This is a genomic window from Acidovorax sp. Root402 (assembly GCF_001425125.1).
Lineage (GTDB): Bacteria > Pseudomonadota > Gammaproteobacteria > Burkholderiales > Burkholderiaceae_C > Acidovorax > Acidovorax delafieldii.
The window spans coordinates 507710-845000 of sequence record NZ_LMDQ01000013.1 but is presented as its reverse complement, the minus strand read 5'-3'; the positions used below and the strand labels follow the sequence as shown (position 1 = coordinate 845000).

The following is a 337291-nucleotide window of genomic DNA, read 5'->3' as shown; positions in this document are numbered from 1 at the left end:
GGCGCGCACTTTCGGGCAGTTTGTCGTAATCGGTCACCCCGACGGTGGAATCACTCCAGCCAGGTAGCGTTTCATAAATTGGCGTGCACCGAGCGATGTCCTCTGCGCCCATGGGAAGCAAATCAATACGCTGACCGTCGAGCTCGTAGCCCGTGCACAGCAACAACTCGTTCAACCCGTCCAGCACATCCAGCTTGGTGATGCAAAGGCCAGTAAGACCATTGACTTGGGCGCTGCGCTTCAACAAAGCTGCATCAAACCAGCCACAGCGACGGCTACGCCCCGTTGTCACTCCCTTTTCAGCGCCCACCGTGCTCATGTGATAACCGGGCGTACCAGGCACTTCCCAATCCAACTCTGTAGGGAAAGGCCCGCCACCCACGCGGGTGCAATACGCCTTGGTGATACCGAGGATGTAATGAAGCATGCCCGGCCCCACGCCAGATCCTGCAGCAGCATTCCCCGCCACGCAGTTACTGGAGGTGACATACGGGTATGTGCCATGGTCTACATCCAGCAGGGTCCCTTGAGCGCCCTCAAACAGAAGGTTCGCACCCGCGCGATTCGCCTCATTCAGCTCACGCGACACATCAGCCATCATGGGCTTCAGCAACTCTGCATGGCGCATGGCTTCGGCGTACACGACATCAAACTGCACCTTACCATCCTGGATGTATGGCTTCAGCGCATCGCCAAAAACGAACTTTGCAGAGCCCAGGTACGTGGTCAATACATGGTTATGCAAATCCAGCAATTCGCGCAGCTTGGAAGCAAATCGCTCGGGGTACTTCAAGTCCTGTACGCGCAAGGCACGGCGGGCAATCTTGTCCTCGTAAGCTGGACCAATGCCACGGCCGGTGGTACCAATCTTCTCAGCCCCCCCCTGCTCTCGGGCCGCCTCACGCGCAACGTCAATTGCCGCGTGGAAAGGCAGGATCAGCGGGCAAGCCTCACTGATACGCAGGCGCGAACGAACCTCGACACCGGCTTTCTCAAGCCCCTCAATTTCCTCAAACAACTTCGCTGCAGAAAGTACCACGCCATTGCCGATGTAGCACTTGACCCCAGGGCGCATGATGCCGCTCGGGATCAAATGCAGCGCCGTCTTCACACCATTGATCACCAGTGTGTGGCCAGCGTTGTGCCCCCCCTGGAAACGCACAACCCCTTGAGCGCTCTCCGTCAGCCAATCGACCAACTTGCCTTTGCCTTCGTCGCCCCACTGGGTACCGACCACCACTACGTTGCGACCTTTGGTTGCTTTCATCTCAAACCCAATTCAAATGACAATTGCTCAAACAGCCTGCACGACCCAACGGCCCGCAACCTGAACCAGTTCACGATCACAGTGGAACTCATCCACCTCACTCTCGTGCCCTGGCAAAACACACACCACTGTTTCCCCGGCGGACCGAAGCTCTCCAATCGCAGCATTCACATCCGCGGCCTCGCCCCAAGGAGCACGAATGGCGGCTTTCAGCGCACGGGGTGGCACCACGCCAACCACCTGCTTGATGTCCAAACTGAATCCCGCCGCAGGACGATTTCGGCCAAACACTGCCCCCACCTCGTCGTACCGGCCGCCGCGCACCAGGGCATCGCTGGCACCGGGCGCATAGATCGCGAAGCGCGCACCGCTGTAGTAGGCATATCCACGCAAATCAGCCAAGTCGAAAGTGACAGAGGCTCCGTCAAGACGCGACGCCAACCACTTCAAATTTGATAGCACTTGAGACACACCAGAAATGCGCTTCAGCGCATTTTCAGCCTCAGCCAGAACAGCAGCGTCTCCATATAACTGGACAAGAGCGAGAAGGCCTTGCCGAGAATCCTCAGGAAAGCCACGCGTCAAGACTCTCAACTCTCCCGCATCCTTGGCCGCCAAAGCAGAATGAATTCCGCTGAGCAGTTGCGGACTCACGCTCACACCAGTCAACAGGCTTCGGACGATGCGCACGTCCGCAAGATCAATGGTTGTATCGCGTACATCGGCAACTCGCAAACACTCCCGAGATAACTGCAAAGCCTCAAGATCGGCCTCCAGCCCGGTATGCCCATAGATTTCGGCACCAAACTGAAGAGGCTCGCGGGTGGCATGCGGGCGGTCAGGACGCGTGTGCAACACAGGACCACAGTAGCAAAGACGTGTCACACCTTTGCGATTGAGCAAATGCGCATCGATGCGAGCAACCTGCGGAGTCGTATCAGCTCGCAGCCCCATGGAACGACCAGATAGCTGGTCCACCAGTTTGAAGGTTTGCAGATCCAGCGCTTCGCCAGTGCCCGTAAGGAGAGATTCCAGATGCTCCAACAGCGGGGGCATCACCAACTCATAACCATAACAACGGGCTGTATCAAGCAGCCCGCGACGCAATTCTTCGATGTGCCGCGCTTCAGACGGCAAGACATCGGCAATGTGATCCGGAAGGACCCAAGCAGACATGGAGAAAAGGGGAGGCTGTTAAAACCGTGATTCTACCGGGACCGGGCGAGACTCCCCAAGGAATCTCCTAGTCGAGAGGTGTGACAGCGTTCAGAAACAAAGCATCAGAAGACCCGCAGCAAGGGCCAACAATGCGAAAAAGCGTATTTGGCCATCCTGCAATTGAGCGATCTGTGCAACTGTACGCTTCCAGACCTGGGGGGACAAAAAAGGCAAAAAACCCTCAATTACCAGGACCAAGGCAAATGCCGTCCAAAGACTGTCCCACATCATTCACCTCTCATAACCAGCGCCACTTGTTTACTTGCGTGGAGCAACAGGCGCCGATGCAGACGCTGAGCCGCGAAAGACCTTGAAGAAGTCAGAGGACGATGGGTCCAGCACCATCACATCGCTTTTCTTATTGAAACTGCCCTTGTACGCCTCGAGACTGCGATAAAACTGGGCAAATTGAGGATCTTTGCCAAACGCTTCGGCGTAGATGCGGGCCGCTTCCGCGTCGCCCTCACCCTTCAGCTTTTGAGCATCCCGATAGGCATTGGCGATTGTGATCTCGCGCTGACGATCTGCGTCTGCACGAATCTTTTCGCCTTCTGCAGCACCTGTAGACCGCAACTCGTTGGCCACGCGCTTTCGCTCCGCTTCCATGCGCCGGTACACAGATTCAGTGATGGCTTCCACGTAATCAACACGGGTAATACGCACATCCACCACATCAACCCCCCAGGGCTTGGAACCACGAACTGTCTCCAAGACTTCGCGCTTGACATCAGCCATCAGCGCTTCGCGTTTGAGTGAGAGTAGCTCTTTCACCGTGCGCTTGTTGATCTCCTCCTGGAAAGCATTGCGAACCACCCGATTGAGCTGCATGGCGCCCGCCGTCTCATCCAGCCCAACGTTGCGAATGTACTCAGTGGGCTCGGAAATGCGCCAGCGCACATACCAGTCGATAACGACACGCTGCTTTTCAGCAGTCAACATGGGCTCGGTGTCCGTGCTGTCCAAGGTCAGCAAACGCTTGTCTATGTAGGTGACGTTCTGAAATGGAGGAGGCAGCTTGAAATTGAGGCCAGGCTCCGTGATCACTTCTTTGATCTGACCCAGTGCATACAACACTCCAAACTGCCGCTGGTCCACAACAAAAAGCATGGAGCTCATGAGAGCAAGCACCACCAGAAGGGTAGATGCAATAAAACCGACTCTGTTCACGAACTACTCCTAGCGGGATTCACGTTCACGGGTGCGGCTGGTGTCGCGCGCGCGAGCGTCATTCGAAAAGGTTGGTGCGGGTGTTGCCGGTGACACCGCTGGAGGCACGCTGGTGGCCGCAGGGGCATCCAGCGCTCCGGACCCGCTTGCTACGCCTTGCATAATTTTGTCGAGCGGAAGGTACAGCAAATTGGAGCCTTGACGCGACTCCACCAGCACCTTGGTCACGTTGCCATAAATCTGCTGCATCGTGTCCAGATACATACGATCACGGGTTACCTGCGGAGCCTTCTGGTATTCCGCCAAGATAGAAGCAAACCGTTGCGAGTCACCTTGAGCCTGTGCAACGATCCTCGCCTTGTACGCAGCAGCCTCCTCGTTCAGACGAGAGGCAGAGCCCACAGCGCGTGGAATCACATCATTCGCGTAAGCCTGTGCCTCGTTTTTGGCACGCTCTCGCTCCTGTCCAGCTTTGAGGACATCATCAAAGGAGGACTGCACCTGCTCAGGCGGCCGCACACCGCCCTGCTGCAAATTGATGCCAACAACTTCTACGCCAACTTTGTAACGGTCCAATATGGTCTGCATGAGCGCGCGAACGCGAGGCGCAATCTGATCTCGCTCTTCAGCCAATGCCGTGTCCATGCGCATCTTGCCCACCACCTCGCGAACGGCGGTCTCAGCTGCTTGAACCACGGCATCTGAGGGATTCTTGCTTTCGAAAAGCCATGCCCTGGCATCGCTCAGACGATACTGAACAGCAAACTTGATCTCCACGATGTTTTCGTCTTCGGTCAGCATCGCGGACTCTCTCAAGCCCGTGCTTTTGATGACCGTGTCCCTCCCCACATCAGCGGAGCGAATTTGTGTCACAAAAACCAGCTCATGACGCTCAATTGGGTAAGGCAAGCGCCAGTTAAAACCTGCACCCACTGTGCTTTTGTACTTACCGAATTGCGTAATGACGGCTTGCTGGCCTTCTTGCACTATGAAGAAACCTGTGCCCATCCAGATCACGAACGCAATGCCAGCAATCAAGCCCACACCCACACCGGCGCTTTTCATATCAGGTTGAAAGCCACCGCCAGCCCCTCCTCCCGGGCCACGACCAGAACCATTCTTTCCCCCGAACAGACTGCCAAGCTTGCGATTAAGGTCACGCCAGAGCTCGTCGAGATCAGGCGGCTGCTGGCCATTGCTTGGCCGCTGATCCCCACCCCTCTGACCTGCGGGTGGCGCTGCAGGTCGATCCTCAGGGCGCACGTTACCGTCCTCCGACTTATCATCCCCGCGACCCCAGCGTGGATCGTTCAGATTGAACATGCCCCGAATACGGTCCGGCAATGGAGCCCAGCGTAGGGTGCGAGTATGAAAATTCATGCGCAAAATCTCTGGTTCTCTGATGGCGTCATTCGATCATGCATTGTGCCCAATCAGGGCAACACATCCGGCAATTCAAGGGCGTCTGCTGGGGTCATATCCTCACGCGTAGCCAGCAACCTATCGGCCAAAGCGCGGCGCAGATCATCAAGACCTTCTCCAGATCGAGCACTTACGAACAGACGGGAAAGCGACTGCCCCCCCACTTCGTATTGGTCTACCAGCAGGGAGGGGCGTCGCTCTTCGGGCAATGCGTCAAGCTTGTTGAACACCAGTATCTGCGGGATATCCGAGGCACCAATTTCCAGCAACACCCGCTCCACCTGCGCCATCTGCTCCGGGAAATCCGGGTTGGAAGCATCCACCACATGAAGCAGCAGATCTGCATCGACAGCCTCTTGCAGCGTAGCCTGAAAGGCATCCACCAATCCGTGCGGGAGATCCCGGATAAAGCCCACCGTATCGGACAGAGAAACAGATCGCGCCGCATCTGCCAGATACAACTGGCGTGTTGTAGTGTCTAGCGTGGCAAAAAGTTGATCCGCTGCATACGCTCGCGCTTTCACCAAAGCATTAAAAAGCGTGGACTTACCCGCGTTGGTGTACCCAACAAGCGAAATATTGAAGGTATCGCGCCTCTCGCGCTGGCGCCGCTGCGTGGAGCGCTGACGCTTGACCTTGATCAAGCGCTCTCTGGTGCGCTTGATCGCGTCACCAATCATCCGTCGATCCAGCTCGATCTGCTTTTCACCCGGACCGCCCCGGGCACCGATACCGCCAGTCTGGCGCTCCAGGTGAGACCAGCGCCGCACCAGCCGTGTACTCACATACTGCAGCTTGGCGAGCTCAACCTGAAGCTTGCCTTCGTGGCTTCGCGCACGTTGCGCAAAGATCTCCAGAATCAACAACGTGCGGTCATTAACGGGAAGCTCGATATGACGTTCCAGATTACGCTGCTGCGCGGGGCTGAGTGATTGGTCAAACAGCACCTCCAATGCCCCATGCATCTGGGCCAAGGTGCGAATTTCATCCGCTTTGCCAGAGCCAATAAAGAGTGCCGCGTCCGGCGCTTTCCGCTTGCACGTAATGCGAGCAACAGGCCGTAAACCCGCCGTCTGGGCGAGCAGTCCCAACTCTTCCAACTCAGCATCGAAGTGGGGGAGACCAAAATCAACGCCCACCAGCAACACCGGCGTCATAGCGGACGAGGATGCGGAAGCCGAACTCAAAGCCAACCACCCTCTCCCTGCTCTACCTCGCTGAGAAAGCGAGCCCCGCTACCAGACAACAACTCAAGAGTTGCTGCTGTCAGCATCAGGGGTTTCTGAGGTAGAGAAATTGACCGCCCGACCTGGAACGATCGTAGAAATCGCGTGTTTGTAAACCATCTGCGTCACAGTATTGCGCAGCAACACCACATACTGGTCGAAAGACTCGATTTGCCCCTGCAGCTTGATCCCGTTGACCAAATAGATGGACACTGGAACATGCTCCCGACGCAATGCGTTAAGGAAGGGGTCTTGCAAAAGCTGGCCTTTATTGCTCACGATATTCTCCGTGTTCAAGTGTTGTTGTAAACCAGCACCTTACCACAGCCAGACGCACGCTCTGGCTTTAACACACATGGCCCCTCGACTGAGGAGCCTTTGTCGTCAAGCCTCGTCTTTGTCCGCAAAAGGATTGTGCGAGGTTTTCATCTCAATGCGCAAAGGGGTCCCCACAAGATCAAACTCCTTGCGGAAGCGCCCTTCCAAGAATCGCTTGTAAGCATCAGTCACGTGCTCCAGCGAGTTACCATGGATCACGATCACGGGCGGATTCATGCCGCCTTGGTGCGCATACCGCATTTTGGGGCGGAACATCCCCGCCCTCTTGGGGCTTTGGAACTGAACTGCCTCCAGCAACAGTCGGGTGAGCACTGGCGTGGACATCTTGCAGGTGGCCGCCCGGTGGGCCTGGGCAATAGATGTCCATAGAGGGCCAAGCCCCTGACGCTTCTTCGCAGAAATGAAGTGCAACGAAGCAAACTTCAAAAACGCTAGCCGCGTCTCAATGGAGCGCTCCAAGAGCTGCCGTTGGTAGTCATCCACGGCATCCCATTTGTTCACCGCCAGAACCACAGCGCGGCCACTCTCCAGAATATAGCCCGCGATATGGGCATCCTGGTCCGTTACCCCCTGGGTGGCATCGAGCAATAACAGCACCACATTTGCGGACTCGATGGCTTGGAGCGTTTTCACTACCGAGAATTTTTCGATAGCCTCAAACACCTTCCCCTTGCGGCGCAGTCCTGCAGTATCCACCAGCTCAAAGCGCTGACCATTGCGCTCAAAAGGCACAGTGATGGCATCGCGGGTCGTACCGGGCATATCAAATGCCACCAGTCGCTCTTCGCCAAGCCACGTGTTGATCAGGGTGGACTTACCCACGTTGGGGCGCCCCGCCACGGCAAGCTTGATTACGCCCTTGTCCAACGCCGTATCCGAATCGTCAGGCTCAGGCAGATTGAGCGGCTCCAGCGCAATGTCAACCAAACTGCGTATGCCCTGCCCGTGCGCCGCAGACACAGGATAAACCTCGCCCAGCCCCAGCTCATAGAACTCCGCTAGTTGGACGCCCTGGAGCATGCCCTCCGCTTTGTTGGCGACGAGCACGCAAGGCTTGCCCAAGCGACGCAAGTAATTGGCAATGTCGTGGTCTTGCGCGGAGACACCTGCACGGGCATCCACCACAAAAATCACCACGTCCGCCTCGGCGACCGCCTGCTGAGTTTGTTTGGCCATCTCGCGGTAGATGCCGCTGGAAGCGTCGGGTTCGAAGCCACCGGTATCAATGACGATGTACTCGTGTTTTCCTTGCTTGCCGTTACCGTAGTGCCGGTCACGCGTGAGCCCTGCAAAGTCAGCGACGATAGCGTCGCGCGACTTGGTCAGACGGTTGAAGAGCGTGGACTTGCCGACATTCGGACGCCCCACGAGGGCGATAACTGGCTTCATTGAATAAGACCGATCAATCTGGACGGAATCCGTAAATGCCGCCATTGCGGGTAACAACCACCAGGGTATCTGCAGCCACGACTGGGGCAGCAGCGATGGCAGACCCATCTGTCGCCAGCCTGTTCAGGGGTGACCCATCTGTACGGGACAGCAAATGCACCAAACCCGAGTCGTCACCGACGACTACCGAACGCCCTAGAAGCAGCGGCGCCGTGAGTTTGCGGTACTTAAGTCGATCGATACCCCACAAGCGTGAACCATCCGCGCGGCGCCACGCAACAAGAGTGCCATTGCTCTCAGAACCAAAAATGGCCTCTGCATCGCCGTGAACGCCTTCTGCTCCGCTAGCAGGCTGCGTCCAGATGGTCGTTCCCCTTGCCGTGTTCACACAACCCACAGCAGCTTGAAAGGATCGAGCGCACACTGTTTCTCCCACACGGCTGGTGCGCCCCACCAACTCGACAAGGCGCTCCACATCATTGGTGCCCCGTGCGCTGGCAATGGGGGTCTCCCATCGCACACTGCCATTATCAGGATTCAATCCGACCAAACGGCCTGACAACCCCACCACCAGCGTGTCACCCACAGCGGTCAAGACACCAGCCTGGCGCAATATCAAAGGCTCCCCGGGGCGCTGCTGGGACCAGAGACGACGACCTGTCGACAGATCAAAGGCAGACACGGATCGATCTGCCGACAACACGAAAACACGACCGCCTGCAACCAGAGGTGGTGTGAATACCTGAGCTGCGAGCGTCTCACGCCAGCGCTCACGCCCCCCATCAATAACGATCAGTGCATTGTTACGCGATACCACCGCCGCGAACTTGCCATCGCTACCCACAGCTGCTGACAGAGGCTCAGCCAGCGCTGCTCGCCAGATATCCCCCCCCGTACGCGCATCCAGGGCTGCCACCGCACCATCAGCTGACGCGACGGTCACCACATTGCCAGCAACATGGACCTCCAATGGCAATCCAGCCACATTGCCAACGCGCGCAGTCCATGCTTGCCGCACGCCCAGAACGGCCACATTGGCTCCGAGGTCGGCAGGCACAGGCTTAGACTTGTCGGCGCTCCACAAAGAACAACCGGCTAACGTGGCAGCCACTAGTGCTACCACCAGACCGCGCACAAACAATTGGTGCCCTGACCTTGCGTTGATAGGCGACGACATGGTTATTTGGACTCCGCAGGTGTTGCGGTTGAAGAGACAGCAGAAGCCACATTCACACCTTGCAGCGAGACACCCAGCGCGTTCAGCTTGATTTCCACCAGACGGCGGTACTCGACACTGTCTTCGAACCCCTTATATGCCTTGCTGTACTCAGCAATCGCGTCCTGACGCTTGTCCTGGAGCATCAGGACGTCACCCTTGCGGTCCGCCACAACAGAGGAGAATTCCGGCGCGACACTGCTGGATAGTTGCTTGAGTGCTTCGTCATAGTTCTTTTGATCCATGAGCACACCAGCCAATCGCAACTTGGCCAAGGCCTTGAGGCCCTCGTCAGACGATTGTTCTGCAACCCACATAAGCGCCTCTTTGGCGCCTTCGACATTACCAGTGCCCTGCATGGCCTTGGCGAGGGTCAAGCCTGCCTGCCCAGCTTGGACAGTCCCTGCATATTTAGACTTCAGATCGGCAAAAGCTTGTTCCATGCGGACGTTATCGGCAGACCGCGCAGCCACATCCACAGCATCAAACAACGCAGCCGCCTGCGTGGCCTGCCGGGTTTGCCAGTACTGGTAACCGTTCCAAGCAGCCGCTGCACCTGCAACGACAATGACCACGGAGCTGATCAACGTGCCCCAGGTGTTCCAAAAATGCTTGAGCTGGTCTAGCTGCTCTTGTTCTTCAAGGTCGAGATGATTTGCCATGGAAAGTGATTGGGTTAGCGGGTGGATTGTAGGGTGGCCGACCATTGCGCGACCAAGTCCAGCGGGCGCTCGGTTTGCTCACCTGCGCCATCACGCAAGGCTTTGACAGTCACCATGCCACGAGACAGCTCATCATCGCCAAACACCAGCGCGTGCATTGCACCACTGGCATCAGCCTTCTTGAATTGCGATTTCATACTGCCCATGCCCTCCAGCGAAGGGGCCGCGTGCATCTGGACACGAACACCATGTTGGCGCAATTGCTCGACAGTAGCCACAGCCCGAGGTAACGCGGCCGCCGAAGGGACAATGGCATAGACGTCCGGAACCAGCAAAGGGGTGGCACTTTGCTGCTCCTTGAGCAACTCCAGTACCCTTTCGACCCCCAACGCCCAACCCACCGCCGGTGCGGCCTTGCCACCGATTTGCTCGATCAAGTAGTCGTAGCGCCCCCCACCGCAGATCGTGCCCTGCGAGCCCAACTGATCCGTCACAAACTCGAACACAGTGAGGTTGTAGTAGTCCATGCCACGCACCAGGCGAGGATTGACAGTCCAAGCTATCCCATTGGCATCAAGAATGGCCTTGACGGCATTGAAATGCGCCAAAGACTCCTGACCCAGAAAGTCAATCAAACGAGGCGCCGCTTCCACCAGCGACTGCATCGCGGGATTCTTGGTGTCGAGGATGCGCAGAGGGTTGCTGTGCAGCCGCCGACGCGCCTCCTCGTCAAGAGCATCGACGTGCTGTTCCAGATACGCGATCAATGCAGCCCGGTGAGCCTTGCGCTCGTCCGGCTGACCCAAACTGTTGAGTTCGAGACGCACGTTCTGCAGGCCAAGGTCGCGCCACAGGGCACTTGCCAGAAGAATCAACTCGGCATCGACCTCGGCCCCCGGAAACCCCAGTGCCTCGGCGCCGATCTGGTGAAACTGGCGGTAGCGTCCGCGTTGGGGACGCTCATGACGAAACATGGGGCCCATGTAGTACAGGCGCTTACCGCCGTCGTACAACATGGAGTGCTCTGCAACCGCACGCACCACACCAGCTGTCGCTTCGGGGCGAAGCGTCAGCTGCTCCCCATTGAGACGGTCCTCAAACGAGTACATCTCTTTCTCGACAATGTCGGTGACCTCGCCCAATCCACGTACAAACAACGGTGTGGGTTCGACAATGGGTGTGCGGATATTGCGATAGGCGTAGCGCGCCATCAGGTCGCGCACCTTGGCCTCCAGCCACTCCCAACGGGCAGATTCCGGAGGCAGGATGTCGTTCATGCCCTTCACCGCAACCAGCTTCTCTGGTTTGGACGAGGGACTGCTTTTTTCGTTACTCACAGCGCTTCTTTTCTAGGTCTAGCGGAAATTTACATAAGCTGGACAGACCACCTCCCGAGGCTTTACGGTGCGGGTGGCTGCAGCACTACCGGTCAAGCAGCAGACACCCCGGCGCCAAAACGCTTTTCGATGTACTGCTCGACGATGCGATGGAATTCATTGGCGATATCGTCACCGCGCAGGGTCATTGCCTTCTCGCCATCAATGAAGACAGGGGCGGCAGGCGCCTCACCCGTCCCCGGCAGACTGATTCCAATGTCTGCGTGCTTGCTTTCACCCGGCCCATTGACGATGCAGCCCATAACTGCAACCCGTAGCGATTCCACACCCGGATAACGCACGCGCCACACAGGCATTTGCGCACGCAGGAAATCGTCGATTTGCTTGGCCAGGTCCTGAAAGGTGGTGCTGGTGGTACGGCCACATCCCGGGCAAGCGGTAACGCTGGGCACAAAAACCCGCATGCCCAAGGCCTGCAAGATTTCGGATGCCACAACCACCTCTTGGGTACGCGCCTCGCCGGGCTGGGGTGTCAACGACACACGAATCGTATCGCCAATACCCTCTTGCAGCAGCACAGACAATGCGGCCGCCGAAGCAACCGTTCCCTTGGTACCCATACCGGCTTCGGTGAGACCCAGGTGCAAAGCGTAGTCGCAACGGCGTGCCAACTCGCGGTACACCGAAATCAGATCCTGCACTCCGCTGACTTTGCACGACAAGATGATCTGGTTGCCGTCCATCCCCATGGCCTCTGCACGACGCGCAGATTCAATGGCCGATGTGATGAGGGCCTCGTACATGACCTGACGAGCCTCCCATGGATTGCTGCGGCGGCTGTTCGTATCCATCAGCTCAGCCAGCAACTCCTGATCGAGACTGCCCCAGTTGACACCGATGCGCACAGCCTTGTTCCAGCGCATGGCAGCCTCGATCATTTGACCAAATTGCTTATCGCGCTTGTCACCTTTGCCCACATTGCCAGGGTTGATTCGGTACTTGGACAAAGCCTGGGCGCAGTCCGGAAACTCGGTGAGCAGGCGGTGTCCGTTGTAGTGAAAATCGCCCACCAAGGGAACGTTCTCACCCATGCGATCCAGTTGCTCTCGGATGTACGGTACCGCTGCAGCAGCTTCTGGCGTATTAACGGTGATGCGGACAAACTCCGACCCCGCCTGAGCGAGCTCCTTGACCTGAATCGCGGTCCCAATGGCATCGACGGTGTCGGTGTTGGTCATGGACTGCACGCGCACGGGAGCATCCCCCCCCACGGTCACCACACGCGAACCCCAGACAACTTTCGCTTGGCGCGAACGTCTAGGTAAGGGCGAAGCAATCGCCACCGGCCCAAAATCAATCGGGGAGTTTTCCACTATTTCACCTCGAAACGCGCCACGTTTTCACGGGCGACTGCCGTCAGATCAAACGGCTTTCCTCGAACAACCACTTCCGTCGCGTCAGCGCGACCGACAATCACTGCCAGGGGCGTGGGTGCCGACACCGATACCGACTCTCCCGCCGCCAGATTGCGTTGCAACGCCAGTGCACCATTGGCATCGCGAACTTGCACCCATGACGCACCGCGCGCGCGCAGCACCAGGGGACCGGAGGGAGCATCTGCCGCGCCATCAGCGGCCGAAACAGCGCTCGCAGACACGCCACTGCCAGCGGCAGCAGGCGCTGGAGGTGCAGCGGTAGGTGGCGCAGCAGACACAGGCACCGAAGCCGCCGAAGCAGCGGCGGGCGATGCAGAAATAGATGCATCGGCGGGGCGCTCCACCGTTGGTGGCACCACTGCAGGTGCAGGCTCGGAGGCATTGGCCGGCAAAGCATCTGGCACCGCAACGGGCACTGGATCGGAAGAATCCCCTGGCGTGGAATGCCGAGGGACAAAGAACAAAACCACTGCTCCCACCAACAGTGCAAGAACGACCAACACCACCGAACGCGAGCCGGAACCTGAACCCGCGAATGACGCCGAAGAGGACGACGAAGATTTGCCGGCACTACCCTTCACAGGTGCATTGATACCCGCGCTGTCCACAGACAGACGAGGACTTTGACTTTGGGGAAGCAAAGACAAAATGGGCGCTGGGTCAATTTTGAGGGTACGGCAAACACTCGAAGCCAGCGCGCGCACAAATACGGTGTCAGGCAGCACTGTGTAGTTATCTGCCTCCAGGGCTTCCAACTTGCTGACGGGTACTTTCAACGCAACCGCCAGGGCTGCGATGTGCATGCCTGCCGCCTGCCGGGCCTCCTTGAGCAAGCCGCCCGCCGTCACTCCGCTCTCCACCACCTCACTCATTGAAAGCCCCACGTTCGTATGCACCCAGCTCCCTGGAATCCGGGAAGCGCTTGCGCAACTGAGCAGCCAGTTGCCTCATTGCCACGGTGTCGCCCAAAGCCCGCTCCACCTTGATGCCCAGCCACAACGATTCAGAGTTGGCGAAATCGCTGTTGTTGAGCCGTCGAATGTAAAACTGCGCACGCGACAACTCGTTGCGCCGCAGCAAGAGCGCTGCGAGGTGATAACCGACCACCGGATTCGCAGCATCGAATTCATAGGCCTTCAAGAAAGACTGTTCCGCTTCGGGAAACTGCCCCGCCCCTGACTGGCACAGGCCACGGGCCATCCACGTTTTGCCACGCGCTGTATAGGCGGGGTTGGCAATGGCTCGGACAAAATATTGGTCGGCCTCCACGTACTTTTGCTGCTGGCACATTAGCCAGCCATAGTTGTGCAGTACGTTGGAGTCATTTGCCCTTAGCGACAAGGCACGGCGGAAACTGTCTTCGGCCTGTGCATAGTCACTCAGGCGCATGTAAATCAGGCCACGAAGATTGAAAGCATCGGCATAAGAAGGATCTGCAGCCAGCGACTGCTTGACTTCATCCAGTGCGACCGCCGTTTGCCCCAATTCAAAATAGTTGGAGGCCAACTCCAGCCGGATGCGAGCGCGGCGCCGCGACTCAGGCTCATCGGACGGAGTCACCAAGCCCGCATCGGCGTCACTGACTGCAGACGATGCGTTTGTTGCACACCCCTGGAGCGCCCATATGCAAACCACCGCACTGCATGCCGTGAGTGTCCAGCGGCCAATATGCTGCCAGCGTCCAACCATTCCCGCCATGTAGAGCCTCCTTGAAGTTTGCCAACTGCCTGATCAAGTCACCGGTTTGAGCACGATTGTGCGCTGTTTTGCCATGCGTTCTGCGGCCCGGGTACGATCTTTGACATCCCCAGCCAATTGACCGCACGCCGCGTCAATGTCATCACCGCGCGTCTTGCGCACCGTGGTGATAATGCCCGCGTCACTGAGTATCTTGGCAAAGGCCTGCACCTGATTTTGCGGGGACCGCAACAGCCCTGATGCGGGAAACGGATTAAAAGGAATCAGATTGAACTTGCAGCGAATACCACTGCGCTTGACCAACTCGATCAGTTGGCGCGCATGCTCCGCCTGATCATTGACACCATCAAGCATGCAGTACTCGAACGTGATGAAGTCACGGGGGGCATGCGCCAAATAGCGGTTGCAAGCCTCCAGCAACTCCTCGATCGGATACTTGCGATTGAGCGGCACCAGGTTGTCGCGCAGGGGATCATTGGGTGCATGCAGCGATACCGCCAGTGCCACGGGACAGTCTTGCGCAAGGCGGTCTATCATGGGCACGACGCCCGATGTAGACACCGTCACGCGGCGGCGCGACAGGCCATACCCGTGATCGTCCAGCATCACTTTGAGCGAAGGGACCAATGCCGAATAGTTTTGCAGCGGCTCCCCCATGCCCATCATGACCACATTCGAGATCACACGGTCTTCAGTCTGCAAGCGCTTACGCAGGGAGTGCTCTGCAAACCACAGCTGGGCGATGATCTCACCCGTCGTCAGATTACGACTGAAACCCTGATGGCCTGTAGAACAGAAGCGGCAACCGACAGCGCAGCCCGCCTGCGATGACACACAGAGGGTTCCACGATCATCCTCCGGGATGAACACGGCTTCCACCGCGTTGCCATCACCCACATCAAACAGCCACTTCACAGTGCCGTCCGAGGACACATGCTCTGAAATAACGGGCAGTGACTCGACCTGCGCGCAGCCCTTGAGCTTGTCACGCAAGGCCTTGGCCAAGTCGCTCATGGCGTCGAAATCGCTGGCACCGCGCTGATGAATCCAACGAAACAGCTGGGTGGCGCGGAAGCGCTTTTCCCCCAGCCGCTCGCAAAACGCCGCCAGACCGTCGAGGTCGAATTCCAGCAGATTCGTGCTCATGGTGCCAAACCCACTGGAGACCAAGCATAGCTACCCCCATGACACGGGACTCCCACCAGGGTGGGTACGGGCATGGGGAGCATCACCATCTCAGCGCGAGTAGATATTCAGGCCGGGGAAGAAGAATGCCACTTCGGCCTGTGCAGTTTCAGCGGCGTCGGAGCCGTGCACAGCGTTAGCGTCGATGCTGTCAGCGAAGTCGGCGCGGATGGTGCCAGCTTCTGCCTTCTTGGGGTCGGTTGCGCCCATGAGTTCGCGGTTCTTGAGGATGGCGTTCTCGCCTTCCAGGGCCTGGATCATCACAGGGCCGGAGATCATGAAGTCCACCAGGTCCTTGAAGAAAGGACGCTCTTTGTGCACTGCATAGAACTGCTCGGCTTCCAGGCGCGACAGGTGGGCCATACGGGCTGCCACGACCTTAAGGCCGGCAGCTTCAAAGCGAGCGTAGATCTGACCGATGACGTTCTTGGCCACTGCGTCGGGCTTGATGATGGAGAGAGTGCGTTCGATTGCCATGTTGATTTCCTGAATGGTTGTTGCTGTGATTCGTTTGTCCACCGGACAAAGCCCTCGATTCTAACCGGGGAGCGTGAAGGCAGGAGCACTCAGCGCCCACCACCTCCGCGCCGGGGACCGCCGCCACCGGGCCGTCGTTTGTCCTGGCGGTGGCGCGAGAGGCTGTCCATGCCGATGTAGCCCACCGACGTTTTCATCGGATCGGGCTGTGCCGAGCCCCCACGCTGGCGATCGCCCCCTGCAGCGTTGTTGCCACGGGCAGGGCCCTGGCCGCCATCGCGGCGCGGCTTCTGGCCACGGGGGCCACCAGGGACGGCTGGCTGCGACATGTCCCGACGCGAGCCATCACCGCGTGGCCCACCACGGCCACGGTTGCGCGGCTTGCCATTGCGCCCGCCAGCACCAGCCCCTTCAGGACGGCCCTCAACAGGCTCGGGGCGCCCAGCACCTGCGGCCTGAACCAGTGCGCGGATATCACTCTCGTCCAGTTCCAGCCAGGCTCCGCGCTTGAGGCCGCGCGGCAGCACCATGGCACCGTAGCGGATGCGGATCAGGCGGCTGACCGCATGACCCACCGATTCGAGCATGCGGCGTACTTCACGGTTGCGGCCTTCGGAGATGGTGACCCGGTACCAGCAGTTGGAACCCTCTCCACCACCGTCCTCGATGGAACCAAACGATGCCATACCGTCATCCAGGCGCACGCCGTCCAGCAGTTTTTGTTTTTCCTCGTTGCTCAGAGCACCCAGCACCCGAACGGCGTACTCGCGCTCCAACCCAAAGCGTGGATGCATCAGTTTGTTCGCCAGCTCGCCCGAGCTGGTGAACAGCAAGAGACCCTCCGTGTTCAGGTCCAGGCGTCCTACCGACTGCCACTTGCCCTGCATGAGCCGGGGCAGCTTGCGAAAGACGGTGGGTCGATTCTGGGGATCGTCATGGGTCACGACCTCGCCCACAGGTTTGTGATATGCGATTACGCGCGCCGGAGGGGGGTCGATGCGATAGCGGATCGGCTTGCCGTTGACCTTGACCTGATCGCCAAACTGAATGCGCTGTCCGATGTGAGCAGGTTCGTTGTTGACCGAGATCCGCCCCTCCAGGATCAATTGCTCCATCTCCAGCCGCGATCCCAGCCCTGCCTGGGCCAGCACCTTGTGCAGTTTAGGTGTCTCGACCTGCGGCAGCAGCACCCGCTTCTGCGGCACCGCGTCTGCGGAGGCATCTTCCTCGTCGAAACGACCGGACACTACATCCTCAAACTGATAGCCCTCAACGACAGGGGCAGCTCTGCGCTTGTCGCGCCCTGCCCCATCAGGACGCTGAGGCCGTTCACGAGATTCGCCACGAGGAGGCCTCCCTGCCTGCCGAGTATTGCCCTCGCCGTCGGCCGCCGATACGACCGCCTCAGGAGATATCGAGTCCATGACAACCGCCTGCACCTGGGCCACAGGCACCTCTGGCGCTGCAGCTTCCGACACAGGCACCGAAGTACCGACCTGCATCGCCACCACGGCTTCAGGCACCGCTTCCTCTGCAAGGACAGCTTCCGCCTTTTTGCGAGGAGCCCGCTTGGCAGCCGGCTTTTTGGCAGCAGGTACCGTATCAGCGGCATTCAACCCAGGCACTTCGGCCGGATTTTCGGAGGTCGAGTCGTTCATCAAGTAGTTCCCTGGATACCACCCGGGGTATCAACATGGTCGTCGCGGAGATCAGTCTCCACATTCTGAAAAAAATCATCCACGAGCCGCTTACCACCCGTATCAGTCACAGCCTCGACAGACTCCACTGGCTCTTGCCCACCGACTTCGTGCGGCAAAACCGCCAGCAGATCAGGCTCACCCCCGATGGCTCCCTGGGCGGCGGCTGCCATGGCTTCCAACACATTCGCATTGCCTGTCGGGTCATCGAGCACCGGCAGTTGGTCCAGAGACTGCAGGCCCATATCGTCCAGAAACTGGCGGGTCGTGGCGAACAACGCCGGGCGCCCCACCGTTTCGCGGTGGCCAATGACCTCCACCCAACCCCGGTCTTCCAACTGTTTGATGATCAGGCTGTTGACCGTCACACCCCGAATGTCCTCGATATCCCCGCGCGTGACCGGTTGCCGGTAGGCAATGATGGCCAGGGTTTCCATGGTGGCCCGGGTGTAGCGGGGCGGTTTTTCGGGATGCAGACGGTCTAGGTATTCACGCATTTCAGGACGGCTCTGGAAGCGCCATCCCGTTGCCACATGTACCAGCTCCACCCCACGCTGCGCCCAATCAAGCTGCAGTTCCTGCAACAGCACCTTGAGGGTGTCGGACCCCAGCGCGTCATTGAACAATACCCGCAGCTCGCGCACGGGCACGGGCTGCTGCGCGCAGATCAACGCAGTTTCGAGGACCCTTTTGGCATCCACCGTGTTCATGGTTCAGCGATTCCTGGAAAAGTGCCACGCGTTGCAACGGGTGTCACATCAACAGCAGGGGCAATCATTGGTGCACCGCGCAATGGCGCTGGTGCTTTGGTAGAGCCCGGCGGGATTCCGGCTGCGGGCTAGGGCCGTCACGGCCGTTCAGGGCGCATTGTAGCCCAGACCCCATTCTGACAGCGCCAGGCGCATATCGTCGGGTACAGGGGCACGAAACTCCAGAGGATCCCCCGTCACCGGATGCGCAAAAGCCAACCGGTAGGCGTGCAGGGCCTGGCGTTGCAAGGCGCCGACCGGCGTGCCACCGTACAAGGCATCACCCACCAAAGGATGGCGCAGAGACGCCATGTGCACGCGAATCTGGTGCGTGCGCCCGGTGTGCAAGGTGCACTGCACCCAGCAACCACGCTCGCATCCCTCCAGACACAGGAAATCCGTGCGGGCGGTTTTGCCAGGGTGGACCGCCAAGTCCACCACCGCCATGCGCAGGCGATTGCGAGGGTCCCGCCCGATGGGGGCATCCACCGAGCGGGTCGCCCCCCCCGTCCAGGCACCATGCGCCATGGCCACGTACTGGCGCTTGACCTTGCGCTCAGCAATCAGCGCCACCAGGGCGTCCATGGTCGCACGGTCCCGGGCGACCACCATGAGACCGCTGGTGTCCTTGTCCAGACGGTGAACGATACCAGCCCGTGGCACCCGCAGTGCCTTGTCGTCGCGGGCCAGCAGGCCGTTGAGCAGGGTGCCGCTCCAGTTGCCTGGCGCAGGGTGCACAACCAAGCCTGCGGGCTTGTTCACCACCAGCAAGTGCTCGTCTTCGTACACCACATCAATCGCCATGGGCTCAGGCCGGAAGGCCTGGCTTTGGAGGGTGGGCCGCATCTCCAGCACCACCAGGTCACCAGCCTTGACCCGCGCGGCTGCCTTGAAAGCAGGCTTCCCATTGAGACTGACCAGCCCCTGGGCCAGCAATTGCTGAAGATAGCTGCGGGAGAACTCGGGAACCAGCTCCACCAGCGCACGGTCCAGCCGCTCGGCGTGCTGGCCTGGGCCCATCTGCAGCGAGCGCAGCTCGCTGTCCGCGTCAGCCAGGGCTTCCGATTCATCGGCCAGCAGGATGGAATCGCCCTCCTGCGCTGTCGTCACCTCAGACGCTTCGGGACCACCGCCCGGCGAGTGATCCGCCATCGGACTCAACGGGATGGCAGATAGCGTGTGGGATCGACAGGCTTGCCCTGCCGGCGGATTTCAAAGTGCAGCTTGACGCGGTCTGCGTCGGTGTTGCCCATCTCGGCGATCTTCTGGCCCTTGCGCACCGCCTGGTCTTCCTTGACCAACAGGGTCTGGTTGTGTGCGTAAGCGGTGAGGAACGTGTTGTTGTGCTTCAGGATGACCAGGTTGCCATAGCCGCGCAGACCGGCACCGGCATAGACCACACGGCCATCCGCCGCCGCCAGTACCGGGTCACCCGCCTTGCCGGCAATGTCGAAGCCCTTGTTGCGTGCCTCGTCAAACCCGGCAATCAGCGAACCCGATGCAGGCCAGATGAACGCCAGCTCATCCTCGCCCGCTGGCGCTGCCACAGGTGCCGGCGTGGCTGGCGCCACCGCCACCACCGTGCCCGACGCAGCAGAGGCAGCAGGCTTGACGCCGCTGGCTGCCGATGCAGGAGCCGCAGCGGGCGTGCTGGCTGGAGCGACGGAGGATGATGTGACCGGGCGTGTCACCACCCCGCTCTCAGAGGCCACCGCCGCCGGGGCAGCGGACGGAGGAAGCACGCGCAGCACCTGACCGACTTCGATCAGGTTGGCGTTTTCCAGATTGTTCCAGCGGGCAATGTCTTTCCAGCTTTGCCCAGACTCCAGGCCGATGCGAATCAGGGTATCCCCAGGCTTGACCGTGTAGTAACCCGGTTTGCCGGCGTTTTCTGCACCAGGCAAAGGCTTGACGGGGGTACCCACCACCACGCCCGGCTGTGCTGCGGGCGCTGGGGCGGAAGACGACGAAGAGGTGCCCCGATCTTCCACAGGAGCCTTGTTCATGCGGGTGCCACAGCCGGAGAGCACCAGCCCCGCCATTGCCACGGTAAAACCCACCACAAGACCACGCGATACGAACATAAGCAATTCCCTTTACGCAATCCCCGATTTTAGGGGGACAAAATGCACGGGTTCGAGCACGTTTTGTTTCAATCCGTGCGGGGTTTTGTCGATCACCAGCAACATTTGCTGCCCGCCCGTCAGTGCCATGGGTGCCACCAGGCGCCCCCCCACGGCCAATTGATCACACCAGGCCAGGGGCACGGCATCGCCCCCGGCTGCGGCAATGATGGCCGCGTACGGAGCACCTTTGGCATAGCCGAGCATGCCGTCGCCAAACAGCAGGTGCACGTTGGCCAGGCGGAACGGCCGCAAGTTGTCGCGTGCCTTGTCGTGCAGGCCACGCAGGCGCTCCAGCGTGTAAACCTCGCGGGCCAGCAGGCTCAGCACCGCAGCCTGGTAGCCGCAGCCCGTCCCAATTTCCAGCACACGGCCCAGCCCGCCATGGCGGGCGCTCTCTGCGCCCAGCAGCAGCTCACACATGCGAGCCACCACGCTGGGCTTGGAGATGGTCTGGCCCAAGCCTATCGGCAGGCTGGTGTCTTCGTAGGCCTGGTTGACCAGGGCACTGTCCACAAACCGGTGGCGCTCCACAGCACCCATGGCCTGCAGCACGGGGGCCAACGTGATGCCGCCCGCCGCCAGTTTTTGCACCATCCGCGCCCGGACGGCCGACGAATCCAGCCCCACTCCGGCAGGTGCCGCGGCCACCACCGGCTTCCGCTGTGCGGGGGAAGACGGCGCTACCGCCGGCTTGCCCATAGCGGCGTTACCGGACACCGGCAGCCTGGCCGGAAAACCCGGGCGGCGCTGCATCACGCCCCGGGGGCGGCAGCCGCCCCCGCCGCCAAACGGGCGGCGGTCTGCGCCCAGTAACCGAGGTTGTCGTGATCGGTCAGATCCACCTTGAGGGGCGTGATGGACACATGGCCCTGGGCCGTGGCATGAAAGTCCGTGCCTTCTGCATCGTCCTTGGCAGCACCAGCACCGCCGATCCAGTACATGGCTTCGCCCCGGGGGCTTTCCTGCACGATGACCCGTTCCGCCGCATGGCGGCGCCCCAGGCGGCACAGCTTGACCGGGCGCAAGGCCTCCAGCGGCATGTTGGGGATGTTCACATTGAGCAGCCAGGGGGTTTCGTTGACCAGTTGCTGCGCACGCATCTGCGCCACCAGTTCACGCGCCTTGGCCGCGGCGGCCTCCAGCTCGGCCCAGCCCTTGTCCACCTGCGAAAAAGCGATGGCCGGAACGCCAAAGAGATATCCCTCCATGGCCGCACCCACCGTGCCGGAATAGATGGTGTCGTCGCCCATGTTGGCGCCATTGTTGATGCCCGATACCACCAGGTCGGGCCGGTAGCCGAGCAAGCCAGTCAGCGCGATGTGCACGCAGTCTGCCGGGGTGCCGTTCACATAGCGAAAGCCATTCGCCGCCTTGTGCACATACAGCGGCGAATGCAGTGTCAGCGCGTTGGACTTGGCACTGTTGTTATGTTCTGGCGCAACGACCTCCACCTCGACCCCGTCGAGGGTCTTGAGCGCATCATGCAGCGCGACGATGCCGGGGGCCTGGAAGCCGTCGTCATTGGAAATCAGGATCTTCATGGTCTGGGTAGGGGTTGCAACGGATTGTAGGTGGGCAGGCCATTGCTGCGCCCGAGGGCGCCAGAGAAGCCGTCGCCGCAGCCCGTCGCTCGTGGGACATCCGGCACGCCAGCGCCCCACCTATCATGCGGGCCATCATTGACAAGACCGACCGACAGGAGACTTCCCCATGCATGCCTGGCTTTGCACCAACCCTACCGGCGTCGAGGCACTTGCCTGGACGGAGCTGCCCACCCCCACCCCCAAGGCGGGCGAGGTGCTCATCGAGATCAAGGCCGCCAGCCTGAACTTCCCCGACCTGCTCATCGTGCAGAACAAGTACCAGATGAAGCCGCCGCTGCCCTTTGTGCCTGGCTCGGAATACGCGGGCGTGATCGCCGCCGTAGGCGAAGGCGTCACGCACCTCAAGGTCGGCCAGAACGTGGCCTGCCTGTCGGGCACCGGCGGCTTTGGCACCCACACCATTGCACCCGCAGCCCTGTGCATGCCGTTGCCAGACGGCTTTTCGCATGTCGATGCAGCCGCTTTCATCATGATCTACGCCACGTCGCACCATGCGCTGGTGGACCGCGCACAGCTCAAGGCGGGCGAGACCGTGCTGGTGCTGGGCGCTGCCGGGGGCGTGGGCACGGCCGCCATTCAGATCGCCAAGGCCATGGGCGCACGTGTGATCGCTGCCGCATCCAGCGACGAAAAGTGCGCGCTGTGCACTTCCATCGGAGCCGACGCGACCATCAACTACAGCAAGGACAACCTGCGCGAGGCCATCAAGACCCTCACGGACGGCAAAGGCCCCGACGTGATCTATGACCCCGTGGGTGGCGACTTCGCCGAGCCCGCGTTCCGCTCCATCGCCTGGCGCGGCCGCTATCTGGTGGTCGGGTTTGCGTCCGGCCCCATCCCGGCCCTGCCGTTCAATCTGGCGCTGCTCAAGGGCGCGTCCATCGTGGGCGTGTTCTGGGGCGACTTTGCCAAGCGTGAACCCAAGGCCAACGCCGCCATGATGGGCGAGCTGGCACAGTGGTATGCCCAGGGCAAAATCAAGCCCGTGATCGACCGCACCATGCCCATGGCCGAGCTGCCCGCCGCCTATGCCCACATGGGCTCGCGCGGGGTGATGGGCAAGCTGGTCATGGTGAACTGACGGCCAGCCGCCCCCTTTGGAACGTGTGGGCAGATCTCGCAAGGGGTCCTCCCCATGTTACTGGCTGGCATACCCGTGCGGCCCGGTGTGCCAGCACGCACAGCGCCTTGCCTGTGTCACACTTGTGCATTCCAGCCTCCTGACACTGGTGCCCGCCCATGGCCGACCGACCACCTTCCGAGATCGCGCGCGAGACGCTCAAACAACTGGCCGCTCGCCGACTGGCCCCCACGCCAGACAACTACCTCGCGATCTACGATGAAATAGCGGGCATCCGCAGCCCGCAGCCTTTCCCCGAGGGACCGCTGAGCAGCATCCAGCGTGTGCTGCCCGGCCAGACACCTGCGCAAAAACGCCTGCTGGGCCAGTTCGAACGCGCCATCATCACCAAGGACTGGACATCACTGCAAAGCGTGATGGTGGGTTACGCCAACCTGGGTTTGCACCCGGCCACTGCCTCCAAACCCATCGAGGTGGCCGATGCGCCCACCGCACTGGGCGAACTGCCCGCCGAGTTTGCCGAAGCCCTGGCCCGCCTCATCGACAACACCCTGCCCGCCCTGGGTGACGACGATCCCCGCGTCATCGACATGGCGCAGCAGCTCATCACCTTTCTGCGCGAACCCACGCCCCTGGTGACCACCGCGCAACTCATGCTGGGCAACTTCAGCTACCGCCTGTCGTTCGCCACCGAAGAACAAGCCTCCATCCGCGCGAGCCTGCTCGAGCTGCTGCACATGATCTTCGAGAACATCGCCGTGCTCAGCGTGGACGACCGCTGGCTGCAGGGCCAGGCCGAGGCGCTGATGAGTGCCTCGACCCCGCCCCTGACGCTTCGGCGGCTGGACGATGTGCAGCGCCGGCTCAAGGACGTGATCTTCAAGCAGACCGAAGCCAAGGCGCGGTCGCTGGAGGCGCAAGAGCAGATGAAGGAGATGCTGGCCACCTTCATCGAGCGGCTGGCGCGCATCACCGCATCCAGCACCAGCTACCAGGGCACCATGGAGCGTTGCGCGGACCTGATCGGCAAGGCCAGCACGCTGCAGGAGATCGCCCCGGTGCTGCAGGAGGTGATGAGCGCCACCCGCGCCATGGCGCTCGACAGCCGCGTGACCCACGATGAGCTGCAGGACCTGCGCGAGCGAACCGAGGCCAAGCGCGCCGAGGTCGCCAAGCTGCAGGAAGAACTGGACCGCGCCAGCGCCCAGGCCCGCCACGACCCGCTGACGGGCAGCCTCAACCGCAAGGGCCTGGACGAGGCCGTGGAACGCGAGATCGCCCGCGCCCGCCGCCTGGGCTCGTCCCTGTGCCTGGCACTGCTGGACGTGGACAACTTCAAGACCATCAATGACCGGCTGGGCCACGCGGGGGGCGACGCTGCCCTGGTGCACCTGGCGCAGGTCACGCGCGAGGTCATGCGGCCGCAGGACTTGCTGGCACGGTACGGCGGCGAAGAGTTCGTCATCGTGCTGCCCGACACCACCGTCGAAGCCGGCGTGGCGGCCATGACCCGCTTGCAGCGCGAACTGACCACGCGCTTCTTCCTGCAAGGCACCGAGAAGGTGCTCATCACCTTCAGCGCGGGCGTGGCCCAGTTGGTCGAAAGCGAGAGCGCCACCGACGCCATCGTGCGGGCCGACCAGGCGATGTATCTGGCCAAGCGCTCGGGCAAGAACCGGGTGATGGCGGCGTGACCACCTCCCCCCTGTGTCGCCTTCGGCGCCTTCCCCCCAGAGGGGGGACGCCGCCAACGCGGCGGGGCGGCCCTTGCGCGGTGACGCTGGCTTGGGCCGTGCCAGTTCTGAGCGCCGCGCAGCGACCCCGCGCCCCGCGATGACTCCGCAATTGAGGCGCAAGTTTCTGCGACATGCAGCCCTGGCTGCCTCCGTCGCCACCCTCCCCCGCTGGGCCTGGAGCAATCCGCCCGCGCTGCAAAACAACCCCTTTGCCCTCGGCGTCGCCAGTGGTGACCCGGCGCCTGATGGCGTGGTGCTCTGGACGCGGCTTTTGCTGGTCGATCCAGCGCACATGCTGAGCACCCACACCGTGCGGTGGGAGGTGGCGCATGACGCTGGGTTTGCCCAGATCGTGCAAAAGGGCGAGGCCACTGCGCTGCCCGCGCTGGGCCACAGCGTGCATGTGGAGCTGCAAGGCCTGCAACCCGCACGCTGGTACCACTACCGCTTCATGCTGGGCGACGCGGTGAGCGCCACGGGCCGCACGCGCACCGCGCCTGCGGCGGGCGACATGCCCGGGGCGCTGCGGGTGGCGTTTGCCTCGTGCCAGCGCTGGGAGCATGGGCACTACGCGGCCTGGCGCCATCTGGCCGCTGACCAGCCAGACCTGGTGCTGTTCCTGGGCGACTACATCTACGAATACGCCACACCCAAAACCACCACCGATCTGGCGCGCACCCACAGCCTGCGCCATGCCACCACGCTGGCCGACTACCGCGACCGCTACGCACTGCACAAAAGCGACCCCGCCCTGCAGCTGGCCCATGCCACCTGCCCGTGGGCCGTGACCTGGGACGACCACGAGGTGCAAAACGACTATGCCGCCGAGGCGGGCCGTGGCGAGAGCCCGGGCAGCGCCGCCTTTCTGGCCCAGCGCAGCGCGGCCTGGCAGGCGTTTTACGAGAACATGCCGCTGCGCACGACCAGCCTCCGGGGACCCGCGTCCGCCACCGGCTGGGACACGCTGCAGATCTACCGCCGCCTGCGCTGGGGCCGGCTGGCGCACGTGCACCTGCTCGACAGCCGCCAATACCGCAGCTGGCAGGCCTGCCGCACGCCCGAGGCCAGCAGCGCACCCGCCGTGCGGCCCGCCGACTGCGCCGAGCTGGCCCAGCCACAGCGCAGCCTGCTGGGCAGCACGCAAGAGCGCTGGCTGGACGCGGGCCTGGCCGCCGACACAGCCAGCGCACAGGCCACACGCTGGAGCGTGATCGCACAGCAGACACTGTTCTCGCCGCGCCACTACCCCTCTGGCACGGTGCCCACCGACGCCTGGGACGGCTACCCCGCTGCACGCCAGCGCCTGCTGCAATCCGTGGCCCGGCACACGCCGCGCAACACGGTGCTGCTGGGCGGAGACATCCACCAGAACTACGTCTGCCGCGTGCATGGCGATGCCGCTCGCGCAGACTCGGCCGTGGTGGCCAGCGAGTTCTGTGGCACGTCCATCAGTTCGCGGTCGGGCACCACGCAGGCCAAGGTGGACGCTATCGCCCGCCACAACCCGCATGTGCTGCTGGCACGCTGCGACCAGCGCGGCTACGGCCTGGCCGACATCACCCCCACGCGCTGGTCCACCACGCTGCGTGTGGTGGACGACCCGCTGCGCGCTGACAGCGGCGCCTCCACGCTCGCCCGGTTTGTGGTGGAAGACGGCCGCGCGGGACCCCAGGCAGCCTGAGGCGACCTGGGAAGGCGTGAGCCGACCCGCCGGGCAGGCAAGCTCCTGGTCGTTGCGCCCTGCCAGGGCCCCGGGATGGCCTGTGAACCGCCGCTGACGGTCGGTAACAACTATCTTTTTGATAGCTGCTCAGGCATATTGCACTAGCGCTACCGCCGCAAAACACCTTCAATCGGTGCACAAACCCCAGGGGCAGCCTCCTGCACGCCCTCGCAGGCTGCAGCAAGGCCCCTTACCATGGCCGCTTCGCTGCTTGCACCCACAGGAGACCCGCATGTCACCCACTGCCCTGCCTGCCACGTCGCACCTGCGCCGCCCGTTCACTCGCAACCTGCTGGCCCCTGCGGCCATCGCCACCCTGATGGCCCTGGCAGGTTGCGCCGGTGCGCCATCCCAGTTCGCCTACACCGTGCCCGCGCAGCCTGAAGGCTCGTCCGGCTACACCGAAAAACCGGGCTGGGCCACGGAGAAGTTTGCCGTGGCTGCTGCCAACCCGCTGGCCACCGATGCGGGTTACCAGATCCTCAAGGCCGGCGGCTCGGCCGTCGATGCGGCCATTGCCGTGCAGATGGTGCTGACGCTGGTGGAGCCCCAGTCCAGCGGCATCGGCGGCGGCGCCTTCCTGCTGCACAGTAACGGCAAGCTGGTGGAGGCCTACGATGGCCGCGAAACCGCGCCCGCTGCCGCCGATGAAAAACTCTTCCTGGGTGCCGACGGCAAGCCCGTGCCGTTCTACGACGGTGTGGTGGGCGGCCGCTCGGTGGGTGTGCCCGGCACCGTTCGCATGCTGGAGCTGGCGCACAAGCAGCACGGCAAGCTGCCCTGGGCCACGCTGTTCCAGCCCGCCATCACGCTGGCCGAAGGCGGCTTCAAGGTCAGCGCTCGGCTCAACACGCTGGTCAAGGCCGACGCCCACCTCAAGAAGGACCCCGTGGCCGCCGCCTACTTCTACAAGGCCGATGGCGACGCGCGCGATGTGGGTGTGAACTTGCGCAACCCCGAGCTGGCCGCCGTGCTTCGCAAGATTGCCGCTGAAGGCAGCAAGGCCCTGCACGAAGGCGAGGTCGCCCAGGCCATCGTGGACAAGGTGCAAAAGCACCCCACCAACCCCGGCAAGCTCAGCCTGGCCGACCTGGCGGGCTACCAGCCCAAGAAGCGCGAGGCGCTGTGCCACGACTACCAGGTGGCCAGCAAGGACTACCGCGTGTGCGGCTTTCCACCACCCAGCTCCGGGGCCATCGCCATCGGGCAGATCCTGGGCATCCTGAAAAACACCGACGCCGCCGCCAAGCCCCTGCAGGACGGCATCCCATCGGCCGACTGGCTGCACCTGTACACCGAAGCCGCTCGCCTGGCCTTTGCCGACCGCGCGCTGTATGTGGCCGACCCCGACTTTGTGCAGCCGCCCGGCGACAGCTGGGACCGCATGCTGGCCCCCGCCTACCTGGCCGAACGCGCCAAGCTCATCGGCACGCAGAGCATGAAGATCGCAGCGCCCGGAAACCCGGCCGTCATCCGCATCAACCACGGAGCCATGCCCGACCAGCCTGAATACGGCACCAGCCACATCAGCATCGTCGATGCGTTTGGCAACGCGGTCGCCATGACGACCACCATCGAAGACCAGTTCGGTGCGCGGCAGATGGTGAAAGGCTTCCTGCTCAACAACGAACTCACCGACTTCAGCTTTGCCCCCACCGACGCCCAAGGCCAGCCCATTGCCAACCGCGTGCAGCCCGGCAAGCGCCCGCGCTCGTCCATGGCACCCACGCTGGTGTTCGACAAGGCCACGGGCGAGCTGCTGATGAGCGGCGGCAGCCCCGGCGGCGCGGCCATCATCCACTACACGGCCAAGACGCTGTATGGCGTCTTCAACTGGGGCCTGATGCCGCAGCAGGCCATCAACCTGCCCAACTTCGGCTCCATGAACGGCCCCACGCTGCTGGAAGAAAAGCGCTTCCCGCCCGCCACGGTCGAAGCCCTGCGCGCCCGGGGCGCAGAAGTGCGCGAGATGAACATGACCAGCGGCCTGCAAGCCATCACACGCGGCCAGGCACATGGCAAGAAGCTATGGATGGGCGGGGCCGATCCACGCCGCGAGGGCGTGGTGATGGGCGACTGAAAGCCAGCCTTGCGCGGCCCACCACGGGGCTGCGCGCCGAGTGCGCGGCCGCCTGGGCGGGCATGGCGCGCGCCAAGGACGGACCCCGCTACAGTCTTGCCCCATGGATCTCCGAAGCCTGCGCTACTTCATCGCCGTGGTCGAGGCCGGCAGCCTCTCGCGCGCGGCGGGCAGCCTCTACATTGCGCAGCCCGCCCTCACTGCCCAGATCAAGAAGCTGGAGTCCGAGCTGGGCGCGCAGCTGCTGGAACGCTCGCACGCGGGCGTCACGCCCACACAGGCTGGCGTGCAGCTCTACCAGGACGCCCGGCGGCTTCTGAGCGACGCCTCGGCCATGCGGGAGCGCATCCAGCGCCTGCCGCAAGGGCCGGAGGGATCGGTCACGATTGCCGTGCCGTTTCTGCTGTCATCGCTGCTCATGGGCCCGTTGCTGGCGCACCTGAAGGACACGCACCCGCGCATTCGGGTGTTCGTGCTCGACGACCTCAGCCTCATGGTCAGGAAAGCCATGCTGGACCGGCGTGCGGACATCGGCGTTCTGGTCGACGCCGCGCAGGTGGAGGGGCTGCACTGCCGGCCCCTGGTGCGCGAGGCCATGTACTTTTGCGGGCACGATCCCGGCGGCACGGTGCGTGCGCTGCTGCGGCCAGCGCCTGACGCAGCGGCCACGGCCCAAGCGCCTGCTGCGCGCCGGGCTGGCGCGCGTGCCACGGCCGCGCGCGCCGCCAGCCCCACCATGCGCCCCACCATCGACTTTGCCGATGCGGCCGCACAGCCCCTGGTGCTGCAGTCGCGCCGCTACACCATCCGCCAGCGGGTCGAAGAAGCCGCCGCCGCACGCGGTGTGGCACTGAACATCGCCCACGAACACGACTCCGCGCGGGTGATCCGCTCGCTGTATGCGTGCGGGGGCGGCTTCACCTTCACCCCTGCCTGCGCGCTGGGGGATGCCCCTGCCTCCGGCACCGACTGGATGGTGGCCCGCGTGGTCAACCCGGAGATGACGCGCAGCTACACCCTGGCCACCGCTGCGGACCGCGAGGTGGACGGGGTGATGCAGGTGGTGATGGACGCGCTGGAGGCCGTGATGCGGGAGCTGGTGGCATCGGGCAGGTGGGAGGCCGCTGTGTGACCCGGGTGACCGCAGTGACCTTGCTCGAATCCGCGCAGTACCAGGACGACGCCGCAGCCACGTTTGCCGCGGTGGCCGCCCAGGTGGCTGCAATCGTGCCGCAGGCGCGCATCGAACACATCGGCGCCTCGTCCATTCCCGGTGCAGTCTCCAAGGGTGACCTCGATATCTGCGTGCTGGTGCCGCCGCAAGACCATGCACCGGGCGTGGCAGCGCTCGAAGCCGCAGGCTGCAGCGCCAAGGCCGACACACTGCGCGCGCCTGATCTGTGCATGCTGCTGTGGCCCGGCGCCACGATGGACGTTGCACTGCAGGTGGTGGCCTGCGGCTCGCCGTTCGAATGCTTTCTGCACTTTCGCGATGACTTGCGCGCCGACTCCGCCCTGGTGGCAGAGTACAACCGGCTCAAGCAGCGATTCGCATCCGAGGGGATGGACCGCTACCGCGAGGAGAAGGCCCGCTTCATCACGCAGGTGCTGCGGGCGGCGGGCAAGCCCCTGGCTGCCGAGTGATCACATTCCCATAAAGGCTCTAACGATTCCGCTTCAGGAGACACCGCCATGGCATCCACAACCACTGCATCGCCCCAACCCGCCTCCACCCTCATCGATCAGCGCATCGCAGACCTGGCCGACTGGCGCGGCCCGGTGCTGGCACGCATGCGTGCGCTCATTCATGAGGCCGCCCCCGGCGTGGTGGAAGAGTGGAAGTGGATGGGAACGCCCGTATGGTCGCTGGGCGGCATCCTCTGCACCGGCGAGAGCTACAAGGCCGCAGTGAAGCTCACCTTTTTGAAGGGCGCCTCGCTGCCGGACCCGGCGCGGCTGTTCAACGCCAGCCTGGATGGCAATGCGCGGCGCGCCATCGACATCCACGAGGGCGATGTGGTGGATGCAGAGGCGTTCAAGTCGCTCATCCGCGCGGCAGTGGCACTCAACGCTGCCAAGCCCGCCAGATCCGCCGCCAAAAAGCCCGCCACCCGGGCGAAGGCGGTGTAGCACTGTCGCAGCCGCGCACGCAGTGCGTGCGGAAGAACGCTACGGCAAGGGCATCAATTTCAGTGATGCCTTCCCATCAGCAATCGGTATTTCCCTGATACCCCGTCTTCTGGAACAGTGACCCCATGCCCCGCGCTCGACGGGGCCGGTGTTTCAGGAGACAGCCATTACCACCTCGCCCCCCATTCCCCCGCGCGTGGTCGCCAACGTCGGCGCCCTCGTGGCGCGCAGCGCCCGTGCCCATGCCCGCCGCATGGCGGTCAAGAGCCCCGCACGCAGCATCACTTATGCCGATCTGGAGCAGCGCACCAACCGCCTGGCCAACGCCTTGCTCGGCCTGGGCCTGCAGCGCGGTGACCGCGTGGGCATCTACCTGCCCAACTGTGTCGAGGTCGTCGAGATCGAGATCGCCTGCTACAAGGCCGGGCTGATCAAGGCGCCATTCAACGCCCGGCTCTCGCCCACCGAGGTCGGCGCCATTGCCGCCAACAGCGGTGCGGCGCTGATCGTGACCACCGACGAGCGCGCCGAGACCATCCGCCCGCATGTGGCGCAATGCATGCCCGGCGCCATGCCCCGGCTGCTGCTGACCGACGATGCGGGCCCCGCAGGGTATGAAGCGGCACTGGCCCAGGCCAGCGACACGTTCACCCCGGTGGTCGTGTGCGAGGACGAAGTCGCCGTGCTGCACTACACCTCGGGCTCGTCCGGCGTGCTCAAGGCGGCCATGCAGACCTTCGGCAACCGCCTTGCGCAGCTGCGCAAGTTCCTCACGCGTTCGGACGGGCAGCAGCCCGGCCACATCCTGGGGCTGGTGGGCCCGATCACCCACGCATCGGGCATGCAGATGGTGCCGGCGCTGTGCCAGGGGGTCACCATCCGCCTGTTCAACGGCTTCGAGCCCCCGCGCTTCATCGCCGACATGCGGGCCGACCGCGTGACCCACACCTTCATGGTGCCCACCATGATCAACATGCTGCTGACCGAACTGGAGGGCCAGTACCGCCCCCTGCCCGACCTGCAGCGCCTGGGCTACGGCGCCGCCCCGATGGCGCCCGCGCGCATCCTGCAGGCCATGGACGTGTTCGGGCCCATCCTGCAGCAAGGCTACGGCGCGGGCGAGACGACCTCGGGCGTGTGTGGCCTGTCGGTGGAGGACCATCTGTTTGCCCGCGCTGCGCGGCCTGAGCGCCTGGCATCGTGCGGACGCCCGTTTCTGGAATGCGATGTGCAGATCCTGGGCGACGACGGCCTGCCCGTGGCCACTGGCGAGATCGGCGAGATCGTGGTGCGGGGCGATGACATCTTTGCGGGCTACTGGCGCGCCCCCGAGCTGACGGCCGAGGTGCTCAAGGACGGTGCGTACCACACGGGCGACCTGGCCCGCATGGATGACGAGGGCTATGTCTACATCGTGGACCGCAAGAAAGACATGGTGATCAGCGGCGGCTTCAACGTGTACCCGTCGGAGGTCGAGGCCGTGCTGTACCAGCACGACGCCATTGCCGATGCCTGCGTGTTCGCCGTACCCGATGACAAATGGGGCGAGGCCGTGGCCGCGCACGTGGTGCTCAAGCCCGGCCGTGCGGCCGGTGCCGACACCACCGCTGCGATCGACGCGTTCTGCGCCCAGCACCTGGGCGGGTTCAAGCGGCCCCGGCGCATCGAGTTCGTCACCACCCTGCCCAAGAACCCCAATGGCAAGGTGATGCGCCGTGCCGTACAGGCCCCGTACTGGGAGGGGCGTGGGCGGATGGTGAATTAGAGGGCATCCCCCTGAGCGGCTTTGCCCCCTCCCTCTTCTCTCTTGGCGCTGCGCGCTGCGAGAAGGGGGACGACGCCATCGCTGCGGGGCGACCCTTGCTCGGCGTCTCTCGCCTGGGCCTGCGCCAGTTTCCAGAGCCCGCTGTCACAGCCAACGACAAGGAATCCTGACATGAACAACGACATCACATCCCCCCTCCCCGCGCCGCTGTTTCCCGGCATGCCTTTTGAGGGCTCGCCACAGGCGGCCGAACTGATTGCGCGCATCAACGAGTTTCTGTACGGCGAGCTGGCCGCGCTGGCGCGCGAGCATGGCATCGACCACGAGCACGCGCCCGACAAGGCCTTGCTGCAGCAGGTGTGGAAGCGCTCGCACGCGCTGGGCTTTTACGGCATGACGCTGCCGCAGAAGATGGGCGGCCTGGGCCTGTCCACGCTGGACCATGTGCTGGTCAAAGAGGCCATCTACGCCAGCGGCTCGCCGTTCGCCCCCCATGTATTTGGCGAGCTGAGTGGCCCGCCACGCGTGGGCGCGCTGGCGCGCATGGCCACGCCGCACCAGATGCAGCAGTTCATCCTGCCGGTGGCCCGGGCCGAAATGGCCATCTGCTTCGCACTGACCGAGGCCGAGGCCGGATCGGACGCTGGCAACGTGCAGACACGCGCCGTGCGCGATGGCGACGACTACGTCATCACGGGCGCCAAGCGCTTCATCTCGGGCTCGCCGTTTGCCGACTACGCGGTGCTGATGGCATCCACCGCCACACACGACGACCCCGACCCGAAAAAGCGCGAGGTCACGGCCTTCTTTGTGGACCTGCATGCGCCCGGCGTGCGCGTGGAGTCGGGCTACAAGACCATGGCGGGGCAGACGAGCACGGGCAACATCGTGCTGGAGGGCACGCGCGTACCCGCCGCCAACCTGATCGGTGAGGCCGGGCGCGGCCTGGCGCTGGCGCTGGGCCGCATCAGCGTGAACCGGCTGCTGCACTGCCCCGCCATGCTGGGCCTGGCGCAGGTGGCCCTGCGCGATGCGCGCGACTACGCACAGCAGCGCCACCAGTTCGGCCGCGCCATCGGGCAGTTCCAGGCCATCCAGCACATGCTGGCCGACATGGCGACCGACTGGGCTGCCGCGCGCGGGCTGATGCTGGCCACGGCCCGCGCAATTGATGCGGGCGCCGAGCCGCGCGCCGAGTCGTCCATGGCCAAGCTGTTCTGCTCGGAGGCAGCCTTTCGCATCGCCGACCGCGCGGTGCAGATCCACGGCGGCGAGGGCATCGTGCAAGGCCGGCGCGTGGAGTTCCTGTTCCGCATGTTGCGCATGTACCGCGTGCTCACCGGCACCAGCGAAATCCAGCGCAACACCATCGCGAAAGAACTCATGGCATCCCCCTGAGCGGCTGCGCCGCCCACAGCGCGCCACAACAACCCTCACAGAAAATGACACGGAGACAAGACATGACGAATCAACCCATCCCCCACCTGCGCCGCCGCGTACTGCTCGCTGCAAGCCTGCTGCCACTGCTGGCCAGTACATCCGCCATGGCCGCCGAGCCGTGGCCCGCGCGCCCCATCAAGTGGGTGGTGCCCTACCTCGCCGGCACGGGCCCGGACACCACGGCCCGCATCGTGGCCGAAGCGGTGTCGAAGGAGCTGGGCCAGCCCGTGGTCATCGAAAACAAGGGCGGCGCAGGCGGCAACCTGGGTGCGCGCCAGGCGGCCAAGGCCGCGCCCGACGGCTACACCTGGGTGTACTCCGCCTCACCCATGGCGGCCAGCATGCGCATGTACAAGCAGCCCGGCTACGACGCACTCAAGGACTTTCGCCATGTGATCGGCCTGACGAGTTCGGACACGGTGGTCATCGTCAACGCGCAAAGCGATATCCGCAGCCTTGCCGACCTGCTCACGCGCATGCGTGCGCAGCCCGGCAAGCTGGACTACGCCTCGGGCGGTGTCGGTACGCCCTCGCACCTGGGGGTGGAGATGGTGCTCAGCGTCAGCCAGGCGCAGGCCACGCATGTGCCGTACAAGGGCGCGTCGGAAATCGTCAATGCGGTACTGGGCCAGCAGGTGGCCTTTGGCGCGCCCATCACCGCCGTGGCGTACTCGAACATCGTGGCTGGCAAGCTGCGCGCACTGGCCGTGACCGGGCCCGCGCGCAATCCCAAGCTGCCCAGTGTGCCCACGCTGGCCGAGGCGGGCCTGCCCGGGGTGGAGCTGACCTCCTGGGGCGGAGTCTCCGTGCCCACCGGCACGCCCGATGCCATCGTGTCCCGCGTGCGCGCCGCGTTCGAAGCCGCCTTGCGCCAGCCCGCCGTGGTGACCGCGCTCGAAGAACAAGGCGGCATGGTCAACCCGCAAGACGGCGAGACCTTCACACGCGCCTTCGGCAAGGAAATCGGCTTCACCGAGGCGATGATGAAACGCATCAGGCTGGAGCCGATGTGATGGCGCGAAGGGGTGATCGCACCCACGTGCGCGGGCCCTACCTGTCCAAAACAGGCAACGCATTACTTCAATTTTGATAGCTGCCAGCGCATATAAATTGTGCGCTTGAGGCCTTTTTCATCTCAAAGAGGTTCCAAACCCCCATGCGAAACCTCCCAACGCTCGCGGCACTCGCCTTGCCGCTTCTGCTGGGCCTGGCACCTGCAACCCTGGCCCAGGTGGCCGATGTCCGGCAGGACGCAACCGCCGCCACGCGTGCGCGCCAGACCGCGTCCCTGGGCACACTGGACGTGAACGCGCCCGCCAGCTTCGAGGACGCGCGCCGGGGCCTCATCGCCAGCCCCAGCGGCCAGGTGCGCAACGCGCAGGGCCAGGTGGTGTGGGACTTTGATGCGCTGCAGTTTGCACAGGGCGAGGCCCCCGCCACCGTGCACCCCAGCCTGTGGCGCCATGCGCGCCTGAACCAGACGCCCGGCCTGTACCAGGTGCGTGAGGGCATCTGGCAGCTGCGCGGGTTCGACCTGGCCAACCTCACGCTCATCCAGGGCCGCACGGGCTGGATCGTGGTGGACCCGCTCACCACGCAGGAGACGGCGGCGGCCGCCCTCGCCTTCGCGCGCCAGCACCTGGGCACGCAGCCGGTGTCGGGCCTGGTGTTCACGCACAGCCATGTGGACCACTTCGGCGGCGCATTGGGCGTGCTGACCGCGCAGGACGCCAAGGCACGCAGCGTGCCCATCGTGGCGCCGGTGGGCTTCATGGAGGAGGCGACCAGCGAGAACCTGCTGCTCGGCCCCGCCATGTCGCGCCGCGCGGGCTTCATGTATGGCAGCCAGTTGCCACGCGATGCGCGCGGCGTGGTGGACAACGGCCTGGGCATGGCCGTGGCGGTCGGGCGCATCGGCATCCTGCCGCCCACCGTGCTCATCGACCAGCCCACGCAGGCGCTCGACATTGATGGCGTGCGCTTCGTGTTCCACAACGTGCCAGGCTCCGAAGCCCCGGCCGAGATGGTGTTCGAGCTGCCCGACCTGCGCGCGTTCGGTGCGGCAGAACTGGTCTCGCAGACACTGCACAACCTCTACACCCTGCGCGGCGCCAAGGTGCGCGACGCGCTGGCGTGGTCGCGCTACATCGACGGCGCCATTGCGCACGCACGCCGTGCAGATGTGGTCTTCCTGCAGCACGGCTGGCCCGTGTGGGGCCGCGAGCGCATCGACACCTTCTTGACCACGCAGCGCGACACCTACCGCTACCTGCACGACCAGACGGTGCGCCTGCTCAACGCCGGGCTGACACCCGGCGAGATCGCCGAGGCCGCGCAACTGCCCTCCACGCTGGCGGCGCAGTGGGCATCGCGCGGGTACTACGGCACCGTCAAACACAACGTGCGCGCGGTGGCGCAGTTCTACCTGGGCTGGTTCGACGCGCACCCCGCCACGCTCGACCCGCTGCCGCCTGTGGAGGCCGCGCGCCGCTACGTGGCCCTGGCAGGCGGCGCGGGCGCTGCAGTGGCCGCCGCGCGCCAGGCCTTTGACGCGGGCGACTACCGCTGGGCGGCTGAATTACTGCGTCATGTGCTGCTGGCGGACAGCAACAACGCAGAGGCCAAAGACCTGATGGCGCGCAGCTTTGAGCAGATGGGCTACGCCGCTGAATCGGCGCCCTGGCGCAACTTCTACCTGACAGGCGCGCAGGAACTGCGGCATGGCACTGCACAGCGCAACGCTTCAGGCCCGCGCGCTGCAGTGGCCGACATGCTCATGCAGACCCCCATCCCGCAGTTCCTCGATGCAATGGCCGCCTCGCTCAACGGCCCGCGCGCGGACGGCGTGCGCCTGGCCGTGGCACTGCGCTTTACCGACGCCGAAGAAAACCATGGTCTGTGGATTGAGAACGCGGTGCTGCACCACCGCCCGGGCACACCACCCTGGCCCGCCGACGCCACGCTGCTGCTCACCAAACCCGCCTTCCTGCGCCTGATGAACGGCCAGGCCACACCGCAGGAGCTGGCCGCCTCTGGCGCGCTGCGCATGGAAGGCGATGCGCAGGCTCTGCGGCAGCTGATGGGCATGCTGGACCAGCCGGTGCGTGACTTTCCGATCATGACGCGGTGATTTGAATGAAACAGGCCGCTAGCGCCTATACATAATGCGCTCAATGCTCCCAAATGAGGAGCGCAACACCAGAGCCATCCCTCGATGGCTGGCTCCTCGTCAGCCCGGTGGACCTGCAACACCGTCATCGGCCAGCGGGCTCAGTGCGGTGTCGATGTTGAAGCGGTTCTTGCCTGCCTGCTTGGCCGCATACATCGCAGCATCGGCCTGGGCGAGCAGCGCATCGGCATCGGTGCCATGGCGCGGGTAGAGCGCCGCGCCCACGCTGGCCGAGATGTGGGCAACAGCGCCCTCCAGCACAAAAGGCTGCTCCATCGCAGACAGCACCTTGCCCGCCACGACCTCGCAGTGGTCTGCCCGCTCGATGGTGGCCAGCACGATGCCGAACTCGTCGCCGCCCAGGCGCGCCACGGTGTCTTCGGCGCGCACGCAGTCTTCCAGCCGCCGAGCCACCTGCTGCAGCAGCAGGTCGCCCGCTGCATGGCCCCACTGGTCGTTGACGGACTTGAACCCGTCCAGGTCCACATAGAGCACTGCGGCGTGCCGCCCGTGGCGCCGGGCCGTTTCTAGCACACGCGCCAGGCGGTCGTGGAACATCACGCGGTTGGACAGGCCTGTGAGCGCGTCGTGCAGCACATCGTGCGACAGGCGCATCTCCAGCTCCTTGCGTGCGCTGATGTCCTGCGTCACCACCACCAGAAAGTCCGGGTGACCCTGGGCGTCCTTGACGAGGCCCAGCGCTTCGTACACCCACAACAGGCCGCCGTCCTTGCGCCGGTAGGCCTTTTCCATCTCGGGGGAGAACACGGGTGAGTGCGCCACCAGGCGCCGCGCCAGAAAGCGGCGCAGGGCTTCACGCTCGCCCTCGTCGCTCAGCGCAAACAGGTCGCGCTGGCGCAGCTCCTCCAGCGAATAGCCCAGCATGCGGCAGAACTTGTCGTTGGCACGCAGGATGCGGCCTTCGGGCGTGATGTGGGCGATGCCGGTGGCCGCCTGGTGAAAGGTGGCGCGGAACAGGCCTTCGCTGGACGCCAGTGCATCGGCCACGGCCCGCTGGCGTGCCAGCACCACAATGAGAAGCGCGCCAAAACACAGCAGCGCCACACTGGCCCCCGCGGCCAGGGCGAGGTAGTCAACGCGCCGCTGCATCACCGGTGCCAGCACCTCGTCGGAGGTCGACCCCACCGTCACCATCAACGGGTAGCCCGCCATGCTGCGGTAGCTGAGGATGCGCGGCACACCGTCCACCGCGCCGTTCTCATCGATCAGTTCGCCTTCAGGGTCTTGCGCGCGGAGCTGAAACCAGGGCAGGCCTCGCGCATCGCCGCCAAAGCTGATCTTGCCCCCTGCCTTGCGGCCGCGCACCACGCCGTCCAGCCCTGTCAGCTCCAGCAGCCCCTGTGCGCCCAGGTCGGCCTGGCGGTAGAAGTCGGTGAAGTTCGTCGGGTCCACCGACATCACCACCACACCACCAAAGCGGCCTCCCTCGCTCACGATGCGCAGCGCCATCGGAATGCGCCACTGCCCTGACACACGGCCCAGCACAGGCTCGCTCACAAACAGGTCATCGCGATCGCTGGCACGCAGCGCCTTGAAAAAGGCGCGGTCGCTGTAGTTGACGGCCCCGGTCTCCTGGCTGCTGCTGACGATGTCGCCTTGGTCGTTGACCACGCTGATGATGGTGAACATGGGCTCGCGGATCACCCCCCGCTCCACCCAGTCGCGCAGGTCGATGTCGGTGCCCTGCTGCAGGTACTGCTCGCGCACAAAGGCGGCCACCTGCTCGGCCGCCTTGAGGGTGCGGAACACCTGCTGCTCGAAGGCGATGGCCAGGTTGGCATTGGACTGCATGGCAGAGGCTACGGCCTGCTCGCGCTCGAACGCCACACGCTGCAGCGTGACCAGCCACAAGCCCGCCACGGCAACGATGCAGCCCAGCGCAATCGCCAGGCTCAGCGGCGTGACAAGGCGATAGCGGCGACGCGGGGCCCCGGCCTCAAGACGGTCGTCCGCGTCCGGTGGCCGCGTGGTGTCATCTTTTTGGTGCATGCCCCTCCCAATGTAACGGGGCATGTGCGGCAAGTCGACAACAGGATGGCCACCGGGCGCGGCCCACGCAAATGGAACCCTACGCGAGCCGCGCCAGCACCTTGGGCAGGCTGGCCACCAGCATCGCCACGCCCGACAAGGTCAACATGCCCAGCACGATCTGCCGGAACCGCGCATCGCTGATACCGTGGTACAGCCGCGCTCCCAGCAGCACGGGCACCAGCATGGCGGGCACCACAATGGCCAGCAGCGGCAGCGCCTCGCGGGTGACCAGGCCGGTGGCCAGGTAGGTGATGAAGGTCACCAGCAGCATAGCCAGGTTGAAGTTCTGGATGATGGCGCGCTGCACGTCCTTGTCCAGACCGCGCAAGGTGCACCACAGGGTGGGCAGCACGCCGGTGAAGCCGCCCAGGCCGCCCATCACACCGCCCGCCATGCCCACCAGCGCGTCGGCCACGCGCCCGCCGCGCGTGATGCGGGGCAACTGCTTGGCCATCAGCATCGCCGGGCACCACAGCACCAGCAGCGTGCCCAGGATGACCTTGAACGCTTCCATGTCCAGCCGGGGCAATACGGCCACGCCAATGGGGATGCCCACCAGGCCACCCAGCACAAAGGGCAGCAGGCGCACCCGGTCAAACCCCCGGCGCACCGTGGCCGCCGCCACCAGCTGGCCGGTGAGCGCGCCGCACACCGCCAGCAGCGCGGCCAAGCGGGGCTCCAGCGTCCAGGCCCAGAACGACATGGCGACCATGCCAAAGCCGAAGCCCGACAGCCCCTGCACAAACCCCGCGGCCACTGCGCCCAGGGCCACGATCAACAGCACGGAATCCATGTCTCCCCCTCACTTGGTATGAACGTGCGCGTGAGTGGGCTTCACGCCCCACGGAGCTCCACGCTCCTCACGCATCTGCGCGTTCGGCCCGTGAGTCCATGAAGCGCAAGCCCTGCGCATCCAGCCGCCATTGTGTGCGCTGGCAGCAGGGGCAACGCTGTGGCGACGGATCGCGGTGCCGGTTCAATACAGGGTGGCCTGCTGGCGCGCTGGCAGTTCGCGGTCGTAGGCGGCGCCGTCAAACTCGCCTTGAGTGATGGACGCCAGGATGGCGCCGGGGGTTGGCACTGGGCGTGGTGTGCCGGGCGGCACGGCATCCCACAGGCGCGAGCGCTGGATGGCGCGCGCGCACTGAAAGTACACCGCCTGCACATCGACCACGATCACACACTTTGGGGACTGGCCGTTGACCACGAAACGCGCCAGCAGGTCGGGCGCGACGCTGATGCGCGCGTGGCCGTTGACGCGCAGCGTCTCGCCCACGCCGGGGATGAGGAACAGCAGCGCCACGCGCGGGTCGGCCACGATGTTGCGCAGGCTGTCGGCGCGGTTGTTGCCACGGCGCTCGGGCAGCAGCAAGGTTTTGCCGTCCAGCAGTTGCACAAAGCCGGCGGGGTCGCCACGCGGCGAGGCGTCCAGCCCGCCGGGGCCGGTGGTGGCCAGCACGGCAAAGGGCGACGCCGCGATCATGGCGCGGTAGGCGGGGTGCACATACGGCAGCTCTTTGTGGACGGAGGCATCGCTCAGCGTGCCCAGCAGGGCCTCCAGGCGTGGCAGGGTGTCGATGGCGTGCTCGTCGCGGGCGGGTGTCATGGGGGCGGCTTCCTTCGGGTGGGTGGGCAAGGGAGTGGCCATGGTGCAGCAGGCCTGCCGCGCTGACAAACGACTTTGCAGCCAGTCATGCGTGCAAAAAATGCACGCATGGGTTTGGCGAAGGAATGCCTGCGATGGCTTCGCCACAGGACCGCGACAGCAGCAAAAAGAAGCGGCGCGCACCCAGCCCATCGGCCAGACGCGCGCCGCCCCATCGTTCAGCGCGCCGGGCGCAGCTTGACGCCGGGGAAGTCCACCGGCACGGCCAGCGCCACGTTCACGTAGTTGGTGAACAGGTTGAGCGCCACATGGGCCACGATCTCGACGATCTGCTCGTCGTTCACGCCCTGGTCGCGCAGGGCCTGCACATCGGCCGCGTCGACCTGGCCGCGTTCGTTGACCAGTTGCAGCACAAAGCGCAGCACGGCGGCCGTGCGCGGGTCGGCCGATTCGCCCGCCTGCGCGGCGGCCAGGGCCTCGCCACTCACGCCCGCCTTGCGGCCCAGTGCGGTGTGGGCGGCCAGGCAATAGTCGCAGGCATTGCGGTTGGCCACGGCCACGGCGATCTGCTCGCCCAAAGCTGCGCCGATCACGCCGCCGCCCAAGGCGCCAAACGCACCCCACATGCTCTGCAGCGCAGCGGGCGAGTTGGCAACGGCGCGGAACATGTTGGGCGTGGCGCCAAAGGCTCCGTGGACCTGGTCGAGCACGGCGCGCACAGTGCCGGTGGCGGCGGTGCGGTCGACGAGAGGGACGCGGGCGACAGAAGGAGAAGTAGCGGACATGGTGTGTTCCTTGAAGGTCATGAAGGGTTGGTGAGAACTTGTGCCTGTTCTCGGCACCCCTGCAGTGTCCGGCGTAAGCGTGTACCATTGGGCACATAAAATCCATTATTCATACCAAATCATACAAAACCATGCCACCAAGCGTTCCTACACCCGCGCAGGCCTCCACCCCGCTCGACCGGTTGTCGCCGCTGCTGGAGCGGTTTCGGGTGCGGGCGCACCTGTTCCACAACGGGCCGCTGTGCGGCGTGACGCACTTTGCGGCGGCGCCGGGCCGGGGCTTTTTGCATGTGCTGCGCCGGGGCGAGATGGTGGTCACGCACCAGCCCCAAGCGGGCCCGCCCGAGCGGCTTCAGGTGTGCGAGCCCAGCCTGCTGTTCTATGCCCGACCGCTGGAGCACTTCTTTCACAACGCGCCCACCGAGGGCTCGGACTTCACCTGCGCCGCGCTGGACTTTGACGGCGGCGCAAGCCACCCGCTGGCCCGCGCCCTGCCGCCGCTGGTGGTGCTGCCGCTGGGCGCGGTGGACGGGCTGCAGCAGTCGCTGGACCTGCTGTTTGCCGAAACCGACCGCCTGCGCTGCGGCCACCGCGTGCTGGCCGACCGCCTGTTTGAAGTAGTGCTGCTGCAGTTGCTGCGCTGGCTGCTGGACCACCCGCAGCAAGCACAGATGCCCCCCGGCCTGCTGACGGGCCTGGCCGACCCGCAACTGTCGCGCACGCTCACGGCCCTGCACGAGGCACCCGGCGAGCCGTGGAGCCTGGCGCAGATGGCCCAGCAGGCGGGCATGTCGCGCAGCGCGTTTGCCGCCCGCTTCAAGGCCGTGGTGGGGGACACGCCAGCCGACTACCTGGCGCACTGGCGGCTCACGCTGGCGCAGGCGCATTTGCGTGCAGGCCGGTCGCTCAAGTCCATCGCCCATGAACTGGGCTACGCCAACCCCTCGGCGCTGTCGCGCGTGTTTGCGCAAAAGCTGGGGATGTCAGCGCGGGACTGGCGGGAGGCGGTGGACGAAGGGCGTTGACACCCAGCCCGGGCAGCGCCGCAGGGGCACCCAGGAGCCCCTGGCCCCGGTTTTCAAGCCAAAAGCGGCGGATGCGCTAGTGGAATATGCACCAGCAGCTATTAATTACATAGCAAATAGCCACCCACCGCGCGCGCCCCCTCCACGAGGCGCGTCACGCCTTCTCAGACGTTGATGGCCGCTGCCGACCCGGCCTGCTTGCGCAGCTCGAACTTCTGGATCTTGCCGGTGCTGGTCTTGGGCAGCTCGCCAAACACCACGGCGCGTGGCACCTTGAAGCCCGCCAGGTGCTTCTTGCAGTGCGCCACGATGTCTTCGGGCGTGGTCTGGGCACCGGCCTTCAGCTCGACAAACGCGCAGGGCGTCTCGCCCCACTTGGGGTCGGGCTTGGCCACCACGGCAGCGGCCAGCACGTCGGGGTGGCGGTAGAGCACGTCTTCGACCTCGATGGAGGAGATGTTCTCGCCACCCGAGATGATGATGTCCTTGCTGCGGTCCTTGATCTTGATGTAGCCGTCGGGGTACTGCACGGCCAGATCGCCGCTGTGGAACCAGCCGCCCGCAAAGGCCTCGTCGGTGGCCTTGGGGTTCTTGAGGTAGCCCTTCATGGCGATGTTGCCCTTGAACATGATCTCGCCCATGGTTTCGCCGTCCTGCGGCACCGGCAGCATGGTCTCGGGGTCGAGCACGCGCACGTCGCGCTCCAGGTGGTAGCGCACGCCCTGGCGGGCGTTGAGGCGGGCGCGCTCACCAATGTCCAGGGCATCCCAGGCCTCGTGTTTGGCGCACACGGTGGCCGGGCCGTACACCTCGGTCAGCCCGTACACATGGGTCAGATCAAATCCCATTTTTTCCATGCCTTCGATCATCGACGCTGGTGGCGCTGCGCCCGCCACCATGGCCTTGACGCCGGATGGCACACCCGCCTTCATCGCCTCGGGCGCGTTGACCAGCAGCCCGTGCACGATGGGCGCACCGCAGTAATGCGTGACGCCGTGCGTGCGAATGGCGTCGAAGATGGCCTGCGCGTCCACCCGGCGCAGGCACACGTTGACACCCGCACGCGCCGCAACGGTCCAGGGAAAGCACCAGCCGTTGCAGTGGAACATGGGCAGCGTCCACAGGTACACCGCGTGTTTGGGCATGTCCCACTCCAACACGTTGCTGATGGCGTTGGTGGCGGCGCCCCGGTGGTGGTAGACCACGCCCTTGGGGTTGCCGGTGGTGCCGCTGGTGTAGTTGAGCGCAATCGCATCCCACTCGTCGGCAGGCAGGCTCCAGGCAAAGGCCGCATCGCCGCTGGCCACAAAGGCTTCGTAGTCGGTGCCGCCCAGGCTTTGAACGGCGGGGCCGTAGAGCGCGTCCTGCACCTCGATCACGCGGATGGGCGTGGTGCCCGTGCGCAGGGCCAGTGCCTTGGCCATGGTGCCGGTGAACTCCGGGTCCACGATCACGGCCTTGGCCTCGCCGTGGTCGAGCATGAAGGCGATGGCCTCCGGGTCGAGCCGGGTGTTGAGGGTGTTGAGCACCGCGCCCGCCATGGGCACGCCAAAGTGCGCCTCCACCATCGGCGGCGTGTTGGGCAGCATCACGGCCACGGTGTCGTTCTTGCCGATGCCGGCCTGGGTCAGCGCGCTGGCCAGCTGGCGGCAGCGCGCGTAGGTCTGGGCCCAGGTCTGGCGCACCGCGCCGTGCACGATGGCCAGGCGGTCGGGGTAGACCTCGGCCGTGCGTTCGATGAACGACAGGGGCGACAAGGCGGCAAAGTTGGCTTCGTTGCGGGGCAGGTGCTGGTCAAAGATGGAGGTCATGGGTCGGTGCAAGAAGGTGAACTACACACAGCCTAGCGCCGCAGGCTGACACGAAAGCAACACGGGCCGGCGCAAGCGCGGTGTGGACTGCAGTGCGCAGCCTCACAACCTTCGCTTGTGGCTCTGCTTGATGCGGTACATGGCCGCGTCGGCGCTGGCCATGAGTGTGCGCGCATCCTGCGCGTCGCGGGGGAACAGGCTCAGGCCGATGCTGGCGCGCACGGCCAGGGGCTCGCCGTCGATGTCCAGCGGCGGCTCGAACGCGTGCTGCAGCTTGGTCACGATCTGCAGCGCGGCCTCTTCGGAATCTACGTTTTCGCACAGCACCGTGAACTCGTCCCCGGCGAGCCGGGCCACGGTGTCCACCTGCCGCACGGCGCCGACGATGGTGCGAGCCACCGCCTGCAGCACCAGGTCGCCCACGGCATGCCCGCGCGTGTCGTTGATGGCTTTGAACTCATCCAGGTCCACAAACAGCAGGGCACAGCTGCGGCCGCTGCGGCGCGACAGCTCCAGCACCTGGGCCAGGCGCTGCTCGAACATGCGGCGGTTGGGCAGGCCGGTGAGTGCGTCGTGGTGCGCCAGGTGGGCCATGGCGTCACGGCTCAGGTTCAGCTCGGCCAGCTGGCGGCTGATCTGCTGCTCCATGTCCTGGAAGCTGCGGGCCAGCTCGCCCACCTCGTCGCCCCGGTGCACCGGCAGCGCACCGTGGGCCTCCCCGCGTGAAAACGCCTGCGCCGCCTTCACCATGGCCTGCAGCGGCTGGGTCACCAGGCGCGACACTCCGGCCGCCAGGGCCACACCCACCACGCTGAGCACCAGCAGGATCTTGAGGATGCTGCGGCCCAGGTCCAGCACCTCGCCCTGCACCACGGCCAGCGGCTGCGAGAGCCCCACGACCATGAAGCGCCCTTCGTCCGCATTGCCAAAGGGCATGCGCACAAAGGCAAAGACACGCGCCTCCTCGTCGTCGGTGCCGGACTGGCTGAGTACCGCCTCTTCGGCACGGCCATCGACCAGCGCGGCCACCTGCGGGAACGACTCCTGGATCAGGATGCGCTGGCCCCGGTCAAAGCCAAAGGTCTGCGCGGCGTCCGGGTGCACCAGAAAGTCACCCCAGCGGTTGCTCAGATAAAAACCGTAAGGGGTCGGCAGCGCTGCGTTGAAGTTGTGCAGGAACGGCGCGGCCGCCACCCGCACCACCACCACGCCCCGCAGCTGCCCCCCCTGCACCACGGGCGACGCCATGTTGAACACGGGCACGGCCGCCTCCTGCGCGGCGTCTTCATGGTTGATGCCGAACTCGGACACATACACCTCCCCATCGGGCAGGCTGAGGGCCTCGAACACAAACGGAAAGTGCGACTTCTCCTGAAGCTGGTCATCGGGCACGCGCACCAGCTTGTCGCCCTGGCGGTCGATGCGCACCAGCTCCAGCCCGTAGTCGCTGGCGCTGATGAAGCGGATCTGCAAATAGGCGGGATGGGCCTGCAGGTTGGCCTTGAACAGGTCGGCCAGCCGTCCCTGGTCTTGTTCGACGGCAGCGGCGTCGGCCAGAAAGGCCGTGTCGCGCGCCACCGTGCCAAAGCCCGCCTGCATGTGGCGCGCCAGCACCTGCGTGGTGGCCAGCAGCGAGCGCTCGGCCCGCCCCTGCAGGCGTTCGCGGCTCGAGTCAAAGGTGTAGTAGCCCGCCAGAATGGCCGCGAACACGCTGAACGAGGCCAGCAGGGCCCCCAGCCTCAGCGCGATGCTCCATTTCACGCGTGCCATCGGTCAGAACCGGTTGGGTCGGTCGCCCGACACGATGCGTTGCCACAGGCGTGCGCGCAGGGCTTCGTCTTCCACCGGCTCCAGCCACACAATGGGGCCCATGGTCCCCCCGGGCACATCGCCCGCCAGCGCTGGTGGCTCGTCCAGGGTGTTGGCCAAACCCTGGCGCCGCGTGAACTCGCGGCTCACGGCCGGGTCGAGCATGTAGTTGATCCACTCGGCAGCCAGCGCCACCTGGGTGGAGCGGCGGGTGATGGCCCAGCAATCCAGCCAGGCGAGCGCGCCCTCCTTGGGCACCACGTAGCCCACATCCAGCCCCGCATCGCGCAGCTGCTTGAGCTGCTGCTGGCCGTAGTTGGCGTGCATTACCGCCACCTTGTGCTTGCGAAACAGCTCCACCGACTCCTCTGGCAGGCTGTAGAACGACCGCACATTGCGCCGCAGGGCCACCAGGTCCTTGGCCAGCGGGCTAAAACGGGCGGGGTCGATGCGAAACGGCGGCAGGCCCCGGCGCATGGCGGCCAGCGAAAACCCGTGGCTGCTGCCGTCAAACGCCAGCACCTTGCCCTGCCAGCGTGGGTCCCACAGCACGGCGATCGACTGCGGTGGCGTGCTGAACTGCTGGCGGTCGTACACCAGCCCCATCTCGGAATAGGTGAAGGGCATGGCATAGACCTCGCCCCGCCAGCCAATGCCCGAGATGGTGTGCAGCTGGCGAAACCGGGGCAACTGCCCAGCAGTGTTGCGGATGTTGCCGAGCGGCAACGGCGCGAGCTTGTCATGGAGGATCAGCCGCGCAATTTCCGCCGTGTTGGCAGCCACCAGGTCAAAACCCGGCCCGTCGGTGCTGTCCATCTTGGCGCGCAAGACGTCGTCCGATGCCACGATGGTGATCTCCACCTTGACCCCATGGCGCTTCTCGAACACCGCGACAAAGTCCGGGTCGGCATAACCCGGCCAGGCCAGCACCCTGAGGACCGTCGCGGCCTGCGAGGCCCCCGGCAGCCATGCGAGCCCCGCCAGCGCGAACAGCAGCACGGGCAGGCTGGCGCGCCACCCGTGCAGCGCCCTACCCGCCAACGCCCGCCCACATGCCGCGAACCCCATGCCAAAAGCCTTTCCAGCAATAACTGGTTACAAAGAGTTTACGCGGACAATAGGGCGCGTGACGATCCCTCAGTCTTTCATTCAGGAACTGCTCACCCGTGTGGACGTGGTGGACATCGTGGGGCGCTACGTCCAGCTGAAAAAAGGTGGCGCCAATTTCATGGGGCTGTGCCCCTTTCACGGAGAGAAGTCGCCCTCTTTCAGCGTCAGCCCCGCCAAGCAGTTCTATCACTGCTTTGGCTGCGGCAAGAACGGCAATGCCATCAGCTTTCTGATGGACCACGCGGGCATGGGGTTTGTCGAGGCCGTCCAGGACCTGGCCCAGAGCGTGGGCCTGCAGGTGCCCGATGACGACATCTCCCCGCAGGAAAAGGAACGCGCCGCCGCCGCGCGACAGAAACAAGCCACGCTGAACGAGGTGCTGGAGAAAGCCGCCGACGCCTACCGCCGCCACCTGCGCGAGTCGCAGCGCGCCATTGGCTACTTCAAGGGCCGGGGTGTCTCGGGCGCGGTGGCCAAGCGCTACGGCCTGGGCTACGCGCCCGAAGGCTGGCGCAGCCTGGCCAGCGTGTTCCCAAGCTATGACGACCCGCTGCTGGAGGAAAGCGGCCTGGTCATCGTCAACGACGAAGACGGTGGCAAGCGCTATGACCGGTTCCGCGACCGGGTGATGTTCCCCATCCGCAACGTCAAGGGCGAGTACATCGGCTTTGGTGGCCGGGTGCTGGGGGACGACAAGCCCAAGTACCTCAACTCCCCCGAAACCCCGGTGTTCCATAAGGGGCGCGAGCTGTACGGCCTGTTCGAGGCCCGCACGCCCATCCGAGAGGCGGGCTACGCGCTGGTCACCGAGGGCTACATGGACGTGGTGGCCCTGGCGCAGCTGGGTTTTCCGAACGCGGTGGCCACACTGGGCACGGCGTGCACGCCAGAGCATGTGCAAAAGCTGCTGCGGTTTACCGACGCGGTGGTGTTCAGCTTTGACGGCGACAACGCCGGGCGGCGCGCCGCGCGCAAGGCCCTGGACGGCGCCCTGCCCCACGCTACCGATACACGCAGCATCAAGTTTCTGTTCCTGCCCGCAGAGCACGACCCGGACAGCTTCATCCGCGACCATGGCACCGACGCCTTTGCGCGCCACGTGAGCGACGCCATGCCGCTGAGCCGCTTCCTGGTCGAATCGGCCAGCGAGGGCTGCGACCTGGCCACCGCCGAAGGACGTGCCCACATGGCCAGCAATGCACGCCCGCTGTGGACGGCGCTGCCCGACGGCGTGCTCAAGCGCCAGCTGCTGGGCGAGCTGGCCGAGCTGACCCAGCTCAATGCCCGCGACCTGTCCGACCTGTGGGGCCAGACCGCCGCCCGCGACGGCCTGCGCGCTGCACACCATGCCCCCCCGCAGCGCCACCCGCCCCGTACCGCCCCCGATGACGCCCCCAGTTGGGATGCCCCGCCCGACACCGATGGCTGGCAACCCCACAGCGAGTCGACAGGCACGGCCTACGACCCCGGCTACGGCAGTTACGGCAACCAGGGAGGCTACGGAGGCCAAAATGGCTATGGCAGCGGCGGCAAGCCCCCGTTCCGCAAGGGAGGCGACTGGAAAAGCGGCGGAGGCTGGAAAAAGCGCGACAAGGACGCTCCCTGGCCGCCCCAGCCCCGCTTGCCCCGCACGCCGGCCATGGGCCGGGCGGACCACGCGGCACGGCTGCTGCTGTCGCACATGGCGTTTCTGGAAGAGCTGACGCACGACGACCACACCACACTGGCGGCCCAGCCTGCGCCCCATGGGCCACTGTTTGCGTGGCTGGAGGCGCAGTTCCACGAACATGGCCCCCTGGCCTGGGCCGTGCTGCGCGAAAGCCTGCGCGATCACGAGTGCGAAGAGCTGGCCGTCAAGGTGATGACCGGCTCGCATGCGCAGACCGAGGGCGAACTGCACGAATTGCGGCTGGAGCTGCGCGACCTGCTCACCCGCATGCAGATCGAAGACATCAAGGAGCAGCAAAAAGTGCTGGTGCTGCAGGTGGCACAAGACCCCTCGGCCCTGGAGCGTTACCGGGCGCTGGCCGAAAAGCGCAAGGAACTGGAGCAAATAGCGCCAAAAACCACTTGAATAGGGTCTGGGCGGTATAATATAAGGTTAGTTATTGGCAAGAGCGACAGCAGCACCTCCGAGCCGGGCCACCGTGACAAACGCGCACCTATGCGCTGATGGGCCCACTTATCGCAAGGACTGCACACCAAATGATCGCCCAGACATCTTGCCGCTGAGGGTGTCCCCTCCAGGCGCAAAGCCCTCGTTGCTTTGCGTTGCCACCCGCGCCGGGATCTGAGGCGCTTGCGTTTTCTTTGTGTCCGTTTTTGATTCTGAGGTTGCTCCATGCCCGCTCAAAAGTCCGCGAAGTCGCCCAAGTCTGCCTCAGGCACCGCCGCAAAGGCTGTCTCCAAAACCGCGGCCAAAGCGCCGGCCAAGGCGGCCCCCAAAAAGGCCGCTGCCGCTGCGCCCGCCCCGGTCGCCAAGAAAGTGAAAACTGTGCCCGTGAAAAGTACCGCCGAGCTGATCAAAGCTGCCGATGAGTTGCTGAAGAAGAAACCTGCCCGCGCCAAGGCCGTCGCCGCAGCCGCCGACGACGAAGAAGCGCCCAAGAAAAAGCCTGGCCGCCCCGCCAAGGCTGCTGGTGCTGCCGAAGCCAAGGCCCCCGCCAAGCGCGGCCGCAAGCCCAAGGCAGCCGCCGGTGGCGATGAGAGCGTGGACGATACCGACCTGTCGGACATCGAGGCCGATCTCGAAGGCGAGATCGAAGAGACCCCCGAGGCAGCCGCCACGGTCGAGAAGGTCAAGCCCCTGCGCATGAAGATCAGCAAGGCCAAGGAACGCGCCTTGATGAAGGAATTCGGCCTGGACGAAACCGTCCTGTCCGAAGAGGACATGCAAAAGCGCCGCCAGCGCCTGAAGGCCCTGATCAAGCTGGGCAAGACCCGCGGCTACCTCACGCACGTTGAAATCAACGACCACTTGCCCGACAAGCTGGTCGATGCCGAAACCCTCGAAGCCGTCATCACCACCCTGAACGACCTGGGCGTGGCGGTGTACGAGCAGACGCCCGATGCCGAAGCGCTGATCATCACGGACAACGCTCCCGCTGGCGCCACCGAGGAAGAAGCCGAAGAAGCCGCCGAAGCCGCGCTGTCCACCGTGGACTCGGAATTCGGCCGTACCACCGACCCCGTGCGCATGTACATGCGCGAAATGGGCACCGTGGAGCTGCTGACCCGCGAAGGCGAAATCGAAATTGCCAAGCGCATCGAAGGCGGCCTGATGGCCATGATGGAGGCGATCAGCGCATCGCCCGCCACCATCGCCGAGATCCTCAACATGGGCGAGGAAATCCGCGAAGGCAAGGTCGTCATCTCGACCATCGTGGACGGCTTCTCCAACCCCAACGAGGCCGACGACTATGTGGCCGAAGAAGACTTCGACGAATTCGACGAGGCCGATGACGACGACGGCAAGGGCGGTTCCAAGGCACTGACCAAGAAGCTGGAAGAACTCAAGAAGCAGGCACTGGAGCGCTTCGACAAGCTGCGCGAGCTGTTCGAAAAAGTGCACAAGGTCTACGACAAGGAAGGCTACGGCACGCCCGCCTATGTCAAGGCGCAAGCCGCTTTGTCGGCCGAGCTGATGACCATCCGCTTCACCGCCAAGACCATCGAGAAGCTGTGCGACATGGTGCGCGGCCAGGTGGACGACGTGCGCAAGAAGGAACGTGAGCTGCGCCGCATCATCGTGGACAAGTGCGGCATGCCCCAGGAGACCTTCATCAAGGACTTCCCGCCCAATCTGCTGAACCTGCAGTGGGTCGAGAAGCAGGCCACCGCCGGCAAGCCCTGGTCGGCCGTGATCGCGCGCAACATCCCGCCCATCCAGGACCTGCAGCAAAAGCTGATCGACCTGCAGTCGCGCGTGGTCGTGCCGTTGGCCGAGCTCAAAGGCATCAACAAGCGAATGAACGAAGGTGAAGCCACCTCGCGCGATGCCAAGAAGGAAATGATTGAGGCCAACCTGCGCCTCGTGATCTCGATCGCCAAGAAGTACACCAACCGTGGCCTCCAATTCCTCGATTTGATCCAGGAAGGCAACATCGGCCTGATGAAGGCGGTGGACAAGTTCGAATACCGCCGGGGCTACAAGTTCTCGACGTACGCCACCTGGTGGATTCGCCAGGCCATCACCCGCTCGATCGCCGACCAGGCGCGCACCATCCGTATCCCGGTGCACATGATCGAGACGATCAACAAGATGAACCGCATCAGCCGCCAGCACTTGCAAGAGTTTGGTTTTGAGCCCGATGCGTCCATCCTGGCGGCCAAGATGGAGATCCCCGAGGACAAGATCCGCAAGATCATGAAGATCGCCAAAGAGCCGATCTCCATGGAAACGCCGATCGGCGACGACGACGACAGCCACCTGGGCGACTTCATCGAGGACGGTGCCAACACCGCGCCTATCGAAGCCGCCATGCAGGCCGGCCTGCGCGACGTGGTCAAGGACATCCTGGACGGCCTCACGCCGCGCGAAGCCAAGGTGCTGCGCATGCGCTTCGGTATCGAGATGACCAGCGACCACACGCTGGAAGAAGTGGGCAAGCAGTTCGACGTGACCCGCGAGCGCATTCGCCAAATAGAAGCCAAGGCGCTGCGCAAGCTCAAGCACCCCAGCCGCTCTGACAAGCTGCGCAGCTTCATCGACTCGCTGTAAGCCTCGCGACCCAGCCTTTACTGGCTCCAACGCCCAGCCCCGCACCTGCGGCGCAGGGCGTTTTTCATGGTGCGCTGATCGGCGCACCGCTCTGCACGGGGCCATAAACCCCGCGTTTACCCTGATGCCAGCGACAGCAGACTGACAGCTTGGCTGGCGACCATTGCGCGCAGCCCAGGTGGTGCGCAGGTCCCTTCCCTGTGCATGCCGCCACAGGCTGACTGCGTTGCTTCGGCGTGGCAACGCGCAAGCAACCCAGTCAGAGCGCTCCCGCAGCGGCCTGAGATCTGGTTCCCGACGCCCTTCCTGCCTTCCCTCTTGTCAAAGGACTTTCCATGTCTGCAGCCATCGACCGCCGCCGTGCCCTTGCCCAATCCGTTGCGACCGCCCTGGCCTGGACTGCGCTCGGCCCCTCTGTCTGGGCGCAGAGCGCTGCGACAGCAGCCCGTCCTGCCCCTGCAGCCGCCAAGCCTGCCAAGCTGGCGGGCACCGTGCGCATCGTGATCCCTGCCAATGCCGGTGGCGGCTGGGACCAGACAGGCCGAGCCCTCGGAGCAGCCATGGTCGCAGCCGGCGCTGCGGACCAGGTGGAATACGAAAACATCGGTGGCAAGGGCGGCACCATCGGCCTGGCCAAATACGCCGAAAAGTACAGCAACGACCCCAACACGCTGCTGATGGGTGGCATGGTGATGGTGGGCGCAGTTGCGCTGCAAAAGCCTGCAGTGGACATGACACAGATCCAGCCCCTGGCGCGGCTCACCAGCGACTATCTGGTGGCGGCCGTGGCGGCCAACTCGCCCATCAAGACCACCAAGGACCTCGCCGATGCGCTGCGTGCCGACCTCAAGGCCGTGCCGATTGCCGGCGGTTCGGCCGGTGGTGTGGACCACATCTACGCAGGCGTGCTGGCCCGCGCCGCCAAGGCCAACCCGGAGGGGCTGGTCTACAAACCCTTCCCTGGCGGTGCCGAGGTGGTCGAGGCCGTGCTGTCGGGCAACGCAGCCCTGGGTTTGTCGGGCTACAGCGAGTTCAACGATGCCATTGCCAGCGGCAAGCTGCGCGCCGTGGGCGTGTCGTCGCGCCGCAGCGTCTTTGGCCTGCCGTCGTTCCGCGAACAAGGGCTGGATGCCGTGATGGCGAACTGGCGTGGCGTGTTCACCGGCAAGGGCGTGTCCGCCGCACGCACGGCAGAGATGCTGGCCGCCGTCGAGGCCGCCACCCGCCATGAATCCTGGCTGCGCACGCTCAAGCAGAACCGGTGGGAACCCTCTTGGCTCACCGGCAAGGATTTGGCAGAGTTCATGGAACTGGACCTCACCACCGCCCGCGTGATGGTCTATTTGCTCAAGCTGAAGGCCTGATCTCACCACCAGGCCCTCCTGGCCCGCTGCAGAACCTTTGGAGCCTCTGATGAAAATGTCCAACTACTCCATCGGCGCACGCATGGCCACGGCCCTGGGCCTGGTGCTGGCCCTGCTGCTGGGGGCCGCGCTGTTCGGCATCGCCGCTCTGTACCGAACGCTGGGCACCTACGACACCACGGTGCAACAGCGCGTGGCGCAGGAGCGTGCCGTGAGCCGCATGGAAAGCGAGTTCAAGACCCAAGTGCTGGAGTGGAAGAACACCCTGCTGCGAGGCGAGGACTCGCGCAAGCGCGAGCTGCACTGGAATGCCTTCCAGGCCAGTGAAAAACGGGTGGCCGATGCGGCCAAGGCGCTGGAGCCCCAGCTGACCGACGCGCAGGAAAAGGCGGCGCTGCAAAAGTTCACCCAGGCCCACGCCCAGATGGCGCAGGGCTACCGCAAGGGCTTTGAGGTGTTCCAGTCGCTGGGCTTTGTGCCCTCGGCGGGTGATGCGGACGTGGCCGACATCGACCAGGGCCCTGCCAAGCTGCTCACCGAGCTGAGCCAGCAGGTGGCCGCCAGCAGTGCAGCCATCGCCCAGGAGGCTGCGCAGGACGCCCGGCGCGCACTGTTCAGCAGCCTGGTGGCACTCGCGCTGGTCACGGCGCTGGGCGCCTGCGCGGGCTGGCTGCTCACCCGCTCGGTGGTGCGCCCCCTGGGGGTGGCGGTGTCGGTGGCGCACAAGGTGGCGGCGGGCGATCTCACCACCCGCATCGAGGTGGAGGGCACGGATGAACCCGCGCGCCTGCTGGAGGCGTTGCGCGCCATGCAGGACAACCTGGAAAACGTGGTCTCTGGCGTGCGCAGCAATGCCGAGGGCGTAGCCAGCGCCAGTGCTGAAATCGCGCAGGGCAATGCCGACCTGAGCATGCGCACCGAAGAGCAGGCATCGTCGCTGGACGAAACCACCTCGTCGATGCAGCAGCTGCAATCCACGGTGCAGCAGAACGCCTCCAACGCCCAGCGCGCGAACGAACTGGCGCGCAACGGCGCCACCGTGGCGCAGAGGGGGGGTGACGTGGTCACGCAGATGGTGGAGGTGGTCCAGGGCATCCAGGACAGCTCGCGCCGCATTGCCGACATCATTGGCGTCATCGACGGCATCGCATTCCAGACCAACATCCTCGCGCTCAATGCCGCCGTCGAGGCCGCGCGCGCCGGTGAACAGGGCCGGGGCTTTGCCGTGGTGGCCAGCGAGGTGCGCAACCTCGCCACCCGCAGCGCCAGCGCCGCACGCGAGATCAAGCAGCTCATCCAGACCAGCGTGGAGCGCGTGCAGGCCGGCTCGGACCTGGCGCGCAATGCAGGCACCACCATGGCCGAGGTGGTGTCGTCCATCCGGGGTGTGAGCGCGCTGATGGAAGAGATCAGCCAGGCCAGCGCCGCGCAGACCAGCGACATGCTGCGCGTGACGCAGGCCATCGTGCGCATGGACGAGGCGACACAGCAGAACGCCGCCCTGGTCGAAGAAAGCGCCGCTGCCGCAGGCAGCCTGAGCGGGCAAGCGCAGCAACTGGTGGAGGCCGTGGAGGTGTTCCGCCTGCGCCACGCCCATCCCGCGCTCCCCGCGCCGCGCGCCTGATATCGGGTGCCGCAAGGCAGTTGCACATCACACCGCACCCGCGGTGGCACTGCAGCCCTGCGGGCGCAGGGCCACGGCGGCCATGCAAATGCTATCAATATAATAGCTACTAAGGCATATTGCACTAGCGCAAGCGCCCGAAAACCCTCAAAACCTGCCTGATGCTGCGCGAAAACACGCTGCAGGCAGCCCCCTGCGCTGCGTCAGTCGATCTTCACGTTCGCGTTCTTCACCACCTGCGCCATGCGCGCTGCTTCGCTGCGGAAGAAGGCGGCGGCCGGCTCGGGCGGCGTGAGCTTGATCTCGTAGCCCTGCGCAATCAGCGCGTCACGCGCCTCGGGGATCTCCATGGCGGCCTTGAAGCCGTTGTACAGCCGCGCCAGCTCAGCCTTGGGCAGGCCCGCAGGCGCCACGGGGGCGATCCACCCGTCCAGCTCATAGCCTGGCAGGCCTTGTTCGGCAATGGTGGGCACGCCCGGCAGTGCCGCCACGCGGGTGGCCGTGGTCACCCCCAGGGCCCGCAAGGCGCCTGCCTTGATGTGCGCAGCCGCCGGTGCCACTGCCACCACCCCCAGCTGCACCTGCCCGCCCAGGATGTCGTTCATCAGCGGGCCCATGCCCCGGTAGGGGATGTGCTTGATGTCGAGCTTGGCCTGGTCCACGAACATGGCCGCACCCAGGTGCAGGATGGTGCCGTTGCCCGACGAGCCGTAGTTGAGCACGCCGGGTTTGGACTTGGCCAGCGCGATCAGCTCCTGCACCGTCTTGGCGGGCACCGCAGGGTGCGCGACCAGCACAAACGGCGTGGCGCCCAGGATGGTGATGGGGGTGATGTCGGCCAGCGAGTCGAACGGAATGTTCTTGTACACGCTGGGGTTGACCACGTGGTTGTTGGACACCACGCCGATCACCGAGCCGTCCTTGGGCGCACGCACGATCTGCGTGGTGCCGGTGATGCCGCCCGCGCCCGGAAGGTTCTCGATGACGATGGGCTGGCCCAGCGCCTTGGCCAGGCTGGTGCTGATGGCGCGGATGGCGCCGTCTGCCCCCGAGCCCGCCGACAGCGGCAGGATCACGCGCAGCGGCTTGCCGTCGCCCTGGGCACGCGCCATGCGGGGCAGGCCCCAGGCGGCGGCGCCCAGCGCGGCCGCGCCGGTGGCCAGGGCCTGGCGGCGCGTGAGCACGCCATGGCGGGCGGGCGCGATGCGGTGCATGTCAAAAGCAGGGGTGGGCTGGGGCACGGTTGTCTCCGGTAGTGGGGTTGGAATCCGGGGCCTGCGGTCTGCGCCGCGTGGGTTGCCCCGGTCGTCAAGGAAAAATCAGGCAATGGCCCCGGTGGCTTGCAGCGCGGCCACTTCATCGGCCGTGTAGCCCAGGCCCTGCAGCAGCTGCGCCGTGTGCTGGCCCAGGCGCGGCGGGTCGCAGCGCACATCGAGCCGCTGGCCGTCCATGCGCAGCGGCATCAGCGTGATCTGCGCGGTCTGCCCGGCACGTTCGCCATCGGGCAGCGTGATGTCGGCAAGGCCCCCCGTGGCTTGCAGGTGCGGGTCGTCAAACAGTTCTTCGGGCCGGCGGATGGGTGCAAACGGCAGGCCGTGGCGCTCGAAGATCGCGGCCAGCTCGTCCGCCGTGCGCTGCGCCAGCCGCTCGCGCAGCACCGGCATCAGCGTGGGGCGGGCGCGCACACGGTCGTTGTTGGTGGCCAGGCCGGTGTCGGCCTTCAGGTCGCCATAGCCCATGGCGTCGCAGAAGGTCTGCCACTGCGCATCGCTCACGGCGGCCAAAAAGATCTGCCCGCCGTCCTTCACGCTGAACACGTCGTACACGGCCCAGGACGAGATGCGGTCGGGCATGGGCGCCGCCGGTTTGCCGGTGACGGCGTACTGCATCATGTGCTGGCCGACCAGGAACACGTTGTTCTCGAACAGGGCCGAGTCCACCTCCTGCCCGCGCCCGGTGATGCCGCGCTGCATCAGCGCCGCCATGGCACCGATGGCACCGAACATGCCGCCCATGATGTCGTTCACGCTGCTGCCTGCGCGCAGCGGGTCGCCGGGGCGGCCGGTCATGTAGGCCAGGCCGCCCATCATCTGCACCACCTCGTCCAGCGCCGTGCGGTGCTCGTAGGGGCCGGGCAAGAAGCCGGTGTGGTTGACGTAGATGAGGCGCGGGTTGACCTGGCTCAGCGCGGCATAGTCCAGGCCGTATTTCGTCATCACGCCGGGCTTGAAGTTCTGCGCCACCACGTCGGCCGATGCGGCCAGCTTGCGCGCCACCGCCAGGCCCTCGGGGCTGCGCAGGTCGATCGCAATGCTCTTCTTGTTGCGGTTGAACATGGGGAAGAAGCCCGCGCCCGCGCCCAGCAGGTGGCGCGTGCGGTCGCCGTCCACGGGCTCGACCTTGATGACCTCGGCCCCCAGGTCGGCCAGCACCATGCCGCAGGTGGGGCCCATGACCATGTGGGTGAACTCCACCACGCGCAGGCCTTCCAGCGGCAGGCGGGGGGACGAGAGAGAGGCGGATGTGTCGTGCATGTTCAGAGCGTTCAGAAAGGGGTTCAGGCCGTTGATGCTTCGCGCAGCACGGCGGGTGCGGCATTCTGCGGCAGCCCGGCCTGCCAGAGGGTGCCATGCAGGGTCTCGCCCGCCAACCATCCGGCCACGCGCTGGCGCAGCGCGAGCAGCGCAGTCACATCGATGCCGGTGGCAATGCCCATGCGCTCCAGCATGAACACGAGGTCTTCGGTGGTGACATTGCCGCTGGCGCCCGGCGCGTGCGGGCAGCCGCCGATGCCCGCCAGGCAGGCATCAAAGCGGGTGATGCCTGCCTGCCAGGCGGCATACACATTGGCCAGGCCCATGCCGCGCGTGTCGTGGAAGTGCGCGCAGGCCAGGCGGTCGCCCACAAGCGCACTTGCATTGCCAAACAGGCGGGCGACCGCAGCCGGGTCAGCATAGCCCACGGTGTCGGCCAGGCTCACGCGGTCAGCGCCCGCATCCAGCAGCGCCTGCATCAGGCGCAGCACTTCGCTCTCAGCCACCTCGCCCTGCAGGGTGCAGCCAAAGGCCGTGCCCACGCCGCCCTCGATCAGGGTGCGGCTGCCGCTCGCGTCGCGCAGTGATCGGATACGCGCGACCTCGGCCACCACCTCGTCGGGGGTCTTGCGCAGGTTGGCCAGGCTGTGGGCGTGGCTTGCGGACAGAGGCACGATCATCAGGTCGGCGCCCTGCTCCAGCGCGCGCTCGGCGCCTTTGATGTTGGGCACCAGCACCGAGGCCACCAGGCCGGGCAACGTTTTGGCGTGGGCCAGCACCTCGGCCGTGTCGGCCAGCTGGGGCAGCAGCCGGGCGGGCACAAAGGAGCCCACCTCGATCTCGCGCTGGCCGGCGGCGTAGGCAGCGTTGATCCATTCGATCTTGTGCGCGGTGGACACCACCGTGGCGATGCTTTGCAGGCCGTCGCGCAGGCCGACTTCGCGGACGATGGCACGGGCCACCGGGGGCTGCTGGTCGGATGGGATCGGTGAGGTGTGCACGGGATGTCTCTTTCGGGTGGGTCTGGGCAAGATTCTAAAAATTCCCGAATGAATCAGAAAATACATCTCGGAAGCCGCAACATTCCCAAAAGGAACATCACAACCATGGAGGTTTGCCATGCGCGACCTGGACTTGCAGACCCTGCGCCTCTTTGCCGCCGTGTGCGAGCAGCGCAGCATCGCGCGTGTGGCAGAGCAGGAGTCCATCGTGGGCTCGGCGATCAGCAAGCGGCTGGCGCAGCTGGAAGACACGGTGGGCACACCGCTGCTGCTGCGCAAGCGCCGGGGCGTGGTGCCAACGCCTGCCGGCGAGACGCTGCTGGAGCATGCCCGCACCATGCTGGCCAGCGTGGGGCAGATCGAGCGCGACATGGCCGCCTACGCCACCGGCACGCGGGGCCATGTGCGCATGCTGGTCACAGCCTCGGTCATGGCCGAGTCGCTGGCCGACGATGTGGCGGCCTTTCTGCAAGACCCGGCACACCGCAACATCCAGATCAGCCTGGAGGAACGCGTGAGCCCGGACGTGGTGCAAGGCGTGCGCGACGGCAGCGCGTCCATCGGCATCTGCTGGGACGCAGCCGACCTGTCGGGCCTGGAAACCAGCGCCTACCGCAGCGACCACCTGGCTGTGGTAGCACACGAGTCGCACCCCGTGGCCCAGCTGCAGAGCGTGCGGTTTGCCGACGTGCTGGAGCACGAATTCGTCAGCATGCCCGCGCTCAGTGCAGTGCAGGTGCTGCTGGCGCGCGCCGCTGCGGTGGAGGGAAAAATGCTGGCCCACCGCGTGCTGGTGTCCAACTTTGACGCCGCGCTGTGCGTGGTGCGCGCCAACCTCGCCATCAGCGTGGTGCCGCGCGAAGTGGCCCAGCCGTTTGCCCAGCTGGCACCGGTGCGCATCGTCCCGCTGAGCGACCCCTGGGCCCAGCGGCGCTTTGCCATCTGCTATCGCAGCGCCCAGTGGCTGCCCCCCGCCGCCCAGTTGCTGGTCGCGCATCTGGCGGGGCTGGGGCGCAGCTGACAGGGGCCGAAAACCGTGGCCCTGTCGCAACAGTTTGATACGCAACATTGTATTTTTCGCCACTAGCGCATGTGTGCTGTGCGTTCTGAGCTACTAAACTTGTAGCAAAATGGGTTCCGCGCTATAGTCTCAGCGCATCAGCGGGCCCGGTTGACGGCCACCTGCACTGAATCCAGATCCAACACTTGCGCGAGGAGAAGCGTCCATGAGCTCCAAAGAAAATGCTTCCATCAACCAGCTTTTCGAGAAACTTGAATGCCGCTATGCGCTGCGCGTGCTGTGGGCCCTGAAGGACGGCCACCCCCAGACGTTCCGCCTGCTGCAGGACAGCGTGGGTGGCATCACCCCCAACACGCTCAACACCCGCATCAAAGAGCTGCGCGAAGCCGGTTTTGTGGACCATGGCAGCGACGGCTACACCGTCACCCCCTCGGGCGCTGACCTGCTCAAGCGCCTGTCGGACGTGCAGGCCTTTGCCACCCGCTGGGTCGCAGGCCGCGCCAAGAAGGCCTGAGCCCTCTTCCCTCCCCCTGCTCGCCCTGCCCCGCAGGGAAAAGCCCCGCCGGACCTCCGCGCGGGGCTTTCGTTAAAATAGGGGTCAAAATAGCTTCAAGCGCACTCAAAACATGCGCTTGAAGCTATATTTTTAATAGCAAACAAGGAACTCCCATGGCACTGACCACCACTGCATCCGGCCTGCAATACGAAGACACCACCGTGGGCGAAGGCGCCGAAGCCACCAAGGGCCAGAACGTGTCGGTGCACTACACCGGCTGGCTGTACAACAACGGTGAGCAAGGTGCCAAGTTCGACTCCAGCCGCGACCGCAACGACCCTTTTGAATTTGCACTGGGCGCCGGCATGGTCATCAAGGGCTGGGACGAAGGCGTACAGGGCATGAAGATCGGCGGCCAGCGCACGCTGATCATCCCCGCCGCCCTGGGCTACGGTGCGCGCGGTGCGGGCGGCGTGATCCCCCCGAACGCCACGCTCAAGTTCGACGTGGAACTGCTCAAGGTGGGCCGCTGATCTCAGCCCCCTTCCGGTCTACATCGGCAAAACAAAAGCGGCCCTCGGGCCGCTTTTTTCATGCCCGCGCATCTTGCAAACGGGCTGTGGCTGTGGAGCCCTCTGGCTCCTATCCGTCGAGACCAGTCCGGAACCCCGGGGCCTCAATCAAACAGCGCCTTGTCCAGCCGCTCGAACTTGGCATCACCCACCGCCTCCCGGATTTTGGGGGCCAGTGCTGCCAGGTCTTCAAAACTGCCTGCGCCCTCCACCGCGAGGTTCAAGCGAAACCCGCGCAAGCCCAGCGCCGCCGTCAGCTCCGTGGCGATGGGATACGCCGCCTGGTAGCGCTCCATGGGCGAACGCCCCGAGCCTTCGACGGGCGACGCCACCGTGCCCAGATCGGTGGCGGGAGCCTCTGCCAGCGTGGCGGAGGCAAGGGGTGCACCGGCAGCAACGGAGCCTACGACTGCGGCAGTCATCTGCCCACCCACCGGCGCCAACAGCCCCTGGGCGATCATGGCCTGCACATCGTCCTGCGTGATGCCCATGGCCGCCGTGGCCGCCAAAATCTCCCCCGTGGTGCGCTTGCCGTCAAAAAGAATGAAGGCCGAGCGCTGGCGCGAGCTCAGGCTGCCGTGACGGTCCTTGAGTGCTTCCTGGCCTGCGGGGGTTTTGACGAGAACCATGAGTCTCCTAGTAGTGAGCAGTCGCGGGGGACGCCGCAAGGCTATCACCTGCGAACCAGAATCCCATGTTTTGGCACCTCTGCAAATCGGGGTTTACACATAACCCCCGCGCGGCGCCAACCCCTCACATCTCCGAGCGAATGCGTGGCAGCGGAGGTGCAGGCCGGGTGATCCAGCTGACCACCAAGGTAACGAGCAGGCCACAGGGCACACCAAACACCCCGGCCGAAATGGGCTGGATGCCGAACCACAACCCATCGGCCAGCAGCCAGCGCGGCAGCGCCTGCATGGCGGGCACATGCGACAGCATGTAGTACACCGTGATGGCCAGCCCGCCCAGCATGCCCGCCACCGCGCCTTGCCGCGTGGTGCCCCGCCAGAAGATTCCCAGCACCATCACCGGCACAAACGCCGACGCCGCCAGCGAGAAGGACGCCGACACCATGGGCAGGATTTCGGATGGCTTGAGCGCCGCCACAAACGCAGCCGACAAGGCCACGGCCAGCAGCGTGAACTTGGTCAGGATCACCCGCTGCTCGGGCGACGCCTGGCGGCGCGTGTCCTGGAAATACAGGTCGCGCACGAGCGCATTGCTGATGGTGAGCAGCAAGCCGTCGGCCGTGGACAGCGCCGCTGCCAGGCCCCCTGCCGCCACCAGGCCCGACACCACGTACGGCAGCCCACCCAGTTCGGGCGTGGCCAGCATGATGAGGTCAGCCCCCAGCCGGATCTCGCCAAACTGGATCAGGCCATCGCCGTTCACGTCTTCCACCGACAGCAGCGAGCTGTCCACCCGCGCCCACTGCGCCATCCAGGTAGGCAGGGCCTCAAAACTGCTGCCCACCAGGTTCTGCATGACCTCGAACTTCACCAGCACCGCCAGCGCGGGCGCACTGAGGTACAGCAGCGCAATGAAAAACAGCGACCAGCCCACCGACGCACGGGCCGCAGACACCGTGGGCGATGTGTAGTAGCGGGTCAGCAGGTGGGGCAGCCCGGCGGTGCCCACCATCAGGCAGAACATCAGCGCCAGAAAATTACGGCGCGTGAGCTCGTAGTCGCGTTGCTCCTCGGGGGTGCCGTGGGGGTCGCCGGCATAGGCCTGGCTGTGGGGCGGCAGCCCGCCCAAAGGACGCGCGCGCTCGTAGTTCTCGCGCATTTCGCGGGTCCAGCGCTCGCGGGCAGCTGCCGCATCGCGGGGCAGCGCCGCCAGCTCGCGGCTGGCGGAGACGATCAGGCCCACATCAGCATTCTGCGCACGCAGGGCCCGGATGCGCTCACGACCCTTTTCGCGTTCCCGCTCCAGGGCCGCATCCACATCCTGCAGGCGCGCTTCGAAGTCCTTGGCGCGCTGCAGGTAAGCCTGCACCACCTGGTGTTCGGCCGGGGAGTCGAGCAGCTGTGCCTCCAGGTCGGCAATCTTGCTGATCTGCGCGCCATATACCAATGGCGCCAGCGGGTTGCCCAGCTGCTTGTACGCCAGCCACGACACCGGGATCATGAACGCAAGCAGCAGCACGACATACTGCGCCACCTGCGTCCAGGTGATGGCCCGCATGCCGCCCAGGAATGAGCACAACAACACCCCGCCCAGGCCCAGCATGATGCCGATCTCGAACTGCACGCCGGTGAGGCGCGACGCAATCAGCCCCACGCCGTAGATCTGCGCCACCACGTAAGTGAACGAGCACAACACGGCCGCCAGTGCGGCAATGACACGCGGCCAGCGCCCGCCAAAACGCACGTGAAAAAAGTCGGGCACGGTGTACAGGCCCATGGCGCGCAGGTGTGGGGCGATGAGCATGGCCACCAGGCAAAAGCCCCCCGTCCACCCCAGCAGATAAGCCAGGCCACCGGCCTGCCCCGGCGTGCCCGAAAAGCCCTGCAGGTACAGCGCGCCCGACAGACTGATGAACGAGGCCGCACTCATCCAGTCGGCCGCCGTCGCCATGCCGTTGTACATGGGCGGAATGCGCCGCCCTGCCACGTAGTAGTCCTCAGGGTCCGTCGTGCGGCCGTACACGCCGATGCCGGCATACACCATGACGGTGAGGAACAGAAAAATCGGGCCGATCCAGTGGCGCGACAGCCCCTGGTGTTCAGCCCAGGTCATCATTGCCAGAAAGCCCAGCACCCCCGCCACGTACAGCGCCAGAATACGGTGCAGCCGCCACAAATAGGCGCGGTCCGCCTCGGCGCTGCCTGGCTTGCGCTCAGCCATGGGCGCGGTCTTCTGCGGGAGGGGCGGAAAGCTCCAACGCCTCGCGTTGCTGCTGGTCCTGCCGCTCAAAGTGGTTCATGGCCCAGCCGTAGGCGACCACGATGGCGATGAACACCAGCACAGCGCCCTGCGCCGCAATCCAGTAGCCCAGAGGCCAGCCCCCCACCACCAGTACCTGCAGGTCCCGGGCGAAGTAGGTGGCCCCAAAAGACACCAGGGCCCACAGCAGGAGCAAACCTGCTTTGAGCCACAGGTGGCGCACGTCGTGCAAGTCGGGGGGAAACGGCCCCGCCATCTCGGCGTCGGCGGGGCGGGTAGCGGGCTGCTGCAACGGCATCACTGGCGCGGCATCACGGACGCGATGGCGGGTGGTGCAGTTGGCACATGGCAGCCCGGTCGGTGCGTCAGCCTGCCAGTTGCTGCCAGGTGGCAATCACGCTGTCGGGGTTGAGCGAAATCGACGAAATGCCTTCCTTGGCCAGCCACTGCGCAAAGTCAGGGTGGTCGCTGGGGCCCTGGCCGCAGATGCCGATGTACTTGCCCTGGGCCAGGCAGGCCTTGATGGCCTGATGGATCAGTGCCTCGACAGCCGGGTCGCGTTCGTCAAAGTCCTGCGCCAGCAGCTCCAGGCCCGAGTCACGGTCCAGGCCCAGCGTGAGCTGGGTCAGGTCGTTGGAGCCGATGGAGAAGCCGTCGAAGAACTCCAGGAAACGCTCGGCCAGGATGGCATTGCTGGGCACCTCGCACATCATGATGACCTTGAGGTCGTCCTTGCCACGCTGCAGGCCATGGCTGGCCAGCAGCTTGGTCACCCGTTCGGCCTGGCCCAGCGTACGCACAAAGGGCACCATCACCTGCACGTTGGTCAGGCCCATGTCGTTGCGCACGCGCTTCAAGGCTTCACATTCCATCGCAAAGGCTTCGCCGAAGTCTTCGCTGATGTAGCGGGCGGCGCCACGGAAGCCGAGCATCGGGTTTTCTTCCTCGGGCTCGTAGCGGCTGCCGCCGATCAGCTTGCGGTACTCGTTGGACTTGAAGTCAGACAAGCGCACGATGACGGGCTTGGGCCAGAAGGCAGCAGCGATGGTGGCCACGCCTTCAGCGACCTTGTCCACGTAGAACGCGCGGGGCGATGCATGGCCACGGGCCACGGATTCCACGGCCTTCTTCAGGTCGGCATCGATCTGGGGGTAGTCCAGGATCGCCTTGGGGTGCACACCAATGTTGTTGTTGATGATGAACTCGAGCCGCGCCAGGCCAACGCCTTCGTTGGGCAGCTGGGCAAAATCAAACGCCAGCTGGGGGTTGCCCACGTTCATCATGATCTTGGTCTTGATGGGGGGCATCGCGCCGCGCTGCACTTCGGTGACTTCGGTTTCGAGCAGGCCGTCATAGATCTTGCCCGTGTCGCCCTCGGAGCAGCTCACCGTGACCAGCGTGCCATCCTTCAGACGCTCGGTCGCGTCGCCACAGCCCACGACGGCGGGAATGCCCAGCTCGCGCGCAATGATGGCGGCATGGCACGTGCGGCCACCCCGGTTGGTGACGATGGCGCTGGCACGCTTCATCACGGGCTCCCAGTTGGGGTCCGTCATGTCGGTGACCAGCACATCGCCCGGCTGAACCTTGTCCATCTCGGAAATGTTGTGCACCAGGCGCACCGGGCCGGTGCCAATCTTCTGGCCGATGGCGCGGCCCTCGGCCAGCACGGTGCCCTGGCCCTTGAGCTTGTAGCGCAGCTCGGCCTGGCCCTTGGCCTGGCTCTTCACGGTTTCAGGCCGTGCCTGCAGGATGTAGAGCTGGCCGTCGGTGCCGTCCTTGCCCCACTCGATGTCCATGGGGCGGCCGTAGTGCTGCTCGATCACCAGCGCGTAGCGGGCCAGTTGCTCCACGTCGGCGTCGGTCAGCGAGTAGCGGTTGCGCTGCTCGGTGGGCACATCAATGGTCTTGACCAGCTTGCCGCTGGCGGCCTTTTCTTCAGGCGTGGAGAACACCATCTGGATCAGCTTGCTGCCCAGGTTGCGGCGGATCAGCGCCTTCTTGCCTGCCTGGAGCATGGGCTTGTGCACGTAGAACTCGTCGGGGTTCACGGCGCCCTGCACCACCGTCTCGCCCAGGCCGTAGCTGCTGGTGATGAAGACAACGTCCTCAAAGCCGGATTCGGTGTCGATGGTGAACATCACGCCGGCGGCGCCCAGGTCGGAGCGCACCATGCGCTGCACACCGGCCGACAGGGCCACCACATCGTGCTCGAAGCCCTTGTGCACACGGTAGGAAATGGCGCGGTCGTTGTACAGCGACGCAAACACTTCCTTCATCTTGTGCATGACTTCGTCGATGCCCACCACGTTCAGGAAGGTTTCCTGCTGGCCGGCAAACGATGCGTCGGGCAAGTCCTCGGCCGTGGCGGACGAGCGCACGGCAAATGAGGCGGCGGGGTTGCCAGCACTCAGCTTGGCAAATTCGTCGGCGATGGCCTTTTGCAGGTCGGCCGGGAAGGGCTGGGCCTCAACCATGGCGCGAATCTCGGCACCGACCTGTGCGAGGGCGCGCACGTCCTCGGTATCCAGGCTTTTGAGCTTGGCGCTGATGCGGTCGGCCAGGCCGTCGTAGGCCAGGAACTCGCGGAACGCGTGGGCGGTGGTGGCAAAGCCCGTGGGCACGCGCACACCCTGCGGCAGCTGGGAGATCATCTCGCCGAGGCTGGCGTTTTTACCGCCAACTGCCTCGACATCGGTCATTCTCAGGTTTTCAAACGGTACGACCAGGGCGGTCGGGCTGAAAAGTGCAGACATGGGAAAGCTCCAGAAGTTGAAACCGGGTCTGCGCGCCTGCCCCCTGAGAGCGATGGGCGAGCGGCCATGCACAGGCTGCAGCTTTGTCGTTGTGGTTGTAGGCCGACGGTGTGCATGGTGAGAATTGGATAATTGTGACAATTGTAGGCCCGCGCATCTGGCATCGGGCTGACGCTTTCACGCGACTGACGCAAAACGGGGAATTGCCACTTCTTTGTGGTGTCCACCCGGCTGGCGCAAGCCGCATCCAAAAAAAGGGGCTCCATGCACTCGCGCACCGTATTTTTTGTCTCTGACGGCACCGGCATCACCGCCGAAACCTTCGGCAACGCCATCCTGGCCCAGTTCGAGATGAAGCCGCGCCATGTGCGCCTGCCATTCATCGACACCGTGGACAAGGCGCACCAGGCGGTGCGGCAGATCAACCACACCGCAGAGGTCGAGGGCAAGAAGCCCATCGTTTTCACCACGCTGGTCAACATGGATGTTCTCAAGGTCATCCAGGAGGGCTGCAAGGGCATGCTGCTGGACATGTTCGGCACCTTTGTGCACCCGCTGGAGGAAGAGCTGGGCATCAAGTCGCACCACCGCGTGGGGCGCTTCAGCGACGTGAGCCGCAGCAAGGAGTACACGGACCGCATTGAAGCCATCAACTTCAGCCTGGCCCATGACGACGGCCAGAGCAACCGCGACCTGGCGGGGGCCGATGTGATCCTGGTGGGCGTGAGCCGCAGCGGCAAAACCCCTACCAGCCTGTACCTGGCCATGCAATGTGGCCTGAAAGCCGCCAACTACCCCCTGATCCCCGAGGATTTCGAGCGCCGCCAGCTGCCCCCGGCCCTGGTGCCGTTTCGCAGCAAGATCTTTGGCCTGACCATCAGCCCCGACCGCCTGGCCGAGATCCGCGCCGAGCGTCGCCCCAACTCCAAATACGCCAGCATCGAAAACTGCCGCGCCGAAGTGGCCGAGGCCGAAGCCATGATGCGCCGCGCGGGCATCCGGTGGCTGTCCACCACCACCAAATCGATTGAAGAGATTGCGACGACCATCCTGCAGGAGGTGCGGCCGGAGCGGCTGGTGTATTGAACAGCGTAGGGTGACAACGCTGCCACCAACCGACAACCACCAACCCCTCGGTGGGGCGATCAGAATGTTGAATAAAAACCCGGCCTACCGCTTCACTTACAAGAAAAGCAAGCTACAGATAACATAGCAATTTCTAAGTGAGCCAACGGCGCAACCTGGCGTGCGCCGCTGGCTCGCCCCACAGATCACGGTAACCCACCGCCAACGGTACCGTCGCCCCCAAACAGCTCAAACACCATCCCGCGCAGCCACTGATTGACGGGTTCGCGGTGCACCTTGGCGTGCCAAAACACGCTGATGGGAGCGTCAGGCAGTTTGACGGGGTGCGTGCGCAGCACCAGGCCAAAGGGCTCGACCAGCTTGAGCGCCAGCCGCTCGGGCACCGTCGCCACCAGCGCCGTGCTTTGGAGGATGTGGCCCACGCTCACAAAGTGCGGCACGCTCAGCCGCACCAGGCGGTCGATGCCGGCTTTCTGGATCAGCTCGTCAACCTTGCCGTGCCCCGTGCCCGCCGACACGATCACCAAGTGCTCTGCCGCCTTGTAGTCCGACAACAGCAGCTTGGGCCGGTCCAGCGCGTGGCCCTTGCGAAACAGACACACATAGCGCTGGCGGAACAAGCGCCGCTGGAAGAACCCGGCTTTCAGCTGCGGCAGCAGGCCGATGGCCAGGTCCACCTTGCCAGCCTCCATGTCTTCGCGCAGATGGGCAGCGTTGTTGCGCACGGTGTTCAGCGTGACGCCCGGCGCCTCCCGCCCCAGGCGCTCCAGCAGCGCGGGCAAAAAGACGATCTCGCCAATGTCCGTCATGCCAATGGTGATGGTGCGCTTGAGCGTAGCGGGCGTGAACTGTGTGCGCTGGTTCAGCCCGCTGTGGATCATGCCCAACGCATAGCCCACGGATTCGCCCAATTGCTCTGCAAAAGGCGTGGGCACCATGCCGCCCGAGGTGCGCAAGAACAGCTCGTCGCCAAAAATGCGCCGCAGCTTGGCCAGCGCATTGCTGACAGCAGGCTGCGTCAGACCCAGGTTGTCGGCCACTTTCGACACGCGCCGCTCGACCATGAGTTGCTGAAACAGCACCAGCAGGTTCAGGTCGATATCCGATAGCTCCATCGCCACTCCATCAGCTTGCGTGATATGAAGTGGCGATGGTATTGCAGCCAGTGATTCGCTGGCGCTTTCGTGGGCACAATGGGCTGGATGAAATCGACCGCAGCCCGCCATGGACATCCTCGTTCAGCCGCTTAACCGCGTGATCCGCGCCGAGCCCGGCGTGAACCTGCTCGACGCCCTGCGCGCGGCGCAGGTTCCGATGTCGTATTCGTGCCTTTCTGGGCGCTGCGGCATCTGCCGCTGCCGGGTGCTGTCTGGTGAGGTGCTCGATGGCGGGCGCGAGCAGCAGCGCCCGCTGGACGGCGTGGACGGCGCCGTGCTGGCTTGCCAGACCTATGTGACCGAGCCCTGCACCATCGAAGTGCCCGCCCCCGGCGAAGCCGTGGTGCACCGTGCGCGCGTGGCCAAGGCCACCGTGGTGGCCATCGAACCGCTGGCGGCAGACATCCGGCGCCTGCTGCTCAAGGTGGCAAAGCCCATTGCGTACTCGCCGGGCCAGTACATGCAACTGGGGTTCACGCCGACGCATGTGCGCCCCTACTCCATGGCAAACCTGCCCGGCGAGCCGCTGCTGGAGTTCCATATACAGCTCATGCCCCAGGGCCGGGTCAGCGGCTACATCGCCGGGCAGCTGAAGGTGGGGGACAAGGTCAAGGTCAGCGGGCCGCTGGGTGCGGCCTATTTGCGCCAGCAGCACACGGGGCCCATGCTGTGCGTGGCCGGGGGCACCGGGCTGGCGTCAGTGCTGTCGGTGGTGCGCGGCGCCATGGCCGCCGGGATGCGCAACCCCATTCACCTGTACTTCGGCCTGCGCTCCCCGCGCGAGCTGTATGGCCTGACGTGGCTGGACCATTTGCGCAGCGTGCACCCTGCCCTGCAGGTGCATGTGGTGGTGGCCTCGGGTGCCGACTCTGCCACGCAGCGGCGCGGGCTGGTGACCCAGGCCATCGAGCAGGACCACGCGAGCCTGCAAGGCTGGCAGGCGTATCTGTGCGGATCGCCGCCGATGGTGGAGACCACCACACTGCTGGCGCTGGGCAAAGGCCTGGAGGCGGCGCACCTCCATGCCGAGGCTTTTTACATGCAGGGCGACTGATTCCGTCTCCAAATCATCCGTGTCGTTGTTGCTTCGCCTTGCCGTGCTACAGCACTGTCTGCGGCTTCGCGCCTAGACACGAATGATTTGGAAACGGAATGAGGTTCTTGGAGTCGTCTGAATCCACTTGAACCGCTCACTCAACGCGGTCGAAGCGCCGCGAGGGGCTTCGACAAGCTCAGCCCGCATCCGGCTGCGCGCTGGGCGCCGCCTTACGAAACGCTTCCAGTTGCGCGCAGGCCGCGTCCACCGCCTGCACCAGCGGCCAGCGCGCCAGGTCCACCTTGAAGCGGCGCGCGCTCTCCACCTGCGGCACCAGGTACACATCGGCCAGCGTGGGGGTGCTGCCAAAGCAGAAGTCACCGCGCTGCGGGTCCTTCGACAACAGCGCCTCGATGGCATCAAAGCCCGCGCTGATCCAGGTGCCGCACCAGTCGTTCACGGCAGCCTCGTCGGCACCAAAGCGGTGGCGCAGCGCCTCCAGAATGCGGCGGTTGTTGATGGGGTGGATGTCGCAGCCCACGATGGCCGCCAGGGCGCGCACCTGGGCGCGATCGCCTGCATCGCCGGGCAGCAGCGGTGGGGTGGGATAGCGCTCTTCGAGCCACTCGATGATGGCGGGCGACTGGATCATCAGGCGCTCGTCGGCCTCCAGCACGGGCACGAACTGCTGCGGGTTGATGGCCTTGAAGGCATCGCCCAGATGCTCCTCACGCCGCAAATCGACCGCGACCTGCTCGTAGGCCAGCCCCTTGAGGTTGAGCGCAATGCGCAAGCGGTGGGAGGTTCCGCTGCGGAAGAAGGAGTAGAGCTTCATGGTCAGTCTCCGTCTCAGTCCAGGGCAATCTTGGCGCGCTTGACGACTTCACCAAACGTGCGCGAATCGCGTTCGATGGCCTTGGTGAGTTCGGCGGGCGGGCCGATGTAGGGCTCAAACCCGAAGGTCGCCAGGCGCTCCTTGACCTCCGAGGTGGCCAGCACCTTTCCCACGTCGGCATTGATCTTCTCGATGGCGGCCTTCGGCGTGCCAGCAGGCGCGAACAGGCCTACCCAGGTCTTCACTTCAAACCCGGCCGGGCCGCCCGCTTCGCCCATGGTCGGAATGTCGGTGAAGCCCGCCAGACGCTGGGGCGCAGCCAGGGCCAGAAACTTCACCTTCTTGGCCTGGTACATGGGCCCGGCCGTCGCCGCCGTGCCAAACGCCCACTTGATGTCGCCCGTGGCCACAGAGGTGTAGACGCTGCCCATGTCCTTGTACGGCACATGCATCATCTTCGTGCCCGTTGCTGCCTCCAGACTCGCCGCGCCCACATGGGCCACGCTGCCGATGCCCCAGGAGCCGTAGGTGATGTCGCCTGGCGCAGCCTTGGCCGCCTTGATCAAATCGCCCACGTCCTTCCAGGGCGAGTTGGCCGCCACCACCACAAAGAAGTTCGTGAAATACACCGGAGCGACGGGCTCAAAGTCTTTGGCCGGGTCATAGGGCAGTTGCTTGAACACATGCGGCTGCAAGGCCATGTGCGTGTTGTCCACCTGCAGCAGGGTGTAGCCGTCTGGCGCTGCGCGCTTGGCATCACCGATAGCGATGAAACCGTTGGCCCCTGGTTTGTTGTCGATGACAAGTTGCTGCCCCCAGTTGCGCGACAGGCGCTCGCTGAGGATGCGCATCACAGCATCGGGGCCGCTGCCTGGCGAATAGGGTGCAACGGAGCGAACGGGTTTGGCGGGGAAGGTCTGCGCCACGGCATGGGGCAAGCTCGCGGCGGCCACAAGGGCCAGCGCGCAGAGCGCCAGGGCAGGTCTCAAAATCTGTGAACGAATGGCGGTCAACATGGGGGGTGTCTCCTTGGTTTTATGAAAGCCGAATTCGGCTTGGTGAGTGAAGGATCAAACAGTGACTTGCACACGGTGGCTGTGCAGCACCTCAAAAATCGGCGCGTCGCTGAAGCGAAACAGATCCAGCGCGCCAGCAGCAGATGCCTGGGCCGAGAACGGTTGCCACGACGGCACCACAAACAAGTCGCCCCGCGCCACCTGCCAGGTGCGCTCACCCACCGTGACGGTGCCGCTGCCTTCAAACACCTGGAACACCGAAGAACCCACCTCGCGGTGTACCCGCGTCGCGCCGCCCGCGCGCACGCGGTGCATTTCGGTCCGCATCGTGGGCAACACATCGGCGCCGGTGGTGGGGTTGGTAAAGCGCACCGCCGCGTGCCCAGGGCTCAGCGTGCCCGGCTGGCCTTCGTCTTCCAGCGCCAGCTGATCGGCCAGTGCACGGTCGGTATCCACCCAGCGGTAAGCCAGCAGGGGCGTGGCGGGCTGGGCCTGCACCATCGATACCGGGCGTAGGCCAGGGTGGCCCCACAGCCTTTCGGAATAAGAACGCTCGGCGGTGGTGCGTTCGGCGGGTGGGAGCTTCTCGCGCCCCACTTCGAAGAACTGGCTCTCGGTGTAGTACGAGAACGGAATGTCCAGGCCGTCGATCCAGGCCATGGGCTCGGTGGCAGCGTTGTGGTGGGCATGCCAGTTCCAGCCGGCCTGCGGCAGAAAGTCGCCCCGCGACATGCGCACGGCATCGCCATTGACCACGGTCCACACGCCCTCGCCTTCCACCACAAAACGAAACGCGTGCTGCGTGTGCCGGTGCTCGGGGGCGTCTTCGCCGGGCATCAGGTACTGGATGGCGGCCCACAGCGTGGGCGTGGCAAAGGGGCGCCCGCCCAGCGCCGGGTTGGCCAGCGCAATCGCACGGCGCTCCCCGCCACGGCCCACGGGCACGATGGCACCCGCCTGAGCGGCCAGGGCTTTCAAGCGGTCCCAGCGCCACAAGTGCGGCACCGCCTTGGATTGCGGCTGGCGGGGCATCAGGTCGCCAATCTGCGTCCAGAGCGGTACCAGCAGCTCTTGCTCAAAGCCCCGGTACAGCTGCTCCAGCTCGGGCGTCGGATCGGGCTGGCCCTTGCCCGCAACGGCGTGCAGCCGCACGGGGGACGGCGTGAGGTCGGTGGTCATGGTGGGGTTGCCTCCTGGATGTGGTTTTTTCTTATTCCGCCGGGCCAACGTGGAGCACGATGCTGCCCACGCCTTCAATGCGGCCTTCAATGCGGTCGCCTGCCAGCACGGGGCCTACGCCCTCGGGCGTGCCGGTAAAGATCAGGTCCCCCGGCTGCAGGTGGTAGAACTTGGACAGGTCGGCAATCAGCTCGGGGATGTTCCAGATCAGCTTGGACAGATCGGACTTCTGGCGCACGGTGCCATTGACCGACAGCTCCAGCTCGCCCTGGCCCAGCACCACCTGCGGCATGGGCACGATCTCGGAGACCACGGAAGACTGCTCCACATCCTTGCCCAGGTCCCACGGCCGGCCCTTGTCGCGCGCCACCAGTTGCAGGTCGCGGCGCGTCATGTCCAGGCCGCAGGCATAGCCATAGACAAGGCGGGGCGCATCCGCCTCGCTCACACGAAAACCGGGCGCACCAATGGCCAGCACCAGTTCCATTTCGTGGTGGTAGTTCTGGGTGCCGGGTGGGTAGGCCACGGTCGCGCCAGACTCGACCAGCGTGGACGGTGCCTTGGTGAAATAGAACGGCACTTCCACAGACTTGTCCACCGGGCGCCCCATCTCAACCGCATGCGCGTGGTAGTTGCGGCCCACAAAGAACAGCCGGTGGATGGGCAGGCGCTCGCTGCGGCCACGCACAGGCAGCGAATAGACGGGGGGCGGGGTCCAGAGGTAAGTGGTTGACGTGGTTGCGGTCATCGGTGGTTTCCTTAGCGGGTTGTCGTGTTCGGTTCTGGTGGGCTTGGGTGCGGGTGCGGGCTTCTGTGCTGCTCGGCATCCATGTGGGTTCACAGCTTTGCCATCGGCGTGTTCAGGTCGGCCAGCCGCTCGGCATCCACCGGCTTGCGCTGCTCGATCAGCCTGCGGGCAAAGCGCAGGTCGCGCGCTGCGTTGGCCCCTACGGCGGCCTGCACCACATCGCCCGCCAGGTAAAACAACACAAAGCTGCCGCTGGCCGGGTCGCCGCGCTGCACCACGCGGTGCGCAGGCGTGGGCATGCCGTAGATCTGCAGGTTCATGCCGTACTGGTCAGACCAGAACCATGGCAGCGGCTGGTAGTCCACTGCCTGGCCCAGGGCGGATCGCGCAGCAGCCATACCCTGCTCCTGCGCGTTCTGCCACGACTCCAGCCGCAGGCTGCGGCCCGCCCAGGGGTTGGGTGCCACGGCCACATCGCCTGCGGCCAGGATGTGGGGGTCGGACGTGCGGCATTGGGCATCGACCAGCACGCCACCTTCGCAAGCCAGACCCGCCGCGCGCGCCAGTTCATCGTTGGGCACCAGGCCAACGCCCAGCACAATGGTGTCGCACGCCAGCGCGCTGCCATCGGCCAGCAAGACTTCCAAGCGGCCATCTGAGCCATCCGCACCCTCTGCAGCGCGGGCAAAGCCCCGCACCCCCGCGCCCAGCAGCACACGCACGCCCTGCGCATGGTGCAGTGCCAGCAAATAGGCCGACACCTCCGCAGGCACGGTGCGTTCACACAAGCGGCTTTGCGTCTCCACCACCACCACTTCCGCGCCCTGCTGGCGTGCGGTGGCCGCCACCTCCAGGCCGATCCAGCCACCGCCCACCACCACCACGCTGCGGCCAGGCCGAAGGGCCGGGGCCAGCGCCTGCGCATCTTCAATGGTGCGCAGCGTGTGCAGCGGCACCTGGTCTGCCCCCGGCACGGCAAGCCTCCGGGCGCGCCCGCCGGTGCACAGGATGAGCTTGTCGTAGGGCTGCGCTGTGCCATCCGACAACAGCACCTGCTTGGCAGCGCGGTCAATGCGGTGCACCTGCACGCCGGGCCGCCATTGCACCGCCAGGGCGTCAAAGGCCTCGGGCTTCATGAGGCGCGTGCTCTCCGGCGCGGCTGCGCCCGATAGCACCGCCTTTGACAGCGGTGGCCGTTCGTGCGGCGGGTGGGCTTCGTCACCGATCAGCACCACACGGTCCGCAAAGCCTTCGCTGCGCAGCGTTTGCGCCGCCCAGCCGCCCGCCTGGCCCGCACCGACGATCACGATGGTGTGGGCCGGGTGGGCGTTTACGCCTTCATGCGGCAATGCGGCGGCCTCGACCTCAGGTCGTTCGGCAGTCATGAGGGTCTCCTTGAGAGGTTCAGTCCAGGGCCAGCCACACGCGGCCGCCCTCGATCTTCACGGGGTAGCTGCGCAGCGGCTCGGTCACTGGCGCACAGGTGGGCTGGCCTGATCGCACATCAAACTTGCCTTGGTGCAAAGGGCATTCAATCTCGTGCCCTTCCAGAAACCCATCGCACAGTCGCGCATGGCCGTGGGTGCAGATGTTGTCGGTGGCAAACACATCGCCGCCCACGCCATACAGCGCAATGTCGCGCCCTGCCACAGCCAGGCCGATCACGTCATCCTGCGGCACATCGTCCTGCGCGGCGGCGTCAATCCAGTTCGTCGTCATGGCGGCTCCTCAGATGGGGTAGATCAGCGAGTTGGGGATCATCTCGCTGTCGTAAACGACGAGGCGCGATGCGAACTTCAGGCCCTCGGGCGTGGGCACCACCTCATCAATCGTGCGCCCCACGTTGAACACCGTCGATTCCTTCGACAGACGCGTGCGCAGCACCGCGTAGTTGGCCTCGCAGTGGATGCGGCCATCTGCATCCACCTTGTGCACCAGCGGCGCACCCACCACGTGGCGCTGGTAGTAGGGGTCGTGAAACAGCGTCTCACGGATGCCGTAGACGCGGTCTTTCAGCATGCCCTTGCTGTCAAACGCCAGTGTGGCCAGCGGAAACCCGCGCTCGTGGTTCTCGCGCGGCTGCAGCTTGTACACGCAGTTCTCGATGAAAAACTCTGGCCACGCCTCCCAGTCCGCCGCGTCGAGCGCGCGGGCGTAGCGGGCGTAGAGCTGGTTCAGTTCGAAGTAGGTCTGGAAGTCCATGGTCAAGCCTCCGCCTCCATTACCTTGCGCCAGTATTCGTACATGCCCCGGATCAGCGTCTCGGTCACCATGTGGTCCGTGTCGCCCACCTCGCGCCCCCCTAGCTCGGCCAGCGTGCGGTGCGCGGGCTTGGTCTCAAAACCTTCTTGCGACCACTCGATCACCTCCCCATCGTCGGCGGACACAAAGCCCGCCGGGCCGAACAGATTGGCCTGGCGCAGGCGGCGCTGCGTCATCTCCTCACTGTCGTCCTCAAAGCCAAAGTGCGTCCACACAAAATCAAACGCCCCCTTGCCATCGGGCTGGATGTGGCGTGTGGACACGCTGTTGACCTGCTGCTGAAAGATCACGCTGGGGAACACGGTCAACATCACCGCCGTGGGCACCGATGCCGGTGCGTTCGGCACCGCAGCGCCCTCCCCGCTGGCCGCCGGGGCCGGGCCCGCCCACCAGTCCTCCTGCGCAATGTCCAGAAAGCGCGGGTCGTTCAGCTCCATGCCCGCCTTGAAGCTGGACACCTGCGTCACATCCGCCGCCTTGCCCGCCGCGCCACGGGTCGAGACCATGGCCGCATGGCGGTGCTGCGCGTCCATCAGCAGTTGCGACTTGTTGTCCGCACGCCAGAGCCCAAAGGTAACGAACCAGGTGTGCAGCAAGCCGGGGTGGTACGGGTCTTTGATGTTCTCTTGCATCAGCTTCCAGTTGCCCGGAATGCGCTGGCGGTTGTAGCCCAGGATGGTGAGCTTGCGGCCATTAAACAGCCGGTCAAAGTAACCCAGGATGGTGGGGCCCAAAAACTCCTCCAGCGGCTCCACGCTGTGGTCAAACGACGCAAACACCACGCCGCCACGGGTGGCCACCTTGAGCTTGGTCAGCCCATGCTCTGCCGGGTTGAAATCCGCAGGCATGCCGCCATTGACCTTGCCATCCTGCTTCACGCCACGCCGAAAAGGCACGCCCTGCAAGTCGCCCGACAGGGTGTAGTTCCACTGGTGGTAAGGGCAGGTCAGGCTCTCGCGGTTGCCATGCCGCTCACGGCAAAACGCCATGCCCCGGTGAGCGCAGACGTTTTCCACCACATGGATCGAAGCATCCTTGTCTCGCAGCAGCAGCACCGAACGCTCGCCAATCACCGTGCGCTTGAAATCCCCCGCGTTGGGAATCTCAGCCTCCAGGCCAACGTAGCACCAGTGCCCGTTGTAGAACAAACGGTCCAGCTCCTTGCGGTACAGCGCCTCATCGGTATAGGCCTGAAAAGGAATGCGGTTGGTGCCTTCCGTCTCCCAGCGGATTTGCTGCGGGAATACGGTCACGGGGCATTCATGCATGGGCGTCTCCTTTGTTTTTTGTCATCGCCAATCAATCAGTCGATCCATCAATCCATCTGTCTTTCGGGGCCGGTGCAGATGCATTCAGCGCCTGGGGACCGATCATTCGCGCTGCAGGAATATCAGTCAATGGAACGCTGGTGATGTTTCACATCACTGGTGTGAATATGACTCTGACGGCGGTGCGGGAGATTGCAGGGCCATGTGGCGGGGCAAGGCGCACAAGGCCACGCTGCATGCGGGCGGCATGAGCGAGTCAAATGGGAGTGGGTACTGGGGGCAGTCGGCCGAAGACTTCTACTGACGGGTCTGGGCCGGGCGGACAGCCTGCGTGGCAGGGAGGTCGTTGGGGACAATGCTCAGCCGATGGGTGGCTTGGCCATGCAAGGGCATTTCAAATCAGCTCAGCAGGGGCTGCATTGCAGCGGTTGCTGTCATCAACGCTGCGTCGTTGAACGCGTACTATCGGCCATAACCGGCCGTTCGCCAGTCCGTCAGAATCCTCCGTGAGCCCTCATTCAAGAAGCTATGAACCGCTGGACTCCAATTTCTCGTGACGAGCTGGAGGGACTATTGGCCGATCAGCTCGCCAAGTGTTTGCAAGAACACGCCGAACAGTTTGCCCGCTTGCGCGTCCCATTTCGCACCGCATCGGTCATGCGTGGAGGTGTGAACGAATCGGTATTTATCGTGGCACAGCTTGGGCAAGTAGCCATCTACTACGAAGACGTTGAAGAAGGGTTCAACGTTTCAGAGGTCGCATCCGACGGCTCCCTCATCACCCCCGGGTTCGAGCAGTGGACTATCACCGATGCAATTCAACACCTTCTCGCCCTCCCTCACGATCGCGTTCGGAGTGAGCCTGCTACTGCCCGTCGTTGAAAGGCAAAGCTCGGCCACAAGCAGCCAGTGGTGTTTCCGAAATCTGATGTGTAACCTGCGCTTTGAAGGGGCTAGCCCTCACTGAGCACCTCAAGTATTTCAGCGTTGGCCACAAGGTTTTTACCTTCTTGGACACGCCACTGGCGCCCGACCTGCAGCAGTTCAGCAAGACCAGGTCCGTTAAGAAACCAAACCTCCAAATTTCGGGTCTCTCCAGGGTGAACGACTTCGCCCTCTGGGACCTGAACTTGCCCGATGTAGAACTGCCGGTCATCTGGGCCACCGAAGTTGTGATTCGGTCTGTACACCCCCCAACAAGGCCCACTGCGACCACCTTCTTCGGCCGAAAGAAAAGACAGTCGCGCCAGCACTCTGGGCGACGGCCCATCCTCCAGCAGATCTAAAAACGCAAATAGTTCCATGCGAAGCTGACGGTTAAATTCATGTAGTAGGCCCCATCAGATTACCGCTTTGCGTGCATGAGCTGAAGGACAGCTCAGGGCCCGAAGCGAAACTTAAGTCGTTTCCGAAGCGGCCACCGACTCCTCAGGCCTCTTGGGAAGCCCCCGCAGTTCACGGAAGCGCTGCGAGGTACTGGGTGGCCCTTTGCTCAGAAAAGTGGTCGATGACGACCTGTGCGACCACCAGCAGAAGCAATCCAGTCACGACGCCGTGCACCCAGCCTCGGCTTGTAAGCAGCAGGCCCAACACACTCAAGGCCGCTAGCACTGCCGCGCTGTAGCGGTAATACCTATACTTTGATACCACAACCTCTATGCGTGCTCGCTCTTTGGCTAACACCTGGCTCTGTTGAGGTTTACCGATACTCAAGCTCAGTTCTTCGACCAAGCCCTTGTCCCGTACAAGCAGTGATGCTGCCGTTCCACACAGCAGCATCGCAGTTGCCAAGACGGTGACGCCGAACCCCAAGGCAAAACCGGAGCGCGTCGCAACCCAGAGCCAAACGGCAATGCACGTCAACGCAGCTGAGCCCGCGAAGATGAGCATCATTTCGTTGTACTCGCCTTTGAAATATTCACGAATCAGAGCCTGCAGCGGTGCATAGGTTTCGGTGGGGGTCATAGGAACTCACTTAGTTGCCCGCGTGACACGCAGCAGCGTGTGCAGCGCGCCAATCGGAAGGGGTTTGCGCCTCCCATTGTCGAAAGGCGCGGAAGAAAGAATTCTGGTCTTCGTAGCCCAGCAAATAGGCTACTTCGATGAGTGTGAGCGAGTTGTCGGCCAAATGCCGCAGAGCCATCTGATGTCGGGTCTGAGTCACCAGGGCTTGGAAGCTGACACCTTCATCAGTCAGGCGGCGCTGCAAAGAACGCTCGCTCATGGCAAGTTCAGCGGCCACGGAGCGAATGTCCGGGCGACCGGCAGTCAAACGACGCCGCAAAACCCACTTTGTCTGCTCGGTCACGGACTCGGACGCGTCATGATGTTCAAGACGTCTGTCCAATTCCGGAGCGAGAACATCGAGCAGGTCCTTGTTGTAGGTGGCAAACAGCTTGTCTAGGTCTTCTCGACTCAACGCGATGCGGTCGACGGTCGCATCGAACTTGATGTCGCACCCGAAGTATTTCTCAAGTGCCAATGTTGCTACAGGCGGTCGTGCAAGCTCTAGCGACATTGGTATCAGGCGCTCGCCTGTTCCTCTGCGTCCCAACTCCACGAACGACACCATGGTCGCGTCGACTAAAGCGCGAGGAACTGTATCTGAACCACCATGTGGCCAAATGATGCTAAGCGCGCTGTGGTCGGCAAAATCTTGGACCGATACTTCCTCAGGTGCGCACAGTCGCTTAAAACGAGCGACCCGATTCAAAGCGTCCCGGAAAGTTCGAGCGTGCTGGGCTGCTACGAAAGGGAGAGGCATCACAGCCCCGTCCAATCCCGTTGCGATACGAAGGCCGATGCCCGGGTCTTGGCTAACTTTTTCGATGGCACGCCACAAGGCGAAGAATTGCGCTGTAGTAATCGGCGCATCGTCCTTCAGCACACTCAGAGGCAAGCTTGCGCATCGAATGACCTCTGCGCGGTCGACCGAGGCCCGCTTGAGGCCCTCCCACAAAGTGGATGGGACCTTTAATTTGTCTGGAGCGGTGCTGCTCATGTTCTTCACTTTGCTTGGAAGCCACCGTCGACGTTGAGAATGTGACCGGTGACGAAGCTGGCTTCTTCCGACAGCAGCCAGCAGATGGCGTTGGCGACTTCTTCGGGGCGGCCCAGGCGATTCATGGGGTGCATCGCCGAGATGCTTGTTTCGTTGTAGTTGGGGTCACCTCCGCCGAGCTGGACGGCGATGATGTCGGTCTTGATGGCGCCAGGAGCCACACCGTTGATGCGGATGCCTTGGGTCGCGTGGTCCAGAGCAGACGACTTGGTCAGGCCCACCACTGCGTGCTTGGTCGAAGCGTACGGAGCACTCCAGGCGATGCCATTCAGGCCGGCGATGGACGCCAAGTTGACGATAGCGCCGCCACCTTGTTTGACCATCTGAACGAGTTCGTGTTTCATGCTGAAGTACACGCCCATGATGTTGGTCTCGACCATCTCACGGTAGTTGTCGCTGCTCGACTGCACAAGAGTGCCAGTCTCGTTGGACACGCCTGCGTTATTGACTGCCATGTCCAGGCGACCGAACTCAGCCACGATGCTGTCAATCATCGTCTTGACCGCAGCTTCATCGGCCACGTCGTTTTGCACGAAGCGAACTTGTGCACCGTTGCGGGCCGCGGCGGAAACCTCGGCGACGGCGGCTTGCCCGACTTCCGCACGACGACCGCTCATGACGACAGTGACGCCTTTGGCGACAAGCTTGAGGGCAACGGCCTTGCCGATGCCAGTGGCACCGCCAGTAATCAGGGCTACTTGATTGGACATTTCAGACTCCTTTTGATGGACCGAGAGAAGTTCTCGGGATGTAAGAAGTCTAGGAGTTCAGCGGCGCCAAATATATGCCAATCACGCCATACGACATGCCGAACGCGCCAATCAGGGTTTGACTATTCGATTGAGGGGAGAACCGAATTTTCCAGCCCAACAGTAGTTCCGAATGTCTGGTTTTGGCTGAATTGGACAGCGTCAACGACTGACCGGTAGTGGCCGATAGTACCCATCCGCGCCGACGAAGCGAGCGTCCGCAACCAGCCTAAAACGGCCAGACACTCCGCCCAAAAAACCTGCCTATTCCCGCCCACGCAAGCTCAGCACCTCGCGCCCTGCATCAACCACCTTACTACCAATTTGATAGCTATAAGCGCTTGATAGACAGGCGGTAGAGCCCAATTTTCTTCAAATTTCAGCACACCTCACTACTGAAACCACGCACGCACCTATCTCGCCCGTACTCAAGGCGCACGGCCACTGGGACAAGCCACACACCGCCACGCCAGCAAAAGCCAACGCGGCGGCGCGTAATGCACAACGCTTTCTTTCTCCGGCAGCGGCCTACTTCACCGCAAACCGTACATTCACCGCCTTCTTGCCCGGCAGCGTCACCAGCGCCACCACCTTGGTGCCTGCTGCGACCTTGAAGATGCCTTTGGTTTCGAGCCTGCCCTCGCCTGCCGGTACAAGCACGGCCTCGGATTTTTCGGTGCCGTTGAGCAGCGTGAGCTTGGCGCTTACGCCCTCGGTTTTGGCAGGCTTGCCGTGGTCGCGCAGGTGCAGGGTCAGGGTGTCGGGCTTGGCGACGAGTTCGTAGTCCATGTCGTTGGCTTCGGCCACGATGCCGCCGTGTTGGGGCTTGTGGTCGTGGCCTGCGCCGTGGTCGCCAGCGGCATGGGCGGCGGTGGTGGCTAAAGCTGCGAGGGCCAGGGCGGCGAAAAGTTGGCGGGTGGTTTTCATGAGAGTCCTTTCAAAGGGTGAATGAAAAAGCAAACGAACAGATAAAGAGAACAAGTACAAAGCAAGAAAAGCTCAAAACGCCTCGGCGTTCTTGTCGTCCAGCAGGCGTTCGGCATCCTTGCGGCCAAACAGCCAGAACAGGGCCGGGGTGAGGAAGGTGTCGAGCAGCGTGGAGCTGATGAGGCCGCTGAAGATGACCACGGCCACGGGGTGCAGGATTTCGGTGCCGGGGCGCTCGGCCTCCAGCAGCAGCGGGGCCAGGGCAAAGGCGGTGACCAGGGCGGTCATCAGCACGGGGCTCAGGCGCTCCAGCGAGCCGCGCACGATCATGGCGGTGTCAAAGCGCTCGCCCTCCACGCGCATCAGGTTGAGGTAGTGGCTCACCTTCAAAATGCCGTTGCGCACCGAGATGCCCGCCAGCGTGATGAAGCCGATCAGCGCCGCCACTGACAGCGGCTGGCCCGACACCCACAGCCCCAGCACCGCGCCCACCAGCGCCAGCGGGATGTTGGCCATGATGAGCGCCGACAGCGTGGCCGAGCGGTAGCGGGTGTACAGCACCACAAACATCAGCACCAGCGAGACGATGGCCAGCAGGCCCACCAGGCGGCTGGCTTCTTCCTGCGCCTGGAACTGGCCGCCCAGGGTGATGAAGTAGCCCTCGGGCAGGCGGGTGTCGCCCACGGCCTGGCGGATGTCGGCCACCACGTCGGACAGCGCCCTGCCCTGCGCGTTGGCCGACAGCACGATGCGGCGCTTGCCATCGTCGCGGCTGATCTGGTTGGGGCCGTCGCCCTCTTCGATGGTGGCCAGGCGCGACAGGGGCACGGGGCCACGGGGCGTGTCGATCAGCACACGCGCCAGGCCGTCGATGGAGCGCGCGCTGTCGGGCAGGCGCACCACCAGCGCAAAGCGGCGGCTGCCTTCCACCACCTGGGCCACTTTCTCGCCCTCCACCAGCGTCTGCAGCGCAGCCAGCACTTGGGGGGCGGGAACGCCCATTTGTGCAGCGGCGGCGTAGTCCACGCGCACGGTGATCTGCGGCGCCAGCACTTGCTTTTCCACCTCCAGGTCGGCCAGGCCGGGGATGCCCGCCAGCCGCGCGCGCAGGGCCTCGGCCTGGCCGCGCAGGGTGTCGAGGTCGTCGCCAAAGAGCTTGATGGCGATCTGCGAGCGCACGCCCGAGAGCATGTGGTCGATGCGGTGCGAGATGGGCTGGCCGATGGCGATGGCCGCAGGCAAATGCGCCAGGCGACTGCGGATGTCGGCCTGCACCTCAGCCATGCTGCGCTTAAGCTCGGCCGCAGGCAGCAGGCCCACGTCCAGCTCGCTCACGTGCACGCCTTCGGCATGTTCGTCCAGCTCGGCCCGGCCACTGCGCCGGCCCACGTGCGTGACCTCGGGCACCTGGCGCACCAGCACCTCGGCCTGGCGGGCCAGCGCGCTCGATTCGGCCAGCGTGACGCCGGGGTTGAGCCGCATGCCGATGAGCAACGTGCCTTCGTTGAACGGCGGCAGGAAGGTGGTGGGGAAAAACGGCACCGCCGCTGCCGACAGCGCCACCGCCACCGCGCTCACGGCCAGGGCCGTGCGCGGTCGCGCCAGCACGGCCGAGAGCCCGTTGCGGTAGCGCGCCTTGAGCCAGGCCACCACGCGCGTGTCGCCATGGTCGAGGTTCTTCATGCGCGGCAGCAGGTAGAAGGCCAGCACCGGCGTGACCGTGACCGACACCAGCAGCGAGGCCAGCGTGGACACGATGAACGCAATGCCCAGGGGCACAAACAGCCGCCCCTCGATGCCCGGCAGCGCAAACAGCGGCAGGAACACCAGCACGATGATGGCCGTGGCGTAGAGGATGCCGGAGCGTACTTCCATCGACGCGAGCTTGACCACCTCGATGGGGTGCAGGCGGTGGTTCGGGTGTTTGGCGCGGTCCATCTTCAGGCGGCGCAGCACGTTTTCCACATCGACCACCGCGTCGTCCACCAGGCCGCCGATGGCAATGGCCAGGCCGCCCAGCGTCATGGTGTTGATCGACAGGCCGAAGTACTTGAACACCAGCGCGGTGATGAAGATGGACACCGGGATGGCCGTGAGCGCAATCACCGTGGGCCTGAGCGTGCCGAGGAACACGAACAGGATTACCGCCACAAACACCGAGGCGCCCATGAGCTTGCCCTGCAGCGTGGTGACCGAGGCCTCGATGAAGCTTGCCTGGCGGAAGGTGACGCGCGGTGCCTCCATGCCTGCGGGCAGCGAGTTCTTCAGGTCCACCAGCGCGGCCTCAATGCTGCGCGTGAGGCCGATGGTGTCGGCCGTGGGCTGCTTCTGGATGCCCAGGATGACTGCGCCCTGCCCTTCAAAGCCTGCATCGCCACGTTTGGTGGCGGCGGCAAAGGTGGCATCGGCCACCTGACGCAGCAGCACGCTCTGGCCGTTTTTGGCGGTGAGGGCGAGGTTCTGCAGGTCTTCGAGCCGCGAGGTGCGGCCCAGGTGGCGGATAAGGTATTCGCGCCCGCCCAGCTCCAGAAACCCGCCCGAGGTGTTGGCCGCAAAGCCCTTGAGCGCGCCCGTGAGCTGGTCGTGCGTGATGCCCAGCGCCGCCATGCGTGCCGTGTCGGGCAGCACCTGGAACTGGCGCACCTCGCCACCGATGGGGATCACCTGCGCCACGCCAGGGATGGCCATGAGGCGCGGGCGCAGCACCCAGTCGGCGTACTCGCGCACGGCCATGGGCGTGGTCTTGCCTGCGTCGATGGGGATGGCCACCTGTATGATCTCGCCCATGATGGAGCTGATGGGCCCCATGCGCGGCGTGATGCCGCTGGGCAGGCCCTCTTCCATGGACGACAGGCGTTCAGACACCATCTGGCGCGCGCGGTAGATGTCGGTGCTCCAGTCGAAGGTGACGTAGATGAACGACAGGCCCGCGCTGGAGATGGAGCGCACGCTTTCCACACCGGGCAGGCCATTCATGGTGGTCTCCAGCGGGAAGGTGATGAGCTGCTCCACCTCTTCAGCGGCCATGCCGCCCGCCTCGGTCATGAGGGTGACGGTGGGTTTGTTGAGGTCGGGGAACACGTCCACCGGCGTGCGTGAGAGCGTGAAGGCGCCATAGGCCATGAGCACGGCGGCGGCGATGAGCACCAGCAGCCGGTTGACCAGGCTGTTTTCGAGAAGCCACTTGAACATAGCGACTCCTTAGCGGACCTGGTTGATGAGTGTGGCGCCCTGCGTGGCCACGCGGTCGCCGGGCTGCAGGCCCGAGGTCACGGCCACCGAGGTGCCATCCAGCGGCACCGCCGTGACCACCCGTGGCGCAAAGCGCTCGGGCGACTCCTTGACCCACACGATGGTCTGGTTGGCCGGGTTGCGCAACAGCGCGGCGGCGGGCACCTGCAGGCCATCGACCTTGTCGGTGGACTGCACGAACACGCGCACGGGTTGGCCTATTGCCAAGTGAGCCAAGGTGCCAAGCGCAGACGAGTCGCCCGCAAACTGCAGCGGCTGCGCCTGATCACGCAGGCTGCGCGCCGCGCCCAGAAAGCGCAGTGGCACGCGCTGCCCGGCCACGGCCAGCGTGGCACCGGCCACGCTCTGGGCCTGTGCCGGGTCGTAGGCCAGGGCCTCGATGCGCAGGCGCGCAGGGTCGACCACCTCGAACACCAGTTCGCGCGCATCCACCACCTGCCCGGCCACGGCATTGGCCGACGCGATCACGCCCGACACCGGCGCCACCAGCGCATCGCGTGTGGCCAGGCCCGCGCCCACGGCGCCAAGGCGCTGGGTGAGGCTGTGCAGCTCGCTCTCGGCGGCCTCGATGTCCTTGCGCGGCACGGTGTCTGCCAGCTCCGTCAAGCGCGCCACACGCCGTGCGGCCAGGTCGCGGGCAGCGCGCAGCTCGGCCTGCTGGGCCAGTTGGTTGGATCGCTCGATGGCGCCCGCCGTGGGCACCACATAGGCCAGCACCTCGCCCTTGCGCACCGTCTGGCCCACGCCGGGCAGGCCCTTGGGCCCGGCCTCCAGCCGGCCTGCCAGTACGGCCTGCACCTTGCCGCCCGCGTTGGGGTCCATCACCACGGTGCCTGCCAGTTCAAAGGCCTTGGCGTGTTGCCCGGTGGCCGCCACCAAAGTGCGCACGCCCAGTTGGCGCTGCGCGGGTTTGGGCAGAAACACGCTGCCATCGGGCTGGCGGCTGGGGCCGTTGCCGGTGGGTGTGGGTGGCGCGTCGCCATGGTCGTGGCCGGGGCCTGCCAGGGCTGGCAGGGGGGCGTTGAGCGCGGCGGCCATCAGCAAAGCCAGCAAGGAAGGCATGGGGTGGAAGCGCTTCATGCTGCACCTCCCACGCGCTGGTTGTCGCCAATGCGGGCAGCACGGCCCCGGCGCAAACCCCACACGGCGACCAGCGCCAGCAGCACGGCGGCCACGGCGCCTGCGATCAGCACAGTGCGGCGGGCCAGCCCTGCGGGTGCGGCTTCGGTGTGGGCGGCGGGGTGCAGGTCGATTTCGCCTGCGAGCAGGTCAGTCTCATTGCCTGCGGCCACGGTAGCGGTGACGGGGCTCACGCCCTCGGCCAGCGGCGCAGCCAGGGTGGCCTGGAACTCGCCCTCGGCCACGCGGGTGACGGGCACGCTGGTGCCCGCGATGTCCAGCTCCAGCCGGGCGTCCTTCACGGGGCTGTTGTCGCCCGCGTGGTCCAGATAGAGCGCGATTTTTTGCCCATCGAGCACGCCTACCAGTTCAAACAGGTCGGAGGTGGCGGCAAAGCGCGGCAGGGCCGTGCCCGCTGCGGCAGCGGGGGCTTCGCCATGGTCATGGCCTGCGCCAGCCAGCGCGGTCGGCGGTAGCAAGCCCAGCAGCAGGGCCAGGCCCAGTGTGGAGAAAGCGGAAGAGAGTGTCATGGTCGTCTTAAAAATTGGTCGGGATTCACAGGGAGTTCATTGCGGCAGCAGGCCCAGGGCCTGGCGCAGATGGGAGATGGCGGCGGCCGCATCGATGCGGGCGCGGGCCAGCTGGCGTTCGGCCTGGGCGGCCTCCAGCTCCACACGCAGGCGCGTGGGGCCATCGGCCTCGCCCAGGCGGAAGGCCTTGTCGATAAAGCCGCGTGTGCCCTGCGCCAGCGCCGCGTGGCGCGCCGAGGCGTCGCGCTGGGCCTGGGTGGCTTTCACACGGGCCATGGCGGCGGCGATGTCGGCGGCCAGGCGCCTCTGCTCCACGGCAGCACGCGCCTCGGCATCGATGGCATCGGCGCGTGCTGTAGCCTGCTTGGCTTGCGCACGGTCGCCCCCGCCCAGGGGTATGCGCAGGCCCACGGTGAATGTCTGCTGGTAGCGGTCGCCCGCCTGCTCGCGGCCGCGCGTGGCGGCCAGCGTCAGTTCGGGGTTGGCGCGGGTTTGCACGGCAGCCAGTTCGGCAGCGCGGCGGGCTACCTCGGCCTGGTCGTGCCAGTCGGCCGCCGCAGGGTGCTGGGCAGCGGCTGCCGTGGCGTCTGGCACAGGGGGCTCGGGCTCCGCCCCGTCCGCCAGCGCCAGGGTGGGCGCGGCCTGCACACCCCAGGCGGCCAGTGCGGCCTGCGCTGCGTCCCGCGCGCCCTGGGCCTCGGCCATGGCGGCTTCGGCCTGGGCCACGGCGCCGTCGGCCTGCGCCTGGTCGGCGCGCGACAAGTCTCCCGCACGCACGCGGCGCGCTACGTCGGCAGCCAGGCGCTGGGCGTTCAGCAGCCGGTCTTCCGCCAGGGCCCCGTCAGCCTGCGCGCGCTGCGCGGCCCACCACGCTTCGCGCACGGTGGCGGCCAGTTGCAGCTGCGCGGCGCGCTGGCGGCTGTCCAGCGCCTGCGCTTCGGCGTCTGCCAGTGCGGCCTTGCGGGCGCGCTCGCCGGGCAGCCACAGTGGCAGGGCCAGGCCCACTTCGGCTTCGCGGCTGCCCTGGTTGCTGCCGGGGCGGTCGGTTTTGGTGGACAGCTCCAGTGCCATGGGCTCGGCCGTCCAGGCTGCCGCCGCGCTGCGTGTGGCCTGCGCGGCCTCGCGCCGCAAGGCGGCAGACTGCGCTTCGGGCTGGCGTTGCCAGGCCTGATCAAAAAAGGCCTGGAGCGTGAGCGGCGCTGTGCCGGGGTTGGAGGTCTGGGCCTGTGCGGCAGTGCCCAGAAGTGCCAAGCCCAGCGCCATAGCCGCTACGGCGGCGGCGGGCGCATGATGTCTTTGTTTCGTTGATTGCATCCGATTCCTCTGCAGTGGCCAGGGGCCACAGGTTGAAATCGGCGAGGCGCGATGGGAGGGAGAGACGATCAGCAGCGTGCGCAGGCATCAGCGCACGCGTCGCGACTGCCCCGCAAGGCAGGTCTCGATCCACATCCAAATGAAAACGGGACAGCCCAGAGCCCCCGCCTCGCCGCTCAGGCGAGGACGGGCCAATTGGGGCGTTCGGGGCGTGAAAGGGGGGCTGGAGGCCAGGCTGGTGCCGCCTGGGCCAGCGGGCGTGCTGGAGTCACCACGATGGCATGGTCAACGGGACTGTGCGCGAGACCGCTGCCCGCACCATGGCAGGCGTGACAGTCCATGTCCGCCGGGGTGGCACTGGATGTCTTGGCTGGATGGACAGGGGATTCATCGGCCACATGATCGTGCACATGGTGGCCAAAGTGCGAGGCTTGCGGCGCCGTTTCATGCCCGCAATAGGGCGAAGCAGCCACCCAGATGGACTGGAGCGGCATGAACACCAACAGGAAGATCAACAGCAAGCGGCGCATGGGCAGCCGGATTCTAGGGAGGTTTGTAGAACCCCTACAAAAACAGCGGATCGCCCAGACCGGGTTGAAGGACTTTGCGTGGTTGAGTAGCAAAAGGCCCAGGCCTGAATCCGCAGCTGGATTCACGCTCCGGGCCGCCCTACCTGCAGGGACGAGGGCAGCATCCGCCCCCATCCCCTGCACGACATCAAGCAGCAACGGCCTCGGGCTGCGCTGCCTGCGCCTTGGCCCCTTCGGCCACCACGGGCATGCGGATCAGGTGGTCAAAGGCGCTCAGCGCTGCCTTGGAGCCATCGCCCGCTGCAATCACGATCTGCTTGAAAGGCACGGTGGTGCAATCGCCCGCCGCAAACACGCCTGGGATGTTGGTGCGACCGTGCGAATCGACAATGATTTCGCCAAAGCGCGACAGCTCCACCGTGCCCTTGAGCCATTCGGTATTGGGCACCAGGCCGATCTGCACGAACACGCCCTCCAGCGCTACTGTGTGCTCCACGTTGGTTGCGCGGTCCTTGTACTTGAGGCCATTGACCTTGCCATCAGCGCCGGTGATTTCGGTGGTCTGCGCGTTGGTGTGGATGGTCACGTTGGACAGGCTCTTGAGCTTGCTGACCAGCACGGCGTCGGCCTTGAGCTGGTCGGCAAATTCGATGAGCGTGACGTGGGCCACCACGCCAGCGAGGTCAATCGCGGCTTCGACACCACTGTTGCCGCCGCCGATCACCGACACGCGCTTGCCCTTGAACAGCGGGCCATCGCAGTGCGGGCAGTAGGCCACGCCCTTGTTCTTGTACTCGGCTTCGCCGGGCACGTTCACGTTGCGCCAGCGGGCGCCGGTGGACAGGATCACCGTCTTGGCCTTGAGCGAGCCGCCGTTGGCCAGCTGCACTTCGATCAAACCACCGGGCTGCGCGGCGGGGATGAGCTTGTCGGCGCGCTGCAGGTTCATGATGTCCACGCCATAGGCGCGGGTGTGGGCTTCGAGCGCGGCAGCGAACTTGGGGCCGTCGGTTTCGAGCACCGAGATGTAGTTCTCGATGGCCAGCGTGTCATTCACCTGGCCGCCAAAACGCTCGGCCGCCACGCCGGTGCGGATGCCCTTGCGGGCGGCATACACGGCGGCTGCCGCGCCAGCGGGGCCACCGCCGACGATGAGCACGTCATACGAATCCTTGGCGCTGAGCTTGGCGGCTTCGCGGGCGGCAGAGCCGGTGTCGAGCTTGGCGACGATCTCTTCGATGGTCATGCGGCCGGAGCCGAACACCTGGCCGTTCAGGAACACCATGGGCACGGCCATGATTTCGCGGTCGTTCACTTCCTGCTGGAAGGCGCCGCCTTCGATCACAGTGGTCTTGACCTTGGGGTTGACGATGGCCATGAGCGACAGCGCCTGCACCACGTCCGGGCAGTTGTGGCAGGTCAGGCTCATGTAGACCTCGAAGTTGAAGTCCCCGTCCAGCGCCTTGATGGAGTCGATCACATCCTGCTCGACCTTGGGTGGGTGGCCGCCCGTCCACAACAGGGCCAGCACCAGCGAGGTGAACTCGTGGCCCAGCGGCAGGCCTGCAAAGCGCAGGCTGTTGGTGGCGCCCACGCGCTGCAGGCAGAAGGATGGATTGCGTGCATCGTTGCCGTCAGTGCGCAGGGTGATCTTGTCGCTGCGCAGCGATTGGATGGTCGTCAGCAGCTCGCGCATGTCGCGCGCCGTCTCGCTGTCGTCCAGGGAAGCCACCAGCTCAAACGGCTGCTGCACGCGCTCCAGGTAGGCGGCGAGTTGGGTCTTGAGTTGTTCGTCGAGCATGGTGGTGTCCTTTGAAATTCGAGTTGTGGTGTCTGGGAGGGTGACGCCAAAAAGGCTGCAGTTCAAGCCTGCTTGTCAACGTCCGGGCGTAAAAAAGCCGGACGGCATGGCGCGATGGCGCCATGACGCTGTCCGGCTTTGGAGGAGCCGTGGATTAGATCTTGCCAACCAGGTCCAGCGAAGGCGTCAGCGTCTTGGCGCCCTCCTTCCACTTGGCGGGGCAGACTTGGCCAGGGTTGGCGGCGGTGAACTGGGCAGCCTTGAGCTTGCGCAGGGTTTCCGACACGTCACGGGCGATTTCGTTGGAGTGAATTTCCATGGTCTTGATCACGCCATCGGGGTTGATCACGAACGTGCCACGCAGTGCCAGACCTTCTTCAGGAATGTGCACGCCGAAGGCGTTGGTCAGCTGGTGCGTTGGGTCGCCGACCAGGGGGAACTTGGCCTTGCCCACGGCGTCGGACGTTTCGTGCCACACCTTGTGCGAGAAGTGAGTGTCGGTGGTCACGATGTAAACCTCGGCACCGGCCTTTTGGAATTCAGCGTAGTTGTCGGCAGCGTCTTCGATTTCGGTGGGGCAGTTGAAGGTGAAGGCTGCAGGCATGAAGATCAGCACGGACCACTTGCCCTTGAGGGACTGCTCGGTCACTTCGATGAATTCACCCTTGCCGCCACGGTTGACAAAAGCGGTGGTCTTGAAGGGCTGAACTTGCGTATTGATCAGGGACATTGCTGTTTCCTTTGTGGTTGGTTGACTGAACAGGACTGAAGTTTAGGCATTTCCAAGCCATCAATCCAATTAATTGATTACATCGAATCAATTGCCAATTACTATACAACGCCCTGTGCGACCTCCCGGTGACAACCCTGGTGCGCCGCGGGGCACACAAGATGTGAACGCGAACGCCTCTCAGCATCACACGCAGCCCGCGCGCCACAGCAGGGGCTTGCCTTGCGCTGCTGGATGCGGGTCACGACAATCAGCGCCGAATCCACACATTACAAGGAGTCCCCATGAAAGGTGACGCACAGGTCATTGGCCATCTGCAGGCCCAGCTCAAGAACGAACTCACCGCCATCAACCAGTACTTCCTGCACTACCGCATGCTCAAGCACTGGGGCTTCGACAAGCTGGCCAAGAAGGAATACTCCGAATCCATCGGCGAGATGAAGCATGCCGACTGGCTCATGGACCGCATCTTCATGCTCGACGGCCTGCCCAACCTGCAGGACCTGGCCAAGCTGCAAGTGGGCGAGGATGTGCCCGAGATCCTGGCCTGCGACCTGCGCTCCGAACAAGGCGCCCAGGCCACCATCAAGGAAGGCATTGCATACTGCGAAACGGTGCGCGACTATGTATCGCGCGACCTGCTGCAAAAGATCCTGGACGACACCGAGGAGCACATCGACTTCCTCGAGACCCAGATCGATCTGATCGGCAAGGTGGGCCTGCAGAACTACCTGCAGTCGCAGATGGGCGATGTGGAGTAAGGCCACGGATCGCCAGATCGGTCCACGAAAGCGGGCAGAAAAATCAAAACGGGCTTCGGCCCGTTTTTTTTGTGCCTGCGCGCTGCAGCTTTGAGAATATTTCTCCCGGATAGCAATGCCCCCTGTGATCACGGGTTGTTGCAAGTGCACATCAACGGAAGAAAATTCCCGCAACACAAATGCGAATGCTTCTCAACAAAAGTAGAATGTCAGCCTACCACCAGCGGCCGGGTTCAGTGACACCCTGATTCCCGAGCCCGCCAGCAAGCCAGTCAGCCCGGCTCCAGCCGCCCGTTGCAGCCAGCGTTTGTGCGTTTTGTACCCACACACCTGTCTGGAGCTCTTTGCTGATGCCGCACCGTACGACCCGCCCCTGCCTTGCGGGGCCCTCGCCAACACACATTCCCGGATCTCCCCGGGCCCTGCCATGAAGGCCACCCGCGTCAATGGACGCTACCGGCTGGCCATCACCTCCCGCGCCGTGGCGGCGATAGGGGGCGGCTACGCGCTGGCGGCAGGCTTCTCGGCGGCGCTGTCGCTCCTGCTAGCGCAATGCATGCCCCGCGTGGAGGCTGTGCTCACGGCCACCATGCTCTCGTGGGTGGTGTATGCCACCGCCGCTGGCTGGGCTTTTTACACACGCACCGCCTGGGGCGCCTGGGGTGGCACGCTGCTGCCTGCACTGGTGCTGGGCGCCTGCGCCACGGCACCGCATTGGATGAAGGCAGCGGCATGACCAGCAGCACACTCCCATCGCAAACCCCGGCCGAACGGGCCCCTGCAGCCACCGCGGCCAACACTGCGTCTGAAGCAGCACGCTCAGCCAAGAAGCCCAAGGCGCCCAACGACCGCGAAGGATTCCGCCAGGCCATGTCTTGGCTGCACACCTGGGCCGGATTGATCCTGGGCTGGCTGCTGTTTGCAATCTTCCTGACCGGCACGCTGTCGTTCTTCAAGAACGAGTTCAACCTGTGGATGCGCCCCGAGATGCATGGACTGCAGCCGGTGGATGCCACTGATCCGCAGGTGGCGCAAAAAGCCCTGGACGCGCTGGTACGCAGGGTGCCCAACGTCACGCAGTGGATCATGCACCTGCCCGACGACCGCGACCCTGCGGTCAACATCCTGTGGCGCGACACGGGCAATGGCCGCTTCGAGACGCTGCGCATGAACCCGCAGACCGGCGAGGCCATCGACGCGCGCCAGACCATGGGTGGCGACTTCTTCTACCGCTTCCACTTCGAGCTGCGCACCGCGCAGAAGGGGCGCTGGACCCTCGAAGGCCGCTGGGTGGTGGGCGTAGCCACCATGCTGATGTTTGTAGCGCTGATCTCGGGGGTGATCACGCACCGCCGCATCTTCAAGGACTTCTTCACCTTCCGCCCCACCAAGGGCGGCCAGCGCACCTGGCTGGACGCACACAACGTCAGCGGTGTACTCGTGCTGCCGTTCTACCTGATGATCACCTTCAGCGGGCTGATGATCTTCCACACGCTCTACATGCCTGCAGGCATTGCCACCGCCTACAAGGGCGAGAACGGCGTGGACTCCAACACGTACTTTGCCGACCTGCAGGGCGAGAAAGCCGAAAGCCGCCCCCGGCGCAGACCGGGAGACAAGGTAGAGCCGCTGCCCGCTATTGCACTGCCGTCCATCCTGACCGAAGCGCGCACCCGCTGGGATGGCGGGCGCATCGGCAGCCTGCAGGCACGCCGCGACGCCAAGGGCCGCGCCGTGGTCGAGGTGACGCGCCACGAGGGCGACCGCCTGCAGTACCGCCCGCCACGCCTGCTGTTTGACGCCACCACCGGCCAGTGGCTGGACCAGGCCGACGCCACCGGCCCCGCCGTCAAGACCTACGGCGTGTTGTACGGCCTGCACATGGCGCGGTTTGCCGACATCGGCCTGCGCTGGGCGCTGTTTGGCTTTGGCCTGCTGGGCAGCCTGATGATCGCCACCGGCATGGTGCTGTGGTCGGTCAAGCGCAGCGCCAAGTCGCAGACGCAGGCGAGCCGCACAGGGATCGCCGCCAATAAAGACAACAGGGCGGGCGTCGCACCCACCAAGGCGCCGTTTGGCGAGCGCCTGGTGGCAGCCATCAACATTGCCACGCTGGCGGGCCTGCCGCTGGCCTGCGGCGTGTACATCGCCTCCAACCGCCTGGTCCCGCTGAATGCAGAGGGCCGGGCCGATGTGGAACTGGCCTGGTTCTTCAGCGCCTGGGGCCTGGCCCTGGTGTGGGCGCTGGCCTGCGCCGTGGTGCGGCCCAGCCGCATGGGCTGGTCGGTGCCGCTGGGCGCAGCGGGGCTGGTGTGGGCGTTGCTTCCGGTCATCAACGCCCTGACCACCCACACCCACCTCGGCGTCACGCTGCCGGCGGGCGAATGGGTGTGGGCCAGCATGGACCTGGCGTTCCTGACCACCGGGCTGGTGCTGGGCTGGCTGTCGTGGCGGCTGCGCCCGGGCCGTGCCCGCAAGGGCAAAGCCGCTGAGGCCAAAACACCGCGTACTGCCCCGGCGGCCGCATTGCCTGCGGCCACCGAAGTGTCTGTTTCAACGTCGGGGGCCTGAACACCATGTCCGCATTTCTGCTGTGTTTTGCGGCCTGGTCGGTGATGGCGCTGGGCATGGACCGCCACCATGAAGACGCCACGGGCAGCGAAGGTGCAGCCCACCGCCTGCAACAGCTGCGCCGCGCGGGGTGGCTGTTGCTTGTGCTGTCGCTGTGGCTGGCCGCACACCCGGCCGATGGCGTGCCCGCATCGCTCGGCGTGACCGCATGGGCCGTGGCCCTGTCAGTAGCTGCCGTGGCCGTGACGGCCACTGTGACCTGGCAGCCCCGGCGCACACCGCTGCTGGCGGGGTTGGCCCTGCTGGCAGGCCTCGCCGCCTGGGCAGGGGGGTGGTGAGCGGAAAGGATGCGGCGGCCCCTCTGGCTCGTCGCACTTTCTGATCCGCCTCTCACCTCTGCATTTTTTCATCCCGCTCTCTGCGCCCCCCAGCCACCGGCCCAATGGGCCCGCGCCAGGCCCGGTGCCTGCGGAGTCGTTTTCAACCGCGTTGCGCACACACCAAGGACAAACCATGCACGCACCTTTCCGCCGCCCCTTCCGCCACCCCCAGGCCCTGCACCCGCTGGCCGCCGCCGTCTTGGCCGCGTTCTGCGGCACCGCGCTGGCACAAGCAACACCGCCCTCTGCGCCGACCCAGACGCTGGGCGAGGTCACCGTGCAATCCACCAGCGGCGATGACGGCTATTCGCCCACCGTCAGCTCCTCGGCCACCAAGGGCAGCGCGCCGCTGCGCGATGTGCCCCAAGCCGTGAACGTGGTACCCGAGCAGCTCATGCGCGACCAGGGTGCGCGGTCGATGGAAGACGTGCTGCGCAACGTACCCGGCGTGGCCATGAGCCACGGCGACGGCCAGCGTGACCAGGTGGTGATACGCGGTTTCACCGCCATTGCCGACCAGTTTGTGGACGGTGTGCGCGACGACGCGCTGTACTTCCGCGACCTGGCCGACATCGAGCGCGTGGAGGTGCTCAAGGGCCCCGCCGCTGTGCTGTACGGGCGCGGCTCCTCGGGCGGCCTGATCAACCGCGTGACCAAGAAACCCAAGTTTGGCGAGACCTCGGGGGAGGCTTCTCTGGGCCTGGGCAGCTACGCCTTTCGCCGCGCCACGGCCGATGTGAATGTAGGCATCAGCGACACCGCTGCCTTCCGCATCAACGCCGCCATCGAAGACTCGGGCAGCTACCGCGACCAGCAGTTCGTCAAGCGCCACAACTTCGCGCCGTCGCTCGCGCTCAAGCTCGCGGCGCAGACCGACCTGCTGCTGCAGTACACCAACGCCCGCGACAAGCGCCTGACGGACTTCGGCATTCCCGCACTCAACGGCCGTCCAGTGAACGTGCCCGCCAGCACCTACTACGGCTCCAGCAACGCCGCACAAGACGACACCACCACCAGCACCATGCAATCGCTGGCGGCCACCCTCAACCACCGCTTCAACGACGACTGGTCAGTGCGCAATGTGACACGCGCATACGACTACACGCTGGATCGCTACAACACCCTGCCCGGCGGCACCACCAACCCGGTGAACCTGACCGTGGGTCGCACACGCTCGTTCATCCTGCGCGACGAAAGCGGCCTGTTCAACCAGACCGACGTGACCTGGCGCAACCAGCTCGGGGGCCTGAAGCAGGAGTGGCTGATGGGCATGGAACTGGGCCAGCAGAAGAAGCGCGCGGAGTCCGTGTCGGGTGGAGCAGACCGCGTCTCCATCTTCAACCCCGCCGGCGTAGCCGCGCCGGTGATACCTGCCGCCAGCTACACCGCCGACAGCGCCATCCCCAGCCACACCACCCAAGACACAGCGGCGCTGTACTGGCAAAACCAGATCACACTGGCCCCGCAGTGGAAGGCGCTGGTGGGTGCGCGCTACGACGTGTTCAAGCAGCAGACCGAGTTTGACCGCAAGCTCTCCGCGTTGTCGCGCACCGACAAGAAGTTCAGCCCCCGCGCAGGCCTGGTCTGGCAGCCCAGCGACGCGGTGTCGTACTACGTGTCGTACAGCAAGTCGTTCCAGCCTTCGGCAGAGACTTTTGCGCTGGCTGCCAACAACACCGCCAACGAACCCGAGATCACGCAGAACAAGGAAATCGGCGTGAAGCTCGACCTGCTCGATGGCCGCATGAACGTGACGGGCGCGCTCTTCAACCTGGAGCGCACCAACATCAAGAACACCGACCCCACCAACCCCTCTCGCCAGATCAACGTGGGCACCCAACGCACCAACGGCCTGGAGCTGACCGCCAACGGCCGCCTGCCCGGCCGCTGGGATGTGAGCGCCGGCTACGCCTGGCTGGATGGCCGCATGACGAAATCACTGGCCACCACCACCTCCACCCAGTTGCCCACCGCCGCCATTGCCGCCCAGGGCAAAGTGCCTGCGCTCACGCCCCGCAACTCCGCCTTCCTCTGGGCCATGAAGGACCTGGGCCACGGCCTGCGCGTGGGTGGCGGCGTGAACTACGTGGGCGCCCGCTTCACCTCGCTGACCAACCTGGTCACCCTGCCCGGTTACACCACGCTGGACGCCGCCGTGCAGTACACGCTGGGCCAGTGGGATGTGGACGTGAACATCAAGAACCTGGCCAACCGCAAGTACTACGTGTCAGCCCACGGCAGCAACGACAACCTGATCCTGCCCGGCTCGCCGCGTGCGGTGCAGGTCACACTGCGCTCGCACTTCTGACAAGGGCAAAAAGCGCACGCGTCTCAGTCAACCGACCGGTCGCCGCAACTTGCCACAGCCGGACCAAAGACGCTGCTGACGCCCTACCAAAGGTCTTTAGCCGCTATCTAAAAGATAGCCAAAGTCGCTTTAACAGCATCGCACGGACGCACTGAGCGAAGCGTGCAATGGGGTCGATGGCGTTCAGTTCATGCTCCAGGTTCCGTCATAGAGCTCGGCTCTCAGACCCAGCTCCATGATCTGTGCAGTCAGGGTGCGTACCGAATGTCTGGCCTTGTCGCCTTCCGGGTCATTGGTTTGCGTTGACTGCGCAGCCCGGAAGGGGCGACCGACGTTGCGTCCCCACACACCGCGCCAGCGCGCCATGTTGGTTGTTTCCAGCGACACTGCATTCAAAGACTCGATGTAGATGTATCCGGTGGTCATCACTTCCTGGATGCTCTCGCGTTCGGCAGCGCTTGGGCTTGTGATTTGTTCGCTTTGCAACGCCACCATCACAACGCCGATCAACCGTGTCAATGACGCGGACGTCTGCACCGAGAGATCCACCAGTCGATGGACCTGATCGTTAAGACCGGCATCGCACCCCGCTCGGTTCGCGCCGAACCTGTCTACAGAAACGATGGCCAGTGTGCCGGACATGGCCGTCAGCATGTGGGATGCCAATGCGAACAGGTTCACGATGCCCAGCGGGCCTTTGCGCTGCTCAGGGCTTTCCACCTTCGGCAAATAGTCAAACTGCCGCGCGAAGAGCTCTTGGATGAGGCGTGGGGACTCTTCAGTCATTGCCGACTTTCGGGCCTTGGAGGCGGATTGGGCCAGTACGGGCGCAGCGGGTCAGGCTGCATAGCCAAGACTGGGCCGCCGCTCGTGGCTGACCGAGGCAGTGCCCGACCGCTCTTCGAGCTTGAAGATTTGCACCGCCCGCGTCAGCTGCTGGGCCTGCATGTCCAGACTCTGGGCGGCCGCCGCGCTTTCTTCGACGAGCGCTGCGTTCTGCTGTGTGACCTGATCCATCTGATTCACAGCTTGGCCGATCTGAGACACGCCGGAGCTCTGCTCAGAGATGGCAGCGCTGATCTGCCCCACAACCTCCGTCACACGCTGGATGGCTCCCACCACCTCGTCCATGGTCTGGCCCGCCTGATCCACCAGCTGGGTACCGGCAACCACCTTTTCCACACTTTCGCTGATCAATGCCTTGATCTCCTTGGCGGCCGTGGCACTGCGCTGCGCAAGGTTGCGCACCTCAGTGGCCACCACGGCAAACCCGCGCCCTTGTTCACCCGCTCGCGCGGCCTCAACAGCAGCGTTCAGCGCCAGGATGTTCGTTTGAAAGGCAATGCCGTCAATCACGCCGATGATGTCGGAAATCCTGCGTGAGCTGTCGTTGATACCCCGCATGGTGTCCACTACCTGCGATACCACTTTGCCGCCCTGGGTGGCCACGGTGGTTGCGTTCATGGCCAACTGGTCTGCCACCTTGGCGTTCTCTGCGTTGTTAAGGACCGTGGTGCTGAACTGCTCCATGGTGGCGGCCGTCTGCTGCAGGGCGCTGGCCTGCTCTTCGGTACGGTGGCTCAGGTCGATATTTCCGCGTGCAATTTCGGAAGTGCCCATGGCGATCGAATCCGAAGCACCGCGCACCTTGGCAACGATGTCCGCCAGGTTCTGCTGCATCGCGCTCAGAGAAGCCAGCACGCTTCCCTGGATGGCACTGTCGGCCCCATCCATTTTCGACAGATCCCCGTCCGCCACGCGGCGTGCTGCATCGCTGAGCACATCGGGCTCGGCCCCCAGCGCACGGGACAGGCTGCGTGTGATCAGGTAGCCGGAGATCAGAGCCACCAATGCTGCCACCAAAGCAAGGGCCACCAAGTAGGTGCGCTGCGCGGCCATGTCCGACTCAGATTGCTGCACAAGCTGGCCTGATCGCTCGTCGGTGACAGCCTGGTATTCATTGGTCTTGGAGACCAGCGCGGCCAGCAGAGGGCGGCACTTCTCGTTGATCATGGTGATGGCCTCATCCCGCTGGCCATTCAGCGCCAGATCCACGATCTTCAAAGCCACAGGGCTGTAGGCGTGTTCGATCTTGTCGATGTCGTCCACAAGCGCCTTGATGTGCGCCGGCACATGGCCTGCCACCGCCATTTCTTTCAATCGAGCCAACCGGTCCTGAACATCAGCATGGGCTTTGCTCACCGCGAGCTTCTCAGCAGCGCGTTCTGATTCCGAGGTGACTATCACCAGGTTACGTGCCGCAATGGCACGCCGGTTGACGGCCGACTGCACGTCTTTCGCCAGATGGGCGCGGGCATTGATGCCGGTGACGTAGTCGTGGAACAGGTCCTTCTGCTTTGTCATGTCATAGATGGCAATCCCAGCCACCAGCAGGATCAGGGTCACCATCAGGCCGAAGGCCAGACTCAGTTTTCTACGGACGGTCATTCGGTTGCGGTTCATGGCATATCACCTTGTTCATTGATGCGGCTCAATTTTTGATGAATTTATCATTTTCGTCAATTTATTTTTATCAATTCAAGGACGCCATAGCCATACAAAAGTCAAATTCGCAAAATCACAACATCTGATCGGGAATCATTCGCATTTACAGGATAAAATTTGGTTACCGCAAGCCAAAGCCCTTTCTCTCGGCTGCAGCCAGCTCCCTCCGTCATCAGATGCATTCGGGTTGCCTGGCTTGAAACACTCCTTTCTCTCTGATCCTTCCGGCATGGCCGCCGCTTTGCGTCTGGCTCTTCAGTGCGTGCGTGCGCAGCGCTTTGAAACTCAAAGCCCTTGCGGTAGCAAATCGCTCAACAAGGTTCTCATCCCATGCTGAGCCCCACCGCCCTGCGCCGCTGGAGCTGGACCCACAAATGGTCCAGCCTGGTGTGCACCGTCTTCATGCTTCTGCTGTGCATCACCGGCCTGCCGCTGATCTTTCACCACGAAATCGGCCACCTGCTGGGCACCGAGGTCGAGGCGCCCGCCATGCCTGCCAACACGCCGCGCGCGAGCCTGGACCAGGTGTTGGCCACGGCAAAAGCGCTGCACCCGGATCGTGTGGTGCAGTTCGCGTCGCATGCGGAGGACGATGACAACGTGTGGTTCGTCACGCTCACGCCCACCCCGGCGCCCACCGATGACTTCCGCTCAGTGGCGGTGGATGCCCGCACGGCCCAGGTGCTGGCGCAGCCACGGTTTGACGAAGGCTTCATGTACGTGATGTTCAAGCTGCATGTGGACCTGTTCGCGGGGCTGCCGGGCAAGCTGTTTCTGGGCTTCATGGGCTTGCTGCTGCTGGTGGCCATCGTCACCGGCGTGGTGTTGTATGCGCCGTTCATGCGCAAGCTGGCGTTTGGTGAGGTGCGGCGGGATCGGTCCACGCGGGTGAAGTGGCTCGACCTGCACAACCTGCTGGGCATCGTCACGCTGGTGTGGGCCTTCGTGGTGGGTGGCACGGGCATGATCAACACGTGGGCCGATCTGCTCATCAAGTACTGGCAGTACGACCAGTTGTCGGTGCTGCTCAAGCCCTATGAGGGCCAGCCCATCGTGCCCGCCGCAGAGCGCGGGCCGCTGCAGCAAGCGCTGGAGGTGGCGCAGGCCCAGGCGCCGGGCACCAAGCTGTCGTTCATCGCGTTCCCGGGCACGGCGTTCTCCAGCCCACATCACAACACGTTTTTTCTGCGTGGCAACGAGCCGCTCACCTCGCGCCTGCTCAAGCCCGTGCTGGTGGATGCGCGCACGGCGCAGGTCACTGCAGCGCCCCAGCTGCCGTGGTACCTGACGGCGCTGCTGGTTTCGCAGCCGCTGCACTTTGGCGACTACGGCGGCATGCCGATGAAGATCCTCTGGGCGCTGCTCGACATTGCCACCATCGTGGTGCTGGGCAGCGGGTTGTACCTGTGGTTGCGCAAAGGTGCGCAGGCGTGCAGCGCCAGTACCAGCACCGCCACGGCGGCCGCCACCGTGCACGGCCACACCGGCCTGCCGCCAACGGCTGCCGCGCGCACTGGCGGCGCGCTGCCAAGCACGGAGGGCCGCGCATGAAGGCGAGCCCTTTATGGTCGCTGTGGGGCTGGCCCCTCGTGATGGGTGTGCTGACCACCACCGGCCTCACCACGGCACTGGTGTCTGACACCTGGGGCGACTGGTGGTCGTGGGTGGGTCTGGGCATTCCGGTGGCGGTGATGGGCTGGACCTGCTGGCCGCGCACCACGCCAAAGGCCACTGCGCAACGCGCCCATGACAAACCCCGCACCGATGCCGACGAAGCGGGCACCAACGCCAACGCCACGCCACTCTGACCATTCCCCGCACCTTCAGCACGCCATGCGCAATTCCCATTCCCCTCGCCGCCCTGCCCTGACCCCAGCCGCACTGGCCGCCGCCCTGCTCTTCACACTGGGCGCGCCTGCCGCTTGGGCGCAAGCGACGGCCAGCGGCACCGAGCCCGACGGCAAAACCCTGTCCACCGTCACCGTGAACGCCAGCGCCGACGCATCGGCGCAAGGCCTGTCGCCCGCCTACCCCGGCGGCCAGGTGGCCCGTGGGGGCCGTGCGGGCATCCTGGGCACCAAGGACGCGATGGACACGCCGTTTTCCATCACCAGCTACACCAACGAACTGATCCAGGACCGCCATGCCCGCAGCGTGGGCGATGTGCTGCAGAACGACCCCACGGTGCGCGTTGCACGTGGCTTTGGCAATTTTCAGGAGGCGTTCTTCATCCGGGGGTTCATCCTCGATTCGGACGACACGGCCTACAACGGCCTGTACAGCCTGCTGCCGCGCCAATACATCGCCACCGAGCTGTTCGAGCGTGTGGAGGTGCTGCGCGGCGCATCGGCCTTTTTGAACGGCACCAGCCCCAACGGCGGCGGCCTGGGCGGCAGCATCAACCTGCTGCCCAAGCGCGCGCCCAACGAGCCTTTGAACCGCGTGACCTTTGGCGTGGCCAGCGGCGGCCAGACGCAGGTGGCGGCCGACATTGCCCGCCGCTTTGGGCCGGATGGCAACACTGGCATCCGCGTGAATGCTGCTGCCCGCAATGGCGGTACGGCGGTGGACCACGAAGACGTGCAGCTCGGCCTGCTGGCCTTGGGCCTGGACTGGCGCAGCCGTGACGTGCGCCTGTCGGGCGACGTCGGCTGGCAGGACCACAAGCTCAAGAACACCCGCACCAACGTCACGCTGGGCAGCGCTGTGACCACGGTGCCGAGCGTGCCCGACAACCAGACCAACTTTGCCCAGCCCTGGAGCTACTCCAACGAACGCGATGTGTTCGGCACGCTGCGTGGCGAGTGGGACCTGTCGCCCAGCACCACGGCCTGGGCTGCGGCGGGCGCGCGCCGTGGCGAAGAAGCCAATTCACTGGCCAACCTCACGGTGACCAACGCCGCCAGCGGCGCCGCCACCACCTACCGCTTTGACAACACCCGCAATGACAGCGTGAACACCGGCGAGTTGGGCCTGCGTGGCAAGCTGCAGACCGGCAGCGTTGGGCATGAATGGGTGGCGGTGGCGTCGCACTACGACTTCGAAAAGAAGAACGCCTACGCCATGGATTGGCGCAACACGCACGCCACGAATCTTTACAACCCCATAGCCACCAACCTGCCCGGCTTCAGCGCCAACACCCTGTTTGGCGGCGACCTGGCCAATCCCCTGCGCACCGGCAGCACGCGCCTGTCCAGCTTTGCGCTGGGTGACACGATGGCGTTCATGGACAACCGCATGCTCTTCACCGTGGGCTTGCGCCACCAGAAGATGGAGATCGCCAATTACGACTACGGCACCGGGCTGCAGACCGACCGCTACGACCAGAGCCGCACCAGCCCGCTGCTGGCGGCTGTCTACAAGGTCAACAAGGGCCTGTCGGTGTATGCCAACTATGTGGAAGGCCTGAGCCAGGGCCAGACCGCGCCCAGCACGGCGACCAACCGGGGCGAGATGCTGGCGCCGTATGTCTCCAAACAAAAGGAAGTGGGCATCAAGTTTGACGCCGGCCGCGTGGGCGGCAGCGTGGCGCTGTTTTCCACCACCAAGCCGCGTGCGTTTTTGAACGCGGCCAACCTCTTCAGCACCAGCGGCAAGGACCGCCACCAGGGCATCGAGCTGGCCGTGCAAGGCGAGGCCACCAAGGGCCTGCGCCTGCTGGGCGGCCTGACCTGGCTGGATGCCAAGCAGCAGACCACCGGCGCTGCCGCCACCGACGGCCAGCGCGTCATCGGTGTGCCCAAGCTGCAAGCCAACCTGGGGGCGGAATGGGACGTGCCCGGCGTGCCGGGCCTGGCAGTGGACGGCCGCTGGGTGCACACCGGCGCCAGTTATGCCAACGCCACCAACACCCTGCGCGTGCCCGGCTGGAACCGGCTCGACGTGGGTGCCCGCTATATGACGGAAGTGCAAGGCAAGCTCGTCACACTGCGCGCCCGCATCGACAACCTGACCAACCGCAACTACTGGGCCTCAGTCGGCGGCTACCCCGGCTCGGGCTACCTGGTGGTGGGTGCGCCGCGCACCTTGTCGCTGAGCGTGAGCGTGGACTTCTAAAGCGGCAACCCGCGCCACACAGGCACTGCCAAGACCCATTTCAGGGTCGAAAAAGCCACCCAGCGCTTATCCAACAAGCGCAGGCAGCTATCAAACAATGAGTATTTTTCCCCTGTAGCGCCGGGGGTGTGGAGCACTGCGCTCCGCTGTTTTTGCTGTCACTAAACCACCGAAAGGAAAACGTCCATGTCCTCGAACCAACGCCTCCAAGCCCCGCTGCTGTCCGCCCTGCTGGCCTGCGCCGCCCTCACCGCGGTGCCCTCCGTCCATGCCCACCAGGTCTGGCTCGAAAACGCTGGCGGCCAGGCGCGCCTGCACTTTGGCGAGTTCAACGAGAACCTGCGCGAGACCTCGCCCGGCCGGCTGGACCAGTTCAAGGGTGTGCCCGCACTGGAACAACAACGCGCGGGTGCCGCCCCCCAGCGCGTGGAAGGCCAGCTCGCCAAAGACGCTTTTGTCTACACCACCACGGGCACGCCCGACACCCTGTTCGCCGCCGCCAGCTACCCGCTGATCGACCGCAGCAAGCGCAACCTGCCCGCCATGATCTGGCAGCCCTCGGCCCGCTGGGTGGCCAGCCTGGCCAAGCCCGTGGCACCCACCGCGCCGCTGGACCTGGTGCCCACCGGCAAGCCCGGAGAGCTGAAGGTGGTCTACAAGGGCGCGCCGCTGCCCAAGGCCAAGGTGCAGCTGGCCGCCCCGTCGGGCTGGACGCGCGAGGCCGAGGCCGGTGAAGACGGCACGGTGACCTTCGTCACCCCCTGGAAGGGCCAGTACGTGGCCGAGGTGAAGCACAGCGACAAGACCCCCGGCGAAGTGCAAGGCGAGAAGTACGGCGAAGCCAGCTACGTGACCACGCTCACCTTTGTGCTGGCCGACGGCATGGCGTCGCCCGCCCTGCCCGAGCCGCCCAAGGCCCACTGAGCCCCGGCTGCCGCCACCGCCGATTTGCTAGCCGCACAAACCACCGCCCTCTCGCGGCGCGTGGTACAGCCTTGGCACGCTCGGGCGGCTGGCATTCATATCACTAAAAATGGGCTGTAGCGCTTTACGTAAAAGCGCCGACAGCTATTAATTCGATAGCGCCATGATTCACCCCAATCTCTTGCGCACCGCGGTGGCGCACGCCGCACTGCTGGCTGTGTGCGGCACCGCGTTCGCGCAGAACAGCACAGCACCCGCACCTATACCCTCCGACGCTCCAGCAGCCGCCCCCTCCTTGCGCCAGGTCGATGTCATCGACTCCACGGCAGGCGAAGCCGCCACGCCCGCACGGCGCGCGCAAAGCAGCTCGCGCCTGGGCCTGTCGGTGCTGGAGACGCCGCGCTCGGTCAGCGTGATCGACAACGCGTTGCTGGAGCAGCAGATGGCCACCACCGAGCGCGATGTGCTGCGCAATGCCTCGGGCGTGTCCTCGCGCAGCGAGTACTACGGCTCGTACTCGCAGTTCTCCATCCGGGGGCTGTGGGCCAACAACACCTACAACTTCCTGCGCGACGGCGCCAAGTTCATCCACCTGCTGGACCCACCGCTGTTCAACATCGAGCGGGTGGAAGTCATCAAGGGCCCGGCCGCGCTGGAGTTTGGCCAGGTCGCACCGGGCGGCCTCGTCAACTACGTGAGCAAGCGCCCCCAGGCCGACCCACTGCGCACCGTGAAGATCGGCGCCGGCAGCCATGGCTGGCGCAGTGCCGAGTTCGACCTGACCGGCCCGCTCAATACCGATGGCACGCTACGCTACCGCCTGGACGGCGGCGCCAGCCGGGGCGGCAGTTTTGTGGATGGCAACACCCCGCGCAAGCAAGGCATTGCAGGCAGCCTGGAGTGGCGGGTCACGCCCGACACCGTCTGGCGCGCGCAGGCCGAGACCCAAAGCATCGACGGCACTTCGACCTCCGGTTTGGCCGTGCCCGACCCCAAGAATCCACGCAGCGCGGACGTGCTACCGGTGGGCGCGTTCTACGGCGAGCCCTGGTTGAAAACCGACGGCCATCTGCGCTTCTATTCCACCGAGCTGCAGCACCGTTTTTCGGACCAGCTGGAAGGCCGCGTGCATCTGTCGCGCAACGAAACCTTTCGCAACGTGAACATCGTGTCGCCCATGGGCCCGGTGACCAACGGCCGCGTGCCGCGCACCTACTGGATGGCGCCGGGACAAAATTACACGTCGGACACCGCACTGGCTGAACTGCGCGCGCAGCTGCAAACCGGCGCGGTCAAGCACACGGTGCTGGCGGGGTTGGACTGGCGCGCCATTGCGGGCTTCTACGGCGCGCGCACCACAGGCAACCTGGGCGCCATCGACCTCTACAACCCCGTTACAGGCCTGTTGCCACCCGTGGCCTCCACCGGCGTGGGCAAGCTCTCCTCCGACGCCCGCAACACCGGTGTGTTTGTGCAAGACCGGATGGTGCTGGGCGAGTTCGGCCTGTTGCTGGGCCTGCGCCACGACCGCTTCAAAGACGCCTACACCACGCCCGTCACCGACGTGAGCAAAACACAGCCGAGCGCGGCGATCAGCTGGGAGCCCCGCCCGGGCAGCATGCTCTACGCGAGCCATGCGCGCTCGTTCCAGGCCAACTCGGGCACGCTGGTGTGGGGCGCGCAGTCGGCCCCGCCCTCGGAGGGCAAGCAGCTGGAGGTGGGCTGGAAGCAGGAATGGCTGGACCAGCGCCTGATGACCACCGTGTCGGCGTTTGACCTGGAGCTGACCAACGCCCCCGCCACCGACCCGGCGCACCCCGGCTACTCGGTGCTCACCGCGCGCCAGCGGATCAAGGGCATCGAGCTGGAGCTGCAGGGCCGCATCACGCCCGGCTGGACGGTGACGGCCCACGCCAGCTTCCACGACCCCAAGGTGCTGGCCGACACCACGGCCGGTGCCAACGTGGGCAACCGCGTCGAGCGGGCCACGCGCCGCAACGCATCGCTGTGGACACAGTACCGCCTGCCGCAACTGCCCGGCCTGTGGGTGGGTGGTGGCCTGGTGCACCAGGGCGACAAGTTCACGGCCAACGACAACAAGTGGCGCCTGCCAGGCTACACCGTGGTCGACCTGGCCGTGGGCTACCAATTCGCGGGTGGCGTGCGGCTGCAGGCCAACCTGAAGAACGCGGGCAATCGCCGCTACTACATCGACGGCACCACCACCACCGCCGGTTTTGGCGCCGTGGTGCCCGGCACGCCACGCAGCCTGCAGGTGTCGCTGGACTACACGTTCTGAAGACCGGCGCCAAGGCTGCGCCTGTCCCATCGCCAGCCCCGAAAGCCAAGCGCTCCTTGCACTCCAGGCACGCCACGCGCCGTGCCTGGCCTTCGGGCCCGCCCCCTTTTTTCAACCATCGGAGAAACAGCACCATGCAATCTGGCATCACCGTTTGCCGCACCGCCATCGCGCACGCGGCCCTGCTCGCCCTGTGCGGCGCGGCCCATGCGCAGCAGGCCACACCCACAGCCCCCACCGCTCCCACGGCGCCCGCTGCAGAGAAAGCCCTGGCCCCCGTCACCGTGAGCGCGGGTGCCGAGCAGGAGAACCCCACCGCACCCGTCACCGGCTTTGTGGCCCAGCGTGCCCTGAGCGCCACCAAGACCGACACCCCGCTCATCGAAACCCCGCAGGCCATCAGCGTGATCACCCGCGACCAGATGGAGGCCCAGGGCGTGCAGACGCTGCGCCAGGTCACGGCGTACACGGCAGGCGCCGTGTCCAACTATTTCGACAGCCGCGTGGATAGCTTCAGCGCACGCGGCGGCACCGTCAGCCAGTACCAGGACGGGCTGCTGCGCACCTACGGCACCTACAACACCAGCCGCCCCGACCCATACACGCTGGAGCGCGTGGAGTTTCTGCGCGGGCCCACGTCGGTGCTGTATGGCCAGGGCAGCGTAGGCGGTGTGCTCAACCTCACGAGCAAACGCCCGCAGGCCGAAACGCTGCGCGAAGTGCAGGTGCAGCTGGGCAACAACAACCGCAAGCAGATTGCGGCCGACATGACCGGCGCCCTGGACAAGGACGGCCAGTGGCTCTACCGCCTGGTGGCCGTGGGACGCGACAGCGGCTCGCAGGTGGACCATGTGAGCGACGACCGCATGGTGCTGATGCCATCGCTGACATGGAAGCCCAATGCCGACACGTCGCTGACGCTGCAGGCCCTGCACCAAAAGGACAAGAGCGGCTCGCTCATCGGCTTCTTCCCGTGGCAGGGCACGCAGCTGGCCAGCCAGTACGGCCAGATCCCGCGCAACACCTTCATCAGCGAGCCGGGCTGGGATGCGTATGACACCACCAACAACTCGTGGGGCTACCTCTTCAGCCACCGCCTGAACGGCGACTGGACGGTGCGCCAGAACCTGCGCCGCACCGTGAGCGAGGTGGACTACCGCACCATCTACACCAGCTTCACCGCCAACGCAGCCACGGGCCGCCCAGCACGCCCCGTGTTCAACGCGGACAACCGCACCGTGGTGCGCGACGCGGTGTGGAACATCAACACCGGCCGCATGTTGCTGATCGACACGCAGCTGGAAGGCAAGCTCAAGGCTGGCAGCACCGAACACACGCTGCTGGCGGGCCTGGACGTGCAGCGCAATCACACGGGCCAGCAGGCCTGGCGCGCGGTGGCGTCGTCCATCGACGTGTACAACCCGGTGTACGGCAACTTCACGCCGCCCACTGCGGCGCAGCTGGTGCGCCAGCCCAGCGTGGTGCAAAAGCAGTTGGGGTTCTACGCGCAAGACCAGATCCAATGGGGCCGCTGGACGGCCACGCTGGGCCTGCGCCACGACAGTGCGCAGACCGATACCGAAGGCCGCCCTGCCGCTGCCGTGGACGACAAGGCCTGGACCAAACGCGCAGGCGTCACGTACCAGATGGATGGCGGCTGGGCGCCGTATGTGGGCTACTCCGAATCGTTCCAGCCCCTGGGTGGGCTCGACGCGTACGGCACCCCCTACAAACCCCAGCGCGGTGAACAGTGGGAGGCCGGCGTGAAGTGGCAGCCGCCAGGCCAGGGCATCAGTGCGTTTGCCGCTGTGTACACCCTGCGCGAGAAGAACCGCAAGACCACCGACCCCGGCAACCCGCTCAACAGCCTGCAGATCGGCGAAGTAAAGGTCAACGGTTTCGAGGCAGAGGTGCAGGCCAGCCTGGCGCGCCAGTGGGACTTCACGGTGGGCTACGCCTTCACCGACGCCCAAATCAGCCGCAGCAACGCAGGCGACCAGGGCCAGCCCGTGGCCAGCGTGCCCCGGCACACCGCGTCGGCCTGGCTGAGCCACCGCTTTGCAGCACAGGGACGTGGCGGCTGGGTGGTGGGCGCGGGCGTGCGCTACACCGGCTCGCAATGGAGCGGCACCAGCGCCATCAGCACCCCTGCCGCCACCCTGGCCGATGCCATGCTGGCCTACGACGCTGGCGACTGGCGCGTGGCCTTCAACGTGGTCAACCTGACCGACAAGGTGCACATCACCCAGTGCCTGGCACGCGGGGATTGTTTCTACGGACAGGCGCGCACCTACACGCTGACCTCGACCTACCGGTTCTAGGGGCCCGTTGACGATCCCTCAAGGGGTCGTCGCCCACTCCACGAACCCCACCAGCCGCCCTGCAGCGCCTGCAATCCTCGCGGCCCTTGCAGCGCCTTCACGGCGGCAGCAGCCCGGGCACTGCGGCACGCCGATGGCAGCCCACGTGGGGCTTGCGCTGCATTCGCGACCTTGACGGGGGTGCCGGGCTACGCCCCGGGTCGGTTCTGGCGTGCCCTACCAGAACCATGTTGCGCCGCAACGACATCTTGATGACAAAAAGGTGTTTACCCCGCTGGCGGCCAATCACGGCGGCCAGTAGCATCCCCTTCCGTTGCAAAGTGCAACGATCACATCACCACAGGCACCAAACTTGCTTGTAGCGGCGGCCCGAAGGCATCACCCCTGTGCGTTTTTGGCCGGTGATTATTTGTCATCAAACAAAATTTGATTTAAGGAACCTCGCGAATGAAAACATTGAACCGCTGCGCCCTCGCCGCGCTGGCCCTGGTGGGTACGTCTGCTGCCTTTGCACAGAGCAGCGTCACCCTGTACGGCCGGGTCAACACCAGCTTTGAACACCAAAAAGACGGCGATGTCTCCAAGACCGGCCTGTTCAACAACTCCTCCCGCTTCGGCTTCAAGGGCCAGGAAGACCTGGGCGGCGGCCTGATGGCAGGCTTCCAGCTGGAAAGCGGCTTTGACTCCAGCTCCGGCGCTTCCGACTCGCGCGGCATTTTTGCCCGCCAGAGCGAAGTGAACCTGTCCGGCGGCTTCGGCATGGTGCGCCTGGGCAACTTCACGTCCGAGTCGTACTACGCCACGGCCGACTTCATCAGCAACCACAACCACGACACCGGCTCGTCGGCTGACGCCCTGTACGCCTACCCCGCCCGTGACATCAACAAGATCGCTTACCGCACCCCCAGCCTGGGCGGCGCAACGTTCGAAGCCGGCTGGGCCCAGCACGAGCAGCCCAGCGGCACCGGCGGCAAGAACAGCATGGACCTGGCTGCCAACTACGAAATCGGCAAGCTGGGCCTGGGCGCCGGTTACTCCAAGCTGGGCGACCAGAACCAGTTCGCAGTGCGCGCTTCGTACTCCACCGGTCCCTTCGTGATGGGCGCCTACGTGCAACGCGACAAGAACGTGTTCATCGCCAACGGCGGCAACCGCACCAACCTGCGCCTGTCGGCCGCCTACATCATGGGCGTGTCCGAGTTCCACGTGAACGTGGGCCGTGCCGGCAACTACTCCAACGTGTCCAACAGCGCCGCCACCCAATACACGCTGGGCTACAACTACAACCTGAGCAAGCGCACCAAGATCTACACGTACTACACCCGCATCAACAACAGCCAGGCTGCCACCTACGGCGTGTCGGCTCCGGGTAACGACTTCAGCTCCTTCGCCGTGGGCGTGCGCCACAACTTCTGATGGCCCCCCACACGCTGCTGCCCTGACTGGTGGGAGGGCAGGCACACAGCCAATTACCCCGCACTTCTTTGGAGTGCGGGGTTTTTTTATGCCTGCCACCTGCCGGATACAGCGCATAGCCCTATTGCGGACGCAGAGCCAACCACCCAACCCGGCGCACCCAAGGCCATTCGGTCGGTCCAAATCCGGTCCCGCCCGCAGGCTTTTGCCGCGGCAGATACTCTGCGCCACACTCGCCGGGCAATAACCACCTGGCCGTGAAACGGGGAGCACAGCACCATGCCAACACCACGCCACGCAGCCAGCGCCATCCTGGTGTTCTGGGCCCTGGCCGCACCTGCCCAGACCACAGCGCCCGTGGTGCTGGACGACCTGCGCGGCCTGCGCATTGACAAGACCGAAGTCACCATCGCCCAGTTTGCGCGCTACGCGCGGGCCACCGGCACCACCACCCGTGCCGAGCGCGAAGGCGGCGGTTTTGAATACGTGGGCGGCTGGCAGCGCCGCGCGGGCTGGACCTGGCAGCGCCCCGACGGCTCACCGCCCGACACCGACCAGTTGCCCGCCGTGCACCTCACCCACGCCGAGGCCCAGGCCTACTGCCAATGGGCGGGCGGCCGCCTGCCCACCGCCGCCGAGTGGCGCACCGCCGGCTTTACCGAGCTGCGCAGCCAACCGCCCGCGCCCTGGGTGCGTGGCACCACTTACCCCTGGACGACGGGCCAAAGCCCGCAGGGCGCCAACACCAGCGACCCCGACCCCTGGCCCCGCGCCGCGCCCGTCAATGCCACTGCGGCCGGAGTGAACGGCCTCCACGACATGGGCGCCAATGTGTGGGAATGGGCGGCCGATGCGCGCGGCGACGAGCGGCGCACGATGGGCGGGTCCTGGTGGTATCCCGCGTCGCAAATGCGCGCGGAGTTCGAGGCCTGGAAGCCTGCGGACTTCTACGCGGTGTACATCGGCTTTCGCTGCGTGTACGACCCGGTGAAACAGCGCTGAGCGGACCGCAGCACCGACTGAGAGGGCATCCTCTCAATGCCCGCCAAACCGCCCCACTTGCCGCAGCCCGCCCGTCAGGCCCCACAGCGATACGCACCAGCCGTCACACCCTTCCGACACCACCAGCCCTGGCAGGTCGTTGCCGTCGATGTCCACGTAGCTGTCGGGCTTGCCGGGCACCTCGCCCATGTAGGCATAGCCGCCACTGCGACGCACAAAGACATGGTGCCGCTGGGCTTCGTAAAAAGCATTCGGATCGCGCACCACCCTGCCAGGCACCACCACGGTGGTGTGTGCACCCTGGGGCTGCTGAACCGTGCGTGCCGAATCCCATTGGAGCTGGCGGCGCAGCGTACCAAACCGGCGGTCGTCCGACTGCACGAACAACTGCAGTGCTCCCAGCTGCTCGGCATCGGGGCTCCCTACCACCCACTGCGGCGCGCGCGGCGGCGTGAGGGCGAAGAGCCGGTACTGCCGGGTATCTGCCTGCGGCGCCGGACCTTGCACGGTCATGCCTGCAGCGTAGGATTCTTCCTGCCCGGCAGACTTCGGCGGCAGTTCGGCCTTGCACTGGTAGCGGGTGCCTGCTTGCAGCGCAAACACCGGCGCGCCGGCATTGCAGTGCCGTGCCAGCTGCTGCAGGTGCGCGGGGTTCTCAAAATGAGCCCACACCGGACCATCGTCGGGCGACAGCCAGGCAAAGAACAGTCCGGGCCGCTGGATGGAGCCTTCTTTGTCCAGGCCGGCCCAGGCAGGCGGCACGCAGGAGGCCAGCGCAGCAATGAGGGCAAGGCATTGTCGGGACAGCATGGGCGGTGCACTCCTGAAATGGCGGATGCTGGGTAACAGCCACCTGAGGTGGCCGTAGCTCTGTAGCGGCCCACCATCGTGCCGCCACGTTCAGTCTTCCAAATGCAAAAAAAAGGCCCCCGATGCCCATGGCACCGGGGGCCTGTGACCAAGGAGCAAAGAGCGCGATGGTTACACGTTCATGATCGACACCAGGCGCGTGTTCAGGTGCGCCTCGATGGCCTCGGGGCCACCCTCGGAGCCGTAGCCCGAATCCTTCAGGCCGCCAAACGGCAGCTCGGCAGCAGGTGCGGCGGCCTGGTTGATCCAGAGCATGCCCACTTCCAGGCGCTGCGCCAGCAAATGAGCGTTCTTCAACGACGAGGTGAAGGCATAACCGGCCAGGCCAAACGGCAGCCGGTTGGCTTCGGCAATGGCGTCTTCGATTTGGGTGAAGCCACGCACGGCAGCCACGGGCCCAAAGGGCTCTTCGTTCACGATACGGGCCGACAGGGGCACGTCGTTCAGCACCGTGGGCTGGAAGAAGTTGCCTTCGGTGCCGATGCGCTCGCCACCGGCCAGCACCTTGGCGCCCTGCTGTACTGCATCGGCCAGCAAATCGGCCATGGCGGTAATGCGGCGCGGGTTGGCCAGCGGGCCCATCTGCGTGCCGGCCGTGAGGCCATCGCCCACCTTCAGGCCCTGTGCGTACTTGGCAAACGCGGCCACAAAGTCGGCGCGGATGCTTTCGTGCACCAGATAGCGCGTGGGCGAAATGCAGACCTGGCCTGCGTTGCGGAACTTGGCGCCGCTGCCGATCTTGATGGCGAGTTCGAGGTCGGCGTCTTCGGCCACAATGACCGGGGCGTGGCCGCCCAGCTCCATCGTCACGCGCTTCATGTGCTTGCCCGCCAGCGCGGCCAGCTGCTTGCCCACGGGCGTGGAGCCGGTGAACGTGACCTTGCGGATGATGGGGTGCGGGATCAGGTAGCTGGAGATTTCAGCCGGGTCGCCATAGACCAGGCCCACGGTGCCTGCGGGCACACCGGCATCGGCAAACGCGCGGATCAGCTCGGCCGGGCTGGCGGGGGTTTCTTCAGGCGCCTTGACCAAGATGGAGCAACCGGCACCCAGCGCGGCGGCCAGCTTGCGCACCACCTGGTTGATGGGAAAGTTCCAGGGCGTGAAGGCCGCCACGGGGCCCACAGGGTCCTTCAGCACCATCTGCGTGGCCTTGAGATTGCGCGAGGGCACGATGCGGCCGTACACACGCAGCGACTCGTCGGCAAACCATTCGATGATGTCGGCGGATGCCATGGTCTCGACCTTGGCCTCGGCCAGGGGCTTGCCCTGCTCTTGCACCATGATGGCGGCTATTGATTCGGCGCGCTCGCGCATCAGGGCGGCAGCGCGGCGCATGGTCTTGGCGCGCTCGCCGGCGGGCATGTCGCGCCAGGCTTCAAAGCCCTTTTGTGCGGCGTCCAGCGCGCGGTCCAGGTCGACCTTGGTGGCGTGGGCCACACGGCCAATTTCTTTGCCCGTGGCGGGGTTGAACACGGCAAGGGTCTTGCCTTCGGCGGCGTCTTGCCACTGGCCTGCGATGAAGAGCTGGGTGTTGGGATAGGTCATGAGCGTTGGGGTCAGCCAAAAAAATCAAAAAAACGACTATACGCCTGCGATGATGGCTGTGTATTTCAAGGAGATTGCATGCGAGAAGTAGTCCAAAGCCTCGAAGAGTCGCGCATCCGCGAAGTGGCCAACGAAGGCCTGGGGCGCAGCGATGTGCTGAAGTTCTGGTTCGGCGAGAGCGACGAGGTAACGCCGGATTTCATCCGCGACGCGGCCATTGCGTCGCTGCAAAAGGGCGAGACCTTTTATGCCCACAACCTGGGCCTGCCCGAACTGCGCCACGCGATTGCAGGCTACATGCACGGCCTGCACCCGCAGCAGCACACCGATGCGTGGTTCGACCGCATCGCAGTGACGTCCGGCGGTGTGAACGGCCTGATGGTGGCCGTGCAGACCCTGGTGGACGCGGGCGACGAAGTGGTGCTGGTGACGCCCGTGTGGCCCAACCTGGTGGCGCAGCCGCGCATTCTGGGGGCGCAGGTGCGCACTGTGCCGCTGGTGGCCGACGTGCACGGCGCATGGCGCCTGGACATGGACGCGCTGCTGGCCGCCATCACACCCGGCACGCGCCTGCTGGTCGTCAACGCACCCAACAACCCCACGGGCTGGACGCTGACGCGCGAGGAGCAAGCCACCATCCTGGCGCACTGCCGCCGCACCGGCACGTGGATTCTGGCGGACGAGGTGTACGAGCGGCTGTACTACGCGGGCGACACGGCCAATGGCGCGGCGCCCAGTTTTCTCGACGTGGCCGAGCCCGAGGACCGGCTGATCGTGACGCACAGCTTTTCCAAGAGCTTTTTGATGACCGGCTGGCGCCTTGGGTGGCTGGTGTTGCCGCCGTCACTCACCCAGGCGGTGGGCAAGCTGATCGAGTTCAACACCTCGTGCGCACCGGTGTTTGTGCAGCGCGGAGCTACGGTGGCGCTGCAGCGCACGGAGGAGGTGACGCCCGCGCTGGTGAACCATCTACGCAACTGCCGCGACACGCTGGTGCCGCTGCTGGCCGAGGTGCCGGGAGTGTCGGTGGCCACGCCACGTGGGGGCATGTATGCGTTCTTCCACATCGACGGGCATGACGAGTGTTTGCCGCTGGCCAAGCGATTGGTGCGGGAGGCGGGGCTGGGGTTGGCGCCCGGCAGCGCGTTTGGGGGAGAGGCGTCGGGGTGGTTGCGGTGGTGTTTTGCGAGTCGGGATGTGGGGAGGTTGGAGGAAGGGGTGGGGAGGTTGAGGGGGTGGCTGAAGGGGTGATTTGAGGTTTTTGAGCCTTTTTGGCCGCAGGCGCTAGTGGGATATGCGCTGGTAGCTATTGATTTTGTAGTGTCTGGTTGTTGTGCTGATGGGGCCACGTGCCTGGGTTGAGGGCGGAGGCCGGGAGTCGCCCGGCAGGCGAGGTACTTTTCTTTGCTTCGCCAAAGAAAAGTACCCAAAAGAAAGGCGACCCCGCTGTCTGCCTCCCCTGCGCTGACGCTACGGGGCAACCTGCGGTGCTCGGGTTTGGCGGGGTCTCGCTCAACTCGCGCCGCTGCGCGTCGCTCAGACACACGCGAGCCCTGATCCGCCAAWCCCTGCGCTCCTCGGCGCATCCACAGGGGCACAGGGAGCAGAACATCCACACGGGCCATCGCTGCGCTCGGCCCCACATCGCGGGCGCAAGCGCTTTGCGCTGCGCAGGCGCGGCCGAGCGCAGNTCTTTGCTTCGCCAAAGAAAAGTGCCCAAAAGAAAGGCGACCCCACTGTCTGCGTCCCCTGCGCTGACGCTACGGGGCAACCTGCGGTGCTCGGGTTTGGCGGGGTCTCGCTCAACTCGCGCCGCTGCGCGTCGCTCAGACACACGCGAGCCCTGATCCGCCAATCCCTGCGCTCCTCGGCGCATCCAGAGGGGCCAGGGGAGCAGAACATCCACACGGGCCATCGCTGCGCTCGGCCCCACATCGCGGGGCTAGCGCCGCGCGCTGCGCAGCCTGGGCCGGGCAAAGCGATGGCCCGAATGGATGTTGGCTGTTCGGCTGCCCCACCCCTGCTGGCTGCGCCTGCGGCGGGGCGGTTGCGGGGTGGCACGCGCGTCGGAGCGCGCGTGCTTCGTGAACTGACTCGCCGTGGATGTCTGAACGAAGCTGCAATGCAGCGCAGTGAGTTCCACGGCGCACCCCGCAACCGCCCCGCCGCAGGTTTGCCCCGGAGTGAAGCGCCGGGGTCGCAGACTGGGGGTCGCCTTTTCTTTGGTGACTTTCTTTTGGCGAAGCAAAAGAAAGTTACTCGCACGCCGGGCGACTCCCGGCCTCCGCCCTCAAGCCAGGCACGCGGTCAAATCAACGCACCGCAGCGTAGGCAAACGCAGTTCAAAAAAGAAACAAGCAAGCAGCACACTACAAAAAGAATAGCCACCTAGGCATGTTCCACTAGCGCAAGCAGCCCAAACCGCTCAAAAACTACTGCGGCACAGCCGCCACTTTCACCACAGGCTGATCCCCCCACCCGCCTCCGAGCGCCCGAATCAACCCCACCGTCGCCACATACTGCGCCGTCCGCACCTGCAACTCCTGCCGCCGATTGCGCAATTCGCTGCGCCGCGCGTCCAGCAACTCCAGCTGACTCACCAAGCCATTGCGATACCGCACATCCGACAACTGCGTGGCCCGCCGCGCAGCCGTCACCGCCCGCCCCTGCGCCTCGGCCTGGCCGGAGAGCAAACGCAGCGAGGTCAGTTGATCCTCCACGTCACGAAACGCATTGAGCACCTGCCCCCGGTGGTCCGCCAGCGCAGCCTCCAGGCGGGCCTTGGCGCCCTCGATCTGGGCATCGCGCTGGCCGCCGTCAAAGATCGGCAGCGACAGCAGCGCACTCACGCCCCAGGCTCGGGCCGACCACTTGAACAGATCGCCCAGCTCGGGCGACGCATGCCCCGCATTGCCCGTGAGCGTGACCGCCGGGAACCACGCCTTCTGCGCCACGCCCACGCGCGCTTGCGCGGCCAGCACGGCAGTTTGCGCGGCTGACACATCGGGCCGGCGCGCCAGCACCGTGCCGGGCACGCCCGGCGGAATCACCGGCAACGCGGCGTCGCCCGTCGCGGGCGGCAGCACAAAACCACTGGCCACCTCGCCGGCCAGCACGGCCAGCGCGTTGGTCAGCAGGGCCTGCTGGCGCTGCAAGGCCAGGGCATCGGACTCGGTGGCCGCCACCTCGGTCTGCACACGGGCCACGTCCAGCTCGGCCACATCGCCGGCCTGCAGGCGGCGCTGCGTGAGGCGCAGGGTGTCCTGGTAAGCGGCCAGACTCTCTTGCACCAGCACCTGCTCGGCCTGCACGGCGCGCAGCTGCAGATAGGTTTGCGCCACGTCAGCCTGCACCATCAGGCGCGTGCTTTGCAACAGGGCTTCGCGCGCGTCAGCGTCCAGCCGTGCGGCGTCGCTGGTTTGCGAGAGGCGGCCGAACAGATCCAGCTCGTACGAGGCATTGAGCCCCGCCGTACCCAGCGTGGCGGGTGCTGCGCTGCCCGTGGTGGCAGCGCCCGCCTGGCGCGTCACGCCCGCCGAGGCGCCCACCTGCACCGAGCGCGCGGCGTCGGCAGAGCGCAGCAGCGTACGCGCCTCGGCCAACCGTGCTGCCGCCTGCTGGATGCTGGTGTTGGCCTGGCCCGCGCGCTGCACCAGGTCGGCCAGCACCGGGTCTTGAAAGCCCAGCCACCACTCGCCGCGTGGCTGCGCCTCGGCGGGGGCCGCGACCGTCCAGGGGGCGGTAGGCAGCGCGTCGCCCCCTGCCGTGAAGCTGGCGGGCACGGGCACACCCGCATGCGGCGCGGGGGCCACGGGCTGGGTCATACAACCGGCCAGCACCAGGGCGGCGGCCAGGGGCGCCAGCAGGCTGCGCTTGCGCGCCGCAAAGGCACCGTCGGTGGAGTTTTTCTTCAATAGCAAATCGGTCATGGTTGGTCTCCTGCCCCGCCCGATGTACCCGTTGCAGTCGGCAGCGGGTGCACCGTGGAGCGCGCATCTAGGGCCACAAAGGTCGTTGTTGTCACCGTGGTCAAAAGCATCATTCGTGCTCCTTGCGTGGCGCAGCCAGCACGGGGTGCGCGGTGCCACCGGTGCCAGTGTTGTGCGAGATAGGCGCCACATGCGCGCCATGCTCCACCAGCGGGCGGTTGCCAGCCAGTTTGCGCAGCAACACGTAGAACACAGGCGTGAGGAACAGGCCGAAGGCCGTCACACCAATCATCCCGGCGAACACCGCCACGCCCATGGCGCTGCGCATCTCCGCACCCGCTCCGGTGGACAGCACCAGGGGCAGCACACCCATCACAAAGGCCAGCGAGGTCATCAGGATGGGGCGCAGCCGCAGGCGGCTGGCTTCGATGGCGGCCTGCACAGGGGTGCGCCCGGCAAACTCCAGCTCACGCGCAAACTCCACGATCAGGATCGCGTTCTTGGCCGACAGCCCCACCAGCACGATGAGCCCGATCTGCGTGAACACGTTGTTGTCGCCGTTGCTCAGCCACACCCCGGTCATGGCCGCCAGGATGCCCATGGGCACGATCAGGATGATGGCGATCGGCAGCGTGAGGCTTTCGTACTGCGCGGCCAGCACCAGGAACACCAGCAGGATGGCCAGCGGGAACACCAGCACGGCGGAGTTGCCGGCCAGGATCTCCTGGTAGGTCAGCTCGGTCCATTCGAAGGTGATGCCCTGGGGCAGCGTCTCCTTGGCGATGCGCTCGATGGCCGCCTGCGCCTGGCCTGATGAATAACCGGGCGCGGGACCGCCGTTCACATCGGCGGCCAGGTAGCCGTTGTAGCGCATGGCGCGTTCGGGGCCGAAGCTCGGCTCCATCTTCATCAGCGCCGACAGCGGCACCATCTCGCCGGTGGCAGAGCGCACCTTGAGCAGGCCCACGTCTTCGGCCCGCGCACGGTAGGCCGCATCGGCCTGCACGCGCACGCTGTAGGTGCGGCCAAACTGGTTGAAGTCGTTGGCGTACAGGCTGCCCAGGTAGATCTGCAGCGTGTCGAAGATGTCCGTCACGGGCACGCCGAGCTGGCGTGCCTTGGTGCGGTCGATGTTGGCGTACAGCTGCGGCACGTTGACCTGCCAGCTGGTGAACAACCCCGCCAGCTCGGGCGTCTGGTAGGCCTTGGCCATGAAGGCCTTCACCGCGTTGTCCATGGCTTCATAGCCCAGCGAGGCACGGTCTTCGATCTGCAGCTTGAAGCCGCCTGTAGTGCCCAGGCCCGCCACCGGAGGCGGCGGGAACATGGCGATGAACGCGTCCTGGATGCTGCCAAACGCCTGGTTCAGCTGGCCTGCCACGGCGCCGCCGCTCTGGTCGGCGCGGGTGCGCTCGGCAAAGGGCTTGAGCGTGGCGAACACGATGCCGGAGTTGGAGCTGTTGGTGAAGCCGTTGATCGACAGGCCGGGGAAGGCGATAGCGTCTTCAACGTTCGGGTTCTCCTTCATGATCTCGCCCATGCGGCGGATCACGTTCTCGGTGCGGTCCAGCGTGGCGCCGTCGGGCAGCTGCGCAAAGCCGATCAGGTACTGCTTGTCCTGCGCGGGCACGAAGCCGCCGGGCACGATCTTGAACAGGCCGACTGTGGCGCCCACCAGCGCGAGGTAGATCACGAACATCAGCGCCTTGCGGCCGATGACGCGCTTAACGCCGCCGCTGTAGGCCTCTGAGCCGCGGTGGAACAGGCGGTTGAAGCCGCGGAACAGGCCACCGAACACCTTGTCCATACCGCGCGTGAGCGCGTCCTTGGGCTCGTCGTGGCCCTTGAGCAGCAGTGCTGACAGCGCGGGCGACAGGGTCAGCGAGTTGATCGCCGAGATCACCGTGGAGATCGCAATGGTCACCGCAAACTGGCGATAGAACTGGCCAGTGAGCCCGCTGATAAAAGCCAGTGGCACGAACACCGCCACCAGCACCAGTGCGATGGCAATGATGGGGCCGGAGACTTCGCGCATGGCGCGGTAGGTGGCCTCGCGCGGGGTCAGGCCCGCCTCGATGTTGCGCTCGACGTTCTCCACCACCACGATGGCATCGTCCACCACGATGCCGATGGCCAGCACCAGCCCGAACAGGGAGAGCGCGTTGATCGAGAAGCCCAGCAGGTGCAGCACGGCAAACGTACCCACCACCGACACCGGCACAGCCAGCAGCGGGATGATGGACGCGCGCCAGGTCTGCAGGAACAAAATCACCACCAGCACCACGAGGGCGATGGCTTCGAGCAGCGTGTGGATCACAGACTTGATCGACGCACGCACGAACTGCGTGGGGTCGTACGCAATCCGGTACTCCACGCCTTCGGGCATGTTCTTCTGGATCTCGTCCATGGTCTTGCGCACGTTGGCCGAGATGTCGAGCGCGTTGGAGCCCGGCGCCTGGAACACGCCCATGCCCACGGCCGGGTCGTTGTTGAGCAGCGAGCGCAGGGAGTAGTCGGCTGCGCCCAGCTCCAGGCGGGCGATGTCGCGCAGGCGTGTCACCGCACCATCCGCACCGGTCTTGACGATGATGTCGCCGAACTCTTCCTCGGTCTGCAGGCGGCCCTGCGCGTTGATGGACAGTTGCAGGTCCACGCCGGGCAGGCCGGGCGATGCGCCCACCACACCTGCAGCGGCTTGCACGTTCTGGCCGCGGATGGCGGCCACCACGTCGCTGGCCGAGAGGCCGCGCTGCGCGACCTTTTGCGGGTCGAGCCACACACGCATGGAGTAGTCGCCACCGCCGAAGATCTGCACCTGGCCCACGCCCTGGATGCGCGCAAGGCGGTCCTTCACGTTGAGCACGGCGTAGTTGCGCAGGTAGTCGATGTCGTAGCGGTTGTTGGGCGAGACCAGGTGGACCACCATGGTCAGGTCCGGCGCGCTCTTGACGGTGGTGACGCCCAGGCGGCGCACTTCCTCGGGCAGGCGCGGCTCGGCCTGCGAGACGCGGTTCTGCACCAGCTGCTGGGCCTTGTCGGGGTCGGTGCCGAGGGCAAAGGTCACGGTCAGCGTCATCACGCCGTCGGTGGTGGCCTGGCTGCCCATGTAGAGCATGCCTTCCACGCCGTTGATGGACTCCTCCAGCGGCGTGGCCACGGTCTCGGCGATCACCTTGGGGTTCGCGCCTGGGTACTGTGCGCGCACCACCACGGAGGGCGGCGCGACTTCAGGGTATTCAGAGATGGGCAGACCGCGCAATGCGATGAGCCCCCCGAGGAAGATGAGCACCGACAACACCCCGGCAAAGATGGGGCGGTCGATGAAAAAGCGGGACAGGTTCATGGATGCAAATTCCTGGTGTCCAGCGCGCTCAGGCGGCTGGCGACTTGGCGGCGTTCTTGGCTTCCTTGCGATCACCCGCAATCTCGGCCTTGGCGGTCATGGGCACAGGCTGTGGCGCCACCACGGCACCGGGGCGCACGCGCTGCAGGCCGTTGACGACGATGTTCTCGCCCGCCTTGAGGCCCGAGGTGACCACGCGCAGGCCGTCAATCGGCGCGCCCAGGGTGACCTCGCGGTACTCGGCCTTGTTGCCCTCGCCCACCACCATCACGAACTTCTTGTTCTGGTCGGTGCCCACGGCACGCTCGTTGATGAGCAGCGCCTGGGTGTTGCGGGCCTGGCCCATGCGGATGCGGGCGAACTGGCCGGGGATGAGCGAGCCGTCTTCGTTGTCGAACACGGCGCGCACGCGCACGGTGCCGCTCTTGGCATCGACCTGGTTGTCGATGAGCTGCAAACGACCGGCGTGCGGCGTGCCGCCCGTGGTGCCCGTGCCCATCTGGACAGGGATGCGCTCGATGAGCTGGCGGGCGCTATTGCCGCGCTGGCCGCTTTGCAGGTCGGCCAGGGCCTTCACCACGATCTGCTCATCGGTGTCGAAGCTCGCGTAGATGGGGCTGACCGACACCAGCGTGGTCAGCACCGGGGCGCCCGCGCCGGCCGCCACCAGGTTGCCCACGGTGACTTCGATGCGGCCCACACGGCCCGCCACCGGTGCGCGCACCTGGGTGTAGCCCAGGTTCAGCTTCGCGGTCTGCAGCGCGGCCTGGGCGGCGCGCAGATTGGCATCGGCCTCGCGCTGGGCGTTCAGGCGCTCGTCATGTTCGCGCTGGGCGATGGCTTTTTCTTCGAGCAGGCGCGTGGCGCGCTCCAGTTCGCTGCGGGTGTACGACAGGCGGGCCTGCGCAGCGACCACCTGGGCTTCGGCGCGGTCCACCTCCGCGGCGTAGGGGGCTGGGTCCACCGTGACCAGCAGGTCGCCCTGCTTGACCAGTGAGCCTTCGCGGAAGTGCACGGCCTGCACGGCGCCCGAGACGCGGGGGCGCACGTCCACGCGCTGCACGGCTTCGAGCCGGCCAGAAAACTCGTCCCACAGGGCGATGTCTTTTTGCAGCACGGCAGCCACCGACACCGGCATGGCGGGCGGGGCTGCGGGGGCGCTATCCGCCTGCGCCACGGGTGCCTGAAACACCAGAACAGCAGCCGCCACGGTGGCCGTCACGGCCGTGGCAAGGGTGGCCAGACCCAGGGGGCGGCGCTGGGAGAACTTGGAGAAGGATGGGAAGTTCATGGTCACTTTCGATCAGTAGGTGTGCCCTTGTGGAGCACGCTGTGAAACTTGTCTGCCGTGCGCTGGCGCCTGTGGGCTGCGCTCGGCAGGTGTCAATGCAAAGGGGGCGGAACGCAGTCTCGGCAATGACACGGTGGAAAGGTCAATACCCCGGCGACAAACACCGGGGCGGCCTGCGTGCCACCGTCAAAAGACGGTGCGGCCAGGTGCGCTGTGACAGCGGCCGCAGGCCAACGGGATCAGGGGTGCATGCATGGTGTGTTCTTTCCTCCGTGTCGTTTGAATGGGTAACGTGGGCTCTAGGACATGCGGAGCGGGCAACGCCGGGCAAGCGTTTCCCCTCCGGCACGCCAGGCCGGAAATCAAGATGTAAAAAGGGAATGGGGCTCGCGCCGAGCCCGCGTTTCTCTGCCTCCACCCGGGTGGAGGTCAGCGGCTGTCAGGGATGTGAGAAGGTGTCAGGGGCCGTCGTCAGGACGGCACCGGACTTCGCGTGGAGGCAAAGAACTGCCGGAACTGCTCCTGCGCACCCGCCGCACACGGACATTCATGCGGGCCGGTCTGCAGCAGGGCATCGGGCCACTGCGGGTTCTTGGAGAACACGTGGCGGGTGACCGGCAGGCCGGCAGCCTCCAGCCGGGCCGCGTAGGCCAGCGCCTCGTCGTGCATGGGGTCGGTGTCGCCCACCAGGATCAGCGTGGGGGGCAGCCCCGCCAGGCGCTGCGCACCGGCAGGCACCGCATAGGGGTGCTCGGCATCGCGCGGGCAGCGCAGAAAGTTGCGCCAGCCCTCGGTCCATTTGCAGCCCGTGGAATCCCCCGTGGCCTCGCGCAGCGACGCGGTGCCCACACAGGGGTCCAGCATGGGCGACAGCAGGATCTGCCCGGCCAGCGGGGGGTGAGACTGGTCACGCGCCATCAGTGCCACGGCCGCCGCCAGGTTGCCACCGGCCTCTTCGCCCGCCAGGTACACGGCGGCGCCCTGCCCGCCGAGCTTGGTGCGGTGCTTGTGCACCCACTTGAGCACACCGTAACCCGTGTCCACCGGCTGCGGAAAGGGCGTGAGCGGATACGCGACCGACACCACCACGGCCCCGGCACTCTCCAGCAGAGAAGCCACCGTGCAGCCGTTGTCCAGATCGCCCGACATGAAAGCCCCGCCGTGGAAGTGCACGACCACCGGTGACGCCTGACCGGTCTTCTTGCGGCCGTACATGCGCACTTCCACGTCCTGCCCCTGGGCCACCTCAATGGTGGAATCGGTGCAGACGGACGCAGCCACCCCGGACGCCTTGGCGGGCGCCGCAGCGGGCTGCGTGGGCAAAGAGGATGAAGACGGGCGGTCGGGCTGCATGGCAGGTACCCAGTAGGTAGGTGGATAGGTGGAAGGTCGGTTGACGATGGATGAAATGTAGTGGGTTGGGCCTTTCTGATAAACAGGTCAAACACCACCGCACTGTTTCCAAAAGCTCAACAATCAAACCGGGGCGCCCGTGTGAGAATTCCTCAGCACCCAATCTGGGTGCTGATGACTCAAGGAGAAGCCATGGACCAGATACAGGCCATGCGCATATTCGTGCGGGTGGTGGAGGCCGGCACGTTTACCCGGGCAGCGGATTCGCTGAGCCTGCCCAAAGCCACGGTGACCAAGCATGTGCAGGCGCTGGAGGAGCGGCTGCGCGTGAAGCTGCTCAACCGCACCACCCGCCGCGTGACCGTGACACCCGACGGCGCGGCCTATTACGACCGCACGGTGCGGCTGCTGACCGACCTGGACGACATCGAGGCCAGCATGACCAACGCGCGCGCCAACCCGCGCGGGCGGCTGCGCATCGACGTGGGCACGTCGGTGGCCCAGTTGCTCATCATTCCGCAACTGGCGGAGTTCCATGCCCGCTACCCGGACATCCAGGTGGACCTGGGTGTGAGCGACCGCACGGTGGATCTGATCGGGGACAACGTGGACTGCGTGATCCGGGGGGGCGAGCTGAGCGACCAGTCACTGGTGGCGCGCCGCATTGGCAACCTGGAGTTCATCACCGTCGCCGCACCCGCCTACCTGGAGCGCAAGGGCACACCCACGCACCCGCTGGAGATCGAGGAGAAACATGCCAGCGTGATCTACTTCTCGCCCCAAAGCGGGCGGCACTATCCGCTGGAGTTTCGCCGGGGTGATGAGTCCATCGACATCACCGGCCCCTACCAGCTGAGCGTGAACGAGGCCAACGCCTACGTCACCTCCATCGTGGCGGGCCTGGGCATTGGCCAGATCACCAGCTGGCAAGCCCAGCGCTACCTCGCCAGCGGAGCCCTGGTGCAACTGCTGCCGGACTGGACCCAACCCCTGCTGCCCGTGTATGTGGTGTACCCGCCCAACCGCCACCTGAGCGCCAAGGTGCGCGCGTTTGTGGACTGGGCGGCCGAGCTGTTCCAGCGCGAGGCCCATCTGCAGCGCAAAGCCTGACGCACCCTGAGCCGGTTCTATGGTGGCGGTGGTGGGGTGAACGCCCGATGCAAACGACAGGATTGCCCTCAGGGCGTGTTCACGCTCCCAGTCTGTATGCTTGGAGCCATGAGCACTCCAGAGACCCCGCCACCCGCCCCACCGGCCAACAAGCCCACCCAGCCGCGCAACCCCCTGCACGGCGTGACACTCGAAGCCATGGTGGTGGGCCTGGCCGACTACTTTGGCTGGGATGAGCTGGGGCGGCAGATTCCCATCCGCTGCTTCCAGATCGACCCCAGCGTGGGCTCCAGCCTCAAGTTCCTGCGCAAGACCCCCTGGGCGCGCGAGAAGGTCGAAAGCCTCTACCTCTTCATGCTGCGGGACCAGCGGCGCAACGCGCAAGAATGACCAGCGATGCGCGCAGCCATACCGCAACAATGCCCAATCAGGCGGCGCATTCGGCACAGCTGAGCGCGCGGTATCGCAACTTTCTGGTACCACTGCTGGCGCTGGGCGCCATGGGTGGTTTCAACGCGCTGCTGGTGGCCCGGTCTGGAGCCGGTGATGCAGGCTGGTGGCCGGTGGCCTGGCTGGCCACCGTGTTCCTGGGGGTGTTCTTCAGTGCGGCCTTCATGGCGATGGCGGGCCGCCGCAAGCTGCCGGTGGCCTACGGCATCGCGGTGGGCACGCTGGTGGGCCTGGGGCTTACCGCCTGTGGGCTACTGCAGGCCCACCTGCACGCGCCGTGGGGTGCAACCCTGCCCGCCTGGTTAGCGTGGTTCAGCAGCCCCCAGGCAAGGGCCTGGCTGGGCTCGCCCTGGGCACCGCTCCTTCCCTACGCAGCGGGGCTGGCCTGGCATGGCGCCGCCCTGCTGGTTTTCAATCGCCGGACGTCACCAGAAAATCGCGGCTGATGCCGCCACCCAGGTCGTTCACCCGGTCCAGGAACTGCGTGAGGAACGCGTGCAGCCCGGTCGCCAGGATCTCATCGATGCGGCCGTACTGCAGGTCGGCCAGCAGGCGCCCTGCCCTGCGGCTGGTCTCGGCGGACTGCCCGTTGGCCAGCACGGCCAGGTTGTCCACCACCTCGCGCAGGCACGCGTGCAGCGAGCGCGGCATGTCGCGGCTGAGGATCAGCAGGTCGGCCACGCGGCCCGGCGTGATCACGTCGCGGTAGACCTTGCGGTACACCTCGAACGCCGACACGCTGCGCAAGATGGCGCTCCAGTGGTAGAAGTCGCTTTCCTGGTTGCGGTCGCTGGGGCGGCCAAAAAAGTCGTTCTTGACCGCGTGGAACTTCACATCCAGCAGGCGCGCGGTGTTGTCCGCGCGCTCCAGGAAGGTGCCCATGCGCAAGAAGTGAAACGCCTCGTCCTGCAGCATGGTGCCCAGCACCACGCCGCGAGAGAGGTGCGAGCGGTACTTCACCCATTCAAAGAACTGGCCTGGGTCGCGCTCGAACGCGCCGCCTTCCAGTTGCCGGTGCAGTTCCAGCCAGGTCTGGTTCTGCGTCTCCCACACCTCGGTGGTGAGCGCACCGCGCACGGCCCGCGCGTTCTCGCGTGCGGCACGCAGGCACGACAGGATGGACGACGGGTTGTTGCCGTCGTGCACCATGAACTCCAGCACGTTGGCGGGCGTCACTTCACCATGCTTGGCGGTGTACGCAGGGATCAGCTCGCTGATGGACAGCAGGCCCTCCCAGCCTTTTTGCGCCACATCGGCAGCCTGGGGCAACAGGGAGGTCTCGTAGCTCACATTGAGCATTCTTGCTGTGTTCTCTGCCCGCTCTGTATATCGGGACATCCAGAACAGATGATCGGCAGTGCGACTTAGCATTTTTCCTCCCCGGGCAGAGAACCCCGCGCGTGCTGCGCACGCTGGCTGTGTTGTGGTGAAACCTCGCTTTCGGCGGCGTTTTCAGCCCGCTCGGTGTAGCGGGACATCCAGAACAGATGGTCGGCGGTGCGGCTCAGCATGTTCAGAGGCTCCCTTGCGATTGACTTTGCGACTGACCTTGTCCCTGCGATTGCGATTGCGATTGCGATTGCGATTGCGATTGCGACTGGGATTGCACGGCCTTGGGTTGCGCTGCGGGCGTACCCTCGCCCAGCACCCAGGTGTCCTTGGTGCCGCCGCCCTGCGACGAATTCACCACCAGCGAGCCCTCTTGCAGCGCCACGCGCGTGAGGCCGCCGGCGGCCATCTGCACCTCGCGGCCGCTGAGCACAAAGGGGCGCAGGTCGATGTGGCGCGGGGCAATGCCGCTTTCCACGTACGTGGGGCAGCTCGACAGGCTGAGCGTGGGCTGCGCGATGTAGCCCGCCGGGTTGGCCAGCAGCGCGCGGCGAAAGTCCTCGATCTCGGCCTGCGTAGCGGCAGGGCCGATGAGCATGCCGTAGCCGCCCGCGCCGTGCACCTCCTTCACCACCAGGTCCTTGAGGTTGGCCAGCACGTGCTGCAGGTCGTCCTGCTTGCGGCACATCCAGGTGGGGACGTTCTTCAGGATGGGCTCCTCGCCCAGGTAGAAGCGGATCATCTCCGGCACATAGGGGTAGACGGACTTGTCGTCCGCCACGCCCGTGCCCACAGCGTTGCAGATGCCCACGTTGCCCGCGCGGTAAGCCTCCATGAGGCCGTAGCAGCCCAGGGTGGAATTGCGGCGGAAGACTTGGGGGTCGAGGAAGTCATCGTCCACGCGGCGATAGATCACGTCCACCCGCTGCAGGCCGCGTGTGGTGCGCATGTACACGAACTTGTCCTTGACCACCAGGTCCTGGCCCTCCACCAGCTCCACCCCCATCTGCTGGGCCAGGAAGGCGTGCTCGAAGTACGCACTGTTGTGCATGCCGGGCGTGAGTACCACCACCGTGGGCTCATCCGCCGTGGCGGGGGCGCTGGCGCGCAGGGTTTCGAGCAGCATGTCGGGGTAGTGGGCCACCGGCGCCACCTTGTGCATGCTGAACAGCTCGGGGAACAGCCGCATCATCATCTTGCGGTTTTCGAGCATGTAGCTCACACCGCTGGGCACGCGCAGGTTGTCTTCGAGCACGTAGTACTCACCATTGCCCTGGGCATCGGGGGCGCGCACGATGTCGATGCCTGCGATGTGCGCGTAGATGTCCTGCGGCACATGCACGCCGGCCATCTCGGGGCGGTATTGCGCGTTGTTCAGGATGAGGTCGGCGGGCACGATGCCGGCGCGGATGATGTCCTGGCCGTGGTAGACGTCGTGGATGAAACGGTTGAGCGCCGTGACACGCTGCACCAGCCCCTGCTGCATGCTGGCCCACTCGTGGGCCGGAATGATGCGGGGGATCAGGTCGAACGGGATCAACCGCTCGTTGCCTGCGCCGCCTTCATCCTTGGCGCCGTAGACGGCGAAGGTGATGCCCACGCGCCGGAAGATCATCTCGGCTTCGGCCCTGCGGGCCTGCATCACGTCAGGGGGCTGTTTGCTCAACCACTGCGCATAGCGCTTGTAGTGTTCCCGCACGTCGCTGCCATCAAACGGCAGCATGGCGTACATCTCGTCAAATTTCTGCATGAACGGGCCTCCTGCGATCAGGATAGCAAGTTGTGAGCCCACCCCCGCCCAACACCCCTGGCGGCGCTGCGCCATCGGCCCCGAATCAGTCGTCCCGTGGCACCATGCGGTGCTGCCAGTAGCGCTCGCCGGTGTCGCGTTCGCAGGCCACCTGCCCAGGCTGCGACGAGGACCAGCGGGCGGCCCCGCAGCGCGACGATTCCACCACCGCAATCTGGCGCGCACGGTAGCGCTGCAGCACATCCGGCGCCGGATGACCGAAGCGGTTGCGATAACCAGCCTGCACCAAAGCGGTGCGCGGCTGGACAGCCTCCAGAAAAGCCGCCGACGACGAGGTCTTGCTGCCGTGGTGCGGCACCAGCAACAGGTCGGCCCGCAAGGGCGCACTGCGCGCCAGCAAGGCTTGCTCCTGCAGTGCCTCGATGTCGCCCACCAGCAGGGCCGTCCCGCCCTCGGGCCCGGCGGCCGTGATGCGCAGCACGCAGCTGAGTGCATTGGGACGCGGGGCCTTGGCCGCCACAGGGGCGTCGTCACCGGGCAGCGGATGCAGCACCTCGAAAGCCACGCCATCCCACTCCCAGCGCTGGCCTGCCAGGCAGGGCCTGCTGGGGCGCAGGCGCTGCAGGGCGTGCTCGGCTTCGATGGAGCCGGTCAGTTCGGCGCGTGGCTGCTGGGCCAGCACGGCCGCTGCGCCGCCCGTGTGGTCGGCATCGCGGTGGCTGAGCATGAGCACATCCACCTGCTCCCCCAGCGCCCGCAGCAGCGGCACCAGCACGCGGTGGCCCGCATCGCTCTCGCGGCTGAAGCGCGGCCCCGCGTCATACAGCAGGGTGTGCGTGGCCGTGCGCACCAGCACGGCATTGCCCTGGCCGATGTCGGCGGCCAGCAGCTCCAACTGCCCCGCAGCCGGCCGCTCGGGCTGCCACCACAACACCGGCAGCAGCAGGGGCAACGCCAGCAAACGCAGGCGCCAGGGCAGGCGCATGGCCAAGAGCGCGCCCCCTGCCACCGCCGCCACACCCGCCCACAGCGGCGCGGCAGGCAAAAACACAGCGGCCCAGGGCCACTGCGCCAGCCACTGCAGCAACGCGGTGAACGGCTGCAGGCTGAGGGCCGCCGCACTCCACAGCGGCGCCCACAACACGCCCCCCAGCGCCAGCGGCGTGACCACCAGCGTCACCCAGGGGATGGCCACCAGGTTGGCGACAAAACCCACCAGCGACACCTGGCCAAACAGCAGCAAGCCCAAAGGCGTGAGCGCGAGCGTGACCACCCATTGTTCACGCACCAAGGCATAAAAACGGCCTATAGCGCTAGTACCAATTGCCTCAGCAGCTATCGGATTAGTAGCAAACAGCACGCCCACCGCCACAAAGCTGAGCCAGAAGCCTGCCTGAGCCAATGCCCACGGGTCCAGCAGCACCACGGACCCGCAGGCCAGCAGCCACACCTGGGGCCAGGGCCAGCGGCGCCCGCTCAGCTGCAGCAGCCCCACGATGGCCAGCATGGTCACGGTGCGCTGCGCAGGCACGCCCCAGCCGCTGAACAGGGCGTAGGCCGTGGCCAGCAGCACACCCGACACCAGTGCGGCGGATTGCGCAGGCACCGCCAGGCTCAACCGGGGCGAGCGCCGCCACAACGCCCGCACCACCAGCGCCGCCAGCCAGGCGAACAGCGTGATGTGGAGACCCGAAATGCTCATGAGGTGGGCCACCCCGGTGGCACGGAACACATCCCAGTCTGCACGGTCAATGGCACGCTGGTCGCCGGTGACCAGCGCCGCCACCACGCCCGCCGTGCGCGTGAGGGTGGGGTCGGCGATGTCATTGCCCGAGCCATCCTGCCCGAATACCAGGCGCTCCAGGATGGCGTCCCGCACACGCTGGCGCAGCTGCTCCACCGGGTACTGCCAGGTGGCGGCCACACGCACCGGCGGCTCATCCTTGGGGCCCGCGCGCACGTAGCCCGTGGCCTGCAGGCCCTGCTCCCACATCCACAGTTCGTAGTCAAAGCCATGCGGGTTGCGCAGGCCATGGGGCGCCTTCAGGCGCACGGTGATCTGCCACCGCTCGCCCGCCCGCACGGGTGCGGGCTGGCGTTGCAGGTCCAGCACCTCGCCCGCACCGCCGAAAGCGCCGCCATACCAGGCCACATCCACCAGGGGCGGCAAGGACACCGGCGCGCCTTGCAGCTTCGCCCCCTCCACCACCATGCGCCAGCGGGTGCCCGCCTCGTTGATCTGCGGCATGGCGGCCACCACGCCAGTGATGCGCAGGTCCTTGCCCTCCAACACTGCCGGCAATGCCTGTGCCTGGTAGGCCACGGCCCGCAGGCCGGTGCCTCCCGCCATGGCCAGCACCCCCGCCAGCAACATCAGCCAGGGCGCCATGGCGATGGCACTGCGAGCCCAGCGAAGCCCTGGGCGCCGCCGCGCGGCGGCCACCGCACCACCGCCCAGCAGCAAGCCAGCCGCCAGCATCCAGCCATAGGCCGCAGCGGACCACAGCGTGGGCTGCTGCAGCTGCAGCGCAGCCCCGGCCACCACGCCCAGCAACACAGCGGGCAACAGCCACGGACGCGGGGGCAATGGCCCCTCCACACCCCGGCCTGTGGCGGACAGCGGCGTGGCATTAGAGGCGCTTATGGCGGACATGCGCTGATGCTAATGCGCCGCCAGGACCTGCCACGTCGGCGCAAGGGTGGGGTGCTGTGTAACACTTACCGCGCTCGGCGGCCTGCGCACCAGACCGCTCTCGTCTATCCACCCACACTTCCTAACGAGGACCACCATGAGCGTTTACGACAAGCTGAAAGAACTCAACATCACCCTGCCCCCCGTGTCGGTGCCCGCCGCCGCGTACGTGCCCTATGTGCAGACGGGCAACTTGGTGTTCCTGAGCGGCCACATCGCTCGCAAGGACGGCAAGCCCTGGGCTGCACAGTTCGGCCGCGACATCGGCACCGAAGAAGGCAAGCAGGCTGCGCGTGCTGTGGCCATCGACCTGATGGGCACGCTGCAAGCCGCCTGCGGCGGCGACCTGAACCGTGTCAAACGCATCGTCAAGGTCATGAGCCTGGTGAACTCCACGGGCGACTTCACCGAGCAGCACCTGGTGACCAATGGCGCCAGCGAACTGCTGGGCCAGGTGTTTGGCGAGAAGGGCGTGCACGCCCGCAGCGCCTTCGGCGTGGCCCAGATCCCCATGGGCGCGTGCGTGGAGATTGAACTGATCGCCGAACTGGCCTGACAGACCGCGCGCCCCAGCAAAAAACCCATGGCATCACTGCCATGGGTTTTTTGTTGCCTGTGCAGTGCAGGGTCCGCCGCCTGGGCCTGCGGCAGCCGGGGGGCACCCACCTGAGCGTGTCAGAAAGATTCCCAGTCCTCTTCCGCCCCGGCCGTGGCACCGTGCTTGGCGCCTTGCTTCACGCCTGGCGATGATGCAGGCGATTTCGCCAGTGCCGCCGGGGCACTCGCAGTGCTGATGCGGGCTGCAGGGGCACCGCCCGCAGTGGCGGACGCTGCGGGCTTGTTGCGGGTGGCGGGCATGGCGGTTGTCGCCTTGGCCGCACCGCGCGCGACCCCAATGGCGGCCTGCGCAGGCCCGTAGCTGGCGGCGTTGACCTTGAACATGGACACCTCGCGCGCGAGGTGATCGGCCTGCTCGCGCAGGCTTTGTGCTGCCGCAGCGCTTTCTTCCACCAGGGCGGCGTTCTGCTGGGTCATCTGGTCCAGGTTGCTGATCGCCTTGTTGACCTGCGACACCCCAGCGCTCTGCTCGGACGATGCGGCGGTGATCTCGCCGATCATGTCGGTCACGCGCTGCACCGACTGCACGATGTCGGTCATGGTCGTGCCCGCATCGGACACCAGGCGCGAGCCGGTCTCCACCTTCTCCACCGACGCGCTGATGAGCTGCTTGATCTCCTTGGCCGCCTCGGCACTGCGCTGGGCCAGGCTGCGCACCTCACTCGCCACCACGGCAAAGCCCCGGCCTTGCTCGCCGGCACGCGCGGCCTCCACCGCCGCATTGAGCGCCAGGATGTTGGTCTGGAACGCAATGCTGTCGATCACGCCAATGATGTCTGCGATCTTCTTGCTGCTGTGGTTGATGTCCTCCATGGTGGCCACCACCTGGGTCACCACCTCGCCGCCCCGGCGCGCCACGCCGGTGGCACCCGCTGCCAGGCTGCTGGCCTGCTGGGCGCTGCCCGCGCTTTGCTGGATGGTGCTGGTGAACTCCTCCATCGCGGCGGCCGTCTCCTGCAGGTTGCTAGAGGTCTGTTCGGTGCGGGCCGACAGGTCCTGGTTGCCGGTCGCGATCTCTGCGCTGGCGATGGCAATGCTGTCCGTGCTTTGGCGCACCTGGTGCACCATGCGCCCCAGCGCATTGCTCATGGCATAGAGCGAGCGCAACAGATCGCCAAACTCGTCGCTGCGCGTGACAGCCTCCTGCAGGCTCAGGTCGCCACCTGCAATGCGTTCGGCCAGTCCATTGGCCTGGGCCAAGGGCCGCTGGATGCTGCCAATCAGGTAATACGCCCCCACGATGATGGCCAGCAGCAGCAGGCCCACGGCCACCGCGGCGATCTTGACGGTGAGCATGCGTTCGGCCGCCATCGCCACCTGCGTCTCTGCGGCGTTCTTCTGCAGTTGGGCCACAAACTCGCGCAGAGCAGCGAGGTAGGCCGCCACGGAGGGGTTGTACTTCTGGTTGATCAGCGTCACGGCCTGATCTTGCTGACCGTCACTCTTGAGCTTGCGGGCCTCGCCACGCAGATCGATCATGGTCTTGCGGGCGGCCGCAATCTTGTTCATCTGGGCCTTGTCGGCGTCGGACAAGGCCATGGATTCGAGCGACTTCTGCACCTCGCTGATCTGGGCCGACGTGGCCGCAATGACGTCTTTGAACTCTGCTTCCACCGCTGGGTCGTTGCTCACGATCAGCGCCTGGGTGCGCGCTGCATTGGTTTCTGTCAACCCCGACCAGCGCAGGGCGGCCTGCACCCGCGCCTCCATGTCCTTGCTCACGGCATCGGCCTGGGCTTGCACTTTTGCAGAGCGGTAGGCCGCAAACCCCACCACGGCGACCAGCATGACCACGATCAGAATCACAGCCAGCCACAGCTTGTGGGCCATCCTCAATTGTTTAGGCATGGAGGTCTCCTGGAGTGTGTTTGTCACGAGATGTTGCTCGCTTTCCGACAATTGCACAAACCAGGAGCGGCCGCATGAGGGTCATCCCCAAGCATGATCGGAGGCGCCGCCAAAGGCGCCGGGTGCGGCAGACCCGTTTCGCGCACCCCGCTCCACTGGCAGCGGCGACGACTGAAGCGGCGAAAAAACGCAGCGATAGGGCCCCGGCCGAGCGCTGCGCCGCAGGCAATGCTGCAGTACGGGTGTGGCTGCAGGACGCTGCAACAACGCCGGAGGCGTCGTGTGAGCTGTCCTTACTCGACGCGCGTCACTGCCTGGGGCTTGAAGCCCAGGTCTGCTGCCTTGCCCTTGCGGCCGCGCGCAGCACGGGCGTTGTTCAGGCTGCGGATCTCCAGCGTCTCATCACGCTGCTTGCCGCCCCGGCCCACGCCATCGAGGCGAATGCTGCGCGTGTAGGCCGCCGCGCCTGCGAGCTGGTCCTTGTCTTCCAGGTCGATCAGCATCAGCCCCCGGCCGCCATTGGCCATGGTTTTCAGCTCGGTGATCTCGAAGGTCAGGATGCGCCCCCCCGTGGACGCGCAGGCCACGTGCGTGGCCGGCAGCACCGGTTTGCTGCCCGTGGTGCCCGCAGCGTGCGATGGCACACACACGGTTTCGCCCTCGCCCAGGGTGAGGAAGGCTTTGCCGCCCTTTTGGCGCGAGACCATGTTTTCCACCGCCGCCAGAAAGCCGTAGCCGCCCGAGTTGGACAACAGCAGCATGGCGTTGGCTGGCCCCGCAAAGTAGTGCAGCAGTTGCGTGCCCGATTCCAACTCGATGAGCGTGGTCACCGGCTGGCCGTCGCCACGCGCACCGGGCAGCAGCGACACGGCCACCGAGTAAACGCGGCCGTTGCTGCCAAAGGCCAGCAGGGTATCCACCGTGCGGCACTCGAACGTGCCGTACAGCCCATCACCTGCCTTGAAGGCAAAGCTGGCGGCCTCATGGCCATGGCCGGTGCGGGCGCGCACCCAGCCTTTTTGCGAGACGACCACGGTCACAGGCTCGTCCACTACCTTCACCTCGGCCACGGCCTTTTTCTCGGCCTGGATGAGGGTGCGGCGTGCGTCGGCAAAGGTCTTCGCGTCCGCCTCGATCTCCTTGACCATGGTGCGGCGCAGCGAGCCGGGGTTGTTCAGGATGTCTTCGAGCTTGCCCTGGCTTTCGCGCAGTTCTTTCAGCTCTTGTTCGATCTTGATGGCTTCGAGCCGTGCGAGTTGGCGCAGGCGGATTTCGAGGATGTCCTCGGCCTGCCGGTCGCTGAGGTTGAAGCGCGCGATGAGCGCGGCCTTGGGCTCCTCGGCCGCACGGATGATCGCGATCACCTCGTCGATGTTGAGCAGCACGGTCTGCCGCCCTTCGAGGATGTGGATGCGGTCCAGCACCTTGTCCAGCCGGTGCTGGCTTCGGCGGGTGATGGTGGTCTGGCGGAAGGCAATCCACTCTTCCAGCATCACACGCAGCGACTTCTGCACGGGCTTGCCATCGAGCCCCACCATGGTGAGGTTGATGGGGGCCGAGGTTTCCAGGCTGGTGTGCGCCAACAGGGCGGTGATCAGCTCCTGCTGCGGGGTCTTGCCCGTCTTGGGCTCGAACACCAGGCGCACGGGCGCGTCTTTGCTCGATTCGTCGCGCACCACGTCCAGCACAGCCAGCATGCTGGCCTTGAGCTGGGTTTGGTCTTGCGAGAGCGCCTTTTTGCCGGCCTTGACCTTGGGGTTGGTGATTTCCTCGATCTCTTCGAGCACCTTTTGCGTGCTCACGCCGGGCGGCAACTCGTTCACCACCAGCTGCCACTGGCCACGCGCCATGTCTTCGATCTTCCAGCGCGCGCGCACCTTGAGGCTGCCACGGCCGGTGCGGTAGGCATCGGCAATGTCGCCCGCGCTGCTGATGATCTGGCCGCCGCCGGGGTAGTCCGGGCCGGGCACCAGCGCGAGCAGGTCTTCCTGGCTCAGCGAGGGCGTCTTGATGAGCGCAATGCAGGCGTCTGCAATCTCGCGCAGGTTGTGGCTGGGGATTTCGGTGGCCAGGCCCACGGCAATGCCGCTGGCGCCGTTGAGCAGCGCGAACGGCAAGCGCGCGGGCAACTGGCGCGGCTCCTCCGTGCTGCCGTCGTAGTTGGGCATGAAATCGACCGTGCCTTCGTCGATCTCATCCAGCAGCAGGCTGGTGATGCGCGACAGGCGGGCCTCGGTGTAGCGCATGGCCGCAGCGCCGTCGCCGTCGCGGCTGCCGAAGTTGCCCTGGCCGTCGATCAGCGGGTAGCGCTGGGCAAAGTCCTGCGCCATGCGCACGAGCGCGTCATAGGCCGACTGATCGCCATGCGGGTGGAAGCGGCCCAGCACATCGCCCACCACGCGGGCGCTCTTGACCGGTTTGGCGGCCGTGTTGCGCGTGGGGCCGCTGTAGCCCAGGCCCATGCGGTCCATCGAATACAGAATGCGCCGCTGCACGGGCTTGAGGCCGTCGCACACGTCGGGCAGCGCGCGGCCCTTGACGACCGACAGTGCGTACTCCAGGTAGGCACGCTGGGCATAGCCCGCCAGGCCCAGGGAGTCGCCCCCGTCATCGCCTGCGGTGGTGAAATCGAGAGTGGGTTGGTCGCTCATTCGTTGGGTACAGTTTCTGGATTCACGTTCTGGGGAGCGGTGGGTGTCTGCGCCACGCGGGTGGGCGGCAGGTTGCCCCGGTTCTGCGCGCCGCCCGACAGCTCCATGCGCACGCGGCCGGGCAGCGCACGCTGGGCCAGCACCGGCGCCGGGGGCTTGAGCTGGGCATACAGGCCCAGCACGGTGCGCACGTAGTTCTGGGTTTCCCTGAAGGCCGGTATCTGGTTGCCCGCCTTTTGCACCGCGCCTTCGCCGGCGTTGTAGGCGGCCACGGCCAGGTCCATGCGGCCAGGGAACAGGTCCAGCAGGTAGCGCAGGTAACGGGTGCCGGTGGGCACGTTCACGGCGGGGTCGGCGAGCTTTTGCTCGACCGAGCGCTTCTTGTCCGCACTCACACCAAAACGGCTGGCCGTGGCGGGCATGACCTGCATCAGGCCCACGGCGCCTTTGGGCGACACGGCGGCGGCGTCAAAGCCGGATTCGGTGGCGATCACGGCCTGCAGCAGCTCGTAGTCCACGCCATGTTGGCTGGACGCAGCGCGCAGGTGGTGCTTGACGCGCTTGTAGTCCGGCGCAATGTCAAAAAACGCCAGCACGCGCGCACCCGCTGCGGGCAGCGCATAGGGCATGGGCGATGCATTGGCCGGTGCATCCCGCGTTGAGTCGAAGTCGTTGCCCCGAAAAAACAGCTGGTAGTGCGCATCGACCTGCTCGGACGCAAAGTGCGTCACGCCGCGCTCATCCACATGCGCCCACAGGTCTGCATGGGCCGTTTGCTGCAAAAAACAGAGCAAACAACCCAATAAGCACCAGCGCATGACGCCATTCTTGTTTGGATTCCTCATGGCAGACCTGTCGGACAGCCCTCGGTCAGATATCGATCTCCACCGCGTCGCCATGCAGCTCCATGAGCTCGCGGCGCGCGGCGGCCTCGCCCTTGCCCATGAGCTTGGTGATGAGGCCTTCGGTGGCGGCAAAGTCCACATCCCCCAGCTGCACGGGCAGCAGGCGGCGGGTGTCGGGATTGAGGGTGGTTTCCCACAGCTGCTCGGCGTTCATTTCGCCCAGGCCCTTGAAGCGGCTGATCTGGCACTTCTCGCGTGCCACGCCATCCTTGGCGCATTTGTCGAGGATGGCCGTCAGCTCCCCATCGTCCAGCGCATACATCTTGGCCGCAGGCTTCTTGCCGCGCGCGGGCACATCCACGCGAAACAGCGGTGGGCGCGCCACATAGATGTGGCCGGTCTCGATGAGCTTGGGGAAGTGGCGGAAGAACAGCGTAAGCAGCAGCACCTGGATGTGCGAGCCATCCACGTCGGCATCAGACAGAATGCAGATCTTGCCGTAGCGCAGACCGCTCAGGTCCGGCGTGTCGTTGGGGCCATGCGGGTCCACGCCAATCGCTACCGAGATGTCGTGGATTTCGTTGTTGGCAAACAGGCGGTCGCGCTCCACCTCCCAGGTGTTGAGCACCTTGCCGCGCAGCGGCAGGATGGCCTGGCTTTCCTTGTCGCGGCCCATCTTGGCGCTGCCACCGGCCGAATCGCCCTCCACCAGGAAGACCTCGTTGTGGGCGATGTCACGGCTTTCGCAGTCGGTGAGCTTGCCCGGCAGCACAGCCACGCCCGAGCCCTTGCGCTTTTCAACCTTCTGCCCGGCCTTCTGGCGCGTCTGCGCGGCCTTGATGGCCAGCTCGGCAAGCTTCTTGCCGTAATCAACGTGCTGGTTCAGCCACAGCTCCAGCGCCGGGCGTACGAAGCCGCTGACCAGGCGCACCGCGTCGCGCGAGTTCAGGCGCTCCTTGATCTGGCCCTGGAACTGCGGGTCGAGCACCTTGGCCGAGAGCACATAGCTGGCGCGCGCAAACACGTCCTCGGGCAGCAGCTTCACGCCCTTGGGCAACAGGCTGTGCAGTTCGATGAAGCTCTTGACCGCGTTGAACAGACCATCGCGCAGGCCACTTTCGTGGGTGCCACCCGCGCTGGTGGGGATCAGGTTGACGTAGCTCTCGCGCATGGGCTGGCCGTCTTCGGTGAAGGCCACCGCCCAGGCCGCCCCTTCGCCCTCGGCAAAGCTCTCGTTGCCGCTGTCGGCAAAACCCTCGCCTTCAAACAGCGGGATGACCGGGTCGCCGGTGAGCGTCTGCATCAGGTAGTCCCGCAGGCCGCCCTTGTACTGCCAGGTCTGCGTGTCGCGGGTTTTTTCGTTGACCAGCTGCACCGTCACGCCGGGCATGAGCACGGCCTTGCTGCGCAGCAGATGGGTCAGCTCGCCCATGGGCAGGGCACTGGATTCGAAATACTTGGCGTCGGGCCACACGCGCACCGAGGTGCCCTGCTTGCGCTCGCCCGCCTCCAGCGGGCGGGCGACCAAAGGCTCGATCACGTCACCGGCGGAGAACACCAGGCGCGCCGCCTTGCCTTCGCGGTAGCTGGTGGCCTCCAGCCGGGTGGCCAGGGCGTTGGTGACCGACACGCCCACGCCGTGCAGGCCGCCCGAGAAGCTGTAGGCACCGCCCTTGCCCTTGTCGAACTTGCCACCCGCATGCAGGCGGGTGAAGACCAGCTCGATCACCGGCGCGTTTTCTTCCGGGTGCAGACCAAACGGGATGCCCCGGCCGTCGTCCTCCACACTGACCGAGCCATCGGCATGCAGCGTGACGCGGATCTTCTTGCCGTGGCCGGCGAGGGCCTCATCGGCGGCGTTGTCCAGCACCTCCTGGATGATGTGCAGGGGGTTGTCGGTGCGGGTGTACATGCCCGGGCGCTGCTTGACGGGCTCCAGGCCCTTGAGCACGCGGATTGAGCCTTCGGAGTATTCGCTCGCGGAAACAGAAGAGGGTTTGGCTGCCATGGGGCGGATTGTAGTGCGGCACCGCAGCAATAGCTGGATAAATAACCAGCCCTCCAAACCGCTGCGCCAAGCGCTGCATTTTCTGCCGCCCCCACCGCCAACTGTATTGGTCGCGGGTGTATCAGCGCGTTTCGTCCAATCTGGCTACATTCCTGCGCATGCATATGAATCCTCCCAAACTATCCATGTTCCAGGTGCTGGCGTGCGGCGCGGCCATCGTGACCCTGTCCATGGGCACCCGCCACGGGTTCGGGCTGTGGCTGCTTCCCATCACCCAGGAAATGGGCTGGACGCGCCAGTCGTTCGCCCTGGCCATCGCCATCCAGAACCTGTCCTGGGGCGTGATCGGGATTTTTGCGGGCATGGCGGCCGACCGGTTTGGGGCCTTCCGCGTGCTGCTCGGCGGTGCAGCCCTGTATGCCCTGGGCCTGGCGGGCATGGCGCTGTCGCCCACGCCCATGCTGTTTGCGCTGACGGCCGGTGTGCTGATTGGCGCGGCGCAGGCGGGCACCACCTATGCGGTGATCTATGGTGTGCTGGGGCGGCAGATTGCGCCCGAAAAACGCTCCTGGGCCATGGGCGTGGCAGCGGCGGCGGGTTCGTTCGGGCAGTTCCTGATGGTGCCGGTCGAAGGCTGGCTGATTGCAGGCCTGGGCTGGCAGCAGGCCTTGCTGGTGCTGTCGATGGCAGTGCTGCTGATCGTGCCGCTGGCCTTTGGCCTGCGGGAGCCGGGCTTCAAGGGCGCGGCACCGGTCAAGCGCGAGCAGACCATTGCGCAGGCGCTGGGCGAGGCCTTCCGCTACCCCAGCTTCAACCTGCTGATGGCCGGCTACTTTGTGTGCGGCTTTCAGGTGGTGTTCATTGGCGTGCACATGCCCAGCTACCTCAAGGACCATGGCCTGTCGCCCCAGGTGGCCAGCTATGCGCTGGCGCTGATCGGGCTGTTCAATGTGTTTGGCACCTACATCGCGGGCACGCTGGGCCAGCGCATGCCCAAGCGCCACATCCTCGCTTTCATCTACTTTGCCCGCGCGGTGGCGATCAGCATCTTTTTGCTGGTGCCGCTGTCGCCGCTGTCGGTGTACGTGTTCTCGGCGGTGATGGGCGCGCTGTGGCTGTCCACCGTGCCGCCCACCAACGCCACCATTGCACAAATCTTCGGGGTGCAGCACCTGTCCATGCTGGGCGGCTTTGTGTTCTTCAGCCACCAGATCGGCAGCTTCCTGGGCGTCTGGCTGGGCGGCTATCTGTATGACGCCACCGGCAGCTACGATATCGTGTGGTACATCGCGATCGGCCTGGGCATTTTTGCCGGGCTGGTGAACCTGCCGGTCAAGGAAAGCCCGATCGCGCGCCACACCCCACAACCCGCCTGACCTGTTTGACCCCCTGCATGAGCGACACCACCCCGCCCCGCAAACCCGCGCCGCGCGCCCTGCGCTGGCTGGGCGGTGCCGTGGCCGTGCTGCTGTGCCTGGTGGTGTTTGGCTTGTACACCGTGCCCGAATTCATGGTGCTGCTGGCCGACCAGATGTGGGCGTGTTTTTGACACCCTTGGCGGGATTTTCAAGCGGTTTTGGCCGCAAGCGCTAGTGAATCATGCGCAGGCAGCTATCATTTTTATAGTTTCATGCACGGTACAGAAGTCCCTTCGGAATGGGTGCGGCGCTGGAGCCACCTGATCGCCCCCCACAGCACCGTGCTGGACGTCGCCTGCGGCGCAGGGCGCCACCTGCGCTATCTGCGGGAACTGGGGCACACCGTGGTCGGCGTGGACCGGTCCGCCGAGGCGCTGGCCGCCTGCGAAGGGCTGGGCGAGCTGGTGCAGGCTGACATCGAAAACGGCCCCTGGCCTTTTGCAGGCCGCCAGTTTGGTGGCGTGATCGTCACCAACTACCTGTGGCGCCCCTTGTTGTCCACCATCGTGGCCAGCGTCGCGCCGGGCGGGGTGCTGGTCTATGAAACCTTTGCCCAGGGCAACGAAACCGTGGGGCGCCCGGCCCGGGCGGAGTTTCTGCTGGCGCCCGGCGAGCTGCTGCACGTGTGCAAGGACTTGCGCGTGGTGGGTTATGAAGACGGCTTCATCGACGAACCTGCGCGTTTCGTGCAACGCATCACGGCCGTACGGGAACTCCCGCAGGCGGGCGGACCCTCACGACATCTTTTGCCCATCGGGGCTAGTTAGAATGCCCTTTTACCGTTTACCACTGCGGACATGACTTCTTCTTCCGTGCCACTCACCGGCAGCATCGTCGCCCTCGTCACTCCCATGCACGAGGACGGTAGCGTGGACTACCCCACCTTGCGCAAACTGATCGACTGGCACATCGCCGAAGGCACCGATTGCATCGGCGTGGTGGGCACCACGGGCGAGTCCCCCACGGTGAACGTGGAAGAACACTGCGAAATCATCCGCGTGGCCGTGGAACAGTCTGCCAAGCGCGTGCCCATCATGGCCGGCTGCGGCGCCAACTCCACCGCCGAAGCCATTGAGCTGGCCAAGTTCGCGCGCGGCGTGGGTGCCGACAGCCAGCTGCAGGTCGTGCCCTACTACAACAAGCCCACCCAAGAGGGCCAGTACCAGCACTTCAAGGCGATTGCCGAAGCCACGGGCGACCTGCCCATCGTGCTGTACAACGTGCCCGGCCGCTCGGTGGCCGATATGCAGCACGACACCGTGCTGCGCCTGGCCCAGGTGCCCGGCGTGATCGGCATCAAGGAAGCCACCGGCAACATCGAGCGTGCCCAGTGGCTCATCCGTGACGTGCCCAAGGGCTTTGGCGTGTACTCGGGCGACGACCCGACCGCCGTCGCCCTGATGCTGTGCGGCGGCCACGGCAACATCAGCGTGACGGCCAACGTGGCCCCGCGCCTGATGCACGAGCTGTGCGTGGCGGCACTGGCCGGCAACGTGCAACGCGCCATGCAGATCCAGTTTCAGCTGATGCCGGTGCACAAGCACCTGTTTGTCGAAGCCAACCCCATCCCGGTCAAGTGGGCCATGTCCCGCATGGGCCTGTGTGGTGGCACCATGCGCCTGCCCATGACGCCCCTGGCCAGCAGCAACGAGGCTGTGGTCGAGTCGGCACTGCGCACCAGCGGCCTGATCTAATCCGGGCTTTGCGCCCGCTCTCAGAGACACTTCCCAAGGATTTCCGCGTGAAAGCTGCTACCACCCGCCTGAGCCTGCTGGCTCTTGCCATGGCCCTGTCCGCCTGCTCCACCAGCATTCTGGAGGGCGACAAGATCGACTACAAGAGCGCCGCCAAGGGCTCGTCACTGGAAGTCCCCCCGGACCTCACCCAGCTGTCACGCGACTCGCGCTACGCCATGCCAGGTGGCTCGGTGTCTGCCGCTGCCATGCAGGCAGGCCAGGCCGCACAGCCGTCGGGCAACGCCAACGCGGCGGCCCTGTCGCTGGGCGACGTGCGGATCGAACGAGACGGCAGCCAGCGCTGGCTGGTGGTCAACCGCCCCGCCGACAAGCTGTGGGAGCCCGTGCGCGACTTCTGGCAGGAAAGCGGCTTCACGCTGGCCCAGTCCGAGGCCAATGTCGGCATCATGGAAACCGACTGGGCAGAGAACCGCGCCAAACTGCCCCAGGATTTCATCCGGTCCACCATTGGCAAGCTGATGGAGTCCCTGTACTCGACCGGCGAACGGGACAAGTTCCGCACCCGGCTGGAACGCAACGCCAATGGCAGTACCGAGATCTACATCACCCACCGCGGGATGGTCGAGGTCTATGGCAACGTCACCAAAGATAGCACCGTCTGGCAGCCCCGCCCGTCCGACCCGGAACTCGAAACCGAATTCCTGCGCCGCCTGATGGTCAAGCTGGGCGTCAGCCAGGAGCAATCCAAGGCAGTGGCCGCAGCACCCGCGGCGCGTGCCCAGGCCGCCCGCATGGCCACGGTCAACAACGTGCCGGTGGTCCAGCTGGACGAGGGCTTTGACCGGTCCTGGCGCCGGGTGGGCCTGGCCCTGGACCGCACCGGCTTCACCGTGGAAGACCGCAACCGCAATGAGGGCACGTACTTCGTGCGCTACGTGGCTCCGGACACCGTGAAGAAAGAGCCCGGTTTCTTCAGCAAGCTGTTCAGCTCCACCTCCGCAACACCTCCGCTCAAGTACCGCATCGTGGTGCGCAGCCAGGGTGAGTCGACCACCGTGTCGGTGCTCAATGAGGCTGGCGCCCCCGAGTCTTCGGCCAACGCCGAGCGTATCGTGCGCGTGATTGCTGACGATCTGAAATAAAAGCCGGCCGCAGGCCGCCACCCACACCTCTGGAGCCCCCTCCGCCTTCTGGTGGACGGTGGCTCTGGTTTTTTGGGCCGCCACAAACCCACCCTTTCGCCCCGCCATGCTTCGATTCAAGAACCTGGGCAGCGGCAGCACTGGCAATGCCACGGTCGTCGAAGGCCGCAGTGGCAGCCAGGTTCGCCGCCTCCTGATCGACTGCGGGCTCGGCATCCGGCAGCTGCAAGCCCGTCTGGCGCACGCGCAGTTGCAGGTGGAAGACCTGGACGCCCTCTTCATCACCCACGAACACTCGGACCACATCGGCTGTGCCCAGACCGTGGCGCTGCGTTTTCGCATTCCCGTGTGGATGAGTGAGGGCACGTACGCGGCCCTCGGTGCGCCAGACTTGGACGGCTTGCTGCGGGTGGCGCACGACATGGAAGCGATTGACATGGGCGCGTTCGAAGCCCGCCCCTTCACCGTGCCCCACGATGCCCGGGAGCCGCTGCAGCTGCGGTGCTCCGACGGCGCCGCACACCTGGGCGTGCTGACCGACCTGGGCCACGCCAGCCCCCATGTGCTGCAGCAGCTGCAGGGATGCCACGCCCTGTTGATCGAGGCCAATCACGACCCCGACATGCTGGCCGCGTCCCGCTACCCGCCCTTCCTGAAACGCCGCGTAGGCGGGCTGTACGGCCACCTGGCCAACCCGGCGACGGCGGAGATTCTGCGTGCGGTGCAGCACAACGGCCTGCGGTGCGTAGTGGCAGCGCACCTGAGTGCGCAAAACAACCTCCCCGCACTCGCCCGCCAATCGCTCGCCGCCGCGCTGGGTTGGGCGGAAGAGGATATCCAGGTCGCCAGCCCCACCGAAGGCACTGATTGGCTCGACGTCAACCATTGATGGCCCGGACCGGGCGTCCATAAATGTCTCACCCTGGCGAAAGGCATAAAAAAAGCCCCGGACCTTGCGGTGCGAGGCCGTGGCACAGGCCGACCTTGAGGTCAGCCCAGAGCCTGCAGCGATTTACTTGGCTGCGGAAGCGCCGGTAGCGGCGGTGGCAGCAGCGTCAGCAGCAGCCTTGGCAGCGTCAGCGGCAGGAGCAGAAGCGTCAGCAGCAGGTGCAGCGGCGGCAGGAGCAGCAGCGTCGGAAGCGGCAGGAGCTGCTGGCTCGGCGGCGGGAGCAGGTGCTGCGGCAGGAGCTTCCACAGGAGCGGGTGCTGGAGCGGGTTCTTCCTTCTTGCCACAAGCGGCGAGTGCAGCAGCAGCGATCAGGGCGGCCAGAACGAGAGAGTTCTTCATTTCGATTTTCCTATTTGGACAGACAGAATCTTGAAAAGCCACGGCGTCAGGCTTCCTGAGCCCATGCACGCATTGGCACAATGCACTTGGTTGCACCTTTTTGGGCACAGCCGCAGATTATATTGGTATTTAGTCAATACTGACTAACACTGACGAAAGCTTTACGCCAGCTTGACTCTGCGCAGTATCTCCCCGGGCGCGACTGCCGCGTGGCGCCATGCCAACGGGCGCTCCCCAAAGTGGGGCGAAGGCTACAGGCCCAGTGTGGTGGAGGGAAAGCCGGGTGCGCTCTTGCTGCGCACCCATTCGTTGAGTGTCTCGTGCAGCAGCACCCGGCGATCGGCCTCGCTGCCGGTCACCCCCACGCAGCGCTCCGGATCGAGCCGGTGCAGCACCCATTGCGGCGACCACAGCGCGCTGGGCAGGTCCAGCGGGTCGGCGGCCGGGCTGCGGCGGCAGGTGATGATGTGGTCCCAGGTACCGCGCCAGCGCACAAAGCGGGCATGGCGGCGGATCACGTCGTCGTAGCTGCAGGCCAGCATGGTGAAGCGCCGGCCGCTGCGGGCCCAGTCCTGCAAACACTCGACCACCGCACGCTCGCCCAAGGGCCAGTCATGAAAGTGGGCATCGCTGATGAAGATCTCTTGCCAGCCGTCCCGCGCCGCCGTTGCAATGGCGTCGCGCACCAGTTGCTGAAACGCCTCACGCCCGCTGAATCGCCCACTGGGCAAGTCACGCAAAGGCTCGGCGGAGGGGGTTGCTGTGTCGGTCATCAATGGCTCCTGGTCAGTCTCAGCCGGCCCAGGCATGGGCCCAGCCCGCATCGCACCACGACGAAAGCAGCTCCAGCGCGTCGTCGCTGGCCCGTGCCAGATCGCGTGCCGACAGTTGGCGCTCATCGGCCAGGCGCCGCATCAGCGTGGCGTCGCGCCCCGCTGCGCGGTAGCTTTCGCCGTTGATGAAGATGTGCTGTGTGTCGTACATCATGCGGCTCTTACGGTCCAGCCGCACCCCTTCCAGCATCACCTTGGGGTCACCAGGCTCAAACCACACGCTGGGCTTGGGCTCGGTCAGGTACTCGCCCAGCGCGCGTTCCAGCACCAGGGGCTGGGCCAGCGCGCGCGACAGCGCCTCACGCGCAAAGTCCTGCAGCCCGGCAGGAATGTGCGCCGGCTGCGCCACAGCGTCCTGTCCCGCATCACGGTACAGCAACGGGTGGTCGTCCTCCCCGGCATCTTCCGCCAGACGCACCAGCAACTCTTGCGCCAGCTCGGCGCGGGCCGGCGCGCGAAAACCGATGGAGTAGGTCATGCACTCGCCTTCGGCAATCCCGTCGTGGGCATAACGCGGGGGCAGGTACAGCATGTCACCCGGCTCCAGCACAAACTCCTCCTCAGGCTCGAACTGGGCCAGCACCTTCAAGGGAATGCCGTCGCGCAGCGACAGATCCTTTTGGCGCCCGATGCGCCAGCGCCGCTTGCCGTGCGCCTGCAGCAAAAAGACGTCATAACTGTCGAAATGGGGCCCTACGCCACCGCCGTTGCTGGCGTAGCTGATCATGAGGTCGTCCAGCCGCGCCTCGGGCACAAAACGGAACTGCTGCATCAGCGCATGCACCGCGTCGTTGTGCAGATCGACGCCCTGTACGAGCAGCGTCCAGTCGGGCTGCTGCAACGCAGGCAGTGCACGGCGGTTGAAGGGCCCGTGGCGCAGCTTCCAGGCACCTTTGATCTGTTGCACCAGGCGGGACTCCACACCCTCCTGCCCGGCCAGCGCAAACAGCTCGGCCCGCAGCACCGGCGGCGCAAACTGCGGGATGGCCTGGCGCACCAGCAAGGGCTTCTTCTGCCAGTGGCGGCGCATGAATTGCGCGGGAGTGAGGCCGCCGAGCAGGGCCAAGGGTCGCTGAATGTCCATGGGGAAAGTGTTGCCCTTTTGCGGGGCCGTTGGTCAAACTGCGACAATTCTCCTATGGAAATTACCCAACAATGTGTGGTCGCACTGACCTGGACCCTGAAAGACACCCTGGGCGAAGAACTCGACGTACTCGACGAACCCGTGGAGTTTCTGGTGGGCGGTGATGATCTCCTGCCCCGTATCGAAGAGGCCCTGCAAGGCCACGGCCCTGGTGCCACGCTTGCACTGCACCTCGAACCCGAGGACGCTTTCGGTGACTTCAATGACCAATTGCTGTTTCTGGAACCCCGCGCCCTCTTCCCCGCCGAGATCGAAGAAGGGATGACGTTTGACGGCATGGCCCTGCCCGAGGGCTGCAACCCCGATGCCCCCCGCACGGCCCTCTACACCGTGGCCGAGATCTATCCCGAACATATCGTGCTCGACGGTAACCACCCTCTGGCGGGCATCGCGCTGCGCCTGCAACTGACGGTGCAGGCCGTGCGCGAAGCCACCGAAGAAGAAATCGGACGTGGCACGGCCGGAACCGGCTTCTTCCGCGTCCAGCCCCAGGCGCCAGGCAGCTCGTTGCTGCATTAAGTCCCACCAAAAGCACAACGGGCGCCCCGAGGAAACTCGGAGCGCCCGTTTGTGAGGGCAGTGTGTCAGGTCACATGCGCGAAATCTGACCGTTGTACAAACGCACGCGATCGCCGATGCGCAGGTCACCCGGGCTGCTCACGTCATACACGCGATACCCCCCCTGGTCCAGCTGCACGGACAACCGGTATCCCTGCACATATTCCTGGTTGTTGCGCCCCTCGATGGCGTTGCCAGCCACCGCGCCACCCAACACGCCTACAGCGGTGGCTGCAGCACGACCCGTGCCCTTGCCCACCTGGTTGCCCAGAACGCCGCCCACCACCGCGCCCAGAACGGCGCCAGTGCCGGTGGTCTGGCCTTGGCTGCGGCCCTGCAGGACCTCGATGTTGGACACGCGACCATATTCGGTGCCAGCCTGATTCTGCGGATAGGCAGGAGCCGTCTGGTAGCCACTCGAATAACCGCCGGAGTATTGCGGAGCAGGTGCCGGGCGGCTGTGGCCGCAAGCAGCCAGCGAAGCAGCCAGAACCACGGTGCCCACGAGGGCGAGGGGACGGGTGAATTGCATGTTCAATCTCCAGAAGTTGTTGGGGCAGGCACTGAAAAATCTCCGACGACCCAGAGCTCAATGCCCATGTACCGATTGGAACAACGCCTGAGGATGCCGCGGCGTAGACAAGGGGCCATCGCCATGTCGGTAACAGACCCATCGAAACGTAAGCGGGGTCTTACAACCCGGCCACTCACCCATCACGCGCTTGGAGCCCCGAGCGGTCCACCTCAGGACTTGCCTGTGGATCCGTAGCCCCCCTCACCCCGCTGCGTGGCCGCAAACTCGGTGACGACGTTGAACTGGGCCTGCACCACCGGAACAATCACCAATTGGGCCAGCCGCTCCATGGGCTCCAGGGTAAACGCCACATTGCTGCGGTTCCATGCGCTCACCATGAGCTGCCCTTGGTAGTCACTGTCGATCAACCCCACCAGATTGCCAAGCACGATGCCATGTTTATGCCCCAGGCCCGAGCGCGGCAAGATCAGTGCGGCATAGCCCGGGTCTTGCAGGTAGATCGCAATGCCGGTAGGCACTAGTTGCCAGGCGTTGGGCTGCAGGGTCAGCGGCGCATCCAGGCAGGCACGCAGGTCCAGCCCAGCGCTACCGGGTGTGGCGTAGGTGGGCAATTGGTCCGCCATGCGCGGATCGAGAATCTTCACATCTATCTTCACGGTTTTTTCTTTCCTGTTGCTATTCCTGTGCCACTGCGCTGCTGCGCCATTTGTCGCAGGCGATCCTGCAACGACTCCCCCCCTGCACGCCCACCCGGGGCCTGCGCGCCCCCAGCCTGCGCGGCCGATTGCATCAGCCAACCCAGTCCCCACCACACCGCGCCCATTACCACCAAGCCTGGCAGCGAGCCCTGACCAAGCAGGAACAGCGAAATGCCATGCAACACCATCATTACCAGCAATACCGATCGCACCGTGCGCAGTACGCCCGCCAGCGGCTGCATCAGCTGCAGCACATCGGGCGGCAGGACCTGAGGCAGGAAAGTCGCTGGCGCACAGTCCTTGGATGACTGAACGGCACCGTTGGTAGCGGCAGCACTTGCCTGTGCCGCTCGGGCCTTTTGCAAAGGCGCCTGGGCTGTCAGCCGCTCCACATAAGCCGCAAAGTCGCCATCGGGTGGCGTGTCCCAATCAGGCTTGGTGGCACCAGTTGTCATCACACCTCCCCACGGTGGTGGTCGTCAAGAACGCAAAGGTGACAAACGCGCGGCGATCTCAGCGATAAGCTGCTGCGCCAGCACACGCTTGGACGCGCGGGGTAACTCGCGGTGGCCCTGCGCGTCCACCAGCAGCAGGGCGTTGTCGTCCTGCCCAAAGGTAGCGGGGCCAATATTGCCCACCAGCAAGGGGACGCCCTTGCGCGTCCTTTTGGCGGTGGCATGGGCCAGCAGGTCATGGCTTTCGGCGGCAAAACCCACGCAGAAAAGATCCCCTTCCAGCGCATGCGGCGACCGGGCTACGGTGGCCAGAATGTCGGGGTTCTCGACAAACTCCAGCGAAGGGGACTGGCCCGAGCCGTCTTTCTTGATCTTTTGGTCGGACTGGTGGGCAGGGCGCCAGTCGGCCACTGCGGCTGTGGCAACAAACACCGAGGCGGCCTGGACATGCCGCTCCACGGCCGCCAGCATCTCCTGGGCGGACTGCACATTGACACGCCGAACGCCGCGTGGCGTGGGCACATGCACCGGCCCTGCGACCAGGGTGACATCGGCACCCGCCTCACGCGCCGCCCGGGCCACGGCAAAGCCCATCTTTCCGCTCGACAGGTTGGTGATGCCACGCACCGGGTCGATGGCTTCAAAGGTGGGCCCTGCCGTGACAAGCACCGACCGGCCCACAAGGGTCTTGGGCGTGAAAAAAGCGATCAGCTCGTCCAGCAGCTCCAGCGGCTCCAGCATGCGGCCGTCACCCGTCTCGCCACAGGCCTGGTCACCATTGCCCACGCCCAGCACCACGGCACCGTCCTGCGCCACCTGGGCCAGATTGCGCTGCGTGGCGGGATGCGCCCACATCTCGCGGTTCATGGCAGGGGCCAGCAGCAAAGGTACGCGCTGCGCGGGGCGCGCCAGACACAGCAGGCTGAGCAGCTCATCCGCCCTGCCCTGCACCAGCCGCGCGATGAAATCGGCGCTACATGGCGCTATCAGGATCGCGTCGGCCTCACGGCTCAGGTTGATGTGGGGCATGTTGTTGGGCTCGCGCGCATCCCACTGCGAGCCGTACACCGTGCGGCCAGACAGCGCCTGCATGGTGACCGGCGTGATGAATTGTTCAGCCGCCTCGGTCATCACCACCTGCACGGTGGCGCCCTCCTTGATGAGCTGGCGGCACAGATCGGCTGCCTTGTAGCAAGCCACGCCCCCACTCAGACCCAGAACAATGTGTTTGCCAGCAAGCTCATTCATGGCGCGAATTTAGCAGACGGGGGTGACCCTGCCCCCGGGGGTGTCGCCGGGGTGCCATCTATAATCCCAATTTCCCACCACCAAAAAAGACATGACCAAATTTGTCTTCGTCACCGGCGGTGTGGTGTCTTCCCTCGGTAAGGGAATCGCCTCAGCCTCCCTTGCCGCGATCCTCGAATCGCGGGGACTCAAAGTCACCCTCATCAAGCTTGACCCCTACATCAACGTAGACCCGGGCACCATGTCGCCGTTCCAGCACGGCGAGGTGTTCGTGACCGATGACGGCGCAGAAACCGACCTGGATCTGGGCCACTACGAGCGTTTCATCGAAACGCGCATGAAGAAAACCAATAACTTCACCACGGGCAAGATTTACCAGTCCGTGCTGGAGAAGGAACGCCGTGGCGACTACCTGGGCAAGACCGTGCAGGTCATTCCCCATGTCACCAACGAAATCCAGGAATTCATCAAGCGCGGCGCCGGCATTGGCACGCCCGATGCCGTGGATGTGGCCATCGTCGAGATCGGCGGCACCGTGGGCGACATCGAATCGCTGCCGTTCCTCGAAGCCGTGCGCCAGATGAGCCTGCGCATGGGGCCCAACAATGCGGCCTTCGTGCACCTGACCTACCTGCCCTGGATCGCGGCAGCGGGCGAGCTCAAGACCAAGCCCACCCAGCACACGGTGCAGAAGCTGCGCGAGATCGGCATCCAGGCCGACGCCCTGCTGTGCCGCGCCGACCGCCGTATTCCTGAGGAAGAGCGCGCCAAGATCTCGCTGTTCACCAACGTGCCCGAATGGGGCGTGATCAGCATGTGGGACGTGGACACCATCTACAAGGTGCCGCGCATGCTGCACGAGCAGGGCCTCGATGGCCTGATCTGCGACAAGCTGCGCCTGAACACCCCGCCCACCAGCCTCAAGCGCTGGGACGATCTGGTGCATGAGACCGAACACCCCCAGGGCGAAGTCACCATCGCCATGGTGGGCAAGTATGTGGACCTGTCGGACAGCTACAAGTCGGTCAACGAAGCCCTGCGCCACGCCGGCATGCGCAACCATGTGCGCGTGAAGATCGACCATGTCGATTCCGAGACCATCGACAGCGCCGATGCAGCCGCCAAGCTCGCCAAATACGACGCCATTCTGGTGCCCGGCGGCTTCGGCCAGCGTGGTGTGGAAGGCAAGATCGCCACGGCGCAGTTTGCCCGCGAACGCAAGGTGCCCTACCTGGGCATCTGCCTGGGCATGCAGGTGGCCACCATCGAATACGCACGCCATGTGGCAGGCCTGGCCAACGCCAACAGCACCGAGTTCGACCCCACCACGCCCCACCCCGTGATCGCACTGATCACCGAGTGGAAGGATGCAGACGGCACCATCAAGAAGCGCGATGAAAACTCCGATCTGGGCGGCACCATGCGCCTGGGCGCGCAAAGCTCGGACGTGGCCAAGGACACACTGGCCCACAGCATCTACGGCGATGTGGTGACCGAGCGCCACCGCCACCGCTACGAAGCCAACGTGAACTACCTGGACCAGTTGCGCAAGGCGGGCCTGGTGATCTCGGCGCTGACCCAGCGTGAAGAACTCACCGAAATCGTGGAGCTGCCACAAACCGTGCACCCCTGGTTCATCGGCGTGCAGTTCCACCCCGAGTTCAAGTCCACGCCCTGGAACGGCCACCCGCTGTTCAATGCCTTCATCAAGGCGGCCGTGGAACACCAGCAAGCCGCGAAAAAAGCCTAAGGGGACCTCACCATGCAGCTGTGCGGATTCAACGTCGGCCTGGACCAGCGCTTTTTTCTGATCGCAGGCACCTGTTCCATTGAAGGCCTGGAGATGTCGCTCGATGTCGCAGGCCAGCTCAAGGAAGCCTGCGCGCCACTGGGCATTCCGCTGATCTACAAAGGCTCGTTCGACAAGGCCAACCGCTCGTCGGGCACCAGCAAGCGTGGTGTGGGGCTGGAGGCCGGCCTGAAGATCCTCGATGAAGTGCGCCGCCAGCTGCAGCTGCCCATCCTGACCGATGTGCACGACGCCTCGCATGTGGCCGAAGTGGCCAGCGTGGTGGACGTGCTGCAAACACCCGCGTTCCTGTGCCGCCAGACGGATTTCATCCGCGCGGTGGCGCAAAGTGGCAAGCCGGTGAACATCAAGAAGGGCCAGTTCCTGGCGCCCTGGGACATGAAGAACGTCATCGACAAGGCCCGGTCTGCAGCGGCCGAAGTCGGCCTGTCGGAAGACCGGTTCCTGGCCTGCGAGCGCGGCGTGAGCTTTGGCTACAACAACCTCGTGGCCGACATGACCAGCCTGGCCGAGATGCGCAACTCCGGCGCACCCGTGGTGTTTGACGTGACCCACTCGGTGCAAAAGCCCGGCGGCCTGGGCGCCGTGAGCGGTGGTGCGCGCGACATGGTGCCCGTGCTGGCGCGTGCCGGCGTGGCTGTGGGCGTGGCGGGCCTGTTCATGGAAACCCACCCCCGCCCCGCCGAGGCCTGGTCGGACGGCCCCAACGCCGTACCGCTCAAGCACATGAAGGCGCTGCTGGAGACCTTGGTGGCCCTGGACGATGTCACCAAGAAAAGCGGATTCCTCGAAAACAACTTTGGAGCTTGAGACATGAGCAGTGGTTACGTCATCGCATCCGTCACCGTCACCAACCCCACGCAGTACGACGAGTACCGCAAGTGGAGCACCCTGGCCATGCAAGCCCACGGCGCTGAAGTCTGCGTGCGTGGCGGCAAGGTCGAAGTGCTGGAGGGCGACTGGAACCCCGGTCGTACCGTGATCCTCAAGTTCCCGAGCTTTGAAGCCGCTCGCGCCTTCTACGACACGCCCGAGTACCAGAAAGCCAAGGCCGCCCGCGAAGGCGCCGCCGTCATGCGCATGGTGTGTGTCGAAGGCGTCTGAGCGCACACACCCAAATCGCTCACCAATTAATAGCTGCTAGCGCTTATACAGAAGGCGCTAGAGACTTATTTGATTTAAAACTTCTGCAAAAGGAAAACCATGAGTGCCATCGTTGACATCGTCGGTCGCGAGATTCTGGACAGCCGCGGCAACCCCACCGTCGAATGCGACGTGTTGCTCGAATCGGGCGTGATGGGCCGGGCCGCCGTGCCATCGGGCGCCTCCACTGGCAGCCGCGAAGCCATTGAAATGCGCGACGGCGACAAGGGCCGCTACCTGGGCAAGGGCGTGCTCAAGGCCGTGGAATACATCAACACCGAGATCAGCGAAGCCGTGCTGGGCCTGGATGCCTCCGAGCAGGCCTTCCTGGACAAGACCCTGATCGACCTCGATGGCACCGAGAACAAGAGCCGCCTGGGCGCCAACGCCATGCTGGCCGTATCCATGGCCGTGGCCCGCGCCGCCGCCGAAGAGTCTGGCCTGCCCCTGTACCGCTACCTGGGCGGCATGGGCAGCGTGCAACTGCCTGTGCCCATGATGAACGTGATCAACGGCGGCGCACACGCCAACAACAGCCTGGACCTGCAGGAGTTCATGATCATCCCGGTGGGCGCGCCCACGTTCCGCGAAGCCGTGCGCTGGGGCGCCGAAGTGTTCCACGCGCTCAAGAAGATCCTGCACGACAAGGGCATCAGCACCGCCGTGGGCGACGAAGGCGGCTTTGCCCCCAGCGTGGAAAACCACGAAGCAGCCATCCGTCTGATCCTGCAAGCCATTGAAGCTGCGGGCTACACGGCGGGCGATCAGATCGCCCTGGGCCTGGACTGCGCTGCGAGCGAGTTCTACAAGGACGGCCACTATGTGCTGGAAGGCGAAGGCGGCCTCAAGCTCACCGCCCAGCAGTGGACGGACATGCTGGCGGCCTGGGTGGACAAGTACCCGATCATCAGCATCGAAGACGGCATGCACGAAGGCGACTGGGACGGCTGGAAGCATCTGACCGAACGCCTGGGCGACAAGGTGCAGCTGGTGGGTGACGACCTGTTCGTGACCAACACCAAGATCCTGAAGGAAGGCATCGACAAGCGCATTGCCAACTCGATCCTGATCAAGATCAACCAGATCGGTACGCTGACCGAGACCTTCGCTGCGATCGAGATGGCCAAGCGCGCTGGCTACACCGCCGTGATCTCGCACCGCTCGGGCGAGACCGAGGACAGCACCATTGCCGACATCGCGGTGGGCACGAATGCGGGCCAGATCAAGACCGGCTCGCTGTCGCGCTCGGACCGCATCGCCAAGTACAACCAGCTGCTGCGCATTGAGGAAGACCTGGGCGAGATCGCACAGTACCCTGGCCGCGCTGCGTTCTACAACCTGCGCTGAGCCCCTGGCAGCCCTCGCCTGAGCGAGCCCTCCATTGGTCTCCCGCATCGTCCCCGTCATCCTGCTGGCCCTGCTGGCAGCGCTGCACGCCCAGCTCTGGCTGGGGCGGGGCAGCGTGCCGCGCGTCAATGCGATGCAGCGGCAGATTGATGTGCAGAAGGCGGCCAACGAACAGGCCCGCCAGGCGAATGCGCGGCTGACCTCGGAGGTGCACGACCTCAAGGAAGGCCTCGATATGGTGGAAGAAAAGGCGCGCAGCGAGCTGGGCATGGTCAAGCCCAACGAGGTGTACGTGCAGTTCACACCCCGCTGATCTGCCGTGCGGGGTCACTCAGCCGCCTTGGACCACCCCGCACCGTCCACACCCACAACGCAGCCATTGACCAAGGCCTGCGCTTCATTCACCCCCGTGCGGCCGCCCTCTCCCCCCACTCCCTTGATTGCCCTGCTGGGCGCGCCCTACACGGGCGTGGAGGCGTTGGCACAGGCGCTGCAGCAGCAGATCACTCCCGGCACGGCACATATCGCCCTGCACCACCCGCACCTGGCCCACACCCCGCCCACGCCGCAGGCAGACTCCGGCGCGGTGGCATTGACCCTGCTGATGGGTCTCGACCAGCCCTGCCCTGCCGAGGAACGGACTGCGCAGGAGGCCTGCGATACCCGGCTGCGTGCGGCCCTGGCGGCTGCGGCGATACCCTACCGCGTGGTGTACGGAACGGGCGAGCAGCGCACTCGCAACGCGCTTATTGCTATACAAAATATAGCACCACAGGCATATTCCACTAGCGCAAGGTCCGCATGGGATACTGAAAATACGCCCAGAGCAGCCCGGCTGCGCGCCTGGAACTGCGAAAAGTGCAGCGACCCGGCTTGTGAGCATCGACTGTTCACGGCGCTCGTGGAGCAGCGGGATACGACACCGCCGCAAGCCATCACGCCAGACCGCGCTTGAGTTCCTTGAGAAGCAACACCACCTGGCTGGAACCATAGCGGTAACCACCGTTGAGCACCTGCACAGCCCGGTCCCATTCGCCCTGCTGGGCCAGTTCCACCAGGGTGGCGGCCTGCTCATGAAAGTATTGGTAGCGCGCCACCAGCAGCGGATAGGCCGGCTGGTCGCCCAGCAACTCGCCGCCTACGCCGTGCAACCAGCGGCCCAGCGCACTATGGTCAGCGCGGCGCACCAGCGCCGGGTCCAGCCCGACGGAGGTGCGGCCCTCCAGGTAGTCCATCAGGCGGTCTTTCCAGCGCTCGTGGGCATTGATGGCGGCGTCGATGTCCAGCGCGGCGAGCAGGGTATCGGCACGCCGCGAGTCGGGTGCCGCCGCGCTGTCGTACAGCGCCAGCGGAGGCGTAGCCGGGCTGGCCCGGTGGCCCCCCAGAACACGGCGAAGAAACTGCATGACACCCCTCGTTCATTTCCTGCGCGACCGGATGTGATCGCTTGAACGCACACAGGCCTTGCGATCGAACCTTGTGCGCCGGCCCCTCGCAGCGACAGGCGCTGCTGCAGGGTGACCCAGGAATCTTAGGCGGGGATGGCGGGGGCGATTGTCAACGATGGTCAGCCGACCACCACGCCCGATGGAGGCTGCAGACGGCTACTGGATGCCTGTGGGCCCCGGGGGCTGAGCAGCGGCGGGCGAGACAAAAATCTGCGCAGCATCCACGGCATCAAACCGGTACTGCTGGCCGCAGAACTCGCAACCCACTTCGATGTCGTCGCGCTCGGCGAGGATGCTCTCGGCCTCTTCAGCGCCCAGGTTGCGCAGCATGTTGCTCACGCGCTCGCGGCTGCAGGTGCAGGCAAAACGCGGGCCGCTGGCGCCCTGCTGGGGTTCAAAGCGCAGCAACTTTTCTTCCCAGAACAGGCGGCGCAGGATGGTGTCCACGTCCAGCGTCAGCAGTTCTTCGCGGGTCAGGCTGGCAGCCAGGTGCGCAATGCGGTTGTAGTCCTCGTTGTGGCCGATCTGGTCTTCGTTCTCGCGGTGCGAGAGGCCCGCGGCCAGATTGCCCTCGCCCTTGATGGGCATGCGCTGGATCAAGAGGCCTGCCGCCACCTGGTCGTTGGCGCCGAGCACCAGAATGGTGTCGAGCTGCTCGGACTGCAGCATGTAATGCTGCAGCACGTCCGACAGACGCTCCAGCTTTTCGTGGTGGTCGCCGTGCAGTGGCACCACGCCCTGGTAGGGCTGCTGGCCGGGGTGGCGGTCCTTGGGGTCCAGGGTGATGGCGCAGCGGCCACCGCCGCCCACATTGACCATCTGGCTCAGCTTCGCTTCCGGCAGCACCTCGCCATTCACGGTGGCTGTAGCGCGCAGGCTCAGGTCCGACTGCACCTCGGCCACGGCCAATTTGACGGGGCCATCACCAAACACCTGCAGCACCAGCGCGCCGTTGAACTTGATGTTGGACTGCATCAGCACGCCGGCGGCCGCCATCTCGCCCAGCAGCTCGCTCACGGGGGCGGGATAGGCGCCGGTGGCGGTGTTGCCCGCCCGGCGCTTCAGGATCTCGGTCCAGGCATCGGTGAGGCGCACGATCATGCCGCGCACGGGCAGACCATCGAAAAGAAACTTGTGGAGTTCAGACACGCAGGGATTCCAGGAGAAAAATAGCAGCAGCGAGCGCCGGTGGGGGGCGTTCAGCCGATCTTGTGCAGGCCGTGTTGGAAGCGGCGCGCATTGTCGATGTAGTGCTGGGCGCTCTGGCGCAGGCCTTCGATCTGCTCAGGGGTGAGTTCACGCACGGCCTTGGCCGGGCTGCCGATGATCATGGAGCCATCGGGAAACTCCTTGCCCTCGGTGACCAGCGCACCCGCACCCACCAGGCAGTTCTTGCCGATCTTGGCGCCGTTGAGCACCACAGCGCCAATGCCGATCAGCGATTCGTCGCCGATGGTGCAGCCGTGCAGCATGACCTGGTGGCCCACCGTCACCCGCTCGCCCACCACCAGGGGCTTGCCGATGTCGGCGTGCAGCACGCTCGCGTCCTGGATGTTGGAGCCTGCGCCGATGGTGATGCTCTCGGTGTCGCCGCGCACCACGGTGCCGAACCACACGCTGGCGTCTTCACCCAGCACCACATTGCCCATCACCTGCGCGCTGTCGGCCACCCAGGCCGACGCCGCCACTTGGGGAGCCACACCGTCGAGTTCGTAAATTGCCATGCACCCACTCCGCTGAAACAAAAGAAGCGGCACGCCATGGCGCGCCCTGAGAGGTCGCCAATCGTTACAAAGCGCAAGCCTTGGTGCCGATGGCAAGGCCTAGAATTGTAAGGATGGAGCTTCGCCACCGTGCACTGCAGGTCTTGTGCCTGGCAGACCCCGAACAAAAAGCGGCTGCAGCGCTAGACCTGTATGCCCAGGCAGCTACGCTTTCGATAGCAGATACTACCCCTGCGGCCCCCACCGACCCGGACGCACTGCCCGGCCGTCCCGAGCGCCCCGAACTGCTGCGCCACACCCAGGTGGCCCGCCGCTCGCCCGCTACCCCCGAGGGCCGGGCCATCCTCATCCACGCCATCGCCCACATCGAGTTCAACGCCATCAACCTGGCGCTGGACGCCGTGTGGCGCTTTGACGGTATGCCCCGCACCTACTACCAGGACTGGATGCGCGTGGCGGCCGAAGAGGCCAAGCACTTCAGGCTGCTGCGCGACCACCTGCGCAGCCAGGGCCACGACTATGGGGACTTCCCGGCCCACCAGGGGCTGTGGACCATGTGCGAGAAAACCCGGCACGACGTGCTGGCCCGCATGGCCCTGGTGCCTCGCACGCTGGAAGCCCGGGGGCTCGACGCCACGCCGCAGATCCAGGCCAAGCTGCGCCAGGTGGGCACGCCCGACGCCCTGGCCGCCGTTGCCATCCTGGACGTGATCCTGCATGACGAGGTGGGGCATGTCGCCATCGGCAACCACTGGTACCGCTGGCTGTGCGACCGCGCGGGCCAGGACCCGGAATCCCTCTACGGCGCGCTGGTGCAGCGGTACGAAGCCCCCCGACTGAAGCCACCGTTCAATGAGTCGGCGCGACGCAGCGCCGGTTTCAGCGACGCCGAGCTGCGCTGGCTGCAGCAGGCCTAATCACCAAGCCATGTGTTGACGATCCGAGGGGAATACGATGGCTCCTACAATTCTTGGCGATGCCCCCAGCGGGCCAGCGCACCCTCTTTCAAGAACTCCAAGCCCACGCCCATGACCCAAGCCTTCACCCCTGGCACACCGCCCGCGCCACCACCGGGCAACCAATCGTCGGTCGCCATGATTGCGCGCCAAGCCATCGTGAACGCACAACAGGTGGTGGTGGGCTACGAGCTGTTCAACCGCTCGCGCAGCGGAGCCGCCCACACGGCCGCCACCGACGTGATCCTGGTGTTCACCGCCCTGTCGCACGCCGGCACCGAGGAGCTGGTGGGCAAGAAGCTGATCTTCGTCAACTGCACCCATGAGAGCCTGTCGGGCGGCCACCTGGAGCTGGTGGACCCCGACAAGGTGGTGCTGGAGATTCCGCCCCTGGGCCATGCGGCCGCCGAAGAGGTCGCCACGCGCCTGCCCATCCTGACCGAGCTGCGCGACCGGGGCTTTCACCTGGCCTTCAACCACACGGTGCTGCAGTCGGCGTACGCGCCGTGGCTGCCGCTGGCGGACTACATCAAGCTGGACCTGTCGGTGCTGGCACCTGACCAGCTCGCGGTGCTGATCAGCTACGCGGGCCGCCACTGCAAGGCCGAACTGATCGCCGAGAAGGTGGAGACGGCCCAGCAGTACGACATGGTGTCCAGCCAGGGGGTGCAGCTGTTCCAGGGCTACTGGTTTGCCCGCCCTGCCCTGGTCGAGACCAAGCTGCTCACGCCGTCGCAGGCCAGCATCATCGAGCTGATCAACCAGGTGCGCAAACAGGCCAGCACCGACGAGATCGAAGAGGTGCTCAAGAAGGATGCGGGCCTGGCCTTCAACCTGATGCGCCTCATCAACTCCGCCGGCTTTGGCCTGTCGCGCGAGATCACCTCCTTCCGCCAGGCCGTGATGCTCATGGGCCTGAAAAAGCTGTTCCGCTGGGCGGCGCTTTTGCTGACCGCGTCGCGCAACAACGGCACGCCGTCGTCGGTGGGCCACACCGCCGTGGTGCGCGGGCGCCTGATGGAGCTGCTGGCACTGGAGACACTGCCCCCCGAGGAAGCCGACCAGGCCTTTGTGGTGGGCATCTTCTCGTTGCTGGATGTGATGCTCTCCATGCCCATGGAGTCGGCCATTGGCCTGCTCAACGTGCCCGAACCCGTGGCGGCCGCGCTGCTGCGGCGCGAAGGCTTCCTGGGTGACCTGCTGACCCTGGCCGAGGCCTGCGAGTCCAGCGACGACGCCGTGTTTGACCGCGCTGCCGGCCTGCTGCACCTGACCAGCCAGCAGATCAACTTTGCCCACCTGCAGGCGCTGGCCTGGGCCGACCACATCAGCGACTGACAGCTACCGCCGCCACACTGGCGGCCCCCGGTCAGACTTTGGTTCTCTGCCAACGCCCGGCGGTCTAGAATGATCGCCAGCCCTTCATTTCAGTGGACCCCATGTCGAGCACACCCGAACAAGACACCCCGGACGCCGCAGCGCCTGTGGTCGATCCCGTGGACGAGAACCTTGCCATCATTGCGCGCCAGGCCATCGTGGACGAAAGCCGCGCGGTCTATGGCTACGAGCTGTTCGACCGCTCCACCGCGTCCGACTCACACACCGCCGCCAGCGATGCAGCCCTGCTGTTCAATGCCCTGTCCTACGCGGGCACCGAGGCCCTGGTCGGCAAGAAGACGGTGTTCATCAACTGCACGCATGACAGCCTCTCGGGCGGCCACCTGGAGCTGATCCACCCCGAAAAGGTGGTGCTGGAGGTGCCACCGCTGCCCGACAGCGCCACCCCCGAAGAAATCGAAGGCCGCGTGCCCACGCTGGAGGCGCTGCGCACACGTGGCTTTCGCCTCGCGTTTGACCAGCAGGCCCTCAAGCGCGCCTACACCAGCTGGCTGCCGATGGCGGCGTTCATCAAGCTGGACATGCAGGCCTTCAAGCCCGAGCTGGCGGCCCCCCTGGTCAAATTTGCCACCACCCACAGCAAGGCCACGCTGGTGGCCGAAAAGGTCGAAACGGCTGCGCAATACGAGCTGATGCGCGATCTGGGCGTCAAGCTGTTCCAGGGCTACTGGTTTGCGCATCCCTCGCTGGTCAAGGCCACCACCATCCGCCCCTCACAGGCCACCATCATCCAGCTCATCAACCTCGTGCGCAAACAGGCCAGCACGGCGGAGATCGAAGACCTGCTCAAGAAAGACCCCACCCTGTCTTTCAACCTGCTGCGTTTCATCAACTCGTCGGGTTTTGGCCTGTCGTGCGAGATCACCTCGTTCCGCCACGCGGTGATGATCCTGGGGCTGAAAAAGCTGTTCCGCTGGGCGGCCCTCTTGATGACCACCTCGCGTGCGGGTGGTGCACCACCAGCCGTGGGCCAGACTGCCGTGGTGCGCGGCCGCCTGATGGAGCTGCTGGCTGCCGAGCTGCTGCCGCCCGAAGAATGCGACAACGCCTTCGTCGTTGGCGTGTTCTCGCTGCTGGACACCATGCTGGGCGTGCCGCTCGAAAAGGCGCTGGAGTCCGTGGCTCTGCCCGAACCCGTGATGGACGCCCTGCTGCGTGGCACCGGCGTGTTTGCCCCGTTCCTGGAGCTGACCAAAGCCTGCGAAAGCGGCGATGAAGTGGCCTTTGCCAAGAACGCCGATGCGCTGCACCTGTCCAACCGCCAGGTGAACTGGGCCCACCTGCAGGCGCTGACCTGGGCCGAGAGCCTGAACGAAGAATAGTCCCGGCCTTCCCCTTAAAAGCCCACAGGCCCTGCTTTGACAGGGCCTGTGGCGTTTCTGGGGCTCAACACCCCTGCACACGGTCAGTTGCCCTGAATTCCTGCCGCGCGGATGATGCGCGCGTTGTTCTCGGACTCCAGCGCAATCTGGCGCGCGAACTCGGCCGTGGTGCCACCCGTGGGCACGTTGTCAGTGGCATCGAGCTTGGCGCGAATGTCTGGCAGGGCCAACGCCTTGTTCACCTCGGTATTGATGCGTGTGATGACCGTCTTGGGCGTCTGGGCCGGGGCATAGAGGCCAAACAGGGACGAGAGATTGGCTGCAGGCTGACCCAGCTCGGCGAGCGTGGGCACCTGGGGCAGCGAATCCAGCCGCGCCGGAGCCCCCACCGCCAGCGGCTTGAGCTTGCCCGCCTGGATGTGCTGCAGCACCGCTGGGCCGGCGTTGGTCGATAGCACCTCAAACTGCCCGCCCAGCGCGTCATTCATCTGCTGGCCGCCGCCCTTGTAGGGGATGTGCGTGATCTGCACCTGGGCCACCGACTGGATCTGCTCCAGCATGATGTGCCCCAGCGACGCCTGCCCCGACGTGGCCCATCGCACCGTGCCGGGCTGAGCCCGCGCACGCGCGATCAGGTCCTTGAAGTCGGTCGCACGGCTCGCCGGCGTGCCCAGCAGCAGCACGGGCGAATACATCACGCTGACCACGGGCGCAATGTCCTTCTGCGGATCGAAAGGGGACTTGCCCAGGTGCGGATTGAGCGCCAGGGGGCTGACCGCCGCAAAGCCCAGCGTGTAGCCATCGGGCGCCGCCTTGGCCACCGCGTCCACGCCCAGGCTGCCACTGGCGCCTGCCTTGTTTTCAATGACCACGGGGGTGCCCAGCTGAATGGCCAGCTTGTCGGCCAGCGCGCGGGCGACGTTGTCGCTCACGCCCCCCGCCGGGTAGGCCACGATGATGCGGATGGGTTTGGCGGGCCACGCCTGGGCCGAAGCCACGACGGGCGAGGCCGCCAACGCGACCGCAGCGGCAGCCACCAACCGGCGGCGAGAAAAATGCAGATTCATGGTGAGAGCCAATGGAGAAGAGTTCGATGGGCGGCCGTCCGGTCCACCCGTCAATCCAGTTCGAGCTTGCGCTCGCGGATCAGCTTGGCCCACTTGTCGTTCTCGCCCTTCACAAAGCCGAAGAATTCCGTGGGCCCGAGAGAATGTACCTCCGAACCTGTGGACGCGAACTTGGCCTTCACCTCCGCTTGTGCCAGCACCTTGGCCAGTTCGGCGGCCAGCTTGTCCACCACCTCCTTGGGCATGCCTGCGGGGCCCACCAGCCCCTGGAAACCGACGGATTCCATGCCGCCGAGCCCAAGTTCAGCGACCGTTGGCACGTCGGGCAACTGCGGGTCGCGGCGTGGGCCCGTCACTGCCAGCGCCTTCAGCTTGCCGCCCTTGACCTGCGGCAGCAGCACCGGCCCTGCATCGATCAGCAACTGCGTCTGTCCGCCGATCAAGTCCTGAACAGCCGGGGCGCTGCCTTTGTAGGGCACATGCGTCACATCCAGCCCGGTCGCCTGGCTCATCAGCTCGCCATTCAGGTGGGTGGAGGTGCCCGCACCGCCCGATGCGAAGTTCACCTTGCCAGCGTTGGCCTTGGCCCATGCCACCCATTCCTTGAGGTCCTTGGCAGGGTGGTCCGGCCGGGTGACCGCGATGTAGCTGCCCTGGCTGATCTGGCCGATGTAGCTGAACTGCTTGAGCGGGTCGTACGGCATCTTGCGCTGCAAGTACGGTGCGATAGCGAACGGGCCGGTATTGGCCAGCAGCAACGTGTAGCCATCGGGCGCGGCCCGGGTCAGCTCGGTCGCCGCCAGCATGCCGCCGGCACCGGGCTTGTAGTCCACCACGATCTGCTGCTTGAGAAGCTCCTGCAGCGGCACCTGCACGGTGCGCGCGGCAAAGTCGATGCCGCCGCCCGGCGGGTACCCCACGATGAGGCGGATGGGCTTGGCTGTGGGCCAGGCCTGCGCCATGGCCAGGGTGGCAGCCCCCAGCAGCAGTGCGCTGGTGATGAGTTTTTTCATGCAATGTCTCCTTGTTGTGGTGTGGGAAAACCGGTCTGGCGCGCCGCTCAGCCCACGCCAGTGTGGTGTTGCACGCTATCCACGGGGGTGATGCTGCGCGTGCAGGGACTTGAGCCGCTCGCGCGCCACGTGGGTGTAGATGGTGGTGGTGGAGATATCCGCATGGCCCAGCAACAGCTGCACCACGCGCAGGTCGGCGCCGTGGTTGAGCAGGTGCGTGGCAAACGCGTGGCGCAGCGTGTGCGGCGACAGGGGCACCGTGATACCCGCCACCTGCGCCCACTTCTTCACTATGACCCAGAACATCACGCGCGTCATGCCGCTGCCGCGCTGGGTGACGAACAGGTCGTCGGTCTGCTGCCCGCCCAGGATGGCGCCGCGGGCCTCGTTCAGATAGCGCTCCAGCCAGGCACGCGCCTCTTCGCCAAACGGCACCAGGCGCTCCTTGCTGCCCTTGCCCATCACCCGCAGCACGCCTTCGTTCAGGCCGACCTGGTAGGTCTTGAGCGTGACCAGCTCGGTCACGCGCAGGCCGCTGGCATACATCAGCTCCAGCATGGTGCGGTCGCGCAGGCCCAGGGGATTGCCAAGGTCGGGCGCGTTCAGCAGCGTCTCCACCTGCGCCTGCGACAGGGTCTTGGGCACACGCAGCGGCTGGCGCGCAGCCTGCAGCCGCACCGTGGGGTCGGCGGTGATGCGCCGCTCGCGCAGCGCCCAGTGAAAGTAGCGGCGCAACACCGTGAGGCGCCGGTTGGCCGAAGTGGCGCGGGTCTGCGCATGGCGGGCGGCAAAGTAGGCCTGCAGGTGGTGTTCGGCCGTGTCGTCCAGCGCCAGGGCGGGCTGCTGGTCGGCCAGCCACTGCACATACAGCGTCAGGTCGCGCCGGTAAGCGGCCAGCGTGTTGCGCGACAGGCCATCTTCCAGCCACAGGGCGTCCACAAAGGTGTCGATGGCGTTCAGACTGGGAGCAAGCATCCAAAAACCATAGCATGCATTGCACGCATTCAACTCCACGGGCACAAAAAAGCCGCCCGAAGGCGGCTGTGGATGGAAGCGGTGTCTTTTATTCCAGCGTCAGCTTCTGCTTGACGACCACATCCTTGTAGACCGCGAACTCGGCCTTGATCTGCTCTGCAAACTGCTCGGGCGTGTTGCCGATCACGAGCGAGCCCGTGTCTTCGATGCGCTTCTTCACGGCCGGGTCTTCCAGGGCCTTGCGCACACCGGCGTTGATCTTGTCCACCACATCCTTGGGCAGACCCTTGGGACCCACGATGCCGTAGTAGGCCATGCGGTTCACCGGCTCCAGGCCCAGTTCCTTGAAGGTGGGCACATTGGGCAGGGCCGCCACGCGCTGGGGCGCCGCAACGACGATGGGCACCAGGCGGTTTTCCTTGATGAAGGGCAGCGCCGAGGGCAGGTTGTCAAAAATCATGGGGACCTGGCCCGCCACGGTGTCGTTCAGGGCCGGGCCCGCGCCCCGGTAGGGGATGTGGGTCACAAAGGTGCCCGAGAGGTTCTTGTACAGCTCCATCTGCAGGTGGCCGATGCCGCCCGTGCCGGACGACGAGTACGAATACTTGCCAGGCGACTTCTTGAGTTCCGCCACAAACGCCTTGTAGTCCTTGGCCGGGAAGCTGGGGTTCACCGCAATGATGTTGGGGGTGGCCGCAATGTTGATGATGGGCGAGAAGTCCGTCAGCGGGTTGTACGGCGTCTTGGGGTTGATGGCGGGGTTGGCTGCGGTGGTGGACACGGTGGCCACGCCCAGCGTGTAGCCGTCGGCCGTGGCACGGGCGAGTTCGGCCGCACCCACAATGCCGCCGCCACCGGCCTTGTTGTCCACGATCACGCTTTGGCCAAGCACGCGGCCCAGGGGCTCGGCGATCACGCGCGCAATGATGTCGGTGGTGCCACCGGGTGCAAAGGGCACCACCAGCCGGATCACCTTGTTGGGGTAGCCTTGTGCGGCAGCCGATCCAGCTGCGGCAGCCAGTACGGTCAGCGCAAGCCATTGACGACGATGCATGGAAATCTCCTTCGTGCGGGGTAACAACAAACAGCGCAGATGGTATGCCCAACGCACGCCAAACCGCCCTGCGGATTCCACATAAGGGCTAACCCTAGAAACAAAGTGGGGGTGGGCAGTCCCCCTGCCCCATTCAGCCTGCCGGGAGCCCCCGTGCGGCTTGCCATGCATCAAGTATTCTCGGTGTGTGAACTACGCCCAACTTCTGCTCCCCGACTTTTCACTCATCTTCCTGGGCTACCTGATCTGCCGGTACACCGCCCTGAACCGCTCGGTCTGGCAGCCGGTGGAGAGTCTGGTGTACTACCTGCTGTTCCCGGTGCTGCTGTTCCAGTCCATCGTCAAAAGCCCGATGGATATTGGCGCCGCGTCGGGGCTGATTGGCGCGGGCATGCTGTCGGGCGTGATCGGCATCGCTCTGGCCTACAGCCTGCCGCACTGGCCCTGGGTGGGCAAGCACATCGATGTGCGCGACCATGCAGCCAGCGCGCAGGTGGCGTTCCGCTTCAACTCCTTCATTGGCCTGGCGATTGCCGAGCGGCTGGCAGGGACCCAGGGCCTGCTGATGATCGCGGTGCTGATTGGCGTGTGCGTGCCGCTGTTCAATGTGGCTGCGGTGTGGCCCATGGCCCGGCACGGGCAGCACAGCTTTGCGCGCGAGCTGTTGCGCAACCCGCTGATCATCGCCACCGCCTCGGGGCTGGTGGCCAATCTGCTGGGCTTCCAGATCCCCGAATGGGCCGTGCCCACGGTCAGCCGCATCAGCGCTGCATCGCTGGCGCTGGGCCTGATGGCGGCCGGAGCGGGGCTGCAGTTTGGTCTGCTCACGCGGGGCAAGACACTGAGCGTGTCGGTGCTGGCCATCCGCCACCTGGTGCAGCCGCTGGTGGCGTTTGGCATGGCCCGCATGTTCGGGCTCGATGCCGTGCAGACCACCGTGCTGCTGGCGTTTGCAGCCTTGCCCACGGCATCGACCTGCTATGTGCTGGCGGCGCGCATGGGCTACAACGGGCCGTATGTGGCGGGGCTGGTCACGCTGTCTACCTTGCTGGGCATCGTGAGCCTGCCGTTTGCACTGGGGGTGCTGCGATGAGCCGGGGCCTGAACCGCAGGCGGCTGCTCGGCGCCAGCCTGGCCACCGCGTTCGGCCTGGTCGCCTGCGGCCGCAAACCTGCGCGTGCCCAGGCCGTCCCGGCAGGCGCCACGGTCCTGGCGCTGGGCGACTCGCTCACGTCGGGCGTGGGAGCCTCGGCCGACACCGCCTACCCCGCCGAACTGGCGCGCCTGACGGGCTGGAAGGTGGTCAACGGCGGTGTGTCGGGCGACACCTCGGCCCAGGCGCTTGCGCGCCTGCCGGGCCTGCTGCAACAGCACCAGCCCGCGCTGGTCATCGTGGGCATTGGCGGCAATGACTTTTTGCGGCGCCAGAGTGCTGCCACCGCGCGCACCAACATCCTGCGCATCTGCACCGAGGCACGGGCCAGCGGCGCCCAGGTGCTGCTGGTGGCTGTGCCCGAACTGTCGCTCATGGCCGCTGCCGGCCGCCTGAGCGACCACCCACTGTACGAGGAGGTTGCCGCAGAGCTGAAGATCCCGCTGCATGCCAAAGGCTGGTCGAGCGTGCTGGCGCAAGAGCGGTTGCGGTCGGACCAGATCCACGCCAACGCTGCCGGATATGCGGAGTTCGCCCAGGGGCTGGTGGGCACTTTGCGGCAGACGGGGCTGCTGGTGCAGTGAGGCCCCGGCACAACGACCGTTACTCCTATTTTGATAGCTGCCAAGGCATATTGCACTAGCGCTACCAGGCAATTTCCTCCAAAAACGCCCTCAAGCAGCGTCCAGAGCCCAGGCCACATGCTCCCGCACCAGCGCGCTGGCATCCTCGGCCCGCGACTGCAGCGCAGCGCGCAAGGCCCCATCGCCCGTGGCACGCAGCGCATTGCCCAGCGCCACGGCCACATTGCGCAGCCAGCGCTCATGGCCGATGCGGCGGATGGGGCCGCCCTCGGTCATGCGCAAAAAGGTGGCTTCGTCCCACGCAAACAGGTGCACCAGCTGTTGGCCCGACAGGCCCTTGCGCTCGTCAAAATCCGGCAGGCGGGTAACCTGCGCAAACTTGTTCCAGGGGCAAATCAGCTGGCAGTCGTCGCAGCCATAGATGCGGTTGCCCATCAGCGGGCGCAGCTCCACAGGGATGGGCCCGGCGTGTTCGATGGTGAGGTACGAGATGCAGCGCCGCGCGTCAACGCGGTGCGGCGCGACGATGGCCTGTGTGGGGCAGATGTCGATGCACGCGCTGCAGCTGCCGCAGTGCGGGGTGACGGGCTCGCTCTGGGGCAGCGCCATGTCCACATAAATCTCGCCCAGGAAGAACATGGACCCCGCCTCGCGGTTGAGCACCAGCGTGTGCTTGCCGCGCCAGCCCTGGCCGCTGCGCGCGGCCAGCTCAGCCTCCAGCACCGGCGCGGAGTCGGTGAACACGCGGTGGCCAAACGGGCCGATGGCCTCGGCGATGCGGTCGCTGAGCTTTTGCAGCCGGGCGCGCAGCACCTTGTGGTAGTCCCGGCCACGGGCATAGACGGAGACGATGCCCTCGTGCGGGCGCTGCAGGCGTGAGAGTTCGGCCGCCTGCCAGCCCCCGGGCGCATCCCTGGCGGTATCGCGCGGCAAATAATCCATGCGCGCCGTGATCACACTCACAGTGCCGGGCACCAGCTCGGCCGGGCGCGCGCGCTTCATGCCGTGGGATGCCATGTAATGCATGTCACCATGGAAGCCCTGCGCCAGCCAGGCCGCAAGACCCGGCTCGGCCGCAGACAAGTCCACCCCCGCCACGCCGATTTGGGAAAATCCCAGCTCGCGGGCCCACTCCTGCATTTGAGGAACGAGTTGACTGTTGCACCACATACCGGCCAGATTGTAGAAAGCGGCACCGATGCTGCGGCCCCCCCCCCTGCAGAAGCCACGCGCCATTTCACCTGGCACAGCGAGGAAGACACCGCCGCCTTTGCCCAGCGCCTGGCCGCCCAGCCCCTGCTGGCCAACGCCTTCGTGACCCTGCACGGCGACCTGGGCGCGGGCAAGACCACCCTGGTGCGCCACCTGCTGCGCGCGCTGGGCGTGCAGGGCCGCATCAAGAGCCCCACCTACGCGGTGGTGGAGCCCCACGAGGCGCCGGGTCTCTCGATCTGGCACTTCGACTTCTACCGTTTTGACGATCCGCGCGAGTGGGAAGACGCCGGTTTCAGGGACATTTTTGCCAACCCCGGTCTCAAGGTGGCAGAATGGCCGGAAAAGGCCGCAGCGCTTACCCCGCTTGCAGACCTTGCTATCCACATTGAAGCAATGGATGACACCGAAAGGAAGGTCACGCTGCATGCCCCCACCGCCACGGGGCGCAGCCTGCTGCAAGCTCTCTGAGACACCGTGAACGAACCCACCCTGCCCGACCGCCACGCCGCTTACCAGCCATCGCGCCGTGCCGTGCTGCGCGCCAGCAGCCTGGTGCTGCTGCTGGGCGCACAGCAGATTGCACGCGGCGCCACCATCGTGGCCGTGCGCGTCTGGCCCGCACCCGAATACTCGCGGGTGACCATCGAGTCCGATGGCGCGCTGGTGGCCAAGCAGTTCTTCGTGACCTCGCCGCCGCGCCTGGCGGTGGACATCGAGGGCATCGACCTGAGCCCCGAGCTGCGCGAACTGGTGGCCAAGGTCAAACCCGACGACCCCAACATCGCGGGCATCCGCGTGGGCCAGAACGCACCGGGGGTGGTGCGCCTGGTGGTGGACCTCAAGCAGCCCGCCATGCCGCAGGTGTTCACCCTGCCACCCGTCGCCGCCTACCGCCACCGGCTGGTGTTTGACCTGTACCCCGCAGCGCCTGTGGACCCGCTGGAGGCACTGATTGCCGAGCGCCTGCGCGATGCCAGCGGCCCGGCCGCCACGCCTGCGCCATCGCCCGCACCGGCCACAGCCCGCGCCGCAGAGCACGACCCGCTGGGCGACCTGATCGCGCAACGCGCCAATGGCCCCGCGCAGTCCGGCACCACAGCCCAACCGCCCGTGGTGGCCGCAGCACCCGCGCCCAGCGCCGCCCCTGCCGCGCCCTCACGACCTGGCAACCGCCCCACAGCCACCGAGACCGACCGCATCATCATCGTGGCACTCGACCCTGGCCACGGGGGCGAAGACCCCGGCGCCATCGGTCCCTCCGGCACCCGCGAAAAAGATGTGGTGCTGCGCGTGGCCCATCTGCTGCGCGACCGCATCAACGCCACCACCGTGGGTGGCAACCCCATGCGCGCCTACCTTACGCGCGATGGCGACTACTTTGTGCCCCTGGGCACCCGCGTGCAAAAAGCCCGGCGCGTGCAGGCCGACCTGTTCGTCTCCATCCATGCCGATGCCTTCACCACGCCAGAGGCCCGTGGCGCCAGCGTGTTTGCGCTGAGCCAGGGCGGGGCCTCCAGCACGGCCGCCCGCTGGCTGGCCAACAAGGAGAACCAGGCCGACCTGGTGGGCGGCATCAACGTGCAGTCCAAGGACCAGCATGTGCAGCGCGCGCTGCTGGACATGAGCACCACCGCGCAGATCAACGACAGCCTCAAGCTCGGCACCGTGCTGCTGGGGGAGATCGGCAACGTGGGCAAGCTGCACAAGCCGCGCGTGGAACAGGCGGGCTTTGCCGTGCTCAAGGCGCCTGACATCCCGAGCGTGCTGGTCGAAACCGCCTTCATCAGCAACCCCGAAGAAGAAAAGCGCCTGCGCAGCAGCGCCTACCAGGAGCAGCTGGCCGACGCGCTGATGCGCGGCATCACGCGCTACTTCGCCAAGAACCCGCCACTGGCGCGCAGCCGGTCGGTGTAGGCAGGCAGGGACATAGCGCGCGGGACGCGCCGCCCACCTTGCGCGCACTGCAAACTGCAGGCACAGTAGCCTGGCATCGGCCGGGCGCGCACCGCGCCTTGGCCAGCAAGGAGAACTGCCATGGCCCTGCCCCACGCCCAATCTGGTCAGATCGTCAGCGTGCGTCCCCTGGGAGCACGACTGGCCGACACCGTCACCACCGCCGTCCTTAAAGCCGGCCAGCTCGAAGTCATGCGGGTGGTCCTGCCCGTGGGCAAATCCATGAAAGAACACCAGACGCCCGGCGAGGCCACCGTGCAGTGCATCGAGGGCGTGGTGGAGTTTGCGAGCGAGCTGGGCGTGCAGCAATTGCATCCCGGCGACTTTGTGCACCTGGCACCGCGCGCGCTGCATTCGCTCAAAGCGGTAGAACCTGCCTCACTGCTGGTGACGATGTGCCTCAAGCCTGCGGAGAAAACCTGAGGCCTCTTCGGCCTCTTGGCTTATTGGCTTCTTTGCACTCCGGGCCCCGAAGGCCTGAGGGGGTGAAGACCGTGCGGCACTGAAGGCGGTCAGCGCCCCAGCCGGAACACGCTCACGATCTCTGACAACCGCGCCGCCTGGTGCTTGAGGCTGTCAGCCGCCGCAGCGCTCTGCTCCACCAGGGCCGCATTCTGCTGGGTGACCTGGTCCAGCTGCATCACCGCCTCGCCCACCTGGCTGATGCCGATGGTCTGCTCGCCCGTGGCGCTGGAGATTTCGCCAATCAGGTCGCTCACCCGCTGCACCTGGGCGACGATGTCTTCCATGCTCTGCCCGGCGTTGCTCACCAGCTGGGTGCCGTTCTCCACCTTCTCGACACTGGCACTGATCAGGGCCTTGATCTCCTTGGCCGCCTCGGCGCTGCGCTGGGCCAGGCTGCGCACTTCGCTGGCCACCACTGCAAACCCACGGCCCTGCTCGCCGGCACGGGCTGCCTCTACCGCCGCGTTCAGCGCCAGGATGTTGGTCTGGAACGCGATGCCATCGATCACGCTGATGATATCGGTGATCTTTCGGGACGCGGCCGAGATGTCCTGCATGGTGGTCACCACCTGGCCCACCACCACGCCGCCCTTGACCGCAGCCTGCGATGCCGAGCCGGCCAGCGTGGCCGCCTTGCGCGCGGTGTCGGCGTTGTTCTTCACGGTGCTGGTGATCTCTTCCATGGAGGCGGCCGTTTCCTCCAGGTTGCTGGCCTGTTCCTCGGTGCGCTGGCTCAGGTCGGCATTGCCCATTGCGATCTCGCTGGAGCCCGTGGCAATGCTGTCGCTGCTGTGCCGCACGTCGCCCACGATGCGCACCAGCGAGGTCTGCATGCCCTGCATGGCACGCATCATCTCGGCCACCTCGCCATGCCCTTGCACCTCGATGGGTTGGGACAGGTCACCCTCGCCAATGCGCTGCGCCACCGCGCTCACCGCCCCCAGCGAGCGGCGGATGCGCTGCACCACCACCCAAGACAGCACCACCAGCAGCGCCAGCCCTGCCAAACCCGCCACCAGCACGGTCATGCGGTAGGACTGGATGAGCTCTGCCGCCTCGGCCGCCTGCTCGGCCGAGCGGCGCACCTGGTAATCCACCATCTTGTCGGCCACAGCGTTGTATTTGTCCAGCACTGGCGCAAACGTGCCCAGCGCATAGGCGCGCGCCTGGGCCATGTCACCCGCCTTTTTCAGCTCCAGCGACTTGTCGCGCGACTCCAGGTACGATTTGCGGATGGTGGCCAGCTCTTCCTGGATGCGCAGGCCCTCCGGGCTGTTTTCCAGCTCGGTATAGCGCTTTTGCACCTTGCTGGTGTCGGCGGTGGTGGCGGCCACTGCCTCCTTGAAATAGTTCTGGAGGTCATCGCCCTCGGTCTGGGCGATGGAGAACACACGCGTGGAATTGACGGCGATGTTGCTGCGCCAGCGCAGCGCCAGTTGCAGCCGCTCCACCTGCTCGGTGGCCAGCTGATCCACGGTAGCCCCCAGGCGCTGCACACGCACCAGGCTCAGCGCCAGGACGACCACCAGCGCCAGCACCGCCACGCCCACAATCAACCCGATCTGCTGCGCCACCGTCAGCTGGGTGCCCACGCCGCCCCGGCCGGCTTGCTGGATGTGCTGGGTCATCGCGTGTCCTTGTGTAAGTTTTGTATGACAAGGAAATGATCTGCCTGCGCAACCCGGTTGGCAACAGCGACAGGCGCAGGGAAACCCTTAGTTCCTCCTGTGCCGCCTGTCCTACACCCAGCACCCTTGCCTGCCTACAGCCACCGCGCGGCCGGGCAGCGACAGTAGAGGCACAGGTCGAGCTTCAGCCGCTATCGCGGTTTGGGGACCACGGCCTGACTCCACAACCATCAAGGAATCTCGCCATGAACATCCGTCACATTCTTCTTGCGACTACCTGCACTGCGGCCCTGGCACTGGGTGGTTGTGCATCCAACCCCACCAACGCCCAGGTCGGCACTGGCGTCGGCGCCGTGGTCGGCGGCGTTGCCGGTAACGCCATCTTCGGCGGCCCTGTGGGCACCATCGGCGGTGCCGCTGCCGGCGCCCTCATCGGCCATGAAGTGGGCGAAGACCGCGACCAACGCCGCCCTTACCGCCGTTAAGCCCCTGGGACTTCCCTCCCCGCCCAGAGCGGTGATCTGGGCATAAAAAGAGCGGCAGGCGCATGTAAATCATGCGCCTGCCGCTCTTTTATTTGTAGCAAATTCGCTGCCTGTCAGGCTGTGCGGGCCTGGCGCCCGGCGCGCCAGGCGCCAAAGATGGCGATCAGGCCCGGCACAAAAATCATCGCCCAGATGATCTTGTCCAGGTTCTCCTTGACCCACGCAAAGTTGCCGAAGAAGTACCCGGCCGTGGCAATGCCCAGCACCCACAGCAGCGCCCCGCCCACGTTGTAGGCGGTGAACTTGGCGCGATTCATTTCCGCCACGCCCGCCACGAAGGGCGCAAACGTGCGGATAAAGGGCATGAAACGCGCAATCACGATGGTGATGCCACCGTAGCGCTCGTAAAACTCGTGCGCCTGGTTGAACGCCCGGCGGTTGAACCAGCGCGAATCCTCCCACTGGAACACCTTGGGGCCAAAGTAGCGGCCGATGGAGTAGTTGCACTGGTCGCCCAAGATGGCCGCCGCCAGCAGCACCGCACACGCCAGCGGAAAGCTCATCATGCCGGCACCACACAGCGCGCCCACGATGAACAGCAGCGAGTCGCCCGGCAAGAACGGCATCACCACCAGGCCTGTCTCGACAAACACAATGGCAAACAGCAGGGCGTACACCCACATGCCATAGGCCTGCACAAACGCCTCCAGATACTTGTCCACATGCAGGATGAAGTCGATGAGAAAAGTGACAAGTTCCATGAAAAGGCGGGCCTGGGCGCGGCGCGGAAAAAAGGTGGGCGCATTATCCCCATCACGCCCGACCCCAGCCCGATACCCCTGCGCAGCCCCCGCCCTAAAATCCGGTGGGTGAACGACACCACCCCCTTCCTCGCAGCGGCGCAGCCCGCCTCCAGCCCCCCCAACACCACGCGCCGCCCCATCCGCGATCTGCCCGATGAACTCATCAGCCAGATCGCTGCGGGTGAAGTGGTGGAGCGCCCCGCTTCGGTGGTGCGCGAGCTGGTGGACAACGCGCTCGATGCGGGTGCCACGCAGATCACCGTGCGCCTGTCGGCCGGTGGCGTGCGGCTGATCACCGTGGAGGACGATGGCGGCGGTATCCCGCAAGAAGAGCTGCCTGTGGCCCTGCGCCGCCACGCAACCAGCAAGATCACCAACCTGAACGACCTGGAGACCGTCGCCACCATGGGCTTTCGGGGCGAGGCACTGGCAGCGATTGCGTCGGTGTCGGAGATGGCCCTGCTCTCGCGCCCGGCCGCGCAAGCCAGCGCCTTCTTGCTGGACGCCCGCAGTGGTGAGCTGCGCCCCGCCGCGCGCAGCACCGGCACCACGGTGGAGGTGAAGGAACTGTTCTTCTCCACGCCCGCGCGCCGCAAGTTCTTAAAGACCGACGCCACCGAGCTGGCGCACTGCATTGAATCCGTGCGCCGCCACGCACTGGCACGGCCCGACGTGGGCTTTGCCATCTGGCACGAAGGCAAGCTGGTGGAGCAGTGGCGCGCCACCTTTGTGCCCGGCCAGGGTGATCCGCAGGACGCCCATGACGCGCTGGCCCGCCGCCTGTCGGACGTGCTGGGCGAAGACTTCGTCACCCAGTCGGTCGCCGTGCAGCACCGCGTGGGCCCGGTCACCGTCACCGGCCGCGCAGGCCTGCCCGACGCGGCCCGCTCGCGGCCCGACCACCAGTATTGCTACGTCAACGGCCGCTTCGTGCGCGACAAGGTCCTCACGCACGCCGCCCGCAGCGCCTACGAGGACGTGCTGCACGGGCACAAGCAGCCCATTTATGCGCTGTATGTCGAGATCGACCCGGCGCGTGTGGACGTGAACGTGCACCCCACCAAGATCGAGGTGCGCTTTCGCGACAGCCGCGAGGTGCACCAGGCCGTACGCCATGCGGTGGAAAACGCGCTGGCTGCGCCCCGGGCTGCCGCATTGGTAGCCGCCGCGGCGGCACCCAACCCCTCCGCAGCCGGTGATGGGGAGCATTTCAAGCCCCAGACGCCCCAAGCGCCGGTGTGGAATGCCCAGGCCGCTATCAAATTTGAAGAACGTGGTCACCGTGTGGAAGACCTGCAGGCCCTGTGGGGGCTGCGCAGTGCGACGCCTGCCAGCCCCGTGGCAGACCCCGCGCCGGGCGCGGCCGTGGGCGGTTTGTGGGCGCCCTCGGCCCAGTCAGATGCGCCCGCAGCACTGGCAACGCCTGCCGCATCCCATGCATCTGCCACGCCCTGGGACGGTGCGCCGTCCGCACAGACGGCCGCTCCGGTTGCAGGCTCCCCCACCGAGCCCCTGGCCAGCAACCCACCCACGGCCTGGCCCGTGGGCCGCGATGGCAACGAAACCGCCTGGCCCCTGGGCAAGGCCGTGGCCCAGTTGCACGGCGTGTACATCCTGGCCGAAAACGCCCAGGGCATGGTGGTGGTGGACATGCATGCCGCCCACGAGCGCATCGTCTACGAACGCCTGAAGGCCCAGGTGGACAGTGGCGCGCGCATCGCGAGCCAGCCCTTGCTGATCCCTGCCACCTTCGCTGCCACGCCGCAGGAAGTCGCCACGGCCGAAGAGTCTGCCGACGTGCTGGCCACGCTGGGCCTGGAGGTGGTGCCCTTCTCGCCCAAGACGCTGGCCGTGCGCGCAGTGCCCATCACGTTGGCGCAGGGCGACCCGGTGGAGCTGGCCCGCAGCGTGCTGGCCGAGCTGGCCGCCCACGACGCCACCACCGTGGTGCAACGCGCCCGCAATGAAATCCTGGGCACCATGGCCTGCCACGGTGCCGTGCGGGCCAACCGCAAGCTCACCATCGACGAGATGAACGCCCTGCTGCGCCAGATGGAAACCACCGACCGCTCCGACCAGTGCAACCACGGCCGCCCCACCTGGCGGCAGTTGAGCATGAAGGAGCTGGATGCGCTGTTCCTGCGCGGTCGGTAGCGGCGGGCACTTCCCCGCCCGCGACATAGCCAGAGCCCTTTCCTCCAGCCATTGCCCACCGCCCTCCATGACCCAGCACCGCTACCACCGTACCACCCACGCCACCGCATCGCGCATGCTGGCAGCCACTACCACCCTGTGCGTGGCCTGGTCCGCCCACGCCGGGCGCCCCCTGACCGTGGACGATGCGGGCGTAGACGAGGTGGGCCATGGTCACGTCGAAGTGTGGTGGGAGGGCCAGCGCGGCCAGCCCGGCACGGTGTACATGGCCCCTGCCTTCACCCCCATGGCCGGACTGGAGTTGGGCGCCGTGTTGGCACGTGACCGCAACGAGCGCCATACCTTGCAAGGCGTGCAGGCCAAGTGGCTGTGGAGCCCCGCGCAAGAACAAGGCTGCAATGCCGGCAGCAGCGCCGGCGTCGTGCACCGGCGCCAAGGTGCCGGGCAGAGCGCAGGCAGCGTGGTCGCGCTCAATCTCATCGGCACCTGCGCCGCGACCTGGGGCGTGGTCAATGCCAACCTGGGCAGCCAGCGCGAGCGCGGCCAGTCCTGGCGCGCCACCTGGGGCGCATCGGTGGAACGCAGCTGGGGTGCCATCACGCCGCACCTGGAGGCCTTTGGCACCCGGGGCAGCGCCCCTACCTTTCAGACGGGTGCACGTTGGGAGTGGGCGCCAGGCAAGCAGCTTGACGCTACCGTGGGCCGCCAGCAAGGTCGCACCTTGTTGAGCCTGGGGTTTGCGCTGGGGTTCTGACACAAGCGCAATGCATAAAAAAAGCCCGCGCATGCGGGCTTTTTTGTGGGCGTTCGGCACGCCGCACTGTCACGGCCAATGTCGCGGTCAGTTGTCCCGCGCAGCCTTGGCGGTGTCGGTAAAGTCGCTGAACACGCCGTCCACACCCAGGTTGAAGAACAACTTGTACTCGGCCTTGGGGTCGCCCTTGAAGTCCGAGGCCAGGCGCTTGGCTTCATTGCGGAAGGTGTAGGCGTGCACGAAAAGGCCTTCGGCGTGGGCGTTCTTCACCACGTCGGTGGGCGCCATCATCACGCGGTCGCGCTCGTCGATCTTGCCGTCGCCGTTCAGGTCGTCGGCCTTGCCGTCCTTGTTGGCATCCACTTGCTTAGAGGGGATCAGGTAAGGCTTCCAGGGGCCAATGCCGTCGGCATAGGTCTTGACTTCCTTGAGGCCTGCGGGGGTCAGCAGGCTGGCGAAGGTGCGCGAGTCACCGGCCACGGCAAAGTCATAGGGCTTGTCGTACGGGGCCACCAGCGACATGGTGCCATCGGGGTTCACATCGTCCGCGTCCACCAGCTGCACCAGGCGCACCTGGGTCTTGGTGCGCAGGTACTTGAGGTTGGAAACCTCGAACGACTGGATGATGACGGGCGAGCTCTTGGAGGTGTAGCCGTACTTGGCCAGGATGGCCAGCAGGCGGTCTTCCAGCGGCAAGCCTTGCTTGACGTGGTAGGTGGGGTGCTTGGTTTCGGGGTACACGCCAACGGTGCGGCCGGCCTTGGCGCCTTCGGTCTTAGCCAGGTCCAGCACTTCTTCAAAGGTGGGGATCTGGAACTTGCCGTTGTACGACTGGTCGCGGTCCGACAGAGGCTGGATGGCGCGCAGGGTCTTGAGTTCGGCCAGGGTGAAGTCGGTGACAAACCAGCCTTCCTCCTCTACGCCATCGACCACTTTCTTGGTCTTGCGGTCCGCAAACTCGGCGCGGGTGGAGACATCCGTGGTGCCCGTGATGTTGGGCTCATGGCGGGCAACCAGCACACCGTCCTTGGTGGCGACCAGGTCGGGCTCGATGAAGTCGGCGCCCATGTCGATGGCCAGCTTGTAGCCCTCCAGCGTGTGGTCGGGCCGGTAGCCCGCCGTGCCCCGGTGGCCGATCACCAGGGGCTTGTCGCCGTTCAGGGTGGGGTACGGATAGTTGTCGCTGCCGCCGCAGGCTGCCAGCGTGGCCACCATGGCCAGCGCTCCCCATTTCACACCAGTGATGTGCATGCTCTTCTCCTCGCTATGTTGTTGGTAGAACCGCCGAACTGTGGGGTCGGCATGTGACAAGACCATGACGTCCGTTTTGCAAACGCATGACGGCCGCACCACACACCAACCGCACCAATATGTGGCGAACATCTCGGCCACATTCCCCACCATTGTGCATAGGCATCGGCATGAACGTATAACTTTTGAACATAATTCAATGTTGCAGTGCGCCAAACCGGTGCGTTGGCGATCTTTGACATTGTTGACCTTTTGATGCTGAAAGCCTTTTGAACCATGAAACACGCGACCGCCGAGAGCTTCCTTTCCCACGTGGCGCTCCGCAACCCCGGCCAGCCGGAATTCCTGCAAGCCGTCACCGAAGTGATGGAAAGCCTCTGGCCGTTCATCGCGCAGCACCCGCGCTATGCCGAGCATGGTCTGCTGGAGCGGCTGGTGGAGCCCGAGCGCATCGTGATGTTCCGCGTGTCCTGGGTGGACGACCACGGCGGCGTGCAGGTCAACCGGGGCTACCGCATCCAGCACAGCATGGCGATTGGCCCATACAAAGGCGGCCTGCGTTTTCATCCGTCGGTCAACCTGTCGGTGCTCAAGTTCCTGGCGTTTGAGCAGACCTTCAAGAACGCATTGACCACGCTGCCCATGGGTGGTGGCAAGGGCGGTTCCGACTTCGACCCCAAGGGCAGGAGCCCTGGCGAAGTCATGCGCTTTTGCCAGGCGTTCGTGACCGAGCTGTACCGCCATGTGGGCCCCGACACCGATGTGCCCGCCGGCGACATCGGCGTGGGCGGCCGCGAGGTGGGCTTCATGGCGGGCATGTACAAAAAGCTGGCCAACAACGCGGCCAGCGTGTTCACCGGCAAGGGCCTGTCGTTCGGCGGCTCGCTGATCCGCCCTGAAGCCACAGGCTATGGCACGGTGTACTTTGCGCAGGAAATGCTCAAGACCCGAGGCCGTTCGTTCGACGGCCTGCGCGTGTCGGTGTCCGGCTCGGGCAACGTGGCGCAATACGCCGTGCAAAAGGCGATGGAGCTGGGCGCCAAGGTGGTGACGGTGTCGGACTCCAGCGGCACCGTGGTGGACGAGGACGGCTTCACTCCCGAAAAGCTCGCCATCCTGATGGATGTGAAGAACCACCTCTACGGCCGCGTGAGCGACTACGCCGCCCGCACGGGTGTGAAGTTTGAAGCCGGTGTCCGCCCCTGGCATGTGAAGGTGGACGTGGCCCTGCCCTGCGCCACGCAAAACGAGCTGGACGAGAACGACGCGAAAACGCTGATCCAGAACGGCGTGCTCTGCGTGGCCGAGGGCGCCAACATGCCCTCGACCATCGAGGCCGCCAAGGCCTTTGAGGCCGCAGGCGTGCTGTACGCCCCCGGCAAGGCCAGCAACGCAGGCGGCGTGGCCACATCTGGCCTGGAGATGAGCCAGAACGCCGCCCGCCTGTCCTGGCCCCGCGAGGAGGTGGACGCCCGACTGCTGCAGATCATGCAGGGCATCCACGCAGCCTGCCTGCACTACGGCGAGCGCGCCGATGGCAGCGTGAGCTACATCGACGGCGCCAACATCGCCGGCTTTGTGAAGGTGGCCGACGCCATGCTGGCGCAGGGCGTGGTGTAAGGGGAAGGGCCGGGCCTTGGAACGTGTTTGCGTTCCAAGAGCCTGTTCACGCAGCAAATCACTGGGGCTTCGGCCCCTTTGTTTTTGGCGCGCAGCGCAGTGCAGGCTATGCTGCACTTGAAAACCAATACGCACACTTTCGGGAGTCCGCCGTGGAAATCTTCAGCTTCTTGAACGTCATGGTCGAAAAGGGAGGCTCGGACCTCTTTTTCAGTGTCGGTGCGCCGGTCAATCTCAAGATCGAAGGGGTCACACACCCGTTGAAGATGCCCGCCTTGTTGCCCGGCCAGGTCAAGCAGCTGGCCTACGCGGTGATGAACGAAAAGCAGATCGGCGAGTTCGAGGCCAAGCAGGAGATGAACCTGTCGATCTCGGCGGAGAACCTGGGGCGCTTTCGGGTCAATGTATTCGTGCAGCGCGGCGAAACCGGCATGGTGGTGCGCTACATCAAGAACAAGATCCCGCCGCTGGCCGCGCTGGGCCTGCCCCCGGTGCTGGAAAAGCTGGTGCTGCGCAAGCGCGGCCTGGTGCTGGTGACCGGAGCCACGGGCTCGGGCAAATCGACCACGCTGGCGTCGATGATCAACTACCGTAACGAGAACGTCACGGGCCACATCCTCACCATCGAAGACCCGCTGGAGTTTTTGCACGCGCACAAGCGCTCGGTGGTGGACCAGCGCGAGGTGGGCATCGACACGCAGTCGTACGAAGAAGCCCTGAAGAACGCGCTGCGCGAGGCGCCGGACGTGATCATGATCGGCGAGATCCGCGACCGCAACACCATGAAGCAGGCCATTGCCTATGCCGAGACCGGCCACCTGTGCCTGTCCACGCTGCACGCCAACAACGCCAACCAGGCCATGGAGCGGGTCATCAATTTCTTCCCCGAAGACGCCCACCACCAGCTGCTGATGGACCTGAGCCTGAACCTGGCCGGCGTGATCTCGCAGCGCCTGATCCCCGGCCTGCACGAAAAGCTGGTGCCTGCGGTGGAGGTCATGCTCAACTCGCCCTATATCGCCGACCTGATCGCCAAGGGCGAGTTTTCGGGCATCAAGGAGGCCATGGGCCACAGCACCGAGATCGGCATGTGCACCTTTGACCAGGCGCTGTACCAGCTCTACACCGACGGCCGCATCTCGCTGGACGAGGCCCTGCACAACGCGGACTCGCGCACCGACCTGGCGCTGCGCGTGCGCCTGGCGGCCGGCGTGACCACGCAGGATGCAGGAGAGCTTTCCATCGATACCTCCTCGCCCATGCAGTCGGCCTCGCGGCTGTCGTGAACGGCGTGCTGGCGCCAGCGCCGGGACGGCGCCAGGGGTATCGTCTGCTCTACAACTGTAAGCCACCGGCTCCCGTGCTTGATCCTCACCGAACTTTTGTACCTGCGCCAGAATCAGTCGGACGATGAAACGAATCCCTCTTCTTGCATCCCTGGGGCTGGTGGTGGCCGTGAGCGTGGGTTGCGCCACCCTTGACGCCAAGCAGCGCGAATGGATCTTCCAGCCCAGCGACCGCAGTTGGGGCGGCGCGCCGTCCACCGAAGGCATGCAGGACGTGTGGATCGAGTTCGCCTCCGACGCCAGCGGCAAGGCCGAGCGCCTGCACGGGCTGTGGCTGCCCCACACCCAGGCCAAGGCGCCGGTGCTGCTGTACCTGCACGGCGCGCGCTGGAACGTGGCGGGCTCGTCAGGCCGCATCCGGCGCATGCAGGAGCTGGGCTTTTCTGTGCTGGCCATCGACTACCGGGGCTTTGGGCGCAGCAGCGCAGGCCTGCCTTCCGAGGCCACCGCGGCCGAGGACGCCCGCGCCGCCTGGAACTGGCTGGCCGAGCAGCACCCGGACAAGCCGCGCTACATCTTCGGCCACTCGCTGGGCGGCGCCATTGCGATCGACCTGGCGCGCCAGGTACCGGATGAAAAGGGCACCATCGTCGAAGGCACCTTCACCAGCATCCCCGACGTGGTCAGCACCTTCAAGTGGGGCTGGCTGCCGGTGTCGCCGCTCATCACGCAGCGGTTCGAATCCATCCGCAAGGTGGCCGAGATCGGCTCGCCGCTGCTGGTGGTGCATGGCAGCGACGACAGCCTGATCCGCCCCGCGCTAGGCCGCCAGCTGTACGAGGCAGCGCGGGAGCCCAAGCAGTTTGTGCTGGTAGAGGGCGGCTCGCACCACAACACCAACTCTGTGGGCCAACGACAATACCGCGAGGCCGTGGCCTCGCTGTTTCACCTGAAGTAAGCGCAGCGGCTCGCCGCGACGAGTCAGCCGCGCTGTCTCAGCGGCGCACCGCCTGCGCCAGTGCCGCCCAGGCCTTGAGGGTGAGCGGGTGGGTAAAGCCTGCCCCCGCCACGGGGTGCGACGACAGTTTGATCACCACCATCTCGGCAGCCGGGTTCACATGGATGAACTGGCCGTGGATGCCGGCGGCCTCGTAGGCGCCGTCGGCGTTGTGCAGCACCCACCACTGGTTGCGGTAGCTGTAGCCCGGCCGAAAGGCCATGCCCCCCATCTTGAACTTCTCTCGGTCGCCGCCCTTGGCGGTGTCGTCGATCACGGCCTTGTCAAAAATCTTCTGGCCGTTGAAGCTGCCGCCCCGGCGCAGCATCTCGCCAAACCGCGCCAGGTCGCGCGCCGTGGCGTTGAGGCCTGCGCCCTGCAGGGGCGTGCCCACGCTGTCCACCATCACATGAGCGTCTTCCTCGGTGCCCAGCTTTTGCCAGATGTTGTCGCTCATGAGCTCGGCCCAGTGTTTGCCGGTAGCGCGCGACACGATCCAGCCCAGCACCTCAGAATGCACGGTGCGGTACACAAAACCTGCGCCGTGTTCGCCTTCCTTCTTGAGCGTCTTGAGGAAGTCGTAGACATTGGTCGGCCCCTGGTAACCGGGCGGACGCGGCAGCAGGCCGCTGGACCAGCTGTAGCCAAAGATCTCGGTGGTCGGGTCGGTGTAGACCTCGCGGAAGCGCACGGCGCCCGTCATGTCCATCACATCGCGCACCTTCATGTCGCCCCAGGCAGACTCCGCCAGCTCGGGTACGTATTTGGTCACCAGTGCCTCGGGGTCGATCTTGCCCTCGTGCGCCAGCTGCGCCGCCATGAGCCCGGTGAACGACTTGGTGACCGAGAACAGCAGATGCGGCGAGTAGGGCTTCATCTGGTTGTCGTAGCGCTCGTACACCACGCGGCCCTTGTGCATCACCACCAGTGCATCGGTGTAGGTGCGGGTGAACCATTGGTCCACCGTGATGGGCTGGCCCTTGTCGTCATCGAATGCCACTGCGCCCAGTGGTCGCGGGTCGGCCGGCAACGCAGATGGTGCCGCCGCGCCCCGGCGGATATTGCGCGTGGGCTGCAGCTCGCGCAGGTGCTGCACGGCCCAGCGCAGCTGCGGGTACTTGTACGAGTTGCTCAGGTCCACACGCTGCGCGCCTTCGGGTGGGAAGGTGCTCATGTAGCCCAGCTTGTCCAGCGTCACGGTCTCGGGCGCCGGTAGCGCCGGGGCCTGCGCCTGGGCTGGGGCCGCAAAGGCCACACCCAGTGCCGCCGCAGCGCAGGCTGCCCGCCACAGCGCGGCGGGGAATGCGCAAGAACGCCGGGGCTGCGCAGGATGCGCAGGGTGAGCGGTTTGCGCCGCAGAGGCGCTGTGAGTCTTATGCATGGCTTGTCTCCTTGTTGTGTTGTGTTGTATTGCTTGGTGCAGCATCCGGGCGAAGCGTCCCTCAGAACAGCGTCCAAGGCATGGCGGGCTGCCAGCCACCGCCCCACCATGGTGCTGCGCCCCGCGCAAGGCAGGATGTCACCCGCGCGACCTTTGTCATACATAAATTTGCGCAAGTTCTCACCGTCTGGGGCAACCGCCCTGCCAGCGGCGCGCCCACCCCTTCTGGTACGCTCAGACAGATATGTCTGTCCCCTCCGCCACCGCAGCGTCTGCGGCCGCCCCTGTCTCTGTCCAACCTGGCCTGGCCATTCTGGTGCTGGCCCTGCTGCTGTCCATCCAGCCCGTCACCACCGACCTGTATCTGCCCGCCCTGCCCGCGCTTACCCGCAGCCTGGGCGCACCCATGGCGGCCGCGCAGCTCACGCTCAGCGGGCTGCTGCTCGCGTTCGGTTGTTCTCAGATGGTGTGGGGCCCGCTGTCTGACCGCTTTGGCCGCCGCCCCATCCTGCTGGCGGGCCTGACCATCTACACCGTGGCCTCGCTGGGCAGTGCCTTTGCGCCGACCATGGGCCTGCTGATTCTGTGGCGCATCGCCCAGGGTGCTGCCATGGGGGCCGTGGTGATGTGCGCGCGCGCCATCGTGCGCGACCTGTATACGCCGCTGGAGGGCGCACGCGCCATGTCCAAGGCGCTCACGGGGCTGGGCATGGTGGCCTGCATCTGCGCGCCCATGGGTGGCCTGCTGAGCGAATGGCTGGGCTGGCGCGCTGCGCTGCTGGCACTCACGGTGTATGCCGTGGTCACGCTGGCGCTGGTGGCCTTGCGCTTGCCCGAGACCCTGGCCCACCGCAACCCCCAAGCGCTGCAGCCCCGTGCGCTGGTGGGCACCTGGCAACAGGTGTTGCGCAGCCCCACCTTCTGGGCGTTTTCGCTGCAGACCACGGCCACCTATGGCGGGCTGTTCACCTTTCTGGCGTCGTCCTCGTTCGTCTACATCGACGTGCTGGGCCTCACGCGCACCATGTATGGCTGGGTCATGGCGTCTGCCTGCGTGGCCTACTTTGCGGGCACCTTTGTGTGCCGCGCTCTGCTGGCACGTTTTGGCCTGCAGCGCACGGTGGCCATTGCCGGGGCCTTGAGCGCCAGCGGCGGCACGCTGATGGCGCTGGTGGCCTGGATGGGCTGGCACCACCCCTGGGCACTGACGCTACCGTTCTACCTGTTCATGGTGGCGCACGGCATCCACCAGCCCTGCGGGCAAAGTGGCGCTGTAGGGCCCTTCCCCAAAGCAGCAGGCGTCGCATCGGCCCTGAACGGTTTCATGATGATGCTGGCGGCCTTTGCCATTGGCGGCTGGCTGGGGCTGCGGCTCGATGGCACGGTGTGGCCGCTGGTCAACGGGATCTGGTTCTGGTCGGTGGTGCTGGCCGTGATCTCGTGGACGCTGGTGCAGAAGTTTGGAGCGCCCCGTGAGCACGCCTGACACCCTCCCTACCATCGCCCTGGCGGGCCCCACGGCGTCGGGCAAGACCGCCGGCGCGCTGGCGCTGGCCGCTGTGCTGGGCAAACAGGGCCGGCCGGTCGAGATCATCAGCGTGGACTCGGCCCTGGTGTACCGGGGCATGGACATTGGCACCGCCAAGCCCACGCCCGACGAGCGCGCCGCCGTGCCGCACCACCTCATCGATATCCGCGATCCGCTGCAGGCCTACAGCGCCGCCGAGTTTGTGCAGGACGCCACCCAGCTCATCGCCGAGATCCGCGCGCGCGGCGCACTGCCCCTGCTGGTGGGTGGCACCATGCTGTACTTCAAGGCCCTGTTTGATGGCATTGACGACATGCCCGCCGCCGACCCCGAGGTGCGCGCCAAGATCGAAGCCCAGGCGGCCGAGCAGGGCTGGCCTGCCCTGCATGCCGAGCTGGCGCGTGTGGACCCAGTGACGGCCGCGCGCCTGGCCCCCGGCGACAGCCAGCGCATTCAACGTGCACTGGAGGTGTGGCATGTCTCGGGCCAGCCGTTGTCGAGCTTTCACACTATCAAAAAAGTAGCAGACAACACAAATAACACCGGCGCTAGCGCGCTTTTTTCCTTGGAACCCGACAACCGGGCCTGGCTGCATGAGCGCATCGCCCAGCGTTTCGACGCCATGCTGGCTGGCGGCTTCATCGACGAGGTGGCGGCCCTGCGCGCACGCGGCGACCTGCACCCCGACCTGCCCTCCATGCGCTGCGTAGGCTACCGGCAGGTGTGGGAGGAGCTGGACTTCCAGGCCAGCCGTCCTGCGGGCACCCCGTTGAACACGGCCTTCCTGCGCGAACGCGGCATTGCCGCCACACGGCAACTGGCCAAGCGCCAGATCACCTGGCTGCGCAGCATGCCGCAGCGCCAAGCCATCGCCTGCGACCAGCCCCATGCCGTGGCCACGCTGGTGCAGGCCGTACTGCAACGCCTGGAGCAGCCCACGCCATGACGCTGCTGGGTGTGGAGAACCTGGGCAAGCACTACGGCAGCACGCCGGTGTTCGCCAACGTGCAGTTCGCCGTGGCACCCGGCGAGTTTGTGGCCATCGTGGGCGATTCGGGCGTGGGCAAGTCCACCCTGCTCAACTGCCTGGCGGGGCTGGATACCTGGGACACCGGCAGCATCACACACGGCACCACCGACCTGGGCCAGCTCGACGACACGGCCCGCGCGCTGTGGCGCCGTGCGCATGTGGGTTTTGTGTTCCAGGCCTTCCACGTGCTGCCGCACCTGGACGTGGCACAGAATGTGGCCCTGCCGCTGATGCTGCTGGGCCAAACCGACGCGGCCCGGGTGCAGCACATGCTGGCCGCCGTGGGCCTGGAGGCCTTCAGCGCACGGCTGCCGCAGCAGCTCAGCGGCGGCCAGCTGCAGCGCGTGGCCATCGCCCGCGCACTGGTACACCGCCCCGCCCTGCTGCTGGCCGACGAGCCCACCGGCAACCTCGATCCCACCACCGCCACGCGCGTGATGGACCTGCTGCTGGCGCAGACACGCGAGCACGGCGCATCGCTGGTGCTGGTCACCCATTCCGACGCTGCCGCGGCGCGGGCCGACCGGGTGCTGCGCCTCACGGCCAGCGGCATCGCCGGTTAGGCAGAGCCCCATTGCAGCCAAAGCGGCTGCGGGCTCTTACTCGATGTTCAGCCGCTGCGCCGCCTTGTTCACCTTCTTGGGCAGGGTCAGCGTCAGCACGCCGTTGTCATACTTGGCCTTGGCCTGCGCGGCGTCCACATCGGCGGGCAGCTGGAAGCTGCGCGCCACGGCGCCAAAGTAGCGCTCGCTGCGCAGCACCTTTTCGCCTTCGCGCTTTTCATCGTGCTGGCGCACCTCGGCGCGCAGGCTCACCACATTGCCTTCGAGCGAGACATGGATGTCCTCCTTGGCCACGCCGGGCACCTCGGCCTGCACCGTGTAGCCACCTTCGGTTTCCTTCACATCCACCTTGATCTGGCTGGGCGAAGGCAGGTTGTCGCCATGCAGCGGGCGCACGTAAAAGCCGGGGGCAATGTCCTTGAAAAAGTCGTCAAACAGACTGCCACGGGTCACGAGAGAGTTCATGGTTTTGGCTCCTGAAAAGGGGTTGAAACAGACAACTGAGCCAGCGCAGGAGGGCGGGCCCTGACTCCAAGATAGGCCTGCGGTATCGCGGCTTCAAGGGGGTTGAAATGCAAGGTTGATGTGCGTCAAAAACCCAGGCTCCCAACGCCTGCGGCCACAATGCAGGACATGCTCGCCCTGCTCCGCACCTTCTCCTGGCAAGACCTGCGCCACCACCCCTGGCGCAGCGCCGCAGCGGTGGCGGCCGTGATGCTGGGTGTGGCGCTGGCGTTTGCGGTACATGTGATCAATGCGTCGGCGCTGGACGAGTTCTCGCAGGCGGTGCGCGCCGTCAACGGCCAGCCCGACCTGGAGCTGCGCGCCATGCAAGGCAGCCTGCCCGAGGCGCTGTACGAACGCCTCGCCACCGACCCGCAAGTGGCCCGCGCCAGCCCGCTGCTGGAGCTGTCGGCCGTAGCGCAGGCAGATACAGCCGCGGGTGCCAAAGGCCAGTCCCTTCGCACGCCCATCCGCGTGCTGGGCGCCGATGCACTGCTGCTGCCCACCATGGCCCCGGCGCTGGTGCCGCGCCCCTGGGACAGCGCCGACCGGTTTGCCCTCTTCGCACCCGCCACGGTGTTCCTCAACACGGCCGCGCTGCAGGTGCTGGGGCTTTCTGCCGCCGCTCCAGCACCAACGTCGCCCCTGCCCCGCCTCACGCTGCAGGTGGGTTTGCAAGCAGCGCTCACCGTGCAGGTGGCGGGCACCGTGACCGCCGGCGGCGCGCCGCTGGCCGTGATGGACATTGGCGCCGCGCAAGACCTGTTTGGCCGCGCGGGCGCACTCACCCGCATCGACCTGCAACTGCAGCCCGGCACCGACCGCACTGCGTGGGAGACCACACTGCGCGCGCAGCCCGGCTGGCCTGCCAACCTGGTGCTGGCGCAGCCCGGCGATGCCACCCAACGCATCAGCAACCTGTCGCGCGCCTACCGGGTCAACCTGACGGTGCTGGCGCTGGTGGCACTGTTCACCGGGGCGTTTCTGGTGTTTTCGGTATTGGCCCTCAGCGTGGCGCAGCGCGGGCCGCAGTTTGCGCTGCTGGCCGTGCTGGGCGCCACACCGCGCCAGCGGCTGGCACTGGTGCTGGCAGAGTCGGCAGCGCTGGGCCTGCTGGGCAGCGTGCTGGGCATAACGCTGGGCACCGCGCTGGCGGCCACGGCACTGCAACTGCTGGGCGGCGACCTGGGCGGTGGCTACTTTGCGGGCGTGCGGCCCGCGCTGCAATGGAGCGCCCCCGCCGCCCTGGTGTACGGCGCACTGGGCGTGGCGGCCGCCTTGGCGGGTGGCTTGTGGCCCGCACGCGCCGCGCAGACACTGCCCCCGGCCCAGACCCTGAAGGGCCTCGGCGCCGCAGCCAGCCAGGCGGACAAGGGCACTGTTGGTATCGTTTTGATAGCTACCGGGGCACTGTTGACTGGCGCCCCACCCGTATTTGGCATTCCACTGGCTGCCTACGTGGCCATTGCGCTGCTGCTGGTGGGTGGCATCGCCCTGCTGCCCTGGGGCATGGCGCGGTTGCTGGCGTGGCTGCAGCCCCTGGCCGCACGCCATGCGCTGCCACTGCTGGCGCTGGAGCGCGCGCGGCGCATGCGTGGCAGCGCGGCCATCGCGGTGGGCGGTGTGGTCGCATCCCTCAGCCTGGCCGTGGCGCTGACGGTGATGGTGTCCAGCTTTCGCGGCTCGGTCACACAGTGGCTGGACGCAGTGCTGCCGTCGCCGCTGTACGTGCGCTCGGCCCTCAGTGCGGGTGGCACGAGCGGCGGTGAGGCCACGTTGCTGCCCGCAGGCTTTGCCGAAGCGGTGGGCCAGTTGCCAGGGTTGGACCGCATGCAGCCCCTGCGCGCCAGCCCACTGCAGCTGTCCCCCACCCTGCCCTCGCTCACGGTGCTAAGCCGCCCCTTGGGCGATGAGCCGGCGCAGACCCTGCCGCTTGTGGGCGAGGCCCTGCCGGTGCCCCCCGGCCGCACCGGCGTGTACATCAGCGAGGCCGTGGTGGACCTGTACGGCCTGCGCCCCGGCATGGAGTGGCCTGCACTTTCCAAGGCTTTTAGCCCCAAAGCGCTAGAGAATCATGCGCCAACAGCTATCTTTTACATAGCAGGCATCTGGCGGGACTACGCCCGGCAAACCGGCGCCGTGGTGATGGACCGCGCGGTGTGGCTGCGCCTGACCGGCGACGCCCGCACCAGCGACCTGGCCCTGTGGCCCAGCGAGGACACCGATGTGTCTGCCTTGCAGGCGTCCATCCGCGCAGTCGCTGCGACCCAAGCCGGCCGCCAACCCTCCACTGCGGCGGGCGCCACCACGGGCGACGGCAACGAGGCCCTGGTGGAATTCAGCTCCGCCGCCACCATCCGCGAACGCTCGCTGCGCATCTTCGACCGCAGCTTCGCCGTCACCTACTGGCTGCAGGCCGTCGCCATCGGCATCGGCCTGTTCGGCGTGGCCGCCAGCTTCAGCGCCCAGGTGCTGGCACGGCGCAAGGAGTTTGGCCTGCTCGCCCACCTGGGCCTCACGCGGCGCCAGATACTGACCGTGGTGGCGGGCGAAGGGGCCGCGTGGACGGCGGTGGGTGCAGCGGCGGGGGTGCTGCTGGGGCTGGCCGTGTCCGTCGTGCTGGTGCACGTGGTCAACCCGCAGAGTTTTCACTGGACGATGGATTTGGCGGTGCCGGGTTGGAGGTTGCTGGGGCTGTGTGCTGCCGTTGTTGTGTCGGGCACGGTCACCGCATGGCTGGCGGGCCGGGCGGCGGCGGGAAGGGATGCGGTGATGGCGGTGAAAGAGGATTGGTGAAGATACGAGCTACCCCATGGAACACCGCGACAATGCAACTATGTCTTTTCAACAGAACACCTCCGAACCTTGCCACCCTCAAGATCGCGCCCCCTGGCTCCACGAAGCCATCGCCCGCATCGAAGCAGACTACCAGCGCAGTGCCGACACCCACCTGATCCCGCTGCGCCTGCCCGCGGTTGCCGCGCATGGCATTGACCTGTACCTCAAGGACGAATCCACCCACCCCACGGGCAGCCTGAAGCACCGGCTGGCGCGGTCGCTGTTTTTGTATGCGCTGTGCAATGGCTGGGTGCATGAAGGCTCGACCATCGTCGAATCCTCCAGCGGCTCCACGGCGGTGAGTGAGGCTTACTTTGCGCGGCTGCTGGGGTTGCCATTTGTGGCGGTGATGCCGCGCAGCACGTCGCCCGAGAAGGTTGCGCAGATCGAGTTCCATGGCGGGCGTTGCCACTTTGTGGACAGCGCGGGCGCTGTGTATGACGCGGCCCGTGCGATTGCCGAGGAAACGGGCGGCCACTACATGGACCAGTTCACGTATGCCGAGCGCGCGACCGACTGGCGGGGCAATAACAACATTGCCGAGAGCATGTTCACGCAGATGGCGCGCGAGCCGCACCCGGTGCCGCGTTGGATTGTGGTGGGTGCGGGCACGGGCGGCACCAGCGCCACGATTGGGCGCTATGTGCGCTACCAGCGCCATGCCACGCAGGTGTGTGTGGCCGACCCGGCGGGGTCGGTGTTCAGCGCCTACCACCGCACGGGCGATGCGCAGCTGACGGCGCAAGGATCCCGCATTGAAGGCATTGGACGCCCACGGGTGGAGCCGAGCTTCATCCGCACGCTGGTGGACCGCATGGTGGATGTGGCGGACTGCGAGTCCATCGCCGCCATGCGTGCGCTGTCGCAGTTGCTGGGGCGGCGCGTGGGCCCGTCCACAGGCACCAACTTTGTGGCCATGCTCACGCTGGCCAGCGAGATGCGCGAACGGGGCGAGCGCGGCTCCATCCTGTCGCTGCTGTGTGATGCGGGCGAACGGTACTTGCCCACGTATTTCGACACCGAATGGGTGGACCGCACGTTTGGCGATTGCTCGGCCGCGCAGCAGAAGGTGGATGGCCTGATCGGCTGATGCCAGCCACGCACTGCACTATGCCCTCCCACGCGTTGCCCCCAGGTTCTTTGCCGCTTGCCCCCGGCCCCATGGTCACGCGCCGGCAATGGCTGGCCCAGCAGATGCCCTGGGGCCTGGCGGCCGCCGTGGGTGCTGCGGGGTGGTTGCCCCCTGCCGCGCATGCCTTGCCGGCACGCACGCTGGTCTTTCCGCGTGACCACGGCAGCCACCCGGAGCTGCGCACCGAGTGGTGGTACATCACCGGCCATGTGCAGGCGCAGGGGCAACCCTGGGGTTTTCAGATCACGTTCTTCCGCTCGCGGGTGGATGGCACACAGCAGTTGCAGTCCGCCTTTGCGGCCAAATACCTGCTGTTTGCGCACGCCGCCGTCACCGATGTGCGAGGCCAGCGGCTGGTGCATGACCAGCGCATTGCGCGTGCTGGTTTTGGGGTGGCGCAGGCCAGTGAGGCCGACACCCGAATCCGCCTGCAGGACTGGACGCTGGAGCGCAGCGACACCGCACGCGGAAATCTGGACTTTACGGCCAGCCGCTACACCACACACATCGTGGGCAGCGAGTTTGGGCTGGACCTGGTGTTTGACAGCACCCAGCCCTTGCTGCTCCAGGGGCAGCAGGGGCTGTCCCGTAAGGGGCCGGACGCCGAGCAGGCCAGCTACTACTACAGCCAGCCTCAGCTCACCGTCAGCGGTACCTTGCAGGTGGGCAACCAACGCCTGGCGGTGACGCCCGACACGGGCCGCGCCTGGATGGACCACGAGTGGAGCGAGGCACTGCTGCACCCTGACGCCCAGGGGTGGGACTGGATCGGCATGAACCTGCACGACGGCAGCGCGCTCACAGCCTTTCGCCTGCGGCGGGCTGATGGCACTGCGTTGTGGGCGGGCGGATCGTGGCGAGCGCCCGGGCAGCCGGTGCAGGTGTTTGGGGCGCAGTCTGTGACGTTCACCCCCTTGCGGTGGTGGACCAGCCCGCGCAGTGGCGCGCGCTACCCGGTGCAGTGGCAGGTGGAAACGCCCGCAGGCAGCTTTGAAGTGAACGCGCTGCTAGAAAGCCAGGAGCTGGACAGCAGCGGATCAACGGGGGCCATCTATTGGGAAGGGCTGTCTGACCTGATGAGCGCCAGAGGCCAACCCATAGGTAGGGGCTACCTGGAGATGACCGGATACGCAAAGCCGCTGCGCCTGTAAAAGCAGCAGCGGCCTGATGCCTGATGAAGGCCGCCAGAACGTGCAGCGTCACACCCTCAATGCTTGGCGGAGCTGCCTGCGCGGCGCTGCGCCAGCCAGGCAATGATCTCGCCCATGATGCCGCGGCGGAAGGCCAGCACGCAGATCACGAAAATCAGGCCCGTGACCATGGTGACGGATTCGCCCAGGGTCTTGAACCATTCCACGCTGGTCAAGGCGGCCAACAGGTTGCCGAATTCACCGATCTTGTTCTCCAGCAGCACCACCACGGCCGAGCCAATGAGTGGGCCGGATAGCGTACCCAGGCCGCCTACCAGCGTCATCAGGATGACCTGACCCGACGCGGTCCAGTGCACATCGGACAGCGTGGCAAAGCCGAGCACCAGGGTCTTGAGAGAGCCTGCCAGGCCCGCCAGAGCCGCCGACAACACAAAGGCCAGCAGCTTGAAGCGGTGCGTGTCATAGCCCAGCGAGATGGCGCGGGGCTCGTTCTCCTTGATGCCCTTGAGCACCTGGCCGAACGGCGAGTGGATGGTGCGCACGATCAGCAAGAAGGCTGCGACCACGATGACCAGCGCGACGTAGTACATGACGAGGTCGCTTTGCAGATCGATCAAGCCAAACAGCTTGCCGCGCGGCACACCCTGCAAGCCGTCCTCACCACCCGTGAAGGGGGCTTGGAGACAGGCAAAGAACAGCATCTGCGCCAACGCCAATGTGATCATGGAGAAGTAGATGCCCTGGCGGCGAATGGCCAGCCAGCCAAACAGCAGGCCCAGCAGCGCGCCACCGGCGGTGCCGAGCAGCAGGCCTACTTCAGGCGTCAGGCCCCACACCTTGATGGCGTGGCCAGCCACATAGGCGGCGCCACCAAGGAAGGCCGCATGGCCAAAAGACAACAGGCCGGTATAACCGAGCAGCAGGTTGAACGCGGAAGCAAACAGTGCAAAGCACATGAGCTTCATCACGAAGACGGGATAGGCGCCGAGAAAAGGCGCGGCAATGAGGGCCAGCAACAGCAGGCCGTAACCAATGGTGGCAGTGTTCTTGGAATTCATGCTGGCGGCCCCTTATTTTTCTTTGCCGAACAGGCCGGCGGGGCGAATGAGAAGAACGATGACCATGATGACGAACACCACGGTGGAAGACGCTTCGGGGTAGAACACCTTGGTGAAACCTTCGATCACTCCCAGGCCCAGCCCGGTCAAGATGGAGCCCATGATGGAGCCCATGCCGCCAATCACCACCACGGCAAACACAACGATGATGAGGTTCTGCCCCATGAGCGGGGTGACCTGGTACACGGGGGCGGCCAGCACACCGGCAAAAGCAGCCAGTGCAGCACCAAAGGCGTAGGTCAGGGTCACCATCACCGGCACGTTGATGCCGAAGGCTTCCACCAGGCGCGGGTTTTCAGTACCGGCGCGCAGATAGGCGCCCAGCTTGGTTTTTTCGATCACGTACCAGGTGCCGATGCACACCACCACCGAGGCCACCACCACCCACGCACGGTAATTGGGCATGATCATGAAGCCGAGGTTGGTCGCGCCTTCCAGCAGCTCGGGAGTGTCGTAGCCCAGGCCCGACACGCCATAGATGGAGCGGAACACGCCTTCGATCAGCAGGGTCAGGCCCAGCGTGAGCAGCAGCCCGTACAGGTGATCAAGCTTGTAGATCCAGCGCAGCAGCAAGCGCTCGATCAGCACCCCGAACAGCCCCACCAAGAGCGGCGCCAGCACCAGCATCAACCAGTAGTTGATGCCGAAGTAGTTCATGGCCATCCATGTCAGCAATGCCCCGGTCATGAACAGTGCGCCGTGCGCAAAGTTGATGACGTTGAGCAGGCCAAAGATCACAGCCAGCCCCAGGCTGAGGATTGCGTAGAACGATCCGTTGACCAGCCCCAGAAGGAGCTGGCTCAACAGGCCGGGCAGTGAGACACCAAAGATTTCCATGGGAGGCAGCAGCAGGTGGAGAGAGTTCAGGTCAGAGGGCCACACTGGGCCCGGCGTCCCGCTGGGACAGCCAGGCCGGCGTGGGCCCTCTCAGGGGTTTACTTCCAGAGCGGGCACTTGCTCTCGGCCTTGGTGGTGAACACCGAGTCACCAGGCAGCTTCTTGATCAGCTTGTAATAGTCCCAAGGCTTGGTGGACTCTGCGGGCTTCTTCACTTCCATCAGGTACATGTCGTGCACATAACGGCCGTCGGCGCGCAGCTGGCCCGAGCCGAAGAAGTCGTTCATCTTCATGCCGCGCCATGTGGTCATGACCTTGTCGGCGTCCACCGACTTGGCGGCTTCCACGGCCTTGAGGTAATTCATGGTGGCCGAGTAGTCAGCCGCCTGGATTTCGGTCGGCATGCGCTTGGTCTTCTCGAAGAAGCGGGCCGAGAACTTGCGGGTCTCGTCGTTCAGATCCCAGTACCAGCTGGTGGTGAACTGCAGGCCTTCGGTGTTGCGCAGGCCCAGGCTATGCACATCGGAGATGAAGATCAGCAGGCCGGCGAGCTTCATGCTCTTGCCGATGCCGAACTCCTTGGCAGCCTTGATGGAGTTGATGGTGTCACCACCTGCATTGGCCAGACCCAGGATCTGTGCCTTGGAGTTCTGTGCCTGCAGCAGGAAGGACGAGAAGTCGGACGCGTTCAGCGGGTGGCGCACAGCGCCCACCACGTTGCCGCCCTTGGCCTTGACCACGGCGGTGGTGTCGGCTTCGAGCGCATGGCCGAAGGCATAGTCTGCCGTCAGGAAGTACCAGCTCTTGCCGCCGCCATCCACAATGGCCGAGCCCGTGCCCTTGGCCAGTGCCACGGTGTCATACGCGTAGTGCACGGTGTACGGTGTGCACTGGTCGTTGGTCAGCGCGGAGCTGGCAGCACCGTTGTTGATATAGACACGCTTTTTCTCGGCAGCGACCTTGGCCGAAGCAAGTGCGGTACCCGAGTTGGTTCCCCCAAACAGCATGGTCAGGCCTTGGGTATCGATCCACTCCCGGGCCTTGGAGGCTGCGATGTCGGCCTTGTTCTGGTGGTCTGCTGTCAGCAGCTCGATGGGCATGCCCAGCACCTTGCCGCCAAAGTCATCAATCGCCATCTGAATGGCCACTGCGCCGTTCTTGCCTTCCACGTCCGCATACAGGCTGGACATGTCGGTGATGAAACCGATCTTGACCTTGTCCTGTGCGTGCGCGGCCGAGGTGGCCAGACCTGCAACGCCCAGCATCAGTGCCAGCACTTTGAGTTGTTTCTTCATGGATTTGTCTCCTGTGGGTGTGGTGGAAGAAAACGGTGGGGAAAGGGTGTGGGCGTGGCTCAGACGCCCAGCAGTTCGTTGAGCACGGGCATCTTGGCCTCCAGCTCGGCGGCGCCAAACTTCTCCACGATGCGGCCGTGCTCCATCACGTAGAACCGGTCGGCCAGCGGTGCGGCAAAACGGAAGTTCTGCTCAACCATGACCACGGTGTAGCCCTTCTGGCGCAGCATGGTGATCATGCGGGCCAGGGCCTGGACGATGACGGGCGCCAGGCCTTCGGAGATTTCATCGAGCAGCAGCAGATTGGCGCCAGTGCGCAGGATGCGGGCCACGGCCAGCATCTGCTGCTCGCCCCCCGACAGGCGCGTGCCCTGGCTGTTCTTGCGCTCGGCCAGGTTGGGGAACATGGCGTAGATCTCCTGCACCGACATGCCCGGTGTGCCCGTCTTGAGGGCGGGTGGCAATAGCAGGTTTTCTTCGCACGACAGGCTGGAGAAAATGCCACGCTCTTCGGGGCAGTAGCCCACGCCCAGGTGCGCAATCCGGTGCGTCGGCATGTTCACGGTTTCTACGCCGTTGATCTTGACCGAGCCCTTGCGTGCGCCGGTCAGGCCCATGATGGCGCGCATGGTGGTGGTGCGGCCTGCACCGTTACGGCCCAGCAGCGTAACCACCTCACCCGGCTGGACGACGATGTCCACGCCGTGCAGCACATGCGACTCGCCGTACCAGGCTTCGAGGTTCTTGATTTCGAGTGCAGGAACGCCAGCCATCAGTGCGCTCCCTGCAGTTGGCCGTCGGTCGTGCCCATGTAGGCTTCCATGACTTGGGGGTTGTTGGAGACTTCTGCGTAGGGGCCTTCGGCCAGCACGGCGCCGCGCTGCAGCACCGTGATGCGGTCTGCGATGGTGGAGACCACTTTCATGTTGTGTTCCACCATCAGGATGGTGCGCCCCGCAGACACCTTCTTGATCAGCTGCGTGACGCGGTCCACGTCTTCGTGGCCCATGCCCTGCGTGGGCTCGTCCAGCAGCATCAATTCGGGCTCCATGGACAGCGTGGTCGCGATCTCCAGTGCGCGTTTGCGGCCGTAGGGCAGGTTCACGGTCACTTCATCGGCCAGGTCTTCCAGCCCCACCTCGGTCAGCAGTTGCATGGCGCGGTCGTCCAGCTGCCGCAGGGTGCGCTCGCTGCGCCAGAAGTGGAACGACGTGCCCAGCTTGCGCTGCAGGCCCAGGCGCACGTTCTCGATGAGAGTGAGGTGTGGAAACACCGCCGAAATCTGGAACGACCGGATCACGCCGCGGCGTGCGATCTGCGCGGGCTGCTCCCGCGTGATGTCATGCCCGTTGAAACGGATGACACCCGAAGTCGGCTCCAGAAACTTGGTGAGCAGGTTGAAGCACGTGGTCTTGCCTGCACCGTTGGGGCCGATCAACGCGTGGATGGACCCGCGCCGAACGGCCAGGTTCACGTCGCTGACGGCGGTGAAGCCCTTGAACTCTTTGGTCAGGCTGTTGGTTTCAAGAATGACGTCGCTCATTGCGCCTTGGCCGCTCCGTAAGGTGCTGAAATGAGGAGCCTTGCAACAAGGTCTCCGGGGGAGGTTGGATCGCAACGCATCGTATGTCTCCCTACCCCGCGGTAGATACTGGGACTAATGCCTATGTATAAATGCCTACGTACCCGCCCTGAGGGCGTATGGCGCTGGGGATGTACGGGCGCGGGCAGCGCGCCAATGCTCAATCTGGCGCCGTGGCAGGCACAGAAGACCACACGCGGTGGTGGCGCAGCGCCGCGCCCATCACTGACTTTTTACTGACAAGCCTTGGTATTCACCGCCGTGGGCACCACTTATAACCATAGAGGGGCCGGACCGCGCTCCTTCTGCGGCACTCAGCTGAGCCGCCTACACTGCCATGATGCCCTCCCTCCCCTCCTCCACACCCGCCCGTGGCGCCCCCCGCTCGCTCACGGGACTGCTGCCCTTTTTGCGGCCGTATCGTGCGCGCATTGCACTGTCGCTGGTGTTCCTGGTGCTGGCGGCATTGGCCACACTGGCGTTTCCCATGGCACTGCGCAATCTCATCGATGGAGGCCTGGTCTCTGCGACGGGTGACCGGGGAGCGCAGGCCATGGCCCTTCGCGGGCATTTTGAAGAGCTGTTTGCGGTGGCCATGGCACTGGGCGGGTTTTCGGCCGCGCGCTTTTATATGGTGAGCTGGCTGGGCGAGCGCGTCACCGCTGACCTGCGCAACGCCGTCTATAGCCATGTGCTGCAGCAAAGCCCCCAGTTCTTCGAGACCACCCAAACCGGCGAGGTGCTGTCGCGGCTGACGTCGGACACGACGCTGGTGCAGACCGTGGTCGGCTCATCGCTGTCCATGGGGCTGCGAAATGCGGTTCTGGGCCTGGGTGCCCTGGTCATGCTGGTGTGGACGAATCCCTATGTGATGTCGGTGGTACTGCTGGCCGTCGTGCTGGTGGTGCTGCCCACGATGTGGATCGGTCGCAGGGTGCGCCGATTGTCACGCGACAGCCAGGACCGCGTGGCCGACTCCAGCGCCATCGCGGCCGAAGTGCTCAACGCCATCCCCGTGGTGCAAAGCTATACCGCAGAGCCACGCGAGGCCTCAAGGTTTGCGCGGGCCACGGAAGACGCCTTTCGCGCGGCAGTCAAGCGCACCAAGGCGCGCGCCTTGCTCGTGGCCTTCATCATCATCGCCAACGCGGCCCTGTTGCTGTGGGGGCTGTACCGGGGCACAGAAGCCGTGTTGGCCGGGCAGATGAGTGCAGGCCACCTGGGCCAGACCGTGGTGTACGTGATTCTGCTGGCGAGCGCGGTGGCAGTATTGGGCGAAGTGTACGGAGACCTGCTGCGTGCTGCCGGTGCCACCGAGCGCTTGATGGAATTGCTGTCGAGCCGTTCCCCCGTGGCAAACCCTGCGACACCCAAGCGGCTGCCCACTTCGGATCAAGGGCTGGAGGTGCAGTTTGACAACGTGCAGTTTCACTACCCGTCGCGCCCGAACCAGCCCGCGCTGCAGAACTTCTCTCTGCACCTGTCACCCGGAGAGACCGTGGCACTGGTGGGCGCCAGCGGGGCGGGCAAGACCACGGTGTTTCAGTTGCTGCAGCGCTTTTATGACGTGGATAGAGGCAGGGAGGCGGGTGCTCAGGGTTCACGAGAGGGACGCATCCTATTGAACGGTGTGGACATCCGCGACCTGAGCTTGGACACACTGCGCGCCCATACGGGCACCGTGCCCCAGGATGCCGTGATTTTCTCCGCCTCGGCCATGGACAACGTCCGCTATGGCCGTCCGGACGCCTCCGACGAAGAGGTCATGGCGGCCACCCGGGCTGCCTTTGCGCATGACTTCATCGCAGCCCTGCCCGAGGGCTATCACACGTTTCTGGGCGAACGGGGTGTACGCCTGTCGGGCGGCCAGCGCCAGCGTATCGCCATTGCCCGAGCCATGCTCAAAAATCCACCCCTGTTGCTGCTGGACGAGGCCACCAGCGCACTGGACGCAGAAAGTGAGCGCATGGTGCAGGCCGCGCTTGACACTGCCATGCAGCGCCACACTGGCAAAAGGACCACGCTGGTGATCGCCCACCGCCTGGCCACGGTACAAAATGCCGACCGCATCGTGGTGCTGGACCACGGTCAGATCGTGGAGCAAGGCACCCACAGCGCATTGATGGTACAAGGTGGGGTGTATGCGCGTCTGGCTGCACTGCAGTTCACCAGTTGATCCCGGCACCATTCCGCAAGGTCTACCCCCTGGACCGGGTGCAGTGGCTACTGCAGGGTTTCCTTGACTGCCGCTGGCAGCGGCATGACGGCAATGCCCTCATCCAGCAGCTGCAACGCCTCCTGCGCGGTGGCCTGGCCACGAATGGCCCGATCCTGAACCTCGCCGTGGTGCATGCGCCTGGCTTCATCGGCAAACCGGGAGCCGACATCTTCGGTATTAGCGACGACCTTGCGGGCCAGCTCCAGCCACGCTGCCTGTAGCGCCGGGGGAAGCGTCGATGCCTCGACCTGCACGCTGGAAACAGCACGCGAAACAGAAGTTGTGCCGGACAGTGCCGCCGCAGCTGCGGCGGGCTCGCGGGCGCCCAGATTCAGGCGCGGCGCGCTCAGCCGCTTGTCGATATGGACGTCTGCGCACAAAGGGCACTCCACCAACCCGCGCTGCTTCTGGCTCTGAAAGTCATCTTCAGAACCAAACCAGCCTTCAAACACATGGCCGTGCTGACATTGGAGATCCAGTACCTTCATAAGATGCATCGTACGCTGGTGAGCGCAATCCCATGATGGGCGCTACCAGGCACATCAACGTCCAGGTGCAGAGTTGTGTTCAGAAGTGCTCCACCCCATTTGCCGGCCTTCAGCTGGCAACGGGGAAGTGCCCTCAAGGCTTTGTCGAATGGCTCTGCCCGGAACCGGCCGCTGCTTCAGCCGTGGCGCCGCAGCAGATACCGATAGACAAACCCGGGGAAGGCCAGCGTGAGAAACATGGTGCCGGTGATGGCGTAAAACTCCCAGCCCTGAGGTGCAATTTGGCCTGCACGACGCTCCAACAACAGAGCCATCCCGCCCACCAAGAAGTACAAAACGATCAGTTCGGCCATGCGCCCGACCAGAGGCTTGCCGTTGGCGACGGAGGGGCCCACCACCAGCCAGCGCTGATTGACGAAGGGCAGATTGGCGGCAATCAAAGCCGCCACAATCACAAGCCAAACCGAACCGGTAAGTGACACAGAGGAACTGATCGAGGCAGCAAATTGGGAATGGGAGCAGTAGCCCGCGCGGCGTGTGCGCGCAGGCTACGATCAGGTCGCCAGTGCGCGGACCACGGCGTCGGCACACAGGGCCATCAAACCGCCTGGCAGCAAGCCCAACACCAGCACCAACGCGCCGTTGATGGTCAGCACCACGCGCACATCGGCGGGCGCCGATACATTGGTAGCGGTCAAGGGTGCGTCGAAATACATGACCTTCACCACCCGCAGGTAGTAGAACGCACCGATCAGCGACATGATCACGGCAAACACAGCCATCGCCATGTAGATGGTCTGCCCCGAAGCGATCAGGGCTTGAAGAACCGCCAGCTTGGCATAGAAGCCCACCAGAGGAGGAATACCTGCCATGGAGAACAGGCAGACAGCCATCACGCCAGCGTACAGGGGGCTTCGCTGGTTGAGGCCTGCGAAATCGGAAATCTCTTCGCTCTCAAAACCTTCCCGGGCCAGCAGCAGGATCACACCAAAGGCCGCCAGCGTGGTCAACACATAGGTGATGACGTAGAACATAGAGGCGCTGTAGGCGTTCTCCACCGCAGTGGCGTCCACGTTGCCATTGATGACCCCGGACATCAGGCCTAGCAACACGAAGCCCATCTGGGAGATGGTGGAGTAGGCCAGCATGCGCTTGAGGTTGGTCTGCGCAATGGCTGCCAGGTTACCCACGAGCAAAGAACCAATCGCCAACACGGCCAGCATCTGTTGCCAGTCGATAGCCAGGGGCAGCAGACCGTCCACCAGCAAACGGATGGTGATGGCAAATGCAGCCAGCTTGGGCGCACCACCAATCATCAGCGTCACCGCAGTGGGTGCGCCCTGGTAGACATCGGGAATCCACATGTGGAAAGGCACCACCCCCAGCTTGAAGGCCAGACCGGCTACCACAAACACCAAGCCGAACACCAGCACCTGATGCTTGATCTGACCGGAATTGACTGCCTTGAACACCTGACCAATATCCAGCGAACCCGTGGCACCGTACACCATGGACAACCCGTACAGCAGGAAGCCACTGGCCATGGCGCCCAGTACAAAATACTTCATGGCCGCTTCTGTGGCGGTAGCGTTGTCGCGACGCAACGCCACCAGGGCATAGCTCGACAGCGTGAGCAACTCAAGCCCCAGGTAGATCACCAGGAAGTTGTTGCCCGAGATCATGATGAACATGCCGAGCAAAGCGAACATGGACAGCGTGAAGAGCTCACCCCCCCGCAACATGTCGCGGTCGGCAGCATAGGGGCGGCCATACACCAGGGTGACCATCATGGCCACGGTGGCAAAACACTTGAGCCAATTGCCCATGGCGTCACTCACCACCATGTTGCCAAAACCGTAGAAGGTGTTACCGCTGCTGGCATACATGGCCTGCAGGGCAGCCACCACGGCCAGCGTGAGCATGGTCAGCACATAGGTGCTGGTGCGACGAGGGCTGTGTACGCCCAGATCAACCAGCGCAATCACGCAGGCCATCGTCAACAGCACAATTTCGGGGTAAATCGCTAGCCAGCTGATGTTGTCAATCATCTCGAATCTCTCAGTTCAGTCTGGTCTGTTCAGTTCAGCTTGGTCTGCGCGACATGCTTGAGCAGTTCTGCCACCGAGGTGTCCATCACGTCGGTGAACGGACGGGGGTAGAGGCCCATGGCCAGCACCGCGATGCCCAGTACAGCAAGCACCAGGAACTCGCGGCTGTCGATGTCCGTCAAGCCCTTGACGTTGTCATTGCCCACGGGGCCCAGGTACACACGCTTGAACATCCACAGGGTGTAAGCAGCACCAAAAATCAGCGCAGTGGCGGCAGCCAGACCGATCCAGAAATTGGCCTTGACGGCACCCAGGATCACCATCCACTCACCCACAAAACCGGCCGTACCCGGCAGACCGCAGTTGGCCATGGCAAACAGCAGGGCAAACGCCGTGAAGTTCGGCATGGTGTTGACCACGCCACCATAGGCGGCGATTTCACGGGAGTGCACGCGGTCGTACAAGACACCGATGGACAAGAACATCGCACCGGACACAAAACCGTGCGCAATCATCTGGACAATACCGCCGGACACGCCCAGGTCGTTGAAGATGAAAAAGCCCAAGGTCACAAAACCCATGTGCGCCACCGACGAGTAAGCCACCAGCTTCTTCATGTCCTTCTGGACCATAGCCACCAGGCCCACATAGATCACGGCGATCAGCGACAAGGCAATCATCAGCCAAGCCCACTGGCGTGCAGCGTCAGGAGCGATTGGCAGCGAAAACCGCAGAAAACCGTAGGCACCCAGTTTCAGCATGATGGCGGCCAGCACTGCTGAACCGCCCGTAGGCGCCTCCACGTGCACATCGGGCAGCCAGGTGTGGACGGGCCACATGGGCACCTTCACAGCAAAGGCGGCAAAGAATGCGAAGAACAGCAGGGTCTGTGCACGTCCGCTCAACGGCAGCTGATGCCAGGTCGCAATGTCAAAGCTGCCACCCGACTGGTTGTACAGGTAGATCAGCGCGATGAGCATCAACAGCGACCCGAGCAACGTATACAGGAAGAACTTGAACGCTGCGTAGATCTTATTGGGGCCGCCCCAGATGCCGATGATCAGATACATCGGGATCAGCGTTGCCTCGAAGAACACATAGAACAGAATGCCGTCGAGTGCGCTGAACACACCGATCATGAGCCCCGAAAGGATCAGGAAAGCGCCCATGTACTGGTTCACGCGCTCCGTGATCGACTCCCAGGAAGCAATCACCACAATGACGGTGATGAATGCTGTCAGCGGCACGAACCAGAAGGAAATGCCGTCCACCCCAAGGTGGTAGTGGACGTTGAAGCGCTCGATCCAGTCAGCCTTCTCCACAAACTGCATGGCTGCTGTACCCAGCTTGAAGCCATCGTACAAAGGCAGCGTGACCAGGAAGCCGATCAGCGCGCCGACGAGCGCCAGCCAGCGCACGGCACGCGCGTGCTCATCGCGCCCGATGGCGAGCAACAGCACGCCAAACGCAATCGGTGTCCAGATTGCAAGACTCAACAGACCCATTTTTATTCTTCTCCTACTTGTTGAGCCAGACGAAATACGTCATGAGGACGAAAACACCCAGGATCATGACCAGCGCATAGTGGTAGATGAAGCCCGACTGCACCCAACGCACAGCACCGGCAACCCACCGCACCAGCTTCCAGGACCCGTTGACCAGGGCACCATCGATCACAGCCTGATCCCCGCCCTTCCAGAGACCCACGCCCAGCGCACGTGCACCACGGGCCAGAATGTTCTCGTTGATCCAGTCGAGGTAGTACTTGTTTTCAAGCAATGTGTAGATGGGCTGTACGCGCGCCTTGATCGCCGTGGGCAACGCAGGATTGACCATGTACATGTAGTACGAAAGCGCCACACCTGCCAGTGCGAGCCAGAACGGCGCCGTCTGCAGACCGTGCAATGCCATGGCCCAGGCGCTGTGGAAATGCTCCGCCATGTGTGCCATGGAAGGATGCTTGGCCGCATCCACAAAAATGACGTCCTTGAAGAAGTCTCCAAACAGCATGGGCTGGATGAACAGGAAACCCACCACCACCGAAGGAATGGCCAACAGCACCAGAGGCACCGTCACCACCCAGGGAGACTCGTGCGGTTCGTGGTGATCATCGTGGCCGTGGCCATGGTGATCGTCGTGGTGGGCATCCGGATTCTGGTCGTAACGCTCCTTGCCATGGAAGACCAGGAAGTACATGCGGAAGGAATAGAACGCCGTGATGAACACACCCGCGAGCACTGCGAAATGTGCAAAACCGGCTGCAGGCAGATGGCTAAAGTGCACCGCCTCAATGATGCTGTCCTTGGAATAGAAACCTGAGAACAGCGGCGTGCCGATCAGGGCCATCGAACCCAGCAGCGAGGTGATCCAGGTGATGGGCATGTACTTGCGCACACCGCCCATCCAGCGGATGTCCTGGTTGTGATGCATGCCCATGATGACCGAGCCTGCGCCCAGGAACAACAAGGCTTTGAAGAACGCATGGGTCATCAGGTGGAACACAGCCACCGAGTACGCCGAGGCGCCAAGCGCTACTGTCATGTAGCCGAGCTGCGAGAGCGTCGAGTACGCCACCACACGCTTGATGTCGTTCTGTATGATGCCCAGGAAACCCATGAACAATGCTGTGATGGCACCGATCACCAGGATGAAGTTGAGCGCAGTGTCCGACAGCTCGAACAGAGGCGACATGCGCGACACCATGAAGATACCGGCGGTCACCATAGTGGCAGCGTGAATCAGCGCGGAGATGGGAGTCGGACCCTCCATCGAATCAGGCAGCCAGACGTGCAGGGGAAACTGCGCTGACTTGCCCATCGCGCCGATGAACAGGCAGATGCAGATCACCGTGACGAGCATCCAGCTGGTGCCGGGGAACGACAGAAAGCCCAGTTCACCCGCCTTGGCGAAGATCTCGCCATAGTTCAAGGTGCCGGTATACGCTGCGATCAGGCCAATGCCCAGAATGAAGCCGAAGTCGCCCACGCGGTTGACCAGAAACGCCTTCATGTTGGCGAAGATGGCAGAAGGCTTGTTGAACCAGAACCCGATGAGCAGGTAGGACACCAGACCCACCGCCTCCCAACCAAAGAACAGCTGCAGCAGGTTGTTGCTCATGACGAGCATGAGCATGGAGAAAGTGAACAGCGAAATGTAGGCAAAGAAGCGGTTGTAGCCCTCGTCTTCTTCCATGTAGCCAATGGTGTAAATGTGAACCATCAGCGACACAAAGGTCACCACCACCATCATCATCGCCGTGAGGCTGTCGATCAGGAAGCCCACTTCCATCTTCAAGCCACCCACCACCATCCAGGTGTACAGGGTTTCATTGAACCGGGCACCATCGAGTGCCACGCTCTTGAGCGTCATCGCCGAGAGGATGAAAGCAACCAGCACCCCGAGGATGGTCAGGGTATGGCTCAGGCGACGACCGATCCAGTTACCACCGAAGGTCGTACCGAAGACGCCGGCCAGTAAGGCGCCTGCCAGCGGTGCCAACGGCACTGCCAGGAGGGTTGAAGCAGAGAGGGTTTGACTCATTCTTGAGAACCTTGGGAATACTCGCGACCCATCAACCCTTGAGGGTGTTGAGGTCTTCCGCGTTGATACTGGATTTGTTGCGGAACAGCAGCACCAGGATGGCCAGGCCAATCGCCGATTCAGCGGCTGCCACGGTCAGGATAAAGAACACGAACACCTGGCCGTGCATGTCTCCCAGGTAGTGGGAGAACGCCACGAAGTTCATGTTCACGGCCAGCAGCATGAGCTCGATCGCCATCAGCAGCACGATCAGGTTCTTGCGGTTCAGGAAGATGCCGATCACAGCGAGCGCAAACAGCATGGCGCCCAGCGACAAAAAGTGGCCCAGAGTCAATGTCATGCTTTTTTCTCCTCGGCAGCAGCTTGCGCAGGCTCTTCAGCATCAGGCTTTTGGGTGGCGGCCACCTTGACCACTGCCAGACGATCGGCCGCACGCACTCGGATCTGCATTGAAGGATTGATGGCCTTGCTGTCCTTGCGCTGACGCAGGGTCAGTGCGATGGCAGCCACCATGGCCACCAGCAAAATGACTGCAGCGATCTCAACGGGATACAGATACTGGGTGTACAGCAGCTTGCCCAACGCCTTGGTGTTGGAGTACGGGACCACATGACCAGCGGCATCGACCATGGCAGCGACGGCCTTGGGCTCTTCCATGCCGCGGAATCCGCCCATCAACACGGCAGCCATTTCCAGGGCGATGACCGCCCCAATGAGGGCCGCCAAAGGGAAATGCTTCCAGAACCCCTTGCGTACGGTATCGATATGAATGTCCAGCATCATCACCACGAACAGGAAGAGCACCATGACCGCGCCCAGGTACACCAGCACCAGCGCAATTGCCAGGAACTCTGCCTTGAGCAACAGCCAAACAGCCGCCGCCTGCGAGAACGCAAGGATGAGATACAGCACTGCATGCACAGGGTTACGCGCAGTGATCACCCGGAAGGCTGCAAACAGCAGCACCACCGAGAAGAGATAGAAGAAACCAGTCTTGGCGTCCATGAATCGGGTCTTTATAGAAAGTCTGGCAAAGAGGCTGAACCCCGTACCGCTCAGCGGTACTTGGCGTCTGCAGCCTTGGCTGCCGCAATTTCACCTTCGTACCGGTCGCCCACGGCCAAGAGCATGTCCTTCGTGAAATACAGGTCACCACGCTTTTCGCCGTGGTATTCAAAGATGTGTGTCTCGACAATCGAATCGACCGGGCAGCTCTCTTCGCAGAACCCGCAGAAGATGCACTTGGTCAGGTCGATGTCATAGCGCGTGGTGCGACGCGAACCATCTGCACGCACATCCGATTCGATGGTGATGGCCATCGCAGGGCATACGGCTTCGCACAGCTTGCAAGCGATGCAACGCTCCTCGCCGTTGTCATAACGGCGCAGTGCATGCAGGCCACGGAAGCGTGGCGACAAAGGCGTCTTCTCTTCGGGAAACTGCACGGTCACCTTGCGGCGAAACGCGTAGCGGCCAGTCAGGGCCATCCCCTTGAGCAACTCCACGAGCATGAAGCTCTTGAAGAAATCCTTGAACGAAAAAGGTGCAGCAGCAGCAACAGCAGTCATTTGTGTCCCCGCTTATTTCCAGATATTCCAAGGCGAGAGCAACCACCCGCCAACAAACAACAAGTACACCAGCGTGACCGGAATGAAGATCTTCCAGCCCAGACGCATGATCTGGTCGTACCGGAACCGCGGGAAGGTAGCCCGGATCCAGATGAACATGGATACCACAAGGAAGGTCTTGAGACCCAGCCAGATCCAGCCTGGAATCCAGTTGAACACCGCGCTATCGATGGGAGACAGCCAGCCGCCCAGGAACATGAGAGCCGCCAGGATGGACACGAGCCACATGCTGGCGTACTCGGCCAGGAAGAAGATCGCGAAGCCCATACCGGAGTACTCGACCATGTGGCCGGCCACGATTTCTGCCTCGCCTTCCACCACGTCGAAGGGATGGCGGTTGGTTTCTGCCACGCCAGAGATCAGGTACACAAGGAAGATCGGCAGCAGGGGCAGCCAATTCCAAGACAGGAACGTCAGGCCCTTGTCTGCGGCCATGCCCCGCCCCTGACCCAGCACGATTTCCGTCAGGTTCATACTGCCCGACACCATGATCACGACGAGGAAACAAAAGCCCATCGCGATTTCGTAGCTCACCATCTGTGCCGAGGCCCGCAGTGCGCCCAAGAATGCGTACTTGGAGTTGGAAGCCCAGCCCGCAATGATCACGCCATAGACTTCGATGGAAGTGATGGCCATCACCAACAACAGACCAGCATTCACATTCGCCAAGGCCACGTCGGGGCCGAAAGGAATGGCCACCCAGGCAGCCAGGGCCGGCATGATGGCCATAACGGGCCCGAGAACAAACAGGCCCTTGCTGGCCGCCGTAGGCTGGATGATTTCCTTGGTCAGCAGCTTCAGTGCGTCAGCAATGGGCTGCAGCAGCCCCATCGGTCCCACGCGGTTGGGACCGTGGCGCACTTGCATGAAGCCCAGCAGCTTACGCTCCCACAAAGTGAGGTAAGCCACGGCACCCATGAGCGGCGCCAAGATGCAGACGATCTTGATCAGGATCCAGAGCACTGGCCAGACGATGCCGGTCCACCACCCAAAGGAGAGCAGGTTCAGGCCCGCGTTGTAGATCGCGTCGATCATGCGGCCACTCCTTCGCGTGCCATGCGTGCGTCGGCAGTGAGCTGCAGCGACGTAGAACGGCGCACCAAGCCGTCCAGTTGATAGATGGATGCCACGACCGGATCACCAGCTGCAGCCGTTGCGGCTGGCGACGCCTTCACTGCATTCGACAACTGTGCGGCGGGCACCTGCGCAACGGCACCGGCAGCGGCGTTCGTCGCACGGGCCAGAACGTCCTGGGAGGTCTCAAAGTCAAAGCCTGGCACACCCAACAGGTTGGCCAGCACGCGCAGAACCTTCCAAGCGGGACGGGTATCGCCCAGAGGGCGCACCACGGCGTGGAAACCCTGTATGCGTCCCTCGGCGTTGACAAAGCTGCCCGAAGTTTCCGTGAACGGAGCAATTGGCAACAAAACGTCACTGAACTCCATGTTGGCCTTGAAGGGGCTCAACGTGACCACCATTTCTGCACCAGCAAGAGCAGTTGCAGCTTGAGCACCCGTCGCAGAATCATGGACGGGCTCGGTGTTCAGCAGCACCGCCGCCTTCAAACCACCGGAGAGCATTTGAGCAGCATTCAGTCCACCGTTGACAGGGTGAGCGCCCGCAAATTGCGCGCCCACCGTATTGGCGGCCTCTGTCAGGTAGCCCACTGTTGCACCGGTGTTCTCTGCAATCCAGTTGGCCCATGCCAGCAACTGCGTAGCTTGCGCGTGGTGCGCCGCCGCATTGCCCAGCAACACCGCCTTGCGCTCCCCGCCCAGCAGCGAGCGGGCGATGGCCTGGGCAGCCTCGTTGGCCGCGCTGGCACCTTGCGGAGCGGGAATGCCCTTTTCATGGGCGATGGCGGAAGCAATGCCTCCGAGCATCTCGACCCACTGGCCGGCACCTTGTGCCACAAATGTCTGCACCGGCATGGCCCAGTCATGGGATACCGAAGCGATGGCACTGACCTGGCAGCCATGGCGGACCGCCTGACGGACGCGCTGCGCAAACAACGGATGGTCCTTGCGCAGGTTGGAACCCACGACCAGCACGCGCTGGAGCGTGGACAACGAAGCGATGGACGTACCGAGCCAGCGAATACCTTCGGGAGCAGCGAACTCGGCGTTGCGCAGACGATAGTCGATGTTGTCGCTACCAAGACCGCGCACCAGGGCGCTGGCCAGATACAGCTCTTCCAACGTACTGTGAGGACTCACCAGCGCACCAATGCTGGCCGCGCCGTGGTCGTTCTTGATGTTCTTGAGGCCATTGGCCACGTATTCCAACGCAGTCTGCCAGTCCACTTCCTTCCACACCCCACCCTGCTTGAGCATGGGCTGGGTCAGGCGGTCGTCACCGTTGAGCGCTTCATAGGAGAAACGGTCGCGGTCGGCAATCCAGCATTCGTTAACAGCCTCGTTTTCAAACGGGACAACGCGCATGACCTTGTGGTTCTTGACCTGAACAATCAGGTTGGCGCCGGTGGAGTCATGTGGACTCACCGAGCGGCGGCGCGACAGTTCCCAGGTGCGGGCGCTGTAACGGAAAGGCTTGCTGGTCAATGCACCCACGGGGCAGATGTCGATCATGTTGCCCGACAGTTCGGAGTCCACCGTGTCGCCGGCGACCGTGGTGATTTCCGAATGCTCGCCACGATGGATCATGCCGAGTTCCATCACGCCCGCCACTTCCTGGCCGAAGCGCACGCAACGGGTGCAGTGGATGCAGCGGCTCATCTCCTCCATGGAGATCAGAGGGCCCACGTCCTTGTGGAACACCACGCGCTTTTCTTCCTCGTACCGCGAGGAGGAGCCACCGTAGCCCACGGCCAGATCCTGCAACTGGCACTCGCCGCCCTGGTCGCAGATGGGGCAGTCCAGAGGGTGGTTGATGAGCAGAAACTCCATGACCGACTGCTGCGCCTTGATGGCTTTGTCGCTCTTGGTACGCACGATCATGCCCTGCGTGACCGGCGTGGCGCAGGCTGGCATGGGCTTGGGAGCCTTCTCCACGTCCACCAGGCACATGCGGCAGTTGGCGGCGATCGAAAGCTTCTTGTGGTAGCAGAAATGCGGAATGTAAGTGCCAGCCTTTTCAGCCGCATGCATCACCATGCAGCCCTCGGCGACTTCCACTTTCTGACCGTCCAGTTCAATTTCAACCATATGTTTTCTCGCGATCAGACGGAAGTCGCGGCTTGTGGAGCCTTGTTCCGGATCAGTGCCTCAAACTCGGGACGGAAGTGTTTGATCATGGCGCGCACAGGCATGGCGGCAGCATCACCCAGCGCACAGATGGTGCGGCCCTGGATGTTGTCCGCCACCGAATTGAGCAGATCCAGGTCACCCTCACGACCCTGTCCATGCTGGATGCGATCGATCACGCGCCACATCCATCCCGTGCCTTCACGGCAGGGCGTGCACTGGCCGCAGGATTCATGCGAATAGAAATACGACAGGCGCAGCAGACTTTCGACCATGCTCCGGGAATCGTCCATGACGATCACGGCACCAGAGCCCAGCATGGAGCCAGCCTTGGCGATGGAGTCGTAGTCCATCGTGCATTCCATGATGACGGATGCAGGCAGGACAGGGGCCGATGAACCACCAGGAATCACCGCCTTGAGTTGACGACCTTTGCGCACGCCACCGGCCAGTTCCAGCAGCTTGGCAAATGGGGTACCCAACGGCACCTCATAGTTGCCTGGCTTTTCGACGTCACCAGACACCGAGAAAATCTTGGTGCCGCCGTTGTTAGGCTTGCCGCACTCCAGATAAGCCGCACCGCCATTGCGGATGATCCAAGGCACAGCCGCAAAGGTTTCCGTGTTGTTGATGGTGGTGGGCTTGCCATACAAGCCAAAGCTGGCCGGAAACGGTGGCTTGAAACGGGGTTGCCCCTTTTTGCCTTCCAGCGATTCGAGCAATGCAGTTTCTTCACCACAAATGTAGGCACCAAAACCGTGGGCTGCGTGCAGCTGAAAGCTGAAACTGCTGCCCAGGATGTTGTCGCCCAGATAACCTGCTGCCCGCGCTTCTTCCAGAGCGGCTTCAAACCGTTCGTAGGTCTGGAAGATCTCGCCATGGATGTAGTTGTAGCCCACCGAGATGCCCATCGCATAGGCTGCGATGATCATGCCTTCGATGACGATGTGCGGGTTGAACTGCAGGATGTCACGGTCCTTGCAGGTACCAGGCTCACCCTCATCGGAATTGCACACCAGATATTTTTGGCCTGGGAACGAGCGGGGCATGAAGCTCCACTTGAGGCCCGTAGGAAAGCCTGCACCACCCCGGCCACGCAAGCCAGACTCCTTGACAGTGGCAATGACCTGATCCTGCGTCAGGCCCTCTTCACCATCCTTGCCCAAGATACGACGCAGCGCCTGATAGCCACCACGCGCTTCGTAGTCCTTGATGCTCCAGTTGCTGCCATTCAAGCCCACATAGATTTGGGGGTTGATATGGCGGTCGTGAAAACAGGTCTGAACGCCCGTAGCCTGGAACTGGGAGAGTATTTGTGCTGCCGTGGTCATCACTGGCCCTCCGCGGCCCGCAGGCCGTCAACGAGCTGGTCGAGCTTGTCGTTGTCCATGAAGCTGCACATCGTGCGATCGTTCACCAGCATCACAGGCGCATCAGCGCAAGCACCCAGGCATTCGCATTGCTGCAGAGTGAACAGGCCGTCAGGTGTGGTCTCACCCATCGAAACACCCAGCTTCTTTTCCAGGTGATGCAGCGCCTTTTGCCCGTCGCGCAACTGGCAGGGCAGATTGGTGCACACGTTGAGCTTGTACTTGCCCACCGGTTGCTGGTTGTACATGTTGTAGAAGGTCGTGACTTCGTGCACGGCGATCTGCGCCATGCCCAGATAGTCGGCGATCACTGCCTCGCTCTCGGCGCTGACATAGCCCTGCTCTTGCTGAACGATGGACAAGCAAGCCATCACCGCAGACTGCTTCTGGTCCGCAGGGTACTTGGCCACTTCGCGCGCAAACCGCGCCTTGGTCGCTTCGGTAATCATCGGTCAATCTCTCCGAACACGATATCCATGGTGCCAATGATGGCGACAGCGTCCGCGATCATGTGGCCACGCGCCATTTCGTCGAGCGTCGCCAGATGCGCAAAACCCGGCGCCCGGATCTTGAGTCGGTAAGGCTTGTTGGCACCATCACTCACCAGATAAATACCGAATTCGCCCTTGGGATGCTCCACCGCCGCATAGGCCTCGCCTTCCGGCACGTGGAAACCTTCCGTGAAGAGCTTGAAATGGTGGATCAGCTCTTCCATGTTCGACTTCATGGATTCACGCGCGGGCGCAGCCACCTTGTGGTTGTCCGTGATCACAGGACCGGGGTTGGCCTTGAGCCAGTCCACGCATTGCTTGATGATGCGGTTGGACTCGCGCATTTCCTGCACACGCACCAGGTAGCGGTCGTAGCAGTCACCGGTCTTGCCCACTGGCACATCGAAATCCACACGGTCGTATACGTCGTATGGCTGGGTCTTGCGCAGGTCCCATGCGATACCGGAGCCACGGAGCATGGGGCCGGTCATGCCCAGATTCAGGGCTCGCTCGGGGGGCACCACGCCGATGCCTACCGTGCGCTGCTTCCAGATGCGGTTGTCGGTGAGCAGCGTTTCGTATTCGTCCACACAGCCTGGGAAACGCTGGGTGAAATCGTCGATGAAGTCCAGCAGAGACCCTTGACGATTCTGGTTCAACGCCTCCAGCGCCTTGGCATTCTTGATCTTGCTGACCTTGTACTGCGGCATGCTGTCGGGCAGGTCGCGGTAGACGCCGCCCGGGCGGAAATAGGCCGCATGCATGCGCGCGCCAGAAACCGCCTCGTACATGTCAAACAGGTCTTCCCGCTCGCGGAAGGTGTAGATCAGGATGGTGGAGCTGCCGCAGTCGTTGCCGTGCGAGCCCAACCACATGAGGTGGTTCAGCAAGCGCGTGATCTCGGAAAACATCACGCGGATGTACTGCGCGCGCACCGGCACTTCCAGGCCCAGCAGCTTCTCGATGGCAAGGCAGTAGGCGTGCTCGTTGCACATCATCGACACGTAGTCCAGCCGGTCCATATAGGGCAGTGACTGGATGTAGGTCTTGTGCTCGGCCAGCTTCTCGGTGGCGCGATGGAGCAGACCGATATGCGGGTCAGCGCGTTGCACAACCTCGCCGTCCAACTCCAGCACCAGGCGCAACACACCGTGCGCCGCAGGGTGCTGCGGACCAAAGTTCAGGGAGTAGTTCTTGATTTCAGCCATGATGGATCACATGAGGCGCGAGGCGGCTCAGTGCAGGCCTCCGTACTTGTCTTCGCGGATGATGCGGGGCGTGATTTCCCGCGGCTCGATGGACACGGGTTCATACACGACACGGCGCTGCTCGGCGTCGTAACGCATTTCAACATGTCCAGACAGGGGGAAATCCTTGCGGAAAGGGTGCCCGATAAATCCGTAGTCCGTGAGAATGCGGCGCAGGTCGTTATGACCATCAAACACGATGCCAAACAAATCAAAGGCTTCGCGCTCGTACCAGTTGGCTGCATTCCACAACTCAGCTACCGAAGCAACGACCGGGAAATCATCGTCTTGGCAGAACACCTTCACGCGCACTCGCTGATTGAGGCTGACCGACAACAGGTGCGACACCACACAGTAGCGGGCACCCTCATGGACTGCATCGCCATATGCAGAATAGTCCACACCGCACAAATCGATCAACTGCTCGAAACGGCAACCTTCCGAATCGCGCAGCAAGCGCATCGCATCCAGATAGTCCGCAGCAGCGACCACCAGGGTGACCTCATCGAGAGCGACCGAAATCTGGCGCACTTTGGCACCCAGCGCCGCAGAGATATTCTCTTTAAGCTTCTCAGGCCGAATGGCAACAGCTGTCATCATCAACCCTTCAGACACGAGCAATGGTGTTGGTGCGGCGGATCTTCTGCTGCAGCTGGATGATCCCGTAGATCAGAGCTTCTGCCGTCGGAGGGCAACCTGGCACATAAACATCCACCGGCACGATGCGGTCACAACCGCGCACCACCGAATAGCTGTAGTGGTAGTAACCACCACCATTGGCACACGAACCCATCGACAAGACCCAGCGCGGCTCGGACATCTGGTCGTACACCTTGCGCAGTGCGGGGGCCATCTTGTTGCACAGCGTGCCCGCCACGATCATCAGGTCGGACTGACGAGGGCTGGCACGGAACACTTCCGCACCAAAACGACCGATGTCATACCGGGCCGCCGCAGCGTGCATCATCTCCACAGCACAGCAAGCCAGACCAAACGTCATCGGCCACAGAGAACCGGTCTTGGCCCAGTTCACCACGGAGTCGTAACTCGTGGTGATGAAGCCTTCCTTCATCACGCCTTCAATCATTGCATTGTCCTTGTTGAAGTCCGCTCATTCCCAATCCAGGGCACCCTTTTTCCATTCGTAGGCAAAACCCACGACCAGAATGGCCAGGAAAATCACGACCGCCACAAAACCGGCCACGCCCACCTCGTGCAGCGTGACCGCCCACGGGAAAAGGAATGCGATTTCCAGGTCGAACAGAATGAAGAGAATGGCCACGAGGTAGTAGCGCACATCGAATTTCATGCGCGCATCCTCGAAGGCTTCAAAGCCACATTCGTAGGGGGAGTTCTTTGCGGCATCCGGGCGGTTGGGGCCCAGTATGTAGCCGAGTACGAGGGGGACAACGCCTACGGCGATGCCGACCAAGATGAACAAAAGGACGGGGAGGTACTGATCGAGGTTCATCTTGAGGATGTGCTCACCGCTGTGGCCTTGCCCGTCAGGACCCGAGCCGGGTCATGCAGGCAGGCCTTTGTTTTGGTGCCGTCGGCGAGACTCGAACTCGCACAGCTTTCGCCACTACCCCCTCAAGATAGCGTGTCTACCAATTTCACCACGACGGCTGATTTTTGCATCTGGATGGCATGAGGAACCTTGCGGCTTTGGCTTTCCAGACAATCCAGAATTCTACTCCGGAAAAACCCTGCTTCGGCCCTGCGGGCCGAAATTCAGTTCAATTATTTGGTCGGGATCTGCGCGGCGCCCGAAGCGGGAGCGGCAGGCGCTGCAGGCACCTCAGAAGCAGGTGCGCCGGCAGGCACGGCAGCGGCTGGCGTTTCCAGAACGCTGCCCGAACTGGCGGGACGAGCGTTGCCAAAGTAGGCCAATGCGAGCGTAGAAACAAAGAACACTGCAGCCAGCACGGCCGTGGTACGGGACAGGAAGTTGGCGCTGCCGCTGGCGCCAAAGAGGCTGCCCGAACTGCCGCTACCGAAAGCCGCCCCCATGTCAGCTCCCTTGCCATGCTGGATCAAGATCAGGCCGATCATGGCCAGGGCCGCCAACATCTGCACCGCCAAAATCACATTCACGATCACGTTCATTCTCTGTTCACTCCTGATTGAATTGTTTGACTCGCAGCCGCCTCAACGAGCGGCCGCAATGATTTGTAGAAAGTCGGGCGCCTTCAGCGAAGCCCCACCGACCAGGCCGCCGTCGATATCGGGCTGCGCCAGTAACTGAGCTGCATTGGCCGCATTCATGCTGCCGCCGTACAGCAACCGGATGCGGTCCGCATGCTCGCTCGCAGCTGCCAGCTGGGTGCGCAGCACGGCATGCACGGCTTGCGCCTGCTCCGGCGACGCAGTGCGACCCGTGCCAATGGCCCACACAGGCTCATAAGCCACCACGATCTCGCTGATGCAATGACCGTTGAGGTGAATTACCGCTGCGAGTTGCCGCTTGACCACCGCCTCGGTCAGTCCCGCTTCACGCTCCTGCAGTGTTTCCCCCACACAGACCACCGGCGTCACACCGGCCGCCAGCGCGCGCTGGGCCTTCTCCGCCACAATCGCGTCCGTTTCACCATGGTACTGGCGGCGCTCAGAGTGCCCCACCAGCGCATAGCGCACGCCAAAATCCTTCAGCATGGCCACCGATACCTCACCAGTGTAGGCACCCGCCTCGTGCGAAGACACATCCTGTGCTGCCACCGCAACGGCAGTGCCGGCGGTCAACGCCTGCACCTGCGCCAGATAGGGCGCAGGCACTGCGACGGCCACATCACAAGCCACATCTGCAGCACCCGCAATCAAGGCCTTCAACAAAGCTTCGTTGGCAGCGAGGCTGCCATTCATCTTCCAGTTGCCAGCGATGAGTTTTTTCTTGTTGTTCATGATTACCACGTCAAAACAATCTTGCCAACATGCTGGCTGGACTCCATCAGCGCATGGGCTTGTGCCGCATCCGCAGCAGCAAACGTGCTGTGGATGACCGGACGCACCTTGCCCGCTGCCAGCAAGGGCCAGACATGCTCACGCAGCGCCCGTGCAATCGCACCCTTGAAAGCCACGGGACGCGGACGCAGTGTGGACCCTGTGATGGTGAGCCGCTTGCGCAGCACCAACCCGGCATTGAAACCGCTCTGCACACCCCCTTGCACTGCGATGATGACGATCCGGCCGTCCTCGGCCAGGCATTCGACCTCGCGAGCGACATAGTCACCTGCCACCATATCGAGCACCACATCAACACCACGCGCCTCGGTGATTCGTTTCGCCTCGGCCACAAAGTCCTGAGACTTGTAGTTGACTGCGTGGTGCGCGCCCAGCGCCAGGCACGCTGCACACTTGTCATCGCTCCCAGCGGTGGCAATCACGGTAGCACCGAAGGCACGTGCCAGCTGAATAGCCGTCACGCCAATGCCACTCGTACCGCCTTGCACCAGGAAGGTTTCACCGGCTTGCAAACGCGCACGGTCAAAGACATTGCTCCACACCGTGAAGAACGTCTCCGGAAGTGACGCAGCCTCTACGTCACTGAAGCCATCAGGCACCGGCAGGCATTGCACCACCGGCGCCACACACCACTGTGCATAACCACCACCCGCCACCAAGGCGCAAACACGGTCACCCACACGAATGCCCGCCTCTGCCATCGCCAAAGCATCGCCCGACTCAACCACCCCCGCGACCTCCAGCCCCGGAAGATCCGAGGTGCCAGGAGGCGGCGCATAGTGGCCCATTCGCTGCAATACATCAGGGCGGTTGATGCCACTGGCCGCCACGCGGATCAGCAGCTCACCCGCACCCGCTACAGGAGCGGGGCGCTCACCCAGACGCAGCACCTCAGGCCCACCAAACGATGTGATCTCAACAGCATGCATAACGGGGTTTACCGAAGATGGATTCAGATGATTTAGGCCGCTAGCGCATGATTTATATGCACCAGCAGCTACCAAATCAATAGCAGATCAACAATTTAGCCATTCACCTGAACAGACGCACCATCTGCAGGCAGGGCCTGCTGCTGTTGCTGCTCTGCGGGATGACGGCCGCCATCGCGACCATGATCACGGCGGGGTTCGCGATCGCCACGTTCTGCAGGCGCTGGACGGTCGCTGCCACCGGCGGGACGATCTGCCAACACCTTCATGGACAGCTTGATGCGGCCCTTTTCGTCGGTTTCCATGACCTTGACCTTCACGATCTGGCCTTCGGTCAGGTAGTCAGACACCTTTTCGACGCGCTCGTGAGCGATCTGGCTGATGTGCAGCAGACCATCCTTGCCAGGCAGCAGATTGATCAGCGCGCCAAAGTCGAGGATCTTGGTCACAGGGCCTTCGTAGATCTTGCCGATCTCGACTTCTGCCGTGATCTGCTCGATGCGCTTCTTGGCTTCGTCGGCCTTCGCAGCGTCGGTAGCGGCGATGGTGATGGTGCCGTCTTCCTCGATGTTGATCTGGCAGCCAGTTTCTTCGGTCAGCGCACGGATCACAGCGCCGCCCTTGCCGATCACGTCACGGATCTTCTCGGGGTTGATCTTCATGGTGTACAGCTTGGGCGCGAAGTTCGACACTTCGGTCTTGGCTTCACCCATGGCCTCCTGCATCTTGCCCAGGATGTGCATGCGCGCTTCCTTGGCCTGGGCCAGTGCCACTTGCATGATTTCCTTGGTGATGCCCTGGATCTTGATGTCCATCTGCAGGGCCGTGATACCGCCCGTGGTACCCGCCACCTTGAAGTCCATGTCACCCAGGTGATCTTCATCACCCAGGATGTCGGTCAGTACGGCGAAACGGTTGGCGTCCTTGATCAACCCCATCGCAATACCAGCCACGTGGGCCTTCATGGGCACGCCGGCATCCATCAGCGACAGGCAGCCGCCGCAGACCGAAGCCATCGACGAGGAACCGTTGGACTCAGTGATTTCCGACACCACACGCATGGTGTAGGGGAATTCTTCCTTGGTCGGCAGCACAGCAACCAGCGCGCGCTTGGCCAGACGACCGTGGCCGATTTCGCGGCGCTTGGTCGAGCCCATGCGGCCCACTTCGCCGGTGGCGAAGGGAGGCATGTTGTAGTGCATCATGAAGCGGTCTTCGTACTCGCCAGCCAGCGCATCGATGCGCTGTGCATCACGCTCGGTGCCCAGCGTGGTCACGACCAGCGCCTGGGTTTCGCCACGCGTGAACAGGGCCGAGCCGTGGGCACGGGGTAGCACGCTGTTGCGGATCTCGATGGGGCGCACGGTGCGCGTATCGCGGCCGTCGATGCGAGGCTCGCCAGCCAGGATCTGGCTGCGCACGATGCCCGCTTCGATGTCGAACAGCATGCCTTCAACCTTGACGGCGTCGAACTCAACACCATCGGCCTTCAACGCTGCCATCACGGCTGCATAGGCTTCGCGGCAGGCCTGGGTGCGGGCTTGCTTGTTGCGGATCTGGTAGGCAGCGCGCAGCTTGTCGTCGGCCAGTGCCACCACCTTGGCGATCAGTGCTTCGTCCTTGGCGGGCGCTTCCCATTGCCACACGGGCTTGCCCGCGTCGCGCACCAGTTCGTGAATGGCGTTGATGGCCACATTGCCTTGCTCGTGACCGAACACCACGGCACCTAGCATGATTTCTTCAGACAGCTGCTGGGCTTCGGATTCGACCATCAGCACTGCGGCTTCGGTACCCGCCACCACCAGATCCATCTGCGAGTTCTTGCGCGCAGTCTGGCCAGGGTTGAGCACGTACTCGCCGTTGATATAACCCACTCGTGCGGCACCAATGGGGCCGTTGAACGGAATGCCAGAGATGGCCAGGGCAGCACTGGTAGCGATCAACGCAGCGATGTCGGCATCCACTTCAGGGTTCAGCGACACCGTGTGGATCACCACGTGCACTTCGTTGAAGAAACCTTCGGGGAACAGCGGACGAATCGGGCGGTCGATCAGGCGGCTGGTCAGGGTTTCGTGCTCGCTGGGCTTGGCTTCGCGCTTGAAGAAGCTGCCAGGGATCTTGCCGGCAGCATACGTCTTCTCGATGTAGTCCACCGTCAGGGGAAAGAAGTCCTGGCCGGGCTTGGCGGACTTGGAGGCGACCACAGTGGCCAGCACCACGGTGTCGTCAATATTCACCAGCACGGCGCCAGAGGCCTGGCGGGCGATTTCGCCGGTTTCCATGATGACGGTCTTGTCACCCCATTGGAAGGTCTTGGTGACTTTGTTGAAAATGCTCATGTTCAGCTCCTGTTTTAATAGCTGGTAGTGCCCTACCAGATTGTCTTGGAGAGCAATTCAGAACACGATGCCATTCCAGGGAAGTTCTGCGCCAGGCAGTAACAACAACTTCATTGGAATGACACAGCTTCGCTCTGTTTTGCGGCTCCGAAGTAAAAAACGCCTGAGCTAGCGGACTAACCCAGGCGTTTTGGCATGCAATGAAGATTACTTGCGCAGACCCAACTTGGCGATCAGCGCGGTGTAACGGTCAGCGTCCTTGGCCTTCAGGTAGTCCAGCAGCTTACGACGGCGGCTCACCATGCGCAGCAGGCCACGGCGACCATGGTGGTCCTTGGCGTGCGTCTTGAAGTGGGGAGTCAGTTCGTTGATGCGAGCGGTCAGCAGGGCCACTTGCACTTCTGGGCTACCAGTGTCATTGGCAGCACGGGCGTTCGCCTTGACGACTTCGGCCTTGATGGAGGATGCGATCATGTTTTTCCTTGAATGTGGCCTGCCGCAGGCGGAAGACCATGGTTTTTACTTGCGCCAGCAGCTGGAACGGCCGCAGGCGTGCGTCTTGCACCATGCAAAACCCGCGGATTATAACCCGAGGCCCTCAATTCGCCTCTGACCAGCCCACAGGCACCTTGCCAGCCCGATCTCGCCGGACCAGAACACGGGGGCTTGCTGCCGCCCTTCGCCGCCGGTGTAGCGTAGAGGATACGCCGCAGCACGGGCCTCATCGGCGTGAGCCCGCCTCGACGCATTGCAGCCCAAGCCCACTTTAAGATCACCCGGCGCCCCGGCATCCCAACATTCACTACCCCGGACCACTCAACATGCCATTCCCCCCGGCCCTCCACCCCTCGACCAACGTGGCACTGCGCAAGGTTATCGCTCCCCTGCTTTTGTGGATGCTGGCCCTTGGCCTCGGGCTGCATACCGGGGCAAGCCACGCCACCACCAAAAATGCGACCCAAAGCGGCCAAAGCGAAGTGAGCAAGAAAAAGAAATCCACCAAGGTGAAACAGGAGCGAAGCTCATCCGAGGAAAGCCGCTCGGAACGCGACCGCCGGCTGTATCGGGAGTGCAAGGGGCGCGCCAATGCGGGCGCCTGCCTCGGATACACCCATAAACCGTGACCCCACACACCACGCTGCCAAGCCTGAAGTCATCCGCATCCCTCAGAGACACCCCGGGGCGTGGCGCCGGCGGTGCGAAAAGGCCGTGGCTTGTTCAGGCGTTGGCCGCCGTGATCCCCCAGCGCGCGAGCGCTGCGTCGTCACTCACCCGTGCATCCACCCAGCGAGCGCCATGTGAGGTTTGCTCCTTTTTCCAGAACGGCGCCTGGGTCTTGAGGTAGTCCATCAAAAACTCGCAGGCCTGAAAACTCTGACCCCGGTGGGCACTGGTCACCGCCACCAGCACGATCTGGTCCAGGGGCTGCAGCAGACCTACGCGGTGAATCACGCGGGCGCCAAAAATATCGAAGCGCCGAAAGGCCTCGTCCACCATGGCTTCGATGGATTTTTCGGTCATGCCAGGGTAGTGCTCCAACTCCATGGAGGACACCTGATCCCCCTCGTTGCGATCACGGACGGTGCCCACGAAGCTGCAGACAGCGCCCACACCCTTGTTCTCACGACGCAAAGTAGCGATTTCGGTGGACAGGTCAAAGTCCTCGGTCTGAATAGAAACGCGGGGCAAGGTCATGACAAAAGGCTCTCAGCAGGGAGTGTGGAGTTCAGACAGAAAGTCGCTTCAGGGCGAACGATGCAGCCGTGGCGCAGCCAGCAGGGCACGTTCTTCCTCCACCACCTTGTTCAACTGCGCCAGTGCGGGCGATGGGGGCAACTGCGCCAGCAATGCCTGCAGCCGCGTGACGTCGCCCACGGTCGGTGCCACCTTGATCTGAGCAATGGCAGCGGGCAGGTTGCCGCCCCGAACCAACGCCAGCACCTTGGCGGGCCATTCACTTTTATTGCGTGCCATAGATTGGTAATAACGTTTGTCTGTACGATTCGCCCGCACTGTACCCGCATGCGATCCGGTACGTGATCTTCCAAGCCCTTTCCACCCATGGCCACACAAACGATTCAGACCGATCTCTACAAGCTCTACCCATCCCCGCGCAATACGGTCCGCGATGTGTTCGAGCACCAGGTCTTCGTGCCCCACCCCTACGCCATCATTGACTTGGATGTGATGGAGCTGGCGGGCAAAACGACGCTGTTTGGTGCCTGCCGCCTGTCGGACATGAAAATGGGCCAGGTGGTGACTTTCGAGCTGGCCTCCGATCAGGCCAAGTTCGAACGGCTGTTCACCCCCGACTAAACCACCCCATGGATGACGACAACCAGATCCACGTGCCGCCCTCCTTCATGGCGGTTTACACCGACACCCGAGGGCGCCTGACGGAAAAGGCGAACGGCGTGCGCGCCCGCTACGAGCTGTGCGAAGACCTGGCTGGCCACCTGGTGGAACACGCGCAGACGCTGTACCACGTGCAGGCGCCTTCCGAAACCGAGATCCTGCAGCGCATCCACGCGGGGCTGTGCACGGCCGAATCTGGCGTGGCGGTGGCCGAAGCGACATGGATCGTTACCCGACTGGCCGAGCTGCTGGTATGGCAATGCCCCGTGCTGGTGCCGCCGCAGCCTGAATCAGCAGCCAACGCTGCCCGGCCACCGCAGGCAGGCTGACCAACCTTGGGACACGGTGGGCGCTTGGCTATACTGCGGCCCATGTCCACGCGCACCCCCTTTGCCACGACCGCCGCACCGGCGGTGGCGTTGCAGTGCGTGGGCAAAACCAAAAAACCAGAGCTCATCTGACCGGAGCTGTGGTTCCGTCCGGATGAGCGACGGAACCACCTGGTAGGGAAATTTCCTTTTCTCTTTTCACTCCCTGGCATTCCGCGCGCGCTCCCTCCGGACGGTTCTTCCCCTGGTCGAACCCTGAAAGGACGCTTCGCATGTCTGCCACCGATACCGCTACCTCCCACCAGCCGCTGTTCAGCGGGCTCTGGATCGCCTTGGTCACACCGTTCAAGGATGGCGCCGTGGATCACCCGGCCCTTGCCGCCCTCACCACCCGGCTGCGTGCCGACGGCGTTGCGGGCTTCGTTGCCTGCGGCTCGACCGGTGAGGCCGCGGCCCTCGACAAGGCCGAGCAACTGCAGGTGCTGGATACCGTGCTCAGCGCCGCCCAGGGTTTGCCCGTGGTGATGGGCGTGTCGGGCTACCACCAGGGCCAGGTGCTGGAGCAGGTGCAGGCCCTTGCACACTACCCGGTGGCAGGCCTGCTGGTGTCCGCCCCGCACTACATCCGCCCCTCGCAGGAGGGCCTGCTGCACTGGTTCCGCACTCTGGCCGATGCCAGCGCGGTGCCCCTGCTGATCTACGACATTCCGTACCGCACAGGCGCCACGCTCACCACCGAAACGCTGCTGGCGCTGGCGGCACATCCGCGCATAGAGGCCATCAAGGACTGTGGCGGCAACACGGCCAAGACGCAGGCCCTGATCGCCGATGGCCGGCTGCAGGTGTTGACGGGCGAAGACGCGCAGATTTTCCATACGCTGGCCCTCGGCGGCGCAGGCGCCATCTCTGCCTGTGCACACTGGCAGACGCCGCGTTTTGTGGAGTTGATGGCATTGCTGCGCCTGGGCGACCTGCCTGCAGCCCGCCCCTTGTGGCAGGCCTTGCAACCCTGGGTGGAAGCGTGTTTTGCAGAGCCCAACCCTGCCCCGCTCAAGGCCATGCTGGCGCATGCAGGGTGGATGCGCAGCGAACTGCGCGCGCCGATGATGCCGGCCTCGGAGGCGCTGCAGGATCGTTTGAAGGCGCTTTGAGGTGACGTGCTGGCGAGCGCGGGAGCGCCCTGGCTAGCCGCCCGTCACCGGGGGGAAGAAAGCCACCTCGGCCCCATCGGCCAGGGTGGCGGACTCGTCGCTCAAGGTCTGGTTGAGTGCCATGCGCACGGCCCGGCCCCGCGCGAGGCTGCTGGCATGGGCACCACCGCGTGCGATGAGCTCGTCGCGCAAGGCGCCCAGCGTGGTGGCAGCGGTTTCGACCGCCTCGCTGCCGTGCCCAATGGCCTCACGGATCGAGGCAAAGTAGCGCACAGAGACCTTCATCCCAGCAACTCCGAAAACGCGATAAACCGCACCATATCGCCTGGCGCAATCGTCTGGCCCGCCGGGTTGTCCACCACGCCATCACCCCAGGCGGCCGAAGTGAGCACGCCCGAACTCTGGTTGTTGAACAGGTCCAGTCCGCCCGCCGCGTTGTGCTGCACGCGCAGAAATTCGCGGCGTTTATCGGCTTTGGGCCAGGTGAAATCGGCACGCACCGCCACGGCCTGCGGAGTCACGTCCTGCACGCCCTGCAGCCGCAGCACAAAGGGCCGCACCAGCAACGCAAAGGTCAGAAAGCTCGACACCGGGTTGCCGGGCAGGCCCATGAAGTGGGCAGCACCGCCTTCACGCGGGATCTGGCCATAGGCAAACGGCTTGCCGGGCTTCATCGCGATCTGCCACAGGTCCAGCGTGCCCAGAGTCTCCACAGCAGGCTTGATGTGGTCTTCCTCACCCACGCTCACGCCCCCGCTGGTCAGGATCAGGTCGTGCGCGCTGCTGGCCTGGCGCAGGGCGTCGATGGTGGCCTCGCGCCGGTCGGGCACGATGCCCAAGTCGGTCACCTCGCAGCCCAGGCGTAGCAGCATCGCACGCAGGAAAAAGCGGTTGCTGTTGTAGATGGCACCGAGTCGCATCTGCTCGGGCGGGACTTCGCCGGGCATGACCAGTTCATCGCCCGTGGAGAACAGCGCCACGCGGGGGCGGCAGGCCACCTGCAGTTCGTGCAAGCCGATGCTGGCGGCCAGGCCCAGCTCGGCCGGGGTCAGGCGTGTGCCGGCCGACAGCACCACGGCACCACGGGAGATGTCCTCGCCCGCGCGGCGGATCCACTGCCCGGCTCGCGGAACGGCGTTGATACGCACCGAGCCCAAGCCATCGGCAGCAGCCAGGGCTTCACAGTCTTCCTGCATCAGGATGGCGTCGGCGCCTGCAGGCACAGGCGCACCAGTGAAGATGCGCGCCGCCATGCCGGGCTGCAGTGGGTCGCCCGCACTGCCGGCAGGAATGCGCTGCGACACGGGCAACACCACCCCTGCTGCCGCCACATCGGCGCAGCGCACGGCGTAACCATCCATCGAACTGTTGTCCTGGGGAGGCACTTGTAAAGCCGACACACAGCTTTGCGCCAGCACGCGGCCGTCGGCGTCAAAGGTGGTGACCGTGTCGGTGCCTGGCAGCGGCCGGGCGTGCGCCAGCAGGTCCGCCAGCGCCTCGTCCAGCGGCTTGAGCGGCTTCATTGCGGGGCGCATGGCAGCAGCCCCCCGTGCAGTTCCCAGTTGTATTCAAAGCGGTGTTCGTACTGGATGAGCCAGTCCACCACCTGGTCGGGTGCGTTCAGGTCCAGCAAGGGCAATTGCGTGGCGACCGGTAGGCTCTTGGGGGCATCAGTGGCCACAGCCACCACAAAGTCGTCTTCGGGGTAACGCACGGGCTTGGCCACTTGCCCTGGCTCGGGGGCTCGCCAGACTTCGATCTTGAGCAGGTCGCTGTCCTTGAAACCCTCCACCAGCACCCAGTCCACACCCTGGTACAGCTCCGCCAGCAGGTGGTGCACGCTGAGGGTGGCAGGCTGCTCGAACTCGCGCACCAGCATCAGGCGCTTGTCCGATGCCGCGACCACCTCGAAAGCCCCCGCCTCGCGGTGGCGGTAGGTGTCCTTGCCCGGGTGGTCCACATCAAAACTGTGGTGGGCATGCTTGACCACCGACACTCGCAGGCCCCGCAGCCGCAGCGCGGGGATCAACTGCTCGACCAGCGTGGTCTTGCCACTGCCGGAAAACCCGGCAAAACCGACAACCTTCATCCACTGCTCCTTGATTAGCTATGTTATTTATAGCTTTAAGTGCATACCAGACTAGCGCCCGGGGCAATATTGACCACAAAAGACCCTGTCCTGGCCCGCCCGGCATCTGCCGGCCGCTCACGAGGACAGGCAAGTACCGACCACTCACCCCAACGCTGCAGGGGAGCAGTGGCGTTCGATGTAGGCCTTGACCAGGTCCACATCGGCGGGCATCACCTGTACACGCTTGGGCAGGTCTTCGATGCCTGCAAACTTGGCAGGCCGCTCGGGCGCATGGCCCAGCGCTTCGACGATGGTTTCGGCAAACTTGATGGGCAGCGCCGTTTCCAGCACGATCATCGGTACGTTGGGGTCTTGGTGATGCTCCAGGGCCACCTTCACCCCGTCGGCGGTGTGAGTGTCAATGGTCACGCCATGTCGCTGATAGTTGTCGCGGATGGTGGCCAGGCGGTCGGCGTGGGTGCTCTTGCCACTTTCAAAACCGTATTTGGTGGCGGCATCGGCAAACAGCGGCTCTGCGCTCAAGTCAAAGCGGCCGTAGGTTTGCAATGCAGCGCCGAACAAGGCCTTGGTACGTTGGCCGTTGCGGCCCAGCAGGTCGAAAATGAAACGCTCGAAGTTGCTGGCCTTGCTGATATCCATCGAAGGGCTGGACGTCTCGTGCGTGTCGGCACTGCTGCGCACGCGGTACACGCCGGTGCGGAAGAACTCGTCGAGCACGTCGTTCTCATTGGTGGCCACCACCAGCTTGGCAATGGGCAGGCCCATCATGCGCGCCACATGGCCCGCGCACACGTTGCCAAAGTTGCCCGATGGCACCGTGAAACTCACCTTCTGGTTGTTGGTCTCGGTGGCCTGGATGTAGCCCGCAAAGTAGTACACCACCTGTGCCAGCAGGCGCGCCCAGTTGATGGAGTTGACGGTGCCGATCTTGTACTTGTGCTTGAAGGCATGGTCATTGGAGACGGCCTTGACGATGTCCTGGCAGTCGTCGAACACACCTTCGATGGCGATGTTGTGGATGTTCTCGTCCTGCAGGCTGAACATCTGCGCCTGCTGGAAGGCGCTCATGCGGCCGTGCGGGCTGGTCATGAAGACACGCACGCCCTCTTTGCCGCGCATCGCGTATTCGGCGGCGCTGCCGGTGTCGCCACTGGTCGCGCCCAGGATGTTGAGCTGCTCGCCGCGGCGCTTGAGCTCGTACTCGAACAGGTTGCCCAGCAGCTGCATGGCCATGTCCTTGAAGGCCAGCGTGGGACCGTTGGACAGGGCTTCGAGCCACAGACTGTTTTCGAGGTGGCGCAGGGGCACGATCTCGCCCGTGCCAAACACTTCGGCGGTGTACGTCTTGGCGCAGATGGCCTTCAAATCGGCGGCAGGAATGTCGTCGATGTAGAGCGACAGGATCTGGAACGCCAGCTCGGCGTAGCCTTGCTCGTGGTAGGCCTTGCGCAGGCGCGTGAGCATGGCGTCATCCACCTGCGGGTAATGCTCGGGCAGGTACAGGCCACCATCGGGCGCTAGGCCTTCGAGCAGGATGTCGCAGAACTGTTTGCGGTCTGCATGGCCGCGGGTGCTGAGGTACTTCATGAAGGATTCCCGTCGGTATCGGTGAAGGTGGTGAACTGGCTAAAAGCTGATGCCGTACACACGGATGTCAATGTAGAGACGCGAGGCGATCAGCAGGAAGAACCCGCCGATCAGGATGAGCCAGTGCAGTGCCCGGTCCTGGCGGTTGTCGGTGCGCTCCAGCAGCACAAAGTACAGCCACGCGGCCAGAAAGCTGCCCACACCGTTGAGCAGGGCCTGTGTGCGCGACATGGCCCCGAACAGGGCCAATGCGACCAGCAGGCCGAACCAGAACGCCAGATGCCAGCGCGGCAGATCGACATGCGCCATCTTGAGCAGCGCCGACAGCGTGAGGGCGGCAACCAGAGTGGGCATGGCGAGGCAGCATCATGGTGTGGCGTGGCCCATCATCAGTTGAGTTCTTCCTTGCGAATGCGCGTGATGGGTGCCAGCACGGTCGGCAGCGCCTGCATTTGTGCAATGACGGCATCCATCGTGCCTTCGCGGGTGTCGTGGGTCAGGATGATCAGGTCGGTCTGCGTCGATCCCTCGCCGCCCACTTCGTCAGCCTCGCGCTGCAGCACGGCATCGATGCTCACGCCTGCCTCGGCCAGCAGGCCGGTGACCTTGGCCAGCACGCCAGCCTGGTCGGCGACGCGCAAGCGCAGGTAGTAGCTGGTGACCACTTCGCTCATCGGCAGCACGGGCAGCTGGTCCATGGCGCCCTGCAGCGTGTTGGCCTGGAAGGCCAGGTGCGGCACGCGGTGTTCAGGGTCGGCCGTGTGCAAGCGTGCGATGTCTACCAGGTCGGCGATCACTGCACTGGCGGTGGGCTCACTGCCTGCGCCCTTGCCGTAGTACAGCGTGGTGCCCACGGCATCGCCCTGCACCACCACGGCGTTCATCGCGCCTTCGACGTTGGCAATCAGGCGCTTGGAGGGCACGAGGCTCGGGTGCACGCGCAGCTCGATGCCCTTTTCGGCGCGCTTGGTGATGCCCAGCAGCTTGATGCGGTAGCCCAGTTGTTCTGCGTATTTGATGTCGGCGGCGGAGAGTTTGGTGATGCCTTCCACATAGGCCTTGTCGAACTGCACCGGGATGCCGAAAGCGATGGCGCTCATCAACGTCGCCTTGTGCGCGGCATCCACGCCTTCAATGTCGAAGGTGGGGTCGGCCTCGGCATAGCCCAGGCGTTGCGCTTCTTTGAGCACCACGTCGAAGTCCAGGCCCTTGCTGCGCATCTCGGACAGGATGAAGTTGGTGGTGCCGTTGATGATGCCGGCGATCCACTGGATGCGGTTGGCCGTGAGGCCTTCGCGCAGCGCCTTGATGATGGGAATGCCACCGGCCACGGCGGCCTCGAAGGCCACCATCACACCCTTGGCCGATGCGGCCGCAAAAATCTCGGTGCCATGAACGGCCAGCAGCGCCTTGTTGGCGGTGACCACATGCTTGCCTGCAGCAATGGCTTCGAGCACCAGTGCACGTGCGATGCCGTAGCCGCCAATCAACTCGATCACGATGTCGATGTCGGGGTTGGCGATGATGGCACGGGCGTCGTTGACCACCTGGATGCCGTCACCCACCACAGCCTTGGCGCGCGCTACGTCCAGGTCCGCCACCATGGTGATCTCGATGCCACGGCCAGCACGGCGGCTGATCTCGTCCTGGTTGCGCTGCAACACGTTGAACACGCCGCTGCCGACGGTGCCGATGCCCAGAAGGCCTACTTGGATGGGTTTCATAGCAATGGGAAGAGAAAGAAAAACAATGATTCGGGAGGGATGTAGAGGGCGCGGTGTCGAGCAGCAGATCCCTCAACGCGTGACATAGGTCGGCAACTGCCAGGCGCCACCCGCAAAGCCACGGCACATGCCGTCGCCAGACTCGCCGCGCAGCACAAAACCCTGGCCGTCGAACTGCCACTCACGCACCCACCAGCAGTCGCCAATGCCCCGGCCCTTCATTGCCGAATGCACCGTGCCCGAGGCCGGATCGAAATCGCCGTCCACGTCCTGCAAGGGCTCTGGCTTGTAGGGCGGGCGGTCGTTGGCCACCCACAGCAGACTGCTGAAGTTGTAAGCGCCCATGCCACAGGGCACGGACAGCAGCACCTTGCGCTCCGTGAGCCGGTAGACCTGCACATTGGCGGGGTTGAACGCATCGTCGCCGTTGCACTGGCCTTCGGTACTGGCGCGGCCCAGCGCAGCCACCAGCGGCTTGGCCAGTGCGGCATCCCCCTTGCGCGCAGGCATCGGGGTCACAGTCTTGATGACCGGGGCAGGCAAAGACGGCAGCACGGAAGCCTCTGGCTTCGTGCCCTTGCGCACCAAAGCGCCCGGTGTGCCCACCCTGCCTTGGGCCTCGTCCATCTTGAGCAGAACCGCGGTGACACCCGCCAGTGACAGCACCCAACGGTCCTTGCCAACGGCCACCGTGGCCTCTTCGTTCTTGAGCAACTCCTGCAGCAGGCGGGGCACCTGCGCTGCAGGCACGCTGGGTGTGTCGCCCTTGAGCCCTGGCAAAGACAGTGTGCCCACCTTGAGGTGCAGCGACGCTGGAGTGGCTTTCTCGGTGGACACCTGCAGGTCCACCAGCACCGGCGTGTCAGGTCCTGCCTCGCGGGTCAGGCGCATGGAGACCGGCTCCGACTCGCCACTCTCCGACTGGTAACCCACGGCCCTGCAAGTGCGGGTGTTGTCGCATTGCAAGGCCCAGTCCTTGTGCTGGAAGCTCACGGGCTCCTTGCCCTTGTCGGCAGCGTGCACAGTGTCGAGCAAGCCCGCCGCCACCAGCACGCAGGCGGCGACATGCCGGGCCAGGTCAAGAACGGAGGGTCTGTGCATGGAGCGTATCGCCTTGTCTTCTGGGCAACGCGACGGATCAGGCCGCGACGGCTGCCGCAGCGGTCTGCTTGCGCTTTCGGTATTGCTCCAGGAAGCGCGCCACGCGGCCAATGGCATCGCGCAGGTCGTCTTCATGGGGCAGGAACACGATGCGGAAATGGTCCGGAGCAGGCCAGTTGAAACCCGTGCCCTGCACCAGCATGACCTTCGTCTCCTGCAGCAACTCCAGGAAGAACTGCTGGTCGTCCTCGATGGGATACACCGCCGGGTCGAGGCGCGGGAACATGTACAGCGCGGCCTGAGGTTTCACACAGGTCACGCCCGGGATGGCCGTGATCAGTTCATAGGCCAGATCACGCTGCTTGCGCAGGCGGCCACCCTCACAGACCAGTTCGTTGATGCTCTGGTAACCACCCAGCGCCGTCTGCACGGCCCACTGGCCGGGCACGTTGGCACAAAGGCGCATGTTCGAGAGCATGTTCAGGCCCTCTATGTAGTCCTTGGCAGGCTTCTTGTCGCCCGACACCACCAGCCAGCCAGCGCGGTAACCGCAGGACCGGTAGCTTTTGGACAGCGAGTTGAAGGTGAGCGTAAGCACATCCTCGCTCAGCGAGCCGATGGCCGTGTGCTTGGCGCCGTCGTACAACACCTTGTCGTACACCTCGTCCGCAAAGATCACCAGGCCGTGTTCGCGGGCGATGGCCACGATGCCCTTGAGCAACTCGACCGAGTACAGCGCACCCGTGGGGTTGTTGGGGTTGATGACCACGATGCCTTTGGTACGCGGCGTGATCTTGGCGCGGATGTCTTCCAGGTCGGGCATCCAGCCATTGGCCTCATCGCACAGGTAGTGCACCGGCGTGCCGCCCGACAGGCTGGCCGCAGCGGTCCACAGCGGGTAGTCGGGCGATGGCAGCAGCAACTCATCGCCCGTGTCCAGCAACGCGTTGGTGGCCATAACGATCAGTTCGCTGGCGCCGTTGCCCAGGTAGATGTCATCCAGCGCCACGCCCTTGATGCCCTGCTTCTGGGTCTCGTGCATCACGGCCTTGCGGGCGGCGAAGATGCCTTTGCTGTCCGAGTAGCCCGCCGAGTTGGGCAGGTTGCGGATCATGTCCTGCTGGATTTCTTCGGGGGCATCAAAGCCAAACACCGCCAGATTGCCGATGTTGAGCTTGATGATCTTGTGCCCATCCTCCTCCATCTGCTTGGCCGCGTCCATGATCGGGCCCCGGATGTCGTAGCAAACATTGGCGAGCTTGGCGGATTTTTGGACGGTTTTCATGCGCTGACAGTAGTGCGGTGGGGTCTGGAGGCCGCCGGAGCCGGCGCCCTCAGGCGAAACCTATAATTTGACCACAGAACCGTTGCCATCCCCTGGCGCCGGGCGCCGCTGCCACACCCCGCAGCACCCGAGGCCCACCACTTCCTGCCATGAAATTCCAGCCCGACCGCTCCAACGCTCAGACCATCAGCGGCTACGGCCCCGGCTGGATCGGCATCGACGCCGACAAGATCACCCACAGCGTCATCATCGGGTCGGCAGGCCTCCGCCAGCCCTGGCCCTGCTCCCGCTTTGAGGATCTGACCCCGGAGCATTTCGCCCAGTTGGCCGGGCTGGAAACCGAACTGGTCATTTTTGGCAGCGGGCTGCGCAATCGTTTTCCCCCGCCCGCATGGCTGGCTCCCCTGATAGCGCGGCGGCTCGGGCTGGAGACCATGGACACCCAGGCAGCATGCCGCACCTACAACATCCTGGCGAGCGAAGGACGCAACGTGGTCGCAGCCCTGATTCTGGAAGTCTGAACGCGCGCTCACGGCCTGCCTCAAAGTCGGGCGCACCGGGAATGCCACTTATGCACGGCCGTGCCAAAGTGCCCGCCACCCCACGCAGGACACACTGTCTTACATTTGGCCGGGAACCGATTTCAGGGTAAAATCACCGGTTGCGGTCGGGGGCACCACCAAGAGCAATAACACACCCACTCCCCCGGCTTACCAACGACTACATCCTGAGAGATTGAAGTGATATGGCGATCGTTGTCAACAAACCCCTCCCTGAATTTGAAGCCAACGCAACCGGTGGTATCAAGGTCTCCAACACCTCCCACCTTGGCCAAATTCTGGTTCTCTACTTCTATCCCAAGGACAACACGCCGGGCTGCACCACGGAGGCCATGCAGTTTCGCGACAAGTACAAGGATTTCGTGAAAGCTGGCGCAGCCGTGTTCGGTGTCTCGCGCGACAACATGAAGTCGCACGACGACTTCAAGGAAAAGCTGGAACTGCCGTTCGAGCTGATTGCCGACACCGAAGAAAAGATGTGCCACATGTTCGGTGTGGTCAAGAACAAGATCATGTACGGCAAGAAGGTCAAGGGCATCGAGCGCAGCACCTTCCTGATCGGCCCCGATGGCCTGTTGGTGCAAGAGTGGCGCGGCCTCAAGGTACCAGGCCATGTGGACGAAGTCCTCAAGACCGTCAAATCCCTCAAGGCCCTGAAAAAGGCCGCCTGAGCGGACAACCTGATCGCATCAGCGCCGGCGACCGTTGCAATCCACCAAAGGGCACTGGAGCATCCACGCGACACACCGCCCGTTTTGCCCTGGCAAGACACATGGAGTGGGCATAATGGATCAATGCCCCTGGTTCTTGCACCGTTAGCACCCATCCAAAAAGCCGCCTTGGCCTCCAGGCGGCTTTTTGCTTTCTGACCCCATCCGTTATCCCTTTACCGACCGAGGCCCTGCCACCATGCCCCTGCCCCCCGCCCCCAGCCGGCGCGCTGCACTCCTCGCGCCAGAAGCCTTTGAAGTCACGGCCCGCCCCCGCGTAGCCACCACCTCGGCCAACGAAGCCGTTGCCATGCCTCAGCGCACCGCTGCAGCCCCAGCCCGCGCGGGACGCAAGGCAGACAGTGTGGCCTCGTCGCTGGCAGCGCCTGACACCGCTCCACTGCTACAGATCGAGACCCGAACCCGGACAGCCGCCCCCTCTGCCGCTCCCGTGGCTCGCAGCACTGGCACGCGCAAGGCGCGCGGTACCGCCACTCCTCCTGCCGTCACCGCCAGCCCCGCGCCAGCCACCGCAACCACCACACGCAGCCGCAAGTCTGCATCGCACGGCCCGACCAAGCTCTTCGTGCTGGACACCAATGTGCTCCTGCATGATCCGACCAGCCTGTTCCGCTTTGAAGAGCACGACATCTTCCTGCCGATGATCGTGCTGGAAGAATTGGACGGCCACAAGAAGGGCATGACCGAAGTCGCGCGCAACGGCCGCCAAGCCAGCCGCACCCTGGATGCGCTGGCGGCCGCCCAGGGCGCCGACATGGCCAAGGGCCTCAAGCTCGACTCCACCGGCCAGCGTGCCGCGGGCGGCCACCTGTTCTTCCAGACCGTACCGCTGGATTACAGCCTGCCCACCAGCCTGCCCCCCGGCAAGGCCGACAACCAAATCCTGGGCGTGGTCGAAGCCCTGCGCAAGCTGCACGCCCCGCGCGAGGTGGTACTGGTATCCAAGGACATCAACATGCGCGTCAAGGCGCGCGCCCTGGGCCTGAACGCCGAGGACTACCAGAACGACAAGACGCTGGAAGATGGCGACCTGCTGTACGCCGGCGTGCTGGCCCTGCCCCCAGACTTCTGGGCCAAGAGCGGCAAGAACGTGGAAAGCTGGCAGAGCGGCGCCCACACCTACTACCGCATCGGCGGGCCCATCGTGCCGCAGCTGATGATCAATCAGTTTGTGTACTTCGAGGCCCCCGGCGAGCCCAGCCTGTTTGCGCGCGTGAGCGAGATCCGTGAAAAGACTGCGGTGCTGCAGACGCTCAAGGACTATGGCTCCACCAAGAATGCTGTGTGGGGCGTGACCACGCGCAACCGCGAGCAGAACTACGCCATGAATCTGCTCATGGACCCCGAGATCGACTTCGTGACCCTGACCGGCACCGCAGGCACCGGCAAGACCCTGCTGGCCCTGGCCGCAGGCCTCACTCAAGTGTTGGACGACCGCCGCTACACCGAGATCATCATGACCCGCGCCACCGTGAGCGTGGGCGAGGACATCGGCTTCCTGCCCGGCACCGAAGAAGAGAAGATGGGCCCCTGGATGGGCGCACTGGATGACAACCTGGAGTTTTTGGCCAAGGGCGATGGCGGCAACGCAGGCGAGTGGGGCCGCGCGGCCACCAATGAGCTGATCCGCAGCCGCATCAAGATCAAGAGCATGAACTTCATGCGCGGGCGCACCTTCCTGAACAAGTACGTGATCATCGACGAGGCGCAGAACCTGACGCCCAAGCAGATGAAGACACTGATCACCCGCGCAGGCCCCGGCACCAAGATCATCTGCATGGGCAACCTGGCGCAGATCGATACACCGTACCTGACCGAAGGCTCCTCCGGCCTGACGTATGCCGTGGACCGCTTCAAGGGCTGGCCACACAGCGGGCACATCACGCTGGCGCGGGGTGAACGCTCACGCCTGGCAGATTTCGCCAGCGAGGTGCTTTGAGTTGGCAGCGGGCTGGGTTGCAGCACTGAAACTGGTGCCCTGGGGCGACGTCATCGAGGCGACGCCCCAGATCCTGCAGGCGGCCAAGAAGCTGCTGGGCACCACCCAAAAAGGGAAGGCCGAAGCGGCGACGGCTGCACTCGATGGTGCCGTTGGCGAGCCCGCCATTCCGGTGGCCTTGCAGCTTCAGCATCTGCGTGACCGCGTGGCGCAATTGGAGCGGGAGCAGCAAGAGTCCGCCATGCTGATCCAGTCCCTGGCCGAACAGCATGCCCAGGTGGTGCAAGCGGTGGAAGTGCAGCGCCGACGCCAGCAATGGCTCACCGTGGCGGTGAGCATGCTCGCAGTGGCTTGCGCCGGTTTGCTGGTGTGGGTACTAACTCAATAGTGCAATAGCGATACCGCGCATGCCGGGAGCCTGGAACCACGGGCACTGTACGGCATGGCGCCAGAACTTGTTAGCTATAAATTCAATAGCTGCTAGCGCATATAAAACCGGCGCTAGCAGCTATTTTTTTATTAGAAATCGTCGCCGGAACCCATCGCCAGGTTCTCAAAGCGCGTCTGGTTCTTCTGGAAGAACAGCTTCACCGTTCCGGTGGGGCCGTTCCGCTGTTTGCCGATGATGACCTCGGCCACGTTGGGCTCCTTGGAGTCCTTGTTGTAGTAGTCGTCGCGGTAGATGAACATGATGATGTCCGCGTCCTGCTCGATGGCGCCCGATTCGCGCAGGTCGGACATCATGGGGCGCTTGTCGGTACGCTGCTCCACCGAGCGGTTGAGCTGAGACAGCGCGATCACCGGGCACTGCAGCTCCTTGGCCAGCATTTTGAGGCCCCGGGAAATTTCGCCCAGCTCCGTCGCCCGGTTGTCCGATCCCGACGAACCCGAGCCGCTCATGAGCTGCAAGTAGTCCACCACGATCAGGCCCAGCTTGCCGCACTGGCGCGCCAAACGGCGCGCGTTGGCACGCAGCTCGCTGGGCGTGAGGCCCGGGGTTTCGTCGATGTGCAGCGACACCGTGCGCAGCTTTTCGATGGCTTCGGTCAGGCGTGGCCATTCATCGTCGGTGAGCTTGCCGGTGCGCAGGTTGCCCTGGTTCACCCGGCCGATCGAGCCCACAATACGCACCGCCAATTGAGCTGCGCCCATTTCCATCGAGAAGATGGCGACCGGCAAGCCCTCGTTGAGCGCCACGTGCTCAGCAATGTTCACCGCGAACGAGGTTTTGCCCATGGACGGGCGTGCTGCCAGCACCACCATGTCGCCCGCCTGCAAGCCACTGGTCATGCGGTCCAGGTCGGCAAAGCCGGTGGGGACGCCCGTGACGTCCACAGGGTTGTCAGCCATCTCCTGCACGCGGTCGAGCAGGTCAATCACCAGCGTATCGAGCGACTGGAAGCCCTGCTTGGTGCGCGAACCCTCTTCGCCAATGGCAAAGATCTTGGCCTCGGCTTCGTCCAGGATGCGTTCCACCGTTTTGCCCTGGGGGTTGAACGCATTGGTCGAAATTTCGTCGCTGGCCGTGACCAGCTTGCGCAGGATGGCGCGTTCGCGAACGATTTCGGCATAGCGCCGAATATTGCTGGCACTGGGTACGTATTGCGCCAGATTGTTCAGATAGGCCAGCCCGCCCATCTCCTGCGCCTTGCCCTGGTTCTGCAGGTGCTCGAACACCGTGATCACGTCGGCTGGCTTGCTGGCATTGATCAGCGCGCCAATGGCCGTGTAGATCATTTGGTGCTCGTGGCGATAGAAATGGCTTTCTACCAGCAGGTCGCCCACGCGGTCCCAGGCGTTGTTGTCCAGCAGCAGACCACCCAGCACACTGGACTCCGCCTCGATGGAGTGCGGTGGCACACGCAACTGGGCAATTTCACGGTCCGGCACGGGCGTGAATCCATCATCAAGGGGTGGGAAAACGGCAGACATGGAATCCTTGGAGCTAACCCGGCATGCTATCGCCCACGCGGCGTGTCGTCATGGCACAAGTCTGTGGATAAGGCGGGGGTAACCCGTGGGCAACCGTGTACAAACTACGGTCACACAAAGACAAAAGCCGCCCAAGGGCGGCTTTTTTGAGAGGTCCTGACGGACGATCAGGCGGTTTCGCCGTAGACCGACACGTTGACTTCCACGACCACGTCGGTGTGCAGAGCCACGCTCACAGCGCTGTCGCTCACGACCTTGATCGGGCCGTTGGGCAGGCGGATTTGCGACTTGGCAACCTTGTAGCCTTGCTTGTTCAGCTCTTCGGCGATGTCATGGTTGGTCACGGAACCAAACAGACGGCCATCCACGCCAGCCTTTTGTGTCAGCTTGACGGTGGTGCCGGCCAGCTTTTCACCTTGGGCTTGGGCTTCTGCCAGCTTGGCAGCGGCGGCCTTTTCGAGTTCAGCGCGCTTGGCTTCGAACTCTGCCTTGGCGGCTTCGGTGGCGCGACGTGCGCGGCCAGCGGGAATCAGAAAGTTGCGGGCGTAGCCGTCTTTGACCTTGACGATTTCACCGAGGTTGCCGAGGTTCACAACCTTGTCGAGCAGGATGATTTGCATGGGTTGTGCTCCTTAGATCTTGTGCTGGTCGCTGTAAGGCACCAGGGCCAGGAAGCGGGCGCGCTTGATGGCAGTGTTCAGCTGACGCTGAAAGATGGCGCGCGTGCCGGTCAGGCGTGCGGGGATGATCTTGCCGTTTTCGGCGATGAAATCGCGCAGCGTGTCGACATCCTTGTAGTCGATTTCTTCAACACCGGTCACCGTGAAGCGGCAAAAGCGCTTGCGCTTGAACAGCAGGGACTGTGTGTTGCGCTTTGGGCGCTTGTCTTTGTTGAACTTCTTGAACGTGGCCATTGCGGACCCCTTGAAAATTAATTTTGTTGAATATCCTGGATGTGCAGCACTGCAGTCTTGCCATTGCGCGGTGTGGCCAGAAATCCATGAAAAGTCCAGAGACTTCCGATGTTTTGCCTTGCCAGTCGCTCAGCCATCGCTCCAAATGCGGTGGCTTTCATGGCGGCCTTGACTTCGCGGGGGTGGCCTGCTTCGGTTTGCTGGGACTCGTGTTCGAGGCGCAGCGTGAGGGCAGGCAGTCCGGCGGGCGTATATCGCAGGGGCTCAGCCTCTGCGATACAGGCGGTCAAGACGACGCGGTTCTCCACTCCAAAGAGAGAAGAGGATCAGCGCTCGCCGGCCGCTGCGTATTCAGCTTGGCTGGCCTTGCGGGCTTCTTCGCGCTCGACGGTCTTCATCATGGAGGAAGGACCGGTTTCAGCCTTCTTCTTTTGCACGGTCAGGTGGCGCAGCACTGCGTCGTTGAACTTGAAGGCGTGCTCCAGTTCAGCCATCACAGCCTGGTCGGCTTCGATGTTCACGCACAGGTAGTGGGCCTTGGCCAGCTTGTTGATCAGGTACGCCAGTTGACGACGGCCCCAGTCTTCCACGCGGTGCACCTTGCCACCGCCAGCGGTGATCATGCCCTTGTAGCGCTCCAGCATGGCTGGAACTTGTTCGCTTTGATCCGGATGGATCAACAAAATGATTTCGTAATGACGCATGCAGACTCCTTTTGGGTGAGACCACCCACCGCGTCTAGAAGTGGTGTGGCAAGGGAAAGCCTGCGATTATAACCCGACCGCTTGCGCTTGTACACTCAGCACACTCGCTACAGCATCGTCCACACCCCATTTGTCCAGCCATGGAAGGTGCGGCCCTTGCAAAAACGGCGGTTGGGCCGACATGCCTTACAACCACTTGCGCCAACCCGGGGCCGTCGTAACGACAAATCCCTGGCGCAGACCTTGATATTTCCCGGCAAGCCCTCAGATGCCGCGCGTACTGCTTTTTTACCTCTTCAAATCCTGACATGTCAGACCACAGCCAAACCAACCCCGCCCCAAGCGCCCCCGCCCCCGAAGAAGTCGAAGCCGCCATGGCCGCCCACGCCTCCGATGAGCTGGCACGCCTGCAGGGCGAACTGGCCGAGCTGAAGGCCAAAAGTGCCGATCTGGCGGACCAGTTCCTGCGCGCCAAGGCCGAGGCGGAGAACGCCCGCCGCCGCGCTGAGGAGGAAGTGTCCAAGGCCCGCAAGTTCGGCATCGAGAGTTTTGCCGAGAGCCTGCTGCCCGTGGCTGACAGCCTGGACGCGGCCCTGGCCATCAAGGAGGCCACGCCCCAGCAGCTGCGCGAAGGCGCCGACGCCACCTTGCGCCAGTTGACGTCTGCGCTGGAGCGCAACAAGGTGGTGGCCATCAACCCGGCCGCAGGCGCCAAGTTCGACCCCCACCAGCACCAGGCCATCAGCGTGGTGCCCGCGGAGCAAGAAGCCAACACGGTGGTGGCTGTGCTGCAAAAGGGCTACGTGATCGCGGAGCGCGTGTTGCGCCCGGCGTTGGTCACCGTGACTGCGCCCAAGTAAGCCTCAAAAAAATCGACCTGGAAGACTTGAAGCAAACCAAGTTATCCACAAGTTACTAGCCATCCAAACCATTCAAGCATTCGGAGAAAAATCATGGGAAGAATCATCGGCATTGACCTGGGCACCACCAACAGCTGCGTTTCCATCATGGAGGGCAACACGACCCGCGTGATTGAAAACAGCGAAGGTGCACGCACCACGCCCTCCATCGTGGCCTACCAGGAAGACGGCGAGATCCTCGTCGGCGCCTCGGCCAAGCGCCAGGCCGTGACCAACCCCAAGAACACGCTGTACGCCGTCAAGCGCCTGATCGGCCGCAAGTTCACCGAAAAAGAAGTGCAAAAGGACATCGACCTGATGCCCTACAAGATCGTGGCTGCCGACAACGGCGACGCCTGGATCGAAGTGCGTGGCAACAAGCTGTCGGCCCAGCAGGTGTCCGCAGACATCCTGCGCAAGATGAAGAAAACGGCTGAAGACTACCTGGGCGAGCCCGTGACGGAAGCCGTCATCACCGTGCCCGCTTACTTCAACGACGCCCAGCGCCAAGCTACCAAGGACGCTGGCCGCATCGCTGGCCTTGATGTCAAGCGCATCATCAACGAGCCCACCGCTGCGGCCTTGGCCTTTGGCCTCGACAAGCAGGAAAAGGGCGACCGCAAGATTGCCGTGTATGACCTGGGTGGCGGCACGTTCGACGTGTCCATCATCGAAATCGCCGACGTGGATGGCGAAAAGCAGTTCGAAGTGCTGTCGACCAATGGTGACACCTTCCTGGGCGGCGAGGACTTCGACCAACGCATCATCGACTTCATCATCGGCGAGTTCAAGAAGGAACAAGGCGTGGACCTGTCCAAGGACGTCCTGGCCCTGCAACGCCTGAAGGAAGCCGCCGAAAAGGCCAAGATCGAGTTGTCGAATTCGGCAGCGACCGACATCAACCTGCCCTACATCACGGCCGACGCCTCGGGCCCCAAGCACCTGAACATCAAGCTGACCCGCTCCAAGCTGGAACAACTGGTGGAAGAGCTGATCGAGCGCACCATCGCTCCTTGCCGCATGGCGATCAAGGACGCGGGCGTGTCGGTGTCCGACATCCATGACGTGATTCTGGTCGGTGGCATGACCCGCATGCCCAAGGTGCAGGAGAAGGTCAAGGAATTCTTCGGCAAGGACCCCCGCAAGGATGTGAACCCTGACGAAGCCGTGGCCGTGGGCGCCGCCATCCAGGGCCAAGTGCTGTCGGGCGACCGCAAGGACGTGCTGCTGCTGGACGTGACCCCCCTGTCGCTGGGTATCGAAACCCTGGGCGGTGTGATGACCAAGATGATCACCAAGAACACGACCATCCCGACGAAGTTCGCTCAGACCTTCTCGACGGCCGACGACAACCAGCCTGCCGTGACCATCAAGGTCTACCAGGGCGAGCGCGAAATGGCCACCGGCAACAAGCTGCTGGGCGAGTTCAACCTCGAAGGCATTCCACCCGCAGCACGTGGTGTTCCGCAGATCGAAGTTTCCTTTGACATCGACGCCAACGGCATCTTGCACGTGGGCGCCAAGGACAAGGGCACCGGCAAGGAAAACAAGATCACCATCAAGGCCAACTCGGGCCTGTCGGAAGAAGAAATCCAGAAGATGGTGAAGGACGCTGAGCTGAACGCTGCGGACGACAAGAAGAAGCTGGAACTGGTGCAGGCCCGCAACCAGGGTGAAGCCGCTGTGCACAGCGTCAACAAGAGCCTGGCCGAACACGGCGACAAGCTCGACGCAGGTGAAAAGGACGCGATCGCTGCAGCCGTGAAGGCCCTCGAAGAAGCCCTCAAGGGTGAAGACAAGGCCGCGATTGACGAAAAGACGACCGCGCTGATGGCCGCCAGCCAGAAGCTGGGCGAGAAGATGTACGCCGAATCGCAGGCAGCGCAAGCCGCCCAGGCAGCCGGTGGTGCAGACGCCGCAGGCGCATCGGCCGGTGCAGCCAACAAGCCCGCAGACGACGACAACGTCGTTGATGCCGAGGTGAAGGAAGTCAAGAAGGGCTGAACGAGCCCCCGTTGACCCGAGCCGCCGCGCAATGCTCGTCAGGGGCTGCGCGGCGTTCCTGTTCCAACCGGGTTCTGAATCACTATGTCCAAACGAGACTTTTACGAAATCCTGGGCGTTCCGAAGAACGCCTCGGACGAAGAAATCAAAAAGGCCTATCGCAAGCTGGCGATGAAGCACCATCCTGACCGCAATCAGGGGGACGCAGCCAAGCCTGCCGAGGAGAAGTTCAAGGAGGCCAAAGAGGCCTACGAGATGCTCTCGGACCCCCAAAAGCGTGCGGCCTATGACCAGTATGGCCATGCGGGGGTAGACCCCAACATGCGCGGCCCTGGTGGCGCGGGAGCGGAAGGATTTGGCGGTTTTGCGGAAGCCTTCGGCGACATCTTTGGCGACATGTTCGGCCAACAAGGCGGGCGCGGGCGCGGCGCCGGTGGACGTCAGGTCTACCGTGGCAGTGACCTCAGCTATGCCATGGAGATCACGCTCGAAGAAGCAGCTCGCGGCAAGGACGCGCAGATTCGTATCCCGTCCTGGGACACCTGCGACACCTGCCATGGCAGCGGCGCCAAACCCGGCACCAGCGCCAAGACCTGCGGCACCTGCCAGGGCGCGGGCACCGTGCAAATGCGCCAGGGCTTCTTCAGCGTGCAACAGACCTGCCCCCACTGCCGTGGCACGGGCAAGATCATTCCTGAGCCGTGCACCACCTGCCATGGCCAAGGGAAGCTCAAGAAGCAGAAGACGCTGGAAGTGAAGATTCCTGCCGGCATCGACGATGGCATGCGCATCCGTTCCACCGGCAACGGCGAGCCGGGCACCAACGGCGGCCCACCAGGCGACCTGTACATCGAGATTCGCCTGAAGAAACACGACATCTTCGAGCGCGACGGCGACGACCTGCACTGCCAGGTACCGGTGAGCTTCATCACAGCGGCGCTGGGTGGCGAGATCGAGGTGCCCACCCTGCAAGGCAAAGCGGCCATCGACATCCCCGAAGGCACCCAGGCCGGCAAGCAGTTCCGCCTGCGCGGCAAGGGCATCAAGGGTGTGCGCGCCAGCTACCCAGGTGACTTGTACTGCCACATTGCGGTCGAGACACCCGTCAAGCTCACCGAACACCAGCGCAAGCTGCTGCGCGAGCTGGAAGACTCCCTCAAGAAGGGCGGCGCACGCCATTCGCCCAGCGGCGAGAGCTGGACGGACCGGTTGAAGAACTTCTTCAGCTGATCACGCACGGGTTTCCCGCCAAAAACCGCCTGCAGCCCCAAGGCCGCAGGCGGTTTTTTCTTGATGCAAGGCAAGAAACCCCCTGGCAACGTCCGCAGGCGCAATCCGACCAGTAGGATGGTCATCATCGATGATCACCCGGGAGTCTGGGCACATGAACGTCAACATCACCTTCCTGGGGGGCTCCGGCACCGTCACCGGCTCCAAGTACCTGGTGCGTTACAACGGCAAGAGCCTGCTGGTCGATTGCGGCCTGTTCCAGGGCTACAAGCAGTTGCGCCTGCGCAATTGGCAGCCCCTGCCCATCACGCCGCACCAGATCGACGCCGTGGTGCTGACCCATGCCCACCTGGACCACAGCGGTTACCTGCCGCTGCTGGCGCGCGACGGCTACGCCCACGCCATCCACTGCACCCCGGGCACACGTGACCTGTGCACCATCCTGCTGCCCGACAGCGGGCACCTGCAAGAAGAGGACGCGGCCTTCCTCAACCGCCACCAACTCAGCAGCCACAGCCCCGCCCTGCCCCTGTATACCCGGCTCGACGCGCTGCACTGCCTCAAGCAATTCCAGATCCATGCCTTCCACAAGGCGTTCGAGCCCCTGCCCGGCTGGCGCGTGACGTTTTCGCCCGCAGGCCACATATTGGGTGCGGCCTGCGTGCTGCTGGAGGTCGGAGGCAGGCGAATCCTGTTCTCTGGCGACCTGGGCCGGCCAGACGACTTGCTGATGAATCCACCGGACGCCCCGGCCCAGGCGGACACCGTGCTCATCGAATCCACCTATGGCGACCGCGAGCACCCGCCCGAAGGTCTGCTCGACGAACTGGGCCCCGCACTGCAGCGCCTGGCCGCACGCGGGGGCATCGCCGTGGTGCCCGTCTTCGCCGTGGGCCGCGCACAGGCCGTGCTGCACGCCATCGGGCTGCTGAAGGCGCAGGGCGTGGTGCCTGCATCGCTCAAGGTATTCCTCGACAGCCCCATGGCCGTGAGCACCACCGGGCTGTTCCAGCACCATATGCAGGAACACCGCCTGAGCGGCCGCGAGGTGCAGGCGCTAGAGCATGGCGCCACCATGGTCCAGACCCCCGAGCAATCCAAAGGACTGGCCAAACTGCATGGTCCCATGGTCATCCTGTCGGCCAGTGGCATGGCTACCGGAGGACGCGTGCTGCACCACCTGGCGCTGCACGCTGGCGATCACCGCAACATGATCATTCTGACCGGGCACCAGGCGCCGGGCACACGCGGCGCGCGGCTGGCTGAGGGCGAACGGACCATCCGCATTCACGGCCAGGACGTGGCCGTGCGCGCCGAAGTGGTCAAGTTGTCTTCCGCATCGGCCCACGCCGACGGCAACCAGCTCATCGCCTGGCTGCGCAGCATGGGGCACGCGCCCGACCAGGTGTATGTGGTGCATGGCGAAATGGGCGCCGCAGACCTGCTGCGCCAGCGCATAGAACACGAATTGCGCTGGCGGGCCTCAGTGCCAGAGCACGGCAGCACCTGCGCGGCCTGAGCCCGGTCTCTTTCTGCACTCCAGGAGAGCCGCTCTCGCGCAGAAGGGCATCGCAGCCATCGCGTATCGCGATGACAAATCACCAACAATGGGGAGAAAATATGAAACCTTCTCTTTTTGAGAAGTCAAAACCCCATGAAAAGCTCCGAGCGCAGTTTTGCGCGCCGTATTGACCTCACCTCGCTGCAATTGTTTGTGGCGGTGTGCGAGCTGGGCAGCATCGGCCGCGCCGCCGAGCGCGAATTCATTGCAGCATCGGCGGTCAGCAAGCGCCTGTCGGACCTGGAAACGGCTGTAGACACCGCCCTGCTCTACCGCCACAGCCGGGGTGTGACGCTCACGCCCGCTGGCGAGAGCCTGCTGCATCATGCGCGCACCGTGCTGTTTGGCCTGGAGCGCATGCAGGGCGAACTGAGTGAATACGCCGACGGCGTTCGCGGCCATGTCCGCATGCACGCCAACATCTCGGCCATCTTCCAGTTTCTGCCCGAAGACCTGGGCGCCTTCGCGCGCGAGCACAGCCAGATCAAGATCGACCTGCAGGAGCACCTCTCCAGCGATGTGCTGCACGCCGTGCAAGAGGGAGCCGCCGACCTGGGCATCTGCAACATCGGCATGGCGAACGGGGGCGGAGCCCTGGAGCTGCAGAGCAGGCCCTACCGTGCCGACAATTTGGTGCTGGTTGTGCCCCGAGTGCATGATTTATCTGCTCTGGATGCTATCAATTTTGAAGAAGTCCTGGACTGGGACATTGTGGGCCTGCACGCCAACAGCAGCATCAGCCTGGCCATGCGCGCGGCCGCTGCCGCAGCCGGGCGCCCCCTGCGCCAGCGCATCCAGGTGACGGGGCTGGACGCCATGTGCCGCATGATCGACAACGGCCTGGGCGTGGGCCTGCTGCCCGACCGGGCGTTTGCGCTGATGCGCGGCGTGGGCAACCTGCAAGCCATCCCGCTGACCGATGCCTGGGCCCACCGCGAACTGCGCGTAGTAGCCCGCGACTTTGACGCCCTGCCCGTCACCGCGCGTTTGCTGGTGGAACACCTCTCACCCCGGGCAGAACCCGCCCCGGCGCACCCGGCCCCCGACACTAAAATCCAATCACCCACCTGAAAGCAGAAAGAAAGCCACGCCATGGGACGCACCCTGTACGACAAGATCTGGGACGAGCATGTCGTCCACACCGAAGAGGACGGCACCTCCATCCTCTACATCGACCGCCATCTGGTGCATGAAGTCACCAGCCCTCAGGCATTCGAAGGTCTGCGCGAAGCGGGCCGCAAGGTCTGGCGCATGAGTTCCATCGTGGCCACGGCCGACCACAACACGCCCACCACGGGCTGGGAAAACGGCTACGACGGCATCACCGATCCGATCAGCAAGGAACAGATCACCACGCTGAACGACAACATCGCGCAGATCACACCCGCCGCGTTCTTCCCGTTCATGCACAAGCGCCAGGGCATCGTGCACGTCATTGGCCCTGAAAACGGTGCCACCCTGCCCGGCATGACCGTGGTCTGCGGCGACAGCCACACCAGCACCCACGGCGCGTTTGGCGCACTGGCCCACGGCATCGGCACCTCTGAGGTCGAGCACGTGATGGCCACGCAGACCCTGCTGGCCAAAAAGGCCAAGAACATGCTGGTGCAGGTCGATGGCACGCTGGCCAAAGGCGTGACCCCCAAGGACGTGGTGCTGGCCATCATCGGCAAGATCGGCACGGCCGGCGGCACGGGCTACACCATTGAATTTGCAGGTTCTGTCTTCCGCGCGATGAGCATGGAAGGCCGCATGACCGTGTGCAACATGGCCATCGAAGGTGGTGCTCGCGCGGGTCTGGTGGCGGTGGACGACAAGACCATTGAATACGTCAAGGGCCGCCCCCTGTCGCCCACGGGCGTGGAATGGGACCAGGCCGTTGCGTACTGGAGGACGCTGCACTCCGACGCCGACGCAAAGTTCGACACCGTGGTCAAGCTTGATGCGGCCGACATCGTGCCGCAGGTCACCTGGGGCACCAGCCCCGAGATGGTGCTGGGCGTGGACGCCCGCGTGCCCGACCCGGACAAGGAAAAGGACACCAACAAGCGTGGCGCCATCGAGCGCGCGCTGACCTACATGGGCCTGCAGCCCGGCAAGCCGATCAATGACATCACCATCGACAAGGTGTTCATCGGCAGCTGCACCAACAGCCGCATCGAAGACATGCGCGAAGCCGCCGCCGTGGTGAAGAACCTGGGCCGCAAGGTGGCCAGCAATGTGAAGCTGGCCATGGTGGTGCCCGGCTCGGGGCTGGTCAAAGAGCAGGCCGAGCGCGAGGGCCTGGACAAGATTTTTGTGGCCGCAGGCTTCGAGTGGCGCGAGCCCGGTTGCAGCATGTGCCTGGCCATGAACGCCGACCGGCTGGAGCCCGGCGAACGCTGCGCCTCCACCAGCAACCGCAACTTTGAAGGCCGCCAGGGTGCTGGCGGCCGCACGCACCTGGTGAGCCCGGCCATGGCCGCAGCCGCTGCGGTGCACGGCCACTTTGTGGACATCCGCCAGTTCACCTGAGCTGATCATTCATCCCATCATCCGCCCGTTGTCCTCTCTACTGCCCCAACCGCCTGAAGGAGCCTTGTCATGAAAAAGACCGCCACCCTCATCGCCCTGTCCCTGGCCTTTGTGCTGGCTGGCTGCAACACCGTCAAGGGTGTGGGCCAGGACATTGGCAAAGCCGGCAGCGCCATCGAGCGGGCCGCCAAGTAACTGATACCGCCATGCAAAAATTCACCTTGCTCAAGGGCCTTGTGGCCCCCATGGATCGCGAGAACGTCGATACCGACGCCATCATCCCCAAGCAGTTCCTCAAGTCGATCAAGAAGACCGGCTTTGGCGTGAACCTGTTTGACGAATGGCGTTACCTGGACCACGGCGAGCCCGGCCAGGACCCCGCCAGTCGCAAGCCCAATCCCGACTTCGTGCTGAACCAGCCGCGTTACCAAGGCGCCAGCATCCTCATCGCACGCAAGAATTTCGGGTGTGGTTCCAGCCGCGAGCACGCGCCGTGGGCCTTGGATCAGTTCGGCTTCCGCGCCATCATCGCGCCCAGCTTTGCGGACATCTTCTTCAACAACTGCTTCAAGAACGGCCTGCTGCCCATCGTGCTGCCCGAGGCCACAGTGGCCCAGCTGTTCGACGAAGTGCTGGCCTTCCCCGGCTACCAGCTCACCATCGACCTGGAGCGCCAGGTCATCGTGCGCCCCCAGGGCGAAGAGATCCCGTTCGACGTGCAAGCCTTCCGCAAGTACTGCCTGCTCAATGGTTTTGACGACATTGGCCTGACCCTGCGCCAGTCGGACAAGATCAAGGCCTTTGAAGCCCAGCGTCTTGCCACCAAGCCCTGGCTGGCACACACCATGGTGTCGTAACTCAAAAATTCAGCCCAATCGGCCGCAAGCGCTACATCCATATGCGCTAGCAGCTATCAAAAACAAAGCAAAATCAATGAAAATCGCAGTTCTGCCGGGTGACGGCATCGGTACCGAAATCGTCGCCGAGGCCGTCAAGGTCCTCAACGCACTCGACCTGAAGTTCGAGATGGAATCGGCCCTGGTCGGCGGCGCCGCCTACGAGGCCCACGGCCACCCGCTGCCCGAATCCACCCTCAAGCTCGCCAAGGAAGCCGACGCCATTCTGTTCGGCGCCGTGGGCGACTGGAAATACGACAAGCTCGACAGGCCCCTGCGCCCCGAGCAAGCCATCCTGGGCCTGCGCAAGAACCTGGGCCTGTTCGCCAATTTCCGCCCCGCCATCTGCTACGAGCAGCTGGTGGGCGCATCGAGCCTCAAGCCCGAGCTGATTGCCGGCCTGGACATCCTCATCATCCGCGAGCTGACGGGCGACATCTACTTCGGCCAGCCCCGCGGCCGTCGCACGGCAGTGGACGGCCACTTTCCCGGTGCCGAAGAAGCCTTCGACACCATGCGCTATAGCCGCCCCGAGATCGAGCGCATCGCCCACGTCGCCTTCCAGGCCGCCCGCAAGCGCAATAAGAAGGTCACCAGCGTGGACAAAGCCAACGTGCTGGAAACCTTCCAGTTCTGGAAGGACGTGGTCACCGACGTGCACAAGGAATACCCCGACGTCGAATTGCAGCACATGTACGTGGACAACGCGGCCATGCAACTGGTCAAGGCCCCCAAGGCGTTTGACGTGGTGGTGACCGGCAACATGTTCGGCGACATCCTGTCGGACGAAGCCTCCATGCTGACTGGCTCCATCGGCATGCTGCCCTCGGCCAGCCTGAACAGCAGCAACCAGGGCTTGTACGAGCCCAGCCACGGCAGCGCCCCCGACATCGCCGGCAAGGGCGTGGCCAACCCGCTGGCCACCATCCTCTCGGCAGCGATGATGCTGCGCTTCAGCCTGAACCAGGAAGCTGCCGCCCAGCGCATCGAAGCCGCCGTGCAGAAGGTGCTGGCCCAGGGCCTGCGCACGCCCGACATCTACAGCGAAGGCACCACCAAGGTCGGCACGGCGCAGATGGGCGACGCGGTGGTGAAGGCGCTACAGGCGTAAATCACCCCAGCCGTCCGAGTTGCCCACAGCGGCGGCGCGCGGCATCCGCAAAAGGCGATCCTCTGTGATCGCCTTTTCTTTGTAATGGGCGAGTACCGACTCGCACACCCGTCCAGCCCGCCAGGGGCGCCGTTGCCGAGCGGACCATGGCGTGCCCGCAACGCTGCAAGCCCCGTGCAAGCCGCTATCTATTACAATCATGCCCATGTTTGCCGCCCGCCCGTTCGATCTGAACACCGCTACTGCCGCCCTGGCAGGCGTGGCTGTGCGCGCAATCACCACCAAAACCACGACCATTATTAAGGGCTGATCCAGCTCCGGTACCGTCGTGCGCCCTCTCCCGGCCAGACGAGCCGGGGCAAACAGTCTGGTCTGGCACTGTTTCTTAATCTGAAAGGGGCGTTGAAATGAGCAAGTTGGTAGGTTTGGTCGGCTGGCGCGGCATGGTCGGCTCGGTGTTGATGGACCGCATGGTCGAGGAAAAAGACTTCGACCTGATTGAGCCATTGTTCTTCTCCACATCCAATGCCGGCGGCAAGGCCCCTGCGCAGGCCAAGAACGAAACCACACTGCAAGACGCCTTCAACATCGACGCCTTGAAGCGCTGCGACATCATCATCACAGCCCAAGGCGGCGACTACACCACCGAAGTCTTCCCCAAGCTGCGCGCCGCAGGCTGGAACGGCCACTGGATTGACGCGGCATCCACCCTGCGCATGGAAAAAGACGCGGTCATCATCCTGGACCCCGTCAACATGCCCGTCATCAAGGACGCGCTCGCCAACGGCGGCAAGAACTGGGTAGGCGGCAACTGCACCGTGAGCTGCATGCTGATGGGCGTGGGCGCACTCTACAAGGCCGGCCTGGTCGAGTGGATGAGCACCCAGACTTACCAGGCAGCCTCGGGCGGCGGCGCGCAGCACATGCGCGAACTGCTCACGCAATACGGCACGCTCAACGCCGAAGTGAAGGCCCTGCTCGACGACCCCAAGAGCGCCATCCTGGAAATCGACCGCAAGGTCATCGCCAAGCAGCGCGCACTGACCGGTGCAGAAACCGCCAACTTTGGCGTGCCGCTGGGTGGCTCGCTGATCCCCTGGATCGACAAGGACCTGGGCAACGGCCAGTCCAAGGAAGAGTGGAAGGGCATGGCCGAAACCAACAAGATTTTGGGCCTGGGCGAAGGCTTTGACTCCGCAGCCATTCCAGTCGACGGATTCTGCGTGCGCGTGGGTGCCATGCGCTGCCACAGCCAGGCACTGACCTTCAAGCTCAAGAAGGACGTGCCCGTGGCCGACCTCGAAGCCATGATCGCCGCCGACAACGAGTGGGTGAAGGTGGTACCCAACACCCGCGAAGCCACCATCAAGGACCTGACACCCGTCGCCGTGACGGGCACCATGACCATCCCCGTGGGCCGCATCCGCAAGCTGGCCATGGGCCCCGAGTATGTCGGCGCCTTCACCATCGGCGACCAGCTCCTCTGGGGCGCCGCCGAGCCTCTGCGTCGCATGCTGCGCATCTTGCTCAACGCCTGATCGTCTCACCTCATAAAGCGCGCGCAAGCCCCCTTGCGCGCGCTTTTTTACGCCTGAGACATCGACACACTCGGTTACGCGGCGTTGGCAATTGGCAACATCTGCATGCCCCAATTTGGGGCGCCGGGACCCCACTCAAAGCTTCGGAGCCACCTCAGCTTGTCAGTGCAAAACATTGATGCTATGGTGCTTTTTACATATTTTCACGCGCCGGGGCGGGGATCAGACCATGAGAACAAAAGCACCGCTCGTCCGAGCCGCAAAAAATCCTAATCAGTTGTTGGCAAACATGCATCGTTGGAAATTTTCTGTCCTGGCGGCCGCGGCCGTGGCTTGCGCTGGTTTCTACACCAGCGACGCGTCTGCGCTGGCACTGGGCCGCATCACCGTGCAGTCTGCCCTGGGCGAGCCGCTGCGCGCTGAAATCGACCTGCCACAGATCACTCCTGCCGAAGCGGACTCGCTGCGTGCCACAACGGCCACGCCTGAGGTCTTCCGTGCCCAGGGCATGGAATACACGCAGACCATGAACAACCTGCAGATTCAACTGCAGCGCCGCGCCGACGGCACCGCCGTGTTGCGCCTGTCAAGCGACCGACCTGTGAACGAACCGTTCCTGGACCTGGTGCTGGATGCCAACTGGGGCTCAGGCCGCATCGTTCGCAGCTACACCATGCTGTTTGACCCGCCAAGCATGCGCCGCGCAGCGCCTGCCGTCACAGCAGCGCCCCAAATTTCTGCACCGGTGGCGCCCCAGGTCCCTGCGACGCGCCCCGCAGCCACAGCCCGTGCCAGCGAGGCAACCGCCGCTGCACCCGCACCCCGTGCGGCAGCCCCACGCCCTGCCCCCGCAGATGGCGTGACGGTACAGGCAGGCGATACTGCCGGCCGCATCGCGAACGCCTACAAGCCTGCAGGCGTTTCGCTCGACCAGATGCTGGTCGCCATGATGCGTACCAACCCGGACGCGTTCATTCAGGGCAACGTCAACCGCCTGAGGGCAGGTGCCGTGCTGCAAATGCCCGACCAGGCCGCAACGCAGTCCACCACAGCCCCCGAAGCACGTCAGATTCTGGCCGCACAGGCCCGTGACTTCAACGACTTCCGCCGCAAACTCGCAGGTGCGGCCCCTTCGACCGAAGTGGCTGCTGCCCAGCGCTCCGCCTCTGGCACCGTACAGACGCGCGTAGAAGACAAAAAACCCGCGACTGCAGCGCCCGACAAGCTCACCCTGTCCAAGGGGGCCGTCAAAGGCCAGAAGGCAGCCGAAGAGCAAGTCGCCAAGGACAAACAGGCCAGCGAAGCCGCCACGCGGATGGCAGAGTTGTCCAAGAACATCACCGACCTCAACAAGCTGAGCGCAGCCTCTGCAGCCGCCGGAGGCAGCCCTGCGCCCGCCGCAGCGGGTGCAGCCAGCGCACCTGCGGGGGTGGCTGTGCAGGCCCCAGCCGTCCCGGCAACACCGACCGCGCCGCCGGCGCCCGAAGCCCCGGCATCCGCCCCCGCAGCGGCCGCCAGCACCCCGCCAGACACCGCAGTGGCAGCAGAAGCGGCCGCCTCGGCACCCGCCACGGAGGCCTCTGCACCCGCACCGGCCCCCAAACCGGCGCCCACACCCAAACCTGCTGCGGCACCCGTCGAGGAGCCCGGTTTCCTGTCCACCCTCATGGACGACCCACTGTTGCCTATTGGCGGCGGCATCCTGGTGGCGGGCCTGCTCGGATTTGGCGCTTACCGCCTGGTCCAGCGCCGTCGACAGAACGGTGGGGTGGACAGCTCCTTCCTGGAAAGTCGCATTCAACCCGACTCGTTTTTTGGTGCCAGCGGCGGCCAGCGTGTAGACACGGCCAACAGCGACATGACCACCGGCTCGTCCATGGCCTATTCACCCAGCCAACTGGACGCCGGCGGCGACGTGGACCCCGTGGCCGAAGCCGACGTTTATCTGGCCTACGGCCGCGATCTCCAGGCCGAAGAAATCCTGAAAGAAGCCGTGCGCCACAACCCGGGCCGCGTCTCAGTGCACGTCAAGCTGGGTGAAATCTACGCCAAGCGTCAGGACCGCAAAGCCCTTGAGGCCGTCGCAGGCGAAGTGTTCAAGCTGACCCAGGGCGAAGGGCCTGACTGGAACCGCATTGCCGAACTCGGGCGTGACCTGGAGCCCGAAAACCGCCTGTACCAACCTGGCGGCCGCCCCGGAATGGCCGAGGATGAATCACCCTCCGTGCCACCGGGCGGGTTCCCCAGCACCTTCACTGGTGCAGGCAGCCCTGCCGCGGCCCTGCCACCAGACTTGGACCTCGACCTGGATCTGGACCTGCCCGATGACGCGCTGACGGACGCCCCCCCCGCTGCAGCCGGTGGTTTTGCTGCGGCTGCAGCGGCTGCTGCGGCTAACAACCGCGGTGAAGCCAGCGAACCACAGACGCTGCGCCCCGAGTTGGATCTGCCCAGCATCCCCGACGAGCCCACGGCCGCGTGGAGCAGTCAGGAAACCGCTCCGAGTCCCATGATGGCGCCGCCTCCAGTGGCCAATCTGGACTTCCCCAGCAGCGACGACCTGACCATGGCGCCGTCCGGCCCCATGCCTCTCCATGGCGAGCCCCAAGACTCCGGCCCTATGGAGTTTGATCTGGGCGACCTGTCGCTGGACCTGAACGCCCCCTCCAAGCCGATGGCAGCTCCCGCCGCCAAGGCCCCGTCTGCTCCCGCACCGGAATTCACAGACGATGGATCGGCCGCAGCGCAGGACGACCCGCTGGCCACCAAGCTTGCGCTGGCCGAAGAGTTCAACGCCATCGGGGACACCGACGGCGCTCGTACGCTGATTGAAGAGGTGGTGGCAGAGTCCAGCGGCGCCCTCAAGACCCGCGCCCAGCGCATGCTGGCCGAACTGGGCTGATGCCGCTCGGCCCCTCCGCTGATTTAACCCCCAGCACGTCCCCAGGCCGCCCCGTGACCCGGGTGGCGCTGGGTGTCAGCTACAACGGCCAAGCCTACAGTGGCTGGCAGAGCCAGCTTTCTGGCAACACCGTGCAGGACAAACTCGAAGCGGCCCTGGGCCGCTTTGCTACGCATCCGGTCAGCACCCTTTGCGCAGGCCGTACCGATGCGGGTGTGCACGGCCTGATGCAGGTGGTGCACTTTGACACCCCGCTGGACCGGCCCGCAGCGTCCTGGGTCCGGGGTACCAACACCTTCCTGCCCTACGACATTGCGGTGCAATGGGCTCAGGCGGTCCCAGACCACTTTCATGCGCGTGCCAGCGCCGTGGCCCGGCGCTATGCCTACGTGCTTCTGCAGTCGCCAGTGCGGCCCAGCGTGGATGCCGGGCGAGTGGGCTGGGTGTTTCACCCGTTAGACCATGACGCCATGCGGCAGGCGGCCGACTACCTGATCGGCGAGCATGATTTCACCTCGTTTCGCGCGTCCGCCTGCCAGGCCAAGACCCCGGTCAAGACCTTGCAACGCATCGACATCGTGCGACGGGGGGCGGACACACCGCACCCCGAACTGGGCTGGAGCCCCTGTTACTGGCGTTTTGAATTCGAAGCCAACGCCTTCTTGCACCACATGATCCGCAACATCATGGGCTGCCTGATCACCATCGGCCAGGGCACGCAGCCTCCCGAATGGATGGCCGAAGTGCTGGCAGCCCAGTCCCGCAAGGTGGCTGCGCCGACATTCTCGCCAGACGGGTTGTACTTTCAAGGGCCCGTCTACGACGCCGCCTGGGGGCTACCCCAGCGCACGGCTGCGTATGATTGGCTTCCATGAACCAGGCCACTACACCGACCACAACGGCTCCCGCCGTCAGTCAACGCCTCCACGCCCCTTTCCAGGCGTCTGCCAACGTACGCACCCGCATCAAGATCTGCGGGCTGACCCGCGAGGAAGACGTGGATGCAGCTGTGGCTGCGGGCGCCGATGCGGTGGGTTTTGTGCTCTACGCCCCCAGCCCACGGTCGGTCACCCCCCAGCGGGCCGCGCAGTTGGCACGGCGCCTGCCGCCGTTTGTCACGCCCGTGCTGCTGTTCGTGAACGAATCCACTCCTAATGTGATAGCAGCCAGTGCAATGATTGCTGGCGCTACGATGCAATTCCATGGTGATGAGACGCCACAGGACTGCATGGCGGCCACCCACCAGGGGGCACGCCCCTACCTGCGAGCCGCCCGAATTCCCCTCGGTGATGGAGCGGCACAGTTTGACCTCGTAAAATACGCCCACGATTACTCTCACGCCCAAGCCATCCTGCTCGACGCCCATGTCGAAGGGTTTGGCGGCAGCGGCAAGGCATTCAATTGGTCACTCCTTCCACCAAGCGTCAGCTCTCACCTCGTTTTGTCTGGTGGACTCACGCCTGCAAACGTGACCGATGGCATTTTGCAAGTCCGCCCGCGGGGTCTCTCGCTGGCGGTTGATGTCAGTTCCGGCGTCGAAGCCGATGGTCCTGATGGCAAACCCGTCAAGGGCATCAAGGACGCCGTGAAGATCCAACGCTTCGTTGCCGCCGTGCGTGCGGCCGATGCACAACTTGCAAAGAACCCCCATGAATTCCTATCAGCAACCTGATGCTTCCGGCCATTTCGGCCCGTATGGCGGCAGCTTCGTCAGCGAAACCCTGACCCACGCCATCCAGGAACTGCGCGAGGCCTACGCGCGCTACCAGAACGACCCTGAATTTCTGGCTGAATTCCATTACGAACTCAAGCACTTCGTCGGTCGCCCCTCCCCCATCTACCATGCAGCGCGCACCAGCCGCGAGATGGGTGGCGCACAGATCTACCTCAAGCGCGAAGACCTGAACCACACAGGCGCGCACAAGATCAACAACGTGATCGGCCAAGCCATGCTGGCCAAGCGCATGGGCAAGCCCCGCGTGATTGCCGAGACGGGTGCAGGCCAGCACGGCGTGGCCACTGCCACCATCTGCGCGCGCTACGGGCTCGAATGCGTTGTTTACATGGGTGCCGAAGACGTGAAGCGCCAAAGCCCCAACGTGTACCGCATGAAACTGCTGGGCGCTACGGTGGTGCCCGTGGAGTCTGGCAGCAAGACCTTGAAGGACGCCCTGAACGACGCCATGCGCGACTGGGTGGCGAATGTGGACAACACCTTCTACATCATCGGCACGGTGGCGGGCCCGCACCCTTACCCCATGATGGTGCGCGACTTCCAGAGCGTGATCGGCAAGGAATGCATTGAGCAAATGCCCAGCATGCTGGCCGAGCAAAAGGTGCTGGGCGACCAGCCCGATGCGGTTATCGCCTGCGTGGGTGGTGGCAGCAATGCCATGGGTATCTTTCACCCTTACATCCCTTTCGAGAAAACGCGCCTCATCGGCGTGGAGGCAGCGGGCGAAGGCCTGGAGTCGGGCAAACACTCGGCGTCGCTGCAAAAAGGCAGCGCGGGTGTGCTGCACGGCAACCGCACCTTCATCCTGCAGGATGACAACGGCCAGATCACCGAAACCCATAGCATCAGCGCAGGCCTGGACTACCCCGGCGTGGGCCCGGAGCACGCCTGGTTGCAGGAAATCGGCCGCGCCGAATACGTCGGCATCACCGACCAGGAAGCGCTGGACGCCTTCCACTACCTGTGCCGCACCGAGGGCATCATCCCCGCACTCGAATCCAGTCACGCCGTGGCCTACGCCATGAAGCTGGCCAAAACCATGCGCCCAGACCAGTCGATCCTGGTCAACCTCTCGGGCCGGGGCGACAAGGACATTGGTACTGTGGCCGATCTCAGTGGCGCCGACTTTTACTGCCGACCCAGCTGCCAGGGGCAGTCCGTCAAGGGCGGCGAGCAACCCATCAAGTTGGTGAAATAAATGAGCCGTATCGCATCCACCTTTTCTGCCCTGCAAGCCCAGGGCCGCAAGGCGCTGATTCCTTATGTGACCGCCGGTTTCCCGTTTGCCGACATCACCCCCGCGCTCATGCACGGTATGGTCGAGGCCGGTGCCGACGTGATCGAGCTGGGCGTGCCCTTTTCCGACCCCATGGCCGATGGCCCGGTGATCCAGAAGGCGGGTGAAAAAGCCCTCAGCCTGGGCATTGGCATGGTGCAGGTGCTCGACCATGTGCGTGAGTTCCGCAAGCGCAACAGCACCACGCCAGTGGTGTTGATGGGCTATGCCAACCCTGTGGAACGCTACGACCAGAAGCACGGCGAAGGTGCGTTTGTGCGCGACTCTGCCGCTGCGGGCGTGGACGGCGTGCTCATCGTGGACTACCCGCCCGAAGAATGCGAAGCTTTTGCTGCCAGCCTGCGCGCGCACAGCATGGACCTGATCTTCCTGCTGGCCCCCACCAGCACGGATGAGCGCATGGCCCAGGTGGCGCGCGTAGCCAGCGGCTATGTGTACTACGTGTCGCTCAAGGGCGTGACCGGCTCAGGCGCGCTGGACACGGCGGCCGTGGAGCAGATGCTGCCCCGTATTCGCCAGCACGTGACCATCCCGGTGGGTGTGGGCTTCGGCATCCGCGACGCCGCCACCGCCCAGGCCATCGGCAAGGTGGCCGATGCCGTGGTCATCGGCAGCCGCATCATCCAGTTGATTGAAGACCAGGAGCACGCCAAGGTGGTGCCCCTGACCATCGACTTCCTGCGCGGCATCCGCAAGGCCCTGGACGCCTAGTCGCATAATGCAGCCCGGCGCATCCTGCGGGGTGCGCCGACAGATTCACACCCGGCCTGCCCCGCAAACGCCTACGGGCTTTGTAGCAAGCCGCGCCACTGAAGAGGAGAACACCATGTCCTGGCTCGAGAAACTTCTACCCGCCAAAATCCAGCAAACCGACCCCACCGAGCGCCGTCAGGTGCCCGAAGGCCTGTGGATCAAGTGCCCGAGCTGCGAAACGGTGCTCTACAAGGCCGACCTGGAGCACAACCAGAATGTGTGCCCCCACTGCAGCCACCACCACCGCATCGGCGCGCGCGCCCGACTGGACGCATTTCTGGATGCTGAAGGCCGCTACGAAATCGGCCAGGAAGTGCTGCCCGTAGACGCGCTCAAGTTCAAGGACAGCCGCAAGTACCCCGAGCGCCTGAAGGAAGCCCTGGAGAACACCGGCGAGACCGACGCCCTCATCGTGATGGGCGGCGCGGTCAAGAGCATCAACGTCGTCGCCGCCTGCTTCGAGTTCGACTTCATGGGCGGCTCCATGGGCTCCGTGGTGGGCGAGCGATTTGTGCGTGGCGTGGAAACCGCCATCGAGCAAAAGGTACCCTTCATCTGCTTTACCGCCACCGGCGGCGCCCGCATGCAGGAAGGCCTGCTGTCGCTCATGCAGATGGCCAAGACCAACGCAGCGCTGACCCGCTTGGCCAAGAAGGGCCTGCCCTACATCAGTGTGCTGACCGACCCCACCATGGGTGGCGTGAGCGCAGGTTTTGCCTTTGTGGGCGACATCGTGATTGCCGAGCCCAAGGCGCTGATCGGCTTTGCTGGCCCGCGCGTGATCGAATCCACCGTGCGTGTGACCCTGCCCGAGGGCTTCCAGCGTGCAGAGTTCCTGCAAACCAAGGGTGCGGTGGACTTCATCTGCGACCGCCGCGAACTGCGCAACACCGTGGCCAGCAGTTTGGCCATGCTGCAACGACTGCCTGCTGACGCGGTGATGTAAATACCCGGTCCCCCAAAAGGGGACTGAGTGAGGCCTCACCACGCCATTGCTATATTTTCAATAGCAAACAGAGCATATTTGGCTAGCGCATCGGGCCTTTGGGATGCTTAACGCATCACACTGGCCTGCAAATGGCCCAGAACAATCATCACGACCTGCAGCACCACCAGCGCCACCAATGGCGACAGGTCGAAGCCGCCCACCAGAGGAATGACACGCCGAAAAGGACGCAACACGGGTTCACACAGGCGCGCGATCACATCCGCCAGCGGTGAACGGCCACCCTGTACCCAGGACAGGACGGCATAGACAATCAGCAGGCCGATCAGCCCCGAGACCGCCACGCGCAGCAGCCCGAACAAGGCCAACCAGGGCAACCACGCCCATGCCGATCCCGCACCGAGCAGCAACGTCAACAACGCGTACTGCACCAGCTGCACCAGCATCGCAGCCACCAGACTGGACACATCCCAACGCCCCGCAGAAGGGATCACCCGTCGCAGCGGCATGATCAACCAGTCGGTCAACGCAAACACCAACCCACCGACCGGGTTGGAGAACGGCACCCGCTGCCACTGCATGTACAGCCGCAAAAGGCAGGCTCCGGTCAGCAAGCCGCCAACAACATCGAGCAGGAAAGAGGCGATCTGATAGAGCATGGATGAGACAAAAACAGTGGTGTGCAGCAAAAGCCGACGGTGTCATGGGATGATAGCGGGCGAAGGCATCCACGCGCCCATGACCCCACCTCTCACCTTGTCGTCCCTGCCGCTTTTCCCCCTGGGCTCTGTCTTGTTCCCGGACGGAGTGCTAGCTCTGAGGGTGTTTGAGGTGCGCTACCTGGACATGGTGCGCAAGTGCCACCGGACAGGCGCCCCCTTCGGCGTGGTTGCACTCACCCAAGGCCAGGAAGTGCGCCAAGCCGGAGCGCCAGAAGAACGCTTCAACGACATCGGTACCCTGGCCATCATCGAGCAATTGGAGACACCCCAGCCCGGACTGGTCACCCTGTTATGCCGTGGTAGCCAGCGTTTTCGCATCACTCAACGCCATCACCTGCAGCACGGCCTTTGGATTGCTGACGTCGATCACGTCGAACAGGATCTGACAGTACCGGTTCCAGACGATCTCAAAAAGGCGTCAACAGCATTGGCGCAGGTCTTGCACACGCTGCAGGTACGCGACCCAGACATGCCCCACTTGGTCACCCCCACTGCAGCACAACTGAACGATTGCGGCTGGGTGGCGAACCGATGGTGCGAACTGCTGCCAGTGCCACTGGAGCTGAAACAGCGGTTGATGGAGCTGGACAACCCCCTGGTCCGCCTGGAACTGGTGGGGGATGTGCTGGAGCGGACGGGGATCGCGCAGTCTCGATGAACATGCGCCACTTGCTAACGCGTAAGCAACGCCATCATCCATGCCATTAAGTACCCCCATGCGAAGCGCCATCCTCTCTTGGCCACGGTCCGCCAAGCGGTTTTTTGTGGTGAGCTTGGACCTTTGCGCGAGCCTCATTGCCATGTGGCTGGCTTTTAGTCTGCGACTAGATTCACCACATTGGCCCACCGGGCTCCAATGGTTGGTTTATGGCTTGGGGCCGACATTGGCGCTACCCGTCTTCATTCGCGCTGGCTTGTATAGAGCCATCTTTCGCTATACCGGAATTGCGGCGCTCATCACCACAGGACGAGCCGTAGCGTTCTACGGAGCCTTACTGTTCAGTATTTTGATGGTAGCTCAATGGGAAGGGGTGCCGCGTAGTGTTGGCGTACTACAACCGATAATTTTGCTCTTGATGGTGGGCTCCAGCCGCGCACTTGGCTGGTTCTGGCTGGCCGGCAAGCCGCGCAATACGTCTCATCGATTGTTGATTTATGGGGCCGGCAGCGCAGGCGCGCAAACTGCTGCCGCCATGCAGAACATGCGGCAATATCAGCTGATGGGATTCTTGGACGATGACCCCAATAAGGCCGGCAGCACCATCAACGGCGTGCGCGTGAGCAGTCCCAACAATTTGCCTGAGCTGATCCAACAGCTTAAGGTCACTGACGTGCTACTGGCGCTTCCCAGCACCACACGTCAGCGAAGACATGAAATCATTCAGAGCCTTGGCAGTGCGGCTGTGCGCGTGCGCACACTACCAGGCCTGTCCGATCTAGCCAGTGGTCGGGTGAGCGTGACAGATTTCCAGGAGTTGGACATCGAAGACCTGCTGGGGCGCGAGTCTGTAGCCCCCCTACTCGATCTGCTTGGAAACGGTCTTGCTGGTCAGGTGGTGCTTGTCACGGGGGCCGGAGGCAGTATCGGGAGCGAACTGTGCCGCCAAATTGTTAACGAAGGTCCTGCGAAGCTGTTACTTGTGGACCACAGCGAATACGCGCTTTATGCCGTCCATCACGAGCTGCAGGCGCTGCGCGATCAAGGTACCCACACGTGCGAACTGGTGCCGCTGCTGGCCAGCGTGGTCAACCCGCATCGTATTGCTGACATCTGCCGCAAACACCGACCCGATTCAATTTACCATGCAGCTGCCTACAAGCACGTTCCTATGGTGGAGGCTAACGCAGGGGAAGGCGTGCTGAACAACGTCTTTGGAACGCTCAACATGGTACGAATAGCCCTTGAATATGGCGCGCGCAACTTTGTGCTTGTTTCCACTGACAAGGCAGTGCGCCCCACAAACGTAATGGGAGCAAGCAAGCGCGTGGCTGAGCAAGTGCTGCAAGCCATCACCGCCAGTAAGTTGCCGCCGTTTGACAAGGTATTGCCGGAAGGAGTCGTCACTTGGTCCTGTCCAACGCGCCTCTCCATGGTGCGTTTTGGGAATGTGCTGGGGTCCAGCGGTAGCGTGATTCCCCTTTTCAGGCGCCAGATCACCACAGGTGGCCCACTGACTGTCACCCATCCCGAGGTGACACGCTATTTCATGACCATTTCCGAGGCAGCGCAGCTTGTGCTGCAGGCTGGCGCCATGGCGGAAGGCGGTGATCTATTCCTCCTGGACATGGGAGAACCCATCCGTATCCTTGATGTGGCAAGGCGAATGGTAGCTCTGTCCGGCTTGACAGTGCGCGATGCAGAGCACCCACAGGGCGATATAGCCATAGAGTTCACTGGACTACGCCCTGGTGAAAAACTGTATGAAGAACTGCTTATCGGTGACAACCCACTCGCCACCACACATCCGCGCATCAGGCGTGCGCGCGAGGAATTCTGCCCGTGGTCAGAGTTGCAAGCCGCCTTGCAGCCGCTACAAGAAGCCGCCAATGCGAATGACGAGGCAGCACTGAAGCGCTCGCTCTCTTTGCTGGTGAGAGGCTACAAACCAGATCTAGTGAAAACACAATGCTGACCTCTATCGCGACAAAGCCCCGAATTGCCATCATCGGTCTTGGTTACGTGGGCTTGCCACTAGCCGTCGAGTTTGGCAAGCATTTTCCGGTCGTAGGTTTCGATGTCCACCAACCACGCATCCTTGAGCTGCAATCAGATTACGACCGAACGCAAGAAACAAGCGCGCAGCAAATGCAGGCTGCCACGCAATTGCAATACAGCTCAAGTCCAAAAGATCTAGAAGGCTGCAATATCTACATCGTGACAGTCCCAACGCCTGTGGACGATGCCAAGCGCCCCGACTTGTCGATGTTGATCAAAGCGAGTCAGACCGTAGGGCACGCCATGCGCCCGGGCGCCTTGGTGATTTTTGAGTCAACGGTCTACCCGGGTGTCACCGAAGAAATCTGTGTGCCAGTGCTGGAGGAATCTTCTGGACTGCGCTTCAATCACGATTTTTTCTGTGGCTACAGCCCGGAGCGCGTCAACCCGGGTGACAAGGTCAACACACTCACGCGCATCCGCAAGATCACCAGTGGCAGCACGCCCGAAGCCGCAGCGGCTGTTGATCAACTCTACAGTCGCATAATCACGGCAGGCACGTACAAAGCGCGCAGCATCAAGGTGGCAGAAGCCGCCAAAGTCATCGAGAACACGCAGCGTGACTTGAACATCGCTTTGATGAACGAGCTTTCGATATTGTTCGACCGCCTAGAGGTTGACACGCTCGAAGTGCTCGAAGCTGCGGGCAGCAAATGGAACTTTGTCCCTTTTCGGCCTGGCTTGGTTGGCGGGCATTGCATCGGTGTAGATCCCTACTATCTGACCTATAAAGCTGAACAAGTGGGTTATCACCCACAAATAATTCTGGCGGGCCGCCGCATCAACGACAACATGGCTGGCTATGCGGCGCACAACATCATCAAAATAATGCTGCGGGCAAGCATGGACGCTCCACGCTGCAAGATTGGCGTAATGGGCATCACATTCAAGGAAAACTGCCCAGATATTCGCAATAGCAAGGTTGTAGACCTAGTCAACGAATTGAAAGCCTGGGGCGTGGAGGTGGTCATTTCGGACCCTATTGCCGACGCGGCCGAGGTTCAGCATGAATACCAGCTGACTCTGGGCATAGTGGACGAAGACCATCCCGTGGACGCTCTTGTCGTTGCGGTCGGACACAATAGCTACCGCTCCTTGAGCGCCAAGCAGCTTCGCTCTTACTGCCGCCATCCTAAGCCGGTTATTGCTGACATCAAGTCACTATATGACCGCGAGGAGCTGAAACAAGCAGGATTTACCGTCTACCGACTTTGAGCCCATGAAAAACTTTGCACTAATTGGTGCCGCTGGCTACATCGCCCCGCGCCACATGCGTGCCATCAAAGACACAGGCAACTGTTTAACTGCAGCCTTTGATGTCAACGACTCGGTCGGCATTATCGACAGTCTGGCCCCTGAGGCTGATTTTTTCACTGACTTCGAGTGCTTTTACGAGCACGCACAGACGTTGCGCCGCCGACACCATCAAGCGCTGGACTATGTGGTGGTGTGCTCCCCCAATCATCTACACCACGCTCACATTGCCGCAGGCTTGCGCCTAGGCTGCGACGTTATTTGCGAAAAGCCACTGGTCCCCACGCCCGCACTGGTGGACGAACTAGCGTGTGTGGAACGCGAGACCGGCCAGCGCGTTTTCAACATCCTGCAACTGCGCCACCATGAGGCGATTGTTCAGCTGCGCAACAAGGTGTCTGCAGCCCCACTAAACACCAAGTTCGATGTGGACCTAACCTACATCACCTCACGTGGCAAATGGTACGCCACGAGTTGGAAGGGTGATCCGCGCAAATCGTTCGGGGTTGCCACCAACATCGGGGTGCATTTCTTCGACATGCTGCACTTCATTTTCGGTCCACTCCAGTACAACCGCGTGCACTACCTCAGTGAGACAAAAGCTGGTGGATATCTTGAATACCAAGGCGCTCGGGTGCGTTGGTTTCTCTCCGTCGACGCAAGCGATCTACCCGCCAGCGTTCAAGGAAAAAAAGCCACCTACCGCAACATTGATGTCAGCGGCGAGCCGTTGGAATTCTCGGAAGGTTTTACAGATCTGCACACGATCAGCTACCAGGAAATTTTGGCAGGCAATGGCTATGGCCTGAAAGACGCACGCCACTGCATAGAAACGGTGCACAGCATCCGCACTTCCACGCCACGGGTCGGCGGCCCCGGCGAAGTGCATCCGTTCGTGATCAAGTTGTCCCGATGAGAGCACCGCAATGAACGCAACCACCATCCACCCCAGCGCCATCGTGGATGAAGGCGCAGTCATTGGAGAGGGCTCCCGCATCTGGCACTGGGTGCACATCTGCGGCGGTGCGCGCATCGGTAAAGGCGTTTCGCTGGGCCAGAACGTTTTTGTGGGCAACCGGGTGGTGATTGGCGACCACTGCAAGATCCAGAACAACGTCAGCGTGTACGACAACGTAACTCTCGAAGATGGTGTGTTTTGCGGGCCGAGCATGGTGTTCACCAACGTACACAACCCTCGCGCATTCGTTGAACGCAAAAGCCAATACCGTAATACACGGGTCAAACATGGCGCCACCCTGGGTGCCAACTGCACCATCCTATGTGGTACCACTATTGGCGAATACGCTTTTGTGGGCGCTGGCGCCGTGGTTAACAAAGATGTGCCCGCCTACGCATTGGTAGTAGGCGTACCCGCACTGCAGATTGGGTGGATAAGTGAATTTGGTGAGCAACTTGCGCTCCCCCTGGCGGGCTACGGCGAAGCCACCTGCCCACATACAGGGGCTCGCTATGTGCTCCACGATCAAACAATTACCAAACTCTCTATATAGATTAATGATTGATTTCGTCGACCTCAAGGCCCAGCAGGCGCGCATCAAAAGCGAGATCGACGCCGCCATGGCCCGCGTGCTTGCGCACGGCCAGTACATATTAGGGCCCGAAGTGGCCGAGCTGGAAGAAAAGCTGACCGCCTACACCGGCGCCAAACACTGCATCACCGTCGCCAATGGCACCGACGCGCTGCAAATCGCTCAGATGGCACTAGGCATTGGCCCTGGCGACGAAGTCATCACCCCCGGATTCACGTACATTGCCACTGCTGAGACCGCAGCGCTTCTGCGCGCAAAGCCCGTGTACGTGGACATCGACCCGCGCACCTACAACCTGAATCCTGCCCTGCTAGAAGCAGCTATCACCCCGCGTACCAAAGCGATCATCCCCGTCAGCCTGTACGGTCAATGTGCTGACTACGACGCCATCAACGCGATCGCCCAAAAACATGGCGTTACCGTCGTTGAAGACGCGGCTCAAAGCTTTGGTGCTACCTACAAAGGTCGCAAAAGCTGCAACCTCACCCCCATTTCCTGCACCAGCTTCTTCCCTAGCAAGCCCTTAGGCTGCTATGGCGACGGTGGTGCCATCTTCACCAACGACGACGAGTTGGCAAAGATCATCCGCCAGATCGCCCGCCACGGCCAAGACCGTCGCTATCACCATGTCCGAGTAGGCGTTAATAGTCGGCTGGACACACTGCAAGCCGCTGTCTTGCTATCCAAGCTAGCCATCCTAGATGAAGAAGTTGCTGCACGCCAACAAGCAGCCAAGCGTTACACACAGCTGTTGAACCACGCCGGCATCACCAGCACTCCACACGTCGAGGAGGAGAACCAAAGCGCCTGGGCTCAATACACCGTGCAAGTGCACCACCGCGAACAAGCACAAGAACGAATGCGGCAAGCAGGCATACCCACTGTGGTGCATTACCCCATACCGCTGAACCAGCAACCAGCGGTAGCAGATACCAATGCCTCTCTACCCGTTGGGGACAACGTAGCGAAAAAAGTGATCAGCCTCCCCATACACCCATATCTGGATAATGCCAGCATAGACCTGATTGCTCAAGCATTGGTGCGTGCAATGTAAGCGCTAAATATATACGAACAAAATGCGCGGCAAAATCTCCCTGGAAGGATCGTTACTAATGCAAGATATCTGATCGCAACATTTAAGTGCACTGAACATATTCAGCGGTAGTTCAGCTGCATCGAATTTGAAATGCTGCAACCTACCGTGAATAAGCGTCATCGTCTGCACGCCCCAACTTCCGACGCAAAGTAATTTTGACTAGCTAACCGGACGAAGCGTTTTGACCACGCAATTTATCACTCCACAAGTGCAAGAACACCAAGCCACTGATGTGCCCCCACTATGAAAAAAGGCTTGCTGCGCGCTACGCTCATGCTGCTGACAGGCAGCGTGCTTGCTCACGCACTACCCATCTTGCTCGGGCCATTCCTCACACGGCTTTACACGCCTGAAGACTTCGGTCAGTACGCACTGCTCTGGGCAGTGGTCACCAACTTGGCCGTGATGGCCTGTGTGCGTTACGAGTTCGCGTTACCACTCGAAAAAACTCCACGCGGCGCCGCCCTACTGATGGCACTGTGTGCGCGCTTGTTGTTCGCCGCCACAGTGGTATCAGCGCCCGTGGCAGTTCTGCTGGTTTTCTGGCGGGACATGCCCTTGGCCTGGCTAGTGCCCGCAGGCGTGCTGAGCATTGGAGCAACCCAGTGGCTTACGCTCTGGAGCACGCGGACGCAGCGCTTCAGTCTACTTACGTGGGCACGCCTGTTGCAACAAGGAGGGGGGACCTTGCTACAGATGCTGCTGGGCCTACTCAAGGTAGGGCCTGTGGGACTGATGCTGGGCCCCATCGTTGCAGGCTTGTGCTCCGCCTGGCTGCTAGCAAGGCCAGCTCCGCAGGGTGGCTGGCGGCGGCTGAGGAGTCAACCGCTGACCCGTCTTAAGGCCATGGCAACACGTCACCGAAACTTTCCGCTTTACAACACACCGCACGCTTTCATTGGTGCGCTCCAAGACACGCTAACCCTTCTGCTCATCGCTGCCTGGGCCGGAGATGCGGCTGCCGGCTTCTGGGCTCTGGCGCTGCGCTACCTGAAGGCCCCCGCCACGTTGCTGGGGAGCGCGTTATCGCAGACGCTCTACCCGCAGCTACTGCAGGCACGCAGCGCGGCCGAAGCGCGGGGTTTGGTGCGCCGCACCATTGCGGTGCTGACCCTCTTGGCAGCGCCGCTGACAGCCGTCCTGCTTTTCTGGGGGCCCGGTTTGTTCACCTGGGTTTTCGGTACGCAATGGAGTGATGCTGGCACGCTGGCCAGAGGCTTGGGCATTTACATAGGCCTGCACTTCATTGCTTCTCCGCTCTCAGTAGTAACACTGGCTTGGCACGCCCAGCCCTGGGCGTTACGGATCTCCCTCGTAGGACAGATCCTGTTCTTCGTCGGGCTGGCCACAGGCCTCCACTGGGGAGGACTTGCTGGTGCGGCCTGGGGTGTCTCTGCCGCTATGGCTACGTACTTCCTTTATTATTTCCAGGCCCTTGCTACCTGGAGCGACATTCCCCATGAGAGCCTTTCTTAACCGCTTGCGCCGCTGGCTCTGGCGGCAGCTCTTTTTCCGCATGGTGTTCGGCGAGCAAGGCCGCGCTGGCCCTTACCTACCCCAAACCCGCATAGCCCCCAGCACCTGCATCGAGGGAGAAGCTGGACTGGAACTGGCCGACCATGTGTTCATAGGTCAGTTCAACTTCCTAGACGCTACTGCCGGGCTGCGCATTGGGGAAGGCGTACAGATCACCAACTTTGTCAGCATTGTCACGCACAGCTCGCACCGTAGCATTCGGCTGCTCGGCAGGGCCTATGCAAGCTACGAGGGCACGGCACCCGGTTATGTGCGCTCGCCCATCGTCATCGGCGCCTACAGCTTCATTGGCCCGCACAGCGTGGTCGAGGCAGGCAGCCACATCGGCAAGGGCGTGGTAGTTTGCGCCCATTCCCGCATTCGCGGTCATGTGCCGGATTTCGCCATATTGGCCGGCTCGCCTGCCCGCGTCATCGGTGACGTCCGACTAGGTGACGCCCAGCTGCTTGAGCGGCACCCCGAACTGGCATCGCACTACGCAGCCTGGGCTGGTGAGTTACCTCTGGCGGAGCCGGTGCATGGCTGACCGCCGCCACCTATGCCTGCTGGGCGACGCCAGCAGCCCGCACACCCGACGCTGGGCGCTGGAAATGCGCGCGCGCGGCTGGCATGTCTCTCTCATCACGGCACGCCCCGAGCCGCTTGATGGCGTGGAGCAATACATCCTACCGCCGGTTCAGCGTCCAACCGACTGGCTGCTACGCGCATCCGCAGCGCGCCGCTATGTGAATGAACTGTCACCCAACATTGTGCACGCCCACTATGTCACATCCTACGGTTACTTGGCTGCGCGCTGCGCCCACCATCCGTTGGTGATGACAGCCTGGGGTAGCGACCTGCTCGTCACGCCACATACCCGCCCGTGGATGCGTTGGCTCACCGGCTGGACCCTGCGCCGCGCCGACCTCATCACAGGCGACTCGGTCGACCTTGTAGAAGCCGCACTGCAGTACCACCCGCGGGCCCCAGTGCACGAAGTCCACTGGGGCGTGGATCGCACACGCTTTTCCCCAGCGCCCTGGGAAAGCAAGGATTGCCTGCATATCGTAAGTCTGAGGGCCTGGGAACCAAATTATCAGATAAGCACGCTAATCGATGCCTTCGCAATTCTGTGCGTTCAGTTACTTGACGTACCCATGCGCCTCCACCTGCTCGGCGGAGGCTCACTCGAACCAGCACTGCGCTCAAAGGTGCAAGCACATGGACTAGCGCAGAACGTAATTTTCCATGGCCGCCTAGACGATGCGGGCATGGCTGCCGTACTGGCGCGCTGCAAGATTTCCATATCCGTGCCCATAAGCGATGCGACCTCTGTGGCCATGCTCGAGAGCATGGCCTGTGGGCTAGCCGTGGTGGCCAGCGATTTACCTGCCAATCGGCAGTGGATAGACCCCGAGCTGCTGGTGCCCGCCGGCGATGTATCAGCTCTAGCCCGAGTTTTGCTTCGGCTTGCCAGCGATGATGCGCAGGCTCGCAAGACCGGCGAGCGCAACGTCGAGCGCATAGCTCGGGACGGCGACCGCAAGACGCAAATGGACAGTATCGACCAGCTCTACCGAAAGCTCATGGTTTAAGCGTCCAAGCAACTGCTGGCCTTGCATTAGGCATGAAAATCCTCTACCTCAACCACTACGCGGGCTCGCCCTCATTGGGCATGGAATATCGGCCGTATTACCTCGCACGCGAATGGGTGCGAGCTGGGAATGAGGTCGCTATCGTCGCGGCCACGTTCTCTCACGTACGCACGAAACAACCGCAAAAGGCACGCGAAGAAGTGGACGGAATTGCATACCTCTGGCTGCCCACCCCTACATACCGAGGCAATGGGCTGGGCCGGGTAAAGAATATTTGGAGTTTTTTGCACCAAGTGTGGCAACTGGCGCCTACGCTAGCGACGAAATACAAGCCCGACGTGGTAATTGCGTCCAGCACATATCCCATGGATATTTGGGTTGCAAGGCACATTGCCAAGATGGCAAAAGCCAAATTGATTTATGAGGTGCACGACCTCTGGCCAGCCTCGCCAATGGAGCTGTCTGGCATGCCGTGGTGGCACCCTTTCATTCTCTTGTGCCAAAAGGCAGAAAACGACGCCTACCGTGATTCGAACTATGTGGTATCCATGCTGCCAAATGTGGCAGAACACATGGCCCAACATGGGCTGGATCTTCGCAAGCTGCGCATCGTGCCCAATGGCATATCACCAGAGGAATGGGCCGATGCGCCGGCACCGCTGGCAGGCCCACTGACACATCACCTGAATTTACTGAAAGCAGCCGGCAAAACCATCGTCGGCTATGCCGGCTCACATGGTTTACCTAATGCACTGGACGTACTTTTAGACGCTGCTGCAATGCTACGCAATTCGTCGCTGTCATTCATCTTGGTGGGGGATGGTCACGAAAAAGCGCGGTTAGCGCAACGAATACGCAATGAAGGTCTAAGCAATGTTTCACTGTTTGACCCGGTTCCCAAGTCACAGATACCTGCGTTGTTGGCGCACTTCGATATTGCCTATATTGGCTGGCAACGGACGCCACTCTATCGGTTCGGCATAGCGCCCAACAAACTCATGGACTACATGATGGCGGGGTGCGCCATTCTCCATTCGGTAGAGGCAGGAAATGACCCCGTAACAGAGGCTGACTGCGGATTGACCGTGGCGCCAGAATCACCCCAAGCCGTTGCCCAAGGCTTGCTTCAACTTGCAGCGGCCACACCTCAGCAGCGCCAGGACATGGGCCAACGGGGGCAGGCTTTTGTATTGGCGCGTCACACCTACCCTGTACTTGCGCAGCAGTTTCTGGAAGTTATGGCATGACCACTTCAGATGAGCTCAACGCAGTCACCAGCAGATATTCCCGTCGCTCACACAGTAATAAACGGTACAGCTTTCTGCGCCCGGAGGTTTATTTGGGTGTGCAGGAGCGTCAACGTGCCATGTTGAAAATGTTCAGTCAGCACGGCACAACTGACCTAGCCACGCTCCGTCTGCTGGAGGTAGGCTGCGGCACAGGTGGTAACTTGCTGGAACTCCTGCGAATCGGTTTCGAGCCACAACACCTCAGAGGTATTGAGTTGCTGCCCGACCGTTTCCGACAAGCGCGCAACACGCTGCCGTTACAGCTGGAACTCTTGGAGGGTGATGCATCCCAAGCAGCCATTGCGCCTGAATCCCAGGACATTGTTCTGGTTTCCACAGTTTTTTCTTCGCTACTAGATGATCACTTTCAGCAACATCTGGCCGCTACTTTGTGGCAGTGGATCAAGCCAGGCGGTGCTGTCCTCTGGTACGACTTCACATTTAACAACCCACGAAATGCTGACGTTCGTGGTGTGCCTCTTAGCCGTGTGAAAGCACTCTTCCCCCAAGCCAAGATGAGCGCTCGGCGCATCACACTGGCTCCGCCGATAGCTCGCCGTGTGGCGCCCGTTCATCCCATGCTCTACACCTTGTTCAACAGCCTCCCATGGCTGCGTACACACATCCTCTGCTGGATAGCCAAGTCATGAGCCAGCCTTTCCTCCCTTTCGCCCGCCCTGACATTGGCGACGTCGAAATCGCCGCTGTCACCGAGGCCATGCGCTCCGGCTGGGTCACCACCGGCCCCGTCACGCGCCAGTTTGAACAGAACTTTGTGGACTACCTGGGCGGCGGGCTGCACGGCGTGGCCGTGAATTCGGCCACGGCAGGTTTGCACCTGGCGCTGGAGGCTCTGGGCCTTGGCCCAGGGGATGAGGTGATTGCCCCCACGCTCACCTTCACCGCCACCGTCGAAGTGGTGCGCTACCTGGGGGCCGACGCGGTGCTGGTGGATGTGGACCCGGTCACGCTGAACACCGACCCAGAAAAGATCCGTGCCGCCATCACGCCCCGCACCAAAGCCATCGTGCCCGTGCACTACGGTGGCCTGGCGTGCGACATGGATGCGATCCTCACCATCGCCAAAGAACACGGCTTGAAGGTGGTGGAAGACGCGGCCCATGCATTGCCCACCACCTGGCGCGGCGCGCTGGTGGGGCAGTTGCAGTCAGACGTGACGGTGTTCAGCTTCTACGCCAACAAAACCATCACCACCGGCGAAGGCGGCATGGTAGTGACGCGCGACGCAGCCCTGGCCCAGCGCATGCGCGTGATGCGCCTGCACGGCATGAACCGCGATGCGTTTGACCGCTTTACTTCGAAAACCCCGGCGTGGTACTACGAGGTCGTAGCGCCGGGCTTCAAATACAACATGACGGACGTAGCCGCCGCCATGGGCGTAAAGCAGCTGGAGAGGTTGCCGCAATTCTTGCAACGGCGTCAGACCCTCGCCCACCGGTATCACGAACAGCTCGCACAACTGCCGCTGACCTTGCCCGCCAGCGCGCCACATGGCGACACCCATGCCTGGCACTTGTATGTCATCCGGATAAGAGCCGATGCACCGCTGGGGCGTGACGAGGTCATCCAGGCACTGTCGGATCGGGGTATCGGTACAAGTGTGCACTATGTCCCCCTGCACCGACACCCATACTGGCGCGACCGGTATCAGCTGACCCCCGCGATGTTTCCTGTGGCCGATGCGGCCTACCAGTCGATGATCAGCATTCCCCTGTTTACCGCCATGAGCGACAACGACCAGGAGCGTGTGATTGCAGCTTTGCAAGAGGTGCTGGGCTGACCATGCCCAAGCGGTTGTTCGACCTGGTATTTGCTGCGTTTGGGCTGTTGGCGCTCACGCCCTTGCTGCTGGCGGTGGCGCTGTGGGTGGTGTGCGACTCACCTGGCCCAGCATTGTTCCGCCAGCAGCGCGTGGGACGCGCAGGCAAGCTGTTCCACATTTACAAGTTCCGCACCATGCACCAGCGTGCAGAAGCACATGGCCCCGCCATTACGATCGGTGCCGACGCCCGCATTACGCGCGCTGGTTACTGGCTGCGGCGTACCAAAGCAGATGAACTGCCGCAACTGGTGAATGTGCTGCTGGGCCAGATGAGCCTCGTTGGACCACGGCCTGAGGTGCCTCACTATGTCGCGCTTTACCCCAATGACCTGCGGGAGCTAATACTCAGTGTGCGTCCGGGCATCACAGACCACGCATCCATCGAATTCCGCGACGAAAGCACCTTGCTGGGCCAAAGCAGCGACCCCGAGCGCACGTATGTCGAGGAGATTCTCCCCGTTAAGTTGCGCTACGCGGCGCAGTACGCCCGCTCGCACACGCTGTGGGCGGATCTGAAAATCATCGCCAGAACCATATCCGCGCTTTGGGGCTACCACTCGTCCGGGGGCCGAGGACCTTCAGGCAGTGCGTAGCCGATAAAATCAACGGTTCGGCTGAACGCAGCCCTCCACTCCACGCTCCGCACCGACGGCACCTATGTCAGACCAAACCCACGCCCCCGCACCCCAGGACGACAACCAGCTCATCGCCGAGCGCCGCGAAAAGCTCCGCGCTCTGCGCGAAGCACAGGCCAACGGCGGTAGCGTTGCTTTTCCCAACAACTTCAAGCCCGGCCACAAGGCTGCCCAGTTGCACCTGGAACACAGCGCTGCCACGAACGAGTCCCTGGAAGCCACGCCGGTGAATGTGTCCGTGGCCGGCCGCATGATGCTCAAGCGGGTGATGGGCAAGGCCAGCTTCGCCACGATCCAGGACGGCTCGCTGGGCGAAGTGGGTGGGCGTATCCAGCTCTATGTGACCCGTGACGCTGTGGGCGAAGAGCTGTACGCGGCCTTCAAGCACTGGGATCTGGGCGACATCGTGGGTGCCGAAGGCTTGCTGATGAAGACCAAGACCGGCGAGCTGTCGGTCAAGGTGACCAGCCTGCGCCTGCTGACCAAGAGCCTGCGCCCGCTGCCCGACAAGTTCCACGGCATGGCCGACCAGGAGCAGAAGTACCGCCAGCGCTATGTGGACCTGATCACCGATGAGCAGGCCCGCAAGCGCTTCGTGGCCCGCAGCAAGGCCGTGAGCGGCCTGCGCGAGTTCATGGTGAGCCACGGCTTCCTAGAAGTCGAAACGCCCATGCTGCACCCCATCCCGGGCGGCGCCAATGCCAAGCCGTTCGTGACGCACCACAATGCTTTGGAGCAGGAGATGTACCTGCGCATCGCGCCCGAGCTGTACCTGAAGCGCCTGATCGTGGGCGGCTTCGAGCGCGTGTTCGAAATCAACCGCAGCTACCGCAACGAAGGTATCTCGGTGCGCCACAACCCCGAGTTCACCATGATGGAGTTCTACGCGGCGTACTGGAACTACCTGGACCTGATGGACTTCACCGAGACGCTGATCCGTGAAGTGGCGCTCAAGGCCACGGGCTCGCTGCAGATGACCTACCAGGGCCGCGCGGTGGACCTGACCCAGCCGTTTGCCCGCCTGACCATCCGTGAAGCCATCTTCCAGTACACCGAGGCCGGTGCCCATGTGGACGATGCCGCCTGGCTCATCAGTGCATTGAAGAAGCTGGGCATGACCGAAGAGAAGGACAAGCTCTCGACCCGCACGCTGGCCAGCCTGCAGGTGTTGTACTTTGAAGAAACGGTGGAAGACAAGCTGTGGCAGCCCACCTTCATCATGGAACACCCCACCGAAATTTCGCCCCTGGCACGTGCCAACGACACCCGCCCCGAGGTGACCGAGCGCTTTGAGCTGTACATCACCGGCCGCGAGTTCGGCAACGGCTTCAGCGAGCTGAACGACGCCGAAGACCAGGCCGCACGCTTCCATGCCCAGGTGGCCGCCAAAGACAGTGGCGACGACGAAGCCATGTTCTACGACCACGACTTCGTGCGCGCACTGGAGTACGGCATGCCACCCACGGGGGGTTGCGGTATTGGTATTGACCGCCTCATGATGCTGCTGACTGACAGCCCCAGCATTCGCGACGTGATTCTGTTCCCTGCGCTGCGCCGCGAGTCCTGAGGCCTGATTGATGCTGGCCGGCGGTCATTGGCCGCCGCCCCCACCGGTCCACAGGCACCAAGGAGACATACCGTGCCCTTCAGCTCCAGCAACGCGCCCTACCCTGCCAACGAGCCCCTGCCTTCGGGCAATGCTTTTTCGGTACTGGTGGTCGAAGAGCAGGGGTCCGTGCGCGCGGCGCTGGTGGCCGAACTGCGGCGGGCGGGGGTGTCAGACATCTTCGAGGCACCCGAGGGCCAGGCTGCGCTGCATCTGTTCAAGACCCACCGGCCCGATCTGGTGCTGCTGGACATCAAGCTGCCAGGCCAGGATGGCTACTGGGTGGCGCAGCAGATGCGTGAGAGCGAGGCGGGGGACTGGACGCCCATCATCTTCCTGTCGGGCCTGGACAACGAACTGGATGTGTGGCGCGGCATTGAGGTGGGGGGCGACGACTACCTGGTCAAACCCGTCAAGCCCATCGTGCTGATGGCCAAGCTGCGCGCCATGCGGCGGTTGCTGGACATGCGCCGACGGCTGGTGTCGATGTCGGCCGAGTTGCATGTCGCCAATCAGCGGCTTAACGAGATGGTGGAAATCGATGCGCTCACGGGCCTCGTCAACCGCCGCGGGTTTGACCGCATCCTGCACAACGAGATCCTGGCCGCGCGACGCGACGGCACGCCGCTCACGCTGATGCTGTGCGATCTGGACCACTTCAAGCTTTTCAACGACGCCAGCGGCCATGTGCAAGGAGACGCCTGCCTGAAAGAGGTGGGCCGCCTGTTGCGCGAGGTCTGTGTGCGCCCCCGGGACGTGGCCTCGCGCTACGGGGGGGAAGAGTTCGCACTCATCCTGCCCAACACGCCCCGCTCCGGCGCCATGACTTTTGCACGAGCCCTGGGGCAGCTGCTCAAGGTGCGCGCCATTGCACACGCAGACTCCCCACTGGGCGACACACTGACCCTGTCGGGTGGCATCACGACCTGCGTGCCCGACGACAGCACCAACGCCGAGAGCATGATCATGCGGGCCGACCAGGCGCTCTATGCCGCCAAGGCCCAGGGCCGCAACCGCTTCTTCAGTTTTGAAATGCAAATGGACACCGTGGAGCAATTGCGCAATTGAGTTTCTTCCACTTCTTCTCTTTCGACGCGACCGAACGCAACGCCCGTACCGCCGTCTCCCGCATGCAAGTTCTGAAAACCCGACTGCCCGAGTGGATGCAGGACTGGCTTGAGGTGATCATTCCTGGCTCGCAGATCCTGCTGATTCTGTTTGTCGCCTGGCTGTTGCAGCGCACACTGAGGCGCCTGGTGCGCCGTGCCAGCGCCCACTACCAGTTGCCCAATGAACTGCTGGTGCCCATCAACGGCCTGATCCGCTGGCTCATAATTGCCAGCGCCGCGCTACTGGTGCTGGAGCGCATGGGGGTGTCGGCCACGGTGCTCTGGACCGCCTTCACCGGTTTTGCCACCGTGGGTGCCGTCGCGTTCTTCGCGGCCTGGAGCGTGCTGTCCAACCTGTTTTGTGCGCTGCTGATCTTCACCGTGCGGCCCTTCAAGATCGGCGACTACATCGAGGTGCTGGACACCGCAGAGAAGCCTGGCGCCAAGGGGCGCGTGGTGGACATCAACCTGCTTTACACCACGCTGGAAGACCACGGCGCAGCCACCGGTCACACGGCCTGGCTGCAGATTCCGAATGCGCTGGTGTTCCAGCGCGTGGTGCGCAGGTTTCAGGGGGTACCGCCGCCCCCTGCCCCGCCTGCGGCCACTGCGGATGCGATAGCCAATGCCTCACCGGCCGCACCGACACCGGTGACGCCAGGGCCCTTCAACACGCCCTAGCGGGTAACACACTCGGCACCGCAAGGGGTGGCGCCGTACCGGACACACCACCACACGCAGGTCAGGGCAACAGGTCCAGCGCCTGCAGGTAGGCAGGCTGGTACATCAGTTCATCCCAGGCTTGCGGCAGGGTTTCGGGCAGCAGCGCCAGGCGGCGGGATTCGCTGTCCACACTGGGTTGCCAGCGCCCCTGGTTGCGGGCGTTGTCGAGGCCCGTGATGAGTTCGTCCACCGCTTTGCCATCGCCCACGCTCTGGTTGCACAGCAGCACCAGGTCGCAACCCGCTTCCAACGCCGCCACGGCGGCATCGGTGTAGCTGACCACCTGGCCGTCCAGGCGGCGCGCCCCTTCCATGCTGAGGTCGTCGCTGAAGATCGCGCCGTCAAAACGCATCTCGCGGCGCAGGATGTCTTGCAGCCAGCGCTGCGAGAAACCCGCGGGGCGGCTGTCCACCTTGGGGTAGATCACGTGGGCCGGCATCACACTGGTGAGCGTGCTGCTGAGCCAGGGGTAAGGCGCCGCATCGTCGGCCAGGATGGCCTTGAGGCTGCGCTTGTCTACGGGTACCTCGGTGTGCGAGTCCGCCTTGACAAAGCCGTGGCCAGGGAAGTGTTTGCCGCAGTTGGCCATGCCCGCCTGCAGCAGGCCGTGCATGAGGCTCTTGGCCAGCAGCGCCACCACACGGGGGTCGCGGTGGAAGGACCGGTCTCCGATCACTCCGCTTTCACCCCAATCCAGATCGAGCACGGGCGTGAAGCTGAAGTCCACACCGCAGGCGCGCAATTCGGTACCCAGCACATAACCCGCCGCCGTGGCCGCATTGGTGGCGCGCAGGGCGCCGCTGCCGGGCACAGCCTTGGCGCCCTTGCCGTCATCCATCCACATCTCTCCCAGCGCACGCATGGGCGGCAGGTGGGTGAAACCATCGGTGCGAAAGCGCTGCACGCGGCCGCCTTCGTGGTCCACACAGATCAGCAGGTCGTCGCGCACGGCCTTGATGCTGCTGGTGAGTTGCAGTAGCTGTGCGCGGTTTTCCCAGTTGCGGGCAAACAGGATGACACCACCCGTGAGTGGGTGCGCCAGGCGGCGGCGGTCATCGGCACTGAGGGTGGTGCCAGCGACGTCGAGGATCAGGGGTGCGTGTTCAGTCATGGGACGTTTCAAGGGTCAATCGCTACTCAATTGATAGCTATCAGCACATATGAATCATGCGCTTCAAGGTGATTTGGTTTGGATTTTTTCTACCACACAAAAGCTGGCGGCGTAGTCGGTTTCGTCGGTCACGCTCAGGTGCGCCTGCAAGCCCTGGGCCTCAAACCATTCCTTGAGCGCGCCGTGCAGCACGATGACAGGTTGGCCGCTGCGTAGCTTGGCGACCTCGCAGTGGCGCCAGGTCATGGGCATGCGCATGCCCAGGCCGATCGCCTTGCTGAAAGCCTCCTTGGCCGAGAACCGGGTGGCCAGGTAGCGCAAACCCCGGTCGGGCCAGCGCACGCTGCGTTCACGCCAGGTGGCCAGTTCGCCCTCGGCCAGCACCTTTTCAGCAAAGCGATCGCCGTGGCGCGCCAGACTGGCCGCGATGCGGCGCACGTCGCAGATGTCGGTGCCGATGCCGTAGATCATGAAATTTCAATCAAAATGGCTAGAAGCGCTAGTGAAACATGCCTCTGCAGCTATCAAATCAAGAGTTTCCTGCGCCCACAAAGCCCTGGGCAATGCAGTCCAGGTACGCCTGCACGGTTGCGGCGTAGCCCAGCTCCAGCGCATCAGCAATCAGCGCATGGCCAATCGAGACCTCCAGAACGCCCGGCACTTCGCGCACAAAAGCCGCAAGGTTGTCCCGGTTGAGGTCATGGCCAGCGTTGACGCCCAATCCGACGTCCAGCGCGGCCTGGGCGGCTGCGGCATAGCGTTTGAGCTCGGCCGCCTGCTGTGCCGAGCCCCAGGCGGCGGCATAGGGCTCGGTGTACAGCTCCACCCGGTCGGCTCCCACGGCCTTGGCCGCTGCCATTTGCTCAGGGACCGGGTCCATGAAGAGGCTCACGCGCACACCCAGTGCCTTGCATTCGGCCACCAGGGGCGCCAGGCGCTCGGCATCTTGCGGAAAGCTCCAGCCGTGGTCGCTGGTGAACTGGTCCTCGCTGTCGGGCACAAAAGTCGCCTGCTGGGGGCGCACCTGGCGAATGAAGTCCATCAGGTTCTGCGACGGGTTGCCCTCGATGTTGTATTCGCGGTCGGGCCAGGCCTTCATCAGGGTTGCCAGCTCATGCACGTCCTGGCCGCGGATGTGCCGTTCGTCGGGCCGGGGGTGCACCGTGATGCCCTGCGCACCCGCTTGCAGGCACAACTCGGCCGCGCGGGTGACGCTGGGAATGCCCAGGTGTCGCGTGTTGCGCACCAAAGCCACCTTGTTGACATTGACGGACAAGGCGGTGCGCTGGGGAGAGTGAGAGGATGGATTCATAGGGCCTGCAAATCAATCATGAGCTGGCGGGTGCGCAGCGTCGGGCTGCCGCAATGGTATTGCAGCAGGGCACGCAGCTGCGGCTTGAGTTCAGTCGCCACGGGGGCACATGCGCGCAAGGTGGCGGTGTAGCTGGCCACGTCATCCAGGCCATGCTGCAGGGCCCGCCACTGGCTGCCCAGCAGGCCTGCGCGGTCCGCTGCCGACGCGGCACGCAAGCCGCCTTCGGGCACCAGGGTGTAGCGGGTGCCCGGCTCCAGGGGGGCGAAGGTCATGGTCTGCACGTCCAGTCCCGGCAAGAGGCCGATCTCGCGCAGGAGCAGCAGCTCAAAACTGCGCAGCACCGCCTCGAGCGCATCGCCATGCTCACTGGCCAGCACGCGCACCACTCCTGCATAGGCATCAAACAATGCCGGGTGCGGGTCTGCCCTCGCCAGCAGGCGCAGCAGCAGTTCATTGAGGTACATGCCCGACAGCAGGGCATCGCCCGTGGGCATCACATGCCCCCCCACCCATTCAGCGCCCTTGAGCGTGTGGATGTCGGCATGGCCATCGCCCGTGAGCGTGTAGGTCACCAGCAAGGGCTGCAGCGGCAGCAGCACCGGGCGGAAGTTGGAGCTGGGCTTCTTGGCCCCTTTGGCCACGAGTGCGGTCCGCCCTTGCTGGCGGCAGAAGACCTCCAGGATCAGGCTGGATTCGCTCCAGTCGTAGCTGTGCAGCACGAACGCAGGTTCATCAGAAATGCGCTTGGCTACGGCCACGGTACTGCGGGGATGAATGGTACGGAGGGATCGCCCGTGACGCCTGCTGCGGGGTGTGCGCGCAGGAAGACGGGAAAGTCAGCTTTCGGGGATTATTCGTAGCCGAAGGAGCGGACCCGGGCTTCGTCATCGGCCCAGCCGGAGCGGACCTTGACCCACAGCTCCAGGAACACCTTGGCGTCCATGAGCTTTTCCAGCTCCTGGCGGGCCTCGGTGCCAATGCGCTTCAGGCGCTCGCCCTTGTCGCCAATGACCATCATCTTGTGGTTGTCACGCTCCACCACGATGGTGGCGGCAATCTTGACCAGGCGTTTGTGCTGCTTGCTCTTTTCCTCATCGAACTTGTCGATGACCACGGTCGAGGTGTAGGGCAGTTCGTCGCCCGTGAAGCGAAACAGCTTCTCGCGCACGGTTTCAGAGGCCAGGAACTTCTCGCTGCGGTCGGTCAGTTCATCCTCGCCGTACCACCAGGCCTGCTCGGGCAGGTATTTGGCGCAGATGCCAAACAAACGCTCGATGTCGCCCTTGTTCTTGGCCGACATGGGCACGAACTCGGCAAACGGATGGCGCTCCTGCATGCTCTTGAGCCAGGGGGCAAGCTCTGCACGGCGGTGCACCATGTCCAGTTTGTTGGCCACCAGCAGCGTGGGAATGCCCGGCTTGAACAGCGAAAGCACCTTGGCATCCGCCAGCGTGAAGTTGCCGGCTTCCACCACAAAAAGGATCAGGTCCACGTCGCCAATCGCGCCCATCACCGTCTTGTTCAGCGACTTGTTGAGTGCGGTGGCGTGCCGGGTCTGGAAGCCAGGGGTGTCCACAAAAATGAACTGCGTCTGGTCCAGGGTGCGAATGCCCGTGATTCGGTGGCGCGTTGTCTGCGCCTTGCGCGAGGTGATGCTGATCTTTTGCCCCACCAGGGCATTGAGCAGGGTGGACTTGCCCACGTTGGGCTTGCCAACAATGGCGATCACACCACAGCGTTGGCCGGGCACAGCCGCCGGAGCCCCCGCAGCAGCCAGCATGGCTTCCAGATCGTTTTGCACCGGGGCGCTTTCAGCACCCTGGTCAGCAGCTACATCTTTGGTAGCGTCATTCATAAATTCTTTGCTTTCAATGTGGCCAGCATGGCCGCGGCGGCGGCTTGCTCGCCTGCCCTGCGGGAACCGCCGATGCCACGCTCGGTCAGGCCCAGTTCGGGAATATCGCACTCGACGTCAAAGGTCTGGCGGTGGGCCGCACCCACCGTCGCGACCACCTTGTACTGCGGCAGCCTCATTTTGCGGCCCTGGAGCCACTCCTGCAACGCGGTTTTGGCGTCCTTGGATGCTGCCTGCATCTGCGGGTTGATCTCCACGCCCTGGAAAAGACGGTGCACCAGCGCTTCTGCGCTGGTGTAGCCAGCATCCAGATACACCGCCCCAATCAGGGCCTCCAACGCGTCCGCCAGGATGGAGGGGCGCTGCTGCCCCCCTGATTTCGCCTCACCCTCTCCGAGGCGCAGTACCTCTGAGACTTTGAGTCGCACCGCCAACTGGTGCAACGTGTCCTGCTTGACCAGATTGGCCCGCACCCGCGACAAATCTCCCTCGGGCAACTCAGACAAACGCTGGTACAGCAGGCTGGCTACCGCCAAGTTCAAAACGGAGTCGCCCAGAAATTCAAGCCGCTCGTTATGGTCCGCAGAGAAACTGCGGTGTGTGGTGGCACGCTGGAGCAGCGAAGGATCGGCAAACACATGCTGCAGGCGATCCTGCAGCGCTAAAAGACCGGGCTGCACCTAGTTGGTCTGCGCATCAAAGCGGTAGACCAGATAGGCTGGACCCGCCAGGGGAATCTCGCGCGAGTATTTGAACGACACCACCACCTTCTCGCCACGCTTGGTTACCTCAAGGTCGGCGCCCTTGATTGACCGAATGTCATCAATAGATGCCGCACGATCAAAAGCCGCCCGCACCCCGGGTACGGTGCTTTCCAACTTGGCTTTTTCAATTGCCTTTTTCGCCGAAGCGTACTCAAGGAAGATCGGAATTGATTGACCTCCGATGGCAAAAGCCGCCACGGCAATCAGCCCCACAAAAATCAGCCCAAAAAACGACAACCCGCGTTGGCTTGAGCGGCTTGCAGTGCGATATGTCTTCATCAATGACCCCCTCAATGTTATTAGCAAGCGCCCGCACTCAATGGAACGAGCCGATGCGCTTGAGATTACCGAAATTCATCCAGACAAAAAAGGCCTTGCCCACGATGTTGCCCTCGGGCACAAACCCCCAGTAACGGGAATCGAGCGAGTTGTCGCGGTTGTCGCCCATCATGAAATAGTGCCCCTCCGGCACCTTGCAAGTGACACCTTCTACACTGTAGCGGCAGTTTTCGCGATAAGCAAAATTGCTGGCGCCTTGTACAAACGCGGGCACATCGGGATTGTTCAGCAACCGGTGCGGCTGATCACCCAGTTGCTCTTCAAACTGCTTGAAGTAACGCATGGAGTCTTCTTCAAAGAAGTCGGGCAACGCCTTGGTGTCAACTGCTTTACCGTTGACGGTGAGGCGCTTGTTGATGTAGGCCACCTCATCGCCCGGCACCCCTACGACACGCTTGATGTAGTCCATGCTGGGCTGTGGCGGATAGCGGAACACCAGAACATCGCCGCGAACGGGCCTGGATCCCTCCGTCAACCGTGTGTTGATGACAGGCAGTCGAATGCCATAGGTGAATTTATTCACCAAAATCAGGTCGCCAACGAGCAGCGTTGGGATCATGGAGCCCGATGGAATCTTGAAAGGCTCGAAAAGAAACGAGCGCAAGAAAAACACCGCAGCGATGACTGGGAACAACCCCGCAGTCCAGTCCAGCCACCAGGGTTGCATGAGGATGCGGCCCTTGACTTCCTGCACATCCACATCCACCTTCTGGATGCCCATGCGATCCAGCTCTGCACGCCGCTCAGTTGCTGCGTCCTCGATGGCCTGCGCCGCGCGGCGCCGCCGGGGCAGAAAATAAATGCGCTCTGCCAGCCAGTAGATGCCGGTGACGACCGTCGCCAGAAACAAAAGCAGTGCAAAGTTGCCCTCGATAGCTCCGGTATACCAGGCACCGATATAGCCCACGAAGGCCGCCAGCACCAGTGACGTCAAAATTTGCATGAATTGCATCAATCTTCCACCTGCAAAATGGCCAGGAATGCCTCTTGAGGCACCTCGACCGATCCGATCTGTTTCATGCGCTTTTTGCCTGCTTTCTGCTTCTCAAGAAGCTTGCGTTTGCGGGTGATATCGCCGCCATAACATTTGGCCAACACGTTTTTGCGCAGTGCCTTGATGGTTTCGCGCGCAATGATGTTGGCGCCGATGGCCGCCTGGATGGCCACGTCATACATCTGGCGGCTGATGATCTCGCGCATCTTGGCAACCACTGCCCGGCCGCGGTACTGCGACTGCGAACGGTGCACGATGATGGACAAGGCATCCACCTTTTCTCCGTTGAGCAGGATATCAACCTTCACCACATCGGAGGCACGGTACTCCTTGAACTCGTAGTCCATGGAGGCGTAGCCGCGCGAGACCGATTTGAGCTTGTCAAAGAAGTCGAGCACGATTTCACCGAGCGGCATTTCGTAAGTGAGCATTACCTGGCGACCGTGGTACGCCATGTTCATCTGCACGCCACGCTTCTGATTGGCCAGCGTCATCACCGGGCCCACATAGTCCTGCGGCATGTACAGATGGACCGTAACGATAGGCTCGCGGATTTCCTCCAGACGACCCTGGTCAGGCATCTTGGAGGGGTTCTCGACCATGATCACTTCGCCGTCGGCCTTGACCACCTCATAGACCACACTGGGGGCCGTCGTGATGAGGTCCTGGTCGAATTCGCGCTCCAGCCGCTCTTGCACGATCTCCATGTGCAACAGTCCGAGAAAGCCGCAGCGGAAGCCAAAGCCCAGCGCCTGACTCACCTCGGGCTCATAGTGGAGCGAGGCATCGTTGAGCTTGAGCTTTTCCAGGGCGTCACGCAGCGAGTCGTACTCGCTGGCTTCGGTGGGGTAAAGACCTGCGAACACCTGGGGCTGGATCTCCTTGAAACCAGGCAGCGCGTCCGTAGCAGGCCCTGCATTGTTGGGGAGCTTCTTCTCGAGCGTGATGGTGTCACCCACCTTGGCGGCCTGCAGCTCCTTGATGCCGGCAATGATGTAGCCCACCTGCCCTGCATCGAGGGAATTGCGCGGCTCGTTGGCGGGCGTGAACACGCCCAGGTTGTCGGCGTTGTACACCGCGCCCGTGGCCATCATCTTGATGCGCTCGCCCTTGAGCAAGCGGCCATCGACCACACGCACCAGCATGACCACCCCGACGTAGCTGTCGAACCAGCTGTCGATGATCATCGCGCGCAGCGGGCCATCGGCATTGCCACGTGGTGCGGGCACCTTGGCAACAATCGCCTCCAGAATCTCATCGATTCCCATACCGGTTTTGGCAGAGCAAGGAATCGCGTCGGTGGCATCAATGCCGATCACATCTTCGATCTCGGCCTTGGCATTGTCTGGATCAGCGTTGGGCAGATCCATCTTGTTGAGCACCGGCACCACTTCCACACCCAGATCCAGAGCGGTGTAGCAGTTGGCCACAGTCTGCGCTTCGACCCCCTGCGATGCATCCACCACCAACAGCGCACCCTCGCATGCAGACAGCGAACGACTCACCTCATACGAGAAGTCCACATGCCCTGGCGTGTCGATCAGATTGAGGTTGTAGACCTGCCCATCCTGGGCCTTGTACTGCAGCGCAGCGGTCTGCGCCTTGATGGTTATCCCACGCTCTTTTTCGATATCCATCGAGTCCAGAACCTGGGCCTCCATCTCACGGTCTGCAAGACCCCCGCACCGCTGAATCAAGCGGTCGGCAAGCGTCGACTTGCCATGGTCGATGTGCGCAATGATGGAAAAATTTCTGATGTGATTCATCAACGGAAAGCGTCAAGTGATTGAATTAAAACAGTGCGCACAAGAAAAAAGGGCGCGTCGAATGGCGACGCGCCCTGAACCAACAATCATTGGCAACTGCGATAGTTGGAGCTTCATTGTAGGCAAAAAGGCCGCCTGAAAAAGCCCGCCCCTCGGCATCCAAGGGAAGTTGCCAGGGTGCAACAGGAATTTTATACACAGTTTATGCACAGTCTGCACAAGAACAACGCTGGACAACTTGTGGGTGAGCTGTGGATCAACTGTGCATTGCTCAAAAACATCCCACATCGTGAACAGAGCGCCCGTCGATATGCAGATAAGCGTTGAACGCAAGTCTCTATTCTATCGAAACTGGTTGATGGATCTCTGAAAAGTTAGCAAAAGCTAACATCTAGACTGGTGTGGACGCCTCCTATCAACCCCTCAAAAAAAACCAGGCACCGACAATGGCCCCCTTGAAACGTAGGGAATGACCCGACTCCGGGCCATCGTCGTTCTCGCTTGTGGCGCTTATCTGCCGGGGCGAATCAGCGCGTACTGAGCCCACTCGCCGCGGCGATACAGCACGTTGATGGACTTGCTCTTGTCAGCCTTGGACAGCACGGATTCAAACTCTTTCACGCCCGCCACTTCGGTGTTGGCAACCGACAGGATGATGTCCCCTTCCCGAAGGCCAGCGCGTGCTGCCGCGTCCGTGGCGGTCGCCACGACCACCCCGCCCTTGAGCTTGAGTTCCTTCTTCTGGGCATCCGTCAGTTCCGTCACTGACAAGCCGATCTGCTGCGCAGCTGCAGAGGCCTTGGGTTTCTCCTCGCGCTCGGCTACTTTGGTGGCGGGCTTGTCAGGTTCGATCTCCGCGATGGTGATGGCCAGATCGCGGGATGCACCGCGACGGAACACCGTCACCGAACTGCGATTGCCTGGTTTGGTGTTGCCAACAAGGCGCGGCAGGTCTGCCACCTTCTCGATGGGTTTGCCATCAAAGCGCGTGATGATGTCGCCCGCCTCCACACCCGCTTTGTCGGCGGGCGATCCTGCCTCCACGCCCGTCACCAGAGCGCCCTGCGCCTTGCCCAGGCCAATCGACTCAGCAACATCCTTGGTGACTTGCCCGATCTGGACACCGATACGGCCACGCGTCACACGGCCCGAAGCGCGCAGCTGCTCACTCACACGGATGGCTTCATCCATGGGGATGGCGAACGAGATACCCATGAATCCGCCAGAGCGGGAATAGATCTGGCTGTTGATACCCACCACCTCACCACGCATGTTGATGAGCGGCCCGCCGGAGTTTCCGGGGTTGATGGCCACATCCGTCTGGATGAAGGGTAGGTAGTCACCCGTATCGCGCTGCTTGGCACTGACGATGCCCGCAGTGACCGTGTTTTCCAGCCCAAAGGGCGAACCGATCGCCATCACCCACTCGCCCACTCGGAGGCGACTCACATCCCCCACTTTCACAGCAGGCAATCCTGACGCCTCGATCTTCACAACGGCCACGTCAGTGCGCTTGTCAGCCCCCACGATGCGCGCCTTGAACTCACGCTTGTCCGTCAAGGTCACAATGACCTCGTCAGCGCCTTCAACCACATGCGCGTTGGTCATCACAAACCCGTCAGAGGTCAGAATGAAACCCGATCCCACTCCACGTGGCTGCGCCTCTTCTTCCTGTTGAGGCCGTTGAGGCCGCTGTTGACGCGGAGCATTGGGGATGGGTACCCCAAATCGGCGAAAAAATTCCAGCATCTCTTCGTCCATGCCATTGGCGTTGGCTCGACTGGACGCTTTCTCGACGGTGCGGATGTTGACCACTGACGGCCCCACCTGATCCACCAGATCGGTGAAATCAGGCAACCCCCGAACCAGCGGTGTAGGTTGTGCCAACGCCGCATGGGGCGCTACCGAGACCGTGGCGAGACCACCCATCAGGCATGCCACTGCCACCGAACGCAACATACTTCCATCAAACTTCGGCATCTTCGACCTTTCTTGATTCTTGGCGAATGCTGTTCACGAATTGTGTGTGACTGTGAAGAGTGTGACGCCAAATGGTTCCCCGCATTCGTCACGCCGTCCATGCCCACACAAACCGCCAAATGACCAGGTATGACGGCCCGCAGTCATCGGCAGCGCGGCTGTCAGCGCAGGCGCTCCAGCTGACCTACAAAAAGGCGCAGTGTCTGCAGAGGCACCTCTCCCACTGCGGTCAACCACGTGTCTGACGGCCCACGCTGGGCTACCAGCTGTGTAGCGCCCATGCTGGACACCTGGGGCTGCGCGGGATGGCGCTGCGAGTCGAAGGGCTCCAGAAACAACGACACCGAGGCCAGTCCATCGGAGTACAGGCACTGCAAGACACTGGAGGCATCCGGAGCGTCAGACACCGCCCGTCGGTGACAGCTGACAGGCACAAACCCGGCCACGGGCTGGCGCAAGGCCCAACCTTCGGCCTTTGCCGTAGTTTTGACCACTGAGGGTGCTACCACCTTGTAACCCGACGTCGCGTCCATCAGACGCGTCAGCTGATCAACCTTCACCGGCGCATTGAGATCCAGCTCGGAAAAAGCCGCTTGCTCCAAGACCCGACCATCAGCCGCCAGCGTCTGCAGCTTCACCACCAGCCCGGTTTCACGCTCGCTCCAGAGCCGATAACCGAACCGCAGGGTATCCGCCGGCTGAAACCAGACCACGTCCGACACGAAGCCAGCCACGCGCTCCTGCCCCAGCAGGCGGGGCGTGTAGAACTGGGCGATCGATGTACCGCTGACCACAGGTACGCGCGGAAAGAGCCCAGATACATCGCGGCGGTCTGACCGCACAACGCGCGCCTGGGGCAGGAAGGTACGAACTTCGTCGTTACGGCGATAGACCGTGCGCGGAGTGCCACTGAGCGATTCAACCCGCTCCAATTGTTGCTGGCCATCGCATGCGTGCCAGATGCGTGAGCTGGACATGGCGCCGTTGGCCGACAACACCACAAAGGTTCCGGCATAGGCTCGGCTGCACGGTGCGCTGTGCATGCGCTCGATCCACTGCGCCATGTCGCGCTCGGCCACTGCAGTGGTAGTTGACTCAGAGGATGCAGCAGGAGCCCCCACCACAGGCCCCACGAACAAGCCACACATCGCTGCGGCTATCAGCGAGCCAAGCCATCGAACCCGGGTATTTCCAAAGACCTTCGCAACTCCAGAGGGGTTCATCACACGATCTCAGCGCCAGACATACCGTTCACGATTCAGCGGCCAGGAGTCTCAAAAGTAGCGTTGCGCAAAAAGCCAGCAGGCATCTGCAGGGCCGACGTACTGCCAAACTGCTTATGGGCCGCCAGCAACTCATCCAATCGAGGATCCCGGATCATCACTTGCTGGCCGTCCGCATCAGCAACAGCCACGACAGGCGCGCCTTGCGCCGTCGCACGCTCGGGGGAAGACGCGGCCAGTTGAGCACCCGCTCCACCCGCCCCCTGCAGTTGGGAAAACGAGGTCCAGCCAATGGCCGCCACGGCGGCCAGCGACGCAAAGCCCGCAACCATCTTCCAACGGAAAACCGAAGCATTGGCAGCCACAGGCAGAGGGGTGGCTACGATGCCCAGTTGGGCTGGAACATGTGGACGCTGTGGCGGAGCCTCCTTGGCCAGCTCTTCGCGCAAGCGGGACAAAAACGCTGGATTTGCTGGCCGCGCCAAATCAGAAGAACGCAACGCATCGCCCACAAGGTGGTAAACCGCCCATGTGTCGCGTCCTTCGTCTTCCGCTGCCCAGGCCAGCGCATCGGCAAACTCATCGCCGTGCAGCTGACCATCCGCCAGAGCAGATAGCTGTTCGCTCCGTCCGCCGGTCAAGCTGACGTCCGCCGAGGCGGTGATACCTGTTTGTGCCTTGTTCATTCAATCACCTCACCACCGTTTGCCCGACTGGTTTTCGAGCAAGGGTCGCACTTTGGCCGAAATGGCTTCTCGCGCCCGAAAAATTCGAGATCGCACCGTGCCAATGGGGCACCCCATCGCGGTAGCAATTTCTTCATAACTGAGCCCTTCAATCTCTCGCAGCGTGACAGCTTGGCGCAGATCATCGGGCAAGGCCTCCATAGCTGCATTCACGACCTGGGCGATTTCTTGGGCCGCAAGGACAGTTTCGGGGGTTTCGTCGCTGGTTAGTTCGTGTCCAAGGCGGGAAGTTTCATCCTCGTCCTCCGAACCCCTGAATGCATTTTCGGAAATGACCGGGTTGCGCTTCATGTCCATGAGCGCCTTCTTGGCTGTATTGACAGCAATCCGGTACAGCCAGGTGTAAAACTGGGCGTCGCCGCGAAACTGGTGCAGCGCCCGATAGGCGCGAATGAAGGTTTCCTGGGCAATGTCCTGCACCAGGTCCGTGTCGCGCACCATGCGCCCGATCAGTCGTTCGATGCGGCGTTGGTACTTGATGACCAGCAATTCATAGGCGCGCTGGTCGCCCGCTACCGTGCGCTCCACCAGTTGGAGGTCGCTGTCTTCGGAGGGGGAAGGCGGAATTACAGTCATGGATACTCAGTATTCACGCCCTGGGGCAGCTTGCCGGGCGGTTTCGTCAGCGTTGTCAGCGCCCGATCTGGCGCGCGAATATACCGCACGGCGCAAGTCCATCCAGCGCTCTGGCTGGCTGGAACGCTCCAGCCACAACCACAGCGGCGGATGTCCGACGAGCAAGATGCGCACCCACAGATGCGCCTGCAGATCCAGAAGCACCTCCGGGGGCGCTGAAAGCGTCAGCGGCACACTGGTGGGCGGCGCCACTCGGTTCAGCGTCCAGGCTTGGCCGTCGAACTGCAAAACTCCACGGGCTTGGCTCCACTAAAAGTGCATGGCAGCCGCCATCGCTGGCAGCCAGAAACACAGGGCCACTGCGATAGACAGATGCGCAGCACGGCTACCCAAAGCGATCCAGGCAACCAAAACGGCACCACCAGCAAGCACCCAGGCAGCCAACAGCACGCCCAGAGCCCGACTGCGACACAGCGAATATTGGACAGAGGGAGGCCGTCTCGAAAGCCGCGTCACAAGACAGCTCCCTTCGACGGACGGATCAAGCGCCAACTCGATGACGGACCGACACCACAGTCAATGACACATCGCCCGCAGGCCCACGAGCGATACGTATTGCCACCGAATCCGAGATTGGTATATGCGCGCAATCAGACGCGTTTGAATACCAGCGTTCCGTTGGTGCCGCCAAAGCCAAAGTTGTTCTTGACGGCCACATCAATCTTCATGTCCCGCGCCGTATTGGCGCAGTAGTCGAGATCACACTCCGGATCCTGGTTGAACAGGTTGATGGTGGGCGGCACTTTTTGTTCATGCAGTGCCAGCACGGTGAACACACTCTCAATCCCTCCCGCACCGCCGAGCAAGTGGCCCGTCATGGATTTGGTGGAGCTCACAACGGTCTTGTAGGCGTGGTCGCCCAAGGCCGCTTTGATTGCATTGGTTTCGTTGATGTCACCCAGAGGAGTGGACGTGCCGTGGGCGTTAAGGTAATCCACCTGATCGGCATTGATCCCGGCGTTGCGCAACGCGCTGAGCATGGCGCGGCGGGGTCCATCCATGTTGGGTGCCGTCATGTGACCTGCATCTGCGCTCATGCCGAAGCCGCTGAGTTCGGCATAAATCTTTGCGCCTCGCGCTTTGGCGTGTTCATACTCTTCGAGCACCATCACACCGGCGCCTTCGCCCAGCACAAAACCGTCGCGATCCTTGTCCCAGGGGCGGGATGCCGTCTTGGGGTCGTCGTTGCGGGTGGACAGGGCCCGCATGGCGGCAAACCCGCCGATGCCTAGCGGAGATACCGTGGATTCGGTACCGCCAGCCACGACCACGTCCGCATCGCCATATTCGATCATGCGACCGGCCTCACCGATACAGTGCAAGCCTGTTGTGCAGGCAGTCACCACGGCAAGGTTGGGACCCTTGAAGCCAAAGCGCATGGACACATGCCCCGCCACCATGTTGATGATGGACGCAGGTACAAAAAATGGAGTGATACGCCGTGGCCCGCGGCTGACCAGCTCGGCGTGGGTGTTTTCGATCAGCGGGAGGCCGCCAATGCCGGAGCCGATCACGCAGGCAATGCGTGTGGCGAACTCCTCACTGAGCGCTTCACCTGTGGGAAGCCCTGCGTCCTGGACGGCCTGCGCTGCAGCAGCGATGCCGTAGTGGATGAAGGTATCCATCGCGCGCGCATCCTTGGCGCTGATGTACGACTCCAGGTCCAGACCTTTGACCTCTCCCGCAATCTTGCAGGCGAAGTTCGATGCATCGAACTTGGTGATGAGATCAATGCCGGACTGGCCGGCAAGGAGATTGGCCCAGGACTCGGCCACCGTGTTACCCACGGGGCTGACGCAACCCAGGCCGGTCACGACAACGCGACGACGGCTCATGCGTATAAAACCTTCTGCTGATCGCTTGAGTCAGGCGCAGGGCGCCGCTCAGGCCTTCTGGTGGGTGTTGGCGTAGTCGATGGCGTTTTGCACCGTAGTGATCTTCTCGGCGTCTTCGTCCGGGATCTCGATGCCGAATTCGTCTTCCAGAGCCATCACCAGTTCCACCGTGTCGAGCGAGTCGGCACCGAGGTCTGCCACGAAGGCCTTTTCATTGGTGACTTGGGACTCTTCCACACCGAGTTGTTCGGCAATGATTTTTTTGACGCGTGCTTCGATATCGCTCATGGTTTCCCTCTGGGGGTTGTGAATGAATCCGCGATTCTAGCCGCTTAAGGAGAAGCCCCTAAACGACCCGCCGTCCGGATGAACCGGCGTTAATTTTCAATAACTACATGTACATGCCGCCATTGACATGCAACTCCTGTCCCGTCACATAGCCAGCCTCGCGCGAGGCAAGGTACGCCACCGCGTGCGCGATGTCGGCCGGCTTGCCCATGTGACCCAGCGGGATCTGCGCATTGAGCGCTTTTTGCTGGTCTTCGGGCAACACGGAGGTCATGTCGGTCTCGATGAAACCGGGTGCCACGCAGTTCACGGTGATGCTGCGGCTACCCAGCTCACGGGCCAGTGCGCGCGTCATGCCCGCCACACCCGCCTTGGCCGCAGCGTAGTTGGCCTGGCCCGGATTGCCCGAAGCACCCACCACGCTGGTGATGCTGATGATGCGCCCAAAGCGCTGCTTCATCATCGGCCGGATCGCGGCGCGGCTCGTGCGGAATACCGCCTTGAGATTGGTGTCCAGCACGGCATCCCAGTCGTCGTCCTTCATGCGCATGGCCAGAGTGTCGCGCGTAATGCCCGCGTTGTTCACCAGCACATGCAGGCCGCCTTGCTGCTTGACGATGGCGTCCATCAGGGCCTCGACCGCAGCCACATCGTTCACGTTCAGATTGGCACCGCGGCAACCAGGGTAAGCCGACAGCGCCTGGCTGATGCGCGCAGCGCCTTCATCCGTGGTGGCTGTACCTACCACCTGGTAGCCGCGCACCGCCAACTCCAGGGCAATGGCAGCACCGATGCCGCGCGATGCACCGGTCACCAGCGCCACTTGCGCTGCCTGCACTGCTGTCTGGGTCGATTCCGTCATGCCAACAACTCCCGGGTTTCAGCCAGTGTGGCCGAGTCAAACAATGCTGCGCCGACCAGTTCAGGGTCGATGCGTTTGGTGAGGCCTGCCAGCACCTTGCCAGGGCCACATTCAATGATGTGCGTCACACCACGGCCTTTCAGCGCATGCACGCATTCCACCCAGCGGACGGGGCCAAAGGCCTGGCGGTAGAGCGCATCGCGAATCGCATCAGCGTCTTGCTGCACCACCACGTCCACGTTGTTGACCACCAGAATCTGAGGGGTAGCAAGCGCAACCTCCGCCAGCGCCATACGCAGCTTTTCAGCCGCAGGCTTCATCAGGCTGGAATGGAAAGGCGCCGACACTGGCAGGGGCAATGCGCGCTTGGCGCCCGCCGCCTTGAGCACCTCACAGGCCTTGTCCACAGCCGCCTTGGTACCGGCGATCACGGTCTGGATCGGGTCGTTGAAATTGACAGCCTCCACCACCTCAGCCGTACCTGGCCCGAACGATGCCAAAGCCTCAGCACAACCAGCGATGACCTTGGAAGCTTCCATGCCCAGGATGGCCGCCATGGCGCCTGTGCCGACAGGCACCGCCTCTTGCATGGCCGCCGCACGCAGCCGCACCAGCGGGGCCGCCTGCGCGAGCGTCAACACACCAGCCGCCACCAGGGCGGAGTATTCGCCCAGCGAATGCCCGGCAACGGCCACCGGGGCTGCGCCGCCTTCTGCGCGCCACACCCGCCATGCCGCCACGCCAGCGACCAGCATCACCGGCTGGGTGTTGGTGGTCAGGGCCAAAGCCTCCTTGGGGCCTTCCTTGATCAGCAGGCCGACATCCTCACCCAAAGCATCCGAGGCTTCCTTCAGGGTCTGCGCCACCACCGGGTGGTCACCCCAACCATCGAGCATGCCAACCGATTGCGAGCCTTGCCCCGGAAAGACAAATGCAAAAGACTTCATGAAAAATCCAGAAATATGATGAAACCGGCCGGTAGCGCAGGTACTTATTGCGCCAGCAGCTACAACTTCAGGAGCACAGCACCCCAGGTAAAACCGCCACCCACGCCTTCAAGCAGCAGGGTTTCGCCTTTCTTGACCTGACCGGTGCGCACCCCATGGTCCAGAGCCAGCGGAATGGAAGCTGCCGAGGTGTTGCCGTGTTGGTCCACCGTGACCACCACCTTGTCCATGGACATCTTCAGTTTGCGGGCGGTGCTCTGCATGATGCGGATGTTGGCCTGGTGCGGGATCAGCCAGTCGATATTGGCCTCGGTCAGCCCAGCCTTGGCCAGGGCCGCGTGGGCCGCCTTTTCCAGCACACCCACTGCCAGCTTGAAGACCGCCTGCCCGTCCATCTTGAGGACCGGATCCCCAAGCACCTTGCCGCCGGACACATTGCCGGGCACACACAAAATATCGACATGCTTGCCGTCGGCGTGCAGGTCGCTCGACAGAATGCCAGGCGTGTCAGAGGCCTCCAGCACCACAGCGCCCGCACCATCACCGAACAACACACAGGTGGTGCGGTCGTTGAAGTCCAGGATGCGACTGAAAACCTCTGCACCAATCACCAGCGCGCGATTGGCAGCACCTGTCTGGATCATGGCGTCCGCCACCGACAGGGCATAGACAAAACCGCTGCACACAGCTTGCACATCAAACGCAGGGCATCCATTAGCACCCAGCTTGTTCTGCAAGATACAAGCAACGGACGGGAACACCATGTCCGGCGTCGACGTGGCCACGATGATCAGATCGATATCGGTGGGCTGCAGGCCGGCGGCCTGCAGGGCATTGCGCGCAGCCTCCAACCCCAAGTCGCTGGCGGTCACATCCGGCGCCGCAAAGTGGCGCGCCCGGATGCCGGTGCGCTCCACAATCCATTCATCGGAGGTTTCGATACCGCGCTGGCCCAGTTCGGCAACCAGATCAGCGTTGGTCAACCGGCGGGGAGGCAGGTAGCTGCCGGTGCCGGTAATGCGGGAATAACGTCTCATTATTGTGCGGTCGCCGCAACGCCAGGCTGGGGCTGGGCATCTGCAGGCGCCAGCAGGGGCGCCGCGTGCGCAATCCGGGTCCGGACACGGTCGAGCAGGTTGTTGCGGGCTGCATCATACGCCCGGTTCAACGCCTGCTCGAAAGCCATGGCGTCTGCCGATCCGTGGCTCTTGAACACCAGCCCGCGCAGGCCGAGCAGCGCCGCGCCGTTGTAACGGCGGTAGTCCATGCGCTTCATCAACGCTTTTAAGATCGGATAGGCGACGATAGCGGCCATTTTAGTAAAAATGTGGCGCGAAAATTCGGTTTTAAGTGCTCCGATGATCATCGAGGCCACACCTTCGCTGGCCTTTAGCGCCACATTGCCCACAAAACCATCACAGACCACGATATCCACCGTACCCTTGAAGATATCGTTGCCCTCCACATTGCCGTAGAAGTTCAAATCACCGGAATTAGCCGCAGATCGCAGCAATTCACCTGCTTTTTTGATAACTTCGCTACCCTTGATGACTTCTTCGCCAATGTTCAGCAACCCTACGGTGGGCTCGCTACCCTCTTGGAGGACCGATACCAGGGCGGAACCCATCACGGCAAACTGCAGCAGGTGCTCTGCCGAGCAATCCACATTAGCCCCCAGGTCCAGCACCGTCGTGGCACCACCGGTGGCGTTGGGCAGCTGGGTGGCGATGGCAGGACGGTCGATACCATCCAGCGTCTTGAGCAGATAGCGGGCAATGGCCATCAAGGCGCCGGTATTGCCCGCAGAGACAGCAGCCGAAGCCGTGCCATCCTTGACCTGCTGGATGGCCACGCGCATCGAAGAATCCTTCTTCTTGCGCAAGGCCACTTCCACCGGGTCATCCATAGCGACCACTTCGGTAGCGGGAACGATGGTGGCTCGGTCGTGGGAGAACGATTGCAGGCTGTCCGCCAGGCCAACGAGCAGCAGACGGGCATCCGGGTGGTGGTCGAGAAACTGGCGGCACGCCGCGAGCGTGACGCGGGGGCCATGGTCGCCCCCCATGCAGTCAACAGCCAGTGTGATCATGGGCGACTTGTCCGGCCGGCCCAAGGGGCCGAGAGATGAATACGACGGTCAAAACAAAGGCCCGCGCTACAGGGTTTGTAGCAACGGGCCTTTGGATGGGGTGAAGGTCAGGCTTCAGACTTGTTCTTCAGCACCTGACGGCCACGGTAGAAACCGTTGGGGCTGATGTGGTGACGCAGGTGCGTTTCACCAGTGGTGGGTTCCACGGCAATGCCTGGCACGTTCAGGGCATTGTGCGAGCGGTGCATGCCGCGCTTGGAAGGGGACTTTTTGTTTTGCTGAACGGCCATGATGGCTCCTGATCTGGAATAGGTTGGTAAAAACGCGATCAGCCCAAAAAGACACGATGGGGTTCGCGTGAAGCCCACGATTATAACCCAAATGATTTTTGGGTCGATGAATCAGTCCTTGGCGTCTTTGCGCAAGGCTGCCAGCGCGGCAAACGGGTTGGGTTTTTCGGCGTTGGCTTCTTCAAAATCGTCGTCCGAAGACGCCAGCGGCACCGAGGTCGGGCACTCGTCGTGTTTGGGCACCACGGGCAACGCCATCAACAGTTCGTCTTCGATGAGTTCGTGCAGATCAAACTCGCGGCTCAGGGCCAGCAGGTCTTCTTCGCTCTCATCGTCAAGGGCCTCGGCCGTGGCTTCGTCCGCCACAAAGCGGAACTCACGATCCACCTCCAGGGGCACATCGACCGGCGTCAGGCAGCGCTGGCACTCCATGGGGAAACTGGCGCGCACCTTGATGTGCAGCCAGACCTGCCCCATGCCTCCCAGGGCAGTGCGCACTTCGCCCGTCGCCTCCCAGTCCACCAGCAGATCGGGGTGCAGGCCTTTGGCCTCTTGCGCCAGGCGTTCGTACTTCAGCAGCGAGTCGTGTCCCGCCAGCCGACCGCCCGCCTGTGCGAAGGCTTTCACGTCGAGGCGCTGTGCGGAGAATTCCTTGGTCATGGCGGCAGTGTAAGAGAATCGGCGCATGCATCAATCCCCCTCCCCGCAACGCCCTCTGGTATTGGGCTCGACCTCGCGCTACCGGCGCGAATTGCTGGAACGGCTGAACCTGCCTTTCGAAGTGACCGCCCCCCATGTCGATGAGACCCCCCTGCCCGGCGAGGCGCCCCGCGCCCTGGCCATGCGCCTGGCTCTGGCCAAAGCGCAAGCTGTGGCGCGGCAGCACCCCGAAGCCGTGGTGATCGGATCCGACCAGGTGGCAGACCTGGCCGGAGAGCCGCTGGGCAAACCGGGCCAGCACGATCGCGCGGTGCAGCAGTTGCGCCAGATGCGCGGCCAGACGGTGGTGTTCCAAACCGCCCTGGCGGTGGTGTGCGCGGCCACCGGCTTTGAACAGGTGGACCTCGCCCCCGTAGAGGTGAAGTTCCGCGACTTATCGGATGAAGAAATCGAGCGCTACCTGCGCGCCGAGCAGCCCTACGACTGCGCGGGCAGCGCCAAGAGCGAAGGCCTTGGTATTGCCCTGCTGGACGCCATCCACAGCGACGACCCCACGGCACTCATCGGGCTGCCACTGATCCGCACATGCCGCATGCTGCGCGCAGCAGGGCTGGTGCTGCCATGAACGTAAAAACCGGCACGCTGTACCTGGTGCCCGCCCCCCTCGACTTTGGCTGCGACACCCAGGCCCCACTGCAGGATGCCCTGCCCTCGGCCACCTTGCAGACAGCCGCCCGCCTGACCCACTGGGTGTGCGAAAACGCCAAGAGCACGCGCGCCTACCTCAAGCGCATTGACGCGCTGCACCCCCTGGCCCTCTCTCTGCAGCAACAGCAGATCACCGAGTTGCCGCGTGAAGTGCACAAAAAAGGCGACCACGGCGATAAAGGCTCAGCGCCGTTCGATGCCCGCCCGTTGCTGGCTGCGGCCCTGAACGGGCACGACATCGGCCTGGTCAGCGAAGCGGGTATGCCCGCAGTGGCCGACCCTGGCTCGTCGGTGGTGCGGGCCGCGCACGACCTGGGCCTGCGCGTGGTGCCGTTGGTAGGGCCGGTGTCGCTGCTGCTGGCCCTGGCCGCCAGTGGCCTCAATGGACAAAACTTCGCCTTCGTCGGCTATCTGCCACAAGACGGACAAGAGCGCACACAGCGCATCAAGGAGCTGGAAGGCATCGCGCTGCGCACGGGCCAGACCCAGCTGTTCATCGAGACCCCGTACCGCAACCCGGCCCTGTGGCAGGCGCTGGTTCAGACCCTGCAGCCGCACACCCGGCTGGCGCTGGCCAGCGGGCTGACCCTGCCCGACGCGCGGGTGCAAAGCCAGCTGGTGCGCCAGTGGAAGCAGCAGCCCGCACCACCGGACAACCGCACCCCCGTGGTGTTTGCGCTGGGGCGTTGAGACAGCGACGGGGTAACACGCTACGGGCGAGGTGCCTGGAATGCTACATATTCAGGAGCATTCCAGGCATATTCCACTAGCGCAACCGCCCCAAAACACCCCCCAAACCCCTCAGACCGCTGCACAACGGCCCCACACCGGCACCGCAGCACAGCGCAACCAGGCCCAACAAAAAAGCCCCGGCAGATACCTCTGCAGGGGCTTCGAATAGACATCTGCCGTGGATGCAAGGGCTTGCGCGGATGATCACGCGCCCTGCCTACTCCGAGGCGAATATCAGCGCAACTGTGGCCCCGATATGGCCAGTGACTTGACGGCGCCCATGCCCACCGCCGCGCCAAACCGCTTGGCCAGGCGCTCGGCCACGTTGTCGCGGCGGGTGTAGTCGATGATGTCTTCGGCCTTGACCACTTCGCGCGCGACATAGTCCAGGTTGCCCAGCTTGTCCGCCAGGCCCATTTCCACGGCCTGCTGGCCCGTCCAGAACAAGCCGCTGAAGGTATCGGGCGTGGTCTTGAGACGGTCACCGCGCCCTGCTTTCACCACGGCAATGAACTGTTGGTGGATCTGGTCGAGCATGGTCTGCGCGTAGGCGCGCTGCCTCTCGGTCTGCGGGCTGAAAGGGTCCAGAAAACCCTTGTTCTCGCCTGCGGTGAGCAGGCGGCGCTCCACGCCCACCTTCTCCATCACGCCGGTGAACCCAAAACCGTCCATCAGCACACCAATGCTGCCCACGATGCTGGCCTTGTCCACGTAGATATCGTCGGCGGCGGCTGCAATGTAGTAGGCAGCCGAGGCGCAGGTTTCTTCGACCACGGCGTAGATCGGTTTGTTGTGCTTGGCTTTCAGGCGCACGATCTCGTCGTTGATGATGCCGGCCTGCACCGGGCTGCCACCGGGCGAGTTGATGAGCAGCACCAGCGCTTGCGAGCCCTCATCCTCCAGCGCGCTGCGCATGGCGGCCACCACAAACTCGGCACTGGCCTCGGCGCCACTGGCGATCTCGCCCTTGATGTCCACCACGGCGGTGTGCGGCGTGCTTTTGCTGGTGCTGGGCGATGCCTGACGCAGGGCCACGAACGCAACAGCAGCAAACAACACCAGCCATGCCAGGCGGAAAAAAATCTTCCAGCGGCGGGTGCTGCGTTGTTCGTTGAGGGCGGCAAAGGCCAGCTTTTCCAGCGTGGCGCGTTCCCACCCGGGTTCACGCGATGAATCGCTCACAGGGGCTCCTGAATTAGTAGCTGCTTGCGCCCACAGATCGGGGGCGGAATTGCTTTTGGGGTCAAAGCCCGACGAGGCGGGCTGATGGGGGTCTGTCATGTCATGCGTCCTGGGCACTGCACCGCTGCGGCCCGCGCTTTGCGGTGGCCCGCATCGGGCGGCAGCACATCAGGGTAATTCATCTGGATTTTCTAGAACTCTACAGGCTGCAGGTTGTAGGCAGTATGCCAGCGCACCACACCATCGCTCTCCGACAGGGCAATTTTCACCAGCCCACCGCGGCAGGGACCTCCCGCGCACTGGCCGGTATGGGGCAAGTAGGCCGCCCCGTGGGTGGCACACAACAGCCAGTGGCCTGTGTCGTCAAAAAAGCGGTTGGGCTGGTAGTCCATCTCCATCGCCACATGGGTGCAGCGGTTGAGGTAAGCGTGCGGCAGGCCTCGGTAGCGGATCGCAAAGGCCCTGCACGTCTGGCCTGCGTACTGCACATCAAACGGCACTGCCAGGCCTCCATCGACAAGGTCGGCACTGTTGCACAGCGCAATAGGCTGGTCAGTGGAGGGTATGGTCATGGGCTCGTCCCGCTCCGATACCCGCGTCAAGCGTTGTGCAGCAGCCAGTCGTGCAGCTCGCGCACCGAATGCACAACCGCCAGCGGCTGGAGGGCATGAAAGGCGTCAGGCTCGTGTGCGCCATAGCTCACCCCTACGCTCGCACAGCCCGCGTTGACCGCCATCTGCAGGTCGTGGGTGGTGTCGCCGATCATCAGCAGGCGCTCCGGCGCCACGTCAAATTCAGCCATCAGCTCCTGCAGCATCAGCGGGTGCGGCTTGCCAGCGGTCTGGTCGGCGGTGCGCGAGCCGTCAAACACGCCGCGCAAGTCCACCGAGTGCAGCGCATCGTCCAGCCCGCGCCGGCTTTTGCCCGTGGCCACGGCCAGCAGGTGCCCACGTTCACGCAGATCGTTCAGCAGGGGCAGTACGCCGTCGAACAGGCTCAGGTCGTCCTGGTGCTGGATGTAGTGGAAGCGGTAGCGGTTGCCCAGCTCGGTGTACTTTTCGGTTGGCACATCCGGCGCCGCATGGGCCAGGGCCTGCATCAAGCCCATGCCAATCACATAGGCCGCCTCTTTGTCGGTGGGCACGGTGCCACCCACGTCACGCACCGCCGCCTGGATGCAGCGCACGATGATGGCGGTGGAGTCGAACAGGGTTCCATCCCAGTCAAAGGCAATGAGGTCGAAGCGGCGCGGACGGAAGTTTTTGGCAGACATGGAGGGGGTTCTTCGCGCAGGATCGTCAGGCAGGGGACACAAAATCGGCCAGCTCAGGGGGTAGCTCGGCAATCAGTTGCACGCGCTCGCCCGAGGCGGGGTGGTTGAACTGTAACCGCCATGCGTGCAGGAACATGCGCTTCATCGAGAGCTTCTGCAGGCGCTTGTTGAGGTCAAAGTCACCGTATTTATCGTCACCCACGATGGCGTGGCCCTGGCTTGCCAGGTGCACACGGATCTGATGGGTGCGGCCGGTCTTGATGGTCACCTCCAGCAGGGACATCGCCGGCAGGCCTTGAGCGGCGCGCGCGGGCACAGTGCTGCGCACCTTGACCAGCGTGATGGAGCGCATGCCATCCGGGTCATCGGCCGCGGTCACACGCACGCGGCGTTCGCCGTCGGCCTGCAGGTATTTGTGCAGCGGCAGGTCGATCACCTTTTTGTTGGCAGGCCAGGTGCCCGTGACCAGTGCCAGATAGGTCTTGCCTGTCTCGCGCTCACGGAACTGGTCTTGCAGGTGAGTGAGCGCTGACCGCTTCTTGGCCACCAGCAGGATGCCCGAGGTGTCGCGGTCCAGCCGGTGCACCAGTTCCAGGAACTTGGAAGCTGGCCGCGCCTGGCGCAGCTGCTCGATCACGCCAAAACTCACGCCGCTGCCGCCATGCACCGCCACGCCCGCGGGCTTGTCCAAAGCAATCAGGTGCTCGTCTTCGAGCAGGATGGGAAATTCGCGCGCGGGCGCCGGGCGCTCGGCCTTCTCGGCCACCTTGTCTGAAATTCGAACAGGAGGCAGGCGCACCACGTCCCCTGCTTCCACGCGGGTGTCGGCACTCACGCGGCCTTTGTTGATGCGCACCTCGCCGCTGCGGATGATGCGGTAGACATGCGTTTTAGGCACACCTTTCAAGTGGCGTATCAAAAAGTTATCGAGCCGCTGGCCTGCGGAGTCAGCATCCACTTCCACCAGGCGGGCTGCGGGAAGCCCCCCAGGGGCGGCGGGCGGTTTGGCCCCTATAATGTGTTTCACCTGCGCGTTGTTATGTAAGTGGTTGATTTGTCTGGAGTTTAGTCCACACAGCCCTTGCCCCTCACGCAGGCAGGTCGATGCCACCGGGCGTCGTGCGCGCAGATTGCAGGCCAGATGCCTGTGGTGGCCAGCACGCCGTGCGGCGGGCTGACAGATTGAAACACTGATACGGAATCCCCCAAGCTGGCAGATGTTCCCTACCCGGGCGCAGCCTGTCAGCGGATCAAAGCGAGCATGTGGTTGTTGATGAGCTGGATGGTGACCTTGTGGCGGTGGCTGATGCCCCCGGCTGCACGCTCTAATTCAGCCCCAACGCCCAGCCAGCAAGCGCAATCAGCTACTCTTTTGCTAGCAAAACTGCGCTCCTACCACTCGCCCCCATCCACGCGCCCCTGCCTCACGATGCTGCGCTAGAGCGCGGCAGATCATTGGCATTCCCGGCAATTCCCTTCGTTTCGATGCGTCAGTCCAGGCATTCACAGCTCCTGTAGAGCTTGTTGTATTGGTTTGGAAACTGTGGGCGGCAGCCCGCGCAGCCCTCCCTGTGGGTCAGGTGGGCTGCACCGCTGCTGTCCGCGAAACACTGAAGGAATCGCATCATGAAGCGGATGCTCATCAACGCCACGCAGCCCGAAGAACGGCGCCTGGCCATCGTCGACGGACAAAAGCTCCTCGACTACGAAATCGAAATCGAAGGGCGCGAACAGCGCAAGGGCAACATCTACAAGGCCGTCGTCACCCGCGTCGAGCCTTCGCTGGAAGCCTGTTTTGTGGACTACGGCGAAGACCGCCACGGTTTCCTGCCGTTCAAGGAAATCTCGCGCAGCTACTTCACCCCCGGTGTCTCGCCCAGCCAGGCGCGCATCAATGAAGTGATCAAGGAAGGCCAGGAGCTGCTGGTCCAGGTCGAAAAGGAAGAGCGCGGCAACAAGGGCGCGGCCCTGACCACCTTCGTCTCGCTGGCCGGCCGCTATGTGGTGCTGATGCCCAACAACCCCCGTGGCGGTGGCGTTTCACGCCGCATTGAGGGCGAGGACCGCGCCGAGCTCAAGGAGGCGATGGACCAGCTGGAATACCCGAACGGCATGTCCATCATCGCGCGCACCGCTGGCATTGGCCGCACCGCGCCCGAGCTGCAGTGGGACCTGAACTACTTGCTCAAGCTGTGGAACGCCATCGACGGCGCCGCCAAGGGTGGCAAGGGCGCCTTCCTGATCTATCAGGAATCGAGCCTGGTGATCCGCGCGATCCGCGACTACTTCAACAACGACATCGGTGACATCCTCATCGATACCGACGACATCTACGAACAGGCACAGCAGTTCATGGCGCACGTCATGCCCGAGCATGCTGCCCGCGTGAAGCGCTACCGCGACGACGCCGCCCTGTTCAGCCGCTTCCAGATCGAGCACCAGATCGAATCGGCCTACGCCCGCACCGTGCAGCTGCCCTCGGGGGGCGCCATCGTGATCGACCACACCGAAGCGCTGGTCAGCGTGGACGTGAACTCGGCCCGCGCCATCAAGGGCGGCGACATCGAGGAAACCGCCACCCGCACCAACCTGGAAGCCGCCGACGAAGTGGCCCGCCAGATGCGTCTGCGCGACCTGGGCGGCCTGATCGTGATCGACTTCATCGACATGGAGGAGAGCAAGAACCGCCGCGAAGTGGAAAACCGCCTGCGCGACGCGCTGCGCCAGGACCGCGCCCGCGTGCAGTTCGGCACCATCAGCAAGTTCGGCCTGATGGAGATGAGCCGCCAGCGCCTCAAGCCCGCCTTGAGCGAAGGCTCGTCCATCCCCTGCCCACGCTGCGGCGGCTCGGGCCACATCCGCGACACCGAATCGTCGGCCCTGCAGATCCTGCGGATCATTCAGGAAGAGTCCATGAAGGACAACACGGCCGCTGTGCACTGCCAGGTGCCGGTGGAAGTGGCCTCTTTCCTGCTGAACGAGAAGCGCACCGAGATCGCCAAGATCGAACTCAAGCAGCGCGTGGCCGTGCTGATGGTGCCCAACAAGACGCTGGAAACCCCCAACTACCGCCTGGAACGCCTCAAGCACGACGACCCGCGCCTGGACCACATCGAAGCCAGCTACAAGCTCGCCGAAGAAGTGGAAGACCCCACCGCCGTGACGCGCCGCTCGCAAGAGCCCACCAACAAGCAGACCCCGGTGATCAAGGGCGTGCTGCCCGATGCACCCGCCCCCGTGGCGGAGCCCCGCCCCGAGGGCGCCGCACGCCCACCCCGTGGTGGCCAACGCCCTGCAGCCGCTGCCACCCCTGCACCTGCACCAGTAGCCGCTCCAGCGCCCGCCCCTGCCGCACCGCAAGAGCAAGGCTTCTTCGCCTGGCTCAAGAGCCTGTTTGGCTTTGGCAGCGCACCGGCAGCCCCCACCCCGGTCGCAACGGCATCGCCCGCAGCCGCACCTGCCGCTGCCGAAACCACGAGCCGTGGCGAACCGCGCCGCGAAGGCCGCAACGGTGAAAGCCGTGGTCGCCGTGGCGGCCGCGATGGCAACCGGGACGGTCAGCGCGAAGGCGCACCACGTGATGGCAACCGCGAAGGCAGCTCTGGCGAAGGCCGTGGCCGCCGTGGCGAACGCTCGGCCGAAGGCCGCGCTCCCCGCGATGCAGACAGCCGTCCACCCCGCGACGCAGAGCGCCGTCCCGAAGGCGAAGGCCGTGAAGGGGGCCGCAACGGACGTGGCGAAGGCCGTGAAGGGGGCCGTGGCCGCCGCGACAGCGAGCCGCGCAACCTGAACGCTGGCGTGAATGGTGACAACACCAACGCTGCAACCACTCCGGTGGAAGGCCCCAACGCAGGCAACACCGGTGGCGCAGAAGGCCAGCCGGCGCAGCAACCCCGTGGCGAGCGCGGTCCGCGCCGCGAACGTGGTGATCGCGGTGGCAACCGTGGCGAACGCGGTGAACGCGCTCCCCGCGCGGTCGAGGCCCAGGAGGCAGGCGCCACAGCCGTCGCTGGTGACTTTGCGGACACCGCTCCACTGGCATCGCTGCCGGACCTGGACCTGAGCGGCAATGACGCACCCGCCAACGGCAATGGCGCCACCGAAGAGCAGCGCCGCGAGCGCCGCTCCCGCGACCGCTATGGCCGTGACCGCCGCGAACGCGGCGAGCGTGGCCCGCGCGACAACAACGGCAACGCCGAAGCAGCTGCGCCAGCGATGCTGGACTTTGACCCCACCCAGGCCGAGCCCGCACCGGCACAGGACGAGGCGCCGCGCCGCAGTTACTTCAGCAACGCGCCCGCCGCCGAGCCTGTGGCACCGGCGGCAACCCCTGTCGCAGCTCCTGTGGCAGCCCCAGCCGCTTCGACCACCGAGCCAGCCGCAGCGCCTGTTACCGCGGCAGCTGTTGCAGCGCCCGTTGCAAACCCTGCAGCCGCCCCGGTGGCCGCACCGGCGCCTGTCGCAGCACCCGCACCGGCGGCGGTAGCCGCCCAGGCCACCGTGGCAACAGCTGCGCAAGCCAAGGGACTGCCCCGCGTTCAGGCGTTCACGCTGCCCATCGATGAACTGCAGCAAGTGGCTGCCGCATCAGGCCTGCAGTGGGTGAACTCTGACGCGGACAAGATCGCTGCCGTGCAGGCCGCCATCGCTGCCGAGCCCAAGCCCATCCGCGTGCCCCGCGAGCGCCCCCCTGCGGTGGTGCTGGACGAAGGTCCGCTGGTACTGGTGGAAACCCGCCGCGACCTGTCGGCCATGGCGCTGCCGTTTGAGCAGTCCCCGGCAGCCTGATGCGCTGCAATGGCTGCTGCCCCAGGGCTGCAGCCTGCACCAAGAAGGCGGCTCAGGCCGCCTTCTTTTTTTGGGCAATTGAGCAAGCACCGTGCTGGGCGCCAATACCCGCAAGCGACAGAAGACGGTCGTCCAGCAGGTACCATTTCAGGTCGCTGGCGCAGCCAGCAACCCGCGCTTTCCAGGCCACACTTCACCCCCGAGATCCACGGACCCTTTGCCCCCATGCTGTTCCTGCTGTCTCCCGCCAAATCGCTCGACTACGACACACCCGTTCCCGAAGGCCTGCCGCACACCACGCCCCAGTTTGTGCCGCAGTCCACGGCCCTGATCGACGTCCTGCGGGAGCAGTCGCCGCAGCAGATCGCGTCGCTGATGGAACTGAGCGACACGCTCGCGGCGCTGAACGTGGCGCGTTACCAGGCCTGGCGCCCCCGCTTCACGGCCCACAACTCGCGCCAGGCGGTGCTGGCCTTCAATGGCGACGTGTACGAGGGGCTGCAGGCCCGCAGCCTGAGCGCTGACGACCTGGACTGGGCCCAGAGCCATGTCGCCATCCTCAGTGGCCTGTATGGCGTGCTGCGGCCGCTGGACCGCATGCAGCCCTATCGCCTGGAGATGGGCACGCGCCTGGCCACCGAGGCAGGCAGCAACCTGTACCAGTTCTGGGGCCGCCAGATTGCCGAGCACCTGAACACCCGGCTGCGCGCCGACACCACGCCGGTGGTGATCAACCTCGCCTCGCAGGAATACTTCAAGGCCGTGGACCGCAAGGCACTCAAGGCCCGCGTGATCGAATGCGTGTTCGAGGACTGGAAAGGCGGCAACTACAAGATCATCAGCTTCTTTGCCAAGCGCGCACGCGGCCTGATGGCGCGCTATGCCATCACCCACCGCCTTGCCACGCCCCGCCAGCTCGAAGGGTTTGACCTGGACGGCTATGCCTTTGCCCCGGCATCATCCGAGCCCGAGCGCCTGGTCTTCCGGCGCAAGACCCCGCCCTCCGCATAAATACGCCCACCACCCTGCTCTTGTTGAAGGACCGCCATGGCATCGCGTTCTGACCAGCACCCGGACAGCACCACCACCCAGCACGCCAGCGCAGCGCGGCAGGCCATCACCCCCGAGTTGCGCCGCTGGATCATCGAGCAGGCCCAGGCGGGCTACGCCGCACCCGTGGTGCTGCAGTCCATGCGTGACGCAGGCTGGGACGAAGACGTGGCGGCGGATGCGCTGGAGATCACGCTGCAGGAGCACCTGAACGACCTGGCCGTGCAGCAGGGCCTGCCCTCGGCCGTGCGGGTGCCCGAGCCCCGGCTGGATGAATCCCCCGCCCAGGTGGACTGCGGAGACCGCGCCGTGAATGTGCTGCTGGCCATGGCACAGCCGCGCATCGTGGTGTTTGGCAACCTGCTGTCGCCCGAGGAGTGCGATGCCCTGATAGCCGCTGCAGAGCCCCGCATGGCACGCTCGCTCACCGTGGCCACCAAGACCGGGGGCGAAGAGATCAATGCCGACCGCACCAGTGACGGCATGTTCTTCCAGCGCGGGCAAAGTCCCCTGATCCAGCGCATCGAGGAGCGCATTGCACGCCTGCTCCACTGGCCCGTCGAAAACGGCGAAGGCCTGCAGGTGCTGCACTACCGCCCCGGCGCCGAATACAAGCCCCACTACGACTACTTCGACCCCGCCGAGCCCGGCACGCCCAGCATCATCCAGCGCGGCGGCCAGCGCGTGGGCACGCTGGTGATGTACCTGAACACACCTGACAAAGGCGGCGGCACCACCTTCCCCGACGTGCACTTGGAGGTGGCGCCGCAGCGTGGCAACGCGGTGTTCTTCAGCTACGAGCGCCCGCACCCGTCCACCCGCACCCTGCATGGCGGCGCCCCCGTGATCGCCGGGGACAAATGGATTGCCACCAAATGGCTGCGTGAGCGGGAATTTCAGTAAAAACCCCGGCATGCGCTAGTCGAACACGCGCCAGCAGCTATAAAAATAGTAGCAATAGCACAGACCCCCTTGGAACCCACACACCCGAAAGACCAGGCCATGAACACGCCAGAACAATCCCAACTCGGCAAGGCATCGGCCTACGTGGACCAGTACGACGCCTCGCTGCTGTTCCCCATCCCCCGCGCGGGCAAGCGGGCCGAGATCGGCATCACCGGCTCGGCGCCCTTCTTCGGGGCCGACCTGTGGACGGCGTTCGAGCTGTCCTGGCTGAATGCGCGTGGCAAGCCGCAGGTGGCGCTGGCGCACATCACCGTGCCCTGCGAGACGCCCAACATCGTCGAGAGCAAGTCGTTCAAGCTGTATCTCAACAGCTTCAACAACACCCGCTTTGCCGATGCGGCCGAGGTGCAGGCCCGCATCCGCGCCGACATCAGCGAAGCCGTATGGCGTGGCGCCGACCACCCCGCCACCGTGGGCGTGAAGCTCATCGCACCCGAGCTGTTCGACCAGGAGCCCGTGCATGAGCTGGATGGCCTGAGCCTGGACCGGCTGGACGTGGAATGCACGCGCTACCAGCCCGCGCCCGACCTGCTGACGGCCACATTCAACGAAGCGCCCGTGACCGAAACCCTCACCAGCAACCTGCTCAAGAGCAACTGCCTGGTGACCGGCCAGCCCGACTGGGGCAGCGTGCAGATCAGCTACAGCGGCCCGCAGATCAACCAGGAAGGGCTGCTGCAGTACCTGGTGAGCTTTCGCAACCACAACGAGTTCCATGAGCAGTGTGTGGAGCGCATCTTCATGGACGTGTGGACACGCTGCAAACCCATCAAGCTCACGGTGTACGCGCGCTACACGCGCCGCGGCGGGCTGGACATCAACCCCCTGCGCACCAGCCACCCGCAGGCCCTGCCGCGCAACGTGCGCACTGCCCGGCAGTAGGCCTGGCCCCGCCACCCGTCAACCGACCGCATCCGTCAGTTACGCGCGTCGATCCAGTCGCACCGCAGGGTGTGGCGCAAGTGCGCGCGGGTGCGCCAGGCAACGTACAGGCTGGGGACAAAAATGCCGATCAGGCAGACCGGCGCGGCGCAGGGCTCGCCAAAAGCGCAGATGGGAAACCAGCCCACCCAGCCCAGCATCCAGACCGTCAGCACCAGGTCCCACAGGTGGTATTCGAGCGGGTGGTCGGCCTTGTGCGCCACATGCCACTGCTTGATGCGCTGCAGCTCGTCGAGGGTCATGGTGATCTCCCGGAAAACGGGAAAATCACTGTAAGTTACGAGTAAGAATTCGTCAAGATACGAATGGCTGTGGGCGGCTCCTTGCGGTGCCGCTCACCCCAGCCGGAACACGTCCACCGAGCGGCCCAGCGACACCGCGCTCTCCTTGAGACCCTGGGCGGCGGCGGCAGATTCCTCCACCAGCGCGGCGTTCTGCTGCGTCACGGTGTCGAGCTGCGTCACCGCCTCATTGACCTGGGCAATGCCCTGCGACTGCTCCTTGGTGGCGCTGCTGATCTGCTGGACTAGCGTGCTCACGCGTTCCACCGCATGGACCACACCTTCGATGGTGGTACCGGCATGGTCCATCTGCTGCGCGCCGCTGGCAATCTGGTTCACCGTGACGCCAATCAGACCGCTGATCTCCTTGGCCGAGCTGGCACTGCGTTGCGCCAGGGCCCGCACCTCGCCCGCCACCACCGCAAAGCCCCGGCCCTGCTCGCCCGCGCGGGCGGCCTCCACAGCGGCATTGAGCGCCAGCAGATTGGTCTGGAAGGCAATGCCTTCGATCACGCCCACGATCTCGCTGATCTTGGTGGACGACAGCTTCATCTGCTGCATGGCCGCTCCCACCTCCTGCACCGCCTGGCCACCACGCGTGGCGATGTCGCTGCTCTGTGCGCTCTCGTGCGACACCTTGGCCGCTGTCTCCGACGTCTGCAGCACCGTGCTGGCCAGTTGCTCCATGGCCGCGGCGGTTTCTTCCAGGCTGCTGGCCTGCGACTCGGTACGGGCCGACAGGTCCATGCCGCCGCGCGCGATTTCGTCGGCCGATTCGATGAAGTTGCGCACCTCCGTGCGCACGTCGCCCACCACGGCGCGCAGGTTGACCTGAGTCTGCTGCAGGCGCTGCATCAGCGCGCCCAGGGGCTGGGGGTAGTCGGTGCCCACCGATGTGGCGAGGTTGCAAGCCGAGATGTCGGATGCGAAGCGGGTCGCGTCGTGCACACCTTGCAGCACGGTGGCCTGAAAGCGCCACAGCGTCCACCCCGCCCCCAACACCAGCAGCGCCAGGCGGGCCACCCAGGCGGTGGTGCCCTGCAGCCCCATCACGTCGGGCAACAAGGCCAGCAGCACCGTCAGCAGCAGCAGGATCGCCATGCGGGGCAGCAGCGCCATCTGCGCCAGGCGCTGCTGCCAGCCACGCACTCCCCGGTAGCGCACGTTGCCCGAGTCCAGGTAGAAGCTGCTTGCGCCCGAAGCCGCCTCGCTGCGCATCTGTGCATACAAGGCCTCGGCGGCCACCATCTCGGCCGCACTGGGCTTGGTGCGCACCGACATATAGGCGCGTGGCTTGCCGCCCTCCATGATGGGGGTGACGTTGGCTCGCACCCAGTAGTGGTCGCCGTTCTTGCGGCGGTTCTTGACCAAGCCCGTCCAGGGCTCGCCCCGGCCAATGGTGCGCCACATGTCCTTGTAGGCCTCGGCCGGCATGTCGGGGTGGCGAATGATGTTGTGCGGCTGGCCGATGAGCTCGTCGTAGCTGTAGCCACTGACGCGCACAAACGCCGGGTTGCAGTGCGTGATCTCGCCCTTGGTGTTGGTGCTGGACACCAGCAGCTCATCACCGGGGTAGTCAAAATTCTGCTGGGTCACTGGCAGGTTGATGCGCATTCGAGGCTCCTGAAGGGCCTGCGGCAGGGGCAGGCGGCGCGGCTTTTTTTTGGCGTGTTGTATGTAACCGCTTGATACGAATCAAGTCTAACTGCTCCCTCCCCTGCTTTGCCCCAAAAAGGTGCCTCCTCACGCCCCTCAAAGCGCAAACACTGAGAGCCTGCTCACCGCCTTTTGGAAATCCGCTGCCTCAATCAAAAAAGCTGCCCGGTTTCCATGGTCGCCTCTGTCCGGGGCCCGCGCCGACGCCCCTCTGCGGCCGCTGCGGCACGCGGCTCCAGCGCAGGTTCTTCCCCCCGCCGCGCCAGTGTGCTGGCCCGCACGCCGAGCAGCCGCAGGCGCTTGTCCAGCGGCACGCGCTTGAGGCATTGCCCCGCCAGCTGCCGGATGGTGGCTCCGTCGGCGGTGTAGCTGTTGGCGGTGTGGTCACGCGTCGCGATCTTGAAGTCGTCATAGCGCAGCTTGATACCGATGGTGCGCGCCACATAGCCCTTGCGCTGCAGATCTTCGGCCAGCCGCATGCACAGGTCGGTAAAAATGGCGCCCAGCTCGGCCCGGTCACGCACCGCATGCAGGTCGCGGTCGAAGGTGGTCTCGCGGCTCATGCTCACCGGCTCGCTCTCGGTCACCACCGGGCTGTCGTCGCGGCCCCAGGCCACGCGGTGCATCCAGGCGCCGGTGGATTTGCCAAAGTGGCCCATCAGCCACTGCTCATCCTGCGCGGCAAGCTGCCCGATGGTTTCAATGCCCAGCCGCGCCAGCTTCTCGCCCGCCTTGGGACCGATGCCGTTGATCTTGCGCACGTTCAGAGGCCAGATCTTGCTCTGCAGGTCTTCCTCGTAAACGATGGAGATGCCGTTGGGCTTGTTGAACTCGCTGGCCATCTTGGCCAGCAGCCGGTTGGGCGCCACGCCGATCGAGCAGGTCAGTCCGGTCCTATCAAAGATGCTTTTCTGGATGAGCCTCGCCAGCACCCGCCCGCCTTCGCGCTGGCCGCCGGGCACGTCGGTGAAGTCGATGTAGACCTCGTCCACCCCCCGGTCCTGCATTACCGGTGCGATCTCGGTGATGGTGCTCTTGAACAGGCGCGAAAAGCGTCGCACCTCGTCAAAATCCACCGGCAGCACGATGGCCTGCGGGCACAGCTTGGCGGCCTTCATCATGCCCATGGCCGAGCCCACGCCGAACTGCCGCGCGGGGTAAGTGGCCGTGGTGATCACGCCCCGGCCCACGTAGTCCTTGAGTAGCGGAAAGTCTTCCACCGGTATGAAGCGCCGCTCGCGCTCCTCGGTGCCGTCTGGCCCGCGCAGCAGCAGCTCGTCCACCTTGCGCCGCCCGCCACCGATCACCACAGGCAAGCCTCTAAGTTGCGGGTAGCGCAGCAACTCGACGGACGCAAAGAACGCGTCCATGTCCAGGTGCGCGATGCGGCGCAGCTTGCCGATGGGGGCAGCCTGCGCAGGAGGTGGGGTTTCAGAAGAATCGGGCTCGGTGGCGGTCACACCCGATATTGTGCGGGGCGGCGCCATCCCTGCGCAGGCGGTGCACTAGCGATTGCGCCGCGCGCCACGCTCCCCTGCCGCTATGGCCCCCAGCATCAGCACCACACCTGCCATCTGCCAACCGTCCAAGGTGTGCTGAAAGTACACCCAGTCCACCACGATGGCGACCGTCGGGTAGGCAAACTGCAGCACCGCCACCCGGGCCGTCGCCAGCCGGGCCATGCCTGCGTACATCAGGGTGTATGCCAGTCCCGTGTGGATCAGCCCCAGCCCGGCCAGCCATGCCCAGGAGACTCCCCAGGCAGGCCAACCGTGTCCCACGGGGGCCACCCACAGCACGGCCGCACCCAGCGCACATTGCCACCACGCCAGCGTCCCCAGCGGCAGCGCCCCCAGGCGCTTGGCGACCACGGTGACGGTGGCTGTGCACAGCGCCCCTATCAGGCACAGGCCCACGCCCACCCAGTAGCCTGGCGCGTGGCTACCGCCCGATGGAGCCACCCACTCCGCAACCCCCGTGGCCAGGACCAACCCCACCATGGCGACCAGCACCGACACCACGCGCTGCCCGGGCACGGACTCTTTCAACCACCAAGCCCCCAGCAGCAACACCCACAGCGGTTGCACATGGAACAGCACGACCGCCACCCCGGTGGGCACCTGCTGGATCGCGGTGAAAAACAGCCACCAGCTCGCCAACATGAGCCCGCTGAGCAGCAACACCCACGGCAAAGCAGCCCAGCCCACCCAGAGCCCCCGCCGAAGCCCCGACCAAGACTGGTTGCGCCAGGCCATCCACAACGTGAGCCCGATGAGGCCAAACGCGCACCGGAACCACGTCACTGTCAACGGCGCCGCCTGCGCCTCGTGCACAAACACGCCGATGGTGCCGAGCAGCGCGTTGCCCAGCACGAAGGCGACCCAGCCATCCAGCCGGCGGGCATCCGGCAGCACGTGGGCAACGGCCACAAGTGAAGCGGACGCTGGAACCACGGGTGCGGATGTACCTGAAACGGTAGAGGAAGACTGCTGCATGCCCGCAGTGTGGCTGCCAGCCTTTGCAATCCAAAGCGCATAATTTACGAACCAACCATTCGATCATCGAATACATCACCACAGGGGCAATCCATGAGCTACCGTGACTTGCAACTCGACTGGCTTCAGTGCCTGGTGGCGGTGGTGGATGCAGGCTCGCTCTCCGGCGCGGCGGCCGAGGTGCACCGGTCCCAGTCGGCGGTCAGCATGCAGCTCAAGAAGCTCGAAGACGCTGTAGGCCACCGACTGCTGGAGCGCGATGCCCGCAAGCAGCACCTCACGCCCGAGGGTGAAACCCTGCTGGGCTATGCGCGCCGCATTCTGGAACTGCACGCAGAAGCACATGACGCACTGAACGGCGACGCCCTCACAGGCCGGGTGCGGCTGGGGGTGCCGGATGACTACGCAGCGCGCTACCTCACGCCTGTGCTCAAGCGCTTTGCGCCCCGTCACAGTGCGGTGGAGATTGAGCTGGACTGCGAGCAGTCCACCGCACTCATCCCGCGTGTGGCCAATGGCGACCTGGACCTGGCCCTGATCTCGCGCGATCACGCACGCCGGGGCACGCTGCTGTTCCATGAGCCCATGGTGTGGGTGGGGTCGGCGCAGTTCGAGTTGTGGAGGCGTGACCCGCTGCCGATTGCGGTGTACGAATCGGCCAGCCTGGCGCGGCGCGGCGCCATCCACGCGCTGGCGCAGCAGGGGCGCCGCTACAAGGTGGTCTATCACAGCTCCAGCCTGGCCGGGCAAATTGCAGCGGTGGAAAGTGGCCTGGCCGTGGCCGCCCTCACCCACTGCAGCGTCCCATCGCAGCTGCAGGTGCTCGGCACCGAGCAAGGTCTGGGGCCACTGGCCCCTATGGAGGTGGCCGTGTACCGCAGCCGCGCATCGCGCGGCTCCAAGGCGGTGGACAGCCTGCAGAACCTGCTGGTGCAGACCCTGAGGCAATCAGGCGGCGCCCGCGTGACCGGCTGAACGCCTAGCGCCTGCTTACGAAACGGGAGCCTACTTCTTGGAGAGTGCTGCGCTGCGAATGCCCTGCAGCGTGCCAGTGGGCGTGATCGCCTCGGGGTCGATCAGGCAGTGCAGCACGCTGGGCAGGCCGCTGGCACGGGCGCGGGCAAGAGCCGGAGCAAAGTCTTCGGTACGCTCCACCCGCTCGCCATGGCCGCCAAAGGCCTGGGCGTAGGCCTTGAAGTCGGGGTTCTTGAGCTGCGTGGCGCTGATGCGGCCGGGGTACTCGCGCTCCTGGTGCATGCGGATGGTGCCGTACATGGCGTTGTCCAGCAGCACCACGATGATGGGCATGCCGTACTGCACGGCGGTCGCAAATTCTTGCCCGTGCATGAGGAAGTCGCCGTCGCCCGCAAAGATCACCACCTCGCGCTGCGGCCACAGGCGCTTGCCGCCCACCCCAGCAGGCAGGCCGTAGCCCATGGAGCCGCTGGTGGGCGCGAGCTGGCTCGCGTAGGTGGTGAAGGGCCAGAAGCGGTGAATCCACGTAGCGAAGTTACCCGCGCCGTTGCAGAAGATGGTGTCGGCGGGCAGCACTTCCTTCAGGTGCTGCATCACCTGGCCCATTTGCAGGTTGCCGGGGATGCGGATAGGTGCCGTGTCGCTCCAGGCCAGGTACTCGGCATGGGCCGCTTCAGCGTGCGCCTTCCAGGGCACTGCCGCCGTGGGTCGCACAGAATTCAATGCAGCTGTGAAAGCCTGTGGCGTGGCGTGGATGGCCTGGGTGGGGCGATACAGCTTGCCCAGTTCATCCGCATCTGCATGCACATGCACCAGGGGCTGCGCGGGGGTGGGAATGTCGAACAGCTCATAGCCCTGCGAGGGCACTTCAGACAGACGCCCGCCCACCACCAGCACCAGGTCCGACGCCTTGATGCGCGCCAGCAGCTTGGGGTTGACGCCCAGGCCCAGGTCACCGCCGTAGCAGGCATGTGTGGCCGGGAACAGCATCTGGCGGCGGAACGAGCAGTACACCGGAATGGACCACGCTTCGGCAAACGCGGTGAACTCGCGCACCGCCTGCTCAGACCAGCGGCTGCCGCCCAGGATGGCCACGGGATATTTGGCGGCTTGCAGGCGCTGCGCCAGCTCGGCCATCTGCGCAGTGCCAGGGTGGGTCTCCGTCACCTGGTAGGGCAATGCATCGGCCACAGTGGCGGCCTCGGTCAGCATGTCTTCGGGCAGCGCCACCACCACGGGGCCAGGGCGGCCCGAGGTGGCGACATGGAATGCGCGCGAGATCAGCTCGGGCACACGGGCCGGGTCGTCAATCTGCACCACCCACTTGGCCATGGTGCCGAACACAGCGCTGTAGTCCAGCTCCTGAAACGCCTCACGCCCCATGGCGTTGCGTGCCACCTGGCCCACAAACAGGATCATGGGGGTCGAGTCCTGGTGCGCGATGTGCACACCGGCCGATGCATTGGTGGCACCGGGCCCGCGCGTCACAAAGCAGATGCCGGGCTGGCCTGTGAGCTTGCCCTGCGCCTCGGCCATCATGGCCGCCCCGCCCTCCTGGCGGCATACCGTCACGCCGATGTCGGCATCGTGCAGGGCATCGAGCACGGCCAGGTAGCTTTCGCCGGGCACGCAAAAGAGCTGCTTCACACCATGGGTGATGAGCTGCTGCACCAAGATCTGGCCGCCGGTGCGGGGAGTGAGGGAGGTCGTGTTCATATCAACGGTATCGGATCAGAAAGTCAGAACAGGGCCTGGCAGGCGCGCTGGATGCGTGCGCAGGCTTCTTGCAAATCAGCGGTAGAGGCTGCGTAAGAGATGCGGAAGTATGGCGCCAGCCCCAGCACCCCGCCGGGCACCACGGCCACATGGTGCTCGCGCAGCAGGTAGGCGCAGAAGTCGGCATCGGTGCGCAGCAGCATGCCGCCCGACGTGGTGCGGCCCAGCACACCTTCGCAGCTGGCAAAGGTATAGAACGCGCCCTCCGGCACGCGGCAGCGCAAGCCCGGCGAGGCATTGAGCGACGCCACCACCAGGTCACGCCGGTCTTGGAAAGCTTGGCAGCGCTCCCGCACCACGTCTTGCGGCCCCGTCAGCGCCGCCACGGCCGCCGCCTGGCTGATGGACGAGGGACACGACGTGGCCTGGCTCTGCACCACCGCCATGGCGGCAATCAGCGCCTTGGGGCCTGCGCCGTAGCCCAGTCGCCAGCCCGTCATGGCATACGACTTGGAGACGCCGTTCACCGTCAGCGTGCGATCGCGCAGCGAGGGCAGCACAGCGGCGGGCGTGGCAAAAGCGCGGCCGTCGTACAGGATGTGTTCGTAGATGTCGTCCGCCAGCAGCCACACCTGCGGGTGGCGCTCCACCACTTCCAGCACGGGCAGCAGCTGCTCGGCACTGTAGGCGGCCCCGCTGGGGTTGGAGGGCGAGTTGATGAACACCCAGCGCGTGCGCGGCGTGATGGCCGCCTCCAACTGCTCGGGTGTGATGCGAAAGCCATTGGCTTCGGTGCAGGGCACCACCACCGGCACGCCGCCCGCAATCAGCACCATGTCGGCGTAAGACGTCCAGTACGGCGCGGGCAGAATCACCTCGTCGCCGGGATTCAGGCTGGCCATCAGCGCGTTGTAGAGAATCTGCTTGGCGCCCGCTCCAACTGTGATTTCGTTCAGCGCAAAGCTGAGTCCGTTGTCGTGCTGGAACTTGTGCTGGATGGCGGCCTTGAGTTCGGCCGTTCCGTCCAGCACCGTGTAGTGGGTCTCTCCCCGCGCCATGGCCTGCTGCGCGGCCTCCAGGATGTGCGCGGGCGTGTCGAAGTCGGGCTCGCCCAGGCCCAGCACGATCACGGGCTGGCCCTGGCGCTTGAGCTGGTTGGCCTCTTGCGTCAGGCGCACGATTTCCGAGACGCCGATGGCGCCGAGGCGGTCAGCCGCGCGGAAGGCCGTGGCGGGGATGGCAGCATTCATTGCTGGTAAGTCTCCAGGGGCTTGTCGTTGGGGGTGGCGAACAGCTGGCGCAGCGTGGTACCCAGCGGCAGGTTCAGGCTCATGTTCTTGGGCGGGATGGGGTTTACAAACCACTTGGTGTATATCTTTTCCATCTCGCCGCTTTGCATCAGCTTGGTTAACACACCATCCACCGCAGCCTTGAAGGTGGGGTCGTCCTTGCGGAACAGCAATGCAATGGGCTCGGCACCCAGCGGCTCGCCCACGATGCGGTAGGCCGAGGGGTCCTTGGAGTTGGCAATCATCCCGGCCAGCAGGTTGTCATCGAGCACAAAAGCGTCGGCGCGGCCGGTTTCGAGCAGTAAGAAGCTCTCATGGTGGTCCTTGCCCAGCACGGTCTTGATGGGCGCGCCACCCAGCGCGCGCTCTTGCTTGCGCAGCAATTGCACGGCGGTGGTGCCAGTGGATGCCGCAATGGTGCGGCCTGCGAGCTGGCTGATGGACTTCAGGTCCGAATCCTTACGCACTGCCATGCGCACTTCGCTCACATAGGTGGTCACCGCAAACGCCACCTGCTGCTGGCGCGCGGTGTTGTTGGTGGTGGGGCCGCAGCCGATGTCCAGCGTGCCGTTCTGCACCAGGGGCAGCGTGTTCTGCGCCGTCACCGCCATGTATTCGAGCTTGGCGTCGGGTGCGATTTCTTTCAGCACGCGCTCGCACAGTTCGACGTGGTAGCCCACGTATTTTTCATTCGCGCCCAGCGCATAGGCCATGGGTGGCGAGGTCTCGCGCACGCCCAGCACGGCCTTACCCGATGCCTTGATCTTCTCCAGCGTGGGCTGGGTGACCGTCTGCGCCAGCGCGGGGGCCGTGGCCATGCAGGCCAGGGTCAGGCCTGCAGCGAGCGCTGTGAAGGTCTTGCGGGAAATTGCCATGTCGTTGTCTCCGTATGTTTTGTGGTTGGCAGGTTGAGAAAGGGGTGAGGAAAAACTGGCAGTAACGATGGTGCTCAGATCACATTCTTTTCGAGCAACGGTGCGTTGCGCGCAATGCGCTCGATGGACAGCGGCGACAGGTCCAGGCTCTGGTAGCCGCCCGTCAACATCCACTCCGCCAGGCCACGCCCCACCGCAGGGCACTGCTGCAGGCCGTGGCCCGAAAATCCGTTGGCAAACACCAGGTTGTCGCACGCCGAGTGCAGGCCCACGATGGCGTTGTGGTCAAAGGTGTTCATCTCGTAATAGCCCGCCCAGGCGCCCTGCATGCGCAGCGCTTCAAAGCCAGGGATGCGCTCGGCCAGCGTGGGCCAGATGTGGTTGTCAAACGCGTCGTACTCAGGCTCCAGCGGGGCAAAGTCGGCGTCGTTGTCGGCGTCGGGCGCAAAGCCGCAGATGAAGCCCCTGCCCTCGGGCCGCAGCCAAATGCCACTGGTGTCGATGAGCAGTGGGCAGCCCGGCAGCGCTGCTGGGCTGGCGAGGTTGAAGACCGTGCGGCGCTTGCCCACCACGGGCAAATCAATTCCCACCCAGCCCGCAATGGCTGCCGCCCAGGGGCCACCGGCGTTCACAGCGTAGCGGCAAGGCAGCACGGCGCCGCTTTGCAGGCGTACTGCGTTCACATGCAACACGCCGTCGCTGGCCGCCGCGTCCAGCCCCACGGCCTCATCAGCCACATAGCACACGCCCTGGCTCTGTGCCTTCTTGCGCAGCGCGGTCAACAGCAGGTAGCCATCAAACCAGCCCTCGCCCGACAGGCCCAGCGAGCCCAGCGCCACGTCCTGCAGCGCCAGCCAAGGAAAGCGCTCTGCCAGTTGCTGCGGGCTCAGCAGCGCCACATCGGCGCCGTGCTGCTTTTGCAACGCATGGTTCTCGCGCAGCGTGGCCTCGCCCGCCTGGGTGGCCAGGTACAGGTAGCCACCTTCGTGCAGACCGATGTCGGGCACATCGCCGTTGCAGACCAGCAGCGTGCCCACGTTGCGCAAGAAGCTGATGCCAAACGCCGAGATCTGGATGTTGATGTCCGTCGAGAACTGCTGGCGGATGGAGCTGGCCGACAGCGCCGACGATGCACGTGCATAGGTCGGGTCGCGCTCGACCACCACCACCTCGCAGCCCGGCTGCTGCAGCGTGAGGAAGTACGCGATGGCACTGCCGATGACACCACCGCCAATGATGACGATGGGGTGTGGGGTCTTAACAATCAACATGAACGGGGCAACCAGCGCGTGGGTTACACGTCAAATGTCACGCCCTGCGCCAGCGGCAAAGCGGTGGAGTAGTTGATGGTGTTCGTCGCCCGGCGCATGTAGGCCTTCCAGCTGTCTGAGCCCGCTTCGCGCCCGCCGCCGGTTTCCTTCTCGCCGCCAAACGCTCCGCCAATCTCGGCGCCGCTGGGGCCGATGTTGACATTGGCAATGCCGCAGTCCGAGCCTGCTGCCGACATGAACAATTCGGCCTCGCGCACGTTGAGCGTGAAGATGGACGAAGACAGGCCAGCACCCACGGCGTTGTTCATGGCAATGGCTTCGTCAATGGTGCTGTAGCGCACCACGTACAGGATGGGCGCAAAGGTTTCGTGCAGCGCGGGCCCTTCATGTTTTTGCAGCTCCACCAGTGCGGGGCGCACGTAATACGCTTCGCCACCACCGATGCCTTCCACGCGGCCTCCGCCGTGCACCGTGGCACCCAGCGCACGGCTTTGCTCCAGCGCCTTTTGCATGCCGTCAAAAGCCATGCGGTCGATCAGCGGGCCCACCAGCGTGCCCGGGGTGCGCGGATCGCCCACCTGCACGTTGGCGTAGACCTTGGCGAGTTGGGGCACCAGTTGGTCGTAAATGCTCTCGTGCACAAACAGGCGGCGCAGCGTGGTGCAGCGCTGGCCGGCCGTTCCCATGGCGGCGAACGCAATGCCGCGCAGGGCCAGATTCAGATCGGCCGTGGGTGCCACGATGGCGGCGTTGTTGCCCCCCAGCTCCAGAATGCCGCGCGCAAAACGCGCTGCAAGGCGCGGGCCCACGGCGCGGCCCATGGCGGTGGAGCCCGTGGCCGAGAGCACGGGCACGCGGGCGTCATCCACTAGCACCTCGCCAATGTCGCGCTGGCCCACGATCAGCTCCAGCAGGCCTTCGGGTGCATCGACGCCAAAGCGTGCAAACTTGGCGATTGCGCGCTGTGCAATCGCATGCGTGGCCAGGGCGGTGAGCGGGGTCTTTTCCGACGGCTTCCACACCACCGAATCACCGCACACCAGTGCCAGCGCGGCGTTCCACGACCACACGGCCACAGGGAAGTTGAAGGCCGAGATCACGCCGCAAACGCCCAGCGGGTGCCAGGTTTCCATCATGCGGTGGCCGGGGCGCTCGGTGGCAATCGTCAGGCCGTACAGCTGGCGCGACAGGCCCACGGCAAAGTCGCAGATGTCGATCATCTCCTGCACCTCGCCCAAGCCTTCGGACGGGATCTTGCCCGCCTCGATGGTCACCAGCAGCCCGAGGTCGGCCTTGGCGGCACGGAGCTCTTCGCCCAGCAGGCGCACCAGCTCGCCCCGGCGCGGCGCGGGCACATTGCGCCACGCCTGGAAAGCCACATGCGCGCGGCCGATGGCGGCTGTGGCATCGGCCGCGCTTTGCTGCGGCACCTGGGCCAGCACCTCGCCCGTGATGGGCGAGCGCGCCGCCAGCGTGCCGCCGGTGTACGCCGCGCGGGGCACGCCCAGGCGTTGCAGCAGTTGATCGACTTCGGACACAAGGGGGGTGGCGGCAGGGGTGGCAGACATGGCGGCTCGCAAAGGTGAGTGGAGGCGAATAGAAGGAAGCAGCGTGGGAGAAAACGCGCGATCAATGCGCCAATATCCGCCAATCGCGCCGTGCTGGATAGCAAAAAAATGGAACTACTTGATCACAAATCAGCATGAAGTGCCTGAAAATTGCAGAGCTACCCGAGCTTGATGTACCAGCGCCACAGCCTAAAACCATGCACAACCTGACGGAGCTGCTCATTCCCCCTGCGCATGATTGACCCCATTTGCCACCATGACCCTGCTGCGCCGCGCCTTCCTGCCCTCCACCGCCGACCTGCTGGCCTTTGAGGCGGCGGCGCGCCACCAGAGCGTGTCGCGCGCGGCCGAAGAGCTGCACCTCACCCAAAGCGCCGTGTCGCGCCAGATCCGCCAGTTGGAGGAGCAGATCGGCACCGCCCTCTTCCACCGTGTGCGCCAGCGTGTGGTTCTGACCGACGCCGGCCGCGTCTACGCGGCCGACGTGCAAAACGTGCTGCAGCAGCTGTCGGCCAGCACACAAAAAGCCATGGCGTTTTCCAGCACCGACGGCCTGCTCAACCTGGCCGTGCTGCCCACGCTGGGCACACGCTGGCTCATCCCGCGCTTAGGACGCTTCATGGCGCTGCACCCGGAGGCCATGGTCAACTTCTCGGCCCGCACCGAGCCGTTTGACTTTGCAGGCACCCCGTTTGACGCCGCCATTCACTTCGGCACGCCGCACTGGGCGGGCGCCGTGTGCGAATACCTGATGCATGAAGAAACCGTGCCCGTGTGCAGCCCCACCTACCGCGACCGCCACCACATCCACACCCCGCAAGACCTCACGCGCGTGGTGCTGCTGCAGCAAAGCACTCGCCCCACCCAATGGGCCGAATGGTTTGAGCTGGTGGGCGCCCCCACAGCCCTGGCCCTGCGCGGCCCCCAGTCCGAACACTTCGCCATGATTGCGCAGGCTGCCGTGTCGCACCTGGGCGCGGCGCTACTGCCGCGCTTTTTGATCGAGCAGGAGCTGGCAGCCGGGAGCCTGGTGGAGCTGTCAGACCAGGTGCTGACGAGCACCGATGCGTATTACCTTGTGTACCCGGAAGCGCGGGCGCAGACTCCGCTGGTGAAGGCGTTCAGGGATTGGGTGGTGGGGGAATGCGCAGTGCAGAGGTAGGGGAAAGGATGACGGCGGCAGCGACCACCAGCATGTCGAATTCGTTCAAGACGCCGCCCCCAGGGCCAGGGCACCATCCCGCGTCATGCAACTTGAATCCCTCGACACCCATCTCTGGCACGCCACCCACGCCTTCAAGGCCAACGGACTTCCCATCACCACGCGCATGACGGTGGTGCGGCTGCCAGGACAGCAGCTTCTCGTCCACTCACCAATTCCAATGCCCCCAGGCAGTTCACTGCTGGAGCAGCTGCAGGCACTTGGCACGGTGGCTTTCATCGTGGCACCTAACAAGATGCACCACCTGTTTCTGGCGCCTTGCACCCAGACCTTTCCGAACGCCAGGGTGTATGGCCCCAAGGGACTGGGCCAGAAGCGGCCAGACCTGGCAGCCAGGAGACTGTACGAACTGCCCGCAGCCGATGTGCCCGAATGGCTGCCAGACCTGGAGCACCTGGCTTTTGAGGGCATTCCTGCAGGCAATGAGTCGGTATGGTTCCACCGACCTTCGGCCACGCTCATCGTGACGGACCTGCTGCAGTGGATGGCGGGGGACCTGCCTTGGTCCACGCGTGCCTATGCCACGCTGACCGGGGTGCGGCGCCAACTGGCCGTCCCGCTCACTGTGCGCGCGCTGGTGCGTGACCGTCGTGCCGCAGCCCGCAGTGCAGAGCGCGTGCTGCGCTGGCCCTTTGAGCGGGTCGTGACGGCCCATAACCAGGTGCTGGACAACCATGCCTACGCACAGGTCAAACAGGCGCTCGCAGTGCTCTGACCGAAACAATCACCCCATCATCTGCGGAACGCCGTGGGCCTCAATGCCACGCCACCACCCCGTACCCCTCAAAGATGTCGGAGCACATACCCCAACCCGGTATTGGCCAACAGCCCCACCAGCACCAGCCCACCGGCTACCCCGGCCGCATGTACCTTGCCGAGGTCTGCGCGCTCGCGCACCCAGTGCCATTCGGCGATACAAAACCACAGCAGCGCCAGCAGAAACAGCCCCACGCCGACCGCAGACAGCACCCCGCCCACCAGGGCCAGCGACGTGCTGATCGACACGGCCAGCGCAAAGGGTGCGACCAGGTAGCACTGCTCGTAAAACGGGTTGCGCAGGTTGAGACGGTGAATGGGTTGGCGGCTATGGCGCAGATACCACACAGCCCCGGCCAGCGACCAGATGCCAAAAGCCATGGTGCGATACAGCAGCAGGTTCTCCTCGGACTTCAGCAACGCGCCCGCGAGCGTGCCCATCGCAGGCGCTGCCTGCTTGCGCAGAGCCAGATCGAGCACATGGGCCACCAGCACGCACAGGATGAGCAAAAGCGGCGGGCTGATCGCATCGCCGTAGCGGTCATCGCCTTCGCGGTCTTGCTCCGCCTGCACATAAGTGACCATCTGGCGCGGGCGCCGCACGATGCGCCACAAGGTCTTGGGCAGCAACACCAGCCAGATCAGGGCTTCATACACAAAGTCTTCAAACGACTTGAGGATTTTGAGAAAGTCCACAAACAACTCCTTGAGGCCTTGGGCCCATCCAGTCAGGGGCCCACGCTGCGTGAAAAGGCCAGCGCAAAGGCCATGATCGCCCAGTCGTTAGCGATGTGAGCGATGGTGCTGGCCCACAGATTGCGGGTGTAGAGAAATACTGCAGTCAGCACCAGGCGCGCGGTGCCGATGACCAGCAAGGCCTGGCCGACATGCCATTGGTAGGTGGGCAGGTGCAGCGCACCAAACAGCAACGCCGTGGCCACCCACGCCACAGCAATTGCCCAGCGGGCAGGCATGCCGACGCGGTGCAGCAAGGCGACGGTGGCCAGCAGCGGGAGAATGGTGACCAGCTCCTCACCCAGCAATTGCACAGCCACCAGCGCAAACCGCGCTACCAGTTGTGCAGATGTCAGGCCCGCAACGGCATCCACACTGGCGTTGGCACTGAGGTGCGACATGCCAAGCCCATACACAGCCACCAGCCCAGGCAAGCCCAACACCAGTGGCACGGCAGCCAATGCCAACGCCACGTCGCGCCAGCGGGGGCGTCTGAACAGGGCAACCCAGTCTGGGCCCACGGCGACGCGCAATCCTGCCCACTGCACGCCCACAAACAGCACTGCTGCCAACGCCCCGGTCCACGGGCTCGGGTCCCAGCCCGGCATCGTCAACAACAACACGAAAGCGATGGCACTGGCGACCCACAAGGTCATGCAGCCGTTGGTGGACAGAGATACGGGATGGCCAAAACAGTAGGGCAAGTCCGGCTTCGCTGATAAGGAGGTTGGTGCGGGTGATGTATGCGGCAAGGTGGTTCCATGGGTATGCGCTGCATCCCTCCCAAAAGATGCGGCTCTGGCCCTAGGTTACCTGTGGATCAAGAAGACGGCCATGGGCCGCTGGGGCCTGCCCCTCACCGAATCTCGCGTAGAAGAGGTGTGACTCGCAGTACCACACCCCAGCCCCCCAGACCGAGATTCAGGCCGCCTACTTCTGCTCCTGTCCCGCGGGCTGAATGGCCTGGTCGGGGCGCACGCTCGACAGGCTTTGTGCCGGCCGCCGCAGCGTCACATCAAACGGATTGATCTTGGGCCCCACTGCCAAAGCTTCGCGCTTGAGCAACTCCACCACCGTGGGCAGCCGGTCGTCATTGAGCCGCGCAGAAATGGTGCCCACGCTCAGCGCCGCCACCGCGCGCCCTTCGCGGTCCAGGATGGGTACGGCCACGCCAGCCATGCCTTCCAGCAACCCAGTATTGCGGCCCGCGTAGCCCAGTTGGCGCACACGCTCGATTTCGGTGCGCAGATAGACCTCGTCAAACACGCCGTATTCGCGAACACGCGACAGGTTGAAGCGGATGACCTCTTCTCGCTCTGCCTCAGGCAAAAATGCCAGGATGGCCAGCGCACCCTGCCCCACGCCCAGGGCCACGCGGCCGCCGATGTCGCCGGTGAAGGAGCGGATGGGGAACGGCCCCTCGCTGCGGTCCAGGCACACGGCATCGAACCCGCTGCGCACCAACAGAAAGATGCTGTCTCCCAGGCTGGCGCACAGGCGCAGCAATGCAGGGCGGCACAGGGTGCGCAGGTCGCCGGGGTTGCCAGCCTTCGCCGCCAATGCGAAGAAGTCCATGCTCAGGCGGTAGAGCTTGCTGCGCTCGTCCTGCTCGACCATGCCCTCTGCCACCAGCGATTGCAGCAAACGGTGCGTGGTGCCTTGCGTGAGGCCCACGGCACGCGCCAATTGGGTGACTCGCCCGCCCTCGGCCTGCACGGCCGACAGGGCCCGGATGACGGCAAACACCCGGGGTACGCCGCCGGTGGCGGTGGATGCGGCTTCCATACCTCGCTCCTGTGGAATTCGTTGATCAAACTGAAGGCATTATATTTCATTGAACGGAATAAATTCAATAAAAATTCTGATTAATGGAATACCCGAAGCATTCTGGTTTGTTTATTGCAATAGATTCAATTGAATCGAGCGGCTGTTCCAGCCTTTGTGCGGCACTTGCACCACCCCGGTGCAAGCACACCGAAGGCCCGCAGCCCATCCATGCAACTCCACAGCAGGTGACACGCACAGCCCCCCAGGCAAACCGTGCGATGCCACCACCGGAAAGGCTTTCGCCATGTCGTTTCTCAAGCTCACTGATGTGACCAAGTTCTATGGCAGCACCTGCGCGGTGCAGTCCATGAACCTCACGGTGCAAAAGGGTGAATTTGTGTCGTTGCTGGGCCCGTCGGGCTGCGGCAAGACGACCACGCTGCAGATGGTGGCGGGGTTCGAGGCGGTGACCAGCGGGCGCATCGAGCTCGATGGCAAGGACATCACCCACGCCAAGGCCAACACGCGCGGGCTGGGCATCGTGTTCCAGAGCTATGCGCTGTTCCCGCACATGACGGTGGCGGCCAACGTGAGTTTTGGGCTGGAGATGCGCAAGGTGCCCAAGGCCGAACGCGCCGAGCGCGTGGCCCAGGCGCTGGCGCTGGTGCACCTGGAAAAGCACGCCACGCGCTACCCCCGCGAACTGTCGGGAGGCCAGCGCCAGCGGGTGGCCCTGGCACGTGCGCTGGTGATCGAGCCGCCCGTGCTGCTGCTGGACGAGCCCCTGTCCAACCTCGACGCCAAGCTGCGTGAGGAGATGCAGTTTGAGCTACGACAGATCCAGCGCAAGGTGGGCACCACCACCATCATGGTTACGCACGACCAGAGCGAGGCCATGTCCATCAGCGACCGCGTGGTGGTGATGGAGGCCGGCCGCGCCACGCAGATCGACCACCCGCACCGCGTTTACGAGCACCCGCGCACGCGCTTCATCTCCACCTTTGTGGGCAAGGCCAACCTGCTGCCCGGCCAGGTAACGCATGCCAATGGCACGCACACGCAGGTGAAGGTGGGCGCCCTCACGATGGAGGTGGACGGTGCCCGCTACCGCCCCGGCGCCGCCGTGCTGCTGAGCGTGCGGCCTGAAAAAGTGCAACTGGTGCCCGCCGTGCAGGGCCGGATGGATGGCCAGGTGTGCGAGCGCTTCTTCCTGGGCAGCCAGTGGCTGTACCGTGTGGGCACCCCCGTGGGCGACCTGATGGTGCTGGCGCCCAACGACGGCCGCGCAGCGCTGGCCGAGGGCGAGCGCACGGGCGTGGACTGGCCCGACCACTGCATGCGCCTGCTACCCGCCGATGAAACCGCCCTGGCCGAGTTGGAGGCCGAAGACACCGCCGCCGAGGTGGCGCCATGAGCCTGGCCACCACCTTGCTGCACAAAAAGGCTGCGCCCTGGTGGCTGTCCGGCCCGGCGCTGGTGCTGTTCACGGTGCTGCTGCTGGTGCCGCTGGCGCTCACGGCCGTGCTGTCATTCAACGCGTTCGACCCGGCCACCGGGGTGAAGGCGGGTGAGTTCACGCTGGAGCATTACGCCCATGTGTTCACCGATTCGTATTACCACACCATCTTCTGGCGCACGTTCTGGATTGCGGGGCTGGTCACGCTGATCTGCGTGCTGATTGGCGCACCCGAGGCCTACATCCTGAGCCGCATGGGCAACCCGTGGCGCTCCATCCTGCTGCTGGTGGTGCTCGCGCCGCTGCTGGTGTCGGTGGTGGTGCGGGCTTTTGGCTGGAGCATGCTGCTGGGCCCCGAGGGGCTGGTGAATGGCGCGCTGCAACTCGTTGGCATCGGCCCGGTGAAGATGCTCTACACAGAGATCGCGGTGGTCATCGCCCTGGTGCATGTGATGCTGCCCTTCATGGTGATCCCCGTATGGACCTCGCTGCAGAAGCTAGACCCCGGTGTGGAAAACGCAGCGCTGTCGCTGCAGGCCTCGCCCTTCACGACGCTGCGGCGCATTGTGTTGCCGCAGGTACTGCCTGGCATCCTGTCCGGCAGCCTCATCGTGTTCGGCCTGGCGGCCAGCTCGTTTGCCATTCCCGGCCTGCTGGGCGGGCGGCGGCTGAAGATGGTGGCCACGGTGGTGTACGACGAGTACCTGCACGAGCTGAACTGGCCCCTGGGCGCCGCCATTGCGCTGACGCTGCTGGTGGCCAACCTGGTGGTGATGCTGAGCTACAACCGACTGGTTGAGGGCCGGTACAAGAAAGCGTTGGGCTGAAGTTATGCAGAAGAACGGACCTTTGGCCCTCGCGTTCAACGCGCTGGTCATCACCTTCATGCTCGCCCCGCTGCTGGTGGTGTGCATCGTGGCGTTCACGCCGCACAACACGCTGACGCTGCCCACCACCGAGTTCTCGCTGCGCTGGTTCAAGGCGGTGTTCGAACATTCGGACTTTGTGCAATCGTTCTGGAACAGCCTGTGGCTGGCGCTGGCTTCGGCCACGCTGGCCACAGTGCTGGCCGTGCCTGCGGGCATTGCCATCACGCGCTATGAGTTTGCGGGGCGCGGCTTTCTCAACGGTCTGTTTCTGTCGCCGCTGATCATTCCGCACCTGGTGCTGGGCGTCGCCCTGCTGCGCCTGTTTGCGCTGCTGGGTGGCACAGGCAGCTTTGGCTGGCTGGTGTTTGCGCATGCGCTCATCGTCACGCCCTACACGCTGCGGCTGGTGGTGGCGGCGCTGGTGGGCTTTGACCGCAGTGCCGAGCACGCAGCCCTGTCGCTGGGCGCCAGCCAGGCCACGGTGTTCACGCGCATCACGCTGCCGATGATCCTGCCCGGCGTGACAGGCGGCTGGATGCTGGCCTTCATCAACAGCTTTGACGAAGTGACCATGTCGATCTTTGTCACCTCGCCCAGCACGGTGACGCTGCCGGTGCGCATGTACATGTACGCCACCGAGTCGATCGACCCGCTGATGGCTGCGGTGTCGGCACTGATGGTGGCCCTGACGGCCTGCGCGATGGTGATTCTCGACCGGGTGTACGGCTTGGACCGCGTGCTCGTAGGGCGCAAATAAATGGGCACGACCTCCATGACTGTGAACACAGCCCTGCTCCACCGTGTGGCCGAAAAAGACCGCGCGCCCGTGCCCTTCTTGCTCGATGGCGAACCCGCCACGGCGCTCGAAGGCGACACGGTGCTCACGGCCATCCTCACTCACCGCGCCCAATTGCGCCGCAACGAATTCAGCCACGAGCCGCGCGCAGGCTTTTGCCTGATGGGCGCGTGCCAGGACTGCTGGGTGATGACTGCTACCGGCGAACGCCTACGGTCTTGCGCCACCTTCATCCAGACGGGCATGCAGCTGACTACCGGAGGGGCCGCATGACCGCCCCCACCTTGCAACCCGTGATCGTAGGCGCAGGCCCTGCGGGCATCCGTGCGGCACAAACCCTGGTGGCGCATGGCGTGCGGCCCATGGTGATCGACGAGGCCGCGCGCGGCGGCGGGCAGATCTACCGCCGCCCGCCCGCCCACTTTGCCCGCAGCCCACAAACGCTGTACGGCACCGAAGCGTCACGCGCCACGGCATTGCACAGCACGCTGGATGGCCTGGCCGCCCACATCGACTACCAACCCAACAGCCTGGTGTGGAACGCCCAGGGTGGCCAGCTCGATGTGCTGCATGGCCCCACACAGACCACGCGCACGGTGCCCTACGGCCAGCTCATCGTGGCCAGCGGCGCCACTGACCGCGTGCTGCCCATGCCAGGCTGGACGCTGCCCGGCGTGTACACGCTGGGGGGAGCGCAGGTGGCGCTCAAGTTCCAGGGCTGCACCATCGGCCGCAACGTGGTGCTGATGGGCACCGGACCGCTGCTGTATCTGGTGGCGTACCAATATGCCAAGGCGGGGGCAAAGGCTGGTGTGAAGGTCGCCGCGGTGCTGGATACCGCCCGATTTGCGGACCAACTGGCCGCCCTGCCCGGCATGCTGACGCAGCCCGCCGTGCTGGCCAAAGGGATGTACTACGTGGGCTGGCTGCGCGCGCACGGCGTGGCGGTGCACACCGGCGTGCGGCCTGTTCGCGTGGAGGGCGAAACACGGGTCAATGCCGTGGTGTGGACAGACGGCGAGAACGAGCACACCGTGCAGTGCGATGCCGTGGGCTTTGGCTACGCCCTACGGTCCGAAACCCAACTGGCAGACCTGCTGGGCTGCCGCTTTGCCTGGGCCCCGATGCACCGCGCCCACCTGCCCGAGCGCGACAGCGCAGGGCGCACCAGCGTGGCCGGCGTGTACCTGGCGGGCGATGGCGCGGGCATCATGGGCGCTGATGCGGCCGAATGGGCGGGCGAGCGCGCAGCGCTGGCGCTGCTGGCAGACCATGGCGTGAAAGTGGATACCGCACGCGCTGCAGAGCTGGAACGCAAGCTCACGGACTTGATGCCCTTCCGCCAAGGGCTGGAGCGCGCCTTCCCCTTCCCTTCAGACTGGGCAACGCACGCCCCCGACGCGCTGGTGGTGTGCCGCTGCGAGAACATCACAGCCGGTGAGCTGCGCGCCTGTGCCCGCGATGCGGGCGCAGACGAGATGAACCGTCTTAAAGCCCTGACCCGCGTGGGCATGGGCCGCTGCCAGGGCCGCATGTGCGGTGTGGCCGCTGCAGAAATCCTGGCCCACGCCACAGGCAAGCCGATTGACACGGTAGGACGGCTGCGCGGACAGGCGCCGATCAAGCCCATTCCCATCCACCTGCAAGCCCAGGCGGAGGCCACCGAATGAGCACGACCACCCGAACCATCGACACCGACGTTGCCATCGTGGGCGGCGGCATCATGGGCGCATCGGCCGCGCTGGCACTGCGCCGCAAAGGTGTGGCCGTGGTGCTGCTGGAGCGCGACCTGTGCGGCTCGCGCTCCAGCGGCGTGAACTACGGCGGCGTGCGCCGCCAGGGCCGCCCTGTGAGCCAGCTGCCGCTGGCGCAGCGCGCCCACCAGGTGTGGGCCGACCTGCCCGCGCTGGTTGGCACCGATGGCGAGTACCAACGCAGCGGGCACTTCAAGATCGGGCGCAGTGAGGCGGACATGGCTTCGCTGGAAGCCTATGCCCACTTGAGCCGCGACTTTGACCTGGGCATCCAGCTCATCTCGGGCACCACGCTGCGCGAGCGCTGCCCTTGGCTGGGCGGGCGTGCCGTGGGTGGCTCGCTGTGCCCCGACGACGGCCAGGCCAACCCGCGCCTGGTGTCGCCCGCCTTTGCGCTGGCGGCCAGGCGTGCAGGTGCGCAGATTCTGGAGCGCACACCGATGACCTCGGTGGAGCACGACGGGCAGCTGTTTACCGTGCGCTCCGGCACCACCGTGGCGGTGCGTGCGCCTGTGCTCATCAACTGCGCTGGTGCCTGGGCCGGTGCGCTGGCCGCGCAGTTTGGCGAGGCCGTGCCCATTCACTCCGGCCATCCGGCCATGGCCGTGACCGAGCCCCTGCCCTTTTTCATGCACTGGAGCCTGGGTGTGGAAGGCGGCGGCATCTACTGCCGACAGGTGGCGCGCGGCAATCTGGTGCTGGGCGGCGGCGCAGGTGTGGCGCTGGATGCCGACCGCGCCCGCTCCGAGCGCAGCGCCATCGCGACCCTGGCAGTGCAGGCGGTGGAGCTGCTGCCCGCCCTCAAGAGCGCGCACTTCATTCGCACCTGGAGCGGCACCGAAGGCTATCTGCCTGACCGCCAGCCGGTGCTGGGCAAGAGCCACACCACGCCTGGCCTGATCCATGGCTTTGGCTTTGCGGGTGCGGGCTTTCAGATTGGCCCCGGCGTGGGCGAGGTGCTGGCCGAGCTGGCCCGCGATGGCCGCAGCACCACGCCGATTGATGCCTTTGCGATTGAGCGATTTCACCCAACGACGGTGGCTGACGTGGCCAGCACTGCCGCTGCCCACTGACCCCGTTTGCCACCGACAAAACTCCCCTCCCCACCAGAAAGGAAACCACCATGACCTTCTCCCCCCGCTTTGCCAGCCGCACCCGCCGCGCCCTTGTGACGGCCGCTGCACTGACCGCCGTGGCCGCCGCAGGCACCGCCACCGCGCAGACCAAAACGCTGTACATCGGCATGAATGGCGGCACGATGGAGAAGGCGTACACGCAGTACGTGTTCCCGGCGTTTGAAAAGCTGCATGGCGTGAAGGTGGTGGTGGTGCCTGGCACGTCCTCGGACATCCTGGCCAAGGCCCAGGCCAACAAGGACAAGCCGCAGATGCACGTGATGTTTCTGGACGACGGCATCATGGTGCGTGCCATGGGCATGGGCCTGTGCGAAAAGCAAAAGCCCAACCCGCACCTGAACGACATCTACCCCGCCGCGCGCTTCAAGGACGACCTGGCCAGCGGCGTGAGCCTGGGCATGACCGGCATCGCCTACAACACCAAGATGTTTGCCGAAAAGGGCTGGGCCGCGCCTACGTCGTGGATGGACTTTGCCGACCCCAAGTACAAGGGCAAGGTGGTGTTCCAGTCCATGCCGTCGTCGTCGTTCGGGCTGCACGGCTTTTTGATGTTCAACCGCATACAGGGTGGCAACGACAAGAACGTGGAGCCAGGCTTCAACAACTGGGCCAAGACCATCGGCCCCAACGTGCTGGAGTACATCCCCAGCTCGGCCAAGATTTCAGAGATGGTGCAGACGGGCGAAGCGGCGATCTTCCCGCTCACGCCGACCAGTGTGGCGGCCTTGAAAGCCAAGGGCATTCCGGTGGAATACGCACAGCCCAAGGAGGGCTCGGTAGTGCTGATGACCGGCCAATGCGTGGTCGCCAAGAACAGCGAACCCGAACTGGCGCAAAAGCTGGCCGAGTTTCTGCTGAGCCCGCTGGCACAGGCCAACGTGCTGCAGTTTGGCGCGCAGATTCCCACCAACCCCAAGGCGCCTGCCGTGGGTGAAGGTGCCGCCCAGGTCGCGCAGATCAGCCAGTGGATGAAAAACGCCGTGACGCTGGACTGGGACAGCGTGAACGCCAACCGCCCTGCGTGGAACGCGCGCTGGAACAAGACCATCGAGCGCTGAGAGGATATGGAGCGCGTGTGAACAGGCTACACCTGCTCACACTGGCGGGCCGTTTGTGACAAATGTCACCGGCCCCGCCATACCCTGCGGTGGTGGGGTGCCACAAACCGCTTCTTCGACTTCAGAATCCGGCGCCTGGGCATGCTGATTCGTTCAGCCCGTCCGCCACCATTCGAAGAAGAGGGATACCACCATGAAACGCTGGATCAAATGGACCGCAGGCAGCGCGCTGCTGCTGGGCGTGATCGTTGTCGCCACCGCCGCCAGCGGCCTGTACCTGGCCGAGCAAAAACGCAACCGCTACATCGACATCAAACCCCGCCCCGTGGCCTACACCACCGATGCGCAGACCATCGAACGTGGGCGCTATCTGTATGCATCGCGTGGCTGCACCGACTGCCATGGCGCACAAGGCACGGGCCGCGAGTTCGTCAACGATGGCAAGGGCACGCGCATCGTAGGGCCCAACATCACGCCGGCTGGCGTGGTGGCGCGCTACCAGCCCGAGGACTGGAACAGCGTGATCCGCCACGGCGTCAAGCCCAATGGCCGCCCGGTGCTGGTCATGCCCAGCGAGGACTACAACCGCTTCACCAACGAAGACCTGAACGCCCTGGCGTCGTATGTGCGCCAGTTCCCCCCCAAGGAGGGCACGCAGGCCGTGATCGATCTGCCGCACCCTGCCTGGGTGCTGTATGGGCTGGGTGCGATTCCCGACGCGGCCTCGCGCATTGACCACCAGCTGGCCCCCTCGCGGCCGACGGCTGCCGGAGTGACGCTGGCCAACGGCCAGTACGTGGCCAACATGTGCATCGGCTGCCATGGTGCCGACCTGTCTGGCGGCAAAATCCCCGGCGGCCCGCCTGACTGGCCTGCGGCGGCAGACATCCGCCCTGGCACACACAGTGCCGACAGCGCCCTGACACGCTACCCCAACGCCGCAAGCTTTGTGGCCATGCTGCGCACAGGCAAGCGGCCTGACGGCACACCCATCCAGGTGATGCCCTTCGAGTCGCTGGGTCAGTTGAGCGATGTGGATGCGCAGGCGCTGTACCTGTACCTGAACGCCCCCCCTGGCAGCGTGAAGCAGGACGTGGGCAGTGCAACGGCCGGCAGCCAAAAGAGCAGCGCCAACACCGTGCCCTCCGGGCCGGGCGGGCTCAAGCTGCCAGGTTGATCTGGGAGCCTGTGGACGACCCAGCAGGGGGATGCCCGCAGAAACTCAGACGAAAGAGCGGGCGACGGACCACGCACTCAAAAATCGCTGCCCTGCTGACCCGCCCCCTTTGGACCACCCGCTGTGGTGGCGGGTCAGCTGCCCGGGTGCTGATGTGCCTGGGGAGGCGAGACGGGCGCCTGGCTGTACGACCCCATGGGCCCACCGGGGCTGTTGGTAGGGCCGGTGGGCGCAGGCGACGGTGCGCGGCGCACCCGTGGCACCACGCTGAGCTGCACGGTATCCAGCACCGGGCCGGGAACCACATTCAGCGCCTTGCGCGGCAGGTCCACTAGTTGCTCGGCGTGCCACACGCGCACCTGTGCGGCGCCATCCGGCACGCTGGCAAATCGGGCAATGCCGTCGTTGTCGGTCTTGAGTGTCCAGGCCGAATCGGTCACAAACACGTGGCCGCGCATGGAGCCGTGCAGGTGGCAGCCCAGCAGCACCACGCCAGGGGTGTCGAGTTTGACGTCCGCAAAGTTGGCGGGCTTGCCGTCGGCCTTGCCGGCCAGGCGCAGCTCAAAATTGGAACCAGGCGCAGCAGGGGCCGCTGCAGCGGCTACGCCTGTAGGGTTGCCGCGCACATGGTGATCCCAGCGGTCCTGGTTGGTAAAACGCACGGTGGTGCCGGGCATCACCACGGTGACGGCAGGCACAAAACGCATGCGCTCCTGCTCAATGGTGGGGCTGGGCTGCAGCAGGCTGGGGGCCGCGCCCGCAGTGGCCCCGGGGTACACCACCACCACGGCGTCGGGCACCGGCTTGCCCTCGCGGTCCAGCACCTGGATTTGAACATTTCCGGCCCAAGCGCTAGTGAATATTGCGCTAGCAGCTATTAAAAATATAGCATTTTTCATTGTCTTACCGCTTGGTGATCACGTCACGGTGCATGGGCGCCAACAACGCCAGCAGGCGGTTTTGTTGAGCGAACGGTATGCCTTGGGCATCCATGGCGCTTTGCAGCACCTCCACCAGGGCGTTGAAGTGGCCCTTGTTGATGTCCATGTCGGCATGGGCCGATTTCATGTCAGCGCCTTCATATTTGCAAGGGCCCCCGCTCAACTGGCAAAACTGGTCGGTCAGGCTCTCCTTGAGGGCGGCTGGTTTGGTGTCCTTGAAGTGGCTGCCGATGCGTGGGTCCTTGACCACACGGTTCACAAAATCGTCCACCAGGCGGGTGATGCCAGGCTTTTCGCCCAGGGCCTGGTACAGGCCGGCAGGGGCTGCAGTGTTCGCCACCGGAGCCGCAGCGGTCTGCGCAAAGGCCGGGGCAGCCAGCAAGCCGCTCAGGGCGATGGCCAGGGCGATGAGGTTTTTGGAGTGGGTCATGAAAATCTCCTCAGAAAGCGACTTGGGCCGACAGGTAGTAGCCCGTCTGGCGGCGGTTTTGGGTGATGCCGGGCACGATGCGGCCCAGATCCACATAGGCCAACGTGAGCGACACGTTCTTGCTGGGCGCCCAGGCCACAAAGATGTCCTTCCAGTCGTCTTCGCGCAGCGCAGCACCCAGGCCGGCCGCAGCGCCCAGCGCCTGCAGGTTGTTGGGCTTGAAGCGGTATTCGGCGCCCACCGCCAGGTTCTTGTTGATCAGGTACGACACCGAGAACTCGGGCTGCAGGCTGCGGCTGTTCTTGCCGGGCGCGGCCGAGCCAAAGCCCAGCAGGCCGTTCTGGTTGGCGTTGGTGTAGCGCAGCGTGCCGTTGACCAGCACGCTTTGCGCCAGCAGCAGCTTGGTGGCGCTCACGTACACATCAGTGCCGCTGCTTTTGGTGCCCAGAAAGTCCAGCACCGACCTGATGGAGCCCGGGTGCACCTGCTTGTGCTCCAGCCCCACCGCAATCTGGGGCATCCAGCTGTCGCTGTTGAGCACCGCGTCGCCCGCCACCTTGAGCTTGATGCCGAGCACATCCATCTTGATGTGCTGGCCGGGTGTCACGCCAAACGGCGCAATGCCGTTGAGCGCGATCGCGGGCGAGGCATCAAAGTCCTGGCGCGCCAGCGACAGCTCCAGGCGGTCGTGCAGCCCCAGGGCCACGCCATAGCCGTTCAGGCTGTAGTCCTGGGTGGCCGCGCGGGTGGCATAGGCGCTGACACCCACCTCGCCCTCGGTGGCGTTGCTGCCAATCACTGCCCAGGGGGTCAGCCCGCCGCCCGCCGATCCGGCGATGGTGCTGACACCACCGGTGAGCAGCAGCTTGCCGGTATCAGCCTGGGCCGCACTGCAGGCCAGTGCAACGCCAGCCAGCACGGCGATGGAAAGGGGACTCTTCATGGGGCGCTCCTCGTGTTTGTAAATAATTGCTACGACAGCGTCATTACGCACACGGGCGGCGTCCAGATGTGAATCCAGAGCACCGCAAAGGGTCTTTAGCGCCTGATCAGGGTCTGGCCCCCACGACGGACTGGCCACCGTTCTCGTCAGCCAGCGAAGGCAAGGCGCTGCACGGTCCAGTACAGCGACAGCACCAGCAACGCGACGGAGCCCCCACGCACCACCACCGAGCGGTACCACGCCCTGCGCGCCAACGCCACCGAGACCGTGCACCACAGGGCGACCACCATCAGTTGGCCCACTTCGACCCCCAGGTTGAACCCCGCCAGGGCCCACAACAGCGAAGCACCCGCCACGCCAGCTTCAACCAGCACTCCGGAAAAACCCAGCCCGTGAACCAGCCCAAAGCCCAGAGCAAGCCAGCTACTGCGCAGGCCTTGGACGGGAACCAGGTTCAGCAACGCCGAGATGCCGATGCTGATGGCAATGGCGGGCTCCACCCAGTTGCCCGACACGGTGACCCAGCCCAGGCCTGCCAGTGCCAGCGTGATGGAATGGCCCACGGTGAAACAGGTCACCGTGAGCAGGAGCGCCTTGATCCCGGTGAAGCGGTCCCTGGCGCCGGAGGCCAGAGTTTCAGCGATCGGTGTTGTGCCGGACTCCGTGTGCAATGGCAGATCGCGGTGGCGGGGCTGCGGCCGCGCCAGGGAGATGGGCAGCAACAGTGCCAGCAAAAAGGCCAGGTGGTCGTAGCCAGACAGGATGTGGTGCACCCCCTCGGTCACAAAGTGCAGCAGCGTGGCCAACCCGCCGCGTGGGGCGCCGGGCTCTGTTGCGTCCGCACCTTGAGCCCCTTCCGCACCGTCTGCCCCCGCTTGTCCGGCGCGGCTGCCCGCGGAGCGCAGGTCGGTGCCGGAGCGCCCGTCAGGGGCCAGCACGGCTGCCAGCGTCTGGCCGCTCAACGCGCCGCCCACCAGCAGGCGGTGTGTGGGGTCGATGCCCTGCATCAGGCCGTAGCGCAGGGTGATCGCCTGGGCTGGCGCACAGGGCAGCGTGGCAGCCAGCCGCGCGTAACGCCCATCGGTGCGCTGCTCCAACGCTTCAAAGCGCCAGGCAGGCACCGTCGCCGTGCCGTCGCACTGCCACAACATGCCCTGGCCCACCCACTGGACGATGGCGGGCATGGACTGCCGCACCTCGCCCCATGTGAGCTGGCGGTCGCCATCGGCATCGAGCTGCTCCAGCGCGGCATCCACATCCTTCAAGGCCACCGACAGCACAAGGCCTATCGATGCGCCCGCCCCTGCAGTGCCCAGGGATGCCGGCGCATCCGCCACCCGCAGATAGGCGTCGCTGGCCTTGTGGGCCCAGGCGCTGGGCGCCAGTGCTGCGGCAGTCAACACGACAGCCACCATGGCCCGCAGGGAACGCCCGTGTGGGCGCAGGAGGCCCGTTAACCAGTGCATGCAGCGCATCATTGGGCTCCCCGGGTCTGCCAGCGCGCCAGGCGCAGGTCTTGCAGTCCTGCTTGCTGCAGGGCCTGCCGCACGGCCTGGTGGGCAGCAGCGTCGCCCGACTGCTCAGAGGTCTGCAGTGCAAGCCACCAGTCGAGTGGCTCTTTTTGCAGGGCAAGGTTGGTGCGGGCCGCCTTCCATGCGGCGGCGGGTTGCCCCTGCAACCACAGCGCCAGCAAGGCACGCTCCCGGGCGTGGGCGTCCAGCCCCTCACCGCGCGCCGCGATGGCGGCAAAACGCGCTGCCAGGTCGCGCACCAGGGGCTGCCACGCGGCGTCCCCCATCAGCCGCAGGGCCTGCGCGCGCCGCAGCAGCACGGAGTCGCTGTCGGGCTGGTGCCTGAGCACCTCCAGTGCGGCGCTCGCACGATTGCGGCGCAACAGCTGGTCGGCATAGGCCAGCGCGGTGTAGCCGTCGGGGGCATCGGCCAGGCTGCGGCGGTAGGCCGCGTCGGCAGCGTCATCGCGCCCTGCGCGCTCTTCGCTCTCGGCCAGCAGCGACCCGATCCAGGCCCGCTGGGCAGCATCCCCCGCAACCTGCTGTCGCAGTGCGGTGAAGCCATTGCGCGCGGCATCGTGCTGGCCTTGCAGTGAACGGGTTTCAAGCAGGCAGGCGGTGGCATACAGCGCAGCACCGTGGCGGGCTACGTTGCGGCAGGCGGCCTCGGCGGCCTGATAGCGCGCGGCCACACGCTCCAGCGTGGCCAGCGTGAGCCAGCCCTGCACCTGTGCGGGGTTGGTTTGCAAGGCGCGCTCCAGCGTGGCGCGCGCTGCTGAAAATTCATGGCGCCCTTGCTCTACGGTGGCCTGCAACACCAGCAGATCGGCCGGGGCATCCGCCTGGCCCCACCAGCGAGCCAGGGCCGCCTGTGCCCGGCCCAGGTAACGCGGGTCCGCCGTCTCGCGTGACAGCGTGATCCAGCGCCGGGCCGTGGTGGCGGCGGCCTGGGGCGTGGCGGGGGCTGCGCTCACACGCTCGGGCAGACGCTCGACCACATCGGCATTGAGGCCGGGTGGCAAGTCCTGCGGCAAGGCCGCCAGGGCCGTGCCCGCCCAGAGCACCAGGCACAAGGCCACGCACACACAGTGATGAGGTTTCTTCATGGGCTCGTGACAACAGCGGATATCGAAAGAGACACATCACCCACGCACGCCCTGGCCACACCCCTTCAGGGCGCAGCCAGGACATCGCGCGAGGGTCAGAGCCGCGAATCGGGCTCTTCAGCCTCGGTGCTGGACAGCACCAGCTGGTCCACCGCCTGAGGCTCGGTGGTGTCCGATGCGCCGCTGGCCACAATGGGCTGCACATACTCGAACGCGTTCACCATCACCGGGCCCCCATTGCCAGGGTCTGCCGTGTTGTCGCCGCTACCGCCCCCGCCGCAACCGGTGATGGCCAATGCCGCCACCGAAGTAAGGGCCAGGTGCTGAATCCGAAGGTTCTTTTGCATGGTGTGGCTCCTTCGGATCAGAAGTTCTTGGCACCGGGCAGCGGTGGGTTCACATACGGAAACGCCGTACGGTAGTCCGTCGCCTTCGTGCGCGAGCCGTCCACAAACGCTACCCCTCCTGCCGGGGCATCACCCGGCTTGCAGCCCACCTTGAGCGTGTCCGTGGCACCCGTCACCGTGCACAGCGCACCCATGGCCACGCGCAGCGATACGTCCACCACGTCGTCGCCCAAGCGGCGGCCGTTCGGGAAGCCGGCCGCGTCCCCTGCCACCACTCCCAGCGAGTTCTGCGCAGCCGCAGCCGTGGCGGCAATGCCGGTGTTCAAGCGCAGCATTTCGGCCAGGGGGCCGCCTGCACCCAGGCCGGTGATGTTGCCAGGGCGATTGACGGTGGGCAGCCCCGTGAGGAAGGCCGTCATCAGGTCGGTGCGCGGGAAGTTCGTGGGTGCCTTGGCGCCAAACAGCGTCTCGACCAGCGCGGGCAGCGTGGGATGCGTTACGTAGTCCGCAAAGTTGGCCGCATCATCCTTGGGCTTGGACGCGTTGAACTTGTCCTTGTCCTTGAGGCCAATCACCACCTCGTTGACCAGCGGCATGCCCAGGCGCGAGACCTGCGTCCATGCGCCACCGGCCTTCTCGCTGGCCTGCAGGCCCGAGTCTGGCTTGCCATTGAGCAAGCGGGCCTGGCGCAGGCTGGCAGTGGTCCAGCCGCCAATGACCTTCTCGCCCGATGCCGCCGTGAGGCAGTTGGTGGGCACTTCCACCGCGAGCGACGTCACGTTCTTGTTGGCAATCTGGCCCGCGCCGAAGGCCGCAGCATTCGACTCGCTGGTGATGACGGCGGCAGGTGCATTCACCAGATCAAAGATGGTGCCCAGCGACACCGGGAACGGATCCTGCCGCTGGCCCACAAACACCTTGCCGGGGGTGGCGCAGCCGGGGATGTTGATGCCATACACATACTTGCCGGCATAGGCGTCGTAGGCAGCCGCATTGCCCAGCGATTTTTCACCGATGTAGTCGATGGGCTTGGTGAAGGTGGT

310 protein-coding genes and 1 tRNA gene (2 of these 311 cut by a window edge) are annotated in these 337291 nt (G+C 64.3%); 131 read left to right on the top strand and 180 right to left on the bottom strand.

The genetic code is table 11. From position 1 onward, the window contains the following. The 22 genes from ASC83_RS11210 to surE all read right to left on the bottom strand — a co-directional run. Positions 1-1267, bottom strand: the 5' portion of a protein-coding gene (locus tag ASC83_RS11210) for an adenylosuccinate synthase (protein WP_056062008.1). It extends 110 nt beyond the left edge of the window; the window shows 1267 of its 1377 coding nt (coding positions 1-1267); it begins with the start codon at positions 1265-1267; its stop codon lies off the left edge, out of view. A 27-nt stretch (positions 1268-1294) separates the two neighbouring features. Further along, positions 1295-2443: an ATP phosphoribosyltransferase regulatory subunit gene (locus ASC83_RS11205; protein ID WP_056062005.1), complete on the bottom strand. Its 1149-nt coding sequence runs from the start codon at positions 2441-2443 to the stop codon at positions 1295-1297. 90 nt (positions 2444-2533) lie between these two features. Then, the gene (locus tag ASC83_RS11200; RefSeq protein ID WP_347707488.1) at positions 2534-2713 is read right to left on the bottom strand and encodes a DUF2065 domain-containing protein; all 180 of its coding nucleotides are present in this window, start codon (positions 2711-2713) and stop codon (positions 2534-2536) included. A gap of 30 nt (positions 2714-2743) precedes the next feature. Continuing rightward, positions 2744-3652, bottom strand: a complete 909-nt coding sequence (gene hflC, locus ASC83_RS11195) for a protease modulator HflC (protein WP_056061999.1) — start codon at positions 3650-3652, stop codon at positions 2744-2746. A 9-nt stretch (positions 3653-3661) separates the two neighbouring features. After that, the gene (hflK, locus tag ASC83_RS11190; RefSeq protein WP_056061996.1) at positions 3662-5032 is read right to left on the bottom strand and encodes an FtsH protease activity modulator HflK; all 1371 of its coding nucleotides are present in this window, start codon (positions 5030-5032) and stop codon (positions 3662-3664) included. Between the two features lie 53 nt (positions 5033-5085). Then, positions 5086-6231, bottom strand: coding sequence for a GTPase HflX (gene hflX / locus ASC83_RS11185; RefSeq protein ID WP_192418921.1), 1146 nt, complete (start codon positions 6229-6231; stop codon positions 5086-5088). Between the two features lie 93 nt (positions 6232-6324). Next, positions 6325-6579: an RNA chaperone Hfq gene (gene hfq, locus ASC83_RS11180; RefSeq protein ID WP_015013419.1), complete on the bottom strand. Its 255-nt coding sequence runs from the start codon at positions 6577-6579 to the stop codon at positions 6325-6327. Between the two features lie 105 nt (positions 6580-6684). Further along, entirely contained in the window at positions 6685-8028 is a 1344-nt protein-coding gene (der, locus tag ASC83_RS11175; RefSeq protein ID WP_056062205.1) for a ribosome biogenesis GTPase Der, read from the bottom strand. Positions 8029-8041: 13 nt separating this feature from the next. Continuing rightward, the gene (bamB, locus tag ASC83_RS23530; protein WP_082522419.1) at positions 8042-9205 is read right to left on the bottom strand and encodes an outer membrane protein assembly factor BamB; all 1164 of its coding nucleotides are present in this window, start codon (positions 9203-9205) and stop codon (positions 8042-8044) included. A gap of 2 nt (positions 9206-9207) precedes the next feature. Next, positions 9208-9906, bottom strand: coding sequence for a tetratricopeptide repeat protein (locus tag ASC83_RS11170; protein ID WP_056061990.1), 699 nt, complete (start codon positions 9904-9906; stop codon positions 9208-9210). A gap of 14 nt (positions 9907-9920) precedes the next feature. Continuing rightward, the gene (gene hisS / locus ASC83_RS11165; RefSeq protein WP_056061987.1) at positions 9921-11183 is read right to left on the bottom strand and encodes a histidine--tRNA ligase; all 1263 of its coding nucleotides are present in this window, start codon (positions 11181-11183) and stop codon (positions 9921-9923) included. A gap of 152 nt (positions 11184-11335) precedes the next feature. Beyond that, positions 11336-12616 carry a flavodoxin-dependent (E)-4-hydroxy-3-methylbut-2-enyl-diphosphate synthase gene (gene ispG / locus ASC83_RS11160; RefSeq protein WP_056061984.1) on the bottom strand — a complete coding sequence of 427 codons (1281 nt, stop codon included), beginning with the start codon at positions 12614-12616 and terminating at the stop codon, positions 11336-11338. Beyond that, the gene (locus tag ASC83_RS23525) at positions 12616-13551 is read right to left on the bottom strand and encodes a RodZ domain-containing protein (RefSeq protein ID WP_082522417.1); all 936 of its coding nucleotides are present in this window, start codon (positions 13549-13551) and stop codon (positions 12616-12618) included. Before ASC83_RS23525 ends, ispG begins: the two co-directional genes overlap by 1 nt. After that, the gene (pilW, locus tag ASC83_RS11155; protein ID WP_056061981.1) at positions 13544-14377 is read right to left on the bottom strand and encodes a type IV pilus biogenesis/stability protein PilW; all 834 of its coding nucleotides are present in this window, start codon (positions 14375-14377) and stop codon (positions 13544-13546) included. The genes ASC83_RS23525 and pilW overlap by 8 nt, the downstream gene beginning before the upstream one ends. A 33-nt stretch (positions 14378-14410) precedes the next feature. Then, on the bottom strand, positions 14411-15523 hold the full coding sequence (rlmN, locus tag ASC83_RS11150) for a 23S rRNA (adenine(2503)-C(2))-methyltransferase RlmN (RefSeq protein ID WP_056061978.1): 1113 nt from the start codon (positions 15521-15523) through the stop codon (positions 14411-14413). Between the two features lie 90 nt (positions 15524-15613). Further along, positions 15614-16039 (bottom strand): nucleoside-diphosphate kinase, encoded by a 426-nt coding sequence (gene ndk, locus ASC83_RS11145; RefSeq protein ID WP_008905954.1) that lies wholly within the window; start codon positions 16037-16039, stop codon positions 15614-15616. A gap of 89 nt (positions 16040-16128) precedes the next feature. Further along, a complete protein-coding gene (locus tag ASC83_RS11140; RefSeq protein ID WP_056061975.1) occupies positions 16129-17697 on the bottom strand; it encodes a pseudouridine synthase in 1569 nt (522 codons plus the stop codon). After that, positions 17697-18446, bottom strand: a complete 750-nt coding sequence (gene scpB, locus ASC83_RS11135; protein WP_056061972.1) for an SMC-Scp complex subunit ScpB — start codon at positions 18444-18446, stop codon at positions 17697-17699. The genes ASC83_RS11140 and scpB overlap by 1 nt, the downstream gene beginning before the upstream one ends. 147 nt (positions 18447-18593) lie before the next feature. Then, positions 18594-19637 (bottom strand): RluA family pseudouridine synthase, encoded by a 1044-nt coding sequence (locus ASC83_RS11130; protein WP_056061969.1) that lies wholly within the window; start codon positions 19635-19637, stop codon positions 18594-18596. Between the two features lie 5 nt (positions 19638-19642). Continuing rightward, complete coding sequence (locus ASC83_RS11125) at positions 19643-20569, bottom strand: peptidoglycan DD-metalloendopeptidase family protein (protein ID WP_056061966.1); 927 nt, start codon at positions 20567-20569, stop codon at positions 19643-19645. 12 nt (positions 20570-20581) lie between these two features. Then, positions 20582-21364, bottom strand: coding sequence for a protein-L-isoaspartate(D-aspartate) O-methyltransferase (locus ASC83_RS11120; protein ID WP_056061963.1), 783 nt, complete (start codon positions 21362-21364; stop codon positions 20582-20584). After that, positions 21364-22152: a 5'/3'-nucleotidase SurE gene (surE, locus tag ASC83_RS11115; protein WP_056061958.1), complete on the bottom strand. Its 789-nt coding sequence runs from the start codon at positions 22150-22152 to the stop codon at positions 21364-21366. The genes ASC83_RS11120 and surE overlap by 1 nt, the downstream gene beginning before the upstream one ends. 169 nt (positions 22153-22321) lie before the next feature. Between surE and ASC83_RS11110 the strand changes: the two genes are divergently transcribed. The 11 genes from ASC83_RS11110 (at position 22322) to ASC83_RS11060 (ending at position 37300) form a co-directional block, all read left to right on the top strand. Continuing rightward, positions 22322-23296 carry an NADPH:quinone oxidoreductase family protein gene (locus tag ASC83_RS11110; protein WP_056061955.1) on the top strand — a complete coding sequence of 325 codons (975 nt, stop codon included), beginning with the start codon at positions 22322-22324 and terminating at the stop codon, positions 23294-23296. A 158-nt stretch (positions 23297-23454) separates the two neighbouring features. Further along, complete coding sequence (locus tag ASC83_RS11105) at positions 23455-24990, top strand: diguanylate cyclase (protein WP_056061952.1); 1536 nt, start codon at positions 23455-23457, stop codon at positions 24988-24990. Between the two features lie 139 nt (positions 24991-25129). Then, the gene (locus tag ASC83_RS11100) at positions 25130-26713 is read left to right on the top strand and encodes an alkaline phosphatase (protein ID WP_056061949.1); all 1584 of its coding nucleotides are present in this window, start codon (positions 25130-25132) and stop codon (positions 26711-26713) included. A gap of 274 nt (positions 26714-26987) precedes the next feature. Continuing rightward, complete coding sequence (locus ASC83_RS11095) at positions 26988-28835, top strand: gamma-glutamyltransferase family protein (protein WP_056061946.1); 1848 nt, start codon at positions 26988-26990, stop codon at positions 28833-28835. A gap of 103 nt (positions 28836-28938) precedes the next feature. After that, the gene (locus ASC83_RS11090; protein ID WP_056061943.1) at positions 28939-29967 is read left to right on the top strand and encodes a LysR substrate-binding domain-containing protein; all 1029 of its coding nucleotides are present in this window, start codon (positions 28939-28941) and stop codon (positions 29965-29967) included. Then, positions 29964-30479 carry a GrpB family protein gene (locus ASC83_RS11085; protein WP_162245489.1) on the top strand — a complete coding sequence of 172 codons (516 nt, stop codon included), beginning with the start codon at positions 29964-29966 and terminating at the stop codon, positions 30477-30479. The genes ASC83_RS11090 and ASC83_RS11085 overlap by 4 nt, the downstream gene beginning before the upstream one ends. 48 nt (positions 30480-30527) lie before the next feature. After that, on the top strand, positions 30528-30965 hold the full coding sequence (locus ASC83_RS11080; protein WP_056061940.1) for a DUF1801 domain-containing protein: 438 nt from the start codon (positions 30528-30530) through the stop codon (positions 30963-30965). Between the two features lie 196 nt (positions 30966-31161). After that, positions 31162-32730: an AMP-binding protein gene (locus tag ASC83_RS11075; protein ID WP_200938920.1), complete on the top strand. Its 1569-nt coding sequence runs from the start codon at positions 31162-31164 to the stop codon at positions 32728-32730. A 171-nt stretch (positions 32731-32901) separates the two neighbouring features. Beyond that, entirely contained in the window at positions 32902-34128 is a 1227-nt protein-coding gene (locus ASC83_RS11070; RefSeq protein ID WP_056061937.1) for an acyl-CoA dehydrogenase family protein, read from the top strand. A 62-nt stretch (positions 34129-34190) separates the two neighbouring features. Beyond that, positions 34191-35183, top strand: a complete 993-nt coding sequence (locus tag ASC83_RS11065) for a tripartite tricarboxylate transporter substrate binding protein (protein WP_056061934.1) — start codon at positions 34191-34193, stop codon at positions 35181-35183. Positions 35184-35326: 143 nt separating this feature from the next. Further along, the gene (locus ASC83_RS11060; RefSeq protein WP_056061931.1) at positions 35327-37300 is read left to right on the top strand and encodes an alkyl/aryl-sulfatase; all 1974 of its coding nucleotides are present in this window, start codon (positions 35327-35329) and stop codon (positions 37298-37300) included. Between the two features lie 99 nt (positions 37301-37399). On the opposite strand, the gene ASC83_RS11055 is transcribed toward ASC83_RS11060, so the two are convergent. From ASC83_RS11055 to ASC83_RS11040, 4 genes are all read right to left on the bottom strand, one after another. Continuing rightward, complete coding sequence (locus ASC83_RS11055) at positions 37400-39349, bottom strand: diguanylate cyclase domain-containing protein (RefSeq protein ID WP_056061929.1); 1950 nt, start codon at positions 39347-39349, stop codon at positions 37400-37402. 79 nt (positions 39350-39428) lie between these two features. Then, positions 39429-40184 (bottom strand): sulfite exporter TauE/SafE family protein, encoded by a 756-nt coding sequence (locus ASC83_RS11050; RefSeq protein WP_056061926.1) that lies wholly within the window; start codon positions 40182-40184, stop codon positions 39429-39431. A 183-nt stretch (positions 40185-40367) separates the two neighbouring features. Continuing rightward, positions 40368-40997, bottom strand: a complete 630-nt coding sequence (locus tag ASC83_RS11045) for a pyridoxamine 5'-phosphate oxidase family protein (RefSeq protein WP_056061923.1) — start codon at positions 40995-40997, stop codon at positions 40368-40370. 218 nt (positions 40998-41215) lie between these two features. Continuing rightward, positions 41216-41782 carry a carboxymuconolactone decarboxylase family protein gene (locus ASC83_RS11040; RefSeq protein ID WP_056062195.1) on the bottom strand — a complete coding sequence of 189 codons (567 nt, stop codon included), beginning with the start codon at positions 41780-41782 and terminating at the stop codon, positions 41216-41218. A gap of 131 nt (positions 41783-41913) precedes the next feature. On the opposite strand from ASC83_RS11040, the gene ASC83_RS11035 reads away from it, so the two are divergent. Beyond that, positions 41914-42807: an AraC family transcriptional regulator gene (locus tag ASC83_RS11035; RefSeq protein WP_056061920.1), complete on the top strand. Its 894-nt coding sequence runs from the start codon at positions 41914-41916 to the stop codon at positions 42805-42807. A gap of 164 nt (positions 42808-42971) precedes the next feature. Here the strand turns inward: ASC83_RS11035 and ASC83_RS11030 are convergent, their stop codons facing one another. From ASC83_RS11030 to ASC83_RS11020, 3 genes are all read right to left on the bottom strand, one after another. Continuing rightward, a complete protein-coding gene (locus ASC83_RS11030; protein ID WP_056061917.1) occupies positions 42972-44618 on the bottom strand; it encodes an acyl-CoA synthetase in 1647 nt (548 codons plus the stop codon). Between the two features lie 102 nt (positions 44619-44720). Next, the gene (locus ASC83_RS11025; protein ID WP_233193718.1) at positions 44721-46388 is read right to left on the bottom strand and encodes a GGDEF domain-containing protein; all 1668 of its coding nucleotides are present in this window, start codon (positions 46386-46388) and stop codon (positions 44721-44723) included. Positions 46389-46391: 3 nt separating this feature from the next. Beyond that, positions 46392-47495, bottom strand: coding sequence for a PotD/PotF family extracellular solute-binding protein (locus tag ASC83_RS11020; RefSeq protein ID WP_369816963.1), 1104 nt, complete (start codon positions 47493-47495; stop codon positions 46392-46394). 58 nt (positions 47496-47553) lie between these two features. On the opposite strand from ASC83_RS11020, the gene dnaG reads away from it, so the two are divergent. The 4 genes from dnaG (at position 47554) to ASC83_RS11000 (ending at position 55245) form a co-directional block, all read left to right on the top strand. Further along, on the top strand, positions 47554-49611 hold the full coding sequence (gene dnaG, locus ASC83_RS11015) for a DNA primase (protein WP_056061914.1): 2058 nt from the start codon (positions 47554-47556) through the stop codon (positions 49609-49611). A 267-nt stretch (positions 49612-49878) separates the two neighbouring features. Continuing rightward, complete coding sequence (rpoD, locus tag ASC83_RS11010; RefSeq protein ID WP_056061911.1) at positions 49879-52257, top strand: RNA polymerase sigma factor RpoD; 2379 nt, start codon at positions 49879-49881, stop codon at positions 52255-52257. A gap of 335 nt (positions 52258-52592) precedes the next feature. Beyond that, positions 52593-53621 (top strand): tripartite tricarboxylate transporter substrate binding protein, encoded by a 1029-nt coding sequence (locus ASC83_RS11005; RefSeq protein ID WP_056061910.1) that lies wholly within the window; start codon positions 52593-52595, stop codon positions 53619-53621. 49 nt (positions 53622-53670) lie between these two features. Further along, entirely contained in the window at positions 53671-55245 is a 1575-nt protein-coding gene (locus tag ASC83_RS11000; protein WP_056061906.1) for a methyl-accepting chemotaxis protein, read from the top strand. A gap of 203 nt (positions 55246-55448) precedes the next feature. Here ASC83_RS11000 and ASC83_RS10995 read toward each other — a convergent pair whose 3' ends face one another. The 3 genes from ASC83_RS10995 to ASC83_RS10985 form a co-directional block, all read right to left on the bottom strand. Continuing rightward, positions 55449-56459 (bottom strand): tripartite tricarboxylate transporter substrate binding protein, encoded by a 1011-nt coding sequence (locus tag ASC83_RS10995; protein WP_056062185.1) that lies wholly within the window; start codon positions 56457-56459, stop codon positions 55449-55451. A 105-nt stretch (positions 56460-56564) separates the two neighbouring features. After that, entirely contained in the window at positions 56565-57779 is a 1215-nt protein-coding gene (locus ASC83_RS10990; RefSeq protein ID WP_056061903.1) for a CaiB/BaiF CoA-transferase family protein, read from the bottom strand. 23 nt (positions 57780-57802) lie between these two features. Next, complete coding sequence (locus ASC83_RS10985; RefSeq protein ID WP_200938919.1) at positions 57803-58780, bottom strand: hydroxymethylglutaryl-CoA lyase; 978 nt, start codon at positions 58778-58780, stop codon at positions 57803-57805. A 118-nt stretch (positions 58781-58898) separates the two neighbouring features. On the opposite strand from ASC83_RS10985, the gene ASC83_RS10980 reads away from it, so the two are divergent. The 3 genes from ASC83_RS10980 (at position 58899) to ASC83_RS10970 (ending at position 60830) form a co-directional block, all read left to right on the top strand. Further along, on the top strand, positions 58899-59801 hold the full coding sequence (locus ASC83_RS10980; protein ID WP_056061900.1) for a LysR family transcriptional regulator: 903 nt from the start codon (positions 58899-58901) through the stop codon (positions 59799-59801). 205 nt (positions 59802-60006) lie between these two features. Then, positions 60007-60315, top strand: coding sequence for a helix-turn-helix domain-containing protein (locus ASC83_RS10975; RefSeq protein ID WP_015013381.1), 309 nt, complete (start codon positions 60007-60009; stop codon positions 60313-60315). A 155-nt stretch (positions 60316-60470) separates the two neighbouring features. Continuing rightward, positions 60471-60830: an FKBP-type peptidyl-prolyl cis-trans isomerase gene (locus ASC83_RS10970; protein ID WP_056061897.1), complete on the top strand. Its 360-nt coding sequence runs from the start codon at positions 60471-60473 to the stop codon at positions 60828-60830. 143 nt (positions 60831-60973) lie between these two features. On the opposite strand, the gene ASC83_RS10965 is transcribed toward ASC83_RS10970, so the two are convergent. From ASC83_RS10965 to ppsA, 4 genes are all read right to left on the bottom strand, one after another. Then, the gene (locus ASC83_RS10965; RefSeq protein ID WP_056061895.1) at positions 60974-61498 is read right to left on the bottom strand and encodes a hypothetical protein; all 525 of its coding nucleotides are present in this window, start codon (positions 61496-61498) and stop codon (positions 60974-60976) included. Positions 61499-61622: 124 nt separating this feature from the next. Next, positions 61623-63719, bottom strand: coding sequence for a VC_2705 family sodium/solute symporter (locus ASC83_RS10960; protein WP_056061893.1), 2097 nt, complete (start codon positions 63717-63719; stop codon positions 61623-61625). Then, the gene (locus tag ASC83_RS10955) at positions 63712-64056 is read right to left on the bottom strand and encodes a DUF4212 domain-containing protein (RefSeq protein WP_056061890.1); all 345 of its coding nucleotides are present in this window, start codon (positions 64054-64056) and stop codon (positions 63712-63714) included. Before ASC83_RS10955 ends, ASC83_RS10960 begins: the two co-directional genes overlap by 8 nt. Before the next feature lie 67 nt (positions 64057-64123). After that, positions 64124-66514, bottom strand: coding sequence for a phosphoenolpyruvate synthase (gene ppsA / locus ASC83_RS10950; protein ID WP_056061886.1), 2391 nt, complete (start codon positions 66512-66514; stop codon positions 64124-64126). A gap of 264 nt (positions 66515-66778) precedes the next feature. Here ppsA and ASC83_RS10945 point away from each other — a divergent pair, with 264 nt between their 5' ends. Next, positions 66779-67600, top strand: coding sequence for a pyruvate, water dikinase regulatory protein (locus ASC83_RS10945; RefSeq protein WP_056061884.1), 822 nt, complete (start codon positions 66779-66781; stop codon positions 67598-67600). 185 nt (positions 67601-67785) lie between these two features. Here the strand turns inward: ASC83_RS10945 and ASC83_RS10940 are convergent, their stop codons facing one another. Further along, positions 67786-68715, bottom strand: a complete 930-nt coding sequence (locus tag ASC83_RS10940; RefSeq protein ID WP_056061881.1) for a LysR family transcriptional regulator — start codon at positions 68713-68715, stop codon at positions 67786-67788. Between the two features lie 109 nt (positions 68716-68824). Between ASC83_RS10940 and ASC83_RS10935 the strand changes: the two genes are divergently transcribed. After that, entirely contained in the window at positions 68825-69811 is a 987-nt protein-coding gene (locus ASC83_RS10935) for a 2Fe-2S iron-sulfur cluster-binding protein (protein WP_056061878.1), read from the top strand. Positions 69812-69989: 178 nt separating this feature from the next. Here ASC83_RS10935 and maiA read toward each other — a convergent pair whose 3' ends face one another. The 8 genes from maiA to ASC83_RS10895 all read right to left on the bottom strand — a co-directional run bounded on the left by maiA (position 69990) and on the right by ASC83_RS10895 (position 77101). After that, a complete protein-coding gene (maiA, locus tag ASC83_RS10930; RefSeq protein WP_056061876.1) occupies positions 69990-70628 on the bottom strand; it encodes a maleylacetoacetate isomerase in 639 nt (212 codons plus the stop codon). 14 nt (positions 70629-70642) lie between these two features. Next, on the bottom strand, positions 70643-71644 hold the full coding sequence (locus ASC83_RS10925) for a tripartite tricarboxylate transporter substrate binding protein (RefSeq protein ID WP_056061873.1): 1002 nt from the start codon (positions 71642-71644) through the stop codon (positions 70643-70645). A 54-nt stretch (positions 71645-71698) separates the two neighbouring features. Beyond that, the gene (locus ASC83_RS10920; RefSeq protein ID WP_056061869.1) at positions 71699-72823 is read right to left on the bottom strand and encodes a cupin domain-containing protein; all 1125 of its coding nucleotides are present in this window, start codon (positions 72821-72823) and stop codon (positions 71699-71701) included. A 31-nt stretch (positions 72824-72854) separates the two neighbouring features. Continuing rightward, complete coding sequence (locus ASC83_RS10915) at positions 72855-73571, bottom strand: fumarylacetoacetate hydrolase family protein (protein ID WP_056061866.1); 717 nt, start codon at positions 73569-73571, stop codon at positions 72855-72857. 89 nt (positions 73572-73660) lie between these two features. Then, positions 73661-74956 carry an NAD(P)/FAD-dependent oxidoreductase gene (locus ASC83_RS10910; RefSeq protein ID WP_056061862.1) on the bottom strand — a complete coding sequence of 432 codons (1296 nt, stop codon included), beginning with the start codon at positions 74954-74956 and terminating at the stop codon, positions 73661-73663. Positions 74957-74975: 19 nt separating this feature from the next. Continuing rightward, positions 74976-75290: a non-heme iron oxygenase ferredoxin subunit gene (locus ASC83_RS10905; protein WP_056061859.1), complete on the bottom strand. Its 315-nt coding sequence runs from the start codon at positions 75288-75290 to the stop codon at positions 74976-74978. Positions 75291-75299: 9 nt separating this feature from the next. Then, complete coding sequence (locus tag ASC83_RS10900) at positions 75300-75773, bottom strand: aromatic-ring-hydroxylating dioxygenase subunit beta (protein ID WP_056061856.1); 474 nt, start codon at positions 75771-75773, stop codon at positions 75300-75302. 2 nt (positions 75774-75775) lie between these two features. After that, positions 75776-77101: an aromatic ring-hydroxylating dioxygenase subunit alpha gene (locus ASC83_RS10895; RefSeq protein WP_056061853.1), complete on the bottom strand. Its 1326-nt coding sequence runs from the start codon at positions 77099-77101 to the stop codon at positions 75776-75778. Between the two features lie 528 nt (positions 77102-77629). Between ASC83_RS10895 and ASC83_RS10890 the strand changes: the two genes are divergently transcribed. Beyond that, positions 77630-77983: a hypothetical protein gene (locus ASC83_RS10890; protein ID WP_056061850.1), complete on the top strand. Its 354-nt coding sequence runs from the start codon at positions 77630-77632 to the stop codon at positions 77981-77983. A gap of 573 nt (positions 77984-78556) precedes the next feature. Here the strand turns inward: ASC83_RS10890 and ASC83_RS10880 are convergent. From ASC83_RS10880 to ahpC, 11 genes are all read right to left on the bottom strand, one after another. Beyond that, a complete protein-coding gene (locus tag ASC83_RS10880; protein WP_056061844.1) occupies positions 78557-79066 on the bottom strand; it encodes a hypothetical protein in 510 nt (169 codons plus the stop codon). A gap of 10 nt (positions 79067-79076) precedes the next feature. Beyond that, on the bottom strand, positions 79077-80102 hold the full coding sequence (locus ASC83_RS10875) for an AraC family transcriptional regulator (RefSeq protein ID WP_143227254.1): 1026 nt from the start codon (positions 80100-80102) through the stop codon (positions 79077-79079). Positions 80103-80107: 5 nt separating this feature from the next. Further along, positions 80108-80872: a glucose 1-dehydrogenase gene (locus tag ASC83_RS10870; protein ID WP_056061838.1), complete on the bottom strand. Its 765-nt coding sequence runs from the start codon at positions 80870-80872 to the stop codon at positions 80108-80110. A 567-nt stretch (positions 80873-81439) separates the two neighbouring features. Then, positions 81440-81838 (bottom strand): hypothetical protein, encoded by a 399-nt coding sequence (locus ASC83_RS10865; RefSeq protein ID WP_056061835.1) that lies wholly within the window; start codon positions 81836-81838, stop codon positions 81440-81442. Positions 81839-81910: 72 nt separating this feature from the next. Continuing rightward, positions 81911-85030, bottom strand: a complete 3120-nt coding sequence (locus ASC83_RS10860) for an efflux RND transporter permease subunit (protein ID WP_056061833.1) — start codon at positions 85028-85030, stop codon at positions 81911-81913. Positions 85031-85039: 9 nt separating this feature from the next. After that, the gene (locus ASC83_RS10855) at positions 85040-86170 is read right to left on the bottom strand and encodes an efflux RND transporter periplasmic adaptor subunit (RefSeq protein WP_056061830.1); all 1131 of its coding nucleotides are present in this window, start codon (positions 86168-86170) and stop codon (positions 85040-85042) included. Continuing rightward, entirely contained in the window at positions 86167-86739 is a 573-nt protein-coding gene (locus ASC83_RS10850) for a hypothetical protein (protein WP_056061828.1), read from the bottom strand. Before ASC83_RS10850 ends, ASC83_RS10855 begins: the two co-directional genes overlap by 4 nt. Positions 86740-86775: 36 nt before the next feature. Beyond that, a complete protein-coding gene (locus ASC83_RS10845) occupies positions 86776-88053 on the bottom strand; it encodes a TolC family protein (protein WP_056061824.1) in 1278 nt (425 codons plus the stop codon). 176 nt (positions 88054-88229) lie between these two features. Then, positions 88230-88583, bottom strand: coding sequence for a hypothetical protein (locus ASC83_RS10840; protein WP_056061822.1), 354 nt, complete (start codon positions 88581-88583; stop codon positions 88230-88232). 187 nt (positions 88584-88770) lie between these two features. Further along, the gene (ahpF, locus tag ASC83_RS10835) at positions 88771-90384 is read right to left on the bottom strand and encodes an alkyl hydroperoxide reductase subunit F (protein ID WP_056061819.1); all 1614 of its coding nucleotides are present in this window, start codon (positions 90382-90384) and stop codon (positions 88771-88773) included. Positions 90385-90538: 154 nt separating this feature from the next. After that, positions 90539-91114, bottom strand: a complete 576-nt coding sequence (gene ahpC, locus ASC83_RS10830) for an alkyl hydroperoxide reductase subunit C (protein WP_056061816.1) — start codon at positions 91112-91114, stop codon at positions 90539-90541. Between the two features lie 284 nt (positions 91115-91398). Here ahpC and bfr point away from each other — a divergent pair, with 284 nt between their 5' ends. The 5 genes from bfr to ASC83_RS10805 all read left to right on the top strand — a co-directional run bounded on the left by bfr (position 91399) and on the right by ASC83_RS10805 (position 97134). After that, positions 91399-91875 carry a bacterioferritin gene (gene bfr, locus ASC83_RS10825; RefSeq protein ID WP_056061814.1) on the top strand — a complete coding sequence of 159 codons (477 nt, stop codon included), beginning with the start codon at positions 91399-91401 and terminating at the stop codon, positions 91873-91875. Positions 91876-92302: 427 nt separating this feature from the next. Continuing rightward, positions 92303-92611 (top strand): hypothetical protein, encoded by a 309-nt coding sequence (locus ASC83_RS10820; RefSeq protein ID WP_056061811.1) that lies wholly within the window; start codon positions 92303-92305, stop codon positions 92609-92611. Beyond that, on the top strand, positions 92608-94446 hold the full coding sequence (locus ASC83_RS10815) for a PepSY domain-containing protein (protein ID WP_056061806.1): 1839 nt from the start codon (positions 92608-92610) through the stop codon (positions 94444-94446). The genes ASC83_RS10820 and ASC83_RS10815 overlap by 4 nt, the downstream gene beginning before the upstream one ends. A gap of 5 nt (positions 94447-94451) precedes the next feature. Further along, a complete protein-coding gene (locus ASC83_RS10810) occupies positions 94452-94784 on the top strand; it encodes a DUF3325 domain-containing protein (protein WP_056061803.1) in 333 nt (110 codons plus the stop codon). A 175-nt stretch (positions 94785-94959) separates the two neighbouring features. Continuing rightward, on the top strand, positions 94960-97134 hold the full coding sequence (locus tag ASC83_RS10805) for a TonB-dependent siderophore receptor (RefSeq protein WP_156379469.1): 2175 nt from the start codon (positions 94960-94962) through the stop codon (positions 97132-97134). Positions 97135-97317: 183 nt separating this feature from the next. Here the strand turns inward: ASC83_RS10805 and ASC83_RS10800 are convergent, their stop codons facing one another. Both ASC83_RS10800 and ASC83_RS10795 read right to left on the bottom strand, forming a co-directional pair. Next, on the bottom strand, positions 97318-97920 hold the full coding sequence (locus ASC83_RS10800; RefSeq protein ID WP_056061799.1) for a hypothetical protein: 603 nt from the start codon (positions 97918-97920) through the stop codon (positions 97318-97320). 51 nt (positions 97921-97971) lie between these two features. Then, positions 97972-99597, bottom strand: coding sequence for a methyl-accepting chemotaxis protein (locus ASC83_RS10795; RefSeq protein WP_056061797.1), 1626 nt, complete (start codon positions 99595-99597; stop codon positions 97972-97974). 372 nt (positions 99598-99969) lie between these two features. Here ASC83_RS10795 and ASC83_RS10790 point away from each other — a divergent pair, with 372 nt between their 5' ends. The 8 genes from ASC83_RS10790 (at position 99970) to ASC83_RS10755 (ending at position 111657) form a co-directional block, all read left to right on the top strand. Further along, complete coding sequence (locus ASC83_RS10790; RefSeq protein ID WP_056061793.1) at positions 99970-101190, top strand: PepSY domain-containing protein; 1221 nt, start codon at positions 99970-99972, stop codon at positions 101188-101190. Further along, entirely contained in the window at positions 101187-101447 is a 261-nt protein-coding gene (locus ASC83_RS10785; protein ID WP_056061791.1) for a hypothetical protein, read from the top strand. The genes ASC83_RS10790 and ASC83_RS10785 overlap by 4 nt, the downstream gene beginning before the upstream one ends. A gap of 25 nt (positions 101448-101472) precedes the next feature. Beyond that, positions 101473-103695, top strand: a complete 2223-nt coding sequence (locus tag ASC83_RS10780; RefSeq protein ID WP_056061788.1) for a TonB-dependent siderophore receptor — start codon at positions 101473-101475, stop codon at positions 103693-103695. 186 nt (positions 103696-103881) lie between these two features. After that, positions 103882-104619: a TonB-dependent receptor gene (locus ASC83_RS10775; protein WP_056061786.1), complete on the top strand. Its 738-nt coding sequence runs from the start codon at positions 103882-103884 to the stop codon at positions 104617-104619. Between the two features lie 163 nt (positions 104620-104782). Next, the gene (locus ASC83_RS10770) at positions 104783-106918 is read left to right on the top strand and encodes a TonB-dependent siderophore receptor (RefSeq protein ID WP_056061783.1); all 2136 of its coding nucleotides are present in this window, start codon (positions 104783-104785) and stop codon (positions 106916-106918) included. A 134-nt stretch (positions 106919-107052) separates the two neighbouring features. Continuing rightward, a complete protein-coding gene (locus ASC83_RS10765) occupies positions 107053-109239 on the top strand; it encodes a TonB-dependent siderophore receptor (RefSeq protein WP_056061780.1) in 2187 nt (728 codons plus the stop codon). Between the two features lie 447 nt (positions 109240-109686). After that, positions 109687-110655, top strand: coding sequence for a porin (locus ASC83_RS10760; protein WP_056061777.1), 969 nt, complete (start codon positions 109687-109689; stop codon positions 110653-110655). Positions 110656-110934: 279 nt separating this feature from the next. Beyond that, positions 110935-111657, top strand: coding sequence for an SUMF1/EgtB/PvdO family nonheme iron enzyme (locus ASC83_RS10755; protein WP_056061774.1), 723 nt, complete (start codon positions 110935-110937; stop codon positions 111655-111657). Positions 111658-111690: 33 nt separating this feature from the next. Here the strand turns inward: ASC83_RS10755 and ASC83_RS10750 are convergent, their stop codons facing one another. Next, positions 111691-112467 (bottom strand): hypothetical protein, encoded by a 777-nt coding sequence (locus ASC83_RS10750; RefSeq protein ID WP_056061772.1) that lies wholly within the window; start codon positions 112465-112467, stop codon positions 111691-111693. Between the two features lie 171 nt (positions 112468-112638). Further along, positions 112639-114075, bottom strand: coding sequence for an NAD-dependent succinate-semialdehyde dehydrogenase (locus ASC83_RS10745; protein ID WP_056061768.1), 1437 nt, complete (start codon positions 114073-114075; stop codon positions 112639-112641). A gap of 78 nt (positions 114076-114153) precedes the next feature. Here ASC83_RS10745 and ASC83_RS10740 point away from each other — a divergent pair, with 78 nt between their 5' ends. Continuing rightward, complete coding sequence (locus tag ASC83_RS10740; protein ID WP_056061766.1) at positions 114154-115326, top strand: pyridoxal phosphate-dependent aminotransferase; 1173 nt, start codon at positions 114154-114156, stop codon at positions 115324-115326. 1181 nt (positions 115327-116507) lie between these two features. On the opposite strand, the gene ASC83_RS10735 is transcribed toward ASC83_RS10740, so the two are convergent. The 4 genes from ASC83_RS10735 to ASC83_RS10720 form a co-directional block, all read right to left on the bottom strand. Continuing rightward, complete coding sequence (locus ASC83_RS10735; RefSeq protein WP_200938918.1) at positions 116508-118004, bottom strand: efflux transporter outer membrane subunit; 1497 nt, start codon at positions 118002-118004, stop codon at positions 116508-116510. 109 nt (positions 118005-118113) lie between these two features. Next, the gene (locus tag ASC83_RS10730; RefSeq protein WP_056061763.1) at positions 118114-121347 is read right to left on the bottom strand and encodes an efflux RND transporter permease subunit; all 3234 of its coding nucleotides are present in this window, start codon (positions 121345-121347) and stop codon (positions 118114-118116) included. 28 nt (positions 121348-121375) lie between these two features. Further along, a complete protein-coding gene (locus tag ASC83_RS10725) occupies positions 121376-122638 on the bottom strand; it encodes an efflux RND transporter periplasmic adaptor subunit (RefSeq protein WP_056061759.1) in 1263 nt (420 codons plus the stop codon). A gap of 471 nt (positions 122639-123109) precedes the next feature. After that, the gene (locus ASC83_RS10720; protein ID WP_192418796.1) at positions 123110-123991 is read right to left on the bottom strand and encodes an alpha/beta hydrolase; all 882 of its coding nucleotides are present in this window, start codon (positions 123989-123991) and stop codon (positions 123110-123112) included. A gap of 192 nt (positions 123992-124183) precedes the next feature. On the opposite strand from ASC83_RS10720, the gene ASC83_RS10715 reads away from it, so the two are divergent. The 3 genes from ASC83_RS10715 (at position 124184) to ASC83_RS10705 (ending at position 125997) form a co-directional block, all read left to right on the top strand. After that, entirely contained in the window at positions 124184-125101 is a 918-nt protein-coding gene (locus ASC83_RS10715) for a LysR family transcriptional regulator (RefSeq protein WP_056061756.1), read from the top strand. Between the two features lie 108 nt (positions 125102-125209). Next, entirely contained in the window at positions 125210-125491 is a 282-nt protein-coding gene (locus tag ASC83_RS10710; RefSeq protein WP_056061753.1) for a VF530 family DNA-binding protein, read from the top strand. 29 nt (positions 125492-125520) lie between these two features. Beyond that, positions 125521-125997 carry a hypothetical protein gene (locus tag ASC83_RS10705; RefSeq protein WP_056061750.1) on the top strand — a complete coding sequence of 159 codons (477 nt, stop codon included), beginning with the start codon at positions 125521-125523 and terminating at the stop codon, positions 125995-125997. On the opposite strand, the gene ASC83_RS10700 is transcribed toward ASC83_RS10705, so the two are convergent. The 4 genes from ASC83_RS10700 to ASC83_RS10690 all read right to left on the bottom strand — a co-directional run bounded on the left by ASC83_RS10700 (position 125963) and on the right by ASC83_RS10690 (position 131283). Beyond that, complete coding sequence (locus ASC83_RS10700; RefSeq protein WP_055400923.1) at positions 125963-126922, bottom strand: alpha-E domain-containing protein; 960 nt, start codon at positions 126920-126922, stop codon at positions 125963-125965. The genes ASC83_RS10705 and ASC83_RS10700 overlap by 35 nt on opposite strands. Beyond that, complete coding sequence (locus tag ASC83_RS23515) at positions 126916-127062, bottom strand: alpha-E domain-containing protein (RefSeq protein ID WP_082522415.1); 147 nt, start codon at positions 127060-127062, stop codon at positions 126916-126918. Before ASC83_RS23515 ends, ASC83_RS10700 begins: the two co-directional genes overlap by 7 nt. A gap of 2 nt (positions 127063-127064) precedes the next feature. Continuing rightward, the gene (locus tag ASC83_RS10695; protein ID WP_056061747.1) at positions 127065-128630 is read right to left on the bottom strand and encodes a circularly permuted type 2 ATP-grasp protein; all 1566 of its coding nucleotides are present in this window, start codon (positions 128628-128630) and stop codon (positions 127065-127067) included. 85 nt (positions 128631-128715) lie between these two features. Next, a complete protein-coding gene (locus ASC83_RS10690) occupies positions 128716-131283 on the bottom strand; it encodes a DNA internalization-related competence protein ComEC/Rec2 (RefSeq protein WP_082522414.1) in 2568 nt (855 codons plus the stop codon). Between the two features lie 136 nt (positions 131284-131419). Between ASC83_RS10690 and ASC83_RS10685 the strand changes: the two genes are divergently transcribed. Further along, positions 131420-131878: a RidA family protein gene (locus ASC83_RS10685; protein ID WP_008906002.1), complete on the top strand. Its 459-nt coding sequence runs from the start codon at positions 131420-131422 to the stop codon at positions 131876-131878. Between the two features lie 119 nt (positions 131879-131997). Here ASC83_RS10685 and ASC83_RS10680 read toward each other — a convergent pair whose 3' ends face one another. The 4 genes from ASC83_RS10680 to ASC83_RS10665 form a co-directional block, all read right to left on the bottom strand. Further along, complete coding sequence (locus ASC83_RS10680) at positions 131998-133788, bottom strand: methyl-accepting chemotaxis protein (RefSeq protein ID WP_056061744.1); 1791 nt, start codon at positions 133786-133788, stop codon at positions 131998-132000. Between the two features lie 293 nt (positions 133789-134081). Then, positions 134082-136439: a DNA topoisomerase IV subunit A gene (gene parC / locus ASC83_RS10675; RefSeq protein WP_056061741.1), complete on the bottom strand. Its 2358-nt coding sequence runs from the start codon at positions 136437-136439 to the stop codon at positions 134082-134084. Then, entirely contained in the window at positions 136436-137257 is an 822-nt protein-coding gene (locus ASC83_RS10670) for a lytic transglycosylase domain-containing protein (RefSeq protein ID WP_156379480.1), read from the bottom strand. The genes parC and ASC83_RS10670 overlap by 4 nt, the downstream gene beginning before the upstream one ends. Positions 137258-137309: 52 nt before the next feature. Beyond that, positions 137310-139292, bottom strand: coding sequence for a DNA topoisomerase IV subunit B (locus ASC83_RS10665; RefSeq protein WP_056061737.1), 1983 nt, complete (start codon positions 139290-139292; stop codon positions 137310-137312). Between the two features lie 158 nt (positions 139293-139450). On the opposite strand from ASC83_RS10665, the gene ASC83_RS10660 reads away from it, so the two are divergent. The 6 genes from ASC83_RS10660 (at position 139451) to ASC83_RS10640 (ending at position 144438) form a co-directional block, all read left to right on the top strand. After that, positions 139451-140668 (top strand): MFS transporter, encoded by a 1218-nt coding sequence (locus ASC83_RS10660; RefSeq protein WP_056061734.1) that lies wholly within the window; start codon positions 139451-139453, stop codon positions 140666-140668. 17 nt (positions 140669-140685) lie between these two features. After that, positions 140686-140841 carry a hypothetical protein gene (locus ASC83_RS24140; RefSeq protein WP_165836555.1) on the top strand — a complete coding sequence of 52 codons (156 nt, stop codon included), beginning with the start codon at positions 140686-140688 and terminating at the stop codon, positions 140839-140841. A gap of 81 nt (positions 140842-140922) precedes the next feature. Further along, a complete protein-coding gene (locus ASC83_RS10655; RefSeq protein WP_056061730.1) occupies positions 140923-141477 on the top strand; it encodes a bifunctional 2-polyprenyl-6-hydroxyphenol methylase/3-demethylubiquinol 3-O-methyltransferase UbiG in 555 nt (184 codons plus the stop codon). A 30-nt stretch (positions 141478-141507) separates the two neighbouring features. Next, a complete protein-coding gene (gene dapA, locus ASC83_RS10650) occupies positions 141508-142404 on the top strand; it encodes a 4-hydroxy-tetrahydrodipicolinate synthase (protein ID WP_056061726.1) in 897 nt (298 codons plus the stop codon). A gap of 47 nt (positions 142405-142451) precedes the next feature. Next, entirely contained in the window at positions 142452-143549 is a 1098-nt protein-coding gene (bamC, locus tag ASC83_RS10645) for an outer membrane protein assembly factor BamC (protein ID WP_082522413.1), read from the top strand. Between the two features lie 106 nt (positions 143550-143655). After that, positions 143656-144438 (top strand): MBL fold metallo-hydrolase, encoded by a 783-nt coding sequence (locus tag ASC83_RS10640; RefSeq protein WP_056062163.1) that lies wholly within the window; start codon positions 143656-143658, stop codon positions 144436-144438. A gap of 123 nt (positions 144439-144561) precedes the next feature. On the opposite strand, the gene ASC83_RS10635 is transcribed toward ASC83_RS10640, so the two are convergent. From ASC83_RS10635 to ASC83_RS10625, 3 genes are all read right to left on the bottom strand, one after another. Then, positions 144562-144837 carry a hypothetical protein gene (locus tag ASC83_RS10635; RefSeq protein ID WP_082522412.1) on the bottom strand — a complete coding sequence of 92 codons (276 nt, stop codon included), beginning with the start codon at positions 144835-144837 and terminating at the stop codon, positions 144562-144564. Positions 144838-145088: 251 nt separating this feature from the next. Next, positions 145089-145610, bottom strand: a complete 522-nt coding sequence (locus ASC83_RS10630) for a hypothetical protein (protein WP_056061720.1) — start codon at positions 145608-145610, stop codon at positions 145089-145091. A gap of 19 nt (positions 145611-145629) precedes the next feature. Next, the gene (locus ASC83_RS10625; protein WP_056061717.1) at positions 145630-146754 is read right to left on the bottom strand and encodes a cupin domain-containing protein; all 1125 of its coding nucleotides are present in this window, start codon (positions 146752-146754) and stop codon (positions 145630-145632) included. Positions 146755-146808: 54 nt separating this feature from the next. On the opposite strand from ASC83_RS10625, the gene ASC83_RS10620 reads away from it, so the two are divergent. After that, on the top strand, positions 146809-147333 hold the full coding sequence (locus tag ASC83_RS10620; protein ID WP_056061714.1) for a peptidylprolyl isomerase: 525 nt from the start codon (positions 146809-146811) through the stop codon (positions 147331-147333). A gap of 70 nt (positions 147334-147403) precedes the next feature. On the opposite strand, the gene ASC83_RS10615 is transcribed toward ASC83_RS10620, so the two are convergent. The 4 genes from ASC83_RS10615 to coaBC all read right to left on the bottom strand — a co-directional run bounded on the left by ASC83_RS10615 (position 147404) and on the right by coaBC (position 150308). Beyond that, positions 147404-147904 (bottom strand): glycine zipper 2TM domain-containing protein, encoded by a 501-nt coding sequence (locus ASC83_RS10615; RefSeq protein ID WP_056061711.1) that lies wholly within the window; start codon positions 147902-147904, stop codon positions 147404-147406. Positions 147905-148116: 212 nt separating this feature from the next. Beyond that, positions 148117-148563, bottom strand: coding sequence for a dUTP diphosphatase (dut, locus tag ASC83_RS10610; protein ID WP_015013334.1), 447 nt, complete (start codon positions 148561-148563; stop codon positions 148117-148119). Then, complete coding sequence (locus ASC83_RS24305) at positions 148560-149060, bottom strand: hypothetical protein (RefSeq protein WP_235509352.1); 501 nt, start codon at positions 149058-149060, stop codon at positions 148560-148562. Before ASC83_RS24305 ends, dut begins: the two co-directional genes overlap by 4 nt. A 24-nt stretch (positions 149061-149084) precedes the next feature. After that, positions 149085-150308 (bottom strand): bifunctional phosphopantothenoylcysteine decarboxylase/phosphopantothenate--cysteine ligase CoaBC, encoded by a 1224-nt coding sequence (coaBC, locus tag ASC83_RS10600; RefSeq protein WP_056061708.1) that lies wholly within the window; start codon positions 150306-150308, stop codon positions 149085-149087. 91 nt (positions 150309-150399) lie between these two features. On the opposite strand from coaBC, the gene ASC83_RS10595 reads away from it, so the two are divergent. The 6 genes from ASC83_RS10595 (at position 150400) to ASC83_RS10570 (ending at position 155563) form a co-directional block, all read left to right on the top strand. Then, the gene (locus tag ASC83_RS10595; RefSeq protein ID WP_056061705.1) at positions 150400-152058 is read left to right on the top strand and encodes a CTP synthase; all 1659 of its coding nucleotides are present in this window, start codon (positions 150400-150402) and stop codon (positions 152056-152058) included. Between the two features lie 12 nt (positions 152059-152070). Beyond that, positions 152071-152928 (top strand): 3-deoxy-8-phosphooctulonate synthase, encoded by an 858-nt coding sequence (gene kdsA / locus ASC83_RS10590; RefSeq protein ID WP_056061702.1) that lies wholly within the window; start codon positions 152071-152073, stop codon positions 152926-152928. A 3-nt stretch (positions 152929-152931) separates the two neighbouring features. Next, positions 152932-153222 carry a DUF1330 domain-containing protein gene (locus tag ASC83_RS10585; protein ID WP_056061699.1) on the top strand — a complete coding sequence of 97 codons (291 nt, stop codon included), beginning with the start codon at positions 152932-152934 and terminating at the stop codon, positions 153220-153222. Between the two features lie 99 nt (positions 153223-153321). Then, complete coding sequence (gene eno / locus ASC83_RS10580; protein ID WP_056061696.1) at positions 153322-154608, top strand: phosphopyruvate hydratase; 1287 nt, start codon at positions 153322-153324, stop codon at positions 154606-154608. Positions 154609-154642: 34 nt separating this feature from the next. Continuing rightward, positions 154643-154921, top strand: coding sequence for a septum formation initiator family protein (locus ASC83_RS10575; protein ID WP_056061693.1), 279 nt, complete (start codon positions 154643-154645; stop codon positions 154919-154921). 123 nt (positions 154922-155044) lie between these two features. Continuing rightward, positions 155045-155563, top strand: coding sequence for a hypothetical protein (locus ASC83_RS10570; RefSeq protein WP_056061689.1), 519 nt, complete (start codon positions 155045-155047; stop codon positions 155561-155563). On the opposite strand, the gene ASC83_RS10565 is transcribed toward ASC83_RS10570, so the two are convergent. The 3 genes from ASC83_RS10565 to ASC83_RS10555 form a co-directional block, all read right to left on the bottom strand. After that, positions 155544-156014, bottom strand: a complete 471-nt coding sequence (locus ASC83_RS10565; protein WP_056061686.1) for a CZB domain-containing protein — start codon at positions 156012-156014, stop codon at positions 155544-155546. The genes ASC83_RS10570 and ASC83_RS10565 overlap by 20 nt on opposite strands. A gap of 198 nt (positions 156015-156212) precedes the next feature. Beyond that, complete coding sequence (locus ASC83_RS10560; RefSeq protein WP_056061683.1) at positions 156213-157205, bottom strand: Hsp33 family molecular chaperone HslO; 993 nt, start codon at positions 157203-157205, stop codon at positions 156213-156215. Positions 157206-157255: 50 nt separating this feature from the next. Continuing rightward, positions 157256-157780 carry a gamma carbonic anhydrase family protein gene (locus ASC83_RS10555; protein WP_056061680.1) on the bottom strand — a complete coding sequence of 175 codons (525 nt, stop codon included), beginning with the start codon at positions 157778-157780 and terminating at the stop codon, positions 157256-157258. 113 nt (positions 157781-157893) lie between these two features. Here ASC83_RS10555 and ASC83_RS10550 point away from each other — a divergent pair, with 113 nt between their 5' ends. The 3 genes from ASC83_RS10550 to ASC83_RS10540 all read left to right on the top strand — a co-directional run bounded on the left by ASC83_RS10550 (position 157894) and on the right by ASC83_RS10540 (position 161456). Beyond that, the gene (locus tag ASC83_RS10550; RefSeq protein ID WP_056061677.1) at positions 157894-158697 is read left to right on the top strand and encodes a ferritin-like domain-containing protein; all 804 of its coding nucleotides are present in this window, start codon (positions 157894-157896) and stop codon (positions 158695-158697) included. A gap of 111 nt (positions 158698-158808) precedes the next feature. Further along, the gene (locus tag ASC83_RS10545; protein WP_056061672.1) at positions 158809-160074 is read left to right on the top strand and encodes an EAL and HDOD domain-containing protein; all 1266 of its coding nucleotides are present in this window, start codon (positions 158809-158811) and stop codon (positions 160072-160074) included. A 101-nt stretch (positions 160075-160175) separates the two neighbouring features. Further along, the gene (locus ASC83_RS10540; RefSeq protein ID WP_056061670.1) at positions 160176-161456 is read left to right on the top strand and encodes an EAL and HDOD domain-containing protein; all 1281 of its coding nucleotides are present in this window, start codon (positions 160176-160178) and stop codon (positions 161454-161456) included. Positions 161457-161539: 83 nt separating this feature from the next. Here ASC83_RS10540 and ASC83_RS10535 read toward each other — a convergent pair whose 3' ends face one another. The 4 genes from ASC83_RS10535 to ASC83_RS10520 all read right to left on the bottom strand — a co-directional run bounded on the left by ASC83_RS10535 (position 161540) and on the right by ASC83_RS10520 (position 165565). Beyond that, positions 161540-162523 carry a tripartite tricarboxylate transporter substrate binding protein gene (locus tag ASC83_RS10535; protein WP_056061666.1) on the bottom strand — a complete coding sequence of 328 codons (984 nt, stop codon included), beginning with the start codon at positions 162521-162523 and terminating at the stop codon, positions 161540-161542. Positions 162524-162573: 50 nt separating this feature from the next. Next, complete coding sequence (locus tag ASC83_RS10530) at positions 162574-163536, bottom strand: tripartite tricarboxylate transporter substrate binding protein (RefSeq protein WP_056061664.1); 963 nt, start codon at positions 163534-163536, stop codon at positions 162574-162576. A gap of 75 nt (positions 163537-163611) precedes the next feature. Continuing rightward, positions 163612-164511, bottom strand: coding sequence for a site-specific tyrosine recombinase XerD (gene xerD, locus ASC83_RS10525; RefSeq protein ID WP_056061662.1), 900 nt, complete (start codon positions 164509-164511; stop codon positions 163612-163614). Between the two features lie 88 nt (positions 164512-164599). After that, positions 164600-165565: a tripartite tricarboxylate transporter substrate binding protein BugE gene (locus tag ASC83_RS10520; protein WP_056061659.1), complete on the bottom strand. Its 966-nt coding sequence runs from the start codon at positions 165563-165565 to the stop codon at positions 164600-164602. Between the two features lie 187 nt (positions 165566-165752). Between ASC83_RS10520 and ASC83_RS10515 the strand changes: the two genes are divergently transcribed. Both ASC83_RS10515 and ASC83_RS10510 read left to right on the top strand, forming a co-directional pair. Then, positions 165753-166658 carry an AEC family transporter gene (locus ASC83_RS10515; protein ID WP_056061656.1) on the top strand — a complete coding sequence of 302 codons (906 nt, stop codon included), beginning with the start codon at positions 165753-165755 and terminating at the stop codon, positions 166656-166658. After that, a complete protein-coding gene (locus ASC83_RS10510) occupies positions 166655-167302 on the top strand; it encodes a GDSL-type esterase/lipase family protein (protein ID WP_056061653.1) in 648 nt (215 codons plus the stop codon). The genes ASC83_RS10515 and ASC83_RS10510 overlap by 4 nt, the downstream gene beginning before the upstream one ends. Before the next feature lie 90 nt (positions 167303-167392). On the opposite strand, the gene queG is transcribed toward ASC83_RS10510, so the two are convergent. After that, entirely contained in the window at positions 167393-168442 is a 1050-nt protein-coding gene (queG, locus tag ASC83_RS10505) for a tRNA epoxyqueuosine(34) reductase QueG (RefSeq protein WP_056061650.1), read from the bottom strand. Positions 168443-168454: 12 nt separating this feature from the next. Here queG and tsaE point away from each other — a divergent pair, with 12 nt between their 5' ends. From tsaE to ASC83_RS10490, 3 genes are all read left to right on the top strand, one after another. Then, entirely contained in the window at positions 168455-168985 is a 531-nt protein-coding gene (gene tsaE, locus ASC83_RS10500; protein ID WP_056061646.1) for a tRNA (adenosine(37)-N6)-threonylcarbamoyltransferase complex ATPase subunit type 1 TsaE, read from the top strand. A gap of 6 nt (positions 168986-168991) precedes the next feature. Next, a complete protein-coding gene (locus ASC83_RS10495) occupies positions 168992-170431 on the top strand; it encodes an N-acetylmuramoyl-L-alanine amidase (RefSeq protein WP_056061643.1) in 1440 nt (479 codons plus the stop codon). A gap of 120 nt (positions 170432-170551) precedes the next feature. Beyond that, complete coding sequence (locus ASC83_RS10490; RefSeq protein ID WP_056061641.1) at positions 170552-170893, top strand: cupin domain-containing protein; 342 nt, start codon at positions 170552-170554, stop codon at positions 170891-170893. Positions 170894-170982: 89 nt separating this feature from the next. On the opposite strand, the gene ASC83_RS10485 is transcribed toward ASC83_RS10490, so the two are convergent. Further along, positions 170983-172563 carry a methyl-accepting chemotaxis protein gene (locus tag ASC83_RS10485; protein ID WP_056061637.1) on the bottom strand — a complete coding sequence of 527 codons (1581 nt, stop codon included), beginning with the start codon at positions 172561-172563 and terminating at the stop codon, positions 170983-170985. A 245-nt stretch (positions 172564-172808) separates the two neighbouring features. Here ASC83_RS10485 and ASC83_RS10480 point away from each other — a divergent pair, with 245 nt between their 5' ends. After that, positions 172809-173048, top strand: coding sequence for a glycine zipper 2TM domain-containing protein (locus ASC83_RS10480; protein ID WP_056061634.1), 240 nt, complete (start codon positions 172809-172811; stop codon positions 173046-173048). Positions 173049-173161: 113 nt separating this feature from the next. Here the strand turns inward: ASC83_RS10480 and ASC83_RS10475 are convergent, their stop codons facing one another. Further along, positions 173162-173809 carry a DedA family protein gene (locus ASC83_RS10475; RefSeq protein WP_056061629.1) on the bottom strand — a complete coding sequence of 216 codons (648 nt, stop codon included), beginning with the start codon at positions 173807-173809 and terminating at the stop codon, positions 173162-173164. 108 nt (positions 173810-173917) lie between these two features. Here ASC83_RS10475 and mutL point away from each other — a divergent pair, with 108 nt between their 5' ends. Together mutL and ASC83_RS10465 are read left to right on the top strand one after the other, a co-directional pair. Then, the gene (mutL, locus tag ASC83_RS10470; RefSeq protein WP_056061624.1) at positions 173918-176005 is read left to right on the top strand and encodes a DNA mismatch repair endonuclease MutL; all 2088 of its coding nucleotides are present in this window, start codon (positions 173918-173920) and stop codon (positions 176003-176005) included. A 67-nt stretch (positions 176006-176072) separates the two neighbouring features. Then, complete coding sequence (locus ASC83_RS10465) at positions 176073-176759, top strand: hypothetical protein (RefSeq protein ID WP_056061620.1); 687 nt, start codon at positions 176073-176075, stop codon at positions 176757-176759. Between the two features lie 87 nt (positions 176760-176846). On the opposite strand, the gene ASC83_RS10460 is transcribed toward ASC83_RS10465, so the two are convergent. Next, positions 176847-178010: a glycerophosphodiester phosphodiesterase gene (locus tag ASC83_RS10460; RefSeq protein ID WP_056061616.1), complete on the bottom strand. Its 1164-nt coding sequence runs from the start codon at positions 178008-178010 to the stop codon at positions 176847-176849. A gap of 276 nt (positions 178011-178286) precedes the next feature. Between ASC83_RS10460 and gdhA the strand changes: the two genes are divergently transcribed. The 3 genes from gdhA (at position 178287) to ASC83_RS10445 (ending at position 181874) form a co-directional block, all read left to right on the top strand. Next, the gene (gene gdhA / locus ASC83_RS10455; RefSeq protein ID WP_056061613.1) at positions 178287-179630 is read left to right on the top strand and encodes an NADP-specific glutamate dehydrogenase; all 1344 of its coding nucleotides are present in this window, start codon (positions 178287-178289) and stop codon (positions 179628-179630) included. A gap of 152 nt (positions 179631-179782) precedes the next feature. Next, positions 179783-180916, top strand: coding sequence for a PilT/PilU family type 4a pilus ATPase (locus ASC83_RS10450; RefSeq protein ID WP_056062158.1), 1134 nt, complete (start codon positions 179783-179785; stop codon positions 180914-180916). Positions 180917-181040: 124 nt separating this feature from the next. Next, positions 181041-181874 carry an alpha/beta hydrolase gene (locus ASC83_RS10445; protein WP_056061609.1) on the top strand — a complete coding sequence of 278 codons (834 nt, stop codon included), beginning with the start codon at positions 181041-181043 and terminating at the stop codon, positions 181872-181874. Between the two features lie 37 nt (positions 181875-181911). Here the strand turns inward: ASC83_RS10445 and ASC83_RS10440 are convergent, their stop codons facing one another. Next, complete coding sequence (locus ASC83_RS10440; RefSeq protein WP_200938917.1) at positions 181912-183294, bottom strand: serine hydrolase; 1383 nt, start codon at positions 183292-183294, stop codon at positions 181912-181914. Between the two features lie 244 nt (positions 183295-183538). Here ASC83_RS10440 and ASC83_RS10435 point away from each other — a divergent pair, with 244 nt between their 5' ends. The 3 genes from ASC83_RS10435 to ASC83_RS10425 are packed head-to-tail and all read left to right on the top strand — an operon-like array spanning position 183539 to position 186415. Beyond that, entirely contained in the window at positions 183539-184780 is a 1242-nt protein-coding gene (locus tag ASC83_RS10435; protein WP_056061606.1) for a multidrug effflux MFS transporter, read from the top strand. Continuing rightward, a complete protein-coding gene (gene miaA / locus ASC83_RS10430; RefSeq protein WP_056062152.1) occupies positions 184767-185768 on the top strand; it encodes a tRNA (adenosine(37)-N6)-dimethylallyltransferase MiaA in 1002 nt (333 codons plus the stop codon). Before ASC83_RS10435 ends, miaA begins: the two co-directional genes overlap by 14 nt. Beyond that, positions 185765-186415: an ABC transporter ATP-binding protein gene (locus tag ASC83_RS10425; protein ID WP_056061603.1), complete on the top strand. Its 651-nt coding sequence runs from the start codon at positions 185765-185767 to the stop codon at positions 186413-186415. Before miaA ends, ASC83_RS10425 begins: the two co-directional genes overlap by 4 nt. 36 nt (positions 186416-186451) lie before the next feature. Here ASC83_RS10425 and ASC83_RS10420 read toward each other — a convergent pair whose 3' ends face one another. After that, complete coding sequence (locus ASC83_RS10420; RefSeq protein WP_056061601.1) at positions 186452-186880, bottom strand: Hsp20/alpha crystallin family protein; 429 nt, start codon at positions 186878-186880, stop codon at positions 186452-186454. A gap of 159 nt (positions 186881-187039) precedes the next feature. Between ASC83_RS10420 and ASC83_RS10415 the strand changes: the two genes are divergently transcribed. Genes ASC83_RS10415 through ASC83_RS10405 form a run of 3 tightly spaced genes read left to right on the top strand, consistent with a single transcriptional unit; the run spans position 187040 to position 192040 of the window. Beyond that, positions 187040-189715, top strand: a complete 2676-nt coding sequence (locus tag ASC83_RS10415) for an FtsX-like permease family protein (RefSeq protein WP_056061599.1) — start codon at positions 187040-187042, stop codon at positions 189713-189715. 40 nt (positions 189716-189755) lie between these two features. After that, a complete protein-coding gene (locus ASC83_RS10410) occupies positions 189756-190847 on the top strand; it encodes a PLP-dependent cysteine synthase family protein (RefSeq protein ID WP_056061596.1) in 1092 nt (363 codons plus the stop codon). Between the two features lie 20 nt (positions 190848-190867). Next, entirely contained in the window at positions 190868-192040 is a 1173-nt protein-coding gene (locus tag ASC83_RS10405; RefSeq protein ID WP_369816962.1) for a lipocalin-like domain-containing protein, read from the top strand. A gap of 56 nt (positions 192041-192096) precedes the next feature. Here ASC83_RS10405 and ASC83_RS10400 read toward each other — a convergent pair whose 3' ends face one another. The 5 genes from ASC83_RS10400 to ASC83_RS10380 all read right to left on the bottom strand — a co-directional run bounded on the left by ASC83_RS10400 (position 192097) and on the right by ASC83_RS10380 (position 196833). Then, positions 192097-193098, bottom strand: coding sequence for a branched-chain amino acid ABC transporter permease (locus ASC83_RS10400; RefSeq protein WP_056061594.1), 1002 nt, complete (start codon positions 193096-193098; stop codon positions 192097-192099). Positions 193099-193110: 12 nt separating this feature from the next. Beyond that, positions 193111-193995 carry a branched-chain amino acid ABC transporter permease gene (locus ASC83_RS10395; RefSeq protein ID WP_056061592.1) on the bottom strand — a complete coding sequence of 295 codons (885 nt, stop codon included), beginning with the start codon at positions 193993-193995 and terminating at the stop codon, positions 193111-193113. A gap of 98 nt (positions 193996-194093) precedes the next feature. Continuing rightward, positions 194094-195290, bottom strand: coding sequence for an ABC transporter substrate-binding protein (locus ASC83_RS10390; protein ID WP_056061590.1), 1197 nt, complete (start codon positions 195288-195290; stop codon positions 194094-194096). A 59-nt stretch (positions 195291-195349) separates the two neighbouring features. After that, entirely contained in the window at positions 195350-196063 is a 714-nt protein-coding gene (locus ASC83_RS10385; RefSeq protein ID WP_056061588.1) for an ABC transporter ATP-binding protein, read from the bottom strand. Next, positions 196063-196833 carry an ABC transporter ATP-binding protein gene (locus tag ASC83_RS10380; RefSeq protein ID WP_015013285.1) on the bottom strand — a complete coding sequence of 257 codons (771 nt, stop codon included), beginning with the start codon at positions 196831-196833 and terminating at the stop codon, positions 196063-196065. The genes ASC83_RS10385 and ASC83_RS10380 overlap by 1 nt, the downstream gene beginning before the upstream one ends. 379 nt (positions 196834-197212) lie before the next feature. Here ASC83_RS10380 and ASC83_RS10375 point away from each other — a divergent pair, with 379 nt between their 5' ends. Continuing rightward, positions 197213-199048 carry an ABC transporter transmembrane domain-containing protein gene (locus ASC83_RS10375; RefSeq protein WP_056062147.1) on the top strand — a complete coding sequence of 612 codons (1836 nt, stop codon included), beginning with the start codon at positions 197213-197215 and terminating at the stop codon, positions 199046-199048. Between the two features lie 47 nt (positions 199049-199095). Here the strand turns inward: ASC83_RS10375 and ASC83_RS10370 are convergent, their stop codons facing one another. The 22 genes from ASC83_RS10370 to rpsO all read right to left on the bottom strand — a co-directional run bounded on the left by ASC83_RS10370 (position 199096) and on the right by rpsO (position 219808). Further along, positions 199096-199578: a DUF1178 family protein gene (locus ASC83_RS10370; RefSeq protein ID WP_056061584.1), complete on the bottom strand. Its 483-nt coding sequence runs from the start codon at positions 199576-199578 to the stop codon at positions 199096-199098. A gap of 176 nt (positions 199579-199754) precedes the next feature. Next, entirely contained in the window at positions 199755-200060 is a 306-nt protein-coding gene (locus tag ASC83_RS10365; RefSeq protein ID WP_056061582.1) for a DUF2818 family protein, read from the bottom strand. A gap of 72 nt (positions 200061-200132) precedes the next feature. After that, positions 200133-201626: an NADH-quinone oxidoreductase subunit NuoN gene (gene nuoN / locus ASC83_RS10360; protein WP_056061579.1), complete on the bottom strand. Its 1494-nt coding sequence runs from the start codon at positions 201624-201626 to the stop codon at positions 200133-200135. Between the two features lie 29 nt (positions 201627-201655). Then, on the bottom strand, positions 201656-203131 hold the full coding sequence (locus ASC83_RS10355) for an NADH-quinone oxidoreductase subunit M (RefSeq protein ID WP_056061577.1): 1476 nt from the start codon (positions 203129-203131) through the stop codon (positions 201656-201658). Positions 203132-203144: 13 nt separating this feature from the next. After that, positions 203145-205166, bottom strand: coding sequence for an NADH-quinone oxidoreductase subunit L (nuoL, locus tag ASC83_RS10350; protein ID WP_056061574.1), 2022 nt, complete (start codon positions 205164-205166; stop codon positions 203145-203147). A 31-nt stretch (positions 205167-205197) separates the two neighbouring features. Continuing rightward, a complete protein-coding gene (nuoK, locus tag ASC83_RS10345) occupies positions 205198-205506 on the bottom strand; it encodes an NADH-quinone oxidoreductase subunit NuoK (protein ID WP_005793248.1) in 309 nt (102 codons plus the stop codon). Then, the gene (locus ASC83_RS10340; protein WP_056061571.1) at positions 205503-206171 is read right to left on the bottom strand and encodes an NADH-quinone oxidoreductase subunit J; all 669 of its coding nucleotides are present in this window, start codon (positions 206169-206171) and stop codon (positions 205503-205505) included. The genes nuoK and ASC83_RS10340 overlap by 4 nt, the downstream gene beginning before the upstream one ends. A 50-nt stretch (positions 206172-206221) precedes the next feature. Beyond that, a complete protein-coding gene (nuoI, locus tag ASC83_RS10335) occupies positions 206222-206734 on the bottom strand; it encodes an NADH-quinone oxidoreductase subunit NuoI (RefSeq protein ID WP_010463942.1) in 513 nt (170 codons plus the stop codon). 12 nt (positions 206735-206746) lie between these two features. Continuing rightward, positions 206747-207829 carry an NADH-quinone oxidoreductase subunit NuoH gene (gene nuoH / locus ASC83_RS10330; RefSeq protein WP_056061569.1) on the bottom strand — a complete coding sequence of 361 codons (1083 nt, stop codon included), beginning with the start codon at positions 207827-207829 and terminating at the stop codon, positions 206747-206749. Then, a complete protein-coding gene (gene nuoG / locus ASC83_RS10325) occupies positions 207826-209958 on the bottom strand; it encodes an NADH-quinone oxidoreductase subunit NuoG (RefSeq protein ID WP_056061564.1) in 2133 nt (710 codons plus the stop codon). The genes nuoH and nuoG overlap by 4 nt, the downstream gene beginning before the upstream one ends. 14 nt (positions 209959-209972) lie before the next feature. Next, the gene (gene nuoF / locus ASC83_RS10320) at positions 209973-211328 is read right to left on the bottom strand and encodes an NADH-quinone oxidoreductase subunit NuoF (protein ID WP_056061561.1); all 1356 of its coding nucleotides are present in this window, start codon (positions 211326-211328) and stop codon (positions 209973-209975) included. Further along, complete coding sequence (gene nuoE, locus ASC83_RS10315) at positions 211328-211816, bottom strand: NADH-quinone oxidoreductase subunit NuoE (protein WP_056061558.1); 489 nt, start codon at positions 211814-211816, stop codon at positions 211328-211330. The genes nuoF and nuoE overlap by 1 nt, the downstream gene beginning before the upstream one ends. Next, the gene (locus tag ASC83_RS10310; RefSeq protein WP_056061550.1) at positions 211813-213066 is read right to left on the bottom strand and encodes an NADH-quinone oxidoreductase subunit D; all 1254 of its coding nucleotides are present in this window, start codon (positions 213064-213066) and stop codon (positions 211813-211815) included. The genes nuoE and ASC83_RS10310 overlap by 4 nt, the downstream gene beginning before the upstream one ends. A gap of 27 nt (positions 213067-213093) precedes the next feature. Continuing rightward, a complete protein-coding gene (locus ASC83_RS10305; RefSeq protein WP_056062144.1) occupies positions 213094-213702 on the bottom strand; it encodes an NADH-quinone oxidoreductase subunit C in 609 nt (202 codons plus the stop codon). A gap of 10 nt (positions 213703-213712) precedes the next feature. Next, positions 213713-214192, bottom strand: coding sequence for an NADH-quinone oxidoreductase subunit B family protein (locus ASC83_RS10300; protein ID WP_007849129.1), 480 nt, complete (start codon positions 214190-214192; stop codon positions 213713-213715). A gap of 24 nt (positions 214193-214216) precedes the next feature. Then, on the bottom strand, positions 214217-214576 hold the full coding sequence (locus tag ASC83_RS10295) for an NADH-quinone oxidoreductase subunit A (RefSeq protein ID WP_056061547.1): 360 nt from the start codon (positions 214574-214576) through the stop codon (positions 214217-214219). Between the two features lie 73 nt (positions 214577-214649). Continuing rightward, a tRNA-Leu gene (locus ASC83_RS10290) sits at positions 214650-214734 on the bottom strand. Positions 214735-214848: 114 nt separating this feature from the next. Further along, positions 214849-215214: a preprotein translocase subunit SecG gene (secG, locus tag ASC83_RS10285; protein WP_056061544.1), complete on the bottom strand. Its 366-nt coding sequence runs from the start codon at positions 215212-215214 to the stop codon at positions 214849-214851. Between the two features lie 42 nt (positions 215215-215256). Beyond that, the gene (gene tpiA / locus ASC83_RS10280) at positions 215257-216006 is read right to left on the bottom strand and encodes a triose-phosphate isomerase (protein ID WP_056061540.1); all 750 of its coding nucleotides are present in this window, start codon (positions 216004-216006) and stop codon (positions 215257-215259) included. A 2-nt stretch (positions 216007-216008) separates the two neighbouring features. Continuing rightward, positions 216009-216995, bottom strand: a complete 987-nt coding sequence (locus tag ASC83_RS10275) for an NAD(P)H-quinone oxidoreductase (RefSeq protein ID WP_056061538.1) — start codon at positions 216993-216995, stop codon at positions 216009-216011. A 95-nt stretch (positions 216996-217090) separates the two neighbouring features. Beyond that, positions 217091-219334 carry a polyribonucleotide nucleotidyltransferase gene (gene pnp / locus ASC83_RS10270; RefSeq protein ID WP_056061536.1) on the bottom strand — a complete coding sequence of 748 codons (2244 nt, stop codon included), beginning with the start codon at positions 219332-219334 and terminating at the stop codon, positions 217091-217093. Positions 219335-219541: 207 nt separating this feature from the next. After that, positions 219542-219808 (bottom strand): 30S ribosomal protein S15, encoded by a 267-nt coding sequence (gene rpsO / locus ASC83_RS10265; RefSeq protein ID WP_005793232.1) that lies wholly within the window; start codon positions 219806-219808, stop codon positions 219542-219544. A gap of 383 nt (positions 219809-220191) precedes the next feature. On the opposite strand from rpsO, the gene ASC83_RS23510 reads away from it, so the two are divergent. Beyond that, positions 220192-220458 (top strand): hypothetical protein, encoded by a 267-nt coding sequence (locus ASC83_RS23510; protein WP_233193714.1) that lies wholly within the window; start codon positions 220192-220194, stop codon positions 220456-220458. A 94-nt stretch (positions 220459-220552) separates the two neighbouring features. Here ASC83_RS23510 and ASC83_RS10260 read toward each other — a convergent pair whose 3' ends face one another. After that, positions 220553-221029 (bottom strand): molybdenum cofactor biosynthesis protein MoaE, encoded by a 477-nt coding sequence (locus ASC83_RS10260; RefSeq protein WP_056061533.1) that lies wholly within the window; start codon positions 221027-221029, stop codon positions 220553-220555. Between the two features lie 48 nt (positions 221030-221077). Continuing rightward, positions 221078-221308, bottom strand: coding sequence for a hypothetical protein (locus ASC83_RS10255; RefSeq protein ID WP_056061531.1), 231 nt, complete (start codon positions 221306-221308; stop codon positions 221078-221080). A gap of 87 nt (positions 221309-221395) precedes the next feature. On the opposite strand from ASC83_RS10255, the gene ASC83_RS10250 reads away from it, so the two are divergent. The 3 genes from ASC83_RS10250 (at position 221396) to dapA (ASC83_RS10240) (ending at position 223169) form a co-directional block, all read left to right on the top strand. After that, the gene (locus ASC83_RS10250) at positions 221396-221650 is read left to right on the top strand and encodes a hypothetical protein (RefSeq protein WP_056061527.1); all 255 of its coding nucleotides are present in this window, start codon (positions 221396-221398) and stop codon (positions 221648-221650) included. Between the two features lie 8 nt (positions 221651-221658). Continuing rightward, a complete protein-coding gene (locus ASC83_RS10245; protein ID WP_056061524.1) occupies positions 221659-222018 on the top strand; it encodes a hypothetical protein in 360 nt (119 codons plus the stop codon). A 272-nt stretch (positions 222019-222290) separates the two neighbouring features. Beyond that, entirely contained in the window at positions 222291-223169 is an 879-nt protein-coding gene (dapA, locus tag ASC83_RS10240) for a 4-hydroxy-tetrahydrodipicolinate synthase (RefSeq protein ID WP_056061520.1), read from the top strand. 33 nt (positions 223170-223202) lie between these two features. Here dapA (ASC83_RS10240) and moaD read toward each other — a convergent pair whose 3' ends face one another. From moaD to ASC83_RS10200, 8 genes are all read right to left on the bottom strand, one after another. Continuing rightward, positions 223203-223454 carry a molybdopterin converting factor subunit 1 gene (gene moaD, locus ASC83_RS10235; RefSeq protein WP_056061518.1) on the bottom strand — a complete coding sequence of 84 codons (252 nt, stop codon included), beginning with the start codon at positions 223452-223454 and terminating at the stop codon, positions 223203-223205. Beyond that, positions 223451-224704: a gephyrin-like molybdotransferase Glp gene (gene glp, locus ASC83_RS10230; RefSeq protein ID WP_056061515.1), complete on the bottom strand. Its 1254-nt coding sequence runs from the start codon at positions 224702-224704 to the stop codon at positions 223451-223453. The genes moaD and glp overlap by 4 nt, the downstream gene beginning before the upstream one ends. Further along, positions 224689-225258: a molybdopterin-guanine dinucleotide biosynthesis protein B gene (mobB, locus tag ASC83_RS10225; protein WP_056061511.1), complete on the bottom strand. Its 570-nt coding sequence runs from the start codon at positions 225256-225258 to the stop codon at positions 224689-224691. Before mobB ends, glp begins: the two co-directional genes overlap by 16 nt. 144 nt (positions 225259-225402) lie before the next feature. After that, positions 225403-226848: a threonine synthase gene (gene thrC / locus ASC83_RS10220; RefSeq protein ID WP_056061508.1), complete on the bottom strand. Its 1446-nt coding sequence runs from the start codon at positions 226846-226848 to the stop codon at positions 225403-225405. A gap of 39 nt (positions 226849-226887) precedes the next feature. Next, positions 226888-227202 carry a hypothetical protein gene (locus ASC83_RS10215; protein ID WP_056061506.1) on the bottom strand — a complete coding sequence of 105 codons (315 nt, stop codon included), beginning with the start codon at positions 227200-227202 and terminating at the stop codon, positions 226888-226890. Between the two features lie 35 nt (positions 227203-227237). Then, entirely contained in the window at positions 227238-228572 is a 1335-nt protein-coding gene (locus tag ASC83_RS10210; protein ID WP_056061503.1) for a homoserine dehydrogenase, read from the bottom strand. A gap of 72 nt (positions 228573-228644) precedes the next feature. Continuing rightward, positions 228645-229673: a DUF1176 domain-containing protein gene (locus ASC83_RS10205; protein ID WP_056061500.1), complete on the bottom strand. Its 1029-nt coding sequence runs from the start codon at positions 229671-229673 to the stop codon at positions 228645-228647. Between the two features lie 37 nt (positions 229674-229710). Next, the gene (locus ASC83_RS10200; RefSeq protein WP_056061495.1) at positions 229711-230958 is read right to left on the bottom strand and encodes a pyridoxal phosphate-dependent aminotransferase; all 1248 of its coding nucleotides are present in this window, start codon (positions 230956-230958) and stop codon (positions 229711-229713) included. A 149-nt stretch (positions 230959-231107) separates the two neighbouring features. Between ASC83_RS10200 and ASC83_RS10195 the strand changes: the two genes are divergently transcribed. The 4 genes from ASC83_RS10195 (at position 231108) to ASC83_RS10180 (ending at position 234576) form a co-directional block, all read left to right on the top strand. Beyond that, on the top strand, positions 231108-231479 hold the full coding sequence (locus tag ASC83_RS10195; protein WP_056061493.1) for an Mth938-like domain-containing protein: 372 nt from the start codon (positions 231108-231110) through the stop codon (positions 231477-231479). A gap of 224 nt (positions 231480-231703) precedes the next feature. Continuing rightward, positions 231704-232189, top strand: coding sequence for a peroxiredoxin (locus tag ASC83_RS10190; protein WP_015013251.1), 486 nt, complete (start codon positions 231704-231706; stop codon positions 232187-232189). Between the two features lie 238 nt (positions 232190-232427). Then, entirely contained in the window at positions 232428-234188 is a 1761-nt protein-coding gene (locus tag ASC83_RS10185; protein ID WP_056061489.1) for a PhoH family protein, read from the top strand. Between the two features lies 1 nt (position 234189). Continuing rightward, the gene (locus ASC83_RS10180; RefSeq protein ID WP_056061486.1) at positions 234190-234576 is read left to right on the top strand and encodes a hypothetical protein; all 387 of its coding nucleotides are present in this window, start codon (positions 234190-234192) and stop codon (positions 234574-234576) included. Positions 234577-234707: 131 nt separating this feature from the next. Here ASC83_RS10180 and dnaB read toward each other — a convergent pair whose 3' ends face one another. The 5 genes from dnaB to rpsF form a co-directional block, all read right to left on the bottom strand. Beyond that, positions 234708-236120: a replicative DNA helicase gene (gene dnaB / locus ASC83_RS10175; RefSeq protein ID WP_056061481.1), complete on the bottom strand. Its 1413-nt coding sequence runs from the start codon at positions 236118-236120 to the stop codon at positions 234708-234710. A gap of 167 nt (positions 236121-236287) precedes the next feature. Next, positions 236288-236740 carry a 50S ribosomal protein L9 gene (rplI, locus tag ASC83_RS10170; protein WP_015013247.1) on the bottom strand — a complete coding sequence of 151 codons (453 nt, stop codon included), beginning with the start codon at positions 236738-236740 and terminating at the stop codon, positions 236288-236290. Between the two features lie 12 nt (positions 236741-236752). Further along, positions 236753-237034, bottom strand: coding sequence for a 30S ribosomal protein S18 (gene rpsR, locus ASC83_RS10165; RefSeq protein WP_005795932.1), 282 nt, complete (start codon positions 237032-237034; stop codon positions 236753-236755). Positions 237035-237051: 17 nt separating this feature from the next. Then, positions 237052-237342, bottom strand: a complete 291-nt coding sequence (gene priB, locus ASC83_RS10160) for a primosomal replication protein N (protein ID WP_056061479.1) — start codon at positions 237340-237342, stop codon at positions 237052-237054. Between the two features lie 18 nt (positions 237343-237360). After that, the gene (gene rpsF, locus ASC83_RS10155) at positions 237361-237738 is read right to left on the bottom strand and encodes a 30S ribosomal protein S6 (RefSeq protein ID WP_015013245.1); all 378 of its coding nucleotides are present in this window, start codon (positions 237736-237738) and stop codon (positions 237361-237363) included. Between the two features lie 308 nt (positions 237739-238046). Between rpsF and grpE the strand changes: the two genes are divergently transcribed. The 16 genes from grpE to accD all read left to right on the top strand — a co-directional run bounded on the left by grpE (position 238047) and on the right by accD (position 257124). Beyond that, the gene (gene grpE / locus ASC83_RS10150; RefSeq protein WP_056061476.1) at positions 238047-238598 is read left to right on the top strand and encodes a nucleotide exchange factor GrpE; all 552 of its coding nucleotides are present in this window, start codon (positions 238047-238049) and stop codon (positions 238596-238598) included. A gap of 93 nt (positions 238599-238691) precedes the next feature. Beyond that, entirely contained in the window at positions 238692-240641 is a 1950-nt protein-coding gene (dnaK, locus tag ASC83_RS10145) for a molecular chaperone DnaK (protein WP_056061472.1), read from the top strand. Between the two features lie 84 nt (positions 240642-240725). Further along, positions 240726-241871 carry a molecular chaperone DnaJ gene (dnaJ, locus tag ASC83_RS10140; RefSeq protein WP_056061470.1) on the top strand — a complete coding sequence of 382 codons (1146 nt, stop codon included), beginning with the start codon at positions 240726-240728 and terminating at the stop codon, positions 241869-241871. A 154-nt stretch (positions 241872-242025) separates the two neighbouring features. Next, positions 242026-243390 (top strand): MBL fold metallo-hydrolase, encoded by a 1365-nt coding sequence (locus ASC83_RS10135; RefSeq protein ID WP_056061466.1) that lies wholly within the window; start codon positions 242026-242028, stop codon positions 243388-243390. A 135-nt stretch (positions 243391-243525) separates the two neighbouring features. After that, a complete protein-coding gene (locus tag ASC83_RS10130; protein ID WP_056061465.1) occupies positions 243526-244503 on the top strand; it encodes a LysR family transcriptional regulator in 978 nt (325 codons plus the stop codon). Between the two features lie 21 nt (positions 244504-244524). Beyond that, entirely contained in the window at positions 244525-245946 is a 1422-nt protein-coding gene (leuC, locus tag ASC83_RS10125; RefSeq protein ID WP_056061462.1) for a 3-isopropylmalate dehydratase large subunit, read from the top strand. 69 nt (positions 245947-246015) lie between these two features. Beyond that, positions 246016-246141 carry an entericidin A/B family lipoprotein gene (locus ASC83_RS10120; RefSeq protein ID WP_005795904.1) on the top strand — a complete coding sequence of 42 codons (126 nt, stop codon included), beginning with the start codon at positions 246016-246018 and terminating at the stop codon, positions 246139-246141. 11 nt (positions 246142-246152) lie between these two features. After that, positions 246153-246803: a 3-isopropylmalate dehydratase small subunit gene (gene leuD / locus ASC83_RS10115; protein ID WP_056061459.1), complete on the top strand. Its 651-nt coding sequence runs from the start codon at positions 246153-246155 to the stop codon at positions 246801-246803. A gap of 76 nt (positions 246804-246879) precedes the next feature. Continuing rightward, positions 246880-247953 (top strand): 3-isopropylmalate dehydrogenase, encoded by a 1074-nt coding sequence (leuB, locus tag ASC83_RS10110; RefSeq protein ID WP_056061457.1) that lies wholly within the window; start codon positions 246880-246882, stop codon positions 247951-247953. 407 nt (positions 247954-248360) lie between these two features. Next, positions 248361-249491, top strand: a complete 1131-nt coding sequence (gene asd / locus ASC83_RS10105) for an aspartate-semialdehyde dehydrogenase (RefSeq protein WP_056061454.1) — start codon at positions 248361-248363, stop codon at positions 249489-249491. Between the two features lie 289 nt (positions 249492-249780). Further along, a complete protein-coding gene (locus ASC83_RS10100) occupies positions 249781-252393 on the top strand; it encodes a FimV/HubP family polar landmark protein (protein ID WP_056061452.1) in 2613 nt (870 codons plus the stop codon). Beyond that, complete coding sequence (truA, locus tag ASC83_RS10095; RefSeq protein ID WP_200938916.1) at positions 252393-253268, top strand: tRNA pseudouridine(38-40) synthase TruA; 876 nt, start codon at positions 252393-252395, stop codon at positions 253266-253268. The genes ASC83_RS10100 and truA overlap by 1 nt, the downstream gene beginning before the upstream one ends. Next, a complete protein-coding gene (locus ASC83_RS23505) occupies positions 253265-254065 on the top strand; it encodes a phosphoribosylanthranilate isomerase (protein WP_082522410.1) in 801 nt (266 codons plus the stop codon). Before truA ends, ASC83_RS23505 begins: the two co-directional genes overlap by 4 nt. Then, positions 254043-255326, top strand: a complete 1284-nt coding sequence (gene trpB, locus ASC83_RS10085; protein WP_056061441.1) for a tryptophan synthase subunit beta — start codon at positions 254043-254045, stop codon at positions 255324-255326. Before ASC83_RS23505 ends, trpB begins: the two co-directional genes overlap by 23 nt. Then, a complete protein-coding gene (gene trpA, locus ASC83_RS10080; RefSeq protein WP_056061439.1) occupies positions 255327-256136 on the top strand; it encodes a tryptophan synthase subunit alpha in 810 nt (269 codons plus the stop codon). A gap of 115 nt (positions 256137-256251) precedes the next feature. Beyond that, positions 256252-257124 carry an acetyl-CoA carboxylase, carboxyltransferase subunit beta gene (gene accD, locus ASC83_RS10075; RefSeq protein ID WP_015013229.1) on the top strand — a complete coding sequence of 291 codons (873 nt, stop codon included), beginning with the start codon at positions 256252-256254 and terminating at the stop codon, positions 257122-257124. A gap of 107 nt (positions 257125-257231) precedes the next feature. Here accD and ASC83_RS10070 read toward each other — a convergent pair whose 3' ends face one another. After that, positions 257232-257783 (bottom strand): YggT family protein, encoded by a 552-nt coding sequence (locus ASC83_RS10070; RefSeq protein ID WP_056062142.1) that lies wholly within the window; start codon positions 257781-257783, stop codon positions 257232-257234. Between the two features lie 79 nt (positions 257784-257862). Between ASC83_RS10070 and ASC83_RS10065 the strand changes: the two genes are divergently transcribed. From ASC83_RS10065 to ASC83_RS09990, 16 genes are all read left to right on the top strand, one after another. Next, entirely contained in the window at positions 257863-258504 is a 642-nt protein-coding gene (locus tag ASC83_RS10065; RefSeq protein WP_056062139.1) for an LON peptidase substrate-binding domain-containing protein, read from the top strand. Between the two features lie 58 nt (positions 258505-258562). Continuing rightward, positions 258563-260479 (top strand): nucleoside-diphosphate sugar epimerase/dehydratase, encoded by a 1917-nt coding sequence (locus ASC83_RS10060; protein WP_056061437.1) that lies wholly within the window; start codon positions 258563-258565, stop codon positions 260477-260479. Next, positions 260473-261777: a nucleotide sugar dehydrogenase gene (locus tag ASC83_RS10055; RefSeq protein ID WP_056061434.1), complete on the top strand. Its 1305-nt coding sequence runs from the start codon at positions 260473-260475 to the stop codon at positions 261775-261777. The genes ASC83_RS10060 and ASC83_RS10055 overlap by 7 nt, the downstream gene beginning before the upstream one ends. Before the next feature lie 4 nt (positions 261778-261781). Next, on the top strand, positions 261782-262732 hold the full coding sequence (locus ASC83_RS10050; RefSeq protein WP_056061431.1) for a Gfo/Idh/MocA family protein: 951 nt from the start codon (positions 261782-261784) through the stop codon (positions 262730-262732). A gap of 10 nt (positions 262733-262742) precedes the next feature. Continuing rightward, the gene (locus tag ASC83_RS10045; RefSeq protein ID WP_056061427.1) at positions 262743-263327 is read left to right on the top strand and encodes an acyltransferase; all 585 of its coding nucleotides are present in this window, start codon (positions 262743-262745) and stop codon (positions 263325-263327) included. Positions 263328-263331: 4 nt separating this feature from the next. After that, on the top strand, positions 263332-264420 hold the full coding sequence (locus ASC83_RS10040) for a DegT/DnrJ/EryC1/StrS aminotransferase family protein (protein ID WP_056061424.1): 1089 nt from the start codon (positions 263332-263334) through the stop codon (positions 264418-264420). Positions 264421-264705: 285 nt separating this feature from the next. Then, positions 264706-265938 (top strand): lipopolysaccharide biosynthesis protein, encoded by a 1233-nt coding sequence (locus tag ASC83_RS10035; RefSeq protein WP_056061421.1) that lies wholly within the window; start codon positions 264706-264708, stop codon positions 265936-265938. Beyond that, entirely contained in the window at positions 265922-266524 is a 603-nt protein-coding gene (locus ASC83_RS10030; protein WP_056061418.1) for an acyltransferase, read from the top strand. The genes ASC83_RS10035 and ASC83_RS10030 overlap by 17 nt, the downstream gene beginning before the upstream one ends. Next, positions 266517-267572: a glycosyltransferase gene (locus tag ASC83_RS10025; protein ID WP_056061415.1), complete on the top strand. Its 1056-nt coding sequence runs from the start codon at positions 266517-266519 to the stop codon at positions 267570-267572. Before ASC83_RS10030 ends, ASC83_RS10025 begins: the two co-directional genes overlap by 8 nt. A 32-nt stretch (positions 267573-267604) precedes the next feature. Continuing rightward, a complete protein-coding gene (locus ASC83_RS10020) occupies positions 267605-268819 on the top strand; it encodes a glycosyltransferase family 4 protein (protein ID WP_056061412.1) in 1215 nt (404 codons plus the stop codon). Beyond that, positions 268816-269511 (top strand): bifunctional 2-polyprenyl-6-hydroxyphenol methylase/3-demethylubiquinol 3-O-methyltransferase UbiG, encoded by a 696-nt coding sequence (locus ASC83_RS10015; protein ID WP_056061410.1) that lies wholly within the window; start codon positions 268816-268818, stop codon positions 269509-269511. The genes ASC83_RS10020 and ASC83_RS10015 overlap by 4 nt, the downstream gene beginning before the upstream one ends. Then, positions 269508-270662: a DegT/DnrJ/EryC1/StrS aminotransferase family protein gene (locus tag ASC83_RS10010; protein WP_056061407.1), complete on the top strand. Its 1155-nt coding sequence runs from the start codon at positions 269508-269510 to the stop codon at positions 270660-270662. The genes ASC83_RS10015 and ASC83_RS10010 overlap by 4 nt, the downstream gene beginning before the upstream one ends. A gap of 2 nt (positions 270663-270664) precedes the next feature. After that, entirely contained in the window at positions 270665-271297 is a 633-nt protein-coding gene (locus tag ASC83_RS10005) for a sugar transferase (protein WP_056061403.1), read from the top strand. Positions 271298-271361: 64 nt separating this feature from the next. Continuing rightward, positions 271362-272906 carry a lysine--tRNA ligase gene (gene lysS / locus ASC83_RS10000; protein ID WP_056061400.1) on the top strand — a complete coding sequence of 515 codons (1545 nt, stop codon included), beginning with the start codon at positions 271362-271364 and terminating at the stop codon, positions 272904-272906. 72 nt (positions 272907-272978) lie between these two features. Then, positions 272979-274013 carry a diguanylate cyclase domain-containing protein gene (locus tag ASC83_RS09995; RefSeq protein WP_056061397.1) on the top strand — a complete coding sequence of 345 codons (1035 nt, stop codon included), beginning with the start codon at positions 272979-272981 and terminating at the stop codon, positions 274011-274013. 62 nt (positions 274014-274075) lie between these two features. Continuing rightward, positions 274076-274735: a mechanosensitive ion channel family protein gene (locus tag ASC83_RS09990; RefSeq protein WP_056062136.1), complete on the top strand. Its 660-nt coding sequence runs from the start codon at positions 274076-274078 to the stop codon at positions 274733-274735. Between the two features lie 61 nt (positions 274736-274796). Here ASC83_RS09990 and nagZ read toward each other — a convergent pair whose 3' ends face one another. From nagZ to ASC83_RS09880, 22 genes are all read right to left on the bottom strand, one after another. Next, complete coding sequence (nagZ, locus tag ASC83_RS09985; protein ID WP_056061394.1) at positions 274797-275888, bottom strand: beta-N-acetylhexosaminidase; 1092 nt, start codon at positions 275886-275888, stop codon at positions 274797-274799. Positions 275889-275951: 63 nt separating this feature from the next. Further along, positions 275952-276359: a holo-ACP synthase gene (gene acpS / locus ASC83_RS09980; RefSeq protein WP_056061391.1), complete on the bottom strand. Its 408-nt coding sequence runs from the start codon at positions 276357-276359 to the stop codon at positions 275952-275954. Between the two features lie 58 nt (positions 276360-276417). Then, complete coding sequence (locus ASC83_RS09975; RefSeq protein WP_056061388.1) at positions 276418-277200, bottom strand: pyridoxine 5'-phosphate synthase; 783 nt, start codon at positions 277198-277200, stop codon at positions 276418-276420. After that, positions 277197-277961, bottom strand: a complete 765-nt coding sequence (gene recO / locus ASC83_RS09970) for a DNA repair protein RecO (protein WP_056061385.1) — start codon at positions 277959-277961, stop codon at positions 277197-277199. Before recO ends, ASC83_RS09975 begins: the two co-directional genes overlap by 4 nt. Positions 277962-278053: 92 nt before the next feature. Continuing rightward, positions 278054-279058 carry a GTPase Era gene (gene era / locus ASC83_RS09965; protein WP_056061381.1) on the bottom strand — a complete coding sequence of 335 codons (1005 nt, stop codon included), beginning with the start codon at positions 279056-279058 and terminating at the stop codon, positions 278054-278056. Beyond that, positions 279055-279738: a ribonuclease III gene (gene rnc, locus ASC83_RS09960; RefSeq protein WP_056061378.1), complete on the bottom strand. Its 684-nt coding sequence runs from the start codon at positions 279736-279738 to the stop codon at positions 279055-279057. The genes era and rnc overlap by 4 nt, the downstream gene beginning before the upstream one ends. Continuing rightward, positions 279739-280101, bottom strand: a complete 363-nt coding sequence (locus ASC83_RS09955; RefSeq protein WP_056061375.1) for a DUF4845 domain-containing protein — start codon at positions 280099-280101, stop codon at positions 279739-279741. It lies immediately after the preceding gene. A 37-nt stretch (positions 280102-280138) separates the two neighbouring features. After that, positions 280139-281113, bottom strand: a complete 975-nt coding sequence (lepB, locus tag ASC83_RS09950; RefSeq protein WP_056061368.1) for a signal peptidase I — start codon at positions 281111-281113, stop codon at positions 280139-280141. After that, positions 281113-282921 (bottom strand): translation elongation factor 4, encoded by a 1809-nt coding sequence (lepA, locus tag ASC83_RS09945; protein ID WP_056061364.1) that lies wholly within the window; start codon positions 282919-282921, stop codon positions 281113-281115. Before lepA ends, lepB begins: the two co-directional genes overlap by 1 nt. A 510-nt stretch (positions 282922-283431) precedes the next feature. Beyond that, the gene (locus ASC83_RS09940) at positions 283432-284850 is read right to left on the bottom strand and encodes a Do family serine endopeptidase (protein ID WP_369816960.1); all 1419 of its coding nucleotides are present in this window, start codon (positions 284848-284850) and stop codon (positions 283432-283434) included. Between the two features lie 212 nt (positions 284851-285062). Next, positions 285063-286124 (bottom strand): MucB/RseB C-terminal domain-containing protein, encoded by a 1062-nt coding sequence (locus ASC83_RS09935; RefSeq protein WP_082522409.1) that lies wholly within the window; start codon positions 286122-286124, stop codon positions 285063-285065. Between the two features lie 35 nt (positions 286125-286159). Continuing rightward, a complete protein-coding gene (locus tag ASC83_RS09930; protein WP_082522408.1) occupies positions 286160-286810 on the bottom strand; it encodes a sigma-E factor negative regulatory protein in 651 nt (216 codons plus the stop codon). A gap of 9 nt (positions 286811-286819) precedes the next feature. Continuing rightward, on the bottom strand, positions 286820-287446 hold the full coding sequence (gene rpoE / locus ASC83_RS09925) for an RNA polymerase sigma factor RpoE (protein WP_015013192.1): 627 nt from the start codon (positions 287444-287446) through the stop codon (positions 286820-286822). A gap of 6 nt (positions 287447-287452) precedes the next feature. Further along, the gene (locus tag ASC83_RS24300; RefSeq protein ID WP_235509351.1) at positions 287453-287698 is read right to left on the bottom strand and encodes a hypothetical protein; all 246 of its coding nucleotides are present in this window, start codon (positions 287696-287698) and stop codon (positions 287453-287455) included. 398 nt (positions 287699-288096) lie between these two features. Beyond that, positions 288097-289341, bottom strand: coding sequence for a beta-ketoacyl-ACP synthase II (gene fabF, locus ASC83_RS09915; RefSeq protein WP_056061355.1), 1245 nt, complete (start codon positions 289339-289341; stop codon positions 288097-288099). A gap of 48 nt (positions 289342-289389) precedes the next feature. Further along, positions 289390-289629 carry an acyl carrier protein gene (acpP, locus tag ASC83_RS09910; protein WP_003058049.1) on the bottom strand — a complete coding sequence of 80 codons (240 nt, stop codon included), beginning with the start codon at positions 289627-289629 and terminating at the stop codon, positions 289390-289392. A gap of 103 nt (positions 289630-289732) precedes the next feature. Continuing rightward, the gene (gene fabG / locus ASC83_RS09905; protein ID WP_056061353.1) at positions 289733-290491 is read right to left on the bottom strand and encodes a 3-oxoacyl-ACP reductase FabG; all 759 of its coding nucleotides are present in this window, start codon (positions 290489-290491) and stop codon (positions 289733-289735) included. Then, complete coding sequence (gene fabD, locus ASC83_RS09900; RefSeq protein ID WP_056061350.1) at positions 290488-291438, bottom strand: ACP S-malonyltransferase; 951 nt, start codon at positions 291436-291438, stop codon at positions 290488-290490. Before fabD ends, fabG begins: the two co-directional genes overlap by 4 nt. Before the next feature lie 59 nt (positions 291439-291497). Continuing rightward, complete coding sequence (locus tag ASC83_RS09895) at positions 291498-292475, bottom strand: beta-ketoacyl-ACP synthase III (protein ID WP_056061347.1); 978 nt, start codon at positions 292473-292475, stop codon at positions 291498-291500. Further along, on the bottom strand, positions 292475-293527 hold the full coding sequence (gene plsX, locus ASC83_RS09890; RefSeq protein ID WP_056061343.1) for a phosphate acyltransferase PlsX: 1053 nt from the start codon (positions 293525-293527) through the stop codon (positions 292475-292477). Before plsX ends, ASC83_RS09895 begins: the two co-directional genes overlap by 1 nt. A 107-nt stretch (positions 293528-293634) precedes the next feature. Then, positions 293635-293817 (bottom strand): 50S ribosomal protein L32, encoded by a 183-nt coding sequence (rpmF, locus tag ASC83_RS09885; protein ID WP_005794249.1) that lies wholly within the window; start codon positions 293815-293817, stop codon positions 293635-293637. Positions 293818-293928: 111 nt separating this feature from the next. Next, a complete protein-coding gene (locus ASC83_RS09880) occupies positions 293929-294477 on the bottom strand; it encodes a DUF177 domain-containing protein (protein ID WP_056061340.1) in 549 nt (182 codons plus the stop codon). Between the two features lie 25 nt (positions 294478-294502). On the opposite strand from ASC83_RS09880, the gene ASC83_RS09875 reads away from it, so the two are divergent. Together ASC83_RS09875 and ASC83_RS09870 are read left to right on the top strand one after the other, a co-directional pair. Beyond that, positions 294503-295102, top strand: a complete 600-nt coding sequence (locus ASC83_RS09875; protein ID WP_056061337.1) for a Maf family nucleotide pyrophosphatase — start codon at positions 294503-294505, stop codon at positions 295100-295102. Continuing rightward, positions 295099-295875 carry an SAM-dependent methyltransferase gene (locus ASC83_RS09870; protein WP_108497130.1) on the top strand — a complete coding sequence of 259 codons (777 nt, stop codon included), beginning with the start codon at positions 295099-295101 and terminating at the stop codon, positions 295873-295875. The genes ASC83_RS09875 and ASC83_RS09870 overlap by 4 nt, the downstream gene beginning before the upstream one ends. Positions 295876-296151: 276 nt before the next feature. Here the strand turns inward: ASC83_RS09870 and ASC83_RS09865 are convergent, their stop codons facing one another. The 4 genes from ASC83_RS09865 to ASC83_RS09850 all read right to left on the bottom strand — a co-directional run bounded on the left by ASC83_RS09865 (position 296152) and on the right by ASC83_RS09850 (position 299399). Then, entirely contained in the window at positions 296152-297198 is a 1047-nt protein-coding gene (locus tag ASC83_RS09865) for a S49 family peptidase (RefSeq protein ID WP_056061331.1), read from the bottom strand. A gap of 92 nt (positions 297199-297290) precedes the next feature. Next, the gene (locus ASC83_RS09860) at positions 297291-297671 is read right to left on the bottom strand and encodes a Rieske 2Fe-2S domain-containing protein (protein ID WP_056061328.1); all 381 of its coding nucleotides are present in this window, start codon (positions 297669-297671) and stop codon (positions 297291-297293) included. 26 nt (positions 297672-297697) lie between these two features. Beyond that, complete coding sequence (locus tag ASC83_RS09855; RefSeq protein ID WP_056061325.1) at positions 297698-298372, bottom strand: HAD family hydrolase; 675 nt, start codon at positions 298370-298372, stop codon at positions 297698-297700. A gap of 25 nt (positions 298373-298397) precedes the next feature. After that, positions 298398-299399, bottom strand: a complete 1002-nt coding sequence (locus tag ASC83_RS09850) for an RluA family pseudouridine synthase (protein WP_056061322.1) — start codon at positions 299397-299399, stop codon at positions 298398-298400. 599 nt (positions 299400-299998) lie between these two features. On the opposite strand from ASC83_RS09850, the gene ASC83_RS09845 reads away from it, so the two are divergent. The 4 genes from ASC83_RS09845 to queF all read left to right on the top strand — a co-directional run bounded on the left by ASC83_RS09845 (position 299999) and on the right by queF (position 306058). After that, the gene (locus ASC83_RS09845) at positions 299999-303160 is read left to right on the top strand and encodes an Rne/Rng family ribonuclease (RefSeq protein ID WP_056061320.1); all 3162 of its coding nucleotides are present in this window, start codon (positions 299999-300001) and stop codon (positions 303158-303160) included. Positions 303161-303385: 225 nt separating this feature from the next. Next, a complete protein-coding gene (gene yaaA, locus ASC83_RS09840; protein WP_056061316.1) occupies positions 303386-304171 on the top strand; it encodes a peroxide stress protein YaaA in 786 nt (261 codons plus the stop codon). Positions 304172-304207: 36 nt separating this feature from the next. Beyond that, positions 304208-305113 carry a 2OG-Fe(II) oxygenase gene (locus ASC83_RS09835; protein ID WP_056061313.1) on the top strand — a complete coding sequence of 302 codons (906 nt, stop codon included), beginning with the start codon at positions 304208-304210 and terminating at the stop codon, positions 305111-305113. A 99-nt stretch (positions 305114-305212) separates the two neighbouring features. Next, the gene (gene queF, locus ASC83_RS09830) at positions 305213-306058 is read left to right on the top strand and encodes an NADPH-dependent 7-cyano-7-deazaguanine reductase QueF (RefSeq protein ID WP_056061310.1); all 846 of its coding nucleotides are present in this window, start codon (positions 305213-305215) and stop codon (positions 306056-306058) included. Positions 306059-306093: 35 nt separating this feature from the next. On the opposite strand, the gene ASC83_RS09825 is transcribed toward queF, so the two are convergent. The 4 genes from ASC83_RS09825 to ASC83_RS09810 form a co-directional block, all read right to left on the bottom strand. After that, complete coding sequence (locus ASC83_RS09825) at positions 306094-306360, bottom strand: hypothetical protein (RefSeq protein ID WP_056061307.1); 267 nt, start codon at positions 306358-306360, stop codon at positions 306094-306096. A gap of 93 nt (positions 306361-306453) precedes the next feature. Next, positions 306454-308013 (bottom strand): PAS domain-containing methyl-accepting chemotaxis protein, encoded by a 1560-nt coding sequence (locus tag ASC83_RS09820; protein WP_056061303.1) that lies wholly within the window; start codon positions 308011-308013, stop codon positions 306454-306456. Between the two features lie 194 nt (positions 308014-308207). Further along, positions 308208-309425, bottom strand: a complete 1218-nt coding sequence (locus ASC83_RS09815) for a DNA polymerase IV (RefSeq protein WP_156379477.1) — start codon at positions 309423-309425, stop codon at positions 308208-308210. A 135-nt stretch (positions 309426-309560) separates the two neighbouring features. Then, positions 309561-310508, bottom strand: coding sequence for a DMT family transporter (locus ASC83_RS09810; protein WP_235509350.1), 948 nt, complete (start codon positions 310506-310508; stop codon positions 309561-309563). A gap of 135 nt (positions 310509-310643) precedes the next feature. On the opposite strand from ASC83_RS09810, the gene ASC83_RS09805 reads away from it, so the two are divergent. Next, a complete protein-coding gene (locus tag ASC83_RS09805) occupies positions 310644-311525 on the top strand; it encodes a LysR family transcriptional regulator (protein WP_056061295.1) in 882 nt (293 codons plus the stop codon). A gap of 30 nt (positions 311526-311555) precedes the next feature. On the opposite strand, the gene ASC83_RS09800 is transcribed toward ASC83_RS09805, so the two are convergent. The 5 genes from ASC83_RS09800 to ASC83_RS09780 all read right to left on the bottom strand — a co-directional run bounded on the left by ASC83_RS09800 (position 311556) and on the right by ASC83_RS09780 (position 318244). After that, complete coding sequence (locus tag ASC83_RS09800) at positions 311556-313241, bottom strand: thiamine pyrophosphate-binding protein (protein WP_056061293.1); 1686 nt, start codon at positions 313239-313241, stop codon at positions 311556-311558. Positions 313242-313264: 23 nt separating this feature from the next. Then, the gene (locus tag ASC83_RS09795; protein ID WP_056061290.1) at positions 313265-314491 is read right to left on the bottom strand and encodes a pyridoxal phosphate-dependent aminotransferase; all 1227 of its coding nucleotides are present in this window, start codon (positions 314489-314491) and stop codon (positions 313265-313267) included. After that, on the bottom strand, positions 314488-315405 hold the full coding sequence (locus ASC83_RS09790; protein WP_056061287.1) for an amino acid ABC transporter substrate-binding protein: 918 nt from the start codon (positions 315403-315405) through the stop codon (positions 314488-314490). The genes ASC83_RS09795 and ASC83_RS09790 overlap by 4 nt, the downstream gene beginning before the upstream one ends. Before the next feature lie 74 nt (positions 315406-315479). Further along, entirely contained in the window at positions 315480-316676 is a 1197-nt protein-coding gene (locus ASC83_RS09785; RefSeq protein ID WP_056061284.1) for an FAD-binding oxidoreductase, read from the bottom strand. Positions 316677-316699: 23 nt separating this feature from the next. Further along, positions 316700-318244, bottom strand: coding sequence for an aldehyde dehydrogenase family protein (locus ASC83_RS09780; protein ID WP_056061280.1), 1545 nt, complete (start codon positions 318242-318244; stop codon positions 316700-316702). 256 nt (positions 318245-318500) lie between these two features. Here ASC83_RS09780 and ASC83_RS09775 point away from each other — a divergent pair, with 256 nt between their 5' ends. After that, positions 318501-319406: a LysR family transcriptional regulator gene (locus ASC83_RS09775; protein ID WP_200938915.1), complete on the top strand. Its 906-nt coding sequence runs from the start codon at positions 318501-318503 to the stop codon at positions 319404-319406. Between the two features lie 85 nt (positions 319407-319491). Further along, complete coding sequence (locus ASC83_RS09770) at positions 319492-320181, top strand: DUF4336 domain-containing protein (RefSeq protein ID WP_056061277.1); 690 nt, start codon at positions 319492-319494, stop codon at positions 320179-320181. A gap of 68 nt (positions 320182-320249) precedes the next feature. Here the strand turns inward: ASC83_RS09770 and ASC83_RS09765 are convergent, their stop codons facing one another. The 3 genes from ASC83_RS09765 to ASC83_RS09755 form a co-directional block, all read right to left on the bottom strand. Continuing rightward, on the bottom strand, positions 320250-320918 hold the full coding sequence (locus ASC83_RS09765) for a hypothetical protein (protein ID WP_156379468.1): 669 nt from the start codon (positions 320916-320918) through the stop codon (positions 320250-320252). A gap of 32 nt (positions 320919-320950) precedes the next feature. Continuing rightward, entirely contained in the window at positions 320951-321613 is a 663-nt protein-coding gene (locus ASC83_RS09760; RefSeq protein WP_156379467.1) for a CPBP family intramembrane glutamic endopeptidase, read from the bottom strand. A 274-nt stretch (positions 321614-321887) separates the two neighbouring features. Then, a complete protein-coding gene (locus ASC83_RS09755) occupies positions 321888-322742 on the bottom strand; it encodes an IclR family transcriptional regulator (RefSeq protein ID WP_056061269.1) in 855 nt (284 codons plus the stop codon). 286 nt (positions 322743-323028) lie between these two features. Between ASC83_RS09755 and ASC83_RS09750 the strand changes: the two genes are divergently transcribed. The 8 genes from ASC83_RS09750 (at position 323029) to ASC83_RS09715 (ending at position 330970) form a co-directional block, all read left to right on the top strand. Next, positions 323029-324138: an ABC transporter ATP-binding protein gene (locus ASC83_RS09750; protein ID WP_056061266.1), complete on the top strand. Its 1110-nt coding sequence runs from the start codon at positions 323029-323031 to the stop codon at positions 324136-324138. Then, entirely contained in the window at positions 324135-325007 is an 873-nt protein-coding gene (locus ASC83_RS09745; protein WP_056061263.1) for an ABC transporter permease, read from the top strand. The genes ASC83_RS09750 and ASC83_RS09745 overlap by 4 nt, the downstream gene beginning before the upstream one ends. A gap of 4 nt (positions 325008-325011) precedes the next feature. Continuing rightward, positions 325012-325806 (top strand): ABC transporter permease, encoded by a 795-nt coding sequence (locus ASC83_RS09740; protein WP_056061258.1) that lies wholly within the window; start codon positions 325012-325014, stop codon positions 325804-325806. Positions 325807-325821: 15 nt separating this feature from the next. Further along, a complete protein-coding gene (locus ASC83_RS09735; RefSeq protein WP_235509349.1) occupies positions 325822-326118 on the top strand; it encodes a (2Fe-2S)-binding protein in 297 nt (98 codons plus the stop codon). Beyond that, positions 326115-327515 carry an NAD(P)/FAD-dependent oxidoreductase gene (locus tag ASC83_RS09730; RefSeq protein ID WP_056061253.1) on the top strand — a complete coding sequence of 467 codons (1401 nt, stop codon included), beginning with the start codon at positions 326115-326117 and terminating at the stop codon, positions 327513-327515. The genes ASC83_RS09735 and ASC83_RS09730 overlap by 4 nt, the downstream gene beginning before the upstream one ends. Further along, complete coding sequence (locus tag ASC83_RS09725) at positions 327512-328672, top strand: FAD-binding oxidoreductase (RefSeq protein ID WP_056061250.1); 1161 nt, start codon at positions 327512-327514, stop codon at positions 328670-328672. The genes ASC83_RS09730 and ASC83_RS09725 overlap by 4 nt, the downstream gene beginning before the upstream one ends. A gap of 50 nt (positions 328673-328722) precedes the next feature. Then, the gene (locus ASC83_RS09720; protein ID WP_056061247.1) at positions 328723-329793 is read left to right on the top strand and encodes an ABC transporter substrate-binding protein; all 1071 of its coding nucleotides are present in this window, start codon (positions 328723-328725) and stop codon (positions 329791-329793) included. Positions 329794-329986: 193 nt separating this feature from the next. After that, positions 329987-330970 carry a c-type cytochrome gene (locus ASC83_RS09715; RefSeq protein ID WP_056061245.1) on the top strand — a complete coding sequence of 328 codons (984 nt, stop codon included), beginning with the start codon at positions 329987-329989 and terminating at the stop codon, positions 330968-330970. Positions 330971-331104: 134 nt separating this feature from the next. On the opposite strand, the gene ASC83_RS09710 is transcribed toward ASC83_RS09715, so the two are convergent. The 7 genes from ASC83_RS09710 to ASC83_RS09680 form a co-directional block, all read right to left on the bottom strand. Further along, positions 331105-331794, bottom strand: coding sequence for a hypothetical protein (locus tag ASC83_RS09710; protein ID WP_056061242.1), 690 nt, complete (start codon positions 331792-331794; stop codon positions 331105-331107). Positions 331795-331873: 79 nt separating this feature from the next. After that, positions 331874-332341 carry a group 1 truncated hemoglobin gene (locus ASC83_RS09705; protein ID WP_056061238.1) on the bottom strand — a complete coding sequence of 156 codons (468 nt, stop codon included), beginning with the start codon at positions 332339-332341 and terminating at the stop codon, positions 331874-331876. Between the two features lie 10 nt (positions 332342-332351). Further along, complete coding sequence (locus ASC83_RS09700; protein ID WP_056061235.1) at positions 332352-333284, bottom strand: DUF3034 family protein; 933 nt, start codon at positions 333282-333284, stop codon at positions 332352-332354. Between the two features lie 146 nt (positions 333285-333430). Continuing rightward, a complete protein-coding gene (locus ASC83_RS09695) occupies positions 333431-334687 on the bottom strand; it encodes a HupE/UreJ family protein (RefSeq protein WP_235509348.1) in 1257 nt (418 codons plus the stop codon). A 71-nt stretch (positions 334688-334758) separates the two neighbouring features. Next, the gene (locus ASC83_RS09690; protein ID WP_156379466.1) at positions 334759-335901 is read right to left on the bottom strand and encodes a hypothetical protein; all 1143 of its coding nucleotides are present in this window, start codon (positions 335899-335901) and stop codon (positions 334759-334761) included. 95 nt (positions 335902-335996) lie between these two features. Continuing rightward, entirely contained in the window at positions 335997-336248 is a 252-nt protein-coding gene (locus ASC83_RS09685) for a hypothetical protein (protein ID WP_056061227.1), read from the bottom strand. 17 nt (positions 336249-336265) lie between these two features. Then, positions 336266-337291 carry the 3' portion of a DUF4331 domain-containing protein gene (locus tag ASC83_RS09680; protein ID WP_056061224.1) on the bottom strand. It continues 528 nt past the right edge of the window, so 1026 of the gene's 1554 nt are visible here — the last part of the coding sequence; the start codon falls outside the window, past its right edge — the gene reads right to left on this strand; the stop codon is at positions 336266-336268.

Bases quoted from the DNA above. Each gene is read 5' to 3' on its own strand.
- xerD (WP_056061662.1), bottom strand. From the start codon at position 164,511: ATGCTTGCTCCCAGTCTGAACGCCATCGACACCTTTGTGGACGCCCTG.
- ASC83_RS10100 (WP_056061452.1), top strand. From the start codon at position 249,781: ATGCATCGTTGGAAATTTTCTGTCCTGGCGGCCGCGGCCGTGGCTTGC.
- ahpC (WP_056061816.1), bottom strand. From the start codon at position 91,114: ATGTCCCTGATCAATACGCAAGTTCAGCCCTTCAAGACCACCGCTTTT.
- ASC83_RS10020 (WP_056061412.1), top strand. From the start codon at position 267,605: ATGAAAATCCTCTACCTCAACCACTACGCGGGCTCGCCCTCATTGGGC.
- ASC83_RS10540 (WP_056061670.1), top strand. From the start codon at position 160,176: ATGTCGAGCACACCCGAACAAGACACCCCGGACGCCGCAGCGCCTGTG.
- ASC83_RS10960 (WP_056061893.1), bottom strand. From the start codon at position 63,719: ATGGCTGAGCGCAAGCCAGGCAGCGCCGAGGCGGACCGCGCCTATTTG.
- ASC83_RS10400 (WP_056061594.1), bottom strand. From the start codon at position 193,098: ATGAATTCCAAGAACACTGCCACCATTGGTTACGGCCTGCTGTTGCTG.
- lepA (WP_056061364.1), bottom strand. From the start codon at position 282,921: ATGAATCACATCAGAAATTTTTCCATCATTGCGCACATCGACCATGGC.
- ASC83_RS10205 (WP_056061500.1), bottom strand. From the start codon at position 229,673: ATGCACAGACCCTCCGTTCTTGACCTGGCCCGGCATGTCGCCGCCTGC.
- surE (WP_056061958.1), bottom strand. From the start codon at position 22,152: ATGAAGATCCTGATTTCCAATGACGACGGCTTCCAGGCCCCCGGCATC.
- ASC83_RS10340 (WP_056061571.1), bottom strand. From the start codon at position 206,171: ATGGACGCCAAGACTGGTTTCTTCTATCTCTTCTCGGTGGTGCTGCTG.
- ASC83_RS10425 (WP_056061603.1), top strand. From the start codon at position 185,765: ATGACGCTGCTGGGTGTGGAGAACCTGGGCAAGCACTACGGCAGCACG.
- nuoF (WP_056061561.1), bottom strand. From the start codon at position 211,328: ATGACCACGGCAGCACAAATACTCTCCCAGTTCCAGGCTACGGGCGTT.
- ASC83_RS10015 (WP_056061410.1), top strand. From the start codon at position 268,816: ATGACCACTTCAGATGAGCTCAACGCAGTCACCAGCAGATATTCCCGT.
- ASC83_RS11110 (WP_056061955.1), top strand. From the start codon at position 22,322: ATGCATGCCTGGCTTTGCACCAACCCTACCGGCGTCGAGGCACTTGCC.
- ASC83_RS10635 (WP_082522412.1), bottom strand. From the start codon at position 144,837: ATGAAGAACTCTCTCGTTCTGGCCGCCCTGATCGCTGCTGCTGCACTC.
- ASC83_RS09870 (WP_108497130.1), top strand. From the start codon at position 295,099: ATGAACGTAAAAACCGGCACGCTGTACCTGGTGCCCGCCCCCCTCGAC.
- ASC83_RS09790 (WP_056061287.1), bottom strand. From the start codon at position 315,405: ATGGCAATTTCCCGCAAGACCTTCACAGCGCTCGCTGCAGGCCTGACC.
- nuoE (WP_056061558.1), bottom strand. From the start codon at position 211,816: ATGATTACCGAAGCGACCAAGGCGCGGTTTGCGCGCGAAGTGGCCAAG.
- ASC83_RS10760 (WP_056061777.1), top strand. From the start codon at position 109,687: ATGAAAACATTGAACCGCTGCGCCCTCGCCGCGCTGGCCCTGGTGGGT.
- acpP (WP_003058049.1), bottom strand. From the start codon at position 289,629: ATGAGCGATATCGAAGCACGCGTCAAAAAAATCATTGCCGAACAACTC.
- ASC83_RS10995 (WP_056062185.1), bottom strand. From the start codon at position 56,459: ATGCACCGCATCGCGCCCGCCCGCCATGGCGTGCTCACGCGCCGCCAG.
- ASC83_RS09770 (WP_056061277.1), top strand. From the start codon at position 319,492: ATGCAACTTGAATCCCTCGACACCCATCTCTGGCACGCCACCCACGCC.
- ASC83_RS10620 (WP_056061714.1), top strand. From the start codon at position 146,809: ATGGAAATTACCCAACAATGTGTGGTCGCACTGACCTGGACCCTGAAA.
- ASC83_RS10305 (WP_056062144.1), bottom strand. From the start codon at position 213,702: ATGACAGCTGTTGCCATTCGGCCTGAGAAGCTTAAAGAGAATATCTCT.
- ASC83_RS10815 (WP_056061806.1), top strand. From the start codon at position 92,608: ATGACCAGCAGCACACTCCCATCGCAAACCCCGGCCGAACGGGCCCCT.
- ASC83_RS11130 (WP_056061969.1), bottom strand. From the start codon at position 19,637: ATGGCGGATCACTCGCCGGGCGGTGGTCCCGAAGCGTCTGAGGTGACG.
- ASC83_RS23525 (WP_082522417.1), bottom strand. From the start codon at position 13,551: ATGAGTGAGGTGGTGGAGAGCGGAGTGACGGCGGGCGGCTTGCTCAAG.
- acpS (WP_056061391.1), bottom strand. From the start codon at position 276,359: ATGATCTACGGCATCGGCACCGACATCTGCGACGTGCGCCGCATCGCG.
- ASC83_RS09990 (WP_056062136.1), top strand. From the start codon at position 274,076: ATGCAAGTTCTGAAAACCCGACTGCCCGAGTGGATGCAGGACTGGCTT.
- ASC83_RS10485 (WP_056061637.1), bottom strand. From the start codon at position 172,563: ATGACCCAGCACATCCAGCAAGCCGGCCGGGGCGGCGTGGGCACCCAG.
- ASC83_RS11030 (WP_056061917.1), bottom strand. From the start codon at position 44,618: ATGACCTCCATCTTTGACCAGCACCTGCCCCGCAACGAAGCCAACTTT.
- ASC83_RS09775 (WP_200938915.1), top strand. From the start codon at position 318,501: ATGACCCTGCTGCGCCGCGCCTTCCTGCCCTCCACCGCCGACCTGCTG.
- scpB (WP_056061972.1), bottom strand. From the start codon at position 18,446: ATGAACACGGTGGATGCCAAAAGGGTCCTCGAAACTGCGTTGATCTGC.
- ASC83_RS10210 (WP_056061503.1), bottom strand. From the start codon at position 228,572: ATGAAACCCATCCAAGTAGGCCTTCTGGGCATCGGCACCGTCGGCAGC.
- ASC83_RS09845 (WP_056061320.1), top strand. From the start codon at position 299,999: ATGAAGCGGATGCTCATCAACGCCACGCAGCCCGAAGAACGGCGCCTG.
- ASC83_RS10475 (WP_056061629.1), bottom strand. From the start codon at position 173,809: ATGGAACTTGTCACTTTTCTCATCGACTTCATCCTGCATGTGGACAAG.
- der (WP_056062205.1), bottom strand. From the start codon at position 8,028: ATGAAGCCAGTTATCGCCCTCGTGGGGCGTCCGAATGTCGGCAAGTCC.
- ASC83_RS10920 (WP_056061869.1), bottom strand. From the start codon at position 72,823: ATGACCACCGACCTCACGCCGTCCCCCGTGCGGCTGCACGCCGTTGCG.
- ASC83_RS11070 (WP_056061937.1), top strand. From the start codon at position 32,902: ATGAACAACGACATCACATCCCCCCTCCCCGCGCCGCTGTTTCCCGGC.
- ASC83_RS10855 (WP_056061830.1), bottom strand. From the start codon at position 86,170: ATGAAGCGCTTCCACCCCATGCCTTCCTTGCTGGCTTTGCTGATGGCC.
- nuoN (WP_056061579.1), bottom strand. From the start codon at position 201,626: ATGATTGACAACATCAGCTGGCTAGCGATTTACCCCGAAATTGTGCTG.
- ASC83_RS09745 (WP_056061263.1), top strand. From the start codon at position 324,135: ATGAGCCTGGCCACCACCTTGCTGCACAAAAAGGCTGCGCCCTGGTGG.
- mobB (WP_056061511.1), bottom strand. From the start codon at position 225,258: ATGAAGGTTGTCGGTTTTGCCGGGTTTTCCGGCAGTGGCAAGACCACG.
- ASC83_RS10030 (WP_056061418.1), top strand. From the start codon at position 265,922: ATGAGAGCCTTTCTTAACCGCTTGCGCCGCTGGCTCTGGCGGCAGCTC.
- ASC83_RS23505 (WP_082522410.1), top strand. From the start codon at position 253,265: ATGAACCAGGCCACTACACCGACCACAACGGCTCCCGCCGTCAGTCAA.
- fabG (WP_056061353.1), bottom strand. From the start codon at position 290,491: ATGACGGAATCGACCCAGACAGCAGTGCAGGCAGCGCAAGTGGCGCTG.
- ASC83_RS10725 (WP_056061759.1), bottom strand. From the start codon at position 122,638: ATGAACTTCCCATCCTTCTCCAAGTTCTCCCAGCGCCGCCCCCTGGGT.
- kdsA (WP_056061702.1), top strand. From the start codon at position 152,071: ATGCAGCTGTGCGGATTCAACGTCGGCCTGGACCAGCGCTTTTTTCTG.
- ASC83_RS10445 (WP_056061609.1), top strand. From the start codon at position 181,041: ATGAAACGAATCCCTCTTCTTGCATCCCTGGGGCTGGTGGTGGCCGTG.
- ASC83_RS09715 (WP_056061245.1), top strand. From the start codon at position 329,987: ATGAAACGCTGGATCAAATGGACCGCAGGCAGCGCGCTGCTGCTGGGC.
- ASC83_RS10005 (WP_056061403.1), top strand. From the start codon at position 270,665: ATGCCCAAGCGGTTGTTCGACCTGGTATTTGCTGCGTTTGGGCTGTTG.
- ASC83_RS10665 (WP_056061737.1), bottom strand. From the start codon at position 139,292: ATGGCAGCCAAACCCTCTTCTGTTTCCGCGAGCGAATACTCCGAAGGC.
- ASC83_RS10865 (WP_056061835.1), bottom strand. From the start codon at position 81,838: ATGAAAACCACCCGCCAACTTTTCGCCGCCCTGGCCCTCGCAGCTTTA.
- ASC83_RS09855 (WP_056061325.1), bottom strand. From the start codon at position 298,372: ATGTCTGCCAAAAACTTCCGTCCGCGCCGCTTCGACCTCATTGCCTTT.
- ASC83_RS10035 (WP_056061421.1), top strand. From the start codon at position 264,706: ATGAAAAAAGGCTTGCTGCGCGCTACGCTCATGCTGCTGACAGGCAGC.
- ASC83_RS24305 (WP_235509352.1), bottom strand. From the start codon at position 149,060: ATGACAACTGGTGCCACCAAGCCTGATTGGGACACGCCACCCGATGGC.
- ASC83_RS10705 (WP_056061750.1), top strand. From the start codon at position 125,521: ATGCCCAATCAGGCGGCGCATTCGGCACAGCTGAGCGCGCGGTATCGC.
- ndk (WP_008905954.1), bottom strand. From the start codon at position 16,039: ATGGCAATCGAACGCACTCTCTCCATCATCAAGCCCGACGCAGTGGCC.
- trpB (WP_056061441.1), top strand. From the start codon at position 254,043: ATGAATTCCTATCAGCAACCTGATGCTTCCGGCCATTTCGGCCCGTAT.
- ASC83_RS11120 (WP_056061963.1), bottom strand. From the start codon at position 21,364: ATGCAGCGCCGCCCGGGTTTTCCGGCCAGGCTGCCGGTGTCCGGTAAC.
- ASC83_RS23515 (WP_082522415.1), bottom strand. From the start codon at position 127,062: ATGCTGAGCCGCACCGCCGACCATCTGTTCTGGATGTCCCGCTACACC.
- dapA (WP_056061726.1), top strand. From the start codon at position 141,508: ATGACTTCTTCTTCCGTGCCACTCACCGGCAGCATCGTCGCCCTCGTC.
- ASC83_RS10915 (WP_056061866.1), bottom strand. From the start codon at position 73,571: ATGACCGCAACCACGTCAACCACTTACCTCTGGACCCCGCCCCCCGTC.
- ASC83_RS09800 (WP_056061293.1), bottom strand. From the start codon at position 313,241: ATGAACACGACCTCCCTCACTCCCCGCACCGGCGGCCAGATCTTGGTG.
- ASC83_RS09935 (WP_082522409.1), bottom strand. From the start codon at position 286,124: ATGAACCCCTCTGGAGTTGCGAAGGTCTTTGGAAATACCCGGGTTCGA.
- ASC83_RS10900 (WP_056061856.1), bottom strand. From the start codon at position 75,773: ATGGACTTCCAGACCTACTTCGAACTGAACCAGCTCTACGCCCGCTAC.
- bfr (WP_056061814.1), top strand. From the start codon at position 91,399: ATGAAAGGTGACGCACAGGTCATTGGCCATCTGCAGGCCCAGCTCAAG.
- ASC83_RS10685 (WP_008906002.1), top strand. From the start codon at position 131,420: ATGAGCGTTTACGACAAGCTGAAAGAACTCAACATCACCCTGCCCCCC.
- ASC83_RS10375 (WP_056062147.1), top strand. From the start codon at position 197,213: ATGCCCTCCCTCCCCTCCTCCACACCCGCCCGTGGCGCCCCCCGCTCG.
- ASC83_RS10710 (WP_056061753.1), top strand. From the start codon at position 125,210: ATGAGCACTCCAGAGACCCCGCCACCCGCCCCACCGGCCAACAAGCCC.
- ASC83_RS11200 (WP_347707488.1), bottom strand. From the start codon at position 2,713: ATGTGGGACAGTCTTTGGACGGCATTTGCCTTGGTCCTGGTAATTGAG.
- rpsF (WP_015013245.1), bottom strand. From the start codon at position 237,738: ATGCGTCATTACGAAATCATTTTGTTGATCCATCCGGATCAAAGCGAA.
- ASC83_RS10545 (WP_056061672.1), top strand. From the start codon at position 158,809: ATGACCCAAGCCTTCACCCCTGGCACACCGCCCGCGCCACCACCGGGC.
- ASC83_RS11095 (WP_056061946.1), top strand. From the start codon at position 26,988: ATGTCACCCACTGCCCTGCCTGCCACGTCGCACCTGCGCCGCCCGTTC.
- ASC83_RS11205 (WP_056062005.1), bottom strand. From the start codon at position 2,443: ATGTCTGCTTGGGTCCTTCCGGATCACATTGCCGATGTCTTGCCGTCT.
- ASC83_RS09730 (WP_056061253.1), top strand. From the start codon at position 326,115: ATGACCGCCCCCACCTTGCAACCCGTGATCGTAGGCGCAGGCCCTGCG.
- ASC83_RS11055 (WP_056061929.1), bottom strand. From the start codon at position 39,349: ATGCACCAAAAAGATGACACCACGCGGCCACCGGACGCGGACGACCGT.
- nuoH (WP_056061569.1), bottom strand. From the start codon at position 207,829: ATGATCGACGCGATCTACAACGCGGGCCTGAACCTGCTCTCCTTTGGG.
- ASC83_RS09825 (WP_056061307.1), bottom strand. From the start codon at position 306,360: ATGACCCTCGACGAGCTGCAGCGCATCAAGCAGTGGCATGTGGCGCAC.
- trpA (WP_056061439.1), top strand. From the start codon at position 255,327: ATGAGCCGTATCGCATCCACCTTTTCTGCCCTGCAAGCCCAGGGCCGC.
- ASC83_RS10435 (WP_056061606.1), top strand. From the start codon at position 183,539: ATGTCTGTCCCCTCCGCCACCGCAGCGTCTGCGGCCGCCCCTGTCTCT.
- ASC83_RS11020 (WP_369816963.1), bottom strand. From the start codon at position 47,495: ATGGGGTTCGCGGCATGTGGGCGGGCGTTGGCGGGTAGGGCGCTGCAC.
- ASC83_RS10370 (WP_056061584.1), bottom strand. From the start codon at position 199,578: ATGAAGGTACTGGATCTCCAATGTCAGCACGGCCATGTGTTTGAAGGC.
- ASC83_RS10520 (WP_056061659.1), bottom strand. From the start codon at position 165,565: ATGCATCGTCGTCAATGGCTTGCGCTGACCGTACTGGCTGCCGCAGCT.
- ASC83_RS10625 (WP_056061717.1), bottom strand. From the start codon at position 146,754: ATGGACATTCAGCGACCCTTGGCCCTGCTCGGCGGCCTCACTCCCGCG.
- ASC83_RS10940 (WP_056061881.1), bottom strand. From the start codon at position 68,715: ATGGAGCTATCGGATATCGACCTGAACCTGCTGGTGCTGTTTCAGCAA.
- eno (WP_056061696.1), top strand. From the start codon at position 153,322: ATGAGTGCCATCGTTGACATCGTCGGTCGCGAGATTCTGGACAGCCGC.
- ASC83_RS10980 (WP_056061900.1), top strand. From the start codon at position 58,899: ATGCGCGACCTGGACTTGCAGACCCTGCGCCTCTTTGCCGCCGTGTGC.
- ASC83_RS11140 (WP_056061975.1), bottom strand. From the start codon at position 17,697: ATGAACGACTCGACCTCCGAAAATCCGGCCGAAGTGCCTGGGTTGAAT.
- ASC83_RS11125 (WP_056061966.1), bottom strand. From the start codon at position 20,569: ATGTTCGTATCGCGTGGTCTTGTGGTGGGTTTTACCGTGGCAATGGCG.
- ASC83_RS10255 (WP_056061531.1), bottom strand. From the start codon at position 221,308: ATGGCACGCAATAAAAGTGAATGGCCCGCCAAGGTGCTGGCGTTGGTT.
- ASC83_RS10680 (WP_056061744.1), bottom strand. From the start codon at position 133,788: ATGCCTAAACAATTGAGGATGGCCCACAAGCTGTGGCTGGCTGTGATT.
- ASC83_RS10200 (WP_056061495.1), bottom strand. From the start codon at position 230,958: ATGAAAACCGTCCAAAAATCCGCCAAGCTCGCCAATGTTTGCTACGAC.
- ASC83_RS09975 (WP_056061388.1), bottom strand. From the start codon at position 277,200: ATGAATCCATCCTCTCACTCTCCCCAGCGCACCGCCTTGTCCGTCAAT.
- dnaJ (WP_056061470.1), top strand. From the start codon at position 240,726: ATGTCCAAACGAGACTTTTACGAAATCCTGGGCGTTCCGAAGAACGCC.
- ASC83_RS11170 (WP_056061990.1), bottom strand. From the start codon at position 9,906: ATGGCAAATCATCTCGACCTTGAAGAACAAGAGCAGCTAGACCAGCTC.
- ASC83_RS10935 (WP_056061878.1), top strand. From the start codon at position 68,825: ATGGACATCCTCGTTCAGCCGCTTAACCGCGTGATCCGCGCCGAGCCC.
- ASC83_RS10775 (WP_056061786.1), top strand. From the start codon at position 103,882: ATGTCCTCGAACCAACGCCTCCAAGCCCCGCTGCTGTCCGCCCTGCTG.
- rplI (WP_015013247.1), bottom strand. From the start codon at position 236,740: ATGCAAATCATCCTGCTCGACAAGGTTGTGAACCTCGGCAACCTCGGT.
- ASC83_RS10845 (WP_056061824.1), bottom strand. From the start codon at position 88,053: ATGCAATCAACGAAACAAAGACATCATGCGCCCGCCGCCGCCGTAGCG.
- ASC83_RS10595 (WP_056061705.1), top strand. From the start codon at position 150,400: ATGACCAAATTTGTCTTCGTCACCGGCGGTGTGGTGTCTTCCCTCGGT.
- ASC83_RS09750 (WP_056061266.1), top strand. From the start codon at position 323,029: ATGTCGTTTCTCAAGCTCACTGATGTGACCAAGTTCTATGGCAGCACC.
- ASC83_RS10700 (WP_055400923.1), bottom strand. From the start codon at position 126,922: ATGCTAAGTCGCACTGCCGATCATCTGTTCTGGATGTCCCGATATACA.
- ASC83_RS10390 (WP_056061590.1), bottom strand. From the start codon at position 195,290: ATGAAGAAACAACTCAAAGTGCTGGCACTGATGCTGGGCGTTGCAGGT.
- ASC83_RS10800 (WP_056061799.1), bottom strand. From the start codon at position 97,920: ATGACTGAAGAGTCCCCACGCCTCATCCAAGAGCTCTTCGCGCGGCAG.
- ASC83_RS09685 (WP_056061227.1), bottom strand. From the start codon at position 336,248: ATGCAAAAGAACCTTCGGATTCAGCACCTGGCCCTTACTTCGGTGGCG.
- ASC83_RS10770 (WP_056061783.1), top strand. From the start codon at position 104,783: ATGATTCACCCCAATCTCTTGCGCACCGCGGTGGCGCACGCCGCACTG.
- ASC83_RS10910 (WP_056061862.1), bottom strand. From the start codon at position 74,956: ATGACTGCCGAACGACCTGAGGTCGAGGCCGCCGCATTGCCGCATGAA.
- nuoK (WP_005793248.1), bottom strand. From the start codon at position 205,506: ATGACATTGACTCTGGGCCACTTTTTGTCGCTGGGCGCCATGCTGTTT.
- ASC83_RS10310 (WP_056061550.1), bottom strand. From the start codon at position 213,066: ATGGCTGAAATCAAGAACTACTCCCTGAACTTTGGTCCGCAGCACCCT.
- ASC83_RS10260 (WP_056061533.1), bottom strand. From the start codon at position 221,029: ATGACCTTGCCCCGCGTTTCTATTCAGACCGAGGACTTTGACCTGTCC.
- ASC83_RS10550 (WP_056061677.1), top strand. From the start codon at position 157,894: ATGGAGCTTCGCCACCGTGCACTGCAGGTCTTGTGCCTGGCAGACCCC.
- ASC83_RS10795 (WP_056061797.1), bottom strand. From the start codon at position 99,597: ATGAACCGCAACCGAATGACCGTCCGTAGAAAACTGAGTCTGGCCTTC.
- ASC83_RS09835 (WP_056061313.1), top strand. From the start codon at position 304,208: ATGGCATCGCGTTCTGACCAGCACCCGGACAGCACCACCACCCAGCAC.
- ASC83_RS10870 (WP_056061838.1), bottom strand. From the start codon at position 80,872: ATGTCCAATCAAGTAGCCCTGATTACTGGCGGTGCCACTGGCATCGGC.
- ASC83_RS10040 (WP_056061424.1), top strand. From the start codon at position 263,332: ATGATTGATTTCGTCGACCTCAAGGCCCAGCAGGCGCGCATCAAAAGC.
- ASC83_RS09805 (WP_056061295.1), top strand. From the start codon at position 310,644: ATGAGCTACCGTGACTTGCAACTCGACTGGCTTCAGTGCCTGGTGGCG.
- ASC83_RS10135 (WP_056061466.1), top strand. From the start codon at position 242,026: ATGAACGTCAACATCACCTTCCTGGGGGGCTCCGGCACCGTCACCGGC.
- ASC83_RS10395 (WP_056061592.1), bottom strand. From the start codon at position 193,995: ATGGAAATCTTTGGTGTCTCACTGCCCGGCCTGTTGAGCCAGCTCCTT.
- ASC83_RS10050 (WP_056061431.1), top strand. From the start codon at position 261,782: ATGAAAAACTTTGCACTAATTGGTGCCGCTGGCTACATCGCCCCGCGC.
- ASC83_RS09880 (WP_056061340.1), bottom strand. From the start codon at position 294,477: ATGACCAAGGAATTCTCCGCACAGCGCCTCGACGTGAAAGCCTTCGCA.
- ASC83_RS11035 (WP_056061920.1), top strand. From the start codon at position 41,914: ATGCCACCAAGCGTTCCTACACCCGCGCAGGCCTCCACCCCGCTCGAC.
- ASC83_RS10990 (WP_056061903.1), bottom strand. From the start codon at position 57,779: ATGCACGACACATCCGCCTCTCTCTCGTCCCCCCGCCTGCCGCTGGAA.
- coaBC (WP_056061708.1), bottom strand. From the start codon at position 150,308: ATGAATGAGCTTGCTGGCAAACACATTGTTCTGGGTCTGAGTGGGGGC.
- tpiA (WP_056061540.1), bottom strand. From the start codon at position 216,006: ATGAACAACAAGAAAAAACTCATCGCTGGCAACTGGAAGATGAATGGC.
- ASC83_RS10805 (WP_156379469.1), top strand. From the start codon at position 94,960: ATGCACGCACCTTTCCGCCGCCCCTTCCGCCACCCCCAGGCCCTGCAC.
- dapA (WP_056061520.1), top strand. From the start codon at position 222,291: ATGTCTGCCACCGATACCGCTACCTCCCACCAGCCGCTGTTCAGCGGG.
- ASC83_RS10925 (WP_056061873.1), bottom strand. From the start codon at position 71,644: ATGTTGACCGCCATTCGTTCACAGATTTTGAGACCTGCCCTGGCGCTC.
- ASC83_RS10070 (WP_056062142.1), bottom strand. From the start codon at position 257,783: ATGCTCTATCAGATCGCCTCTTTCCTGCTCGATGTTGTTGGCGGCTTG.
- queG (WP_056061650.1), bottom strand. From the start codon at position 168,442: ATGCAGGAGTGGGCCCGCGAGCTGGGATTTTCCCAAATCGGCGTGGCG.
- ASC83_RS10250 (WP_056061527.1), top strand. From the start codon at position 221,396: ATGGCCACACAAACGATTCAGACCGATCTCTACAAGCTCTACCCATCC.
- ASC83_RS11040 (WP_056062195.1), bottom strand. From the start codon at position 41,782: ATGTCCGCTACTTCTCCTTCTGTCGCCCGCGTCCCTCTCGTCGACCGC.
- ASC83_RS09755 (WP_056061269.1), bottom strand. From the start codon at position 322,742: ATGGAAGCCGCATCCACCGCCACCGGCGGCGTACCCCGGGTGTTTGCC.
- ASC83_RS10025 (WP_056061415.1), top strand. From the start codon at position 266,517: ATGGCTGACCGCCGCCACCTATGCCTGCTGGGCGACGCCAGCAGCCCG.
- truA (WP_200938916.1), top strand. From the start codon at position 252,393: ATGCCGCTCGGCCCCTCCGCTGATTTAACCCCCAGCACGTCCCCAGGC.
- ASC83_RS10215 (WP_056061506.1), bottom strand. From the start codon at position 227,202: ATGCCCACTCTGGTTGCCGCCCTCACGCTGTCGGCGCTGCTCAAGATG.
- rpoD (WP_056061911.1), top strand. From the start codon at position 49,879: ATGCCCGCTCAAAAGTCCGCGAAGTCGCCCAAGTCTGCCTCAGGCACC.
- ASC83_RS09860 (WP_056061328.1), bottom strand. From the start codon at position 297,671: ATGACCATACCCTCCACTGACCAGCCTATTGCGCTGTGCAACAGTGCC.
- queF (WP_056061310.1), top strand. From the start codon at position 305,213: ATGAACACGCCAGAACAATCCCAACTCGGCAAGGCATCGGCCTACGTG.
- dnaK (WP_056061472.1), top strand. From the start codon at position 238,692: ATGGGAAGAATCATCGGCATTGACCTGGGCACCACCAACAGCTGCGTT.
- hflX (WP_192418921.1), bottom strand. From the start codon at position 6,231: ATGACGCCGGTGTTGCTGGTGGGCGTTGATTTTGGTCTCCCCCACTTC.
- pilW (WP_056061981.1), bottom strand. From the start codon at position 14,377: ATGGCGGGAATGGTTGGACGCTGGCAGCATATTGGCCGCTGGACACTC.
- ASC83_RS10420 (WP_056061601.1), bottom strand. From the start codon at position 186,880: ATGAACTCTCTCGTGACCCGTGGCAGTCTGTTTGACGACTTTTTCAAG.
- ASC83_RS10945 (WP_056061884.1), top strand. From the start codon at position 66,779: ATGCACTCGCGCACCGTATTTTTTGTCTCTGACGGCACCGGCATCACC.
- leuD (WP_056061459.1), top strand. From the start codon at position 246,153: ATGCAAAAATTCACCTTGCTCAAGGGCCTTGTGGCCCCCATGGATCGC.
- plsX (WP_056061343.1), bottom strand. From the start codon at position 293,527: ATGATCACACTGGCTGTTGACTGCATGGGGGGCGACCATGGCCCCCGC.
- ASC83_RS10465 (WP_056061620.1), top strand. From the start codon at position 176,073: ATGACCCAGCACCGCTACCACCGTACCACCCACGCCACCGCATCGCGC.
- ASC83_RS11045 (WP_056061923.1), bottom strand. From the start codon at position 40,997: ATGACACCCGCCCGCGACGAGCACGCCATCGACACCCTGCCACGCCTG.
- ASC83_RS10530 (WP_056061664.1), bottom strand. From the start codon at position 163,536: ATGAAAAAACTCATCACCAGCGCACTGCTGCTGGGGGCTGCCACCCTG.
- ASC83_RS10615 (WP_056061711.1), bottom strand. From the start codon at position 147,904: ATGCAATTCACCCGTCCCCTCGCCCTCGTGGGCACCGTGGTTCTGGCT.
- era (WP_056061381.1), bottom strand. From the start codon at position 279,058: ATGAATGACGCTACCAAAGATGTAGCTGCTGACCAGGGTGCTGAAAGC.
- fabF (WP_056061355.1), bottom strand. From the start codon at position 289,341: ATGAGCCGTCGTCGCGTTGTCGTGACCGGCCTGGGTTGCGTCAGCCCC.
- ASC83_RS10840 (WP_056061822.1), bottom strand. From the start codon at position 88,583: ATGCGCCGCTTGCTGTTGATCTTCCTGTTGGTGTTCATGCCGCTCCAG.
- ASC83_RS10065 (WP_056062139.1), top strand. From the start codon at position 257,863: ATGACCCCACCTCTCACCTTGTCGTCCCTGCCGCTTTTCCCCCTGGGC.
- ASC83_RS09930 (WP_082522408.1), bottom strand. From the start codon at position 286,810: ATGAACAAGGCACAAACAGGTATCACCGCCTCGGCGGACGTCAGCTTG.
- ASC83_RS09725 (WP_056061250.1), top strand. From the start codon at position 327,512: ATGAGCACGACCACCCGAACCATCGACACCGACGTTGCCATCGTGGGC.
- ASC83_RS10060 (WP_056061437.1), top strand. From the start codon at position 258,563: ATGCGAAGCGCCATCCTCTCTTGGCCACGGTCCGCCAAGCGGTTTTTT.
- ASC83_RS10765 (WP_056061780.1), top strand. From the start codon at position 107,053: ATGCAATCTGGCATCACCGTTTGCCGCACCGCCATCGCGCACGCGGCC.
- ASC83_RS09705 (WP_056061238.1), bottom strand. From the start codon at position 332,341: ATGACCCACTCCAAAAACCTCATCGCCCTGGCCATCGCCCTGAGCGGC.
- ASC83_RS10380 (WP_015013285.1), bottom strand. From the start codon at position 196,833: ATGAGCGACGTCATTCTTGAAACCAACAGCCTGACCAAAGAGTTCAAG.
- ASC83_RS10565 (WP_056061686.1), bottom strand. From the start codon at position 156,014: ATGCAGTTTCTTCGCCGTGTTCTGGGGGGCCACCGGGCCAGCCCGGCT.
- ASC83_RS10850 (WP_056061828.1), bottom strand. From the start codon at position 86,739: ATGACACTCTCTTCCGCTTTCTCCACACTGGGCCTGGCCCTGCTGCTG.
- leuB (WP_056061457.1), top strand. From the start codon at position 246,880: ATGAAAATCGCAGTTCTGCCGGGTGACGGCATCGGTACCGAAATCGTC.
- ppsA (WP_056061886.1), bottom strand. From the start codon at position 66,514: ATGTCTGCACTTTTCAGCCCGACCGCCCTGGTCGTACCGTTTGAAAAC.
- ASC83_RS11005 (WP_056061910.1), top strand. From the start codon at position 52,593: ATGTCTGCAGCCATCGACCGCCGCCGTGCCCTTGCCCAATCCGTTGCG.
- ASC83_RS11105 (WP_056061952.1), top strand. From the start codon at position 23,455: ATGGCCGACCGACCACCTTCCGAGATCGCGCGCGAGACGCTCAAACAA.
- ASC83_RS10970 (WP_056061897.1), top strand. From the start codon at position 60,471: ATGGCACTGACCACCACTGCATCCGGCCTGCAATACGAAGACACCACC.
- ASC83_RS10440 (WP_200938917.1), bottom strand. From the start codon at position 183,294: ATGCATAAGACTCACAGCGCCTCTGCGGCGCAAACCGCTCACCCTGCG.
- ASC83_RS09940 (WP_369816960.1), bottom strand. From the start codon at position 284,850: ATGGGTGGTCTCGCCACGGTCTCGGTAGCGCCCCATGCGGCGTTGGCA.
- hflK (WP_056061996.1), bottom strand. From the start codon at position 5,032: ATGAATTTTCATACTCGCACCCTACGCTGGGCTCCATTGCCGGACCGT.
- ASC83_RS10195 (WP_056061493.1), top strand. From the start codon at position 231,108: ATGAAATTCCAGCCCGACCGCTCCAACGCTCAGACCATCAGCGGCTAC.
- ASC83_RS10790 (WP_056061793.1), top strand. From the start codon at position 99,970: ATGCTGAGCCCCACCGCCCTGCGCCGCTGGAGCTGGACCCACAAATGG.
- maiA (WP_056061876.1), bottom strand. From the start codon at position 70,628: ATGAAGCTCTACTCCTTCTTCCGCAGCGGAACCTCCCACCGCTTGCGC.
- ASC83_RS11050 (WP_056061926.1), bottom strand. From the start codon at position 40,184: ATGGATTCCGTGCTGTTGATCGTGGCCCTGGGCGCAGTGGCCGCGGGG.
- pnp (WP_056061536.1), bottom strand. From the start codon at position 219,334: ATGAGCATTTTCAACAAAGTCACCAAGACCTTCCAATGGGGTGACAAG.
- lepB (WP_056061368.1), bottom strand. From the start codon at position 281,113: ATGCAATTCATGCAAATTTTGACGTCACTGGTGCTGGCGGCCTTCGTG.
- ASC83_RS10130 (WP_056061465.1), top strand. From the start codon at position 243,526: ATGAAAAGCTCCGAGCGCAGTTTTGCGCGCCGTATTGACCTCACCTCG.
- ASC83_RS11025 (WP_233193718.1), bottom strand. From the start codon at position 46,388: ATGGCACGCGTGAAATGGAGCATCGCGCTGAGGCTGGGGGCCCTGCTG.
- ASC83_RS10535 (WP_056061666.1), bottom strand. From the start codon at position 162,523: ATGAATCTGCATTTTTCTCGCCGCCGGTTGGTGGCTGCCGCTGCGGTC.
- ASC83_RS10120 (WP_005795904.1), top strand. From the start codon at position 246,016: ATGAAAAAGACCGCCACCCTCATCGCCCTGTCCCTGGCCTTTGTGCTG.
- ASC83_RS10755 (WP_056061774.1), top strand. From the start codon at position 110,935: ATGCCAACACCACGCCACGCAGCCAGCGCCATCCTGGTGTTCTGGGCC.
- ASC83_RS10480 (WP_056061634.1), top strand. From the start codon at position 172,809: ATGAACATCCGTCACATTCTTCTTGCGACTACCTGCACTGCGGCCCTG.
- ASC83_RS09740 (WP_056061258.1), top strand. From the start codon at position 325,012: ATGCAGAAGAACGGACCTTTGGCCCTCGCGTTCAACGCGCTGGTCATC.
- ASC83_RS10185 (WP_056061489.1), top strand. From the start codon at position 232,428: ATGCCCCTGCCCCCCGCCCCCAGCCGGCGCGCTGCACTCCTCGCGCCA.
- ASC83_RS11065 (WP_056061934.1), top strand. From the start codon at position 34,191: ATGACGAATCAACCCATCCCCCACCTGCGCCGCCGCGTACTGCTCGCT.
- ASC83_RS10405 (WP_369816962.1), top strand. From the start codon at position 190,868: ATGCCCTCCCACGCGTTGCCCCCAGGTTCTTTGCCGCTTGCCCCCGGC.
- gdhA (WP_056061613.1), top strand. From the start codon at position 178,287: ATGAAACACGCGACCGCCGAGAGCTTCCTTTCCCACGTGGCGCTCCGC.
- grpE (WP_056061476.1), top strand. From the start codon at position 238,047: ATGTCAGACCACAGCCAAACCAACCCCGCCCCAAGCGCCCCCGCCCCC.
- ASC83_RS10820 (WP_056061811.1), top strand. From the start codon at position 92,303: ATGAAGGCCACCCGCGTCAATGGACGCTACCGGCTGGCCATCACCTCC.
- ASC83_RS11090 (WP_056061943.1), top strand. From the start codon at position 28,939: ATGGATCTCCGAAGCCTGCGCTACTTCATCGCCGTGGTCGAGGCCGGC.
- ASC83_RS10695 (WP_056061747.1), bottom strand. From the start codon at position 128,630: ATGCAGAAATTTGACGAGATGTACGCCATGCTGCCGTTTGATGGCAGC.
- ASC83_RS10955 (WP_056061890.1), bottom strand. From the start codon at position 64,056: ATGCCGTTGCAGCAGCCCGCTACCCGCCCCGCCGACGCCGAGATGGCG.
- nuoI (WP_010463942.1), bottom strand. From the start codon at position 206,734: ATGACTGCTGTTGCTGCTGCTGCACCTTTTTCGTTCAAGGATTTCTTC.
- rlmN (WP_056061978.1), bottom strand. From the start codon at position 15,523: ATGAGCACGAATCTGCTGGAATTCGACCTCGACGGTCTGGCGGCGTTT.
- bamB (WP_082522419.1), bottom strand. From the start codon at position 9,205: ATGTCGTCGCCTATCAACGCAAGGTCAGGGCACCAATTGTTTGTGCGC.
- ASC83_RS10750 (WP_056061772.1), bottom strand. From the start codon at position 112,467: ATGCTGTCCCGACAATGCCTTGCCCTCATTGCTGCGCTGGCCTCCTGC.
- ASC83_RS10300 (WP_007849129.1), bottom strand. From the start codon at position 214,192: ATGATTGAAGGCGTGATGAAGGAAGGCTTCATCACCACGAGTTACGAC.
- nagZ (WP_056061394.1), bottom strand. From the start codon at position 275,888: ATGACTGAACACGCACCCCTGATCCTCGACGTCGCTGGCACCACCCTC.
- ASC83_RS10745 (WP_056061768.1), bottom strand. From the start codon at position 114,075: ATGACCTATCCCAACACCCAGCTCTTCATCGCAGGCCAGTGGCAAGAC.
- ASC83_RS10640 (WP_056062163.1), top strand. From the start codon at position 143,656: ATGCTTCGATTCAAGAACCTGGGCAGCGGCAGCACTGGCAATGCCACG.
- ASC83_RS10895 (WP_056061853.1), bottom strand. From the start codon at position 77,101: ATGCATGAATGCCCCGTGACCGTATTCCCGCAGCAAATCCGCTGGGAG.
- ASC83_RS10245 (WP_056061524.1), top strand. From the start codon at position 221,659: ATGGATGACGACAACCAGATCCACGTGCCGCCCTCCTTCATGGCGGTT.
- ASC83_RS10490 (WP_056061641.1), top strand. From the start codon at position 170,552: ATGGCCCTGCCCCACGCCCAATCTGGTCAGATCGTCAGCGTGCGTCCC.
- ASC83_RS10740 (WP_056061766.1), top strand. From the start codon at position 114,154: ATGCGAGAAGTAGTCCAAAGCCTCGAAGAGTCGCGCATCCGCGAAGTG.
- rpoE (WP_015013192.1), bottom strand. From the start codon at position 287,446: ATGACTGTAATTCCGCCTTCCCCCTCCGAAGACAGCGACCTCCAACTG.
- ASC83_RS09720 (WP_056061247.1), top strand. From the start codon at position 328,723: ATGACCTTCTCCCCCCGCTTTGCCAGCCGCACCCGCCGCGCCCTTGTG.
- ASC83_RS24140 (WP_165836555.1), top strand. From the start codon at position 140,686: ATGAGCGACACCACCCCGCCCCGCAAACCCGCGCCGCGCGCCCTGCGC.
- ahpF (WP_056061819.1), bottom strand. From the start codon at position 90,384: ATGCTCGACGAACAACTCAAGACCCAACTCGCCGCCTACCTGGAGCGC.
- ASC83_RS09875 (WP_056061337.1), top strand. From the start codon at position 294,503: ATGCATCAATCCCCCTCCCCGCAACGCCCTCTGGTATTGGGCTCGACC.
- secG (WP_056061544.1), bottom strand. From the start codon at position 215,214: ATGAACGTGATCGTGAATGTGATTTTGGCGGTGCAGATGTTGGCGGCC.
- ASC83_RS10630 (WP_056061720.1), bottom strand. From the start codon at position 145,610: ATGACCGACACAGCAACCCCCTCCGCCGAGCCTTTGCGTGACTTGCCC.
- ASC83_RS10860 (WP_056061833.1), bottom strand. From the start codon at position 85,030: ATGTTCAAGTGGCTTCTCGAAAACAGCCTGGTCAACCGGCTGCTGGTG.
- fabD (WP_056061350.1), bottom strand. From the start codon at position 291,438: ATGAAGTCTTTTGCATTTGTCTTTCCGGGGCAAGGCTCGCAATCGGTT.
- ASC83_RS10715 (WP_056061756.1), top strand. From the start codon at position 124,184: ATGGACCAGATACAGGCCATGCGCATATTCGTGCGGGTGGTGGAGGCC.
- asd (WP_056061454.1), top strand. From the start codon at position 248,361: ATGAGCAAGTTGGTAGGTTTGGTCGGCTGGCGCGGCATGGTCGGCTCG.
- ASC83_RS09795 (WP_056061290.1), bottom strand. From the start codon at position 314,491: ATGAATGCTGCCATCCCCGCCACGGCCTTCCGCGCGGCTGACCGCCTC.
- ASC83_RS10655 (WP_056061730.1), top strand. From the start codon at position 140,923: ATGCACGGTACAGAAGTCCCTTCGGAATGGGTGCGGCGCTGGAGCCAC.
- ASC83_RS10880 (WP_056061844.1), bottom strand. From the start codon at position 79,066: ATGACCCCCACCGAAACCTATGCACCGCTGCAGGCTCTGATTCGTGAA.
- ASC83_RS10010 (WP_056061407.1), top strand. From the start codon at position 269,508: ATGAGCCAGCCTTTCCTCCCTTTCGCCCGCCCTGACATTGGCGACGTC.
- ASC83_RS10690 (WP_082522414.1), bottom strand. From the start codon at position 131,283: ATGTCCGCCATAAGCGCCTCTAATGCCACGCCGCTGTCCGCCACAGGC.
- ASC83_RS10810 (WP_056061803.1), top strand. From the start codon at position 94,452: ATGTCCGCATTTCTGCTGTGTTTTGCGGCCTGGTCGGTGATGGCGCTG.
- dnaB (WP_056061481.1), bottom strand. From the start codon at position 236,120: ATGTCTGCCGTTTTCCCACCCCTTGATGATGGATTCACGCCCGTGCCG.
- ASC83_RS10415 (WP_056061599.1), top strand. From the start codon at position 187,040: ATGCAGGACATGCTCGCCCTGCTCCGCACCTTCTCCTGGCAAGACCTG.
- ASC83_RS10585 (WP_056061699.1), top strand. From the start codon at position 152,932: ATGAGCAGTGGTTACGTCATCGCATCCGTCACCGTCACCAACCCCACG.
- ASC83_RS10295 (WP_056061547.1), bottom strand. From the start codon at position 214,576: ATGAACCTCGATCAGTACCTCCCCGTCCTTTTGTTCATCTTGGTCGGC.
- ASC83_RS10785 (WP_056061791.1), top strand. From the start codon at position 101,187: ATGAAGGCGAGCCCTTTATGGTCGCTGTGGGGCTGGCCCCTCGTGATG.
- ASC83_RS09700 (WP_056061235.1), bottom strand. From the start codon at position 333,284: ATGAAGAGTCCCCTTTCCATCGCCGTGCTGGCTGGCGTTGCACTGGCC.
- ASC83_RS09760 (WP_156379467.1), bottom strand. From the start codon at position 321,613: ATGACCTTGTGGGTCGCCAGTGCCATCGCTTTCGTGTTGTTGTTGACG.
- ASC83_RS09955 (WP_056061375.1), bottom strand. From the start codon at position 280,101: ATGAAGACATATCGCACTGCAAGCCGCTCAAGCCAACGCGGGTTGTCG.
- ASC83_RS09865 (WP_056061331.1), bottom strand. From the start codon at position 297,198: ATGACAGACCCCCATCAGCCCGCCTCGTCGGGCTTTGACCCCAAAAGC.
- ASC83_RS10660 (WP_056061734.1), top strand. From the start codon at position 139,451: ATGCATATGAATCCTCCCAAACTATCCATGTTCCAGGTGCTGGCGTGC.
- rpsR (WP_005795932.1), bottom strand. From the start codon at position 237,034: ATGGCCACGTTCAAGAAGTTCAACAAAGACAAGCGCCCAAAGCGCAAC.
- ASC83_RS10975 (WP_015013381.1), top strand. From the start codon at position 60,007: ATGAGCTCCAAAGAAAATGCTTCCATCAACCAGCTTTTCGAGAAACTT.
- yaaA (WP_056061316.1), top strand. From the start codon at position 303,386: ATGCTGTTCCTGCTGTCTCCCGCCAAATCGCTCGACTACGACACACCC.
- leuC (WP_056061462.1), top strand. From the start codon at position 244,525: ATGGGACGCACCCTGTACGACAAGATCTGGGACGAGCATGTCGTCCAC.
- ASC83_RS10190 (WP_015013251.1), top strand. From the start codon at position 231,704: ATGGCGATCGTTGTCAACAAACCCCTCCCTGAATTTGAAGCCAACGCA.
- nuoG (WP_056061564.1), bottom strand. From the start codon at position 209,958: ATGGTTGAAATTGAACTGGACGGTCAGAAAGTGGAAGTCGCCGAGGGC.
- ASC83_RS09815 (WP_156379477.1), bottom strand. From the start codon at position 309,425: ATGGACGCGTTCTTTGCGTCCGTCGAGTTGCTGCGCTACCCGCAACTT.
- ASC83_RS10735 (WP_200938918.1), bottom strand. From the start codon at position 118,004: ATGACCGATTTGCTATTGAAGAAAAACTCCACCGACGGTGCCTTTGCG.
- ASC83_RS11100 (WP_056061949.1), top strand. From the start codon at position 25,130: ATGACTCCGCAATTGAGGCGCAAGTTTCTGCGACATGCAGCCCTGGCT.
- accD (WP_015013229.1), top strand. From the start codon at position 256,252: ATGTCCTGGCTCGAGAAACTTCTACCCGCCAAAATCCAGCAAACCGAC.
- ASC83_RS10555 (WP_056061680.1), bottom strand. From the start codon at position 157,780: ATGGCAATTTACGAACTCGACGGTGTGGCTCCCCAAGTGGCGGCGTCG.
- ASC83_RS09735 (WP_235509349.1), top strand. From the start codon at position 325,822: ATGACTGTGAACACAGCCCTGCTCCACCGTGTGGCCGAAAAAGACCGC.
- ASC83_RS10055 (WP_056061434.1), top strand. From the start codon at position 260,473: ATGCTGACCTCTATCGCGACAAAGCCCCGAATTGCCATCATCGGTCTT.
- ASC83_RS10730 (WP_056061763.1), bottom strand. From the start codon at position 121,347: ATGAACCTGTCCCGCTTTTTCATCGACCGCCCCATCTTTGCCGGGGTG.
- lysS (WP_056061400.1), top strand. From the start codon at position 271,362: ATGTCAGACCAAACCCACGCCCCCGCACCCCAGGACGACAACCAGCTC.
- ASC83_RS10045 (WP_056061427.1), top strand. From the start codon at position 262,743: ATGAACGCAACCACCATCCACCCCAGCGCCATCGTGGATGAAGGCGCA.
- ASC83_RS10460 (WP_056061616.1), bottom strand. From the start codon at position 178,010: ATGCACATCACTGGTGTGAAATGGGGAGCGCTGGCCATGGTGGCCACG.
- thrC (WP_056061508.1), bottom strand. From the start codon at position 226,848: ATGAAGTACCTCAGCACCCGCGGCCATGCAGACCGCAAACAGTTCTGC.
- ASC83_RS10890 (WP_056061850.1), top strand. From the start codon at position 77,630: ATGAACCGCTGGACTCCAATTTCTCGTGACGAGCTGGAGGGACTATTG.
- ASC83_RS09780 (WP_056061280.1), bottom strand. From the start codon at position 318,244: ATGTCTGCCACCCCTGCCGCCACCCCCCTTGTGTCCGAAGTCGATCAA.
- ASC83_RS10905 (WP_056061859.1), bottom strand. From the start codon at position 75,290: ATGACGACGAACTGGATTGACGCCGCCGCGCAGGACGATGTGCCGCAG.
- rpsO (WP_005793232.1), bottom strand. From the start codon at position 219,808: ATGATCGCATCCTCCATCAAGGCCGAAGTCGTCAAGGCGAACGCCCGT.
- ASC83_RS10965 (WP_056061895.1), bottom strand. From the start codon at position 61,498: ATGGTTCTCGTCAAAACCCCCGCAGGCCAGGAAGCACTCAAGGACCGT.
- ASC83_RS09895 (WP_056061347.1), bottom strand. From the start codon at position 292,475: ATGAGACGTTATTCCCGCATTACCGGCACCGGCAGCTACCTGCCTCCC.
- ASC83_RS10385 (WP_056061588.1), bottom strand. From the start codon at position 196,063: ATGGCTGGCGTTCCTGCACTCGAAATCAAGAACCTCGAAGCCTGGTAC.
- ASC83_RS10670 (WP_156379480.1), bottom strand. From the start codon at position 137,257: ATGCGCTGGTGCTTATTGGGTTGTTTGCTCTGTTTTTTGCAGCAAACG.
- ASC83_RS09690 (WP_156379466.1), bottom strand. From the start codon at position 335,901: ATGAAGAAACCTCATCACTGTGTGTGCGTGGCCTTGTGCCTGGTGCTC.
- glp (WP_056061515.1), bottom strand. From the start codon at position 224,704: ATGCGCCCCGCAATGAAGCCGCTCAAGCCGCTGGACGAGGCGCTGGCG.
- ASC83_RS10875 (WP_143227254.1), bottom strand. From the start codon at position 80,102: ATGAGCAGCACCGCTCCAGACAAATTAAAGGTCCCATCCACTTTGTGG.
- moaD (WP_056061518.1), bottom strand. From the start codon at position 223,454: ATGAAGGTCTCTGTGCGCTACTTTGCCTCGATCCGTGAGGCCATTGGG.
- ASC83_RS11000 (WP_056061906.1), top strand. From the start codon at position 53,671: ATGAAAATGTCCAACTACTCCATCGGCGCACGCATGGCCACGGCCCTG.
- rpmF (WP_005794249.1), bottom strand. From the start codon at position 293,817: ATGGCCGTTCAGCAAAACAAAAAGTCCCCTTCCAAGCGCGGCATGCAC.
- ASC83_RS11080 (WP_056061940.1), top strand. From the start codon at position 30,528: ATGGCATCCACAACCACTGCATCGCCCCAACCCGCCTCCACCCTCATC.
- ASC83_RS11060 (WP_056061931.1), top strand. From the start codon at position 35,327: ATGCGAAACCTCCCAACGCTCGCGGCACTCGCCTTGCCGCTTCTGCTG.
- ASC83_RS10720 (WP_192418796.1), bottom strand. From the start codon at position 123,991: ATGCAGCCCGACCGCCCGTCTTCATCCTCTTTGCCCACGCAGCCCGCT.
- ASC83_RS10355 (WP_056061577.1), bottom strand. From the start codon at position 203,131: ATGGGTCTGTTGAGTCTTGCAATCTGGACACCGATTGCGTTTGGCGTG.
- nuoL (WP_056061574.1), bottom strand. From the start codon at position 205,166: ATGAGTCAAACCCTCTCTGCTTCAACCCTCCTGGCAGTGCCGTTGGCA.
- parC (WP_056061741.1), bottom strand. From the start codon at position 136,439: ATGAGCGACCAACCCACTCTCGATTTCACCACCGCAGGCGATGACGGG.
- ASC83_RS09785 (WP_056061284.1), bottom strand. From the start codon at position 316,676: ATGTTGATTGTTAAGACCCCACACCCCATCGTCATCATTGGCGGTGGT.
- ASC83_RS10410 (WP_056061596.1), top strand. From the start codon at position 189,756: ATGTCTTTTCAACAGAACACCTCCGAACCTTGCCACCCTCAAGATCGC.
- ASC83_RS10275 (WP_056061538.1), bottom strand. From the start codon at position 216,995: ATGCATGCTGTTGAGATCACATCGTTTGGTGGGCCTGAGGTGCTGCGT.
- hisS (WP_056061987.1), bottom strand. From the start codon at position 11,183: ATGAACGACATCCTGCCTCCGGAATCTGCCCGTTGGGAGTGGCTGGAG.
- ASC83_RS10780 (WP_056061788.1), top strand. From the start codon at position 101,473: ATGCGCAATTCCCATTCCCCTCGCCGCCCTGCCCTGACCCCAGCCGCA.
- ASC83_RS09820 (WP_056061303.1), bottom strand. From the start codon at position 308,013: ATGCGCATCAACCTGCCAGTGACCCAGCAGAATTTTGACTACCCCGGT.
- ASC83_RS10510 (WP_056061653.1), top strand. From the start codon at position 166,655: ATGAGCCGGGGCCTGAACCGCAGGCGGCTGCTCGGCGCCAGCCTGGCC.